We start from the raw sequence: 461,373 nt of genomic DNA, 5'->3' as shown, positions 1-461,373 counted from the left end.
ATCGCAATCGGCCCCGCCTCGCGGGCGTTGGCGATGTCGTATCCAGCGATCTGTGCAGCCTGGTCGGGCGTCTTGCCCTTGAAGCACTGGATCATCGAGTACGTCATCGCCTTGGTGCGCTCGACGCCCTTGTCGGCGGCGAGATAGGTATCGCGACGCACCGCGCCTGCCGGCACCTGCTCGAAGTCATGATCTTCGCTGCGATAGGTCGGGATGATCCCGTTGATCCGGTCGCGGCGGGTCTGCGTTGTGGTGATCGAGGCATTGCCGATCACGTCATCGCGCGTGATGGTCCCGATCGAGACGCGCGGAGTGTTGACGATGCACGACAGCGTTGCGCCCAGGCGGACCGGCTCACCGCCGCCCGCCTGGCACAACGCTTTGAGATCTTCCCACTTGTCGTCGGTCGTCTGAAGCTGGCCGTGCGACTGCCACCCGTTGGCATCGGCTACGTTGGCCGCCTCGACGTACGAGGCAAGGTCGATCGAGCCGATCGGCATGCCCACGCCGCCAACGCGCACGTTGTTCGGGCCCTGGAACCATCCCAGCGCAAAAGTGGTCGCCTGCACCCACGGATTGACCGAATAGGCCCACGTCGTCTGGTCGTTATACCGCTGGGCACCAGAGCCGCCGGGATAGGTGTCATCCTGCCTCGGATCATAGCATTTCACGCCCCGGATGCGGTGCTGCATGTCCGGCACCTGCGTGAACAGCGTGCTGCCTTTACCGTCGAAGATGAAAGCATTCATCGCGGCGGCGTAGCCGGACAGCTTGCTGGCGCTGGTCCAGCTGGGAAGCCCGGCCAGATTGTCCCATGGCCCCGCCGGCTGCAGCCGGCTTGGCTCGGGACACAGGCCCAGCTGTGTCGCTTGATAGACACGGCCGTGCAGATCACCCACGGCATTGTCGCCGACGAACGTCGTCACAACCTTGTCCGCCCAGGTCGCAAGGTGCGCATCGATCGGCCCGCAGGCGGACAGGATCGTGCCGATGAACTGCCAGTAGTTCTTCTTGCCGCTCCAGCTGCGATTGGCCGTCTTGCGATAGATCACCGATCCGGCCACCAGCGTTTCGCCGAACACGATCGGCGCCGCCCCGTTGGGATCGCTCTGCCAGTCCGTCTGGCTTCCGCCGACCGACGGCGACTTCGCAGTCAGCGCCGTTACCGCGCCGGAAGCAAGCCCCACCGCCGTCGCGATCATCGCCGTGGTCGAGGCACTCAGCGCAACGCCTGCGGCGGTCGTCACGCCCGCCTGGGCAAGCCCGACGCCCAGCAGCGATGTGCCGCCGGACGGAATCGCGGCAGCGACCGCGACGACCACCGCCGCGATCTGAAGCACCTTTGCCATCCGTCAGGTTCTCCAGGCGGTCAGGATAGGCAGGCCGGTCGGCTGAATGATCGCCAGCCCATCGGCGTCCTGATGGAATGCCAGCACGCGCCCGTTGCCGATCACCACACCGAAGCTGCCGAAGTCAGTCTCGCCCGCCAGCTCCACCACGTCGCCGATCAACACCATCGCGGGTGCGATGCGCGGCACGCCCCAGCTGTCGATCGCCGCCGCGCCCGATCCGCCGTGGCGCCGCAGCCAGCGCTTCAGGCCCAGCATGGTCGACCAGGTGCCGCCGGTCTTGATCGGCCAACCCATGGCCTTCAGGTGCGCGATCACCACCAAGCCGCAATCGCACGAACCGAAGGCGAACGGCTTGCCCGCGAACCGCTCCAGCGTGCTCGCGGTGGCTTCTCGCCGCTCATGCAGGTTCACGTATAGCTCACCGATTTCGTCGGGGTGTTGGTGCCCCAGTAGATGGTATCCTTGATGCCGGTCACGTGGTTGAAGCCTTCTTCACCCGGCCACACCTGCTGATGAAAGGCCGGTGCCAGCACGATGCCCTCATCGTTGAAGAACAGCCGCTCCATGCCGCCCACGCAATCGAGCGAGACCTGCAACATGTTCTTGCCGAACTCGTGCTTGGTGACGTCCACCTCGCCATCGAACAGCAGGAACGGATCGCCCACCACGCTGCCCAGCGCCGGATTTACCGCGCCGATCTGGATCTGCACCGCTTCGCCCTGCATCGCAGGGCCGGACAGGGCCGCAGTAGCGTCGTCGTCGGCCGGGAACAGCGTGACCGACAGGCCCGGCGCGTCGTCGCCCGATCCGTCTTCGAAACTGTCCATGTCGCTCCAGACGCCATATTTCGTATCCTCGCCGGAATAGAGGTTGCCGCCGATCAGCAGCTGCGCCGATCCGTCGAGCAGGCGCACGGTGTCGTCGCCCACCGTCAGCGTCAACGCGGCGAAGAACGTCACGTTGTCCTTCGCCAGTTCTGCATCGAGGGCGGGAGAGAAGGCAGTCATGCCCGTTCCGTCACCGTGAACGACAGGCCCACGGTGCGGGCCACGTCGAGCGTCCAGCTGCGCTCCGTACCGTCAAGCCAGCCCTCCACAACCGGCTTTGCCAGCTCTACCGCTTCTGCCCCGGCCAGATGGGTTCGCATCGGAGAGGTGAGGGGGATCGTACCTGTCCCGCTGGAGTCCAGTTTCACATTGCCCGCGGCGAAATAGAGGTAGTACCGCCCGGCGACGACAAGGTTCAGTGCCTGACCCTCCCGAACGGCATATCGGGGCGTTGCGCCAGTAATGAGTAGCGAGGTGCCACCCGTGTGGACGCCGCTGACGGACGGCACGCCGGGAGCGCCGACATTGAAGTCGGGCTGTGGGTAGGCGATCCGCGCACCTTCGCGCTGGGCGCGCTGGAGGCGGGCGATCCATTTGCGGCCCTCGGCCTCCATGCGCATCGTAGGGGACGTGAACTGAACCGCGAATCGCGCGCCGAGGCGACCGACGCGTTGCGTCACTCCGCCAAGCGCAGGCTCCATCAGCGCTGCCCAGTCCATCAGCGACGGAACGGCGCCGCTGCACTTCAGTTCAGTGAGGTCGATCATGCCTTACCGAACCTCCGCGAGGCCTTCTTCGCCTGTCGCTGCTTGTCGCGCACGATTGCGGAGCTGGCATTGGCCGAACCGATGTTGTTGACCTTGCCCCAGAACTCGTCTGCGCCGGGGCCGTAGTATGTGTCGCCGTAGTAGTTATCTCCTCCGCCACCGCCGATGTTCGCGAGGTTGTCGTTGGAGATCACGGAGCCATTGCTGCCCGGCACCACGATCTCCGGCCCACGCTCACCGACGAGGTACGGTAGACCGCCGATGACCGGTCCGCCGCTGGCGCGTGCGCCTGCCAAACTGACTGACAATCCGCTGCTGTAAGAGCTGAGGCTGGATGATAGGCTCGAGGTATACTGCGAACCCGTCAGGCCGCCGATGGTCGATCCACCGCCGATGCTGCCAAGAACGTTGCCGAGCGTGCCGACGATGGCCCTTTGCAACTGGATACGGACCAGATCGGCAATGATCTGCTGCGCCACGTTCTTGAACACGTCGCCCAGCTTCTGCGTGCCAGCCGCCGCGCTGGCCAATCCATCCACCAGCCCATTGATGCTGTCGACCTGGATGTTCTCCATCGCATCGTTGATGTTTGTCACCGACGCTTGCAGGCCCTTGGCATAAGACTGCAGCGGCGTCAGGTTTTGGTTGAGGACGACTTGCTGGCGCTGGCCAGCCGATTGCTGCAGGGCGTTCTTGTTGTCGAAAGCGTTCTGCCATGCGGTTGTGTCAGGCGAGTTGTTCGCCATCACCTGATCCAGAGCCGAAGCCTTCAGCTTGTCCTGGAGCGCAAGAATTTCCAGCGCGATCTTCTGGCGGTCGGCGGTGCTGTCGGTCAGCTGCTCCTGCAACTGCAACTGGTCGATCTGCTGCTGGAGGCTATTCTGGTCGAGCTCGAAGCCCTGATTGGCGACGGCAAGGTTCTTCTCGTTCAGGGCCTGGTCGCGCTTCATCTGCGCGTTGATGGCCGCCTGATCCTTGAGCTCTGTCCGGCGCGGCTCGGTAAGGTTCTTGTTGAGATCGACATTGCGGTCGTAGGCGGCAAGGTCCTCGTCGATCTTCGAGAGCTGCGCCTGATACCGCTGCTCGATCGTCTGGTTGTTGTTCGCCTCAATGTCGGCGCGGTCCTTCGCCAGCTTGTCCAGCTGATCTTGGTAGATGTCGTCCTTTTGCTCCTGCGTCTTTTCCTTCGGTGCTCTTTTCGCCTTCTTGTCCTTCGGATCGTTGCGGAGGGATGGATCCAGAACGCCATTCTTGATGGACGAAAGCATTGCGTCCGCGACGCCCATTCGGCCAGGTGCGATAACTGCATCTTTGATCGCCCCGAGCAGATCTTCGCGGCTTATCGAGAGCCCCTTGAGATCGATGCTTACTGCGCGGTTCCAAGCCTTGTCGCCAACTGCAGCCCGCTGCTGATCCGTCTTCGCTGCGGCAAGGTCTTTCTGGAAGGACGAGACGAAATCGGAAACGGCTTTGGTGTTTCGTTCGCCAGCAGACCCAGGGACCCCGACCTGATCCGCTGCCAAACTGGAAAAAACCACATCGGAAGTCGAGCGTGAAGACGCTGAGCGGAGCGTCTTTGCAGATGCATCCTGCATCCGCATCGCATCCATCTTCATGTTGTACGCCTTGGCCTCGGCGTTCAGCAGCAACTCGGATGTATTTTTTTTGAGCTTGCCAGTCACTAGGTCGAACATATCGCCGAGAGCTGACTGCGCATCCGCCAGGCTGTTCGACGATACTTCGACCTCATGCATGGCATCGTCGGTTTTCATCAAGGCGGGAATGATGGCTGACAGCATGATGGCCGCAGTCTGCAAAGCAATGCCCACGGTCCCGCCATGAATTTCGCAAATTTGCCTGCGCCGCCTGTCATCAGTGTGATGGCCTGGACCGTCTGAGCAGCCTGCGACGCGAAGATTTGCTGCGGTTTTGCACCCATCGCCCACATGGTGGCCATATCGCCAATCTGGTAGTTCAATTGCTGCATCCCGGCCTTCATCGCGCCGGATGATGCGACTACCTGCGTGCCGCCGGTACGGTAGCCCTGGACTGCGGACCGCAGATTCGTGGTGAACTGATCCTGCGAAATGGCGCCAACCCGGTACGCCTCTTTCAGCAAGGTCACTTCCTTGCGGTAATTCGCCAATGCCTGAATGCTTGGGTCGAGCCGCGCCTGAAGCGTTTGAACCTGGTTCGAGAACGAGGTGATCGAGATGCCCATGCGGTTTGAGGCGTCGACAACATCCTTGGCTTGCGCGCCGATGGACTGCGCCATCTTCTGCACCGAGGATTGTGCGCGTGCGGTTGCTCTCTCAAACTGCGCGCTGTCCATGCCCAGTTGGATTAGCAGGGATCCCAGAACAGTTGCTTCGGCCATGGGGACATCCTACTTATTTGCCAGGTGGCGCCGAAGCGCTGCCGTTAATCTGCGGCGTTCACGCGCGCTGCTAGCGCCCTCATATTGGCGAGCATTTCTGCATCGCTCATTTTTATGGCGGGGCGCTTAAGATAGTGACTGAGCGGCTTTAGGCCGCCCTTCGATTGAGTTGATCCGACGAACGCTGCAGTCTGCCAGGCTTGCGCGGTTCGATTTTCGGCGTCGGCCTTCATCCGACGGCGGATGCCGCGCATGGCAAACTGGAACGAGCGGGGCGTCTGCTGCCAGAAGGCGTCAGCAATTTGCCCCGCTTCGATCCACATCACGTAGAAATCATCAACCGTCAGGCGGCGGTTTTCGCCCTCCGCCGGGTCGGCTTGGCCTTTCCCTCCGCACTCGGATCGGCGGGCGCGCTTCCGAAGGTCTCGAACAGCTCCTTCACCTTCTCGGCGAACTGGCCGTTACTGCGCACGACAATCGCCAGCGCCTCGGCATCGGTCATCTCGCCGTGGTCCTCGATCGCCAGCGCCATGCACATCATTGCGAGGCGCACGGTGGAAAGCGAGAACCCTTCGCCGGTGAACGGGTCCATCCCGGCCTCTTCCAGCAGGGCGAGGGTGCGAAAGTTCAGCCGGAGGATGAAGGTTTCGCCCTCAACCTCCAGCTCAACCTTGCTGTCTACGGGCGCGACCATCAGGCGTGCGCTGCCGTCAGGGTCGTGATGGTCACGGCCCCGCTGAACCGAACGGTAAGCGTAGCGGTCATGCGATCATCGATCGGAACGGTGCGCTCGTAGCCCTTCACCACGAGTTCGCCCTTGAAGCTCTGGCCAAAAGCGCCGTCCGGGATGACCACCTCATAGGCGCGGGTCACGCCGTCTTCGAGCGCCGCCTGAATGAGCAGATCGGTATCGCTGCCGGGCACAAGGTTGAAGCCAAAGGTGCCTTCGCCATCGGTGATCAGGCCAGCGATGTATTCACGGCGGCGGTTCGGCGATTTCATGTGCGTGGCCTCGACATCGTCGACAGTCGGATTCGGCAAACCGATCGAGGTGAGTTCGTCAAGTTCGGTCAGGGCGGCGCTGGCGTCGGCCAGCCAGAAGCGCGACCCCGAACCCATGCGGGCGTCGGTCATAGAGGTTCTCCGTAGGTAGGGTGGCTTGCGCCGAGATGCTGGCTACCGGGCCAACGCCGTCAGACCGTGGCGTGCCACAGATAGGCATCCACGATTTCGATACGCACCGTACCGGCATCGGTGCTTTCGCTGTCCGACCGGTGCAGGATGATCTGTCCTCGCTGGAATTCGATGCCTTCGACAATGGCAGGATCGGCAACGGTGGCGATCACGGCTTCGCGGAGGGCTACTGCGGACACCTTATCCATTGCGAAGCAGTTGAACTGGATCCTGTCGCGATTGGTCTGCTGGAGGCCAGCCATCGTCTGGGCCCTCTCGCCGCCGATCGTCTCCAGCACTACGGCAGGGTATGACGACGCCTGCGGGCGCACGTCCCACTCGACGAACGCGCCTGCGAGCGCGGGAAGAGCTTTCAGTCTGGACCGAAGGGCGGTTTCGAAGCTCACGGCTGCTCGAAGCGCACTTGCTCGCCGTCAATCGAGAAGGTGACGGTGATGGTGCCGAACTCGCCTACCGCATTTTCGACAACGGCGCGAAGCTGCATGGGAAGCATCTCACCGTCCTCGTTGCATAAGGCGATGGCCCGGCCGCCGGGAATGGCAGGCGCATCGATCATTTTGATAATCATGCGACCTCAACCTCGATCTCAGTCGCGACCGGCGCGACAGTGCCGACCAGCCGCAGAAGGGCGGCAGCCGCATGGACCCGGAGACGAAACCCGCGTGGAAATCGGACCTTGATGCTCATACCAATCTGCAAAGCATCAATGGTGTGGATCACTTCAGCCATTGCTGTTCCTCGCTGCCTTGCGTGCCGCGCGCGCGGCGGTCGCTACGATATCCTCGCGCAGAGCATCGCCAGCGCGGTTGACCGATTCCTCTTTCATCGCCTCGAAGGCGGGGCGCATGTACGGTTGCGCCTTATGGGTAGCAGTGCCCATTTCTTCGAAGATAGAATAGGCCGCGACGCCGCCGCCGGGCTTGCCAGTGCCTTTCTTGGTGAACCGCCGTGTTGAAGGCTTGGCGGGCTTCACGCTGCCATCGATGCCGATGAAGGTCGAAACCTGAGTGCCGCTGTTCCCGGCTCGCTGCTGTCCTGCATTTGCGGCCCGGCCGATCTTGATGGATTCGACCAGGTACTTGCCTTCGCCGGTGGCCGGGTCATCGGGGGCCAGCCGCTTCGCCTCGGCGAGCATCGGTTCGGCAGCGACCTGCAAGGCACGCGTACCGACGCGGCGCATGGTGGCCTTGTCCGCGAGCTGGGCCAACTGCTTTTCGAGGTCCGAGAAGCCGGTCAGCTTCATGGTGGTGCTGTCGGCCATTTCAGCCTCCATTGTCGATGGCGGCGTGGATCGCTGCTATTTGTTCCGCAGTGAGCTGCGGAACTTCAGCGACCACGATCAGCTCGACACCTTCGCGGCGCGATAGCTCTTGCACGCCGACGATGTTCCAGGTGCGGCCAGCGAACTGCACAGTGTCCGTTTCGGTGATCGTCGCGGTCACGCTGTCCCAGCGCAGCCAGACGGTGCCCCCGGCCTTGGCTTCGATGCCCATGTTCTCGAACACCTCGCGCCCGTTCGATGGCTTCCACGATGCCCAGCGCGTGCAAAGCGGGGCAGGGGCGCCGGGGGTGGTGTTGTAGCCGTCGTCAACGGGGTTTCCGGTTCGCATCACGGTGATGCGGCGGTCGAAAGACCCGGCTTTCATACCTGCACCGCGCGATATGGGTCGCAAAGCGCCTCTACAGCGGCGGTAATTGCGGGAGTTGCCGCGCCGGCCTCTCGATTGGCGTAAAAATCCCCGACAAGCAGCAGCACGGCGGCGTCCAGAACGCCAGGAACCGGATCGAAGTCAGCCAGCGTCTTGTCGGTATAGCTCTCGACCCAGCCTTGCGCGGCGAGAAGGTACACGCCGATCAGCGCATCCTCTTCGCTCGCGTCAACACGAAGATGCTGCTTCGCAGTGCTGAGGTCGATCGCCACTTATCAGGCCTTCGCCGCCGACTTGGCGGCAGCCTTCTTCACGACCACGCTTTCGCCGGTCGCGGTGGTGTAACCGCCATCATTGACCGCGCTGGTAGCTGCCCCGAAGGTGTGGTTGACCGTGGCGGCGCGAACCTTCGGATCTTCGCCTGCGAGAGAGAGGGCTCCGGCCTCTACGAGTGCGGCAGCGTCGATCTCAGTCATCTCGCGGGTGTCGCCGCGAGCATAGTTCTTCCCGGCTGCGTGCATCGAGCGGTGAACGGTGTAGGTTTTCTTGTCAGCCATGGCATCGGCTCCTTGAAATGAGGGCGCGAGCCGGTGCCCGCGCCCTCTATCCAGATCAGGCGTTCGCGAATGCGCCGTCGACGAACGCTTCCGGGCGATAGACCGTGAGCGCCAGGCGCTCCTCGGCGAGGATGGTCACCATGTTGCGGCGGAAGTTGTCGCCATCCTCGGTGGAGACGAGAACGCCGGACTGCTCGCGATCGAACAGCTGCGCACCCATCTTCCAGGCGCCAACAGTGAACTCGCCGACGGTCTGCGCCATCGACGGGATGACCGGCAGGCCCCAAAGGGTGGGGGCAATCGTGCCCTGAGGGTTGCCGATCAGGTAGCGACCCTCGCCGTCCTTCATCATTTCGATGACGGCCCAATCGATCGGGTGCAGCACCTGGCCATCGGCAGGATACAGCGCCAGAGCAACCTGCAGCTGCGCGATGCGGAGCTTGTCGATCATGGTCGGCGTCGCGTAGCCGGTAAGGCCTTCCGGAACGGCATAGTCAGAGGCCTGGGGCTTGATGCCGCTGAGGTTCTGGCCGGTGCCGTCGCCCTTCAACAGCTGGACATCCTCGACGAAGCCCAGGCCGTAGCGCAGGCGGTTGTCGATCATCGAGCGTAGGCCCGGAGCGTCGGCAAGGATTTCCGCCGATGCAAGGAACCAGTGCGCGATTTTGCGGACCGGAGCGTTCTTCAGGTCGAGCTTGAGGCTCGATTCCGGCTTCAGAGTGCCCTCCGCGACCATACCGGCGTTGTTGGTGAAGCCCGTTTCCTGCACGTACTCGATCGAGCTCGATGCGGTCTGACCCGGCGCGATCAGGTTGCGGATCGTCAGCTGCTGGTTGGGCAACATCTGCATCGGCGACTGGATGCGGTCGGGACGTACCAGATCGCCGGCCGAACCGTCTGCGTCGGTGGTCAGGCTGGTGATCGCCTTGACTTCGATGCCCACGTTCTGGCCCTGGCGCGCGCCATTGGCGAAAGCGGACTTGTATTCGTCGCTTTCGACGTACTGCTCGCCGATCGACGGGGTGCGCTCGGGGCCGGAGGGGCCACGGCGCGCCATCTTCTGCTCCATTTCCTGAAGCAGAGACTTGGTTTCGTTCAGCCCGGTCAGCGCCTGGTCTGCGAGCTCCTTTGCCGTCTCGGACATCGGAATGCCGCGCTGCGCCTCAGCCAGAGCCTTCTCGGCGATGGCTTTGACCTCGTCATGTTTGGCCTCGAACGCCGTTTTCACCTCCAGCGCGAGCTCGGCGGCACTCTTACCGGCATTCGGGTGACCATTGGGGTCGCGCAGGAGGCGGCCAAGGCGACGTTCGTTCGCGGTGAGGCCACCCATGGCAGCAGACATTGCGAGCACGCCAAAAGGCGCGCCCGTGAGAGCGAGTTTCTTCATTTCAGCAATCCTTAAAGGGGGTGAGTTAGGCGCGGATCTGCGCGCCAAGGGCCGACCAGAAGTCGGCATCGTGTTCACTGCCGGGCTCACCCCGGAGCAGCTGAGACAGGCCCTTGCCCGCGATCGCGGCGGCCTGTGTCTTTGAGAACCCCATTGCCTCTCGCAGGGCGGACTCAAATTCGGAGAGGGACGGCAGACCGCCAGACCCGACAATATCCTTCACGCTCAGCACGCGGGTGCGATCATTCATCGGAATTGTGACGAGAGAGATTTCGTGGAGCGCAACCTCCAGCAACTGGCGCGTCTTTTGCTCCAGCCGCTGGCGGATCGTCTTGAACCCCATCGAAAGACCGCCGATGGCGCCGTCTTTGGTGAGGCCATAGGCCTCCTGACCGGTCGGCGTCGACATCGCGAAGCGCCCCTTCACGAGCAAGCCATCGGACGTCTCCTGCCAGCTGTTCCAGACTCCCGCCGGTCGGCGTTGGTCGTGATAGAGCAGCATCGGAAGCGATTTGCGGTTCGCCAGGGAAGCGGTGATCGCACCGGGCATAACCTGGTCGCCGCCATTATCGACGTTGCCGTAGCCAACCGCGAGGCCCGAAATCGAGCCGTCATCGCCAATGGCTTTGGTATCCAGCTCGAAGTCGAGTTCGTTCATGGCGTGCCTTTCGGTCCCGACACGGATTCGACCGTGCCGTCATCTTCGTGGTCGGTGAGGAAGGAGGGGCGCGGGACACCGGCCTGTGTCTGCCCAGCAAGGATCTCTTCCGCGGTCATCGGCATTGCGCCAGATGCCTGAAGGGCGGCTCTATGCGCCTCCAGCTTTGCCGATGCGTCGTCTGTGGGTTTCGTCATTTCGTGCTCTCCGATGCGCCGCTGATAGCGTCTTTCAGCGGTACATCCTGCATCTGGGCCATGAGAATGTCACCGCCTTCCACTGGCGGCAGCCCTTCCAGCGCGCGGATCTCGTTCTTGGTTGTTGATTGCCACTGAGAAGTGACCCGGGATTTCCATTGAGAATTGACCCGGGTGGGTATGGTTTATGTGCTGCCGTTTTTGGGCAGGTTCAAGGTGCGGGCTTCTCCTTTCTGGCTTTGGGCGTAGCGGTGCTGGCGCGGAAGCGGAAGCTGTCGTTTCCGGTCTCCAGGATGTGGCAGTGATGGGTTAGCCGATCGAGCAGCGCGGTGGTCATCTTGGCATCGCCGAACACGCCAGCCCATTCGCTGAAGCTCAGGTTGGTGGTGATGACGACGCTGGTGCGCTCGTACAGCTTGCTGAGAAGATGGAAGAGCATGGCACCGCCCGATGGGCTGAAGGGCAGGTAGCCCAGTTCATCGAGGATGAGCAGGTCGAGGCGTAGCAGGCGTTCTGTCAGCTGGCCGGACCGGTTCAAGGTCTTTTCCTGCTCAAGCGCGTTGACCAGATCGACCGTGGAGAAGAAGCGAACCTTCTTGCGGTGATGCTCGACAGCCTGAACGCCCAGAGCCGTGGCGATATGGCTCTTGCCGGTGCCGGGCCCGCCGATCAGCACGACGTTGTCGGCGTTTTCCATGAAGTCGCCCTGATGAAGCTGGCGTACGAGGGCTTCGGTGATCTCGCTGGCGGCAAAATCGAAGCCCGCCAGATCTTTGTAGGCCGGGAAGCGTGCCGCCTTGATCTGATAGGCGATCGACCTGACCTCCCGCTCGGCCATCTCTGCCTTCAGGAGCCCAGACAGCATCGGCACGGCAGCGTCGAAGGCAGGCGCGCCTTGCTCGATCAGATCGCCAGCGGCTTGCGCCATGCCGAACATCTTGAGGCTGCGCAGCATGACGACGATGGCCGCGCTGGCGGGATCATGACGCATGGCGGATCTCCCTTAGCCTGTCATAGCGTACGACATTGGCCTCGGGCTCCTGCGTCAAACGCAAGGCCTGAGGCGCATCGATCGGCGCTGCTGGAGGCACCTTGCCATCGATAAGGCGATGCAACATGTTGAGAACGTGGGTCTTGGTGGCAACACCGGCTTCCAGAGCCAACTCGACCGCGCTCAACACTGCCCGCTCGTCATGATGCAGAACGAGAGACAGGATCTCGACCATCTCCCTGTCGCCGCCCGGGCGCTTTAGCAGATGGCCCTGTAACTGCCGGAAGGCTTCGGGCATCTCGAGGAAGGGGGCGCCATTACGCAAGGCGCCGGGCTTGCGCTGGATCACCGCCAGATAATGCCGCCAGTCATAGATCGTGCGTCCCGGCTTGTGATGGGAACGGTCGATGAGCCGGGGATGTTCGCACACGATCTGACCTTCGGCCGCTATGACCAGACGATCCGGGTAGACCCTCAGGCTGACGGGTCGGTTCGCGAAGGATGCAGGCACCGAATAGCGGTTCCGGTCGAAGGCAATGAGGCAGGTCGGCGACACGCGCTTGATCTGCTCGACAAAGCCATCGAAGGGCCGGCCCAGCGGCATCAGGCAGGAAACTTCCTCGGCGTGCGCATCGGCCACGGTGCCGGGCAGGACACCATGCTGGATCTCGCCCCATTGGGCGATGCATTGTTCTTCCAGCCAGGTGTTCAACTCAGCCAGATCGCGGAAGCTGGGCATCGGTTGCCACAGCCGGCGTCGAGCGTCCTGGACGTTCTTCTCGACCTGTCCTTTCTCCCAGCCAGAAGCCGGATTGCAGAAATCGGCCTCGAACAGATAGTGGCTGGCCATGGCGGCGAACCTGGCATTGACCTGCCGCGCCTTCCCCGTCCCGATCTTGTCGACAGCGGTCCGCATATTGTCGAAGATGCCACGCTGCGGCACGCCGCCAAGCACCCGGAATGCCTGCGCCAGCGCGTCGAACAGCATCTCATGGGTCTGGAGCAGATAGGCTCGCACGATGAAGGCGCGGCTATGTGCCAGCTTGGTATGGGCAACCTGCAGCTTGGTCACCTTGCCGTCCAGCACGGCATAATCCTCACTCCAGTCGAACTGGAAGGCCTCGCCAGGCTGGAAAACCAAAGGCACGAACGTCCCGCGCCCGCTGGTCTGCTGTTGATACTGAAGCTCGGTCCGCCATCGCCGCGCAAAGGCGGCCACCCGGTTATAGGAACCATCGTAACCCAGCTTCACCAGATCAACGTAGAGTTGCTTGGCGGTCCTCTTCTGCTTGCGGGATTTCTTGGATTCCACTCGCAGCCAAGCCGTCAGTTTGTCTGCGAAGGGATCGAGTTTGCTCGACCGTAACGGAACCTTGAAGCTGGGTTCAACCGTGTCGGAGCGCAGATACTTGCGGATGGTGTTGCGGGACAGGCCGGTCCGGCGCTTGATCTCCCGAATGGAAATCCCCTGCCGGAAATGCCACCGGCGGATCACACTGAATAAGTCCATGTCGATCACTCCAAGACCCTCCGACTGGCAGCCGGAAGGGAGGAAAACATGGGTCAATTCTCAGCGGTAATTTATACGCGCCCCGGGTCACTTCTCAGTGGCAATCAACATTCTTGGTCATGAATTGCTGCATGATGTTGTAATACGTCGCGCGCCCGGCGCTGTCGGCGCGAAGGAAGCCTTCGACATTGAACTCGATAGACACCCCATTGAAGCGATCAGCCGGGGTAAGAAGCTGCTTCTCCAGCGCACTTTCGATGCGTTTCAGGCGCTTGCGCATCTTGAACTTGAGCAGGGAGAGCGTCTGATCGCTGATGCTGCTGCCGAGTTGGGTATTTCCGGCCGTATGCCCCACCATGTGAGGGTCTACCTCGAAAATTCGGCAAAGATCCTCGACGCTGAACTGGCGACTTTCCAGCATCTGCGCATCTTCCGGGCTGATCGAGAGCTGGTTCCACTTCACCCCGTTGTCGAGCACCATTGGGCGCCCGGAATTGGCAGCGCCGACGAACTTTTCCTGAAGCAGCCCTTCAAGCTTGGTCCGCTGATCGCCGTTTAACGGCTTATCGGTCGAAAGGATGCCAGAAGGGCGCGCGCCGTTCACGAACATCGCGCGGGCCGCGCTATCGGTCGCTACCGCCGACGTAAACGAACGGCGACAGACCTGCAAAGGCGACAAACCGCCAAGTGGACCGCCGCCAAAGCCGCGAATATGGAGCACGCCATCCTGCTGCGACCGGACAGAGCGCCCGTCGGCCTCCCAGCTATACTCGATCTCGCCGGTCCAAAGCCGCCGGACACAGACAATATCGGGTCGGACTGGCGTCAGTGAAATAATCGAGCCATTCGCCCTCCGCTCGATCTCGGCGTAGGCGTTGCCATGCAACTCCAGGCAGGCGCACATGAACTCCCAAAAGTCGAAAGCCGACTGATCGAAGTTAGGGCTATCGTGGAGAAGCGAAAACAAGGGATGGTCACGGGCTTCAACCGGCACGCCAGCCGGCCCCTTACGATAAACAGTCAGAGGCAAGCCCGCGATGTTACCCGCCCAGAAGTTCACACATGCCCACGTCGCCGAAAGGCCGAGCGCCAATGCAGCGCCGCTGGCGCACTCGTCGCTATAGCGCTCGGTCGTGATCTGGTTGGTGCGCAGGTTATCACCATCTTGCGCACCTGCGGGCAGGCCAAACCAGTTGAGAGCGTTTGTCCACCAACTCATTGCGCGAGAGCCGCAAGCCAGTCGTCAATTCCGGTGGTGGTCGGCACCTTGGCCGCGACACCGATCGCCATGCAAAGGGCGACTGCTGCGTCGATCTTGTTCACCGCGCGCTCCTTTGCCAGCCAGTAATTGCCCCAGCGGTCTTCATCCGTCACCGCGCTCATCATCGCTGAGATCACCACCGGATTCCGGCGGATGCGGATGCGGCCTTCCATCATTGCGCTTTCAAGCTCGCGCACTGATCCGGGCATCCACAGACCTTCGGGCTCGACGCCCTTATTTCTTGCCTCTTCCACCATGGAGTCAGAGGCCTTGCCCTTTTTCGTGCCGCCCTGCGGGTGCTCGACAAAGGGGATGCTCATGCCCAGCTGATTGCACTCGTTCTCGAACTGCCGGAACGCGTACCGGTCGTAGCCGACAGCCGAGATTTCAAAGTTGCGCTCATCGTCGGCCAGCGCCTGCGCGACGTGGTCAAAGCGGATGCTCTGGCCCTTCGGCGCGTACAGGTGGCCTTGGCGCACCCAAACGTCATACGGAGCCTTGTCCCGCAACGCGCGGGCATCAAGCGTGTCGCCGGGCGTCCAGGCCTCGATCCACGCGTCGTACGTAGGCTTCGAGACGATCTTGCTTTCGCCTTCGACAATCACTTTGACGTCGACAGATCCGGTCTCGACGACATTGGCTTTGGCCGTGATATCGCGGCTCTGCGATAGGTCGATGCCGATCGCCACCTGCTTCCCGTGGTGGATCGCAGGATCGAAGTCCGCAATGCATGGCTCCAGAACCGCGCGGGACATCCAGGCCGCATCCGCATCGGTCCAGACGCAAAAGTGCAGGCGGAGGATGCCGTTCAGCTTGCCGGGGATGGCCTTGGCCTGCGCGACGACGCCTTCCAGATACTCATGCGACAGGATCGTGCCGAGCAGCGGGTTTGCCTTTGCCCAGCACTTCGGGTCTTTGAGCGGATCGTCCTTCGGATCGAGCGAGCAGACCCAACTGAAGGTGCTGTCGTCGATGACCTCGCCGACATACGCGAAATCTTCCCCCGGCGTAGCAGTGCCAGCGGCCACTCTAACGGCGTGCTCATGCTCCTCGTAGCAGATCGAATTGCGGTCGCTGCCGCTGTTGGTGATCATCAGCAGCAGCGGCTGGCGGCGAAACTTGAAGCCGCGCTCGATCATCTCCACCGCATCGCGGTTCGGATGCTCATGCATTTCGTCGGCCAGGCCGATATGCGGGCGAAGGCCCGAACCGGACTTGCCAGCACTTCGGCTGAGCGGGCGGAAGAATGAACCCTTGGCCAGCCACGCCAGGTTGAACACCCGACCCGGCCCACCGCTCTGTGTGATCCGCTTGGCGAGGTCGGGCGATTGATCGACCATGGCGACAGCATCGTTGAACAGGATCTTTGCCTGGTCGCGGTGTGCCGCAACGGCGTAGATCTCGGCGCCCGGCTCGTCATCAGCCATCATGCCGTACAGCCCGACGCCACCGGCGAAGGGCGACTTCCCGTTGCCCTTGCCTTCTTCGATGTAGGCGCGCCGGAAACGGCGAGTGCCATCGGCGCGCAGCCAGCCGAACAGGCAGCCGAGCTTGAACGCCTGCGACGGGTGCAGCGTGAAGGGCCTGCCCTCGAACTGCCCGCCGTTCAGGCGCAGCTTTGTCTCGAAGAACCGCCAGACGCGCTCGGCCTTCTCGACCGAGTACGTCAGTCCTCGTTCGTGCCCCTTCTGCAGATCGTCCAGATGACGGCGGCAGGCGTTGCGTACATGCGGTCCGGCGATGATCTTGCCGGCCGCAACGTCCAGCGCGAACTGCGTCCCCCGGTCAGTCGGAACCGAAGAACTCGTCTTTCTCCTTCTCGGTGGCATGGTCCCCACGATTGCGCTCATCGGTCAGGCCGAGCTCGCTCATGTAGGCGCGCATCTGGCCGTGCTTCGACGCCGGGAAGCCGGTCGGGTTAAAGAGAAACTCCTTCCACAATTCGCAGAAGGCGATCGCGGCTGGTTCGCGCGATCCATCCAGCCAGGCGGCCGGGTCGATAAATTTCTTCCAGGCCTTCGCCGCTTCACCCTTCAGGTGCGCGGGCTTGACCAACTTGCCGAAGCTGGTTGCAGCTGCCTCGGTTGCATCGCGCATTTCAGCGCTGTCACCGTGACGGGCAGTGCGGTGTGTACCGTCTACCAGCCGCAGCTTTGCCGGTTTCGGCTTCGCGCCACGGGTGGCCATATTGAGCAACTCCGACAATCAATCTGGCTTTGCGCTTTTTTAGGCTCACGCGCGCCAGAGGCCCTCTCAACCCCCAAATTCAGGATACCCCCCCATTTCCTGAACGAAATGGGTCAGGCAGGGTCAATTTGGCAGGTTTCGCGCGACTTTTCTGAACGATCACGCGTCATCGACCGGCCAACCGTCCGATCCGATGCGCTTTGTTCCTCGTCCGTTCTCAATCAGGGCCTTGTCGCTGTCGTGGTGGCGCTTGCACAGGGACTTGAGGGGGCCGGTGAAGAAGGCGGTTCGGTCACCGCGATGCGGTGGGTCGTGGTCGGCGACGGTGGCGGCAGTCACAACGCCATCACGCTGGCACATCCAGCAAAGCGGCTCTCGTGTCAGCTGCTCGCGACGCCTGCGCTTCCATTGCGCCGTGCCATACCAAGGCTTGGTGATGTCTCGATAGGTGGGGGCTGCGGTCATGCCATGCTCCGCGTACGGATGGCCAATCTCACCCTCCACCTAGACTCCCAAGCCAACAGCGCTAACCTCAGGCTCGCGACGACTCAGGGGGTGGGAATGCTAGCCGAACTCAGTGCTGCGCTTGGCAGCCTTAAGGCGATGTCTGACATCGTTAAGGGCCTCAACGCTTCCTTCACTGAGGCGAAGCTTAATGAGGTCAAGCTCGACTTCCAGAGAGCCCTTATCGAAGCGACCCAAGCCTTGGCGAATGCGCAGGCCAGCGAGGCGGCGGCTGCTGCTCGCATACGCGATCTCGAAGATCAGATTGTGAAGCTTAAAGACTGGTCGGCAGAGAAAGAGCGATATGCGCTTCACGACATAGGACGAGGAGCCTTCGCCTATGTGCCGAAGTTGGGAATGGAGAACGCCGAGCCACCGCATTGGCTTTGTGTAAATTGCTTCGATCATGGCCGAAAGTCTGCCCTCCAGAACAAAGGCAATGGTGTAGGTAACCGGACCATAGCTGAGCGGGGTCTTGATAAGACCTTTGCCTGCAATCACTGCTCGGCAAGCATTCAAGTCAGTTGGAACAACAACCCCGTTTCGGACCGGAATGCCATGGAGAAAAAGGCGCGCGCTCCTCAGGGTTCAGACTAACTACCATAAATCGGACGTCAAAGCGCTGACCTCGCCGGGTTAGCTTCAGAGATGACCCTGCTGACAGCGAACCATGGGAAGACAGCGGACTGACCATCGGGCGACCTCGCAGAATTGAAGAGGCCGACCGGGATCAATCCGACGTTAAGCCACGGCGGTAGATCGAAACCATTCTCTCAGCCGGGAACGAATATCCGCGAATTATCTTCACCGACCATTGGCGAGCTCGCGCTCGCATGGACAGACGGTGAAGCTCAGTGACAAACGTAATTGATCAGCTGGTGCGGCAGGCTCGGTATGAAACCCGCAGGGCAGACGAAGCGGTTCGTAAGGGTCGCAGCATGCTGAGCGTCTATGCGCACCGTGAGCGGGCAGTCGCGCTTTGTGCTCAGGCAAAGCTGCTTGAAAGCGGATACGATCCGGCTGACCCTCGCTTGGGTGAGACTATCTAAGCCAGATACAGCAACGCCCGCTCACCGTTTCCGGCTGCGGGCGCAAATCTCAGTGGTGGTAAGGTGCGCTTCTTATCGTTGTTGGTCAACCCTAAAGTTCTACAGACACTGCGCCCGGAATCCTAAGGCGACAACCTCCGGGTCATCGCTCCAGAGATCCCCCGATAGACTGTGGTGCAAGTCCCAGTACCAAGAGAAGACGGCTCGCGCAGTGCGGAACACCCTGGGGGAAGATTTTGGCAAGTGCCACAGAAGGCCGCCCAGCATAGGGGCGACCCCTTCCGCTCGAAACTCCCTGGTCGTCGCCTGCTGCAATTTGCTGGCGCGTGACCATTCGATGGTTAGGGCGATCCTCGAAGCCCATTGCGGCATGTGCATGGCCGTGAGCCACTGATAGTCGGGATGTTTCGGTGGACGGCCGGGCTCGTTCCTGCCGTCGCGATGCCGTCGCCAACCGTCCGGGAAGATCACCAGATCTGCCTTCGCTAGAGAGGTCGAATATACTGTGCCGTCTTCGTAGCGGGCAGGGATACAGGCCTCACGCACCCAAACCTGATCGAAGGGGCGGATAGACGCCAGAGGACTGCGAAGTGTGACCCGCATTTCGGTTTTACGACCAGTCATCAGCGCCGCCGCTATTCCAGGATCTGCGATAGTAAAAAAATTCATCGGGAGGCGGCGTACTTTCTGACCAGCTACAGACTTCTGCCTTTATCGGGCACTAGGCGCGCTTAGGAAGCGATATTGCGCGAATTAACGCAGTTCGCCGTCGCCCAGCCGGGCATACCGCCACAGCACGTCGCGCTCGTCGACATCCTTCCATGTCTTCGCCCGGATGTTTTCCCAACGATCCAGTGCGGCCAGCAGGCATTTGCGCGCCTTAATCCAGCCGACGCGGTAACGGCGGGCAATGGAAACAAGGGATACGTCCTCGATGACCATGTCGATCACCATGCGCTTGGGCATGGGCAACGTCTGGCGCCAATCCGTGTAGGCCTTCTCCGCACGGATTAAGCCGAGCCGTTCGACCAAGGCGTTTCGTGCCGAGCCTGAATGATCCACACGCGCTTCGAGGCTTGCCCCCCGGACCGATACATTGCGCTCGATCATTTCGGCGACGAAGGCGATTTCGAGGGCGGCCTGATACTGATCGTCCGAAATCTGTTCCTTGTCCCGCATGGCCCGAAACGACGAGACATGGCGAACCCGGTGCACGATGGCGCGGGTGAAGGTTTCGACGTGGAGGATTTCGTCGCGATGATACGGAGCGTGCTGGCGCTGCTCCGGAGTTGGATCGAACTGCTGAGTTTCGGTCTTGAGCACGAGATCAGCCTTCGCCGTCTTGATCTGCTTCTTCTTGCGGTTCTTCGGCTTAGCCATTTGTCGTTTGGTCCAGTTCTCGCGCCAGCCGGCGCAGGCGGTTTTCAATCTCGGATCGGTTCTCGAAGTAGCGCTCGGGGTCGCGCCAGTCGGGGCGGAGGCGGCGCAAGGTGCGGGCTATCTCGCGCAGTGCCGACGCGGGGGTGCGGGGCGGCTGGATGCTCATTTGCCCTCTTGGTTCGCCAAGCCAGCCATGGCGCGGAGATGCGCCTCCTGGTCGCGCCGACGGTGCATCCGCTGCTCGGTCGCAACTGGATCAAGCAACGCCACTTCCATCTTGCCCAAGCGGTCGATCTGCTCGGCGCGTTCGGTAACCAGCGGATCGGCAATTCGCCGGATCTCTCCTACCGACGGCATGAACCCATGGGGGCACCGACGAATTGCCTCGTCGATGGCATGTGCAACGATGTCGTGCGGCAAGTCCGATAGCAGCCGGGTCGCCTCGTCGTTCCACAGCCGGAACGCGTCGGGCTCAACCGCACGGGTCGGATTGAACAGCACGAACAGCGCTCCCAGCCGCTGGCCGAACCACAGCGGATCGGCTGGCGCGCAGGTGGCCTGCAGCGAGGTCAGGAACGCTGGCACGCGAGCTTCGACACCGAGCGCATCCAGAGCATCGAGCGCCTTCTCCGGGCGCCAGGCCGGGCCGCCATCGAAAATCCATTCCTTGGGCGTGTCAGTCAACGCCTCGGCCAGCCCATGCGGCAGTGATGCCAGCGATGGGGCTCCGAGGAACGGGACTGGGGCGGGTGACGGCGCGGTGCGGCTGGGCGTGTTCGTCATGATCGTAGTTTCCTTCTCGGACCTTGCGGAGGTTTGCGGGCTTGAGCAGCCAGTCGATTACGGCGACGAAACCGTTGCGGGAGGTTTCCCCGCGCAGGAACGGCGATCCTCGGATGATGGCGAGCGTATCGGCCCAGCCTTCGAGACCGCCGACGTCCTTGAGCCGGGCGGCCAGATGCCGCTTGCGTTCCGGGCTCAGGTCGACGGCGCGGGCGTTGGGCACGAACTCCCGGCGCAGGGCATCGTGGCGGTCGAAGGCGATTTGCGTGTCGTCCGGCTGGTCGATAACCACCGGCAACGCTGTTTCACGAGAAGGAGCGATAGCTCCTTCTTTCTTACTATCTATGGTCTGGTCTGGGGTTGGTCTGGGTGCTACAGCATTGCTACTATTTTGCTCTGGCAAAAGGTTAGCATTGCTAGGCGCTTTATCCTTATCTTTAAGAGCCTTAGCAGTGCCACCCTTTTTTCCAGCTTCTTTGCGCTTGGCTTTCCTATCGTTTGCGTACTCAAATTCTTGCAGCAAACGTTTCTGGAATATGCGTCCTCTGGAACGCTTAAAGAACTCGTCGATGATCGGAGCCACGACCCGATCGAACGTGTCCTGGTCGACGCGAAGGCGGCGCTTGATCCACTCATGGTCGTCGGGAATCGAGCACCGTGGCGTGCGCCAACACAGGCGCAGCAAGCGCATATAGGCTCCGTCCTCCTCAAGCGTGAGGTGGGCGGTTGCGCCTTCGTAGTCGTCGACGAAGAGAGGCAGTGATGGCAGCCTGTCGGCCATCAGAAGCCTCCCTGCTGATAGAAGTTCGCCGGGCGCACTGCTTGGTGCCGTCCGAAGAACCATGGCTTGCGACGACACAGCGCGCCCTGCCGGTTCTTCGCCGAATAGACTTCCATCTTGTCGCGGGCAGCGGCCATGTCCTGCTCCCACTTCTCCCGGCGCTTGGTGTCGGTGACGTCGGGCTCGGCGCGCTCTAGATAATACTGGTCGCGGTAGACGAAGATCACGATGTCGGCGTCCTGTTCGAGCGATCCGCTGTCGCGCAGGTCGGAAAGCTGGGGGTGCTTGTCTTCGCGCTGCTCGACGCCGCGGCTGAGCTGGGAAAGCACGATGATGGGAATGCGATTCACGCGCGCCGCGCTCTTGATCGCCTTGCTGATCGCCGTCACTTCCTCGTTGCGATTGGTGGCCGGTGGCGGGTCGATCAGTCCGAGATAGTCGATGATGACCAGACCGAGTGCTTGGCCTCGGCGTTCGAACTGGCGGGCTTGCTGGCGGATCACCAGATTGATCTGGTCGGCGCCGAAGGCTTCCGGGTCGATGATGGTCAACGGCCAGTCCTGCACTTCGGCTTCGATCTCACGCAGCAGGCGCTTGTCGGCATCGGACAGGCGGCCGTCGCGGATCTCCTGAAAGCTGGCGTGGCCTCCGGCTTCATGGAGCAAATCGGCCTGGATGCGCGGCATCAACTCGACGATGTCCATTTCCCGGCTGACGTAGAGGACACCGTGCCCAGCCATGGCTGCGCGGCGCGCGACGCTCAGGGTAAGGGCTGTCTTGCCCATGGAGGGCCGTCCGCCGACAAGGATGTAGGCGCCGGGATGCATGCCCCCGGTGATGTCATCCCAGTCTGTCAGGCCATGAAGGCGGACGCCGGGCGCGATCTGCCCGCGCTGGATGCTGTCGATCCGGTCGTTCGCCGAAGTGAAGGCTTGGCCGAGCGAGTACGTGCGCGAGTTGATACCGGGCGTGGCATCGATCGGCATCTCGCCGCTGGCTGCAATCGCATCGACTGACATCGACATGTCGGCGCACGCTGCCGAGGCTTCCGCGAACCGGGCGCGCATCTGCCGCCGGACCGCCAGATCGGCAATCTGCTCGGCCACGTCCTGAGGGTTCATCAGGGATCGAATGTCACCGGTCAGCCGACCGAGGTATCCGACGCCCCCAAGCGACGGCAATCCGGGGTCATCTTGGAGCAGAGGGCGCAACGCGACCGGCGTGACGGCTTTGCCCTGCGCATGCACCGAAAGGACGGCGGCATAGATGCGCTGATGAATGGGCTCATAGAACGCCTGCGGGCGGAGGATCTGCGCTACCATGTCGATGACTTCGCCGCCGCTGGACATTACGGCGCCCAGCACGATCGCTTCCGCTTCGACGTTGTGAAGGTCGGTCACGCGCGCCCTCCCTGCCGAGCGCAGTTGCCCACGCCCGGCAGTTCGGTCACTGTGCTTGCTCCGACACGAGCACGAAGTGAGCTTTCAAATGGATCGAGACGTGCAATTTCTAAATGGCATGATGGTCGACATGGTGAAATGCGTCGCTGCGCTGGCGGGATCAGCGGCAGCAAGCGAGTTGCTGCTGAAGGACGACGCACAGACTTTGTCAGACGCTCTGAAATCGATAGCCGAGCGGGCAGACGACGCCATCGGGGCCGCCCAGCATGCGGGCAATCTTGTGACGACGCTAAACTCGATATCGATCCTGCTCGCGCGATACGCAGAGGGGTAAAGGAGATATCCGAACGCGGCTGAATGATAGGGCGCGGACCTTCATGGCGCGCTCTATGTTGCTCGCCGTCCGTCTCTTGGCCGGCGGGCTTGCACTGCGGGCTGGGTGTGCAGCGCATGGTTAGGCGCCTGCCGCAGTAAAAAAATCGTTGGGTTGAACTTTTCCATCGGTAGCCTTCGCAATCGCGTTCATAAACTGCGGCCGAGGTACGCGGCGCCCAGCGACGTACTTCGCGACGACGCCCGCGTTCGCGGCGCCTATCTGTTTGGCGAATTCGTCGTAGGTGAGATCCGCCTCGACGAGATAGTCTTTGAGCTGCATGAGACCATCGTATTTCCTATTTGGACATATCGCAACAGTCTGAGTGTCCATTTTGTGCACTGTTTCTTAATATCCGCATTGGATACAAGGAGGTGCCTCAAAGGGAACAATTGATGTCGAATTTAAGTGAAGCGATCCCGAACCGTGTGCGCGCACTCCGTGCCGAACGCGGCTGGTCGTTGGCAGAGCTGGCTGAGCGCGCCGGAACCACCGCGCCGCAGATCATGAAGCTGGAGAAGTCGCAGCGGCGGCTTGATCTCGGCTGGATTGAGCGACTTGCCGCCGCATTCGACATTTCGGAAAGCGCGCTTCTTAGCCAAGAGCCAGCGCGACCAGCCAACCCGTTCCTGATCCCGCTTGTTGGCGAGATTGCAGCTGGAAATTGGCGTGAAGCCATTGAACACCGGGAGGATATGATCTTTCCTCCCGTTGAGGGGCTCAGCGAGGCCGCTTTCGCCTTGCGTACGCGCGGCGACAGTATGGACAAGATCATTCCCGATGGCGGATATGTAGTTATTGATCCTCATGAGGCCGACCTACGTGAAGGCAAGGTTTACGCGGTGATGAATTCTGAGGGCGAGACGACAATCAAGCTCTTCCGTTCGGATCCAGCTCGGCTGGAACCATGCTCGTCGAACCCCGAGCATCAGCCGATCAGCCTCGGGCGCGAGCAGTTTACCGTTATCGGAATGGCCAAGGGCGCATTTGTGCCTTTATGACGATATTTCCAATGCGGACATTAACTGCATTGACACTATTTCCGATTTGGACATACCCTTAGGGCATCGGAGACGATCGCCCCCGGGCCGCTGACCCTCCGATGCGCAGGTAAGGGAAACTCGCTCGGCCGCCGGATACTCGGGCCAGCATTAGCCAACCTCCTGCTTCACCATCGCAGGAGGGCTTCATGCGTCACACTACACCGTTCAGCGGCGTCAAAGTGCCGTTCGTCTCGGGGATCGAACTCGGGATTTCCATCACATCGCCCTCCAGCGCTGCGGCTGACGTCGCAGAATGGCTGGGGGAGAGCATCGAAGCGATCCACCAACTGGATGCGCTGATCGGACATGAAATTCTCAGCAAGGCAGAGGCGCGTGGTCTGACGAATTTCGTCGGAGCAGCGACCAGCCTAATGACTTTGACGTCTTCGCTTGGTCGTGGTCTGGCCCTGTGCCAAGGCGTCGCTGATGGGCTGATCCCGTTACTTCCCGACAGCATCCCCGAACCCACTCCGCCAATGCGCCGCGCAGTGTCTTTGCTCCGTCGAGCCGATGAATGGCAAATCAAGCTTGCCGCCTACCGCGCGGCAGACTCAACCGACACCAGCGCGATGTCAGCCGAAGAGAAGAGCTTAGATGGCGAGCTTTCAAGCGCCGCGCTCGAACGCCTCATCGCCTGCCCGGCGCCCGACATGGAAGCCGTCCGGGAAAAGATGCGGATTATGCACGCCACCGACACCGTCGGAAATAACGGCTTCTTCGATTATATCATCGCTGACGTCGAGACGCTGACCGCAGGGAAGGGCGCCTGACCCATGGGCAATCTCATTCCCCATTGGGCCATCCTCCGCACCGAAGTCCCGCGCATCGACAGCCAGTGCCATCACTTCACCGATGAAAGCTGGGGCGAGGTCTCCCGCATCGAAATCCAGTGGCTCGGCCTGCACGTCGCCTTCGAGATCGCCCGCACGCCGCCCAAACTCACCGAGGCCGAGACCGCCGCGAACCGCGCGCGTCTCCGCTCTTTCACGGAGGCCTGAGCCATGGCTTTTCAGTTCACCCGCATCGACGAGCCCGATGTGGCGAAAGTGGTCTACAGCCTGCCCGATCTGCCAGAAGGCGTCAGCACCGCTCTGCTCGTCGCGGTCACGACCTATACGGCTGCCGTCAAGTCGGGGCCCGATGCTTTGGTCGATGCGACGTTTGCCGCATTGCAGGCTTGGAATCCGCGAAACACAGCGGATCTTATCGCCAAGACGATTTACAGCCTGCATCGGCAATGCTGCGGCCTGACCGAAGACGGGCGGCTCGTCATCCCGAGCGGAACACCTGATCAGGGCCGCCAGATCAAGTTTATCGAAAGCATGCTCGGCGTGATGCATGAGCAGATCGCATCTGTCGGCGTGCCTCCGGCACCCGATGCGACCATGCTGGCCCGGCTTACCTCAATCGCTGAATTCGCGATCGAGGCTCAAAGCCGCTGCACCCGCATTATCGAGATGTCGCGTGTCATCGATGAGGTGTCTGAGGATCTACCGCCGGACTGTGAAGCAGCTCGCGTGCGCATCTGCTCCGAAGTGATCGACGAAACGGCGGAAGCGATGCGCGACCAATTGGAAGCTGTCGAGCGCACCTGCAACGATATCCGCCGCGCCCTTCAATCGGAGGCTGCGTGACCATGGATACTGTCATTTCCCCGACCATGGCAGCCGCCTTCGAGGCGTGGCGCGCGTCGTACATCGCATGGATGGACGCAACCGAGACTTGCGACATCGACGACACGGTTCAGCATGCGCTTCATGGCGCGCGCTTCTTCGGTCTGATGCAGACCCGCGTTCAGCAGTTGGGCGACCTGATCGTGAAGCTGTACGTCGAGATTCTGGAGCAGCATGGCCACGAGCCGGGCGGTTCGATCTTCGCGGTCAGCACGCGTGAGTTCTGCGATGACGGCACCCAAGATACCGCATTCTGGCACGGCATCTATGCCGATCTCCAGTCCTGCGATCTGGGCCAGCGCTTGCTGAGCAACGGAAGCATCGCAGCATGACCGCGCCCCTCAATCCAGTTCCCGCCGCCCCCCGAGCGGGAGTGTCAGCAGTGGCGGGGTCGTGCCCCCCGGCCTCGCCGCTGCTGGCCGAAAGCTGGCTCCTCGCATGGAACAAGATCAACGGCGGCGTCTCGATCGGCACCGACGGTACGCTGCACCCGTGGTTCCATCCCGAGATCGGCTGCGCGGATAGCGACTGCGCGACGACGCTGCTTGCCGAGCTGATGGACACGCCTGGGCTTCCGGCCGCCGTGCGCATCGTCGTGGCGGGCTCGCTCAAGCCGAAGCGCCGTCGGGCGCAGTGGAGGCGCCAGTGACCGCTCTGCCGCCCTCATGGATCAACAAGGGGTCCAACACGATCCCCGAATGGATCAAGCCGAAGATGGTCGGCAAGCGCGACGCCAACGGCACGTTCGTCATGCACACCCGCGTCGGTGACAAAAAAGTGCAGTCACGCGTCCTGGTGGGCAATATCGTAGTGGATCGTAATGGCGATCTTTACACATGCCATCCAGCCGAAGCGCGTGCGCTCCTGGCAGATCTGGAGGCCAAGGAGAGCGGCGCTTACGGCGCGGTACCGGAGGCTAAGGGCATCAAGCCAATCCGGTCACTGGAGGCCGAAGTCGCTCCGCGCGACGACGATACCGACGACATTTCGCGCCGTATCCGTGCCATGGATTTGCGCGCGCCTGAATCGCTGAGGAAATCGACTCCAGAAGCGCAGAAATCTGCGATTGGAAAGGTGGATTCGGAGCAAAAGGAACTCACCCGCATCACCCCGCCGGGGAAGCGCGAGATCACCACCCAAAAGCCACAGAAATCTGCGGTTTCTGCCCGGCTGGTCACCGCTCAGAGCACCACCCCCAAAAGGTGGCCAGTCGCCAAGGGAAATCCGCCTTCGGTCGAGAACCGTAACCCTGCCGAGTTGAACCTTGACGACAGCTATCAGCGCTCGACCGACAACGGGGCGAGCATGGCGCTCATCAAGCGGATTGCGAACGGCTGGGACTGGCGCATGTGTCTGCCGCTGGTCGTGTCCAAGCGCGATGACGGATCGCTATGGGTGATCGATGGGCAGCACCGGCTGGCTGCGGCCAAGCTGCGCGGCGATATCCCGTTCCTGCCGTGCTGCGTCGGTGTCTACGGCAGCGTCGCCGACGAGGCCGCGATGTTCGTTGCCATGAATCGAGCACGCAAGCCGATGAACCGGCTGGACGACTTTCATGCCGCACTGGCTGCATCAGATGCTGATGCTTTGGAGATCCAGCAGCTCGTTACCGATGCGGGCCTGACCGTCGCGCGCAACACCGCTGTTGCGGCATGGAGCGCTGGAGACATCGCCTTCACGGCTTCGATCGCGACAACGCTGCGCAAGCACGGTGCCATCATTGTGTCGGCGGCGCTTACAAACCTGGCCGAAGCCTTTCCCCAGCAGAAGATGATCCATTCCGGTTCCATCTTCCTTGGTCTGGTGAAGGTTCTGGCATCTCCGCCAGCCGCGTTTGATCCGGATCGGCTGCTCCAGGCGCTCAAGCGATACACTGCTGAAGAATGGGGCAGCTTCCTGACCGGCCTGCGGGGTGGCGATACGCGCGCCAGCGCAATTCGTGATGCGCTGATGATGGCCTACGAGGAAGTGCCAGAAACAGACGGAGATCAAGCATGGCGCGGTGACGCTGTTTAGTATGACGTGTCCCGTGGCGGCCAATCGCGCAGATTCTCTGCACGAACGACGGCGGCATATGGTGCACCTGGGCGCGCCGCCTTCAATTTTTGGGGAAGCATGCGCTCAATTTCATCGAACAGAGCGTCACTGGCGTCGCCAATCATATCTTCCAAGGGGGGCAAGCTTCTTGGCCGCCGTCGGGAGAATATCTCTCGAGATTAATATCGTCTGCATCGAGGTGCCTTCGCCCACGCGAACGGCCCAGCCGAGGTCCATTACTACCCAACTTTTAAACCGCTGAATGGTCGCCGTCTTGTCATTACTCATCGTGCGAGCATCATCAACCGACGATCAACAAATTCAATACCTTTCAATATTTTAAGGATCACCCAATGGCAAACCAAGCCGCAATTGCGGTCGCAACGCCCCTCAACGCGCTTTTGCCGGCGTTTGGCGACATCGCTGACGAGTTACGTCGAGCCGAAGCCACAGTCATCCATGGCGCCCCGAAACGGATTGCTAACACGACCGATTGCACGGTGTGGATTGAGGGCATGCGAGCCGGTTCCAAGCCGAAGACAATGAAGGCCTGCAATCGATTCACGAAGGCCACGCGCGATGATTAGCGCCACCGAGCACGACCTCGCCGTCGAGCTGGCGAAGGCTCGGGCGGCGGGAGATCTGTCCCCGCTTGAGAAGGCGCTGCTGGCGCGCATCTCCGCAATTGAGGAAGTGAATGGAGAACAAAAGGAATACGTTCGGCGGCTGGAGCGGATCGAGGAGGAGGCGGGATCTGTCTATCGATACCACCGATCCGGCAATTCGCACGACGACGACTATGACGAAGTCTGGGACGCGAACGAAATGATTTCGAGGCTCAATGATCTCGGGGAAGCGCTGGAGCAATGACGACCGACCGCCGAAAGGACAACCTGCTTCGCCTGCGCGACGTCACCAAACGGACCGGCCTCGCGCGCACCACGATCTACAACCGGATCGCGGCTGGGACATTTCCTCCGCAGGAGAAGATCAGCGCAGGGCTGGTTGCTTGGTATGAGAGCGATATCGATGCTTGGGTGGCCGATCCTATGGGGTGGCGAGGGCGGGCAAGTTTGTAGCTTGGATTGAGAAGTTCGGAGGGGAAATCCGTCCATAATCGTCCCGAGAAGTCTTTGTTCGCCCTACGTTTGCTCCTGTGCGAGTTGAGTTAGGTGTTTCCGCAATCTTCTGACCAAAGGGCGCCAAAGCGGCGGCAAACCGTTTCATGATGAGCAATTTGCGCACTAGCAAGGGTAGAGAGTTGTGGCTATTGGCGCCGTAAGGTGATTCGGACCTTGGGGCCTGACTTCACATGCAACTTCAACCCTGGCGGGTGTCTTGATCGGAGAGACAGTCAGGGAACGTGCTTGCTATAAATGCGTTTGACAGATCCAAGGGCCATACATAGCTTTCCCTTAGCAATACCGTCTTCAGGTGAGTGACAGAGTCAGTGTTTATTCACCTGTTACGGGTAAGCTGGGCAAACGGTAAGAGGAGACCGACTATGCTGAAGATGACGTCCAAATTCGAGGGCTGGGGTGGCGACTAAGCCTAAGCCCGTACAATAAGCATCTTGATGCGGACGCCTCGGCCTAATAAGCCGGGGCGTTTTTCGTATGGGGGTAAGATGTTTGAGCTGCTGACCAGCTGGAAGGACGCCGCGCCGGCAGTTGGGGCGTGTACGGCTATTGTGACCGCAATCGTTGCGTTGCTCGTTTTTCGGCATACACGAGCGGCCAATCGCCGCCGGGCAACCTTAGACATGGTGATGAAGACGCTGATGGATAGCTTCGCGCAAGAGCGCTATGGCGACTTTAAGAAAGTAATCCGTAGGGACAAAGATCCCAGCGATCCGTTCAAGATTGCGAGCCTTTTGGATGCCACAGTCGAAAATCACCAAGACCGTGAGCTTGTTTTACAGCAATTGAACATCTACGAGATGACATCGCTAGGTATTCGTCGAAAGCTGTTTGACGAGGATTTCTACAAAAGATGGTTCCATAACCAGTTTATGACTGATTTCGAGAACTCGCGTGATTTCATTGAGGGGGCCCAAGCTAAAAAGGGCTCGGTATATTGCGAATTTGCAGCGCTCTACAACCGCTGGGAAAAATCAGGCCATCCACTCTCGAGCCCTGGGAAAATCAAATTTGCTTACTGGGGGCTTACCGGCCAATTCGACAAGATTGATCGTGCTCGAGAATGGAACAAGGCGAGATAATAACTAGCTGAGAGCAAAAATTTGATGGTGTCGGAAACTTATCCATTCCGCCTAGCCCCGCCCAGCAGCTCGTCCGCCGGGGCCATGCTCTTCATGAGCAGATCGGCCCATTCCTGCGACAGTTCGCGCCGACGCTCCATATGCCCGGCGCGGTCATAGGCCGCCTTCACCTTGTTCTCCGGGACGTGCGCCAACATAAGTTCAATCACGGCAGGATCGGCGATCCGCTTCTGCTTCACGGCAATGCTGTTCATCGTCGTGGAGAAGGACGAGCGCCAGCCGTGCGGCACATGGCGGCCGAAGAACCCAACGCGGTTGTAGAGATAGCCGATCGCGTTCTCGCTGAGCGGGCGATGGCTATGCCGCTGACCGGGGAAGACCAGCCGACCGCGCCCGGTGAGGCGGCGCACGGCGCGCAGGACGTCGACAGCCTGCCAGCAGAGCGGCACGAGGTGCTCGAAGCTCTGCTCGTCCTTCAGGTCCATCACCAGCTTCATGCGCGCGGCAGGGATGCGCCAGAGGGGAAGGGCGGGGCCGAAGGCTTTGTCCTCCCAGTCGATGCCCTCGAACTCGCTCCACTCTGCACCGCGCACCATGCCCGGGCGCGCCTGCGTCAGCGCCAGCAAGCGCGACGCAAGCTTCGTCACCGGCGATGCACCGGAAGCCTCCGCAGCGATCAGCACCTGGCGCGCCTCGTCGGGATCGGTGATCGCAGGCTGCTTACCTTTCTTCGGCAGGGGCTTCAGCGCCTTGCCGACAACGGCGGCCGGATCCATCGACACGATGCCCTCGGAAATCGCATAGGCGTAGATCGAGGAGATGCGCTGACGCAGGCGCTTGGCTGTCTCTATCGATCCGCGGGCTTCGACCTCGCGCAGCGTCTTGAGCACGGCTGGCGCGTCGATGGAAACCAGAGGCTTTGCGCCCAGCGAGGGAACACGTCACGCTCTAGGCTGGTGATCACGTCGTTCGCGTGCACCGGGGCCCAGCGCGGCGCTTGGAGGGCGAACCAGTCGCGCGCGGCGGTTTCGAAGTTAATGAGCTTGGCCAGCTCAGCCTTCTCCTGCTCCTTCGCTTCCTGCGCGCGCCGCCGGGCACCAGCCGGATTGATATGCTCGCGGATCTGGCGCCGCGCATCGTCGCGCTTGTCGCGCGCCTCACTCAGCTTTACCTCGGGGTATGGCCCAAAGGTCAGCAGTTGCTCTACCCCCTGAAACCGGAACTTCATGCGCCAGGTCTTCGTCCCGGTCTTTGCGACATGAAGGAACAGGCCGCCCGAATCCGCGAGCTTATAGGCCTTATCCCTCGGCGCGGCGTTCTTCACTTCCCGATCTGTGAGCACGATACCCCTACCTCCGATTTCGATACCCCGCATTTTGCCCCCAATACCCCGAGGCTGGGGAGGAACAAAACGGGACAGCTATGGACGAGGGATACAGCAAAAAGGCCCGAAAATCTATGATTTTGGGACCGTTATAGCTTGGTTTGGATGAGTAAATGGCGGAGCGGGAGGGATTCGAACCCTCGATACGCTTTTGACGTATACTCACTTTCCAGGCGAGCGCCTTCGACCACTCGGCCACCGCTCCGCATGCACTGGAGGCGGCTCCCTATCGTGGTGCGGGGGTTTCGCAAGCGCTTGTCGCGTGGCATCGTCGCTTCATGGCAAACTCTTGTTCTTATTCGCGCGTGAAGCTCGGTTCTGCTGCGGTTTCGCTTGCCTTTCTGGCCCCGGTGCTGGCGCTGGCGGCACCAGGAGGGAAGCAACCTTCCAAGCCGGTAACGCCCAACGACGTCGTTGCCGGGGCGCCGGCAGCGGATTGGGCGCGAATCGCTCCGTCGGACCTGATGGTGATGGACCTGGCGCCGGATGCTGCCGGGCACGCGCGACGGGTGGTGATACAGTTGATGCCCGCGCCGTTTTCGCAAGGGTGGGTGGGCAACATCCGCAAGCTGATCGCCGCGCACTGGTTCGATGGCATCGCGGTGGTGAGGGTGCAGGACAATTACGTCGTGCAATGGGGCGATCCGGATGGCGAGACGCCCGGCAAGGCGAAGCCGTTGCCCAAGGGGTTGATGATCGGGCCGGAGGCGCAATACGAAGTCCCGGCGGTCACGCCCCAGCCGATCCGCGATCCGGCCCGGGGTTGGGTCAATGCGCTTGAAGATCCCTATGGCCTCGCCCAGTTCTGGAAGGGCTGGCCGGTCGGGCGCGACATGCTCGCCAAGCCGAGCGCGCAGGCGCACAACTGGCCCTTGCACTGCTATGGTATGGTCGGCGTCGGTCGCAACAACTCTCCGGATACCGGCACGGGGGCGGAGCTTTACACCGTGATCGGACAGGCGCCGCGCCAACTGGACCGCAACATCGCGCTGGTCGGGCGGATCATTGCCGGAATGGAAAACCTTTCCTCGCTGCCGCGCGGGACAGGAGAGATGGGTTTCTACAAGACGGCGGCAGAGCGTACGCCGATTGTCTCGGTACGTCTCGGCAGCGATGTGCCGGGTCTTGCGGGTTATGAATATCTCTCCACCGACAGCAGCAGCTTTACCGCTTATCTCCATGCCCGCGCAAACCGCAGGGATGCGTTCTACATTCATCCGGCAGGTGGGGTGGATGCCTGTAATGTGCCGGTGCCGATCCGTCCGGTTCCGGCGGATTGAACAATACCGTGAGCGAAACCGTGATGCACACAGGCGCCTTGTGGCGCTGGACCGGCAGTTCGGGCAGCGGCACCTGGCATTTCCTGACGATCGGCGGAGAGGGAGGCGAAGCGCTTTCCGCCACGGCACTGATGCGGCGGCTGGAGGGCGTCTCGCGCGGGTTCGGTTCTCTCAAGGTCAGGGCGCGGATCGGTGAGACCGAGTTTGTGACCTCGGTGTTTCCGAGCAGCGAGGAGAGCGGCTGGCTGTTGCCCGTCAAGCGATCGGTCCGCGCCGCAGAAGACCTGGCAGAAGGAGACGAGGTGGCGGTGGTGCTGGAATTGGATTAGCCGGGGAGCGCGGGATCGTCGCTTCTGCCTCGAATTTTTCGCGCAACCTCTAAATCGCCCAGTTATAGCGCGTCAGCGCCATCGCGAAGGCGAACAGGAACGCGTAACCAAAGCGGTCGAGGCGGACGAGCGCCTGCCCCTTCCTCGCTCGGAAACGCCCCAGCCCCATCATCATCGCGCCTGCCAGAGTGGGCGTCACCGCGAGATTGACCAGTCGCAGGACCGGTGCGTGAAGGGCCGAATGCGGTAGGATCAGCAAACTGATTCCCCCTGCGGCGACACCGCCCAACGTGATCCACGCGGCTGCAATCGGCGGCGTAGGCACCCATCGCAGAACCCGTGCCAAACCGCGCAGGCCCAGTTCGAAGCACACGCCGACCAGAAACTGGAGCACAATTTCGCCGATGAACTGGAAGAGGATTTCGAACAGAAATTCCATCGCCTGTAAGTCCGTTTGTAGAGTGCGTAGGGCGCTTTGCTTTGCAGGCGCTCTTGCGATGGATTGCGTTGCTACCGCAAGGTTGGCGAAGGGCAAGAGGGCAAGAGGGCAGGGGCCGCGCGACTTCCATGTGCCTGACGCAGCTGGATTGATCGGCCAAAGCCCATCTCCATTTTCGGTCTCGCCCGAAAAAATCGCGCCCATTGCATTTTTTCGCGAAACTTTTGGAGCGGATGAAGCGAATAGACAGGTAAGCGTGCCTGATGGCGGCGCTTCACAACTTGTTCACGCTGGAGTATCGCAGATGACGTTTCGCAAGACCCTCGCCGCCTCGCTGGCATTCGGCCTCTCGCTGGCTGCCCTGCCGAGCCCCAGCTTTGCCGCGCTGCCGCAGGGCGCCAAAGCGCCCGATTTCACGCTGCACGCAGCGCTCGCCGGCAAGCCGTTCGACGTGACGCTCGACAAGGCGCTGAAGAAGGGGCCCGTCGTGCTCTATTTCTTCCCGGCAGCTTTCACGTCGGGCTGCACGATCGAGGCACATCTGTTCGCCGAGGCGACCGACAAGTTCCACCAGATGGGGGCGAGCGTGATCGGGGTAACGGCAGGCAATGTCGAGCGCGTGGCCGAATTCTCGAAGTCGGAATGTCGCAACAAGTTCGCGGTCGCCGCCGATCCGGGCGCGAAGATCGCCGCACGCTATGACGTGATGCTGCAGGGCGCGCCGAAGGCGATGTCGAACCGCACGTCCTACGTGATTGCACCCGATGGCAAGATCCTGCTCGCCTACACCGACATGAACCCGCAGGCGCATATCGAAAAGACGATGGCCGCCGTGCAGGCATGGAAGGCACATCACGGCTGACGCGCGAGCCGGTGAGCGTGTCTCACCGGACTTTCGCCTGAGTGCTGCCCGGTTTCCGGTCCGGCCAGGGTGTGACGCATCGGCTTACGCCGCGTTGTCGTGCACCCTGGTCCGGCTTGCCGCGCGTGCGTTCCTTCCCGACTTCATTGCCCTTTTTCCAGAGAGGCCCACCATGCTGGTAGCCCTGTTGTCCGCCTTTGTCGGCGGGATCATCCTGAACCTGATGCCTTGCGTCTTTCCGATCATTTCGCTCAAGGCGCTGGGCCTTGCCCGGCAGGGCGGCGATCCGGCGAAGATGCGGGCGGAAGGTGTCGCGTTCTTCGCAGGAAGCCTGCTGGCGATGCTGGCATTGGCAGGCGTGCTGATCGCGCTGCGGGCAGGAGGGCAGGCGGTGGGCTGGGGCTTTCAGCTTCAGTCACCGGTAGTGGTCGCGCTGCTGGTGCTGGTGCTGCTGGGCGCCGCACTCAACCTCATGGGCCTGTTCGAATTCGGGCTCGGCATCCAGCGCATGGGCCAGAGCGCAGACGGGCATGACGGCCTGCTGGGCGCCGCGCTGACCGGTGCACTGGCGGTGGTCGTCTCCACTCCCTGCGCCGGGCCGTTCATGGCGGGTGCCATCGGCTATGCGCTGGTGCAGTCTCCGCTGGTGGCGCTAGCGATCTTCGGGGCGTTGGGCGCAGGTGTTGCCGCACCGTTCACGCTGGTCTCGTTCAGCCCCGCACTGGCCCGTCGCCTGCCGCGTCCCGGCGCGTGGATGACGACGCTGAAGCACGCACTGGCTTTCCCGATGCTGGCGGCTGCGGCCTGGCTGGCATGGGTGCTCTCCGCGCAGACCGGGAGCGCCGGGCTGGCGCTGATTCTGGGCTGCGCGCTGCTGCTGGCGTTCGTCGGCTGGGTCTATGGCATTGCGCAAAGGCGCAGCATGATGGGACAACCGGCGCGCATGCAGCAGGGGTTGGTGGTTATCGGCCTTGCCGGTATCGCGGCGCTGGTCGCCACGCCGGGCAGCGCGCTGCGGGCACCGCAAGCCCCGCAGGTGTTGCAAGTCGCTGCCGCAACACCGGGCTCCGGCACCGCCGCAAGCAGCGCCCCGATCCGCTGGTCTCCCGAGGCTGTCGCGAAGGCACAGGCCGATGGCCGCCCGATCTTCGTCGATTTCTCTGCCGACTGGTGCCTGACCTGCAAGGTGAACGAGAAGGCGGTGCTGTCTACCGCTGCCTTTAAGGATGCCATCGCCCGTACCGGCACCACCTATATGGTCGCCGACTCGACCAACTATGATCCCCGGATCGAGACGGCGATGGCGAAGCTGAACCGCTCGGGCCTGCCGCTCTATCTGGTCTATTCGGCGCAGGGCGGCGATCCGGTGATCCTGCCGCAGGTGCTCGATACGAAGACGGCGGTCTCCGCACTGGAAGCTGCTTCCGGTCGAAAGGTTTGACAGGGGCAAGGCGACAAGCGCAGGCCAGCACGCAACGCAGGCAATCGAGGTAACGTAACGAAGGCATGGCGCACGACCTGCCCCCCGAACAGGACTGGCCCGGCTTCATGCGCCGGGCGCAGGATGGAGACCAGCGTGCCTATCGGCTGGTGTTGCGGGCGCTCGTGCCGGTGGTGCGGATACGCGTGCGGCGGCGGGTCTTCGACGAAGCACTGGCGGAGGACGTGGTGCAGGAGGTGCTGATGACCGTTCATCGACTGCGGCATACCTATGATCCCGAACTGCCGCTGATGCCGTGGATTTCGGCCATCGTCTCTGCGCGCTCGGTCGATGCTCTGCGCAAACAGGGACGCTCTCGGAGGCGGGAAATGGCGGTCGAGGAAGATCTGCCCGTAGCGGTCGACGACATGGCCGAGCGTGCCTTCGAGGCGATCGATACGGTGCAGGCGGTGGAGGGCATGCTCAAGGTGCTGCCCGCCGGCCAGCGCCGGATGGTCGAACTGGTGAAGTTGCAGGACATGACGCTGGACGAAGCGGCAGACGAAAGCCGGCTCTCGGTGCCTGCGGTCAAGTCGCTGTTGCATCGCGCGGTGGTGAAGCTGCGCGAACATGGGAAACGGACACATGGTTGATCACGATACCCTGATCGATGCGCTGAGCGCCGATGCCGGGCCGGTTCGCCGGATCGCGCCGGTCTGGCAGCGCCTGCTGCTGTGGATTCCACTGGCGCTGGTGCTGGGCTTCGCGGGGAGCCGTCTGGCCTATCGCCCCGGCACGGACTGGACGGGTACGCTGGCATGGCTGGCGTTCGCGAACATCGCGCTGTCGCTGACGCTGGGCTTTGCGAGTTTCGCAGCGGCGCTTTCGGCCAGCGTCGCCGGGCGCAGCCTGCGGCTGGGCGGTGCGGTGCTGGCGGGGCTGGGAGCCGCGTGGCTAGGGCTTTCGGTGTTCACCATGAACCTGCCTGCCCCGCTCCATGTGATGCCCGAACATGGTGCGTCCTGTTTCTTTTTCGTGCTGTCGGCGGGTATCCCGATGGTGGCCATCGCGATCCTTGCCCTGCGACGGACACGTGCGCTGAAACCTGCGCGGTCGCTGGCACTGGCAGGTACCGCCATCGCCTTTCTGTCCTTCGGGCTGCTGGGTTTCTGCCATCCGGTCGAACTGTCGCCGGTGGATTTCCTGACGCACCTCGCTGCAGGACTGCTGCTCGGCGCGTTTACCATAGCCCTCGGGCGCAAGGCGATCGCGGCCTGAGGGCAATGTTCCCAAGCCCGATGCGGAACAGGGTTGGCCCGATACGCCCCGCCAGGCGTCGTCATGCCATGACCTATTCCGCTTCCGATGCTGCAAGAGAATTGGTTCCGGTGGTCCGCGATGCGTCAGGAACCCCTACCTGACGATCGCTTGATCCCGGCGTTCCGGGATTTCAGACGTGCTGAGGCTGTACGTTCAGCAGGCCACGGCTGAGAAGGTGCACGATCATGTGCGTGCGGTTTCGCGTTCGCGTCTTGAGACGCACGTGTTCGACATGCCGGGTGACGGTACACGCGGCGATGTCCAGTTCGCGGGCAATTTCCTTAGCCGACATGCCCGCGGCGACGAGTTGAAGCACTTCCACTTCGCGCGATGTCAGATGATCGCACTCCATCATCAGGTCTTCCATTGTCACACCCTCCTGCTTTCTGACGACTCGACTGGTGTCATTTGCGGAGTGCCTTTTAACGCTGTTAGGCAAATTGCGTAAGTATCATCTGTGCTCAATTGCACTCACGGCAATAGCGTTCAACATCGGGACGGCGATAAAATAAACAGAAAATGGTCTGTTTTCCGACACATCAAAACAGAGGTCGGCAAAGTCTGTCCTCAATTTGACCCATTTGACGATGGCCGGAATCGCGCTCAATTTACATACATCGTTACCACGGTTAATCGGTAAATCAGGATTTTCCTGAATTATTAGTTTGCATGCGAAAGTATTGGCATGTGGGCGTTGCCGGGATCGTGAAGCGATGGTCTCGGTTTTTCGTGTCCCCGGCTTTCGTGCCAGCCCGGTTTCGGGACAACTCCGTTCTGGGGGTGAGCGCGGCTGGGCAAGGACATGCCGCTTGCCGGGTATACGACAAGGCCACACCCGTGGGCACGCCGTTTTCGGGCGCTGCGTTCGGCTGGCCTGTCGATGCAGGGAAGCAGGGCCGGGGGATCGTCCACTTGCCCGAAAGGGCAGACAATAGGGGTTATCGTCATGAAAGGATATCTGCGCCCGACTTTTGCCGCCGTATCGCTCTTGCTGGCGACAACCGCCCCCGGTGCGATCCTGGCCCAGACCACGTCCGAAAGCGGCAGCAACGCTGCGGCCAACTCCGGCTCACAATCGCAATCGGCTTCGTCCAGCAATCCCACCAACGTCAATGCGCCGGTCAACCAGCAGGGCAACCTGACCTCGACCAGCGCATCGGGATCGAATGCCTGGTCTGGCTCGACGTCCGGTTCCAATTCGGATCAGGGACAGACCCAGGGCCAGTCACAGGGACAGCAGGCGAACAACGCGCAGACCCAGTCGCAGGGGCAACTCGCAACGAACGAGCAGGGCGTGGCGATCACGTTCAACTCGACGACGCCCCGGACCCAGAAGGTCTATACTAACAGCCCGGTACCGCTGGCGGCGTCCAGCAGCTTCAGCAGTGACTATTGCGGCGGCACTGCCAGCGGCGGCGCCAGCGTGGCTCCGATCGGCATCAGCTTCGGCGGCGCCGGGCCGGTGTTCGACAAGTCCTGCCAGTCGCTGCGCCGGGCGGAGAAGTTCGGCATGGCAGCGGCCAATGCGTCCAACCTCGGGCAGGCGGAGCTTGCCGGGCGCCTGATGTCGATGATGATCTGGTCGATCTGCACGGCGGACAGTTCGGGGCCAAAGGGCGACAAGGCCACCGCGCGCGCCTGCGATGCGCTGGGCCTGCTCGGCAGCATGGGCTCCAGCCAGCCCGCCTCGGCGCCTGCGCCCGAACCTGCCGTGCGCGGCCCTGACGGCCATCCCACCGCAGAGGCCGCGACGCGTCAGCCGCCGATGGCCGCGCTCGATCCCAAGCTGGAGATGATCGCCAAGTAGCGGCGCCTCTTCGCCACCGGTTTCGCGGGTCCGATCACGGGGCGACGGTCCGCGAACTCCCCATAGCCCCTCGCATGTTAAGGAGAAGGATCATGATGAAGAAGGCACTTGTCATTCTCGCCGCCGGCATGACTCTGGCATCCCCCGCCATGGCCGCTCAGGCCGGCCTCGCCATCGGTGGCGCATCCACCTCGTCAGGCAGCAGCGCCAGTGCGGCCAGCATGGGCAGCAGCGGCTCGGTGCTGTTCGGCTCGACGGTGCAGCAGTCGACTTCGGCTGCGAATTCCAACGGTTCGGGCGTGGCGCTGATCAACGGCAACAACACCAGCAGCTCCACCAACCATACGTCGAGCACCGGCCAGCAGGGCTCGTCGGCCTCGATCGGCTTTGCCGGTTCGGGCAATGGCAACATGGCAGGCGCGACCGGCGGCTCGACGGCACAGACCGTGCTGGGCGGAGGCTGGGTCTTCCTTCTTCCCTGACGGGAAGGCGGGATGTTCCCCCTCCCGATCCAGAGCCATCCCAAACCCCGGTTGGCTCGGAGGTGCAGCGGGCATTCGTGTCCGCTGCACTTTCGTTGTCTATTGGTATCGCGGCGATCGGGCTTCAGGCCTTTGGTGTCACCCAGACTTCGACCGGAGTGATGAATTTGCCGGGGGCCGGCTTGCCGACATGGACCCGGTCGGCCGTGACCTGTTCGCCGGTTTCGAGATGGAAAGTGACCCACGGCTTGGGCATCCGCTCGAACTTGAGCTTCTGGATGGCAAGGCCGGTGGTGGTGTTCATGATGGTGGCGATGATGCTCATCGCCGGGCCGTTAGCGAGCAGGGGGTGGCGGCGTCCAGTCCGCCTTGCGCGTTATCGGTGGATGATGGCCTCAGGGTAGTTCTGCCCTCTCTGTGTGCGTTCCAACGCGTTTCAGCTGTCCCGCAGCGAAAGCGCCGTTCTGGTCGAGCGGATGTTAGGGGCCACGCCGCCTTGGGTGGCGAGCTACCTGTCCCGGAGCGCTTTTTCGTTATCTTGTCATACGTTTGCGGCTATGCAGTGGGTATGCGTAAAGTGGTTCCCTGCAGCATTTCGGCTGTTCTCCTCGCCTTGTCGCCGATTGCGACGAGCGCCGCCCCCGTGTCTGCGTCTATCCCCACGCCTGCGTCTAGGCCGGAAGCGGTGCATGATCGGACGATCGACATGCTGTCACGCAAGCTTTTTCCGGTTCTCGACGGCATCGGCAAACATCGGGAATGGCGCGACGATTTGCTTCGTGCACCCGGTGTCGCGGCGATGCTGAAGGCCCGCGCCGATCGGCTTGCAGCTTGTAATACCGATCTTATCTGCCTGACGCAGGCCATGATCTGGTCGAGCGGTGAAGAAGATGTGCTGGCCGCCGCGGCTCCGGATGCGGCGAAGGGGGGCGATCCCGCGCAGGAAGCGCCATCGGCTGCCATTCGTCGCGAGCTGGAGGGCGTCAATGTCATTTTGCGCACTTACGGGCTGGGGGCCGTTCCAGCCTATCCGCTGATCGACGGGCCGGGCACGATCGATCCGGCTGAGCAGCAGGCTCGCCTGAAAGCGGCCGCCTGGCTCGCACAGACACCGCGCGGCGGATCGGCACAGGCGATCGACCCCTCTGTCGACTTCGCGCTGGCCCTGCTCGATGGCAGCGATCGGACGGATGCCATCAGTTTCGAGCCGCTGGATGGTGGTGAGAATGCCCTTGCAATGGCGCGTGCCCGGCATCTGGATTGGGGGCGCTGGCGTTACAGCGCGATGATCGTCACCGGTGTCGGCCCGGAAGTGGAGGGCATGCCGCTCAGCCCCATGGGCAAGTATCATCTGCGTCTGGCGGCGCAGCGCTTCGCGCAAGGCGATGTGCCGTTCATCATCGTGTCCGGCGGTCATGCGCATCCGCGTGGCACACCGTTCGCGGAGGCCGAGCAGATGCGCAAGGCGCTGATCGAGCGTTACGGCATCCCCGCCGATGCCATCGTGATCGAACCCTATGCGAGGCACACGACGACGAATTTGCGCGATGCGACGCGGGTGCTGCAACTCATGCATGCCCCGCTCGACAAGGAAACGGTGGTCGTGTGCAATCCGGGGCAGAGCAGCTATATCGGCAGTCCAGCGTTCGTGGATCGCAACGAGAAGGAACTGGGCTATCAGCCGGGCAAAGTGGTTCGGCGCATTTCGCCAACCGAAGTGGTGTTCGTGCCGTCAGCCGATTCCGCGCGGATGGACCCGCGTGACCCGTTGGATCCATGACATTAAAAGGTTTGCAATCCCACGAATGATTGGCCCGCATTAACGCCATGATAAGGCTATTCCTGTAGGCGCTTTTCATGTTTTCTTCGCTTTCTGCCCGGATCGCCGCCATTGGCGTGATTGTCGTCGCCGCTCTGGGCTCTTTCGCGGTGATTCTTGCAGATGCTTCGCAACAGACGAGCGACAGCTTGCGCTGGATGACCCACTCGGTGGAGATCATCGAACTCACGCAACACACACTGGGTGAAATGCGCGAGGCGGAATCAGGAGAGCGCGGGTTTGTGATCACCCGTGATCAGCAGTTCGCAAAGGCATTCGATCAGAGCCTCGGCGACATGAAGGCAAATGCTGCTCGCATCGTGGCGCTGACGGCTGACAATCCGCTTCAGCATGGACGTGCCAAAGAGCTGGCTACCCTTCTGGATGATCGGGCAACGCTTCTGCGCCGCCCGCTGGATCTGGCGCGAAAAGGTGATTTCGAAGGGGCCGAAGCTGCTGTTTCGACGGGGCAGGGGCGTGAACTGATGGATGCCATCGGTGTGCGGGCGCAAGTCTTCCTGGACGAGGAGCGTGCGTTGCAGGCCGCGCGCACGGGGTCTGTGGAGGTGAGGCTGGGGAGCAACCAGCGATTGGCCTTGATCGGCGCATTGCTGGTGGGCCTTCTGGTCGCGATCGGCTGCTTTGCCTTGATCCGTGGTATCCGTCGCCCCGTCGAAGCGATGCTGCGGGCCATGACCGATCTTGGCGGTGGGCAGCGCAAGGCGCGTATCGACACTGACATGGGTTCGCAGGAATTCAGCCGTCTGGCGAAGCGCTACAATGCGATGGCCGATCAGCTCGAATTTGCAGTGGCCGATCAGGTGGACAGCGAAGAGCGACTGCACGTTGCCAATGCCGAATTGCAGCGCAACAGCGAGGTGCTGCGCGAACGGGGCGATGTCATCGAGCTGCTTGGCGGGATGGCGCATCGCATGCAGGCGGCACGTACCGACGACGAGCTTGCGCAGATCATCCGTGTGTTCGTTCCGCGCGTGCTGCCCGGCATTCCCGGCGCGCTCTATGCGCACAACAATTCCCGCAATCTGCTGATTCCGATTGCCGGTTGGGGTGGTATGGAAGTCGGCCAGGAAGGCTTTTCTCCCGATCAATGTTGGGCGTTGCGCCGTGGACAGAGCCATGGTGTTGCCGAGCTGGGCAGCGATATCGTCTGCGGGCATGCCAGCGAGAACGAGATCTATCACTGCGAGCCCTTGCTCGCCGGCGGTGAAGTGATTGGCGATCTGTACTTGCGCGGAAGGGTGGATTCCGAGAACCGCTTCCGCCTTACGGTTCTGGCCGAAAACATCGCCTCTGCTCTCGTCAATCATCGCCTCCAGCGCTCTTTGCGCGAACAGACCATTCGTGATCCGCTGACCGGACTGTTCAACCGTCGCTACATGGAAGAGGCGCTGACGCTGGAGATCGCACGCGCTGCGCGCTCCGGTGCGCCGCTCAGCCTGGTGATGTGCGACGTCGATCACTTCAAGCGGTTCAATGACGAGTTCGGGCACGATGCTGGCGATGCCGTGCTGCAGGCGGTGGCCGCCGAGATGAAATCCCTGTTCCGTAACGGCGATGTTGTGTGCCGTTTCGGTGGCGAGGAGTTCACGATCATTGCACCCAGTTCGGCTGCAGACGCGTTGCTCGTCCGCGTTGAGGAGGTGCGTCAGGCGATCAGCGAACTCAACGTTCGACAGAATGGGCAGACGCTGGGCTCCACCAGCATGTCGTTCGGCGTGGCGGCGTGGAATCCGGGCATGGGCAACGATGGTACGCACCTTATCCAGGCTGCTGACGCAGCGCTGTATGAAGCCAAGCGCGCGGGCCGTAACCGTGCAGTGCTCAGCCGGCTTGCCGCATGACCCATGGCGGAATGATTTTTTCCCGGATCGGATAAAGCTGTCGGAGTCCGGTGGCGGCGCACGCCTTCGATGGCCGCCGATCACAGGGTGCTGACGTGTGGCAGCCTTTGTTGTCAGTGCGGCTTCAATTGGAGACTTGGCTGCACTTGGCCTCGCTCTGATACCGGCCTTGGCACTTTTCTCAGCTGACTATCTGGGAGAAGTGCTGCGGCACTCTCCCGCTGAAGTCGGCGTGATTGTGCCCCGTCTGAAGGGGGCAGCATGCTCCAGCTGCGGGCTGCGTAGCTATGATCAGCGGCTATTCACAGGGTTAGAGGCTGCACGGTGGCATCTTCCTTTTTGAGCGTGCCGCTGCCGCTTTTGCAGGCGTGCTGTAATCGCAATGTTTCGAATACCGCGTAAAATTTGCAACCAAATGAAACAATATCTCTATTGATTATATTGCGACGTATTAGCAATAGCGGTGAACCTAAGGTTACAACCGTATCAACAGGGGTTCATCCAAATGAGTAGACATTCCTCCCGCTATGGGGCGGCCGTGGCCGCGCCTGCATGTCTTGCCTTGGGCTTTGCGAGTTTCACGGCCGTGCCTGCCCTGGCGCAGGATAGCGCAGTCAGTGAGTCAAATCCCACGCAACTGCGCGGGGTTAATGTAACCGACACTGCCGTTGACGATCACAGCTACAAGCCCAAGCTGGCATCGCCGAAGTATACCGCGCCGCTGTCCGAAACGCCGCAGACCATCGAGGTCATCAACAAGCAGGTGATGAAGGATCAGGGGGCGACCACGCTGACCGAGGCCATGCGCAATGTGGCAGGCGTGGGCACTTTCAACGCCGGTGAGGGCAATGGTGGCCCGATCACGGGTGACTCGCTCTACATGCGCGGTTTCGACATGTCGAACAGCATCTATGTCGACGGCATCCGCGACCTCAGCGGCGTGACCCGCGATGTCTTCAACACCGAGCAGGTCGAAGTGACCAAGGGTGCGTCGGGCTCAGATTACGGGCGCAGCTCGGCGGGCGGTTCGATCAACCTTGTGACCAAGCAGCCGACGCTGGAGAACAGCCTCGATGCCAGCGCGGGCGTTGGCATGGGCGATTACTATCGCGGAACGGTCGACCTCAATCGCAAGCTTTCGGACACGGCGGCCTTCCGTCTGAACGTTATGGGTCAGGATGCCGGTGTCGCCGGTCGCGATCATGTCAAGAACAACCGGTGGGGGCTTGCGCCGTCGGTCGCCGTTGGCCTTGGCACCGACACCCGCGTCTATGCCGATGTGATGTATGTCGAGCAGTACAACCGCCCCGACAGTGGCCTGTCGACGGTCGGCTGGCCCGGCTTTACGGATACCGCGATGAGTTCCGCCGCCAAGGTCAATCACAGCAACTATTACGGCGCCAGTGACTCGCACGACAATTCGAAGGCGACTTCGGCCACGCTGAAGGCCGAGCACGACTTCGGCAGCAACTTCACCTTGCACAACACGTTCCGCTGGAGCGACGTGTCGCAGGATTATCTCGCGGTGACGGCGGGCGTGGCAACGCTGGATGCGGACGATCCCAGCGCTTCAACGACCACCCGGCTGGGCGCAGCCAAGCAGCTCAAGAACACGGTTCTCGCGGACCAGATCAATCTGACGGGCAAGTTCGATACCGGCAGCGTTCATCATAACATCAGCGTCGGTGCCGACCTCTCGCGTGAGAAGCAGACCAACTATGGCCTGACCAAGACGGGTACGTTGACCACTCTCAGTCTCTACGATCCCGAATACACTGCAAGCGGTGTGACGGTGGTGCGCAGCGGCAGCAACAGCTACTGGCAGACTGATACGGTGGGCGTCTACGCCTTTGACACGGTGGATCTGACCAAGCGGCTCTCGCTCGATCTCGGTGGACGCTACGACCACTACAAGACCACCTATGACACCAGCTCGTCGAACCTCACCGGCAAGGGCGATCTGTGGACCTACAAGGTTGGCGCCGTCTACAAGCTGACCCATTCCGGCAACATCTACGCCAACTATGCCGTGTCGGCGCAGCCGCCGGGTGCGCAGGGCAGCTTCAATGCCTATTCGCTGTCCTCGGCGACCAGCAGCGCCAGCGATCCCGACCTCAAGCCGCAGAAGGCCCGCACGCTGGAGGCCGGCACCAAGTGGAACCTGTTCCATGACTCGCTGCTTCTGACGGGTGCGGTGTTCCGCAGCTGGATCTATAACGAGGTCTATGCCGAGGACGACGGCACCTACTCGCAGATCGGCAAGAAGCGCGTCACCGGTGTCGAACTGACCGCAACCGGCCAGATTACTCCGGACTGGAACGTGATCGGTTCCTACACGCACCAGAAGACCGACATCACCGTTGGTGCCGCGACGGCGCAGGATGGGTCTTCGACGCTGCCGTATGCTCCGAAGGACGCAGCCTCGCTGTGGACCACCTATCGCACGCCGATCGGCCTCACCGTGGGTGGCGGTGCGCGTTACACCAGCAGTGTTCTGCGCCAGTCGAAGCTGGCCACAACGCCTTACGAAATGCCTTCGTACTGGGTGTTCGACGCACTGGCGACCTACAAGATCGACAGCCATGCCGATGTTCAGCTCAACGTCTATAATCTCTTCAACAAGAAGTACATGACCTCGCTGAACTACCTTGGCTATCGTTATCAGCCGGGTCTGGAGCGCTCGGTGCGTGTGACGCTGAACGTCCACATGTAAGGCAGGCAACGGCGCAACTCACCGGCCTTGGCAGGTGAATTACGCCCGGTACGCTTCATCGTGCCTTGCGTGCGATGAAGCCTGAAGATCAGCCCCGTCGCCATCCGGCGGCGGGGCTTTCATGACAAGGACCCAAGTCCATGATGTTGCATATACCCGGTGTCCTGACCCGAGAGCAGGTCAAGGCCATGCGCGCCGAAATCGATGCTGCCGACTGGGTGGACGGACGCGCGACGGTGGGCAGCCAGGGCGCACAAGTGAAGCGCAACCGGCAACTGCCGGAAGACTCTTCCGTCGGCCTGGCGCAAGGACGGATCATCCTCCAGGCGCTTCAGGCCAGCCCGGCATTCTTCCGTGCCGCCCTGCCAGCCAGCTATATGCCACCGCTGTTCAACCGCTATGCCGGGGATACGGGCGAGGCTTATGGACTGCATGTCGACGGTTCGTTGCGCGGCGTACCCGGATCGCCGGTCTGGCTGCGCACCGATGTGTCCAGTACGCTGTTCCTGTGCGATCCTGACGACTATGACGGCGGCGAGCTCGTGGTGGTGGATACCTACGGCGAGCATAGCGTGAAGCTGCCTGCCGGAGATCTCATTCTTTATCCTGCGACCAGCCAGCACAAGGTCGAGCCGGTGACGCGTGGAGAGCGGGTCTGTGCCTTCTTCTGGACGCAGAGCCTGATCCGGGACACGGCACGCCGAACGATGCTTTTCGAGATGGACCAGGCCATCGACAGCCTGCGACAGCGGCTGGGAGATAGTCCTGAGACGGTTGCGCTTGCCAGCCAATACCACAATCTGTTGCGTATGTGGGGTGAGCCGTAGAGCATGTCACCGCATGAAAAACTGAGATTTTTTCACTCGTTCACATAGGCTTATGAACGATCATTCATAATTGTAATCGCATTCAAATTGATAACGCCTCCGTAAATTTACGCGTATTGCTGCTACGCAACAAACACGATTCGGTGCCAACGTTTCCCAATCAGGAACGACGCCGGGGTCGGTCATGGTGGAGCGGGTCGTAGCGATGCCTAGAGAGGTCCTCCGGCTGGAGTGGCCTCTCTTGCGTTGTCCGCATACCTGCTTCGCATTGAAGGAGTGTACGCGGTGGTACTTGGAAAAGTCAGGCTGGCAGCTGTTTCGACGGCGGCGATTGCCATTCTCTCGCTTGCCGCTTGCGGACAGTCTTCGGCACCGGCACCCAAGCCGGAAGCGCAGGTCGGCGTGGTGACGCTCAAGGCGCAGGATACGACCGAGAACACGTCGTTGCCGGGACGTGTCTCTGCTGTCGAAAGCTCGGAAGTGCGGCCGCAGGTCGATGGCGTGATCACGCGCCGCCTGTTCGAGGAAGGCACGATGGTGCAGGCGGGGCAGGTGCTCTACCAGATCGAGGATGCGCCGTATCGCGCCGCGCTCGCCAGCGCGCAGGGGCAACTCGCCAATGCGCAGGCGACGATCCGCTCGACCCAGCTTCAGGCGGACCGCTACAAAAGCCTGCTGGCGATCAAGGGCGTCAGCCAGCAGGACTACGACAACGCCGTGGCTGCCGCGCAGGCGGCGCGGGCACAGGTGCAGACCGCCAAGGCGGCGGTGATGAGCGCGCAGGTCAATCTGGGCTTTACCCGCATCCGCGCACCGATCTCAGGCCGGATCGGGCGCTCGCTTGTGACGGTCGGCGGCCTTGCCCAGACCGGCCAGACGCAGGCGCTGGCACTGATCAGCAAGATCGGCGAGGTCTATGTCGACGTCAGCCAGCCTGCGAGCCGGATGCTCGATCTGCAGGCGGCGGCCCGTTCGGGCGGCCTTTCGCGCGCGAGCGGCGCTGCGGCCCGCGTCCAGCTGGTGCTGCCCAACGGCGCGATCTATCCGATCGAGGGCTCGCTGGAGTTTTCCGAGGCGACGGTCGACGACAGCTCGGGCTCGGTGACGATCCGCGCCCGCTTCCCCAATCCCGACGGCACGCTGCTGCCGGGCATGTACGTGCAGGCGCAGCTGGTCGACGGTGTGCGCCACAACGCGATCCTCGCGCCGCAAAAGGGCGTGACGCATGACGAGAAGGGCGATGCCGTCGCCATGGTTCTCGGCGCCGATGGCAAGGTGCAGCAGCGCAAGATCGAGTTGGGCTCTGCCATCGGCCAGAACTGGGTCGTCACGTCGGGCCTCAAGGCCGGTGATCGCCTGATCGTCGATGGCCTGCTCGGCGTGAAGCCGGGTGACAGCGCGGTTGCGCAGAACGTGGACGCGCCCGGTTCGGGCGACATGGCTGCACCGGCTGATGCCGCTTCGGGCGCTCCGGCAGCCGCCAAGGATTGATTTGATGTCCCGCTTTTTCATCAATCGCCCCATCTTCGCATGGGTTATCGCGATCATCTTTATGCTCGCAGGCGTGCTGGCGCTGCGCGTCATGGCCGTGGCGCAGTTCCCGGCCATTGCCCCGCCGATGGTGCAGATCACCACGACGGTTGCCGGTAACGATGCCAACACGCTGGAGCATACGGTCGCGCAGGTGATCGAACAGCAGCTCGATGCGCTGGATCATCTGGAATACTTCAGCACGTCGAGCGACAGCGCCGGCAACATGTCGATCATCCTGACTTTCGCGCAGGGGACGAACCCCGATATCGCGCAGGTGCAGGTGCAGAACGCTTTGCAGTCGGCCATGCCGATGCTGCCCGAGGAAGTGCAGCGTCAGGGGCTGAACGTCACCAAGGCGGCCAAGAACTTCCTGATGTTCTTCGCGCTGACCTCGACGGACGGCAGTCATTCGGCCGATGATCTGGGCGATATCCTGTCCTCGCAGTTGCAGGACCCGATCAGCCGCGTGACCGGCGTTGGCGACTATCAGCTGATAGGCTCCGAATACGCGATGCGCATCTGGGTCGATCCCTACAAGCTGACCAGTTTCGGCCTGACGATGGACGATGTCACCAATGCCATCCTGGCGCAGAACGCGCAGGTTTCGGCGGGGCAGGTCGGTTCGCTTCCGGCGCCGGACGATCAGGAGCTCAACGCGGTCATCACCGCGCAGACCCGCCTGACGACCGCACAGGAATTCCGCGACATCATCCTGCACACCAATGCCGATGGCTCGCATGTCCTGATGTCGGATGTGGCGCGCGTGGAACTGGGCGCTGCGGACTACAGCCTGCAGGCAAGCTACAACAACGAACCGGCGGCGGCGCTGGCGATCAAGCTGGCATCCGGCGCCAATGCGCTCGATACCGTGGCGCGCGTCAAGGCCAAGCTGGCCGAATTGCAGCCGCAGCTCCCGCCGGACGTCAAGATCGTCTACCCGCTGGACAATTCCGAGTTCGTGAAGCTGTCCATCCACGATGTTGTGGAAACGCTGATCGAGGCGATCGTGCTGGTGTTCCTGGTGATGTTCCTGTTCCTCCAGAACTGGCGCGCCACCCTGATCCCGACGATTGCCGTGCCGGTCGTGCTGCTGGGCGCCTTTGCGGTGCTCTTTGCGGCAGGGTACTCGCTCAATACATTGACTCTGTTCGGCATGGTCCTCGCGATCGGCCTGCTTGTCGATGACGCCATTGTCGTCGTCGAGAACGTTGAGCGCCTGATCCACGAGGAGCACCTTTCGCCCAAGGCGGCAGCGCTGCGCTCGATGGAGGAAATCTCCGGCGCACTGGTCGGCATCGCGATGGTGCTGGCGGCAGTGTTCCTGCCGATGGCCTTCTTCGGCGGGTCGACCGGCGTGATCTTCCGCCAGTTCTCGATGACCATCGTGATCTCGATGGCGCTGTCGGTATTGGTCGCGCTGGTGCTGACGCCCGCTTTGTGCGCGACGATCCTGAAGGCCAACGATCCGGTCGAGCACGATCTGGTCGACACGCACCGCAAGGGCCTGCGCGGCGGACTGGCGCGCTTCTTCGTCTGGTTCAACCGTACGTTCGACAAGACCCGCGATGGTTATGAACGCGGGGTGTGGAAGGCCGAGCGCAACTGGAAGCGGACGCTGGGTGTCTATGCGCTGGTCGTTGCGGGCATGGCGCTGATCTTCCTGCGTATCCCCGGTGGTTTCATGCCATCGGAAGATCAGGGCTTCCTCTTCACTCAGGTTTCGCTGCCTGCCGGTTCCTCTTTGAAGGAAACGCAGGCGACGATGAAGCAGGTCACTGACTACTACCTCAAGAACGAGAGCAAGAACGTCGAGGGTGTCTTCAATGCCTCCGGCTTCGGCTTCGTGGGCGAGGCGCAGAATGTCGGCCTCTCCTTCGTTCGCCTGAAGGATTGGTCGCAGCGCAAGGGCAAGGCAAATTCGGCCAATGCCATCGTTGCCCGTGCCAATGCGGCGCTTTCCAAGATCCGCAGTGGCCAGGTGCTGACGTTCGCGCCTCCGGCGGTGTTCGAACTGGGTAATGCCGATGGTTTCGACTTTGAACTGAAGGACAATGCCTATCTGGGGCATGACAAGCTGATCGCGGCGCGCGACCAGTTGATTGCCATGGCCCGAAAGGACCCGCGGCTTGCCATGGTCCGTGCAAACGGGCTTGAGGATGCCCCGCAGGTCAAGCTCGATGTCGACAAGAACAAAGCCGGCGCGCTGGGCCTCGACCTCAGCGACGTGAATGATACCCTGTCGACCGCCTTCGGCTCGGACTACGTCAATGACTTCCTCGATCGCGGCCGCGTTAAGAAGGTCTACGTCGAGGCGGACAAGGAATTCCGCAACAAGCCGGATTCGATCGGCGATCTGTACGTGCGCGGTTCGAATGGTACGATGACGCCGTTCTCGGCTTTTGCCAGCTGGCACTGGATCTTCGGGCCGAGCCGCCTTGAGCGCTACAACGGCCTGTCTTCCGTCGAGATCATGGGCGCACCAGCGCCGGGCCACAGCAGTGGCGAGGCGATGCAGGCGATGGAGGAACTCGCCGCCAAGCTTCCCAAGGGCTTCGGCTACGAGTGGACTGGTCTGAGCTACGAGCAGCAGCAGAGTTCGGGTCAGACCGGCGCGCTCTATTCGCTCTCCCTGCTGATCGTGTTCCTGTGCCTTGCGGCGCTGTATGAAAGCTGGTCGGTGCCGCTCGCGGTGATCCTGGTGGTGCCGCTGGGTATTTTTGGCGCGGTTCTGTTCTCGTGGATCACGGGTCAGTCCAACGACATCTACCTGCAGGTGGGCCTGATCACCACGGTGGGCGTCTCGGCGAAGAACGCGATCCTGATCATCGAGTTCGCCGAGGAGAAGATGCGCGACGGTATGGGCGCGGCGGAGGCGGCGGTGGAAGCAGCCAAGCTGCGTCTGCGTCCGATCCTGATGACCAGCTTCGCCTTCACGCTGGGCGTGCTGCCGCTGGCGCTGTCTCACGGCGCGGGATCGGGCGGCCAGAATGCCATCGGCTGGGCCGTGGTGGGCGGCATGCTTTCCGCGACGGTGTTGGCGATCTTCTTCGTTCCCACCTTCTTCCGTCTGGTGAAACAGCTGTTCAAGCAGGACAAGCCGACCGCCAAGATCGAACAGGAAGCCTGAGATGCGTACATCGATCAAGACGTCAGCATTGACCCGGACTGCGGCTCTGTTGGCTCCGGGCCTTTTGCTGGCGGGGTGCAACATGGCACCCAAATACGTACGCCCTGACCTGCCGGTTCCGGCGACGCCCGCAGTCGTGTCCGGCGTGCAGAGCACGGCTGAAACCGCTTCGGCGGTAACCGACCAGACCTTGCCGCTGGGCTGGGAGCGCTTCTTCACCGATGCGCGCCTGCGCCAGGTGCTCCAGCTCTCGCTCGCCAACAACCGCGACTTACGCATTGCCATCGCCCATGTGGCCGAGGCGCGTGCGCAGGCCAAGGTGCAGGGCGCAGAACTGTTCCCGACCATCGCTGCCGGGGGCACCGCCGAAATCGAACGCACGCCTCCGGGACTGGGCGCAACGGGTGGGGATGCGACACGTTACAATCTCTACCAGGCACAGGTCGGTGTTTCGGCATGGGAGGTCGATCTCTTCGGCCGGGTACGCAACCTGACGCAGGCGGCCCAGGAGACCTACTTCGCCAGCGCCGAGACGCGACGCGCGGCGCAAGTCACGCTGGTGTCCGAAGTGGCCGACGCCTGGCTGCAGATCGGTGCCGATCGCCAGCAGCTGGAGATCGCGAAGAACACCGCTGCCGCTTATGAGCAGACGCTGAAGATCACGCAGGGTCGCGCGGCGATGGGTGTCGCCTCTGACCTTGACGTGCATCAGGCCGAGACGAGCTATCAGCAGGCGCGCGCCGATATTGCCAGCCTGACGACGAGTGTTGCGCAGGATCGCAACGCACTCGATCTGCTGGTCGGTGCGACGGTCGATGATGCCCTGCTGCCCAATGGCCAGAATGGCGACGATGCGACCATCGCACAGCTTCCGGCAGGCCTGGCCTCAACAGTGTTGCTCAAGCGCCCCGACGTGGTCTCGGCGGAGCACCAACTCAGGAGTGCCGATGCCAATATCGGTGCTGCGCGCGCGGCATTCTTTCCGCAGATATCGCTGACGGCGGCGTTCGGTACGCTGAGCCTGGGACTGTCCAATCTGTTTGGGCATAACAGCCAGAACTGGTCAGTGGAGCCGAGTGTGACCCTGCCAATCTTCGATGCAGGGCGCAATCTTGGCAATCTGCGTTACGCCAAGGCCGAGCGCGACGAGATGGTCGCGACCTATGAGAAGGCCGTGCAGACGGCGTTCCGTGAAGTCGCCGATGCACTCGCCCGCCGGGCGACGATCGGCGACCAGCTTGATGCGGACACCAAGCAGGCGAGTGCCGCCAACAGCGCACTCACCATTGCGCAGGCTCGCTACGAGAAGGGCGTCGATACGTTCCTGACCACGCTCGACAGCCAGCGCACCCTCTATACTGCGCAGCAGGCTCTTGTCTCGACACAACTCGAAAAACAGACCAACGCTGTCGAACTCTATCGCGCGCTCGGCGGTGGCCTCGATGCGCCAGAGGCTGGACCTAGCCAATAAGGCTGCTCGTTCAGGCTTTACCGATTGCCCAACAACGCCCGGACCTAAGAATCCGGGCGTTGTCGTGTCGGTACTGTTCGCAGATCGAGCCTCAGCGATATCACTTTCCGGCAAGACCTTAGAGTACTCCCTATCCTGTGTTGAAGCGCTTCCTATACGAGATTCCTGCTTCAGGCTGCGTTGCCTGACAGGCAACGCCAACATATTCGCGACGCCATTTCCACCGATTTCATCGCGAGAGATAGTTTCCCCAGAAGCACGGGGGTATTCACCAATCGTGCATGACCAGGGGGGTCGTCCATGTCCAAAGTTGCGTCTCGTCGTCTTTTCCAAGTCCTGATGGCCACATCCACGGCGCTGTCCTTCGCGACCGTAGCCCATGCCCAAACGCAACCCGCTGCGGTGGCGGATGATGTGCCCGGCGATATCGTCGTCACCGCCCAGAAGCGCGATGAGCGCTCGATCGACGTTCCGGCTTCGATCACCTCGATCGGCGGCGCGAAGCTGGAGGCCATGCAGGTCAAGCAGCTGACCGATCTCGTCAGCACCGTTCCGGGCCTGTCGATCTCGAACTACGGCGGCCCCGGCATGAACTCGATCCAGCTGCGCGGCCTGTCCGGCTCGTTCCTCGACGACTTCGCAGGCCCGCTCGTCGCCACCTATATCGACGATCTTCCGGTCGGCTCCTCCACCGCTGCCGGACGCGGCAACCTGTTCACGCTCGACCTCCAGCCCTACGACATGGATGCGGTCGAAATCCTGCGCGGCCCGCAGGGGACGCTCTATGGCGCGAACTCGATGGGCGGCCTCATCAAGTACACGCTCAAGAAGCCCGACCTGAACAAGTTCGAAGGCCGCGCCGGTGCCACGGTGGGCTACACCAATGGCGCAGGCGGACTTTCTTGGTCGCCGCGCGCCGCGATCAACGCGCCGATCGTCGACGGTGTGCTCGCGGTCCGCGCCAGCGCCTTCTACTCCAAGACGCCCGGCTATATCGACAACGTCGGCACCGGCGTGAAGAATGCGAACTCCTCCAAGAGTTACGGCGGGCGTTTCGCATTGCTGTGGCAGGCGACCGACCGCCTCAAGCTGCACGGCGGTGTGCTCTACCAGAAGTCCGATGCCGATGACGTGGCGACGGTGCTCGTCACAGCCGATGGCCTGCACCCGGTCTATGGTCCGCAGAAGACCTATTCGGACCTACCGACCGCCATCAACCAGAAGACCGTCGATTACACTGCCGGGGCGGACTACGATCTCGACTTCGCAACGCTGACCACCTCGGCGGGCTGGGTGGCGATGGACACCCTGCTTAACCAGGATCTGACCGAGGCCTATGCGGCCTACAACCCGGCGGAAAACGGCAAGACCCGCTTTGGCCTCGCTTCCACAGTGCGCAAGTTCACCTCGGAAACCCGCCTGACCTCCTCGGCCAAGGCCCGCCTCGAATATACGGTCGGCTTCTACTACACCAACGAACGCGCGGGCGAGGATACCAACTTCCAGGCACTCGACGCCAACCTCGTGCCCGTTCCCGATTTCACGCTGTTGCAGGGCCATTCGCGCTACAAGTACAAGGAAGTCGCCGGCTTCGCCAACGCCACCTACAAGTTCTCCGACAAGTTCGACCTGTCGGCGGGTGGACGCTACACGAACTACAGTCAGGTCGGCGCGGCGAGTTCCACCGGTCTGCTGGGCGGCGCAACCAACCCGGCGGACACCGGCCACGTCGGCGTCGGCATCTGGAGCGTCAACGGCCGCTACCACTTCAATCCGGACTTCCTGTTCTATGGCCGCTTCGCCACCGGCTATCGTCCCGGCGCGTTCAACAGTCCGAACTCGTCGTGCGACATTCCCGCCGCCAGCGATCCTGATCGCACCGACAACTACGAGGCGGGCATCAAGGGCCTGATCCTCGACCGCAAGGTGAACTTCGAGCTGACCGCCTACCACATCAAGTGGAAGAACATGCAGCTCAACGTCAGCCAGGTTCAGGGCGATTCGACCTGTATCTTCGTGACCAACGGCGGTTCGGCGACCAGCAACGGCGTCGAGTTCAGCGGCGGCTATCAGGCAACGCCGGACCTGCGCCTCTCGGCCACCGCCACCTATCAGGACGCCTACCTCGACGACGACCTGCCGCTTTCGGGCGGCATCAAGGGCGACACCCTGCCGCTGTCCTCGAAGTGGCAGTACTCGGTCGCGGCGGACTGGAAGCGCGAAGTCAAGGAGGGCACCAGCCTGCTCGCCGGGGCCAGCTTCTCGCACAAGGACCCGTATGTGAACTTCTTCGAAGGCACCGGCCATCCCTATCCGTTCAAGTCGATGAACCTCGCCAATGCCTATGTCGGCGCCGAACTCGGTTCGCTTACCGCCCGCCTGACGGTGCAGAACCTGTTCGAGAACCGTTCGTATGTCGGCATGCAGTATCCCTTCCGCCCCGATTTCGGCCTGCGCGCCGTGCCGGTTCAGCCGCGCACTGTCACGCTGAGCCTCGACTACAAGTTCTAAAACAGAGGGCATAACAGCCCTTCGGCTCGCACATTTCCCTTACCCTGACTGCATCCCCCGGACCCACAAGGTCCGGGGGCTTTTTTTGTGCGAAGTTGACACGGTTGACACGGTCCAGAGGGAAAGTGTCACCTTGGGGCGCTCAGCCGACTATCTCCCTTCCAAAACCGACACTTAGAAATGTTGACAGCGTTACTTTATGGTGTCCGCGCGCGGTCCAAGGTGACAGGCAAGGTGACACCTCGAAATTCGGCCCGAGGATCGAGCGGCCAGCCTGTCGAAGGTGGGGCGAAAGGAAGGAGGACAGCGGCGGGCACATGCTTTCCGTTTACCGGAAGTGCTCTCCTGTAGGAAAGCGGAGCACCGTGCAGGCCCCTCACGCTCGGCCCTGCGTGTCAAACGACAAGGGCCGCCGGAGCGAACTCCGACGGCCCTGACCGTGTCACAAATCCCGGTGCGATTTACGGCGCGTTGAGATAGCGCGGCGCCGGAGTGGGCACGTCGCCGCGCGGATGCGGCACGCAGCGATAGCTCGTTGCCAGCGACGGGTTGCCGCTCGTGTATTCCGGGAAAGCCGGATAGGCGCACAGGGGCCGCTCGGCGAGTTCCTTGCTCCCGCCAGCATCGAACTGGCGGGCGACCGGCGCAGGCGCGCGGTTCTTCTCCACCCAGCGGACCAGCTGGAGCAGCAGGTCGTTGTCGATCCGGCCCGGCACGCTTGCGCCCTGACCGAAATCGCCGAAACCCGCGCCGCCCTCACAGTGCCCCATGCCGGGCGCGAGGAAATAGCGCGCGAACTGCTGCGTCGCCGCCAGATCGCCGCCGTTCGCGGCGACCACGCGCTCGTAGTAATGCATGGTGTCGGGGTATGGGATGTGCGGGTCCGCCGTGCCGGTATAAAGGATCAGCTTGCCGCCGTGGTTGCGGAACGCGGTCAGGTCCGCGCTGTTCGAATTGAGGTACGAGGCGCTGTTGGCGTCCACCTGATCGAGATCGCGGTCGAAATCGAAGCCGCGATAATCGTAACCCGGCTTGAAGGTCCAGTTCCAGGTGTAGGAATCGATGTTCTGCCACGCGGTGCTGCCGTGGGCGAGCACGCCGGACCAGTCCACGCCGAAGGGCACGCCTGCGAAGATCCGCTCCCCGGTACGCGGATTGGTCGGCCCGGCATAGAGCTTGCGCAGCGCGGTGAACTCGGGCTGGGTCAGGCAACCAGGGCCGTCGTCGCTGCCGCTGCACTTGGGCAGTGTTTCGATATCGAAGTGGCACTGGCGCGGGTCGGTCAGGAAATCGTCGGACGCGCGGCCGCCGTCGTGGCCTGCACAGGCGGCCAGCACATGGTTGTGGACCATCTCCAGCTTGGCCGCGCTCAGCCGACCGCCCGCCGCCTGCTGGGCCATGAAGTTCCACAGGAAGTAGGCATGCAAGTGCGTGCGGTTGTTGGCAGGCGCGCCTGCAAGGATGCCGTCGTAATCGGTCGGATAGCGCTGGGCGAGCGCCAGCGCTTCCTGTCCGCCGGTCGAGCAGCCGGAGAATACCGAGGTGATCGCATCGTGGCCATAGAATGCGCGGATCAGCGTCTTGGCCGCCACGGTCATCTGGTGATCGGCGCGGTGCCCCAGATCGACGCCGCTTTCGGGCCGTGCGGTGGCCGGATAGATCGTCGCCTGCGTGGAGACCGGCGCGGTGCCGAGGTCTGTGTTGGCGACGGCAAAGCCACGCAGCAGGCCCGAGACCATGCCATAGTAGGCGATCGCGCCGCCCGGTCCGCCGTTGCCGGTGCCGAGGTAGCGCTGGTTCCATTTGGCGCTCGCGGGCAACCAGACTTCGGCCTCAATGCTGCTGCCCGTCACCGGCGTCATGCGCACCGTCACCCGGCAGAAGTCGGGCAGTGTCATCGCGGCGGTCTGCGGCAGTGGACGGTAGGAGACGTTCGGAATGAACGCCGCGCCCTTGGCCGTGCTCACCGGCTGCGCGGACAGCACGGTGCCACCCGGTATCGCGGCCTTGGCAAGCGCGCGGCACGGTGCGGCGAAAGCGCTTTGGGTGCGCGTCAGGCTGGCGGGGACCGTGGCGAAGACCGGCATCGTGCCGACCGGCTCTGGCGCAGTGGCCGATGCCGAAGCGCCGCTGATCGCCCAGACCGACGCCAACGCCGTCGACGTGACGACAGTGCCCGCCATCAGCGCGCCGAGATAGAGGGTGCGGTGCTTGCTCATCGTTCGTATCCCCTGACGTTGCTGATTACAGGTACTTTCGGTGGTTCAGGCGCCCAGCATCTGCCGCGCCAGCGTGACCCAGTAGGCGGCACCGACGGACAGCACCTCGTCGGCGAAATCGTAGGCGGGATTGTGCAGCGGCGCGGCGCCTTCGCCGATGCCGAGCCAGGCGTAGGCCCCCGGCACCGCCTGCAGCATGAAGGAGAAATCCTCAGACGCCATCGACGGGCGGATCTCGCGGCGCACCCTGTCTTCGCCCACCAGCGCCTCGGCGGCCTGTGCCGCGCGGACCGCCTGCGGGGCGGCGTTGATCGTCGCGGGATATCCGGCATCGAGCGCGAAGGTCATCTCGCAGCCGGTCGCCGCGCCGATCCCGGCGCAGATCTCGCGCACGCGTTCGTGGGCGTAGGCACGCACCTCGCCCGTGAAGCAGCGGATCGTGCCGCGCAGGATCATCTCGGGCGGGATCACGTTATCGGCATCGCCCGCATGCGCCTGCGTCACCGTCACCACCAGCGCGTCGAGCGGATCGACATTGCGGCTGACGATGGTCTGGAGCGCGAGGACCGCCTGCGCGCCCGCCACCACCGGATCGCGCGCAAGGTGGGGCATCGCGGCGTGCGCGCCCTTGCCGGTGATGGTGATGCCGAAGGTATCGAGCGAGGCCATCATCGGCCCCGGCTGCACCGCGATATGGCCTGCGGGCAGCCCCGGCCAGTTGTGCAGGGCATAGACCTCGTCGCACGCGAAGCGATCGAACAACCCGTCCGCGATCATCGCCGCGCCGCCGCCGCCGCATTCCTCGGCGGGCTGGAAGATGAAGTGGATGGTGCCCTTGAGGCTCTCGTCTTTCGCCAGCACCCGCGCCGCGCCGAGCAGCATGGCGACGTGGCCGTCGTGCCCGCAGGCGTGCATCACGCCGGGGCGCTGCGAGGCATGGCCGCGCTCTGCGCCGCCGCATTCGTGGACCGGCAGTGCGTCCATATCGGCGCGCAGGCCCAACGTTGGACCATCGCCCCGGCGCAGCGTGGCGACCACGCCGGTCCCGGCGATGCCGGTGTGGACCTCCAGCCCCATCTCGGTGAGCGCTTCGGCGACCAGCGCGGCGGTCTCATGCTCGTGATAGGCCAGTTCGGGCGCGGCGTGGAGGCGGTGGCGCCAGTCCAGCATCTGCGCGCCCACGGTGCTCTCGATCTCGGAAATCAGGGTCATATCTATCTCAGATCGGGTGGTGTTCGAAGAACTGCGCGATCAGCGTCGCGCCGATGAAGGTGCCCGCATTGGCGCAGAGCGAGACGACGACGATCCGCCAGCCCAGCCGCCGGAACGCGGGAATATCCTTGGCGAGCGAAAGCCCCGCGAAGGCGAGGATCGGCGTGGACAGCGCCATGAAGTTGAGCTTGCCCGTCACCTCTTCCAGCACCGGCGCCCACGGGAATGCCGGGTAGGTCGCGGCCATGCCGAACAGCGAACACCACAGGACGACCGGGATCTTCACCGGCAGCGCCCGCGCGATCAGCGTCGAGGCCAGCGCGATGACCACGGTGATCGCGGCAGCGGCAAACGTCGCCCCGTCGATCGCGCCCTTGTAGTTCAGCGCATTGGCGATCACCGCCATCACCGCGCAGGCCAGCCAGCACAGACCGATGGCCACGGGACCAAGATCGCTGCCCTGCTCGAAATCGGGCGCGTCCAGATCGTCGGGGGAGGTATCCGCGCTCGCCTTGGTGCGGCGACCGAGGATCGGTTCGAGCACGCGATAGGCAAACAGCGTCGCGGGCAGCGAGATGAACAGCGTGAACCACGTACCGATCGTGGTGGTGATGATGTTGCTGGCAGCGGCGAAGGCGGCGATGTCCTTGGCCATTTCGGGCGGTTGCTGCGCGGCGATGGCACCGGCGGCGGCCGCCATCATGCTGCCCGAACCGACGCCTGAGCCCATCGCCATCGCCACCGGATCGAACACATGCAGCGCGGTCAGCACCGAGGCGAGCACGGCGATGAACACAGCCCCGAACACGGTGCCGGTCAGGTACTCCGCCAGTACCCCGCGCCCCTCGGCCGACTGCATGCCGAAGCGTTCGGCGATGATCGCGAGGCTTGGCTCGCGCCCGACCGAGAACGTCGCGCCGATCGCCTCGCGCTTGATGCCCAGCAGCAGCGCGACCGGCAGGCCGAACACCATGGTGCCCAGGAAGTGCCCGAATTCCTGGAACACCAGCCCCGTGCCGCTCTCCAGCACGCGCGGGACCGAGGTGCCCACCATCAGGCCCAGCTTGACCACGAACAGCATCAGCGCGAACTGGAGCAGGTGCCCCGCGCGGGCCTGAAGCGCAGGGGGAAGGGTGAGCGCGGCGGGCAGCCGGAGCGTACCGGACGCGAGCCCCCAACCCGCGCCCAGCAGCAGCGCCCAGAGCAGCGGCAGCAGCGTGACCGCCCCTACCGGCAGCGGGATCGCCACCGGCCCCACCAGTTCGGCCACCAGCACGATCAGCGCCATGCCCGCCACGAGGCGCAGCCTGCCCCCCGATTTTGCCTCAGGCTCTACCGTCGCCAACGCGGACACCTGCCCCCCGCCACGCTCAGGTTCCGAGGCCCGGCGCGTAGCCGAAGGCGGTGGTCGGCGTCGCGGCGGTCTCCACCCAGACACTCTTCACCTGCGTATATTCGCGCAGCACGTCGATCCCGCTCGACCGACCATAGCCGCTCTCGCCATAGCCGCCGAAGGGCGAGGCGACGTTGATCGTCTTGTACGAATTGATCCAGAACGTACCTGCCCGCACGGCCTGCGAAACGCGGTGCGCGCGGCCCACGTCACCGGTCCACACGGCCCCGGCAAGGCCGAAGCGGCTGTCGTTGGCAAGCGCGATGGCCTCTTCCTCGGTATCGAAGGGGATTGCGGCGACGACCGGGCCGAAGACTTCTTCCTGCGCCACGGTCATTGCGTTGCTGGCGCCCGCAATCACGGTGGGCGCCACGAAAAAGCCCTGATCGGGGATCGCGGCGAGCGCGCCGCCCAGCGCCGCGCCTTCGGCAAGGGCGCCGCTCACCATGCCGGTAACATGCTCGAACTGGCGGCGATTGTTGATCGGGCCGACTTCGGTGAGGGGATCGGCGGGATCGCCGACGCGGATCTGCGAAGCGCCGCGCGCCACAAGGTCGACCAGTTCGTCATGCACCGAGCGATGCACGAGCAGACGCGATCCGGCAACGCAGCTTTGCCCGGCCCCTGCGAAGATCGCCGCCTGCGCGCCCAGTGCGGCGGCGCGAAGATCGGCATCGGGGAAGACGATATTGGCGGACTTGCCCCCCAGTTCCAGCACCGAGGGCTTGAGCAGCTGGCCTGCCGCCGCCGCGATATGGCGGCCCACGGCGGGCGAGCCGACGAACACCACCTTGGCGACTTCCGGCGCGGCCAGCGCGGCCTGTCCGGTGGTGTGGCCGAAGCCGACCAGCACGTTGATGACGCCTGCGGGAACGCCAGCCTCCTCGGCGATCTTCGCCAGCGCCAGCGAAGTGAACGGCGTGCGTTCCGAAGGTTTGAGCACCACCGCATTGCCCATCGCGATGGCCGGTGCGATCTGCCAGCCGCCGGTGAACATCGGCGCGTTCCACGGGGTGATCTGCAGGATCACGCCGAACGGTTCGCGCAGCGTATAGTTGAGGTGCGTGGTCGGCACCGGGATGACTTCGCCGTGCAGCTTGTCGGCCCAGCCGCCGTAATACTCGAACATCTCGGCGACTTTCATCGCCTCGCCCCGGCAATCGCGGATCGGCTTGCCCGCGACGAGCATCTCGATCACCGCCAGTTCCTCGGCACGGGCGCGCACGGCGGCGCCTACCGCCTGCATGATCCGGCCACGCTGTGCCGCCGGAATCGCCGACCACACCGCCAGCCCGCGCTGCGCGGCCTGCGCCGCCTCGCGCGCCACGGCCTCGCCCGCATCGTGGAGGGTCACGAGCGGCTGGCCCGTCACCGGGTCTTCGATGACGATCGCTTCGCCCTCACCCGCCAGCGTTGCGCCCGCGATATGCGAACCGCCCGCGCCGCCGTTGGGCCAGAAGGCTTTCAGCGCATCTTCCAGCGCCTGGGTGCGGCTCTTGCCCGCAACAATGCTATCCATCACGCTCATCTCGATCAGTCTTCCAGAACCGTGGCAACAATGCGGTTGAAATCCTCGCCGTCGGCAAGGGCAGGCTCGCTGGCGTCCCATGCGGCAACGGTCGCGCCCATCATCGACAGCGAAAGCCCCGCCTCGGCGATCAGGTCACGCGCCAGACGCACGTCCTTGCGCATCAGCTTCATCGTGAAGCCGGAATCGAAATCGCCCGACAGGATCCAGCGCGGGAAGTTCACTTCGGTCACGCCGCTGCGGCCCGAACCCGAATTGACGCCGGTGATGACGTTCTGCGGATCGAGACCATAGGCCTGCCCCAGCTTCACCGCCTCGGCCCCGAGCACGAGGTTCGCGGCGCACAGCGCGTTGTTGATGATCTTGAGCGCATGGCCCGCGCCCACGCCGCCGACATGCGTGCGGATGCGGGTGATTGCATCGAGCACCGGTGCAACGCCCGCAATGTCGTCCTCGCTACCGCCCAGCACCATGCCGAGCGATCCGGTGGCCGCTGCCGAAGGGCCTCCGCTGACCGGTGCGTCGATATAGGCAACGCCGCGCGCGGCCAGCAATCCGGCCACCTTCACGCTGGTATCGGGGTGCGAGGTGGTGGTGTCGATAATGGTGACGCCGGACTTCGCGGCGCCCAGCATGTCGCCGATCACGGCCTCGACCACGGCAGCGGTCGGCAGGCTGAGGATGATCGCCTCACATCCCGCCCACAGATCACAAGCGCTTGGGACAAGGGTGAAAGCATCGCCATGTTCAGGGAACATCTCGCTGACGGCAGGATCGTGCCCTGCCACCTCGAAGCCTGCCGCCAGCAGGCTCCCCGCCATCCCGCGCCCCATGGCGCCAAGGCCGATAATTCCGACTTTCATTGTGTTCTCTCGTCTCCTGCGATGGAGACCAGAATAGGCAGGCACCTCACCCCCGAAAGGAAGCCCTCCCGCACTTGGCGTTGCGTTCCGGTCAACGCGTGGCATGATGCGGTCCATGAACCTCGATGACCGCTGGATCGCCTACCTTCACGAATCGGTGCTCGCCGGGAGCGTGCGCGGCGCTGCCGACAAGCTCGACATCAACGCCTCGGCGGTGAGCCGCCAGATCGCGATGATGGAGCGGCAGCTGGGCGTGCAACTGCTCGAACGCCACAACAAGGGCGTGCGCGCGACCGAGGCGGGCGAACTGCTGCTGAACTATCACCACCGCCGACTGGCCGATCAGGAGGATACCGTCAGCCAGATCGCCGACTTGCGCAGCCTCAAGCGCGGCCATGTCACGCTGGCGCTGGGCGAGGGGTTCATCGGCCTCGTCACCTCCAGCAGCCTGCGCCGCTTTCACCGCGACTATCCGCAGATCAGCGTCTCGATCGAGACGGCGGGCACCAATGGCGTGGTGCGCATGCTGTTCGAGGATACCGTGCACATCGGCCTCGTCTACAGCCCGCCGCGCGATGCCCGGCTGCGCAGCCATGTCGCGGTGCGGCAGGCGGTCTGCGCCATCGTCTCGCCCGCTCATCCGCTGGCGCGGCACGAAGGCGTGGCGACGATCCGCGATCTTGCCTCGCACAGCCTCGGCCAGCTCAACCAGAGCTTCGGCATCCGCCAGATCGTGGGCAACATGGAACAGCAGGAAGGCGTGCGGCTGACGACGATGATGACCACCTCGTCCATCGCCGCGCTGAAGAACTTTGCCGAGCATTGCGAGGGGGTTACGCTGCTACCCGCGTTCACGGCCGCGCAGGAGATTGCCGAGGGCCGTCTGGTCGCGGTGCCGGTGGAAGGGCAGGCGCTGAACGGCCATGCCCATGTCATCAGCCGGACGGGTCGCGAATTGCCCACCGCCAGCAAGAACCTGCTGCGCTACCTTATCAGCGACCTTCAGACGCTGGCGCGCGCCGGTTGAGCGGGTGGCGATGACGGGGCCGATGGCGGGGGGAACGCATCGGTATTCCGGCAAGCATGCTTTTGCTGACGGTTCGTGAACCACAGCGCGGAGGCGGCGCTCGCAGCCATCAGCACCACGCTCGCAAACATGGCGCTGTCGACGTAGAAGCTCAGGAACGTGTGGTGCAGCCCCGGCCAAAAGCGCGACAGCAGCAACAGCACGATGCTGCCGCCGTACCCGAAGGTGTCGGCGATGTAGATCAGGAACCCGGCATTGCCTGTCGCTGCGGCGTTACCTGCTGCGGGGCTGCGGGTGACGGCGATCATGCGGTCGAACAGCACCACGCTGAAGGGCACGTAGGAAAGATAGAGCCCGCTTCCCGACAGCACCATCCAGTCGAGCGGGGTGATGAGCCCAAGCCGGAAGGCGATGGTCGAGAGCCCGAGCAGCGCGGCGCCGGTGAAGATCGCGGCGTGGATCGTCAGCAGCGCCTTCAGATTGTCGCGCACCAGCATGATCGCGGCGAGGGCAATCAGCACGACGATCGTGACGGGCACTTCGCTTGCCGCAAGAATGCCGGGGAGTGGCCGTACCCGAACTGCGCCCATAATTCGGCGGAGAAGTTGTCGCGAAAATCGCGCAGGCCGGTTAACAGCATATAGCCTGCCACCAGCATGCCGAGCGGGAGCGCGAACTGGCGCAGCCAGGCATGGCGCTGGCCGGCGTCCATCGGCGTGCGCGCGCCGCGTTCTGCGATGTCGGCAGCGTCGGGCGGCGGTGTGCGGGCAAGGATGGTCATGCCGACCAGCAGCAGCGGCGTGAACAGCAGGCCGGTTATCGCGGGCATCCAGGGCGCCGGAAGGCCGAGCAGGAGTAGCAGCCGACCAACCGACTTGGTGGTGCCCGAGGAGAGGATGAAGCTTGCCGTCAGGATCGCGGCCAGTAGTTCGGAGGCGCGGCGGCCCTCCAGATAGCTGACGACCAGCCCCCAGATCATCCCCAGCGGCAGGCCGTTGAGAAACAGGCACAGCGGCCCCCAGCGCGCGGGAAGCAGCGCCAGCGCCAGCAGCGCAAGCCAGGAGAGGCCGATCAGCGACAGGATCGCACGCTGGCGATGATCGCGCCCATGTCCCGAAACCACGCGGATGCCGATCGCCTTGGAGCAGGCGTAGCCCACGGTCTGGGCAAGGACTAGCGCGGTCTTGTAATCGAGTGCGCCAAAGCCGGGAACATGCGCGAACGTTGCCGCCGCGATCGGCTTGCGGAAGGCATACATCGCGAAATACACGCAGAATGCCGCAAGCCCTGCGCCGAGCAGTCGCCATTCCCCTCTTGAGGGCAATTTCCCCCTCGAAGGCAGCGGCAAGCGGCGCAGGCAAGGCGGGATAAACGACACGACAGGCGGCGCTTAACGCCTTTCGATGACGTTGCCATGATAGCGCGAACCTGTCTGTGGCAGCGCAGCCCTATCCGGCAATGATGCGCATCAGGCGGCGACGTGAACCCGCATTCCTGCTGCCCGTGCGGCCTCGATAACGTCCGGCGACGGGGGCTGGTCGGTCACGAGATCGTGAACATCGGTGAACGGGGCGACATGCATCGTGCCCTTGAGGCCGAATTTGCCCGCATCCGCCACGACCACGACCCGCCGCGCGATATCGAGAACCGCCCGCTTGTAGGAAGCCTCGCCCGGATCGAAATCGAGGAAGCCGCGCGCCGCATCCACCGCCCCCATCGACAGGATCGCGACATCGGGGACAAAACGCCGGGTATAGGCGATGGCGTCGGCATCGAAACCGGCCCGGTAGTCGACGTCCAGTCGCCCTCCGGCAAAGAAGATGCGGTGATCGCCAAGCCCTAGCCCTTCGTGCGCCACTTCCAGATTGTTGGTGACCACCGTCAGCGCCTTGCGGTGCAGGAACTCGCGGGCGACCCAGAAGGAGGTGGTTCCGGAATCGACGAGAACGGTCATGCCGTTCTCCACGAAATCGCCTGCCACCCGCGCAATCGCGCGCTTTGCATCTGCGCGTTCGCGCAGGCGCGTGCGATAGGGCGCTTCCAATTGGCGTTCGGGCAGCGTCACCCCGCCATGCACTTTCAGGACGCGGCCGGTGCTTTCCAGCTGGCGCACATCGCGGCGAATGGTCTCTTCGGAAACGCCGAAGGCCTGGGCGAGATCGCCGATCCCGCAGGCGCCTTGCGCCTCCAGCGCGGAAAGAATGGCAGCAAACCGGTCAGCCTGAATCACGACAATCCTCGCTCATGCCTGGCCCAAATCATGCTTGGCCCAGATCATGCCTGCTTGTGGGAATGGCTGTGCTTCTTTCGATAAACTGGCGTTCGGTCAAGCCGCATTCCGCACAATACCACATTATCGGTCACGATATACTGACATAGCCACAAAATGTAACATCGCTGTCATCGAATCGGGGTAGCTCGCAGCCAACGCCGAAACAGTCGGCACGAGTCCGGCAGCAGGGCCGGGCAACAGGAGACAGACCATGAAGACCTGGATGACCGGCGCTGCGATCCTCGCGATCGCGGCGGGGACCACGCATGCCCATGCCCAGACCGCACCGGTGATTACCGCCGATGCGACCGCCGCCTCCAGCGCAACCGCCAATGCCGCAGCCGCAGCCGCGCCCGCCGCGACTTCGGACGATGGCGATCCGGGCACGCCGGACGACGGCAGCATCGTCGTCGTCGGTCAGGCGGTCTCCTTTGCCAACACTCGCGTCACCAAGGCGATGATCGAGCGCCAGTCCGCGCTGTCCAGCGTCAACGACGTGATCAACGAACTGCCCGGCGTCTCGGTGCAGGAAGGCGATGCTTTCGGCTCGTCCGACTGGGCGACCTCGATCAGCATCCGTGGTTTCTCGCAGGTCGGCACCACCATCGACGGCGTGCCCAACGGCGGCTCGGGCTATGGCGGCGGCTCCAAGGCCAACCGCTATATCGACGTGATGGACCTCAAGACCGTGGAAGTCTCGCAAGGCACGGCAGACATCTCCTCGCGCTCGAACGAGGCGCTGGGCGGTACGCTGAACTACCTGACCTCCGATCCCGAGAACGACTTCCGCCTGCGCCTGTCCGGCGCGGCGGGCGATTTCGGCGCGCAGAAGTACTATGTCCGCGTCGATACCGGCGAGATCGCCCCCGATACCCGCGCTTATGTCAGCGCCTCGCACTCCAAGGTGCATGACTGGATCGGCGGCGCGGGCAAGACCACCCGCGACCATATCGACGCCAAGATCGTCAGCCGCGTCTCGAACATCGACCTCACTGGTTTCCTGTCCTACGACGATGCGAACGAGTCCGAGTTCGGCTCGGTCTCGGTCGCCAGCTTCGAGGCCGACCCGAACCACGATGCCTATACCGACAACTGGACCGGCATCCCCTATATCGACCAGTCGTACCGCGCCGGTTCGCGCGCGCTGCGCAAGAACCTGCTGGGCTACCTGCGCGCAAAGACCGAACTGGGCGAACTGAAGCTCTCGGCAACCGGCTATTACCACCGCATGCGTGGCCGGGGTGACTGGCTGCCGCCTTATCTGGTGGACGTGGGCAACAACGGCACCGGCTCCACGGTTGTCGGCGGCGATGCGCTGGGCGAGATATACTTCGTCAATCCCGATGGTACGGCTGCGACGATGACGGCGGGCTGCACCGGCACCGCCAATGTCCCGGCGGAATATTCGCCCAGCTGCTATTCGTCGGACGCTACGGCGGTGATGTCGTACCGCCATACGCACTACAAGAACGACCGCTACGGCGCGACCGCCGATGCCGACTGGACGCACGATTTCGGCGTCGTCCAGAACAGCGTCCGCGCCGGTGCCTGGGTCGAGCATGCCAAGCTCAATACCCTGCGTGACTGGCACAAGGTCAACAATGCCGCCGTCGGCATGGCCTATGACGACACGCCGTACTGGGTCCAGTTCAGCACCGACTACGTGACCGACGAATTCGTCTATTACGCACAGGACGCGCTGACCTTCGGCAAGCTGACGGCCTCGTTCGGCGTGAAGCAATACTTCCTCGACCAGACGCGTCAGGAACTGCTCGACGACCGCACCCGCACCTCGATCAATTCGCACTCCAAGCCGCTGATCTCGGCGGGCCTGACCTGGGAAAGCCCGGTCGAAGGTCTCGAACTCTTCGCAGGCTATGCGCAGAACTTCGCGGCTATCGATAACGGCGTGCTCGACAGCGATCAGGCGACCGTCAACAGCATCAAGCCCGAAACCGCGAACAGCTGGGAAGTGGGCGCGCGCTATTCCTCGTCGCACCTGCAGGCCTCGCTGACCGGCTACGACATCAAGTTCGACAACCACATCGTCTCGATCTCGTCGAACCTCGTCACCGGCATCGACTATCTGGAGCAGGAAGACAGCGTCTATCTGAACGTCGGCGGCGTGCGCAGCCGGGGTGTGGAAGCCGCCGTTGCCTATCGCTTCGACATGGGCCTCACGCTTTCGGCGAACTACAGCTACAACCACGCCGTCTACATCGGCACCGGCGATGCCGAGCAGGACGCCGACGTCGGCATCACGCCGGGCGTGCAGGTCACGAACTCGCCGCGCCACATGTGGGTGCTCTCGGCGGACTACAAGCGCTCGATCTTCAAGGGCGGTGTTGCGGCCAAGTTCGTCGGCGATCGCTTCATCGATACCGAAGGCTCGCAGGTGGCGCCGGGCTATACCGTGCTGAACGGTTATGTCGGCGTCGATCTTGGCGGCATTTCCGATACGCTCAAGGGCGCCTCGTTCACGCTGCAGGCCACCAACCTCACCGACAAGCGCTACCTCGCAGGCGCTGACGGCGGCTCGGCGTTCCTCGGTGCGCCGCGCACCATCACCGGCTCGTTGACGCTCGACTTCTGATACCACCTGACCCGACACGCGGGGCGCTGCGGCCTTATGGCGGGCAGCGCCCCTTCGTCCGTTTATACCAGGATGAACCCGATGACCGATCTTTCGCGCCGTTCGCTGCTCGCCGGCCTTGGCGCCGCCTCGCTGGCAGGGCTGCCGCCCGCCATTGCGCGGGCCGCCGCGATCGCGCCGGACGTGCGCAAGGGCACGATCGAGGACATCCAGCACGTGGTGATCCTGATGCAGGAAAACCGCAGCTTCGACCATTACTTCGGCGCCCTTCGCGGCGTGCGCGGGTTTGCCGACCGTCATCCGATCCCGCTCGCACCGCTGCCGGGCGAGGACTCCCCGCGCAAGGTCTGGGAACAGTATGACGGCAAGGCACAAGGCGGTCCGCGCGCGGTCGGGCCGTTCCACCTTTCGACCAAGGCCGACTTCGACCTGATCCGCATGGCGGGCACCCCGCATACCTGGCCCGATGCGCAGGCCGCGTGGGATGAGGGGCGCCTCTCGCGCTGGCCCGAGGCGAAATCGCAGCGCGCGATGGGGCATTACCGGCGCGAGGATATTCCCTTCCAGTATGCGCTCGCCGAGACGTTCACGATCTGCGATGCCTATCACTGCTCGATCCAGACCGGCACCAATTCCAACCGCCTGTTCCTGTGGAGCGGCTCCAACGGCCCCGATGGCACCACCGGAGGGCCGTCCATCGACAATTCGCACGACAGCTTTCCCGAGGATGGCGGCGCGGCGGATTCCTATGGCTGGACCACCGTGGTCGAGCGCCTGCAGGCAGCCGGGATCGACTGGCGCATCTATCAGGACATGGCGGACAACTTCACCGACAACCCGCTGGTCGGCTTCGCCTCGTTCCGCGCCAGCCACAAGGGGCAGGGCGATCCCGAACTGAAAGCCCGCGCGATGAGCACGCAGGCGCTCGACGCGCTGCGCCGCGATGTGCTGGCTGGCACCTTGCCGCAGGTCAGCTACATCATCGGTACGGCATCGGGCAGTGAGCATCCGGCGCCGTCGAGCCCCGCACAGGGCGCGGCCTATACCGCCGATGTGCTCGACGCGCTGACCGCCGATCCGAAGGTCTGGGCGCGCACCGCGCTGTTCGTGATGTTCGACGAGAACGACGGGTTCTTCGATCACATGCCGCCGCCCGCGCCGCCCTCGCACGGGGCGGATGGCGAGGCGCTTGGCGGCTCCACCGTCGATCTGGCGGGCGAGTACCACGTCCATCCCAGCACCGGCGATCCGGCGGGCGATCCTGCCGACTTGCGCGGGCGCCCCTACGGTCTCGGCCCGCGCGTGCCGATGTATGTCGTCTCGCCGTGGAGCCGCGGCGGCTGGGTCAATTCCGAAGTGTTCGACCATACCTCGGTCACGCGCTTTCTGGAAGCACGCTTCGGCCTGCACGACAAGGAAATCTCCCCATGGCGCCGTGCGGTCTGCGGCGATCTGACCAGCACGTTCGACTTTACCGGGGCAGACCGCTCCCCCTTCGGCCCGCTGCCCGATCCGCGTCCCGAAGCGATGCGCGCCGCCGCCGTGCCGCATCAGGTCAAGCCGCTGGCGCCCGTGACGCGCGAGGCGCTGTGGCAGGAGCCGGGCCAGCGCCCCTCACGCCCGCTGGACTACGATCTCGACGTGACGGACAGGCTATCGGATAACGGTATCGGGCTGAGGTTCATCGCGAAGGGAACGCGCGGCGCGGTGTTCCACGTCTATGATCGTCACGATCTGGCCTCGCCACCGCGTCGCTATACGGTAGAGGCCGGGAAGGCGCTGGAGGGCGAGTGGCGCTTTGCGCGGACGGGCGGATACGATCTGGAAGTCTTTGGGCCCAACGGTTTCCACCGGCGCTTTGCCGGGACCGGCGCAAGTGCGCCTGCGATGGTGCGCTGGCAGCTGTCGCCCGAGACGGTTCACCTCGAAATCGTTGCGAGAAAGCCGGGTGTAACGCTGGAGCGCGCAGCACGGGCCGACAGGCCGCGTGAAGCGCCTGTCCATTTCGAGACGGGGGCGCATCGCCTGTCGTTGCGCAGTGTGCAGGGGTGGTACGACTTTACGCTGGACGACGGCAAGGGATGGCATCGCCGGATCGCGGGGCGTCTCGACCGTCCCGGCGTACCAAGCACCAGCGATCCCTTCGCCGTATAGTCGGGGCAGTGTAATCGAGGGGCGTAATCGGGGACGCCATCGGAACGATCCTGGATAGATGCCGGCGACAGGCTCTTTACCTGGGATGGGGTCTGTCGCCGGTATTGCTATCTCGTCTCGACGTTATGCCGCATCGACGAGGACGATCTCGCTGTCCTCGATGGCGGTGACGCGGATCGTATCGAGGTCGCGGATCGCGGCGCCGTCACGGGCGTTGACGCGTACCTCGTCGATCTGCACCGCACCGGTGGCGGGGACGAGGTAGCCCTTGCGATCGGTGCCGATGGGGTATTCCGCCGTCTCGCCCGCTTTCAGCGTCGCGGCGACGATGCGGGCATCGGTGCGGATCGGCAGGGCATCTCCATCGCCTTCGTACCCCGAAGCCAGCGTCTCGAAGCGGCCTGCGCGCTCGCCTTTGGGGAAGGGGCGGGCGCCCCAACTCGGAGCCTCTCCATTGCGAGTGGGGATGATCCAGATCTGGAAGATCTTGGTGGTCACGTCTTCGAGATTGTACTCGGAGTGGCGGATGCCGGTGCCCGCGCTCATCACCTGCACGTCACCGGCTTCGGTGCGGCCCTTGTTGCCCAGATTGTCCTCGTGGGTGATCGCGCCTTCGCGAACATAAGTGATGATTTCCATGTCGCGGTGCGGGTGCGGCGGAAACCCGGTCTTGGGGGCGATGGTGTCATCGTTCCAGACCCTGAGGTTGCCCCAGTGTACGCGGGCCGGATCGTGATAATCGGCGAACGAGAAGTGGTGCTTGGCATCGAGCCAGCCGTGGTTGGCGCCGCCGAGGCTCTCGAAAGGGCGAAGTTCGATCATCGTCATATCTCCTCAGAAAGCGGCGCTTCAGAGCGATCCGCTTTGTTGAGCCCTTTGTAGGGGTTGCGATCTTTTTCGTTCAGATAGATAAAATCCATCAGTCTATTCGAGGAAATGGAAAAGTGAACAATCCCGGCACGCCGACGCTCGACCAGTTGACGATCTTCCTGACCGTTGTGGAGACCGGCAGTTTCGCAGGTGCAGGCCGCAAGCTCAACCGCGCGGTCTCGGTCATCAGCTACGGCATCTCCAATCTGGAGATGCAGCTGGGCGTCACCCTGTTTGCGCGCGAAGGCACGCGACGACCGCAGCTGACCGAACAGGGACGCGCCGTTCTGGCCGAGGCCAAGACGATCGCGCAGGGGATCGACGGCCTGCGTGCCAAAGTGAAGGGTATGCTGGATGGGCTGGAGGCCGAGGTCAATCTGGCGCTGGACGTGATGCTGCCTGCCGAGCGGGTCGGTCAGGTTCTGCGCGATTTCGCGGCGACATTTCCTACGGTGCAGCTGCGGCTTCACGCCGAGGCGCTGGGCGCGATCACCGCGCTGGTGCTGGATCGCGAGGCGATCGTAGGCGTGTCCGGCCCGCTTTCGGCAGGGGTGGACGGGATCGACAGCCGCTCGGCAGGATCGGTCGCGATGGTGCCGGTGGCCGCGCCCGACCATCCGCTGGCACGCATGATGCCGATCGAGCCGGGCGCCGGGCGCGAGCATATCCAGCTGGTGCTGACGGATCGCTCGCGCTTCACCGCCGGACAGGATTATTCGGTGTTCAGCCCGCGCACCTGGCGTCTGGCCGATCTTGGCGCCAAGCACGCGTTGCTGCGGCAGGGGATCGGCTGGGGCAACATGCCGCTGGCGATGATCGAGGACGATCTGGTGACGGGCGCGCTGGTGCGTCTTGCCATGCCCGACCATGTGGGCGGCATGTACCGCTTCTCCGGTATCTGGCGGCGCGATACGCCGCCCGGTCCCGCCGCGACATGGCTGCTCGATCGCTTCGTAGCGCTGGGGCAGGTGATGTCGAACTGGAAGGTCTGGGCGACGTGTGATCGGGGGCAATTTTCAGTTTCAAGTACGCGGCAGCGCCGAGGCAGGATGCCGCACGAAGACCATCGTTGCGCCCAGCACCAGTGCCCCGGCCAGCGCCAGCGGACAGGCGAGCCCGCCGAAGCGCAGCAGCAGCGCGCCCACGGTGGCCCCTGCGAAGATCGACAGCACCGCGCCGAAGCGTCGCGCGAAGTTGGGCGTGCTCCGCCCCGTCTGGTCGGCGGCGATGCCGGTGATGGTCAGGGTCAGAACCGTGGTCGTGAGATCGGGCACCTTGAGCTGACGGATCGTGGCGTTGCGCAGGCCCATGGCAAGGCCGGTGAGCGCGATCACGCCGAGCACGGCGAACTCTGGCGCCTGCGCCGCCACATCCACATGCAGCGCCAGCGCGGCGGCCAGCCAGAGCAGCGCGCCCTCAACCACGGCGGCCCATGTCAGCCATTGCCGCAAGGGGCGCTGGGCATGGGCGCGACCCAGCCGTCCCGCACCCCAGGCGCCGACCATGAAGGTCGCCAGCGCCAGCAGTGCCGGGCCGGTCTTGAAGCCCGGCGTACCCGCAGCGGCAAAGCCCAGGAACACCACGTTCCCGGTCATGTTCGCGGTGAAGACCTTGCCGAGGCCCAGTACGGATGCGGCATCGACAAGCCCGGTCGTGGCGGACAGGACCAGCAGCAGGCGGGGGAGCGCGGAAGACGGGGCGGGTGTGGCGGCGGGCATGAGTGTGATCTCCTGAACGATGGCGTTGCAGAGGGTCTAGAGACAGGCGATCCATATTCTCAGTCGAATAAGATCGTCGCAATCGTTCCACTTTTTGGAAAACTCAGAAGCGGAAATTGCTTTCGAGGCCCAGCATGTGGATCGCTTTGGCACTGCCGGTCTCGCGGATGAAGGCGCCGGGGGCGAAGGCGGAAAGCGAGGCCGAAAGTTCCAGCTCCGCCGTCGCCTGCCAGGCCAGCGTCGCTTCCACTTCCTTGCCGATGAAGCGCGCCCGCGCATCGCCTGCGGCACGCACGAGATTGCCCGGAATGTCGTAGATCCCGTCTGCCCGCGAATAGCGCCAGTAGGCCGCACCTGCGAGGCTGGCCGAGACTTTCGGGCTCAGCCGCACGCCCACGGAAGGGTGCAGATTGACGATGTTGTACGGGCCGATGGGCGATAGCTCACCGAAGTATTTGCCCTTGGGAAACAGCGCATTGAACGTGCCGAGGCGATGGTCTCTGGCATTCCCGTCCCCGCTGACGACATTCACCCGCAAGGTCAGGTCCGGGCGCAGCGGCACATCGGGAAAGGCGTGTCCCACCTCGCTGCCCAGCGTCCAGGCGGAGATCGTCTCGTCGGCGAAGTGGCCGAACTGGTAGGCGCCTTCGACATTCCAGTGCCAGTCGGCCCGCAGACCATGCCAACGCGCGCCGAGCGTATGGCGCGTCTCGCCACCCGTCGTCCCGCCCCACGTCGCGCGCTCGTTCCGGAAGCCGAGGTAGTAGAGATCGAGATCCGGCAGTGTGGTGTAGACACCCCATAGCGACTTGCTGGACGAGGTACGATCGTCGAAGCTCGCCGTGCCGGGCTGGACCGGGCGCATCGCCAGCAGGCTGACGGTAGCCTTGCCCAGCTTCACATCGCCGCGCACGCCATCGAAGGCGAGCGGAACGTTCGGGCCGTAGCGCGTGCCGACCAGACGCTCGGTGCCGAGCGACAGCATCTGGCGTCCGGCGCGCAGCGTTACTTTGCCGAGATCGGCTTCGACGAAGCCTTGCAACAGGTCGGCACCGGTTTCGTCGATGGGGCTTGCCTGTGGCTTCACGCCGATCGAGGTGGCGATGATCGGCTGCACGAAAGCGCGCACCTTTCCGGCGTGCAGGTCGGCATAAGGCATGGCGCGAAGCCAGAGGTAGCTGTCGTTCGGGCATCGCCGCCGCCCCACAGGTTGTTCTGATAGTTTTCGTTACGGGCGCGCAATTCGATGCCGGTCGAGACCCAGACGTCATCGGTAATCGGGATATACTTGAACCGGCCGGTCCAGTGGTGCGCGCGCTTGTCGGCATCCTCGAGGTCCGACCAGTCCTCGTCATAGCGGGTGATCGAGAGCGTCGGCGCCTGCCAGGCTTCGTGCGGATCGGCGTGAGCCGCGGTGGGGAGCAACGCCATGAGAGACAACAAGGCCCATGCGATTTTCCCGTTTGTGTCGAGCGAAGTCGAGACACGATGTCCCCTGGTGTCTCGACTGATGTTCGAAGAACGGCAGTTCATCCCGAGCCTGCCGAGGGGCTCGACACGAACGGAGGGGGCCTTCATCATGATACCTCACTCCGCCGCGCCAGCATGGCGACCAGCACGAAAGCGCCGGTCAGGCCCATGTGCTCGAAGAAGGCATTGGTTGCGGCGAAGCGCTCAGGGCCGGCGGGCATCGTCCAGAAGGCGTTGGCGACGCAGGCCGCCAGCGCGGTGAACACGCCGAGCATTCCGGCGCCCAGCCAGACCAGACGGCCCGAGAGGATCAGCAGCGGCCCGATCAGTTCCACCGCGATGGTGATCCCGGCCCAGAGCGTGGGCGGGGTAAGGCCGAAGTGGGCCTGCTCGGCCAGTGCGGCGGGCCAGTCTCCCAGCTTCACCACACCGCCCAGCAGGTAGGCGCTGACCAGCAGCAGCCGGGCAACAAACCCCGTCGGCGCAAAGTCGAGCACGGTGTTTACGAACGACGGGGCGCACATGGGTCAGGCTCCAGCGTGGGCGTCAGAGTGAATTTCGGCAATGTAGCCGCCGGGGAACTCGACCACTGCCGACTGGCGCTTGCCGTAAGTGGCAGGCGCGACGAGCGTCTGGACACCTGCGGCCTTGGCCTTGGCAAGCGTCGCCGAAAGGTCGGACACCGCATAGCCGGTCATGTCGCGACCATAGGGCCAGGGCAGCAGGCCGTCCGAGACGAACACCACCATGTCGCCATAGCCACTGCGGATCGAGACGCGGCGGATGGTCTTGCCGGGCTCGCCGATCTGGGCGCCGTCCGCGGTCTTGTCGTCCGCCGTGATCTTGGCATGGGCATAGCCGGTCCAGGCGTTGATAAACTTGTCGGCGGCATCGGCGGTCAGGTAGATGCGGTTTTCAGGCACGGTGCCGAGCGGGGTGTAGCTGGGCTTCACCGTGTGCCAGTAGATCTGCATGTTCACGCCGCCCGGCCACTGGATCAGCGAATCCCGCCCGATCGGATCGGGGAAGGTCGTCAGCAGCCGGGTCGCGCCGTGCTTCACGGCGGCAGCGATGGCGGCATCGATGTCGGTGACGAGATAGCCGGTGCGCTCGGCGCCGAAGGGATAGGGGATCGGCGTCTTGAAGCCGAACACCGAGACCGAACCGGCAGGCGTCAGCACCAGCTGCGACTTGGTCAGGCTCTGGGTCGGCGTGACCTGAAACTCGCCCTGCTTGCTGGTGGTGCCCCCGAAGGTGGCCGAGAAGCTGGATACGAACGTGTCGAACTGGTCGGCAGGCACGTAGACGTGGGTGGTGTCGTACTGCGGGCCGACCGCGAAGTCGGGGGTGGATGTGACGGCGTCGGTCCGGGCCATGGCAGGAATGGCGGCGGGAACAGAGGCAATGACGGCGGCGGCGATCAGCAGGGTAAAGCGCTTCATGGGGGCTCCTTGGGGTGAGTTTCATCGTCCCGTGCCCGGTCTCTTCATGACCGGGCGCAGGTTTGATGTACGTCGCAATCGAACTGCTATCGATCCGAATAAAATCGTTCGATACGTTCTACTTTATGGAAAAGTTGGCGTTAGGCGGCCCAGCAGCCGCAGCCGAGCGATCCCCAGAAGCTCTGGACATCGGCGGCGGGAACATCGGCCCCCAGCGCGGCGGCATGGTCGTGTCCGTGAACACCGCAGGCCGAATGGCAACCGCAGGCAGACGCCAGCTTCTGCTTGGTTTCGGGGACTGGTAATAGCCGCCGAACGTCGCGACCGGGGACCAGTCGGGCATGGGCTTTGGCAGGTCCGGCGCGATCGGGCGATAGTCGCCCTCGCCATGGACCACCTTGCCGCCGAGCAGCGTTAGCACCGAGCGGATATGGACGATTTCGTTGTCGGGAACCGAGAAATAGTCGTCCGAGAGCAGCGCGAGATCGGCGAGCTGGCCTGCCTTGATGCGGCCCTTCTTGCCCTCCTCGTTCGAGAACCAGGTGTTCTCGTGCGTCCACATCCGCAGCGCCTTTTCGCGGCTGACGCGGTTGTCGCCGCGATAGAGCGAGAGGCCGCCGACGGTGCGTCCCGTGACCAGCCATGACAGCGAGACCCACGGGTTGTAGCTGGCGACGCGGGTGGCGTCGGTGCCAGCGCCTACCGGGATACCGGCGGCGATCATGCGGGCAATCGGCGGGGTGCGCTCGGCGGCCTTGGCGCCGTAGCGCTTGACGAAATCCTCGCCCTGATAGGCCATGCGGTGCTGCACCGCGATGCCGCCACCGAGCGCGGCGATGCGGTCGATATTGCGGTCGCTGATCGTCTCGGCATGGTCGAAGAACCAGTTGATGCCTTCGAGCGGAATGTCGCGATTGACCTTCTCGTAGACGTCGAGCGCGCGGCCGATGGTCTCGTCATAGGTCGCATGCAGGCGCCAGGGCCAACGATGCTCGGCCAGAAGACGGATGACCGGTTCGAGATCGCCTTCCATGCTCGGCGCCATGTCCGGGCGGGGTTGGCGGAAATCCTCGAAATCGGCAGCGGAATAGACGAGCATCTCGCCTGCACCGTTGTGGCGATAGGTGTCGTCGCCCTGACCCGGTGTCACCTGCTTCACCCAGCCCGAGAAGTCGGCCAGCTCTTCCTTCGGCTTCTGGGTGAACAGGTTGTAGCTGATCCGCACGGTCAGTTGGTCTTCGGCGTGGAGCTTTTCGATGATCTCGTAATCATCGGGATAGTTCTGGAAGCCGCCGCCCGCATCGATCACGCCGGTAATGCCCAGCGCGTTGACTTCGCGCATGAAATGCCGCGTGGAGTTGACCTGATAGTCCTGCGGCAGCTTCGGTCCCTTGGCGAGCGTCGAGTAGAGGATCGTGGCGTTGGGCTGGGCCAGCAGCAGACCGGTGGGATTGCCTGCCGCGTCGCGCACGATCTCGCCGCCCGGTGGATTGGGCGTGTCCTTGGTATATCCGACCACCCGCAACGCGGCGGCGTTGAGCAGCGCCCGGTCGTAGAGGTGGAGGATGAACACAGGCGTGTCGGGCGCGACCGCGTTCAGTTCCTCGATGGTGGGCAGGCGCTTTTCGGCGAACTGGTGTTCGGTGAAGCCGCCGACCACGCGCACCCATTGCGGGGCAGGCGTGTTGTCGACCTGCCGCTTCAGCATCGCCATGGCATCGGCCAGCGTCGGCACGCCGTCCCAGCGCAGTTCCATGTTGAAGTTCAGGCCGCCGCGAATGATGTGCATGTGGCTGTCGATCAGGCCGGGGATCATCCGGCGGCCCTTGGCGTCGATCACGGTGGCGCCGGGCGCGGCGGCCTCGCGCGCTTCCTGCTCGCTGCCGACGGTCAGGAACTTGCCGTCGCGGATGACGACGGCCTCTGCCTGCGGATTTTCGCGGTCGAGGGTCGTGACCTTGGCGTTGATGATGATGGTATCGGTCATGAGCGTATCCTTCCGGCCCTGTTATCAGGCCCTGTTATCAGGCCCTCGTTTTCAGGCCCCGTTGTCAGGCGTTGTCTTTGTGGCCGGGCAGGCGCCCGAGGACGTGTTCGCGGCATTCGGAGATGACGACTTCGGCGAGGTGGTTCTTCGCCAGCATGCTGCCCGCAAGGGGGATGATCTGCTCGCCCAGCAGGATGCCCAGCAGTCCGACCAGCGCGATCATCGGCGGCGCCGGCGAACGGACGCCGAGGAGTGAATAGACGACACCCACCAGCAGTCCGGCGGCAAGCGAGAAAAGGTAGGCTTTCATCGGTTGGGTCTCCCCGGCGTTTCGCGTCAGGCCTGCACGAAGGCGAGCAGGTCGGGGTTGATGGTGTCGGCATCGACGGTGAGCATGCCGTGCGAGAAGCCCGGATAAATCTTGAGCGTCGCATTCGGCAGGATCTCGGCCTGCAGCACACCGGCGTTCTTGTAGGGCACGACCTGATCGTCATCGCCGTGCAGGACGAGCGTGGGGACGGTGATTGCCTTCAGGTCTTCGGTCTGGTCGGTCTCGGAGAAGGCCTTGATGCCTTCATAGTGCGCCTTGGCGCTGCCCATCATGCCCTGACGCCACCAGTTGTCGATGACGGCGGGCTTCACGTCGGCGCCCTCGCGGTTGAAGCCGTAGAACGGCCCTGCGGCAACATCGCGGAAGAACTGCGCGCGGTTGGCGGCAAGCCCTGCACGCAGGCCATCGAAGACCTCGATCGGCAGACCGTCAGGATAAGCCTCGGTCTTGAGCATGATCGGCGGCACGGCGCTGACCAGCACGGCCTTGGCGACGCGGCCCTGCGGGATGCCGTAGCGCGCGACATAGGCCGCCACTTCACCGCCGCCGGTCGAGTGGCCGATGTGGACGGCGTTCTTGAGGTCGAGGTGCTCCATCACGGCGGCGGCATCGGCGGCGTAGTGGTCCATGTCGTGACCTTCGCTGACCTGTGCCGAGCGACCGTGGCCGCGACGGTCATGGGCGACGACGCGGAAGCCCTTGCTCAGGAAATAGAGCATCTGGGTGTCCCAGTCGTCCGACGAGAGCGGCCAGCCATGGTGGAAGACGATCGGTTGCGCGTCCTTCGGACCCCAGTCCTTGTAGAAGATTTCGACGCCATCGGAGGTGGTTACATAGGCCATGGAAGTTATCCTTTCGAAACGGGTTGAAACGGACAGAAAAGGAATGGAGCGGCACTTGACGTGTACACACAGGATGGGACCGGCCCGCCGATGAGGGAGCGGGGGGAGAAGATCGGTGGCCGGTCCCGAGCAGTGTATCAGTGACCGCCTTCGGAAGCACCGAACATGGTCTTGGCGTACCTGATGCCCAAGCCATAGGCGCCGCCCCACTTGGCAGCGATGCCGGTGGTGCTCTCGTACGTCTCGGTACGGGCCCAGTCGCGCTGGAGTTCGAGCAGGTACTGCAGCGAGGTCATCGGTACGGCGCCCAACTGGACCATCCGCTCGACCGCGCGCTCATGGGCTTCGGGCGAGATATCGCCGCAGGCATCGGTGATGACATAGGCCTCGAAGCCCTGCTCGATGGCGGAAGCGACCGGGCCGACGATGCAGACCGAGGTCCAAAGGCCCGCGAAGACGATGCGCTTCTTGGCGATGCGATTGATCTCAGCGATCACGGCTTCGTCTTCCCAGGTGTTCATCGAGGTGCGGTCGAGCATTTTCTGACCGGGGAACGCCTCGGTGATTTCGTCGAACATCGGCCCGGAGAAGCTCTTTTCGGCCACCGTGGTCAGGATCGTCGGCACGTTGAACGACTTGGCACCGCGCGAGATCAGGGCCGCGTTGTTGCGCAGCAGTTCGGCGGGGATCGACTTGGTGGCAAAGGCCATCTGCGACTGGAAATCGATCAGGACGAGGGCGTGATTGCCGGGCGAGAGAAGCGAGTTGCCGGGGGTGGCAGTGGCGGTAAGAGTCATAGTCGGATCCTTTGAGTTGTAAGGTGGAAGAGCATTTCGAAAACGGCGTGACCGCTTCGGAAGGAAGGCGCAGAAGGTCGCGTCCGAACTTTCGACCGGGTCGAAAAGATCGGATGGCGGGGCAGCTATTTTCGAGTTTGTGAGAGAGTTATGGGCCGCGCTGTATCTGCGCGAAATCAACCCTTGGTATTACACACGATCGGGAAACGGGTTGGAGCTTCAGGTATGGCGATCTGTGAAGTGCCGTGCCCTGGGAAAACCGATGCCGGGGCTGTCGAAAGAGGGAAGTTCGATCATCGTGGTGTCTCCTCAGGTGAGCGGTATTCGGTGCGATCCGCTTCGTTGAGCCCGTTGTATGAGAAATAGTCTTTTCCGATAAGACGGATAAAATCCGTAAGTCTGTTCTGGAAAATAGAAAAGATGGCTGGGCAGTGCGGAAGGGCAAGGCCTTGGCCGCAGAAGGCAGGGCGGGACGCACCTTGGTCCAGAATTTATCGCCGTCATGGTCGGTGGAATATCGCTTTGTTGCCCACTCGGCGTATTGTCGCGGGATTAGAAACAGAACACGATTGGGACGGGCGGCATGGACCGGCTGACGACGATGACGACCTTTCTCAAGGTCGTGAAGTACGCCAATTTCACGATGGCTGCCGACGATCTGGCGATTTCGCGCACGCTGGTTTCGCGCCATGTCGCCGATCTGGAGGCGCATCTGGGCATCAAGCTGCTCAACCGGACCACCCGGCTGGTAACGCCGACCGAGGCGGGATTGCGCTACAGCGCGCTGTGCGAGCGGGTACTGGGCGAGATCCGCAACGGGGAGGAGCAGCTTGCCGCGATCCGTGACGAGATCGAGGGCGAAATCTCGATCCAGTGTCCGATCTGGATCGGCAGCTTCGGCATTTCGCTGGCGACTGCCGAGTTCGCGCAGCTTCACCCCGGCGTCAATATCCGCATCTATTTCGAGGAACCCTCCGCCTCGCACCCGCACGAGTTTCTGGCGCAGGGGTACGACTTGTGCATCCAGCCCAATATCCTGCGCGATTCCTCGATCATGGTGAAGAAGATCGGCGCAATCGAACATGTGCTGGTGGCCGCGCCGGGCTATTACGACGAACGCGAAAAGCCGGAAAGCGTGGCGCAACTGGCAGGCCATTCGTGCCTTGCCAAGCTGGGGGAAGTGGCGTGGAGCTTCGAGAATGGCGAGCGTGTCACCCTGCCACAGCCACCGCGCTACACGTCGAACAGCGTCTTCGCCTTGCGCGAGGCGGCGACCAGTGGCCTTGGTATCGCGATGCTGCCTAAGGGCATCGTGCGGCAGGAACTGGAGAAGGGTGGTCTGATCGAAGTCCTGCCCGAACTGCCCGTGGCGCGCAGGCCGCTCTACATCGCCTTTGCGCCGGGCGGTGACGCCCCGCGCAAGAGCCGGGCGCTGATCCATTTTCTGGCGGACTGGTTCAAGCACCGGCGCTTCCCGGTGTGATCGCCGTATTGCTTTCTAGGCCATAAAAAAGCCCGCCTGTTTAAGGCGGGCTTTTCCGTGAGAGGATAGCGGCGGCGGATCAGTCCTTGCGGTAATCCGTGCGCGCGTGATCGTTGTAGGGCGACGAGGCAACGGTGACTTTCAGCTTCTCGAAGCCATAGTCGCCATCGACGGCGTGGCCCGGACCCGGATGCTCGCCCCACACGAAGGTCAGCTCGGTGCCCGGCGCGGCAACCGCATCGTTGACCAGCGCGAGCGAGAGGATCTTGCCGAGCGGGCCGATCAGGCCGGTCTGGAACGACATGCCCGCCAGCTGGCCATCGGCGGTTTCCAGACGGTAGCGGCCATAGGTGTTGAGATAGTCGGGATTGCCGAACACGCGGGCGCTGTCCGCCTCGTCGAACACCAGCGTGCGCTTGCGGCGGGCGACGGCATCCTTGCTCTTCTCCAGCGCCTCGCGTCCGCAGTAGTCGTGCGTGAAGGCGATCGACTTGCCGTAGCCCAGTTCATAGGGCGAGACGTAGTAATCGGCGATGTCGTCCGAATAGAAGCTGCCGTGCAGCGGCTTCTGGCCTTCGTAGGAAAACACGCTCAGCCACTCGCGATAGCCGGCAAGCTCGGGATCGGTGAAGATCGCGGGCGTCGGCGTCGGAATCCAGCCGCTCTCGATGCCGTTGGTGTAGTAGGCCTTGCCGCCGACGTGGACGATGCCGAATTCCTCTCCCGCCTTCAGGATCGCGTCCTTCACGAAAGCGGCATCCGCCCAGTCGCCGATGAACTCGTAACCGGGCATACCCGCCATGCCGTGGCGGAAAGCGCGGAACTTGCGGCCTTCCAGTTCGACCGGCGTGGAGTGGAAGAACCGGGTCTTGGGCAGCGGACCGCCGAACAGCTTTTCACTCAGCGCCATGGCCAGCGGACCCTGGATCTGGAAGCGGAAGACGATCGGCTGGCCTTCCTTGCGCAGGCCCGAATCCGGATCGACCTTCAGTTCGACGTCGTACTTGCCGACTTCGGCCTGATAGCGGATCCACGACTGCGAGGCCGGAACGCCCGACAGGTTGAAGCGCTCTTCGGCGTCGCGCATCAGGATGCCGTCAGTGATCAGCAGGCCGCGCTCGGTGACGGGCACGAACTGCTTGGCCTGCCCCACGACGAAGTTCTCGTAGTTGTTGGCCGAATAGTCCATCAGCAGGCGCTGGGCATCGGGGCCTTCGACCCACAGATCCCACATGTGATGCGACAGGTCGCTGAGCGCGACGCCATCGCGCCAGGCGGCCTGTTCCTCGCGCCAGCCGATATATTCGGGCTTGATGACGGGAACTTCCCACGCCTTGGCGTTGGGCTTCCACACCACACCCATGGGCGAACCGGCATCGTCGATGGCCTGCTGCAGGCTCTTGGGTTTCATCTCTCAAATCCTTTCCGGGTGATCCTCGTGATGCCGTGTGTTCACGGCCTCGCCCTGTGACCTAGCAAGCAAGCGGCGGGGGCGGAATGGCACGAATTGGCGCAACATTGTCGCGGGATCGGTAACAGCGGCGATGGACCACGCTACGCCCGGCGGGCGCGGGCGTTGCCGGCCCGCGCAGCGGTGCAGGCCGCCAATCCATGCGCTTACCCGGCGGGCAAAGGCGGCGCCGCCCGCACCACATTGTTGCGGGTTCGGCTCCTATTCCCGCAGGCCTCGCGATGGCAGGCACGGTGCATAGCCAGAATTCGAGGATGCACCCTGTATGGTTTCCGTCAAAGTACTGCTGGAAGGCTACAGTCTGGAGACGACTGTTGCCGATGCGGGCAAACTTGCCGATCTGCCGGGGGCGATGCCGCGCCCGCAGGAGGTCTATGTCCCCTATCTCGCCAACGAGGATGACGCGGCGCGCCTGCGCGCCTGTCAGGCGGTGCGGGCGGCGGGGCTCGAACCCGTGCCGCATTTCAGCGCGCGCCGGATTGCCTCGCTCGATGCGCTCGACAGCCAGCTTGCCGCGATGGCGCTGCACGCGGGGGTGACGCGCGCCTTCGTGATCGCGGGCGACATCGCCCGGCCGGAGGGACCGTTCATGGACAGTCTGTCGCTGATCGGGAGCGGGCTGTTCGAGAAGCACGGCTTCACGCACATCGGCGTCGCAGGCCATCCCGATGGTCATCCAGATGTGGCGCAGGACGTGCTGTGGTCCGCGCTCGATGCCAAGCTGCAGGCGCTGTCCGCGCGCGGGATCGAGGCGCGGATCGTCACGCAGTTTTCCTTCGATCCGGATCGCGTGGCGGACTGGATCGGCGATGTGCGCGCGCGCGGCATTACGGCGCCGATCCGCATCGGCATTCCCGGCCCTACCAGCGTGCGTACGCTGCTGCGCTATGCGGCGCGCTGCGGCGTGACCGCCTCGGCCAGTGCCGTGGCGAAATACGGATTTTCGCTCAGCCGCCTGCTGGGACAGGCAGGCCCCGACGATTTTATCGCGAAGCTGGGCGCCCGGCTCGATCCGGCGGCGGATGGCCCTGCTAGCGATGGCGTTGTCCGCCTGCATGTCTTCCCGTTCGGCGGCTTCGATAAAGTGGGCGGCTGGATCGCGGGCGTACTGGCTGACAGCGCACACTGCACGGCCTGAACGCCGTACCGATTTTTCAGAACATAAACTCAGGAGAAGATACCCGTGGCTCAGTCCGATACGCCCCATTCCTACACTCTTGTCGTCAGTTGCCCGGACCGTACCGGGATCGTCCACGCGGTGAGCGGGGCGATCCTTGCCGACGAAGGCAATATCCTTGAGTCCCGCCAGTTCGACGATCGCGAAACCGGCCGGTTCTTCCTGCGCGTGGTCTTCGAGACCGAGCGCGACGATGCGCTGGTGCGCGAACGCATGGCGGGCATCGCGGATGAGTTCGCAATGGACTGGCGGCTGGAAGTGACCGGGCGCCCGGTCCGCACGCTGATCCTCGTCTCCAGGTTCGATCATTGCCTTGGCTATCTGCTCTACAAGATGCGCATGGGCGAGTTGCCGATGGACGTGGTGGCCATCGCCTCCAACCATCCGGCCTCGGCGATGACCGTCAGCACCATCGGCGACATTCCCTTCCATCACCTGCCGATCACCAAGGAGACCAAGGCCGAACAGGAAGCGCGGATCAAGGCGCTGGTGGACGAAACCGGTGCCGAACTGGTGATCCTGGCGCGCTACATGCAGATCCTTTCGGACGACATGGCGGCGTGGCTTTCGGGGCGGTGCATCAATATCCACCACTCGTTCCTGCCCAGCTTCAAGGGCGCCAAGCCGTATCATCAGGCGCATCGCCGGGGCGTGAAGATGATCGGGGCGACCGCGCACTACGTGACCGGCGATCTGGATGAAGGCCCGATCATCCATCAGGCCGCCGAAGTCGTCAGCCATGAGGACACGCCCGAGGACCTCGTGCGCAAGGGGCGCGAGATCGAGAGCCGGGTGCTGGGCAAGGCGGTGGGCTGGCACTTGACTCACCGGGTGTTCCTGAACGACGGGAAGACCGTCGTGTTCGGAAACTGAGCGGGCGGGTCCATGGCTGAAATCCTGCGCGGCGACGTGATCGCCGCCGAAATCGAAAGCGAACTGCGCGGGCGGATCGCGCAGCTTGCCGGGCGCGGTGTCACGCCGGGGCTGGCCGTCGTGCTGGTGGGAGACGATCCCGCCAGCCACGTCTACGTTTCGCGCAAGCAGCGCGCGGCGGCGCGCGTGGGGATCGTCTCTGTCGAGCATCGTCTGCCGGGCGATACCGCGCAGGCCGAACTGCTCGCGCTGATCGCCGCGCTCAATGCCGATCCCGCGATCCACGGCATTCTGGTGCAGTTGCCATTGCCCCCGCAGATCGCGGCGGACGAGGTGCTCGACGCGATTGTGCCGGCCAAGGATGTCGACGGTTTTCACCCGGTCAACGTCGGGCGTCTGTCGACCGGGGCGGGCAGCGGTCTGGTGCCGTGCACGCCGCTGGGCTGCATGATCCTGCTGGAGAAGGTCGTGCCCGATTTCCGGGGGCTGGACGCGGTGGTGATCGGCAAGTCGAACATCGTCGGCAAGCCGCTGGCACTGTTGCTGCTCGAACGCGAATGCACTGTCACGGTCACGCATATCCGCACGCGCGGGTTGCCCGAGATCGCGCGCCGCGCCGATATTCTGGTGGCTGCGGCGGGCAGTGCAGGGCTGGTGCGCGGGGACTGGGTGAAGCCCGGCGCAGTGGTGATTGATGTCGGCATCAATCGTATCGCCGGGGAAGACGGCAAGTCGCGGATCGTGGGCGATGTGGCGGCGGACGAGTGCGGCCATGCCGGTGTGCTCACCCCGGTTCCGGGCGGCGTCGGCCCGATGACTATCGCCTGCCTTCTGCGTAATACGGTGGATGCGGCGGTCCGCAGCGCGGGCTGATCTTCTCCTTATCGAGAAGGCGAAAACGGGCGCGAGGAGCAATCCTCGCGCCCGTTTTGCGTCTGATCGAAGCACTCAGAAAAAGGCCCCGTTCCCAAGCCGTGCGGGAACGGGGCAATCCCCGGGGAGACGGGGATAGGGCTGTCGCTGTTGTCAGAAGTCGTAGCCCAGCGTCACCCCATAGGTGCGCGGGTTGGCCTGAACGCCGTTGTCGGCAAAGTTGCTGGCGCCCAGCTGCTGGAAATAGAACTGGTTCGTCAGGTTCTTGCCCCAGACGGCAAGGCTGAGACCCTTGTCCGATTTCCAGGTGATCGAGGCATCGACCAGATCGTAGGACGGCTGCCACACGCGGTTGTCCGGGTCGGCGGCCCAGCCGTCGTTGTGGTAGTAGTTGCCCGCGATCGTGACCTTTCCGATCTGGTAGCTGGCGCCCACCGAAAGCGTCCAGTCGGGCACGTTCTGCAGGCGGTTGCCGCTGGCATCGCCGGTGGTCAGCGTGTTGCCGCCCGCCGGATTGGGAACAGTCAGCTGCGCATTGGGGAATTGGGTGTAGCGCGCATGGGTCCAGTTGAAGCCGCCGGTGAACAGCAGATGGTCGATCGGCTCGAACTGGAAATCGGCATCGAGGCCGTAGATATGCGCGCCCTTGGCGTTGTAGATCGTCTGGATGCCGTTCTGGATCTGCATCACCTGTACGTTGGTTTGATCGTAGTAGTATCCGGCCAGATTGAAGCGCAGGCGGCGGTCGAACAGGTCGGTCTTGAGGCCGACTTCGTAGGCGTCGATCACTTCGGGCTTGAGCACCTTGTTGGTGATGCTGGTCGCCAGACCGAAGTTGCCCACGACATAAGCGGCGCTGCGGAAGCCCCGGTTGTAGCTGGCATAGGCCATGACATTGGGCGAAAACCGGTGATCGAGCGAAAGGCGCCATGTCACCTTGGGGAAGGTGTCCTTGTAGCTTTCCTCCACGCCCTGGGGCGGTGTTTGCACTGGCAGGGGATTGCCGTTTGCATCGTAGGTGATGCGGATACCCTGACCTTCGCGGCGATCGTGCGTGTAGCGGATACCTGCGGTGAAATTGGTATCCTCGCCAAGTCGATAGGTGCCTTGCGCAAAACCTGCCAGCGAGTTGAGTTTCTGCTGCGCATCTACATCGGTGTAGCGCCCCAGCGAGGTCAGGAAGGCATTCGTGCTGCGTCCGGGCTGATAGAGCCCCTGGCTCCACATGTAGAAGCCGCCGAGCACCCAGCTGAACGGGCCGCTGCCGTTGGAAAGAAGTTGCACTTCCTGCGTAAACGACTTGTCGATCTGGGTGTTCTCGATCAGGTAGCCGTGTGCGAAGCCCAGGGCAGGGCCGTTGGCGCCCGGAATGAAGGCCCATTCGTCCTCGGTCGTCCCGTCGGGGTCGAAGGCGACGTAGAGGCGCATGTTGCGGTAGGCGCTGATGCTCTTGATCGAGGCGCCGCCGAAGTCATGATCGATCGTCAGGCTGGCGCCGTACTGGCGCGAGCGCATGACCGGATCGATATCGGAATCGATGTCGCGCTTGTCACCTCCGGCATAGGCGCCCAGCACGTTCAGACTGATTGGGCGGAAGGCCGGGTTGACGCCACTGACCTTGGCATAGTCCGCCGAGATTTCCGCCGAAGTGTCGCCATCGTCGGAGTCCCAGCGCAGCTTGCCGCGCGTGGTGAAGCTGCGCTGCGTCATGATCGGGTTGCCGGTGTGGACGTTCACCCCGAAGCCGTCGCCCCGGTTCTCGTACTGCGCGGCCAGACTGGCGGCGAGGCCGTGGGCGATGCCCGAACTGATATAGGTAGAGGCGGTGACGGTATCGTAGTTGCCGTAGCCGACGCGGAAGCTCATCGTTGGCGTATCGGACGGTTTGCGGGTGGTGATCTGGATCAGGCCGCCGGTGGCGTTACGCCCGAACAGCGTGCCTTGCGGCCCTTTGAGTACGGCAACCTGCGCAATGTCGTTGAGGCCGGTGATCGCGCCGATGGGGGAGCTGATATAGACCCCGTCGATATAGGTCGCGACCGGGTTCTCGATACCGGGGCCGACGCCGGTCGAACCGACGCCGCGAATGCGCGGCAGGCCGAACCCGCCGACGGCGGTGCTGAAGTTCAGGCTGGGCGCCACCGCCTTGAGGTCCGAAGTGTCGGTGATATGCGCGTTCTCCAGCGTGGCGGCGGAGACAGCCGTCACCGCGATGGGCACGTCCTGCTGGTTTTCGGCACGCTTCTGCGCGGTGACGATGATTTCCTGAAGGCCGCGTTCGGACGTGCCCGCCGTGTCCTGCGCCATGGCAGGAACCGCCAGAGCACCGGCGGCGAGGCAGCTTGTCGTCAGGATGGCGGTGTGGATGCGGCGCAGGCGTGCGGACGCGGACGGTGAACTCGGTCCCATCGGTACTCTCCCCATTTGTCCGGCCTTTGTGGCCGGTTGTCTTGTGGAGTGATGGTAAATCGCAAGTGTTTCGCCTGGCTAGAGCGCGTTTGGGACAGGTGAATGTACAAAACGCGCAACAATGACGGGATAAAGTGAAATACGGTGGCGCCGGTCATTGCTGACGCAACTGCGCGCACGACGGAATAGGCCATCGTGCGCGCATGTTTATTATGATATTATTGAGGCTTAGAGGAACTCTGCCGGGATATAGCAGGGCATGGAATCCTCCCACAGGCTGTCCGTGACGAGCCGCTTGTTCGATCCGTCTCCATCCATGATCATGATCTGGCCATAGGGCTGGAACGTGAAGTCATAGGCGGCGGCCTCGTCGCGGAAGCCGTACATGCCGGTGGAGTACGCGATGCGCCCGTCCCAGGTATAGACGGAATGCCCATCGTTCGCGCCGGTTTCGGTCAGGCACTGGAAGTCGGTGCCGTCCGGGCGGATCGTGCAGACGTGATAGTTCGCCTTGCCGTATTCGCGGGTGAAGGTGATCCGCTCGCCATCCGGAGACCATGCGGGCAGGTTGTCCATCGCTGTGGTGAGCACACGGACTTCCTTGGTCTCGACATCGACGATGCGCAGGCCCCAGTTGTCCATCTCCCACGCGCGATAGACCACGAAGCGGCCATCGGCGGAGTAGCTGGGGAAGCCGACCTGCTCGGTGCCGTCGGTCAGCGGCTCGTGATACGAGCCGTCCGCGCGGGCGCGCAGGATCCGCGACTTGCCCTTCGAGCGCGCATCGAACCACGCACCGACGCCGAAGCAGATCCACTCGCCATCGGGCGACCAGCCGGGCTGGAAGGCGCCCGCCAGGCCCTTCTTGTTCTGCAGGGGATCGAGCCCCGCCTTGGAGGCGTCGAACACCGTGAACTTGTCGGAGCCATCGGTCTTGCAGGTGACGATCGAGGAGCAGCCCTGCTGCTTTTCGGTGATGCACACGCGGCCCTGTCGCGACAGCACGGGGAACACGTCGGTATGGCGATAGTCCCAGTCCGCATCCCACGAATAGAGTTCGTCACCCTGACCGCGAAACGCGAAGCCGACCTTCTCGTAGATCACCTGCGTGCCGTCCGGCGACCAGCAGGGCGAGCGCATCTGGCGCAGGACGGGCGGGCGACCGTCGGTGTAGTAGAGGCCGGTGGGAACGTCGGCCTGCACCCAGGCGGCATCGGTCGCGCGCATGTTCGGCCCGCCGCCGCCTGCCTTGATGTAATAGGCGACGTTGACGCTGTCGGGCATGTACTGCGGCGCCAGCTTCAGGTGCGGACCGCTGGTGTGGTCGATGCGGTCCTGCCCGGTCGCGACATCCACCGAGACGATCTGCGAATGCACGCGTCCGATCCATTCCGGGCGGCGCGCGCCCCAGGTCGCTTCGCGCTCCATTTCATAGAACACCAGACGCGCACCGTCGGGCGACCACTTGGGCGCGCCATAGCACATGTCCTTGGCGCCGATGATCTTGCGCACGTCCGATCCGTCCTTGCGCATGACGTAGATCGAGAGTTCCTGCGTGTGCTCCCAGCCGTGCCCGTCGCCATGGCCGTACCATTCGGTGTCGCGGTCGGACGAGAAGGCGATCCATTCGCCATCGGGCGACCATGCGGGGCGGAAGCTGCCTTCGGGGCTGTCCTTCGGATCGTCACTGGTTTTGACCCGGCCATGGGTGATGCGGGTGCGCTTGCCGCTGGCAAGGTCGATGGTCCAGATATTGGCGGTGTAGCCATCCTCGGTCGAGACATAGGCGCCGGTCTTCCCGTCGGGCGAGAGCACCAGCACATCCTCGACATGGCTGGTCTCGACCACGCCGCGTACGTCGCTGCCATCGACGTTGCACACGAAGACGTCGGCCTGCCCGTCGCCGTTGCGCTCGGACGTGAACGTGATCGACCGGCCATCGGGCGAGAAGCTGCCGTGGAAATCGAACGTGCCTTCGGGCAGCAGCGCGCGTTCGTCGCTGCCGTCGGCCGAGGCGATGTAGAGCGCGGACTTCGACGGGCCGATGCGGTTCATCAGCATTACGCCCTTCTTGCCTGTCGATGCGCCGGTGGAGAGGATTTGCGTGGTCACGTTAGACTCCCAAGACTCGAAATAAGATATGTTTTAGATATATTGTAAGTAGGAAGGGTCGGCAAGCGGGCTAAGGCATGAAGAAGGCAAGCCCGGTGGGTGAAGGCACGGTCATGTCGCTGCACAGCGAGCCCAGCCGCCCCGATTTCGGATCGCGGCGGAACAGGGCGATGCGATCCGAGGCCTGATTGGCGGCGAGCAGCCACCCTCCGCATGGCGTGATTTCGATGGCCCAAGGCTTCTCGCCGCCCGAAGGGACGGTCTGCAGGGGCTTGAGGCGTCCCGTCTCGCCGTCGATGGCAAAGACATGGATCGCATGAGTGCGCCGGTTGCTGGCGTAGAGGAACGCGCCGTCGCCGGAGATGGCAAAGCCCGCCGCGCTGGTGCCCTCCGTCACATCCGTCGGATCGAGCGCGATGTCGTCGAGGGCAGACAGTGCGCCGGTTTCAGCGTGCCATGCGCAGGTGACGATATGGGCGGAAAGCTCGGTCAGCAGATAGGCGAACCGGCCATCCGCACCGAACAGGATCAGGCGCGGCCCGGCGCCGGGCGGAACCAGTGCGTCGGTCGGAAGCGCCGGTGCCAGCGTGAGGCCGTCCGCTTCCATCGGATAGACGAACACCCTGTCGGCGCCCATGTCCGGGGCGAGCAGATGGCGTCCGTCCGGCGAGAGGGTGACGCCGTGGGCATGCGGGCCCTGCTGGCGCCGGTGCGGGCCATTGCCGTGATTGATCCGCACGGATGCGACCGGGTTCGGCGCTCCGGTATCGTTCAGCGCCAGCGAAGCCACCTCGCCGCCGCCGAAGTTGGCGATGAACAGCGCACCACCGTCGGTCGCTGCGCACAAGTGGGTGGGGCCGCCGCCGCCCGAGGGCGTGTGCCCCAGCGGCGAGAGTTCGCCGGTCGAACGATCCACGGCAAAACTGTGCACCGAGCCGATGCATTCGCCCCGGTTGCCCATTTCGCTCACGCAATGAAGGGCCGAGCGCACCGGGTCGGCAAGGACGAAGGTCGGCCGCTCGACCTCGGCCACCGGCCCCAGCGGTTCCAGCACGCCGCTGCGGCGCGAGAGCAGAGCGGCGTGGATGGCCTTGTCCTGCGTGCCGATGAAGACGAGCACCGGGCGATCCTGTTCGGTCACTTCGTCACCGCGATTGTCTGAAGGTCTTTGCCCAGAACGATCCTGCCGACCGGATAGGCCTGCCGGATTTCGGCGATCATCCGCTTGGCGTCGAAGCTCTTGCCGACCACGAAATGCGTCAGCACCACTTCGTGCACGCCTGCGGCCTGCGCCAGCTTGCCGACTTCGGTGGGCGTCAGGTGCTCGTGTTCCATGTGTTCCATGAGCGGCCCGATCTTGTCGGCGGGCATGGTTTCGAGCAGCGTGGCGCGGATACCGTCGACATCGCAGACCTCGCTCACCAGCACATCGCTGTTTTTCGCAAGGTTGGCGACGGCGGGCGAGGGGCCGGTATCGCCGGTGAACGTGACCGAGCCTTTCGCGGTGTCGAAGCGGTAGGCATAGGACTTTTGCGGGCCGTAATCGCGCGTGGCGGTCTTGAGCGTACCGTAATGGGTGTTCGCCACGGCGCTGACCGTGACATGCGCATCGCGGTAGATTTCGCGTGGGGTGCCCACATCTACGTCATGCGCCGGGTAAAGCGATGCCAGCGCCGGGCGGTTCGGAGTCTGATCGTGGAAGATGTCCTCCCCAATCTTCAGGGCCGCCGTTTCGCGGGTTACGTATTCGCTGGTGCCGGGCGGCCCCCAGATGGCCATCGGCGCATTGCGTCCCATCATCCAGCCCGTGGCCATCAGGTAGCCGAGACCCAGCGTGTGGTCCCAGTGCAGATGGGTGATGAACGTCGTCGTCACCGCTTGCGGTGCCGATCCGGCACGCTTGAGTTGCTGGCCGACATTCTCGCCGGCATCAATCAGGTAGCTCGTCCCGTCTATCTGCAACAACGTGGCGGGCTGCGAGCGATCGGCATGCGGAGGCGGACCTCCGGCCGTGCCGAGCAGGGTGATCGACAGTCCCGAGGAGGGGGCGTGAGCGACGGGCGCTTGTGCCTGTGCCTCCAGTTGCGAAGGCGCAGCCAGAGCGGTCGCGCTCATCAACGCAAGTCCGAGGGATAGCCGGTTAACGGGCATTGTCGGTTCCTCCGAAATGGTAGCCGATGGTCAGCCCGAAAGTCCGCGGCGGCGCAGCGACCTGGTTGTCACCCACGGGCAGCGCGGTAAGTTCGGCGACGTAGAACGTGTTGGTGATGTTGTTGGCCCACAGCTGGGCGGAAAGCCGGTGATCCTTCGAGGTCCATGTCAGCGAGGTGTCGAGCACATCGTAGCGGGGCTGACGCAGGCGATTGTCCGGCTCGCTGGCATAGCCGCTGTTGTAATAGTTGGTCGCCCCCAGCGAGAATGTACCCCAGCGCGTGGGCAGGTCGTAGCGGGCGCCAAGGGTCATGGTGAAGGCGGGCATGTCCTGAATGTCGTTGCCGCTGGCATCGCCCGTCACCACGCTGTTGCCGCCGGTGGCCAGCGGCGTGGAGATCAGCGCCTCGGGAAAACGGGTGTAGCGCGCGTGGGTCCAGGTCAGGCCGCCGTTGACCGTCAGTCGGGAGGAGACCTTGGCGAACAGCGTGCCCTCAAGGCCATAGCTGCGCGCCTTGGGGCGCTGAGGATATAGGTCAGCCCTCGACCCGCTGCATGGCCTGCATGTTGGTGTAGTCGTTGAGGAAGGCGGAAAGGTTGGCGACGAAGGCCCCGCGTCCGGCGACCGCCTTGAACCCTGCTCGGAACGCATCGAGCGTTTCGGGCTTGATGGTCAGGGCGGGGAAAGTGTTGGGCAGCAGCGTGCCGCTCTGCTGGGCATGATCGTAAGTGACGTAGCCGGTGAGCACGGACGAGAGGCGCTGCTCCACCCCGATGTCTCCGGTCAGGCCATGGAACGTATGCGCTTCGGACTGCGGCGTATCGACGTAGCTGACTACATCGCCCACCGTCTCGGTCTGGCTCTGGGAAATGGCGCGACTGTCGATGGTATAGCGCAGGCCGATGCGCGCCGTGGTGGTGGGCGACAATGGGGCAGAGACGTGCCCATAGGCGGCATAGCTGTCCAGCTTGCTGGTCGCATAAAGCGTGTTCGGCCCGGCGAAGAAGGCGCCGCTGGCAATCACCGGATCGTAGCCGCTGGTGGAATGCAGGTAGGACAGGCCCAGCGCCCAGGAAACCGGCGCGCCTGCCTGCGACGAGAGCTTCAGATCCTGCGAGGCCTGCCGCAGCATCTGGTGCTGCTCGATGCTGAGAATGTCCTGTTCGGTCGTGTCGGCATCGATGGCGACGGCAAGGCGACCTTCGCGATAGGCACTGGTGCTGGTCAGGTCCATGCTGTCCAGCGCCTGTTTGATGACAAGGCTGGCGCCGCCGTAGCGGCTCTGGATATCGGGCTGGATTTCGCTGTCGACATCGTAGGCACCACCCGGCGCGGTCGTGCCCAGCAGCGACAGGCCGGTGTTGCGGATCGCCGGGTTGCCTGCGCGGAAACGATAGTAGTCCGCTTCCAGATCGATGGTGGTGTCCGGCCCCGGCGTCCAGTGCAGCTTGCCGCGTGTCGCCACGTTCCAGCCGTCCTGCACGTCCTTGCCGTTGTAGAGGTTGGTGCCGAAGCCGTCGAACTGCTGGTGATACTGCCCGGCAAGGCTGGCGGTGAGGTTCGATGCCAGCCCGCCTGCGACATAGCCGGACGCGCCGACCGTTCCATAATTCCCGTAGGTCGCAGAGACATCCGCCGTGAATGCGCGCGGCGGCGTGCGTGTGACCACCTGAAGCGTGCCGTCCGGGGCGCCGCGCATGTAATCGCTGCCCCCGGCGGCCTGCATCATCGACACTTGCGCCACGTCGGGCAGGCTGAACAGCGGGCCGGGCGTCCACAGGTAGGGAACCCCGTCGACATAGTTCTGCACGGGCGGCTCGATCGAGGGCGAGACATTGTTGGGCTGCGGGCCGTGGCTGGCCGGTTCGGCAAGTCCACCGATGGGCGAGGGAATGACGACGATGGGCGAAGGCCGCTCATCCTGCGCCTGATGGTGTTGTGCCTTCGAGCCTGTGGATGGACGACCGTTCTTGCAGGGTGCCGGGGGCGAGGATGCGGATTTGGCGGAAGGAACATCGGCGCCGCACTGGACGACGGGCGCCTGGCTGATCTGCGCGGCGGGCAACATCATGCGATGTCTCCGCGAAGGGCGGAATGAAAAGCGGTCATGGGGGGCAACCTCTCGATTATGTATTCTTATGTCTTTCCGCCGCCCGTATCCTGCGCCGATCTGGTCGGCGCAAAGAACGGTCGGCGTCTTGATTCTTATGATATTACAGCAGGATGAATATTGATCTGCGTGACCGGCAGTCTCAAAACCCATTCCAGACTGTTGCAGTTCGTGCCCCAAATGATTTCCTTGATTATGTGCTATTGCCGATAACTAATTGCCCTGTTCTGTCGCAGGACGTTTCATGCCAAGGCGCTGAGATGCTGACGCATCACGCCTTGGACATGTTCAAGCGCCACACGGGGCTTGACCAAATCCCGATGAGAGAGGCTCATCGAGCTTTGGCCTCAGGCCGCCTCCCCCACGGTGTTTTCCGCCGCGATCAGGCGGTCGATCATGCGCAGCGCCATGATCGGCGCGCGGTCGATGGCAAGTGCGGTGCGCTGGCGCAGCCCGGTCGCCTCCTGTTCCTTCTGGATCGCGGCGACCATCTCGTTGTCTTCGGTGAAGGTCTTTTCCAGACTGGCGCGCAGCACGGCCTCGAAATCGCTGTCGCCCTGGCGGAAGCTGCGCAGGTGCAGCCAGAAGAAGTGCGTGGAACCAGCGGTTTCAGGCGTCAGGAACTTGTAGCTGAAGGTCCTGAGGCCGCCGTGCATCAGGTTTTCCTCGCTGCGCTCCATGCCGCTCGGGATCACCGCGATGTCGACGAACGACGTCGCGGGCAGCTCGAAATTGAACGCGATGCGGCGATCGACTCTGGTGTCGCCGAAATCGCGGCTCTTCTGGTCCAGCGGCGAGGGCGGTACGTTCTCGATCCAGCGAAAGGCGGACAGGCCCTTGTCGTCCTGCGTGGTCTTGACCGGCACATCCTTGGCGGCGCGGTTGCCGATCGTTTCCTTGTGCAGGAACGTGGTGTGTGCCGGGTCCATCAGGTTCTCGATCTCGATGCGGTAGTTCCCGGCGTGGTGCTGGTATCCGCCATCGAGGATCGACCATCCCGCCTCGCCATAGCCGGGCACTTGTGGCAGCTTGCCGTGGTCGGGGGCGCCAAGACCCGTCCAGACCCACGCGAGGCCGTACTTCTCCACGACCGGATAGGCGCGGACCTTGGCCGTCGGCGGGATGATGTCCTGCCCCGGAATGCCGATGCACTTGCCCGTCGCGTCGAACACCATGCCGTGATAGCCGCAGCGCAGGCCGCCGTCGGCACATTCGCCCATCGACAGCGGCGCAAGGCGATGCGGGCAGCGATCTTCGAGCGCGCCGAGCGTGCCGTCCGGCTGGCGAAACAGGACGATGCGATCTTCCAGAATGGTGCGCGGGAAAGGGCGCTCGCCGAGCTCGGCAACCCAGGCGGCGGCGTACCAGTGGTTGCGGACGAACCCTTGCGTGAAGTCGGCTTCGATGGACATGGGGCAGGTTCCTTCAGGAAGGCAGGTGCTCAGTGCGCAACAAGCGGCGCAGACCGGGCGATGGGATGGGCGGAGCGCTGCCAGACCGGCAGGGCGATGAGGCTGATGACGACGCCGATCAGCAGATAGATCAGGGTGCCGTGCGCGCCGAAGCTGCCTGCGGCGAAGGCGACGGGCGGTCCGAACAGCACGCCGAGCAGGGTGATCTGGGTGATGAGGCCGCTCGTCGCGCCGATGCAGGTGGGCGAGGGTGCCACTTGCGGCATCAGTGCCCACATGCCCACCAGCAGGCCAAGCCCCGCCATCATCAGGCAATTGAGCAGCATCGCCAGCGCAGGCGTTCCCGGCGCCATGACCAGCAGTGCGCCGGGAAGGGCGCACAAGGCGACCGCCACGAAGCCCAGCGCCCTTGCGCTGATCCCGCGATTATAGACCAGCCCGAACGAGAACGCGCCGATCACGTTGCACAGCATCGCGGCGGCGTTGAAGCTGTAGGCCAGATTCTTGCCAAGCCCGATGCTGGCGCCCAGCATGTGCGGCAGCGTGGCGACGAAGCCGGTTTGCAGGAAAGCGGCAGCGGCGAACGAGATGCCCAGCAGATAGGGGAACGGCGTGCGCAATACGGCGCCAAGGCCCTTGAGGCGCGAGGGGCCGGTGAGTTGCACTTCGCGTCCGGGCAGCAGGGCCAGCGCCAGCACGGCCAGGATCGCCACGAAAGCGGCATGGGCGCCGAAGATCCAGCGCCAGCCAAGCGTCTGCCCCGCTACGGCGCCGTAAATAGAGGCGACGATGAAGCTGGCCGGGATCACGGTGGACCACAGGCCCAGCGCGGCGGTGCGCGTCCTGCCGAAGGTCAGCCGGGTAATCATCGTGACGGCGGCGACGACCATGCAGACATAGCCGAGCCCTGCCAGCACGCGGCAGGCCAGCAGCAGTTCGATCGAGGGCGAGGCGATCACGCCGATGTCTCCGGCAAGCACCAGCAGGCACCCCAGCACCAGCACGGTGCGGTCGCCGATCCGGTCCACCAGAGCGCCGATCAGCAGTGAGCAGGTTGCCGCTGCCAGTGCGGGCATCGACATGACGAGGCCGATCAGCGCCGGCGATTGCGGGTGAAATTCTGCCCCGATGCCGGGCAACGCGGGCAGCGCCGCGCTGACGACCAGCATTCCGGCCAGACCATTGATGTAAATCAGTACGATGAGGAACCACGACAGGTTCTTCTCGGCCACGCTTGTCAAAACTGCTCTCCCAGGCCTTTGTTCTTGAAAGGAACCTGCGGCGGGGAGGAGGGGAGAGCAAGATGGCCGGGCCGGACAACATTGGTGCGGTTACGGCACCAATCTGCGGGAACCGGCATAATGGCGAACGATATCAGGCTACCTGCCGCGTCGACAGGCAAGCGTAGAAAGCGTCGTGCAAGAGCGTGGAGTAGTCGACCGCACCTGCCGTCGGTCGAGGCCTGCGGTCAGGTGACGTGGATCAGCCTGTCGGGCAGCAGCGCTGGCGCTGCCGGATGCGCGTCACAGGTTGCGGTCGGTTGCCTGCATGAAGGCGTGGAGGGCATCGGTGCCCGGCGTGGCAGCCGCAATCTGGGTGGTGGACGTGGTCAGCGTCGAGGACGGGGCTGCATCGGGTGCGCTGCCATCTGCGGGCGCATAGATAAAGCCCGACACCGGGTTGAGGCGGGTTCCCATGGCGTTGGCAGGCGCGTACCACACGCGCACTTCGCTCCAGTCGCCATCGGTGGAGGCATCTTCCACCAGCACGTCGTGCTCGATCACGCCGGGACCGGCCCAGTTCGCCTGATCGATCAGGATGTGGCGCGCATCGACGATCTTGCTGACGACCGCGACATGGCCCAGCGGCATCGCGCTGGAAGCGGCCATCGCCATGACGGCGCCGACCTTGGGCGCGGAACCGCGCGCGTAGCTGCCATTGGCCTGATGCCACCAGGTACGGGCATCGCCGTGGATGTCGATACCCGAAGCGTCACGGGCATAGGGAACGCACTGAAGGTGCGCCTGCGCGGGCTGGGCGGTCAGAATGCCCGCAACGGCCAGCGACAGGACAAGAGCCTGACCCCCCCAGAACTTTCTGGGCCCGAACTTCCCGGCGGCGAACTTGCTGCAGCCAGCCTTGACGCGCGCAGCGAAAGCGCTGGACAGGTTGTTTCGGGCGGTCATGAAAAATTCCCCAGGTGCGATCCCTGGGGAATTGATATGAAAGTTTGTTCATCATGGGGAGCCCCGCGTTCCCCGCCCGCCGCGTTGGCTGAACGGTTCGTCGCGGAGATTCCCTTAATGACGTCGTTTCACCGCTGCATCACTTCGGGGCCGGTCCCTTGATCGCGGTGACGAATCCATCGGGCTTGAGGTAGGTCGCAAAGGCGTTCTGGATCTGCTGCGGGGTCAGCGCCAGATACTGCCGGGCGGCGACGAGATCGGCGTCGAGCGGCTTGTCCTCCAGCGAATAGGTGAGCAGTTGCGAGGCGATGCCGGAAAAGCTCGCCTGCGACAGCGGCATCTGGCGCACCAGCATGCCCTTTACCTGATGCAATTCGGCGTCCGAAATCGGCGCCTGCTGCATCTGGCGGATATCGCGCACGATCAGGTCGCGCGCCTTGTCGACGTTCTGCGGATCGCTGCCGAACTGGACGAGGAAGCGCCCGCGATTGCGATCCAGGTCGAGGCCGCTCTGCACGGTGTAGATGAGGCCGTTCTTCTCGCGCAGATCGCGGGTCAGCCGCGCGGCGTAGAAGCCGCCGCTCAGCACGAAATTACCGGCGTTGAGGGCAAAGCGATCGGCGCTGTCGCGGGTGAGGCTGACCTGCTGGGCCATCGTCACATCGTCCTGCACGGCGGTCGGCGTCGGCGTATTCACCGTGACCGACGGCGCGCCGAGCGGAACGGCGGGGTAATCGGTCTGCGGCTTCACACCGCTCGCCTGCCACCCGCCGAAGGTCTTTTCGACCACCGCGCGCGCGGCATCGGGAGTGACGTCGCCGATGACGACGATGGTGGTCATGTCGGGCCGGAACGTGGCCTTGTAATAGGCCTGCACGTCTGCGGGCGTCAGGCTGCCGAGCGTCTCGGGCGTGGGGTGCCGCAGCGAGAGATCACCATCGGGCAGCAGCGCCCTGTTAAGCGCCATGCTGTTCAGGAAATCCGGAGATTGCAGCACGCCGGAAATGCCCTGCGCTTCGTTGTTGCGGGCGATAGTGAAGGGCTGCGCGGCGAAAGTCGGGTTCAGTTCGTTCTGCGCGAGAAGTTCCATGCCGCGTGCGAAATGCTGCGAGGGCACCGCCAGCGAGAAGGACTCGCCCGCATCTTCGTGCGCGCTGATCGCATCGAGCTGCGTCTGGAATGCAGTGCGGTCCATGCCGGCGGGGCCATAATCGAACAGGTCACCCAGCACGCTGTCGACGCCTTCCTTGCCGGCCGGGGCCTGAAGGTCGGAATTGGTCTTTATCCGCCCGTAGACTTCGACGGTATGGCTGACGGTTTCGGGCTGCACGATCACGCGCAGGCCGTTTGCCAGCGTGAACGACGTTGGCTTCATCGCGGTGCTGGGCGCAGGCAACCGGGCGAAGGCGTCCTTCGCCCAGTCGGGTAGTTCGACGGCATGATCGGGCGTACCGCCGAAGCTCTCGGCGCCGCCGAAGCCCTTGCCGCTGACAGGCTTGCCCGAATCTGCCGGGGTCAGGATCGCGGTGATCGCCTGATCGGACGCGAAGACGCGGCGGGCCAGCGCATCGACGTCCGCAGGCGTGACACGCGCGATCGCGGCCCTGATCTCGTCGGGTGAGCTTGCTCCGGCGACGGCGAGCGCTTCGGACCAGGCATTGGCAAGCCCGGAAACCGAGTTCCTGCCATAGTCGAGATCGGCGATGGCGCGATCCTTGGCCGCTGTCACCAGATCGGCGGCAATGCCTTTCGATCCGGCGTCGGCCAGGATCTGGCGCATCGTTGCCAGCACATCGTCGGGCTTGGCGCCGCGCGGAAAGACGCCCTGCGCATAAGCGAGGCCGCCCTGCGGCAGGAACGTACCGGCAAAGCCGCCGTAGAGAGCCTTGCCGTTCAGCCCCATCTCGAACAGCGGCGCGCGCTTGGAGCCCATCGCCTGCGAGAGCACCAGCGCCGTCGCATAGTCCTTCGAGCGATAGCCGGGCATCCGGTAGGAGATCAACGCCACGCCATAGGGCAGGTCCGAGGGCAGATCGACGGTATGGGCGGCAACGGGCTGAAGCGCGAAGGCGGGGCGAGCGGGCAGGGTCTTGCGCGGAATGTCGGAGAACAGCGAACGGACTCTGGCCATCGTCGCCTGGGGATCGACATCGCCTGCAATCACCAGGATCGCGTTGTTGGGCGCGTACCAGGTGCGATAGAATTTCGCGAGGTCTGCCCCGGTGGTCTTGTCGAATGAGGGCCGGGTGCCGAGCGGGGTATGCGCGTAAGGCGTGCCCGCAAAGAGCCGCTCGCGAAGGTCGGTGTAGAACTTGAAGGTGGGCGAGGAGAGGTCACGCGATACCTCCTGCTCGATGGCGCCGCGTTCCTTGAGCCATTCGGCATCGCTCATGTCCGCGCCCTTCATGCGGATCGCATGGATGTGCAGCGCGACATCGAGATCCTGCTTGGGCACGGTGAAGAAGTAGTTGGTGACGCTTTCGGTCGTCGCAGCGTTGAACGCGCCGCCCATGTTGGCGGCCAGCGCGGCAATCTGGTCCTTGTCCAGCCCCGGACTGCCCGGAACATCATGTGCTCCACCGCATGCGCGGTGCCGGGGAAGCCTTCGGGTGCCTCGTCAGAGCCGACGAGGTAGTTCATCTGCGTCGTTACCACCGGCGCCAGCGGGTTGCGCACGATCACCACGCGAAGGCCGTTGGCGAGCGTAGCGCGCAGCACATCGCCTTGCGAAGCCGTGACGTGCACGGCATCGGTGCTGCTGTTGTCCTGGCCGGTCGGGGCTGCCAGTGCGGGCGTGCCCGCCCACGCAGCACTCATTCCAGCGACCAGAGCGAGAGCGGAAAGGGGGCGGTGGAGTGCGCGGCGCATCGGGTCATCCTTGTGCTGGAAGGGGCTGCAGGAGTGCGGCAGGTCGCTGGTGGTCGGTCGCACCTTAACCCGCGATGATCCCTGCACAATCGGGTTTGCACAAGCACGTCTGTGGGGATGGGATGATCAGGAAGAAGCCGCACTGGCGCGTCAGGAAATCTTCTTCGTATGGCCGTTGCCGACATCGCTGCGGGGCTTGCCCTTGCTGGTTCGCTGGGCGGTGGCACGCGCTCCGGCAAGGACCGGGCCGCAGGCCGCCGATTTCGCATCGCCGACATCGACGAAGGCAAGTAGACCGGCCACTGGTGTCGCTGCCACCGCAAGACCAACGCCCACACCCGCGCGGGTCAGCAATTGCGGACTGATGACCTGCAGTTTCGGGGACGCGAAGTGCCCCCCGATACCAACCGGGGACTGGCCGGAAAACAGGCTGAACTTCTTGCCATCGGCCCGGAATGCCAGATCGACCGCTTCGCTGTCGAAGCTGAAGCCGCCGCGACCCGTTACCACGTTCTTGCTGGTATCGATCAGGATCGGATCGGCGGTGGCAGTTCCGCCGCGCACGGTGAAGGCCAGCAGCCCGCAGTTGACCTCGATCGGCTTCTTGAGCTTGCCCTGAAACATCTTGGAGACGAACGTGCCCAGATCCAGCTCGGCCAGCTGGGCGTTCTGCGTCCACAAGGTGCCGTGGGGCATGATGAAGGCGATGCGTCCCGAGGCCGAAGCGAGCGAGTCATGGATCGTGTCGCCGCGCCCGTCCAGCTGGATGCGTCCGTGGATCGTGCCGGTCGTCCCGGAATCGGCCACGCCATACCCGGCGAGCAGACGGCCGAGCGGCGTCGTTTTGAGGCGTATGTCGTAGCTGATCGCCGAGGGGCGATCGCGCGTGTCGAAGATGAGATCTGCGGCAACGTCGCCGCGCGCCATCGTGAAGGTCAGGGGCGAAAGCGCGAGCCGTCCCCGCTCCAGTGAAAGCGCCAGCGCGATGTTGGAAACCGGTACGTTCTTCGATTCCACCACGCCCACTTTCCAGTCCAGCGTGGCATCGAAGCGCTGCATCATCGCGACCGGCAGGCTGGCATCGGGCAGAACACGGCTTGCCCCTGCACCGGTCGCGGCGGCAGCGGCCACCGCGCCTTTGGCCGCCACCACATCGGGATTGTAGCCGATGAACGGAGCAGCATCGACGATGTCCAGCCGCCGGGTGACGAGCGCGGCGTCGAGCTTCAGGCGCTTGCCGTTGGTCACGGTGAAACGACCGGAGAGGTCGGACTGGCCGAACGTGCCGGTCATGTCGGTGAAGCGATAGCTGTCGGCATGTTTTACCAGTGTGGCCTTCAGGGCGAAGCGGCGCGTCTGCGGGATCGCGACGTCGATGACCGCCAGCAGTTGCGACAGGTTGTGCCCGGTGGCGGCGACTTTAAGCGGCACATCTTCGACATCGGTGAGGCCGGGCAGCGTCCCGGATACATCGATCACGCTGCCCGCCGCCCAGGCGCGTGCCTCCAGCCGGTTCTTTGTCCCGGCAATGGTGGCATCGGGCGACAGCAGCCGTGCGGACAGCTTGAACGGCGTGGTGCGAAACGTTCCGGTGCCGGTTATGCCCACGGCCTTGCCGATGTGCGTGTCCTTCGCAAGGATCGGCGCGATCGTCAGGTCGGCCAGCAGTGGCATTGCAGGATCGCTGTAGCGAAGATGCGTGTCGGTGACGCTTGCCGTATCGATCAGCGGCACTTCGAAGGGCTTGCCCTTGCTGTCGCCGCCGAAGGTCCAGGTATTGCGGACGTGCTGTGCGTCCCATTCGAGATCGCCGCGCCCACCGTCGAGCGCCAGCGAATAGACATGGCGTCGCCCGAATATCAGGGAGAGCGGGGCAATCTTCGCATCGATATGGCGCGCGGCGAAAAGCGTGTTGCTTTTCGCCCAGTCGGGATTGGACACCGAAAGACCGTCCGCCACGAACGTCAGCCTGAACGGCGCGAAATAGAGCTGAAAGTCGCCCTGCACCTGCACTTTGCGTGTCGTGAGCGAGCTGGTGATGCGCTCGAAGGGGTGCTTCAGGAAACGCCCCTTGGTGATGAACAGCACCAGCCAGACGGTGAAGACGACAACGATCAGCGTCAGCGCGATATTGCGCGCGATACGCCACCACCTTGCCCGCTTATCGCGATGCGATGCGGGCGCAGGAGGTTCGGGTTCGGTCGCGGCGAGCGTGTCCATGATGGTCAAATCGCCCGAACCGGGCATTTGGTTTCACGACCGGGTATCGGGTGCGGCGACTCTCGCCGACTTAGGGTCAGGACCCATTACTCACACCGTCGAGGTGCCCGAATGGCGAACATATCGGGCCAACTCGCCCGCCGGGAAGGCTGGGTGCCTTTCCAAGGGCGAGTTGGTTCGAGATGGAAGCCATTCGGGCGTCCCGCAGGGATTTGACCAAAATGGCCCGGCACTTCGTCGGGAAGTCTGGAAATATCGGCATATTCCTGCGCCTTCCCTTCTCGTGCTGAGCCATTTTGCTTCAAACCTTGACGGTGTGAGTAATGGGTCCTGACCCTAACGCCGGATGGATTGACGACAGTGCCTGAATCCGAAGACAGGCAGCGGCGCTGTCATGGCCGGAAGGTGATTGCGGGCAGGGTCGCCTTGTCGGTCAAGACCGGATCGTCGGCCGCGCGGTTGACGGAGACCTGATAAGCGCCCGCCGCGCGCGACCATTGGCGTCGCGTCGTGTCCCACGAAGCCAGAATGCGCGGCTCGGCCTGGAGGGTGACATGGCGCGTCTCGCCGGGGGCGAGTTCTATCCGTGCAAATCCCGCCAGCCGTGCAGGAGAGCGAGTGCCCTGTCCTTTTGCTGTGGGCAGCGAGACGTACAGCTGCGGGACTACTGCCCCAGCCCGCGATCCGGTATTGGTGACATCGAAGCTGGCCGAGATCGTACGGCCTGCCTTCACACTAAGCCCGGCATAGCGGAACTGCGTATAGGACAGTCCGAAGCCGAACGGGAACAGCGGCTTGAGCGCTTTCTTCTCATACCAGCGGTAACCGACGTCGGCACCTTCGGGATAGTCCACCGCGATGGCGAGGGCCGTAGTGCCGCCGCTACTGCCCGCGTTGGAGGCGGCATCGTGCTCGGCGACCTGGGCAAGCCCCACCGGTGCAGGGCGCGGGGCCTGATCGGCCGAGGCCGGGAACGTGATCGGCAGGCGGCCCGAAGGGTTCACTTTACCGAAGATCACGTTGGCGATGGCTTCTGCTCCGCGCTGGCCCGGATACCATGCCGCGAGCACGGCCGGTACTTTGCCGAGCCACGGCATAAGGACCGGGCCGCCGGTCTCCAGAACGACGGCAGTATGCGGATTGGCAGCGGCGACCGTCTCGATCAGCGCATCCTGATGATCGGGCAGGGAGAGCGAGGTTACGTCTTCTGCTTCGGTGCGCCACTGGGTCGCGAAGACCAGCACGAGATCCGCGCCCTTGGCCGCGCGAGCGGCAGCTTGCGGGTCGCTGCCGTCGACATAGGAGACATCGGCCTGCGGGGCTAGGGCGCGAATGGCCCTGAGCGGCGAAGAGTTATGCCAGGTGATCCGCGCGAACGAGGATGCCGGTCCCGACTTCAGCGGAATTTCCACCGGCACGCCCCCGGTCGAGCGGACCTGGCTCGATCCGCCGCCGGACAGCACCCCGACATCGGCATGACCGCCGATCAGCACGATACGCCGCGCTGTGGTGGCAGCGGGCAGCAGCGCGCCTTCGTTGCGCAAGAGGACGATGCCCTGCTCCTCGGCCTTCTGCGCGACACGCGCATGGGCGTCGGTGTCGATCGGCTGGACCGTCGAGGGCGAGGGGTCGTCGTAGAGACCGCTGGCGATCACGCCGGTCAGGATGTGGCGCACCATCGCATCGAGGCGGGCCTGCGGCACTGTGCCCGCAGCGAGGGCCGCGCGCAGTTTGTCGCGAAACCAGTCACCATCGTCGAGTTCGGCGCCGGAATCCTGATCGAGTCCGGCATTTGCCGCCTTGGCGGTGGAATGGACCGCACCCCAGTCCGACATGACCCAGCCCTTGTAGCGCCAGTCACTGCGCAGGACATTGGTCAGCAGTTCGTGGTTTTCGCAGGCATGATCGCCATTGATCTTGTTATAGGCACACATGACTGAAGCAGGGTGCCCGGTCTCGATGCCGATCTCGAAGGCCAGAAGGTCGCTTTCATGCAATGCGGCCTGACCGATGCGGGCATCGTAGACCATGCGCCCGGTTTCCTGCGCGTTCAGGGCGAAGTGCTTGATCGTCGAGACGATGTGGTTGCTCTGCACGCCGCGGATCTGCGCGCCGACGAGCGTTCCGGCGAGCACCGGGTCCTCGCCCAGATATTCGAAGTCGCGTCCGCCCCACGGGTCGCGGGTCAGATTGACGCCGCCTGCCAAGAGCACGTTGAAGCGCTTGGCGCGCGCTTCCGCGCCGATCATCGCGCCGCCTTCCTCGGCCACCTGCGGGTTGAAGCTGGCAGCCGTGGCGAGGCTGGAGGGAAGGGCGGTCGCGGTATCGCCGGGGCGCTGGTTGACCTGATTGGCAACGCCAAGGCTGGCATCGCTTTCGCGCAACGTCGGGATGCCAAGGCGCGGGATGCCCACCATCTCGCCTGCCGAGGGGATGAGATCGTCCGGCGCGCCGGGCTTGCCCTTGGCAAGCGGGGGAAACCATGTGCGCACCATCTGCAGCTTCTCGTCCTGCGACATCGCCGCGACCAGTGCTGCGGCGCGGGCTTCGGGCGAGCGGGCACGGTCCTGCCAGATGGGTGCCGCCTTGGGGCGGTCTGGGCATTGGCCGGAGCGGACGGCAAAGCCTGTCCAAGCACGAGCGCAAGCAGGGGGAGAGCGACGGGAAGGGCACGCATGGAACAGCCTTTCAGGCCGGGCACACGGGGCAGGCTCGGCCGAAACGGGAGGACCGGCAGGCGATCGCTGCGGTCTCGATACAGGAAGGGAATGCGGCCGCCCACGGGAGGAAAGGACGTGGACGGCCGCATCGGGCTCGCTCAGATCTTGGCGCGCAGACGCACGCCCCAGGTCCTGGGCGGCTCGTAGTTGGACATGAACACCGGCGTCAGGCCGCTGGTGGCCCCGGCGACGCTTGCGCCGGTGCGGATACGCTTGTCGGTCAGGTTCTCGACGAAGACTTCCACGCCGTAGCGATCATCGGGCGACGAATAGGACAGCCCGAGATCGACCTTGGCATAGGCCTTCTGCTTATCGAACCCGGTACCCAGCAGGCCTTTGCCCGCCTGGTCGTCCGCATCGTAGCGCGAGGCGACGTCGCCGTTGAAGTAGCTCAGCCAGCTGCGCGTTTCATAATGAACGGTGGCGCGCGGGGTCAGGCGGGCACCGCTGCCGAACAGGAAGTCGTGCTCGTAGCTGCCGGTCATCGAGAAGTGCGGAGCGTGCGGCAGTTCGTTGCCCTTCAGGTTCTCGATGGTCGAGCCGTCCGCCTCGACGTTGTAGATGCGGTTGTCGACGGTGTAGAGCGTGTCGAATTCGGTGTGCTGGTAGGTCGCGGCCAGGTTCAGGCGATCGTTGTCGGTCAGGCGGGCTGCCAGTTCGGCTTCGATGCCCCAGGCCTTGGCGCCCTTGGCATTGGTGGTGATGATCTGGCTGGCGGTGACGTTGCCGTCATCGTCGCGGGTGGTGACGGCCTGGTTGACCTGATAGCCCTTGAAGTCCTCGTAATAGGCCGCAAGGTTCAGCGTCGCACGACCGCCGAACAGCCGCGATTTCGAGCCGATTTCATAGTTCGTCAGCGTCTCCGGCCCGGCGAGCAGGCCACCGTCCTCGATATTGCCCGACTTGAAACCGGTGCTGACGCTGCCGTAGACCATGGTCGAAGGCGTAACCTGCATGTCCGCGCGGGCCAGCCAGGTCAGCTTGTGCCAACTGCCCTTGGTGTCGTTGTTGGAGATACCCCACAGATCGCCATAGCCCAGTGCCTCGCTTTCGGCATTGAGCGCATCGAGCACGTCGGTTGCATTGCCCGCACCGTTGTTGGCGATGTTGAACACACCGGGAAGGTTGGGCGTCGCATAGCAGTTCGGATTGGCGTTGTTGGGCGCACCGCAATACGTGATGTTGCGACCGCCGATGTCCTGCTTGGTATCCTTGGTATAGCGCAGGCCACCCGTCAGGTTGATCTTGTCGGTCGCATGCCACACCGCCTGACCGAAGGCGGCGCGGGAATCGATCTTGCGGTCCGCCTGGATGAAGCTGCCGGCCCAGTTGAAGGTGCCGTCGCGATAGCCGTTTCGCTGGTCGATATCGAAGCGGATCTTGTTGACTTCGTGGCTGTAATAGCCACCCACGATCCAGTCGACGGCATTGGTGCCGGTGGACTTGAGCTGGACCTCGTGGCTCCAGAAGTCATAGCGCGAATAGGCGGTGCGGTTCTCGCCGAACTGGCCGCTGGGCAGGACCAGGCTGCCGGTATCGTCGAGGTAGGGCACATAGGCGCCGCCGTCTGCATCCGAATCCGCCGTGCCGCCCACGCGTGAGAAGCCCGCGATGTAGACCGCCTCGACCTTGTCGGTGAGATCGTAGCTCATGTTCGAGCGGATCCCCCACGAATAGCGGTCGGTCTCGGGCGCGGTGTCGACCAGCGCGGACCAGAACTTCTCGCCCGCGCGCGGGGTCTGCATCAGCTGCAGGATCGGCGATCCGGTATCCTTGTACCATTCGCCCGAGAGGTTCCAGTGGAAGCGCCCCAGATCCCAGAGCGCCGAGAGGCGCGCCGAGGTCTGGTTGCCGGCGTCGTACTTCTTGCCGCTGGTGACATAGGCCGAACGGTTGATGCCGGGGACGTCGGGCGCATCCTGATAGTCGATGTAGCCATCGTGACGGTCGGTGATGAACGCGGCGCGCACTGCAAGGTTGTCGGTTACGGGAATGTTGACCATGCCCTTCACGCCCATGCGGTTATACGACCCGGCAACCGCCTCGACACTGGCGTGGAAGGCATCGAACTGGGGCTTGGCCGTTATCAGGCTGATTGCACCGACAGTGGCATTGCGGCCGAACAGCGTACCTTGCGGGCCGCGAAGCACTTCGACGCGCTCCATATCGTACATCAGTACCGAAGCACCCTGCGCGCGCGGGCTGTAGATGCCATCGACATACATCGCGACTTCGGGATCGGCCACTTCGGTATAGGCGGAATCGTTGCCGATGCCGCGCATCGTCAGCAGGATGCCGCCCTGATCGCCCTGCTGGGCGAAGTGCAGGCTGGGCACGAAATCGGCCAGGCCCTTCACGTCCTGCACCTGATTGCGGTCCAGCGAATCCTGGCTGAAGGCCGAAATAGCGATCGGCGTCTTTTCCAGACTGGTGGCGCGCTTGGTCGCCGTCACGATGATCTCGGCGATCTGACCATTGTCGGCAGCGGGCGCAGCGGCACGCGGTGCGCCTTGCGGAGCTGCCGTGTCCTGAGCCTGTGCAACGGTGGCGAAAAGCAGGCCGGAGGCAAGCGCCGTGCCTGCGGCAAAGACATGCCGTTTCATTCATCTCTCCCCTGTATGCGCCCGCTTCGGCGGGCTTGGCGGCGTCATGACCCGAATCTGACATCGATGTCAAAATATTTCTGACATCGATGTCGTAAATTTGCACATTGCCGCAACATCGCCTTGCATGACGCGGTTTGCCGGCTAGGGTCAAACCATGGAGAGCATAGCGGCGACAAGGCAGGAAAACCGGCTGTTCGGGCTGCTTGTGGGCGTCTATCTCGGCGGCGGGGCGATCAACTCCATGGTCAACCTTCTGGTGCCGCGGCTGGCGCTGACCCTCCACCTGAACCATGCCGAAGCGTTGCTGGTCCATTTCGCGTTCTATTCCAGTTACCTGCTTTTCGCGTTTCCGGTGACGCTGCGCTCCATCCCGATGGGGTACATGCGCTCCATTGCGACAGGGCTTGGCATCATGGCAGGGGGATGCCTCGTTTTCGCGCTGGCCCATGCCAGCCGCAGCTTCGCCGCCGTGCTGGGTTCCTTGCTGGTCATTTCGCTGGGCGTGACGTTCCTGCAGATTTCCGGCAACGCGGTGACGACGGTGTTCCGGCGGGCCGGGGGCATGGCGCCCCGCTATACGCTGCTACAGGCTTTCAACGCGCTGGGGACGGTGCTGGGCCCGTTGATCGGTGCCCGGTTCATCCTGAGCGTGGAGGGCGGCGTGATGGGCCCCACGCTGCCGTTCCTTGCGGGCGCGGTCTTGTTTGTCGTGCTCGCCGTACTGTTCATGCGCAACGCTGCGCTGGCACCGCTGTCGCCGCGAGGCGATGCGCCCACTCCCGCACCCACTCCAGCCCTGAGGCGTCTGGCCGCGCTGGCACACAGCCCCTGGATGAGCGCAGGCGTGCTGGCGATCTTCTGCTATGTCGGCGCGGAAGTGACGATCGCGACACTGGCGGTCGAATACCTGATGCGTGCGGATATCGTGAACGCCGCGCCGGTGATGGCCGGGAGCATGGTCAGCCTGTACTGGGGCGCCGCGATGCTGGGACGGTTTGCGGGGGCCTGGCTGGTCCGGTTCGCAGGTGCCGCGCGCTTGCTGGCGAGTGCGGCGCTGGGCGCAGGGGGGCTTGCGCTGCTGGCAGCAGGGCTGACGGGCTGGGCAGGCGCGGTTGCCTTGCTGGGTATCGGCCTGTTCAATTCGGTGATGTTCCCGCTGGCCTATACGCTGGCGCTCCCGGCGGACGAGGGCGATGTGCCGCTCGCCTCCATGCTGTTGTGCATGGCCTGTGTCGGTGGTGCGGTTATTCCGCTGTCGAGCGGTATTATCGCCGATTACGCGGATCTGCGTATCGCGTTGCTGCTTCCGGCCCTATGCTACGGGGTCGTTCTCTGCTTCGCTCTCGCGCATCTGTCGCGTATTCGGAAAATCGCATGGCCGTAACCATCAAGGATGTCGCCGCTCGCGCCGGTGTGTCCGCCAAGACCGTCTCGCGCGTGCTGAATGGCGAGGCCTATGTGCGCGAACCCGTGCGTGAGGCCGTGCTTGGCGCGATCGAGGCGCTGTCCTACCGCCCCAACGTCTTCGCGCGTGGCCTGTCGAGCGCGCGGTCCTATCTGATCGGGCTGTTCCTCGACGATCCAACGTGGTCGGGCTATGCCGCCGGTCTGCAGCGCGGTGCGCTCCATCGGTGCCGCGCGCGGCATTATCACCTGCTGGTCGAACTGGTGGACATGGAAAAGCCGGGGTTCGAGGCAGAGATGCTGGCGAGCATATCGGCCTTGCGCCTCGATGGCGTGATCCTGACCCCGCCGGTCTGCACCCATGAAGGACTGCTGGCCCGTCTGGAGACGGCAGGCCTGCCATACGTGCGCGTTTCTCCGGGCCAGACGCCGCAGCGCTCAGGCTCGGTGGACATCGACGACGTTGCGGCAGCGGCGGAGATGACTGCCCATCTGATCGCGCTGGGCCATCGCGACATCGCCTTTATCGAGGGTATTCCGGATCATGCCGCTACGCCCAAGCGTCGCGCCGGGTTCGAGCAGGCGATGCAAGCGGCAGGCCTTGGCGTGCGCGACGATTGCATTGCTGCGGGCGACTTCACCGTCAATGGCGGCCGTCTGGCCGGTGAACGGCTGCTTGCGCTCGATACACGGGCCACGGCGATCTTCGCCAGCAACGACGACATGGCGCTGGGCGTCATGGCGGCGGCGGCGCGGCGCGGGATCGTGGTGCCGCACCAGTTGTCCGTCGCCGGTTTCGACGACAGCTATTCGGCGCAGATCGCCTGGCCGACGATCACCACGATCCGGCAGCCGATCATGGACATGGCCGGGGCCGCAGTCGACATGCTGATTGACCGCCAGTACCGCGACGAGCCGCACGGCCCCCAGTGGAACCGGGTGCTCCCCTATGAACTGGTCGTAAGGGACAGCACCGCGCCGCCCGCCTGACCGGCAAGGCGGCGCAGTCCTGTCAGAGCGGCTGCATCAGAAGATCCGACGCAGCGACAGCAGCACCGTCCGGCCCATCGGGTCGAGGTAGTCGCCCTGATAGGCGTAGGGCGTCGCGCCGGTTCCGTCGGTAACGTGCTGGCGCTGGTTGAAGATGTTCGTGACCGACAGGCTGACGCGCGTTCCCTTGGCCCATGCCTTGCCGGGGAAGCGGTTCTGCAGGTTCGCGAACAACCGGTAGTCCAGCTTGAACAGCGAGGAGAAGTGCAGGTCGCCAGTGCCTGTGGAGGTCGTGTCGCCCACGACCTTGGTCGCGCTCTGCCATGTGCCTTCGAAGCGCATGCCCAGCCCATTGTCGATCACGCCGATCTGGCCCGTCACCTTGTGCTGCGGTGTCGCGCTGCCGGTGATCGTACCGCCGTTGAGCAGGTCGATGGTCTCCCCGTCCTGCGTCAACTGTACATCGTCGCGCAGGATCCACGTATGATAGAGCGAGGCGAGCAGGCGCATGCCGTTGTCGCTGCCGCCGGAGAACCCGCGTCCACGGAAGCCGCCGGGGCCACCCGGTCCGCCGAAACCACCGGGACCGCCCGGCCCACCCGGCCCGCCGGGACCACCGCCCGGAGGAGGGCCGAAGCCGTCTGGCGGAGGGCCGTGATCGCCATCGGGACCACCCGGTCCACCGAAGCCGTCCGGCGGCGGTCCGCCGGGAGGTCCGCCGAAGTTGTCTCCGCCTTCACCGGGGCGCTGCCCGGTGACAGTGATGTCTCCATCAGGCGGTGACTGGTGATCGTCGTCCGAGGTCGATGCCGCCCTGCCATCTGCCGCCTTGTCGCCAGCAGGCTTCTGCGCGGTATCGCCACCGTTCTGCCGCTCTTCCCAGCGTCTGCGCCATTCGCCCGGTCCGCCTGCGCCGGCCCATGGCGGGCGGGCAGGGCGCTTGGGTTTGCGCAGTTCGGCGGAGAGATTGAAGCCCCAGCGCAACTGCTTCACCCGCTCTTCGTAGACATTGATCGGGCGCGCATCGACTTCGGTGAGGTTGCCGTCGGAATCGCGGGTAAAGCGATCCGGGAAGGCATCTTCGAGCGCTTCGGTGACACCGCCCGGCGAAATGATCGCGTTACGGTCGCGGCTGTCGGCGTAATTGACGATGAAATTGAGCTTGGGCGTGCTCATGATCTGTGCCGTCAGTCCGACCTTGAAGGTGTGACGATCGTCGGCCTTCAGACCGGCATTGCCGCCGGTCACGCTCGTTACCAGCACCGATTGGCCGGTGACGTAATCGTAGACGCGCACATTGCTGGTGGTCAGCGTCGGGTCGGACAGGTTCGCGACGGTCGGCGCCTGCCGGTCCTCGTTCATCGCCGCGACCAGCGAGATCGTCGAGGTCGGCTTCCAGGTCAGGCCGTAGCCGAAGGTCCCCATGCTGCCGAAGTTCGAGACCTGCGTGACGCCGCCGTTGAAGTTGGCGCTCAGCGTGCCAAGGAAGCCAAGCACGCCGTTCTTCTTGCTGGCGATGGGCAGGTCGACGCTCAGCTTGGCGATGCCGTCGGTGCGGTTGCTGTCCGAACTGCTGATATCGCCGTTGCGTACCGAGGTGGAGGACTGCTGGGTAAAGTCGCCGCCCATCCGCAACGATACGCCCATGTCGCCTGCCGGAAGGCGCAGCAGCTTGCCGAACAGCAGGACACTGGCGCTGCCGGTATCGTTGTTCGACTTGGCGCGGTTGGTCAGCATCGAGCCCAGAAGGTCGTTGGGCAGCGTGCCATAGGGGTCGACCGAAGTATCCCCCGCAGTGATGTCGTCCTGCAGCGTATCGGTATCGAAGCCGGTGCCCGAATGGGTGTCGGTCTCGGTGTGGGTATAGCTCGCGATGGTCGAGAGTTTCCAGCGCGTGTTGAGATCGTAGTTCAGCGTGCCGCCTGCCGAAACCGTCCCGGTATCGGTGGTCTGGCGCAGGGCCTGGTTGTTCAGATAGCGGGTGATCGTCGATTCGCTGCCGGTCGTGTTGTACGGGTTGTCAGCCGGGATCGTCAGGTCGCCGGTGGCATAGCCGTCCAGCGCATTGCTGGTCTCGTAAGAACCGCGCAGGTTGATCGAGCCGTTCAGCGAGCCGCCGAAATCGTGGGCAATGCTGCTGTTGAGTGTGTAGGTGCGGGTCGAGGGTTGCAGCGTGCGGCCAGCGCGATCATCGGCAATGCCGCCGGCCTCGGTCACACCGCTGGTGGAATCGGGCGTGATGCTGCGATCGCTTTCGAGGATCGCGGCCTGCGTCTGAACCCGGCCGACGATATTCACGCGGTCGTTATCGTGGATTCGCGTATATGTGAATGCGCCCGAGGTTTCGCCCCCGCCGCCCTGCGCGGACATGCCGCCCGACAGGTTGACCGACTTCGAGAGGAAGTGGCGCTTCAGGATGATGTTCACGACCTTCTGCTGCGCGTCATAGCCATACTTGATGGCCACTTCCTCGGGCAGGATGTCGACGCGCAGGACCGACTCGACCGGCAGGTCGCCGATCTCATTGACGCCAGAAATGCGCTTGCCGTTGACCAGGATGACCGGGCCGCTGGAACTGTCGCGGCCCTGGATCGAGGTGGTCTGGTCGGCGATTTCGTCGAGCAGGTCGTTGATGGAATCGACACCGTAGCTGGCGATGTCGGCCTGATTGATCTGGTTTTCCGGCGCGATGTCGCCGATCACTGATCCCGGCATGGCCTGCCCGGTGACGACGATCTCGTCCGTGTCGCCCGGATTGGTCGAGGCAGGGGCGGCCTTCGCCGCCGTTGTCGCTGCGGCTGGGGCGGCAGGCGCATCGGCTGCGTAGGCCGTGCCTCCGAACCCGCCGATCAGCCCCAGAGTGCTGGAGCCCAGCAGCAGGCACAGGCCCAGCGATGGCCGGTTGATCGGGGCGGGGCGGGGCTGCGCGGGCGTTGTCGCTCCTGGCGCGGTGGGCGGGGTCCTCATGGATCGCAGCGCTAAGCCCTGGCGCGAACCCCGCCTATCCTCACTTGGTAAGAAATTGTAATGAAGGCGACAGAATTGCGAAATGGCAAGATCTGACAATTACTTGCCGCCTTCCTCGGTCAACGTACCTTCAGCAGTACCGAACCATGCGCCGGAACCATGAAGCCGGTCGCTGACGAGGAGGCGCTCTTGCCGGTCCACAGATCGCGGATCGAGGTGAGCCGGGGGCGTCCCGCGTCGGTGGCGGCAAGCGTGATCCGGGTCGGCGCATCACCGCGATTGAACAGCGCGACGGCAACCGATCCATCGGCGAGCGGCTTGCTCCAGACCTCGCTCGTCCCGTCCTTGCGCACGGCATGCCCTTGAATGCCAAGGCGGTCCTGATCGACGGCGATCACCGCGCGGTTGGAAAGGATCGCCAGAGCCTCGGGCGTGGTCTTGCGAAGATCCTGCCCCATCAGCAGCGGCGCGGCGGACATCGCCCACAGCGTCATGTGGGTGCGATACTCGGTCGCCTTCATCCCGCCATTACCGATTTCGAGCATGTCGGGATCGTTCCAGTGGCCCGGTCCTGCCCATTCCGGTTTTCCGTTATGGTCGAAACCGATACGCGCCATATCGCCCCAGGTGTCGGTAATGTCGCCGGTCGTGCGCCACAGGTTTCCGCCGACCGAAACGCCCCACTCGCCTACATCGAAGCGCCCATATTCGCAAAGGCTGTAGAGGATGTCGCGGCGCGTTGCGCGAAGCGCGGCGCCCATCTCGTAGTAGCTGCGCAGCACTGTATCGCGGTCGGCATAGAACCATTCGCCCGAACACAGATCATACTTGAGATAGTCGACACCCCACCCGGCGAAGGTCCTGGCGTCCTGCTCCACATGGCCGTAGCTGCCGGGATAGCCTGCGCAGGTCTTGGGGCCTTGCGACGAATAGATGCCCAGCTTCAGCCCGCGCGCATGGACGTAGTCGGCCAGCGCTTTCATGTCGGGAAAGCGGCTGTTGGGCTGGAGAACGCCCGAAGCATCGCGCTCACCCTGCCAGCCGTCGTCGATATTGACGTAGCGATAGCCCGCATCGCGCAGGCCGCTGGACACGAGATAGTCCGCCATCGCCCGCACCGTTGCATCGTCGATATGGTCGGCAAAGGCGTTCCAGCTGCTCCAGCCCATCGGCGGCGTTTTGGCCAGACCGTTGGGCGCAAGCACATGCGCCTGTGGCAGTTCGGTTGCATGGAAGGTTCGCGCGGCAGCCTCCTCGGCGGTGCCGCGACGGCCGTCTTCCTCGTGCTCGGTGGACCAGATCTTGCCCTTCAGGTGAACCCCGCCACCGGCAAGCCGTGCCGTCCACACTTGCGTCGGCGCCTTGGCGTCGTTGATGTTGCGCATGGTGAAGCTGAGCGTGTCGCCTTGACGATGGACGTCGGCCATCGGCATGGCGCCGTACCAGGCGGTGGTGACGGTCCCGGCGAGATGTCCGCCATCGTCGGACACCTGCATCATCGTCACACCGGGATAAGAGGGCGCGCCGTCGAATATCCAGCTGCCCGCAAAGGCATCGGGCGTGGCCTGTGCCTGTACGGCGGCAGGGGCGAAAGTTGCGCCGATCAGCGCACAGAAGGCAAGCAGGGTCGATCGCACAAGCATGGTCCTTGTGTTCGGGATGGTGTTCGGGAGGCCGCCTTGGCAGCGGCGGGCTTGGAAGGACGTCTGCGCCGGGGAGCAATCGCTCCCCGGCGCAAGGAAGCTCACTCGGCGGGAGCGGGTACTGCCCCTGTGCGGAGCAGGCTGTTGCGACGGCCATAGAGGAGGTAGACCGCAAGACCGATCGCGTTCCAGATCACGAAGCGTTCGATCGTCGCATAGCCCAGACTGACCAGCAGATAGAGGCAGCCCAGGATCGTCGCCGTGCCCACCACGTAAGGGGCGGGGCAACGGAACAGGCGGGCGACATCGGGGGCGCGGCGGCGCAGGATCATCATGCTGGCCCCCACCGAAACGAAGGCGATCAGCGTCCCGGCATTGGCCATCTCGGCGATCTCGTCGAGGCGGAAGAAGCCGGCGACCAGCGCCACGGTAACGCCGGTGATCGCGGTGATGCGGGTCGGTGCGCCGGTGCGCGGGCTGACATAGGCGAGGGCGCGGGGCAGCAGACCGTCGCGGGCCATGACGAAGAACACGCGGCTCTGGCCGTACATCATCACCAGAATGACCGAAGGCAGGGCGATCACCGCCGCCAGTGCGATCAGGTGTGCGGCCATCGGCTGACCAAGCGTACGCAGGACAAGGGCCAGCGGCTCGGGCGAATTGCCGAGCGTGACATAGGACATGGCGCCGACGGCGGCGATGGCGACCAGCATGTAGATGCCGGTGCAGACCACCATCGAACCGACGATGCCGATGGTCAGGTCACGCCCCGGATTCTTCGCTTCCTCGGCAGAGGTCGCCACGGCATCGAAGCCGTAGAAGGCGAAGAACACGATGGCCGCAGCGGCCATCACGCCGCGCTTCTCGCCGAGAATTTCGGTCGAAGAAAAGCCATAGGGCATGAACGGATGAAAGTTGGCAGCCTTGAAGGCCGGGAAGGCCATCGCCACGAAGATCGCCAGAGCCACCAGCTTGATGATGACGAGGATGATGTTGAGTGTCGCGCTTTCGCGCGTTCCCGCGATCAGCAGCCCCATGACGGCCAGGGCCACCAGCACCGCCGGCAGATTGATGATCCCCCCGGCATGCGGCCCGACGAGCAGGGCATGGGGCAGGGTGATGCCCGCCGACTGTATCCAGCCCACCAGATAGCCCGACCAGCCGACGGCCACGGTCGAACAGGCCAGCGAATATTCCAGCACGAGGCTCCAGCCCACGATCCAGGCGATGCTTTCGCCCATGGCGGTGTAGCTGAAGGTATAGGCGCTTCCCGCCTGCGGGATCATCGTCGCCATCTCGGCATAGGCGAGCGCGGCACAGGCGCAGACGGCGCCTGCGACGGCAAAGGCCAAAATCACCGCAGGCCCGGCGCGTTCGGCACCGACGCCCGTCAGCGTGTAGATGCCGGTGCCGACGATCGCGCCGACGCCAAGGGCGATCAGGTGCGGCCAGCTCAGGGTCTTCTTCAGGGCGTGTCCGCCACCGGATGCGCCGGGCGAGGCGATGGCTTTGCGTGGTCCGAGCAAGAATAATCCCCTGTTTCTGTGCGCCTTGATCCTTGCGGACCGACCCCCTCAGGCCGCCTTTGTCGTTCAGGCTTGCGCAGGTGTTCCCAATTCCGCCCGAAGATCGTCGAGCGTGTCGTGTATATGGCCGGTCAGCAGATCGGCGGTGCGCTGTTCGTCGCGGGCGAGCCACGCGTCGAGCATCTCGCGGTGCTCCAGATGCGCGCGGTCCTCACGCCCTGCGGGCTGGAGGTGCGCGACGACGTAGCGCTCTGCCTGATAGGCCAGCTGTTCGATCAGGCGCAGCGTCAGCGGACGATGCGACGGGCGCACCAGCGCCATGTGAAAATCGCGGTTGCAGCGCGCAATGTCGCTGCCATCGCCCTGCGTTGCCTTGTCGAGCGCCTCGAACGCAGCGACCGCCTCGGCCTGTTCCGCCTCGTTGGCGAGCAGTGCACCGCGTCCGGCAGCGCGCGGCTCCATGTCGAGGCGCAGTTCGTAGATTTCCTCTGCCGCTTCGAACGACATCGGGCGGATCGAATAGCCGCGATTGGCCTGGCTGGTCAGCAGTCCTTCCTGCTCAAGGCGCGCCAAGGCCTCTCGCAGCGGGATCTTGCTGACCCCCAGTTCGCCCGCCAGCGCATCCTGACGGATCACGCTGTCGGTCGGCAGTTCACCCGAGACGATACGATTGCGGACGATCTCGAGCACCTGGTCGGACAGAGTGCGAACGACGATGCTCATGGGGCTGCTCCTGAAAGGGGCACCCTCCGCCAGTTTTGCTGTCTCGGGAAGGCGCCGTGTCACGTAACCTGAAATCCCTTCCAGAAAGGCTCGTCGCGATCAATCCAAATGGTGTTGAAGCCTGTCGAGAACGCCGAACCTTCCACAGACGGGACGATTGCAGGCATGTCGCCAAGGGTGGTTTCCTCTTCCACGCGCCCGATGAAGCGGCTGCGGATGAAGCTTTCGTGGACAAAAGTGTCGCCCACGCCGAGTCGTCCGGTGCCGTGGAGGTGTGCCATGCGCGCCGAGGTGCCGGTGCCGCAAGGGCTGCGGTCGATCGCCTTGTCGCCGTAGAAAACGGCATTGCGGCCGTGTGCGTCTTCGGCAGAAGGTGCATCGGCCCACAGCACATGGCTGACCCCGCGAATTGTCTCGTCGAGCGGATGGACCGGCTCGTAGACCGCGCGGACGGCTTCGCGGACCAGCGGGCTCAGCGCGAGGATGCGCGCCGCGCCAAGGTCATCGAGGCCGGTGTAGCTGCCCTGCGGCTCGACGATGGCGTAATAGTTGCCGCCGTAGGAAACATCGACGGTCAGCGGCCCGAAGCCGGGCACGTCGATCTCGATGCCGGTCTTCGCGAGGTAGGCAGGCACGTTGCGGATGCGGACCGACGTGACCTTGTTGCCTTCGCTCGTATAGGCAAGGTCGATCACACCTGCGGGCACTTCGGCGCGGACGCGGCCGGGTGTCGCAGGCTGGATAAGCCCGTGCTCCAGCCCGAAGGTGATCAGGCCGATCGTCCCGTGCCCGCACATGGGCAGACAGCCCGATGTCTCGATAAACAGGATGCCCAGATCGCAGTCGTCACGGGTGGGCGGGTAAAGAAACCCGCCCGACATCATGTCATGTCCGCGCGGCTCGAAGCACAGGCCGGTGCGGATCCAGTCGAAGCGCGACAGGAAGTCCTGCCTGCGCTCCGACATGGTCGCGCCCTTCAGCAGCGGCGCGCCTCCTGCAACCAGGCGGACCGGGTTGCCGGCAGTGTGACCGTCGATGCAGAAGAAAGTGTGGCGCATCCGCATTATTCCTCGATCAGGCCGGTTCGCGAACGGGCAGGACAGGACGGGTCGCGGCGGCCTGCTCGACCATCGCGATCACTTCGGCGCGGCGTGCGCCTTCCAGCGGCAGGCGCGGCGGAAGCACGCGCTCCGAACCACGGCCCATGACCTGCTCGGCCAGCTTGATCGACTGCACCAGATCGTGCTCGGCATCGAGGTGGAGCAGCGGCATGAACCAGCGGTAGATCGCCATGGCCGTTGCCACGTCGCCGCGTGCGAAGGCTTCGTAAAGCTCCACCGATTCGCGCGGGAAGGCGTTGGTGAGGCCCGAGACCCAGCCCACGGCGCCCAGGAACAGGCCTTCGAGCGCCACATCGTCCAGACCCGCCATCAGCGTGAAGCGATCGCCGAATTCGTTGCGGAAGTCGGTGAAGCGACGGGTATCCGGCGCCGATTCCTTGACCGCGACGATATTCGGCACGTCGACGAGCTGCGAGAGCACTTCCGCGTCGATCACCGTGCGATAGGCAGGCGGGTTGTTGTAAAGCATGATCGGCAGGCCGACCGAAGCGGCCACGGTGCGGAAGTGGTGCACCAGTTCCTTCGCCTTGGGCACGTAGACCATCGGCGGCAGCAGCATGAGACCGTCTGCGCCTGCCTTTTCGGCGGCCTGAGCATAGGCAACAGCGCGGTTGCAATCGTACTCGGAAACGCCGGTGACAACCGGTACGCGCTTGTCGGCAGCTTCGACGATGGCGGTCAGGACCTTGACCTTGTCGTCCATTTCGATCGAGTTGTTCTCACCCACGGTGCCCAGCGCGATCACGCCGTGGATGCCGTCCTTGATGAGATTGTCCACCATGCCTTGCGTTGCCGCGAGATCAATCGAGAGATCCTCACGCAGCTGCGTGGTCACTGCGGGGAATACGCCCTTCCAATTTACCGTCATGAACTCCAGCCTTATGCTTGATACTTATACCGTATACGATATTAGAAGTGCTCTGACAAGGGGACTCTCATGAAAACTGCAATCGTCATCGGTGGCGGAATCGTTGGCCTTTCTAGCGCCTTGGCGCTGGCGCAGGAGGGCTTTCGGGTTAAAGTTATGGAAGCCGATGCGACGCGCGGCGCCGCATCCTGGGGAAATGCCGGGCATATTGCGGTCGAGCAGGTGGAGCCGCTGGCCTCGCCTGAATCGCTGCGCTCGTTTCCGGGGCGGCTGTTTATGGCAGGCGGTCCGCTGGCCATGCCGCCGCGCGAAATTGCGACATGGCTGCCTTTCGCGGCGCGCTTCATGATGGCCGCTCGCAGCTCGCGGTTTCGTGCCGGGACGGCGGCGCTGCGCCCCTTGATGACGGCGGCCATGCCGGCATGGCGCGATCTGGCACAGAAGCTGGGCGATCCCGATCTGCTGCGGGAAACCGGTCACTTCGTCAGCTGGCAGGACAAGGTTCGGGCGGACGCGGGCAAGGCGGGATGGCATGCGGCAGATACGGGGTCGGCCCATGTGATGGATGCCCTGCCGGAAGAGATCGGGCGGCTCGCCATGCTCGCGCCGGGGACGAAGGGCGCGGTGCGCTTCGAGGGCAGCGGGAGTGTGGCGGACCTTGATGATCTGCGCCGCCTGCTGGAGGAGAAGCTGATCGCGACGGGCGGCGCGATAGACATCGCTCGGGCCGAACTTTCGAAAAAGCAGGGCGCTGTGCTGGTGAACGGGGAACCGGCAGACCTTGTGCTGGTGGCAGGCGGGGTCGGTTCGGGCGTCCTGCTGCGCGGTCTCGGCCATAAGGTGCCGATCATTGCCGAACGCGGCTATCATGTTCGCGCGAGTGCGCAGAACTGGCCCGCCGATATGCCACCGGTCGTCTACGAGGACTGCAACATGATCGTCACGCGCTATCGTTCCTGCGTGCAGGCGGCGAGCTTTGTCGAGTTCGCGAGAGAGAACGCCCCTGCCGACCCGCGCAAGTGGGAGCGGCTCGAACGGCACGTCGCGGCTTTGGGGCTTCCGATCAACGGGCCTTTCCGGCGCTGGATGGGCGCGCGTCCGACGCTGCCGGACTATCTGCCTGCCATCGGGCGGTCAGCGAAGGCGGACAACCTTGTCTATGCCTTCGGCCACCAGCATCTGGGTCTGACGCTGGCACCGATCACGGCGCGGATCGTCGCCGATCTGGCGACCGGGCGCGAGAGTGCCGTTCCCCTCGCGCCCTTCGATCTTTCGCGCTTCTGATGGTTTCGCTGTGCCCGCCGCTCAATCGCAGGCGGCGGGCATATCCTTGGGGGCAGGTGTCGGGAGAGCGGCTTTCGGGCTCAGCACTTCCCATTCCTGCACACCGAACGCAGCGTTGCTCTTGCCATCGCCCGATGCCGTGAGCACTGCGCGCAGGCAGCGCGTGGTGACAGCCGGGAAGGCCACGCCATCGAACCCATCCACGCCGGTCGGATATTGCCTAGGCGTCAGGATCGGTTTCCATGCGCCCTTCTGCCAATAGAACAACTGCCATGCGGCAGGCGGGGCCACGCCTTCGCCCGAGCCTGCGGGATGATCGGCGAAGAAACGCATCCGGGCGCCGTTGACCGTCACCGGCTTGGCCCAGCGATATTCGAGCCACTGCGTCTTTGGGTTGTGCGGGGACCAGCTGCCCCACATATCCGGCGGCAGAGGGTTGTCACGCACGATCCCGTCGTTCAGCGCCTTGATCCAGTACTGCAACGGGACCGGACTGTTCGAGGCGGTGGCGACCGCTGCGCCCGCGATATTGCGCGTAGGGCTCGGCGGCGGGCCGGGGCGGCGTGTCGGGATCACGGTCTCGATCCGGGCAGGCGTCACGCTGTCGTCGAAGTGCATCTCGTCGATCGCGACCGAGCGGCGGAAGTGATCGCCGCCCTTCGCATCGGCGGTGTGGTAGACGAGATACCACTTACCCTTGAACTCGACCGCGCCGGGATGGGAGGTGGTCGAGGAAACCGGCCCCAGAGCGATGCCGCGATAGGTCCACGGTCCCATCGGTGAAGGCGCGGTGCCGTAGGCGATGCAGGCATGGTAGACCGCAGGCGTGCAGGGCGAGGTTGGACCTGCATTGTTCGCGGCATAGAGCATGTAATACGTGCCATGCCGCTTCATCAGCCACGGCGCCTCGAAGAAACCGGTGAGCCCGGAATGACCGGTCGGAACTTCGACTTCCGGTCCCTTGGGCGTCACCATGTCCTTGTCCAGCTCCATCCCGCGAAGCTGCCCGAAGGTGCCCCAGTAGATATAGACCCGGCCATCGTCATCGACGAACGGGGTCGGATCGATGTTCTGGATTGCATTCGCCACCGGCACGCGCTGCGAGATGATCGGACCGGAAGGATGGGCATCCTTCCACGGGCCGGTCGGGCTGTCCGCCACCGCGACGCCGATCGCGAACTGGTCCTTCGCGTCGGAATTCGCCTCGATCACCGGGGCGTAGAGATAGAGCTTTCCGTTCGTGCCCTTGATGATCTGTCCGGCATAGGCACGGTCTGGCGCGGCCCACTTGAACACGTCGTGCGGGGTGGCGATGCGCGGATAGTGCACCCAGTCGCCGCTCGCCGGATCGCTGGTGGCGAGCAGTTGCCACTCGTTCATGATGAAGTCGTTGACGCCCGCCGGGGCCTGATCGCGCCCGGCGAGAATCCACAGCTTGTCATCGACCACTACCGGTGCCGGATCGGCCGAGTAATAGTCACCATCGGCCATGATCGGGTTGCCGGGGGCGTGGATCGGAATGCCTGATGGCGTATCCGCGTGGAGGGGCGCCAACCCCGTGCCTGTCAGCCCCGCGCCTGCCAACAGTGTGGCGAGCGCGAGGAGAGGCCTACTGGTGGTGTTCCGGCGGGCGATCACGCTCATTCCTCGTCCGGGTAGGGGCCCTTGCCCCCATCGGCGATGAACTCGTCGGTGCGGGCGGTCAGGACTTCGAGCGGGACCGAGCCGAGCTGGAGCATCGCATCGTGCCAGGCGCGGATATTGAACTTCTCGCCCAGCGCTTTTTCGGCGCGTGCGCGCTCATGCTCGAAGGCCAGCTGGCCCATGTAGTAGCTGAGCGCCTGCCCCGGCCAGGCGATGTAGCGGTCCACCTCGGTCTCGATCTCGTGGCTCGAAAGCGCGGTGTTCTCGGTGAGGTACTGCTGCGCCTGCTCGCGCGTCCAGCCCTGCGTATGGATGCCGGTATCGACGACGAGACGCGCCGCGCGCCACATCTGGTACGAGAGCATGCCGAACCGGTCGTAGGGGTCCTTGTACATGCCCATCTCGATGCCGAGGTGCTCGCAATAGAGCGCCCAGCCTTCGCCATAGGCCGAGATGTACAGGTCGCGCCGGAACTGCGGCAGGTCGGTGTTCTCCGCCGCCAGCGGCATCTGGAAGGCATGGCCCGGCGCGCTCTCGTGCAGGGTCAGTGCAACCATCTGGTAATAGGGGCGCGAGGGCAGGTTGTAGGTGTTGACCAGATAGATGCCGGGACCACCGCGCCCGCCGGTGTAGAACGGCGCAAGATCGTCCGGCACCGGCTTGATCGCGAAGCGGCTGCGCGGCAGGCGCCCGAAGTACTGGCTGGCCACGCCGTCGAAGCTCTTGGCGATCCACGCGGCGCGGTTCAGCAGGTCCTGCGGCGTCTTGGGATAGAACTGCGGATCGGTGCGCAGGAAGTGCAGGAAGGCGGGAAGATCGCCCTTGAACCCGGTCTCCTTCATCACATCGAGCATCTGCGCGTGGATCTTGGCAACTTCGTCGAGGCCGATCTGGTGGATCTGCTCCGGGCTCATGTCGAGCGTCACGAACTCGCGGATCTTCGAGCGGTAGTAGGCCTTGCCGTCGGGCATGTCGTAGGCGGCCAGCGTCTTGCGGGCACCGGGGATATACTCGTTGCGCAGGAAGTCACGCAGCCTGACGTGGGCGGGGATCACCTGCTCGGCGATGATCTTCGCGGCTTCTGCGCGCAGCGCGGCCTGCTTTTCCGCCGGAATCGTCGCGGGCATCTTGGCGAAGGGCGCGAAGAACATGTTCTTCTGCGGATCGCTGGCGTCGATCACCTGCTGCACGCCCACATCGCGGCCCTGCAGGGTGATCTGCGGCATGGTGAACCCGCGCTTCAGGCCTGCACGCATGTTGGCGATGTTCTGGTCGAAATAGCGCGGGATCTCGCGCATCATCTCCAGATAGTCGGTATACTGCTGCTCGGTCTTGAAGCTGCCGTTGACGGTGTAGCTGAGGTCGCTCCAGAAGCTGGTGTCCGAGGTCAGCGGCTTTTCGAACTCGCGATACTTCTGCGCTTCCAGCAATACGCCGATCTGCTGCTTGTACACGAGGTAGTTCAGCTGGTTCGCGCGGCTGAGCGTCTTGGGATCGATCGCGGCGAGCTGGCGCTCGGTATCGGTCCAGCGGGCGAGCTTCTCGGCCTGTGCCTTTGGCCCCACGTCGGGCAGCTGGAGCTTGGCGCCGGGCGTGTCCTCATCGGGCGCGCTCATCGTCTGGCGCCAGGCATATTCCGATGTGTAGAGCGCTTCGAAGCGCTGATCGGCGGTCTGGGCCTTCGCGGCGGTCGTCTTGTGGGCAGGGGCGGCGATGGCGGGGGCTCCGATCGAGAGTGTCGCGGCAAGAGCCATGGCGAGAGCGAAAGTCGAGGCGGGTGTAAAGGTCATGCCTGCTCCAGAAGGGCTTGAATGTCGTCGAGAAGGGCCTGCGGGATATCCACCCCTTCGGCCAGGCTGCGCGCCCGCGCTGCGTGGCGGCGCGAGGAGGGGAGGCGGGCGCCCTGTCCCTCGATGGCGGCGAACATGGCTTCTGCCGCCGCGAAACGGTCTGCCATCAGTTCGCCCATGAAGCCTTGCGGATCGATGGCGATGATCAGTTCGCCGCCGATGGGAGAGCCCTTGCGCCCGTTGTCGAGCGCGAGCGATTCCAGGCTGGTCATGTCGCCGATCAGCGGGCCGCCCAGCAGTTCGACCATGGCCGAAAGTGCCGAGCCCTTGTGCCCGCCGAACGTGCGCATGGCGCCTTCCAGAACGGCGGCGGCATCGGTGGTGACGTTGCCGTCCGCGTCATAGCCCCAGTGATCGGGCACCGGCTTGCCCGCGCGGCGGTGCAGTTCGATATCGCCGCGCGCGATGGCGCTGGTGGCAAGGTCGAAGACGAACGGCGCCTTGCCGGGGCGCGGCCAGCCAAAGGCGATGGGATTGGTGCCGAACACCGGCTTGGTGCCGCCTTCGGGCGCGACCCAGGCATGGCTGGGGGTCATCGCCAGCACGGCGAGGCCTTCCTCGGCCAGCGCTTCGACTTCGGGCCACAGCGCGGCGAAGTGGACCACGTTGGTCAGCGCCATCGCGGCGATGCCGCAGCGCTTCGCCTTGTGGACCAGCAGGGTGCGGCCCGTCTCGAACGGCAGTTGGGCAAAGCCGCCCCGTCCGTCCACGCGCACCAGTGCAGTCGCCGGTTCCTCGACCAGCGGCACGGCATCCGGCACGGCGATGCCCATCGCGACGCTGCGCGCCGCCACCAGCAGGCGGTAGAGCCCGTGCGAGGTGCAGCCGTCTCGCTCGCCCGCGACCATCGTCTGGGCGACAGCGGCGGCGTGGTCGGGCGCCAGACCGACGGCTAAGAGCACCCGCAGCGCCAGCGCCCGCACCTCGTCGAGCGACATCCGCACGGTGGCAGGCGTCGTCATGACCTCTGTCATACCGCCTGTCCGGGCTTGGCCGTGAACAGCACCACGCCGAACACCGGCCCGGCGCTCTGGCCGTCATGCGGCACGAACTTCACCTTCACCGAGGACTTGCCCTTCACCATCGCCGCCGGGATCGGATAGTCGACGGTGAAGAAGGTGCCGCCCTTGTCGCCCTTCAGCGTTTCGGTGGCGAGCTTCACGCCATCGAGCAGAATGTCGAACGTGCGGTTGCGCTCCTCGCCCCAATAGGTGGCTTCGAGCACCAGCGGGGCCTCGCGGGTCTTCATCGTGAATTCGAAGAAGCCGCCGCTGCGCGCATCGCGCCCGTTACGACCGCGATAGGTGACGGGATAAGAGATATCCGAGGTCAGATTGTGATCGCGCTCGGCCTGCATTTCGCCCAGATGCATGACGTCGACCGAACGGGCGGCAACATCGCGAAGACGCGCCTGTTCGGCGAGGAATCCTGCTTCCTCGGTCTTCCATTCGGCTTCGGTGAAGCGCTTGAAGTAGACCGCGCTGCGCCGGTCGTACTGGCTGTAGAACGGCACGAAGCGCAAGTTGCCGGGACGGATCACGCCTTGCGTGTCGTAGACTGCCCACTGCGGCGAGGTGGCATTGAACCCGGCGACCGGATCGGTCCCGACCAGCGCGGGCTCGACGCCGCTGTAGGGTGCCGCGTCCGGCCCGACGTCGCCCAGATCGCCTGCCAGCACCAGCGGGCCGCGCAGGACGGCGACCGTGCGGTCATCGCCCGGCGTCGCTTCGAGGCGCAGGTCGAGCGGCAGGTCGATGGCGATCTCGTCGCCCTGCTTCCACACGCGGTCGAGGATCGCATAGCCTGTCGTCACCGTGACCGGATAGATCGTGCCGTTGACGCTGACCGCAGCCTTGCCGTTGGCATAGGCGGGCACGCGCAGGGCAATTGCGAAACGTCCTGGTTTGGCGAGGTTGACCAGCCTGATCGTGCTGCGCCCCTCGAACGGATAGCGGGTGTCGAGCACGACATCGGCGCCGCGCTGTGCCCAGTGCGCCTGCGCGGGGATGTAGAGATTGACCATCAGCATCGGACCTGTGGGCGCGGTGCCCTGCCAGAAGATGGAATCGCCGTGCTTGGCGTGGCTTTCCATGCCTGAGCCGACGCAGCACCAGAACGCTTCCTCTCCGGGTTGCGAATAGCCGCGCGGGGCGCCTGTCATCAGCGGGGTCATGTAGGTGAAGCCGCCCCAGTCCGGGTGCTGCTGCGCCAGGATATGGTTGAGGTGCGTGCGCTCGTAATAGTCGAACAGCGAGGCTTCCGGGCGCCACTGGAACAGGTGCCGCGTCAGCTTCAGCATGTTGTAGCTGTTGCAGTGCTCGCAGGTCTGTTCGGTGATGTGGTGGCTGATCGTGTCGGGTTCGCTGAAGTATTCGCGATCGGCATTGCCGCCGATGACATAGCTGTGATGCCCTGTCACCGTCTCCCAGAAGAACCGCGCGGCGACGGCATCGGCGGGCGTGCCGGAAACCTCGTTGAGGCGCGCAAGGCCGATGATCTTGGGGATCTGCGTGTTGGCGTGGAAGTTCGCCAGCTTGTCTTCCTGCGCTTTCAACGGATCGAGCACGCGGTGATCGTAGATGCGGTTCGCCAGCTTCAGCCAGCGGGCATCGTTGGTGCGCGCGTAAAGCTCCGCAATGCTCTCGTTCAGGCCGCCGTATTCGCACGAGAGCATCTTTTCGACCTGCTCGTCGTTCAGCGCGGCGAAGACCTTGTCGATATAGCCCGCCAGACCGATGGCGATCGGCATCACGGTGTCGAACCCGCAGTAGGTCTGCGCGTCGAACAGGCCGTTGAACAGCTTGTGCCAGTTGTAATAGGGCACCCAGCAACCGTTGAGATCGAACCCGCCCGAACGGATGTCTCCGGCCATGATCTCCGGGAAGATCTCCTTGCCGTCGACGACGGTGCCGTCCTTGCGCTTGCGCGTGAAGCCCGCGACGTAGCCATCGCCTTCGGCCTTCTGGCACTCGGCCAGTTCGGAGATGATGTAGGCGACGCGGGTGCGGCACTCCGCGTCGCCCGTCTGCGCGTGCGTCAGTGCCAGCGCAGACAAATAGTGACCCAGCGAATGCCCGGCGATGGTGTCGCTTTCCCAACCGCCATAGACCTTGCCCTTGGCTTCCAGCCCGGCATTGGTACGGTAGTTGTGCAGCAGGCGGTCCGGCTCCAGCGAGAGCAAGTATTTGAGGTTGGTTTCCACCGCCGTCGCGAAGGGCGAGGGGCGCAAGCGCACGGCATCGAGCGGAAGCGGCTCGGCCTTGGCGGGCAGGCGCGAAAGAGCCTCAAGTGCGAAGGCATCGCCCGCATGAATAAGCAGCGCCATCGTGGCGGCTCCGCCGAGCAGCTGCCTGCGACTGGTGGAAAGCATGACCGTCTCCAGAAATAGATACGGTATACGATCCTAGCGTAAATCTCTCGGGCGTCAACGCTGTGGGCCGGTGTTTTTTCGCGGCGAACGAGAACCTGCGGTTGCATCGCGGCCCATCCGCAGGAATGCTGGATGCGTGGCTCGGGTGCCGCATTTGCGCACGGCGCTCAATATCTTGTCGTACATTATACTGTATAATATATTTGACCAGCGAGGTTCCGGCTGCTCTAATGCTGCTCCGAAAGGGGATCGGACATGCTGGCGTGCACACACATCAAGGGGGCTCGGAGGAAGCGAATCCTGACCGGAGCGGCGGGCGGTGTTGCCATGCTGGTCTTCGCGTCTCCTGCACTGGCGGGCAGCGCCCCTTCCACCGTTGCAGGACGCTATGCGCTGGCGGACTGGTACATGAGCGCCAAGATGAAGGCGCTGGTCTCCGACGCCAACATGCGTGCGAGGTTTACGACCGACGGTTCCTCGGTGATCTACCGCAAGGGACCTGCCGGACAGCGGCAAGTCGAGCGGTTGGACCTGAAGTCCGGTCAGAGCACTGTCCTGATCTCCGAAGCCGCACTGGCAGAGCAGGTTTCGCACGTCATCGGCCATCCCGTACCCGGCGAAGCGCTGGACTTGTCCGATGCCGCATTTGACGGCACTTCCGGCGCGCTGACTTTCACGGCAGTGGACCGCAAATGGCAGCTCGAACGCGGCGGCAAGCTGACCGCGCTGCCCATGTCTGCTGATGTGCCTGCGCCCGAAGGCTCGATGTCGCCGAACGGACGCTTCCGGGTGGTCGCGCGGAACTATAATCTGGTGGCGATCGATGTCGCCAGCGGGCGTGAAGTGCCGCTGACGACGGACGGCACGCGTGAACAGCCCTACGGTCGCGGTATTGCGATGCTGCCGGATATTCTGAAGCAGGGCACCGAGGAGCCGACGATGCCGGTCTCGGTGCGCTGGTCGCCGGACGGCACGAAGATCATGACCTGGCGGCTCGACACGCGCGGCGTCCAGCGCCTGACGATGACGCAGGAGAACGTGCAGGGCAGCCTCTACCCGCGCAGCTTCAGCTACATCTATCCGCTCGCGGGCGCCAAGGTGCTGCCCAGGGCAGATCGCCTGGTGATCGACGTCGCTGCCGCGCTGAAGGACGGCGCGGCGCATGTGGTGCCGGTACAGGTGCCGACCGAGCAGATTCTCTACCCCGCCGACCTCGACATGGGCTGGAACCCGGACGGCAGCGGTCGGGTGCAGTGGACCCAGCGCGGCTATGGCAAGCTCGTGGTCTACCACGTCGATCCCGCCAATGGCGCCGCGCGCGAAGTCGCGGTCGAGGCGGTGAAGCCGATCGTCACCGTGACCTCCAGCATGATCATGCCCACCCCGCAGCTTCACGGCGAACTGGATATCTCCGAGCGTAGCGGGTGGGCGCAGCTCTATCTCGTCCGCCCGGACAAGCCGACCGGCGGCACCGCACTGACCACCGGGCAATGGGAAGTGACGAGCGTCGATCGCGTGTCGGACGATGGCAGGACCATCCTGCTGTCGGGTGTCGGGCGCGAAAAGGATCGCAATCCCTACTGGATGCAGTTCTATCGCCTCGCGACGGGCAACAAGGCGCCGGTCCTGCTGACGCCCGAGCCGCTCGACCACGAGGTGACGGTATCGGACAACGGCGAATGGTTCATCGATGTGATGTCCAGCCCCACCGCGCCGCCGCGCACGGTGGTCCGCTCCACCCGCGATGGCAAGATCCTCGCCGAACTGGGCAAGGCCGATGTGTCGGCGCTGATGGCGACCGGCTTCACGCCGCCTGAGCCGTTCAAGGGTGTCGCCGCCGATGGCAAGACGCCGCTCTACGGGATGATCTATCGCCCGGCGAACTTCGATCCGCACAAGCGCTATCCGGTGATCGACAACGTCTACACCGGCCCGACGACGACGGACGTGCCCACGACGTGGGCCATGGCGAACATGATGAGCGTGGAGAGCGTCGCGCAACTGGGCGCGATCGTCGTCCAGATCGATGGCATGGGGACATCGCGGCGCGGGCAGGCCTTCCGTCTTCCCGCCTACCAGAACCTTGGCGAAGTGGGGCTTGACGATCACATCGGGATGATCCGCCAGATGGCGCAGGCGTGCGGCTGCATGGATCTGGACCGGGTGGGCGTCTACGGCGGTTCCGCAGGCGGTTATGACGCGGCGCGCTTCATCCTGCGGCGGCCCGATTTCTTCAAGGTCTCGGTTGCCTCCTCCGGCAATCACGATCTGCGGCTCGACAAGGCGTGGTGGCCGGAAGTCTCGATGGGCCTTGCCACCGACGCGCAGTGGGAGGCCAACTCCAACATGTCGGTGGCCAGGAATCTCAAGGGCCACCTGCTGCTGATCCACGGCGACATCGATGACAACGTGCCTGTCACCGAAAGCTTCCATCTGGCCAACGCGCTGCTGAAGGCGGGGCGCAATGTCGATATGGTGATCCTGCCCAATACCACCCACGCGGTCTATCAGCCGTTCTTCTGGCGCAAGTTCCGCGATTACTTCACCCAGTACCTCATCGGCGACATGCCGCCTGCCCAGCCTCTCGAACTCGATAGCGCTGCGGCCTCCGACGACAAGTGAGCCCTTATCCCATGCGACATTCCTTCCGCCCTTCGCGCAAGTCTGCTCTGGCCGCGCTGCTGCTCGCCTCGGTGGCGATGACGACGCTGACACTGCCGGTCGATCCCGCCCCTGCGCAGGAGCCTGCCGAGCGTCCCAAGCCGGTCTATCCGCCGATCCGCACTGCGCCGTACAGCGCCGGGCCTTTCGCGATCGCACTACGCGCCGATACCGGCACGCTCGCCAAACTCTCGCCGCAAAGCGATCCGGGGTTCGACTTCACGCCGTCGGGGCGTAATGCCGAGCGCCAGTACGACGGCTATGTCCAGTTGGGCGATATCAACCTGCGCCTGCGCGTGCCCGGTGGCGAATGGCAGGACTTCTCCTCGTCGCACAAGCGCCGCCAGATCGCGTCGCTGCCCGCGAAGGGCGAGGTGATCGCAGCCTATGATGTGACACCCTCGATGACTTCCGGCACGGCCGGTGCGACGATCCCGCTCAGCGTCCATCGCGAATGGCTGCGCACGGCGAACGGTCTGGCCTTGCGCTTCGTGCTGACCAATACCTCGGCACAGGCGGTCGAGATCGGCGGGCTCGGCATGCCGATGGTGTTCGACAATATCATCAACGACCGTACACTCGATCAGGCTCACGCCGAGGCGAGCTTCGTCGATCCCTATATCGGGCGCGATGCAGGCTACCTTCAGGTGACGCGCCTCAACGGCAAGGGACCGGCGCTGCTGGTGATCCCCGAGAAGGGCACGCCGCTGGAGGCCTATCGCCCGATCCAGATGCCGCGTCAGGACGACAACATCTTCACGGACAGGACGCAGCGCGGCCAGACCTTCGAAGGCTTCTATGACTGGACCGTCGCCTCGAAGGGCTTTGCCGAGAAGGAATGGAAGAACGCCGGGCAGCAGTGGAACACGCCGACCAGCATGACCCTGAAGCCGGGCGAGAGCCGCACGGTCGGGGTGCGCTTCGTCGAATCCCCCGGCATCGAGGCGATCGAGGATACGCTTCGGGCCAACCATCGCCCGGTTGCCATCGGCGTGCCCGGATATGTCGTGCCCAAGGATCTTCCGGCCACGCTGTTCCTCGATGCCGCGCGCAAGGTGAAGTCCATCGACAGTTTCCCCGAAGGCGCCTTGCAAGCCACCGAGGGTAAAGGCGTCAAGGGCTGGAACCGTTATGAGATCACCGGCAAGACGTGGGGGCAGGCGCGCCTCAACGTCACGTATGATGATGGCGAGGTGCAGACGGTCAGCTATTTCGTCACCAAGCCGCTGGAGCAGGTGAATGCCGATCTCGGCCACTTCACCACGACGCAGCAGTGGTTCGAAGGCGCGGGCGATCCGTTCCACCGCACGCCTGCCATCCTCACCTATGACCGCGAGAAGAAAGCCATCGTCACGCAGGAGCCGCGCGTCTGGATCTCCGGCATGAGCGACGAGGGCGGGGCGGGCAGCTGGGTCGCGGCAATGATGAAGCAGCTCGACAATCCCGATCCGGTGGAAGTGAAGAAGCTGGAAACGCTCGTCGACAAGACCGTCGAAGGCGTTTTGCAGGTGCCCGACGGTCCGCATGCCGGTGCGGTGAAGAAGAGCATCTTCTACTACGATCCCAAGGAACTGCCCGACTATTACGACAAGGACACCGACTGGCGCTCGTGGACCTCGTGGTCGAAGAAGGACGCGGGCGACCTAGGCCGCGCCTACAACTATCCGCATGTCGCGATCGGGCACTGGGTGCTCTACCGTCTGGCGCGCGATCATACCGGGCTCGTCACCGCGCACGACTGGCACTGGTATCTGGAGCACGCCTATATCACCACCACGGCGATGATGCGCGATGCGCCGTACTATGCGCAGTTCGGCCTGATGGAAGGCAATGTCTTCGTCTCGATCCTCGACGATCTCAAGCGCGAGGGCATGACCGAGGAGGCCGCCAACATGGAGCGCCTCATGAAGGAGCGCGCCGACCAGTGGGCCAAGGAAAAGTATCCCTTCGGCTCGGAAATGGCCTGGGATTCCACCGGCCAGCCCGAAGTCTATGCGTGGATGCGCTACTTCGATCATATCCCGCAGGCCGACGAGACCCGCGACGTGATCCTCGCCTACGATCCGACGATCCCGAGCTGGGGCTACAACGGCAATGCCCGCCGTTATTGGGACTTCCTGTACGGCGGCAAGGTCGCGCGGATCGAGCGGCAGATCCACCACTACGGCTCGGCGCTGAACGCCGTACCGCTGTTCGAGGCCTATCGTGCCAAGCCGACAGACCTGCACCTGCTGCGCGCGGCCTATGGCGGGTTCATGGGCGGCATCACCAACATCGATCAGCAGGGCTTCGGTTCGGCCGCCTTCCATTCCTGGCCGGACATGATGAAGTGGGATGCCTATACCGGCGACTACGGCATGGGCTACTATGGCCACGCCTACGCGGCGGCGACCTATCTGGTGGACGATCCGCGCTTTGGCTGGCTCGGCTTTGGCGGCATCGTCTCGCAGCAGGGCAAGGTGATCCACATCGAACCACACGACGGCGCACGCAGCCGCCTGTTCGTGGCCCCGGCTGGCCTGTGGATCACGCTCGATGCCGGCAAGATCAGAAGCGCGGATTACGACAGCACGACAGGCGCCGTAACGCTGACGCTTGACGCCGCAGATGCCGATACCCCCAGCGCGCTGTTCCGAGTTGAGCAGACTGTTACGGGCGGCAAGGCCTATAGTCCGTCAAGTGGGACGGCGCAGCGCGGGGGATGGGCACTCCCCCTTGGCGCTTCCGTTACCAGGGTAGTGCTGTCTCCAAATTGACGAGATAGGCATAGTTGCCGAATTTTCATGGCTCCGGTGACAGAAGTTTCGTCGTCGGAGCCATTTTTGTATCAATAATGCCACATCCGCCGGCTCGTGGAATAACTCATACAAAATCCAGTATACGATCCTTTTCTTTTCCGGTATGTGTCCTTTGTGCGGCAAGGACCCTTCGGGGAAACGGGGATGGGCATGACAAGACATTATCTAACGATTTCATCGAGTCTCGCGGCCATGGTTATCGGCCTTGGCGCAGCACCGGCCTTTGCCGCTGATTCGCCTGCAGCAGCGCCGGTCTTCACGCTGGACGAATGCAAGGCGGCCATGCAGGCCGCCGTGGTCAAGGCAGGCAAAACCGTCGATCGCTCGGCCATTACCGCGCAGTGCAAGGCGGAAGTCGCCAAGAACCTGACGACCGAGAACGCCAACGAAATTCTCGTGACTGGCGTCCGCGGCAGTCTTACCAGCGCGGCTGCCAAGAAGCGCAATGCCGCACAGATTCTTGACGCTATTGTCGCGGAAGACGTGGGCAAGCTGCCCGACAACAACGTTCCTGAAGCACTGGCACGCGTTACCGGGGTCCAGATCGATCGCCAGCACGGTGAGGGCGCCAGCGTCACCATCCGCGGCATGACAGACATCTCGACGACGATCAACGGCCAGGAAGCCAACACCGGCACTGATCGCTCGTTCAATCTGGCGGACATTCCTTCCGAACTGCTCAAGGCGGTAGAGGTTTACAAGACCCGCTCGCCCGACCAGATCGAGGGCGGTATCGCCGGCACCGTCAACGTCGAGTTCCGCCGTCCGCTGGACATGGACAAGGGCCTGACGGTTGCGGGCAGCTTCCGCAACGTGTTCTCCAGCATCGGCAACACAAAGAGCCCCTATGCCAGCCTGCTGGTCGCTGACCGTTTCGACACCGGCATCGGCGAAATGGGCCTCCTGCTCAACGGCTCGTTCACCAAGAACAATTACGATGAAACCTTCATCGAGAGCGAGACGCCGGGCGTCTTCAACGGCACCGATCTGGCCAGTCTGCCTTCGGCAACGGCTGCTACGACAATCGCGCCCTATGCAGCGAACTATGGCACTGAAACCGGGCGCAACACGCGCAAGTCCCTAAACGCCGTGTGGCAGTGGGCACCGAGCGATCAGCTGAATTTCGTGCTGGAAGGCAATTACATCAGCAGCCATGAGATGTCCGGGCGTGACCGCCTGCATCTTACGATCCGTAACGGAAACTACGACCTCTCCGACGTCAGTTACATCGATAATGGCGCCGACACCCAGACGGTGGATACGGTAACGGTGACACCGGCGACATCGACAAGTTCGATCGCTGGCGGCCCGCAGTCCTATGCCGGCAAGACCAACACCGACACCTGGAGCGGCAATTTCGAGACGCACTGGCATAACGACCATACACACATCGATTTTTCGGCGGGTTACCAACACTCCCGCTCTCTTTATTATGGCTTGCTCACCGAGTACCGATTCAATTCGATCGACAGTGCAACGATCGATTTCAATTCCGATTTGGTGCCCGGCGGGGGGCCCTACATGACCTTCAATGGCGTCGATATGAGCGACCCGAGCCAGTACTATCTTTACAACTTCCACGAAGAACGCAGCGTTTCGACGAGCCAGCAGTTCACCAGCCAGGTGGACCTGACCCAGGATGTCAGCGACGGCTTCTTCAAGACGTTCAAGATGGGTGCCCGCTATACCAACCGCCTGCTCCAGTACCGCTATGGTTATCGTGACAGCTACCCTGACAGCGATACCACGCTCGATCAGGACTGGCTGGGCATCGGCGTTACGACCACGACTCCAGATTACTCGGGGGCACCAACCTGGTATCACTACAGCGCCTCGGATCTCTGGAAGAACCTTGATTCGATCCATCAGTGGTTGCAGACCAATGCAACAACCGGCGACTGGACGACCTCGACGCCAAGCCTTGACCTCGGTTCTGGCTACAAGTCCCGTGAGCAGACCTTCGCCGTCTATGCGATGATGGACTATGGCTTCAAGCTGGGTTCGATTCCGGTGGACGGCAATTTTGGTGCCCGTGTCATCAATACCTGGGGTTATTCCAGCAGCGCCTCCTACAGCTATGACGACAGCTGGAACCAAACGATCTCAACGGCCAGCGGTAGCGGCAACTTCGTTGACGTTCTGCCCAGCGTCACGGCTATCGCCCACTTTACGCCCAAGCTGCAATTGCGCCTGGCTTATACGCAGAACGTGCAGCGCGTGGATTTCTATGCGCTCAGCCCGTTCCGGATCGTGCAGTCAGCCAATGACACCGTCTATGCGGGCAATCCTGATCTGAAGGCCTATACCGAAAAGAGCTACGATGCGTCGCTGGAATACTATTTCGGCAAGGGGGGCGCGCTCACGCTGGCCGGTTACCTGAAAAAGCCCAAGGGCTACATTTATTATAGTGTCGCCACCGAATATATCCCTGAACTGGGGACGAGTGGCGAAGTCTGGACCAACCGCAACGCAGGCGGCGGCACGTTCGAAGGGATCGAGGCCAGCGGCCAGACGTTCTTCGACTTCCTGCCGGGCATGCTCTCGCACTTCGGTGTCTCGGCGAACGCTACCTACCTGATCAAGGGTAACATCGATTACCCGGATGGCTCGGACAATAACGCCATCGGCATGTCGAAGTACACCTACAACCTGGCGCTGCTCTACGATACGCCGGTGTTCTCGGGCCGCGTCGCCTACAACTACCGCTCGCGCTATCGCACGGCGGTTCAGGCCGACTATCCCGAATACTCGCCTTACATGGATGCGACATCGCGCCTGGACGCGGCGCTCAACTATACGCCGTTCAAGTTCATCACCTTCTCGCTGGAGGCGACGAACCTGCTCAAAAACAATGCGCGCATGTGGTGGGGCAAGGATCGCCTGGTGCCTTACGGCATCCGCTATCAGGCCCGCACCATCCAGTTGGGTGCGCGCTTCCGCTTCTGACCCTTTCCGACCGGCCGGCGCGCAGCATCCTCCCTCCCGCTGCGTGTCGGCCAACCCGACTGAAAAGGCCGCGAACACCCCCGTGTTCGCGGCCTTCTTTTTTGCCTGCCGTGTGGAAGGGTATTGCCGGGATCAGTGCCCCGGCGCGACCTCGGTATTGAAGTTGGGCGTCGCCTCGCCTGCCAGATTGCGCAGGAAGAAGGTGAACTGGCGCCGCGCGACATAGTCGATCGGGCCGGTCGAGCGGCCCACCGAGTGCTCGGCGCCGGGCACATCGAGCAGTTCGAAGTCCTTGTTCGCCTTGATCAGCGCATTCACCACTTGCAGTGACGAGGACGGATCGACGTTGCTGTCCTGCTCACCGAAGATCATCAGCAGCTTGCCGGTCAGGCGCCAGGCGTTGTCGACGCCCGAGGCCGCCGAATAGCTGGCATCGACCGGCCAGCCGAGCCACTGCTCGTTCCAGCTGATCTTGTCCATGCGGTTGTCATAGCACCCGGCATAGGCGACGCCGACCTTGTAGAAATCGCCATGGAACAGGAGCGCGTTGAGCGTGCTCTGCCCGCCTGCGGAGGCGCCGTAGATGCCCACGCGGCTGATGTCGTAGGCCGGGTTCGCCTTGGCCATGGCCTTGTGCCAGAGGATGCGATCGGGGAAGCCGGAGTCCGCGAGGTTCTTCCATGCCACGTCCTGAAACGCCTTGGAGCGGTTGGCCGTGCCCATGCCGTCGATCTGCACGACGATGAAGCCAAGGTCGGCCTGCTCCTGCATGCCGATCACCTTGTCGCCGCCCGAATGATAGCCGAACGGCCAGAAGTCCTTGGGCACGAAGCTGTCGTGCGGCCCGGCGTAGATGTTCTCGATCACCGGATACTTCTTCGCCGGGTCATAGTCGCGCGGATAGATGGCGAGGCCCCATATGTCGGTCTTGCCGTCGCGGCCCTTGGCAACGAAGACCTGCGGCGCCTTGAACCCGGCAGCGTAGAGCGCGCTGGCATCGCCCTTGGTGATCGTGGCGATCAGCTTGCCGGTGGCGGCATCGTGAAGCTCGGACACGTTGGGCAGATCGACGCGCGAATAGTTGTCGACGAAATACCGCATGTCGGGTGAGAAGCTGACCGTATGATCCGCCTTGGCAGAGGTCAGTTCCACAAGGTGCGAGCCGTCGAAGTCGATGCGATAATAGTGCTTGAAATACGGGTCTTCGCCCGCGTTCATGCCGCTTGCCGCGAACCAGATCTGGCGCTTGGCATCATCGATATGCACGACGTCGCGCACCACCCAGTTGCCGGTGGTGATGCGGGTCTTCACTTTCCCGGTGGCGCCGTCGATCAGGTAGAGGTGGTTCCAGCCATCGCGCTCGGAGGCCCAGATCAGTTCCTTGCCGAGCCCGTTCACATCGTGGACGAAGCGGCGGTCGGCATAGACGAAGGTTTTCGCATCCTCGGTCACGGCAGCGTGGGCCGCGCCGGTTTCGCCATCGACGGCGATGACTTTCGCCTGCTGGAAGCCGCGCTTCACATAGTCGAACTCGGCGCTCTTGCCGTCGCTGCGCCAGCGCGGGGCGGAGAGCTGATAGGGATTGGGGAACAGCCCCGGGTCGATGTCGGTCTGCTTCTTCGCGGTTACATCGAATAGCACCGGCTGTTCCTGATCGACGGCATCGCCGGGCTTGGGATAGAGCTGGCTGCGCAGTTCGGGCTGGCGCTGGTCGTCGGGCGAGGAGAGCACACGCAGGACATGGCGTGCATAGCCGGGACGCACGCGATAGATCATCAGGTGGCGGCTGTCGGGCGACCAGGCGATGGTTTCGGGATCGTAGAAATTGCCGGGCGAACCGTCGGTGCTGAGCGTCGTCAATTCGGATGAGCCTGTCGCGCGCACGACGAGATTGTCGCCCTGCACGAAGGCTTCCCACTTGCCGTCGGGCGAGAGGCGAGGGTGGTTGTCCGCCGGGACCGAAAGATCGCGCACCACGTCGAACCCGCGCGGGCGACCGGGCCATGTCAGCTTGGCGCAGGTGTAGTCGGCAAGGTCGCAGCGGTAGGCGGTTTCGTTGACCTCGAACGTGATCGCATTCGCGCCATCATAGTCGAACGCCTCGAACGGCAGGCGCAGTGGGGCGATCGTTTCGCCCAGCGCCTTGCCGAGGGCTGCGGCAAGGCGGGCGTGATCGAAGGCGGGCGTCTTGGCGAGGGTCGCCACGTCCACCGTTTCGAACGCGAAGCCGCCCGCGACGGTCTTGCGATAGGAGAAGTGCGTACCGTCCGGGCTCCAGTGCGCGGGCCACGCCACCTCGCGCGTCAGGTATTCCCAGCTTTCGCGCAAGTGGACCGAGCGCTCGATGGCGGCGCGCCCGGTGGCATCGTTGGTGCTTTGTGCCAGCACGGGTTGGGTCAGCGAGGCGGCGGCCATGGCGAGCACGGCGCCGGTGGCGAGAAGCGGGATGCGAAGGGTCATGGGTCCGATCGGATGGCTACGGGAAAGATGAAAAATACCGTATACCAAATGACCGGGCGCGCAACCCTTGCGCAGTACTCAGTCCCGTACAAAAGCCAGTGCGCCGCCTGTCAGTCCCTCAGCCGTGGCTCGAATACGCAGCGGACCGCTTCCCGGCCCTGCCTGCACCACGGCCGCGCACAGGCCGTTGAAGGCACTGCGCATATCGGCATGGTCGGGCTCCAGACAGCGCGGGTCGCCGTTGCCGACGCCCAGCAGCGCGAGGTCGCCCTCCAGCGTGAAATGCACGCGGTTGCTGGCATCGGGCACTTCGCGTCCCTTGGCATCGAGGATCGCCGCGCGCACGAGGCCGACGTCGCCCGCCGCCAGCGCCTTGCGGTCGCAGGTGAGGGCGACGCGGGCCGGGGCGCCGGTGGTCTCGCGACGCTGGACCATGACCTGCCTGCCGCCGCTGAAGCCGCGCGCCTCGATATGGCCGGGCACATAGGCGACCTGCCATTCGAGGTGGCGGCCATGCTCCACGCGCTTGCGACCGAGGCTGCGCCCGTTGCACAGCAGTTCGACTTCCTCGCAATTGGCGTGAACCCAGACGGCGACATTCTGCCCTTCGCGCCCGCTCCAGTTCCAGTGCGGGAACAGGTGCAGCACCGGCTTGCCGCTCCACCAGGCGCGGTAATACCAGTAGTTGTCCTTGGGGAAGCCGCATAAGTCCATCTGGCCGAAGTTGCTGCTGTTCTCGGGCCAGCGCTCATAAGGCGTGGGCTCGCCGCGATAGTCGAAGCCCGTCCACACGAACCCGCCCGCCAGAAACGGGCGTGCATTGTAGAACGTCCACCAGTGCTCGGCGGTGGTGGCCCAGCGCGGGTATTCGCTGTCGTAGGCTGGAACGAGGCCGGCCTTGTCGTCGCGCGCATAGACGCCGCGTGCCATCACCGTGCTGCCGGTTTCGGTGCCGATCATCGGCTTGTCGGGATGGGTGGCGTGATAAGGATCGATGGCGTCGAGGAAGTAGTTGCAGCCCATCACGTCGAGCACGGGGGAGGCGCCTTCGCCGAACTTGCCGTTGAACGCCTCGGTAACGGGGCGGGTGCCGTCGAGTTCGTAGACGCGGCGCTTCATCGTGGTGGCAATGCGCAGGCCGGTGGCGGTGCCGCGATGGATCTCCTCGTTGCCGATGCTCCAGATGAACACGCAAGGGTGATTGCGTCCCTGCCGGATGACGCGTTCCAGCTGGCTCATGCCCTCGGCATTGCTCGACATCTGGCGCGTTTCGTCCATCACCAGAATGCCCATCTCATCGCAGGCGTCGAGGATCACGGGCGATGGCGAGTGGTGCGTGGAGCGATAGGCGTTGGCGCCCATCTCACGCAGCTTTTCCAGCCGCCAGCGGTGCAGGCTGTCCGGCACGGCAAAGCCGACGCCCGCATGGTCCTGATGGTTGCAGGTGCCCTTGATCTTGACGGAGCGTCCGTTGAGGAAGAAGCCCTTGTCGGCATCGAAGTGGATCGTGCGCAGGCCGAAGCGGCAGGTGTCGCGGTCGAGCAGCGCATCGCCATCGAGAATGTCCGACACCAGCGTGTAGAGATGCGGGGTGTCGAGATCCCACAGCTTCGCCTCGGCGATCGCGGCGGTCTGGCTGACGGTCCGGCTGCTCCATGCGGCGAGCTCGACAGGTTCGGACAGAACCTTTGCGGCGACTGTTCCATCAGGCGCCAGCGCGCGTGAGCGCAGGCGGATAGTGCGCGCCTCGCCCTGGTTGTCGATCTCGGTATCGAGGGTGAGCCGCGCTGCGGTGCCCTGAATGTCGCTGCGCACGCGGGCGCCCCACTGGCGGACATGGGCAGGCGCGGTCTTCACCAGCCGCACTGCGCGGTAGAGCCCCGCGCCTTCGTAGGACCATGCCTCGCCAAGGCTCACGTCGCAGCGGATGACCAGCACGTTGGTCTCGCCGGGGCGGGCGAAGTCGGTCACGTCGAGGCGGAACGGCGCATAGGCGCTTTCGTTGGTGCCGACGATAAAGCCGTTGAGAATGACGATGCAGTTCCGCGAGACGCCATCGAATTCCAGCGCGATGCGGCGACCGGCATCGCCGGCGGCAATCGGGATCTCGCAGCGATACCAGCCCACGCTGGTTGCGGGCCACAGACGGCCCAGCGGCTTGAAGCCCTGATAGGCGCCGGTCTTGTCTGCGTCAGAGCCCGCAGGACCGAACTGCTCGAAAGGCAGGTCGACAGCCCAGTCGTGCGGCAGGCGCACGGCTTGCCAGCCGCTCGCATCGAAATCCGCATTGGCGACGGGCGTGCCGACATCGCCGGACTTGCCGTAGGTGTCATGGCTGGCACCGAAGCTGAAGTCCTTCGCCGGGTCGGAAGCGTGGCCGAGGTGAAAGCGCCAGTCGCCGAGCGCTGTGACTTCGCGTGGTCCGGTGTCAGGTTTGCCCACTGCAGCAGCGCGGGCCATGGCGCCGGGGGCGAGGGCGGCCAATCCGGCAGCCCCGGTGGAGCCCAGCACAGTACGACGGGAAACGACGGTCATCGGCAGGGCCTCTCCAGGCGATTTGTTGAATCAAAAAAACGGTGTGTCCCCTGCACGATAGCAGGAGACACACCGTCAGGGCAGGGTTCAGAACTGGACCGAGGCGCCGATGAAGATCGAACGACCAAGCGCGTCGTAGACACCGGGGTAGGTGTTGCCGTTGCCGAAGCTGCTCAGCACGCCTTCGACGACCGCGGGCGGGTCCTTGTCGAACAGGTTGTTGACGCCCGCACGCAGGGTCAGCTTGTTGTCGAAGGTGATCGTACCGGCCAGATCGAAGTAGTTGTAGGCCTTGATCTTGTTGTCGTAGGCATTCGCAGCCCCGGTGTCCGAGAGCTTGACGGAGCCGAAGTAGCGCCATGCCAGCGAGAGCGAGGCCTTGTTCGGCCCTGCGAAGTTGAGCGTGGTGCGCAACTGGTGGCGCCACTTGGGCGAAGGTTCGCCGCAGGTATAGCCGTAAAGCCCCTTGCAGCTATACGTGCCCAGGCCCGGAAGCGGCTCGGTGGTCAGCGAAGTCAGGTACGAGCCAACCAGATCGAAGTCGAGCGAGCCCAGCTTGCCCAGCGGCAGGTTGTAGTTGCTGGTCACGTCGATGCCCGAGGTCATCAGGTAGCCGGTGTTGAGCGTGGTGGCCACGACATAGCCCTGATCGCCGAAGATCACGCCGCTGCGCGGATCGCGGTGGAACAGCCCGCAATAGTACGGATCGCCGGTGGTCGCGCACTGGTTGATGGTGAGCGAGGGGTCGATGGTCGAGATGTAGTCGTTGACCTTGATATGGTAGTAATCGACCGAGAGGCTGAAGCGGCGCAGGGCGCGCGGGGTCAGCACCAGACCGATGGTGTAGGTGTTGGCTTTCTCGGGCTTCACGTCGCGGTTGCCGCCGTACTGCTCGACACACAGGCCCGCCGGGCACTGGATGATCGAACCATATTGCGACGCGGTGACGCCGGTACGCTCGCATGCCTCCAGCGGAAGCGTCGGGTTGGTGCCCGCGCAAGGGTCCACGCCCGTCACGTTGCCAAGGCTGACGGCGCCGAACAGTTCCGAGATGTTGGGCGCGCGGATCGCGCGGTTGAAGCTGGCACGCAGGCGCAGGTCCGGCGTCGGCGCGTAGGACAGCTCGCCCTTGAAGGTCCAGGCCTCGAAGTGCGATTTGAAACCGGTGGACTGCTGCGAGTTGTCATACGACGAATAGCGCAGGCCGCCGTTCAGCGTCAGGTCGTGGATGAACGGCCGGTCCGAAACCAGCGGCACTTCGATTTCGCCGTAAGCCTCGTTGACCGCGATCACGCCGTCGGAATTGGTCGTACCGGCCTGCTGCGCGATCTCGTCGGCGGTGAACACCAGCGTCTCGCGGCGATGTTCGAGGCCGAGCGACAGGCCGATGCCGCGGTTCGCGAACGGCGACTGGATACCGTAGCTGGTCAGGTCCGCGCTGAGGTTGCCCGACCATACGGTCTGCGTGTTGCGGCTCTTCGTCGAACTGGGCGAGAAGATGTATTGCAGGTTGGTCGGGTCGATCGACGAGGACGAGAAGATGTCGAGCGGCAGGCAGCTCGGGTCGGTGCCGTCGACCACCGACCGGCAGGTCGGCACGCCGTTCACATTCACGACGTCGATGGCGCGCTGCGCCTTCACATTGTCGACGTTGTTGAGGTAGGTCTCGTTGTAATAGACTTCCGAGCGCAGGAAGTTGACGTCGTACCTGATGCCGGTCGCGATCTCGCCGCGAACGCCAGCGGAATAGCGATAGTCCTCGTGGCGCAGGTCATCGCGGCGCGGCGTGGTCAGGCGGTAGCCGATGAAGGCGTCCTCGGTCTGCGATGTGCCCGCAGCCGATCCGCACAGCGTCTGCGCCTGTCCGGCCCCGAGATAGGGGTTGTCGCAGTTGATCGAGAAGGTCGTGCCCTGGAAGAAGGCCGAAGGCGCCACCTGCGAGAAGGTGTGGTCGCGCATGTACATGAAGTCGCCATAGACTTCCGCTGCCGGGCTGATCTCGAAGTGGCCCATGGCGCCTGCGGTGTACCGCTTGTCCGAACGCTGGAAGTAGTTCGAAGGCGAATAGTTGTAGAGGTAGCTGGAATCGTAGGGCGCCCAGGTATGCGCGCCGTCCTTGGTGTTGTTGTAGGTCTTGCCCTGGTTCGGGCCGCTCAGTGGGGTGAACAGGCCCCACTGGTTGTTGCTGGAGCCGCCGCACAGCAGGCCCGTGCCCGCATCGTCGGTGGGATCGAGCGCACAGGCCGAAATGTCGCGGCTGTCCTGCGTGATCGGGTTGGTCTGGCGATAGCCGCCATAGACGGTGATGTTGCCGCGACCGTCCGCAAAGTTCTTGCCGAACGAGGCGTTGACGTCGAGCTTGCCGCCATCGACCACCGAGGAGGGCGCCGTCGCATAGCCCTGTCCCGCCACGATACCGCGCAGATAGCTGTTGTTGTTATTGTGCTGGAACAGGCTGTTCTGGAAATCCATGCGGAAGCCGTCGAGGTCTTTCTTCAGCACGAAGTTGACCACGCCCGATACCGCGTCCGAACCATAGACCGCCGAGGCGCCGCCGGTGACGACATCGATCCGGTCGATCAGCGAGGACGGCACGAAGTTGGTGTCCACGGCCTGTTGCGGCAGCATGCGGCGCCCGTCGATCAGCAGGAGCACGCGGCTTGAGCCCAGGTGGCGCAAGTTGACGTTCGAGGTGCCGTCCGACCCGTTCGAGACGTTCTCGTTCGCATCGGCGGTGAACTGCGGCATGCGGTTCAGCACGCTTTCCACGCTCGTCGCACCCTGCAGGCTGATCTCGTTGCTGCTGACGGTCGAGAGCGGGCTGTTGCTGGTCTGTTCGGGACGCTGGATGCGCGTACCGGTCACGACGATCGCGCTGGACGCGGGATCGCTGGCGGTGTCCGTCCCGGCACTGTCTGTCGTCTGCGCATGGGCAGCGCCACATGCAAGGCCAACAGCCATGGCGCCTGCGGCCGCCGAAAGTCGCATTATTGCATGAAGGTGTCGCATTGCATTTCCATTCCCGTCCCTGTGATCTGGCCTATGCAACATAAATGACATGGTATGTCAAATACCGTATACGGTATCTTGAGTGTTGCAGTTTCGCCGCTGTGAACGACGCACTTCCCGCAACGGTGTGAATCGTATACGAAACTGCGGTGATTGCGGTTTGCCGCTAAGACCTGTTTTTCTGGAGATTTCTAATGAGCATCGGCGGATCGAGCGCTGACCGCGAACTCGTCACCCTCTCGCCCCCGGCAGATCGCGCGTCGGCGATCTCCGTGACGGAGCGGAAAGATCGAATCGCACAGGCGCAGGCGCGCCTTGAAACATTGGGCGCCGATGCCCTGCTGGTGAATGCAGGCGCTTCGCTGCGCTACTTCACCGGCATTCCATGGGGCGCAAGCGAGCGTCTTGTGGCGATGCTGCTGCCGGTATCGGGCGATCCGATTCTGGTGTGCCCGCATTTCGAGCGCGGCTCGCTGGAAGCGGAACTCGCCTTCCCCATGGATATGCGGCTCTGGCAGGAGGATGAGGACCCTTACGTACTGGTGGCCGATGCGTTTGCAGGTTCCGTCATCGCGCTCGATCCCGCGCTGCACTTTCAGGGCTCGGAGCGCTTGCGCAGGGCCGCCCCCCACGCGACGCTGGTCGATGGCGCCCCGGTGATCGACGGGTGCCGCATGCGCAAGTCCGCGCAGGAACTGGCGCTGATGCAGCAGGCCAAGAACATGACGCTGGAAGTCCACCGCCGCACTGCCGCAATCCTGCGCCCCGGCATTTCGACCGCCGAAGTGCGCGCCTTCATCAACGATGCGCACAAGGCGATGGGGGCGTCGGGTTACAGCTTCTGCATCGTCCAGTTCGGGCGCGGCACGGCGTTTCCGCATGGCCTCCCCGGCGAGCAGTATCTGGCCGAGGACGATCTCGTGCTGGTCGACACCGGTTGCACGGTCGAGGGCTATCATTCCGATATCACCCGCACATATGCTTTCGGCAACGTCTCGGACGAGGTGCGCTCGATCTGGAACCTCGAAAAGGAGGCGCAGGCCGCCGCTTTCGAGGCCGCGCGTCCGGGGGAGCCGTGCGAGGCAGTCGATGCCGCCGCGCGCCGGGTGCTGGAGCGGGCAGGGCTGGGGCCGGACTACCGCCTGCCGGGCCTGCCGCACCGTACCGGTCATGGGATCGGGCTGTCGATCCACGAGCCCGCCTATCTGGTGCGCGGAGACCGGACGCCGCTCGACACCGGCATGTGCTTCTCGAACGAGCCGATGATCGTCGTCCCCGACCGCTTCGGGGTGCGTCTGGAAGATCACTTCTACATGACCGGGGACGGGCCGCGCTGGTTCACCCAGCCGCAGGCGGCGATCGACCGGATCGGGTGATCCCGATCTCCTGACCGGCAGACATGGGGCTGGCCGCGCGTAAATACCGTGTGGTTTTGCTTTGCCCGAAGGGCGCACGGGTGGCATGGGTCAGGCCATAACGCCGCCTGCGCCACGCGCGCAGGACGTGACGCCGGACGGGATGAAGTTTGCCATGAAGATCGATACTGCCGCCGCGCCTGCCAGCGCCGTTCCGCGCCCCTGGTACAAGCATCTCTATACCTGGGTGCTCGTCGCCATCGCACTGGGCGTGCTGGTCGGCCACTTCGCCCCGGCGACCGGAGAGGCCCTGAAGCCGCTGGGAGACATGTTCATCAAGGCGGTGAAGATGGTCATCCCGCCGGTGATCTTCCTGACCATCGTCACCGGCATCGCCGGGATGCGCGACCTCGCAACGGTGGGAAGAGTCGCCGGTAAAGCATTCATATACTTCCTGTTCTTCTCGTTTCTGGCCTTGCTGGTCGGCATGCTGGTGGCCAATGTTACCCGGCCCGGTCATGGCCTGAACATCGATCCGGCCAGCCTTGATGCCTCGAAGGTGGCGGACTATGCCACCAAGGCGCACGAGACTTCGTTCATCGGCTTCCTCAACGGCATGATTCCGGACACGTTCGTCTCCGGCCTGACCAGCGGGAACATCCTGCAGGTGCTGATGATCTCGATCCTGTTCGGCGTTGCGCTGGCGCTGATCGGTGAGCGCGGCGACAAGGTGCTGGGCCTGCTGGAAGACGTGTCCGCCGCGTTCTTCAAGCTCGTCTCGATCGTGATGAAGGCCGCGCCGGTGGGCGCTTTCGGGGCGATGGCGTTCACGATCGGCAAGTACGGCATCGGCAGCCTTGCCAACCTCGCCGAACTGGTGGCAACGGTCTATCTCACCTCGATCCTGTTCGTGCTGGTCATCCTGGGCGCGGTCGCGAGGATCTGCGGGTTCTCGATCCTGCGCCTGTTGGCGTACCTCAAGGGCGAACTGTTGCTGGTGCTGGGTACATCGTCTTCCGAAAGCGCGCTGCCTGCGCTGATCGAGAAGATGGAAGCCGCCGGGTGCCCAAAGGCGGTCGTCGGTCTGGTGGTGCCCACGGGATACAGCTTCAACCTCGATGGCACCAACATCTACATGACGCTGGCGGCGCTGTTCATCGCGCAGGCGTGCAATGTCGAGCTGAGCTTCGGCCAGCAACTGCTGCTGCTGGGCATCGCCATGCTGTCGTCCAAGGGCGCGGCGGGCGTGACCGGTGCGGGTTTCATCACGCTGGCGGCAACGCTCTCGATCGTGCCTTCGGTGCCGGTCGCGGGCATGGCGCTGATCCTGGGCGTGGACCGCTTCATGTCGGAGTGCCGCAGCCTGACCAACTTCGTCGGCAATGCGGTGGCGACGGTTGTGGTGTCGCGCTGGGAAGGTTCGCTCGATCTTGCGCGCCTGAACGAAACGCTGCGCGGCAAACGGGCTGTTACTACTGGAGCCTAATGCGAAAAAGGCGGCTCTCCAGAAGGAAAGCCGCCTTTCTTAACGTACTTTCGAGGTATCAGTATCCGGCGGCGAGACCCGCCGGACGGCGCATGTCGTTGGCACCTTGGATATCGCCGGTGGTCGGATCGACGAAGATCGCCTCGTCCGCGCCCCAGCCCGGAACCATCTGGAAGCTGTAGCCCATCGCTTCCAGTTCCTGCTGCGCGGCAGGGGTGAGATAGCCCGGCTGCATCATCACCTTGTCGGGCAGCCACTGGTGATGGATGCGCGGCGCATCGACCGCCTGCTTCATGTTCATTCCGAAATCGACGACGTTGAGGATGCTCTGGAGCGTCGTGGTGATGATCGTCGAGCCGCCGGGGCTGCCCGTGACCATCGCCACCTTGCCGTCCTTCAGGAGGATCGTCGGCGTCATCGAGGAGAGGGGGCGCTTGCCCGGCGCGACCGCGTTGGCCGATCCCTGCACCAGCCCGAAAGCGTTCGGCACGCCGGGCTTGGAGGTGAAATCGTCCATCTCGTTATTGAGGAAGAAGCCGGTGTCCCCGGCGATCTTGCCGACGCCGAACAGGTAGTTCAGCGTATAGGTCACGCTCACCGCGTTGCCCTTGGCGTCGAGCACCGAGAAGTGGGTGGTGTTGGTGCCTTCCTGCGCGCCGGGGATGCCCTTGATATCGGTCGAAGGGGTGGCCTTGTCGGGCTGGATACGGGTGCGGATCTCGGCGGCGTGTTCGGGCGAGATCAGCTTCTGCACCGGATTGTCGATGAAGGCGGGGTCGCCAAGGTCAGTGTTGCGATCGGCGAAGGCGTTGCGTTCGGCTTCGAGCATGTAATGCACCGCCTTGGGCGAGCCATAGCCCCAGTCCTGCAACGGATAGGGCTTCAGAACCTCAAGAATTTCGCACAGCGTGGTGCCGCCGGAGCTGGGTGGGGGCGGGGCGACGATGTGATAGCCGCGATAGTCGCACTCGACCGTCTTGTCCCACTTCACGGTATATTCGGCGAAGTCCTTCATCGTCAGCAGGCCGCCGTTGGCCTGACTGGCGGTGACGATCTTCTGCGCGATCGAGCCCTGATAATAGGCCTTGGTGCCGCCCTTGGCGATCAGCTTGAGGCTGGCGGCGAGCTGGGGCTGGATCAGGCGATCGCCCACCTGCCAGGGCTGGCCGTGGTTGGTGAAGGTCGGCGCGACATTGGCTTCCTTGTTGAAGTCGTCGATCCGGCCGTTCAGGATCTTCACGTCTCCCGCCTGCAGGATGTAGCCCTTTTCGGCCAGTGCAATGGCAGGCGCCATCACCTTGCCCAGCTTCATCGTGCCGTACTTCGCCAGTGCCTCGTTCAGCCCCATGACCGTGCCGGGAGTGCCGATGCCCAGCCAGGTGCCGGTGCTGCGGCCCTTGACGACGTTGCCGTCTGCGTCCTGAAAGATCGTGGCGGTGGCCTTGAGCGGCGCGCGCTCGCGGAAATCGAGGAACAGGTTGCGGCCATCGGCAAGATGTACGGTCATGAAGCCGCCGCCACCGATATTGCCGCAGCACGGATGGACCACGGCCTCGGCATAACCCACCGCGACCGCCGCATCGACCGCATTGCCGCCCTGCTTGAGGATCGAGAGGCCGACTTCGGTAGCATAGTGTTCGGCAGAGACGACCATCGCATGCTTGGCGATCACCGGCTGCGCCGAATGCCACGCTGCACCTGCATCGCCTGAACTCGCATCGAGCGCAGCGGCGGAAATGCCCTGTCCGGGCTTGGCGGCAGCGGCAGGTGCTGTCTGGGCGCTCTGGGCAAGGGCAGGGGTCAGCGAAGTCGTCGTCAGGGCAATCAGGGACAGGCCGGCGGCTAGTCGGTTCATGGGCGGTCCTCTTTGCGGGATGGGGGGGCGCTTTTCATGCGCCTGCAATCATTTGTTGGCAAGGCCGCATTGGCGACGGAAAGAGTGCGTTGCGCGACGAAACGCTTGCAATCGTGCGCGCAGCGGCGCAGATGATACACCGTATCATGATGGATATGCGTCGGTCGGGGCTGCTTTCGTACACACGCGGGCAATCCGGCGCATCCTATCGGGGGCGGCGTGGTGCGTCATTTCCAATGGTTCGGGAACATGCCTCGATGAAGAAACTGATGGTGCTTGTGGGATGCAGTCTGCTCGGTCTTGCCGGAGCGCAGGCCATGGCCAAGGCCGCGCCTCACCATGACGACAAGCCGAAGGCCGAACAGGGCAAGAGCGATCAGGACGATAGCGCGCCTGACAGCAACCCCGATGCGCTGTTCCAGCCCACCAGCAGCGAGAGCGACGGCACTGTAACGGTCGAGGGCAGCCGGATTGATTACAAGGCTATAGCTGGAACTCTTGTCGTTCATCCTCAGGATTGGGACGATGCGGCCTGGCGGACCAAGGCCCATTCGGGCGGCGATGACAGCAAGAGCGATGACCAGCCCGATCCCGAAGCGGCCATGTTCTACGCCGCCTACTTCAAGAAGGGCGCGCCTTCGGCAGATCGCCCGATCACGTTCGTGTTCAACGGCGGCCCCGGCTCGTCCTCGGTATGGCTGCACATCGGCGCCTTCGGCCCGCGCCGCGTGCTGACGCGCGATGACAGCCACACGCCTGCCGCGCCCTATCAGCTGGTCAACAACGACTACAGCCTGCTCGATGCCACCGATCTCGTCTTCGTCGATGCGCCGGGAACCGGGTTCGGGCGGATTGCCGGCAAGGACAAGGACAAGGCGTTCTACGGCGTCGATGCCGACGGGCACGCCTTCAGCAGCTTCATCCGTCAGTTCTTTTCCAAGTACGATCGCTGGAACAGTCCCAAGTTCCTGTTCGGCGAAAGCTACGGAACCCCGCGCTCGGCGGTGGTCGCCAACGATCTGGAAACCGGCAACGACACCGACATCAACGGCGTGATCCTGCTCTCGCAGATCCTGAACTTCGGTCTTTCGGCGGACAACCCCAGCGCCAATCCCGGCAGCGACGAGGCCTATGTCGATGCCCTGCCGACCTATGCGGCGACGGCGTGGTATCACAACCGTCTGCCCGGCACGCGTCCGGCGAACCTTCAGGAATATCTGAAGCAGGTCGAACATTTCGCGACGACCGATTACCTCCTGGCGCTCCAGCAGGGGGCAGAACTTTCGCCCGCCGACAAGCAGCGCGTGGCGGAGCAGATGTCGCAATATATCGGCATTCCAGCGAGTTACATCGTCAAGGCCGATCTGCGCCTCGAAGGCGGCCAGTTCACCAAGGAACTGCTGGCCGATCAGGGACTGCTGACCGGCCGCTTCGATACCCGCTTCACCGGGCCTGCGCTCGATCCGTTGTCCAAGGAAGCGGAGTACGATCCGCAGTCGGCGGCGATCAGTTCGGCCTATGTCAGCGCGTTCAACGATTACGTGCGCCGCGACATGCATTACGGGCAGGGGCAGGTCTACAAGCCGGAGATGAACATCGACGACTGGGACTTCTCGCACCAGCAGCCGGGGCAAGGCGGGGCGCCGAGCGGGGCGACCACCAACGTGATGCCCGACCTTGCTACGGCGATGAAGTACAACCCGCAGCTCAAGGTCATGCTGAACGGCGGTTACTTCGATCTGGCGACGCCGTTCTACGAAGGCTGGTACGAGATGCACCATCTGCCGATCCCGGCGAGCCTGCAGAACAACATCGAGTACAAGTATTACGAGTCCGGCCACATGGTCTACGCGCACGAAGCCTCGTTGAAGCAGCTGCACGACAACGTTGCGGCCTTCATCGCGAAGACCGATGCGATGAGCGTGCCGGCTGCGGGTTCGTCCGGCACCAGAACGAAGGGCTGATTACCGGGTTATGCCGTCGGGGTTGGGTGCATGCCCGATCTCGACGGCATAACGCATAAGGGGAGTTCGCCTCCCAAATCCAACAGTTCGATAATATTTCTTATGTTAAATGAGTTCCGGCAGCGCAGGGGTCAATCAAGAGACCGCGCGTAGAACCGGGTATCCACCGCCATTCGCGGAAACGCTGTGGGAAGATCGGCGCTGTCGATCTGTAGAAAGCCGTGCCGTTCGTAAAAGCGGTGTGCGGCAAGGAAACGGTCGGTCGTTCCCAGATAGATGCGGTGAAGGCGCTGCTTTTGCGCATGATCGATCAAGGCTGCAAGCAGTCCGTCGGCAACGCCGTGGCTGCGGCCACGATATGGCGCGGCCACGAACATTTTGCGCAGCGCGCCTTCGTCATGGCCGATATCCTTGATCGAGATGGTGCCGATGATCCGGCGCTCTGTGTCCAGCGTGACCTCGGCGACGAAAAACGCACCCTTTCCGGCAAGGTAGAAACCGGCGATGTCGGCAAGGTCGGGTTGATCCTCTCGCGTGATCGCAATGCCGAATTCTTCCTGCTGGATCGGCAGGATCACATCCACGATGCCCTGCTCATCTCCCTGATTATAGGGTCGTATCTGAATTTCAGCCATGAGCACGGCCTATTGTGCAATGCCGCGCAAGGCAAGCATGCGTATCTCATGCCCGCCTTGCGGGAATCGAAAGCCGGATTGCGTTCAAGTTGCGCGCGCAGGCATTACCATGTCGCTTAGCGAAAACTTATAGACGCCCATTCAGTGAACGTTCTAGTTAGTTTTTGATCCGAGTCGCGTATCAGCGATGGACCGTGCGCGTCGCGCGCCTGCCTGAAGCCCTTCAGGCACCATCGCCGTCCCCTTCCGGGGCCGCGCGCAGGGCAGGAACAGAAGAGAAAAAGGACCAGAGAAGTGACAGGCACATCAAGCGGGACAGGCTTATTGGCGAGAGGATGGCTCGTCCTTCTCGGCCTGGTGATAACATTGGCGGGCCTGTTCTTCGTGGTGGGCGGTGCCAAGCTCGTCCTGGAAGGCGGCAGCTGGTACTTCCTGCTCGCCGGTATCGCGCTGGTCGCCTCGGGCGCCCTGATCATCGCACGCCGCCCTGCTGGAGCTCTCGTGTTCCTCGCCACGTTCCTGGCGACCGTCCTGTGGGCGATCTGGGAAGTCGGCTTCACCTTCTGGCCGCTGATCTCGCGCCTGCTGGCGATGGGCGTGGGCGCGACGATCGTCGCGTTGTCCTGGCCGCTGCTGCAGCGTGCGCGCGGCGTTGCGCCATCATGGCGCCCGGCGCTGGGTATCGCGCTCGTGCTCGGTATCGGCAGCGTTGCCGGGTTTGCGGGCATGTTCAAGCCGCATGATCCCGTCTCGTTCTCGGGCACGCCCGATGCGCTGATCCCGGCGGTCGCAGGCGCACAGCAGAACTGGTCGAACTACGGCAACGGCTACAAGAACGACCGCTTTGCCGCGCTCGATGAAATCAACCGCTCGAACGTCCAGAACCTGAAGGTCGCCTGGACCTACCACACCGGCGATGTCGCAATCAGCGACGGCAACGGTGCGGAAGATCAGGACACCCCGCTGCAGATCGGCGATACCGTCTACATCTGCACGCCGCACAACGACGTGATCGCTCTGGATGCCGACACCGGCAAGCAGAAGTGGAAGGCGATGATCAACGCGCAGGCCAAGGTCTGGCAGCGTTGCCGCGGCGTCGCCTATTTCGACGTCCACGCCCCGCTCCAGCAGCCGAACCTGCCGGGCTCGACTCCGGTGATCCCGGCTGCCCTGCCCGCAGGCGCGCCGTGTGAGCGCCGCATCCTCATCAACACCATCGACGCGCGCCTGATCGCCATCGATGCCGATACCGGCAAGTTCTGCCCCGGCTTCGGCACCAACGGCCAGGTCGATTTGAAGGCAGGCCTCGGCGCCGCGCCCGATCCGCAGTACCAGCTGACCTCGGCTCCGACGATGGCCGGGACCACCGTGGTCGTCGGCGGCCGCGTGGCCGACAACGTCCAGACCGACATGCCGGGCGGCGTTCTGCGCGGCTTCGACGTGATCACCGGCAAGCTGCGCTGGGCCTTCGATCCGGGCAACCCGACCGACCGCAACGCACCGGCTGCCGGCAAGACCTATGCCCGTTCGACCCCCAACAACTGGGCCGGTTCGACCTGGGACCCGGCTTCCAACACCGTGTTCATCCCGATGGGCAGCCCCTCGGTCGACATCTACGGCGTGCCGCGCACCGCGCTTGAGCACAAGTACGGCGCCTCGATGCTGGCGCTCGATGCCACCACCGGCAACGAGAAGTGGCACTTCCAGACCGTTCACAACGACCTGTGGGACTTCGACATCCCGATGGCCCCGTCGCTCATCGACTTCCCGGTGAACGGCAAGAAGGTTCCGGCGCTGGTCTTCGCGACCAAGGCGGGCCAGATCTACGTGCTCGACCGCGCCACCGGCAAGCCGCTGACCAAGGTCGTCGAGACCCCGGTCCACGCTGCCAACATTCCGGGCGAGCCCTATTCGCTCACCCAGCCCAAGTCTGTCGGCATGCCGCAGATCGGTGCGCAGAAGCTGACCGAAGCCGACATGTGGGGTGCCACCCCGTTCGACCAGCTGCTGTGCCGCATCGCCTTCAAGGGCATGCGCTATGACGGCCTCTACACCGCGCCGGGCACTGACCTCTCGCTGAGCTTCCCCGGCTCGCTGGGCGGCATGAACTGGGGCGGCGTTTCGGTCGATCCCAATACCCAGACGCTTTACGTCAACGACATGCGTCTGGGCCTGTGGTCGCAGATGATCCGCCAGAAGGTCGATCCCAACGCCAAGGCCAGCAGCGGCGGCGAGGCGATCAACACCGGCATGGGCGCCGTCCCGATGAAGGGCACGCCTTACGCAGTGAACAAGAACCGCTTCCTCTCGGCTCTGGGCATTCCCTGCCAGGCACCGCCGTATGGAACGCTGACCGCCGTCGACCTCAAGACCCGCCAGATCAAGTGGCAGGTTCCGGTCGGCACCGTGGAAGACACCGGCCCGATGGGCCTGAAGGTTGGCCTCCCATCCCGATCGGCATGCCGACGCTGGGCGGTACGCTGACCACGCAGGGCGGCCTCGTGTTCATCGCGGGCACCCAGGACTTCTACCTGCGCGCCTTCGATTCCGCGACCGGCAAGGTGCTGTGGAAGGGCCGCCTGCCCGTCGGCAGTCAGGGTGGTCCGATGACGTTCCGCTCGCCCAAGACCGGCAAGCAGTTCATCGTCGTCACCGCCGGCGGTGCCCGCCAGTCGCCCACGCGCGGCGACTACGTGATCGCATATACCCTGCCTTGATGCCTGAGATATCCGGCAGCCAGACGTGAGGGTCTGGCCCGGATTTCCCAACCGCCGCCCGGATGCAGACTCTGCTTCCGGGCGGTAAATGGATATAAAAACAATGAAGACTTTGGGAATGACACCTTTCGCCCTGCTCGCCGGTCTGTCGGCGCTGGGGCTGGCGGCTCCGGCCTATGCCGACGATGCCGCCGTGAGCGACGATCAGGCCAGCGAACCTGCCCCCACCCGAACCGAAGCACGGCGTGAGGACGAGCCCGGTGAACGCAAGATCGGCTCTCCGTCACAGGATCAGCGTGGCGCGGCACTGGCTGGGCCTTCGCCGGGTGCGGCATCGCAGCCGCTTCCCGCCACCACCGATCACGAACGCCAGACGCTGACCGGAGACTGGTGGGGCCTTCGCTCCAGACTGGTGGATGACGGCATCACCTTCCGTGCAGACTATGTTTCGGAAACGCTGGGTGTAGTTCAGGGCGGCCTGCGCAAGGGCACGGCCTATGCCCAGCAGCTGCGCGGCGGCGTCGATCTCGACATGGACAAGATCGTGGGCTGGAAGGGCGGCAAGCTGCACTTTACGGTCAACGACCGCAAGGGCGTGGGCACGTCCAGCGATTACGTGGGCAACCGCCTGCCGATTCAGGAAGTCTATGGCGGCCTCTATACCAAGCTGACCGAACTGACCGTCGAGCAGGACTTCGACGGGGGCAAGCTGAACGTGCGCGCGGGCTACTTCGCGATGGGCAACGACATGGGCGGCATCGCGGCGGGCTGCAACTTCGTGAACGCGGCGTTCTGCGCCCATCCGCTGTCGATGTCGGGCAATACCGGGTGGTACAACTACCCGAACGCGCGCTGGGGCATCGCCTTCCGTGCCAAGCTGCGCAACGATCTGACGCTGCGCGTGGGTGTCGATCAGGTCAATCCGCAGCTCAGCGTCGAGCACAATGCCTTCCGCATCTTTGCGGGCGGTACGACGGGCGTGCTGCTGCCGGTCGAGCTTGAGTACACCCCCGGCCACAATCCAGGCGACCACTGGCTGCCGGGCAGCTACAAGCTGGGCTTCATCTACGACACCTCAAACGTCGCGAAGACGGGGCGTTCGGGCAAGGTCGGTAGCCGTCAGGGCTATTACCTGTTGGTCAACCAGCAGGTGCTGCGCGAGCGCGGCAACAAGCGCAGCCTTGGCGTGATCGCGGCCTATACGCTGAACCCGCGTGCTTCCGCGCAGATCACGCGCTGGTACACGCTGGGCCTGATCCAGACCGGCACCTTCAAGGGCCGCGATCAGGACACGTTCAACGTCGGCGTCGTCAAGGCGGTAGTGAACCCGCGCCTGCGTGAGGCCTATGCCGATACGAACGATCTTGCGGGCGGAATGGACTCGCTGCCGCAGGGCGAAACGGCCTTCGAGGTCAGCTATGGCATCCAGGTCAACCACTGGATGATCCTGCGCCCCGACGTGCAGTATATCGCCGATCCCGGCGCGTTCAGCTATGCCAACCGCAAGGATGCGATTGCGGCAGGCGCGCAGGTCAAGATCCAGTTCTGACGGGAGCTTTTCAGGCCGGAGGATTTTTCCGGGCGTCGCCATCGTGCGATCGCCCGGAACTTCACATCGACATTACGCGGCGCAGTACCGCCGCACCGCATCCTCGGCGGTCTGGCGATGGCGGGCATGGCGCGCCTCGCGCTTGGTGCCCTGCTCGAACAGGAACGAGAAGCTCGCGTCGTTGGCGACGTTGAAGACTGCAAAGCTGCTGATCAGCCAGTGCAGGTCCACCGGGTCGAGCCCGGTGCGAAACACGCCTTGCCCGACGCCGCGCGCGATCAGGGCGGAGAGCACGTCGATGATCGGGCGGTTGTGTTCGCGAATGCCCTCGATCTGGGTCAGGAACCGGGCGCGCTGAATATTTTCCACCGCCACGAGCCGCGCGAAACCGGGGTTCTGCGCCTGATAGTCGATAGTCCCGCGCACAACATGCAGCAGCGCTTCCATAGGCTCCATGTCCTCAAGACCCGCCTCGCTTTCCACCCGGCGGATACCGGCGTAGGATGATGCGAGAACCGCCTGATAGAGCCCCTCCTTGCTGCCGAAGTAGTAGTAGATCATCCGCTTGGAGGTATGCGTCGCCTCGGCGATCTCGTCGACGCGGGCGCCGTTCAGGCCTTTTTCGGCGAAGATTTCCCGCGCGACGGAGAGGATCTCCTCACGGGTACGCTCGGCATCGTGGCCGCGACGCTGCGGCGTGGCGGTTTCTCGGATCATTTCGTCCTGTCCCATATGCCTTCGCGTTTGCACCCCGTCGCGTGCAGAAACAAGCGGTAAGCGGCGCCGGAAACAAAAATATACGAAACGGTGCGTTCAGAGCAAAGTGCAGATCGACGAAGATGTAATCTCGGCGATTTCGGGAACATTGTCCCGCCTTCCTGCGTCCTCGCTTCATCGCAGCGCAAGGCTGGCCCTGCCACTGGGGGCGACCATGCTGCAACGCTCATGGGAAAATGAGCCGACAGCGAAGGACAGGGAACCGCACCGCTTGCCGTACGAGACGATCCGCCAACGCCCCGCCCTTACCCGCAAGCGCCTGACGAGGGCAAGCGCCGTCGCGGGCCTTGCGCTCACCGCCGCGCTGGCGGTGAGTTCCAGCGCCGCCGCTGCCGACCCTGCGCCGTTCGAGCTGGACGGCCCGCGCATCGACATCGAGGTGACGCGCGGCAAGCAGACGCTGCCGATCGCGCAAGTGCCCAGCCTGTCCGAAGGGGACAAGCTGGTGATCCGCTCCGCCGTAGGGCCGGATCAGGGCGCGCACTTCATTCTCGTCTCGGCCTTCCTGCGCGGCGCGACCAACCCGCCGCCCAAGGATTGGGTGCAGTTCACCGAGACCTGGCAGAAGAAGGACAAGAAGCACACGCTCGATGTCACTGTGCCCAAGGGCGCGCGGCAGATGGTGCTGCTGATGGTGCCCGATACCGGCGGCGCCGAAGGCGTGCTGCGCGATTCCGTGCGCGGCAAGCCGGGCGAGTTCGTGCGCGTCGGGCAGGAGCTGAACCAGGCCTCGCTCGACCATTCGCGGCTCGAAGCGTTCATGGCGGCGATCCGCGCGCAGGGCGATTACCAGCCCGAAGCCTTGCAGAAAATCGCCCCGGTGCTGGCCTCCAGCCTGTCGATCAAGCTCAATGCCGATTGCCTTTCCAAGGTCGCGCAGGAGCAGGCCTCGTGCCTGCTGCAAAGCCCCGATACGCTGGTGCTGAGCGACGTGCATTCCAGTTCGCTCGCCGATACGCTGACCGACACGCCCACCGATCTGGCCCTGCAACTGAGCGCCACGCCCGAAGGCGGCGCCGGGTATTACAGCGCCTATATCGGCGTGGCGCGCGATCTGGTGCGCATGCTCGGCGCGTTCTCGAACCCCTCGTTCGGGTATCTGCCCGCCCTGACCCAGCGCGACGGCAGCACGCTGTCGCTGCTGCTCAATGCCGCGCCCTCGTTCAACAAGCCCAAGTCGGTGATGGTGGCCGGGATGCCCGCCGTCGAGGCCGATGTGCCGCCGCAACTGCGTTCGACCGCGAAGGGGCCGATCTGCGTGGCGACCGGTGACGCCGTGCTGCCCGTGGAGGGCGCGCCGCTGGTGTTCTCCACCCGCTTTGCGCACAATGTGTCGCTGCGCGTCACCGGTCCCGATAGCAAGATCATCGAGATCCCGGTCGAGGCGCGCGCCAATCGCGGCGGCTATGTGCTTCCCGCCGGTGCCCTTCCCACAGGTGAAACCGGCACCTTGCGCGGGCACCTGCACGGGCGTTGGGGCTTCGAGAGCTTCGATGGCCCGGACTTCCAGCTTCAGCGTCCCGGCACCGGTGCATGGAAGGTCGTGGCCGATACCAGCGATCTGGTGGTCGGGCGCGACAACACGGTCGAGATCAGCGGCGGCGCGGCAGGCTGCGTGTCAGACGTGACGATGCAGCGCGGCAACGGCGCACCGCAGCCGGTGAAGTGGACCGCTTCGGCCGCCGACGGCCTCTCCGTCACCGTGCCGCTGACGGGTGCTGCACCGGGGCCGGTGCATCTCTCGGTGCGCTATCGTGGTGATGACAACCCAAGCGATCTGCCGCTGACGGCGCGCGCCGAAAGCAGCCGGATCGATACGATCACCGCCTATGGCAACGACGGGCATATCCTGATGACCGGCCAGCGGCTCGAACAGGTGAAGGACGTGGCGCTGGGCAGCCTGACCTTCACGCCGGACGGCCTTACTCGCAATGACAATCTCGATCGGCTTTCGCTGACCGCGCAGGGCGGAGCCCACGTTCCGGCGGCAGGCACCAGCATCGATGCGCAAGTTCACCTGACCGGCGGTCGCAGCCAGACGATATCGGTCAAGGTCGCCGCCCCGCGTCCGCAGGCAACCATCATCGGCCGCACGATCCGTCCCGCCCCGCAGCCTGCCGGAACGCTGCCGCTGGAGATCACCGGCGATGATATCCTGCCCGATGCCGCCTCGCTGGTGTTCTCGCTGCAGGCGCCCGAGGGGATGGCCTTCACCTCCGCCGATACGCTGGAGATCGCGGGCACTTCGGATGATGTGCTGGCCCGCCTGTCGATGGGCAAGGGCCTCACCATGGCCAGTGCGCAAGTGCTGGTGGGCACGCTGGCGCCCGACGATCTTCCCCCCTCCACTTTCGGGCCGTTACGCTTCCGGGTGGTGCAGGCGGGCATCGCCGGGGACTGGCAGCCGCTGGCAACGCTCGCCCGGCTGCCGCGCATCGTTTCGGCTACATGCGATGCCAAGGCGGCGAAGCCTGCCTGCACGATCACCGGGCAGTCGCTCTATCTCGTCGATGCGGTCAGCACCGATGCCGCCTTCGCCTCGGCCTCGGCAGTTCCTGTCGGGTACACGGGCACCGCGCTGCAAAGCGGCATTCCTGCCGATGGCGTGCTGCACTTGCGTCTGCGGGATGCCCCCAAGGCCCAGGTGAGCGTCAAGGTCGATACGGCCAAGCCCTGACAGACCGCGCCTGCCGCCCATCGCTGCGCAAATGCTGCGGTGCGAGAGGGCGCAGGCGCACTTGCACTGGCCCTCCATGAACTTGCAGTTTGCGCAAGTTGCGAAGGGCAAAACACTCCCTGCCTTGCTTGACCCGGCCCCCGGCAGACCTATAGCTGCCACCAACACCGGTTATAGCCGGACCGAACAGACAGATGCGTAACGAGGGCTGAGAACACCATGGACGATACACTGCGGCGCGCGGCTCTCGATTATCACCTCTATCCGCGCCCCGGTAAGTTGACCATCGAGCCGACCAAACGCATGGTCAACCAGCGCGATCTGGCGCTGGCCTATTCGCCGGGCGTCGCTGCCCCCTGCATGGAAATCGCCGAAGATCCGGCCAAGGCGCTGGACTACACCGCGCGCGGCAATCTCGTCGCGGTGATCTCTAACGGCACCGCCGTGCTCGGCCTCGGCGCGATCGGCGCCCTCGCCTCGAAGCCGGTGATGGAAGGCAAGGCGGTCCTCTTCAAGAAGTTCGCCGATATCGACGTGTTCGATATCGAGGTGGACACCACCGACCCCGAAAAGTTCATCGAGGCGGTCGCCCTGCTCGAACCCACGTTCGGCGGCATCAACCTCGAAGACATCAAGGCGCCCGAGTGCTTCCATATCGAGGCCGCGCTGAAAGAGCGGATGAACATTCCGGTCTTCCATGACGACCAGCACGGCACCGCCATCGTGGTCGCCGCTGCCGTCAAGAACGCGCTGGTCCTTCAGGGCAAGTCGCTGACCGAGGCGAAGCTCGTGACCTCGGGCGCGGGCGCTGCGGCGCTGGCCTGTGTCGACCTGCTGGTCTCCATGGGCCTGCCGGTCGAGAACGTGACGCTGACCGACAAGGACGGCGTGATCCATTCGGGCCGCGAGGGCATGCTGCCGAACATGGCGCGCTATGCCCGTCAGACCGATGCGCGCACCCTGCCCGAAGTGCTGCCCGGCGCGAACGTGTTCCTCGGCCTCTCGGCCCCCGGCGTGCTCAAGCCCGAATGGCTGCCCTCGATGGCGGACCGTCCGCTGATCTTCGCGCTCGCCAACCCGGAGCCGGAAATCCGCCCCGAAGTCGCGCGCGAGGTGCGCCCCGACGCGATCATCGCCACCGGGCGTTCGGACTATCCGAACCAGGTCAACAACGTCCTGTGCTTCCCCTACATCTTCCGCGGCGCGCTCGATGTCGGCGCGACCGCGATCAACGAGGCGATGAAGGCCGCCGCCGCCGAGGCCATCGCCGGTCTCGCGCGCCTGCCCGCCCACGCCAGCGTCGCGCAGGCCTATGGCGGCCGCAAGCTGGTGTTCGGCCCCGAATACATCATCCCGACCCCGTTCGATCCGCGCCTGATCGGCGAGATCGCCACTGCCGTCGCCAAGGCCGCCATCGAGAGCGGCGTCGCCACCAAGACCATCGATCTCGACGAATACAAGCGCACGCTGGCGCGTCAGAACACCCGTTCGGGCCAGCTGATGCTGCCGGTGTTCGAGGCCGCCCGCCGCACCGGTCGCAAGATCGCCTACGGTGAAGGCGAGGACGAGCGCGTGCTGCGCGCCATTCAGGACGCGCTCGACGAAGGCATCGTGCGCCCCACCATCGTCGCGCGGCGCCGTGTTCTGGAAAAGAAGCTCCCCGGCCTCGGCCTCTCGTTCGAACTCGACAAGGATGTCGAGGTGATCGACCCAGAGACCGACAAGGAGGTCATGGCCGATCTCGTCGAGGCCTATCGCGCCGTCGCCACCCGCAAGGGCGTGCCCGGTGACGAGATCCTGCGCCACGTCTACCGCCGCCCCACCGTCACCGCCGCGCTGCTGCTGCGCACGGGCCGGGTCGAGGCGGCCATCGTCGGCGGACGGTCCGAATACTGGAAGCAGATCGAGCATGTCCTGCGCGTCATCGGTCGTCGTCCGGACGTCAGCCGCGCCTACGCGCTGTCGGGCCTGATCCTCGATGCCGGTGCGCTGTTCATCACCGACACGCACATGGTGCCCGATCCCACGCCCGAGCAGGTCGCGGAAATGACGCTGCTGAGCGCGACGCAGCTCAAGCACTTCGGCCTGACGCCGCGCGTGGCGCTGGTCTCGCACTCGAACTTCGGCTCCTCGCACAGCCCGAGCGCGCGCAAGATGCGTGCGGCACTGGAGATTATCCGCAAGGCCGCGCCGGAACTGAAGGTCGATGGCGAAATGCACGCCGACGTGGCGCTCAGCCAGGCCCTGCGCGATCGCATGGTCCCCGACGGGCGCTTCGAAGGCCCGGCGAACCTGCTGGTGATGCCCACGCTCGATGCGGCGAACATCACGCTGACCGCGCTCTCGGCTTCGTCCAGCTCGCCCACGGTCGGCCCGATCCTGATGGGGCTGGCGCAGCCGATCCATGTCCTGCAGCCCGGCGTCACCGCGCGCGGCATCCTCAACCTCACGGCCATCGCGGCAGCGGAGCTTGACCGCCCGACCCCTGCCCTGCCGGGCTGACCTCAGCCGCAATAGATACGAAACAGCAAAGGCCCCGGTTCGATTTTCCCGAACCGGGGCCTTTGTCTTGTCAGATTGCGGTTCGGGGCGTTCAAGGCGCCTTTAGCCCCCTTCTACCCTACCTTTACCCTGCCTTTAGCCCGGCTTTGCCCATTTCGACAAACACCGCCGCAAAGTATTTATCTGCCAATGGTTTAGCGAGATTTTCTGAACTTCAGCACGAACTGGTCGGTCTCGCCGCGGATCGAAGGATCGAACACCGTTTTGGTATGATCATCGTTCGGATTGGTCAGGACAGTCGATTCCCCGGCGAGCTTGAACCCTGCCGCCGTGACTTCGCGGATCACCGCCGCCTTGTCGATACGATGCTTGGTGGACGTACCCGAAAGCCCTGAACCCGGTGTGTCGGCATGGTCGATGATCATGTAGATGCCGCCGGGCTTCAGGGCCTTGAAAACCGCCGCGTTGAAGGCGTTCAGGGCCGCTTCTCCGCCGTTGTTGTTGATGTCGTGATAGTTCTGGACGGTCCAGAACAGGTCGACGGGATGTGCGACGCTCGGCAGGTCGGTGGACTGCACCTCTGCCGTCACGTTCGCCATCTTGCGCGCCTCCAGCGCGGGAAGCGCCTTGGCCGCATACTTGGCGCCCCACGCAGGCCAGATCGCAAAGACATGCCCCTTCGGCCCGACGACATTGGTGAAGATCCGCGTCCAGTAGCCGGAGCCCGGCAGGAAATCGATCACGCTCTGTCCGGGCTTTACACCCGCAAAATCAAGCACCTGCTCTGTCTTGCGGCGGGCATCGTCGCCCTGCTGGTCCGCGCGCGAAGGCGATGCCAGCGCGGCTTTTACAGCCGCCTCGCCGGGAGAGGCGAGAGAGGGAGAGGCCAGACCGGCGGCAGCAATCACGGCAACAGGGAGGACGAGCGACCGAAACAGGGAAGACATCGAAGATCCTTCGCAAAAATGGCTCCGCGCAGAATGCCGCCTCTGCGCGCCATATCAAGCCTTCATGTCGCCCCCCTCCTCCTGGCTAGGCGAGAGACGTGGCGCGCGCGGGCAACTCAGGCTCCGGCGGCGCCAGATCAGGGAGTGCCGGATCGACCGTTACCGGCTCGTCGCTGCGGACCAGAGCCACGGCTTCGGCGCGGGTTTCGACGGCCGGTGGCGAACCGCGCAGCGGCAAGCCCGCCGTTTCCCGCACTGTCAGCATAGTCACCAGACCGATCGCCGCCGCGCCCATCAGATAGTAGGCGGGAACCAAAGGATCGCCGGTCTTCTCGACCAGCCAGGCCGTAACGAGCGGCGTCGTTCCGCCGAACAGCGATGTCGAAACGTTGAAGGCGATCGACAGGGCGCTATAGCGGACCGGCGTATAGAACAGCGCAGGCAGCGTTGCCGGCATCGAACTGGTAAAGCACACCAAGGCGATGCCAAGCAGCATAAGTCCCAGAAAAATAAGGGCATCACTGCCGGTGCCGATCAACAACAGGCATGGCACAGACAGCAGGATCAGCGCGGCGCAGGCCCCCATGATCATCGGTCTGCGGCCAAGCCGGTCGCTGAACATGCCGCCCACGATGTTCAGCGGCATCATCACCACCATCACCAGAATGATCAGCAGGAGCCCCTTGCTCTGCGCATAGCCCATCGTGACGGTGAGATAATTGGGCATGTACGTCAGCAACATGTAATCGGTGACGTTGAAGACCAGCACCAGCCCCATGCATTTTGCAAGCTGAGGCCCGTGCAGCCGGAACAGGTCGCCAAGGCGGGGGCGGTCGCTTTCGCGGGCGTCGACTTCGGCCGAATAGGCCTGAAAGGCGGGCGTTTCCTCCAGTTTCAGGCGCATATAGAGGCCCAGCAGGCCGAGCGGCCCTGCGATCAGGAAAGGAATGCGCCAGCCCCAGGCCAGCATCTCACTGTCGCTGAGGGCGAACTGCAGGGCGGTGACGGTCCCTGCCCCGGCGATGTAGCCGCCCAGCGTGCCGAATTCCAGCCAGCTGCCCACCATGCCGCGTCGGCGGTCGGTCGAATACTCGGCCAGAAACGTGGCCGCGCCGCCGTATTCGCCGCCGGTTGAGAACCCCTGGACCAGACGCGCTATCAGCAGCAGGACCGGCGCAGCGATCCCGATTTGCGCATAGCCCGGAATAAAGCCGATGGCGAATGTGCCCAGCGCCATCATGATCATGGTCAGGGCAAGGATTTTGTGGCGCCCGTAGCGATCGCCGAGCGGTCCGAACACGAGCCCGCCCAATGGTCTGACCACGAACGCTGCGGTGAACGTCGCCAGCGTCGCGATCAGCTGAACGGTGGGACTTCCGGCCGGGAAGAAGACGTGGCCCAGTGTGATGGCAATATAGCCGTAGACGCCAAAATCGAACCATTCCATGGCATTACCGAGCGCTGCGGCGGCCACGGCCCGGTTGAGCGTATTGCGATTGACGAGCGTGACGTCATCGAGGGTAAGCTCGTCGCTGGCCTTGAACCAGCCAAATTGGGCGCTGAGCGCCTGTCCTGCGGACATCTATGTCTCCGGTTCCGCCGAAAGCCCGCACGAATGGCGCGGTGCACATGGCGAATAAGGGCTGCGTGGCAGCCTGGAAGGAAAGCGACGCCGATATGCGGCATCAAGCGAATGCGGGTGCCTTACCGCAAACGGATGCATTTTGGGACTGCCATGGACGAAACGTGGCGTTGGCGCGATAAGCCGAACAATGGCGACAGATTGGGACCGTCGAAAAATTAGAAAATATTATGTTATTTCAATAAATTAGTAATAACGTCATCATGGATGTCAGATCGCTTCGGTTTTCGCGGCCAGTTTGATTGCCTGATATGCACCCTCACGCTCCGCTTCCGGCAGGGAGAGAATATGGGCACTGGCCTGACGGAACGTCAGAAGTGTGACGCCATTGACGTGGATTGGAGTTGTACGGCCATTGAAAAGGCGGCGCAGCAAGCGCCGCTGGGGGCGCTCGAGGGAAATGTCTTCGTCCATCGTCGGCTGATAGGGCGCGCATCGGACACTCTGCAAGCGGCATCTTGGCGGGATTGGCCCGGTTCCGCAGCCAAGCGAATTTGTTTGACCAAAATCGCCTCAAGATGATCGCGAAAAATATTTTTGTTATTATGAGCGACCGTATCAGATTGATCGAAAAAGACATTGTTGCGGATGATTGCTTTTGGATAACGCTATCATTGCAATTTTTGGCGCCGATCTAGTCTGACAAGATTGACAGTCCTTCACTCAATGGTATGACCACTTTGCCGGCGAGACACACCCGCACGGCACCTCGGAAAGGCGGGAAAACCCGCCTCCGACGAAAAGGGGGAGGATGTATATGCTTTCACGTGGCGTGACGTATCGCGGTCTGGTTTTCACGATGCTGGCCGGCACTATGCTGAGTTCAACAGCGGCCTTGGCGCAATCCACTTCCGGTGCTGCGAGCGACGCAGAGGCGTCGGCACCCGTTTCCGATACATCTTCGGAAGCGACGGCAACAGGCAAGGACGAGATCGTCGTCACCAGTTTTCGGCAAGCCTACGCAAATGCCATCGCTTCCAAGCGCAAGGAAGTGAGCATCACCGACGGTATTTCGTCGGATGGTCTTGGCCGCTTCCCCGATCTCAACGTTGGCGAGGCTTTGCAACGCGTTCCCGGTGTTCAGATCAACCGCGAGGCGGAAGGCCGCAACGCGACGATCAACCTGCGCGGCCTGCCCGGTGAATATGCGCGCCTGACGATGAACGGCGTGGCGTTTGCAGAGCCGATCCTGTCGGAAGCCGCGCCGCTCGGCGCCTTCAATGCCGACATTTTCAGCGCGATCGTCGTCGACAAATCGCCGCTGGCCAACGCGCAGAGCGGCGGTCTTTCGGGTAATGTCGACTTGCAGATCGCTCCGGCACTGGGGCGCAAGGACGGTGGTTTCGCCAAGCTGGCCTATGAGTACAATGAACTGGGCAGCACCGGCGGCCCCGAAGCGACGGTTGGCTACAACCATCACTTCAGTGACAATTTCGCGGTCTTCGGCGTGTTTGCCTACAAACGCGAGAGTTTCCGCCGCGATTCCATCCTGTTCAACAGCTACACCCCGATGTCCGCTGCGCAGGCACAAGCCAATTCGGATCTGGTGGGCGCCTATTATGCGCCGTCGGCAGCATGCCCGTCCTGCACCGGGACGACGTCGACCGCCGGAGTGCTCTACAACTCGCAGATCCGCCAATATTCGCGCCTGAACAAGGGGAACCTGTTCTCGGCGGCGGGCGGCGCGGAATACCAGATCGACGATAACGCCAAGATCGGCGTGACCGGCTTCCTGACCGATCGCAAACAGCCCAAGACCATCCAGTACATCATGGTCAACTCGCTGAACGATGCGAGTTCGCTGACCGCGCTGAGCGCACCGGTCGCCCTGTCCGACGGGCGCTATGTGGTCAACGACTTCGACTATTCGAACCCCACCGCTGTCTCCTCCACCCGCCTTTATGGCCAGCATCAGAAGACCTGGGGCATCGATGCCACGGGCGAATGGAAGAACGACGACTGGCGGGTGAGCGCGGTCGGCACGCTTTCGCAGGCGTCAAACAGCTCGACCGAAACCGAGGTCGATTTCGAGACGATGCAGCAGGCGGGCGGGAACGGCCTGAGCGGCACCATGCATACCGGCGGCGGCAATCTCGATGACTTCTCCTACACGATCAATCCGGACCCGGCGAACACCGTAGCCGGAATCTCTACCGGCGTGTGGGGCGGCGTCGCCGATCCGACGTATTACTACAACTCGGCGACGACATCGGCGCAGACCAACCGCATGCAGTTCACCGGCACGCAGAGCTATGCCACCAACAAGCTGGCCGCCGCGCAGGTCGATCTTGAGCGCACATTCCACGGCGGCGCCCTCACCGGAATCCAGGTCGGCGGGCGTTATGAGCACAACCTGTTCATTTCACAGGGCTTCCGCACCAGCGCCTATGGCTTGCAAATCCAGAACCTGACCGGCGACGTGCTGGGCCAGAGCCCGACATCCAGCGATTTCTTCGGTGGTAACGGCGGCAGCCCGACCAGCAACTGGTACGTGACGGATATCAGCAAGTTCCTGTCCGAGGTTACCCCCGTCACGGCCTATCCGGGCGGCGAACTGTCGCCGCTGGGTTATAACATCCGGTATAACGACAACAGCTACTCTCTCTATAACTTCAGCAACGAGAACAACATCGCTGCCGTCTATGGGCAGCTGAAGTACGAATTCGAGATCGGTGGCATCACCATTCGCGGCAATGGCGGCCTGCGTTTCGAGCATACCGATAACATCATCAATGCGCTCAACCGCGTGACGTTGACGAACTCCATCGGCTCACCCAGTGACTTCGCGAACACGACGTACAAGCAGAGCTACAACAAGCTGTTGCCCTCGTTCATCGCGATCGCCGACATTTCCGACAAGCTGATGATGCGTGCAGCAGCGTATCGGACGTATGTGCGCCCGCAGCCGCGCGCCTTTACGCCGGTCACGGTCGTCAGCGCGCCCTCGAACGGGGTCTATTCGGTGACGCTCGGCAATCCCGATCTCAAGCCCTATAACTCGACCTCGCTCGATCTCTCGCTGGAATGGTACAACCGCCCCAACGGGATCATCTCGCTGGCCGCATTCCAGAAGCGGATCACCGGCCTGATCGCGCAGATCACCGACCCCGAACAACTGTGCCCCTCGGACGCCAGCGCGCTGGGGCTGGGTACGCTGACGATCAACGGCGACCGTTGCGAAAGCAGCCTCACCTACACGCAGGGCGGCGTCACCCAGCCCTATCTGGTCTCGGCTTCGGGCTACATGAACCAGTCCAACCCGATCACTGTGCGCGGTCTGGAGTTCAACTTCCAGCAGACGCTCGACTTCCTGCCGGGTGTGCTCAAGAACCTGGGAGGCGGTTTCAACTACGCCTACACCACCATCAGCGGCAAGACCGCGACCGGCGCGAAGGCAACGTTGCCGGGCGTTTCGAAGCATAACCTGAACGTCATCGCCTATTACGAAACGCCCAAGTACGGCGTGCGTCTGGTCTACAACCTGCGCAGCAAGTACGATCTGGCTTCGGCCGGAACGTTCACGGGCGCCGCACGTCAGGTCCGTGCGCGCGGGCAGCTGGACGCCTCGGCCTCGTACAACATCACCGACTTCCTGTCGGTTTCGGTCGATGCCTACAACCTGACCAACGCGATCCGTTACGAATACGAGAACCAGCCCGATCTGCCGCGCCGCTACGACTATGACGGTCGTACCTTTACGCTGACGCTGCGCGGCACGTTCTAAGGTGTTGCACGGGCGTCGCGGGGCTTGAGCCTGCGGCGCCCGCATCGCATACCGTACTGCAAGTATAGTGAAAAACAGTCATGAAGGGGGAGACGATGGGGAACCGCAAACGCCTGATGCTGGGCGCAGCGATTGCGATGGTTCTTCCGTCCGGAGAGGTGATGGCCGCGGGTGGCGCCGCACCGTCGGCATCGCTGGTCTCTTATGTGGACCCTCGCGTGGGCTTGGGTAACGACAACGAAGGCGATACGGTCCCCGGCCCTTCCCTGCCCGCAGGCTCGATCCATCCCAGCCCGGAAACGCTGACCGGCAGCAACGCGGGGTATGATATCACCGCGCCAATCAGTGGTTTTGCGCAACTGCACACGCAAGGCTCGGGCGGGCGAACGACTTACGGCACGTTCCTGATCTCGCCGCAGACCGGCTGTCCGACTTTCGATGAACCGGACCATCTCTCTGCGAAATCGCACGAAGAGTTCGCCGCAGACCACTATGCGGTCACGCTGGACCGTTATGGGGTGCGGGCGGAGGTGACGCCGGGGCACTATGCCGCGCTCTATCGTTTCACCTATCCCGCGGGCAAGCCCGGTACACTCGTGTTCGATATCACGCGAAAGATCGGTGGGGCACTGGCGAGCGACGGCGCCGATGTGACGCTGGATCCGCAAAGCGGCCGCCTGGTTGGGCGGGTGCGCAGCAAGACCTACTGGTCTCCGGCCAATGTCGATATCTGGTTCGTCGCGCAACTCGATCGCAAGCCGACCTCTTGGGGGGTGCGCAGCGGCAGCAAGGTCATGCCCGATGCGACGCGAGCGCAGGTGGCCGCCGATACCAAACTGGCCGCGTGGTGGCAGTTCGACACCGATCGTCCGGTCGAACTCAAAGTGGCAGTCTCCTTCACCAGCGCCGAGCGAGCCGGTGAACTGCTCGATGCCGAACTGAGCGGCAAGCACTTCGCCGATGTGGAAACAGGCGCACGGGCCGTGTGGGAGACGGAACTCTCTCTCGCGACCATCGAAGGTGTCGGCGCTGCGGACAAGCGCCGGTTCTATACCGCGCTCTACCACTCGGTGATCCAGCCTCGCGATCGGACGCTGGATCAGCCGATTGCCGACCGCACCACACCGCATTGGGACGACTACTACACCCTTTGGGATACCTACCGGACCGCTTTTCCGTTGATGTCTCTGCTGCGCCCCAGTGTGTACGCGGGCAACATCGCCTCGATCGTCGCCACGTACCGGCGATACGGCGTGGCACACACCGCCTTCATTTCCGGGCGTAATTATCACGTCGGTCAGGGCGGCGATGAAGTTGACAATGTGCTGGGCGAAGGGCTGATCCGCCATGTGTCGGGCGTTGACTGGAATGCGGTGGCCGAAGTCGCGCTACACGATGCTTTCGAAGAGCGGCGACCGCGCTACCTGATAGATGGCTGGTTCGCAGTCGGGGATCGCAGTCCGGAGACTGACAACCCGCGCGCGCGTTCGGGATCGTCGACGATCGCCTATGCTCTCAACGATTTCTACGCGGCGAAGCTGGCCGAGGCGACCGGGCAGAAGGATGCCGGCGTCACCCTGCTCACGCGCTCGGGCAACTGGCGCAAGGTGTGGGACAAGGATGCGACCAGTGACGGCTACACCGGCTTTGTCACGCCGCGCTATTCGGACGGTCGCTTCCAGCCTGTCGATCCCAAGCTGGGCTGGGACGGCAAGACCTATGAGAATGTCGGCTTCTATGAAGGCACCGGCTGGATCTATTCCTACGACATGCTTCACGATGTGCCCGGCATGGTTGCGGCCATGGGTGGGCGGGTAAAGTTCATCGAACGACTGCGCCACGCGCTCGACAGTGGCCTGATCGACATCACCAACGAACCCAGTTTCGCAACGCCATGGCTGTTCAGCGAAGTGGGCCGCCCAGACCTTTCCAGCTATTGGGCAAACCGCATCTTCGCGCGCTTTACCGCCAATGCCTATCCGGGTGACGAGGATAACGGTGCGATGAGTTCGCACTATGTCTTTAACCGCCTGGGCCTGTTTCCCCGCCTCACGACAGACACCTTCTATCTCCATGCGCCGCATCAGCCGAAGTCTATGTTGCGACTGGAGAACGGCAGGACATTCTCGATCCTTGCGCCCAACTGGAAACCCGACCGCATTTACATCACCTCCGCCAAGCTCAACGGCAAACCGCTCGATACGGCTTTCGTGCGGCAGGGTGACATCATGGCAGGTGGCACGCTGGAATTGCAGCTGGCGTCCCGCCCGAATGGATGGGGGCAGACGCAGCCTGATGGCGGGGAGGGACAGCGCTGATGCTACGTCACATCATCCCGCTGAGCCTTGCTGCGTTGGCGCTGGCAGGCGCTGCGGGTAATCTGCTGGCATCACCACCGACGCGAACCCCAGCAGCCAGCGATCCCTATGCGGCCCATGCCCGCAATCCGCTGCTTCCGGGCTATTTCGCCGATCCCTCGATCGTGCACTACAAGGGTGAGTGGTTCATCTTTGCGACGATGGACCCGTGGGGCGGCGAGAAACTGGGACTGTGGCGCTCTCGCGACTTTCGCAACTGGACCTTTTCGACGCCGAACTGGCCGACCAAGGCCGCTGCGCACAGTTCGACCTCGGGTTCCGCCAACGTCTGGGCGCCTTCCGTCGTGCGGGGACGCGATGGCAGGTTCTGGATGTATGTCTCGGTCGGCAACGAGGTGTGGGTCGGTACGGCCACGCATCCCGTCGGCCCATGGAAAGACGCCAATCATGGCAAGCCGCTGATCGCCCGCAACTTCCGCCCCGGCTTCCACATGATCGACGCCGAAGCCTTCATCGACGACGACGGGGCGGCCTACCTCTATTGGGGATCGGGGCTCAACTGGGTCAACGGGCACTGCTTCGTCGTGAAGCTGAAGCCCGATATGGTCACGCTCGACGGAGAAGTGCGCGATGTGACGCCGCCGCACTACTTCGAAGGTCCGTTCATGCTCAAGCGCGACGGGCACTATTTCCTGATGTCCTCCTATGGCAACACGACCAAGGACACTTATCAGGTCCGCTATGCCGTGGGCGATACGCCGTTCGGCCCCTTCCGCGAGCCCGATGACAACCCCCTGCTGGCGACAGACGCGGCGGCGCAGATCATCAGCCCCGGCCATCACGCGGTATTTCGCGTGAACGGGCAGGACTATATTCTTTATCACCGCCAGGCGCTGCCCTTCCCCCGTGCGGGAGACGAGGTGCTGCGGCAGGTCGCGGTGGACAGGCTTGATGTGTCGGGAGAACGACTCCTCCCGGTTCGACCGACACATCAAGGCCCGGATATTCCGGGCACCGCTGCGCATCGTCAGGCAGGACGACGGGTGGCGTTGAGCGCCTCCGCTGCAAGCGATGTGCTGCACAATGCCGAAAAGGCGGGAGACGATAACTACGCCACCGGATGGCAGGCGCCACCGGGTACGGCGACCTCCTGGCTTCAGGCGGACCTTGGAGCAACCGGCCCCATACCTGCCAGTTCCCTGCGCCCCGCAGACCTCCTGCATCCGTTGCGCTTCACTATCGAAACCTCGCGCGACGCAAGCTCATGGGAACGGCGCGGGCAACCGATCTTGGCCCAGAGCTCACCCGTCCGCCTGCCAGCGCTTGGCGGCAAGGCGCGTTACGTGCGGCTTGTGTTCGAAGGCACGCCCGATATTCTCGAATGGACTTTCCCATGAAACGCGCCGCCCTTCTTCTTGCGCTGATCGCGGGTACGGCGCTCGCCTCGGAACCGGTGCCGCCGATCCAGCCCCAGATCGATCCGCAGCGCCCGGATTGGGAGAACCCTGCCGTCTTCGCCATCGGCAAGCTGCCGGCACGCGCCACGGGTTTTCCTTTCGAAACGGCGGCCAAGGCGATCGATGGGGATATGGCATTCTCCGCACGCTATTTGTCGCTCGACGGGTTGTGGAAGTTCGCCTTCTCCCCTTCGGTCGATGGCGTTCCGAAGGACTTCTTCCGGCGAGACTACGATGTCTCGCGCTGGAAGGAGATCAAGGTTCCCGCAGACTGGCAGGCCGAAGGGTACGATCAGGCCCGCTACAACAACATCACCTATCCCTTCCCCGCCAACCGTCCGCTGATTCCGCATGCGACCAATCCCGTGGGATCGTATCGCCGCGACTTCACGCTGGCGGCAATGCCCGGCGAGGACACCATCCTGCACATCGGCGCGGCGGGCTCTGCCTACTATGTCTGGGTCAACGGGCAGAAGGTGGGGTACAGCGAGGACAGCAAGCTGCCGTCCGAGTTCGACATCACCCGTTTCGTCAAGCCGGGCCGCAACAGCGTGTCCATCCAGGTCTACCGCTGGTCAGACGGTAGCTACATGGAGGATCAGGACTTCTGGCGCGTCTCCGGCATAGAACGCTCGGTCTATCTCATCACCGCGCCGCGCGCGCGGGTGGATGACTTCTTTGCCAAGACTGGGCTGGCCAATAATTACCGGGACGGCACGCTGGATCTGAGCCTTCACGGGACAGCCGCCGCTGACGGGCTGACGGTTCGTGCTACGCTGAAGGATGGCAGCGCCACTCTCCTGACCCGCACGACGAGCCTTCGCGGGCAATCTGCCCGGATTACGGCTTCGCTCCCCAACGCGCGCGCCTGGACCGCCGAAACGCCGAACCTCTACACGCTGCTGATCGAACTCGTCGATGCCAAGGGGCATGTCGTGCAGGCAACGGCCCAGCGCATCGGTTTTCGCACCGTGGCGATTCAGAACGGGCTGGTCACGGTCAACGGACGTCCGATCACCATTCGCGGCGTCAACCGGCACGAGCACGATCCCGAGATGTTCCATGTGATCTCGGAGCAATCGATGCGCCGCGATCTGGAACTGATGAAGCTCAACAACATCAACGCCGTGCGCACATCGCATTATCCCAATGACGAACGGCTCTATGCGCTTGCCGATGAGCTTGGCCTCTATGTCATGGACGAGGCCAATATCGAAAGCCACGCCTACATGGGCGCGGCCAAGGGGCATCCGGGAGAAGAGGCGCGTTACCTGCTGGGTTACGATCCGGCCTGGGAGGCTGCGCATATCTCGCGCGTCACCAACATGGTCGCGCGTGACCGGAACCACCCTTCGATCATCTTCTGGTCGCTCGGCAACGAGAGCGGCGTCGGCCCGACGTTCGAGAAGGCCGCAGCCGCAGCACGGGCGATGGACCCGACCCGGCTGATCTCGTTCCTGGGGTGGAGTGCGACCTCCGATCACCGGGTGCCGTCCTATTCCGACATCTTCGCGCCGATGTATCACAGCATCGCGCAGATGCTCGACTATGCGCAGCACACCGAGTTCAAGCAGCCCCTGATCCAGTGCGAATATGCCCATATGCAGGGCAATTCCGGCGGTGGCTTTGCCGATGACTGGCAGGCGATCTACGCCCATCCCGATCGCCTGCAGGGCGGCTTTATCTGGGACTGGGTCGAACAGTCGATGTATCGCTATACCAAGGACGGCCAGCGATACTGGGGCGATGGCGGGGAATATGGCCCCAATCCCGGCGGCGACATCGAGTTCGGCGACGGGCTGCTCCAGTCCGACCGCACGCCCAACCCGCAGTTGTACGAGGTCCGCAAGGTCTACTCGCCCGTGCAGTTTTCCGCGGTCGATGCCCAAGCGGGGCACTTCCGCGTGACCAACCGCAACGATTTCCGCGACCTGTCAGGCTATCGCGTCCGCTGGGAGTTAACGGCGGACGGCGTGCCGATTGCCCAGGGCATCGCGCCTGCCTTGCATACCGCCCCGCGCACGACGCAGGACTTCACGCTGTCGCTGCCTGCTGTCAAACGCAAGCCCGGAACCGAATATCTCGTCACCTTGCGTGCCTACGATGCGACGCACGACATGCCCTATGCCCCTGCCGACCATGCCATCGGCTGGGACCAGTTCGCCTATGGAACGGTGATCCCGGCCCCTGCGGCTCGCATAGGCGGGCAAGTCGCGGTAAACGATGGCCCGGACAGCATTACCCTCAGCACGCATGCCGCGACGCTGGTGATCGATCGGCATAGCGGGCTTCTCACCCGCTACACGACGCAGGACGGCGAGCTTCTCTCCGGGGGCAATCCCAATTTCTTCCGGATGCCGACCGACAACGATCTGGGCACCGGCACGGCGGACATCGCCGCGCCATGGGCGACGATGTCGCAACAGCGCACGGTCGAAAAGGTCGAGATTCAGCGCGACCCGGCCGGAGCCAGGAGCATTGTCGTGCGCTATGGACTGGGCGCTGGCGCCGCCGTGTTCGACAGCCGCTATACCATGCGCGGCGATGGCTCGGTGGCGGTCGAAGGGCATTTCATGCCCCTGCGCAAGGACCTGCCCGAACCCATGCGCATCGGGCTGGAATTCTCGTTCCCGATGCGGCTTACGCAGCTGGAATGGTACGGGCGCGGGCCTTGGGAAAACTATGCCGACCGCAAGACGGGCGCGATTGTCGGCCTTTGGAAGGCGGCCCTTGCCGATCAGTATCATGACTTCATCCGCCCGCAGGATACCGGGACGAAATCCGATGTGCGCTGGCTGGCGCTTTCCGGCGGAAAGGCACCGGGCCTCTCCGTGACCGGCGACACTCCGCTGACGATGAACGCGCTGGCCTTTCCTTATGAAGACCTGCGTCGACGCCCGCCCGGAACCGCAAAGAGCACGGACATCGTGCCCCACGATCACGGCACCTTGCTGATCGATGCCGTTCAGGCAGGGCTTGGCGGGGACACCACATGGAACACCGAGGGGCGCCCCCTGCCGGACTACCGCGTCCAGCCCGTCGAGCGCCGTTTCAGCTTCGTTCTGAGGCCCGTTGCGGCGCGCTGATTGCATCGGCACGCCGCTTGGCTTGCATCACGCCTTGCGCAGTCTCGCCGCAACCGCCTCGCCGTGCGCGAAGGCCGCTGCCTGAACCACCACATCGGGTTCGGGGCGAATGCCGGTATAGAGTACGAATTGCTCGATGGCCTGAAGCACGATCACTTCGGCGCCCGAGATGATCCGTTTGCCCGCCTCCTGCGCGGCAAGGATGAACGGCGTCGCTGCGGGCTGCGCCACCACATCGAAGGCGAGTTCGCATGCGGCGATCTGATCGGGCGAGAAGGCCAGAGCATCGGCCTGCCCGCCTTCCATGCCCAGCGGCGTCACGTTGATCAGGACGGCGGCGCCCTCTTCCGGCATGTCGGCCAGCCAGTCGTAGCCGTATTGCGCAGCCAGTGCCGGACCGCTTTCGGGATTGCGGGCGACGATGGTGCCTCTGGTGAAGCCGGTATCGCGCAGCGCGGCGACCACGGCCTTGGCCATGCCGCCGCTGCCGCGCAGCAGGAACGGCAGGGCCGGATCGACACGGTTGTTTTCCAGAAGATCGCGTACCGCGCTGTAATCGGTGTTGAACCCGGTCAGCGCGCCATCGTCGTTGACGATCGTGTTAACGCTGTCGATCGCGGTGGCAGAGGGATCGAGCCCGTCGAGCATCGGGATCACCGCTTCCTTGAACGGCATCGAGATCGCGCAGCCGCGAATGCCCAGGGCGCGGATACCGCCGACCGCCGCGCCAAGATCGGTGGTGCTGAACGACTTGTAGAGATAGTCCAGCCCGTAATGATCGTAGAGCCAGTTGTGCAGGCGCGAACCTGCATTGCCCGGCCGTGCCGACAGCGACATGCACACCCGCGTGTCGCGGCCGATGGTGGTACGTTCCATATGTCTTCAGTCTCCGGGTGCGGGGGATAGAGGAAAGGCGGGGGTGCCGGAGGAGGCGCTTGCGGGCGCGATGGCAGAAGCAGGCGACACGCTCGACCCGCGTGCGATCAGCCGCCCCGGCAGGACGACCTTGCGCGGCGGCACCTCCGGATGGTCGAGCCGGTCGAGCAGCATCGTCATGGCGGTGCGTCCGATCTCGTCGACAGGCTGCTCGATCACCGTCAGGCCGCCCCCGACGAACTCCATCCACGCGTTGTTGTCGAAGCCCGCCAGCGCCATGTCTGCCGGAACATCGAGCCCCGCCTCGCGCAGGCAACGAAGCACATTCAGCAGCATCACGCCGTTACTGGCGACAATCGCATCGGGACGGTCAGGCCGGGCGAGAAGCGCGGTGATCACCGCTTCGGCACCATCTGCGTTATGCGGTATGGCCAGCGCCTCGGCAGGCAGGCCCAGTCGCTGTGCAGCGCGCAGAAACCCTTCGCGACGCTCGACACCGGTACTGCTGTCCGCACCGAACAGGCCTGCGATCCGCAGGTTGCCCTGCGCGTGGAGGTGCTCGACCAGCATTTCGGCCATGCGCGCATTGTCGAGGACCACGCAGTCGAAAGTGCCTTCGGGCACGGTGCGGTCGATCAGGACCACGGGATAATCCAGATTCAAACGTTCCGCCGTGGCGACACGCTGGCGCGATGGCGCAAGGATCACGCCGGTCACGCGTTCCTCATGCAGGTGCTCAAGATACGTCGCTTCGCGGGCGGGGTCTTCGTCAGTATTGCACAGGATCACCCGCAGGCCACGGGCTGCGGCCAGCGACTCGACCGCGCGCGAGACAGCGGTGAAGAACGGGTTGCGGATATCGGCGACCACCAGACCGATGGTGTTGGTATGGCGCGAGCGCAAACGCCGCGCGGCGAGATTTGGCCGATAGCCGGTTGCTTTCACCGCAGCCAGAACCCGGTCTGCCATGGCGGGGTCGACGGGCTTGCCCGCCAGCACACGCGAAACGGTTGCCGGTGAAACCCCGGCAACGGCTGCCACATCCTTGATTCCTGTCGCCATCTGGAAATCGTTCTCTTGTCCAATCGGCAATAGCCCTCTCTTGCCGCCACTTATGACCACTTTTGGTACGGATTAACAACCCCACTTGACTTTTTCCGTGAGAAAACGTTTTCTCGCATCAAGAGCAAATGGAGAGGAACTACGATGCTCGCAGACGCCGCCCCCGCGTCCCGCGCCACTGATCTCGTTCGGATCGATGCGACTGCAACCGACAAGGCCGATGCCATTCGGCAGGTCGGGCAACTGCTGGTCGCTGCCGGATGCGCGCAGCCCGGATACGAAGAAAGCATGGTCCGTCGCGAAGCCGTGGCGAACACGTTCCTCGGCGCGGGCCTCGCGATCCCGCACGGCCTTGGTGAAGACAAGCACATGGTGCGCCGCGACGGCGTGGCCATTCTCCAGCTGCGTGACGGGGTGGAATGGAACCCCGGCCAGCGCGCGCATATCGTGGTGGGCATCGCCGCCAATTCGGACAGCCACCTGTCGATCCTACGCCGTCTGACCCGCCTGATTCAGGACGAGCCACGCCTTCAGGCGCTTGTCCAGACCGAGGATGCGGCAGACTTTGCCCGCGCACTCGGTAAGGATTCCTCCCCGGACACGACCGCTGCACCGCTGGGCGATTATGCCCATGTCGTGACCTGGACGGTCGACTACCCTGCGGGGCTTCACGCCCGCCCCGCCTCCGCCTGGGTCGAGGCGGCTCGCGCTGGTGCCACGCCGCTGCGCGTGCGCCACGGAGACGAAGCCGCCGATCCCCGCAATCTCGTCGCACTGCTGCAACTGGGCCTGCGTCAGGGAGACGAGGTTTCGATCTCTTCCGAAGGCGCAGGTGCGGAAGTCACGCTGGCCGCGTTTCTGGCTGCCGTCCGCCGCCTGACATCCCGCGAAAAGGAAGACGCGGCCCGCGCCGCGCAGAAGCGTGAAGCACCCGTGCGCGCATGGGTACCTGTCGGCAAGCCGCGCCTGATCGCCGGTGTCGCGGCCAGCCCCGGCCTTGCCATTGGCCCGATCCACGTCCTGACGTCCGCCGAACTCAACATACCGGACCACCCTGTCGATCTCGCATCCGGCGGCGCCCTGCTCAACGATGCACTGGTGCGCACCCGCGCGCAGATGACCGCGCTGATCGATGACACCACCCGCCGCCTCGGCGCTTCTGAAGCGGCGATCTTCAAGGCGCAGGCGGACCTGCTCGACGATACCGATCTGATCACCCTCACCTGCCAGAACATGGTCGAAGGGCATGGCGTCGCCTGGTCCTGGCATCAGGCGGTGGGACGTATTGCAGCGCGCCTGTCGGCACTCGGCAATCCGGTGCTGGCCGCCCGCGCTGCCGATCTGGAAGACGTCGCGCGCCGGGTGCTGGCCGAAATCGATCCTTCGCTGACGGCCGGAACCCTCGCCGATCTTCCCGAAGTGCCGTGCATTCTCGTGGCGGAAGACCTCTCGCCCTCGGATACCGCCACGCTCGACATCGCGCGGGTGGCGGGCATTGCGACGGCCCTTGGCGGCCCGACCTCGCACAGCGCCATCCTTGCCCGGACGCTCGGCCTGCCTTCAGTCGTTGCCGGGGCAGCGAATTGCTGGCGAGCGCGGCGGGCACTCTGGCGATCGTCGATGGGGACAGTGGCCGCGTGTGGCTCGATCCCGGCGAGGAGGATCTCGCCTCTGCGCATCGGTGGATCGCCGATCTTGCCGCCAAGCGTGCTGCAGAGGAGGAAGAGCGCAGCAAGCCCGCTATCACGCAGGACGGACACAAGGTCGAAATCGCCGCCAACGTCAACCGTCCCGATCAGGTGCCGATGGCACTGGCGCAGGGCGGCGAAGGCGTGGGCCTGATGCGTACCGAGTTCCTGTTTCTCGAACGCGGCGACAGCCCGAGCGAGGACGAACAGACCGCCACCTACCACGCGATGATCGAGGCACTGGCGCATGACGGCACCGACCGGGCGCTGATCGTGCGTGCGCTCGATATCGGCGGGGACAAGCAGGTTCCGCACCTCGATTTGCCGAAAGAAGAGAACCCGTTCCTCGGCGTACGCGGCGCCCGTCTGCTGCTGCGTCGGCCGGACCTGCTCGAACCGCAGCTTCGCGCGCTCTATCGGGCGGCGAAGCAGGGCGGCGAGCTGTCGATCATGTTCCCGATGATCACCTCCACGCACGAGTTGGTCGCGCTGCGCGCCAAGTGCGAGGCGATCCGCCAGGAACTGGACGCGCCCGAGGTGCCGATCGGCATCATGATCGAGGTGCCTGCCGCCGCCGTGCAGGCGCGCGCTCTGGCGGCGCATGCGGATTTCTTCTCGATCGGCACCAACGATCTGACCCAGTACACGCTGGCGATCGACCGCCAGAATCCCGAACTCGCCAGCGAGGCGGACAGCCTGCACCCTGCCGTGCTCGGCATGATCGCGATGACGGTGGAAGGTGCGCGCGCACATGGTCGCTGGGTCGGCGTATGCGGCGGGTTGGCCGGTGATCCCTTCGGTGCAGGCCTGCTGGTGGGCCTGGGTGTTGACGAACTCTCGATGACCCCGCGGGACATTCCCGCCGTGAAAGCCCGCCTTCGGGCCGCGAAGCACAGCGATCTGGTGGAACTCGCCCGGCGGGCTTTGGCAATGGCGGGGCCGGCAGATGTCCGTGCGCTGGATGCAGGAGCGAACTGATGCGCGTGCTTACCGTCACTTTCAATCCGGCCATCGACCAGACCGTCACGCTCGACCGGCTTGAGCCCGGCGAGGTCCATCGCGCCCATGCGGTGCGCCAGAACGCCGGTGGCAAGGGTGTCAACGTCGCCAGCTGCCTGGCCGACTGGGGCGTTGCCGTCAGCGCTTACGGCCTGCTGGGCAGCGACAATGCGGCGCCGTTCGATGCGCTGTTCGCGGCCAAGGGTATCGAGGATCGCTTCATCCGCATTCCCGGCGCCACCCGCGTCAACCTCAAGCTGGTGGACCCGCGCGGCACCACCGACATCAATCTGGATGGCATCGCGATCGACGCCGGGCGCGCCGAAATGGTCACCGCGACGATCTGCGATGCAGCACGCGAGGGTGACCTTGTCGTGCTGGCGGGCAGTCTTCCTCCGGGCTGCCCGCCTGATACCTATGCCCTGCTGATCGCGCGGCTGCGCTCGATCGGCTGCCGGGTGATCCTAGATGCCAGCGGACTGCCGTTGAAATGCGCGCTGGCGGCGGATGTGCTGCCCGATGTGGTGAAGCCCAACCGCGAGGAACTGGCGCAGGCACTGGGCTCCCCCCTGCCCGAGATGGACGATGTACTGCGTGCGGCCACCACCTTGCGTGCACGCGGAGTCGCGCTGGTGGCGATCTCGATGGGAGAGCAAGGCGCGCTGTTCGTCTCGGATCAGGGTGCGGTGACGGCGAAGCTTGCGGTGGGCGACCTCGCCAGCACTGTCGGCGCCGGTGATGCGATGGTCGCAGGAATTGCGGCTTCGCTGGCGGACGACGGGGCCGAACTTGAACAGATCGCACGCCTCGCCACGGCCTTTGCCGTGGGCAAGCTGGGGATGGCCGGGCCGAACCTTCCGGCGCTGGCCAGCGTGAAGGCGCTCGCCGCCGATGTTGCGATAAACCGAATTGATACGACCGCTGCAACGGCGGCGGGAGAGGTCTGATGAATACGATATTTGCCATCATCGAGGCAGGTGACGGTGCGGTGCAGGGCGTGCTGGCAGGCGAGGCCCTGCGTCGCGCGGCCAAGGCCGCAGGCCAGTCCATCGACATCGAGGTGCGCACCGAACAGGGCGTGCTCAATCCGCTGACGGATCGTGCGACGGCGAAGGGCGAACTGCTCCTTCTGGTGACGGACACGGCAAGGGACGGTGCCCTTGCCGCCCGTGCCGACCGCCGGGTGACGCTGGCCGAAGTGCTCGCCGCCCCGGACAGGGCGCTGGCGTTCGAGCGTCCAGCAGTCGTAGAGAGCGGCACCCCTCACATCGTCGCGATCACCTCGTGCCCAACCGGTATCGCGCATACCTTCATGGCCGCCGAAGGCCTGGCCGAAGGCGCGCGTCAGCTTGGCTATCCGATCCGTGTCGAGACGCAGGGGTCGGTCGGCGCAGGCACGCCGCTGACCGAGCGCGAGATCGCCGAGGCCGATGTCATCATCATTGCCGCCGATCGGGAGGTGGACCGCGCGCGCTTTGCCGGTAAACGCGTGTTCTCGTCGAGCACCAAGCCCGCGATTTCCGGCGGTGCCGCGCTGATCGAGCGCGCGCTGACCGAGGCCAAGCGGCAGGCTGCGGACAGCGCTGGCGGTTCCGAAGCGACGCCTGCCAAAGCCGAGCGCGTCGGGCCGTACAAGCACCTGATGACCGGCGTTTCCTTCATGCTGCCTTTCGTTGTGGCGGGCGGCCTGCTGATCGCGCTGGCTTTCGCGCTGGGCGGCATTGGCGCCAATGCCGATGCGGCCAGGGGCACCCTTGCCCATGCCCTGTTCCAGATCGGCGCACAGGGCGCCTTCGCGCTGATCGTGCCCGCGCTTGCAGGCTACATCGCCTATTCCATTGCTGATCGCCCCGGCATTGCGCCGGGCATGGTGGGCGGCATGATCGCCGCGCAACTGGGCGCGGGATTTCTGGGCGGCATCGCCGCAGGCTTTATCGCAGGTTACGGCGTCGAGGCGCTGAACAAGCTGATAAAGCTGCCGAAAAACCTGCAAGGCCTCAAACCCGTCCTCATCCTGCCGTTGCTCGGCACGCTGCTGACCGGGTTGCTGATGGTCTATGCCGTGGGCACGCCGGTTGCGGCGGCGCTGGCCTTCCTCACCGAATGGCTGTGTGCCATGCAGGGTTCCAGTGCGCTGGTCCTCGGCCTGATTCTGGGTGCGATGTCGGCCTTCGACATGGGCGGCCCGGTGAACAAGGCAGGCTATGCGTTCTCGGTCGGCCTGATCGCCAGCAACGTGTGCACACCGATGGCCGCGACGATGGCCGCAGGCATGACGCCGCCGCTCGCGGTCGCCCTCGCTACACGCCTGTTCCGCGATCGCTTCACGCTGGAGGAGCGCGAGGCTGGCGGTGCGGCTGCAGTTCTGGGGCTCGCCTTCATCACCGAAGGCGCGATCCCGTTCGCCGCGCGCGACCCGTTCCGGGTGATCCCCTCGCTGATGGCGGGTTCCGCATTGGCGGGTGCGGTCTCGATGGTGTCGGGCGTCGAGCTGAAAGTGCCGCACGGAGGCATCTTCGTGCTGCCGATCCCCGGCGCGGTCACGCATCTTGGCGCCTATGCCATTGCGATCGTTGCAGGAACCCTGCTCAGCGCAGTGCTGGTCGGGCTGCTGAAGCGCCGCCCCGCCAACGCGAGCTGAAACACACACAAACCATATCAAGACGGCACAGAGAAGAACACAAGAGAGGATTGCCCATGCCGACTGCGACTTTGAAAGGCGCCTGCACCGCAGGCGTCGCCGCCCCTGCCTTGTCCGCCTGCCTCGCCCTGTCCATGGCCTTCGCACCGAGCCCCTCGATGGCGCGGTCGGATGACGATCCCGCGCCGACAGAGGAAAACAGAACGGACCCGGCGCCCAAGAAATCGGATTCCTTCCAGCCTCTGGCCGATCAGGGCATCCAGTTGACGCTGAGCTATACCGGCGAAGCCGCGGGCAATGTCTCCGGCGGGCTCAAGCGCGATGCCGCATTCGCCGGGCAGGTCTATGTCGGCGCCGATTTCGACATGGACCATATCGCCGGGATCAAGGGCGGCGCGCTCCACGTCGCCGTGACCGACCGGCATGGCGACAGCCTCTCCAGCCTTGCGCTGGGCAACAACACTTCGGTGCAGGAAATCTGGGGCACGCAGAACACGCATCTGGCGATCTTCACCTGGGAGCAGCATCTGGGCGGCGACCGGCTGATGATCGAAGCCGGGCGCAGTCAGGCGAACATCCATTTCCTCAATTCGCCGCTCTACTGCCAGTTTCAGGGCAATTCGGGCTGCGGAAATCCGACTTTCGTTTTCAAGAACAGCAACTTCACATACTTCCCGGCGTCCAGCTGGATGATCCGGGCCAAGGCAAAGCTGCTGCCCCATATCTACCTGCACGCAGGCGCCTACGAGGTGAACCCCGATCGCAAGCGCGCGAACGATCACGGCATCGGCCTAGGCGTGGGCAATGCCACCGGCGTCATCGTGCCGTGGGAACTGAGCTACGAGACTGGCGATGCCGTGCGCCTGCCCGCCCGCTATATTCTGGGCGGATGGGTCGACAAGGGCGACTACGCGGACCCCTTGCGCGATGCGAACGGTGGGATCGCTGCGCTGAGCGGACAGGCGGCGCAGACGCACAATGGTCGCAGCGGGCTCTATGTCCGCTTCGAGCAGCAGTTGACGCGCCCCGACCCTGCCAGCAAGCGCGGGCTCAGCGTCTATGGCGCGGCGATGACCAACCTGTCCGGCCGGGTCGAGGAAAGCCGCTTCTGGGATCTGGGCCTTGTCCAGACCGGCACTTTTGCCGGGCGCGATGAGGACAGCGTGGGCTTCATGGTGTCCGACCAGCGCTTCAGCGATCTGGCTATGACCCGCATGCGCGCGCTTGACCGCGCCGCCGGAGGCAGTGGACAGGCATGGCGCCATGAGGTGATGATGGAGCTGTCCTACAGCGCGCAGGTTGGCCCCGCCATGCGCCTATCGCCAAACATCCAGTACATCCACCACCCCGACCGTACCGGCGCGACCGACCGCTCGACCCCGACGAAGGACGCGCTGATCCTGGGCTTCAAGTTCACCGTGGATGCGCTGAAACTGGGCCGGTAATCGATCGCCGCCCTTCCCATCAGAATGCGGCGTCCACGCCGATACGGATCGAGCGGGGGCGGATCGGGGTTTCCTGCTCGCCCTCGGCCGCCGAGAACGGGTTGCCGTAGGCGAAAGTGTTGCCGCGCGAATCCAGCAGGTTCATCACATCGAGCGAGAGGCCCCAGCGCCCCAGACCGATGCGCGCACCTGCAGAAACGTCGAAGTAGTCGCCCTGCTCCAGCGCGAAAGGCTCGCTGACCGCCAGCTTGGAGCGGCCGACATGGCGTACCGTCCCATCGAGCGTCAGGGGGGCGCCGCGCAGCGTCGTCTTCCATTTGCCCGCAAGCCGCCAGCCCTCGTCCGCGATGTTGGGCAGGTCGCGGTCCGACAGCGCGCCGAAACCGGGTGCCGGATCGGTAAGGTCGCTGGAGTTAAGGTAGCCTGCGGCCTCCAGCGACAGCGCTCTTGTCGGCTGCCAGCGCAGCGTCGCGGCAAGGTTGAGCACGCGCCCGGCCCCGATGTTGGCGACATAAGGCAGGCCGTCGGTGTCGATGAGATCCGCCTGAATGTCGCGCCAGCGCGTGGCGGAGGCCGCAAGACTGCCCGAAAGGCGCGCGCCCGGCGTCATGCCGAAGCGCATGCCCAGTTCGAAGCTGTGCAACCGGTCCGAGGCGAAGCGCTGTGCCGTCTGCATCGCGGTATCGCCATCGAGCCCCGAACCGGTGACTTCCAGACCGCCGGGCCGATAGCCATCCTGAAACCGTCCATAGAACAGCAGGCCTTCCTGCGGCGTCCATGACAGGGCGGCGGTGGGCAGCAATCGCACCTGCTGGCGCTCCGGCCCGCCGCGCCGCTCGCTACGGATCGCGGCATAGGCGCTGGTCTGACGCACATAGCTGAGCCGACTGCCAAGCGTCAGGATCACATGGCGCAGCACCGGAACGCCCGCCTCGCCGAACACGGCACTGTCGAGCGTGGTGTTGAGGACGTCGGTGATGACCGGCGGATCGTCGAGCGGGCCGAGGCGACGCACCACATGGTCGCTGCTGTCCACCACGCCGATGCCGAGCAGCCAGCTGCCCTGACTGCCGAGCGAACCGCTTGCGCGCGTCTCGTGCGAGAACAGGTGCACGGTCTGGTTTTCGCGGAACACTTCCAGTGCGGCGCCATCGGCAAGGGCATCCTCGTCCGCCGTGGCGTCATAGACGGAATCGATATGCTGGCCGGAATAGCCCGTCGCCGAGACCAGTTTCACATCGCCCCACTGGTGTGTGAGAGTGAGGCCGATCAGGCGATAGTCGTTGTCGAAAGGCTGGGCGATGGCGGAACGGCGCGTGAGATCGGCCTCGTCCTTCAGCGTATATTGCCCGTCGCGCGAATGGATGTTCTGCCCGACCAGCGAGAGATCTACCGTCCAGTCGCTGCGCGGTTGCCAGCGCAGTTGCACGCGGGCACCGGCGCGAGTGTTGCGGTTGATGTTCTTCAGATCGCGTTCGAGATCGTCGATATAACCGCCCTCGATGCTGCCATAGGCAAGCGCGCGCAAGGCCAGGCTGCCCCGGACGATCGGCGCATTCACCACCAGCGCGCCGTCGGTTCCGGGCGAGCCGCTGCGGGTGAAGGTCGCCCCGGCGCTGGCATCGACTTCGCGATGTTCAAGATCGGGCGCGACCGGCTCAATCCGGATGATGCCGCCCAGTGTTCCGGCACCATAGAGTGTACCCTGCGGCCCTTCGAGCACCTCGACGCGGGAAATGTCGTAGAGCGGCAGGTCCGGGTCGGGCGCGGAATAGATCGTGCGGAAATCGCCGAGGTACTGTCCGATGGTGGACTGGCTGGCGCCGTTGAAGCTGCTGTCGGCAATCCCGCGAATGAAGATCTTGTTGCGACCGGGGCCAAGGTTGGTCGCAGTCAGCTGCGGCAGATGGCCGAGGATGAAGCCGGTGCCTCGCCCGCCCCCACGCGCAAGGTCGCTGCGGTCGGTCTCGATCACAGCGACGCTGGCGGGGTATTCGTCCAGCCCGAGGTTCTGCTTGGTGGCGGTGACGAGAATGTCGGGAGCGATCGTGATGGGGATCGGCGTGGCCGGTGTACGCGGGGCTTCGGGCGCGACTGGTGCGGCCCGACGCATGCGGATCAGTTGGACGGTCCGCGCATCGATGAAGCGCGCGGAGTAGCCGCTGCCTTTGAGCAGGCGGTCCAGCGCATTTCGCGGCGTATAGCGTCCGTGGAGGCCGCCGGTCCGGAGCTTGGCCAGCGCCGGATCGCTGGCGGCGATGGACAGGCCGGTCTGCTCGGCAAGGCTGACCAGCGCATTCGCCAGCGTTCCGGCCGGGATCGATACGTCAGCTTTTGTTTCGAGCGCTTTGGCCTGCGCGCCGGGCGCAATCAGGCCGGAAACGCTGCCTGCAAGGACACAGAACGCCGCCCAGTCATTTCGCGATCGTCCAGCCATCCGCAGTCGAAGTCACTTTCAGTCCCAGCAGCGATTCGAGGCGCTTCTGCAATGTCGCATCGTCGCCATCAAGCTGAATTACGCCGGTGAAGGGCTGCGCGGCGAGATCGGGCGCCAGTTCGATCGCCATGCCGCGCGAGCGGGTGATGTCGGCAGCAACCTCGATCAGTGGACGGTCGTGATAGACCAGCCTGCCGCGGGTCCAGCCTCCGATCTCCGCAGTGGCACGATGCCCGGTGACGATGCCGTCATCCTTCGCCGAAAGCGTGTCTCCCGCATCGAGCCGCACGCGGGTCTCGCCTGCCTCGTAGCGCACGGCGCCCTGTGCGACTTCGACCTGCATGGCCGTGCCCGAAGTGCGTACGTTGAACACCGTGCCGACGTCCTCCAGCGTGCGATCGCCGACGATCAGCGTGAAGGGATGCACCGGATCGTGATGGACCGTGAACTGCGCCTCGCCCGAAAGCAGGGCTGCCTGACGCGGATCGTCGCGGTTGAGGGCGATCTCGGTCGAGCCGTTGAGCATGATGCGGGTGCCGTCGCCAAGCGCGAAGGACCGGCTCTCGCCCGCTGCGGTACGGATGGTGTAGTCCCCGGTTGAGTGGCTCCGGAACGCCCAGCCACCGGCCAGCACCAGCGCCACCGAAGCTGCCAGTGCGGGCATGGCCCAGCGCCGACGCGGCGCGGTGACGAAAGGTTGCTCCTCGGCTGCCTGTTCTTCCGGCGCCTGCGCTTCATGCCCCCCTCGCGCGCGATCACCATGGCAGGTTCCAGCGCGAGGTCGGCATCGGCGACGGCTTCATAGGCAGGGTTGTGGCGCGGATCGGCCTCTAGCCACGCCGTGAATTCGTCCCAGGTTTCAGGCGCAGTTTCCGTCCCGGCCTCCTGCAGGCGCAAGTGCCAGCCAATGGCCTCGTCGTACATGCGATCCTCAACCTGCATGGCCGTACTCCCCTGCTGCCCGCTGCCCACGGTCTTCGTCCAGTCTGCCGCGAATGGCGAGTACCGCGCGATAGGCGGACTGGAGGTGCTTCTCCACCGCGCTCAGGCTGATACCCAAATCGCGGGCGATGATCTTCTGCGCCACGCCTTCGATGCGGTACTGACGGAAGATGTACGCCGTCCGCTCCGGCAATTGCGCCAGTTCGTGCTCCACCCTTGCGAGATGATCGCGCGCGAGCGCGGCGGCTTCGGGATCGGGCGCAAGGTCGGCGCGATCGGGCTCGGCCCCCGGTGGCGAGGCTGTGCGATGATCCAGCCAGCGCGCATCGCGGGCTTGCCTCCGCACCTCCACGCGTCGGCGGCTGTGTGCCATGTTGTTCGCCATCTGATAGAGATAGGCACGCGGTGAGCGCACCGGTCCAGTCTCCACCTTGCCCAGCGCGAGGAACATGTCCTGCAACAGGTCCTCGGCATCGCTCGCCGCCATGCCGCGCGCGAGCAGAAAGCGCCGCAGATCCGCACGCATTTCGAGGCTGAGTTGCTGGAGACCACCCATGGCGGCATTGCCGGAACCGTCAGAACCCATCGTGAGCCATGCATCAGTTTCATGATCCGCCCCTACCGGACGGATTTGCTTCCTTAGCCTGCCATCGACAGAAGTCAGCGACATTTCGTACAGGGGAAGGCCATAGCCTGTCCTGCCTCCTGTCGTTCCCTCAAGTTCATGTCTGCGGCGCCTTTTTCCGTGAAACACCATGTTTCCAGAGTTGAGACGCCGCAGGCTACCCGAACCCGCAATCGAAATCTTGCCGGTCAGTCCTTCTTGCCAATGGCAACGCCGATCAGGCTGCTCTGCCCCGGCTGGCCGGATATTCCATAAGCCCGCAAATTCATCTGCGGCGGGACCGTAGAAATCGCCGACGAGCTGCTTGGTCAGGGAGGTGGTATTTTAAAAAAAGCACTCCAAGCACTTTGTAACCGCACGAAAAATCTGACCGTCAGACAGCTGCCATACAGGATCGCGAGACTAAGGGGCCGCCTTGCAGCGATCTTTCCGCGCCTGACCCCGCGGCGAGCGCTGGCTTATGTCCTGAAGGTCTACCGGATGTCATATTCCCCAGAGCTGGCCACGCAATGACCCGCTACTCCGCCCAGATTATCGACGCCCTGTTTGATGCTGTCGAGAACGACGACGTGGTCGATCCCGTCGTCAGCCTGCCGGACACCATGCCGGTAAGCTATAACCGCCAACAGATGCAGGCCTGCCTGGATCTGTGCATTCAGTTCTGGACCGAGGGTACGCAACGGACAAGCCTGCTGTCGTTGACCGGTGCCTTAATTCGGACCGGTACGCTGACGCCCGAAGCGCGCCGCACGTTCAAGCTGATCCGTGCGCGCTACAAACACCTGCGTTTCGCGCTGGTGCTTTATGGTGCCCGCCACAAGGCCCCGCTGATGTTCCGCACCACGGTCGTGGTGATGGGGCTGCTGCAGGACGCCTTCAAGCTGGAGCGTCGGGCTGCCACGATCTGGTATGCGCTGCTGTTGCGGGTGCTTGCATCGTGGCCGGTGTGGATCGGCGTCAGGCGCGAGGTCGCCGACGTACCGCTGGACAGCGCCGAGGGCTTTCGTCGGTTCCGCAAGGAAGAGATAGACCGCCTGCGGCTATGGCTGGAAGCACCCGACCTCAACGCGCATCGCTTTCACGCGATGCGCAAGGTCGCCAGTCGGCTGGTCTCGTTCTACGATACCGCGCGGATTCTCGAACCCGACGAGGATGCCTATCGCCTTTCCCGCTATCTCAGCGCCATCAACGGGCTGATGGGCAGCCTGCACGATGTCCTCGTCGCCGAAGCGGCAGCAGGCCAGCGGGACTATGATAACGATCCCGTAGAATTGCCGGCGGACATCCGCCAACGCCTGACGGCGCTGGCGGAAGCCTATCCGGACTGAGGTTTCGCTTACAGGTCCACCTCGATGCTGGCCATGACCGTGCGCGGTGCGCCGAGGTAGGCGGTGTTCGCGCCCGGACTGCCGACGATGTTGCCGTCCGCGATCGACGAGTAATAGCGCTTGTCGCCCACGTTGATGACGTTCAGGCGCGCCACCTCGTCATGCCCGAACCAGTGCGCGGCGTAGCGCGCGCCAAGGTCCACCGTGGCGAAGGCCGGGGCATAGCTGTTGCCGATGTTGGTCGCTGCGCGGTTGCTTTCGTAATGCAGCGTGCCGGTAACCGCAAAGCCCTTGGCGAAGGCCGGGTGATAGTCTGCCGTCAGGTCCGATTTCCAGTGCGGCACACCCACCACGCGGCCGTCGTCGGTGCCCGGCACGATGGCATCGACCAGACGCGCATCGAGATAGGTCACGCCGCCCAGCAGGCTGAGTGCAGGCGTCACCTCGCCCTGCCCGAACAGCTCCGCGCCCCAGTTGCGCTGCGTGCCGACGACCGCGAAGATGTTCGTGGTCGCATCCGTCTGCGCCAGCGGACGGGTCATGCGGAAACCCGTCGCGGTGATGAGGAAACCGGGCAGCGGTGTATATTTCGCGCCGATCTCCACCTGCCGGTCGCGGTAGGGGCTGAGGATCTCGTTCGCGTTCGCGGTGCCGGAAGGTGCGGTCTCGCCTTGCTCGACGTTGCTGGCATATGTCGCATAGAGCGTTACATTGTTCAGCGGCTTGTAGAGCAGGCTGACGGTGGGGCTCAACACACCGCTTTCGCTGTCGTGGCTGGTACGCGTGCCCGCCGCATTATAGCTGCTGGATGTCAGGAACGAGGTGCTCATCACCGCCTGGAGTGAGATCTGGTCGGTGAAATGCACGGTGTCCGCCGTCACGATCGACTGCACGAACATCCTGCCGCTCTTGTAGCGCCCGCCGGTTGCCGGGGTCGCCTTCTCGGGCAGGATCGCAGGATCGGAGAGGTTCGAGGTGCCCAGCGTCACCGCGATCGAGTTGCGGTTGTTGTACTGACCCAGCACGAAACCGTTGGTGCCCAGCGACAGGTCGTTCTTGAGGCCCAGCAGCGTCACGCTGCCGGTCAGCGACGCGGTGTTGCTGACAATATTGAAGCGCGAGACGGCGGTGAAGTTCTTGGTGACGGTATAATCGCCACTGTTATCCGTCAGCGTGTTGGTGATGCCGTAAAGGCCACGGTCGGCATTCTGATACAGCCCGCCGATCTCGAACTTCCAGCCATTGCCGAAGTCGTGACGCAGCTTGGCAAGGCCGGTCGCGGTCTTGAGGTCGGTCCCCGCACCCGGCTGACCATAGCCCTTGCGCGTCGCGTCCATGGCGGCAGGCAGCAGCACGGACTGCGGGTTGAAGTAGACGATGCTGCCCGGAAGGCCATAGGCCTGCGTGCGGTAATAGCTGCCATCGAGTTCCAGCACGGTGCGGCTGTCGATGTGAACGTCGCTGTCAAGCGCGATCAGCGTGCGGTTGGCATGGCTGCCGTCCACCCAACTCTCGCCCTCACCGTGCAGCGCGTTGAACCGCACGCCCACGACATCGGAATGGTTCGAGGCGTCGACGGCACCGGTCCACAGGCCCTGCTGGTCGAAGCTGCCGATCACGCGCAGCATCGGTGCCGCCGTGGGGCGCTTGAGCTGGTAATCGAACACCCCGGCGGGCGACTGCGGGCCGTAGAGCGCGCCGGAAAGACCGTTGAGCACCTGGATGCCGCCCAGGTTTTCCGCTGCGATGGCGGTGGTGCCGATCACGTTGAGGCCATCGAGCCGGGTATCCTGCGCAATGCTGCTCTGGAACCCGCGCGATTGCGGACGCGAGACTTCCAGCCCCTGCTGGTCGCGGATCTGCACCGAAGGGAGATAGCGCAGCGTGTCGTTCACTGTCCGCGCCTGCATGTTGACGATCAGGCTTTCGGGAACCGTCGTGACCGAGGCGGGGGTATCGAGCACGTCCTTGTCGCCCAGCGGGCCGAGATCGGCCTTCGGTGCCGACCAGACGGGAATCGCGCCATAGGCGCCCTGCCCGGTTACGATGATTTCCGAACCGTGCGGCGTTGCCGAGCTTGCCTCATCCGACTGCGCGAATGCCAGCGAAGGCAGGGCGAGTATTCCTGCCAGCGTACCACCCAGAATGGCGGCTTTTCGGGACGTCAAATTCGGGATCATGGCAACTCTCGCTGTATATGTTCTGATATATTTCGAGGGCGCATAGAGCGTGTGTCTGCAATATGTAAATGGTTGCATATGCTACTTGCGGCATTTTTCGGCGGCCCGTCGCAGGAATGTCACGCCCTTTGCTTTCCCCTCCCATGGCCCCTCCCATGGCCTGATCCACGCCCGATCAGGACGCCCTATTCCCACGGTCCATCTCGACGCTGAGCGTGCGAGCGTCTAAGGGGGCGTTCCATGACCACCACGCTCACGATCCGCCGCCCCGACGACTGGCATGTTCACCTGCGCGACGGCGAAATGCTACGCGCGGTCGCCAACCATACCGCACGCCAGTTCGCCCGTGCGATCGTGATGCCGAACCTCTCACCGCCGGTCACGACAGTGGATGCAGCCGCCGCCTATCGCGACCGTATCCTCGCAGCGCTGCCGCAAGGTGCCGCCTTCACGCCGCTGATGACCTGCTATCTGACGGATAGCGCGGACGCCGCCGAAATCGCGCGCGGTTACGAAACCGGGGTGTTCGCCGCCTGCAAGCTTTACCCGGCGCACGCCACCACCAATTCCGCCCATGGCGTCACCGATATTCGCGCGCTGACGGACGTGCTGGAAACCATGCAGCGCATCGGCATGCCGCTGCTGATCCATGGCGAAGTCACCGATCGCGAAGTCGATATCTTCGACCGCGAGGCCGTGTTCATCGAGCGCATCCTGACGCCGCTTGTGCGTGACTATCCGGCACTGAAGATCGTTCTGGAGCACATCACTACCGCTGATGCCGTGGATTTCGTGAACGCCAGCGGCCCGCAGATCGCCGCCACCGTCACGCCGCAGCACGCGATCATCAACCGCAACGCGATCTTCGACGGCGGCATCCGTCCGCACGCCTACTGCCTGCCGGTCGCCAAGCGCGAGCAGCATCGCCTTGCCGTGCGCAAGGCCGTGGTCTCGGGCTCGCCCAAGTTCTTCCTGGGCACCGACAGCGCCCCGCATTCGATCGACCGCAAGGAATCGGCCTGCGGCTGCGCGGGCATCTTCAATGCCCCTTATGCGCTTGAAAGCTACGCGCAGGTGTTCGAGGACGAAGGTGTGCTGGACCGTCTGGAAGGCTTCGCCTCCGAGCACGGCCCGCGCTTCTACGGGCTGCCGTTGAACGAGGGCACTGTCACGCTGGAACGGGTCGATGTGGCCGTACCGGAAAAGATCGTCGAAGGGGGGATCGATCTTGTGCCGTTCCATGCCGGCGAGACGCTGCGCTGGCGCATGGTCGACTGATCCCCGAGGCCATCTGAGCAGCAAGCGCATGAAAAGTAACAGCGCGAGAGGGGAACCGGCGATGCCAGCCCTCTCGCAAAGCTAATCGCCCCTGCCGAAGAGTTTTTCCGGAATACGCCGGCAGGAGCGAAGCCTGACCACTCCCCGCAGATACGGGGAAACAGGTGCCCCTCGTTCGCACAGGATGCATTTGCACTCAAGGGAATAGACAGGGGCCTGCACATAAAGCGTGAAGCAGGTCGCTGAGCCAGTTCCGCTTTGGCTGGTTCAGGCCTATCCGGCGCGCATTGCCCGGCGAACCTCGTCGCTCACCGTGTAGACCGCCTGCCGCTGGGCGCCGCGATTGGCATGATCCACACGGTAACCCTGATAATGCCGTCGCACGAGCCCGGCGCGCACAAGCTGCGAGACGGCACGGCTGACATTCGTTCGCCCCGACAGTCGAATACGCTCGGCAACGCCTTCCTCGATGGCGCGAACCGCCGCCTCCGGATCACCGGGCATTTCCCCCTTTGCTTCCAGTTCGGCGCGAACCCGGCCCGAAATCGCCAATCGACGCGGATCGCGCTGGGCGACCGGGGCGAGCGCTTCGCACAGCCAGTCACGCACCGGGACATTGCGCTCACCGTCTCGGACCCACGGGCCTGCCGAACCAGTACGGGCCGCCGCTTGCACAATCAGGTTCAGCACCATGAAGCAATAGCGCGGACGCTCGCAGTCCCGGCTCAATCGTTCGAGAATGCCCGGCATGTCGAGCCGACGTTCCGCGGGAGAAATGCTTGTCCGGCCGGATCTGCCATGCGTGGCACTTTGCCGGGGATGCCCTTCTCCCGGAGCACCACTTTTCGGCGAGGGCGCCGGAACCATGGCCGAGGGCAGCGGCGAAAAGAGGTCAGGCTGGATCATGTTGCGGATTCAAGCACACTGCGAATCCCTTGTGAATCCCCAAAATCTGCCGAGTCGCACTGATTGACGCATTAACCAGCTGTGGCACTTAACCAACGCCTTCGGGGTAAAGTGCCATAGGTGTACCTCAAGGCCATAGAGCCCCGTCGAACGCAAGCGCCGATGCGCCGGCGTACGGAGCACGCGCAGGACGGTGGCTCTCGAGCATCGTAAAAGTTTTCCTCTGGTGGCAATGTTGCGGCTTTGGCTTCCGGCTCCATGAAGCACTCGCCACAAATTTCATTAACCTTTTATACCGGGATTTTGGTTAGGGTTTGATTGACTTTGGGGTCAGTCTTGATGCGTTGGGTCTTGTTCGTAATGTCGGTGCTGGCAACGGCGTTCGCGTGGCTTACGCCCGCGCAGGCGGGCATCGTGCGCCTGCGGCAGGACGTGTGCTATGCAACGGCGCCGCTCGATATGCAGGTGAACGCGGTTACCGTGTCCACGCTTCGGTACGACTGTTCCAAGGTGCCAGCGCACGACAGCTACGCCAACGGCTGGGTCTGGCTGAAGCTGCGCGATCCGCAGGCCTTGCGCGCGATGCCGCAAAACTGGCAACTGTTGCTGGATCAGACCCGCCATTCCCGCTTGACCGTCATGACTGTGCTGGATTCGGGCGAAACCACCAGCGAGACGATCCTGCCCGGCCAGACGGGCTCGCGCTGGATGCTGGGTGGCACGATGCGCATCGCCATGGCGCATCCGGGGCACAATATCAGCGCCCTCTACGTCGGTTACCAACGGCTCGACGATCTCTCGCTGATGCGCAAGATTTCCGCCGCCAGCCCGGCCTCCGCCTTGCGGCTGAACGGCTTGTGGCTGTGCCTGATGGGAATGTTCATCGGGGCCATCCTGTCCGCCTTTGCCTACAACCTGCTGATCTATCTCGGGCAACGCGCGGCGTTCCAGCGCTGGTATCTGGTGTGGTGCATATGTGCACTGGGATATGGCCTCATCTGGACCAACATGGCTGCATACGTCCTGCCCGATCTGGTCGGACCGCTAGCCGTGCGCATGGACTACCTGTTCGTCTCCGCCCTGATCGCCTGTGGCAACATGTTCTTCCTGACCGTGATCGAAGCAGGAATCCTGCCGCGCGGATTGATCCGCGCCGGGCGCTGGCTGGCGCTCATCAATTTTGCTTTGGGGGCCCTCACCGCGATCGGGGTAGCCCCGAACGCGCTGACGATGGACCGCTGGCTCAATATCGTCTTCGTGGCGAGTGCTGTGTGTCTTGGCGCAGGCGTGGTCATCGCCATCCGGCGCCGCAGTCGCGTGGTGTGGTTCTATCTGATCGGATGGACCCCGGTGCTGGCGGTGTTCATCCTGCGCGTGGCACGCAATTTTGGCATCGCGCTGCAGGACGACACGATCGACATGGGCACTTTCGTCGCTCTGGGCTTCGAGTGCGTGGCGCTTTCGCTGGCGATCGCCGACCGCTTCCGGCTGCTCGGGCGCGAGCGTGACCGCGCCGAGCATGAGCGGCATACCGCAGAAGTCGAACGCGAATCCTATCGCCGCGCAGCGCAGACCGATTTTCTCACCGGCCTTGGCAATCGGGCTGCCTTTCATGCCGAACTGCGCGCTCTGGGTGAAACCGCTAACGGTGCGCCCTTCACCCTGATGCTGATCGACGTCGATCACCTCAAAGAAGCGAACGACCGGCTTGGCCATGACGGCGGCGACATGCTGCTGGAGAATGTTGCCCGCGGCCTCATCTCTGCTGCCGGAAACGGAGCGCTTGTGGCACGGACCGGTGGCGATGAGTTTGCCATCCTCGTCCCCGGCGCCAGAGCCTGCGCCGATCTGGTCGAGCAGGCGCTCGAAGCCTTGCAGGGCACCGCACTGGTTCACAACGGCAGGGCCTGGACGCTGTCGCTGAGCATCGGTCGCGCCTGCTGCCCGACAGATGGCACCGACGGCGAACTGCTGGTCAAGAACGCCGACCTCGCGCTCTATGCCGCTAAGCAGCACGGGCGTCGCAGACTGGTTGGCTATCAGCCGGAATTGCGCGCCGCACTCGACCAGCGGCTGAGCTTCGGGCAGGAAGCCGCGCAGGGCATCGCGCGCGGCGAGTTCTCGCTGCACCTGCAGCCGATCATCGACATGGCCTCAGGCCTCATCACATCGCATGAGGCGCTGCTGCGCTGGCAGCATCCTGTGCACGGGATGATGACGCCTGCCACCTTCGGCGAGATGCTCGACGATCGCACGGTCGGCGTCGAAGTGCAGAAGCACGTCATCGACCTCGCAATGGCGGCCATGCGCGATCATCCCGAACGGATTGGACGGCTTTGCGTCAATCTCAATGCCGCACAACTCGATGGACCGCATGCGGCCAACCGGCTGCTGGCACGCCTGCGCGAGAACGGCATCGCCCCGCAGCGGCTCTGTGTGGAAGTGACCGAACAGGTCGTGCTGGACCAGGCGATGAGCCAGACCGTGGAGGCGCTCAAGGTGCTTCACGCTGCGGGCGTGCATCTGGCGTTGGACGATTTCGGCACCGGCTATGCCTCGCTGATCCACCTGAAGACGCTGCCCTTCGATGTGCTCAAGATCGACCGTTCGTTCACCTTCGGGCTGTTCGAGGACGATGGCCAGAGCGAGGCGATCGTGCGGGCGATCATTGGCCTCGGCAAGGCGCTGAACAAGCCGGTGGTGGCCGAAGGGATCGAAACCGAGGCCCAGCGCGCCCGCCTTTCCGAAATGGGCTGCGAGTACGGGCAGGGCTATCTCTTTGCCCGGCCCATGCCGATTGCCGAGATCATGCCCGCTGCCTGCGCCGCCTGAACCGCGCCATCGCGTCCGTTCCGCCTGATGGAGACACATCGGCGACTGCACAATCCGCACTTGCAATCGATGCCTATCCATGGCCTTGCGCGCACCATGACCGAGAGCCCCTCCCCCATCGTCATTGACCGCCCGGTGCGCCTGATCGACACGATCTTTCCCGGCGAGACCAACCACCACGGCACGCTGTTCGGTGGCGTCGCGCTGGCGCATATGGACAAGGTGGCCTTCTTTGCCGCCACCCGGCATGGCCGCGCGCCCTTCGTCACTGCGCGGTCTGAACGGATCGATTTCGAGGCGCCGGGCCGCATCGGCGATCTGATCGAGGTGACGGGCCGCGTCGTGCGTGTGGGCAACAGCTCGCTCGACGTCGAGGTGGAAGTCTTCGCCGAGGAGCCTCTCACTGCCGAGCGTCGCCGCTGCACGCGCGGGCTGTTCACGATGGTCGCCGTCAAAGGCCCCGATACCCGCCTGCCGCTGCCCCCGCTGGTCGAGGAGCCCGATGTCGAGGAAGCGCCCGACAACCTGCACATGGTCGAGATGGTGTTTCCGCAGTCGACCAATCACTACAACACGCTGTTCGGCGGCGAGGCGCTCAAGATGATGGGCAAGGCGGCGTTCGTCGCCTCCACCCGCGCCACGCGTCAGCCGATGATCATGGCCGCGTCCGACCGTATCGACTTTCGCGAACCGATCCGCGCGGGCGAGATGGTCGAGCTTGTCACCCGCATCCAGTCCGCCTCGGACAACGGCGCAGTGGTCATGGTCGAACTGTGGGCCGAGGAACTGCTGACCGGCGCGCGCCGCCATTCGGCCACCGCCCGCTTCACCATGGCGCGCTACGGATGATCGCATTTTGGGCATGATCTTGACGAATGTTCAGATAATGAACATATTGGGCTTGGAAGGATAATCCGATCATGGCCAGTCATGCCCGCCCCCATGCCGCTGCCCCCGCCCCTGTCGCCGATGCCGCTCCGGCAAAGGCGTTTTCGCGCAAGGATCTGACCGGCCCGGCGCTGCGCACCTTCTTCCGGATCGCTGAAGCCTGGGGCCTGAAGGAGGCGGAGCAGATGCGCCTGCTGGGGCTCGACAGTCGCTCGACCCTGCAATCGTGGAAGCGCGGCGCGGTCTCGGCTCTGTCGAAAGATGCGCTGGAGCGGATTTCCTACGTCATGGGCATCTACAAGGGGCTGCACGTCCTGCTGCCGCAGACCGCCGATGACTGGGTGCGCAAGCCCAACAGCGCCGCGCCGTTCGGCGGGCGTTCGGCGCTGGAGCGCATGCTTTCTGGGCAGGTCGCCGACCTTTACGTGGTGCGCCAGTATGTCGATGCGCAGCGGGGCTGAACCAAACGCGCAATGACCATACCCGAGGACATACCCGTCACGCCGGTCCGCTGGACGCCGTGCTATCGGATCATTCCCAGCCGTTTCCCGCCGATCTCGCTGTTCGAGGCCGTCACCGATCCGGCCGATCTCGAAGCGGTCTATGCCATCGAAGCGTTGACCAACGACCGCCTGCGCGAAGAGGCGGGCGACCTGTCGCAAGTGCCGCCCGAAGATCGCGTCTCCGGCCCCGGCTCGTCCGCGATCATGGCCGCCTTCACCCACATCAACCGGCAGGGCGATCGCTTTGCCGATGGCACCTATGGCGTATTCTATGCGGCCCGCTCAGTGGAGACCGCCATCGCCGAGACGCGCTTTCACCGCGCCGCGTTCCTCGCCGCCACTGCCGAACCCGCGCAGGAGATCGACATGCGCGTCTACGCCGTCGATCTTGCCGCCGGCCTGCACGATATCCGCGCGCTGGAGGAGCCACAGCCTTGGCTCTATGCGAAGGACGACTACGCCGCCTCGCAAGTGTTCGCGCGGGGGCTACGCGATGCAGGGGCCGACGGCATCGTCTATCGCTCGGTCCGCGACAACACCGGCGAATGCGCCGCCGTCTTCCGCCCCCGCTTGCTCACCGCCTGCCGGCAAGAGCGGCACTTGTGCTACGTCTGGGACGGGCAAAGCATCGCCACGATCTATGAAAAACGGGCGCTGGATTAGGAGCGGCGCGCTCTTCGTTTCAAGGCACGGTCGATAGCCTGTCCCAGAGGCGTGTCCGGCGTCTTCTTCCAACCGCCGATACGAGCGATATTCTGCCTCGCCGAGCTTTCCGTCAGATCCAGAGAGGCCTCGTCCCCGGACAAGGCCTGCGCCAACGCTTGGTTATTCTCATGCCGGACGCGGCGGCTATCCAGTGCCTTGCGCAACGGGATCGCCTTGCGCGCAGCCTGCCTGCTTTCGCCGAAAGTATTACGGCGGTCGAATTTCAGGCTCAGAGCCTTCTTTTCCTACGGAGATCGATGACGTTTTTCCGGCATGGCCTTCTGGTATCACGCCAATGCGAGCGGTTGAATAATTTCCTCACCCTTCCCGCACCCGTGCCTCGCGCAAGGTGACGGCAGGCGCCAGCGCGCGGCGGCGGGATTTGGGCACGGCGACCCGTTGCGAGAGGTAGATGCCGTTGTGGCCCGAACACAGGTAAGCAGTAAAGCAGGCCACCGTGATCGGCACGGCGTGGGCGGCACCGAACAGTTCGATGCCCATCAGCACGCAGGCCATTGGCGTATTGGCGGCGCCTGCAAAGACGGCGACGAAGCCGAGACCCGCGAACAGGTCCACCGGCGCGCCCATCGCCTGCCCCAGTGCATTGCCGAGCGCGGCGCCGATGAAGAACAGCGGCGTCACCTCGCCGCCCTTGTATCCGGCGCTCAGCGTCACGACAGTGAACAGCAGCTTCATCGCCCAGTCGAGCTGTCCCTGCGGGCCTGCGAAGAAGCTGGAGATGGAGAGCCCGCCCGGCGTTGCGCTCATGACGCCAAGGCCCAGATAGTCACGCGTCCCGAAAGCGAAGACGAGCGCGATCACGGCAAGGCCGCCAATGGCTGCGCGAAGCATCGAATTGGGGATGCCGCGCTTGAGGAACCCGCTGAGCACATGGTTCGCCTCGGCAAACAGCAGCCCGGCGAGGCCGAACGCCACGCCTGCCGCCACGCATTTGGCGAGCAGTAGCGGTTCCATCTCGAAACCACTGGAGATAACTGATGTAAGGATATGATAGGGCATGTGTTCAATGCCCCAAGCGCGGCAGATCCAGTCCCCCACCAGTGCGGCGAACAGGCAGGGGCCGAGCGCGGCATACTCGACGCGGCCCACCATCAGCACTTCGAGCGCGAAGACCGCGCCCGCGAGCGGCGTGCCGAACACTGCGCCGAACCCGGCAGCGACCCCGCCCATCAGCAGCAGGCGCGTGGCGGGCGCATCGAGCTTCAGCCAGCGGCACAGCGTGCCTGCCAGGCTTCCGCCCAGTTGCACCGCCGTCCCCTCGCGCCCCGCCGAGCCGCCCAGCAGGTGCGTGACGATCGTGCCGAGGAACACCAGCGGCGCCATGCGCAGGGGCACGCCGCCGCCCGGCTCGTGGATCTGCTCGACGATCAGGTTGTTGCCGCCCTCGGCGCGTCCGCCCCAGAAGCGATAGAGCCCGGCAACCAGCGCACCGCCCAGCGGCAGCAGATAGAGCAGCCAGGGATGCTCGAAGCGCAGGCGCGTTACAGCTTCGAGGCTCCACAGGAAGGCGGCGCACAAGGAGCCCACCGCTGCCGCCATCGGACCCAGCAACAGTGCCCAGCGCATGGCGCGCACGACATGGCGGCCATTGTCGGCCAGCGACAGCGCGGCATGCAGGGACTGGATCAGGTTGGCAAACGAAGCACGCACGATTCCTCCTTCTCGCCGGATGGCGACAGTCAGGAATCATCGTCCCTTGCAAGGGCGGTTCGGCACGGCTTTCCTTGTGAAAGCGCCAATGCCCGGCAGAAATCCATTACCGTTGCTGCGGCAATTGCCCGCGGCGGCGACACTGTCAACAAAAGAGCACAGAAATGCACGCAAAGGCATCTGTGCGGGTTTGCGACAATCAGTTACAGATGATCATCATGCGCCATTCGATTCCGACCTGCCTGCTGTCCTGCCTCGCGATCGCGTCGGCAATTCCCGTCATCGCCATGGCGCAGATCCCGGCTCCGGCCCCCGCTCAATCATCGGCAGGCGCGCCTGCAAGCGCTCTTCATCGCCCTGCTCCGGAAGCGACGCGCGTGCTCGATCAGGCCAGCGCGGAAAAGCTGCTGCGCAACACCGGCCTCACGCTCCAGTGGATCGACTGGAACACGCGCGGCAGTGCCGTCATCACCCGCGTCGGCACGCCGAAAGGCGACGAGTGGCGGCTGCGCGGCGCACAGGCGCAGGCGGGCGGGCCGGGGCGCCTGTTCCTCGACGGCACGATCACCGAGATCGGCAAGGACTACTTCACCTTCAAGGGCCTGATCTCGATCGACAGCACGCCCGACAAGGGGCGCCGCTGCACCAAGGACAAGACCTGGCGCTTCGCCATCACCCAGAACCGCCCCTATTACCGCCTGCGCGATTTCGAGTGGTGCGACGACCTGACGGACTACATCGATATTCACGTCTGATCGGGGACGTGAAGTCAGGCTCGCTTGGGGGAGCCGATCAGCCGCCGTCCCAGTCGGTCCGCTCACGCACGACCTCTACCCGGTCGCCCGCATCGCGCATCTCGTAGAGCTTGCCGCGCGCGTTCCTGAAAGGTCGATGGACCACCATCATCAGCGTGCCGTCGAAGCGGCGGAACAGCATGCCGTGGCCGCTGTCCTGCCGTACCAGCGGGGAAGCTGCTCCCACGGCCCCTCGATCTGCCCGGTTGTCGAGCGCGCAAGGCCCTGCACGTAGCCGTTCGGATCGTAGCTCGACCATAGCATCAGCAGCCTGCCGGTGCGGGTCTGGAACAGCTCCGGGCCATCGGTGACATAAACGCCGGGCTGCCCGGCATCGGGGCGCTTCACCCAGGGGCCGGACGAGGCATGGAACAGCACGCGCGAAGGCCCGGCAGAGGTCAGGCGGTCGCTCAGCGGCATCGCCTCGATGGTCCCATCGCCCACCTGCACCCACTCGTGCGCATAGACCAGCCATGGCTTGCCCTTGGGATCGACATAAAGCGTGCCGTCTAGCGTCATCGTGGACGGATCGACCAGCGGTGTGCCATCGTTTCGCAGCGAGAACGGGCCAGAGAGGCTGTCCGCCGAGGCGAGCAGCGTCGAGCGCCGCACCGGGTGCCGCTCCACGCCGCTGCCATCCCGCGTCACCGGCAAGGTCTTGGCATCGTTGTAGAACGTCGCGAAGAGATACCAGCGCCCCTTCCAGCGATGCACTTCGGGTGCCCAGGCGCCCTCGTTGGCCCAGCTATCCTTCGGCAGCGCAAAAACCACGCGCGGGCGGGTCCAGTGCGCCAGATCGCGACTGGTATAGACCATGATGCCGAGGCGCGGATCGCCGCTCATCTTCGCGATGTTGCTGGTGTAGAGGTAGTACGTCCCACTCGCCTTGTCGGCAACGATCCACGGATCGTGCAGCGGCATGTCGGGCAGGCGCAGCGGTGCGGCCTTAGCGCTGGACACGCGAGGAGGCGAGGCACCGGCGGCCAGCGAAGCGCCGAGGCCCGCCAATACCAGCGCGACCGGGGCCGACGCGATCAGCGCCCGCCTCATACGCAAGGCCCCTTCTCGCTGCCCTTTGTCAGCACCAGTGTCGCAATCGCGCGTGAGGGCACCGTCGTCCCCGCCATGCACGTCGCCTGATGCGTCGCATCGGTCACGACCATGCTCACGCGCCACCCCCTGGGCAGTTCCAGCTTTCGTGGCGAGAGCCCCGCGTTGACATGGACCATCACCAGCCGCCTGCCATCGGGTGAAAGCGCACCTGCCGTATCCATGTCGTCCACCGGGATCAGCCGGTCGCCGGGCCGGATATAGCGGCTGAACTGCGCCATCGCCCAGTATTTGCCCGTCACATGAATCTGGTGCGGCCCGCTGGCGGGAGAGGCCATGTCGGCCTTCACCAGCCCCCAGTTCGAGCTAGGCTTGCCGTTGCCGCCGCTGATATTTTCCACCGCCTGCCAGAATACCCACGCCGACGGCTCCAGCCGCTTGAGGTCGAGCACCACATGCTCGGCGAAGGCCAGCGGCGAGGCCATGCCGGTGTAAGTCTCGGGATCGCCCGAAAGCGGGGTGTCGTTCTCGCTCATCCACAGGCGGATGCCGCTGGCGGTGGCGATATCGCGCACGGCAGTCTGGTGGACGGTGCCATAGGAATGGACGTTGAGCTGGCCCACCTTGGCGCGAGCAGCCGGGCTCCAGCCCGCCCAGTCGCGCAGGAAGGTGTGCGAATTGGTCTCGTCGCTGGCGGCGATCACGGTCGAGAGGCCATGGCGGCGCAGCGCGGCATCGCTCGCCTCGATCATCATAGACTGGCGCTGCGGGCTCCAGTGTGCGCCCTCCTGCGTATTCGCCGCGTACCAGTAATCGGTGTTGGGCTCATTCACGGGCGAAAGCGTGCGGAACACGATGTGATGGCGCTTCTGCAATTCGTCGACCACGCGCGCGAGATACTCGGCGAAGGCGCCCTCCTTGCCCGGTTGCAGGTTGTCGTCGGTGGCCTTGTCGGCGCCGGAGACGCGGCCCGAAACGGTCATAAACCAAGGCGGCGAGTTGGAGAAGGCCTCGAAGATCGGCGCCTTCACCCGGTCGCGGATCGCATCGAGCCACCAGCGCTGGTTGGCATCGGCCTGCCAGTTCCACTGCGCCGGATCGTCCGGGTTCCACCAGTCGCGCCCGGTTGCGCCCTCGGGCTTCTTCCAGAACCCCGGCACCGCCGCGCCGGTGCGCAAATAGGGCTCGATATCCTGCGCATTGCCGCCGCCGATATTGTAGCGCGCGATGGTCCAGCCCAGACCATCCTTGCCATAGAACAGATCGGCCAACCGATTGCGCTCGGCATCGGGCCAGCCCCCGGTGACATTGGCGAACCACGCGAGCGCCGTCCCCCAGCCCTCGAAAGCGCCGCGGCGATTGCCCGCCTCCTTCGCCAGATCGGGGCGCAGGGTGATCGTGACCGGCGGATCGACCGGAAAGTGCTCGTCTGGTGAGGCGGGCGGCGATGCATCCTGTGCCAGCGCGGGCGTCACTATCGCCGTGCCCAGCAGCAGCGCTGCCAGTGTGCGCGTGATCGTGCGGGAGTTCGTTCGTGTCATCCTCCTGCCCCTCATGCGCCTGCAAGCCGGTAGAGCGCCGCGCCATGCGCTGCGATCTTGTGTTCCACACGTCCGCTGGCGGTGCCGACGTCGGCGCGCGCCCACAAGTCACGCTGGCGCACGGTGCCCGAAAGGCCGAGCATCGACAGCGAGATGCCGACAGTGCGAGCCTCGTCGGCGGGATTGAACAGCGCCAGATAGGTATCGCCGTTTTCCGCCCGCGCAGACCAGATCCGGGCGCTGTCATCGACGAAGTGCGGACGGTTGCCGGTCGAGCGCTGGTTGACCGCCAGCACTTCCGGGTTCGTCAGCAGCGCCAGCGTCGGCGCATCGAGATGGCGCAGATCGCCGCCCATGATCAGCGGGGAGCGGGCGATCGACCACAGCGTCATCAGCGTGCGCTGCTCGTCGGGCGTGAACAGAGTATCGCGCGCGCCCAGCGCCAGACGGCCCAGCGGCAGCATGTCGGCATCGGGCCAGGCGCCCTCTCCGTCCGGGCCGACGCCCATGTAAGGGTTCCAGTTCTCCAGCCGGGTGAACTGCGCTTCCAGCAACGGCCACTTGTCCCAGAAATCGTCGGAAATGCGCCACATGCGTGCGTGCTTGCGGGCATGATCCCCCCGGATCACCGGGGTTTCGCCGGGCGACATCGACAGGATCATGGGCCGTCCGGTTTTCGCAATTGCGCGGTCGATCGCCTCGATCTCGGCGGCATGGGCATCATAGGGGCGCGACAGGTCATCGACCTTGACGAAATCCACGCCCCACGAGGCGAGCAGCGCGAACACGCTGTCGTAATAGGCCTGCGCGCCGGGTTTTGTCATATCGACGCCGTACATGTCCGGGTTCCATGAGCAGGTGCTCGTCGTATCGGCGATGGCGCGCGCCGTGGTGGACGTGCCCAGCACCGGCAGGTCCTGCTCGACAGCCAGACGCGGGATGCCGCGCATCAGGTGGACGCCGAAGCGCAGGCCCAGCTTGTGCACCTTCCCGGCCAGAGGCGCAAAGCCGCGCCCGTCCGCCGCCGAAGGAAAGCGATTGGGGCAGGCAGCAGGCGGCCATGGCCATCCAGCGTCGGCACCGGCTTCGCCGCATATTCATAGCTGGAAGCGTGGGGTTCGTACCACTGGATATCGACAGTCAGGATATCGTAGCCGAACGGCAGCAGGCGCTGCGCCATGATGTCCGCCTGCTCCAGCGTCTGGGCCTCGGTGATCGTGGTGGCAAAGCTGTTCCACGAATTCCAGCCCATCGGCGGGCGTGGCGCCAAAGGCTTGCGCCCTGCGGTGCCGACGCCGGTGCCAATACCTGCGCCTGTCGCGGCCTGTGCCAGCGAGGGAGACAGTGCACCGGCAAGCCCCGGCACCAGTGCTGCCCCTGCCGATACGCCCAACATCGCACGACGCGACCATGCGCCTGCGGCCCGGTCCTGCGACCGGGTATCGTCGTTTGCCATGACGGCTCCCTTCCCGAAATTGCCCTCTTATTTGTAGGACAATATCGCGATCGTGCGGGAGATCAAGCGGGGAGTTCGCAGCCGGGATTTCCAGGCAGGCGATAGGGTGCTTCTGCGGGTGGCGAACCGGTCTCTATCCACCTCTACCCCCTCTTTAGCCCCCTTCTAGCCTGCCTTTACCCCACTCTAGACCAACCCTATCCCTGCAAAACTGCCTCGGTATCGCGCTCTGCGAGCTGAATCAGCTCGACCGTAGCGGCACGGGCCCTCGCGCCATCGCCTTCGACGATGGCCTCGAACAGGCGGCGGTGCTCCTCGATCGGATCGCGCGGACGCCCGGTCTTGCGGATCTTGAAGTGCGTGGTCCAGCGCACCGCCGCGCCGATGATCGCGGCCAGATTGATGATAAGATCGTTGTCGGTCGCTTCCAGAATCGCGGCGTGGAACTGCTGGTCCGCCATCTGTCCTTCGGCGCTCTGGAGCGAGTGCGCAGCCATCGTTTCAAGCGCATGGCCCATGACCGAGACTTGCGCCGCCGTTCGCTTCAGAGCCGCCAACTCGGCAGCGGCGGGCTCGACCATCAACCTCAGTTCAAACAGGTTTTTCACGAAACTGGCAGAGGGTTCACCCTCGAACATCCACTCCAGAACGTCCGGGTCCAGTGTGTTCCATTCGCGCCGGTCACGTACGCGGGTGCCCAACTTCGGCTTGCTCTCGACCAGTCCTTTCGCCGCCAGCATCCGCAGCGCCTCGCGCACCACCGAGCGCGATACGCCCTGCTGCTCTACGATCTCGAACTCACCGGGCAGCACGCTGCCGGGGGATAGACCCCGGTGACGATCGCCACGCCCAGCTTTCGCGATATCGTCGTATGCGCCGGCTGCCGCCGCTCCCGCGCTCCGCTCACATTCTTTGTCCCTGCAAATTGCTCATTCGTATTTGTCAGCCAAGTAAAGGTCAGTTTTTTAGCGCAGGCAACGGATTTCTGCGAATCCTTCCGGTTGATTTATCCCCTCGCCTCTATAATGTCCGACAAGAAATACATCGTCGGCAGGGCGATCACACAATAATCGGGGAGAACATCATGCGGACCCGCACCGCTGCGATTTCCATCATAGCGCTTTCCGGCGCCCTCGCCAGCGCGCTGAATGCAGCGCCACAGGACGGCCCTCGGGTCGAACCCGTCCAGATCGATCCCGCGCGCCCGAACTGGGAAAACCCGGCTATCCAGTCTCGCGGCAAGATGCCAGCTACAAGCACCGGATTTCCGTTCGAAAACCGCGAATTGGCGATTGCCGGAGATATGGGCGCCTCGAAGCGCTATCTCTCGCTGGACGGCACGTGGAAGTTCCACCTCTCTTTCGCCGATCACTTGCCGCAGGGTTTTGAGACACCCACCTTCGACACGTCGAACTGGAAGGATATTCCCGTTCCGGCCGACTGGCAGGCGCACGACTTCGACCAGCCGCGTTACAACAACATCACCTACCCTTTCCCCGCCGACCGCCCCCTGATCCCGCACGCGACCGATCCGGTTGGCTCCTACCGCCGCGAGGTGCAGGTTCCGGCCGACTGGCAGGGCCAGAATCTGGTCCTCCACATCGGCGCGGCAGGCTCTGCCTATTACGTGTGGGTCAATGGCGAAAAGGTCGGATTCTCCAAGGATTCCAAACTTCCGAGCGAATTCGATCTCACGCGTTTCCTGAAGCCCGGCGCCAGCAATACCATCGCCATCCAGGTGTTCCGCTGGTCGGACGGCAGCTATCTGGAAGATCAGGATTTCTGGCGCGTCTCCGGCATCGAGCGTTCGGTGTACCTCTTTGCCCGCCCGCAAACCCGGATCGACGACGTGTTCGTCCATGCGGGGCTCGATGAGAGCTACCGCAACGGCAAGCTTTCCGCCGATTTCGCCATCAGTCCCGGTACGGCAGCAACCGCCCGGATGGTGCTGCTCGATGCCGGCAAGCCCGTATTGACGCGGCAGACCGCGCTCAAGGCCTCGGGCACGTCCCGAGCCCTGACGCTGAGCGCAGACGTGCCCGGCGTGCGTGCGTGGTCGGCCGAGACGCCCAACCTTTACACGCTCGTCACCGAACTGCTGGATGCCAAAGGGCAGGTGCTTCAATCCACCTCGCGGGATGTGGGCTTCCGCAAGGTCGAGATCCTCAACGGCCTTGTCAGCGTGAACGGCAAGCCGATTACGATCCGCGGCGTCAACCGGCACGAGCATGATCCGGAGACCTTCCACGTCATCTCGCACGCGTCGATGGAGCGCGATATCCGCTTGATGAAACGGAACAATATCAATGCGATCCGCACATCGCACTATCCCAACGATCCGTACCTCTACACGCTGGCGGACCGTTACGGGCTCTATGTCATGGACGAGGCGAACATCGAGAGCCACGCCTACATGGACTATGCCAACAAGCATCCGGAAGAGCGCGCGAAGTATCAGGTCGGCTTCGATCCCGCCTGGCGCGAGGCGCACGTCAGCCGCGTTTCCAACATGATCGAGCGCGACAAGAACCACCCTTCGGTGATCTTCTGGTCGCTGGGGAACGAGGCGGGCATCGGCCCCAATTTCGAGGCTGCGGCCAAAGCCGCGAAAGCACGCGATCCGGACCGTCTTGTCAGCTATCTAGGCTGGGGCACCTGGGACGGGATCAGCGATCACCGCCCCAACTGGTATGCCGATATCTATGCGCCGATGTACGATCCAGCGGTGAAGATGGCCGATTACGCCACCAACTGGAATTTCAAACAGCCGATGATCCAGTGCGAATACGCACACATGATGGGCAATTCCGGCGGCGACCTGCAGGAATACTGGGATACCGTCCACGCGCACCCGGACAAACTGCAAGGCGGCTTCGTGTGGGACTGGGTGGACCAGTCGATGTATCGCTATACCAAGGACGGGCGGCGCTACTGGGGCGATGGCGGAGAATATGGTCCCAACCCCGGTGGCGATATCGAGTTCGGCGACGGCCTGCTCCAGTCCGACCGCACGCCCAACCCCGCGCTCTATGAATTGCGCAAGGTCTACGCTCCGGTCACGTTCGCCGGTTTCGATCCGGCTACCGGCAAGGCAAGCCTCACCAACCGGCAGGATTTCCTCGACACCTCGAACTTCGATTTCGAGTGGCAACTTGACGAGGATGGCGTGCGCATCGCCGGGGGGGCACTCAATGTCGCGCCTGTCGCCGCCCATGCCACGGGCGCGCTGTCGGTGCCGCTGGCCGGGATCGCGCGACGCGAAGGCCACGAGTATTTCGTCATGGTTCGCGCGAAGGCGAAAGCGGGCACCATTCCGCTGGTGAAGGCCGGAACCGTAGTGGGCTGGGAGCAGTTCGCGCTGGCGCCGCCCGCAGACCATCTTGCTGCACCCGCAGCGGGTTCGGTCACGCTGGCGACCGTAAAAGGCGATCTCACGCTGTCGGCCCAGGGAACGACGCTTTCCATCGACCGCGCTACCGGGCTGGTCGAGAGTTACACGGCCAATGGCGCGACACTGCTTTCCGGCGGCGCTCCCAACTTCTGGCGCGCCGTCACGGACAACGACATCGGCATCAGCACGGACAAGCAACTTGCGGTCTGGAAGACGCTGAGCAGCACACGCAAGGTGCGCAGCGTCACCAGTCGAAGGCTTGCCGACGGTCGCGGCGAGATCGCCGTCGCCTACGATCTGGGGCCGGGGAAGCGCGCTTCACCACGACCTACACGATGGCCGGCGACGGCTCGGTGGACGTGGCGGGCACGCTGGAGCCGATCGCCAAGGACCTGCCGCCGCCGTTCCGCGTCGGCCTGTGGTTCGACATGCCGCAGGATTACCGCAATCTTGAATGGTACGGGCGCGGACCGCATGAAAGCTATGTCGATCGCAAGACCTCGGCCCCGATCGGCCTGTGGCGCGGGGCACTGGCGGATCAGGCCCACGACTATATCCGCCCGCAGGAAACCGGCAACAAGGTGGATGTGCGCTGGATGGAAGTCGGCACAACGGCGGCATCAAACGCGAGAGGCGTGCGGATCGAGGGCGACCATCCGCTGATGATGAACGCGCTCGCGTTCCCCTATTCCGACCTGTTTCGCCGCACGCCGGGCACCTGGAAGTCGACCGATATCGTGCCGCATGGCAATGGCTCGCTGCTGATCGACAGCGCGCAGTGGGGCGTGGGCGGCGACACACAGTGGAGCGAGTTCGGCAAGCCGCTGGAGAAATATCGCACCAAGGCCGAGCCGACCGAAGTGCATTTCCGCCTGACGCCATATCAAGGCGCGGGCACGACGCCCGACAAGGCTCTCGACGCGCGCGAAACCGGCGCGGAAAGCGAGAACGACTGAACGACAAGGAGCGCCACAGGGTTCACCTGCGGCGCTCCCTTTTCGGTCATTTGACGATCTGAACCGTCACCATCAGGGACCCACCTTCGGGCGGCAGGATCAGGCCGAACGCGGTTTCATCGCCATTGAGCGTGCGCTCGACGATCCACTGGCCATCCTTGAAATGCCCCTGCTCGACATGGACGAGTTCGACGTGCCCGGCAGTGCCCAGCTTGGGCGCAAACATCAGGTTCGCAGAAGCCCCCGCCAGCAGAAACTTGTCCGGCGCCGCCTGGACAACGATGACCCGGCCCGAAAGATCGGCATTGCCTTGCCCGCGCGGACCACCGTAGCCATCGCGCACCGGCCCGAAACGGGCCACGGCATCGTAGCCATCGAAATCCATAGGCACGTTGGCCATGCCGTCTTCCTCGATGGCGGCACGCACATGCCCCGCATCGCGCAACGGTAGCAGGAACGGTGCCGCCTCACGCAGCAGGCCATAGTCGAGCGCGATCGGCTCGACTTTCGGGGTACTTCCATCAAGCCCGAAACTCTCGTCGATCCCGAACTTGGAAATACCAACCGCATACGGACGTGAAAGCGTCCAGAACGCATGCCGTGCATGCGCCATCGTCGCGCCGGTTTCAGGGACATACAGCGGGTTGCCGGGAATGTCGTAAGCCTCGGCGATTTCGGTGTAGGGCGCTACATTGGTATCGTAGTTATCGACGCCGACCACATCGATGGCGGGGGCGAGCGCCTTCCATTGCGGCAAGAGCCAGGACACCGCGCCGCCGCTGGGACTGCTGTCTCCGGGATGCAGCAGGCCGGGTTGCTGGCGCGGCCAGACATTGACGTAAAGCGGCAGGTCGTACGCCTTGCGTCCTGCGGCCGCGACGGCACCGATATAGCGCGCGGTATAATAGGCCATGAAGGCTTCCGGCGCCCGCTCGGCATAGACGCTGCTCCACGAGCCTTGCGATGCCCGCTGCGATGGCTCCTGCGATGCCGTTGTCATCGCAGCGGGCACCGTACCCTCGAAGAGAGCTTGTGCGGCAGGTGAATGGTCTCGATCGGCTCCCAGCGTGCCGGCCTCGTTCTCTACCTGCACCATCACCACCGTACGCTGGCGTGCATCCACCGCCTTGAGGTGCCCCATCAAGGCCGCGAATGCCTTTGCATCGGCCTGTTCGCTTTCCTCGCTGATCGGGGAAAGCGCATCGATAGCGTATCCGTCGGCATCGACCACGCGCGGGAAACGAACGGTATCGCGCTTCACCCAGGCCGGGACATAGGACATCTTCGCATTCTTCCATGTGCCGAACCAGAGGAACGCCACGCGGACTTTCTGTGCGCGGGCCTCCGCTATCATCGCGTCGACGACCGAGAAATCGAAATGCCCCTCTTCAGGCTCGATAGTGTCCCAACCGATAGGCGCCATCACGGTGTTCGCGCCACTACGCGCAATGGCAGGTGCAAGCGCGTGGAACTGCGCGGGAAATCCGCTGGAGTTATTGAGCTGGATGCCAAGGACCAGGAACGGCTTGCCATCCACGGTAAAGCGCGGCTTTCCTGAAGGCGTAGCGACGAACCTGCTATCAGGCTGCGCCACCTGAGCCTGCGCGGCTTCCAACGACAAACTGCCCGCTGCGAGCAACAAGGCGATGCGAGTACGCAATATAGACATAGATCCAGACCTCTCCCGATAGCCACAAACGTTGGCGGCCCTTGATTTGTCTTACTAGTTGCAGCCGAGTGCACGATTCGCAAGATGGCTTGCGTTGCAAGAGCAACGTTGCATCGTAACATAATGACAACAAAACGCTTGAAATTCGTGATTTAGCGCCGTCGCGCCGATGTATCCGTACACATAAGCAACGATCTGGAAATATCCTACTTGTCTGACAAGATAAGCGATACTAATCTCGACGACAACGAATCAGGCCGGCAAATTCGGTCGTACGGGAGAGAGGTCTATGGTAAGGCGCTGCAATCGCTTTCTTTTTGGTGTGTCTACGCTCGCGGCTAGTGCAGCGGCGTTCGGCGTCCCGGTTATGGCGCAGACACAAGCACCGAGCACGGCATCCCCGACTGTAACCGGTGCTGCCAGCACACTGGCACCAGATACATCCGCGCCTTCGTCCGCAGACGAGATTATCGTTACCGGCGTTCGCGCCAGCCTCCAGAGCGCTCAATCGAACAAGCGCAATTCGCAGCAGATCGTGGACTCTGTCGAGGCGCAGGATATCGGCAAGCTGCCTGATGCTAATACCGTCGAGGCGCTTCAGCGTATCCCCGGCGTGCAGATCCAGCGGCGCTACGGAGAAGGCGGCACCGATTTCGACCATCGCACCGAGCCTGCGATTACTGTGCGTGGCCTCACCGAGGTCAGCAACTTCATCGATGGCCGCTCAGCGATTTCGGCTTCGGGCGGACGCACGCTCGATCTCGAAGCCCTGCCGCCGACCATGCTGTCCGGCATCGACGTCTTCAAGAACCCCCCGGCGGACACCATCGAAGGCGATATCGCTGGCGTAGCGAACGTGCGCACGCGCCTGCCGTTCGACTCTCCCGGCCAGGTCATCAGCACGACCTTCAAGGGCGATTACTATGACCGCGCGGACAAGTTCGGCGGCTCGGCATCCGGCCTCTACAGCAACCGCTTCGACACCAATATCGGTGAAATCGGTATCCTGCTGAACGCCAGCTACTCCAAGAGTTCCTACCGGCAGGACGCCATTCTCATCGGGCAGTATGCGCCAATCCCCGCAGGCGTCACGATCCCCGGTGCTCCGGCGAATGCGCAGGTTCCGGTGGGTGAGCAGATTTACGACGACGGCGGCAATCGCAAGCGTCTGGGCGTTGCCGGTGCACTGCAGTGGCAGGCAACACCTGACCTGCTGTTCACCGCGCAGGCGCTATATTCGCGGTATAACTTCTACCGTCAGGGCAAGTACTACTACTTCAACAACAACGGCAATGTCGACGCGGACGGCAATCCGATTTCCACCCCCCTGGACGGCGCGGATTTCACGTTCGACAAGAATGGCTATGCAACCTCCGGCACGCTTGCCAACCAGGTTTTCGAATCCGCGCGCTACGATCAGGATTTGACCGACACGACCGGCAATTACACTTTCAATGTGCAGTGGAAGGTCAGCGACAAGCTGAAGATGACCTTCGATGCCCAGTACCTGAAGTCGAGCTACGATGCCGATCGCAACGGCTTCGTGATTTCCGAGTACGACAAGAAGGGCGAGACGCCTTACGATGCGCTTCACCAGAATACGGTGACGTTCGACCTGCGCGGAAAATATCCAACCTGGAACGTAGCCGATCCGGCCGCACTGGCCGACCCTTCGAACTACGCCTTCACCTATATGGCCGACGCGCTTCAGCGCAACGATGCCGATCAGCTCGCGCTGCGCTATGACCTCGAATACGATGCCGACGGCGGCTTCCTCCAAAAGCTGCGCGGCGGCGTGCGCTATTCGGACAGCACAATCGACCTGCGCGGCACCTGGAATGCCTTCTGCCTCATTCCCACCGGTGCCGACCCGTCCTGCGCTGCGCCCAACGGCACCACCTTCATTCCGGTCTCGGAACACCCCGAACTCGTCATGTCCGGTCCGTCGAGCAATTTCTTCGACGGCAACACGCTGGCGGGTGGAATCCTCTATCCCAACTTCGAATCCGGCTCCAGCCTGTGGGACAGCATCACCAAGACCGAAGCCCTGTTCAACACCAGCCCGAAGAACTACTTCGCGCCGTCCGATCTCAACCACCAGTCTGAACGAACATGGGCAGGCTACGTCATGGCGGATTATGGCTCGACGCTGTTTGGCCTCGATTTCGACGGTACGGCAGGGCTGCGCCTCGTAAACACCAGCACCGGGTCGGCCGGAACGATCTTCAACTCCGACGGCACGACCGAGCCGCTGACCGTTGATCGCAGCTATACGAAGCTGTTGCCCAGCTTCAACCTGCGTGCCCACCTGACCAATCAGTTGCAGGCCCGTTTCGCCTTCTCCAAATCGTTCGCCCGTCCGAATTTCGATGTCATGTCGACCAACGTGACCCTCAATCCCAATACCGAATCCCAGCTGGACGCCGATGGTCGCCCCACGGGCTCTTCGGGCAACCCCTATCTCCATCCGATCACCTCGACCAACTTCGATGCGACCGTGGAGTGGTATTTCGCGCGCACGGGCTCGTTGACCGGTGGCCTGTTCTACAAGCGGGTAGACGGCTTCCTTGCCAGCGGCACGGTTCAGCGTGACTATGGCGGGGTGACGTATGACATTGCCACCACGGAAAATTCCGGCAAGGGAACGATCAAGGGTTTCGAAGTCGCCTATCAGCAATTCTTCGACTTCCTGCCGGGCCTGCTCAGCGGCCTTGGCGTACAGGCTAACTATACTTTCGTGGACAGCAACGTCACCAATCCCTTCGCCACGGTGGGCAGTGACATTCCCGAGCAGGTGCCGCTCGAAAAGCTCTCCAAGCACAGCTACAATCTTGTCGGCCTGTACGAGAAGGGGCCCGTCACGGCACGTGTCGCCTGGAGCTGGCGCGGGAAATATCTCGATACGACTTATGGCAGCGGCGCCAACGGCATTCCCCAGTATCAGGCACCCTATGCCTCGCTGGATGCCTCGGTCAGCTTCGATGTGACCAAGCAAGTCTCAATCTCGTTCGATGCGGTCAACCTCCTGAACCGCATGAACATGACCTACATCGGCACACCGAGCCAACCGCTGCAATATACCCTGAACGACCGCCGGTTCGGTTTCTCGATCCGCGCGACCTACTGAACCCTCCCTGCGCCGGAGCATGTCTGATACATGCTCCGGCGTCCTTTTGGGGCAGGGTTCAAGGTATGGGAAATCGCATGATTGCACCGGACGAAACGCGGCCCACTTGTTGGGAAGAGAGCCCGATGGCGATCTTCGATCGGGCTACCGGCCAGCCTGGCAGACTAATTGAACATGCCGCACGCAGCCGGTTCGAGAGCGCTGCCAGTCTCGGCAGCGGCTATCCTGGGCACTTTGCACCACTTCCCATGGATTATATCATGTCGATGGTGGAACGGCTGATTCCGGTCATCTCGGAACGCTTCCGCACAGGGCCGATACGCCCCGGACGCGTACGGGGAAACTTCTCACTTCTGACGACATCGTGCTCAGAACTCAATGTCTTACAAAGGATACCTCACGTTGATTCTGCCGATCCCATGCAGTTCGCTGTGGTGCATTACCTGTGTACCAGCGAGCACGGTGGCACCGGCTTTTTCCGCCATCGCTCGACGGGATACGAAATTCTGACCCCCGAGCGTGTGCCGCACTACAATGCCGTGCTCGACAGCGAGCTGGCACAAGACGCCATCTCTGCTGCCTATGTCGCTGCGGATGACGCGCTGTTTGCACTGACGACCTCCTGCGAGGCCATGATGGACCGTTTGATAGTGTACCGCTCAGCCAGGCTTCATGGTGCGCTGGCGCAAGCGCCGAGTCAGGATGCTTTGGATCCGAGGAAAGGTCGTCTGACCGCCAATCTTTTCCTGCACTGCATTCAGCGAGATTAAATTTCGATTTATCAGACATATGTATTATATATCTAAAGTTACCTCTAAGATTTTACTTGAAGTGCTTGCCCATGAAACGCTCTTAATTCGGAACTCAAATCCAGCGGCGCCACTTGAACCACAGCCATGGCAGCACGCCTGACAGCACACACAGCGCAAGCGCAAAAGGATAGCCCCATGGCCATGCCAGTTCGGGCATAACCTTGAAATTCATGCCATATATGCCCACCACCAAGACCGGGGGCACGCCTATTACCGAGGCTACCGTCAGCACTTTAACGACACTGTTCTGTTCGATCCCGATCAGACTGGTGGCCGCGTCCAGCAGAAATTGAACGCGCCCCGAGAGACTGGTCTCGAACTCATCGAGAGAGGCGATATCGTGGGCAATCGAGCGGAACCGGGCCTGTGTGCGATCATCGCCATGCGCCTTGCAATGCTCTTCCACAAAACTTGCCATACGACCGACTGAAAGGAACATGTAGCGCACCCGTGACGAACGATCCGCGGCACGGCCCAGCTTGATAATAGTGCGCCGCAGAATCGCCGTTTTAGGGTCCAGCCCCCGGTGCTCTAGATCGGTATAGAAGATTGTGCGCGAAATCGACGCTGCCATTTCCGACACGTTCTCGATCTGGTCTGCCGCGCGATCAACGATCTCTTCAAGCAACAGCACCAGAACCATGCGCGGCGTGAGATCCTTCTCGTCCTGCATCCGTTTTACCGCCGCATCGAAAGTGTCCAAACGGGTATAGCGCACCGTCACCAACACTTCAGGCGTCAGGATGAAACCCGCAGGAGCGGTCTCCCAGTGCTCATTCTTGCCTACATCAGCGCCTCGAGCAAAGATCGGCGCGGTCATCGACACTGTCTCACCGTCTGAATGCAGACGGCTGGAGGATTCGATCTCCCGCAGAGCCGACAGCGCCGGAATGGTGATCCCGTAACGCGCTTCGACGCGGCGCACTTCCGCGTCGTCGGGTTCGCACAGGTCAATCCACAGTCCTCCGAAATCGGTGCCGGGCAGGAGCATGGAGGTCAGCATGATGAAGCGCTCTCGAGAATTGCAAGGCAATGGAAACGCGCGAGACTTCTTCCGGCTGCGCTATGCCTTCCGAGATGGATCACGCCATCGCGATGGAACGCTTCAAGACTGAACAGCGCGTCTATCAAGACTGTGGAGCGGCGTGCAAAATTGCCCCCCATCATCTCATCATGAGAAGCGCCGCCGTTTAGGTTCCGGACTGCGGGTAGAGGGATGGTGGTTGTGGAGACGATTACGAGGATCCGTCGGGAGCACCGGGCCGGGAAGGCTATCAAGGCGATCGCGCGGGATTTGCGGCTGTCGCGTAACACGGTGCGTAAAGCGGTCCGAGAAAACGATCACCTCGTCGCCAGGCTTCGCAAGATTACTGCCTGAAACGGCTCCAAATTCTCGGCACCGGGCCCACGACCTTACGGTCGGGGGCCTGGCAACCGTCTTTCCAGCGCTCAGACGCGTGCGGCCTCCCGCCAGCGAGCATAATCCATCGCGCGAAGATCGCTCAGCAGGTCGGGACCGGAAGGCTGCCAGCCCAGCACATCGCGAGTCCACGCACTGGAGGCCGGCATGTCGAGGCCTGCGAACATGCCCATCCATCCAAAGTGTGCAGGGGCGTCATCGGCGGCGATCGGAACGGCAGGAATACCCAGTCCCTCGGCCAGCACTTCGGCAATGGCTTTGGCGCTGACACCCTCCTCGGCAACGGCGTGCCAGCGCGCGCCGGCCTGATGATGCTCCAGTGCAAGGCGATAGAGCTTCGCCACATCGGCGACAGGCGCGGCAGGCCAGCGGTTCGCACCGTCACCGACGTAACCGGACACGCCCTTGTCGACGGCGATCGCCAGCAGCGGCGAGATCAGGCCCTGCCGCTCGGTATCGTGGACTTGCGGCAAGCGCACGACAGCCACCGAAACGCCCTTCTCGGCCAGTTCCATTCCGGCGCGCTCCGAGGCAGAGCGGGGATTGGGATGCTCCCAGTCAACCACGTCCTCGCGCGAGGGCTGTCCCGGTTTTGTGCCCCCATACCGGTGCCCGAAGTAATGAGAAGCGGTTTGTCAGTTCCCACCAGCGCATTGCCCATGGCATGGATGACGGATGCATCTTTCTGGCAGTTCTCGACAAACCGGGAAAAATCATGATCGAAAGCGGTATGAATGACGGCATCGGCCATGGCAGCGCCCGCCGCCAGCGTCTCAGGCTGCTCCAGCGTACCGCGATGGGGAATGGCCCCGACATCGCGCAGTTGCACCTCGCCGGTGTCAGAACGCGTCAGGCCAATCACCTCATGCCCTGCCGCAATCAGTTCTGGGACGATGCGCGAACCGATGAAGCCGGTCGCGCCAGTCAGAAAGACACGCATGGATAACTCCTTTAGAGAGAGGACGAAATTATTGCCCTCTCGAAATACTCCGTATCTTTATCCATTTAAATGCGTGAGATTATCCCGGTAAACAGATCAACAGGCTAGGGTCAGCCCCTATTACTCACACCGTCGAGGGCAGGCTTTCCCGGAAGGCCTGATAGGCCTTCGGTGGCCGGATACATAGGCGATCACGCACCGCCTCCAGCGGCTCGGCTAGCAGCGCCTCGTAATCTTCGCCCAGCAGCCAGACAGCTCGTTTGCCGTGGCGATAGCCCTCCCAGATCGCGCGGACTGCGGGTTTCCCGCCCGGAGTACGACCTGCCTTGAACGCGCTTGCGAGCGCGATTACGGCCCAGCCCAGCCCGCCGGTCTGGGCGTAGGAGAAGGCCACGAGGCAGGCTTCTCCGGCGGGCTCGTCGGCTCGATAACCGGTTAAGATGTGCCAGATATCATGGACATCACGGGTTCGTCTGCCAAACCAGGCGTAGGGATGCATCGCGTCACGTCCAGCATCGTCCTGTCTGCTGATATCGGCCAGCCCTTGCGCGGAATAGCCGGTTTCCTGCAGAAAGTCGGCATAGGCCGCGCCCAAACTTCCCGGCATGAAACTGTTCCGGAAAACCGGATCGGCGAAGCGCTCGGCCAATTCCACGCGCTGATAAGCGATGAGGCCCCCACGTTCGGTTTGCAACAACCGCTCGTATCCCCTCTTTGCCGTCCCGGCGTTGAGCGCACGCATGATGCGGAAGACCTGCGCGGTATCGTTGGCATCGCGCATAAGCTTGCGGACGGCGGCAAAAGCGCTGCGCCAGTCCTTGCGTGGTCGTAGATCGAACGATGCCGCTGCCGTTGTCATGACCATGCTCAAATCCTTTCCGTACATGCCTTCCGATGCGATCCCGATCCGGTCACGCTCGACAGATCCAAATATATGAGCAATACTCACATTTTGAAACTCGCGTTCGGAAAGCAGGATGAGACCGGAAAATTCTCTGATTAATCAGCATGATAGGAAGCGCGTGCCCAGACAGGAGCGGGCGCACGGCAAGGTCCAACTCATATTGGAGGCCGCGATGCTCCTGCTCGACGACGGAGGGCTGGGAGCGCTGACTACGAATGCCATCGCGCGCAAGGCAGGGGTGAGCATCGGGACCCTCTACCAGTATTTTCCGGACAAGGGCGCGGTGCTGGATGCCCTGGCCGAACGTGAGCGGGAAGCACTGGGAAAGCGGGTCATGGCTGCGCTGTCCGACCCGGCGCCGCAGCCACCTGAAGCAAGAGCACTAGGGATCATCCGCGCCGTGACAGCGAGCTACGGTGAGCGTCGACGCGTTCATAAAATCATTATAGAACATTCGCTTGCATCGAACACAAAAGGCGTTTCACCGCTGGTCGAGCAGGTGATCGCGATGCTGGCGCACCCCGATCTGCCGGTTCCGCAGATCAGCGAGGCCGAGGCTTTCGTCCGTGCCCATGCCTTTGCCGGAGTGATGCGCGCCATGCTGTTGCGCGACCCCGAAAATGCCCTTCCCCAGAGCGAGATCGAGGCTGTGCTGGCTCGCCTTATGACCACCCTTTAACCGCCTATCAGTTTGCGTGCCTTCGCCGCGTTTCCCAGCCTTTTTTCGCGGCTTCCGAACGACTTGCACGGCTCCGGGCAGCGGCGCCGCGCTGAGCGCCCCGCCGGGCGGAGGCATGACTTTCGGGATGGCCGCGCCCTGAGCCGGACTTGTTGCCGCCGCCTGAATCCTTGTTCACCGTCGCCCAGGCGCGCGCCTCTGCCTCTTCGTGCGCAACGCCGCGCGCTTCGTAGCTGTCCGCGATATGCGCCGCCTTGCGCTTCTGCTTGTCGGTATAGCTCGACTTGTCACCGCGTGGCATGAGAACCCTCCGTTTTCTGCGGATTTTTAACGGAAACGTCGCACTGCGAACCCCGTTCCGCGCGTTCGGGGCTGAAACAGGCTAGAAAGGGGTAAAGGGGGGCTAAGGACAGGCTAGAGGGGGCTAAGCAGGGCTAACGCGACCCTTTGCGACAAAAAAGGTCCGCCTTTCGGCTTGTCGCAAAGAAATGATACATTATATCACGACCACCTTGCCGCTTCCGGACCGCCAGACCCTTTTCGCATGACCGTTCCCCTGCCCTATCTCCTCGCGCTTGGAGCCGGTCTCGCGACTCTTGCAGGCGGCCTGCTCGCCATGCGTCTGCAAGCGCAGCGCCAGATCGTTGCCGCACTGACCGGCGGCTTCGTCGTTGGCCTGGCGCTGTTCGATCTTCTGCCCGAAGCCATGGGCCATGCCAGTTTCGCACCGGCGATCGTGCTGGCCATCGGTGCAGTCGGTTTTGCGCTTTACGCACTGGCCCATCGTTTGCCTGCGACCCGGCAACTGGGAACCGCGACGCTGCTGATCCACAGCCTGATGGACGGGCTCGGCATCGGGCTGGCCTTTCATCTCGACCATGCAACCGGCTGGCTGGTGGCTGCCGCTGTGCTGGCGCACGACATGGCCGACGGCGCCAACATCGTGGCGCTGGTATCCGAACGCACGCGTCGTCGCACCGCGCTGCTCGTTCTGGGAGCCGATGCGCTGGCACCGCTGCTGGGCGTCGGGATCGCGCAGATGCTGCGGGTCGACCACAGCGAGTTCGCGCTGGCGCTGGCGCTGTTCGCAGGCGGCTTCCTCTACCTTGGCCTGTGCGAGCTTGTCCCGCGCGGCCTGACCGGGCGGTTCACGCGCTGGCAGGGCCTGAGCGCGAGCGTGACGGGCATTGCCGTCATGGCCTGCGTAATCCGCTTCGCGCACTGATCCGGCTGCTGTTCCCGAAAATACGTGCGCGCGGTTGCATTCTGGCAACACGGATCGGCTGACCGCCGGATTTCCTGCCGCCTTAGGATGGTTACATGCACAGTAACGCAATTCGGTCAATAAACTGACCACAGAGCGTCATGAATCGGCCTTAGCGGGCGCTGCCAACGATCACTCGCATCGTTTGCAAAGCACTCTCAGGGATTCTCGATCATGATGGGTTCGCGCCGTTTCCTTTCCACGCTGTCGCTGGGCGCATTGGCGACTGCCACGCTCGCCGCCGCTTCGCCCGCTCTTGCTGCGGACGATAACGCCGCTGCCGCCACCGCGGCTGCTCCTGCCACCGATGCTGGCGCCGATGACGCAGGTGAAGCGAATGCCATCGTCGTGACCTCTGCCAAGACCACGCGTTCGGCCACCGAGCTTTCGGGTGTGGAAATCCAGAAGATCCTGCCCGGCGTCTCGGCCTTCGGCGCGATCCAGACGCTGCCCGGCGTGATGTACCAGACGGCCGATCCGTGGGGCAACAACGAGCAGGACATGTCGCTCTACATCCACGGCTTCGCGATCAGCCAGCTTGGATATACCTTGGACGGCCTGCCGCTGGGAGACCTTGCCTACGGCAACATCACCGGCATTTCGCCGCAGCGCGCGGTGATCTCGGAAAACATCGGCAATGTCGTGGTCGCCACCGGTGCGGGCGACCTTGGCATTCCCTCGCTCAACAACCTGGGCGGCGCGATCGAACTGTCCTCGTCCGACCCGCTCAAGCGCCGGGGCCTTCAGCTGGCGCAGACCGTGGGCAGCTACGGCACCTCGCGCAGCTATGGCCGTTATGACTTCGGCTCGTTCGGGTCTGACGGCGGTTCGAGCGCCTATGTCTCGCTCGCCCGCCAGCGCGCCCGTGCGTGGGACTACAACGGCGTTCAGGGCGGCTACCAGCTCAACGCCAAGTACGTTCACGAGAACGACGCCGGCAAGCTGACCGCGTTCTTCGACTATTCGGACAAGCAGGAGCCGAACGAGGACGCCACGACGATCTACGTCAACCCGACGACCGCTGCACAGGCCTACCAGCCCTACACCCGCCCGTTCACCTATCCGAACTGGTCGGAAGCGCTCTCCTACGTCGATGCCAACGGCAACACCCCGGCAGCCGAAGGCAGCAACTATCGCAACTACTTCTCGGCAGCGCTGCGCACCGACTATCTCGGCTACATCAAGTACGACGCCAACGTCACCGACAACATCAGCTGGTCGAACCAGGCGTACTATCACCACAACGACGGTCAGGGCGTGGTTGCCGGGCCGCTCGGCCAGTCGCTTTCGGTGGCGCAGGCCTATTTCCCGAATGACTCGATCAGCGAACTGGTCGCCGATACCGGCGGCAGCGGCTATATCACCCGCGTGACCCAGTATCGCATCGACCGGGAAGGTATCGTCTCGACGCTGAAGGCGAACGTGGCCAACCACCACATCGAGTTCGGCGCGTGGTACGAGCACAACAGCGGCGCCAACTGGCGCAACTGGTACGCGCTGGACGTCAACAACCCGACCGATCCCTATCACTGGCAGCACAACCCGCTGTTCACGCAGTACAGCTTCCAGTACCGCACCGATGCGCTGCAGCTGCACCTGCAGGACGAATGGGACGTCAACAGCAAGCTGACCGTGCAGGGCGGCGTGAAGTCCAGCCTCGTCTACGCCAAGGGCTGGTATCCCACGCAGCCGGTCGCCGGGTCCTATTCCGGCATGGTCGGCGCGCTGCCTTCGGGCAGCATCACCACCAGCAACTGGTTCCTGCCCGCGATCGGCGCGAAGTACGACTTCAACGGTCACGAGCAGCTTTACTTCAACGTCCAGAAGAACCTGCGCAACTTCGGCACCGCGCCGTGGAGCACCGGCAGCCAGGCGGCGTTCGACTACTTCAAGGAGAGCGGCAAGCCGGAAACCTCGTGGACTTATGAAGTGGGTCTGCGCAGCCACCACGTGTTCCCCGGCTCGTTCATCTCCTCGCTCGATGCCCAGGTGAACTACTACCACGTCGACTTCTCGAACCGTCTGCTGGCAGTCAGCACCACGGTCGGCGGCCTTGGCGGCAGCTCGATCACCGGCGGCACCACCTCGCTGTTCAACGTCGGCAGCGTGACCACCAACGGCGCGGACGCCGCGGTCACGCTGGGTATCGGTGGCATCTTCTCGGTCTACGAGGGCCTGTCGTACAACAACTCCAAGTACGATGACGATTACTCGAACGGCACCACCACTTATGCCACGGCGGGCAAGCAGGTTCCGGGCAGCCCCAAGTGGATGAGCAAGACGGTGGTCTCGGCCAATATCGGGCCGTTCCAGGCGCAATACACCGGCATGTACATCGGCAAGCGCTATGCCACCTATACCGACGACGGTTCGGTGGGTTCGTACTTCATGTCGAACGGGCGCGTCGCGGTGGACCTGCCCGCCAGCCTCGTGCACTTGCAGAAGGCCTCGCTGGCGCTGAACGTCACCAACATCTTCGACGTCAAGGGCGCCTCGACGATCTCGATCAGCCAGCCTAGCTCTGTCTACGCGGTCTATCCGATCGCACCGCGCCAGTGGTTCCTGACGCTTTCGGTGGGGCTGTAAGCATGACGAGCGAGACGACTGAAACCAACCTCTCCCGGCGCGGCCTGATCCGCGCCGGAGCCGGCGTCGCCCTCACCGGGCGGCGCTTGGCGCTGCGGGCCCCGTACTCGCGGCGAGCAAGGCGGCGGCGGCAAAGAAGAAACCGCTCGTCATCGGCCATCGCGGCTGCTCGGCGCTGCGGCCCGAGCATACGCTGGGCTCCTATGCCAAGGCGATCCAGCAGGGCGCGGACTTCGTCGAGCCCGATCTTGTCTCGACCAGGGACGGCGCGCTGATCGCCCGGCATGAGAACAACATCGCCGAGACCACCAACGTCGCTGATCATCCCGAGTTCGCCGACCGCCGCACCACCAAGGTCGTCGACGGACAGAAGATCACCGGCTGGTTTACCGAGGACTTCACCCTCGCCGAGATCAAGACGCTGCGGGCGATCGAGCGGCTCGGGAACTTCCGCCCGGAAAGCAACAGCTACTCGGGCCAGTTCCAGCTGCTGACGCTGGAAGAGATCGCCGATTTCGTGGCCGCCGAAAGCGCGGCGCGCGGCCGCACGATCGGCCTCATCCCCGAGATCAAGCACTCGACCTACTTCGCGAAGATCGGTCTGCCGCAGGAACAGCGCTTTCTCGACCGGGTGGCGGCGAGCCACTACCTCTCGACCGCGCCAGTGATCGTGCAGAGCTTCGAGGTGGGCAACCTCAAGTGGCTGCGCCCGCGCATCGGCGCCTACAGCAAGCTGCAACTGCTCCAGCTGACGGTGCCGCTGGACATGCGTCCGGCAGACGTGGTGGCCACAGGTGGCACGCTGACGTTCAACCAGATGCAGACGCCTGCGGGGCTTGCCGAGATGAAGACTTATGCCGACTGGGTTGCCCCGGTCCTGCAGGGGATCATCCCGTTCGGCGATATCACCGGCAAGATGGGGCCGCTCGGCAAGCCGACCTCGCTGGTGCGCGATGCCCATGCGGCGGGTCTGCTCGTCTCGACCTGGACGGTGCGCCCGGAGAACAAGTTCCTGCCCACCGACTTTCAGGGCCCCGGCGGCGATGCCGCGCGGCAGGACAAGGCGACCGTCGCGTTCATGCGCCGCCTGATCGCGACCGGCATTGATTCGTTCTTCACCGACGATCCCGGTCTTGGCCGTCAGGCCGTGGACGGGATGGCGTAAGCATAGAGAAAACCCCGGCCGGATTAGCATCCGGCCGGGGTTTTCGCTGATCAGAAGTCCAGCTTTGCGGTCACGCGGATGTCGCGGCCCGAAAGCGGGGCGTAGTCCTTGAGGAACGAGGCGGCGCGGCGGGCGACGACATCGAAGATGTTGTTCGCCGAGACCACGAAGCTGAGCGGGCGCTCCTTGCCCCACGGACGGATCGTCGCCGAGGCATTGACCATCGTGTAGCCGGGCGTCGTCGTCTCGAACTCGGAGGTGCGGTCCTGCTTCCAGGCATGTTCCACCTCGCCGCGCACGTCGACCATCGGGGTCTGCACGGTGAGGCCGCCCAGCACGCGCAAGGGCGGGATGCGCGGCGCAGGGCCGACGCCGACCACTTCGGCATGAACCCAGTCACCCAGCGCATCGCCGACGATCTTCGCCTGCCCGATGCTCGCCAGCGTCAGCGAGCCCTGCGCCTCGAAGCCATAGTAGCGCGCATCGGCCTGATGGAAGGCATAGACGGGCAGACCGTCCTCGATTGCGCCGGTCAGATCCTCGTAGATGAAGTTCGAGAACCAGGTGTGGTAGGCCGAGGCTTCGAAAGTATAGCCCTCGCCCTGCCCGCGCAGCGTCGCCTCGACGCTGACCGCGCGCTCCAGCTTGAAGTCGGGATCGCCGACCTCATAGGCTTCGGTCCCGGCATGCGGGCCATTGGCGAACAGCTCTTCCGCCGCCGGGGCACGCTCGGTGCGCGAGACGTTGAGGCCGACGCGCCAGTTGTCCGAAAGACCATAGGACGCGCCGAGCGAGCCCGAGAAGGCATCGAAGCTGCGCGAGCCGGAGAAGAACTGGTCCGACTGCTCCGCACTGGGGCTTGCCGAGAGGAACGTGTGCTCGATCCGGGCACCGGCCTCGATCTTCAGCGCGCCGTAGTCCAGCTCCTGCAGGGTGAACAGGCCGTACTGTTCGGTCGCGTTCTTGGGCAGGAAGGCTTCCTCGCCCACCACGTTGAAATCGCGGGTGAACATCTGGACGCCCGTAACACCGCGCCAGACGCCATGCCTGGTCTGGGCGAGTTCGAGGCGCCCTTCCATGCCCTTGCTGTAGAACGCGGTGCCGACTTCCCCGCTCTCTTCCAGCTCGAAGTGGTGGTAATCGGCATAGCCCAGACGCAGCGTCACCTTGTCGATCACGCTGCCGCCCGCATTGATCTCGGCGCGGGCATCGACGCGATCCTGCACGAGGCTGAGGCGCGGCGCTTCCTGTTCGGCGCCCGGCTCGGTCGCAAAGCGGATCGGCACGCCATAGAGGCTGTCGTAGTGGCCATAGGACACCCCGAACGAGCCGCTGTCACCGATATAGGCAAGGCCTGCGCCTGCGGTCCAGGTCTTGGCCTGCGAGTTGGGCAGCTTGCCCTTCACTGCCGCATTGGCGGCGAAATCGATCGGCTCCTCACCCTCTTCCGCGTCTTCTGCGGGAAGCTGGGCGGAGGCCAGCGCCTGCGCGCGCAATGCCGGGGTCAGCGCATGGCCGCCAATGCGCATGTCGTCGCTCTTGAGATAGCTGCCGTCGGCATGGAGCACCCAGTGCCTGTCCAGCGGCACATCGACCGAGCCTGCGACCGAACGCTCCTTCGCCGCCGAGCCGTAGCCCGCCAGCGCCGAGACGTGGTAGGGCTCGTCCGGCACGTCGCGCGGGATACGGCGGTCGATCACATTGACCACGCCGCCGATCGCGGACGAACCATAGAGCAGCGACTGCGGCCCGCGCAGCACTTCGATCCGCTCGGCCAGCAGCGGGTTCACCACCGTCGCATGGTCGACCGAGGTGTTCGACACGTCGATCGAGCCGATCCCGTCGCTCAGCACGCGCACGCGCTCGCCCTGAAGGCCGCGCAACACCGGACGCGAGGCGCTGGGCCGAACGAGGTGGCGGAAACGCCTGCCTCGTGCGCCAGCGTCTCGCCGATAGACGGACGCACCGCGCGGGTCAGCGCCTCGCCCTGAAGCACCGCGACGCCCGAAAGCGTATCCTGACGCCGCATCGGCAGCACCCCCGTCACGATGATGTCGTCACCCGGACGCCGATGGTAGCTGTCCTGATCCTCTGCCTGAACTGCCGAAGATGCGGCAGCCGCATCCTCGGCATGGCCCACCGTGGGCAACCATGCCGCCAGCGTGCATCCGGCCAGCGCCGCCGCCCTGACCGAAACCCTCATCTGTCGCACCCGACTATTCCTCCTTTAGAGCTGTAATGATACAACGTATCGTTGTCGCAATACCCCTCTAGCGCCTCAAAACGATTGACGCAATGCTATGTGATAACGTAACAATCCAGCAACGATGAGCCTCACCCGATTCACCATGCCTTCTGCCGGAACGGCAGCGCATCCCCTTTGGGTGAACGCGCTGTAGCGTCTGTGCGTCTGGTATGGCTGCTGGTGCTGCTGATCGTGGCGCAGAGCCTGATGGTGCAGGCCCATGCCATCGCCCATCTGCCGCCGCCGCAACTACCGGCACCTGTTTTGGGCCCGGCGCTGGAGGGACACAAAGTCTCCCACGCCGCGCCTATCCTCACGCACCGCCATCCGGGCGACGGCGACGATCCCGCGCAATGCCCGCTTTGCCGCGAGGAGGCCCTTTCGGGCCATTACCTCGCGCCCGAGCCCTTCGAGTTCGCACCTCTCCAGCCGGATCACGTCGCACCCTCCCCGGTGTTGCGCCCTGTCGGTCACGCCCAGACCGCCCCTGCGCGCTCGCGCATCCGGGGGCCGCCTGCCTCCTCCCGGACCTGACCTTTTTGACTGATACCGGCCCCACGGTTTCGGGGCCGAACCGGCGTTGCGAGACACACCGAAATACGCAGCGCCCAAGGTTCACGGAGTTACATGATGCGTACCGTTCTTCTCTCCGGCGTGGCGCTCGCCGCCGCCCTTACCCCTGCGCTGGCGCTGGCCCAGCAGACGACTGCAACGACTGCTGCGGGCAGCACCGCCCCCACTGCGGGCAGCACCGCAAAGTCTGCCGCCACGACCAACACCATCGTCGTCACCGCCTCGCCGTTCAATGCCGACATCAACGATACCCCCGCGATCGCGACCAAGATCGACCGCGACACCGTGCTGATGGCGGGCGGCGCCAGCATCGCGGATTCGCTCGCCAACGTGCCGGGCATCTCGGCCACCGGCTTTGCCACCGGCGCCAGCCGCCCGATCATCCGCGGCATGGATTCGACCCGCGTACGCATCCTTGAGGACGGTTCGAGCAGTTCCGACGTGTCCGACATCGGCCCCGACCACGGCGTGCCGATCGACCCGCTGGCAGCGCAGGATATCGAGGTCGTGCGCGGCGCGGGCACCCTGCGCTATGGCAGCCAGGCCATCGGCGGCGTCGTCAACGTGCTCAACAACCGCGTGCCGATGAAGCTGCCTGCCGAGACGATCTCGGGCGAACTCAACGGCAGTTACGGCACCAATGCCGATACCGCAGAGACCTCAGGGCTGGTCGATGCCAAGGTGGGCGACTTCGCGCTCCACGCCGATGCCTTCTATCGCCACGCGGGCGATTACGACACGCCGGACGGCACGCAGGACAACTCGTGGGATCACGCGCACGGCGGCTCGCTGGGCGGCTCCTACTTCTTCGGTGACAGCCACATCGGCGCCGCGGTCGTGCAGTACAATGCCGACTACGGCATCCCCAGCGACACCACGCATATCGTGATGAAGCAGACCAAGTACATCAGCCGCGACAGCATCGATCTCGGCTCGGGCCTGCTCCAGACGCTGACGTTCGACGGCTCCTATGCGAACTACCAGCACAAGGAAGTCGAGCCCGACGGCACCGTCGACACGACCTTCCACAACAAGGAGTTCGACGGCCACGCGGAACTGAAGCTGGGCGCCATCGGCCCGCTTTCGAACACCGCGATCGGCGGCGAGTACACCCATCGCGACTTCTCCGCCGTGGGCGACGATGCCTCGTATCTCTATCCCACCACCACCGAGAGCGAGGCGGGCTACATCTTCACCGAGATGCCGCTGACCGACAGCCTCAAGCTGCAGGGCAGTGGCCGCATCGAGCATGTGACGGTGGACGGCACGCCTGCCAGCAACGTTCCCACCAACACGAGCTTCACGCCTGTCAGCGGCGCCATCGGCGCGCTGTGGACCGCCAGCAACGCTGTGAAGCTGGGCCTGACGTTCTCCAGCACCGGGCGTGCTCCCGCGCAGACCGAGCTGTTCGCACGCGGCGGCCATGACGGCCCGAACACGTACGAGACCGGCGATCCCACGCTCAAGATCGAGCGCGCGAATTCGCTCGAAGCCAGCCTGCGCATCAATTCGGGCGCCTTCCACTTCGAGGGCAGCGTCTACTCCACCTGGTTCCACAACTTCATCTACGGCGACCTGACGGGCCGCATGTGCGACGATGACGGCGTGTGCTCGGTTGGTGGCGACGGCGATCTCAAGGAGCTGTTCTACCGCCAGCAGGATGCGCACTTCCGCGGTGTCGAGGGGCAGGCGAGCTACGATCTGGTGTCCACCGATCAGGGCACCTTCACGCTCAAGGCCATGGGCGACTATGTGCGCGCCACGCTGGACGACGGCAGCAACGTACCCCGCATCCCCCCGTTCCGCGTGGGCGGCGGCGTCGACTTCAAGAGCAAGAAGTTCGATATGGGCATGATGCTGAAGTACGTCGGCCGTCAGGACGACTTCGGCGATTATGATACGGCCACCGGCAGCTACTACGACCTTGGCATGCAGGTCGCCTGGCGTCCGTTCACCCAGCACCCGAACGTCGAGTTCGCGATCGTGGGCCAGAACCTGACCGACGACGTGCAGCGCGATGCCGCCGCGCTCAACAAGGACGAGGTCGAGGCCCCCGGTCGCAACGTGCGCTTCGTGACGCGCATCGCACTGCCGTAACCTATTACCCGCTCTTACCGGCACCGCGACGGTTTTTTGATCCGTCGCGGTGCCATTCTTGCCTCGCAAGCTCCGTTCCGGGGGCATCGGCGATACCCTGCCTCTGGAACCGCCCCTATGCTGCATCGCAACGAATGGTCATTCGGGCCATCACTGGCGTCGTTGCTGGCGTCTGAAGGGGGCTCTCTCGAATGCTGCGCGGTCGTCTTCCGCTTCGATCCTCGCTTTTCGCTGCGCTGTTCGGCCTGATCGCGACGGTCGCCTGCGCGCAGGACCGGATGGAAAGCACTGCCGGAGAAGCGGCATCGCAGGAGGATAAGCCGCCCATCGAGGAGCGGTTGCCCGGCGTGCGGCATGGGCCGCCCTCGAAGATCGACCTCTCGATGTGGAAGATCACCCTGCCCGTCAACGAAGCGGGCGAGGTCAGCGGCGAACATGATGCGGTAGAACTCTACCGCCTGACCGGGCTTTCCGTGCCGCCATGGTTCGAGGCGGCGCGCAATTCCATCGCGTTCACCGTTCCCGTCGAGGGCGCGATGACCAGGGGCACCAAATACCCCCGCTCCGAACTGCGCGAGATGGACGGGGCCGGGCACGAATACGCATGGACCGTGGCAGATGCGGGCCGCTTCTCTGCGCGCGTGCAGGTGGATGAACTGCCCGACACATCGCTCGACGCCTCCGATACTTCCGGGGACGATGCCAATGACGATGACAGCGACAAGAACGAGACGGACAAGCCGAAGGACGCCCGCCCCGCCCGCGTGGTGATCGGCCAGATCCACGGCCCGAAGGACGAGCTTTGCCGCCTGTATTACTCGCAGGACGGATCGCTGTTCTTCGTCGATGACAAGGCGGGTGAGGATCGCGAGGAAACGGTGTTCAAGCTGACGGCAAAGGATGGTTCGGAGCCGGATATTCCGCTCGGCAAGCCCTTCACCTATACCATCGATGCAAATGCCGAGCGGCTGCAGGTACGGGTGCGGTACAAGGGCATCGAATATGCCGGCAGCGATCCGATCGGGCCGTTCTGGCCGGGCAAGGCGCTCTACTTCAAGGCGGGCGCCTATCTTCAGGTGACGCGGCCCGGTGCGAAAGCAGGCACCATCGGCACCGGCCGCGCCCGCGTGACGTTTCTGGCTCTGTCACGGCCCGCCCACGATGTCGTACATCCCTACCGGGATGATCGTGATCAGGACTGAGCTTCCCTGAGCTTCGGCGGGCCTGCTGGAGTCTGGCCTTGGTGGGTGAGAGCGCGCCCTCACCCAAGACCGCCAGTTTCGTGGACGCTCTGGAGCTATTCCATCAGGTGAAATCACCTGTTGCTCCGAAAACCGCCCTAAGCAGCTGCGCTGAAGCGCGCCTCGGTGTGACGCGAGACGCTGATCAGGCCGATCAGGCTGAGCACGGCGGCAAGGCAGATGTACATGCCGACATAGAGCACGCCGCCTCGCGACACGAGGCTTTGCGCGATCGCCGGCGCGAAGCCGCCGCCGAGGATGCCACCGACATTGAACGCGATCGACGAGCCGGTGTAGCGCACCCGTGCGCCGAACAGTTGCGGCAGCAACGAGGCCAGCGGTCCGTAGACGAAACCCATCACGAAAAGCCCCAGCGACAGGAACACCGCGATCACGGTCAGCGAACTGGTCGCGAACATCGGGCCCATCAGCAGGCCGACGATCACCGATCCGGCGCTGCCGCCGATCAGCACCGCGCGCGAACTCCAGCGGTCCGCCGCATAGCCTGCCAGCACGATACCCACCGCCATGAACAGGATCGCAAAAAGCTGCACGCCCAGGAAGGCCTGCTGGCCGATCCCCAGCGTCTTGGTGCCATAGCCCAGCGCGAAAGCCGTGGTGAGGTAGTAGATCGCAAAGCACACGATCACGGCGCAGGTGCCGGCCAGCGTCTCACGCAGGTGCGTGCGGAACAGCTCGAAGATCGGGATGCCGCGCGAATGTTCTTCGGCTTCGATCCGGGCAAGGCCCGGCGTATCGACCAGACGGAAGCGGATCCACAGGCCAAGCCCCACCAGCACCGAACTGAGCAGGAAGGGAATGCGCCAGCCCCAGGCCACGAACTGGTCCTTGCCCAGCAAGCTGCCCAGCACGAGGAACAGGCCATTGGCGGCGAGGAAACCCACCGGTGCGCCAAGCTGCGGGAACATCCCGAAGCGCGCCCGCCAGCCCGGCGGCGCGCTTTCGACCGCCAGCAGCGCCGCGCCGCCCCACTCACCGCCGAGCCCCAGGCCTTGCGAGAAGCGCATCAGGCACAGCAGGAACGGGGCCAGCCATCCAGCGGAGGCATATGTCGGCAGCACGCCGATCAGCACGGTCGCGCCGCCCATCAGCAGCAGCGAGGCAACCAGCGTGGACTTGCGTCCTACGCGGTCGCCGAAATGCCCGAACAGCGTGGCGCCAAGCGGGCGCGCAAGGAATGCGACGCCAAAGCTGGCATAAGCTGCAAGCTGCTGGGCAGACGGCGAATCCACCGGAAAGAACAGCGGCCCGAACACGAGCGCTGCCGCCGTCGCGTAGACATAGAAGTCGTAGAACTCGACCGCCGTGCCCACCAGACTGGCGGTGAGAATCTTTGCGTTGCGGCGATATTCGCCGCCGCCCCGGTTCGCCGGTTCCGCTCCTGCCGAACCTGCGCTGATTGCCGTCACTGAACCATACCCTTATCGAAAATTACGAATCGTAGCCCTTTAGAGCAATTTGCCCGCCCCCACATCCGTCTTTAAGGTGCAGTTGCAATCTTTGCATTCAGAGCTCTTGCAAGCCTCCTGATCGAAGCGATTGAACCCCTGCCCTTTCACCCGCTAAGTCCTGCTCCGATGACGATCAGCCTGACAATTCCCGAGACCCCCGGTGATGCCGAGCGCGACGCTGTGCTCGCGCCGTTGCGGTCCTACAATCTGGCACACGGCGGCGATCCACGGCTTCGCCCGGTTGCCATTTTATTGACCGACGAACATGGCAACCATGTCGGCGGATTGTGGGGCAAGTGCTCCTACGACTGGCTCTTCGTCGAACTGCTGGCCGTGCCCGAAGCCCTGCGTGGCGGCGGTTATGGCTCGAAACTGATTGTCGAGGCCGAGCGGATTGCCCGCGAACACGGCTGCATCGGGCTCTGGCTCGATACGTATGAATTTCAGGCGCGCGCTTTTTACGAAAAACTGGGTTTCGACGTGTTCGGCACGCTGGAGGATCATCCCGTCGGCCAGCGCCGTTACTTTCTGCGCAAGCGCTTTACGGCAGCCAAAGACGATACCTCAGCAGCCTGACAAAAGGCACCAGCGCATCAGGCAATCTGTTCCAGAAGGCCTGCAAGTCCCGTCAGATCGTCGGCGAATTTCGTCTCCTCGCGTCGGCCTGCCTCACCATCGAGACGCAACAGATAGCTGGGATGGATCGTCTGCCACAGCACGCTGCCGTCAGGCAGGGTTGAAGCCCCGCCTCGCTCCCGTGCAACGCTGGGCGTTCGCCCCGTAAGCGCGCGTCCGGCGGACGCTCCGAGCGGCAGAATCACGCGTGGGCGCACCAGCGTGCGCTCCGCATCGAGCCACCAGCGGCATGTATCGATCTCGCCCGCTGTCGGGTTCTGGTGCAACCGGCGCTTGCCGTGGGGCTGCGGCGTGAACTTGAAGTGCTTGACCGCATTGGTTACATAGGCCTGCGAGCGAGCGATCCCGGCCGCTGCAAGCATCTGGTCCAGCACCTGCCCGGCTGGCCCCACGAAAGCCCGACCAGACGCCTCTTCGGTATCGCCGGGCTGTTCGCCCACAATCATCAGCGATGCCTCCGGTGGCCCTTCGCCCATTACCGCGCGCGTTCCGTTGCAGCCGATGGCACAGCGCCGACAGGCCGCAATGCCCGTTGCCACGGCATCCAGACTGTCGGGCAGGCGCAGAGTGTCGAACCGGCTGCTCCCGGCATCGATCATCGCTGCCTCGCGAGCCTGCGCCCCAGCAATCATCTGCCCGATCTCGCGCGCTTCGGGCATATTTTTCCAATATCGGCGCGGCATCTCCCGCAGCATGGTGCCGATCTTGAGCCGCGCCGGATTGAAGATAGAGCGGTAGTAGCCGAGCCACAGATCCTCGGTAGCGTCTTCTGATGGGGCATCGTTCCGGGTCGCGCCGGGCCCTTCATGGAGCGCATGGCCATTCCAGTGCAGCGACAGGCGGGGGGTCAGGATCGACCAGCGCTGGCTGGCAAAGCGCCCCGCGAAAAAGGCAAGGTTTGCCCGCTCCACATAGTGCTCCGGCTCGAACCAGGCGACATAACGGTCTTCGCCATCCTCTTCGCGAAGCGTCCTGAACCGCACGAATGCGCGCATCTTGTGGATTTCCCGGCGCACCTGCCGTGCCAGTCCGAGCGCTCTTGCGACCTGTGGATCGGCGGCATCGTCGATCAATCGTGGCTCATCCTGCAAACGCCAGAGCAGGCGATAGAGCAGATCGAAGCGTGCAGGGTCGACATGGAGGATTGCGCTCTGCGCCATCTCGATAAACAGACGGCTTGCCCGCACCGATCGTAGAGCGCGGACCTCATGCAGACCTTCCTGCATCTGCGCGAACAGATCCCCGTTCGTCCCGGACAGACGCCAGGCGATCCGATCCGGCGCGATACGCGCTTCGGCCAGTCGTCGGGCGGTGACTCGCCAGGTCTCGAAATCGTCCGGTGCCGCCAGTTCGATCGCGATCACCCGAACAGTTCCATCTGCCGGGGCGGCGCGAGGCGCGCGCGCAAGTCGTCGCGATCCGTCAACGTTACCGGTCGCCAGTCCAGCGTGACGACGAAAGGGCGCAGCTTGCGCCAGCCGCCCGCCAGCCGCCTTACATCCTCCAGCCGTATCTGGCGCTGGCGTCGCAGGACGATCAGCGCATCCACTGCCTTGGTCCCCAGCCCCGGCACCCGCAGCATATCCTCGCGCGGGGCACGGTTGAGATCGACCGGAAAGCGTTCGCGAAACCGCAGTGCCCACGCCAGCTTGGGGTCGATATCGAGAGGCAGCATCCCGCCGGGATCGGCGGCGCTGCCCACCTCCTCCGGCGTAAAGCCGTAGAAGCGGATCAACCAGTCGGACTGGTACAGCCGGTGCTCGCGCAACAGGGGCGGACGCTGGAGCGGCAGTACCGCGCTGGCATCGGGGATCGGGCTGAACGCCGAATAATAGACGCGGCGCAGACCGAAGCGGTCATAGAGCGAGGAAGCGCGCGACACGATCTGCACATCGCTGGCGCCGTCGGCCCCGACGATCATCTGTGTGGACTGCCCCGCCGGCGCGAAGGCAGGCGCATGGCGGAACCGGCGCAGGCTGTCCTTCGCCTCGACGATGGCCTGCGAGACCCCCTTCATCGCGCCTTCGATCTGCGGTGCCTTCTTGTCAGGCGCCAGACGCGCAAGCCCGGCTTCCGTCGGCAGTTCGACATTGATCGAAACCCGGTCGGCCCAGCGTCCGGCTTCGGCGATCAAGTCCGGATCGGCCTCCGGTATGGTCTTGAGATGAATGTATCCGCGAAAATCATGCACGGTGCGCAGGGTCCGGGCGACCTCGACAATCTGTTCCATCGTGTGATTGGACGATTTGACGATGCCCGAGGACAGAAACAGGCCCTCGATGTAGTTGCGACGATAGAAGCGCAGCGTCAGATCCACCACTTCTGCCGGCGTGAAACGCGCGCGCCTGACGTTCGAACTCTTGCGGTTAATGCAGTAATGACAATCGAACACGCAGTGGTTGGTCAGCAGAACCTTCAGCAGCGAAATGCAGCGGCCATCGGGCGCATAGGCATGGCAGATACCCATTCCTTCCGTGGAACCCAGCCCTTTGCCATCGCGACTGTCGCGGCGAGCGGTGCCCGAAGAAGCGCAGGAGGCATCGTACTTGGCGGCGTCCGCCAGGATTGCGAGTCGGTCAAGCAGGTCGTCACGAGACATATGTTCTTCATATGTTCCAATTCATGGCACTGCAAGTCAGCATGGCTGGGCCGGAAAACGGCAGCGGTCACGCAGCGATCGGGATCGGCGGGGCGGCACATTGCGCGGCCAGAAGCTCGCGTAGCCAGCGCGAACCTGAATCGCGCAGACTGCGCTCGTGCCACAGCACCCGGTACGCAAGCTCTCCCATCGCGTCGGGCGCCGGTCTTGTCACAAGGTCATCGGCCATCACGCTTTCCATCAACAGACGCGAAGGAACGACCATCACCAGGTCCGCGGCCCGGAGAAGCCCCGCCGCCTGGCCGAAATAGGGAATACTCGCCGCAACGCGGCGCAGTTCAGCCATGCCCGCAAATCGCCGCTCCACCCGATCGAACGCAGCTTCGCTGACGGTCAGCGCGAGATGGGGATACGCGAACAGTTCCTCCAGCAACACCGCACCCGCCTGCGGACCTGCCAACGGATGGTCCTTTCGCGTCACGCAGACGAAACGGTCCTCGAACAACGGCAGGGCATGCAATTGGGCAGGGTCGTGATCCAGGCCCGAAATCGCCAGATCGATCTCACCGTTGGCCAGCCCCCGATGCGCGGCGTGACTGAGCGGGACGACATCGATGGCGATGCCCGGCGCCTCATCCCGCAGCCGGGCCATGGCGGGGATCAGGACCGCCATCACCCCGAAGTCTGTCGAAGCGATACGGAAACGGCGCTGTGCCCGCGCGGGGTCGAACGCCGGTTCGGCAAGCAGCGTCGATGTGCTGACCATCCATTCGGACAGTCGTTCGACCAGTTCATCACCCCGCCGGGTGCGCGCCATGCTGGTGCCCGAACGAACCAGCAGCGGATCGCCCAGAGCCTCGCGCAACCGGGACAATGCCCGGCTGACGCTGGGCTGGCTCATACCCAGCTTCAGCGCCGCCGTCCCGACATTGCGGGTCTGCAGCACAACGGCCAGCACAAGCAGCAGATTGGGCGGTAAATGCATAACACCGTCGCATTATCGATACTGAGAGGTATTCGCGATAATATTTATGCGACAAATCATTGCTGACATTGTTCGTCCGCTCCTGCCGTTTCCGCAAACCTGTCTGTCAAACCGGAACCGGCAGGAGCATCATCACGTGGCAGCTCAATCCACGTCGCAGGAGAGCGCGCCCTCATGTGCAGCGACATTCCGCAGCGTTCGTACAAGCGAAATGCGGAACATGTCGCCATGCCCCGCGCCGGCACATTGCGCGAAGCCGACATCCTGGCCCGAGGCGCGGAGGCGCTCGGCCAGATCGCGGGCCGCATTGGGCGGGACCGAGGTTCGCATCGGATTGACGCGCGGCGGCCTACCGGGGCGCGGCCCCATCTCGTTGGTGCCGACCATGATCGAGATGTGCCGGGGCGGCCCTTGGCGATGCGCGGCGAAGGCTTGCGCCGTGCGCAGGCCAGAGCCGTAGTTCCACCATAGCGCCGGGTCCGCCGCCGCGAACGACTGGAAGCCGGAATGGCGCAAGGTCGCGGCATAGACCACGAACAGCCCGCCATAGGAATGGCCCCAGAGCGTCTGGCGGTGACGGTCTACCCGCACCAGACGCGCCACCTGCGGCCTGATGCTTTTGCGGAGCAGGTGGAGGAAGTCCGCCGCGCCGCCGCCCGGCCTGTTCTGATCGTCGGTGACGTCAGGCTTGCTTGGATCGGGCGGCGTATAGTCATAGGCGCGCGCCTTCACGTCGAAGCGTGGCTGACCGACATAACCGATGGTGACGAGCACGGGCGGATCGCCGCCTGCATCGAGGCGCTTGAGCAGATCCTCGCTCAAGGCCTCGATCGCCGCGCCGCCATCGAGCATATAGACGGCAGGATAGCCTCGCAGCGGCGCCGGGCGCTTGGGAATGCCCACCTCGATATCGTAGTGCCGCTTGCCGTCCTGCGAGGGGACGGTGAAATGCTCGAAGCGGTAGACGGCAGAGCCCGCCTCCACCACGGTCGGCCCGGTCTGTGCCGTGAGGCGCGGCTGCGCCCCGGCGGCGCAGGCGGCAAGGGCCGCTGCGATGCCGAGGCTGGCGATCAGATATTTAGAAGTCCGCATTGATGCCCATCCAGATCCGGCGACCGTCGCCCTGCATGTTGTAGTCCGCCACATCAAGGCGCTTGTCGGTAATGTTGTAGAGGCCCAGCTTCAGCGTCACGTCCTGACGCAGGCGATAGCTGCCGCCGATATCCGCCTGGAAGTACGAAGGGTACAGGCGCCCCACCAGCGTCGTGCCGCTGTAGATCGGCTTGCCGTTGGTGCCCACGCGCGATCCGGCGTTCACCTCGTCGCCGCGATAGGTCAGCGAGGTCCACAGCGATACGCGGCTCGACAGGTCGTAGTCGGCGCGCGCATTGGCCATGTGCTTGGGCGTCTGGGTCAGCGGGAAGCCTGCATAAGTGCCGGTCTTCTGCTTGGAATCGGTATAGGTATACCCCGCCTTGAACGAGAGGTTCGCCAGCGGCTTCCAGCGCGCGGTGAACTCGAAGCCCTGCATCCGCGCCTTGCCGACGTTGTAATTGTAATAGAGCGCGTAATTGGTGTCCTCGCTCCAGCGCGCGACATTGCCATCCGCGTCGTACACCACCGCACTTTCGATCTTGTTGCGGAAGTTGGTGCGGAACACCGTGCCGCCGACCGACAGTGCCGGAGAAGGATGATAGAGCACGTTCAACTCGTAGTTGGTGCTCGTCTCGGGCTTGATGTTGGGATCGCTGATGATGACGCCACAGGTTCCGGTCGGGCCATAGGTGCAGCCCGAACCGCCGGTGGTATAGGCATAGCCCGGCGCGATCACGCGGACTTCCGGGGCACGGAAGCCGGTCGAAACGCCGCCCTTGACGGTCAACGCCGGAAGCACGTCCCACACCGCATAGAGGCGCGGGGTCCAGTGGCCGCCGTAGATCTGGTGATCGTCGAAACGAAGCCCGCCGGTCAGCGCGAAGGTCTTTGCCAGCTGCCACTCATCCTCGACGAACAGCGCGCGCTGCCACACCGCAAAGTGATGCTCCACATTGTCGCGCAGACCGGGGTTGATGTCGGTCAGGCGGTTCCAGATGTACTGGCCGCCGAAGGCCAGATGATGGTCGCCCAGCGGCGTCCCCAACAGCGGCACGTTGAACAGCGCGTTGGCGACCGTGTTGGTGATGCGCGGATTACGCACGGCTTGCGTGAACCCGCCGTCGCCATCGGCGGTATAGCTGCGGTAATGGCTGCTCTCGCGCATCACCGAAAGCGCGCTGGTGCCCCAGTCCCAATCGCCGTTCCAGCGGATCGAGCCTTCGTTGCGGCGGGTCACGTTGTAGTTGCTGGTGCCGGTTGCAGCGAGCGTATCACCGGCGCTGGCGATGCGCTTGACGCGGGTGGTGTTGCCCTCGATCACGATGTCCTGCCCCGGCGCGGGCTTCCAGCCAAGCCGCGCGGTCAGGTTATAGTCGCGCCCGCCGTAATTGCCGCCAACGATATCGTCCTGGCTGCGATGATAGATGCGGCCCCAGGTCTGGAGGCCCAAGGTATCGCCGACGATCGGCCCGGCGAGGTAGTACTGTCCCTGCCACCAGTCACCGCTCGATCCGTGCTGTTGCAGAACATAGTCGGCGCCGATCGAACCGCCCCAGTGATCGGGCACGGTGCGGGTGATGATGTTGATGACGCCGCCGATCGCGTCGGAACCGTAGAGCGTGGACATCGGCCCGCGCACCACCTCGATCCGCTCGATCGCGGCGGCGGGTGGGGTGAAGCTCTGCTCGTAACCACCGGTGCCGTTGGTGCGGGTGTCGCGCGTGGACTGGCGGATGCCGTCGACCATCAGCAGCGTGTACTCACCCGGCATGCCGCGAATGTAGATATCGCGCGTGTTCGAGTTGCCGGTAATGTTGATCCCCTCCACGTCGCGCAGGGCGTCGGTGAGATCGGCCATCGGGCGCTTGGCCAGCAGGTCCGCCGTGATGACCGAGATCGAGGCAGGCGCCTCGATGACGCTCTGCTCGCGGGTCGATGCGGTGACGACGATGTCGCTGGTCGTGGATTTATCCTGCGTTTCTGAATCGCTCTGCGCGACGGCCGGTGTAGCCAGCGCAAGAGTAATCGCCAGCGACGACAGGCTTGCAGAAATCAGGATAGGTCGCTTGTGCATATGGGCCCCCAATGCAGTCTGTTGACGAGAGGCGGCCACCTAACAGCGCACTTTCAGTATTGCAAGCGCGTCGCAATATCATTATTTGGACTATCAATGCACCGAAACGCAAGTTGATCGGCATCGCCCTTTCAACGATGCGGAGCGCTGAAAGACACAGAATAGGACTTCTGCACCGGCAGGTTGAAATCAGCACCTGCCAAGGGACAGAACCCATCAACGGCGGTTACGCAGTGCCGATCTCAGCAAGGCACCGTCACGCCCTACACACCGCCCGGAACAGGAGCGCCGTGACGGTACTTGGGGCGACGGAAGAACAGCAGAACCGGTTTCTCGATAGCATGGTAGGCAACAAGCCCCAGCGTCACGCCCGCCGCGACATGCAGCACAAGGGCCACGCCTGTATGCAGATGCAGCCGATCCGCGACCTTGAGCGTCACGGAAAGTGCCAGTGTATGCCACAGGTAAATTGAATAGCTGGCATCTCCCAGCATTCGCCCCGCAGGCACGTCCCTCACCAGAAGGCCCCGCGCTCCATGGCCAGCACGGCTGCGACCAGCAACCATGCAGAGGGGCCATACACGGCCACATCGCTGGCCTGCGGCCACACTTCGGGAATGGCTACGGCAAACACGACCGCCAGCACGATCAACCCGGTCGCAACCCTGCCATCCTTCAGCCAGCCCCGGCTCCAGCCTTCCGACAGCCAAAGCCCCGCCACGAACTCCAGCATGTGCGCGTTGGTCAGGAAGCGCATCATCACATTGTCTTGCGGCACCCACACATGCAGACTTGCCAGACTGCAGAGCAACACGGTCAGGCTTGCCAGTTGCCATTTGCGCGGCAGGAAGAGCGTGGCGGCGAACAACAGGTAGAACGCCATTTCGTATTCCAGCGTCCATCCCGGCACCAGCAGGGGCCATACCTGTCCATTGCTCGGCGAAATCGCCGGTATCAACAGATAGGACGCGGTGACATGCCACAACGTCAGGCGCATCGCCGGGAACAGTCCCAGCAACGCCCCTGCCAGCATCACGCTGGTCACGATCCAGTAGCATGGCAGGATGCGCTGGAGCCGGTCGCGGATGAAGGCGCCAGGCCGACTGGCTTCGTCGGTGATCGCCCACATCAGAAAGCCGCTGAGCACGAAGAACAGGTCGACACCCGCTTTCCCGACCCTGAAATCCCCGCCCGAGCGCTCAACGGCGTGGTAGACAACCACTCCCAGAGCAGCGACGCCTCGCAGATACTGCAGGCCGACAAGTCGTGATTGCGCCATGGGCCGAGCATAGGTGCGTTGCAGCAAAAGGACGATGCCTTGCGCTTCCATACATCGCGGCTCAGCCCTAGTTCATCGAAAAGCCGGGTTTATCCTCATTGCCAGAGGATCACCGCGAATGCTGCACGGCACAACGTTACGCGCCGGATGGACGCTTGCCTGTTTCATGCGGTTACTATGAAGTTCTCCTTATGGATGCCCCCGCCTTTCAGTTCGCCCTTCCGCGCATACCGCAGCCAGCGCTTCCGCATCACTCGCCAGGGACGGTTTCGCGGTGGTCCGCGATGTTCTGACGGTTGAGGATATCCGCGAAGCCGAAACGCTGCTGGACACGCTGCTGTCGCGCTTCGACACGCTTGTCGAACGTCGCCCCGGCCAGCGGCGACTTGCTCGCGACATGACCGCAAGCGAAAGTTCCAGCGGGTCGGACCAGCCTGAAATACTTTATGCCGCCTCGCTCAGTCCGGAACTGGCGGATACGGCGCTGTTTCGCAAATGCGCCGCCTTTGCCTCCGCGATCAGCGGGAACGTCACCCGCTCCTTCGATCACATGATCGTCAAGCAGGCGTGGAACCAGTCCGAAACGCCATGGCATCAGGATGCCGTGCTGGCAGGGCTCGGCGGACTGTCGCGCGTGTTGCAGAAGGAGCGGCTTCACTTCTGGGTGCCGCTGCAGGATGTGGACGAGCGTAACGGGTGCATGGAGTTCATTCCCGGTAGCCACAAGGTGCCGCTGCAACCCCATGAGCGGTTCTTGCGCGCCGACGGCGATTACGGCCTCGCAACGCGCCCATCGGACGGGGCGAACCCCGTTGCCTGCCCGATACCGACGGGCGGGTTCACGATCCATACCCCGCGCACGCTGCATTACACCGGTCGCAACGCCACGAGCCAGCCTCGCAAGGCATGGATCATCCATTTCAGCCGCTTCGGCCAGTTCGAGATCGCCCTGAAGCGACTGTTCGGCCGGGCACCGGCGCCGCTTGGCGCGCCATCTTTGGGAACTTCCTGATGCGCATTGTCTATTACAAGGATGAGGTCGGCAATTTCGGCGACGACCTCAATGAACTGATCTGGCCGCGTCTGCTGCCGCAAGATGTACGCGATACGCCTGATACGGTGATGGTCGGGATTGGCAGCCTGTTGGATCAGGCCCGTTTCCGCGATGTCGAGACTGCGGGCAAGCGTGTCTTCGTGATGGGATCGGGCGCGGCCTACGGCGCCTTGCCGCAGGGCCATGAGGGCTGGACCTACCATGCCGTGCGCGGCGCGCTCACTGCCGAACTCGTTGGTCGTCCGCAAGCGGCCGTAACCGACGGTGCCATTCTTCTGGCAAAGCTGCCGGACCTTGTGCCCGAAGCGCCGAAGCGCGACGAGATCCTGTTCATGCCGCACCATCGCACGTGCGTGAACAGCCGCTGGCCAGAGGCCGCCGCACGTGCGGGCATGACCTTCGTCGATCCGCAATGGGCGCCTGATCGCATCCTTGCCGCTTATGGCCGCGCCAGACTGGTCGTTACCGAAGCGATGCATGGCGCAATCGTCGCCGACACGCTGCGCATTCCGTGGATACCGGTGATGATCTCGCCAGAGGTAAGCGTATTCAAGTGGCGCGACTGGGCATCGTCTCTGAACCTCGATTACCACCCCGTCGCCTTGCCGCCGACCGCGCGGCTTGAGGCGTTCCGCTACGATCGCATCACCCGCCTGACCAAGGCCAGCGGCAGGACGGTCGCGCATACCGGCGCAGCAGCCCTCGACGATGCCGCACTGATCGCCGATTTCCGCCAGCGTTTCCACGAGGAGCCCGAGGTGATCGACGCGGTCGCCGCGCCGAGCGGCGTCAAGGCATTGCTCAAGGCCGCTGCCACCCGCTTCGACGGTCGCCGTCTGGCTCAGGCGGCGCAGGAACTGCGCAAGGTCGCAACGGGACGCACCTACCTCAGCGAAGATGCGCCGTTCCAGGATCGCCTTGGCGGCATGGAGCGCGCCGTCGAACGCCTGATCTTGGACGTGCGAGCAGGCTGAAGCGCTGACGACCGGCTGTCAGTCAACAGCCGGTCGTCGAGCCTCCAGTCCGTGCATCTCACCCCCGACGGACAGCCTTGCGCGCAATCTCGACGATCCGGCGCAACTGCGCGCGTCCCGTCGGGAACAGGGTCAGTGCGGCACCGAACACCACGTAAGCGAGTATGCCCGCCAGCGCCAGCATCGGCAGGCTGGTCCAGTCGATCCGCTGCGCGAGCACCGCCAGGACACCGCCGCAGATGGCCGTCGCCGCGATCAGCGGTGTCATCAAGCGCACGGCATCCCGGCGATTGACCGGGCCGCAGCGCGTGACGGCCCACCACATGACCGGGATCTGCACCAGCCCGCTCGATATTGCCGCAGACATCGCCACACCCTTGGGGCCCCAGAAAATGCCGATCAGGTAGCCGACCACGATCACCACGGAACCCAGCCCACCCCATTTGAGCTGCTCGGCCGCACGCCCCTGGCTGATGAACAGCCACGATGCCGCCTGCCGCAGTTGCAGCGTCAGCGCAGCAACGCCCAGCCAGGCGAAGATCGGCGCGGAGGCCGCCCAGCGCGCGCCCAGCAGGACCTCGATGATCGGCCCGGCAAACACGATCGCACACAGGATGCCCGGTGTCGTGAGACTGAGAATCCCGCCCAGCAGGGCAAGGTAGGCGCCGCGATATTCGCGTTCGTCCTCGTTCAGGCGCGAAAGCAGCGGCACGGCCACGCGCGCGGCAGGTGCGGTCATCTGCCAGAGCGGCTGGAACATCAGCTTGTACGCGCGGTCGTAGATACCCAAAGGCCCGGCACCGAAGCGCGCGCCGATCAGGATATTGTCGAGATTGGTAATCAGGTAGCCCAGCAGGTTGTAGCCGGTCACGGTTCCGCCAAAGCGCAGCAGATGCATCGCCTCGCGCGCGATACCGGGACGTGAGGGCCACCAGCGCGAAAAGCCCCAGGCCATCGCCAGCGTCGCGACGCCGTTGACGATCTGCATCAGCACCAGCGACCAGTAACCCAGTCCGAGCAGGGCGCCTGTCAGCCCCGCAACGACACCTGCGGTCAGCGCCCCCACCTCGATCATCGCGATCGCGCCAAAGCGCATCCGGCGATTGAGAATGGCCAGATGCTGGGCCGCAAGGCTGGACAGCAGCAACGCCACCGCCATCGTCGCCATGATCGGCTGCACCGCCGGCGTATGATAGAATATCGCCGCCAGCGGGGAGAGAACAACCGTCAGCACCGCAAGCCCGGTGCCGATCAGCACATTGAGCCAGAACAGGCTCGACAGTTCGGTCTGATTGATGGTCGGACGCTGCACCGTTGCCGCAGAGAGGCCGAGATCGGTCAGCAGCAGCGCCGCCGTCACCAGCGGACCGACCATGGCCAGCAGGCCGAAGTCGGTCGGGAGCAGCAGCCGGGCAAGCGCCACTTGCGACCCGAACTGGAGCACGAACTTGGTGCCCTGCCCGGCCAGCGTCCACGCCGCGCCCATCGCCGATCGGCGCTTGAGTTGCCCCGCATCGGCTTCCGGCGTGAAGCCGCCGCCAAGTTCGTCAGGCGTCGCCACTCCTGTCGCGACTGTGCCGCTCGCTGCCGGGCTATTTGTCATTGCGCCGTCCGTCACTGCAGAAGCCTCTGCCATTACGAGACTGCTCCCTTGTAGCCGCCGCGCAAGGCCTTGCGCAGGATGATCGGCAGTTGCCGCGCGCTTTCCTGTGCCACCAACGATACGCTGTCGGCGCTGGCGAAAAGATAGCCGAGCGCAGCGCCGGGCCTGCGCGCCTTCAACTCGTCGGTAAAGCCGCGATAGTAGTAGCACCGCTCGACATTGCGCAGATGCCGCCGCAGCAGCGAGGCGAACTGCGCATCGCCCGACGCGCGCGCATCGGCCAGCAAACGCCGCTGGCGCTGGCGCAAACGGTCGAGATCGCCGGTGGTCTGAACACTGGTCAGCGAATTGGCCCGGACGAGATAGCGATACATCGGTTCGGGATGCAGCCACCAGACGGCACCGGCACGCAACATCTCCACATAGAGCGCAAAGTCTTCCGCAAACCGGACCTGTTCGTCGTAGCGCAACCCGTGCTGGAGCAGAAAGTCGCGCCGCATCAGCGGCTTGAGAAAGCCGTAATTGGTGCGCGGCGCCTCGGGCGAGGAAATGTTGCGGGCGATGAACTCGGGCAGATCGATCGCGCGCGGGGCGGGCAGGAAGCCGGGCGGAAGCATCGTCGCCTCTTCGCCGCTGTCCTCGTCCGCCAGCACGAGATTGTCCGCAACCATGTCCGCATGCTGCGCGTCGCCCAGTGCGACAAGCGTGGCAAGTCGCGCCGGCAGGAATGTATCGTCTGCGTCCAGCAAGGCGATCCATCGCCCGCTGGCGGCAGCGATACCGGCATTGCGCGCCACCGAAGGGCCACCGTTGCGCGCAAGGGCGATCAGCCGGACACGGGTGTCGCCTGCGGCGATTCGCTCGACGATGGCGACGGTGTCGTCGGTAGAACGATCATCCACCACGATGACTTCCATCGTACAGCCGTTTTGCTGCGTTGCGGAAGCGATGGTAGCCTCGATATACTGTGCGGCGTTATAGGCCGGAACGATGACGCTGACCTCGATCATGCGGCTCCTCGGTCATAATCGGAAAATCGGACCGCAGCCACGAAGGGAGCCGCATGCCCAAGCCCGAAATTACCGTTATTGTACCTGCTTACAATGCCGCCGGGCTCATCCTGCCTTGCCTGCAGTCCATCGTGGCCCAGACCCGAAAGGACTGGCAGGCGATCGTGATCGACGACGGCTCGACCGACGGCACCGCCGCCGAAGCGGCATCGCTTTGCGATCCCCGCATTACGCTGGTGCAGCAAGCCAATGCGGGGGTCTCCAGCGCCCGCAACAAGGGGCTGGAAATGGCGGCCGGCGAACATGTGATGTTCCTCGACGGTGACGACCTGCTGCATCCCGCTGCCCTGGAAAGGCTGCTGGCCGGACTGGAAAAGCGCCCGCAGGCGGTGGCCGCCTTCGGCACCTTCCGCAAGATCCTGCCCAGCGGCGCGCCTTATCCGGGCGAAAAGCCGCTTGCCCGCCACAGCTATCCGGACGGCGATGTGCTGGAACCGATGCTGCGCGGCAACTTTCTCGCCAACGGCGGCCACGTGCTGATCCGCACAGATGTCGCGCGCCGCATCGGCGGTTTCGATGGGAGCATCCGCCTCAGCGAGGATTGGGAGTTCTGGTGCCGCCTTGCAGCAGAGGGCGCATTCACCTTCATCGGCCGCGAGCCCGAAGTGTTTTCCCTGCGCGTGCGGCCCGGCAGTTCGTCAGGCGGACTGTCCGTCGACTGGGCCAATCACGAGCCCTGCCTGGCTGCCATCACCGGCAACGACACGATCCGCGCACGCTTCGATCCCGCTACGTGGCAACGCATAACGCGTGCCATGCGCGCGGCGAGCCTGTGGGAGTGCGGACGCGTGAATTTCACCATGCGCCGCTTTGCCCCGGCGAACCGGATGATGCTGGCGGCCTTGCGCCTTGAACCTACACCCAAGCGACTGGTGATGTTCGCGGCAGCCATGGTCCAGCGCAGCACCGGTCGTGCACTGCTGTCGCGCCTGCGCTTTCGCGACAGCGATCTGGTGGCAGACGCAGTCGCCTGACGGGCTGCACCCTTATCAATCGATTAACCAGTAAAGCGTATTGCCCGCCTCACCCCATCTGGACCAAAGAGGTGATCTGTGGCATTTTTGTGGTGGGAGATCGTACCTGAAACGCTGACGGAATACTGGTAAAATGAATAGAGAACCTCCGGACCTGAACGACGGGCCGCCGATTTCAGGCACTCCGTCACCTGGGTCCGTCCAGCCTCGACCGTCATCGCCCCGCACCGAAGGCATCCATCCGCTTGGCGCAGCACCGCCATCTGCCATGCCCCCTCAACCCATCGAAGGGCGACGGATCAACCTGTTCGCGTGGGGCGCGGTGTGCGTGATCGGTGCGGCGATGTGGGCGCTGCTCTTCAAACTTCTGTAAGCGGCGGATCGCCCGGACGGGCGGACCAGATACACAGCAGGAAAAGCAGCACCAGCATCGGCGTGAACAGCAGATATCCGCCGCCGACAATGAACGTCACCACTGCCAGAACCGACAGGATGGCCAGTTCGCGACGCCACAGCGTGCCCGCGAGCATCGTCATGAACAGGGTAATCCCGACAAGCCCGTAGTCGATCATCAGCTTGGCGATCGAGTTGCCGGTCCCCTCCATGTGATAGATATAGCGCTCGGTCGCGCCCGGTCCCCATCCGATCAGGAACCGGGCTTCCTGCCCGAGTTCCGCCAGAGGCAGGAACGGCCCGATGAAACGGGCATAGCCGCTGGAGCCGGAATAGCTCAGTTCGTCGGTTCGGCTCAGCAGCGAGCCTACCGCGTCGGGAAAGGCCATCGCCGCCAGCACCAGTCCGATTGCCGCAGCGATGATGAGCCCGGCGACCCTGCCGAAATTTCGCGCTGACATGCAGGCATAGAAGGGGATCGCCAGCAGCAGCGTCAGCGCGCCCGTCCCCGAAAACGTCAGCAGGTAGGCGAGAAGATAGAGCGGCAGCCACTTCGCCCGGCCCAGCACGAAATAATCCAGCACCACCGCGATCGCCAGCGTTTGCGAGAAGATGCTCGGCTCCAGCAGGAAGAAGCCGTTGGAGCGCAGAATGGTGGAGCCGTAGTGCAGGATCGGATTGAAGTTGAATTGCGATTCCACCAGCACCGGCTTCAGTGGCGGGATCGCCAGCATGAAGGAAAAGATGCGCAGGCCTGCAAACTGGATCACCCATTGGACGATCCCTGCCACCGACAGGAAACGGACGTAAGCCAGAAACAGCGGCAGGACCGTTTCCCGATCGAAGCGCGCACTGGGACCGACGATAGTAAAACCGTATGTCACCAGAATGGCGACGAGGGACGGCAAACTGACGCCGAAACGGGCGTCCGGCACGGTAATCGCGATCAGCGTGGCGATCAGTGTCCATGCCGTGAACAGCAGGAACAGCGCGGTGCCGCGGGCGCGCAACTCGGCCTGCCCGGTCGCCAGTGCCCAGCCCAGAAGCCCGGCGAACAGCGGCAGGCTGACAAACAGGGCAGCACTGCCCGCGATGACACCGAAACGCTGCAGGATGAGGCAGGCGATCAGCGCGCCATGCACGAACAGCCGGCTTCGCCGAGCGTCGTCCGGCAGAATTGACGCGGTCGGGGATACGGCCAAAGACCCTGTCGGATACGCCGGAATGGCCACAGCCTCGCTCATTTGCTCACTCCGCCGCGCATACCGCGCGCAGCATGGCGCAACGGATTGCAAGCGACCGGAAAATTTCTATCCCCGATAGACGAAAGGCGCCGGTCGTGCGCCGAGCGGGAGAGGAACCTTGCGCGCGACGGCTTTCCGGTCACGTCGCGATGCCTCGATCCTGCTCGACCGGAACGGAGAGCCTGATGCGCCGTATCGCTTTGACATTCGCTTGTGCCACCGCCTGTACCGCCATTGCCCTGACCGCCAGCGCACCTGCGTTCGCCAACCCGCTGATGTTCGTCTACAAGGGCGCCGGATGTGACGGCAAAGGCCGCCTGCCCCGCTATCAGGGCGTGATGGGTCGTCATCTGGACGGTGTGAACGATTTTCTCTCGGCCGAAAGCTGGCAACAGATGCGCTCCGGTGCCCAGTGGGCGGTGGGCTGTTGGCAGAACAGTGGCTACCGGCTCTCGCTTGGCGTGCCGCTGATCGTCAAGGGCGGATCGCTGAGCGCCGCCGCCGCCGGTGAATATGATGACGAGTTCCGCAACATCGGCACTCTGCTGGTGGCGAAAGGACAGGCCAACGCCGTGATCCGGCTGGGCTGGGAATTCAACGGCAACTGGTATCCCTGGTCCGCCAACAAGGATCCGGTCAGCTTCGTCGGTGCGTTCCGCCATGTGGTAGGGGTCTTGCGCGCCACGCCCGGCCAGAAGTTCCGCATCGTATGGAACCCGGCCTCGGGCGTGGGCGATGTCGCTGCCGACAAGCTGTGGCCGGGCGATGCCTATGTCGATATGGTCGGCCTGGACGTCTACAATCAGAGCTGGCGTCCGCAGGACATCGTCCCCTCGATCCGCTGGCAGGGACATCTCACCGGAAACTACGGCTTGAACTGGGCGGCCAAGTTCGCCGCCGCCCATCGCAAGCCGCTGGTCGTGCCCGAATGGGCCACGGGCACCCGTCCCGACGGCCATGGCTGGGGCGATGATCCCCTCTTCATTCACAATATGGCCGCCTGGATGCGCGCCCACAATGTCGCCTACGAAGGCTATTGGGACTTCACCGCCTCCGACTATGACGGCACCATGTCGGCAGGCAAGTTCCCCAAGACGCTGGCCGCCTACAAGGCCGAATTCGGCGGCAAGTGATGCCGCCTGCGGAGTATTCCGCAGATCAGGCATAGTAATCGCCGTAGCTCATGTGATCGCGATCGACATCGCCGTGCCCGAAGGCTGACAGGCTCGGCATGTCGACGCGAGTGGCCACCACGCCCAGCGGCTCGATATCAAGCAGACGCATCCGCTTCAGAGCCGCCTCCACGCTCTGACGCGGTGTGCTGTTCCAGCGCAGCGTCAACAGCACGTCATCGACCTGACGCAGCAGCAGTCGGGTGTCGGAAACGGCCAGCACCGGCGCGCAGTCGAACACCACAAGGTCGTACTGCTCGGCCTTCGCCGCCGCGATCAGCGCGGAGATATGGGCAGGCGTGAAGAGATCCTGACGCTGCGCTTCGCCATCAGAGTGAACGCCCAGCACCATCATCCCCGTAGCCTCGTCCCGGATCACGGCATCCGCCAGCCCGATTTCACCACGAAGCACCTGCGCCGTGCCAACGGTGGGCGCGAAGCCGAGCGCGCCCGCAACCGCCGGCTTGCGCATATCGGCATCCACCAGCAGGGTCCGGCTCCCGCCCAGCGCAGCGGTACGCGCGAGCGAGGTCGCGAAGGTGGTCTTGCCTTCGGCCGGACGTGCCGACGTGATGCCGACGGTGGTCATGCTGCGTCCGTCCTTGTGGATCAGCAGATGGCGCACCGAACGCAGCTGCTCGGCATAGAGCGAATTGGGGCGCTCGATCGGGAAATCGACCGGCGCGATCAGCTTGTCCGCCCCCTGCGCGATCGAAGTGGTCTCGGGCATATTGGCGATATGCGGCAGACCGAACTCACGCTCGATATCGGCCGAAGAGACCAGCTTGCGATCGAACGCCTCGGCGATCCACACCGCCGCACTTGCCATGATAGCGCCCAGTGCAAGGCCGATCAGCAGGATCAGCGGCTTGTTCGGTGAACTGGGGCGCAGCGGCAGAACCGCAGGCGAGAAGATGCGGGCGTCCTCATCCGCGACCAGTGCCTGGCTGCTGATCGAGTTCTTGCGCTGGAGCAGGGTATTGTAGGTGTCGCGCAGGCCATCGGCCTTGCGCTGCAACTGGCCCAGTTCGACGGAGGCCTTGGTATCGCCCTCCAGCGTCGCCGTGGCGCGTGCGACCGTGCCATTGGCTTCCGCAGCATTGGCGTCGGCGATACGGGCATTGGCGCGCAGGTTCTGCATCTGGCGGCTCGTCTCGGCAGAGATCGCCTTGTCGAGTGCGTCGAGCTGCTCTTTCGTGCGGATCATGTCCGGGTGATCGGGCTGATAGCGGCTGGCCATGTCGTTGTAAGTGGCGGCGAGCTGCGCGCGCTGGTCGCGAAGCTGCTGGATGACGGGCGACTGGAGCACCGCGCCCACACCACCCGCCCCGCCTCGCGCGGACTGTCCGCTGGCGGTCGCGAGTTTGGCGCGAGCGTCCGCCGCCGTGGCAGACGCAGCGGCGGCCTGCTGCTTGTAGAGCGACAGCTCCTGCTGGGTGAATGTAGTGTTCTGTCCCGCGCCTTGACCGCCCGTACCGCTGCTGTCGAACAGGTTGTGCTGGGCGCGGTAGTCCGCAACGGTGGCATCGGCCTGCTCAAGCTGGACGCGCAAGTTGTCCAGTTCGTTGCCCAGCCCGCGATCGACCTGTTCCACCGCCTCGCGCCGCGAGTCCCGCTTCACGGCGAGATACTGATGACCGACCTGATCGGCGATCGCCTTGGACAGCGCCGGATCGGGCGAGGTGTACGAGATGACGACGACGTTCGACTGCCCCGGACGCACGATCTTGAGATTGCCGACGACCATCGCCGTGGCGGCAGCCTCGCGCGAAGACGGCGTCAACTTCGATAGCGGGCCTGCAAAGGCCGGATTATCCACCAGATCCAGCGCCCGCACCGTTCCTTGCGCCACGGCAGTGGAACGCATGATCTCGATTTCGGTATCGGCGGCATTGTCCGAGGTCGACAGGCCCGGCAGGACTTCCTTGTCCTTCTCAGACACGTTCAACTCGCGCGAGTTGACGACCATGTTGGCACTGGCGGTATAAAGCTTGGGGCGAGTGAAGCCATAAGCGGCGACCAGCAGCACCACGACCACGAAATAGATCAGCGCAAGCCAGCGCCGGCGGCGCAGCGCCGCCATGGCACGGCGCACGCCATCCATCGGGTCGCGCAGCAGCGCACCTCGCATCGGCTTGGCGTCCTGCGGGACAGTGGCGCGGTGTCGGGTGGCGTCGTTCATGGCGTTCACCTTCTCAATGTCAGGCTGATGGTCACGCGATCGTCCTGATACGCGCGATAACGGTCGGCACCGTTGGAGGTCTGGTCGAGCCGCGCATAGCCGAGTTGCAGCGTGGCATAGCGATTGATGCGATACAGGGCGTTGGCCTGCGCGATGAAGCGGCCGTCACGCCGGTCGAGGTTGCTGTAGTCGTTCACCTGATACCCCGCCGAGAGCGAGAAGATCAGCTGACGCAACCACTCATGATCGACGCGCAGGGTCGCCTGGCTGGACAGATAGCCGCCCGAGGTCGGGATGCCGGAATCGAGCACGGCGCGATTGGCCTTGAGCGTGATCGTGGTCAGCTGCGTCGGGAAGTATTGCAGGCTGACGTTGAAGTCTGCGCCCTTGATGTTCTTGTAATAGGGCAGGCGGAAGTTCTGGTAGATATACCCTGCGCTGATGCTGCCGCGCACGAGCGCCGTCGGCTCGAACGTCACACCGGCGAGCGCTTCGTAGCCCTGTGAATCGCGCGAGGGTGTCTCCTCGGTCGAGACCGGGAAGCGCCGGGTGTTGTAGTCCAGGCTCGCGAACCAGGCGAGCGATGGCGTCTGTGCGTAGGATACGCGCATGCCGACCCGGTAGCTGGTGTTGTCGCTGGTTCGCTGATCGACCACCTCGCCATCCGCGAGTGTCCCGTTGTTCCAGCCAAAGTGCGCAAATTTGCCCGTAGCCGAAACGCGCAACTGGTCGAAATCGTGGCTGATGCCGATCGCGGCGGACTGCTCGGCATAGGACAGCGGCTTGACCGTCTGGGTATAGAGATCTTCCGCCAGTCGCGACTGGTGATCGCTTTCGGCCCGCACTGCCGCGCGCACCTGCGTTGCGTGATCGAGCTGGAACAGACCAGAAGCCGTTACCGAATAATCATCGGTGTTCTCGGTCGAATGATCGAGATAACGGTTGAACGTGCCTGCGGCCTTCAGCGAGAAATTATTCAGCAGGTTCTGGTTGTGCAGTTCCAGCGAGGGCGTGAGCTCCAGAATCGCGTCAGCTTCGGCGCCCTGTTCGGTGCCGTAGATGTTGTCGTCATACGCCGTCGAGATGCCGACCGAAGGCGCTAGGCGCAGCGATCCGACCGGAATATCTGCCGGTTCGTATCCAGGCTGCACCCGCTCGAACACGGCGGTATAGCGCTTGTCGATCTGCGGTGTTTCATCCGGGAGCAACGGGGTCTGGTCGGCCCGCGCAAGCGCAGGCCAGCAGACCGCGCCGCCGATCAGCCCGCAATGGGCAAGGACCGTCAGCCGGTTCAGGAAGTTGCGTGACACCGGCGACCTAGAAATTCCGTTCCCGCACCCGGATCGTATCGCCCGGCTGGACGGGCAGATCGGCGGTCAAAGGCTCGCGTTCCTCGGCTGCCTCACCGGGATGGCGGATCATCACGACCTTCTCGTTCGCGCGATAGGTGAACCCGCCGGCGGTGGCGATCGCCCCCAGCGCGGTCATGCCCGACTGGTAGGGGAACTGGCCTGCCTTCATGACCTCGCCCAGCACGTAGATCGGGCGCGGCGCAACCAGATCGACGGCAAGATGCACGCTCTTGTAGTAATGCGTGGTCAGTGCCTGCGTGAGTTGCGTGGCGACGTCGTTCACGGTCATGCCTGAACGTGGAATGCGCCGACCATCGGGAACGAGATGTCACCGTTGGTGTTGACAATATATTCGGCGCTGAGATTGGGCTCACCGTAGACGTTGATCCGCAGGTGATCGTCAGGCGCCAACTTGTAGACGTAAGGCGCCGCCGCCTGTGCGCCGGGCGGTGTCCTGGCAATGTCGGCTGCGCATCCACCCAACAGCGCCAATGCGCTGAAAGCGAGGATCCCTCTGGCAAGCTTCATTCCGGCTCCTCGTAGTTTCGCGTAGATCGGGCCACGGAAACGGTTTGCGATGCGGCAGGTTGCATCGCGAACACTCTTTCTGTGAAAATTCGACGTAAAAATCCGGCGCCCCACGCCAGATGCATGGTCGCCGCAGCAGGTGCGGCAAGCAGCGTGGAGAAAGAACGCGTCTGCAGGGCCATCGCTGCCGCCGCGCCAAACAGCAGCAGCGCATAGACCAGCGCCACGCTTAGCAACGGTGTCCAGACCAACGCACCTGCCATACTGGCGCAGATCGCCAGCAGAACGACCGGCGGCAACATCTGGCGCAGTTTCAGCTTTTCACCGTGCTTGAGCACGGTTCGCGCCCGGCCTGAGCCATAACGAAAATACTGGCGCGCCAGCGCTCGCACCGTCTTTCTGGGATAATAGATGACCGGAATCGTCGTATCGAGCCAGATACGCCCGCCGCGCTGGCGGATCCGGGCATCGAGTTCGGCATCCTCGTTTGCCTCGAAACTCGTATCGTAGCCGCCGACCTGCTCGAAGATCGCGCGACGGAACGCGGCGTGGTGCCCATGATCGACGAAGCGCGATGCTCCGCCCATGCGATGCGCCGACCCGCCTGTTCCGATACGGCTGTTCTGCGCCGCCGCCGTCGCGCGCTGGAACGGCGTTACACCGCGCGTGGTCAGACGCACCACCACCGTATCGGCCTCGTGCCGCTCCAGCGAAGCGAGCAAACGCGTCACATAATCCTGCGGGTAATCCGCATGGGCATCGACGCGCACGATCACATCCCATCGCGGGTTCGCCAGAGCTACCGCACGGTTGACCCCGGCAGACTGGATACGGTCAGGGTTGTCGACGAGCTGCACGCGAGGCTCTTCGCGCGCGATGCGTTCGACGATAGCGCGGGTGCCATCGGTACTGCCGCCATCGGCCACGAGAATGCCGCCGACAGCGTCCAGCGGCTCGGCCAGAAATTGCGCGAGCAGACCCTCGATATGATCGCGCTCGTTCAGGGTCGGGATAACGACGACGGCGGTCATAAGGGCGTCCTGTCAGGGTCAAGCGCTTCGACAAAGCGGGAGGCAGACACATCGAGCGCGCTTTCCTGCAGGCGCTGCGCACTTTGCACCCGGAACGCCATGTTGCAGGCGAGCACCCGGTCCATGGCGGAAGCCAGATCGTCTGCCGCGAAGTCCATACGGCAGGCATCCGGCAGATAATCGCGAAAGACATCGATATCCGATGCCAGGATCGGCACGCCGTAGGTCATCGCCTCCAGCATCACCAGCGGCACACCTTCCCAACGCGAGGGCATCAGCATCAGATCGGCGGCAGCAAGCACCGAATGCGGGTTGTCGGTCCAGGTCAGACCCCGAATATCGACGCGTCCTGCAAGCTCCACCGCCAGCTCCCGGCATGCCTCGTCGGCCTCGCCCGCCCCGACGAACAGGAACGTCCAGTCGCCCAGCATAGCAGCCTGTCTACGCAAGGCATCGAAGAGGGTATCCAACCCTTCTGCCGCGTCTCCAGCCGTCCCAGGAACAGGGCGACACGAGCATCCCTGGCAAGCCCCAGCGCCTCGCGCGCCGCATCTCGTGAAGGGCGAGCCGGCGGCGTGACCACGTTGTCGGCCACCACGACCGGTGCACGTCCGCCTGCCGCACGGACCTGCTCGGCTACCGCCCTGCCCGGCACGATAAAGCGATCGGGCCGGCGATAGAGCGAGCGACGCACCCAGTCTCCGGGAAAACCGCTACGCCCCATTTCCCGCATCCGGTGCGCCATGGGCACATAGCTCACCACAAAGCTTTCCGGCGGCGCGGCGAGCAGAGGCACCGCGCAGTTCTCGATCCGCCCCTGCAACAACAGCGTGGTCGTCGGTTGCACCTCGTCATAGACCTGACGAACCGCTGCGGCATAATCGGCCCGGAAACGAGCCAGATACGGCTCGGCGCGCTGCTTGGCGAAGCGCCAGCCCTGAACCCGGAACCGGCTGGATGCAAAGGGCGCCATTCGGGCTGCCAGTTTGCCGTTGGCGGCAGGATGCCGCATCGTGATGCGCTCATATCCGCCTTGCGCGACGATCGCGGGGAGAAAGCGCAGGAACATCTCCTCATGCCCGCCGAAATCGGGACTATCCTGCAAGATCAGCAAACTGCGTGTCATATCGATACCGCGTGGCGTCGCTCTGCGATCGCCTCCTCGTAGACATGGCGGGTCATCGCGCCGATCTCTTCCCATCCGGGTATGGAGGCACCGACGCGCGGCGTTGGCTTGCGTCCGATGGAGCGCACGATAGCGCCGGCCAGCGCGCCCAGATCGTCCGGTTCCACCAGCTCGCCGCTGGTCTCGCCAATCATCGAGCGGAACGCGCCAAGGTCACTGGCAATCAACCAGCGGTTGAGATCTGCCACCATGTGCAGCACCCCGCTGGCATCGATCGTTCGATAGGGAAAGACGAAGGCATCGGCGCTGCGCAGCAAGGCCGCCATATCCTCTTCGGAAAGCCGCCCGGCTCTCAACGAAAAGGCATTGCCAAGATTCAGTTCGCGGGCGCGCTCAAGGATCGGCTCGATCGGCATCTGCGCTTCGCCGGCGACGATTATCTCAAGCCGCGCCCGCACCGCCGGATCGATCATCCCCAGCGCTTCCACCAGGCGATCCGCGCCCTTGTAGGGCTGCAGGCGGCCGAACAGCACCACGCGCCAGCGCCCATCGTCAGGGCGAACCTCCATACCGCGTGCGCTCAACGACAGCGGCCCATGGGGCACCACATGGATACGGTGCGGCGCGATCCCGCGCGCCAGCAAGGCTTCCCTGCCCTTTTCGGTATGGACGATCAGGCGGTCAGCCTCTTCCAGGACGGCGGCATAGCCATTGCCCTGAACGCCGACCGACTTGCCATTGAACGGCTGAATGTCATGCGCCGTCATGACGACCGGCCGCTCGCGCCGGATACGACGCATCACCCTGACATCCAGCAGAGGCAGCACCGCCCACTGGACATGCACCAGATCGAAGCGATCGGCCTCGCGCGCGAACCGGCGCAAGCCCGAGACATGCTCCAGTCCCTTGACCAGCTTCCACGCAGACCCGGCCCGCCGTGCAGGACCATCCGTCAACGGATAGAAGAACGAGAGCTTGTCGGCAGCCGCCAGCAGATCCTCCTCCATCGGTCGAAGACGGCGGGTGGCCCACACCGGACGCACGCCGTTCTCGATCAGCCCACGCGAAAGCGCAGCGTCGTAGGGAGCGGTGAACAGGGACGGATCGAGCTGCAGTACATCGATCACCTTGCGGCGATCGTCGACGGGCTTTGGCATCGCGATACTCAGAACGTGCCCCGGCTTACCAGAACGGCAGGAATGGTACGCACCATGATCGAGATATCGCCGCCCACGGTACGCGTCCGGCAATAGAGCGTGTCCATCGCGACACGACGCCGATACCCGATGTCGTTGCGCCCGCTCACTTGCCACAGCCCGGTAATACCCGGCCGCACGGCACAATAGAACTGCATGTAACGGCCATAACGCGCGGCCTCGGCGGGCACGATGGGACGTGGACCGACAAGGCTCATATGACCCCAGATCACGTTCAGCAGCTGGGGCAGTTCATCGAGGCTCGACTTGCGCAGGAACTGACCGAGCGGCGTGATCCGCGGATCGTTGCGCAACTTCTGATCGACTTCCCACTCGCGGCGTGCGGCGGCATCCGTTTCCAGAAGCTTTCGCAACCGCACATCGGAATCACGGACCATGGTGCGCAGCTTGAGGCATGGAAAAAGCGCGCCACCACGGCCAATCCGATAGTGAACAAAAATCGGCCAACCACGGTCCTGAATGCTGATGGCGATGCACATCAGAAGCAAAACCGGAACGACAAACATAAATGCCACAAAAGCAATAATTACGTCCATCAATCTAGACAAATTATTATCAACAGTTTGAAGCGAAATCATTTCCGTTCCAGGATTTTTATTTGATTGACCTGAATTTTGACGAATAAATGCGTTGGAATAGCGATCGTCGAATTTTTCCATGGAGGTTCCCTTCCATGTCAGGTGAATGTGCGACGCCGTGTAATGTTTCAAAATTACGCACACTTGCCTAGACGCGCAGGGCTCGCCCGGCCTTGCGATGAAGGCATTTCGCCGCAAGTGCGAAAAGAATGCTCACAAGAGTAACATGAACAGATTGTAAAGATTCCGCCAACGCCAATGTTCTGAATCGCGCTTTTGCGTACCTTGCAGCAGTTCTGCATATAATATGTATCGATATCAGGCTCACTTCGTCGGACTTCCCGGCGCAACAGGCCGGCACTCTTGTCTGGAAATGCCCTTCCGCTGCCTTGCTACACTGCCAGTCGCACCGATCGGTCCAGTCAACGCGGAGTTCTTGCCGCACTGCAATAAATGGCAGCACATATCCGCATCCATCGGCACCTCTTTACCAGGTGCCAACATTCCCGTTTGTCATTCGAGAGTTGCCGTGACCAACGCAAAACTCCCCGTTCTCGTTACCGGCGGCGCCGGATATATCGGCAGCCATGCCGTGTTGGCATTGCTTGATGCCGGTTGGCCGGTCAGCGTGATCGACGATCTTTCCACCGGCTTTCGTTTCGCCGTTCCCGAAGATGTCCCTTTCTATGAAGGCGATATCGAGGACACCGATCTTCTGATGCGGATATTTGCCGAGCAGGGCATTGGCGCCATCATGCATTTTGCCGGATCGATCATCGTCCCGGAATCGGTCGAGAATCCGCTGAAGTATTATCACAACAATACGGCAAAGAGCCGCACGCTGATCGGTGCGGCAGTCGCCGCCGGCGTGTCGCACTTTATTTTCAGTTCCACCGCCGCGGCATACGGCATCCCCGACACATCGCCCATTCGCGAGGACAGTCCGAAAGCGCCGATCAACCCTTACGGCATGTCGAAACTGATGACCGAGACGATGCTGGCAGACGTGGCAAGGGCCCATCCGTTCAACGCCGGTGTCCTGCGATACTTCAATGTGGCAGGCGCCGATCCGGCAGCGCGCACCGGACAATCGACCGCAGGCGCCACGCACCTTATCAAGGTCGCGGTCGAGGCGGCTCTGGGCAAGCGCAGCCACGTCTCGGTATTCGGAACCGACTTCGACACTCCCGACGGCACCGGTGTCCGCGATTACATTCACGTCTCCGACCTTGCCGCCGCACACGTCCTGACGCTGGAAGCGCTGATCGCCGATCCCACCCGATCGCGCACCATGAACTGCGGCTATGGTCGCGGCTTTTCGGTTCTGGAGGTGCTCGATGCCGTCGATCAGGTCACCGGCAAGACTTTGGAGCGCCGCCTCGAAGGTCGCCGTGCCGGCGATCCGGATTCGCTGATTTCGGATACCGGCCTGATACGCAGCACGCTTTCCTGGACGCCCCGCCACGACGATCTGGCGACGATTGTCACCCATGCCCTGGCGTGGGAACGCAGGCTCTCCGACCTTCGCGACCGACCTGCCGTAGCTGCGTGATGCCGCAGCAGCCGACGCGATCGTCTCTGAAGCGACAGATGCGGCGGAACGCTCGACGCAAGAGACGAGAACCAGTGACGCAAGGCCAATCTACGGAACCTGTCGCAAGAGGATCACGTTGACCCCATGACTCTCAAAAAACCGAGCAAGGACAAGCTGCGAATGACACCCAGCGCGAAGCCCGATCAGACGCGAGCGCGGAATCAGGCCATTTCCCCGGATGCCTTGCGCACGATCATGGCATCCTGGGAAACACACCGCGTCGAAATCAAGCGAGCCTGTCAGCGGGTACTCAATTTGCGCGGCTAGAGCATTTTCCAATCAGGCCGAATCGCCTGTTGGAAAAATGCGACAAATCAGAAACTTGGATCGATTGGATTCGGTGTAACCGGGTCAGAAATCGCAATAAGCGCGCGACAAACACCGCCCGGCTCAGCCTTCCAGCACTTCACCGATCTCGACCACGCGCTTCTCGCGTGCGCTCAATTCCGCCGCCGCACCGATCGCCACGGCCATCAGACCGTCGCGCGCCGTTACCTGCACTTCGCCCTCACCGCGCACCGCGCGCGCGAAGGCTTCATGCTGATAAAATGTCGCGCCGTGGTGCGAGCCTGCATCCATTGCCGCCTGATCGACCGCGACGTGCCAGCGCTCCACCGCCTTCGGTCCCGGCCAGGGCACGCGCGGCGACCAGACCAGATCGCCCGGCGGGATCAGCACATCGAGCCGCCCCTTGTCGCCGGTCGCGCTGATCTCCTCCTGGTTCTCCGCCCCTTCCGCGAACATGCACAGATCGAGCAGCGCGCGGCTGCCATCGGCGAAGTCAACGGTCGTGAAGCTGTTGTCGATGATGTCGGGCTGGCGGCCGTCGTAGCGCTCTTCGATATGGTTCACGTCCATCGCGCCCGAGCAGTAGACGCGCACCGGCTCCGAGCGGGTGATAAGGCGCATCAGGTCGAAGAAGTGACAACATTTCTCCACCATGGTGCCCCCGGTGTTGGCCGAAAAGCGGTTCCAGTCGCGCACCTTGACGAGGAACGGGAAACGGTGCTCACGGATCGAGAGCATGTGCAGGCGTCCGACCTTGCCGCCATGGACTTCCTCGATGAAGGCCTTGGCGGGCGGCATGAAGCGATATTCCATGCCGGTCCAGAACGCCGCCTTGCGCGCCTCGGCACGCTCGACCACCCAGCGGGCGTCCTCCATGGTGGTGCAGAGCGGCTTTTCGCACAGGATCGCGACGTCGCTGTCGAGCAGCGGCTCCAGCACCTTGCGATGGGTGAAATTGGGCGAGACGACAACTACGGCATCGAGCCCGGCGTTGGCGATCATGCTGGCGCTGTCCGCGTATTCGGTCACGCCTTCGCCCGCCGAGCCCAGCGCATCGCGCGCCCAGCCGAGCGACACCGGCTCCGGGTCGGCAATGGCAACTATCTGCGCACCTTCGAGAATCTTGAGGTTGTGGATGTGCTCCACGCCCATCATGCCCGTGCCGACGATCCCGTAACGCAGTGTCTCTACCATTTCACAACTCCCTGTGCCATGTGGTCGCCCATGACGACGCCCGACACGACATCCGATATGCGTTTGCGCCTATCGACCGATCCCGTATCGCTCGGCAAGAGCGGAATTTCCGTTTTCCCGATTGCCTGGGGCATGTGGCGGCTCGCCCGCGCCGACGGCAACGACGATATCGGCGCGATCATCGCCCGGATCGAAGCCGCGCTGGAAGCAGGGATCACCCTGTTCGATACTGCCGACATCTACGGCTGCGATGCCGCGCTCGGCTTCGGCGGCGCCGAACTGCTGCTGGGCAAGGCACTGGCCGCGCGACCCGATCTGCGCGAGAAGATGGTGATCGCCACCAAGGGCGGCATCGTGCTGGGCGTTCCCTATAATTCCAGCCCTGCCTACCTGAACAGCGCCCTCGACATTTCGCTCGAACGCCTTGGCCTGCCGTCAGTCGAACTTTACCAGATCCACCGCCGCGATTTCCTGACCCACCCTCGCGATGTTGCCGAGACCCTGACCGCCATGGTCGAGAGCGGCAAGGTGAAGGCCATCGGCGTATCCAACTACAGCCCCGCCGAATTCGACGCGTTGCAGGCCTTCCTGCCCTTCCCCATCGTCTCGACCCAGCCCGAGTTCTCCGCCGCCCGCATCGCGCCGCTGTATGACGGTACGCTGGATCAGGCGATGGCGCGCGAGGCTGCGGTGCTGGCATGGTCGCCACTGGGCGGTGGCCGTCTGGTCTCCGGTTCGAACGATCCGGTCGCCAAGCTGCTCGCGGCACAAGGCGCGAAGTTCGGCACCGATGCCGCCTCCGCCGCGCTGTCGTGGATCATGACGCATCCCTCGCGCGCGATCCCCATCGTCGGCTCGCAGACGCCCGAGCGCATTCTTGCCTCGCGCGATGCGCTGAAGGTCGAATGGACCGCCAGCGAATGGTACGCGGTGCTCGCCGCCTCGCGCGGGGAACCGCTGCCGTGAGCGCGCTGCCCCCATGTGAGGTCAGCTGGTTTTCGGCGCTGTGTGACGACGATTACGAGTTCCTCGGCCAGCCCGACCCGATGCTGCGCTCCAGCTGGGAGCATTGCCGCAACATCGTAACGACCGCCGAGGAAGGCGGTTTCGACAACGTGCTGCTGCCTTCGGGCTATGCGCTCGGCATCGACACCACCGCTTTCGCTGCCGCCATCGCCACGCAGGTCCGTCGCATCAAGCTGCTGATAGCCGTGCGCATCGGCGAGCTGTGGCCGGCCCAGCTCGCGCGCCAGATCGCAACGATCGACCAGATCCTCGGCGCAGGCACCGCAGGCCGACGCCTGAACATCAACGTGATCTCCAGCGAAATGCCGGGAGAGACGCTGGATGGGGCTGCACGTTACGAGCGCACGACCGAGGCCATCGAGATCCTGCGCACGCTGCTTTCGGGCCAGCCGTTGGATCATCAGGGGCGCTTCTGGAACATGAAGCTCGATCCGCCGCGCATGATCGCGCCCGGATCGACCTGTCCGCCGCTCTACTTCGGCGGTCTGTCCGAACCCGCACGCGAAGTTGCGGCCAAGGGCTGCGATGTGTTCCTGATGTGGCCCGATCGCATGGAGGCGGTGAAGGAAACCATCGCCGACATGCGCGCCCGCGCTGCGAAATATGGCCGCACCCTGCGTTTCGGCTATCGCGTCCATGTGATCGTGCGCGAGACCGAGGCCGAGGCCCGCACTGCCGCGAACCGCCTGCTCTCGCGCCTCGATGCCGCCGAGGGCGCCGCGATCCGCGCCAAGTCGCTCGATTCGCAGTCGGTTGGCGTCAAGGCGCAGGCCGCCTTGCGCGAAACCGCCAGCGACGATGGCTATGCCGAGGACAACCTGTGGACCGGCATCGGCCGTGCCCGTTCGGGTTGCGGCGCCGCGATCGTCGGCGATCCCGATCAGGTGCTCGCCAAGTTGCAGGCCTATCGCGAGGCAGGCATCGAGGCGTTCATCCTCTCTGGCTATCCCCATGCGGCCGAAGCGGACCTGTTCGCCCGCCACGTTCTGCCGCATATCGACCATGGCCCGCTCGGCGGTTTCGCCTGATTTCGTCTTCCTCCCGGCCCGGACATCACGTTCCGGCCGGGAGGAAGACAAATTGACCCCGCCAAATCAGTAGAAAAACTTTGTTGGTGGCAGCGATACCCTACGCCTACGCTAGGGTTTGATGACGACCGCCATTCCGACCCCGTTGCCTGACGCAGAGGCGCAAAGCCCGCGAACGGCCAGCCTGCTCTCCCCGGCCCATCGCCGGTTCCTGTTCGCGCTGGCGCTGACGGCGGGCATTCTCAATCTGGTGGATCGCCAGATCATCGCCGTTCTCAAGCCCACTATCGCCGCCGACCTGCACTGGAGCGACGACGATTACGGCACGCTCGCAGCCTGGTTTCAGGGCGCGGCTGCCTTCGGATTCCTGGGCGCTGGCTGGCTGGTAGACCGCCTGGGCCTGCGCCGCGCCAATGCGCTGGGCGTTACCGTCTGGTCGCTCGCGGCGATGGCGCATGGCTGGGCCAGCGGCTTTCGCGAGTTCATCGCCTGTCGCATCGCGCTTGGCGCAAGCGAGGCGATGGGAACGCCTGCGGGCATCAAGACCGTCGCGCTGATCTTTCCACCCGAAAAGCGCACGACCGGCTTTGGCCTTTTCAATGCCATCAACAGCCTTGGCGCGATCCTGACGCCGCTGGGTATCCCGCTGGCCGCTGCCCTGTGGGGCTGGCGCTCCACGTTCGTCATCGCAGGCGGCATCGGCCTTGTCTGGGGGCTGGTCTGGATGCTGGGCACGCGCGGCGTATCCTTCGGCGATACGCGCAAGGCTACCGGTAATACCCAACCCATTTCCGGCATCCTGCGCGAACGCCGGACCTGGACCGTCGCTCTCGCCAAGGTGCTGTCCGATGCCACCTGGTGGCTGATGCTGTTCTGGATGCCGGACTATTTCAACCGCGCTTTCGGCCTTTCCGGCGTGGCGCTCGGCGTACCGCTGGCCATTGCCTATCTCGGCTCGGCCACGGGTTCGCTGGTTTCGGGCTACGTCTCCAGCCATCTGCTTGCCAAGGGCTGGAGCGTGAACCGCACGCGCAAGACAGTGATGCTGATCTCTGCCCTCTGTGTCCTTCCCGTGCCGCTGGCGCTTCACGCCTCGAGCTACGGCATCGCAGTCGGACTGATGGCGCTGACTCTCGCCGGGCATCAGGGTTTCTCAACCAGTCTGTTCGCCCTGATCGCCGACGTGACGCCCGCCACCAAGGTCGGCCGCGTGACCGGCTTCGGCTCGTTCTGCGGCAATCTTGGCGGTATGGCGATCAGCAAGATCGCAGGGCTCGTGCTTGCCGCAGGGCTTGGATACGCGCCGCTTTTCGGCTTTGCTGCGGTGTCCTACCTGCTGGCACTGGGCTGGATCCAGCTGATGATGCCGCGCATCCGCCTCGCCGAAGACTGAGCCCGCGCAACACGAACCGTGCTCAGGGCAAGCCGGACCGCAAGCCGCAATAGATTTTCTATCTTTGTCTACTTAATCACTTAGGTATTGTCGGCACACATCAGGGAGATGCTTTCAATGACCGATAACACCCGCCCGCTTGCCCGCACGCTGTTGCTGCTGGGCGCTGCGATTGCGCCGCTGGCACTGGCGACACCCGCTCTGGCGGACGATGCCGCAGCGCAGGGCGAGCAGCCGAGCGCCGGCGTGAATGACAATGGCGAGATCATCGTCACCTCGCGCTATCGCAACGAGACGCTGCAGAACGTCCCCATCGCCATCAGCGCGGTGAGCGGCCAAACGCTGAACGACCGCCAGATCAACAACGTGCAGGATCTCAGCGCGATCGTGCCCTCGGTCTCGTTCCGCGATGGTGCCTCGAACAAGGACCGCACGATCTTCATCCGCGGCGTCGGCACGATCAGCACGTCGCCGGGCGTCGAATCCTCGGTATCGACCGTGGTGGACGGTGTCGTGCTCACCCGCCCCGGACAGGCGACGCTCGATGTCGGCGAGGTGGAGCGCATCGAGGTGCTGCGCGGACCGCAGGGCACGCTGTTCGGCAAGAACGCCTCGGCAGGTGTCGTCAACATCGTCACCGCCGGTCCGAGCGAGCAATTCCATGCCTACGCCGAGGGCACGGCGACGACCGACCAGGAATATCGCCTGAAGGCAGGCGTCACCGGCGGCATCGCGCCGGGCATTACCGCACGCATCGACGGCCTCTATGCCAACTATCGCGGCAATGTGCGCAACCTGACGAACGGCGATCACGTCAACGGTTACGAGCGTTACGGCGCGCGCGGCAAGATCGAGGCCAAGCCCACCGATAACCTGACGCTGACGCTGGCTGGCGACTATCTGCACTCGCACGACACCACCTCGAACGGTGTCTACCAGAGCGTCAGCCAGATCGCCTACCCGACCGGCACCGTCACCACCTCCGCCGGTCTCGCCAGCGTTCTGGCCGCCGAAGGCATTACGCCGGGCACGGACAACCGCGACGCGGCGACCGACTTCAACACCAACGTCACCGACAAGAACTATGGCGGCTCGCTGACGGCGGTGCTGAATCTTGGCCAGTATACCGTGACCTCGATCACCGCCTATCGCGAGTGGAAGAACCGCCAGCATCAGGACTACGACGGGCTTGCCACGCTGACCGCCGCCTTTCCCGAAGGCGAGGATCTGGGCACCGTCAACATGCACCAGTTCTCGCAGGAACTGCGGCTCGCCTCCCCAAGGGCGGCCTGATCGACTACGTGGTCGGCGCCTATTACCTCCACGCCAAGACCGACGAGGTCTATACCCGCGATCTGACCCGCCTGATTTCAGGCGCGGAGAGCGACGTCGAGGGCGTGGCGCATTACGGCGTGACCAACAACAATTATGCGCTGTTCGGTGAGGCGAACATCAACTTCACCTCGCGCTTCCGGGCGATCGCGGGTTATCGCAGCACCTGGGACGACCTCAGCTACTACCACTTGCGCACATCGACCAACGACCCGGACAATACTGGCTCAAGCGCCTACGACGTCTCGGGCATCCGCGCCTATCACCAGTCTTCCGGCTCGACGACCAGCCACGGCAACTCGTGGCGCGTGGGCCTGCAATACGATGTCGCGCCCACGCTTCAGACCTATTTCACGTGGTCGCGCGGCTACAAGGGACCGGCCTACAACGCCTATTTCAATATGCGCTCGCTGAACGCGACGACACCGCTGGATGAAGAAGCGCTCAAGCCCGAAACCTCGAACTCGTTCGAGGGCGGCATCAAGGGTTCCGCGCTCGATCACAAAATCACCTTCGCGCTGGCGATCTATCACACGCGCTTCCAGAACTATCAGGCCAACTACAACGACGTGGTGGGCGGCGCACAGGTCACGCGCCTGATCAACGCAGGCACCGTGCAGACCAAGGGCGTCGAGTTGGACTTCGGCCTCCACCCGATCCCCGGCCTCTCGCTGAACACCTCGCTCGCCTATACCGACGCCACGGTCATCCACTTCAACTGCCCGGTCGGCGCACCGAGCAGCTGCAATATCGACGGCGAGCCACTGCCCTACGCGCCCAAGTGGAAGCTCTACGAAAGCGCCTCCTATCGCTTTGCGCTGAGCGACAGCCTCGATCTGGAACTGCAGAGCGATGTCTCGCTCCAGAGCCAGACGCAGTTCCAGCTGACCGAGACGCCGGGCACGATCCAGCCGTCCTATGCCATCTGGAACGGCAGCGCCGCACTGCTCGGCGCGGATGATGGCTGGCAGTTGCGGTTCTTCGTCAAGAACATCCTGAACCAGCACTATTCGAGCTATCTGGCCAACGGCACCTATGCCGGTATCGTGCGCTACGTCCCGCGCGACGACCAGCGCTATGCAGGCGTGATGCTGCGCAAGGACTTCTGATCCTTGTGCAACAGGTGGAGTGCGACGCAAGACCGGACCCCTTGCCTCGCACTCCGCCACTTGCCTGCCTCGATATTTTGCACGTAAGTTCAAGGCTATGACCGTGAACATACAGAGCGACGCCCCATCGGACCACACGCTGCCGGTCGCCGTGATCGGCGGAGGGTTCACCGGTACGCTGGTTGCCGTGAACCTGCTGCGCAACGGCGTCGATGTCGTGCTGATCGAACGCAGCGAGCCGCAGCTGGGGCGCGGCCTTGCCTTCGGAACGCCTCGGGCCGAGCACCTGCTCAATGTCCGCGCCGCCAACATGGGCGCGTTTCCCGACGATCCGCGCCATTTCCTCAAGTGGATGAACCCCGCAGACGAGGATGAGGCCAACCGCTTCGTGCCCCGCAGGCTCTATGGCGCCTATCTGCGCGACCTGCTCGACGAGGCAGCCGCCAGACACTCGCCCCGCCTGCGGATCGTGCGTGGTGAGGCCTGCGACGTGCGCTTCACCGACTGTGACGTGGCCGTCACCATGACCGATGGTTCGACCGAAAAAGCCCGCAGCCTCGTGCTCGCGCTCGGCAATTTCCCGCCGGTCGCGCACCCGGCGCTGAGCGCCCTGCCGCCCGCGCTCTATACGCGCGATCCGTGGCAGGCGGGGGCGTTGGAAGGTATCGACAAGCTCGATCATGTCCTGCTCGTCGGCACGGGCCTTACCGCTGCGGACATGGTGCTGTCGCTGGACAATGCCGGTTTCAAGGGACGGATCACCCTGCTCTCGCGCAGAGGTCTGCGCCCGCATGCCCACGCCGAACTTGGGCCTGCCGTGTCGCCCGTACCCGAACCGCAGGCGCGTGGTTCGGCGCTTCTGCACGCGGTCCGGGCGCGCGCGAAGGAAGTAGATTGGCGCGCCGCCGTGGACGAATTGCGCCCCTTCACGCAGAACCTCTGGCGGCGCCACGACGTGGCTGCGCAGCGTCGTTTCCTGCGGCACCTGCGCCCCTACTGGGACATTCATCGCCACCGGCTTGCCCCGCAAGTCGCGCGACGGCTGCACGAACTGGAGAACGAAGGGCGGCTCATCTATGCCGCAGGCAAGCTTGCGGGATCTGCTGAAGGCGATGGCCAAGCGCATATCTCGTACCGCCCGCGCGGCGAGACGGACCTGCACGAAATCACGGTCGATCGCGTGCTGAACTGCGCAGGGCCAGACAGCGATGTGACGCAGTGCGCAGTTCCCATTGTGCGTACTCTCCTGACGCAAGGGCTGCTGCGGCCTGACACGCATCGCCTCGGCATTGACATCGACCAGCTCGGCCGCGTCCGCGATGCAGGCGGCAGGGTCAATCCCAGGCTGTTCGCCGCCGGACCTCCGACCAAGGGCGAGGCCTGGGAGATCATCGCCGTCCCGGACATCCGGCGTCAGGCCTGGGACATCGCCCGTTACCTTGCAGATGCTCACTGGGTCGGCGGCGAGGGACTATAAAAGAAGGGCGCAGTCCGCTGGGATGACCGCGCCCTTCCCCCATTTGTGGGGCTCGTTACGGCAAGGCGGCATGATGCTGACCTTATCGCGCCCCTGCCGTTCCCGAGCCCCACGCACGGCGCAACGTCAGAAAGCCGCAGTCAGCGAGGCTACGACCGCGCCATCCGCAATCGATCCGGTGCCATCCTGCCCCTTGCTGAAATTGGGCTGGAGAAGCGCGGCATCGGCGTGGCTGATGCTGGTATCGACGTAGGACACGTTCAGCGTGAGGTTGTGCCAGGTGGCGTCCATACCCAGCGACCAGTCCCAGTAATTGCCAGTCGGCGTCACGCTGGTTCCGTTCGGGCCGAGGCCCGGATTGCCGCTGGAGTGGCCCAGGTGTGCCTTGGCCGTGAGCGGTGTACCTGCGATGGCGAAAGCCCCGTCACCCCAGACGTACAGGTTGTCCTGCTTCTGCCCCCGGCTGTTCGGTGCGTTGGAGACGTTTGCCAGCGCATACTGCCTGGGCGCATAGGCGACGCCTGCGGTCAGCGAGGCACGGCCTGCATTACCCGAAAGCTTGACGTAAGGCTCTGCGAAATCGGAATTGTCGGCACCGCCCGGATAGACATACCAGGTCAGCCCCACGTCCAGTGCAGTGTGCTCGCTCAGCTTCGTCTTGTAGCCGCCGATCAGATCGAGTTCCATGTTTGCCCCGCCGAACGTGCCCCAGCCCGAAAGGTTGGAAGCCCAGGTGCCGACATAGACGCCGCTCTTGTGACTGATCGTCAGGCCGCCCTGTACCGCCATGTCCTTGTCCGACTGTGAAACGCCGCGAAAGCGATAGTCGGAGGTGAGCGCTACCGATCCCGATACCGTGATATCGGGCGTGGCCTGCTCCTGCGGCTGACTGTCCTGAGCGTAAGCAGCACTCAAAGGTGCAATACCGGCAATCAGGACAGCAAGCGTAGCGATGGTCTTCATGCATTCCTCACAAGAAATATGCCCAGTTATTCCGAACGATTCGAGGAGGCTGAATTAGATCCCATCGCCATTTGATAGCGAGACTGTAAAACACGACATGAAATAGAAATTACATATATTTTCGGATGGTATCTGCAGGATGCGGAAGCGGATGCACATTGCTTGCCGTCGGGTGCGGCTCCATCACGGCTGGCTCCAGAAATTCAACCGACCATCGTCCGGGAACATGGACTTGCTTCCAGAGCGCGGGACCGACGAAAAGCAGACCGCTTCCGATAACCAGAAGCAGGACCAGCAGCGCGCACAGGCCCAGTTCCCCCATGGTGGCCTGAGCCGGGGCATGGGCATGAACATGCCGATAGAGGATCGTTCCGGTGCCGCAGGCAAGGACAAGCACGATCAGGCCTCCGGCGCGAACGCCGACCTGAGCCAAGCGGGTCTGATACCAATACGCCATAATGCCTCCCTTCTGGAAGGCACTCCACTTACGCACACGCGCATAGCAATTCGAGACGGGAACCCGCCCACCCGCGTTGAGATCGCATAGGATTCAGCGATTTTGCGCGAGACGTTGCGTCCAGCCCATGCCGCCAACGTCAGCTGCCGGACATCTCCGCCGGGATGCGCAAGCGATACCCGATCCCCACCTCGTTGGTGATGATCTGTGGGCGCTGCGGGTCGGTCTCCAGCTTCTGACGCAAGGTCCGCACCAGCACGCGCAGATACTCGACATGCCGTTCGTGCTCGGAAGGCCAGACATGCGCCATGATCTGGGTATGCGTGATGACGCGCCCAGGATGCTGGGCCAGCTGTTCCACGACGGCGTATTCCTTGGGCGTGAGATGGACCTCCTCGCCTGCCTTGGTGATCCGCCGCTCGATCAGATCGATCGACACGTCCCCCACCGTCACGGCAGCCGCGACCCCGCCGCGCGTCACCCGATTGCGCAGGGCCACACGCACACGCGCAAGCAGTTCATCGGTATCGAAAGGTTTCGTCAGATAGTCGTCCGCACCAAGATCGAGCGCAACCACCTTCTCATCGGTCGCCTCTCGTGCCGAGACGATGATGAGCGTGGCGTCGCTGTCCTTCTTGATCAGCGGCACCAGTTCCAGCCCGTCGCGGTCGGGCAGACCAAGATCCAGAAGCACCACATCGGGCCGCTCCTGACGCAACTGGTCAAGGGTATCGCGTGCATTCCCGGCTTCCACGACGGCATAGTCTCCGCGTGTCAGCGCGGCCTGTATCAGGCGGCGGATATGAACCTCGTCATCGACGACAAGCACCTTGTGGCGCAATTTCATGCCATGTCCTCATTGTCCGGGTGCCGGATGATCAGCGCCTCGGGGATACGAATGGTGAAACAGGCGCCGCGTGTATCTTCGGCGACACCTGCCTTGTTGGACGCCTCCACCGCAAGCCCCATCGCTTCGGCAAAGCCCTTCACGATAGCGAGTCCGAGCCCGGTGCCGTGCCGCGCGCGGTCGGACCCTTCGAGCCGCGTGAAGGTTTCGAACACGCGTTTTTCCTGTCCGGGGGGAATACCCGGCCCCTGATCGATCACCGACAGGAGCAAGGCGTCATAGGCGCGGGTACAGCGCACCAGAATGGGCGTGCCCGGATCGCCATAGCGCCCGGCATTGTCCAGCAGGTTGATCAGGCAATGGTGCAGCAGCACGGGATCGAGACGTACCAGCGGAATGTCCGGGGCGATTTCCAGATCGATCCGCCGGTCCTGCAACGCTGTCCGGGTATCCTGCACGGCGCCTGCCACCGCATCGAACAGATCGGTCGCTTCGGGACGCATCGGCAGCGCGCCTGCCTCAACCCGCGCCATATCGAGCAGGTTGGCGACAAACCGGTTGAGCCGCTGCGCCTCGGCATCGATCGTTTCGACAAGCTCCTCGGAGGGGTGCCTGCGCATTTCCTTCGCGGCGGACAGGATCGTGGTGAGCGGTGTCCGCAGGTCATGGCTGACCGAGGAAAGCAGCGCCGAACGCAACCGGTCGCGCTCGCCAACTGCCTGCGTCTTCAGGTTTTCCTCTTCCAGCGCCATCCGGTCAAACGCGATGGAAGCCTGATCGATCAGGCTCATCAGCAGCGGCACCTCGTCCGAGCGCAGCGGATTGCCCGCATTCTCGCGCGAGATACCAAGGACGCCCAGCACGCCACGTCCCGAGGCGAGCGATGCGCCAAGAGGATGGAACAGCCAGTCCGAAGCGGTCAGAGTCGCCGAGCCGCGTCCGGCGGGCTGTTCGTTGTCGATGGCCCACTGGGCAGCGGCCAGTTCGATCTGGTCGAGCCGGTCCTCGGGCGGCCAGGCGGCGCTCAGTTGCGGGCCGTTCGGCGAGGGTTGCAGCAGCACGGCCCGCACGTTGAGCAGGCGCGCAACCTCGCTGCAGATCGCCTGCATCAGTTCGTCGCGTGTCGTGGCAGTCGTCAACTGGCGCGAAAATCCGGCCAGCGCAGCATTCTGGCGCGCGCTCGACCCGGCAAGATCGGCCTGCGCCCGTACCCTTGCCGCGAACTGGCTGGTCACGATGGCCACGCCCAGCAGCACGAGGATCGAGATCACGTTCTCGGGATTGGAAACGGTCAGCGTGCCGGTGGGCGGCAGGAAGAAGAAGTTGTAGGCAAGGCTGGAGGCGACACCGGCGAACAGGCCCGCCCGCAACGAGAACGAGGCCGCCGCGAACATCACCGGGACCAGATAGAGCAAGGCGATGTTGCCAAGGTTGATGGCCTCCAGCAGCGCCCGGCCCAGCACGGTCATCGCCACCACCATCAGCAATGACCACAGGTAGTGCTGCGGGGCACCCCAGTTGCTCCGCCGCCTTTCCCGTTCCGGCTTGCGACCCGAAGCGGAGGGCGTCTGGTTGTCGGACGGCAGGACGTGGACCGCCACTTGCCCCACGGTGCGCACCAGCCTGTCCACCACCGAGCCGTGCCGGGCCTCGAACCACCACGAGCGCGTCGACTTGCCGATGACGATCTGCGTCGCACGGGCATCGCGCGCGTAGCCGCTCAGCCCTTCGACGACGCTGGCCGCCGGGATGCTGGCGGTCGATGCGCCCAGACGGGAGGCCAGCGCCAGCGTCTCGGCCAGCTGATGCCGTTCGGTATCGGTCAGCGTTTGATCGCGCTGTGTCTCGATATGTACGGCCGTCCAAGGTGCCCGCAGCGCATCGGCCATGCGTTTGCCCGCCCGCACGAGGCCCGCCGCATGCGGCTGTTCGCTGATCGCGACGACGATCCGCTCGCCTATCGCAAAATTGCCCGCCAGCGCGTTGGCCCGCACATGCTCCAGCATCTGCGCATCGACAGCCTGCGCGGCGCGGCGCAACGCCAGTTCGCGAAGCGCGGTGAGGTTGGTCTTGGAAAAGAAATGCCCCAGCGCCCGCGTGGCCTCGTGGGGGACATAGACCTTGCCGTCCTTCAGCCGCTCGATCAGTTCGTCGGGCGGAATGTCGACGACTTCTATCTCGGCCAGTTCGAGGATCGAATCCGGCACTGTTTCACGCACCCGCACACGGGTGAACGAAGCGACGACATCGTTCAGGCTCTCTACGTGCTGGATATTGAGCGTGGAATAGACGTCGATCCCGGCATCGAGCAGTTCCTCGACATCCTGATAGCGCTTGGGATGGCGGCTGCCGGGGGCATTGGTGTGCGCCAGCTCGTCCACCAGCGCCAGCTGGGGATGCCGCGCGAGGATGGCGTCGATGTCCATCTCGCCCAGGCTGTGCCCGGCGTGATCGACGGTACGGCGCGGAATGATCTCGTGCCCGTGGACCAGTGCTTCGGTCTCGCGGCGGCCATGGGTTTCGACTACGCCCACCACCACATCGACACCGCTCTCCCGGCGCTGGCGACCTTCGGTGAGCATTTCCCACGTCTTGCCGACGCCCGGCGCAGCACCGAGGAAGATCTTCAGACGGCCTTTGCCCTCCTGCGCGGCGGCGCGCAGGAGGGCTTCGGGCGATGGGCGATCAGGATCGGTCGGACGGTCGTTCACGGGGCTGGTGTAGCGTGAAGTGCATCCAGCCGTCGATTGAGTTCGAACACGTTCACCCGCCGCTCGCCAATGAAGCCGAGGAACGGTTCCTCGATGCTCCGGGTGATGAGCATCTGGACCGCCTGCGGGCTGATCCCGCGCACCCGTGCCACGCGATCGGCCTGATAATACGCGGCCTCGGGCGTGATATCGGGATCGAGGCCCGAGCCGGACGTCGTCACCAGATCGGCGGGGATCGCCTTTCCGGGCTGCGCGGCTTCCATCCTGGCGACGTCGCCCTGCACGCGATCATGCAGCGCTTTCGAGGCCGGGCCGAGGTTCGAGCCGGACGAGGCGAGGCCGTCGTAACCCTTTCCTGCCGCCGAAGGCCGGGTGTTGAAGTAGCGGCCCGAGGTGAAGGCCTGACCGATCACGGTCGAGCCGATCACCTTGCCATCCTCCTTCACCAGACTGCCGTTGGCCTGCGCCGGGAACAGCGTCTGACCGATGCCGGTCATCGCCAGCGGATAGGCGATGCCCAGCAGTACGGCGAACAGGCCGGTCATGACGAATGCGGGGCGCAGCGATGTGGTTATGTCGTTGGTCATGTTGCCGCCTCCTCAGGCGAGACCCAGGCCGCCCACGGCCAGGTCGATGAGCTTGATGCCGATGAACGGCGCGATCAGGCCGCCAAGGCCGTAGACCGCCAAGTTGCGGGCGAGCAGCGGGCCTGCTCCCATCGGCTTGTAGGCCACGCCCTTGAGCGCCAGCGGCACCAGACAGGGAATGATCAGCGCGTTGAAGATGATCGCCGAAAGGATCGCGCTCTGCGGGCTGGTGAGGTGCATGACGTTCAGCACGGTCAGGCCCGGATAGAGCGCCACGAACATCGCGGGGATGATCGCGAAGTACTTGGCCACGTCGTTGGCGACCGAGAAGGTCGTCAGCGCGCCGCGTGTCATGAGCAACTGCTTGCCCAGACCGACGACCTCGATCAGCTTGGTCGGATCGCTGTCGAGATCGACCATGTTGCCCGCCTCGCGCGCCGCCTGCGTGCCGGTGTTCATGGCGACGCCGACGTCGGCCTGTGCCAGTGCAGGGGCATCGTTGGTGCCATCGCCGCACATCGCGACGAGGCGACCGCCCTGCTGTTCCTTGCGGATCAGCGCCAGCTTGTCCTCGGGCGTGGCTTCGGCGAGGAAGTCGTCGACACCTGATTCCGCCGCGATGGAGGCTGCGGTCAGCGGGTTGTCGCCGGTGATCATCACCGTGCGGATGCCCATGGCGCGCAGTTCACCGAAGCGCTCGCGGATGCCAGCCTTGACGATATCCTTGAGGAAGATCGCACCCAGCAGGCGGCCATCGACCGCAACGGCGAGCGGCGTGCCGCCCATACGGCCGATCTCGTCGGTGATACGGCGCAGTTCGGTGGCCGAAGCCGTCGTTCCCGCGCCCGGATTGGCCTTGAGGATCGCCTGCACGGCGCCCTTCTGGATCACCCGGCCACCGGTATTGACGCCCGAGATACGGGTCTGCGCGGTGAACGGAATGACCTCCGCGCCTTCGGGCAGCGCCGTGGCGGTCTGCCCGAACTTCTCGCGGGCGAGGACCACGATGGATCGACCTTCCGGCGTCTCGTCGGCAAGGCTGGCGATCAGCGCGGCTTCGGCCAGTTCGTGTGGCGTGACGCCCGAGACCGGACGAAACTCGGTCGCCTGACGGTCTCCCACGGTGATCGTGCCGGTCTTGTCGAGGAGCAGCACGTCGACATCACCCGCAGCCTCCACCGCGCGGCCGGACTTGGCCAGCACGTTGAAGCGCACGAGGCGGTCCATCCCGGCGATACCGATGGCCGAGAGCAGCGCGGCGATGGTCGTGGGGATCAGCGTGATGAGCAGCGCGGCCAGGATCGCCACCGGCACCGAACCGCCGGCATAGCTGGCAAAGCCCGGAATGGTGGCGACCGCGATCAGAAAGATGATCGTCAGGCCAACCAGCAGCAGGGTGAGCGCGATCTCGTTCGGGGTCTTCTGGCGCTCTGCCCCTTCGACCAGCGCGATCATCCGGTCGAGGAAGCCCTGCCCCGGATTGACGGTGACTGCTACGCGGATCTCGTCCGAGATCACGCGGGTGCCCGCCGTCACCGCCGAGCGGTCACCGCCCGCCTCGCGGATGACGGGTGCCGATTCACCGGTGATCGCAGCCTCGTTGACCGAGGCGACACCCCAGACGACTTCGCCGTCCGACGGGATCAGATCGCCGGTCTGCACCAGCACCACATCCCCCTTCCTGAGCGCGCTGGCGGGCACTTCCTCGAACCTGCCGCTATCGCCCTTGAGGCGCTTGGCGGTGAGTTCGGCCTTGGTGGCACGCAAGGACGCGGCCTGTGCCTTGCCGCGACCTTCGGCGATGGCTTCGGCGAAGGTGCCGAACAGCACCGTCAACCACAGCCACACGACGAGTTGCAGCTTGAAGCCGACGGTCAGGCCATCGTGGCCGACCACCAGCAGCACCGTCAGCAACAGCGCGACGACGGCTGTCGTGAACATCACCGGGTTGCGGATCAGTTCGCGGGGTTGAGTTTGCGGAAGGCATCCCCGATCGCCGGAACGATCAGGTCTGCGGTGAACAGAGATTTATTCTCGGACCGAGCCATTGGGTGATCCTCAGAAAAGCTGGCCATGGATCATCGCGAGATGATCGGCGATGGGGCCAAGGGCGAGGCTGGGCAGGAAGGTCAGGCCGCCGACGATCAGCACGATGCCGATCAGCAGGCCCGTCCACAGCAGACCCGTGGTGGGGAAGCTGCCTGCGGTCTCGGGGGTGTACTTCTTGGCGGCAAGACTGCCCGCGATCGCCAGCATCGGGATGATGACGAAGAAGCGGCCAAGCCACATGGCAACGCCCAGCATGCCGTTGTAATACGGCGTGCCTGCGGTCAGCCCTGCGAAGGCCGAACCGTTGTTGCCCACGGCACTGGTGAAGCCATAGAGGATCTCGGAGAAGCCGTGCGGGCCCTTGTTGAGCGGGCCTGCAAGGCCTGCTGCCAGCACCGAGGAGATCGCGGTTCCGCCCAGGATGATCAGCGGCAGCACCGCGATCGCCAGAACGGCCAGCTTCACCTCGCGGCTCTCGATCTTCTTGCCGACGTACTCGGGCGTGCGGCCCACCATCAGGCCCGCCACAAAGACGGCCAGGATCGCGAACAGCAGGAAACCGTAGATACCTGCGCCCACGCCGCCGACGACCACTTCGCCCAGCTGGATGTTGAACAGCGGGATCATGCCGCCCAGCGCGGTGAAGCTGTCATGCATGGCATTGACCGCCCGCACGAAGCCGCCGTGGTGATGACCGAGAACAGCGCACTGGCGACGATGCCGAAGCGCACTTCCTTGCCTTCCATATTACCCCCGGCAACGCCAAGGTGGTGAAGGATCGGATTGCCCGCCGCTTCCTGCGAATAGACGACCAGAACGCCGACGAGGAAGATCGTCATCATCGCCGCCAGGATCGCCCAGCCCTGACGCGGGTTGCCCACGGCCTTGCCGAAGCACCAGGTCAGACCCGTGCCGATCCAGAAGATCGACAGCATCTGCACAAGGTTGGTCATCGCCGTCGGGTTCTCGAAAGGATGCGCGGAGTTGGCGTTGAAGAAGCCGCCACCGTTGGTGCCCAGCATCTTGATCGCCTCCTGCGAAGCGACCGGCCCCAGCGCCAGCGTCTGCTTGACGCCTTCCAGCGTCGAGACGTCCACCGAAGCGGCCAGCGTCTGCGGCACGCCGCTGGCAATCAGGTAGACACCATAGACCACGCAGATCGGCAGCAGCAGATAGAGCGTGATGCGCGTGATATCGGCCCAGAAGTTGCCGATACCCGTGGCGCTGCGACGCGCGAAGCCGCGGAAGAACGCGAAGGCCAGCGCAATGCCGGTCGCCGCGGACAGGAAGTTGTGCAGCGTGAGGGCGAGCATCTGCGAAAGGTTGCTCATCGCCGCCTCGCCTGAATACCACTGCCAGTTGGTGTTGGTGGTGAAGCTGACGGCGGTGTTGAACGCGCCGTCAGCACCGATCCCGGCATAGCCAAGGCCGTTGAGCGGCAGCGCGCCTTGCGCGCGCAGCAGGACATAGGTCAGCAGCAGTGCGACCGCGCTGAACACCAGCATATGGACCGCATAGCGCTTCCACGACTGGTCCTCGGCCGGGTCGATCCCCGCCAGCTTGTAGAACCCGCGCTCCACCGGCCCCAGCACCACATGCAGCGGCGTGCGGCGGCCTTCGTACAGCGCGTGGAGCCACAGCCCCATCGGCTTGGTGATCGCCAGCAGCACGCCGACGAAGACTGCAATCAGCAGCCATCCCTGTAAGGTCATCGGGTGTGCTCCCTCAGAACCGTTCGGGCCGTGCGAGCACGGCGACGAGATAGACGAGAAGGCCGAGCGCGGTCAGTCCCGCCAGCCACAGATCGATGGTCATGGTCGCTGCCCCCTCACGCCTTGTTGCACAGCGCGACGTAGCCAAGGCTCGCCACCAGCAACACGAGGGTCAGGCCAATCCAGAGGATGTCCTGCATGGGTAATGCTCCTGAACCGCTGCACCGCAAACAGACGCGGCGCACGGCGGGTTCAGCAGAGCCATTAGGATCAGGTATCGTTGAAATGCGAGACAGGCAAAACCCGGCCCGCATAGTATTTGCATATGATCGGGAGAATTATCCCAGTCAAAGTGCCGCGCGGCGTGGACAGAACCGGGGGCCTTGCCGGAGTCCGATACCGAAGGGCGATACCGGGCCTGTCGCAAGGAACATGCACCCGATATCGCCGCTCACTATGGGTGGTGCGTTGTCAGAACTGTACGCCGCGCGTCAGTCCGCCATCGACCAGCAGATCGGTTCCGGTGGTGAAGCTAGCCGCAGAACTCGCGAGAAACGCAACGGCGTTGGCCACTTCCTGCGGCGTCGCCATCCGGCCGAGCGGGTTCTGTGCCATGCACTGCGCGAAAACCTCCGGCGTTTCGCGCTCGATCTTGCCCCATACGCCGTCGCTGAAATAGACATTCCCCGGCGACACGGTGTTGACGCGAATACCATCGGGCGCGTGCCGAACCGAAAGCGTCTTGCCGTAGTGGATGAGCGCTGCCTTGAGCACACCGTAAGGCTCGGCGAACATGTCCACCTCGCGCCCCGATACGCTCGAAATCAGCACCACCGAAGCCGCATCGGACGCCTTGAGAAACGGCAGCGCTGCCGTGACCATCGACACGCTGCCGAGCAGGTCGGTCTCGAACGCGCGGCGCCAGGTATCGAGATCGCCGCCGCCTGCCAAAGCGCTGACATTGGGCACGACAATATCGATACCGCCCATCGCCTCACCTGCAGCGGCGACCCAGGCGCGCATCGCCTCGGCATCGGTCACATCCACCACCGCGCCGCTGGCACGCCCCGCCAGCGCCTGCTCTGCAGCGGCGATACCCGCCGCATCGCGCGCACAGAAGGATACGGCCGCACCCTCTGCCAGAAACGTCTCGACGATAGCGCGGCCAATCCCGCGTGACCCGCCGCTGACGATCACTTTCCTGTCCTCGAGTCCGAGATCCATGATGAGAGCCTTCCTTCACTGGTTTGAAAGAGAACGAGAAATCCGCTCGCCATGCCGGCGTGGCAAACACACGCCGCGCGCAGGGCAGCAGACATTCCAACGCACCCTGCGCACGACCGCAAAAGCGCAAGCGTGCTGTCTGTGCCCCCGCGAGGGGGAGCAACAAGCCATCATGACGAACATGAAAACTTATCGTGTAAGGTGAATTATTCTCATCTCGCTGTCGCAATCGGGCCCAAACGCGATTAGCATCGACCACCGGGCACAATCACAGGGGCAACAACCATGCGACGCATATCGATCGGTGCGCTGCCGGTCTTCGAGGCCGCAGCGCGCCATCTCTCCTTCAAGGAGGCCGCGCGCGAACTGCATCTCTCGCCCAGCGCGGTCAGCCACGCGATCACCAGACTGGAGCGCGATATCGGCACTCTGCTGTTCGATCGCAGCCGCAGCACCTTGCGCCTCACGCCCGACGGCACGCTGTTCGCACGACCGGTGGCCGAGGCGCTGGGGCTTGTGCGCGGCGCGATGGACAGCATCTCGCAGCGCCAGTCGCTTGTCCTCAGGCTGCACTCGTCGCCCAGCTTTGCGGCGCAATGGCTCGCCCCGCGCCTCAACCAGTTCCTGGCCGACAATCCCGGTTTCGAAGTGACGATATCTGCCGATCCGGAGGCCGTTCGCTTCTCGCAGGATACGTATGATGTCGATATCGTCTATGGTCTGGACGAGGCAGAAGGGCTGGTGGTCCACTCCCTCGGCACCGCCGAGTTGCAACCGATGTGCACCCCGGAGATGGCCCGCAAGCTGACCACGCCGGAAGACCTTCACCACGTGCCGCTGATCCGCAGTATGATCAAGACGGTGAACTGGGCGGACTGGTTCCGGGCCAACGGCACAGCCGCGCCTCCGCCTCCCGCCATTCGCTTCGACCGCAGCTTCATGGCCATCGCCGCTGCCGTGGACGGTCTGGGCGTATGCCTCGAAACGGTCCAGCTGGCCGAGCGCGAACTGGCAAGCGGGCGGCTGGTCTGCCCGTTTGCCGATCGCACCGTCGCGCTGCACGAGGCGAACCATTTCCTGGTCTATCCGCAGCGCAACGAGCACAGGCCGGTGGTCCGGGCATTCCGTAACTGGCTGCTGACGACACTGGGGCAACAACAGCCCGAGGCGATCGAGGAAACGCGGGAACCGGCCTGACGCAGAGGGCCTTGCGGCTACATTATACCTCGGAATGACTCCGCCTGTCCGCCGCGTATCGGTCTGCCTCAGCCCGCTCTTGCAGGGCATCGCGCTCGAACCTGCGAAATGCGGACACTGCACCGAAAAAAGCGCCGCCGTCGCCCGCGGGGGAGACGATGCCTTCCGCAAGGGCATGAAGCCCCAGCGAACGCTTCGCCAGATCGTCCAGCTCGAACATCAGCGTCCCAAGCGAGCGGGCGAGGCGATCCAGACGCCAGACAACGATCTCGTCACCGGGCTGCGCATAATCGAGCATCTCTCGGTACGCAGGCTTCAGAACCGCCGAGCCGGAGACCCCGCGATCCTGCCAGATCCGCACGGCTCCTGCGTCCTGCAGCGCTGCAAGTTGCGTGTCGTGATGCGTTTCGCTCTCGCTGACGCGCACGTACCCGAGTTTCATCGTCGCCCCATTTCCTGCCCATCGCATCGGCGATGCGCCCTTGCGCCTTTAGCGATACGCGCCACAAACGCGAGCGCGTATCGCCCGGCCCGGCCGCGAGGTTCAGGATATCAGGGGAAACCGGCGCGTCGATCAGGCGGTGTAACGCTCCTTGCCATCGACCAGCGTGCGCAGGATTTCGATATCCGGGATCGCGTTCGGCTCGGTCTCGAACGGATCGGCGCCCAGCACGGTAAGATCGGCGATGAAACCGGGTGCGATGCGGCCGTGATCGCGCTCCTGAAAGCCGGCGAAGGCATTGTTGCGGGTATAGCAGGTCAGCGCCTGTTCGACCGAGATCTTCTGGTCCGGCAGCCACCCTTGCGGGTTCTTCCCGTCGATCGTCTCGCGCGTGACAGCCGCATAGATCCCCTGACGCGCATCGAGCGGAGCCACCGGCCAATCCGAACCGAACGTCACGGTCGCCCCCGTCTCCAGCAGCGAGCCGAAAGCATAGGTCCGCTCCAGCCGTTCTTCCCCGATCCGATCGACGGCCCAGCGACCATCGTCGATAGCGTGATAAGGCTGGACCGAAGCAATGACTTTCTGCGCGGCGAAACGCGGCAGCGCCGCAGCGGTCAGGTGCTGGGCGTGTTCGATACGCCCGCGCCGGTCACGCGGGCCGTTACGCGCCTCGGTCTCGGCGAAGACGTCGAGCGCAAGGTCGTTGGCGGCATCGCCGATGGCATGGATCGCCACTTGCAGACCGGCCTTGTCCGCGCCGAAAACCTGCGCCCGAAGCTCGTCAGGCTGCGTCACCCAGTTGCCGTAGACGCCCGGTGCATCAGTGTAGGGCTGGTGGAAGCGCGCCGTGCGCGAGCCCAGCGAACCGTCGGCCAGCGCCTTGACCGCACCCCAGCGCACCCATTCATCGCCCTTGCCTTCCTTGGCGATGATCGCGGCAAGCTTTTCCCAGTCGCGCGCCGGGACCATGCACAGGAAGCGCAGGTCCGTCTCCCCCTTGGCTCGCACGCGCCGAGCCGTATCGAACGTCACCCAATCGAACGGCTCGGGCGTGTGGACCTGCGTGAAACCGCGGGCCAGAGCCCAGCTTATCCCTTCGCGCATCGTCGCATCGCGTTCGGCATCGGTCGGCTGCGGAATCACCCGCTCCACCAGTTGCTTGGCATTGTCCTTGAGAATGCCGTTCGGTTCACCCGAGGCATCGCGCCCGATCTCGCCGCCAGGAACATCGGGGGTATTGCGGGTGATCCCGGCAAGCCGCAGCGCCGCCGAATTGCACAGATACATGTGCAGGTCGGTGCGTGGGACCGCCACCGGCGTATCTCCCGTCGCGGCATCGATCCAGCTCTTGTCCGGCAACCCGCCGCCCAGGCGCTGCTCGTCCCAGCTGCCGCCCAGAATCCACTTGCCCGGCCTCTCGTGCGCCACCTTGCCAAGCCGCGAAACGAAATCCGCACGATCCTTCGACGACAGCAGATCGGGCTGCGACAGCGTGGTCGAGGCGATCATGAAATGCGTGTGGTTGTCGATGAAACCGGGGCTGACGAAAGCACCCTGCAGATCGACGACGCGCGTGCCCTTGCCGATCGCGGCCCGCACCGCATCCTGCCCCAGTGCGACAATGCGGTTGCCGGCAAGACCGATCGCATCGGTACGCGGCTGAAGCGGATTGGCCGTCCAGACCCTGGCATTGATATAGGCCACGTCCAGAACGCGCTCGGCCGCCAGCGCACGACCGGCCGCAGCCCATGCGGCATTGGACATGGCTGCCGCCGTTCCCGCCAGCAGCCCCGTCCCTGCGAGCATCCTGCGCCTGTCGATCATGTCCATGTCCTTCGTTCGGCCTTGATTGAATGCGCAGGACAATGGCCCCCTCATCGGCCCCTTGAAAGTACCAGTTTCATCATGCCAGGGGGGCCAGACTGGACCTGTCCTCATTTTCAACTTGGTACTTGCGACCGAAGCCGTCTGCCCTGAGTACCGGGCCAATGGGGCACGCTTTCGATCTGTTCGACCACACCGACATCCGCGATCTGATCGCGCAATATCCGCTCGCGTGGATCACCAGTGCCGATGGCGAGGCCAGCGTGCTACCCCTGCTGGGCGAATACGACGATGCCGGACAACTGGTCAGCCTGCTTGGCCACGTCGCCCGTCGCAATCCGCTGCATGCAGCGCTGGTGCGAGACTCTTCGGCAAGAATCCTGATCAACGGCCCCTCCGGTTACGTCTCACCCTCGCACGCCGAGCGACGCAACTGGGCACCGACCTGGAACTTCGCGCATCTGGTTTTGCAGGCCGAAATCAGCTTCCTGCCCGATGAAACGCACACCGCGCTGTCCGCACTGGTCACCGCCATGGAAGGCGATGGCTGGTCGAGCGCCGAACTCGGCCCCCGTTACGACGGCATGGCCCAGCAGGTGATCGCCTTTCGCGCGCGCGTCACCGGGCTGACCGGCCGCTTCAAGCTGGGGCAGGACGAGGACGATCAGGTTTTCTCCGCGATCCTGCGCAATCACCCGGATACCGCTCTGACCGGCTGGATGCGCCGCTTTGCCGCAGACCGAGAGGCAGGCGCCGTGCCACCAGACGGCACTGGCCCTTGCCAAGGCCATGACATTGGCCACAGGGTAGACCAATGCTGCGCCCCTGGAAAATCACGCTGGGCCGGATCGATCCTGCCCGTTCGACCCCGCTCTATCTGCAGATCGCCCATGCGATCGTCCACGAGATCGAGCGCGGCCGCCTTGCTGCGGAAACGTTCCTTCCCAGCAGCCGGCAGCTCGCCGATATTCTGGGCGTCAACCGCAAGACCGTGGTCCTCGCCTACGAAGACCTGATCGCGCAAGGGTGGCTGGAATCGCGGGGCACGCGCGGCACGGTCGTTGCCCGCGAGATGGCCGGGTTGCGCCGCCCGGAACAGCCTCCCGTCCCGCAGGCCGGCCCGGTCCGCCCCGACTACTTCGTCCACCAGCCGCCTGCCCGCCCGCTGGCCATGCCGAGCGGGGGCGGCATCAAGATCAACGAAGGCTCGCCGGACGGACGCCTGTTTTCCACCGACGTTCTGGCCCGAGCACTGCGCAGCGCAGTCCTGCGCGGCACGCGCGACAACGGGTTGCTCTATCGCGACCCGCGCGGATCGCCGCGTCTGCGCGAGGAAATCGCGACGATGCTGCGGGGTGAGCGGGGCCTCAACGTCGAGGCCGAGAACATCTGCATCACGCGCGGCAGCCAGAACGCGATCTTCCTTGCCGCGCAGGCACTGCTCTCACCGGGCGATACGGTAATCGTCGAGGAACTGACCTACGAGCCTGCCGTCGCCGCCTTCACCGCGCTCGGCGCGCGCGTCGTCGGCGTTCCGCTGACCGAGCATGGCATCGACACCCGCGCGGTCGAAGCCGCCTGCCGCGCGCACCGTGTCCGCGCGATCTTCCTGACGCCCCATCACCAGTTCCCGACGACGATCGCACTGCGCCCAGAAGGTCGCCTGCGCCTGCTGGAACTGGCACGGCAGTTCCGCTTCGCGGTGATCGAGGACGACTACGACCACGAGTTCCATTTCGAGACCCAACCGCTGCTGCCGATGGCCAGTTACGCGCTGGACCGCGTGATCTATGTCGGATCGCTGTCCAAGCTGCTGCTGCCTGCACTCCGGGTGGGCTATGTCGCCGCGCCCGCATCGGTCATCGATGCCATTGCCCATGGGGTGTCGCTGACCGACGGCATGGGTAACAGCCTGATCGAGGAAGCGGTTGTCGAACTGATCAGTGACGGCGAATTGCGCCGGCATGCAAGGCGCGCGACGCAGATCTATGCAGAGCGCCGCCTCGCCTTTGCCGACCTGCTGCGGTCCGAACTGGGCGGCCATGTCGATTTTCGCGTGCCTGACGGCGGCCTCGCCTTCTGGCTGCGCTTTCCCGATGGCCACCTGCTGGACCGGATCGAGGCCAATGCGGCCATGCACAAGCTGACGCTGGCACCATCGGCATCGTTCATCGCCCGGCCCGGCGCCGAGCGTGGTCTGCGCATCGGCTTCGGCAGTTTCACGCCCCCCGAAGCGCAAGCGGCGGTCGAAGCGCTCGCACGGGCCGGAGGGTTGGGACGCTGAACCGGGCAAGCGGGTCCAGTCATTCGACCAGAACAGGCAATGCTGGACCACTTGGCCCCCTTGCCATTGTCAGACTGGATGTTTTTACCAGACCAACTTCCTAGGAACCTGCCACTACCGAAACTGACGTCGGCAAGACCGGCAGCAGCAGCCCGCAAGAGGCATCAGGGGGAATACAGGGTTCAACATTGGGGGGAAGACCGGCGCCCGCGCGTCGGCACCCGCTCGCTATCAGGGGTGGTCAATGATCAGTCGTTATCTCAACAGCACGGGCCTTGCCGGCCATGCCGCGCTCAGCCTCGCGTTTCTGGCAGGCGCGCTTGCCGCGACACCGGCCTCGGCGCAGACAGCCAGCGATAGTGCGGCGGCCAAGGCCACAGCCGATGCGCAGGACCCCAACGCCATCGTCGTCACCGCCACCAAGCGCAACGAGACGATCCAGTCGGTGCCGCTGGCGATCAGCGCGGTCACGCAGGCACAGTTCCTCAAATCCGGCGCGCAGAGCCTTTCGGACTACATCACCCGCCTGCCCGGCGTGCAATTCAATGACTACCAGCCCGGCATCTCCGAAGTGGTGATCCGCGGCATTTCGACCACGACCTACCACGATCAGGGACAGCCGACCGTCGGTTACTACCTGAACCAGATCCCGCTGACCGAGCCCGGCTTCCCGATCGCCCTACCCGATGTCGATACCTTCGATCTTGAGCGCGTCGAGGTTCTGCGCGGTCCGCAGGGCACGCTGTTCGGCGCCTCGACGCTGGGCGGCCTGGTGAACTACGTCGTCAACACGGCCGATGCGTCCAAGTACGATGCCGCCGCCGAAGGCCTGATCGGCACTACCAAGCACAACAACGGCAATGTGAACTACGCGATCAAGGGCATGATCAACGTGCCGGTGATCAAGGACACGCTGGCCGTGCGCCTGATGGCCTTCCAGCGCTACGATTCGGGCTATATCGATAACGTGGACGCGGGCGTGAAGGCCGCCAACGACCTGACCACGCGCGGCTATCGCGGCTCGGTGGTGTTCACCCCGGCGCCCGACACCAAGATCAGCTACCTGATCATGCACCAGGAAACCTCGCTGGCAGACCAGACCTATGCCAATGCCGGATCACTGTCGAAGACGGGCATCTACACGCTGGAGCCGCAGCATACCAACATCCAGATCCACAGCCTGCGTCTGGATCAGGGGCTGGGTGACTTCGCGGACCTGACCGTGATCGGCGCGCTCGACAAGAAGTCGAACGATTACGTCTATTCTTACGCCGCCGCGCTGCCTCTGGCAGACACGACGCACGCCGTCGGCAATGCCAAGGGCCTCATCCGCTCGATCGAGGCGCGTCTTACCTCGAAGGGTAACGGCCCGCTCAGCTGGATGATCGGCACGTCCTACATGGTCTCCAAGCGCCATACCAACGACTACGAATACCAGGCCGGAGCCGAGGACTTCGTCAATGCGAACCCGGATCTGTACGATGGCATCTCGGGTTCGGTGATCGCACCGGGCGACCAGATCTATGGCTACTATACCACGCAGACGGCCAAGGACTTCGGCATCTTCGGCGAAGTTTCCTATGCCTTCCTGCCCAGCCTCAAGCTGACACTGGGCGGACGCTACTACAACACCAGCATCAATGCCGGTGTCACCAATGCGCCGGGCACCACGTATGCCGATGTCGATGCCGGGTATGCGACCTACACCGCGACGACATCGAGCTTCAGCGTCAACCAGAAGGAAGACGGTTTTACTCCCAAGGTGACGCTGAGCTACCGCCCCGACCAGCATCTCATGGTCTATGCCACCTACTCGCAGGGTTTCCGCGTCGGCGGTGCGAACCCGAACGCGGCGATCCTCACCACGCTGCCGCGCTCCTATGGCAGCGACAAGGTCTACAACTACGAGATCGGTGCACGCGGGACGTTGCTGGGCGGACGCCTGACCACGGACCTCACCCTGTTCCGGATGGACTGGAAGAACATGCAGGTGCGCGAGTTCTACACCAGCTCGCCCTATTACTCCTACGTGATCAATGCCGGCGGCGCCCGCAGTCAGGGCGTCGAGTTCGCCGCCTCGCTGCAGGCATTGCCCCAGCTGGCGCTCAGCACCTCGGTTACCTATGACGATGCCAAGGTGACGACTTTCGTGCCTTACGACTTTGCCGCCAACGGCCTTGGCGGCTATGCGGCAGGCACGCGACTTCCCGGCTCCTCGCCGTGGATGGTGGCGAACACCGTCACGGTCACGCCGATGGGCGTCAAGGGGCCGCTGCGGATCGAACTTGCGCACCGGTACGAATCGAAGGCGCCGACCACCTTCGACCAACTCTACTATCGCGGCGGCTTCAACCAGTTCGACCTGCGCGCGGCCTACCAGTTCCCGGCAGGCTTCACGCTGACGGCATTTGCCAACAACATCTTCAACAAATACGCTATTCTCGACGAGCCTTTCGCGCCTTACGCCTCCATCCTGCGCCCGCGCACGATCGGGCTGCGGCTCGACTGGTCGATGTAACCCCGGATGCCGGGTGACGTGTCTTGCGTCACCCGACATCAGCGTCACCCGGCGCCCTCGATAGCCGCTATCCGGCGCGTTTTACGCCCACCGCGACAGGAAATACCCGACATCATGTTCCCGCGCTCCGTCCTTTCGCTCGCGCTGTGCAGCGCTGCTCTCACGCTGGCGGCTGTTCCGGCACTGGCTGACACCGCACCATCGGGTGTCTCGACGAGCCCTGTACCCGTCGCCAAGGGCGGACCGATCATGCCTGCCGATATCATGGGCCTGTCCGACATGCGGCAGGTGGTGATGTCGCCCGACGGTCGCACCGTGCTGTTCACCGTCACCCAGCAGATGGCCACGTTCAATTCGCCGCACCAGACGATATGGCAGGTGCCCAGCGACGGCAGCGCCAGACCGTCACGGCTGGCCGTCAGCGCGGGCGTGAACCGCGATCCCAAATGGTCCCCCGATGGTCGCTGGATCGCCTTCGCCTCGAACCGGGCCAACCCGCTGACCGGCAAGAACGACAACCGTTTCACGTTCACGACCGACGTTCCCGGCACCCGCGCTGCTACTGGTGAAGGCGCCGATACGATGCAGGTCTGGATCATGCCGTCAAGCGGAGGAGAGGCCATTCCGCTCACCGCCATGAAAGCAGGCGTCGGCGACTTCGCCTTCTCGCCCGACGGCAGGAGCCTGGCCTTCATCGCCACCGATCCCGATACGTCTGCGCAGGAAAGCGACCGCGCAGCCGGTCGCGACGAAATCGTACTCGACAAGGACGGGTCCTTCGGGCGCCTGTGGATTCTCGACCTTGCCACCCATGCCGCGCGCCGCGTGTCCCCCGCCGATGCCAACGTGACTGCCTTTGCCTGGTCGCCGAAGGGGGACCACATCGCACTTCGGGTGATCGACCACACGGACATCAACACCTATTTCTATCATGGGCGCATCGCGCTGCTCGATCCGGCCAGCGGCAAGCTGGGCCCCGCGCTGATCGAAAATACGGCGGGACCGATCCTGTGGTCGCCCGATGGCGGCAAGATCCTGTCTTCCATCATTCACCCGCCGCAGTTCATCGGCCTTGGCCTGCGTGTCCACGACCTTGCCACGGGGCAGACCACGGCCCTTGCCGAAGACTATCCGGGCCTGTTCGAGAACCTCGTCTGGGCGCCCGACAGCCGCTCGATCCTCGCCAACGTCTTCGTCAACACCCGCTCGCGACTGGTCCGCATCGGGCTGGGTGGCAAGGTCTCCCCGCTGCTCGACCTCGACGGCGAAGCCTTCGACATGGCGACCGGCCCCGACGGCAAGCGCATTGCCGTGGCCATGACCAGCCCCGATCGCCCCGCCGACGTCTGGAGCGCAGCGGACATCACCGCCGCGCATCCCGCAGCGCGCCCGATCAGCGAGGTCAATCCGCAGGTCGCGGACTGGAAGAAGCCGCAAGTCCGCGAGATTTCCTGGCCCAGCAGCCGCGATGGCCGGACCATCTACGGCGTGCTCGTCACCCCGCCGGGCTACCGCGAAGGCACCCCGCTGCCGACGGTCGTCCAGATTCACGGCGGCCCGGAATGGGCGTGGTGGAGCGGCTGGATGGGCAGCTGGCACGAATGGGCAGGCATGCTGGCCACCCATGGCTACGCCGTGCTTCTGCCCAATATCCGGGGATCGGACGGACAGGGCACGGCCTTTGCGCGCGCGGTCGGCAACGACTGGGGCGGGGCCGACTATCAGGATCTGCTCGACGGGCTCGACATGCTGGAGAAGCAGCACATCGCCGATCCAGCCCGGCTCGGCATCGGCGGCTGGAGCTATGGCGGCTTCATGTCGGCATGGGCCGTTACCCATTCCGACCGCTTCAAGGCCGCGGTCATCGGCGCGGCCCCTGTCGATATGAGTATCATGGCGCGTGCCACCGACACGCCGGACTTCACCACCGGCTACTTCGGGGAGCCGCAGGCGAACCTTGCCAGCCTCGATGCGCATTCCTCGCTGCGTCTGCTCGACAAGGTGCATACCCCGGTTCTCATCATGGACGGAGCTGCCGATACCCGCGTGCCGCCGACGATGGCGCTGGCCTTCTACCGGGGCCTGCGTCTGCAGGGCAAGCCCGCCGAGATGGTGCTCTATCCGCGTGAACCGCACTGGATGCACGAGCCTGCGCATCAGCTCGATGTGCAGCAGCGCGTACTGGCCTTCTTCGACGCGCATCTTCGATCCGGCCAGTGAGCTGCCAGCTCGATCCCGAGATCGCCGCTTTCGTTGATCGCCTGCAGGCTGACTGGGCGCGCTTTCCCCCGCTCGAAGAGATGAGCCTCGACGATGCTCGCGCGGCAGCGGAAATCGTGCGTGCGCCGCTGCGGCAGGGCGGGCCGGAAATGGCCGAGACGCGCGAGATCAGGCTCGACCTTGCACCCGGTCCCTTGCGCATCAGGCTCTACCGCCCCGCCGGGATCGCCGACGGAAACGCGCCCGTGCTGGTCTACCTGCACGGCGGCGGTTTCGTCTATTTCAGCATAGACACGCACGACCGGCTGATGCGCGAATATGCGCAAAGCGCAGGCTGCGCGGTGCTGGGCGTCGACTATCCGCTGGCGCCCGAGCATCGCTATCCGGTCGCGCTCGACCGGCTCGAAGCGCTGATCGACTGGCTGGGCGACCATGCCAGCGATCTAGGCCTCGCCCCTGCCCGGATCGCCCTGGGCGGCGATTCCGCCGGAGCCAATCTCGCGCTGGCCGCACTGCTGCGCCTTCGGGCGCGCGGACAGGCGCAACGCATCCGCGCGCTCGTCGCCAACTACCCCGCTTTCGGTCCCGAAGTGTCCGACGCGGCCGAGGCGGCATTCGGCGGTCCCGGCGCTATCCTGAACCGGCAGGAAATGGCCTACTATTTCCGCCAGTACACCGGGACCGGGGCGACGCCTGCCGATCCGGGGGCCTGCCCCGCGCTGGAGACCGAGCTGGCCGGACTACCGCCGATCCTGCTGATCGCTGCCGAGTGCGACGTGCTATGCGAGCAGGCCGAAACCATGGCCGCACGCATGGAAGCCGCCGGAACGCCTGCCACCTTGCGTATCTATCCAGGCACCACCCATAGCTTCCTGGAGGCCATGGCCAGCGCCGCCGTTGCACGGCGCGCCATCGCCGATACCGCGATATGGCTGAAGGCGCGATGGGCGTGACCTCGAAGCGCGGCCCCCAGGGGCTTGCGAACCGGAAACGATAGCCCGTCAGGCCATGGGCACGACGTGGGATCGAGCTGCATCATGCCGCCGACGAATGTCGTTCGCCAACGCCTGCCCCTCGTCATAAAGAGCCGCCTCGTTCAGCAGCGTGCAGGCAAAGCCGTTCACGACACGGCGCCCATCGACCCATACCGAATGAACACCGCGCCCGTCGGCCGACCAGACCAGCTGGTTGACCGGGTCATTGACCGGCTGCCATTCCGGACGACGGATATCGTGCGCGACGATATCCGCCTTCATTCCCGGAACCAGCGCGCCCACCTCGCCTGCAAGCCCTGCCGCCTTTGCCCCGCCCAGCGTCGCCATGGCCAGCACCTCCTGCGCAGGAAACAGGCTGCGATCCTCGCGCGCATCCTTGAACAGCCCGGCCATCAGCGTCATCACCCGCATCATGTCGTGATTGTCCGCCCCGTCGGTGCCCAGTGCGATGTTCACACCTGCCCTTGCCATCTCGGGAAACAGACCATGGCGCGTGGTGCCGTAGCCGCAGCGGATCGCCGCTCCGGGGCAATGGGTGACACTGGCACCACTGGCGGCGACCAGCGCAACCTCGTCACTGTCCACGTGAACCATATGTACAAGGTTGACCGCAGGCGACAGGACACCCAGTTGCGCCAGATGCGCGATGGGCCTGCGTCCACTATGGGCGAGATACCAAGCCGCATCGTCGCCGACCGGGCTCATGTGCGCGCAGATGCCGGTACGCGTTTTCTGCGCCATGGTCGCTGCAGCCTGCCACAGGGCATCGGTCGCGGTCATGTGACCGATCAGGTTGGGCCAGGCCACGATACGCCGGCCATCGTCGGGATGGCGGGCAAGATCGGCGGCAAGGGCCTCGACAGCAGCACCGGTCAGCGCCGCACCATCGGCGCCCGGCTCCCAGACGCGATCCTCGCTCCAGCGCCCTAACCGCGCACGGATGCCGCTGGGCGCGATCGCCTCTGCCACCTCGTCCAGCGCCAGGATCGTTCCGGCCTCCAGAAACGTCGTCGTCCCGGTACGCAGCATCGCGGCCACCGCCAGCTGTGCGCCGACCGCCTGTTCGCGCGCGGTCATGCTCTTGTAGAGCGGGATCACCCACTCACCAAGCTCCTCCTCGAACGGAAGCGCCTCGGGAATCAGTCCGCGGATCAGCGTCTCGGTGATATGGACATGGCCATTGACGAAGCCCGGCGTCAGTACGAACCCGCGTCCGTCGATCACCTCTCTGGCGGCGATGCCCGACAGGTCCGCCAGCGCGCCGACCCCAACGATGCGGTCGCCGGCAAAGGCGACCGCTCCGTTGCGGATGACGCGGCGTTCGTCATCCAGCGTGATGATCGTCGCCCCTGCGATCAGGGTATCGGCCTGCACCGGCATGGTCAGCCGATCAGCGCAGCAACAGAAGGCGCAGATGTGCGGATGCCGACGTTATACAGGCACCTCTCCCTTGACCTGGATACGAAAGCCCGAACGGACTTGCGGGAAGTAATCCCAGATCGCCATGTGCTGACCGCAGCGGTTGTCCCAGATCGCGATGGCATGCGGACTCCAGGTAAAGCGGCACTGGAACATCGGGTTCTGTGCATGATCGTAGAGAAACGAGAGCAGCGCCTCGCTCTCGCGCACCGGCAGACCCTCGATCCGGGTGGTATAGCCGCGATTGACGTAAAGCGCCTTGCGGCCCGTGACCGGATGCGTGCGCGCGATCGGGTGAGAGGTGCAGGGCAGTTCCATGTCCCTGGGCACGATGCCGCCGAACGCCTTGGCGCCGTCATGCACCGCGCGAAGGCCATCGAGCATCGCCTTCATCCGGTCGGACAGCGCATCCCAGGCTGCATACATGTTCGAGAACACGGTATCGCCGCCCACCGGCGGGATCGTGTGCAGATAGAGTAGCGACCCCATCGGCGGCGCCGGATCGCAGCTCATGTCCGAATGCCAGTCCTCGCCTGCGACATATTTGGAGGTTTCGTCGGCGTGCATCCTGGTGATCTCGTCGAAACCGGGCACTCGCCAGGGCTTGGTGCTGGGCGCGACATGCGCTTCGCCAAAGACGGCGGCAAGCCGACGATGCGCCTCGAAGTCTAGCGGCTGATCGCGCAGGAAGATCGCGAGGTGATCGGCCAGCGCCATGCGCAACTCGTCCGCCACATCCTCCCCGAAAGGCTGGGTCAGATCGACGCCGCCCACATAGGCGCCGATCGTCGGGTTGAGCGGCTGTACATCGAGCAGCCGGTACTTGCCGGTAGAATCAGTCCTGTCCTGAACCGCGATTGTCATCGCTGTCTCCTTGTCTGTCCGGTCGATGATTGCACCGAATTTTTGTTGATGCAATTTGTAATGCATATATCATTGCACTTTACATAGAATGTCAGGACTGGAGCACGCCATGACCGTCTCTTTCCCCGAAACCGCGCTGCGCGCCGCCGATGCCGCGACCCGCAATGACATCGACGAATCCTTCGGTCTTCCCGGTGCATTCTACGGCTCCGATTTTTTCGCGCTTGAGCGTGAGCGCCTTTTTCCTTCGAGCTGGTGCGCAGTGACCAATGCCAGCCTGCTGCCCGAGCCGGGCGATGCGATGCCGGTAGACCTCGCCGGATGGCCGATCCTGCTGACCCACGGGAAGGACGGCGAGATCCGCGCGTTCCACAATGTCTGCCGCCATCGCGGAATCAGGCTGGTGAAAGACTGCACCCATGCCGCGCGGCTGACCTGCCCATGGCACGCCTGGACCTATTCGCTGGAGGGCGACCTCTTGGCCATGCCCGAGATCGGCGGCGAGAAGATCAACCAGGCGCCCGGTTTCGACAAGGCGGCGCTGGGTCTGAAACCGATCAGCGTGGGCCGCTGGCTCGATCTGGTGTTCGTCAATATCGATGGCACCGCACCGCCCTTCGCCGAATGGATCGCCCCGCTGGAGGCATTGCTCGCGAACTACGATCTGTCCGGCCTGCGCCATGCGGAGCGACTGCAGGACACCTATCAGGCGAACTGGAAAATCGCGATGGAGGCGGGGATCGAGGACTATCACCTGCCGTTCGGCCACCCGCAACTGGAAGCGCACCTGTTCCGCAACACCACCGCCTGCGTCCACCGCCCGGTCTATACCGGCGGCTATGTCGACGTGCGCGCCGCCCACACCGAGGATGCCGATGCGCGTGCCTGGACCGCGCGCCTGCCCGACCTGAAGACGCGCGATGGCAAGCCGCTGCCGCTGCTCTATTCGCTCACCCTGTTTCCCACCGCGACGGTGCTGGTCACCGCCGACCATGTGATGCTCGGCACGCTGCTGCCCGACGGGCCGGAGCGCACGAGGATGGACATCAGCCTCTATTACGATGGCGAAGCCGCGCACGACCCGGCGCTTGCCGAGGCCCGGCAAGGCAATCTCGATATGTGGCTGGGCGTCATTCCGCAGGACAAGCCGTTCATGGAAGCCGCGCAGGCCACCGTCGCCACGCGCGATCTGGCCGGGATCGCCACACGGCTGTCCCCCTACTGGGAAGGCGGCGTCCACGGGTTCCAGCAGATGGTGGTCGATGCAGTCGGCCCCGGCGCGGCCGACTGAAGCCTCAGCGCGAAGACATAACGTCCCTGATGATTACAACCATATAGGTTATTAACAATGGTAATCCGCCTGTCCTGATACGCAGCCAACGCAAGACCCGCTGAACTTCCCCCGGCGTAAGTCGGTACTCACCTGCAGAGGAATCCGGCTGCCCGCATCCTGCGCACCAGTTCGTCAGCCGACGGGCAAATCTCCGAGTAGCGCCTCGATAGCCGTACGCTCCGGCACCGACTGCCCCTCGCCCGCCAGCATCGAGATCGCCGCATTCGCGAAGCGCAGCGCGGCTTCCGGGCCAATTCCCTGATCGACGCAGGCCGCCACCACGCCGCAGAAGCACTCCGCCGACAGGGCTTCAGACGCCCCCTCCGACGCAGCCGTGGCAAAGGCAGCAGACTGCATCCACCTTTCCGCCCAGATGGCAATCGCGCCTTGGGCTTCCAGCATGACGACGGCCGCCTGATTGGGCCGGGTCAGCACCTTGCGCACGACCAGCATGTCCTCGATCGAACACGGCGCGCGTTCAAGCTCGAAGAAGGTCGCGAAATCGGACTGCGTGAAGATCAGCATGTCCGACAGGGCGAACAGGGCGACCGCATCGGCGCGATCCGCTTCCGAAATAACCGGCCCGGCATACAGGATCTTGCGCAAGGCCGCCGCCTCAGGGCTGGCGAACAGCGCCGCAATTCGGTCGGTCCCGCTGTCCAGCGAGGCCAGCACGACGCGCACGTCAGTCTGTATCTCATCCGTAGAGGTTAACGCCACACCTGCAGCGGCGAGCGCGCCTGCGCAGCCCTCACCCGCCGCTTCTCCGGCGAACAGCGTGGCTGACCCGAAACGGACCGAAGCAAGCGCCGTTTCCGCACCCTCGCCCGCAGCGCCATCGCCGCGCGCCCCCAGTACCAGCACGCTCATATTGTCGGCCTCCGCATCAGTAGGGCCGATCGCCCTTCACCCACATGCGATGCATCTCGCGGATGTAGCGGGTGTCGTCGAACAGGGTGCCGGTGTGCAGCGTGCAGCGGTTGTCCCACACCAGTACGTCGCCCACCTGCCACTTGTGCCGGTAGACGAAGCGCTCCTGCGTGACCCATTCGATCAGTTCGTCGATCAGCGGCTCGCTGTCGGCTGTGGACCAGCCCACGAAGCCCGGCGTCAGGCTGGAAACCCACAGCGCCTTGCGGCCATCGGGGGTGGGTGCGGACCAGCGGGTGGACCACATCTGGATTGGCGCGCAGCACTTCGGGCGGCACGGCCTTGCGCCCTTCGGTACGGGCGTTGACCAGATATTCGAAGCTGTGGATCTGCTTGAGGCGCGCCAGCTCAGCCTGCCGCTCGGGCGGCAGCGCCGCATAGGCCGCCACCTGATCGGCCAGCAGGGTGTCGCTACCTTCGGGCGGCACGATGATCGCATGCAGCATCGTGCACATCGTCGGCTCGGCCGTATAGTTGAGATCGGTGTGCCAGCCGATACCGTCGTTGTGCGCGCCGACCGGACGTCCGTCCTCCACCCGGTTCGACAGCACGTAGATATCCGGGTGATCGGGCAGCGTGAAGTCCTGCAGGGTGTGCCCTTCCAAAGGCCCGAAAGCCCTGGCGAAGCGCTCGAAGGCGGGTGGGTTCATCTCCTGCCCGCGCAGCACGATCGCGCCGGTACGGTGGAATTCGGCGACCACCGCCGCCAGCGTCGCGGCATCCGCCGTGGCCAGATCGACTCCGACGATCTCGCTGCCGAAACCGAGTTTGAGCGGAGCGGTATCCAGCGTTAAAGTCGTCATCGCGCGTCTCCCGGACCGGTCTTGCCGAGCAGCGACCAGTCGTATTTGAGATTGAGGTGCGAACCGTCGCAGAACGGCTTGGTCCTGGAATAGCCACAGCCGCAGATCGCCTGAAAACCCGGCTCTTCCACCATGAACGGCGTGACCTTGCGTCCCGCATCCGCCGCTTCCGCCTCTGTGACAAGGCGCGAGCCTTCGCGGCCGCCCTGTCGCCACAGGTAGGTTTCGCCCGGCTGAAGATCGACGAAATAGGGCTGGCTCGCCGTCCCGTCCGGCCAGCGCTTCTTCACCCAGCCTTCCGAATAGGGGCTGGCCATGTTCAGCTTCAGCTCAATCGCACTGAACAGCCACTTGCCGCCTTCTTTGCGGAAGCGAAAGTCGTAGGTTCCGCCGATCCAGTAGGCCTCGGCCTCGCCGCTGTGTTCGTTGGGCAATGTCGCCGCTTCCCACAGATAGCAGAAGCCGGCTGCCTCATCCCCCGACTTGTCGAAGGTGATCTGCACCGAGATCATGTTGTGGAGCGACCACCAGATCTTCTCGCCCGCAACCGCCTTGAGACCCAGCGCACAACCATCGCCGCCGCCATGAAAGGTGCCGAAGCCCTTGCAGGTCCATGTCGCATCGTCGGTGAACAGCGGGCGCAGCAGCACCGGATCGTTACCGACATCGCAGGAGCGCGCGTAAGTCGTAACCAGATCGGTGATTTCATCCTTGGCGGACAGCCTTGCAACCTCACTACGCAAAGCCGCGAGTTCTGCCGCCAAATCCGCAAGACCGGGCATCGTATCCGTGCTCATCGCGCGATCACTCCGCGGCTTCGGCGTGCGGGACGAGGCTGGCGGCATAGCGCTTGTAGCGCTTGACCAGCCAGTTGTTCATCTGCGCCAGCGTCTTCTCGTTCGGCGACCAGCGGGTGCGCGGCGCGACGCGGGATTTCAGGCCCTTGTGAGTCTTGATGTTGGCCACGGTATCCTGCTCGTTGAACACCGCCACGCCATCGATCGTGCCCTTGAGCAGCAGATCGGCGGTCGGGATCGACAGGTTGTCCCAGCTGGTCAGGACGCCCACGCGCAAGGTGATGTCGCCCGCGGCCTGCGGCAGGATGACGTAATAGAACACCACGTCCGCCTGCGCCCCCAGGAACAGGTTGGGCATGACACCTGCGAACACCACCCGGCTGCGCTCTTCCTCCGTCAGATCGGGCAGTGCCGGGAACAGCGCCTTGCCGGCAATGTTGAAGCCACCGTCGATATGGGTGAACTGCACCTCGCGGTAGATCGCGGCATCGTCCTGATCGTTCCACTCGGTGAAGCGCACATTGCTGGAGGGCGCGAAATCGTGAATGCCGGTATGCAGGTAATGCGTGTGATAGGGCTCCAGCGCATTTTCCTGCATGAACTTCCAGTTCCACGGATTTCCCGCCCATTCGACCGGCTTGATCGAGGCGAGGTCTTCCATCCGGTGGTTTTCGAGCAGCTTGGTCAGCCCCTGCAGACGCGGCGCCAGTGCCTCGGCCTCGCCATCGAAATTGACGAAGATGAAGCCATTCCAGATCGTCGAGCGGAACGTGGGCAGACAGGCGGTGCGCTTGAGATCCTCGAACGGCAAGGTGCCATCCATCTCGGGCGCAGCGGTCAACGTGCCTTCCAGATCGTAGGACCAGCCATGGAAGGGGCAGGTGAAGCTGCGGGCGTTGCCGCTCGCCTCGCCCAGCAGGTGCCCGCGATGGCGGCACACCGAGGAAAGCACGCGAACTTCGCTGTCCTTGCCACGCACCACCAGCAACGGCTCGCCGACGATTTCCAGCGTGAAGTAGTCTCCCACATCGGGAATTGCGCCCACATGGCCTACTGCCACCCATTCGCGGTCGTAGACGGCGCGCTTCTCGAACTCGAACCAGCTTTCCGAAGTGTAGCATTCGGGCGGCAGGCTCATCGCCTGCGACACATCGCCCTGACTGGCATCGAGTTGCGCCAGCAGCGAGATCACTTCGTCATCCAGCACCATATCGGGAAGTGCGGCTCGTTTCACTTGCGCCATGTCCTGTACCCCAAAATTCAAGAATGCATTTTTCATTGCATATTGCATTGCGTTCTACACTATCATAGCCACACCGCAATCGACAAAATTGATCGGCCAGCGCACATGATCTTTCTCTGCAAGACTTCCGATGTCCCCACTGGCAAGGCCAAACGCATTGCCCGTGGCCGCAAACCCGCAGTGGCCGTGTTCGAGGTCGACGGCACATTTCATGCCACGGCCGACCAGTGCACCCACGGCACGGCCCTGCTCTCGCGCGGGAGAATCGAGGATGGACGGATCATCTGTCCGCTGCACTTCGGCAGCTTCGATCTCATGACCGGTGCAGTGGCCAGCCTCCCCTGCGAAGAGCCGCTCGCCGTCTACGCGGTCGAGATACAGGGTGACGACATCTACGCCGACGTTCCCGAATAACGCTCCGCGCGCGGGAAGGCAGGCAGCAGCAGCACGATTACCAACGCCAGCGCCATCAGGCCCGCCACGGCGTAAAGCCCCGGCGCATAGAACCCGAAGCGATCATAGGCTCCGTTGAGCAACAGGGGTGAAATCGCGTTGCTCACCATCGCACCGGCATAGGCGATTCCGGCAATCGCCCCCATCTCGCGCAAGCCGAAATAGCGTGCGAGCAGATAAGGCAGCACGCTGAACTCCGTACCCAGACCGATGCCCGTCAACGCCGCGCCGACCAGCGCCGGAATAACGGTATGAGCGTGGGCAAGCAGGAGCAGGCCACAGATGGCACCGGCATAGAACAACGCCACTCGCCGCGGTCGCCCCGCACCGTCAAGCATATGCCCGGCCAGCGGCTCCAGCCCGACGCATACCAGCGCGAACACGGTTACGATCCCGGTGGCCGCCGCAACCGGGATACCCTGGGTCGTCAGTACCGTGACAGTGTTGGCAAAGACCCCGGTGAGCGCGCCGCCGCCGATCGGTACCGCGGCAAAGATCGCCCAGAACAACGGGCTGCGCATGGCCTCGGCAAAGCGCGCACCGGCAAGGGCTTCGGGTTTTTCTCCCCCACTTTGCGCGACAGGCGGCGAGCGCAGGGTTGTCGCCAGAATTGGCAGCCCCACCAGCAGCATTGCCCCGCCTATTGCGGCGAAACTCAGCCGCCAGCCAAGCTCCACTGCCATCAGTCCCGTGAGACCCGGCATGATCATGCCTCCAAGGCCGTTGCCAATGCCGCCGACCAGCCCCAGCCAGAAACCACGACGCTCGCGAAACCATTCCGATACGAGTTTCGCCAGAACCATCGTGCTGGCCAGCGTGCCGACAATACCTGCCAGTGCAAAAAGGGCATAGAACATCGGCGCCCAGGCCGGGGCTGCCGACACCGCCAGCAGGGTCAACCCAAGTGCGGCAAAGCCGGTCAGCAAAGTGCGGCGAGTGCCGAAGCGGTCTGCGATCCATCCGGCAATCGGACACATCGCGGCCTGCGCCAGCGAAAGCGTGGTAAAGGCAACCGCCACGGACGTGCGGCTCCAGTGCAAGTCCTGCGCGATCGGCACGAGCAACACGCCCAGCGGTATCGCGACTTGCGACGTGACGCCCAGAAAATTGCCCAGTGTCGCACCGAACAGCAATCCGGTGCGCCCGGCGCCAGAATCGCGATCCTCGCTTGAAGAGGTCACGGACAGATGATCGACCATGGCAGCGTTAGACATCCACGTTCTCCTCATAGGCAGTGAGACAGTGCGCAAAGTTCGCGCTGTCGCTGATCAGCGCGGCATGGCGCCCCAGCGCGGCCAGCGCCGCGTCATGATCGGCGGCACTGCCTGCGGCGCAGGCATCGGCCAGAACGATCACATCGTAATCTCGAAGGAATGCGGCACGGGCGGTGGAATCAACGCAGCAGTCCGTGCTGACGCCGCAGATCACGACAACCTGCGCGCCCTGACGACGAAGCCAGGCATCGAGTGCGGTCTCAAGGAATGCATCGTAGCGCGTCTTGACGATTTCATGCTCGCCAGGCGAAGGCGATACCCCCCAGTAGTCCGCACCATGCGTACCGACACGACACAATGCCGCTCCGCCGGAGCGCCCTTGCCGATCCAGATGCCGCAACATCGCGGGAGAATCCGTCTCCGCAGAGGTTTCAAGGCGCACGAAACATATCGGCATGCCGACGCTGCGCGCCACATGCAGATTGCGCTGCATCGCCGCGATCGCCTGCGGCATGGCAGTGACGTCTGCGCCCGCATTGGCGCAAAATCCATGCGGTGCGACGAAGTCAACCTGCACATCGATCACCAGCAAGGCGCAACGTCGAGGATCCAGCGCGGGCAGCGGAGAAACCGGCGGGTCAGATGTCATATATCAACGCCTCCTGTTGCAGATCCTGATGGAAGCCCCGCAATCGCCGGTCCGCGAGAACAGGAACGGCCGCCGCATTCCTGCGGCGGCCGTCCAGTTCTCCGGTGTCGAGAAGCACCCGGAAAACTGTTGTCAGAACTTGAAGCCGATTGTCGCGATGAACTGGCGCGGCGGGATATACGTGCTGAAAGTCTGGTGCGTCACACCGTAAGGATCAGTGAAGCGCGACGAGATACCGTTGACATTGAAGAGATTGGTCAGGGTTGCCGATACCCACAGACCGGTATCCTTCAACGCATAGCGCGCGAACAGGTTGACGGTCTGGTAGCTTGGGGTCTTGATTTCCCCAAAGATGTCGGAGTTGTACTTGCCGCGGTAGGTATACTGCGCGCGCAGCAACAGCTGTCCGGGGCCGACATCGCCGTTCCATTCGGCCGATCCGCTGCCTGTGACCGCCGGCATCGTCGGCACGTCGTTGCCCTTGACGTCCTGATATGCCCCGAGGCGCGTCAGGTAGGCGGCATAGTAGTTGCTGTAGAAACCGGAGGTCCCGCCATAACCCGCAGCGGTCTGCGCAGCGCTGGACGCAATGCCGCTCAACGCCTCGTAGTTGTCCGAGAACGTGCCGTGCTCAAGCGCAAGATTGCCGTTCAGCGTGAGGTGCGGCGTGACATCATAGTTCGCCTCGAACTCGGCGCCATAGATGTGCGCCATCGGCACATTGCTGATACCATAGGCGAACAACACCGGATCATCGTTGATGAACTGCATGTTCTTGTAGAGGTAGTAGAACGCGGAGGCATTGAGCGTCAGCTTGTTGCCGAAGAAGCGGTTCTTGGAGCCGATTTCGAAGCTGTCGACCACTTCGTTCTTGATCGTGCCCTGTACGCCGTCGGGATTGCCAAGTGTTACGTAAGAACCGTTGACCGCTGCATTGCTGTTGACGCCACCTGGCTTGTAACCGCGCGTGTAGCTGACGTAGACCATGTTTTCGGGCGTGATCTGATAATCCAGCGCGGCCTTCCAAGTCATCTGGCCACCACCATGCGTGACCGTTGGCGCGGGCTGGAGATAGGCACCCGAGGTCTGATCGGTAGCACCGCCGTTAAGCGTGTCGCTCATGCCGCTGTACTTGTCATGGTTGTAGCGCACACCGGCGGTGAACGAGAGCAGGTCCGTCAGCTTGTAAGTACCCTGACCGTAAAAGGCATAGGACTCACGCGTGACCTGCGAATTCTCGCCATAGTAAACCGTCTGGACGGCAGGATCGTCCCATGCGGTATCGGCAGGCAGCGCCGTTGCCTGCGGGTTGTAGGCATCGCTATCCGGATTGCCACTGAATTCGTTGATGTACGTCTTGTTGACCGAGTGCAGATAGACGCCGCCCAGAATCCACTTGAAGGGCCCCTTGGTGTCGGAGGCGATATTGTACTCCTGAGTCCAGGAGGTCGCCTTCTGCTGCCACAAGCCGATATGATCGTAGGTGGCGCCGCCGCTCGCAGCGCCCGCATCCGCGAGATAAAGCTCCTCGTCCAGACCATCCCCGTCCCACGACTGGTTGGACTTCAGCTTCTGGTAGCTGGTCGTCGACGTGAACGTAACGCCGGGCATGTTGTACTTGATCACGCCGTAATAGAGCTGTGTACGAACATAGTTTCGACCGGGATAATCCTGCGTCACCTCGCGGGCATCGGGATCGGGATCGAGGACGTTCTTCTGCTCCGGCGCGTGATCGTTACCGCGATACTGGATCGTGCTCAGCAGGACGCTGACGTCACTGGTCGGCGTCCACTTGATCGAAGCCTTGCCCGTCAGATGATTGGCATTGCTCAGAGAATAGCTCGAATTGCCGGGCACCTGCGTCGCGTGGGCGTAACCATCGTGCTTTTCGTAGGACACGGCACCGCGCACCGCCAGCGTGTCCGTAATCGGCACGTTGAGCATGGCGTCGGACTTGATGTAGTTGTAGTTGCCGTAGCCGACATCGGCTGAACCGGAAACCGCATCCGTCGTCGGCTGGTTCGACACCACGTTGATGGTGCCGCCCGTGGAACCCTGACCGTACATCGTACCTTGCGGGCCACGCAGGACCTCGACCTGGCCAACGTCGATGAACGCGGCGTTCGCGGCGATCGAATTGAAAATGTAGACGCCATCGATGTGGTAGGACACGCCGGATTGGGTCTGCGGATTTTCCGGCGTGCCAAGGCCGATACCGCGAATGGCGATATTGCGCTCGCCGGCATTGGAACTCGCCACCACAAGCCCCGGAACCTGACCGTTCAGGCCACCGATTTCCGTGATGTTGTTCTTGGCCAGCGTGTCCGCGCTGACGGCCGTGACCGACAACGTTGCCTTTTGCAGCGTGGTATGCGTGCGCTCGGCCGAAACGATGATCTCTCCGGCAGGGGCGGAAGATGCGGCGGCACCGGCTGCTGCCGTTGCGGCGTCAGTCGTCGTGTCCGCATCGCTGGCGTATGCGGCAACCGGCAGTCCTGCTGCCAGAAGGGCCAGCATGGAAACACCCGTGGATGCCAGAATTCGAGCTCTCGTGATCACATCAATCCCCATCGTTCAGGCACGCTGCTGTGATGCGCGCGCATCCACCACCTTTGCTTCAGCGTCATCCCCGTCAGGCGCGTCGCGCCATACCCAAGTTGCACCGTCTTGTCCCAGAGCCGTAACCGGTCTGACCGCGTGCCGTTCAGTAGTCCCTGAATATTTTGTTTTTTCACCATGCGATTCGCATGGTGTTTTCAAATTCAATATGCATTTTCATCGCAAGCAGGAAAGCGAAAAACGTCTGCCTCACTCACCTCGCACCAAGGAGGTTTCACGATTCAGCACGGTAGCGCACGCGGTTTCTGCCGACGTGCGTCGTCAATCAAAAAACGGGACTGCCGACGCTAAGAATCCATCGAGAGGCCGCGTTCAGGAACACTTGAGCACCAGCTCAGGCCATAGATGCGCCCAGGGACGCGCCCGCTCGAAGGCCGCGGAGGTCCCCAACACGGCGCCATCTGCAAGATGCCGCCCCACGATCTGCAAACCCACCGGCAGGCCCGAAGCGGTAAAACCTGCAGGCACGCTGGCGGCGGGTTGCCCACTCCAGTTGAAGGGGTAGGTAAACGGCGACGCGTTTGCCTGCTCGACAGGCACGTCCCCGATAGCATCGGGATTGAAATGCGCCATATCGAAAGGCGGAGACGATACCGTGGGGGTCAGCAACAGATCATACTCCTGCATGAAGCTGGCCAACTGATTGCAAACGCGCTGACGCCCCATCGCCGCGTCCGTGAACTCTTCTGCACTCCACTTACGCTCCAGCATCATGACAAGGCCCGGCAGTTCGATCAGACCGGCTTCCAGAAGGTCCCTCATCCCGCGCAAATCACTGTCACGCATGATGATCGTGAGGAAAAGGTCGAACATATCCTTGAACGGTGGCGTATCTTCCACAAGTTCGGCGCCCAGTTCGCCGGCCAGTGCCTGCGCCGCATCGCGCGTGATCGCGACGACCTCGGGGTCCACCACGGAGAACCCGAAATCGGGAGTATAGGCGATACGCAGCTTGCCGAGCGGCCGCCGCGGCGCTTCAAGCCAGTCGACATCCCCCGCCGGCAGCGAATGCCAGTCGCGTCCGTCCGCCCCCGCGATGACCGACATCAGCAGTGCCGCATCCTCCACGGTCCGGGTCAGCGGACCGATATGCTCAACGCTTTCCCAGCTGCTGATCCCCGGATGGCGCGGATCGCGACAGCCCGGCCATGCCGGCACCCGGCCGAACGAAGGCTTGAAACCGAATAGCCCGCAATAGCTTGCCGGGCCGCGAATCGAACCGCCGCCATCGCTGCCGATCGACAGCGAGCCGATTCCCGCTGCCACGGCCGCTGCGCTGCCTGCACTGGAACCGCCCGGCGTCTTTGTTACATCCCAAGGGTTTACTGTCGTGGGAAATACCGCGTTCTTGCCGGCACCGGCATAGCCGAACTCCGGCGTATTCGTTTTGCCGATCACGATAGCCCCGGCTTTGCGCACACGTTCGACACACACATCATCGGCATCCGGCACAAAGCCGGCGTAGGCCCGCGAACCGCTTACCGTCGGCATGTCGGCGGTACAGATCAGATCCTTGATGGAAATCGGCACACCATGCAGCGGCCCCAGCGGCTCGCCGCGCCGGACAGCGTCCTCGGCAGCCAGCGCCGCTGCCCGCGCGCGTGCAGTGTCGAGATGACAAAACGCATGCAGGACGGGTTCGAGTGCCTCGGCGCGCGCGAGCACCGCCTCCATGACTTCGACCGGCGAAACGGCACGCGTGCGGATCAGGTCCGCCTGATCCACCGCAGGCAACAACGACAGATCGCCGGAACTGGCCTCGGCGACAGAGAGACGATCGGTCAAATGCAACTCCTCCAGCATCATGCAGTCGGTAGAGCCCGCCTCGTTCCGCACGACAAAATGCGGCCATGCCGGACGCAGACAGCATTCTCGGAGGAATATCGCGCTGGCGTCAATATGAATTTAATGAAGATTCAAACTTGCACTTTGCACGGCATATTTACGCAAGCTCGTGAAGCCCTGATAACACCTGAGGCCCTTGCTCCATACAAGTGTAATCGTTCACCCCGCCTTGCGAGCATTGGCAGACGCCGCCTTGGCCGCCGCCCTTGGCTTGCGCATGACCTTGGGCGCTTCTGCCTGCGGGGAAACAACTTCGCGGGAATCGCCTGCGCGGTCGCTCGGGCGATCGCCCTGCAGCACCCGCATGACGGAAATGGATCTCGTTCCCTGCTCGTAGAAACCGCAAATCCGCCACATCGTCTTGATGGCTGCCGCGAGTTCGCCTTCACTCTGGAGGCTCGATCCCAGGGCATCGAGCAGAACGTCTTTACGAACCTTGGCGTACCTGTCGGTAATTTCCATCCCTCGCGCCGTCACCTGATAGGTGGTCTGGCGCAGCGGTCCGGCTCCTTTTTCGATCAGCCCTGCCTTTTCGAGCTTCCGCAATCCATAAAGGATATTCGAGCTGTCATCGCGATTGAGATAGCGCCCGATGTCGGCAGCGCTCTTGGGCTCTTCGTTCATACGGATCAGTTGCAGCACCGACACGTCAGACTGCGCCAGATATTCGCCGCTGACAAACTCGTGGACCGCAGATGACCAGCGCGAGAATGCTTCAGAGATATGATGAAGCGCAAACTCGAACTCATGAAATTCAACGGCAGCCTCATCCGGAGAGAGGTGCGAATGCAGCAGGGCATCGCGCTCGCGCGCTTCAAGGTTATCTGCACCTGCCATCTTTCAATCCTTCACCCGCATTGTACCATGCAAATTCAATTTCCAATCAGCAGGACTAGGCGCAAACGCGTGCCAGTTCAATGCTGCGCAGAGTCACGGCGATGACGCACTCCGCAGCCCCGGCCTGTCTACGCTAAGTGCCTCGCAGCAAGCCATTCGCGCTCGCAAAAAGGGCGTGATCTGCGGCAAATACGATTTTCACACAGCCATACGGCCCCGGCCATCGGATGCCTTGACGACACCCGATGGAACCCGGCCACTCTCTGGCCGCACCCGGTATTATGCCCCTACGATGCGAGTTCAGGATTAATTCGCGTTTGTCACCGCAACGACCGAGAAGGCGGCACTCGACACCGTATTGATGAACTTCTGCAGGTCCACCGCCGGAGCATTCGATACGAAGATGACGTCGTGATCCTGAATGGTGAAATCCTGCGCCAGGAACAGGCTGCGCGCCTGCCCCATGTCGAGGCGGTAGATGACCGGAATCTTGCCCTCACGCGTGCGTTTCGCGCTTTGTGCGACAGCCGGATCGAGCGCCGCCGGATCCTCCAGCCGGAAAATGAAGACGCCATGCACATTGGCCTGCTGGTCGACCAGGCCGCCGACCCGGCCCAACGCCTGGGCAAGCGTCAGACCGCCGCCTTCGAACGGCACTTCGGAACTCTTTGCGACCGCCCCCAGCGCGGTGAAGCTGTAAGGCTGGAACATCGCGGTAATAACATCATTGGGCTGAATGATGATGTTCTGGGAAGGGTCGCGGATGATCGCTTCCAGCGGCATTCGCGCCACCTTGCCGTCGCGCGCGATCTGGATGGTGGTCTTGCCTACCGGTTGACGGGGCCCTCCGGTGCTGGCGACAATATCCAGCAGACGTTCGCCGCGTGCGGTCAGGGGAACGCGCTTGCTGACGCCGACCTCGCCCAGGATCGTCGCGGTCTGCGCCTCATTTGACACGATGCGCACGACCACTTGCGGATCATGGGCCTTTCCGGCCAACCGCGAAACAATCGTATGCTCCACCTGTTCCGGCGTGCGGCCGGCCACCGCGACCTGACCGACGAAGGGCACGGTTATGGTGCCATCCTCGCCGACCACCTGCTGCGGGATCGTAGCGCCTTGCGAGACCGACATGCCCGTTTCCACGTGCGCACTGCCGAACAGTACGGCAGGCGGTGCCTCCCATACGCCGATGTCGAGGACATCGCCTGTGCCGATCACCGTCCCGACCGGCACCCCCTTGCCGAAGATGTCGGAAAAGTGCTGCGACTGCGCATAATGCTGCATACGCGCGATCGCATCATCGCTGAGGTTGATGATCTGGATGTCTCCGCTGGCGTAAGACTGCTGACCGGCAGCCTTTACCGCCCCGGTCGTCGGCCCGGACCGGCCGAAACCGACGCAACCGGCCAAAGCCGCTAGACACAGGGCCATGGCGACCTGACGCCCGATCATCAGGGACGCCGCACGGCGGGACTTGGCAACGGGTATCACAGAAACCTCCGGTACATTTCATCGAGACGGGCGCGATAGGCCTCGGGCGAGAACAACTCGGCCTGCGCCAGACCTTTACGGCTAAGCTCAGCCCGCAGATCCGCATCGCCGCACAAGGTGCGGATACCACTGCAGATCGCAGTCGGGTCATAAGGATCCACGGTTAGTGCGGCATCGCCAACGATTTCCGGCAACGAGGCCGTATTCGAACATAGCACGGGCGTCCCCAGCACCATCGCTTCCAGCGCGGGCAGGCCAAAGCCTTCGTAAAGCGAGGGGAACAGAACGCCACGCGCACCACGGATCAGGGTGACAAGCATGGAGAAGGGGACATAGGGCAATTGCACCACGCGCTTGCGGGCCTTCTTGCCCACTTCGCCCTCCTGCTGAAGAACTTTAAGCTCCTGCTCGGATTTCCAGGCCTGCGCACCTATGATCAACAGCGGTACATCGACCTGGCTGGCCAGATAGGCTTCCAGGAGGCGGCCAATATTCTTCTTGGGTTCGATCGAGCCCCAGAACAGCAGGTAATCCTTGTACCCGAGGTTGGCGTATCCTTCCACCTCACGGGCAACCTGTTCATCCGGCTTGTCACGCAGCGAAGCAGGGATATCGACCGATTGGTAGGTATTGGTGATGCGCTCGGGGCAATGCCTGCCACCTCCACAAGATCGCGCTTGGAGCATTCCGATACGGTAACGAAATGATCGGCGGTGCGGTCCAGCTCGCGGATCAGCTTCAGGTACGCCCGCTTGTTGTCCAGCGTGGTGTAAGGCAGGCGCAGCGGCACCATATCGTGCAGCGTATAGAGGTTTGGGCGGCCCGGCACGCGAATGGGCAGCGGATAGGTCCAGTGCGCCAGATCCGGCATTTCCGGCGGCGTCACCGACGCCAGCTTACCCCACAATTTGAAGCCGCTCTGCGCCCTTCGGAACACATCGGGCGCATTGAACATCCGATCGAAGTGCGGCAGTTTCGATGAGAAGGCGCGCGTAACCACCTTGCCCGTTACCGGAACGGTCTGCGCGGTCTGCCCGAACGGACGCTTCACGGCGTGATAGCATTGCTGAAGGACGTTCCCCAGCTTGCCCGGCTGCCTGTGCGCATCGGTATCGAAGAACGACACCTCACGCAGCAGCGCATCGCGCGACATGCTGGAGCGGCTGCCGTACAGCACGGCCACGTCATGGCCGATCGCGCCGATCTCCTTGCTCAGATTGCGGGCATATGTGGCCACGCCTGTCCCCTTCTGAAGGCTCAGGTTGTAGCCGTCGATCAGAATGGTCCGGTTAGTTGCAGTCATGTAAGGGGTTCCGGCAATCTTGTCTGTCGCACCGCCATCTGGGTGAAAGGCCAGTCCTCGAAGGCACCGGCCGCCGTCAGCCGCCGCCAGGCGTCCTGCATGCCGGAAATGCCTGCCGCGACCTGCGCCATGCGTTCTGCATCTGTTGTCGCCAGCGCAATCACGCAGATCGCGCGAATCCAGTCGACATCGGCCGGATCACGAACGGCAGCCTCGCCAGTATCGGGTCGTTCCTCCATCACAGGTCCGTTGGCCTGCTGGAAACGCGGGTCTCGCACCATCGCCGCCAGCAGATGATCGAGCGTGGGATGATCCCGCAATAGACGCGCAGCATCTTCGTCGCCGATCGGCGAGAGATGCCACGCTATCCGGGCAAACAGTTCGAGGTCAGGCCGACCAGGTGCCTGCCTTGGCACATCGCCCTTGCGATAGCGGCCGGGCGGACAGGCATCGAGATCCATGCCCTGACGCGCGACAACGAAGGCAAGATGCTCTTCGACATCCTGCACCGGCTCTCCCAGCGCGCAGGCGGTGCGATAGGCGATCTCCGCCCGTTCGAACAGATCGCGCTCCTTGCTGACGTGGCCGAGTTGCACCCAGTAGGAACGTTGGTAGGGGTGGAGCGTCAGGCCCGCGGCATAACGCTCGTCCGCTTCTTCCCACGCCTTGGCGTCGCGGCGCCAGTCGCCTTCCATGACCAGCGCGCGGAAACGATCGTCCTGCAGCGCGCGATGCTGCGCCACTTCGATCATCGCATTGCGATTGGGCGTGATGGCAAGGCTCTTGACCGGGTCCGTGCTGGTGACGGCCTCCATGTCTGCCGGAGACATTCCTGCGGGCGCAGGACGCGGCGCCCGGTTGGACAGGCCGATCTTTTCGCGAAAATCGCTGTAGGCGTCCTCGAAGTCGTCATATAGGTCCAGCCGTCCGCCATGCAGCACGGCAAAGCGGTTGCAATGGTCACGCACGTAAGCGGCATCGTGCGAGATGATGATCATCGCGCGGTCGCCCCGCTTGCCAAACAATTCCTGATTGCAGCGGTCGTGGAACCGCGCATCGCCCACCGCGCCGATTTCGTCGATCAGGAAACAGTCGAACTCGATGATCATCGAAATGGCAAAGGCAAGACGCGCACGCATACCGGAGGAATAGGTCCGCACCGGTTCGCGCAGATAGGCGCCCAGCTCCGAAAAATCCTGCACGAATGCCAGATTGCGTTCAAAGTCCTGCGCATAGATGTGGCTGATAAAGCGAATGTTGTCGACGCCCGTCAGCATCGTCTGGAAGGCGCCGCCGAAAGCCAGCGGCCAGGACACCGACATCGTCCGCTCGATCCGCCCGGCCGTAGGCTTCTCGGCGCCACTGATCAGGCGCAGCATCGTCGACTTGCCGGCACCATTCCGGCCCAGCACGCCAAGGCGCTCGCCCTTGTGCATTTCGAAGCCGATATTATCGAGCACAACGTTCTGTCCGAACCGGGTCCGGTACACCTTGCGCACATCGGTAAGGCGGATCATTCGGGAACCACCCTGCCCGACACCCAGCGCACAGCCAGCAGCCCGGTCAGCGTCAGCACCAGACTGAAAGGGATGACATAGGCCAGATCGTAGTGCGCATGGGCACGCATCCCGAAATAACCTTCGCGTACGATTTCAGTCCCATGGACCATTGGCACATACAGAACGTAATCCTGTGCGACCTTGGGCAAGGCATCGACCATGAACGCCGCGCCGGACATCGGAAACAACAGGTACGAGAACGGATGCCACAACTTGTCGACGAGTTCACTCTCATGCGACAGAGCGCCCAGCGTGATCGCCAGCGCCCCGCCGAACCACGCGATCAACAGCCATCCGCCGGCCACTTCCAGCACGTTCTCAGGCGGCTTGAGCCAGCCGATCGCGATGAAGAACACACTTAGCGTGGCGAACGAGATCGTCGCCCCGCCGAACTCCAGCAAGACGCGCGCAAGATAGATGTCGAACACCCGGATATTGCGGTGGTACAACAGCGGCAGGTTGCTCCACAGCGCACCGATGCATCGTCCGGGCATATTGCGCCACAACAACACGCTCGAATAGCCGGTCAGGGCAAAGGCCACGATCGGAAGGTCGCTGCCGTGGACCGATTTCGTCGCTGTCCAGAGCGCCGTGACGCCCAGCGTATAAAGCATCGGCTCCACGAACAGCCAGAGAAAGCCGATGTTATGCCGCCCATAGCGCGTCAGCATCTCGCGGATCAGCAACGCCCCCAGCACCCGCCGCTGGATACGCAGGCTCTGCGAAAGCGGCGGACTGGTCTGGCTGTCGGGCGATGCCGGCAAAGACTGCTCCATGGTGTCGGCCATCAGTCACGATGCTCGCGAATGCCGATGAGCAGGGTCGAAAGCACGCCCCAGGCGATCAGGCCCAGCAGCAGCGTGGCAAAGATGCCGCCGATCCGCCGGGGCTCCATGGCATAATCAGGTGTACTCGGATCGGCGATACGCTGCACATAGGCGCGCTTGCGCTCTGCATCGGTCCGCGCATCCTGCAAAGATGCCAGCGCCGTCGCCAGCTGCTTGCCGGCAATCTCGGTATCGAGTTCCAGCTCCTGATAGCGCGCCGAAGCCGACGAGAGCGACTTGCGTCCCCCTGCGATACCTGCAGTCTGGGCATCGATCTCCTGCTGCAATTTGTTCGCCTGCGTCCGCAGATAGGGGATCTGCGAGGCCTGCGGCGTGTAACTGGTCAGCTGGCTGAGCTGCGTCTGCACCGAGATCAGTTCATCCTGCAGCTTGGAGATCATCTGCAGGCGCACGGTCGCTTCCTTTTCGGGATCGATCACGCCTTCACGATCGCGATAGTCCGCCAGCGCCCTGGCCGCGCCGCGCGCACGGTCCTGTGCCTGGTTCACTTCGGCCTGGGCCGAGGCCACCGCGTCCTGACGCGCACGATCCGACATGCGGTTCACCAGTGCTTCCGAGCGCTCGAGCAGCCGCTCGTTGATATCATGCGCCTGCTTGGCCCCGTAGGCCCGCACCGTCAGATAGAGAACCTGCGTCGTCGTCTCGTCCTCGACCTTCACATGGTTCAGGAAATAGTCGTAGAAGTGTTCGCGATCACGCTTGCCACCGGCACCGAAACGATCGAACCAGAAAATCGAGGGCGCCGTGTAGGCCCGCGTCAGCAGCCCATCGCTATCCGCTTCCTTGAGCGCCAGACGCGAGCTGAGATATTCCTCGACCGCGTTGCCTTCCTCGCTCGCCCCGCTCAGGCCGCCGCCGCTCAGCATCAGCCCTAGCGGAGACATGCTGCTCTTGTTGGAGCCACGCACCACAAACCGGGATTCCGAGACGTAGACGTCGCTGGCGAAGATGCCGAAGTACAGGATGGCCACAACCGTCGGGATAACAACGGTAATCAGAAAGAGCGGGCCGAGAGACTTGAGGCGCAAAATAAGACGGTCCAGCACGGTATCCTTCATCGTCAAGCCGGGTTGCGGGTGATCGTTGTCATCACCGTCAGGTTTGCGCGTTTGCGCAGAAACGAAAGTGTTCATCCGGCGCTCACTCCGCCGGAACGAGCGCAGGACGCAATGCGTCCGGGGAGCCAGTCGAAGCGCGGAATTCCGACATCGGATGCAACTGGGGAAGCCATTCCTCCAGATGTTCGAAATGTCGGTCCCACGTCGGCGCCCGGAACCGATGCATCGCCGCCCGCTGTCGGTCGAACTCCGGCGCACCGGGCGCAAAACGGGCAATGGCGGCCTGCCAGACAGCGGCATTGTCTGTCGGCAAAAATGTCGGAATACCTTGTCCCACTTCACGCAGGCACGGCAGATCGCTGGCGATCACCGGAACGCCTGCGTGCAACGCCTCGACCATGGGCAAGCCATAACCTTCGGCCAGGGTTGGCATCACCACTGCGCGGGCGCCTGCCAGCAACCGAGCCACCCCGGCATCGTCATGCCGCTGGTACATGGTCACATGCCCACGCAACGCCAGATCACTATCCAGACGCCTGCGCACGGGCTCCGATCCATAGCCCCACTGACCTACGATCACCAGTCGCGGCGCCGCACTGCCCAACCGGGCGACGAGACCACTCCACACATCAAGGAGCAGGCGATGGTTCTTACGGCTCTCGATCGTGCCCAGACACACGAAATAACCGCCGGGCTCTCCATTGGGGACTCGGGGAGTCATCGCGTTTCCGGCAATGGGTGCAACCAGCAGCGGCGGCACCGGCAATCGCTGGGAACGAGCAAAAGCCTTCAGATCCTGCGCGACGGCAGCCGTGCTGACCACGATCCCGGACCCATGCTGAAGTGCGCCGAGCACGCGCCCGCGATGGCGCCGGACCGCATGCGCACTGCAATGCTCGCCGTGGGTAATGGGAATAAGGTCGTGCAACAAGTAAGCGCTGCGCAGACCCGCCATCCGGATCCACCGCTGGTGGCTTTCCAGATCGAAATCGGTGTGATTGACGTTCAGATATGTCGCACCACGCAGGGCTGCAGCAGGACTGCCTGTCATCAGCGCGCGCGCGGTGAGAGCCGTCACCTGCCGGCGAAAGCTTTCATCGCGTCCGAGCAGGAGGTCGAAAAGATCATCGGAATGGCGGCGATCCAGCACACGGACGAAGCCCCGGTGCTGGACCACGGCCTGAGCACGGGCCGCAAACCGGCGCAGATAGGCATAGGCGACACGGTCGATCCCCGTCGACAGGCGCCGCGACCAGCTGCGCGCGACCAGTCGCGTGACATCCAGCAACAAGGGGCGTTCGGCTATCATCGCCCGCCTCAAATATCCGCCGACCACGGCATCGACGATGACGCGACCGCTTTGCGTCCTCCGACAGGCGGCACGGCACTCGACTGAGGCGCGGTCTCGTAAATTTCCGGCAACTCGCGATGCACCACCCGCTCGGCCAGAGCATGCATCCGGGCATCGTCTACATCGATCCACCAGGCACTGCCGATGTCCATGGTCGCGGCCCGCCCGCGATTTGCCAGAACCTGCATACCGTCGGAAAGGCTACCGCCCTGCCCCGCTGCGATCGCCTCGCGAATGGCCTGTGCCAGTTCAGGAGTAGCCAGGAACGCGCCGCAATCGACGGCATCGAACACCGCGATCGTCTTGCCGATCTCGCGAATTGCGCTATCCTTGCCGGTCCGCACCCAAGTGGCATCTTCGGGATCGACAAGTTCGTGATCCGTCCGGCGGTCGATCGCCAACGTCACGCCCCGATCGCTTCCCCCTGATCGGCAAGGCGCGCCAGAATGGTGCCCGAGAAGATATGATCGGCCATCATCAGCAGATAATCGCCCTCGATCGCCTCGGCACCGGCCAGCACGGACCAGCCGTTCGGCTGCGACCAGTCGCCGACGCGCCGAACATCGGCTCGAACACCCGCGCGAGCCGCAATGTCCGGCAGCGCCGCCTCGACACGGGGTGCTTCGTGCCCCGTCACCACGACGACGCGCTCAACACCAGCCGATGCGGCCTGCCGAATGCCCAATTCGATAAGAGCGATACCCGCGATCGGCGTGAGCGGTTTGGACGGTCCAAGCTGACGCAACCGGCTGCCGTAACCGGCAGCCAGAATCAACGCGTCCTTGGGCGCTTTGGACCGGCCGCACCGCGCCGACGCGGTGACAGCGGCGAGGCTCATCCGGCCGCCCGCATCTGCCCGTCAAGGTAGCTGTCGAGCATGCGCATCGCAGTTTCGTCAGGGAACTGCTGCGGCGGGTGCTTGCAGAAACTCGCCGATGGCGGGATCAGTGCACCGCTTTCCCCTCGCTCCAGCGCGACCTTGCAGCAACGGATCGCATCCATCACGCAAGCCGCCGCATTGGGGCTGTCTTCGACGGAAAGGCGCAGCTCGAGGTTCATCGGCACATCGCCCCACTGCACGCCTTCCATGCGAAGGAAACATATCTTGTTATCCTTCTGCCACGGCACATATTCGGACGGGCCGATGAGAATGTTCTCCTCCGCGAGGCGTTGTGCCAGAGCGGCCTGAACCGCTTCGGTCTTCGATTCCTTCTTGCTCGAAAGGCGTTCGCGATCGAGCATGTTCATGAAGTCGGTGTTGCCGCCGGTGTTGAGCTGATACGTCCGTTCGGTGGTGACGCCACGAACGGTAAACAGGCTGGACAGCGTGCGATGGACGATGGTCGCGCCGACCTGAGCCTTGATGTCATCGCCGACGATCGGCAGGCGCTTTTCACGGAAACGCGCTTCCCACATCGGATCACTGGCGATGAACACGGGAATGCAATTGACCACGCCAACGCCTGCCTCAAGCGCGCATTCCATGTAGAACTCGGTCGCCTTCTGCGATCCGACCGGGAGGAAATTGACGAGAATATCCGCGCGCGAGGCACGCAGGGCAGCAACGATATCGTCCTTGGACGCTTCAGCGTCCTGCGAAACGATGAAGCCACGCTCTCCCACACCCGTCATGTGGCGAGCGACACCGTCAAGCACCACGCCCTTCATCACCTTGACACCGGTCGCAGGGACATCGCGATGGAACACGGTGGTATTATTGGGAGCAGAAAAAATGGCATCAGCAATATCAAGGCCGACCTTGCGGTCATCGACATCCACACCCATCACGAATTGAACGTCGGACACGCCATACCCGCCGATCTTTTCATGGATAACGCCACGGCTGGATTGGGTTGCAGCATAATAAGCAACCCCCTGTATAAGCGAACTCGCGCAATTACCCAAGCCTACTACGGCGACCTTTATTACTGTCATTTCAGACTTTACTCCAAATCAGATCGCAACTAATTCCTGAATCGCACCATCACCGCAGATGTCAGTGCAAAACGAACCTTGGTTCACATCACTTAAAGCCTGAATTCAACCATCATTCCTGCCCTGCGCCTGCTCGCAAAGGACTTCGCGAGCGAAACCCTCATCCACACAGACAGTTGCACATGAGGGAACAGGAAGCGCCATGGAATCAAACAAAATGCGACGAACCGAGATCATTATGCCTTCACATGCTGGAACAGATAGCCATCTGCGCCGTCCAAAAGCAATTGCCTGAGACGATCTCATCCGTGTTTCAGATTTATTTCAAATTCTAACAAGAATTTAGATTGAGAAATTTTGGCGAACATCTCAATAAAATCATATAAAATTGATACGCAATTATCCTTATTATCGTATCGCGATGAATTAATTTTAATCCTAGTCGGAATGCCCATACGCGCCTATGCGCGCCCCTTTCGAAGGCCGCCTGATGAATACCGTGTGCATCGACTCCCGCTATATTGCGGATCGCCCCAGCGGCATCGGCGAGGTAGTCCAGGGGCTGATCGACTTCGTCCCGGCACTGGCGCCGGACACGCATTTCGTTCTCCTGCGCAACCCCAGGCGACGAACGCCTCTCTGCACGGCAGACAACGTCACCGAAATCATCGTCCCACAGGCAGCCAATGGCCCGTCGACCATGTGGTGGCTCCCGCAGGCCGTCGATCTTTCCCGGATCGATCTGTTCCATGCTCCAGCCAACATCATGCCTGCACGCCTGGCGATGCCCTGCGTGACAACCATTCACGACGTCATGTGGCTGACAAATCCGGCGTGGTGCCGATCTGGCACGCGAGGCCTGATCGATCGCGCCTTTTATAGCCATGGCATCCGTCGCGCATTGAAGTCAGCGGCAGCCATCACCACCGTCAGTGCCGCCAGCGCAGCAGAGATCGCGCGGATTTCACCTTCTGCCGCCGCCCGCACGTTCATCACGCCGTCAGGTGTCTCTGCGCGCTTTCGCCCAACCCCCGGATCATACGAAAGACTGGCATCGCTCGGACTGCCGCCATCCCGGCGCTATGTCCTGACGGTCGGCCAGTATGCGCCCTACAAGAACCATGAAGGCGCTATCCGCGCTTTCGCGTTGGCCTGCGCGGACATGCCCGATATCGACCTGATCCTCGTCCAGCGCATGGGACGACGCGCGCAGGCCCTCCTTGTCCTCGCAAACGAGCTCGGACTGCAAGGCCGCGTGCGCCTGCTGCAAGGGGTCGCGATGGACGACCTCATTGCCCTCTACTGCAATGCCCAAGCCCTGCTGCATCCCTCGTTCTGCGAAGGCTTCGGCAATCCGCTGGTCGAAGCGATGGCCTGCGGCTGTCCCGTCGTGACCAGCGACGTGTCGGCCATGCCCGAAGTGACCGGGGGCGCAGCTCTGACAGCTTCGCCATATGATCCTTCGGCGCTGGGCATCCAACTGCGCCGAACTCTTACGGATGCCCGCCTGGCAGACACTATGAGGCAACGTGGCTTTGCGCGTGCTGCCCGGCTCAACTGGCAGCAGTTCGCCGCAGGGCATCTGGAGGTCTATCGACGCGTGCTGGCGAATGCCTGAACAATGCTTGTCGCGACCGCACGCTCGGCAACGGGAACCCGCACCCACGACCATGCAAGAACGATGTTGAGGATCACGGCTTCGTAGAGGAAATACCACAAGGGCGAGCCCGCGAGCATCGAAAGCCCCAGGCCAATCGTGCGATAGTTTGCCCCCAGAAGCGGCGAGCGTGGCAGCAGCGTTGCGGCATTGGCCCGCACGATCTGCCTCGCCCGCGACAAGCTAGCCGGATCGGTGCCGACTTCGGCCAGCACCGTATCGAGCGAACGCTCTTTCGGCGCCGTGGCGTCTGCCAGCGCCAGATAAGCCCTGCTCAATCCTCCGACCATTCCGGTTGGCGTTGTGCCCGCGCCGTCCTGCCGGGAATGGCGCAGCCACGGCACGCCGTAAGCCCACCACTGATATTCGCGACGTTGCGCTTCATAGCGGTTTGCCTGAACGATCCGGCTCCCTCCGGCCGCAATCGTCGGCAACCACGCCAGCACGCCGATGAAGTGCTGCAACTGGAAGCCCAGCAACAGATACAGAACCAGATGGCTGGCATAATCGCAAATGCCATCGACCAACTCACCGCGCGGGCTGGAGCGGCCGGTAAGTCTGGCCAGATCGCCGTCCGCCCCATCGACCACATGCCAGGTCATATGCAGCAGCAGCCCCAGAAGTGCGCCGAACGGCCAGCTCAGGCCGATATAGGACAAACCTGCCATGACAACGATGGCCGCTCCGGCCACGGAAACCGCATTCGGCGTGATCGGCGTGGCCGACAGGGATATCGCCAGACGCCATGCCAGCGGATGGTACAGCCAACGGTTCAATCCGTCCTGCAATTCGCGCGGGCGCGATGGCGATACCGGCGATGCCGTGCCAGCGTGCCGACGTTGTACGCTCATCGTTCTTGCCTACTTGTCAACGTGTTCTGCCCAACAGCCTTGGCCATCCCGCTCAGGCGACTTATACGCATCCGCTCTGCCGCGAAAAGCGCTTCACCGGAAATTCGGAGTCCTCACATCGTGTCTAGTCTGGTGATCGCCTTTCCCTCGGCCAGATCAGCCGCCGTTCTCGTGGCAGGAATACCTGCCGCCGCCCGCGCGCTGTTGCAAGCCGTTCGTGAAACCGATGCGCCTTTCACGTCCTGCATTTTCATTACGCCGGACTTATGGGAACCCGGCAGCTTCTGCCGCGCCGAATGGGCAAGGCTGACGCCCGGTATCACTTGCAGCGTAGCGGCCGAGGCACCGAACCTGCCGGACGCCACCGCGCCTGTTCACAATGGCACAACCCTTGTCCTACACGCCGCATCGCTTTCTCCAGAGCAGATCTTGCGCGATGCGGACGAGAAGCAGCAACTTCGCGCGCTTCGGCTCGCCGGCCGAAGCATACTGGCCGCCACGACCAAACCCGGTGACGGCGTGGTCTCACGCTATTTCAACCGTCCGATCTCGCAGGCGATCTCGGGCCGGTTACTGGCTATTGCTGGTATTACCCCAAATCATGCAAGCGTGGGCACAGCGCTTCTCGGGATCATGATGGCCGCCAGCCTTTTGCTCGGCGGACCTTCCGGCCTGATCGCAGGCGCGCTGCTGTTCCAGGCAGCGTCGATCTTCGATGGCGTGGATGGCGAAATTGCCCGCGCGACCTTCCGCACATCCGCGAAAGGCGCCATGATCGACAGCCTGATCGACGCCGTAACTAACCTGGCCTTCATCGGCGGCGTCACGGCCAATCTCGCGCTTGCAGGCGAAGGAGCGGCAGCCATCGCCGGCGCCTCCGGTCTCGCCATGCTCGCAACAGGCCTTCTTGCCATCGGGCTGCGGTCAGCCCGGCAAGGTGGACCGTTCACCTTCGACGTGATCAAGCATCATGCACGGCGCAAGCCCTCGTTCCTGATGCAGTGCCTTATCTGGCTGACGATGCGCGATTTCATTGCGGCGCTGGCATGCGTCCTGATCCTTGCCGGGTTTGCCCGATATGCCCTGGCAGGCTTCGCCGTCGGCGCAGCCTTGTGGCTGATGTACACGCTATCCGTTCTTGTGCGGACAAGGGCGGTTCCAGTGTCGAGCTAACATCCTGCCCTTAGGAAAAATGGTGCAACATCGATCTGCGCACGGATGACGTTGCACCACCATGGCTGTCACTTTTCGAGCGTAACCCGCTTGGCATCGGTATTGATCGAGGGGAACGGAAGATAAGATACGCGCAGACGTTGCAGCAGCGACAGCTCATGCTCTCCCGCCGGATACCCCCCGGATAGGCAACGCTGATCGTCGCGGCCGCCCCAAACGGCCAGCGTCTGTCATAGGCAGTTTCCATTTCGTCCAGCGTCAGCGGCCCCGGCCCACCTTCACCGCAGAACTCGTCGAAGGTCACGCCACCGCGATCGATCGCCACGCCATCCACCGAGACGGCCAGCTCCTCGATCATCGAAAGTCCGAGGCCACGATAATAGCCCAGCTTGGTCTCGAAGGCGAAGCCGGTCGGTGCCTCGACCGGACCGACGTTACGAAGCGAAGTCTCGTCAATCAGATACTTGTCGAACATCTCGCGACCTCCAGTTCTGCTTCGGCCTTGGCGATCAGGCGCTTGAACATCTCATGCTGGCGACGGACCTGCTCGCGACTGTCGACTTCCATCACATCCTGAATCCAGCGATTGCCTTCGTATTCGCTAGAAAGCGTGCCTTCCCAGCCGCACTTCACCAGTTCAGGGATCACTTCATCGTAAGCAATCGCGGGATCGGTATAATCCTCGTTCATTTCGTAGAACTTGGCCTGGATATGGCGGAAGTACGGCGCGTAGTCCTTGAGACGCTTCGGATTGGCGTAGGGTGCATGGCGCAGGGTTTCCGCCATCGCGATTTCCGCCTTGTTGCCGCCCATCTTCACCGCGACTTCGTAGATCGTGTATTCGCACATGATCTTCTGTTCATGCTGATCGACGATGAACTGGGTGATCTCGGGCCGCGCGCCCTGGCGCTCGAAACGGGCGCGGAAGGCGGGCGGATAGTGCTTCATGAACACGCCCATGTCCGGCAGGATACCGAGGTGCTTCGTGGCCAGGCGATCGGCGACGTCGATCGTGCGCAGTATCCAGGCGTGCTCCAGATGCCAGGGCGCATGGACCTCCACACCCATGTGAACATCCATCTTCTCAGCATAAGGCACGCATTTTTCGAGGATATCCGGACGCACGAAGATCAGCACGCGCATGTTGCGGATGCCGAGGCGGTTGCACAGCGTAAGATCGCGCTTGATGCTTTCCACCTGCTCCTCGTCCGACAGAAGCTCGCCCTTACGCAGCTTGGTGTCGAGGAACATGTCATAGCAGGTGAAGTGCGCCCCATGCCGGTCCAGCATGTCGCGCCATTCGCCGATCTGCGCATCGCTGACATACGGGAACGTGGGCATGTTCTGCTCAGGCAGAATCTCGATTCCCTGCGCACCGAGCGTTGCGGCAAAGGCGATGACGTCCTCCACGGACATCTTGCCCAGGAACATCTCTTCCTGAAAACTGTAGAGGCTGACGCCTCGCTGGATTTTGGACACGGGCATCAGGTCTCCGGTTGCGTGCGGGGCAGTGCAAGACTGCGAAAATGTATCGGGAATAGAGGGTTGTGACTATCTGCAGGAAGATCGCTCGCCTGTGCCTCGACTGCCGCCTCGCTGCGCGGCAGTTCGAAAGGCAAACGTCCTTGCGGCGGCACGCGGCCTGCAAGCGCCGCGAAAAGCGCCTCGTCGCAGGCCCCGAAGTCGACCACAAGCGCGGTCGAGAGCGACACCAGCGGGGTCAGGACCGCCGGACGATCCAGATAGACATCGACGATGACCGGCAGCTTGCCCGCATGCGCGCGCAGCCAAACGAGGTCCGGATCGGAGGCCGGAAACGCCAGCGAACCTTCGTGCTGCATCGCCCCGAAGAAATAACCGCGATGCAGATTCTGATGCGGCGCGCTCATCCTGACAATCGCGAAGTCGGCTTTTTCCGGCGCGGCGACCACCGTGAACCCGGCGGTGCGTGCCGCTTGCGGATCTACCCCGCGCAGATACACGCGCGCACCGCGCGCAAACGGAATGGCCCTGGCGCTCTTCAGCACCACCATCGCCTGAGCCTGCGCCGTCAACCCCGCTTCGCGATCCGCTGCCGCCCCCACATCGCGCGCTGCGGCTTCGGGCGACACGAACGGATGCTCGAACAGCCCGAGGCGGAACGTCTGGGTAAGTATCCGCAGCACCGCCTCGTCGATCCGGGCCTGCGACACCAGCCCGGCCCTGACCGCAGCGACGATCGGCGCGGGATCGCTCTCGCCGCCGAACTGGTCGACCCCAGCGTTGATCGCACGGGCATAGCGCTGCGGACGGGTCAGCCCTTCCACGCCCCAGGGCATGGCGATCCCCTCGAAACCGGGGCGCTGCCCGGCTGGAACACCATCCCGGCATACCGCCGTGCAATCCGCCGTCACTGCCCAGTCGGACAGGACGATGCCCTGATAGTGATAACGCCCGCGCAGCAGATCATGGATCATCGGCGCGCTGAAGGCGGCCCCGGTCGGTCCCGCAGGCTTGCCATCGATAGTCAGCTTCGCGAACACCGAATAGCTGGGCATCACCGCTGCCGGTTGGACTGCGAAGGCTGCCGCGAAGGGCTTGAGGTGCAGCGGCAGTGCCTGCGTTCGCAGCGCGGAAAAGCGACCGTAATAGTTGTGCGAGTCCCAGCCGTCCTGCGCCGCGCCATAGCCGACCCAGTGCTTGACGACGGCAGCGATACCGTCCGGCGTCACACCGTACCGGCTACCCTGCGCCCCCTCGACATAGGCCGCCACCAGCGGGCCGACACTTGCCGGATCTTCTCCGAAAGTGCCGTCGATACGCGGCCAGCGCGGCTCGGTGGCAAGGTCGGCCTGCGGCCCCAGCGAGATGGTGAAGCCGACCGCGCGATAGTCGCGCCGAACAATATCGGCGAAACGATACACCAGCGCAGGATCGCCGATGGCACCGAGCCCGGTGGGATCGGGCCACTGGCTGAAGCCTGCCGTGGCGACACTGGCGCCCACGGTCTTGTGATAGCCATGGCGCGGATCGGTGGCGAGCGTTGCCGGGATGCCGAGGCGCCCCTGTTCGGCCACGTCCTGCACCGCATTGGCGGCGCGGGCGAGATCGGCGGGCGCAAGCGTCAGCATCGAACTGAACGCCGTGACATGGCTTTCCAGCGCCAGCCTCCGCACCTGCGCCGGATCGTATCCATGCGCCGGTTGACCGAACGGCGCATCGGCAAAGGCGATCGGCAGAACCATCTGCCCGGCCTTTTCCTCCAGCGTCATGCGCGCAAGGAGATCCTGAGCGCGCACTTTTGGCGACAGCCGCCAGTCCTCGTATCGGTCGAGACGACCGTTCCGGTTCAGATCGCGGAAGCGCAGGCCATCCACGGTCAATACCGGTACACCATGCGAGGCAATCTCGGGCTGCCGGTAAGACTGGCCCGGCGCATCCGCCCAGCCCGTCCCTGCCGTCATCAGGGCCATCGACACCATGACGGCAAGCGGAGCCAGCATCCGCGCCGGGACATGCTGCCCTGCGATCCGTCGCTGTTCCCGCCTGTCGATCATGATGCCTGGCCCCCTGACCTTAGAAGTCGAAACCGAGCTGGACGCCGATTGTCCGCACCGAATTATAGCCGAAGGTCTGAAGATAGCTCGACTTGCCAGCGGCCTGATCGCCCGATTCCAGATCGATGGAGTTGGGCATCAGCTTGTTCGTGCAATTCTTGCAGAACACCGAGAACTTCCAGTGATCTCCCCGAACGCCGATGCTTGCACCGAAGATGTCCACCGCGTCCAGCATCGCGCCCGGTGCATGGTTGACGAGATAGTAGATCGACGAACGGTGATACCAGTCGCCCGCAACGAAGGCGGTCAGATCGCCGCCGACCGGGTGTTCATAACGTGCGCCCAGCGTCGAGGTGAACTTGGGCGAGGATGGCGCGGTCATGCCCTTGGCATTGAACGTGCCATCGCTGGAGCAGCCCCCCTGCCCGGCATAGCACTGCACACCGGGAAAATCTCCGAACTTGGCATCGAGCAGTGTGGCATTACCGTGCAGTGTCAGCCCCTCGAAAGGCTTGGCCGTCACATCCACTTCCACGCCCTTGCTCGTAAGGCTGGCCGCATTGCTGATAAGGAAAGTTCGCAGGGTCGAATCGAAGGACTGCGACTGGTAGTTCCGGAATTTTGTATGGAACGCCGACAGATCGATGACGAGGTGTCGGTTCAGGAAGCTGCCTTTGAAACCGACTTCCAGCGTATGGGAAGTTTCCGGTTTGATGCGGAGGTCCGCATCCGCGACAGGCGCGGTATCGTTGAAGCCCGGCCCCTTGTAGCCGCGCGCGTATGAAGCATAGAGCATCGTATCGCGGGTGAAGTTATACTGCGCACCGCCGCGCCAGCTGAAATCGGTGTGCGCATAGGACTGGTCGAACGTGCCCGTGATCGCCAGCGGCACGAAATAGCTGAGCTGGTTCTGCGCAAGATCAATGCTGATCTTGTCATGCGTCACGCGGCCTCCGGCGATCAGCTTGAGCTTGTCGGTCAGTTCATAAGTCAATTGACCGAAAGCCGCATAGCTATCGGTATCGAGCGTATAGTCCTTGTCGATGCCAAGGAAATAGTCGTTCGAGGAGGTACACGGCGCGCTCACGTCGGCACCCACGCAAAAGGGATAGGTCGGCAAGAGGAACGAGGGCACGAAATTGCTGCCCGCGATATTGAGGTACGTGTTCAGCGTCGAGTGGAACCAGAACAGGCCCATTTGTCCGCTCAGTCGATTGCCCGCGGGCAAGGCCAGACGCAGTTCATTCGAGTACTGGTTATAGCTGGAGATGTTATGATTGACGTTGGCGCCGTCCTGACCCGTGGAATCGGCATCGATCTGCTGGTCCAGATCATAGAACCGCCAGGCGAAGATATTGCTCAGCTCCATGCCGTTGCCGAGAACATAAGCGACTTTTGCCTGCGCACCGCCATTCTTCAGATCGCGATATTCCGGCGCATCCGAGGCATGAACCAGGTTCTTGTCGCTCGGCACGACACCATCTGCCGCCAGCGGCGCGGCATCGATGCTGCCATCGGCAAGTTCACGATAGGTTGAGTCATAATAGCCGGAAATACCATGGGATTCCGCGTAGTCGCCCTGAAGCCGGATAGTCAGCGCGTCGGTTGGTTCCCACAGGTACTTGGCCCGTACGCCGTACTGGCGCAGCGCCCCGTCATAGCGGTTGCCGATGCCGCCCACATGCTGGGTCAACGGGTCCTGATAGGAATAGACCCCGGCGATGCGCAGCGCCGAATTCTCCGAGACCGGGATGTTCAGCGCGGACCGGGCGATCACGCCCTGGCCATCGCTACCGGGACGCGGGCGGCTGTCGCCTTCCAGATCGAACGAGCCGCCGAACTTGCCGAGCACCGGATCGGTGCTGCGGATGTTGACGAGACCCGCCGAGGCGTTCTTGCCGAACAGCAGGCCCTGCGGTCCGTTCAGCACCTCGACCTGCGAAATGTCGAAGAAGATCGGCGAACTGGCGAGCGGGCGGCCGATGTTCACTTCGTCGATCGCGGTGGCGACGCTGGAATCGATCGTTCCTGCGAAGGCCAGCGTGCCAATACCGCGAATGGTGAAGGTATTGTCCTTGCCCAGCTGCATGCTGGGTGCCGCCAGCGTCAACTGGCTGGCATCGTTGAGGCCACGATCCTTGAGCGCATCGGCGCTGATGGCCGTGACGCTGACCGGCACGTCCTGCAAGCGCTCTGAACGGCGCTGCGCGGTCACGACGATGTCGGCGATACCAGTGTTCTCGTCGGCACTGGGCGTTGCCGAAGGTGCAGCCTGCTGCGCCATCGCGCCGGAAGCAAAGCCGAGCGCTGCCGCGCTGATCGACGTCAAGAATGCAATTCGTGCGAGGCGCATATCCCAATCTCCCAATTCGGCCGCGGCCCTTCATGTGGCCGATCGGTCCGCTGCGCTTGTCGTTGAGCGATGTACGCCGCAGCGCCATCACCATCGATGCTTGTGCTAGACCATAGTCGCAGGATTTCAGAAATTGATTGTTTTGATCCGATCAAATCCGAAAAATCTATCATCAATGTCATCAGCAATTTGGATCGATGACGATTGAAGCAATAGATTTTCAAAATTTCGAGCGCATAGTATTGAGTTCATGCAAGCCCATGAAAAGGGAAGCGGGAGAGCACAGGCGCCATGTTCAAGGCCAGATCACCAATAGCCATCACAACCAAGTCGGAACGCATCGCATGAAGCGGCTGCGCATGGGCCTTGTCGGCGGCGGGCCCGGTGCCTTCATCGGCCCGGTTCACCGTATCGCCGCCGAACTGGATGGCGAGATCGAACTGGTCGCGGGAGCCTTCAGTTCCGACCCGGAGCGTTCGCGCCAGGCAGGCGAGATTTACGGTATCGCGCCTGAACGCGCCTATGCCTCCTATGCCGAGATGTTCGCTGCCGAACGCCAGCGCGAAGACGGCATCGATTTCGTGACGATCGCCACGCCCAATCACACCCACTTGCCCATCGCCCGCGCGGCGCTGGAAGCCGGGATCGCGGTGATGAGCGACAAGCCCGCCACCGCTACGCTCGACGAAGCGCTTGCGCTGGCAGACGTGGTGGACGAGGCCAACGCGCCCTACGCGCTGAGCTATACCTACTCGGGCTATCCGATGGTCCGGCAGGCGCGCGAGATGATCGCTGCCGGGGCGATCGGCCCGGTCCGAAAGGTCGTTGCCGAATACCTTCAGGGCTGGCTGGCCGAACCGATCGAGATGGACGGCAACAAGCAGGCCGGCTGGCGCACGCAACCCGGCAAGTCCGGGCTTGGCGGCGCGATCGGCGACATCGGTGTCCACGCCTTCCACCTTGCCGAGTTCGTCACCGGGCTTGAGGTGCGCACGCTCTGCGCCGATCTCGCCGCCGTGGTCGAAGGACGCGCGCTGGATGACGATGCCTCGGTGCTCCTGCGCTTCGATAACGGCGCACGCGGCGTTCTGCTCGCCAGTCAAGTGGCCGTGGGTGAGGCCAACGGGCTGTCCTTGCGGATCTACGGCACGCACGGTGCGCTGATCTGGCGGCAGGAGAGCCCCAACCGGCTGGAGTATCGCCATCTCGACGGGCGCTGCGAAATCCTCACGACCGGGCTCGGCCACCTCTCTCCGCTGGCCACGGCGGCAACGCGCCTGCCCGCCGGACACCCCGAAGGCTATCTCGAAGCCTTCGCCAACCTCTATCGCGATTTCGCGCAGCGTCTGCGCGGCGAAGGCAGCGATATCCTGCCCGGCATCGCGGACGGCGTACGTTCGATGCGCTTCGTCGAGCGCGCGGTCATCGCCAGTCGCGACGGGCTCGGGTGGGTTGCCCTGCACGAGCATGACAAGGAGTGCGTGGCATGAAGACGATCAAGGGCCCTGCCATTTTCCTCGCGCAGTTCATGGGCGCAGAGGCTCCGTTCGACACGCTGGAGAACCTCGCGCGCTGGGCGGCCTCGCTCGGCTACGAGGGCATTCAGGTGCCCTGCGATCCGCGCCTGATCGATCTGGAGCAGGCCGCCGCCTCGCAAGGCTATTGCGAAGACCTGCTGGGCCGCGTGCGCGAATGCGGCGTCGAGATCACCGAACTTTCCACGCACCTGCAAGGCCAGCTCGTGGCGGTCCACCCTGCTTACGACAGCCTGTTCGATGCCTTCGCCGCGCCTGAGGTTCGCGACAATCCCAGGGCGCGCACCGAATGGGCGATCCGGCAAGTCACGCTGGCGGCACAGGCCAGCGCCCGCCTTGGCCTCACCGCCCATGCGACCTTTTCCGGCGCGCTGGCATGGCCATACGTCTACCCCTGGCCGCAGCGTCCGGCGGGTCTGGTCGAGGAAGCCTTCGCCGAACTCGCGCGCCGCTGGACGCCGATCCTGCATGCCTTCGAGGATGCCGGGGTCGACTGCGCCTATGAACTCCATCCCGGCGAGGACCTGCACGACGGCGTGACCTTCGAGCGGTTCCTTGAGGCGACCGGCAATCTGTCGCGCACGGCGATCCTCTACGATCCCAGCCACTTTGTGCTTCAGCACCTCGACTATCTGCGCTTCATCGACATCTATCACGAGCGCATCCGCTGCTTCCACGTCAAGGATGCCGAACTGCGTTACGATGGACGTTCGGGCGTCTACGGCGGCTATCAGGGCTGGGTAGACCGCCCCGGCCGCTTCCGTTCGCTGGGCGACGGGCAGGTCGATTTCGCGGCGATCTTCTCGAAGATGGCGCAATACGATTTTCCCGGCTGGGCCGTGCTCGAATGGGAATGCGCGCTCAAGCACCCCGAGCAGGGCGCTGCCGAGGGAGCCCCGTTCATCCGCGACCATATCATCCGCGTCACCGAACGCGCTTTCGACGACTTCGCCGCCAGCGGCATCGATGCTGCCGCCAACCGCCGCCTGCTGGGGCTGGACGCATGAGCCGCCCCGCAGCCGCCATCGGGAACCCTGCCGCCATGGCCACCACCGCTTTCCCCGCCGCACAGCCTGACGCCATCCGTGGCGAGACCGGCAAGGGCCTGACACTGATCTTCGCGCAAGTCCTGCCGGTCATGGCGATCGTCTCGCTGTTCCCGGCGATCCCGCGCCTGTTCGCACACTTCGGGCCGCACCCGCATGCCGGGCTGCTGGTGCCGATGATCGTGACGATCCCCTCGCTGTGCGTGGCGATCTTCGCGCCGCTCGCGGGGTGGGCCGCCGATCGTTTTGGCCGCCGCCCCACCTTCGTCGGCGCGATGGGCCTGTACGTGCTGACAGGCCTTGCGCCGCTGGTACTCGACAACCTCTACCTGATCGTGCTGAGCCGCGCGCTGCTGGGCATGGCCGAGGCCGCGATCATCACCATCTCCAGCGCACTGATCGGCGATTACTTCGGCGAGCGGCGCTATCGCTGGGTAACGTGGGTGGGTGTATCCACCTCCATCGCCGGGACGCTGCTGATCGCGGCAGGCGGTGCGCTGGCGGACCTTAGCTGGCGCGGACCTTTCGCAATCTACGCCCTCGCCATCCCGGCCTTCCTGCTGGCGCTGGTGTTCATAGAAGAGCCTGCACGCCAGTCCGCCGACCCCGCCGGTCCGCGCCTTGGCTTTCCGTGGAAGGCGGCCTCCATCATCGGTGCGATCACCATCGTCACCTCCGTGCTCTATTACGTGGAGCCGCTGCACGTCGCGACCGTGCTGACCGACAAGGGTGCAGGGTCCGCCACGCGGGTCGGACTGATCCAGTCCGTCACCAGCCTCGGCTACATTCTGGGCGCCATCCTCTATCGCCGGATGCATGCGCGCTCGATCGGGCAACTGCTGGGCCTTGCCGGGCTGCTGATCGGTGCAGGCGTGCTGGTGATCGCGCTGTCCCCCACCTGGCACGGCGTCGCCGTAGGGGCAGCGATCCAGCAACTGGGCGGCGGCATGGTGATCCCCTCGCTGCTCGCCTGGGGGCAGGCACTTCTGCCCATCGAGCAGCGCGGGCGCGGCATGGGCATCTGGGCGACCGCCTTCTTCGCCGGGTTGTTCGTCTGCCCGCCGTTGGTGAGCGCTGGCGCTTCGATGCTCGGCGGCCTGCAACCCTCGCTACTGCTGTTCGGTGCGCTGACGCTGGTTCTGGCGCTCGTCCCTCCCTTCCTGTTTGGCCGCGCAAGCCGCGCCGCCGCCTGATCGAAAAGACCGACCTTCCATGACCGATACCCTGCAGGACTACGATTACATCGTGATCGGCGCCGGTTCGTCCGGCTGTACGCTGGCCGAACGGCTCAGCGCCGATGGCCGCTCCAGCGTGCTGCTGATCGAGGCCGGCGGCGACAACGAGACCGAACTCGTCAACATGCCGCGCGCCTTCATGAAGATGTTCGGCAACCCCACACACTTCTGGCACTTCCCGGTGAAGGAACAGCCGGGCCGTCCTGCCGGGGAAGTCTGGCCCTATGGGCGCGGCCTTGGCGGATCGAGTTCGACCAACGGCACCTGGTATCTGCGCGGCATGCCCGCCGATTACGATGGCTGGGCCGCGCAGGGCATGACCGAATGGCGCTGGTCCGAGATCGAGCGCTGCTTCAAGGCGATGGAGAGCTATCGCGGCGACGGGGCCGATGCCTCGCGCGGTCGCGACGGGCCCTTGCAGGTCACGCAGTTGCCCTATCGCTCCCCCGCGATTGCCGCGACGGTGGAAGCCGGGGTCGAGATGGGCCTGCCCCGGCTTGCCGACATCAACACGCCGGGCACTACCGGTATCGGCTATACGCAGGCGACGGTCAGCCGGAAGGGCCGCCGCGCGTCGAGCTATCAGGCCTTCCTGAAGCCCGCGATGGGCCGCCCGAACCTGACCGTCCTCACCGATACGCTGGTCGAACGCGTGCTGCTGGCCGGCAGCCGCGTTACCGGTGTGGCCGTGCGCGATGCTGCCGGGAACCGGCGCACCATCGGCGTAAATCGCGAGGCGGTGCTCTCGGCAGGCGCCTTGCAGAGCCCCAAGCTGCTGCAACTCTCAGGCATCGGCCCGCGCGAGGTGCTGGAGCGCGCCGGTGTGCCCGTGCTGCACGAGGCTCCAAGCGTCGGGCGCAATCTGGCCGATCATGCGATGTTCTCGATGTCGTGGCGGCTGCACAACGATCCGGGCGCCAACCGCGAGTTCTCGGGCTGGCGGCTGATGACGCATGTCCTGCGCTATTACCTGACCCGCAAGGGCCTGATGGCCTATACCTCGCCCGAAGTGACCGCGCTGCTCTCGCTCCATTCCGCGCCGGACTGGCCCGACGTGCAGTTCGGCATCGGTCCGTTCTCGATGCGATCGAGCGAAGAGATCAAGGCCGATCCGGGACGCGGCGCGCTGGAAGACAAGCCGGGCATCACCGTCAACGCGATCTCGCTGCGCCCCAAAAGCCGGGGCAGCGTGGCGATCCGCTCCGCCGATGTGGCGGACGGGATCGATCTCGATGCAAACTGGTGGGGCGATCCTGCCGACAAGGCTTTCATGATCGAGATGGTCCGCCTCGTGCGCCGCTTCATGGCCAGCCCTGCCCTCTCGCGCTTCGTGGGCGAGGAAGTGGTGCCGGGCGCCGCTGTCGAAAGCGACCAGGAGATCGGCAGCGTGCTCGAATGGCTCACCAGCCCCGGCGTCCATGCCACCGGCACTTGCCGCATGGGTACGCCCGAGGATGGCCCTGAGAGCGGCGTTGTCGATTCACGGCTGCGCGTCCACGGTATCGAGGGCCTGCGCGTGGTCGACTGTTCGGTCATGCCGGTGCCGCCTGCGGGCAACACCAACGGCCCCGCGATGGTGATCGGCTGGCGCGCTGCCGAACTGATGCTTGAGGACCGCGACTGAAACAGTCTTACGAGACGCGGGACAGGGGATAACGATCCATGCTATCGATCCATCAAACAGGATATGATCGGTAGAGAGGATAGACTGTAGTGCGTTTCAAGGGTCTCGATCTCAATCTGCTGGGCGCGTTCGACGTGCTGCTGGAAACCCGCAGCGTGTCGCATGCTGCCCGACAGATGAACCTCAGCCAGCCTGCGATGAGCGCCGCGCTGATGCGCCTGCGCGAGTTTTTCGACGACGAGTTGCTCGTCGTGCAGGGCAAGCGCATGTATCCTACCGCCTACGCCGAGGCGCTGGTGCCGCAGGTGCGCGAATGCCTGCGCTCGGTCGAGGCGATGCTGGTCACGGCCAGCCGCTTCGATCCGGCGACGACGCACCGCACCTTCCGGCTGGTGGTATCGGACTATGTGGTGACGGCGGTGATCGCGCCGGTGCTCCAGCAGCTCTCCAGCATTGCTCCCAACATCCGCATCGAACTGACGCTGCCCAGCGATGCCGCGCAGGCCGATTTCCGCGAAGGGCGCGCGGATATCTTCGTCGCGCCAGAGCAGTTCGTGGTGGCCGAACATCCCAGCGACCTGTTCTTCGAGGAACGCCATGTCGTCGTCGGCTGGCGCGAGAACCCGGTGTTCGAGCCCGTGCTGGATCGCAAGGCCTTCCTCGCCGCAGGGCATGTCGCCGTACGTATCGGCGGACGACGCGATTTCGCCTTCGCCGACCGCCAGCTCAACCAGATGGGCCTCGAACGCCGGATCGAGATCGAGACGCCTTCGTTCACGACCGTCCCTTGGCTGCTGGCAGGCACGCCGCGCCTCGCGCTGATGCAGGAGCGCCTCGCCCGGCGCATGGTCGAGAGTTTCCCGCTGCGCTGGGCCCAGATCCCTTTCGCCTTTGCGCCGATGCGCGAGATGATCCAGTTCCACCGCAGCCGCGCGTCCGACGAGGGCCTGCAATGGCTGCTGTCGAAGCTGCGCGAAGCCGCCTCACAAGCGCATAGAAATGACGAATAGATATCGATAAAAACAATCGAATTTATGCATGAACATAACCCGCTATGGTCCCTGAAGAATAAAGGACACGGCGGGAGACGGACTTGAACGGACTCGACATTCTTGTCGTCGGTGGCGGCATTGGCGGCCTCTCGGCGGCGATAGCGCTGCGACGCAGCGGGCACACGGTCACGGTGATCGAGAAGGACCCTGAATGGTCCGTCTACGGCGTCGGCATCATCCAGCAGTCGAACGTGGTGCGCGCGATGGAACAACTGGGCGTGCTCGATGCCTTCCTCGATGCCGCCAGCGGTTTCGACGCGGTGGAGATATACATTCCCGATGGCACGATGGTGGCCCGCGTCCCCTCGCCCGCGCTGGTCGAAGGCAAGCCCGCCAATGTCGGCATCGGTCGCCGCGCACTGCAAAAGGTACTGGGCGACAGCGCGAAGGGTCTGGGCGCACAAATCCGCCTTGGCGTGACGGCGGAGGGCTTCGAGGACGATGGCGCAGGCGTGAGCGTCCGCTTTTCCGACGGCCAGGAACAGCGCTTCGACATCGTGATCGGCGCCGATGGCGTCTATTCGCAGACCCGCACGATGATCCTGCCCGATGCCGAACGCCCGGAGTTCACCGGCCAGTCGGTATGGCGCTACAACTTCCCGCGCCCCAAAGGCATGGACGCGCTGCAAGTCTTCAACGGGCCGACCGGGTTGGGCCTTGTGCCGATCAGCCCGGAGACGATGTACATGTTCGTCACCACGCGCGAACCGGACAATCCCTGGTATCCGCTCGATGGCATCGCCGGGGTGATGCGCGGCAAGCTGGCCCACACCGCCCCGCAGATCCGCGCACTGGCCGAGCAGATCACCGACGATGCCGCTGTCGTCTACCGTCCCCTCGAAGGGGTGATGGTGCATGGCGCCTGGCATGCGGGCCGCGTCGTCCTGCTGGGCGATGCCGTCCATGCGACCACCCCGCATCTGGGACAGGGCGCGGGCATGGCGGTGGAGGACGCGCTCGTGCTGGCGGAGGAACTGGCGCGCCATGAAACACCCGAATCCGCGTTCACCGCCTATCGCGCGCGCCGCTACGAACGCTGCCGCTACATCGTCGAAAGCTCGCTCGCCATCTGCCACGGCCAGATCGGCAAGGGCCCGCCGGTCGACAACCACAAGGCCACTGCGGAAATGTTCGCGGTCGTCTCGCAGCCCATCTGACACATTCGCCCGAAAGGCACCGAACATGACCGATACCAGCCGAGTGACCGAAATCCGCTACGTCGGATACGCTGTGCAGGATTTCGAGGCCGAACGCGCGTTCTACAGGGACGACTGGGGCCTGACGGAAGTCGACGCGACCAACGACATGGCGTGGTTCAAGACGCAGGGGCATGACGAGCATCACGTGGTGCGCCTCCACAAGGCCGAGGTGAACCACGTCGAGGTGATCGCCTTCGCCGCCGACAGCGCCGCCGATGTCGATACGCTGCACGAAAAGGTGCAGGCCGCCGGCTGCAAGGTGATCTTCGCGCCGCGCGATCTCGATGCGCCGGGCGGCGGCTACGGCTTCCGCTTCTTCTCGCCCGATGGCCTGCCCTTCGAGATTTCGGCTGGCGTCGAAGCGTTGGACAAGCGCGAGATGGCGCGCTGGGAAGGCGTTCCTGTAAAGATCAGCCACATCGTCCTGCACTCCCCCGATCATCCGGCGATGGTGCGCTTCTTCACCGATGTGCTGGGCTTCCGGGTCAGTGACTGGCTGGGCGATTTCATGTGCTTCCTGCGCTGCAATTCCGCGCATCACCGCGTTGCCATCCTGCCCGGACCGCCGTGCCTCAATCATGTCGCCTACGACATGCTGACCGTGGACGACATGTTCCGGGGCGCCAGCCGCCTCAAGAAGCGCGGCACCGATATCCGCTGGGGACCGGGGCGGCATACGGCGGGCAACAACACCTTCAGCTATTTCGTGACGCCGGGCGGCTTCGTGGTCGAATACAGCGCGGAACTGGAGGAAGTCGATTTCGAGCTGCACGAGGACAAGGTCCACGTGCCCGCCCCCACGGTGATGGACCAGTGGGGCATCGGCGTCGGCGGCCCGCAGACGATGCCCCACCCCGCACCCGACGCAAAGCTGTTCCAGCCGGCCGAGGTCTGATTTCCCATGGCACTCTTCGAGTATTTCCCGAACTATATCTGGAACCTGTCGGTCGCGATCGCGATGGAATCGGGCGCGCAACTTGGCGAGATCGTCGACATGTGCCAGCCGATCCGTGAGGCCGCGAACAACGGCGCCGATGCCGGGACGCCGCAGTTCATGAAGGCCTGGGCAGCGATGGGCGACAAGCTGCTCGCACTGGCCGCAGAGGATGAGGCGAAGGGCCGCACGTTCTCCGCCTCGAACAAGCTGGAGCGCGCCTCGCTCTATCTCATCACCGCCGAACGCATGCAGGGCCATGGCCACCCGGTCGTCAGGAAACCTATGCGAAGGCGCGCGAGGCGTTCGACCGGTCGACCGTGCTCGGCGCGATCAATCGCGAGCGGGTGGAAATCCCGCTCGACACCGGCACCATGCCCGCGCTGTTCACCCGCGCGCCGGGTGAGGGGCGCAAGCCGGTGGTGGTGTTCTGCAACGGCCTCGATAGCTGCAAGGAACTGCTCTACTGGACCCGCCTGCCGCAGGAACTGGCGCGGCGCGGCATTTCGACCCTGTGCGTCGATCAGCCCGGCTCGGGCGAGGCACTGCGCCTGCAGGGGCTGCCCGTCGATCCCCATGCGGAACACTGGGCCAGCAAGGCGGTCGACTGGCTGGAGGCGCAGGACGAGGTCGATCCCAAGGCCATCGGCATGACCGGCATCTCGCTCGGCGGGCACTTCGCGCCGCGCGCGGTCGCCTACGAGCCGCGCTTTGCCAGCGGCGCGGTCTGGGGCGCCAACCACAACTGGCGCGAAGTGCAGGACAAGCGCATGGCGCGCGAGGGCGAAAACCCCGTCCCCCATTACTGGGCGCACGTCCACTGGGCCTTTGGCGCCAGCGATCAGGCGGACTTCTTGGCCAAATCGGAAGCGATGAACCTCAACGGTCACATGGATGGCATCAAGGTGCCCTTCCTTGTCACCCACGGCGCCAATGATCGCCAGATCAGCGTGGGCTATGCCGACGATCTGTTCGATCAGTTGGTGAACTCGCCCCGCCGCGAAAAAGTGATCTTCACCCCGCGCGAAGGCGGCGTCGAACATGTCGGCGCCGACAACATGGCCTATGGCCGCGACCTGATCGCGGACTGGTTTGCCGAGACCCTGGGAGGAACCACCGCATGACTCGCCGTTTCATCGACCTCTCGATCACCTTGTGCAACGACGTGGTGAGCGACCCGCCGTTCCTGCGGCCCGAGATCACCTACCAGAACCACATGGACACCGCGCCCGAGCTGGACATGTTCTTCCCCGGCGTCACGGCCGCGGATACGCCCGATGGCGCCGGGTTCGCGGCCTCCGAATGGGTGAAGCTGACCACCCACAACGGCACGCACCTCGATGCGCCCTATCACTACCATCCGACGATGAACGGCCAGGACGGCGAGCCCGAGCGCTCGATCACCATCGACGAAGTGCCGCTCGAATGGTGCTTCCAGCCCGGCGTGAAGCTGGATTTCCGGCACTTTCCCGATGGCTATGTCGTGACCGCGCAGGACGTGGAAGACGAGCTGGCGCGGATCGGCCACGATCTCCAGCCGCTCGACATCGTTCTGGTGAACACGGCGGCGGGGAAGGCCTTGGGACGCCCCGATTTCGTCAATGTCGGCTGCGGCATGGGCTATGAGGCGACGATGTACCTGACGACGCGCGGCGTGCGCGTCACCGGCACCGATGCCTGGTCGTGGGACGCGCCCTTCGCGCATACCGCGCAGAAGGTGAAGGACACCGGCGACACCTCGCTGATATGGGAAGGTCACAAGGCGGGTCGCGACATCGGCTATTGCCACCTCGAAAAGATGCACAATCTGGAAGCCCTGCCGCCGCACGGGTTCATCGTCTCGTGCTTCCCGCACAAGATCAAGGGCGCCTCGGCCGGGTGGACCCGCGCCGTCGCCATCCTTGAGGACGCCTGAGCCGATGCGCCTTGCGACCTTGCGCAACGGACGGCCAGACGGGCAACTGGTGGCCGTCTCGCAGGACGGCGCGCGCTGCCTGCCGCTGGCCGATGGCACGCTGCTGGGCGCGGTCGAGCAATGGGCGATCACCGCCCCGCGCCTCGGCGAACTGGCTGACAGGCTGGAGAGCGGCGAAGGCGATCCGCTCGATCCGGCCCTCCTGATGGCGCCGCTGCCGCGCACTTGGCAGTGGCTAGACGGGTCGGCCTATCCGCAGCATGGCGAACTGATGCAGCGCGCCTTCGGCCTGCCGCCGATCGATAGCGAACGCCCGCTGATGTATCAGGGCCTGTCCGACCGGTTCTACGGCCCGAACGATCCCATCCCCTTCCCCTCGGAAGACGACGGCATCGATTTCGAAGGCGAGTTCGGCGTGATCGTCGATGCCGTGCGGATGGGCACCTCCGCTGCCGAGGCGCTCGATCACATTCGCCTGATCGTCCAGATCAACGACTGGTCGCTGCGCACGATCGCGCCCATCGAGATGAAGACCGGCTTCGGCTGGGTACAGGCCAAGCCGCCCTGCTCGATGGCGCCCTTTGCCGTGACACCCGACATGCTGGGCAAAAACTGGCGCGACGGGCGCGTTCACGGTCGCCTCGCCTCGTGGATCGACGGCGAACGCTTTGGCGATGTGCCCTCCGGCCCGGAGATGGCCTTCGGCTTTCACGAATTGATCGCCCACGCCGCCCGCACGCGCGATCTGGTGGCCGGCACGGTCATCGGCTCCGGCACGGTTTCCTCGCGCGACTATGCCAGCGTCGGCTCCTCCTGCCTGTCCGAACGACGCGCGATTGACGTAATCGAGGCGCGCCAACCGACGCCTTTCCTGCATTTCGGCCAACAGGTGAAAATGACAGGCATCGTGTCCGATACCATGCCCTTCGGCATCATCGAGCAGGTCGTCATGGCCACAGGCGCTGCTGCCTGAACGATCGGGGCGTCAGGCGAATAGAACCACACGACACCTGTTCCCGCCCTGCCGATCACGCACCCGCGCGCGCCGCGATCCTGCGCCTCCATCGCGAACGGCCCGGCCCTTTGCCTTCAGGCTATACCCTTGCGAACCGTTTCGGGGTGGCCTTCCCTGCCTGCGTCAAGATGATGGCCTGTCTGCTTCAGGCGCGGGATGTCACAGGCGAGTGAAGGCTGATACGAGGATGCTCCATATCTCCGATCGCAAGTCCATTCCTTTCCTCGCGGCCTCTCGTCTCATATTGTCGGCCGATCCGCGCGATGGGCTTCGGACGCGCAACTAGGACCTCGTGTTGAACCCTTCTTTCGGCCTCACTGCCCTGTTCCGCAATATCGGCCTCGGTCTGGGCCTGACGGCCTTGAGCGGACTACCCGCTCAGGCCCAGCAGGCCAAGGATGCGCCGATGACGCCGCAGGCAAGGGCTTTCCTGCGCGAAGTCGCCGATGGTGCCGGGCCCAGCCACGTCGTCGCCATGGGGCAATATATCCTTGTCGTCGATCCCTGGAACCGCGAGATCCGCCGCTATGAAGCCGAGGCGCTCGACCGGCCACCGGCCATCTGCCTTATGCCCGACAGCTTCGAGCCGGGGCGAACCGTCTATACCGCCACGGGCGCCCGCCTGATCGCCGAGCCCTATGGCCCCGACGAAAAAGGCGGATACGATCTGCGCGAGCGACGCGCGATGACGATCACCCGGACCGCCGTCGCCGCGATGCCGATCGTCGGCCCCTGCCGCTTCGCCATGGGGCCGGTACATCCTCTCGCGGATACGCCGCCCGCCATCCGGTCCGGCAAGGCCTCCACCCCCGACGCGTTCTGGCCACTGCCCGGCGGACGCCGCGCGCACGTGCCTGCGCACGATGGGCACGAGGTTTTCGCCGTTCGCTTTGTCGGGCAGCTTGGGCAGGGTCGCACATTGCTGTGGTGGAGCGAGATCGCGCGGGCGGGGCCTCAAGGCGAGGCCGTTGCTGCTACGGATGGACGCCTGATGGTTACGCAATACGTCGGGGTATTCGCGCCCGATGGCGGCACCCCGACACAGACCGTGCGCATCGATGTCGCCGACGTGCCCGCCTTGCGTCCCGACCGCTCGATCCCGGTCACGACGCTGCTCAAGAAGCCGGGGCTGGACTATATCGCCGGCGCCATTGGCCCGCGCGGCGATGCGATCTGGATCGCCACGGCAGACCATAGCGCGCCCGGACGCGGGCACTTCGAGTTGCAGCGCTACGACCTCGCCGATCTGGGGGACGCCCGCCAGGGCCGCATCGCGCTGGTCGATGGCCATCACGCCACCGACCCGCTCGATGTCGATCGCAACGATCCCGCCCCCGGCAACGCCCCCGAAGAAGCCGACGTTGCCGCACCGCACGCCACCCCGTCGTTGGCTACGACGAGGCCCGCAAGACGCTCGAAGCGCAGATCGCGTTTCGCTGGCACTATCCCGAAGGCGCCGACAACCGCCCCTGCGAAGGCCGCAGCAAGTGCCGGATCGGCGCCGACGCCAGCGGTGCGCTCGGCACTGGTCCCGATTTCCCGGTCCTTGTGCGCGACGGCCCCAATCCCGATGGCGGGGCGCATTGGGTGCGCCCGCGGCAACTGGTCGACCTGCTGCCCGGCGCCCAGCTCCGGTCCGTCCCCTATTCTATCGGCGGGCAGGATCTGGCCGACAGCTTTGCGAAGCGTCTTGCCGGTTATGCTCCGGGCGCAACGGGAACGCCGCCACCCATCGGCCATATCGGCGAAGGGCTCGAATGGCGGCAGCCGGAAAGCGCCGGCGGCTGGAAGGAGAACACTGCGAACTACCCGCTCGGCATAGACTGCTCGGCGCTGGTCGCGCGAGTGTTCAACCTTCGCATCCGCTCGACCGGAGCCATGGTCCGCCCGCGCACGGTGAAGGCGCGCGACGGCGGCACTTATGCCGTGCCGACCGGCCCCGACCATGCCTGCCCCAGCCCGGTGCGCACCATCAACGACCTGCGCCCCGGCGACATCCTGCTGCGCGACGGGCACGTGGTGATCTTCAACGGCTTCACCACCGTCGCACGCGCGACGAACCGCTCACGCACAATGACGGTGTTCGAGGCGACGTCGCGTTGCGGCGCGGTTTGCGAAAGCACCTACGATCCGACCTATTTCGCCGGATGGTGGATGCTGCGGCTGGATACCGACGGCACCGGCGCCAACTGCCCGGAGTGGCTGGAAGACCGGGTTCCCCGGATCGGGCGCGAGCTTCGATAGAACCTCGCAAGGACGCCCCGGTCAGTTCGAGCCTGCCCTCGCATCCGCCCCCTTTGCATCGACCGCGCCCGCCACACCGCACTGGTGATCGAGCAGGATTTCCGATGCGCCCCGGTTGCCGTGGTCAGGGTCCGCCCGCGCGGCCAGCAGCAGGAAGCCGGGGCGCCCTGCAAAGTCCGCACCGGTCAGCAACACCGTCCAGGCCTTCATCTCGCCTTGCGGAACATGAAAGCCGGTACGGACCAGCTCGAAGGGGTTCGCCGATACAGTCTCATCGCCGCCGACACGCCGGACATAAAAGCTGCGCCCTTCGAGGCTCACCGTCCGGTGCGACCAGCTGTCGCCCACGACCGGGACGAGATCGTGCAGCGCATCGCGCACGTCCCGGCGCATGCAATCCACATGAAGATGCAGCAAGTCCTGACTGCGACCATATTGCGAGTTCACCGCGATCCCGATCTCGTCTCGCTGCAACGCCCGCCCCGCCCTCGCTTCCACAAGATGGCGCGCCTTCCAGGCGGGCGTGAAATAGTCCGCTGCGCCCGGTCCCGTTACGCGCGGGTCCTCGATCCCGGAGATCAGGATCGTCGGCATCACCAGGTACTGGGCGATGCCGGCGCGATCCTTCAACACCGCATAACCGCGAGTGCGTCCTCCGGCGAGCGAGACCGCCGCGCAAGGCGCCGGATCGCCCGCACGAAGCCGCCCCGGAACGCATTTCTGATCGACGATGCGCCACAGGGCCTGCCCGTTGGCATGGACCGGCGGCAGCGGAAGCGACGCGACCGGCCTGACCGGCGCGTTCGTGCAACCCGCCACAAGCATTGCCAGCGCACCCCAGACCAGCTGCCAATTGCCTCGACTCTTCACAGCTTTCCGATCTCCTGACGACAATGCTGCCCCATGCCTCAGACAGGCTTGTGTCGGCAAGGCTGCGCTCCCGAAAGAAGGACGAGAGCACCGAGCGGCGCGTGTCAGGCGCTGCCGAGCGAGGATGCGCAAACAGCAAGCGCTATCGTCCTGGTAAGCCTAAGTCACCGGCTGGATGCCCCCTGAACCAAGTTCAAGGCAACGTCTGTTATGGGTGGATTGCGGTCATACGACCGATTCACTTCAACTTTCGTCATTCCCGCGAAGGCGGGAATCCAGTCGGCGCAACGCGTCGAAACCGAGATCGCTGGCGAGATCGCACCACGGCGGATTTCCCTTTTCGATCAGGTGCGGTGCTTGCGCAGGAGGTAATGTTTTGTGCCAGGGCGAGAATGGAGGGATCAGGTCAGCAGGCATCCCTTATCGCAAGGTCGCTACTGGATTCCCGCCTTCGCGGGAATGACGAGGAAAGGGGCGTTTGCGGGCTGACCGGAATGGCAGAAATGCGGATAGCGACTATCCATTGCGATGGATTCTCCGCAGACGAACCGTCAGCATAAATGGCCAAATCGTGATCGTCGCCCACACGGCAAGAAAGACAGGGACGAACAGCAGGAGTGCCAGTCCGGTGCCGAATTCTTGCTCTATCCCGGTCCAATCGTGAAACGTGAGCCATAGGCCAAACCAAAGCGGACCCAAGGCGATGAATCCGATTATCGCCGTCCGGTACTTTCTGGCGGGCAAGAACCCTACAAGCACCGCTAGACCGAAGACGGTCGCGATGAACATGTATGGAGGGCTTTCGAACATTCCACGATGCTACCGTGGCGATTGAAGGTCAGCAATGGGGCAGTTGCAGGCCATTCGAATTCGTCCACGCCGCCTAGGCAAGCCGCGCCGGGGCCCGCTATAGCCGCGGGTATGATGCCGCCCCGTGCCCTGCCCTGCCTGCACCTCCGCCTGATGCTGCTGTTCGCCTCCGCCGTAGCTCTGGTGGCGGCGCCCGCACTCGCGCGGGAGAGTCTTGGCCTCTATGCGCAATGGGGTGCCTTTCGCGATCCGGTGGTGCCGCGCTGCTATGCCATCGCCATGGCCCAGCCGAGTGCGAAGGCACGCGATACCCGGCCTTATGCCACTGTTGGAACATGGCCCCGGCGCAGCGTTCGCAACGAAGTCCATATCCGCCTTTCGCGCAATATCGCCTCGGGCGCACCGATCTTCCTGCGCCTTGGCGATCAGCGCTTCACCCTGACCGGCGGCGGGGCCGATGCCTGGGCAGCAAGTCCGACCGACAATGCCGCGATCCTTGCCGCCATGCGGTCGGCCCCGACGATGACCGCCTCCAGCCGCGACACGAAAGGCCTGCCCTTCGCCGACACATGGCAACTGGCGGGCGCGGCCTCGGCAATGGACGCAGCGCTGCTGGGCTGCGCCGACCTGCGCTAGAACCTCTGCGTTTCCGCCATCTTCCGTTTTGCGCGGGAATCGGCTATGGCCGCGCGCAATCATGACAGACACGACCACTCTCGAAGGGGCCGGCCAGACCGCCGCTCCGCTTTCGGCGCAGATGCCGATCCCCGGACATATCGATCCGGTGCCGGTGCCGCGCCCCACGCTGGTAGACGGCGTGACCCCGCGCGAAGACGGGCGCATCGACGTGCTCGGCCTGCCCAAGAAGCGCATCGCCGAACTGTTCGAGGCGGCAGGGCTGGACGCCAAGGCGGCCAAGCTGCGCGGCAAGCAGGTCTACCACTGGCTCTATCATCGCGGCGTCACCGATTTCGAGGCGATGACCGATATCGCCAAGACGATGCGTCCCTGGCTGGCCGAGCGTTTCGTGATCGGCCGTCCCGAGATTGTCGAGGCCCAGCACTCGACCGACGGCACCCGCAAGTGGCTGCTGCGCACGGCGGATGGCCACGATTTCGAGATGGTGTTCATCCCCGACGCCGATCGCGGCACGCTGTGCGTCTCCTCGCAGGTCGGCTGCACGCTCAACTGCCGCTTCTGCCACACCGGCACGATGCGCCTCGTGCGCAACCTGACCGTGGGCGAGATCGTCGGGCAAGTGATGCTGGCGCGCGATTCGCTGGGCGAATGGCCCCGGACCGCCGCCGAGGCCGCCAGCAAGACGATGGCGGGGCTCGATCAGGACGAGGATGAGAACGGCGAATATCAGGGCGACTACCACGCCAGCGGGCGCCTGCTCACCAACATCGTGATGATGGGCATGGGCGAGCCGCTCTACAACTTCGATAACGTGCGCGATGCGCTCAAGCTGGTGATGGATGGCGAGGGCCTTGCCCTCTCGCGCCGCCGCATCACGCTCTCCACCTCGGGCGTGATCCCGCAGATGGAACGCTGCGGGCAGGAGATCGGCGTCAACCTCGCGGTCTCGCTCCATGCCGTGACCAAGGAAGTGCGCGACGAGATCGTGCCGATCAACAAAAAGTACGGCATCGAGGACCTGCTCGCGGCCTGTGCCTCGTACCACGGCGCCAGCAATGCCCGCCGCATCACGTTCGAATACGTGATGCTCAAGGACAAGAACGACAGCGACGAGGACGCGCGCGAACTGGTGCGCCTGCTCAAGCACTACAAGCTGCCCGCCAAGGTCAACCTGATCCCCTTCAACCCCTGGCCCGGCGCGGCCTACGAATGCTCGACGCCCGAGCGGATCAGGGCCTTTTCGAATATCGTGTTCGAAGCGGGAATCTCGGCCCCGGTGCGCACGCCGCGCGGGCGCGATATCGACGCCGCCTGCGGCCAGCTCAAGACCGCTGCCGAAAAGCGCAGCCGCGCCGAGATGGACCGTCTCTATGCCGAGAAGGATGCCGCGCTGGCAGTGTGATCTTCGGTCTGCGACGGGACAGGAATACATAAAAGGGCGGGTCTTCCGGCGGGAAGGTCCGCCCTTTGCGTATTCGGGCCATGCCGGGGCGCGTTCGGGGCGTCTCTGTCGGTCTCGCCCCCCCTTAGGTCCGTCTATACCCCCTTTAGCCCCCTCTTTGCCCCCGTTTATGTCTGGTTCAATTCTGCTGTGTTCGTGGGCCGGGCAGCGCCTCTCCAACCCATTGACTCACCCCTTCCTCCCCCGTAGATCGCAGCCATAATGCAAATCAGTTGCAAGGTTTTCGAGGCTCGATCGCCCTCGGACAATGGGTGCGAAGAGGTTATCGTGGCGTCAAATTCCGCTTTCAAGGCAGAGGCTTGCAGGTGATCGCACTACCGCTTCTGGCCAGTGCAGTGGGGCCGGTGCTGCTGCGCTATGGCTGGCAGCGGGAACGCTGGCCGGTGCTGCTGGGCTGGCTGATACTGGCTTTCGCAGCCGTCGCCCTGCTCCAGATGGCTGGCGCGCGCGGGCTGGCGCTCGGCATCACCGCCGCGATGGCCAGCGCCGCCGTGATCGTGTGCTGGGCAGGCTGGCAAAGCCCTGCCCCCAAAGTTCGCGCCCCCCGCAAAAAGCGTGAGCGTACAGAGCCTTCCGCCCCGCCGCCACCGCCTCCGAAAGCCCCGATGGACTGGCGCGGCCTTGGTCGCCGGATCGCGGTATTCCTGCTCTGCGGTCCCGTCGCTCTGGCCGCCTGCGCCTTCGCCGCCTGGGCGCTCCAGCGCATGGCCTGGCACGGCGGCTGGCGTGAGGCGAACTCCAGCGCGCTGGCGCTGTTCGGCCTGCCCTTGCTGTGGATCTGCGTGATGAGCTGGCAGATGATCGCCACCGGATTAAAGGGCAAATTCATACCCTTGCTGGTAACGACCGTAATCGGAGGCACCCTGTGTCTGGCAGCGTGAAGCATCCTGACTTCAAGGGAATCGACGCCCCCGGAACCGGCTTCGTCCGGCGCGCACTGGGCGGTCATACCGCGATCGGGCTGGTCGCCTGTGCCCTGCTCTACCTCGTCTGCCTCACCGGCATGCTCGCGGTGTTCGGCGCCCGGTGGGAGCGCTGGGAACAACCGCAAGCCCCTGAAATGCAGGCCATGTCGCCACAGGCTGTGCAACGCGCAGTGGACTCGGCCATGCGCACAGAGGCTACGCCTCCCGCGTATATAGCCCTGCAGATGCCCAGTCCGGCAAATCCCCGCACGACGCTGACCGGCAGTGGCGAGCCGCATTACGTCACCCCCGCGGGCAGTCTGGCCGGGGAGCAGGCCGATCCCTGGACCAGCTTCATGCTGGACATGCACTATTATCTCAATCTTCCCGGCACCTGGGGCATCATGCTGACCGGCGCGCTGGGGGCGATGATGGCGGCGGCTTCCCTCACCGGCGTCCTTGCCCACCCGCGCATCCTGCGCGACGCCTTCCGCTTCCGCGCCAAGGGCCGTGAAGACGGCGCGGCGATGACGCAACTGGCGCAGGCCGATCTGCACAACCGCATGGGCACCTGGCTCCTGCCGTTCATCATGGCGCTGGCGATCACCGGCGCCATGCTGGGCCTTGGGCAGATCGTGTTCCAATCGATCGCGACGGAGCGCTACGGCGGCCAGATCGCCAAGAGCTATGCCTCGCTTTACGGTTCACCGGCCGTGCCCGATGCGACCAGAGCCTCGGGGCCGCGTGTCGATGTGGCAATGGGCTGGCTTGCCCGAAACCGGCCGCAGAATACACTGAACTACATCACCATCGAAGCGCCCGGCACCAAAGGCCAGCGCATCGCGCTGTTGACCTTGAACGACAAAAACCTGTCTTATGGCGACACCTACCGCTTCGACGGAACCGGGCACTATACCGACGACGTGGGCATTTCCGACGGGCCGAAGGGCCAGCAGGCGCTGTCCTCGATCTACAAGATACACTTCGGCACCTTCGGCGGCGTGCCGGTGCTTGTGGCGTGGTTCCTGTTCGGGCTTGCCCTGTGCGCGATCGTCGTGACAGGCACCAACATCTGGCTGACCAAGCGTGCCCGGCGCGGGCATCCCGCGCCGCGCATCGAGGCCATGTGGGCCATCGTCGTCTGGGGTAGCCCGATTCTGCTGATCGCCACCTATTGGCTGCGCCTTGTCGCAGGCGGCAGTGCCCCGCTGGCGATAGCCTTCTGGTCCGCACTGGTGTTCGCCATGGCGGTGGCCGCGATCCGTCCGATCGCCCGGCTTGCAGCCTATCTTCGCATGGCGCTCGCCGCAGCGATGATCCCCACCGGACTTGGCCATGCCCTGCTGAGTGGTCAATGGCCGAGCAGTTCGGCGATTATTGACCTGTGCCTTATCGGCGGAGGCCTGATCCTGGCTGCTCCTGCCCTTCGCCACAGGGTTCGGCGCACAGGCTCGACATCCCCTGCGTCCCTCGATGCCGCCGGACGCGCTCTCGGCGCTTGAAAGACCGGCCCGAAGTGTGGGCATGACCCGGCCCTATCCCAACCGATAGCGATTCTCGATCTTGCGATTGACGCATTTTGTCATGAATAAACGTCATTCGCGTATCGTAGTCGGACGACGACACCGGATAGTCCATGCAAGACGCTGATATACAACACTTTATCGAATTGTAACAAACCCCTTACATACTGTTGTTGCTCTTGCCTCGCAGCACCATTGCTGATACCGGCTAATGCGACTGCCTCGCATTAGAGTCAGGGACAACAGGAGCACGATCGCAATGGAAGCGAGCCTTTATAATGGGGCTTATGGCGCGCGCGATGACATCGATGCGAGCGGCAAGGCGCAGGGCTTGCGCCGGGTCCTGTTCGAGGATTCCGCGACCGAGCCATCCATGGGCGATGCCGGTCGTGTTGCGGATCTGGCTACAGCGTCCGTGCCCGCCAACACCGGTTATCAAGGCGCGACGCTCAACTGGCGCGCGCTCGGCATCGCTGCCGCCGTCCATGTCGCTGCCTTTATAGTGCTCGTGACGATCGGCGTGGTCGGACCCGCTGCAGCCCATCACAAGAAGCTGACAACCTTCGACATCACCTCGCCGCCGCCTCCACCGCCGTCGCCCACCAAGCAGGTGCCCGACCAGACCGAGCCACAGCTGATCCAGACGCCGGAAGTGAAAACGCAGGTCGTTGCGATCAAGCCGATGATCGAGCTGCCCAGCACGGCGCCCACGCTTTCCGTTACGCCACCCGCGCCGCCCGCACCGCCGGTCGCCGTCGTGGCGGCCCCACCGGCACCGCCGGCGCCTCCCGCCCCGCCGGCACCGATCACGCCGCCGGACTTCTCCGCTGCCCAGTTGGGCAATGCCGGGCCAAAATACCCCTATGAGGCGCGCCACAGCCACCATCAGGGCACCGTGCTGCTCAAGGTTCTGGTGACGGCGGGCGGCAAGGCCGGACAGGTCAAGATCAGCCATTCGAGCGGCTTCGACGAACTCGATCAGGCCGCGATCAAGGCGGTTTCCGCCTGGCGCTTCGCCCCTGCCAAGCAGGCGGGCAAGGCCGTCGACGCCTGGGTGATCGTGCCCGTCGGCTTCTCGCTCGCCTGACCTGAACCGAACAACCACGATGCATGACATGACCACTTCAGACAGCGCGGTCCGTACCGCGCAGCCCATCGCTGCGCCCGCCAAAGCCCCCACCACCGGCACCGCCGCGCCAGTCCGCCGCAAGGGAGGCTGGACGCGCGGCTTCTGGCTGCGCCAGCTGCACACTTGGCACTGGGTCAGCTCGGCGCTGTCGCTGATGGCGCTGTTCCTGTTCGTCGCCACCGGCTTCACGCTGAACCACGCGGGCGATATCCTCGCCAAGCCCAAGGTCGTCGACGGCTCCGGCCAGCTTGCCCCCGCCTTCATCGCGCTTCTCGCCAAGGGTCCCGGCGATGGTGCCAAGGTTCCCGTTCCCATCGCCGTGCGCGACGAACTGGCGCGCCAGAGCAGGATGTCGATCCCGGCGGACACGGCAGCGGAATGGTCTTCGGACGAGGTCTACCTCGCCATGCCGCGCCCCGGCGGCGATGCCTGGATCAGCGTCGAGCGCGGCGACGGCGCGATCAGCTGGGAAACCACCGATCAGGGCTGGATCGCCTACTTCAACGACCTTCACAAGGGCCGCAACGCCGGTTGGGTCTGGCACTGGTTCATCGACGGGTTCGTGATTTCCGCGCTGATCTTCGTGGGCACCGGCTTTGCCCTGCTGTGGATGCACGGACGCCATCGCCCCTCGACCTGGCCGCTGACGGGGCTGGGTCTGCTGATCCCGTTCATCCTCGCCCTGTTCTTCATTCACTAAAGTTCGTCATTCACTAGGGAGCACACGCATGCGCAAGACTTCGCTGCTGGTACTGACCGGCGCTGCGACCACGATCGCCGCACCGGCCATGGCCGACACCATCGACCTCACGGTCACTCTCCCGCGCCCGAGCGTGGCCGAGTACCACCGCCCCTACGTGGCGATCTGGCTTGAAGGCGCGACCGGCCAGCCGTTCAAGACGCTCGCCGTGTGGTACGACAGCGACAACCGCGAAGGCCACGGCACCAAGTGGCTTTCCGACATGCGCACCTGGTGGCGCAAGGGCGGTCGCAGCGCGCAGATCGACGGCATTTCCGGCGCCACCCGCGCGCCCGGCCCGCAGAAGCTGACGATCCCCGCCGCTGCCCTGCGCGGTCTGCCGGGCGGCCAGTACAAGCTGACGGTCGAGGCCGCGCGCGAATCCGGCGGGCGTGAGAGCGTCACCGTTCCCGTCACGCTGGGCGGCAAGCGCCCTGCCACCACCTCCGCCAAGGGCGCGACCGAACTCGGCACCGTCACTGCATCCGTGAAGCCCTGAAAGGACACTTTGTGAACACTCGTCTCCGTTCCACCCTGCTCGCGGTCCCCGCGCTTCTTGCCCTTGCCGCGCCCGCCACGGCTTTTGCGCACAGCCAGTGGCTGCTGCCCTCCGAAACCACGTTCTCGGGCGAGGAAGCCTGGGTCTCGATCGACGCCGCCGTCTCCAGCGAACTGTTCATCTCGAACTTCCACTCGCTTGATCCGCAGAACTTCACCGCCACCGGCCCCGATGGCCAGAGCGTTCCCATCGAGAACGCCGTCAAGGGCCAGGTCCGCTCGATGTTCGAGGTTCACCTGACCAAGCCCGGCACCTATCGCATCGGTTCGACCAACACCGGCGTGTTCGGCGGCTACACCCTGAACGGCGAGAAGAAGCGCCTGCCGCGCGGCGTCACCGCAGACAAGATCGCCTCGCTGATCCCGCAGGGGGCAACCGACGTGCAGCTGCGCGAGAACCAGTCGACCAATCAGGTCTTCGTGACGCTGGGCGTGCCGGACAATGCCGTGTTCAAGCCCACCGGCAAGGGTCTTGAGATGGTCCCCGTCACCCATCCTGACGATCTCGTCGCCAACGAGCCGGGCGTGTTCACCTTCCTCGTCGACGGCCAGCCCGCAGCGGGCCTGAAGGTCTCCGTCACCAAGGACGACCGCTGGGCGGCAACGCCGATCAAGCAGGACGTCACCACCGATGCCAAGGGGCAGGCCAAGGTCACATGGTCGGGTCCGGGCATGTACTGGATGGAAGCACGCGCCAGCGACAACAAGGTCTCGATCCCCGGCGCGACCGATCGCGGCCTGAGCTACGTCGCCACGCTCGAAGTGCAGGCGCCGTAAGCCAGCCTGCATAGAGCAATCCGACGATGACCGACGAAGACGCCCGCCTCGCCATCCCGCCGCTCGATGCGGCGCGGATCGCGAGACCCTTGCGCGGCGGCAGGGTCTTCGACTTCGGCGGACGGACCATGGGAACCACATGGTCCGTCCGCATGGTCGCGCTGGATGACAGCGCAATTCCTGAGCTGCGCTCCGCCGTGCAGGCGGCGCTGGACGCCGTGGTGGCGCAAATGAGCCAGTGGGAGCCCTCCTCCGACCTCTCGCAGTTCAATCGCGCCGACGCGGGCACGCAGCATCGACTTCCCCAGGGTTTCGCCTCCGTTCTGACCGAAGCGATCGCCATCGCCGACATGACCGAAGGCGCGTTCGATCCCGCACTGGGCGCCGCCAGCGAGGCATGGGGCTTCGGCGCCTCGGCGCCCTCGGCGCTGCCGGAAACGGCATTGGCACTCCGCGCCCGGCCATCGATCGACTTCGATCCGGAAACCCGCGTGCTGCTTCAGCCCGGCGGCCTTCAGCTCGATTTCAGCGCCATCGCCAAGGGCTTTGGCGTCGATGAGGCCGCACGCGTGCTCGGCGAGGCGGATGTGACCTCCTGCCTTGTCGAAGTGGGGGGCGAGTTGCGCGGCACCGGTCTGCGGCCAGACCTGCAACCCTGGTGGGTGGCGATCGAAGACCCGCCGGGGGGCCTGTTTCTTCCGCTGCATATCGCGCTGCCGGACGGGGCCGTGGCCACCAGCGCGGATTATCGGCGCTATCACGATCTGGGCGAAGTGCGGCTGGGCCACACGCTCGACCCGCGAACCGGCGCGCCGGTTCGGCAGGGCGCGGAATCGGTCAGCGTCATCGCCCCCACCGCCATGCGCGCCGATGCCCTTGCCACCGCGCTGATGGTGATGGGCGCCGGTGCCCCGCTGTTCGCCGCGCATCACGGCATCGCAGCGCGCATTATCCTGCTCGAAGACAATATGCTGCGCGAATATCTCTCTCCCGCGCTGAAGGCGATGCTGAGCTAGGGTCCTAACCCCAGAGGTTGGCGTTCCCCGCTTGCCAGCTTCGGCCTTGGCCGATAGCCCTTGCAAACGATGATCGCACGCCGCTTCACCCGCCCGCTCCTGCTCGCCGCCACCGCAATGGCATGCAGCCTCACCTCTCCCGCCTCCGCCGCATCGGGAGAGCTGGCGCGCTGGCAGGCGCAAGCCGCACGCGTCACCATCACTCGTGACGACTGGGGCATCGCCCACGTCCATGGGCGCAGCGATGCCGATGCCGTGTTCGGGGCGATCTATGCGCAGGCCGAGGACGACTTCCCCCGGATCGAGGCCAACTATCTCACCGCGCTGGGCCGCACGGCGGAAGCCGATGGCGAGAAGGCGATCTGGCAGGACCTGCGCCAGCGGCTCTATGTCGATCCTGCGCAGTTGCAGGCGCAGTATCGCCAAAGCCCGGCATGGCTGCGCGCGCTGATGGACAGCTGGGCGGACGGGCTCAATTACTACCTCGCGACCCACCCGAACGTGCATCCCAGGGTGCTGACCCATTTCGAGCCGTGGATGGCGCTGTCCTTCACCGAAGGCAGCATCGGCGGCGATATCGAGCGCATTTCGCTCACCCAGCTTCAGAGCTTCTACGAAAAGCGCCCGATCGCGCTGACCGCGCTGGAAACAGGCGCCGTGAAGCGCGAGCCGAGCGGCTCGAACGGCATCGCCATTGCGCCCAAAAACACGGCCGACGGCCACGCGCTGCTGCTCATCAACCCGCACACCAGCTTCTATTTCCGCTCCGAACTGCAGATGACCAGCGATGCCGGGCTCAACGCCTACGGTGCCAGCACCTGGGGCCAGTTCTTCATCTATCAGGGCTTCAACCCGAAGATCGGCTGGATGCACACCTCTTCGGGCATCGACAATATCGACGAGTTCGAGGAGACGATCGAGCACAAGGGCAGCAAGCTGTTCTACCGCTACGGCACCGCACTGCGCCCGATCGCCCAGAGCACCGTCTCGCTCTCCTATCGCAAGGCCGACGGTTCGATGGCCCGGCGCAGCTTTCCGGTCTATCGCACGCACCACGGCCCCATCGTTGCCGAGCGGGGCGGCAAGTGGGTGGCCGAGGCCCTGATGTGGAAGCCGATCCCCGCGCTCGAACAGAGCTGGCTGCGCACCCGCGCCGACGATCTGGCAAGCTATCTCAAGATCGCGGACCTCAAGGCCAATTCCTCGAACGACACGATCTTCGCCGATGCCAAGGGCGAAATCGCCTATCTTCACCCCCAGTTCGTGCCCGTGCGTGACAACACGTTCGACTATCGCGATCCGGTGGACGGCGCGAACCCCGCCACCGACTGGAAAGGCCTGACCGCGCTGGACGCCCTGCCCAAGGCCATCGATCCCGCCGTCGGCTGGGTCCACAACACCAACGACTGGCCGTGGGATGCGGCAGGCCCGGAGAGCCCGAAGGCGGCGGACTTTCCGCGTTACATGGATCAGGCAGGCGCCAACTATCGCGGCGTCCATGCCGACGAAGTGCTCACGGGCAAGCATGACTTCACGCCGCAGCGCCTGATCGCCGCCGCGTTCGACAGCCACCTGCCCGCCTTCGCGATGCTGATGCCGCAACTGATCGCCGACTACGACGCGCTGGCCGCCAGCGATCCGAAGAAGGCCGCGCTGGCCGAGCCTATCGAACGCCTGCGCCGCTGGGATCAGCGCTGGAGCTATGCCTCGCAGGAAACCACGCTGGCGGTGTTCTGGGGCGATACGCTGGGCGATGCCTTGCGCGCCAAGGCCCGCGCCGCGCGCATGCAGTTGCCCGACTACATCGCGAAGGAAACGACAGCCGAGGTGCGTCTTGCCGCGCTTCAGGCCACCGTCGAACGGCTGACCAGAGACTTCGGGACCTGGAAAGTCGCATGGGGAGACGTCAACCGCTTCCAGCGGCTCGACGATTCCATCGCGCCGCATTTCGACGATGCGAAACCCAGCCTGCCGGTGCCGTTCGTCTCCTCGGTCTGGGGCTCGCTCGCCTCGTTCGGCGCGAAGACTTATCCGAACACCCGCAAATACTACGGCACCAGCGGCAACAGCTTCGTCGCAGTCGTCGAATTCGGCCCGAAAGTCCGGGCGTGGGCGGTGACGGCAGGCGGCGAGAGCGGCGATCCGGCCTCGCCCCACTTCGACGACGAGGCCCAGTTGTACGCCGAAGGCAAGCTGCGGCCTGTCTATTTCTGGCCCGAAGACCTCGCCGGGCACGTCGAAAAGGTCTATCGTCCGGGTGTTTGATCCAAGGCTCTCCATCAAGGCGAGCATTACGAACGAGTACCTGATGAGTATCGCAGCATGAGCGTCGCGTTTCGGCGCGATGGCGATGAGGAGCACCTCGAACCCACGTTCGAGATTCCGATCCCGCCCGGCCCCAACCTTGCCACCGCCCATGGGCTGACGCTGATAGAAGCGCAGTTGCATGCGCTTGAAACAGCCTTGAAGGCCCTTGAGGATGAGGCCGAGATCAAGGCCGCGCGTCGCGAGCACCGCTACTGGAGCACACGGCAGGCTTCGGCCCGCGTCATGCCCGAACCGGACCTGTCCTGCGTCGCCTTCGGCTGCCGGGTGACGTTCGCGCTGAAAGGCCAGACGCGCACCATCGCCATCGTCGGGCATGACGAGGCCGATCCGGCGTCAGGCAAGCTGGCCTTTTCCGCCCCGCTTCCGCGCGCGATGATGGACGCCGAGATCGGCGAGCGTGTGGACTTCGGCGGTCAGGTAGAGGCGATCGAAATTCTGGAGATCCTGCCCCTTGGAGCGGTTTCCGAGTCATCAGGTGATTCCACCTGATTAGAAAATGCTCTGACCCCTAACTTTATCATGCCAGCGCGCAGCAGCCTCCCCCGCGAGGCGACGCGCTTCGGCAAGGCCTTGCGCCTCCTGCGTGGAAATCGCGGCGCCGAATATATGCCCCGGCATGTGCGCGGCCATTTCCGCCTCGATGGAGGCGAGCCCTGCCGCGCGACGGGCGGAGGTGACTTTCGCCGGGTCTTCGCTCTCGATCGCTTCGAGATAGGCCCGGTTCGCCGCGACCGCCTCGGCGATGCGGGTTGCCAGCGACGGCCCACCGCGAGGCGAGAACACCAGCACAGAGGCAATCGCCGCGACACTGCCGACTACATTATCCAGAATGCGCATTCCGGCGAGGCCCTCAGCCGGATGCAGCATGTGCATGACCAGTACGAAGATCACGCTCAGGAAGGCCACGAAGATCGTGTAATTCACGCTGCGCAGCGCGATCGTCGCCAGTGTTCCGCCAAGGACCAGCCCAGCCACGACCGCAGGCGCCTCCAGCCACGGGAGCAGCAGCGAGGCAACGGCACCGCCCGCCACCGAGCCAAGGATGCGCTCCACCCCGCGCGCCACGCTCATACGGCGGACCGGGTGCAGCACCACGATCACCGCCATCGCCGCCCAATAGGGATAGCCAAGCCCCAGCGCATGCGCCGTTGCCGTGACGATCGCCACGACAGCGGCAATGCGCAGGGCATGAAGGACCGTGCGTTTCAGGCGATGCCCGTCAGCAGCAGGCGTCGGCACTGGTGCCTCATATGCCGTCGCAGTGCCACGCCCCCCGGTCATGGCCTCCAGCGCCGAATCGATGGCGCGGAAGGCCCCGGCTTCGCTTGCCGAACCATGCCGCACGGCGATGGCGTCCTGCGGCTGGACAGCACTGCCACGCCGCAACTGCCGGGCGATACCGGCGAGACGATCGCCAATGTCCCGAAGATCCACCCATACCGTCGGGTCCCCGGAACGCCGGTGATCAAGCGCCAGCAAGGCATGAAACACCTCGTCGGCCGATACCAGTGCCCGCCGCGCGATCATCGCACCGTGGCCCTGCCCGTTCGCGACCTGCATTTCCGCGCGCTCGATGGCTGCGCGCACCGCGCGGCGGTGCTGGCTGTAATGCACGGCCTGCTGGTCTGCTTCACCGACCTCTCCAGAGGCGATGTCAAACGCCATGTCGGAAAGCCGGGCGAACACTGCCGAGACCGCCTGCCGTGCCGGACGACTGACATCGCCGCGCCACAAGCCCTCGATCACCACCATCGCCCAGACGCTTCCGCCGAGGAACATGCCGCCAAGCGTTGCCGCGTCGATCGCATGGTGCGGATACCCCCCGCGACCACGGCAACCACCGCCAGCAGTGTCGCCACCAACCCAGCCGCAGGGCGATAGTACGGCAGCAGTCCGCAAAGGAAGACGAGCAGCGGCCCCGCCACAATCGCACAGACCATCCCCAGCCCCGCAAACCACGAAGCGAGAAACGCGACGACGGCTCCCGGCAAGGCGAAAAGCGCCGAAAGCCCGATACGGCGCTTCAGCGGCCCGCCGCTGTCGGCAAGACATGTCCAGAAGGCCGCGAAAATCGCCCAGCCAAGCTCGCTGCGCCCCGTGACGAGCAGCAGCGCCAGAGGTAAGGCGACGACGAAAGCGGCGCGCGCGCCATCCTCCCAGTTCGCCAGTTCTGGCGACAGCCCGATGGCATGCAGTTCCATCCAGCGCGACAGACCACGCCCCTTATGCGCAAGGCTCGACCCAGGACGATCACCCACGGCGAAGATATCTCACAAATAGCGGCACAGGCATGGCCCAGGGAACGCGGATGGCAGTCTCACGGCTTTGAGGAGCCCGACGAACGGCAGGAGAAAGGCTCTGCCATATCGACAGCCCCTGCCGCAACATGCCGTGACGATATCTGTTCGTTGCCAGGACACGACATCATTCAGCCCTCGGAAAGCGATCCACGCGCAGGGCGCTGGCGTAGTCCGGCGACATAGGCCATTCTGCCGAGGCTACGCCAAGGAGCGCGCAAGACGATGAGTGCAGGAACCGGCAACGATACGGCGAGCCGTCGCCGCTGGATCACCTTCGGCGAGATCGTCGCGGTGATTGCGCTGGTGATCTCGGGGCTGACCTTGTGGAACAACTGGAGCCAGCGCAGCGACGACGAAGCCGACAAGGCAGCCGTTGCAGAACAGGCCTCCACCCGCGCGGGCACGCTGGTCCTGAGCGCTTCGGGCGCCGGCAGCGACCGGCTGGCCCTGCGCCCCGTGTCCGCCGATCAGGTGGTGCAGAGCCAGGAAATCGCCTTCCCCTCCGCGCTCGACCTCACCCCCGCGAGCACCACCGGCGAGCCGCGCATCGAGGCATCGTGGTTTGAAAGCGCGCTCAAGCAGGCGCGTGACAAGGCAGGCCTCCCCGACGACAGCCGCGGCGACGAGCGCCTGCCGGTGGTCATCACCACGCAGTACATGGTCGATGGCAGGCCGTTCGAAAACGTCTCGCTCTATGACGTGGGCTATACCATCACCGGGCGCTGGTTCGCCGGACACAGCCTGAAACTGCGCGGCCTTTCCTTCGTGAGTTCGACTACCGCCGCCAAGGCCCTGCCGCGCCTCGATGCCCGCTGGAAGACGATGCTGGCATCGCAGGGCGGGAAAAAGAAGAAGGGCTAGGACCAGCCCTCAGGCTTCCCTGCGCTCGCGTCGGCGTTTGCGCCAGCGCATCGCCAGCGTGCCGAGACCGGCGAGCGCCGCGACGCCGAGCAGGATCGGCACGACCGAGCGCAGCCGCCCGAAGGCCGCCTGTATCGCCTGCCCGAAGCAATAGCCGAGCCCCACGAAGATCGCGCCCCACACCAGCGCGGCGATCAGGTTCACCAGCAGGAACGTGCGCGCGCGGATCTTGGTCGTGCCGATCGCCAACGGGCTGACCGTACGCAGGCCGGTGAGGAAACGAAAGCCGAAGACGAAGCGCAAGGGGTATCGCTCGAACACCGAGAGCGCCTTGGCGAAGACGGCCTTCTCCTGCATGCGCTGCACGAACGGACGGTGACGAAAGCAGCGGCCGAGCAGGAAGAAGCCCTGATCGACCACGAACGATCCCAGCGAAGCCGCCAGCAGAGCCGGGCCGAGCGAGAGCGTCCCCCGGTGGGCCAGAATGCCGCCCATCACCGCCGCCGTTTCACCCTCGATACCGGACCCGAGGAACACGGCGGGCAATCCGTAGGACGCGATGATCTGGTCGATGGAAATGCGAAATCCTTTCGAATCGTCTGGCCGATGCCCCTAACGAGACACGCCTGAACGGCGCCCGATCCGCGTCACTTCGCCACCGTGACCGATGCCTCGCCCGTGGCGCGAACCGGCAGGTAGAGCCCCTGCCCCGAGGCCGCGATCGTGCCGGTCTGGGTGGCGGTGATGCGTGAGCGGATCAGCAGATCGCCTTCGCGCTTTTCGGCGATGGCCTTGCCGATCTTGCCCAGCAGCTTGTCGTAATCGTGCTCGAAGTTCTGCGTCAGCCCCGCCGCGATCGTGGCGTTGAGGCCGCTGGCATTGGCGAGCCGCAGGATCAGATCTCCGCCGGTCATGTCGGTGGTCCCGGTGACCGCGAGGTTCTCGAAGCCCACTTTTCGTGAATTGGGCGCGTTCACCGGCTTGCCCGCCAGCCACACGGTGCCGCGTGTGCCGCCCAGCCGTCTGGCCGCATCGTGCGCCTCGAAGGTCACACCCACCGCGATCCGCGCCCGCGTGGTGCCGTAAATCGTGACTTTGGTGAATTTCGCCATCACGTCTCCCACGCCGGGTACGGTAAAGGGGCGCGCGGAGCGCTTGACCAGCGCCTTCATCAGCACCGGTTCCAGTTCGTGGTAGTCGGCAATCACCGGAATGAAGAACGAGAGCTGCCCCGCCTGCCCCTCCAGCGGCTTGACCTGCGGCAGCGGCGTCGGCTGCGGGTCGGCGGGCTTGTTGCCCACGAAAGTCTCGGTCACGGCCTTGAGGCCCAGGTTCATTACCAGCCGGTTGCCGCGCACCTCATAACCGCCGTATTCCAGCGCTTTGGGCGTCACGCGCATCCACACCGGCGGATTTTCGCGATTGAGGGAGAGCGTGGTGAACGCCCCTGCCCAGGCCTTGCCCACCTGATCGCGCAGGGCCAGCTTGCCCAGTTGCCCCGGCAGTTCGCGCTCCAGCTTCGCGATCACCGGGGCAAGCTTCTGGTTGGCCTGCTCGGTGAAGTCGATCCGCTGGCCGAGAAAGTCCATGTGCGGCGAATTGGTCCAGTCGTAACGGATGTTTACTGTGCCGCGCGGCGTCCAGTCGGGCGCGAGCGAGAGGGCGATCTCGGCACGCGCGGTGGCGTCCGCCGTCGCCGTTTCCTGGCTCAGCACCCCGCCGATGTCCTGCGCATGCACCACGGCATGGATCGGCATCGTCAGCACGATCGTATGGCCGGAGCCCGAGAGCGTCATGCCGCCGCGCTTCACCTCGCCGACGATATCGCACTTCAGCTTGGGCGTCTTCAGCCTGGCGATGCCGAGGTCGACCTCTTTCGCCTTCACGCAGGTCTGATCGGGCTTCTCGATGGTGTAGAGCGTGCGCGGCACTTGCGTTTCCAGTGTCGCGGCCAGCGCCGTCAGATCCGCCTGCACCGGCACCGCGATGGTCGAGGGCTGCGCCTCGATATCGAAGCGATCCTCCGCCCGTGGAGGCGCGCCCTCGTTGTGCCGCGCGTGGCATCCCGCCAGCAGCGCCAGCACGCCTGTCACAACAACCAGACGCCCGATATCACGCGATTTCTGCATGCTAGGGTCAGGCCCCCTTACTCGCACCGTCGAGGCGCCCGAATGGCGAACATATCGGGCCAAATCGCCCGCCGGGAAGGCTGGTTGCCTTTCCAAGGGCGATTTGGTTCGAGATGGAAGCCATTCGGGCGTCCCGAAGGGATTTGACCAAAATGGCCCGGCACTTCGTCGGAAAGTCTTGAAATATCGGCATATTACTGCGCCTTCCCTCCTTGTGCTGAGCCATTTTGCTTCAAACCTCGACGATGCGAGTAACGGGGCCTGACCCTAGATCAACCCTCACGCCCTATCCACGGGCCGCACCGTGGGGGAGTAAGCGCCGGGCGCCCGGATCGGTTCCAGAGTACCGGAAAGGCCCCGCATTTACGCAAGGGGCCTTTCCGATCCGGTCAGCACTTGGTGAACTTGCCCTTGTTCGGACCCGAGGCCACGCGGCACTTGCCGTCCTTGCCCTTCACCACGTTCTTGACGACCGTCTTCTTCACGACGGGCGGGCACTTGACGAACTTGCCCTTGGCATCCTTGCACGGCGCGGCGAGCGTCGGCGTGGCAGCGATCATGCCGGCCAGAGCCACGGCGGTCATCAGCTTGCGAATCATTGTCACTTCTCCTGTTTGGCGCCCCGAGCCTGTCATAGCCCCCTCGCGCCTTTCACCAAAGTGAACACAAGCCTTATCGAAAAAGGGTGCGCCCACATGGCCGCCAGATTTCGCAAGACCGCATCGCACGGCCCGCTATAGTGCGGGCAATGGCTCTTCATCTTGGCAATCGCCTGGCGCCCGTGCGCTTTCTCGTATTCGCGGCTCTGCTGGCAGGCGGCATTCCCGTCCTCGCCCCGCTGCTGGGTTGGCGCCATGCGATGATGGCCGGGTTCGATGTGGCCTCTGCGGTGTTCCTGCTGTCCAGCTGGCCCCTGCTGCAATGCACCGAGGCCGACCGGATGCGCCGCTTCGCGCGGGAGAACGATGCCAACCGCTCGCTGCTGCTGGCCGTGACCGGCGCGGTCTCGCTGGTGGTGCTGATCGCGGTGTTTTCCGAGTTGCAGGACTCCGGGTTGCAGGACAGGGGCGCCCTGCGCGCCGCCGCGATGGCGCTGGTGATCGTCACGCTGGCGCTGGCGTGGATGTTCTCGAACATGGTCTACGCGCTGCACTACGCGCACCTGTTCTATATCCGCGTCGACACGAACGGCGACGGAAAGGGGGACGAGGACTGCCGGGGCCTCGACTTTCCCGGCACGCACGAGCCGACATACTGGGATTTCGTCTACTTTAGCTTCACGCTGGGGATGACGTTCCAGACCTCGGACGTGGCGATGACCTCCACCCCGGTCCGGCGCGTCGCCACGATCCACTGCCTTGCCGCCTTCGTGTTCAATCTGGGCGTGCTGGCCTTCACGATCAACGTGCTGGGCGGCGGGGGAAGCTGACCGTCTGGCCGGGCCGCGACCCTGCGCGCCCCGGCTATCGCGAAACTTCCTGACGCCCGATTTACGCCGCTGCGACCGTCTCCACCGCCAGCGCCTCGCCCCCTGCGGCAATCGCCAGCAGGCGGTCGATATTGGGATGGGCGCCGGGGCGCGCCTGCGCATCGGGCACATGCTCGGCGAAGATCAGCAGGCCATGCGCCGCCGCCTGCGCATTCACGGCGCCGAAGGCCTGTGCCAGATAATTGTAGACTGCCAGCGAGCCCTGCTGCCCCGGCTGGTTGGCAATGCTCGCCACCACAGTGCTATCCACCGCGACCAGATCGATCCGGTCCAGACCGGCGATGGACGGCAGCGCCTGAAGGTTGTCCTTGAAGCTCGCGCCCGGTTCGATCGTGGTCAGCATGAAAGAAGAGTCCTGAAATTGCCTGTCTCGCCGCGCTCATACAGCTTCGGCGATCAGGGGCAATTCCACAAACGCCGCTTTCAGGCCGCCTTGCCCTCGCTGCTGTCGGCAAAAGTTTCCTCGGGAAACTCGACCGGCTGCCCATAGAGGAAGCCCTGCGCATGCAGGCAGCCCTCGTCGAGCACCTGCTGGCGCTGTGCCTCGGTCTCGATCCCCTCGGCCACCACCGGCATCGACAGGCTGCGCCCGATCCCCACGATCGCCCGCACGATCGAGCGCGCGGCCTCGTCGCTGGCCATGTTGGCCACGAAGCTGCGGTCGATCTTGATCTTGTCGAACGGGAAGCTCTGGAGATTGCTGAGCGAGGAGTAACCCGTGCCGAAATCGTCCATGACGATCCGCACGCCGTGCCGCTTGAGCGCCAGCAGCACTCGCAGCGTCTCGTCGCGGTTCTTCATCAGCGCAGTCTCGGTCACTTCCAGTTCGAGCCGCTCGGGCGGCAGGCCCGCAGAGCGCAGCGCGGCGAGCACGGTGTGCTCGAAGTTGGCGACTTGCAACTGTACCGGCGAGACATTGACCGCCAGACGCAGCGGCTCGGCCCAGCGCGCGGCATCGCGGCAGGCCCGGCGCAGCACCCATTCACCGATGGTGATGATTGCCCCGGTCTCCTCGGCCATCGGCACGAAGACTTCCGGCTCCACCGAGCCGCGTTCCGGATGATCCCACCGGATCAGCGCCTCGTACCCGGTCGGCAGCCCTTCGCGTGTCGTGACGAGCGGCTGGTAGGCGAGATAGAGCTGCCCTTCGGCCAGTGCCGAGCGCAAGTCGCTCTCCAGCTGGCGGCGCGCCCGCGCGGCGATGTCCATCTCCTTGTCGAAGAAGGCCGCCGTGCCCTTGCCAGACGTCTTGGCGCGATAGAGCGCGATATCGGCGGCGTGGCGCAGCGCAGCGGCATCCTTGCCGTCATGCGGCGACATCGCGACACCGATGCTGACCCCGACTGCCATCGGATCATGCGCGGGGTCCATTTCGCTGCGGAACATCTCCAGAATCCGCGCAGAAAGTGCGCGCGCGCCCTCGGGCTGGTCCGAAAGCGTCTGGAGAATGACGAACTCGTCGCCGCCGATGCGCGCCACGGTATCGGTCTTGCGGACCGCGCGGCGCAGCATGTCGGCCACGGCCCGCAGCACCCGGTCACCCTCGGCATGGCCGAAGATATCGTTCACCGCCTTGAAGCGATCGAGATCGAGCGCCAGCAGCGCCACGGCCTCACCCGTGCGTTCGGCCCGGCGCAGGGCACGGTCGAGCTGCTCCTGGAACATGGCCCGGTTGGGCAGGTCTGTAAGCCCGTCGTGGCGGGCAAGGTATTCGATCTGGCGCCGCGCGGCCTTGGCTTCGGTCAGGTCGCGAACCGCCACGACCGTGGCCGGACGCCCGCGATATTCGATCTCGCGCGCGGAAATCTCGAAACTGCGCGGCTCGGGTTCAAGACCGATGAGGCCTTCCTCCAACTCGATCGCAGGCGCGGCTTCCTCGTCACGCGGATGCGCCTCGACTGGCTTGTCGCGGTGATGCCCCACTTCCATGCCGTCGGCAGCGGCGAGCAGCGTTTCGATATCGCGACCGACAAAGCTTTCGGCCCGGCCCGGCTCGCCCATGATCGCGGCGAACTGCGCGTTCGCCTCGACAATGGTGCCGCCGCGCAGGATCACCAGCCCTTCCATGGTCGCTGCAGCAAAGCCGCGCAGATCGGTGAGATAGCGATCGAGCAGCGTGGAGGCGACCGTCAGCAGCACGATCACCATGGTCGTGCCCACCACCGCCGCGATCAGCCAGTCGCGCGAACCGCCATCGGGAACGCGCGGCAGCGTCGGATCATAGATCAGGCTGGTCGCGGACATCGCCGTGAAGTGCAGCGCGCAGATCGCCAAGAGCGAGGCCAGGCTCGCCCCCGCGATGCGCATCACCCCGCGCAGACGCGCAAAGCTCAAGAACGCGGCGCTGAACAGGACGATCGAGACGATCGCCGCGATCCCCACCGCGCTCCAGTCATAGGCGATCCGTCCCTGCGTCCGCACCGCCGCCATGCCGATGAAGTGCATCGCCCCGACGGCGACCGTCGCCGCCGTGCCCGCAGCGAGCCAGCCCGGAACGATGCGTGTTTCGGTCGAGCGCAGCGCAGCCCAGAAGCCCGCCACCGCAACAGCAGCAGATACCACTGTCGTTGCAGGATCGTAATCGACAGGCAGCGCGCCGTGATAGGCCAGCATGCCGACGAAGTGCGTGGCCCAGACGCCCAGCCCTCCGGCAAGGCCGCCCAGCGCCAGCCACGAAGCACGCCGCTCCCGCCCGCATTCCTGCGCGCGGCCAAGAGCCAGGAAGAACGCCAGGCTGGCCACGATCCATACCAGCGCTGCCAGAACCACCACATGGTGATCGTGTTGAGTCCAGACGCAATCGAACACTTGAAACATTCAAGTTCCCCGAATCAGAATTGATGCGCCCGTTTTCCCGAGGATGGTGCAGACACCTTAACGAAGCCTCAAGGGAAATTACTCGGCAGCAGGCATCGTAAATACTTTTAAGGCGCTCATTTTCTGTATTTTACATACTATTTCTTGCGTACATCGGCACAAACGGCGGAGAGTGACAAGAATGAAAGGCAACCGGCAAACGATCACCGGGCTTGTGGCACTGAGCATCGCCTGCCTGCCGGTCAGCGCGCGGGCCGTAACGCAGGACAGCCAGACATCGGCAGGGTACGATGTTCTTGCACAGCGGCTGGAACTGACACCGGACATCGCCGGCAAGTCGCTGACGGCGCGGCAAGTCATCACCCTGCGTCTCACACGGCCAAACGTGCGAGAGCTGGCGTTCAGCGACAACACCCTCACGATCGACAGCGCAACGGTGCGAGGCATAGCGGTGACGCCCGTTCATCGCGGAGACGCGCTGATATTTCCGCTTCCCGGTGATGATGGCGCGCGCGGCCAGCGTATCACCTTGAAACTGACGTACCACGGCACTCCCGCGCGCGGCTTCGTCGTGGCTGGAGAGTCGCTCTATACCAGATATTTCGCCTGCGACTGGATGGTCTGCGCGCAGAACGCTTTCGGGGACAAGGCCCCGCTCACGCTGGACTTGCGGGTACCTGCCGGGATGCGCGCGCTGGCGGTCGGCCGCCATGTCCGCACGCTCTCGCAAGCCGATGGGGCCTCGATCGAGCGCTGGAAGACGCGGCCCTATTCCGCTTACCTCTACGGCTTCGCCATCGGGCATTTCACAAGGGTCGAGGAACGCGCCGGTGCCGCGCGGCTGACCACCTGGGGCATTGGCACCGATGCCACGTCCCTGCGCCGCCGCTTCGCCGAGACCGGCGCCATCGCGGAGTTCTTCTCCGGCAAGGCAGGCGTCGCCTTGCCCGCCCGGCGCTATGCCCAGTTGCTCGTTCCCGGCGACGAGGCGCAGGAAGCCGCGACTTATTCGGTCGTCGGGACCCAAGCCGTGCCACAGGCTCCCGGCGATCCGGTAGAGGACTGGGCCATCGCCCACGAACTGGCGCACCAGTGGTGGGGCAACCTGATCACCTGCACCAGCCTGCGCGAGTTCTGGCTGAACGAGGGCATCACCACCTTCATGACCGCCGCCTGGAAAGAGCATCGTTTCGGCCATGCCGCCTACGAGGCGGAACTCGATCTCGCCCGTGCGCGGCTTGCCCGCGCGCGGGCCGCCGGGTTCGACAAGCCGCTGGCATGGGGCGGGACATATCCCAACCTCGGCACCCGTCGCGCGGTGCAGTACAGCAAGGGCGCGCTGTTCATGGACGCGTTGCGCCATACCCTGGGCGAACGCGCATTCTGGAGCGGCCTGCGTCGCTACACGCGGGCACATGCGGGCGGCACCGTCACCAGTCGCGATCTGCAAGTGGCGATGGAAGTGGAAAGCCATCGCAGTCTGGCAGAGATATTTGGCCTGTGGGTCTACGGATCGGACGCCGACGTCGCCGAAAATTCCGCCTGAATTCTATGACTTATACAAGACGCAAGGGTCTCAGCGGCTAAGAGGGGCAGAACCATCAAACTTTGGCTTTAGCCATTGCCATACCCGGCTCATTATTTATATTGCGACGCATTCGCATATACGGAGTAGGCATGGCCCAGCAGAACGCTTATCAGGTCTCGGATTGGAACGGTCGCAGCGGACAGCGCTGGGTGGACCACCAGCAACGGCTCGATGCGATGCTGGCGCCGTTCGGCGAGGCTGCGCTGGCCGCCGCATGGCCGCGCAAGGGCGAACATGTGCTGGATGTCGGTTGCGGCGCGGGGACTTCGACACTGGCGCTGGCGCAACGGGTCGGCCCTGCCGGGCAGGTTCTGGGCGTCGATATTTCCGCGCCGCTGATCCGCCGTGCGCGCGAGCGGATGCCGGTCGGGTCTTCGGTCACGTTCAGTATCTGCGATGCCGGGAGCGCGGGGTTGCGCCATGCCGCGTTCGACCTGCTGTTCTCGCGCTTCGGGGTGATGTTCTTCGACGATCCGACTTTCGCCTTCGCGCATATGCACCGCGCCCTGAAACCGGGCGGACGGCTGGCCTTCGTCTGCTGGCGCGGCGCGCGGGAGAACGATTGGGTACGCCTGCCGCTGGATGCCCTCGCCGGGATCGTGCCTACGCCGCCCGCCCCGCCTCCCGGCTATACCCCCGGCCCGTTCGCATTCGCCGACCGCGCGTGGATCAGGGGCATGTTGACGCAGGCCGGCTACAACCGGATCGACATAACCCCGTATGATTTCACGATTCCCTTCGGGCAGGGTGTCTCGCGCGAGGATGCGCTGGACGATGCTCTGCGCATGGCCTCGGCAGTCGGACCGCTTTCGCGCGCGCTCGCCGATCAGGATGCCGAAGTCCGCCTCCGCGCTTCCGAAGCGGTGCGTGCGGCCTTCGACAAGAAGCCGGGCGAGCGCTCCGTGCTGATCGACGGGGCCGCGTGGATCGTGACGGCACGCGCCTGAACCGGGAGCTGGCGTCCGGGGGCCCTGATGGCCCCCTTCTCGTCATCCGCGCAGCATCGCCACCATCATGTCCGCTGCGAAATCAGCGGTTTCCTCGGGGCCAAGTCGTGGACGGCACAGCGCGCGATTGCCCAGGCCGAACAGCAGGCCCATCAGCACTTCCTCCGCAGCGGCAAGGCGCCCTGGCTCCATTTCGCCCGCCGCCGCGCGGATCAGCGCGCTCAGCGCACCGCGATAACGGTCGCAGAACTGGCCGATCTCGTCGCCGGTCCTGGGGTTGCGAAAGCCTTCGGCGAGTATCTCGAACGTCAGCGCCTGCTGCTCATGGGCGAGCGCTTCGGCGGCCAGCCGACGCAAGGCCTCACGCGCGGTGATGCGCCCGGCTTCCAGATCGGCGCGGATCAGGCCGAATCGGACCAGCTTTGCCTCGGTATCTTCATGAATGATCGCCAGGATCATCTCGCTCTTGCTGGCGAAGAGGCGATAGATCTGGCCGACGCTCACCCCGGCCCGCTCCGACAGTTCGGACATGGCGGTCTGGTGAAAACCGCGCTGCTCGAACAGCATACGTGCGGCTGCAACGACTTTCTCGCGCCCTCCGTCCGTCGATCTCTTGGTCATCAGTCCTACTTTTCTCTTGTGCGTCGACTCGCACCGCGCCTATGGCACGAATTACATGAATGAACGCTCATTCCATTTCTAGGCGGTATTGCGACAAATGGCCAACCTTCTGCGTTTCCCCCCATCGCGGGCCTGACCACGCTGGCGCTCTCGGGCGCGCTGCTCTCCAGTTGCGGTGGCGGCCAGAAGGCAGCCACTCCGCCGCCGCCCGAAGTCGGCGTGGTGACACTGAAGCCGGAGCCGGTGACGCTCTCCACCGAGCTGCCGGGCCGCATCCTGGCCGTGGAAAGCTCCGAAGTGCGCCCGCAGGTCAGCGGCATCATCCGCCAGCGCCTGTTCACCGAAGGCGCAATGGTGAAGCAGGGGCAGGTGCTCTACAAGATCGACGACGCGCCCTATCGTGCGGCCCTCGCCTCGGCGCTGGGCACGCTGGCGATGGCACAGGCGCAGATCCGCTCCACGAAGCTGCAGGCCGAGCGCTATCACCGCCTTCTCGCGGTGAAGGGTGTGGCGCAGCAGGACGTCGATAATGCCGATGCCGCAGCGCAAGAGGCGCAGGCGACCGTCGCCGCCCGCAAGGCCGATGTCGAGGCCGCGCGCGTGAACCTCAACTACACCTCGATCCGCGCGCCGATCTCGGGCCGCATCGGTCGCTCGCTGGTGACGGTGGGTGCGCTGGCGCAGACCGGACAGGCCACGGCACTGACCACCATCCAGTCGATGGGCAACGTCTATGTCGACGTGACGCAGCCCGCCGCCGACCTCCTCAACCTGCGCGATGCGATCCACGGCGGTGCCGTGACCCGCGACACGCCCGATGCCGCGCGCGTCCAGCTGATCCTGCCCAACGGCAAGGTCTATCCGATCGAGGGCAAGCTGGAATTCTCCGACGTCACGGTGGACCAGTCCTCCGGCTCTGTGACGGTGCGCGCCACCTTCCCGAACCCGGACGGCACGCTGCTTCCGGGCATGTTCGTGCGCGCCAAGCTGGTCGAGGGTGTGCGCCAGCAGGCGATCATGGCCCCGCAGCAGGGCGTGACCCGCGACGAGAAGGGCGATTCGGTCGCGCTGGTCGTCGGGCCTGACAACAAGGTGGAACAGCGCAAGCTCGTCACCGACCGCGCCGTGGGCGACAAGTGGGTCGTCACCAGCGGCCTCAAGGCGGGTGACAAGCTGATCGTCGAGGGTCTGCTGATGCTCAAGCCCGGCCAGACGGTGACGCCCAAGGCCCCGCAGCAGGTGACGGTGGCGGATCAGCCCTCCAACGGCCAGCCAAACGGCGCCGACACTTCGGGAACGCAGCAGGGCGGGAAGTAAGCCGATGATCTCCCGCTATTTCATCCACAGGCCGATCTTCGCCTGGGTCGTCGCGATCATCCTCATGCTGGCGGGTGGCCTTGCCATCCGCTCGCTGTCGATCGCGCAGTATCCCGAGATCGCCCCGCCCGCGATTGCCATCCAGACACTGTATCCCGGCGCCGATGCCCAGACGCTCGAAAACACCACCACGCAGGTGATCGAGCAGCAGATGAAGGGCCTCGACCATCTGGAATACATGTCGTCTTCGTCGGACAGCGCCGGCAACCTGACGATCACGCTGACCTTCGCGCAAGGGACCGATCCCGACATCGCGCAAGTGCAGGTGCAGAACAAGCTGACGCAGGCGACGCCGATGCTGCCTTCGGAGATCCAGGCCCAGGGCCTGCGCGTCACCAAGGCGACCAAGAACTTCCTGCTCGTCGTCGCGCTCTATTCCAAGGACGGCAGCCACACGCAGGTCGATCTGGGTGACTATGTCGCTTCGAAGCTGCAGGACCCGCTCAGCCGCATCACCGGCGTGGGTGACAGTCAGGTGCTGGGCGCGCAGTATGCAATGCGCATCTGGGTCGATCCGCTCAAGCTGACCAACCTGTCGCTGACGATGGCGGACGTGACGAGCGCCATTCAGGCCCAGAACGCGCAGGTTTCCGCAGGCCAGATCGGCTCGCTGCCCGCGCCCAAGGGGCAGGCACTCAACGCCATCATCACCGCGCAGACGCGCCTGACCTCCGCCGAGCAGTTCCGCAAGATCATCCTGCGCAGCGGCACCGACGGCTCGGTCGTCCATCTGGGCGATGTCGCGCGCGTCGAACTGGGCTCGGAGAACTACAGCTTCCTTGCCCGCTACAACGGCCACCCGGCCTCGGGCTTCGCGATCAAGCTGGCGCCGGGCGCCAATGCGCTGCAGACCGTGGCCGACGTGAAGGCCGAAGTCGCCAAGCTCTCGCGCGATTTCCCGCCTGACGTGACGGTCGCCTACCCGCTCGACAACTCCACCTTCGTTCGCCTCTCGGTGGAGGAAGTGGTTCACACGCTGGTCGAGGCGGTGGTGCTGGTGTTCCTCGTCATGTTCCTGTTTCTGCAGAACTGGCGCGCGACGATCATTCCCACCATCGCGGTGCCCGTGGTGCTGCTGGGCAGCTTCGCGGTGCTCCAGCTGGCCGGGTTCACGATCAACACTCTCACCCTGTTCGGCATGGTGCTGGCGATCGGCCTCTTGGTCGACGATGCCATCGTCGTGGTCGAGAACGTCGAGCGCCTGATCCAGGAGGAGCATCTTTCCCCGAAGGAAGCCGCGCTCAAGTCGATGGAGGAAATCTCCGGCGCGCTGATCGGCATCGGTCTGGTGCTGTCGGCGGTGTTCCTGCCGATGGCCTTCTTCGGCGGATCGACCGGCGTGATCTATCGCCAGTTCTCGATCACCATCGTCTCCTCGATGGCGCTCTCGGTGCTGGTGGCGCTGGTGCTGACACCCGCGCTCTGCGCCACGATCCTGAAACCGCACAAGGAAGCCCACGGCGAGGACCGCCCCAAGGGGATCTTCGGCCGCTTCTTCGCCTGGTTCAACGACACCTTCGACCGCACGCGCGATCGCTACGGCAAGGGCGTGGAACGCGTCGAGCGCAGCTGGGGCCGCACGCTGGTGGTCTATGCGCTGGTGCTCGTCGGCGTCGGCTTCATCTTCTGGCGCCTGCCCGGCGGCTTCCTGCCTGCCGAGGATCAGGGCCTGATGTTCAGCCAGGTCACGCTGCCGGTCGGCAGCTCGATCGAGGAAACGCAGCGCACGCTTGATCGCATGAACGACCATTACCTCAAGGACGAGGGCAAGAACGTCGCCTCGGTCTTCACCGTCGCAGGCTACGGCTTCGTGGGTCAGGGCCAGAACGTCGGCATCGCCTTCGTGCGCATGAAGGACTGGTCGGAACGCGGCGGCAAGGACAACAAGGTCGATGCCATCGCCGCGCGCGCCAATGCCGCCTTCGCCAAGATCCGCACCGGCATGGCCATCGCCTTCAACCCGCCCGCCGTGCTCGAACTCGGCAACGCGGACGGCTTCGACTTCGAGTTGAAGGACGAGGAAAACCTTGGCCACGAAAAGCTGATCGCCGCGCGCAACCAGCTGCTCGGCATGGCCGCCAAGGACCCGCGCCTGATGATGGTGCGTACCAACGGTCTGGAAGATACGCCGCAGCTCAAGCTCGATGTCGATCAGGAGAAGGCAGGCTCGCTCGGCCTCAATCTGGGCGACGTGAACACCACGCTCAGCGCGGCGTTCGGTGGCAGCTACGTCAACGACTTCATCGACCGTGGCCGCGTGAAGAAGGTCTATGTACAGGCCGACGATACCTTCCGCACCTCGCCCGAATCCATCGGCGACCTCTATGTGCGGGCCACCAACGGCACGATGGCACCGTTCTCCTCGTTCTCGTCCTCGCACTGGATCACGGGTCCGGCGAAGCTGGAGCGCTATAACGGCGTGCCTTCGATCGAGCTGATGGGCAGCCCCTCGCCGGGTCACTCCACCGGACAGGCGATGCAGGCAATGACGGAACTCGCCGCCAAGCTGCCCGCAGGGATCAGCTTCGAATGGACCGGCCTCAGCTATGAGCAGCAGCTCTCGGCAGGGCAGGCTCCGGCGCTCTATGCGCTCTCGCTGCTGATCGTGTTCCTGTGCCTTGCCGCGCTCTACGAAAGCTGGTCGGTGCCGATTGCGGTGCTGCTGGTAGTGCCGCTGGGCGTGCTGGGTGCCGTCGGTGCCGCGTGGCTGTTCGGCCTCAACAACGACATCTACCTGCAGGTGGGCCTGATCACCACGGTCGGCGTCTCTGCGAAGAACGCGATCCTGATCGTCGAGTTCGCGGAAGAGAAGATGCGCGAGGGGCTCAGCGCGGGCGAAGCGGCGCTGGAAGCCGCCAAGCTGCGCCTGCGTCCGATCCTGATGACCAGCTTCGCGTTCATCTTCGGCGTGCTGCCGCTGGCGATCTCGTCCGGTGCGGGCGCGGGCGGCCAGAACGCCATCGGTACGGCCGTGGTGGGCGGCATGCTCTCCGCAACTGTGCTGGCGATCTTCTTCGTCCCCACCTTCTTCCGTCTGGTGAAGCAGCTGTTCAAGCAGGACAACGTGGGCGGCCGCACGCCCTCTGATACCGGCCCCTCTACCACCAGCGGGCAGGAGGCCTGACATGCGCAAACACCTCGCTCTCACCCCGACCCTTACTGTTGCTCTTGCCGGCGCCGCGCTGCTCTCGGGCTGCAACATGGCGCCCAAGTATGTCCGCCCTGCCGCTCCCGTGCCCGAGACCACGCCGCAAGGCGCGGCCTATGGCCCGGAACAGGGCGGAGCGGTGCAGCCTGCGGGCCTTGCCTGGCATGACTTCTTCACCGACGAGCGGCTGCGCCAGCTGATCGCCCTGTCGTTGCAGAACAACCGCGACCTGCGCATTTCGCTCGCCAACGTCGAGCAGGCCCGCGCGCAGTTCAAGGTCCAGCGCGCGGACCTGTTCCCGACGCTCGGCGCCAACGGCACCGCCACCTACCAGCGCACGCCAGCAGGGCTTGGCGGCGTGGCAGGCGGGACGGGAACCGGCGCAGGCGCCGCAGCGGGAAGCTCGACCCGCGCCGATATCTATCAGGCCAATGTCGGCGTCTCGGCGTGGGAAATCGACCTGTTCGGTCGGGTCCGCAACCTGACGCAGGCCGCACAGGAGAGCTACTTCGCCAGCCAGGCGAACCGCGATGCGGCGCAGGTCACGCTGATCTCGCAGATCGCCACCGGCTGGCTGACGATGGCCGCCGATCAGGACCGCCTGAACATCGCGCGCGAAACGATGAAGGCGTTCGGCCAGACGCTCGACATCACGAAAAGCCGCGCCAAGGAAGGGATCGCCTCGGATCTCGAAATCAAGCAGGCGCAGACGACATACGATCAGGCCCGCAGCGACCTCGCCTCGGCAACGACCGCCGTGGCGCAGGACCAGAACCTGCTGAACCTGCTGGCGGGCACCACCGTTCCCGCCGCGATGCTGCCCGATGGCCTCGGCACCGACGATGCGACGATCGCCAATCTCCCCGCGAACCTGCCCTCCGAGGTGCTGCTGCGCCGCCCGGACATCGTTTCGGCAGAGCACCAGCTACGCGCCGCCAATGCCAATATCGGCGCGGCGCGCGCGGCTTTCTTCCCGAAGATCTCGCTGACCGCTGCCTTCGGCACGCTCAGCCTTGGCCTGTCGAACCTGTTCGGGAACGGCAGCGATTACTGGTCAGTCGCGCCGACCGCCAGCGTGCCGATCTTCGACTTCGGGCGCAATCAGGGCAACCTGCGCTATGCTCGCGCGACTTATGATGCGATGGTGGCGACCTATGAGAAGTCGGTGCAGACCGGCTTTCGCGAAGTCGCCGATGCCCTTGCCCGGCGCGGCACCATCGACGAGCAGCTGAAGGCGCAGGTCTCGCTGGAGGATGCCTCGAAGGGCGCCTACAAGATCGCGCAGGCCCGCTACGACGAAGGCATCGATCCGTTCCTGACGACGCTGGATTCGCAGCGTTCATGGTACACCGCGCAAGTCAGCCTCGTCTCGACGCGGCTGGAGCGGCAGAGCAACGCGGTCGAACTCTACCGCGCGCTGGGTGGCGGCTTGAAGTAAGGGAAAACTCCGGGCACGGTGGGGCTCGGGTTCGAACGGCAGGGGGTTGCGAGTAGCAGGGTGCCCTGCCATAGCGCCGCCCCCTTCCCGGACCCTCGCCCAAGGAGCCTCCCCACCGTGCCGACCTCTCCCGCATCCGACCTGATCCACGCGGTCGGCATCGACTTCGGCACCACCAATTCGGTCGTCGCAGGGACTACGGGGGCGGAGAGCGCCGAACTGGTCTCGTTCGCGGCGCCGCAGAACAGCACCGCGCAGGTGTTCCGCTCCGCCCTGTGCTTCTGGCAGGACGAGGACGTGCGCGGCGCGCTGGCGCACGAGGCGGGGCCTTGGGCTATCGCCGAATTCCTCGACTTCCCGCAAGGCTCGCGCTTCATCCAGTCGTTCAAGTCGGTCGCGGCGAACCCGGCGTTCGAAAGCGCCAACCTGTTCGAAAAGCGGATGCGTTTCGAGGATATGGGGCAGGTGTTCCTGCGCCACCTGATCGCGCGCGGCGGCAAGGCGCTGGCCGATCTGCCTGAGCGGGTGATCGTCGGACGACCGGTGCGCTATGTCGGCGCGCGGCCCGATGCGGCACTGGCCAAAACGCGTTACGATGCGATGTTCGCGATGCTGCGGCGGCAGGTCCACTACGTCTACGAGCCGCTCGGCGCGGCCTACAGCTTCGCGCAGCGGCTGAGCGAGCCGGCAACGCTGCTGGTGGCCGACTTCGGCGGCGGCACCAGCGACTTTTCGGTGGTGCGGATCGAGGCGCCGGGTGCGGCGCAGCGCTGCACGCCGCTGGGCTCGGCGGGTATCGGCATTGCCGGGGACCGCTTCGACTTCCGCATCATGGACCATCTGGTGCTGCCGCTGCTCGGCAAGGGCGGCACCTATCGCTCGTTCGACAAGGTGCTGGAAATTCCGCCCGGCCACTTCGCGGATTTCGGCGACTGGTCGCGCCTTGCGATGATGCGCAACCGCCGCACGATGGAGGAACTCGCCCGCCTGCACCGCGCTGCCACCGATCCCGCCGCCATCGCCCGGATGATCGCGGTGGTCGAACACGAACTGGGCCACGGGCTCTACGAGGCGGTCGGGCGCCTCAAGCGCACGCTGTCCTCGAACGAGGAAGGCTCCCTCACCTTCCACGAGGACGGTATCGAGCTGGAAGCGCGCGTCACCCGCGCCGATTTCGAGGGCTGGATTGCGCCCGACCTTGCCCGCATCGACGAAACGGTGGGCGAGGCGCTCGCCAGCGCCGGGCTGGATGCAAGCGGCATCGACCATGTGTTCCTGACCGGCGGTTCCTCGCTGATCCCCGCCGTGCGCGCGCTGTTCGAGGCGCGTTTCGGCACCTCGCGCATCGCCACGGGCGACGAGCTGACCTCGATCGCCCACGGCCTCGCGCTGATCGGGCAGGCAGACGATCTCAGCGAATGGATCGCCCCCGACTGATCCGACTCCTGATCCGGCAGCAGGCGCGATCCGTCAGTCCAGCTGCGGGATCGCGCCGAACTTGCCCGCCTGATAATCGTGGATCGCCTGCACGATTTCCTCGCGCGTGTTCATCACGAAAGGCCCGTGGCTGACCACCGGCTCGCCGATCGGATCGGCATGGCCGAAGACGAGCCGCACCGGGCCGCTCGGCGCGCGGACGTGGACGTATTCCGCCTCGGCATCCAGTTCGATCAGGTGCGCTTCCCTGACAGGCGTGCCGCCAATCTCGGGCGCGCCTGAAACCACGTAGAGGAACACCGTGCGCCCCCTGGGCGAGGGCAGCACGGCGTGGCCGCCCGTCTCCAGCGTGACCGTGCTCATCATCACCTCGGTGAGCGAGCGATAGGCGCCTTCATGCCCGGCGAAGCTGCCCGAAATCAGGTCCAGCGATCCGCCTGCGCCATGCTCGCCTTCCAGCGCGATCGCGGGAATATCCGCGCGCTGAAGCCCGGTATAGCTCGGCTGCGTCATCTTGAGGCGCGCGGGCAGATTGACCCACAGCTGGAGGATTTCCAGCTGACCGCCCGTGCGCTTGAACGAGGCTGGCGAAATCTCGGCGTGGACGAGCCCCGATCCGGCCGTCATCCATTGCACCCCGCCCGCCGCGATCACGCTTTCGTGACCGCCGCTGTCGAGGTGCGCCATCTCGCCGGTCAGGATGAAGCTGACCGTCTCGAAGCCGCGATGCGGATGCGGGCCGAACGGCAGCCCCCGGTTGGGCGCCGGGTAAATCTGCGGCCCATGGTGGTTGAGAAACAGGAACGGATCGAGCAGCGGCAGCCCCGGCCCCGGCAAGGGACGGCGGGTAGTGAGGTCGGCAATGTCATCGCGCAACGCCGGGTGCTGGCGCAGGACGCGGCGCGAGGTCAGGGTATCGCTCACTGTTTCACCGAACGTTTAGCAGGTGTGGGACTGGGCGCAGGCGTCGGGGAGCCCGCATCCGAGGGCTTGTCGGAAGGCGCATCCGAAGGCGGCGGCGCGGGCAGGTCGATCTCGATCTCCACGCGGCGGTTGCGGGCGCGGCCTTCGGGATTGTCGCTGCCGTCCTCGTTGGCGTTGGGCGCGATCGGGCGCGTCTCGCCCAGCGCGATCACGCTGATGCGATCTCTGGGCACGCCCTTGGAGACCATATAGGCCCGCACCGCCTCGGCGCGCTTGCGCGAGGACACCTTGTTGTCGCCGTCCGAACCGTGCGAGTCCGTGGAGCCGCGCAGGATGATCGGCCCGCCAAGCCCTGCCGCCGGGCTCGCCAATGCACTGTCGACCAGCGCCTTGCCGGCATCGTCGAGCTTCAGGCCCGACGCGCCGAACGGCACGATGATGTGCGCGGGCTCGATCTTCGGGGCCTCGGTCGCGCCGCCTTCGGGCAGCACGTCGGGACGCAGGATCGACTTCGGGCTGTCGTCCGCCGCTGCCGAGGGCGCATCGCCGATGGCGTCACTGTCATCCGAGGCGCTCGCAGAGGGCTGAGCGTCGCTCTGCCCCGCATTGTCGTGGCAGCCTGCGGTTGCCAGCGCCAGCGCGCCCAACAGGGTCAGACAGGGTGTGGTGATCGTGCGACTCATTGTGCGGCCTCCTTCTCCGTCTTGCTCTCCTGCTTCGTGCGCCGCGGCTTGCCGCCGGGCGGGACGTAGGAGAGGATCGTGTCACCGGCCTGCGGCGTGGGCCGCGAGGCATGGGTGAAGAAACGCAGCGTTCCGTTCTTGCGCAGCAGCAGCAGCATATCCGTACCGTCGGGCAAGTCGGCCTGCGCCGTCTCGAAATCGAACTGTTCGGAAATGCGCGTCTTGCGGAAGGACCAGCCTTCGCGCTCGCGCCGGAAGATGTCCTCCACGCCGTGTCCCGCCGCGAACAGCGCGCGCCCGCGCAGCGATTCCGGCAGCGCGCGGTGATCTTCCTCGTCGCTCGCATCGCCCAGCTGATAGACGTTGTCGCGGCCCATCTCGGGCGCGAACTCGTTGCAGATCAGCGCGTTGTAGGCCTCGTTGTTGCTGACTGCCGCCAGCGCCAGGAACTGCCCGAGATCGAGCCGCTCGTGCGTGGCTTCGGACAGGATCTCGCCATGATAGGTCGGGATACCCGCCTGCCGCGCGCTGGCAAGGCGCTGCCAGCTGGTGTCGCACAGCGTGACCGGCACTTCCATCTGCGTCAGCTGCTCGGCCAGCGAGTAGCTCCACGGCGTCGCGCCCACCACCAGCAGCCCGCGACGCGGCGCGCCGGTGACTTTCAGCAACCGCGCGACGGTCTTGATCGAGAAGCCGTGGAACAGGATCGTCGCCACCACCACCGAGAACGACAGCGTGATGAGGATCGTGCCGTCGCCATAGCCGATGTTCGCAAGGCGCAACGCGAACAGGCCCGAGATCGCCACCGCCACGATACCGCGCGGCGCGATCCACGCGACCAGCAGGCGCTCGTTCCACGGAATCTTGCTGAACGCGAGGCTGAGCAGCACGGCGGCAGGGCGCACGATGAACAGCAACGAGAGCAGGAAGGCGAGGAAGCGCCACTCGAACTGGCGCAGCACGTCGAAATTGAGCGAGGCCGACAGCAGCACGAACACGCCCGAGATCAGCAGGACGGTGACGTTCTCCTTGAACGGGCGAATATCGCGCAAGGAGGTCAGGCGCATGTTGGCCAGCGCCACGCCCATCACCGTCACGGTCAGCAGGCCGGTCTCCTGCTGGATCAGGTTCGAGAGCACGAAGACGCCGATCACCGTCACCAGCAGCACCGGGGCTTTCAGGTATTCGGGCACATGGCCGCGCGGGAAGGCCCAGCCCACGGCGCGCGCGGCGGCATAACCGATCACGCAGGCGAGAATCGCCGCGCCGATCAGCGAGATCACCACACTCAGCAGCGTGCCGCCCGCATCCGCGCGGCGCAGGTATTCGTAGGTAACAACGCCCAGCAACGCGCCCATCGGATCGTTGACGATGGCTTCCCACTTGAGGATCGCGGCAGGGCGCGAGGCGACATTGCTCTGGCGCAGCAGCGGCAGCACCACGGTCGGTCCGGTCACCACGAGAATCCCGGCGAACAGGATCGCCACCGGCCAGACGAGCCCCGCGACATAATAGCACGCCAGCGCGCCCAGCCCCCAGCCGATGGGGACGCCCAGCACCAGCAGGCGCTGCACGGCCGTTCCGGTATTGCGCAGCTCGCGGAAATTGAGGCTGAGGCCGCCCTCGAAGAGGATCAGCGCCACGGCGATGGAGATCACCGGCTCCAGCAGCTCGCCAAAGGTGTGCGAGGGCACGATCAGCCCCGTCACCGGCCCGGCGATGATCCCCGCCAGCAGCATCAGCGCGATGGCGGGCCAGCCGGTGCGCCAGGCGATCCACTGCGCCCCGATGCCCAGCGCGCCGATCAGCGCGATCACGATGGCCTGTTGTTCGATCACGTCTTCATCCTGTCATCGATTGAAAGGTCGAGAGAAAGCGGCCCGGAAACGGACGGCAGGAATGGCCCAGCCTAGGCGGCGGAGGCTCAAACGTCCAGCGTAACGCATCAATGCAGCGGCCATACCGCGATGGCGAGCGGCGTCCCCAGCACCAGCACCAGCAGCGAGAGCGGCGCGCCGAGCCTCGCATAATCGCCGAACTTGTAGCCCCCCGGCCCCATGACCAGCGTATTGCACTGGTGGCCGATCGGCGTGAGAAAATCGCAGCCCGCCCCCATCGCCGTCGCCATCAGGAAGGCGTCGGGCCGGTAGCCGAGGTCATGCGCGAAGACAGCCGCGATGGGGGCCATCACCAGCACCGTCGCGGCGTTGTTGAGGAACGGCGTCACCGCCATCGAGGCCAGCAGCACCAGCGCCACCGCGCCCCACGGCGGCAGGTGCGCGGCGAAATGCGCCAGCTGCGTCGCCATCACGTCGGACGCGCCGGTGCTCTGGAGCGTCTCGCTGACCGGGATCAGCGCGCCCAGCATGATCAGGATCGGCCATTCGATGGCTTCGTAGGCGTCCTCTGCCGGAAGCGCGCCCGTGATCAGCACCAGTCCCGCGCCTGCGAAGAACGCCACCGCCACCGGCACCAGCCCGGTCGCCGTGGCCGCCATGGCGACGCCGAGGATCGCCAGCGCCAGCCAGCCCTTGCGCTCGCGCCCCAGCGAGATCGTCCGTTCCGCCAGCGGCAGCACGCCCAGCTGGCGCAGGCGGCCCGGCATCGCATCGAGCACGCCTTGAAGGACGATCACGTCGCCTGCCTGCATGGCGACGCCGGTCGGCTTGTTGCGCAGCCGCTCGCCCTCACGGGCGATGGCGATCACCCGCAGGCCCATGCGCTCCTTCAGCATCAGCCGCGCGGCGGTGGAGCCGACCAGCACCGAGCCTGCCGTCACCACCGCCTCGATCACGCCCACCTCGTCCGTGGCGGGCGCGTCATCCTCGTCGTCCGGGTCGTGCAGCGCCATGCCGGAGCCCGCGATGGCACGTTCGAGGGCATCGGGATCGCCCACCAGAATGAGCACGTCATCCTCGGCGATCGGCATCTGCGGGTGGACTTCGGCGCGCTGCCCCCGGCGCAGCACCGCCGTCACCTCGATCTCGTTCTCGTGATCCTCGACGAACTGCGCGATGGTGGTGCCGATGGCGGCGGAGCCCTCCTGCACGGTCGCCTCGGTGGTATAGGCCGAGATGTTGAGCGCCTCGCCCATGGTTGCCGCCGCCTGCCGCTCGGGCAGCATGCGGTTGCCGAAGCGCAGGAAAATCAGGCCGATCACCAGCAGGCCGAGCCCGGTCGGCAGATAGTCGAACATGCGGAACGGCTGCCCGGTCATCTCCTCACGCACGCGGCTGACGATGATGTTGGGCGAGGTGCCGACCAGCGTGGTCAGCCCGCCCAGCAGCGAGGCGAAGGCCATCGGCATGAAGAAGCGCGAGGGGTTGGTCTTGCTGCGCTTGGCCAGCTGCGAGGCGGCGGGCATCAGCATCGCCAGTGCGCCGATGTTCTTGATCAGGCCGGAGGCGACGCCGACCGTCGCTGTCAGCGCGAACAGTTGCGAGCCGGGGCGGCGCAGGCGATGCGCGAACCGGTCCAGCGCCCGCTCGATCAGGCCGGAGCGCTGCACGGCAGCGGACAGCACCAGCGCCGAGCCGACGATGATGACGATATCGTCCGAAAAGCCGGAGAACGCCTTGGCGGGCGGCACGAGGCCGAGCGCGATCCCGGCGAGCAGCGCGATGATCGCGGTCACGTCGAAGCGGAACCGCCCCCACACGAACAGCGCCATCATGCCGCAAAGGAGGCCCACCGAGAGCCACTGTTGTAAAGTCATCGCACCCCGAAAACGAAACTGCCCGTCGGGGTACAATGCGTGAGCGGATAGTTTGTTCTAAACCGAAACGCTCCGCATCGCGCGGGTCCAGCGGCGATAGCCGAGCACGGCGAGCGCGACGAACAGCGCATAGAGCCCTGCGGTCAGCAGCAGGCCCTTGAAGGCGAACATGCCGACGTAGATCACGTCCACCGCGATCCACAACAGCCAGCTTTCGCGGTGCCGCCGCGCGGTCCACACTTGCGCGACAAGGCTGAAGCTGGAGAGCGAGGCGTCCATCCACGGCAGCGCCGCATCGGTGTAGCGGCTGGTCAGCGTGCCGATGGCCACCGCCCCCAGGGCGCCGATGGCGAGGCCGAGCGCGGCCTTGCTCCACGCCAGCGGGGCGACGATCACCGCACCGCTATCGTCGCGTCCGCGTGCCCAGTCGAACCAGCCATAGAGGATCGCGAAGCCGAACAGCGCCTGCAGCACCATGTCGGCATAGAGCTTCACCTGAAAGAACAGCACAAAGTACAGCGCGCAGGCGAGGAAATTAACCGGCCAGCACAGCATCGCCCGCCGCGCGGTGAGCCAGATGCCGAGTGCGCTGACGACAACACCCGCGATTTCCAGAGGGGTCATGTAAGAACGCCTTGTGTTGCAATCGCGCTCAGCAGCGCGCGGCCTTCCTCGCTTTCGAACCAGTCGGCATGACCGATCAGATAGCCCTGCCAGGCCAGCATCGCGCTGTCCGCGTCATCGAGCACACCGGCGAAATAGTCGGCTTCGGACAGCGCGAACTCGATATGCACCAGCGGCAGCAGCGCGGCGAGCGTGCGGCGGTCCTCACCCTCAAGCGGGCGCACCGCGTGGTAGCCTTCGAGCAGCGCCTGCACTGCGGGAAAGTCCACCAGCGGCGCGCCCTCGCCGATCCGCAGCCACGCGATCACGCAGCGCTCCAGCGCGGTCGCCAGATCGTGGAGCGCACAGGTCCGGTCCGCCAGCCCGAAATCGAACACGGCAGCCACTTCGCCCGCCTCGTCCCACATCAGGTTCGAGGGGTGCCAGTCGCTATGCGTCCATAACTCCGGCTGCGCGGACAGGCGCTCCGCCAGCCCGTCTCCCCATGTGGCGAGCAGCCGTGCGAAAGTCTCGCGCCACGGCTTGTCGGCAAGGAACGTGGCGAGCGCGGGCCGTGCGGCGATATAGGCCTCGGCCTGCATCAGCGGATCGGCAGCAGGCAGGATCGTGAAGCTGGAGACCAGCGGGCGCACATCCCGTGCCGGGGCCTCGAAACTCTCGGCGGCATCGTGCAGCCGCGCCAGCGCCGCACCTGCCGCACGGGCATGGGCGGGCGAGAGGAACGGCGTCCACGACTGCCGCTCGCGGTAGAGATCCACCCCGCCAACGCGGCGATGGAGCTCGTATATCCAGTCGCCCGAAACGACGGTGCCGCTGCCGCTGTCCGCCGTCAGAACCTCTGGCACCGGCACGCCCTGTTCGCGCAGGTGCGCGATGAAGGCATGCTCCTCGGCCAGACCCGCCGCGTCGCGCAGCGACAGATGGTGGCGCTTGAGAAAGAATGTGCCCTGCTCCGCGATAACCAGTGCTCCCGCCGAGAACGGACGGGGCGAGTGCCATTCGATCCCTTGAAGCGTCCCTGCTGCCGGGAAGCGCGCGACGACCTCAGCGGCCTCTTCCCCCGAGATCGGCGCCCAGGTCGGCGCCTCCAGCCCGGTGCCCATGCCGTGGACGCGATGGTCGGCGTGTCGGGGGTCGTCGTGTCGAGGATCGGTAGCGGGCATCCTCGTCGTCAGAACCCCCGCGTTAGCGTGACCATCACCGCGCGGCCGCTGGCGATGTAGTAGGCAGGCGCCGAACCCTCGATCACGGTGCCGTTCCGGCCCACGGTATCCTGCGCATTGGTGCTGATCGACTGCACACCGGACAGGGCATGGGCGTTGAACAGGTTCATCCCGTTGACGCGCAAATCGGTGCGCTTGCCGTCGATCAGTCCGGCCAGATGCACGCCGATCCCGGCATCGACATTGGCGAAACCGGGAATCCGCTCGTCGTTCATGAACGTCGCATACTGCGCGGCGACGTACTTCACGCCCAGCGTTCCGAAGAACAGCCCGCCGTCATAGCGCCCGCCGAAGCCCAGCTGGTAATGCGGGCTGGCGACCGCGTCCTTGCCCTTGGTCGGCAGATAGTCATCGCCCATCGGCAGATCGTCGTCGTTCTTTGCGCGCAGCCATTCGCCCGAGGCATAAAGGCTGACGGCATCGTTCAGGCGATAGTCGATCTCGCCGTCGATGCCCACGAGGTCTGGCGCCCGGCATTGACCGTGGCGTAGACCAGCGCGCCGTCGGAATCGACCACGGTCGAGACCTGCCGGTTGCGGAAGTGGTAGTGGAAGCCGGTCAGCGTCACCGCCACACGGCTGCCCGAATAGCGCCAGCCCAGCTCCTCGGACACCGAATATTCGTTTTTCAGCCCGTTCACACCCTGCGAGGTGACTTCGCCACCATCGTAGCTGTCATAGAGCGAGAACTCGTCCGGCGCGCGGAAGTGCGTGGTCACGTTCGCGAAGAACTGGTTGTGATCGTCCAGCTTGTAGCGCACCGCCGCCTGCGGCAGCGCGGCGAAGCTGTCGGCATGAACCGTAGTCTGATCGCCGGGCAGATAGTTGCGGCCATGGCGCAGGAAATCGACGCCCTTGAAGCCCACGTCGATGGTCAGGCGCGGATCGACAGTGATCGTATCGGCAACGAAGAAGCCCTTGGTAACGGTCGTCGTCCGGATGTTCTCGTAGGCCAGCAGGCGACCATCGGCGGTGCGGATCGCGTCTTTGGTATGGCCCCAGATCGCGGTCGGCGTGCCATCGGCATTGAGCGCGGTGTAGGTCTGAAGCACGCGGTCGGTGCCGTAATCGCCCCAGAGCCCGGCGGTGATTTTATGCGCCCCGGTGGTCCAGGTCAGGCTGGCGACTTCGCCTGCCCGCAGCTGCTTGCCGGTGTAGTTGCCCAGCACGTTCGCGGTGCCATCGACCGCATTGGCCAGCGTGATCGGCGCCAGTGCCTCGGTGCCGAGGTAGTTGCCTTCCTCGCTCAGCTGCGTGCCGTAGGGCGAGTTGCCGTAGCCGAACTGGAGATAGCTGGTGCTGTCCAGATCGAGGTTGTCCGCCAGTTTCAGGTGGATCGGTGCGGACAGATAGAGGTTGCGGAACGGCGCGCGGTAGAGCCGCCAGTAATTCAGGTTGCCGCCGTCCGCCGCGTCATAGCTGGCATCGTAACCCTGATGGCGGCCATAGGCCTTCCAGTCCGCCAGCGTCGGGCCGGGATAGACCGACGAATCCGCCTCGTTGAACGACACCGCCAGAGCGGCGCGGTTGCCCTCGCCCCATTCGTTCAGCAGCTTGAAATCGAGGTGGCGGCGCTTGTCCACGCCCGCGCCGCGCCAGTTGTCGGCCCGCGTGTCGGAGTACGATACGAAGGCACGCAGGCCGGTGTTGCCGATGGTGCCGGTATCGAAGCGGGCGAAAATCCGCCGCTGGTCGTAAGAGCCGAGCGACAGGTCGAGCAGCCCGCCCATCGTCTTTTCCGGGTCCGCGAGCGCAACCGAAAGCAGCCCGCCCGCGCCGTTCACCACCGGCGCGCTGAGATCGACGGAACCGGGGCTGAGCGCAACGGACCGCAAGTTCTCGGTATCGGCGAACTGCGAGGGGTAGGCGTAATAATAGCCGATGTCGTTCTGCGGCGCGCCTTCCATCAGCACGCCGATCTCGTCCTGCCCGAGGCCACGCATGGTGATGCCCGAACTGGTCGAAAGGCCATAGGGATCGCTTGATGCGACATTCGCGCCGGGCAGCAGGCTGACCATCTGGAACGCGTTCAGCGTCGGGGGCTGGAGCTTGAGGAAGTCCGCCGTCACTTCGCTGATCGCCGCAGCGCTGTCCTGCGCGGGCATCATCCCGTCGCTATCGGCATGCCCGGTGACATGGATGACCGACTTGTCCTGTGCATCGTTGCCTGCATCTGTATCCGCATAGGCGTTTACGCCGATCAACAATCCGGCGAAGGCAGCCGTCGAAAGAAGCAATCGGGCATGGAAAGCAGGACGGCCAACAGACAGACGGAACATCATGGTCTCAGGTCAACGCCAGGCTCGCACCGCCCGGCCGGGAACCATCGCCGTTAGGCTGCTCTCTCTCGAAGGTAAAGCAGATAGGACTGCCTTATCATTACTGAATGTCATTAGCATTTATTATCATATTGCCCGAATGTCGCTGGATGTCGATCACGGCTTGGGCGTTGCCCCGTCATCCGCATGTAGAAACGCGAGAAATAGGACACGTCTGCAAATCCCAGCGTATCGGCGATTTGCGCCACACTGGCATTGGAATAGCGCAACAACCGACGCGCTTCCGCCGCCCGGCGGCGGTTGACCAATTCGATAGGCCCCAGCCCTGTCCGAGCGACCGTCAATCGGGTCAGCGTGCGTGTGGTAACGCCCATTTCGCCAGCGAAGAAAGCCAGATCGCAACTGTCCCGATAGTGCCTTTCGACTAGATCATAGAACTGCACCATCCGCGGCTCCATCTCATAGCCTGCCCTGCACGCGCCGCACGCTGGACTGCATGGAGCAGCGCCGTGACGAGAGCGTGAAACAGGGCGTCGGGCTCGCGCCAGTCTCCCGTCAAGTCGAGCAGTTCGCGCGCCACCCGCTCCACTCGCGCCGCCTCGTCCGGCGCCATCGCGCCATAGCCGCCATGCTCCAGCATCGCCGCCAGCGCCGGCGCGCGCGCGACGCCTTCGTGGTCGGCCGCCAGCGTCAGGATCACGCCGTGCGTCTGCGGACGGAACTGGAAACCGTGGATGATCCCCGCCCGCACTGCGACAAACGCCGGGGCAGCAAGGCGAACGTGTTCCTCACCCAGACGGACCTCCACTTCCCCTGCTGGACGATCAGCACCTGCGCGAAGCTGCGATGCCGGTGCGTGCCAATCTCCCAATCGTGCAGCGAAGAGCGCGCGGCAATCGTCTCGATATGCGCAAAGCCCGGCGTCTCGACCGGCTGCTCTTCGCCATACAGTGCATAGACGGGCACGGAAGCAACGCGATGCAAGGCCATCTTTGTCTCGAAAGTACCAATCTTTGTCCTACCAAACCCTTCCGCAAACGATCCGGAATGTCAAACTCGGCAACAAGACCACGGCCCGTTCTACGGGCGTTCGGGAGAGTTTGCATGAAGCGTCAAGTCGCCATTATCGGCGCGGGGCCTGCTGGCCTGCTGCTGGGACACCTGCTCAAGAGCGAGGGGATCGACTGCGTCGTCCTCGAACGCCAGAGCCCCGATTACGTTCTCTCGCGTATCCGCGCAGGCGTTCTGGAACAGGGCACCGTCGCTATGATGGAGCGGCTCGGCCTCGATGCGCGGATGAAAGCCGAGGGCCTGCCCCACGACGGTTTCAACCTTGCCGACGGCGAGCGCCTGATCCGCATCGACATCAAGGCGCTGACCGGCAAGCAGGTGATGGTCTATGGCCAGACCGAGATGACCCGCGACCTGATGGACGCGCGCGAGGCGCGCGGCCTCGAAGTGATCTATCAGGCGAGCGATGTCGCGCTGCACGATATCGAGAGCGACACGCCCAGCGTGACCTACACCAAGGACGGCGCCGAGCACCGCATCGAGGCCCGCATCATCGTCGGCTGCGACGGCTTCCACGGCCCTTCGCGCCAGGCGATCCCCGCCTCGGTCGCGCGCCATTTCGAGCGGGTCTATCCGTTCGGCTGGCTCGGTATCCTGTCCGACGTGCCGCCGTGCAACCACGAGCTGATCTATGCCAACCACGAACGCGGCTTCGCGCTCGCCTCGCAGCGCAGCCACACGCGCAGCCGTTACTACGTGGACGTGCCGCTGACCGAAAAGGTCGAGGACTGGAGCGACGATCGCATCTGGGACGAACTGGCGATCCGCCTCGGCCCCGATGCCGCCGCACACATCACGCGCGGCCCCTCGCTGGAAAAGTCGATCGCACCGCTGCGCTCCTACGTGTTCGAGCCGATGCGCCATGGCAGTCTGCTGCTGTGCGGCGATGCCGCGCACATCGTCCCACCGACCGGCGCCAAGGGCCTGAACCTCGCTGCCAGCGACGTACATTACGCCGCCGAAGCCCTGATCGCGTTCTTTGGCAGGAACGATGCAGAAGCCGTGATCAGCTATTCGGACAAGGCGCTGGCCCGCGTGTGGAAATCGGAGCGGTTCAGTTGGTCGCTCACCCGCCTGATGCACCGCTTCCCCGAAGACGGCCCGTTCGAGCGGCGGATGCAGGTAGCCGAACTGGACTACATCGCCTCCAGCGAGGCCGCCCAGCGCTCGATCGCCGAGAATTACGTCGGCCTGCCTGTCTGACCGGAGAGAGCGCGACGGCAAGGCCCGGCAATTTGCTTGCCGGGCCTTGCACATAAGGTCACTTGTCGGAGAAAATGAACGGTGCGAACAGATCGCTGCCGGGCCATGGATGCAGCGCAACAACCTGGGTCGCAGCGCCCTTCTCCCAGTTCACCGCTTTGGTGTAGTCACCCGTGCCCTTGTATTTTGCAACGAAAGGATAGGGATAGACCGGGCGGGTCATGGCCGGTAGCGCTGCTGTCTCCAGCTTGGCCATCGGCGGCGGCCCCTGTCGAGCGCCCCCTTTGCTGCCAGCGGTCGGTTGACCGAACGAACTCTCCGTTGCCGTAGTCGAAGTCAGGATCGCATCGGGCGCATGCCCTCCCTCGACCCAGGCCATCATCGCCGACAGCAGATCGAGCGCAGACGGCCCCTGCCCACCGCCGCAATGGGCAACACCGGGAAGCAGATAGAGGCGCTCAAATCCGTTCACGCGATCACGGCCCATCGCCTTTTCGATCGCCTGCTGGTACGAAACCGTGTTCGCGGGCGAAATATGCGGATCGCCAAGACCATGCCACAGGATCAGCTTGCCGCCACGCGCCGCGAAAGCGTCGAGGTTCGCATTGGTGGCATCGAACAGCGTGTGGCGCGCTCTCAGGGCATCAAGCGTGGCGGTATCGAAAGTCCAGTCCGCCATCGTCGCCGTGGTGCGCGGCGGAACGAAAGCGATATCCTTCCAAACCGGCGGCACGATCATCGTGCTCATCATCATGCCCCCGTCGCTGTCAGGCACATAGATGCCCTGCCAGTTGAGTTCAGAACCATAGAGCGGCTGCCCGGCAGTCAGCGGCGAACCCGTTTTGGGATCGCGAGGCCCCTCATAGAACTTGCGCACCACATCGATTTCGGCTGCGGTCAGGCAGGCATTACCCGACTGTCCGGTCTTGCAGGCCAGAACCGCGGGATCGAACCGGCACGCGGCAGGAACGGCGACGATGCCGTCCGTCACGCCGTCGTTGCCGTCACACGCCGCGAGCACGGCCGCATGCAATGCCGGCAGTTTGGCGGAGAGCAGGATATTATGGCCTGCCGCATCACGGTTCACGGTAGCCATCCAGCCATGGTACAGCGTGTTCTGCACCTGGAACAGCATGGCGGGGGCGCCGGCGATCACGCCGTCGAAATCGTCCGGGAAACGCTGAGCTTCCATCAGCGCCTCGCGCCCGCCGTCGGAGCAGCCGTTGAAATAGGCGTATTTCTGAGCGCGCCCATAGAACTTGCGGATCAACAGCTTGGCGGCCTGACCGGTGATATGCTCTGCCCGATAAGCGAAATCGGCGCGCCGCTGATCATCAAGGCCCCATTCGCCGCTCTGCCCGGTATGCCCCATGTCGGTCGCCGCCATGACGAAACCGCCATCGTTCAGCACCTTGCAACCACTGGAGGCACCGGAACGCAGGGTGATGTCTCCGCAAAGCCCTCCGCAGCCGACCTGAAGATAACGTTGCGACCAGGTTTTCGTTGGCAGCAAAACCTCGAAGTTCACCTTGGGTGTCAGCGTGCCCTTGACGTCGCACACCTCGATGCCGTCGCTCTTGTCGAGCGTTGCCGAGGTCACGCCGCTGCCTGCACCGCCAATCGCGGTCAGGTCGGTTGCTGACAGGGCTGCACACGATACCACCGGTCTGACGACCGCAAGCGACTGCCCGGTCGGTGCGTTTCTGGCCTGCACTGCGCCTGACGTCAGCGCAAATGCTGCGATCAGGGTCGCCAACCACATTGTTATGCGAAACCGCATGACATTTCTCCCTCCTGCTGATGATGCCTTGTGCCCTTATCGAGCGCGGTCATCAGCGAACAAGAGTGCACCTGTTCGCTTTGCGTATCGACATGTTTCGGCATGTATCGCGAGCGGTGGGAATGCACGAAAAAGCGCGGCGGAATCTCTCCCGCCGCGCTTGTCTCGGTTCGCTTGTGATCAGGCGATCAGGCGGCTTCGCGGCGCCCTTCCGACATTTCGAGATTGAGCAGATCGGCCATCTCGAACGCAAGTTCGATCGACTGGGCACCGTTGAGGCGGGGATCGCAGTGCGTGTGGTAGCGGTCCTTCAGCGCCTCGTCGGTGATGGCGATGGCGCCGCCGGTGCATTCGGTCACGTCCTGGCCGGTCATCTCGACATGGACGCCGCCCGCATGCGTGCCCTCGGCACGGTGGACGGCGAAGAAGCCGCGCACTTCCGAAAGGATACGGTCGAACGGACGGGTCTTGAAGCCGCTGTCGGACTTGATGACGTTGCCGTGCATCGGGTCGCACGACCACACCACCGGGTGGCCTTCGGCCTTCACCGCGCGCACCAGCTTGGGCAGGCCAGCCTCGACCTTGTCATGCCCGAAGCGGGCGATCAGGGTCATGCGGCCGGGCTCGCGCGCCGGGTTCAGCGTGTCGAGCATGCGGATCAGCGCGTCGGGCTCAAGGCTGGGGCCGCACTTCATGCCGATGGGATTGCCGACGCCGCGCAGGAACTCGACATGGGCCGAGCCTTCGAAACGCGTGCGATCGCCGATCCACAGCATGTGGGCCGAACAGTCATACCAGTCACCGGTGAGCGAATCGCGACGGGTCAGCGCCTGCTCGTAGGGCAGCAGCAGCGCTTCATGGCTGGTGTAGAAATTGGTGCCCTGAAGCTGCGGCACCGTCGACGGATTCACGCCGCAGGCCGCCATGAAGTCCAGCGCCTCACCGATGCGGTCGGCCATCTGCGAGAAGCGCTCACCCCACGGGCTGCGGTTGATATGCTCCAGCGTCCACTGGTGGACCTGCCGCAGATTCGCATAGCCGCCGCTGGCGAACGCGCGCAGCAGGTTAAGCGTCGATGCCGACTGTGCATAGGCCTTGACCATGCGCTCGGGATCGTTGCGCCGCGTCTCCGCATCGAACTCGACGCCATTGATGATGTCGCCGAGGTAGCTCGGCAGTTCGACACCACCGATCGTCTCGGTCGGCGCCGAGCGCGGCTTGGCGAACTGGCCCGCCATGCGGCCGACCTTCACCACCGGCTGCTTGCCCGCGAACGTCAGCACCACAGCCATCTGCAAAAGCACACGGAAGGTGTCGCGGATGTTGTCGGGGTGAAATTCGGCGAAGCTCTCGGCACAGTCACCGCCCTGCAACAGGAAACCGCGACCCGCCGCCACTTCGGCCAGATCCTTCTTCAGTTCGCGCGCCTCGCCCGCAAAGACCAGCGGCGGAAACTTCGCAAGCGTGGTCTCAACCGCGCCAAGCTGTTCCACATCGCCATATACCGGGAGGTGGCGGGCTTCCTTCGCCTTCCAGCCATCCGGGGTCCAATTGCTAGCCACGTCGTTTACTCCATGTTGGCGCGCGATCTCTCCCATCCGGCTGGATTTGGACTCCGCCGAGGATCACGCAAGGCGCGCCCTTTACCGCTTTCGGCAATTTTTGCAAAGATCGAAAGCCCGATCGGCATATTCGATTACGTCGATCAGGCCCGGCGATTCCCCAGGCTGGCAGACACCGGGCGCTAACCCGGCGCCATGCTTCACTTTTTCTTCGTCGCGGTCTTGGGATCGGGCAGCACTTCCAGCCGCCAGCTCTTACCCTTCCCGAGGTATTTGGCTGCCAGGGCCTGCATCGCCTGCGGGGTCGTCTGCGTATAATCGGGCAGAATCGTGCGCACTGCCGCGATCCGCTTGGGATCCCAGGTCGCGCCCTCCAGCTGGTCCATGAAGAACGCCGTGCTCGAAGCGGCGCGCGTGACCTGCTGGCGCAGCGGTTCAATGACGCGAGCGAGTTCGTCAGCCGTCGGCGGATTGTCGATCAGGTTCTGGGCGATGTCATCCGCCGTCTGGAAGAACAGCGGCACCTTGTCGGGCTCGATCTGCGCAACCGCCGTGATCGCCCCGCCTGCCTTTTCGTCGATCGGCCAGCTGGAGAAGACATAGGGCGAATAGGCCGCGCCCAGCTTCTCGCGCATGGCGTCCATCAGGCGGTTGGAGAACAGCTGCGTGAGGATCTCGAGCTGGCGCGACTGCGCGATATCGTCAGACCCGCCGCCGGTCGCCCACGAGATCACCGCCGCCGCCTGATCTGCATCGCCGTGGTGGCCGACGCGGATCGGCTGGGTCGAGGGCGAAGGCACGCCCACCGGCACGACCGCCTGCGCATCGGTGGTGGTGCGCGGCTTCAGCGCGCCGAACGTTTTGGTCAGCGCGGCGATGGCGGCTGCCTGATCGAAGTCGCCGTAGATCTGCACTTCAACCGGGCCGCTGGCGAGCTGGCGGCTCCACACACGCTGGAAATCGGCCATGTCGGTCTTGTCGATCTGCGCAGGCGTGGGCGTTGCGTAGCGCTGGTCCTGCCCATGCTGGTAATAGTTCAGATCGCGGTTGAGAATGCCCTGCGGCGAGCTGGCAAAAGTATCGTACTGGATCTTCGCCGCGGCCTTCGCCCGCTCGAACGGTCCCTTGTCCCAGCGCGGCATGTCGAGCTTGGCCGCAAACAGATAGAGCTGGTCGGCAAGGTCGGAAGGGCGCGTTTCCGCCTGGAATTGGAACGAGCCGTCGTCGATATCGAAATCGAAGCCCAGCTTGCGCCCGGTGGAAATACGGTCGAGGTCGTTCTGGTTCAGCGTCGCCTCGCCCGCGCCCACCAGCGCCATGTCGCCCAGCGCCAGATAGGTCGCATCCTTGGGTGCCACCGCGCCATAGCCGCCACCGAAACGGACCTTCACCATGACCCGGCCCGGCTCTTCCTTGGCGGGCCAGAGCAGCGCCTTGACGCCGTTCGCGAACGTCAGCTGCTGGATGCCGAGCAGGCCGATGGGCGCCACCGCCGTCGGCGCAGATGGCGCGCCGATGGCGGGCATGTTGGCGAAGGACACGGGCTTCATGTCCTCGCGCACGCTTTCGTCCGGCTTCACCGGAGCCGCAAGCGCTGCGTGGAGTTGCGCGTCAGTCGCGACGCCGGGCTTCTGCACCGTGAACATCGCTCGCGTCACCGTGCCGCTGAAGATCTGGCGCGTGTGCTCCAGAATGGCGTCCGGCGTGAACAGCGGCTTGGAGCTGCGGAAGATGTTCAGCACGTCCTTGGGCGCGGCGACCGTCTCGTGAATATCGAGCGCGTTCACGAGATCGTCGGCCAGCTTGCCGCCGGGCAGGATCGCCTGCTGCTCGACCGGCACCTGGAACGAGACGTCGAGCTCGGCGACCTCGCGGTCGATCTCCTCCTGCGTCGGCGGGCGGGTCATCGCATCGGCGATCACCGCGCGCACATCGTGCAGAGCGCCCTTCCAGTCATCGCCCAGCGGCGTCACCGAAACGAAAGTGGCGTTGGCCGAGCGCGCGACGTTCTCCTGATCGACCGAGGCTGTCAGGAAGCTGCCGCCTGCCCGCGCCTTGGTTTCCAGACGACGGTTGATGATCGCCTGCGCCAGCTGGTCGATCATCAGGCCCTGGTTGTACTTGATGGTGTCGTTCACCTGATGCCAGGGCCGCAGCACGGCATACATCAGCGAGGGCGGAAGATCGGGCTCGACCATCACCTTCGTCGCGCCCACCGGGTTCTTCGGATCGCTGCCCGCAGGCGCGATCGGAGCGCCGAAGCTGGGCTGCGGCGTAACCTTGCCGGGCACCTGCCAGTCACCAAACCACTTCTTCACATAAGCTTCCAGCGCGGGCACCGGCGCGTCGCCTGCAACGATCACCGTCACGGTCTGCGGGCGATACCAGCGCGTGTAGAAGGCCCGGACCGAGGCGGGCGTCGCTGCCTGCAACGAGCCCAGCGTGCCGATCGGATCGCGGTCCGACAGCGGCTGGCCGTCATAGAGCGTCTTCTGCATCGCCTGCTGCACCCGGCGCGAGGCACCGCCGTTGTCGCGCATTTCGGAGAGCACGATCGGCAGGTCCTTCTTCAGGTCGAGCGCCGAAAGCGTGGGCGCCGTCACCATCCCCGAGACCAGCTTGAACACGGTATCCAGCGAGGTCGGCGTCGCATTGGGCACGTCGAGCTTGAACACCGTCTGCGTCGTCGTCGTCTCGGCATTGGTATCGGTGCCGAACGAGGCGCCAAGCCGCTGGAACGTCGCGATCGCGGTGCCCTCAGGGATATACTTGGATTCCCGGAACAGCATGTGTTCGAGCAAGTGCGAATAACCGCGCTCGGCATCGGTCTCGTAGAGCGAACCCACATCCACCCGCACGCGGATCGAGACCTGCCCCGGCGGCACGCCGTTATGTCGCACGGCATAGCGCAGACCGTTTGACAGCTCGCCGAAGTTCCAGTCCGGATCGGGCGGAACGTCGCTGTTCTTGTAAAGCCACGGCTTGGGCGCCGCAGCCGCGTTCACGGCGGGCGCGACTGTCTGCGCGAACACCGGAACCGCGGCGGTCTGGGACAGGAGAAGCAGGCAGGCGAACGAGCGGGCAGCACGCGGGGTCGTTGTCATATGTCAGGGTATAGGGGGCCTCGGCATTAAGGGCCAGTGAATAGCGCCGCGCGAAAGTGCGCCGGGGCGACCCTGCAAAAGGGGCAAGGTTGACACAGTTGACACGGTTCAGAGCAAAAGTGTCAACTTCCGGGCGCAATTCACGGTTTCTCGACACAAGTACCTGATTTTTGTTGCGTACAGTGTAAACATCGGTGTCACTTTGGCTTCCGGTTGCATGCCCTCCCCCGCCTGCGGCGATCCACCGGTCAGGAGAGATGATCCGGCAAACATCCTACTGCGCCGGTGGTGGTGTAGGAAAGGATCGCAACCTCTGCACGCGAGGGCCCTTCCCGCGCTTCATGCCGCCAGTCGTCTGGAGTGCAGCTGGGCTGACAAGGCCAGAGCGGTCTCACGCCAACAACCGGCGGCGGTCAAGAACTGGTCGCCAGTCTCAGTGCCGATGCCTTGACCGCCCGCATCGGCAGCCAGCCGGCAGCATCGGTGGCGTGAGTAATGGGTGCTGACCCTAGGCAAGCTGCGGAAGATCTCTCGCTCGCCGAAACGGCAGGGCCAGAGGCGAGAGATGAATAGTCGATATTCATTTCTGATCGTTGCCTTGCCTCGCCATTCTTCATAGTTGCCGCGAACAATTCGCATTAGCACTAAGCGAAAAAGGCGAACGGCATAAATCCGGGAGAGTAACTGGGCCGCACCGATATTCGCTGGCGAATGGCGAATGGAGTTCGTGCGCCTTTTCTGGAACAGACGGGGGGTATTCATTGACTGATTTTCGCAAGCGCATTCTCGCTACGACGTCGCTTGTCGTCGTTTGCGCATCGCCGCAGGCTGCCTTCGCGCTCGCCGCCGAGGCCCAGGCCGGCAGCTCCTATTCCCGCGATGGAGAACTGCCATCGGACATCGTTGTTTCCGCAACCGGCTATGAGCTCAACGTCAAGGACGCACCGGCGACGATTTCGGTCATCACGGCCGAAGAGATCAGGCAGCGCTCCTACACCGACATCACCGATGTACTGATGAATGTTCCGGGCGTCTTCATTCAGGGCGGCGGTGTCGAACAGTCGGTCATGATACGCGGCATGAGCGCAGACTACACGCTTTTCCTTGTCGACGGGAAACGCATGCAGGATAATCAGGCCTTCGGTCTCAACGGCGCCCAGGCCGGTACGCCGATCAACTTCCTGCCGCCACTGGACTCGATCGAACGCATTGAGGTGATCCGCGGCCCGGCATCCTCGCTTTACGGTTCCGACGCGATCGGCGGCGTGATCAACGTCATCACCAAGAAGGTGATGAACGAATTCGGCGGCAGCTTCACGACCGAATACATCAAGTCCGGCCCCGGCAACGACGTGACGAACGATGGCGTCAACGCCAGCCTCGCTCTGAACATTCCGATCATCAGGGACCGCCTGTCGTTGCAGGTTACCGGCGGTCTGCGCTATCAGGACGAAGCGGATTTCGTCGGCGGCAGCGACAGCGCCGCCGCCGACCCGGAATTCAAACGCAAGAATATTGCAGGCAAGCTCAGCTTCCGGCTGGATGAAGCCAACACCTTCACGGCCGGTGCGGGGCACACGATCCAGGAACGCACGGCCAATCCGGGCAAGAGCCTCGCCGAAGGGGAGGACATGACCTACAGCAAGACGCTGCGGGACAACTACTTCGCCACCCACGAAGGCAATTTCGGCAACCTGACATGGAACAGCTATGTCACTTATGACACGTCGACAAACCCGACGCGGGTAAACGCAACGACCGGCAACGGCATCGATTTCGATACGCTGGTTGCCAACACGCAGGCCGCGCTGCAACTCTCTCGCCACAAGATCGTGGGCGGACTCAACTACTTCCACGAAAAGCTCAAGGATGGCGCCACCAATGGCCTGAACCTTGAAGGCATCGTGGCGTCCACCGACATCATCACCATGGACCGCAAGCAATATGCAGCGTTCCTGGAGGACAACTGGGAAGTGGTCGAAGATCTGTCGCTGCTGCTGAGCGGCCGCGTCGATCACAGCGAGAGTTTCGGCACCCGCTTCAGCCCCAAGGCCTACGCGGTTTTCAATATGACCGACAGCTTCACCATCAAGGGCGGCGTCACTTCGGGCTACAAGGTTCCCAGCCTGCGATCGGCAGCCACCGACTTCGGATCGACCTCAATGGGCGGCGTGGTGATCGGCAACCCGGACCTCAAGCCGGAAAAGACGATGAACTACGAAGTGGGGGTCAGCTACGCGAACAAGGCCGCCGGGATTTCGACCAGCCTCACCGCGTACCAGAGCGACTTCAAGGACAAGCTCCTGCGCACCGGCCGCATCTGTGCGCAGAACGAAGAGTGCGTGTATGGCGGCCTTACCTATCCGGCGCATCAATACGGCTACACGACCTATGAGAACGTCGATTCGGCGCGGCTCAAGGGTGTGGAATGGACGGTCGACTGGACCGTTGTCAGGCACCTGCGCTATCGCCACAGCTACACCTATTCGCAGACCGAACAGACCTCGGGCACCAACAAGGGCAAACCGCTCAACGACATCCCGGAACATATGTTCAACGCATCGCTCGACTGGAAAGCGAGCCGTGCCTTCAATCTGTGGGGCCAGCTGAACTACCGCGGCAAGACATCAGGCCGCACCACCAATGCCAGCGGTTCTGCAACCAACGATTTCCGCTATCCGCCTTACACGTTCTACAACCTGGGCGTGGTGATCAAGCCCCGGCGCGACCTGCGCCTGAACCTGGGCGTCTACAACCTGACCAACAAGAAGGTCACGGCAGAGGAAGGCTATGCCTACGTTCTTGACGGTCGCCGCTTCAGCACCTCGCTGAGTGTAGACTTCTAAAATACCGCCCCGGTGGCCCCGCCAGGCCCACCGGGGCCGGTTCGCTGCACATCGCGGCGCACGTTCCAGTCGTCCCCTCTTCACCGCGTCACGGCGACAGCGCAATCCGATAGCACTGCAAGCGCGATGCCGTTGTCCCCGAACCACTGCGACAGAGCGGCGGCGCGGGTCTGTATCGCAGCCGATACGGCGGGGGGCGTTTCAAAAACGACCGGATGCGCCAGCCCCTGCATCATGAGCAGTTGCAGCGACTGCAGCAACATGCCGGCATCGCCCGCAAACACCGGCAGGGCGAGCAATTCCTCACCACTCGCAGCGCCCGAGGAAAGGCATTCGAGCAACGGTGTAAAGACCGCCTCCGGCCCGATAACCGGCCCGATCGGCGTCGTGAACGTCACCGGCCCTTGCGTCGGGGCGCCGGGCAGCAGGCGGAACCGTAGCGCGCGCAGGCGATCGAGCAGCGGCTTTGCGCCAAGCCTTTCCGCATCCCGCTGGAACAGGTCCATGCGCTGGTGCGCACCGCGCGCCATGTCCTTGAGCGTTTCCGCCAGCGCAGGTGCGCCGGTGCGGCGGACGAGATCCTGCAGCCCGCCCGGAACCGACAGCGAAACATCCAGATTGTTGAACACGTCTGCGCTGCCAAGGAAGGTCAGGCCCGCCTGCGCGACCTGCTGATGGACATCGACCGAATGTTGCGGTGTCCAGTGGTCTGTCAGGAACTCATGCGCAAGATCCGCAGGCTCGCGCCGCGCCAGATTGGCGACATGCGCCAGCATCGCGGGCCTGTCCGCATAGAGGCCGCCCTGCACCAGCTGCTGCAGCAGCATCATGCCGGTCTGCGCCCTGCGTGGCGAGGGGCCGGGCATATGGTGGGCACACAAGTTGAGCAGGTGCTGCAGCGGCAGCATCTCGGTCGAGCCCGGATGACACATGTAGTGAAGATGAAACAGCCCACCGGGATTCAGCGCACGGGAAGCGCCGTCCAGCAGCGCCGCACGATACTCGGGCGCGATCCACGACCAGACGCCATGGCTCGTGACGAAATCGAACGTGCGCACATTCGTCCTTGCGAAAGTGGCAAAGTCGGCCTGAATGAACTCGACATTGTCAAGCCCGCAACGCTCGGCCGCAGTGCGCGCGAACGCCAGGTGTTCGCCGTTGAAGTCGATGCCGACAAAGCGGGCCTGCGGATGGCACGCGGCAGACACCAGCAGGTTGACGCCCAGACCGCAACCCAACTCGCACAAGGTGAAGGAGCCCTGCGGGTCGGGTGCCGTGAAACCCAGGAAGCCCGCCACCGTCGCCAGCCACAAGGGCTGCATTTCCTTGTAGAAAAAGGCCGGATAACGCACGTCGTCAATATAGCCGTCAGTCCAGGTCATGCCGCGTCCAAAGATCTTCTCCCGGTTGGTCCCTAACGACCATACCGGGTATCCTCAATGGGCAGCGTCACATTGCCTTCATCGCCAGACAGGCTATGATCGGCCTATGCAAGATCGACAGGACCACTTCGCTTACTGCGTCCAGCTGCTTGGCGGAACGACCGCATTTGCCCGCCGTCTCAGGATTGATGAGCGGGCTATCCGGCGGTTCGTCAATGGCGAGCGCCCGCTTAGCGACAGCCTGTTGCAAGACACCGCGAAGGCATTGCGTGACCTCTCCGTGGACGCCGGCGCGGCGGCGCAGGCCATCTTCGACAATCTGCCCGCTGAATCCAGCGACCTCTGATCGGGTTAAATCGGCTTGCAGGGAAGACCACGCCTCCCAAGCGGAGCACCGACCGGCTATACTGCCGTGCCGCAATAAGCGTCGGGCGAACATCGAGCTGATCCCGCAAGACATCGGCTTGGCTTGAATATCCCGTTGCGGCATGACGGCATCATGTTCGATGAGGTTCAGCTCCGCTCCTTTGCCCTCGTGGCGCATCTCAAACATTACGGCCAGGCGGCCAGCCAGCTGTTCGTCACGCAACCGGCCCTGACACGGCGCATCCAGTTGCTGGAGGCGGACATCGGTGTTCCCCTGTTCCGCAGGGCAGGCCGCCATGTCGAACTGACGGCTGCCGGTGCAGCATTGCTGTCCGAAGTCGAAAAGACGCTGGCGCAGATGGAAAACGCACGGGCAGCGGCCCGCCGGGCGGCTGGCGCTCTGGTGGGGCGGCTCTCGATCGGTTTCGACGGTGCGGCCAGTTATTCCTTGATCCCCCGGCTGGTCCGGCTGACCCGCGCGGCATGGCCGCAGATCCATCTCGACTTCGTGGAGTTCAGTTCGCTGGACCAGATGCGCGAAATCCACTTTCATCGTCTGGATGTCGGCCTCGTCCGACCATTGCCGCACGATTTCGACCTGGAACTCGAATGTGTCTTCCGCGAACCGTTGGCCCTCGCTGTTCCTGTTGGCCATCGGCTGGCAGGGCGCAGGCGCATCGATCTGACCGATGTTTCCGGCGAGCCCTTCGTCGCCTATTCCGAGCGCGGCAGCTATCTTCGCGATCTGATCGGGGCCGAACTGAATGCAGCGGGCGCCGAGCCACACGTGGTGCAGCGCATGTCCCGCACGCATTCCATCCTCTCGCTCGTCAGCACAGGCCTTGGGCTCGCGATCGTGCCAGCCGGAAGTGCGGCGGCTGCCTTCGACAATATCGTGTTCAAACCCTTGCCGATCACGGCGCAGGCAGAGTGGCATGCAGCGCGCCATATCCGACCGAGCAACGATCTTTCTGCACAGATGCTGGATTTGCTCGCCAAGGCAAACGATGCAAATTATTGATCGATAGAATGCATATTCGCGCTTAGACGCTGATAAGTTACCCGGCTAGCCATTCGCTATCGATAACGATGGAGAGCCGCATGTTTGAAAAGCGCATCATTTCCGCCAACCCGATGCTCGGAGGCCTCGCACCGGGTGCCGCTACGGTTGACCGGATCAAGAAAGTCACCGTCTCGCTGGCATTCCTGCCGCTCAAGACCGCGATCAGCGACGCCAAGGTGCTGACCGGTCGCCAGAAGCCGCTGACCGAAGTGGCGTTCCTGTTCGCCGAAATCGAAAGCGAAGGCGGCTATCACGGTCTGGGCGTGAGCTATTCCAAGCGTGCCGGTGGTCCGGGCCTTTATGCCCACGCCTGCGAGATCGCCGACAACCTGCTGAACGAAGATCCCAGCGACATTGCCCGTCTGTGGACCAAGCTGGTCTGGGCCGGTGCTTCGGTCGGCCGCTCGGGTCTTGCCACGCAGGCCATGGCCGCCTTCGACATCGCGCTGTGGGACATGAAGGCGAAGCGCGCCGGACTGCCGCTGGCCAAGCTGATCGGCGCGCACAAGGACGGCGTGCGCACGTACAACACCTCGGGCGGGTTCCTGTCCTCGCCGATCGAGGAAGTGCTTGAGAACTGTGGCAAGTCGATGGCATCGGGCATCGGCGGCATCAAGATCAAGGTCGGCCAGCCCGATCCGATGGAAGATCTGCGCCGCCTGGAAGCCGTCCGCAACCTGCTGGGCGATTTCCCGCTCATGGTCGATGCCAACCAGCAGTGGGACCGTCCCACCGCCTTCCGTATCGGCCGGATCATGGAGCAGTTCAACCTTGTGTGGATCGAAGAGCCGCTCGATGCCTACGATGCCGAAGGCCATGCCATGCTGGCCGCCGCGCTCGACACGCCGATCGCCTCGGGCGAGATGCTGGCCAGTGCCGGCGAACATCTTGAACTGATCCGCCTCAACTCGGTGGACTTCATCCAGCCCGATGCCCCGCGCGTGGGCGGCATCACGCAGTTCCTCAAGATCATGACGATGGCCGAGCAGAAGCACATGAAGCTCGCGCCGCACTTCTTCATGGAACTTCACGTCCACCTCGCCGCAGCCTACCCGCATGACAGCTGGGTCGAGCACTTCGACTGGCTGGAGCCGCTGTTCAACGAGAAGATGGAAGTCAAGGATGGCCGCATGATGGTGTCCAGCCGTCCCGGCATTGGCATCAGCCTGACCGATCAGGCCCGCGACTGGACGGTTTCGACGCAGACCTTCGGCGGCTGACGACCGTTTCCCGACCTGCAGCGCCTTGCGCGGCCACCCCAACGGGCCAGCGCGGCGCTGCGACAGGTCGGGAAAGCGGACGCCCCCGCGTCCGCAAAATGAAACCGGGGAGCAGACCTATCCCTGCTCCCCGGTTTTATACGCCTTCTAGGCACAGCATGGCGTGACGTCAGAAGGTCACGGACGTCTTGAAACCCAGCAGGATCGCATTGCGGCGGTCCTGATAGCCACCGGGATTGAAGATGAACTGCGCATCCGGCTGGAACGAAAGCCCGCGCATGATCTTGATGTTGTAGTACGTCTCGATCGCATATTCGGTGCGCTGCACGCTCACATTTCCGCCATTGGCATTGATGTATTCCTGCGCTTGCGTCGTGCGCTCGTTCACGCGGGCCGTGCCGATGGCGACGCCCAGTTCATCCTTCGGGCGTCCCGGTATCAGGCCGGAATAGGTAAAGCCCCCGGCGAAGACGCTGCGGTTCTTGGTGCTCTGGCGTGAGAGCACGGCGCCGTCGAAAAAGACGGTGAGCGCGTGAGAGCCATCCGCTCGTGGGGCGATGACCTGCTGGCGCGCATCGACATAGCCCCCCATTCGGTATGCCGGACCAGCGGAGAACCGCCCGCAATGGCGCGGATCTCATGATCGGTGTTGAGAACGGGATCGTCCTGATCGGAATTGGAATAATAGGCGCCCAGCGCATAAGTCCCCGGCAGGCCACCCAGTACCTTGGGTTTCCATTCCAGTTCCACCGGGGCGATAATACCCGTCGCCCCCTTCCAGCCGATATACATCGGACGATCCGCAGCGAGGTTCTTGGGATTGTATTGATATACGGCCATTTTCAGCGCCAGCCTGTCGGTCAGCGCATATTGCAGCCGCACGCCCCACTGGCTGACCGGGCTGGTGGGCCAGACCGTGGAATAGGCGCGGGTCACTTCACCAAGACAGAAGTAGCCTGACAGGAAATCGCAGTTTTCCTTGTTGAAATCCTCGTTCAGGTACATCCGGCCCAGCTTCACGTTCAGCTTGCCGACCGACACCTTGTACCACAGCTGGCTCACCCGCCAGATGCTGCCGCGCCCCTGGATGGACAGCGGATTGACCAGAGGCGTCAGACCGCTGGTATTGCTGAAACTCTCCGCAAGGCTGTGGCGGCGAACAAGTCCCACCTGGAAAGTGCCGGGCACGCTGCCGCCGGTCAGCTTGGGAAGATCGAATTCCAGACCCGCCTTGAACTGTCCTGCGGTATCGAAGCGCGATTTCGTCCCGCCGCGCACGTTGCCGAGGCTGGATTCGGTATATGCGATCACCGGAGTGATACCCAGATCCTGCAGATCGGTGCGCAGACCGAACCAGTCGCCCAGCAGGTGATCGCCCTGTTTCACCGCTTTGGGCTTGGATGGGCGCGGCGCAGATATGACCGAGGCATCGCCCATGTCCGCGCCCGTTTCCGGAGCCGATGGCGTCGAGGCGGCGCTTTTTGGCTCACCGGAATTGACGGCAGTGGCCTGCGATCCGTCCGTCAGCGGCGTGCCGGTCACAGCGCTGCTTTCGGCGTGGACGGCAACCGGCGACGCCACCGCCATAGGGGGCATATCGTACAGAAGCATCGGGAATTCCTCTCCGTCTTCGGTCGGGCTGTTGCGCTCCGCCGAATTTTTACTTTTCGGTATTTGGGTCTGTGGCGACCGGGCGAGGCCCGCACCGGGCCCCGCCTGAATATTAGTGCGCTATGCTCTCGATCAGCGGCGCATCCGCTTCCTTGACGGGATCGGCAGGCGCGCTGGCCAGGGAGAAGCGCTGGATCGGGCCGACGATGAAGGCGTAGCTCAGGACGCATACAACGCCATGTGCGGCCAAGAACGCGAGCGCCAGGCTGAATGATCCGGTGGTGTTGACAATGTAACCGATCACGATCGGCGTCACGATCCCGGCAAAATTGCCCACCATATTGAACATCGCACCTGAAAGGCCGGCGATTGTGCGGGGGGCCGCGTCGGCGATGACGGCCCAGCCCATTGCACCAAGTGCCTTGCCGAAGAAGGCAAGCGCCATGAAGGCGATGACCAAGGTCATGCTGTTGATCAAATTGCAGCACACGATCCCGGCAGCCATCGACATGCCCAGGAACACCGGCAGCTTTCGGCTGAAAGTCAAACTATGCCCGCGCTTGACCAGCGCATCGGACATAACGCCACCGATAACGCCACCGGCAAAACCGGCCACCGCCGGAATGGCGGCCCCGAAACCGGCTTCCGTGATGGAAAGGCCGCGATGGACCAGATAGACCGGGAACCATGTCGTGAAGAAGAACGTAAGCGCATTGACGCAGTACTGGCCGAGATAGATCCCCAGCAACATGCGGTTGCTCAGCAGTTCCCTCACGACTTTCCAGCTGAATGTAGTGGCCTTCGGGGCCTTCGTGGCGTCCAGTTCCACTTGGCCGCCACCTTCGCGCACGAGGTCCAGTTCCGCGTCGCTCACCCAAGGATGGCGCAGCGGGGCGTGGACCACCATGGAAAATACCACGGCGCTGCAAAGGCCCAGCGAACCCATGACGAAGAAGACGTAGTGCCAGCTGTAGGTCTGGACGATCCAGCCCATCAGCGGCGAAAAGATCACCAGCGCACCATACTGCGCAGCATTGAAGATCGCACTGGCTGTGCCACGCTCCCGGTCGGGGAACCACGCCGCGACGAGGCGGGCGTTTGCCGGGAAGGAAGGTGCTTCGGCTCCACCCAGCGCCAGGCGCAGGATGAACAGTCCGATCACCGCAGAGCCGGGGGCCAGATACGAGCAGAACCCGGAAGCGAAAGTGCAGGAAGACCAGGCGATGATCGACCAGATATAGACCCGGCGCGACCCGAACCTGTCCAGAAACGCACCGCCGGGAATTTGGGCGATCACGTAACTCCACGCAAAGCCCGAGAAGATGAAGCCAAGCTCCACCGAAGATATGCCCAGCGCCTGCTTGATGGCCGAGCCCGCGATCGACATCGATGCCCTGTCGGCATAGTTGATCGAGGTGACGAGAAACAGCATGACCAGGATCCAGTACCGGATATAGCTGCTGCCGGGCCGCGATGGCCGAACGTCGGATTTCATACGCCTCTCCAGGAGTGACCGGGCCGCCCACGTCGTTCTGAGGCGTCGTTGGGCAGCGCCGGTTAAATCAGTATAGTTCAGTTCTTGCTCAAGGCTCCATCGGTCAGGCGCCAGAGCTTGAGCGGATTGTCGCCCCGAAGGGCATCGGGCAGCAGATCCTGCGGCATATCCTGATAACAGACCGGGCGCAGGAAACGGCGGATCGCCAGCGTTCCCACCGATGTGGTCCGGCCATCCGAAGTCGCCGGGAACGGGCCTCCATGCACCATGGCATGGGATACCTCGACACCGGTTCCGAAGCCGTTGACCAGCAGGCGTCCGGCCAGTTCTTCCATGGTCGGCAGCAGTGTCGCTACGGCCTCCCGGTCGCTGTCCTCCATGTGGATCGAGACTGTCAGTTGCCCTTCCAGTTCGCCCAGCACGGTTTCCAGCTCGGCGATATCCTTCACCCGCACCAGCAGCGAGGACGCGCCAAAGATTTCGGCCTGAAGGCGATGGTCGGCCCGGAACGAGGCAAGATCGGTCTCGAACAGTCCGGCACGGGCCTCGTAGCGCCCGGTGCAGGCACCGCCGCGCACGATCGTCTCGACCTGGTTGTGCGACGCCAGTGCCTCAACCGCCGTGTCATAGGCTGCGTGAATGCCGGGGGTCAGCATCGTCTGGGGGAGGCGCCCTCCAATGCGGAGCGGGCACCAACGATGAAGTCCTCGATGCCGGGGCCATCAACGGCCAGGATCAGACCGGGGTTGGTGCAGAACTGGCCCGCGCCCAGTTGCAGGGCGCTCGCAAACGCCTTGCCGATCGCTTCGCCACGGGCCGCAAGCGCGCCGGGCAGCAGCAGCACCGGGTTGATGCTGGACATTTCGGCATAGACCGGGATCGGCTCGCGACGCGACGCGGCAACCTGCATCAGGGCAACGCCGCCTCCACGCGAGCCGGTAAAGCCGACCGCCTTGATGCGCGGATCGGCGACAAGCGCGGTGCCCACCGCATTGCCGTCCCCGAACAGCAGCGAGAACACGCCTTCGGGCATGTCGCAACGCAGGACAGCGGCGCGGATCGCCTGTGCCACCATCGCCGAGGTGCCCGGATGCGCCGAATGGGCCTTGGCCACGACCGGGCAACCGGCTGCCAGTGCCGAGGTGGTGTCGCCGCCCGCCACCGAAAACGCCAGCGGGAAGTTCGAGGCACCGAACACGGCGACCGGGCCGATGCCGATATTGCGCAACCGCAGATCGACACGCGGCAACGGCTGGCGATCGGGCATAGCGGGGTCGATGCGGGCATCGAGGAAATCGCCCGCCCGCACCACTTGTGCAAACAGCCGCAACTGCCCGCAAGTCCGGCCACGCTCACCTTCGACCCGGCCACGCGGCAAGCCGCTTTCGGCCATGACGCGTTCGATCAGCGGATCGCCCAGCGCCATGATCTCGTCGGCGATCGCCTCCAGGAAGGCGGCGCGCGCCTCAAGAGAGGTTTCGCGGAACGGCGCGAAGGCCGCCCGAGCCATGGCACAGGCCTGCGCGACCTCGGCGGGCGAGGCGCCGGCGAATGCCGGTTCCATCACCTCGCCGGTGGCCGGATTGACCGCGCGGACAGCGCCCTGGGTGCCGCGAACCGGTGTCGTTCCGATCAGCATTTCACCGGTAGGGCGTCCGTCTTCAAGCAGCATGACGGGTCTCGGTGTAGGCCGCATTGACCTTCGCGATCAGTGCGTCCAGCTCGGCCTGCTCTGCCTCGTTGAGATCGTGCAGCGGCGAGCGGACATGGCCTGCTGGACGACCGACCGAGCGCAGGCCTGCCTTGACGATCGAGACCGCATAGCCACGACCCTTGTCGCGGAGCTTGAGATACGGGAACACGAAATCGTTGAGGCCCTTGACCACGGCGGCCTGATCCTTGGCGCGCACGGCCTTGTAGAAAGCCACGGCCCATTCGGGCATGAAGTTGTAGATCGCCGAGGAGTAGGTGGTGACGCCCATCTCCAGATAAGGCAGCGCGAAAGTTTCCGCCGTGGGCAGGCCGCCGATGTAGGTCAGGCGATCGCCCAGCTTGGCATAGACCTTCATCATCAGTTCGAGATCGCCCACGCCATCCTTGAAGCCCACGAGATTGGGGCAGCGATCGGCGACACGCGCCAGCGTATCTTCGTTCAGCACCGAGTTCGCACGGTTGTACTGGATCACGCCGATCGACACCGAATTGCAGACCGCCTCGATATGCGCGGCAAGGCCCTGCTGCGAGGTTTCCGAAAGATAGGGGGCAACAGCAGGATGCCGTCGGCACCGGCGCGCTCGGCAGCCTGCGCCAGTTCGATAGCCGTGGCCGTGCCATAACCGGCACCCGCGATCACCGGCACCTTGCCTGCGGTTTCCTCAACCGAAGCGCGCACGACCTGATCGACCTCACCCGGCGTCAGCGAGAAGAACTCACCCGTGCCACCCGCAGCGAACAGGGCAACGACGTCATGTTCCAGCATCCAGGCGCAATGCTCGCGGAAAGGCGCCTCGTCGAACCGGTTCTCGGCATCGAAGTGCGTCACCGGGAAAGTCAGCAGGCCCTGGCCGATCGTCTGGGCCATTTCCTGGGGCGTCATGCGGGTCATTGCAATTCCTCTTGGCTGTCAGGTCGGCGCGCGAATGCGTCGCGGACGATAATCGTTTCAAAATCGGGAAACGCCTGTCGTGATCCTCTTCAAGCGGCCGCCGTTGCATGCAGGCGATCTCGTTCGAAAGGGTGGCCGCAGCCTCCCGGTCCGGTTCTGCTAGCGCGCGCCAACGATATTGGCTAAGTCAAATATTGTTCTCAGTGATGCGGATTTTGAATTGATGTTTGAGTTGAGCCAGTTGCGGTGCTTTGTCGCCGTCGCCGAGCAGCTGCATTTCGGTCGTGCCGCCGATCAGCTGAACATGACCCAGCCGCCGCTGAGCCGACAGATCCAGTTGCTGGAGCGCGAACTCGATGCGCCCCTGCTTATCCGCAACAGCCGCTCGGTGAGACTGACCTCGGCCGGGCGGGTGTTCCTGCCCGAAGCCAAACGCATTCTCCGGCTCAGCGATAATGCCCGCCGCTGGACGCAACGCGTATGGCGCGGAGAAGCGGGAACGCTGCGCATCGGCTTCACAGCAGCATCAGGTTACGGGATGTTGCCCGATCTGATGGTGAAGGTTCACGCTGCCATGCCGGGCGTCGATGTCGTGCTGCGCGAGATGGTGACGAGCGCGCAAGTGGACGCCCTGGCGAGCGGCGTGCTCGATGTCGGCTTCATTCGACCGGTGGTAGCGCTCAGGCAGTTCGAATCCCGCGAATACCTGCGCGAGCATCTCGTCGCCGCCCTGCCCGCCGACGATCCGCTCTGTGACAAGGACAGCATTCAGGTGCAGGATCTTCATGCCAGACCCTTCGTGATGTTCTCACCCGATGCGTCCAGCTATTTCCACGATCTGCTGGGCGCACTGTTCATGCAGAACAAGGTTTCGCCGGACATCGTGCACCAGGTTGGCCAGATGCATTCCATGCTGGCGCTTGTCGATGCCGGTTTCGGCGCCGCGCTTCTGCCCGAAGCCGCAGCGCGTCTCCAATTTCCCAACGTGCGCTTTCGACCGCTGCAGGCTGCTTCCGACTGGACCGCGAAACTCAATATGATCTGGGACCCGGACAGCGAGAATCCCGTCCTCGAAAGATTTCTAACCTTGATATGAAATACCGCTCCCGCGCAAGCAGCCCATCGTGGACTGCTGCCAGCGATGGGCTGTGGAACGCGCCACCGTCGACGCCTGGCCCCTGCAACCTAGCGAGACACTATTGCAAGTCCTTCGCATTAGTGTACGGGCGAAATCATGTCGGGAGCGGTCGCTACATCGTTGCGTGCATGTGAAAGCGCTCTGGATTCCAGCGCAGCCTCCCCTCGTTCCGCGCGCCTGCAAGGCTACCGTGTGCGCGGAAAAGCGATACGTGTAACCGCAGTGGCTGGAGCCGCCATGGTGCATCTCGCCGCGCTCGCCATTCTCGCGATCGGCTGGCCTCGTTCGCAGGGACAGGCAGACGCGCCGCATCTGACAACCGTGTCAATTATTCCGCAAGCAGCCCAAACAGCGCCTCAAGCGCCCCCGAAAAAGGGACTGGCCCGGCATCCCGACAAACGGCAGCGCCCCGTTCCGGCCAGCAGCCCGCCATCTCCGCTCATGCCGGTCGTCCCACAGCTTACCTCGATACAAATCGCTCCCGAGACACCCGCTTCCGTCGCGGAGGGGCATCCGGACATTCTCGCCCTGACGGCGAACGCCTATCGGGATGCCCTGATGGCCCATCTAGCGGCCGCGCGCAGACCGTTCCGATACGCCGCTGCACACGCAGAGCCGAACACCGCAGGAACTGTTTGCTTCCGGATCGACCGGAGCGGCGCGCTGCTAGGTATCACGATCGTAGAGTCTACCGGCAGTTCCACCCTGAACCGTGCGACCCTTGCCGTGGTTCGCCGCGCAGCGCCGTTCCCCGCCATCCCCGATCTGCTGCCCGACGAGATGGAGATCACGCTGCCGGTCGAATTCATCCTTCATCGCTCGGCTGGGAATACCCTCCCGTGAAAGGGCCGGATGCCGCGCTGGTGGCGCACCATAACGCTTCGCTGAGCGCCTACGTTCGCTCGCTGCTGGGCACGGCTCCGGGCGCAACAGACATCGTGCAGGAGACCTGGGCACGAGCCATCCCGGCGCTGCGCCGTGGCGAAGTCGGCAATCCCCGCGCATTCCTCTATCGCATCGCGCGCAATCTGGTCGTTGACGGCGCACGGGATCGCGGCAAATGGTCATCATGGATGATCGAGGAAGATCTGGCCGCGCTCGTCGCGGACGATGCCCCTTCCCCGAACGCACGGTGCTGGGACAGGACCGGCTTCGCACCCTTCTGGAACTGGTGGAAACCCTGCCGCCCCGTTGCCGGGAGGTCTTCGCGCTGCGCAAGATCGAAGGACTGCATCAGGCGGACATCGCCGAACGGCTGGGCATTACGCGCGGTGCTGTCGAGAAGCACCTGCGCCATGCGCTGCTGCTGCTGGCGACCCGACTGGGCGAGATCGACGAGGCGTCATGATACCTATTTTCGATGGCATGTCGCACAAGGTCGTGTTTCGCAGCTGTTTTCCGTCTTGGTATAAGGCAGGCCCGGAAAACCCCTGCCCGCTGTCGATCCACGAAGAGGCGGAGCGCAGATCATGACGCAAGCACGACATCCCGTGCCCTCCGCCATCGCCGAGGCCGCGGCGGACTGGATCATCCGGCGGGACAGCGGCGAGTTGACCGCCGAGGAAGAGCGCGCCTTCAGGTCATGGATCGCCACGCCTGCCCATCGCGATGCCCTGGCACGACTGGAGAAGGTCTGGGGCCTGCTGGACGCAGAAGACCCGCAAGCCGAAACGCCGCCCCCACCTCCTTTACCTGCGCAACGCAAGTGGCAGCTCGCCTTCCGCATTCGCCCCGCCTCCCCGCCTTCGCGAAAACATCGCGGGCGGATGCTGTCAGGCGCGATGGTCGCCGCACTTGCACTTGTCGTGCTGGGTACGTTGCAGGACTGGCCCCTGCGGCTGCGCGCCGACGCGATGACCGGTGTGGGCGAACGCCGGAAGATCATCCTCGCCGATGGCTCCAGCGTCCAGCTCGACAGCGCGTCTGCCATCGCGCTGGATTACACGCCGGACCGGCGCACGGTACGCCTGCTCGCAGGTGCCGCGCTGTTCGAAGTCGCCCCGGATCGCGCCAGGCCGTTCACGGTCGATGCCGAAGGCGGCAGCGTGACCGCTCTGGGCACGGCCTTCGTGGTTCGCGACGAGAACGGCAGGGCCTCCGTGACCGTGACAAAACATCGCGTCAGGGTGGAAGGCGGTGGCCGCGCCACCGTCGTCGGCGAAGGCCAGCGAGCCGCTTTCAGTGCGCAGACTCTGCGCGGGCCTTGTCCCGCCAGAGGCGACGCAGCGGCTTTCACGCGGGGGCGGCTGGTGGTCGTGGACCGGCCGCTGGGCCAGGTGGTTGCCCGCATCGGTCGCTACCGGCACGGTTATGTCACCGTTTCCGGCCCCGCCGCCGCGATCCGGGTCAGCGGCGTCTACGATCTCGACCATCCGCTGGAGACTATCGAGAATATCCGCAGAAGCCACGGGCTTGTGGCCACCCGCCTTTCCGATCGCTTCATCATCCTGCACCGCTGAAAATTTTTTCATCGGATGGTCGTCTTTTGGAAACCCACCCCGTCTTGGAGATGCAAGTGCGTCGCAGCAGCAAATCTGGACGCATCACAAGACCATGTGGGGGTAATTTCAATGATGACGACATTCAGCCGCACGCGCAGGCTCGCCTTCGCGCTGATGGCAGGTACGGTGATGGGCGGGACGGCCCTTGTGCCCGGTATCGCTGCGGCCCAATCGCAGAACGGCGCGCGGGCTTACGATATTCCAGCCGGTTCGCTGACCGACGCGCTGAACCGCTTCGCCGAACAGAGCGGCATCCAGCTGACGTATGAAGCCGCGCTAACGCAGGACCGGACGACATCGGGCCTTCGGGGCAGTTTGCGCCGCGTGACGCCCTCGCGAAGCTGCTGTCGGGCACGGGCCTTGCCTCTCGCACATCAAGCGCGGGTGCGCTGACCATCACCCGCGCGACCACCGGCGCGATGACGCTCGATCCGTTGCGTATGACGCCCGTCTCCGCCGGCTATGCCGCTGGCGAAAGCGATGACGAGGACGAACGCGCTGCCCGGCGCAACGATCCCATTCTGGTGACGGGACACCACGACCTGATCGACGCGGCCTCCACCGCCGGTCCCTGGGGCGACAAGCCGGTGATCGACACGCCCTATGCGGTCAGCGTCGTCCCGCACGATCTGATCGAGAGCATGGTCGCCTCGGACATGGACCAGATCTTCAAGATGAACCCGGTGGTCCAGAACTCGGCGCCTTCGACCGTCTACGGTACGCCTTACGTGACGATCCGCGGCTTCGATTCCCAGAAAGGCGTGATCGACGGCGTGCGCCTGTCTTCCACGCTGACCGGCATCGCCATGGAGGAGCTGTCCAGCGTCGAGATCATGAATGGCCTTTCGGGCTTCATGTACGGCACCGGCAACCCCGGCGGCGTCACCAACTACGTGCTCAAGCGCCCGACCGACAAGCCGATGCAGAGCATCACGCTGGGCGATTACGGCAACAAGCAGTTCTTCGCCCATGTCGACGTGGGCGGTCCGATCGATCACGAGGGTAAGTTCGCCTACCGCGTGAACGTATCCTATCAGGACGGTGAGACCTCCAAGAAGAACCAGAACATCGCGCGCACGCTCGTCAGCGGGGCGATCGACTGGCACATCACCCCCGACGCGCTGTTCCAGATCGAGGCGGCGCATACCTACTATCGCATCGACGGTATCGATTCCCGCTTCTATGCCTATGCCGACAGTGATTACGGCGCGCTGGATCACTGGATCAAGCCGCTGGCCGCCGACAAGACCTGGACACCGGACTGGACCTTCCTTCAGGTCAAGACCGACCGCATCGGCGCCAACCTGAAGTGGAAGCTGGATGACGTCTTCAGCTTCCGCGCCGCCTATCTCTACAAGCGCGACGCGCAGGAATCGATCAACGTCTATCCCGCCTATTTCGCGGACTCCGGCTGGAAGGTCGGCTGGCCTTCGCGCAGCGGACCGTCCTACAATATCGCGCAGGGCGCCTATGCCTATCTCGACAGCGAGTTCGAGACCTTCGGCATCCGCCACCGCCTGACCGTCGGCGCTTCGGGCGATACGCTGCGGGTAGATGAGCACGAAGACGGCTCGGTCAGCGCCAGCGGTTCGCCCGCGTTCGCCGATCCCAACGACATGATGACCTGGGCCATGCCCGACGCGCTCAAGGCCACGTCGTGGGGACCGCTCTATAAGTCGAGCTATTCAAGCAACTTCAATGCCATCGTCGGAGACGACATCCAATTCACCGATCAACTGAGTCTGATGGTCGGCGTCAATCGCTCCACCGTGAAGTCGACAAGCTATACCACCGATGGCAGCGATCCCACGCGCTATGACAAGTCGGCCTATACGCCCACCGTCTCGCTGGTGTTCAAGCCGATGCCGCGTGTCACGACATACGCCACCTATATGGAAGGGCTGGAAGAGGGCGATATCGTGCCTAACGATGCCGCCTATGCCAATCCCGGTCAGGTCTTGAAGCCTTACATTTCCAAGCAGTACGAAGTGGGCGCCAAGTACGCGCCATCGACGCCCTGCTGATTACCGGCGCGCTCTATCGCATCGAAAAGGCCAACTCCTACGAGGAGACCAACTCCAGCGGCCTGCTCGTGATCAACCAGGATGGCACCGAAGTTCATCAGGGCTTCGAGCTGACCGCGACCGGCCATGTCACGCGCAATCTCAACGTGATCGTCGGCGGCACCATCATGGACCTGAAAGTCACGAAGACCGACACCGCCTCGCTGCTCGGCAAGAAGCCGACCGGGGTGAGCGACACGCTGGCCAAGATCTACCTCGATTACAGCCTGCCGTGGGTGCCGGGCCTCTCGGTCAGCGGCGGCGCCTATCACAACGGCACGATGTACAAGGACAGCGCCAACCTCCAGAAGATCTCAGGCTCGACGATCTTCGACCTTGGCCTGCACTATGCGACCGCGATCGCCGAGCACAAGGTGCGCTTCGACCTGAACATCGCGAACCTCACCAACCGCAACTACTGGGCAACGTCCTACTCGCTGGGCATTCCGCGCAATGTCGCCTTCTCGGTGAAGGTGGACCTGTGAAAAGCGACGTGCCGAAGGTGATCGCGGCATGAAACAGGGTTTCCGCCAGTCGATGGCATCCTTGCACACATGGGTCGGGCTGCTGCCCGGCTGGGTGCTCTATGTCATTTTCGTGTTCGGGACGGCGGCGTTCTTCCAGTACGAGATCGATGCCTGGATGCGCCCCGAACTGCCGGCGGAAACCCGCGTTTCACCTCGCGCGCTCGATGCTGCCGACGCCCTGCTGCGAAAGCGCGGGGCGGGCGCCGAAAGCTGGAACGTCTCGCTGCCCAACGCGCGCGGCGGCACCGGCTTGTCGGTATCGTGGCGGATGCCGGGCGAAGGTTATCGCGACCGCAGCGAGCCGATCACCCTCGATCCGCAGACGGGCGAGAAACTGGCCGTGCGCGAGACGCGCGGCGGGTTCTTCCTCTACCGCTTCCATTTCGACCTGCACTACATGCCGGTGATGTGGGCGCGCATGATCGTCAGCCTTGCCGCGCTGGCGATGCTGGTGGCGATCCTTTCGGGCGTGGTCACGCACAAGAAGATCTTCACCGACTTCTTCCAGATGCGCTTCGGCAAGGGGCAGCGCAGCTGGCTGGACGCGCACAACGCCACCGGGGTGCTGGCGCTGCCGTTCCATGTGATGATGACCTATACCGGGCTCGTCACCCTGCTGTTCACGCTGATGCCCTGGGCGATCTCTGCCAATTACCCGACGCGCGAGGCGTTCTATGCCGATGCCTATCCGCAAGGCGACGAGAGAACCGCAAGCGGCACACCCATGCCTGGCCTGCCGCTTCGCGTACTGGTCGCACAGGCCCAGCAGACATGGCACGGCGCCCAGCCGGGCTCGATCACTATCGAGCATCCCGGCGATGCCGCCGCGAGCGCGCAGTTCTACGCCCGGCGCACCGGCTGGGGCGATGGTCTGGACGAAGCCCTGCGCCTCGATGCGGTGAAAGGTACGGCCTTGCCGGACGCCCCCCCGAACGCAGGCGCCGCACGCATGACGCAGGATGTCATGGTCGATCTGCACACGGCCTGGTTCGCCGGTTATGGCCTGCGCTGGCTCTACTTCCTCTCCGGCCTTGGCGGCACCGCGATGGTGGCGACCGGGCTCGCGCTGTGGTGCGTGAAGCGCCGCGCGAAACTGGCCGATCCCGCACGCCCGCACTTCGGCTTCCGACTGGTCGAGCGCCTGAACATCGGCTTCATCGCCGGAGCACCTGCCGGGATTGCCGTCTACTTTCTCACCAACCGCCTGCTGCCCATAACCCTGCCTGAGCGAGCGGAACGGGAAATCGACAGCCTGTTCATCGCATGGGGGGCGATCTTCGCGTGGACGCTGGCCCGGCCCGCCAAGAGGGCATGGGTCGAAGCGCTGGGGGCGACTGCTGCGCTTTACGCGCTGGTGCCACTGGTCAACGCCGCCACGACCTCGCGTGGCCTGCTCTCCAGCCTGTGGAACCACGACTGGGTATTCGCCGGGTTCGACGGGGCCATGATCGCGCTGGCAGGCGGACTTGCCTTCACCGCGTGGAAAGTTCTGCGCCATCAGCCAAAGTCCGCTTCCGCGCGGCGCCAGCGAAACCCACAGGGAATGGCGGCATGATGATCCATCTGTTTACGGCTCTGACTACCCTGACCGGTTTCGCGTTGCTCCTGCTGGCCATGGCCCGCCATCAGCAGGACTGGCTACGTCGCAAGCTTACGCCGATCGCCTCACAACGGTTGCGGCGCGGCGGGTTCGCCCTGCTCGCCCTTGCCTTCCTTATCGCCGGACTGGGCCACGGCTGGGGTTACGGCATAGTCGCCTGGTTCGGCTGGCTGAGCCTTTGCGCACTGCTGGTTCTCACCGCCCAGACCAACCGCGAGCGCATCCTGCGCCTGTTCTCCTGAAAGGAAAGACCATGCCGATGCAGGAGTCTGCAAGGGTTCACCCCCACCTTCTGACAGCCGCACGCATCCTCGCTGTAACGCTGGGCGCTTACGGTTTGACCGCGCTTGTCACCATGGCCCTCTCCCTTGCGCTGGCCGGGCTCGGCATGGCGCGCGTCGAGGCGGTGACAGCGGCGACTCTCGCCAGTTTCGCCATCTTTGCCTGCCTGTCGATGGCGGCCTTCCATACCTGCAGCGTTGTCCGCGTCTGGGCCATATTCATTATGGCCGGCGCGCCACTGGTCCTGATGATCTGGCTATGCGGGCCGAAGTGATGAATGCACTGCCATCGTTTCCGCCTAGATCCGGTCGAACACCGAGCCCATACGCGGACTGAACAGGCGTTCGTAAGTGCGCAGCAGAAAGCCATCGGTCATGCCCGCCACATGATCGCAGATCACGCGCATCTTGTCGTCCGCAGCCTCGTAGCGCGCTCTGGTACTGTCCGGCAGCAGTGATTTCGGATCGGTCGCAAAAGCTTCGAACACCGCCACGACCATGCTTTGTCCCTTGAATTCAAGCTGCTGGACGCCCGCGCTCCTGATCACCTTTTCCATTACGGCTTTCTTCAAGGCATTCAGGAAATCGCGTTGCGGCTTTGGCAGGTCGACCCGGTATCGCAGCAGGGGTGTTGCAAAGTCCTCTTCGGCCTTGATCTCGACAGAGGTGATCAGGTGCGTGACCATCCGTCCGATGTTGCGCTTGCGCGTTCTTTCGTGGCACAAGGCGCTGAACAATCCCTGCCGAACATCATTCCCGAAATTGGTCTCGCGGGTCTGAATATAATCGAGAAAACTGCGGCACGCCTCTTCGGGCAGCGTCGCGGCCAGATCCTCGGCGTTCATCAGGCCCATTGCCAGCGCGTCTTCCAGATCGTGCACGCCGAATGCAATGTCATCGGCCAGGTCCATGATGCTGCAATCGAACGACTTGTGCCGGGTCTTGCCATGATCGCCCGCAACCGGGTTCCAGCTCGTGAACAGATCGCGCTCGGCAGCCGGAATGGGATCGAGCAGCCAGTCGACCACATCCATCTCGGTGTCGAGATAGCACTTGGGCGGACGGCAGGCCTTGCGATCGATCAGGTGTACGACAGACGTTCCCTGCAACAACTGGGGGCGCAATTTGTCCTCGGTGCTGCGCACGGCGCTCATCGCAGCCGGATACTTGAGCACACCCAGCAGCGACCGGCGCGACAGGTTGGCGCCGTTGTGGTCCGAAAACTTCTCAAGCCTGCTGAGAATGCGCAAGGTCTGGCCGTTGCCTTCAAACCCGCCATGATCCCGCATGCCGTAATGCAGCGCCACTTCGCCCCCATGGCCGAACGGCGGATGGCCAAGGTCGTGCGTTGCCCCGATCGCCTGGATCAGGGTGAGGTCAGGTATCCAGGGCGCCGCCTCATGGTCCGGAAAATCCTTCCGCAACTGCAGCGCGATGCCACCGGCAACCTGCGCAACCTCGATCGAATGCGTCAAGCGGTTGCGGTAGAAATCCGAGTCTCCCAGATTGAGAATCTGGGTCTTGCCCTGCAACCGCCGGAAGGAGGACGAGTGGATGATGCGCCCGTAATCCGTCGCCGCCGCATCGCGCGCGTCGGACCTGCCCGCCGTCCAGCCTTCGCGTCGCTCACTCCAGACTTCTGCTGCGACATCGTTAGCCATTTGCCCACGCGGTTCCCGTTTTTCAGCAACCGGTATAGGTGCTTACCATAGGGTCGAGCACATAATGGCGATGCGCACAAGCTTACCTCCTGACGCGGGCCTGGCTCAAGGTCTGGTTAACTCAGGGATGCGTTAACTCAGGGACTGGCCGCTGGTTCTCGGCCCTGCCAGCAACGCGGTCAAGGCGCCGGTCGCAAGCAGCACCAGCGCCGCCACGAACACCCCGGTAAAACCCAGCACCGGATAGAGCGCGCCGACCAGCACGGGCGACACCATCGCACCGACGCGCGAGGTCGCCGTGGCGATGCCTTGCGCGGTCGCCCGAATCGCGGTCGGGAACAGTTCCGGTGTATAGGCGTAGAGCCCCGCGTAGACACCGTTCAGCGCGAAAGAGAGGGCTATGCTTGCCCAAAGCAGTCCGGTCGGTGTCTGGACATTGGCAAGGAACAGCGCGCCCAACGCGCCGAGCCCCAGATAACCGGCGATCACTTCGCGCCGCCCGAACCGATCGTTGGCCCATGCGGCGGAGAAATAGCCGGGCACCTGTGCCGCGTAGATGGCAATCGTGAAGCCGAAACTCTTGGACATGGTCAGACCACGCGCGATCAGCAGGCCCGGAATCCAGGTCATGAAGGCATAGTAACAGCAACCCATCACTGCCCAGAGCACGAAAGCGACCGCAAGGTGGCGCCGCCAGGGCGCCTGCAACAGCAGGGCAAGCCCGGCTTTTTCCGGCACGGCGCCTTGGCGCTCCATCATTGATCCGGCAATCGACACCGGCGCCATCGATCCGCACTCGGCCTCGACTTTATCCACGATGGCCTCGGCTTCGGCATAACGCCCCTTGCCTTCGAGCCAGCGCGGCGATTCCGGCAAGCCTCGGCGCCACCACAGCAGCAGGACGATAGGCAGCGCGGTCAGCCCCAAAGCCCAGCGCCATGCCTCCGCGCCCACCGGCACCAAGGCCCATCCCAGCATGGCAGCGGCGATGAATCCAAAGGAGAAAAAGCCGGTCAATGCCCCGGTGAACCGCCCGCGCAGACGCGATGGCGCAAATTCGGAAAGGAACGGGGCAATGATCACGCTCTCTGCCGATGTGCCGATCCCGGCGATGATCCGGGCGATGAGAAACTGGTCGAAATTGGCGGCCAGCGCGCTCACCAGTGTGGCGACGGCATAGATCGCCAAGGCCCACATCATGACCAGACGGCGCCCGAACACATCGCCAAGCCGCCCCGCAGCCAGCGCGCCGACGATCCCGCCGATCGCGCCCGATCCGGCGACGATCCCTGCTTCCGTTCCGGTCAGGCCCCAGCGCTGGGTGACGACGGGCAACACGAAGCCGATGATCGCCACGTCCATCGCATCGAAGGTGTAGCCCGAGCCGCCGATCAACAGCAGACGGCGGTGGAACCGCCCGAAGCGCATGGCATCCAGCCTTGCGGACAGGCTGGATTGCAGTTGGGCAGACTCCGGCTGGCCGGAAGCGGCGGAAAGATCAGGCATGCGCAGCGTCCGTATAGTGGAGGGGGTGGTTTGCGTGATGGTCGTGAGAATGATCGGAATCGGGCAGGTCGAACAGACCTTGCGGCTCGATTTCGGCAAGAAACGCCGCGTCGATTTCCTCGCCGATCACCACCATGTGTCCGTGCGGGGTGCGAGGGATGGCCGTGGGCACGGCGAATGTCGTGCCCACGGCCTGCACCAGCCAGCTGCGGTCGCTGCCGACCGGGCTGACCAGTCCCTTGACCCGAAGAACCCGCTCGCCCCCGATTCCACCGAGGTTGTCGAGCCATTCCGCGCACGCATCCCAGCTGACGCCGGGACGTTGCCTCAAGGTGACCGCGCGGACGCGGCCATGACCGGATGATGAAGGGGCCGTTTCCGGTGCGTCGGACAAGGCAGGGATCGTCGGGCCGCCTGCCTCGAACAGCGCGGCGGCACGCTCGGCCTGCGATCCTTGTGTCACCACGACGGCCAGCGGATTGATCGCCTGCGCCATCGCCATCGCGCGCGCACCGCCATCGGCGGCCATGTCGCCCCGCGTCAGCACGAGCGTTCCCGCCGCAGCCCACTGCGCGGCGATCTCGCCATGGCGTTCGGGATCGGCGATGAGCATGGCATCGACGGTCGCCACCACCCGCACGCGCAAGGGAAGCTCGCGCAGTTGCTGGAACTGGCGCAGCAGGCGGCCCGGACGCGCAAGGCCGCTCGCCTCGACGATGATCCGCTCGCTGGGCAGGCCGGTCAGGTCGAGATGGCGCGCTACCAGCGCACGGATCGCCTCGGCCAGATCGTCTTGCGCCTCGCAGCACAGGCAACCGTTGCCCAGCATGCGGATGGCCGACATGCCGCCGGTCGCCTCGGCGATCTGGATACCGTCGAAATCGGTATCCCCCGCTTCGTTGACGATCACCCCGGTACGCGCGGTATCGACGCTTTCCAGCGCCGCGCGGATCAGGCTGGTCTTGCCGGTGCCGAGGAAGCCCGTCACCAGCACCACCTCGATCGGATCGGAGCCGATCGGCGCGCGCGGGAGCCCCTCGATCACTGCGCCGCCAGCCTTTCGCGTTCCTGCGCCACCATGTCGCGCACGTCTGCCAGCAGTTCGGCCACGTCGTAGACCAGCCCTTCGCGGATCGTGTAGCGCAGCGCGCGCTGCCACACGGTGCCGCCGCCGTTCTCGTCATCCAGACGCATCGCGCCAGTGCCGTAGAGCTGCTTGAAGTCGGCCAGCGGATTGACGTCATGCACCAGCAGGTCGGCCACACGCCCCACGTCGATCACGCCGATCTCGTCGCCCAGCCCCATGAGGTCGGCACCCTGACTGGTCGCCGCGCGCAGCACTTCGAGCGGATGGAAGCCCGCCTCCTGCAGCATTTCCAGTTCACGCACGAACCCGAAGCCATAAGTCTGGAAGATGAAACCGCTGTCGCTGCCCGCAGCCACGCGGCCGCCGCGATTCTTGTAGGCGTTGATGAAGGCCATCCACAGCTGGTAATTCTGCTTCCAGCGGATCTCGTCCGCCGTCGACCAGCGGAACCAGTGCGCGCCATGGGCGCCGCGATCGGGCTGGAAGGAATCCCACAGGCCGGGCCATGTGTATTCGTCATGCCAGTCTGCCCGGCGCGCGCGCATCAGGTCGCGGTTGGCGTCGTAGATGCCCAGCGTCGGCACAAACGTGAAATCCAGTTCAAGGAACTGGTCGAGCACCTTGTTCCAGTGATCCGAGCCCGGCTGCGCGGCAAGGTGGAAGCCGAACCCCGCCTCGGAAAAGCGCATATATTCATCGGCGTAGTTGTAGTCCGCCGGGTAGGCCTGAAGCAGGCGGTCGTCGAACAGCGCTTCGGGCAGGCCATAGAAATGCTCGGCGCTGGTGAGGCCCCACTTCGCCGTGGTCATGGCATTAGCGCGCCCCACTGCCTGCTGGGCATGGTGACAGCCGGTGCGCAGACCCAGCGCGTTCGCTTCCTCGATCGCGCTGCGCATCAGGCTGGGTGCGCCGCCGAAGAACTTGATGCCGTCCGCGCCGCGTGCCGCGATGCCCTGCACCCATTCGCGCGCCTGCTGCGGCGAATGGATGGTCTTGAGCATGTCGTTGACGGCGGGGAAATAGGCATGGACCAGCAGGCGCGGCGCCGCGATCTCGTGGCTTGCCGCGCGCGCCTTTTCCGACAGCGACCAGCCAAGGCCGTTGATCGAGCCCATCTCGCGAACGGTGGTGACGCCGTGTGCCAGCCACAGTTTGTAGATGTAGTCTGCCCGAGGCTGGGCGCCGCGCGCAGCATGGGCGGGCCAGCCGATATGGGCATGGGCATCGACGAAGCCCGGCGTCACGAACTTGCCGTGGCAGTCGATCTCGCGCGTTCCCGCGCCCGGACGACGCTCGGGATTGATCGCGCGGCCGGGGACGCCCACCGCGTGCAGCCCGGTAATCCGTCCGTTCTCGACGACGATATCCACCGGCCCCCACGGCGGCGCGCCGGTGCCGTCGATCACCGTGGCGCCGCGCAGCACCAGCCGCTCGAACGGTCCTTCGCCCCGGTCGCGCGCGGGCGCGGCAGGCAATGCGGGCATCCCGCGCGCCTCCAGGCTCTGCGCGTATTCGTCGCCGGGGGCGGCAGGAGAAACAGTCACGTCGTCAATTCCATTCGTCTTGATATTCAAAGTGTTCGGAGTGGGGCCGGTCGGGCTCACGGGTCCCATCGCCCCGCATTGTCGCGCGCGAAAGGTGTCGCCAGATCGAGCCGGGCGCGGTGGTAGTCCTGCGGCGTGGAAAGTGTGCCATCGGTGCCGAACACCAGCGTCCGACGCGCGCTGCTCCACGATTGCGCGAGCGGCAGGCGGCCTTTGGCGAAGTCGGTCCAGACGCGGCGCACCTCGGACGACACCGCATGATCCTTTGCGCTCACCAGCGCGATGCCCTGTCCGGCATTGCCGAAAACGTATGGCAGTTCGCCGCCATGCGGAACGCCCAGCGAATCCGGCTTTGTGGCGGAACCTTCGTAGCGGAAACTGTAGATCCACGTCGGCGCGCCGACAGCCGCAGCCTGCGTCGCGAACAAGCGGTCGCTCGCGCCCATCACCATGTCGGAAAGGAACGCCATCGGTGCGCGGTGCTTCGCCACATCATCGGCACCGGGCGGCGTGTAGGCCGCCAGAATGCGCGACTGGTCGGCGGGCGTATACGCGGCCAGCGGCTTGGAGATATCGACACCGAAATAGGGCAGATAGCTGGCATCGAAGCTGTTCGAGCCGATCAGCCACGGCACGCGTGCGGCATGGCCTGCCTGCGCTGCCCGGAACGGATCTTCGGGCACAATCTTCCCATCTATGAAAGGATAGGTGCCCTTGATCGCCGCCCTGGTCACGAAGTCTGCGGCGGGGAGCGCGCGCAGGCGAGCGAGCGCCTCAGGCCCCGCACCCTCGACGCCGAGCGCCCTGGCCAGCGCCTCGCCGCGCTGCGTGCCTTCGGCCATGGTGCGGCTCTCGATGAAGCCGGGGCAGGATTCGGTGATCGCCCTGGCAAAGAGCCCGCGCGCCACGGGCGAGGTCATCCACATATCGACATAGCAGCCGCCTGCGGATTCCCCGAAAATCGTCACATTGGCGGGATCGCCACCGAACGCGGCGATATTGCGCTTCACCCAGCGCATCGCGGCAAGCTGGTCCATCAGGCCGTAATTGGCAAGCATCCCGCCATCCGCCTTCACGTCCGCAGCAGCCCCGCTCAGCGCCGGATGCACGAAGTATCCCAGCGCACCGAGGCGGTAGTTGATCGACACCACCACCACGCCTTCGCGCGCCAGTGCGCTGCCGTCATAGAGCGGGTCGGAGCCCGCCCCCATGAAGCTGCCGCCGCCGTGGATCCACAGCATCACCGGGCGCTTCCCCTTTGCGGGTGCCGATGGCTTCCAGACGTTGAGCGTCAGGCAGTCTTCGCTCTGCGGCAGGCCGGGGCCGCCGGGAATATCGGGCTGGGTACAGATGAAGCCGAACCTGTCGGCGCGGCGCACGCCCTGCCAGTGCGCCGGGGCCTGCGGTGCGCGCCAGCGCAGCGGCCCGACCGGCGGCGCGGCATAGGGAATGCCCTTGAAACTGGTGATACCCTGATCGACGGTGCCCGACAGAACACCCTGCTGAACTTTCACGGTCGGCGCCTTCGGAGCAGCTTCAACCGATGCGCCTGCGCAAAGCGTGGTCGCCGCGAGCAGAGTCAGGGACAGTTTGCGGATCATCTCGGGCGCTCCCGTCAGGATATCGAAAGGGGGCCGGAGCCGCTACGGAAAAGCGGCCCCGGCCAAGGGTGGGTCTCAGTAATGCCAAGACGCGCGCAGGCCCCAGGTGCGCGGCGGTGCAAAGTCGGAATAGACCTCGCCCGAGCTTGCCCAGTCGCCGGTGCGGACCTTGTTGTTCTCAAGGTTGTCGACGAAGGCCGAGACCTGCCACTTGTCGGTGGGATCGGTCCAGGTGAGGGTCAGCGTCGTCTTGGTGTAGGGCGCGACGCGATACCAGCTGACGTTGTTGGCCTCGGTGAAGCTCTCGGTCTGGAAATAGACCGCCGCCATCGGCGTGATCTTGCCGCCGTTGCCCAGCAGGAAGTCATGCGAATACTGCCCGCGCATCTGCCAGTGCGGCGCCTGCGGAAGCTGATATCCGGTCAGGCTGGGGATCACGCTGCTGTCACGACCGTCGATGCCGTTGGTGTACTGGGTGTACGTGGCGTCGAGGTAGTTGATGAAGCCGCTGAAGTGATCGACCGGGCTGATTTCCCAGGTGGTTTCCAGCTCGACACCGCGGCTGCGCGCCTTGGCGGCATTGAAGGTGACGAGGCTGACGCCCGACGTGGTCGAGGCCACCTGGAACACCTGCAGATTGGTGTAGTCCACCCAGAAAGCCGCCGCCCGCAAAGTCAGCTTGTCGTCCAGCAGACGGGTCTTCACACCGGCTTCGTAGCTGACGACATCTTCGGGGTTGTAGGTCTTGGACACACCGTCGGGCGCGGCAGGCTGGACACCGCCCGGCTTGTAGCCGCTGATCGCCGAGGCGTAGATCAGCGTCGTCGGCGTCATCTGGTAATCCAGACCGGCCTTCCACGTCACCTTGTCCCAGCTGCCCGAACCCGAAGCTCCGGTCGAGGCGCCGTAGCATCCCGGCGTGGTCGCGGTGAGGTTGTAGACCTGCGAGAAGTTCGTCACCGGATAGGCGCTGAGCGCGCAGGAATAGGTGAGCGAGGCGCCCTGGGCCTGATAGTCCTTGGAATAGCGCACGCCGCCGGTCAGCGTCAGGTGATCCAGGATTTCGTACGAAGCCTGATCGAACACGCCCCAGCTACGCTTGGTGATGTCGGCACCCTTGGGCGAGTAATAGACGTAATCGATCGCGGCATAGACGGCGGCGCTGCCCGGATCCTTGATCTTCTCGTAGAAGAACGATCCGCCCATCACGTTCTTGAAACGGCCCTTGGAATAGGACGCATCGATCTCGTGGAAGGTGGCCTTCGAGTTATAGGCCGAGGCCTGCTGCCAGCCGGGATTGTCCGGCGCATCGGCATCACCCGTCGTCACCCAGCGATAGGCCGCGCGGATATCCTGATAGGTGCCGACATAGCTGATCGACAGGTCATCTGTCGCATCCCAGTCCATGCGCGAGCGCACGGCGGTGCTGATGATCTTGTTGTAGGGTTCCGGATCGCTGTAGACCGGCTGCTTGTAGGGCGAAAGGCCGTTGACGGGCTTGGCATCGGCACCGGTCAGCACCGAGAGGCCGGGCGTGCCCTTGTTGTCGTACTGGTCCAGCTGGAGGCGCCACTTGAAGCGGCTCGACGGCTTCCACAGCGCCGTCAGACGACCGCCGAAGCTGTCCGCCGCGCCATAGTTGCGCGAGGTGGTGCCCTGCGTGTCGAACATGCCGTCGCTGCGGTGCATCATTCCCGCCGCGCGGATAGAGAGCGTGTCGGTCACGGGAACGTTGACCATCGCATGCGTGGCGACGTCGTTGAAGCTGCCATACGATGCATCGGCCGAGGCATCGAACTTGTTCTCGGGATCGGCCGTCAGGATGTTGATGTTGCCGCCGGTGGCGCTGCGGCCGTAGAGCGTGCCCTGCGGACCGCGCAGCACTTCCACGCGTGCAAGGTCATAGAGGCTTTCCGAAAAGCCGACCGGCAGATCGACATAGCCGCCATCGACATAAGTCGAGATCGCCGAGTTCGCAGCGGGCGAATAGCTGCGGTTGGAGATGCCGCGAATGGCGACACCCACGAAGCTGTCGACGCCCACGGTCTGGATCTGCAGGCCGGGGACCACGGCGGTCAGGCCCTTCACGTCGGTAACGTTGGCGGCCTTGAGCTGCTCCGGCCCGACAGCGGTGACGGCCAGCGGCACGGTGTTCACCGTTTCGGCGCGCTTCTGCGCAGTAACGACGATGTCGCCGCCCGCCGCGTCCGCCGGCGGCGCGGTGTCCGTCGCCGTTTGTGCCATGGCTGCCGTGCTCACCGTCCCGAGCAGCAGCGAGAGTGCGACGCCGAACCGGCGCATGGTTTTCCCCGTCATGCTTATCCCCTTGAACCTCATTTACAGTCTGGTCAGACTGCTTTTGACGGTGTTACAGATTCGTCATGCGCTGTCCAGCGCAAAACAGTCTCATCAGATCGGTTTTGTTTTGCAAATATATCGCCGGAGAGCGAGATGTCGCAAGCAAATGCCATCGAACAGCCAATATCAGTCTGATTGGACCAGTTCATGAGCAGGCTGACGAGATTGATTTTTGGGTATAAACGCAATCAAGCGTTGCCATTGAGACACAGTTCTGCGACCCATGTCGCCAACGATGACCGATATATCCGCAAAGCCACGGGAGAGCAGGATGGAACCGTCCCGCATATCATCCGCAACGCAAACTCCCGTCGCATCTTCACCCGCGCCGCAGCAGTCGCGCAGCCTGGCAACTCGCCGCAAGCTGCTGGATGCCACGGTGGAATGCATTGCAGAACTGGGATGCACGGGCGCCACAATGGATCGCATCGTGGCACGCGCTGGCGTATCGCGCGGCGCGCAAGGGCATCACTTCCCGACCAAGAGCCTGCTGTTTCAGGCCGCGATGACGCATATGCTCGACGCGCTGATCCTGGACCTGCGCGCGCAGACCGAGCGCATCCGCGAACGCCACTCCGACCCGGCAACGGTGTTTCGCCACTTGTGGGACCGGTATTTCTCAGGTCAGCTTTTTGCGGTCACGATCGAGCTTATCGTCGCCTCGCGCACCGACCACGAACTGCGCGACGCGCTGACCCCGGTGACGGAGCGCTTTCACCAGCAGGTGGACGACTGCTTCTATATCCTCAACCGCGGCAGCGATGTGGAAGACCGCAAGTTGGACAGTGCTGTGCGCCTTACGATGTCGCTGTTGCGCGGCATGGGTGTGCAGACTGTATTGTTTGATCGCCCCGAATACTTCCGCGCCTTGCTCGAAGACTGGCTGCAACTCGTCACCCGTATGCTGAACGATCCCGAATAAGGAACATCTGGTAGCCCGTCTGAAAAATGCATGCGGGAGCCTTTGCGGTTCGGCACCCGCCCATGCCCCCAACTCTCAAAGTCGGACGCATCGTATCGACTTATGTCGATGCTTGATCGCAATCGGCATAGCAGATGGCGCACGCCGCAGGCGCACCCATCATGTCATCCTTGAAATCACTGCCGAAAAGGAAATCCCGTACGCGCCCTCGCCTTTCGAATTAGGCATTATTTAAGGATAAATCGCCAAGATCGGATCCGTCGATTGTCTGGGGGCGTTATGAATTCGGATTTTCAGAATCCTGTCGATGTTGCGATTATCGGAGCCGGCCCTGCAGGCCTGACGGCTGCCTACAAGCTCACGAAACTGGGATATCGCGTAACCGTTATCGAGCGCGATGAACGCTATGTGGGCGGCATAAGCCGGACCGTCGAACACGAGGGGTTTCGTTTCGACATCGGCGGCCACAGGTTTTTCTCAAAAAGTCAGGAAGTCGTGGATCTCTGGAACGAGATCTTGCCCGATGACTTTATCCAGCGCCCCCGCATGAGCAGAATCTATTACGAAGGAAAGTTCTACAGCTATCCCTTGCGGGCTTTCGAGGCTCTTTGGAACCTGGGTGTCTGGCGCTCGACCCTTTGCATGTTGAGCTACGCCAAGGCGCAAATCTTTCCCAGAAAGACTATTCGCAGCTTTGAGGACTGGACAGCCAGTCAGTTCGGCTGGAAGCTCTATTCCATCTTCTTCAAGACCTACACTGAAAAAGTCTGGGGCATGCCGTGCGATGAAATGTCGGCGGATTGGGCGGCTCAACGAATCAAGGGGTTGAGCCTTGGCAAGGCAGTGCTGGATGGATTGAAACGCTCCCTGGGCCTCAACCGACGCACCAACGACGGGATGAACGGGCAGGCGAAGACCCTTCTGGAAACATTCCGCTACCCCCGTCTTGGGCCGGGCATGATGTGGGACGCCGCCCGCGACCATGTTCTGGAAGGCGGCAACGACGTCCTGATGGGGCATTCATTGAAGCAGCTGGCGCAAGACGCGGCGGGGAACTGGTGCGTTACGACAAGCCGCAAAGACGGCAGCGAAGCGCTGATCCATGCCAGGCACGTCATCAGTTCGGCACCGATGCGTGAACTGGCTTCTCGCCTTCACCCCTTGCCGGAAACGACCATGGAAGCATCGCATCTCAAATACAGAGACTTCCTGACAGTTGCCCTGATGATCCGTTCGGACGATCTGTTTCCCGACAACTGGATCTATATCCACGATTCCAAGGTCAAGGTCGGCCGTATCCAGAACTTTCGCAGCTGGTCCCCCGAAATGGTGCCGGACCCTGCAATGGCCTGTGTGGGCCTTGAGTATTTCTGCTTCGAAGGAGATGGCCTGTGGTCATCCTCCGATGAGGATCTGATCGAGCTGGCAAAAGCCGAAATGAATATACTCGGGCTCGTCGATCCCGCTAGCGTGGTCGGCGGGTGTGTCGTGCGGCAGGAAAAGGCCTATCCGGTCTATGACGATAGCTATTCGGACAACGTGGCAGCCATGCGCGACGAATTGGAAGGCCGATATCCCACCCTGCACATGATCGGTCGCAACGGCATGCATCGCTACAACAACCAGGATCACGCGATGATGACCGCCATTCTGACGGTGGAGAACATCGTGGCGGGCAAACGCATCCATAACGTCTGGAATGTCAACGAAGACGCCGAGTATCATGAAAGCGGCAACGAAGGGCAGCGCCTCCGTCTTGAGAGCATGACGCGAGAGGAAAGCCGTTCGCCCATCGGCGCCGACCGCGCCGCCGCGTTGCAATCGCACCGCATGGTGCCATCGCAGATCATCCGGGCAGCCTGAAAAGTGAATCCGATCCGCCATGATTTCGGTCGGGAGCCTTCGGCTATGACAGTTTCGTCATGGCGGATCCTGCGAGCGGGCTATTTTCGCTACGTGATTATCAGCGTCGGGGCGCTTGCCGTAGATACGGCAAGCTTTCTGGCCCTGCTTTGGCTGACGATACCTTCCACCGTCGCAGGCGCCATCGGTTATCTGGCTGGACTTTTAGGGCACTGGATCGGCTCCAGCCAGGTCGTTTTCAAAGACCGGCTTGCGCCCAGAGGCGAAAAACGCAGACGCCAGCGCTTAGGCTTTGCCGGCTCGGCATTGGTCGGCCTGGGCATCACAGTCGGCACGATATGGGCCTGCACACAAGCAGGCTGGGATCCAAGAACAGCAAAACTGCTGGCGATTGCCCTCAGCTTTCAAGCGACGTGGTGGCTTCGCAAGCATGTCGTATTTCGTCCGATGACGAACACAATTTGAGCAAAGGGATAAATTTGACCTTTTTGCCGAAAGCGGAAGGCAGTTCACCTTCTGCGCGAGATCGATCCGGCCTGTTTCTCAAGGTTGTCCTGCCCGTCTGGATCGGGAGCGTAATCGCTCTTGCTCTCGCGTCATGGAAACAGATCGCCGATCTGCGATTTCCCGACCCTGACGATCTGCTGCGCATGGTTGAAGTCCGAGACTGGGTGAATGGACAAGGCTGGTTCGATGTCTCGCAGTATCGCATGAACGTTCCCAGCGGCGTGCCGATGCACTGGTCGCGCCTGGTCGATCTGCCGATTGCGTTTTTCATCGAAATCCTGCGCCCCTGGATGGGGGAAGCCAAAGCGGAAATCTTCGCAGCGGCCATAGTGCCGATGCTGACGCTATTGCTGCTCATCATGGTGCTCGCACGCCTTGTCGACAGCCTTTTCGGGCGGCGCGAGGCCCTGATCGCCTGCGTGATGACCCTTCTGGCCGGTACGGTCGTTCCCCAATTCCAATTCTACCGAGTGGATCATCATGCCTGGCAGGCGGTTTGCGCCGGCTTGATGATGGTCGGGGCCTTTTCGGCGGATAGCCGACGCGGCGGCTGGCTTCTGGGCGCGAGCGCGGCAACCTGGCTTGTCATATCGATGGAAGGTCTGCCGATGGTCGTCGGGACGATCATGGCACTGGGGCTGGGATGGGTCTTCCAGCGCGAGGGAGATCGCGACGGCTTGCGCATGGAAAGCGCCACATGGGCCCTTGCATTGACAGCCGGTGCCCTGTGGATGGCGACACGCCTTCCGCAAGGCTTCGAGGTATGGTGCGACTCTCTGTCTGCCTTTCATCTGGCGACATTCGCAGCCGCAGCGCTGGGAACATCCCTGACACGGAAAATCGCGACCGGCCCGCTTGCATGCTTTCTGGGGCTGGCTGCAACGGCCTGTGTTTGCGCGGTCATTCTTGCGGCCCCTGCACCGCAATGCGTGACTGGAGCCTTTAACGATCTGCCGCCGCTCGTTCACCGTTATTGGTATGAACACGTTGCAGAGGGCCTTCCCATCTGGGACCAGTCCGCTCAGGTAGTCGAAAAAATGCTGGCGCTGTTGCCGGTCGGCATTTTGGGCCTGGTCTTGTTGTGGCGCACCTATCCGGAACATCGTGGTAACTGCGCCATGTACATGGCGCTCATGGGCCTTGCCGTCGGGATATCCATGCTCGTCGAGCGGGCGTCCTGTGTCGCGACGATCGTGACAATTCCTCCGGCGTCCTTTGCTGTAAACAGCCTGTTGATACGGGCCCGGAAAATTGCATCCCCTCCTGCGCGAATTATAGCCACTGTCGCGACCCTGTCGCTCGTTGCCCCGGCCATTTTCTTTAATTGGTCGTCCCTTGTGAAGAAAAGCACTGCAGAACAGGACAATATCCTTTCACAACGGGAAGAGGCATGCCTTTTGCCCCGTCGACTGGAACAGATCGGCGCCGTTATTGACGGCCTGCATTCAGGTCGAAACGTGCTGGCTCCGCTGGATATCGGGCCAGCCCTGCTGTTTTCTACGGACGTGACAGTCGTGGCCAGTAGCCATCATCGCAACAAGATCGCCATGAACGACGTCATTCGGTTCTGGATGGGACGTCCGCAGGAAGCCTACAAGATCGTACAAGCCTATCGCAGTGATTACGTGCTGTATTGCCCCGGCATCTCGGAGCCGCAACTTTACAGCAAGGCGGCTCCAGACGGAATGATGGCGCAGCTATCCGCTGGAAACGTGCCCGCATGGCTCAAGCCCCTGCACGATCCACGATTGGGCGCCATGAAAGTGTATCAGGTCGTTCACGAAGAGGGGCGCGGCTCCAGCTAGAGCATTTTCCAGTCAGGTGGGCTTCGTTGCGCAGAGGCGGGGCCGCTGAACAACCTGCGCAGCATCAAGACTGGCCGACGAAACCAGCCTCACCTGCGAAATTCCCTAAAGATCGATTCTATCAGCAATCTTCCTGAGAATGGCGCGTAATTAAAACCGCACGATAACAAAATTATTCATATAAATCATGGCTTTGACATAAGAAACCTCTGCCAGACCTATAGGGAATACATTGGCGTTCAACAGGGCAAGTGCCGGCACACTTTTGCGTGCAGTTGCCCCATCTCGCCGGACAGCGCGATGGGGATGAAATTTCTCGAAAATCCACGTAGTCGCAAGCGGTTGCTCGCGACTACACGCCCAGTCGTTGGTCGAACAGCCACTTGCGGACTGCCTCGATATAGAAGAATTTACGAGCCGATCCCATGTGATCGACGCCCTGAAAAGTCAGGAATGTGATATTTCCACCTTGGGCGAGATACTCCTCAATTTTCGTCGAAAGACGCTGCTGAGCTCCAATCGGGAAAATCAGGTCCGGATCCAGCCTTTCGGCAGGTCGGACGACGCGGGCACCGGCCGTTTCCCAGACCGGCACACATTTTTCGTTCCACGGCGTGGCCTTGGTATCCTCGGTGCCAGTGATGATAATCGGATGCGCCCGGCACGCACGTCCGACATATCCCGCCTGAGCGTGCGGACGGGGGCAAATCCATAGCGTAACTGGACCGCGACAAGCGCGATCAGGCACATCGCGAAAATCCCGAGCGCCACCCATAAACGGGCGCGTGATCTCTCGAACGGATTCTGGAAATGGGCGTCGGAACCGATCAACAGGATCGCCAACGACTGGCCCTTGTGACTGGCCCCGCCCCACATGCGGATATGGACCGAGCGCCCGCTGGGTGTCTGCCCTCGCGCAAGCTGAAGATGACCGCCGCCTTCCGACCCCGAACGCGCCATTTCCAGCACCTTCACCCGTGTCATACCACCGCGCCAGACACCGCGAGGCGTCTTCACGCCCCAGCCCCAGACGCCGGGATCTTCCGAAAATTCACGAAGGAACATGACACGGTCGGGATGAAACACACCCGAGACATCAACCGCGTTCTGAAGACGATCCTGCCGTGCAGCGAAGATTTCCTCTGCCCCGTCCATCACCACATCGCGGATCACCTCACCGATCGCCCATCCGGCGATGGCCAGTGCGCCCAGCCCGCTCACCAGCGAGATAAGCAGGAAACGCCCCTGCAGAGAACCAAGCAGCCGGATCATGCCGGTTCCGCCCCCGAGGCCATAGCCGCGTCCTCGCACAGTCCGGATCAGGTCTCGCCCGATCTTCTGACGAAGCCGCCCGATCGTGACCTCCAATGATCCATGCGAAGGCTCGCTACCCTCTTCGTAGATGCTGCCCAGAAGTTCATCACGGGGCACAAGCCGTCCCTTGCGATGCATCAGTGCCGTGAGAATACGCCATTCGAACGCCGTCAGGTCGAGATAGGCACCGTCGAGGTCGAACTCGCCCGATCCCGGATCTTACCCCAACCGCCCGCATACATCGCGCGCGCGACCGGTGCCCTTGGCGCGGCGGATCTGTGCGGGCAACCGGAACTCCAGCTCCCGCGCCAGAAACGGTTTCACGATGTAATCGTCAGCGCCCGCCTCGAATCCGGACGCCTTGTCGCTCCATCCGCCCTGTGCAGTCATGATGAGCACAGGCATGTCACACCTGCTTGCGCGCCAACGGGTTAGCAGATCATGCCCGCCACCTCCCGGCAGACACAGATCAAGCAGGGCCGCATCATAGAGGTTGGCGGCACTCTTGAGACAGGTCTGCGCAAAATCGCCAGCATGATCTACTGCGAAACCACGCGCGCAACCGTGGCGTCGTGGAATGTCCATGCAGCTCAGGTATGATCAGGTAGCGCCCATCGAACGGGCGACCTGGGCGGCGCTAATGCCTTCGAGCGCGAGGCCATAGCCGGTGCCTTCGTCGATCAGGCGACGCAGGCGCTGGGTCAGCGCGATACGGGTGTAGCGGCTGGTCAGCGGGGGCAGCGCAGCGAGACCATCGGCGATTTCGTGGGCACGGGCCAGCAGACGATCGGCGGGTACGATCTCGTTGACCACGCCCCAGTCCTTCGCGGTCTGCGCGTCCAGTTCCTGGCGGGTGAGCAGGAAATAGCGCACGCGGATCGAGCCGAGCACGTCGGGCCACAGCAGGTGCACGCCATCGCCCGGAACGATGCCGAAATCGAAGTGCGGCTTGTCCTGAAACACCGTTTCGGGCGTGGCGAGGATCACGTCGGTGAGCAGCGCATATTCGCTGTGCAGCCGCACCGGGCCATTGAGCGCGGTGATCATCGGCACTTCGATGTCTAGCAGGTTGGAGAGCACCTTGCGCCCTTCGCGCAGGATCTTGTCGTATCCGGTGGGAGTGAAGAAATCGAAGCCCTCGGGGCTGATCGTATCCATGAACGCATCGCCGCTGCCGGTCAGGATGACCACGCGGTTGTCGCGGTCCTCGCCGATGGCATGGAACAGGTCGACGAATTCCTCGTGGGCATGGCCATCGAAGATCAGCTTGCCGCCATCGCTGTGCAGGGAGACTTCGAGAACGCCATTGTCCTTGCGGGTCAGGCGGGCATGGGGGAAGGCATCGCGGTAGGTTTCAAAGCGGGACATGAGAAGGCTCCTCGGTTGGGGCCGCACCGTGATCGGTCGGCGTGCCCCCCAGCTAGGCCATTCCCTTAAATTGCGGAGGAAGCCGTGTGGCGATAGCGCTTATGCCTCAATGGAATGCCCTTCGTTTGCCGACTGCCCCGCGTTCATCTCCACCTGCACGAATTCGGCAAAGGCCCGCGCCTTCGCACTCGCCATCCGCCCGCTCGGGAACACTGCCCACAGATCCAGCCGGGGCAGCGACCAATCCTCCAACACCCTGACCACCGCGCCGCTTTCCAGCTCGGGCGAGAACATCCAGTCCGACGCGATCGTCAGTCCCATGTCCGCCAACACCGCCACACGCAGCCCCTCTGCGGCGCTGAGGCGAACCCTGCCGCTCACCGAAACCGAGACTTGTGCGCCCGCACGCGTAAAGCTCCAGCTATTGGCGAGCTGGCTGTAGACCACGGCCTGGTGCTCGGCGAGCTGGGCGGGGCTGGTCGGTGTGCCGGCGCGGGCAAGGTAGGCGGGCGTGGCGAGCACCGAGCGCGCGCCGGTTGCCAGCTTGCGCGCGACCGCGGAGGAATCGGGCAGTGCCCCCATGCGCAACGATACGTCTACCCCTTCCGCCACCAGATCGATCACCCGGTCATCGAGGATCACGTCCACTGCCAGATCGGGATGCATCTCCAGGAAGCGCGGGAGCAACGGCACGATATGGATGCGTGCAAAGGTAGTTGCCGCCGAAACGCGCAGCGTTCCCGCCAGCCCCGATCCGGCACCGCGCGCGGCCAGTTCGGCCTCGTCTGCTTCGGCGACGGCAGCCTTCGCGCGTTCGTAGAAGCGTACCCCCGCCTCGGTGGGCGTCAGGCCGTGCGTCGAGCGGATCAGGAGGCGGACCTGCAGGCGGTCTTCCAGCGCGGCGACGGTCTTGGACACGGCGGGCTGTCCGACGTTCAGCTGGCGCGCAGCAGCGGAAAACGATCCGGTATCCACCACCCGCACGAAAGTCGTCATCGCCTGAAAGCGGTCCATCGCGGCGCCCCTCATTCCCGATTGGAATGAAGCCTATTGCCGCATGCCATCTGCCATGTCCAGCACCGCCGAGGCATCTGGAGCCTGCTGCTTCGGACGGTCCGGGGCAGGTTATTCGCCAAAGGGCTGCCGTCATGCTCGCCTGTCTATCCCGCCTGCACCGCATCCCATCGCTGTTCGATGGCGCGGTGGTGTTTCTCGACACCGGCAACGCGATCGGCGCGCTGATGATCGCTGCCGCTCCTGTCATCCGGCGCCTGCGCGCCGCGCCCAAAGGACATCGTCCATGATCGACGTCTATGCTTTTGCGACGCCCAACAGCGTCAAGGTTCCCATCGCGCTCGAGGAACTCGGCCTCGACTACACGCTGCACCCCGTCAACGTCCGCAAGGGCGAGCAGAAGGCCGACGCCTTCCTTGCGCTCAACCCCAACGGCAAGGTGCCGGTGCTGGTGGACGATGGTTTCGTCCTCACCGAATCCGCCGCCATCCTCGTCCATCTGGCCGAACGGAGCGGCAGACTTATCCCCGCCGACGCGCAAGGCCGCGCCCGTGTGTTCGAACAGTTGTTCTTCCACGCCTCTGCCCTCAGCCCCGCGTTCGGACAGGCTGGCTTCTTCCTGCGTTTCGCTGCCGAGCCGCAGCCGATCGCGATCGAGCGCTTCTCGGCTGAGGCGCACCGCACGCTGAGCCTGCTCGATGCGGTTCTGGCGGAACGGCCTTTCGTCGCCGGAGACAGCTTCACCATCGCCGACATCGCGCACTTCGGCTGGCTGTGGCGCCGCGCTTTTCCCGGCATCGACTTCGACCAGACGCCCCATGTGGCCCGCTGGTACGCCGCGATCGAAAGCCGCCCTGCCGTGCAGCGCGCCATCGTCCGCACGGAAGCGCTGGTTCCACAGGACTGAGCGGCGTTTCGACATCCCCAAGGAGAACCTCCATGTCCAAACTTTTCACACCCTTGCGGGCCGGTGCGCTGGAACTTGGCCACCGTGTGATCATGGCCCCGCTGACCCGCATGCGGTCCGATCCCGGCGACCTGCCGAGCGACCTTATGGTTGAATACTATACTCAGCGCGCCAGCCAGGGCGGGTTGATCGTTTCGGAAGCGACGCCGGTGATGCGCGAAGGCTACGGCTATGCCGGCGCACCCGGCATCTACGACGATACGCAGATCGAAGGCTGGCGCCGCGTGACCGCAGCGGTCCATGCCAAGGGTGGGCGGATCGTCATGCAACTGTGGCATGTCGGGCGCCAGTCACATGTATCGCTGCAGCCGGGCGGCAAGGCTCCGGTGGCGCCGTCCGCGATCCCCGCGCAGGGCCATGCCTATGGACCGGACGGCGAGGTTCCCTTCTCGATGCCGCGCGCGCTTGAGAGGGACGAAATTCCCGCCATCATCGCCCGCTTCGGCGAGGGCGCGGCGCGGGCAAAGGCCGCCGGGTTCGACGGTATCGAGATCCACGGCGCCAACGGCTACCTGCCCGATCAGTTCCTGCAGGACGGCACCAATCAGCGCACCGACGATTACGGAGGACCGATCGAAAACCGCGCACGCTTTCTGCTGGAAGCGACCGAGGCAGCGATCGGGGTGTTCGGCGCCAACCGGGTGGGGGTACGACTTAGCCCCAGCGGCACGTATGGTTCGATGCACGACAGCAATCCGGCTGCGACCTTCGGGTATGTGGCGGAGCGGCTCGATGCGCTGGGGATCGCCTATCTCCATGTCGTCGAACCGCGCATTCGCGGCACCGAACTGATCGCCGAGGCCGAGCCGATTGCCGCTCGCCACCTTCGCACCGCGTTCCGCGGCACGATCATCGTAGCCGGCGGGTTCGATGGACCGGGCGCCGAGGCGATCCTGGAGGCAGGCGATGCCGATGCGGTGGCCTTCGGACGCGCCTTCATCGCCAACCCTGACCTGCCCGAGCGACTGCGCGAGGGCACCCCGCTCAACGCCTATGATCGCAGCACTTTCTACGGCGGGGGCGCCCATGGCTACACCGACTATCCGAAGCGCCGCAGCGCCTTCGAACATTCCGCAGCGGAATGATGCCTAGCCGCCCGCCGCGGCTGCCATGGCCGCGCGCGGCGCGACAGAACCCTTCCACCAACCCTAGCAAGAAAGACCCTGTATCATGACACTGCAAGCCAAACTCGATGCCTTCAAGGCCGATTTCGAAGCCGGAAAGCCGCCTTACAGCGTGCCGCCCGAAGTGATCGCGACGATGCGCCGCGCCACTGCCGAACTGATCGCCTCTGGCGCGGCCGCCCGCGCGCTCAAGGCCGGAGACAAGGCGCCCGCCTTCACCCTCAATGATCCCGATGGCACCCCGATTTCCTCTGTCCAGCTGCTGGAAAAGGGGCCGCTGGTGGTCAGCTTCTATCGCGGTGTGTGGTGTCCGTACTGCAACATGGAGCTTCAAGCGCTTGAGGCGGCCTTGCCGCAGTTTGCCGAACTTGGCGCCAGCCTCGTTGCGATCTCGCCGCAGACCGCACCCAACAGCCGCAAGTCGGTTCGCCAGAACGAACTCTCGTTTCCGATCCTGTCGGATACACGCAATGACGTCGCTGCCGCCTTCGGTCTGCGCTTCGAACTGCCCGACTATCTGGTCGATCTCTACATGAGCCTCAAGAACGACCTGCCGGTATTCAACGGCGATCCCAGCTGGACGCTGCCGATGCCCGCCCGCTTCGTGATCGGCCAGGACGGCACGATCCTCTATGCCGAGGTCAACCCCGACTACACCCTCCGTCCCGAGCCCGAAGACATGCTCCCCGCGCTGCGCAAGGCAAGTGCCATCGCCGCCTGATCTCAGGGGCGGGACCGGAAAATTCGCGTCCCGCCCGTTCAGGGGCGAAACTTCATGTCCCGGACCAGCGAACCTGTCCTTGTTCCCTTCGCCCTCTCGCGTCCGGGGTATCCTTTTCCTCCCGGTATTCGCTCAAGGAGCCCGATATGTCCCGTACCTTCCTTGTCACCGGCGCCAGCAAGGGCATCGGCCTTGCGCTCTCGCACCGCCTTGCCGATGCCGGGCACCACGTCGTGGGCATCGCGCGTCATGCCATGGACGCTTTTCCCGGCACGCTCGTCCGTCTCGATCTTGGCGACACCGAGGCCACCGAGGCGACACTGCGCGACCTTGCCGCAACCTATGCCTTCGACGGCGTGGTCAACAATGTCGGCCTGGTTCTGCCCCAGAAGCTGGGCGAGGTGGAACTGGCCTCACTGGACGAGGTGCTCCGCGTCAACCTCCACCCCGCCGTGCAGGCAGTGCAGGCCATTCTTCCCGGCATGCAGGAACGCCGCTGGGGCCGGGTCGTCAATATTTCGAGCCTGACTGTCCTCGGCGCGCCCGAACGTACCGCCTATGCCGCCGCCAAGCTGGCGCTCATCAGCTTCACGCGCAGCTGGGCGCTGGAACTCGCGACCAGCGGGATCACCGTCAACGCCGTGGCCCCCGGCCCCACCGAGACGGAACTGTTCCGCGCCAACAACCAGCCCGGCTCCGAGGGCGAGAAGCGCTACCTGTCCGGCGTGCCGATGGGGCGCTTTGGCAAGCCCGATGAAATCGCCGCCGGAATCGCCTTCCTCATGAGCGAGGACGCTGCCTTCATCACCGGGCAGACCCTGTTCATCGACGGGGGAGCCTCGGTCGGCAAGGCTATGGTGTGAGTGCTGACCGGCTCACGCCAGTAAATCATGAGGCGGGCCTGAAGCCATCCTTGCAGGTATGTTGCTCGAGATACCGCATGATAATGTCATCGGTGATGGCGCCGGAAGTGGTCGAGAAGCAGCCGCGTTGCCAGAAGCGCTCCCCCCAAGTAGCGCTTGCGAATATGACCGCCCCAACTGAATGGTCCCTGATGATTGTTAGAGCATAGCCTGATTACGCGGCGCACCAGATGCGGGCGCGGGTGAGTTTGCGGCCGCAATCGTCCCATACACCGTGTGGGTAGCTCCCGAAGATGTCGTGATAGACGTTGGGGGCAGAGCATCAGCTATAGCAGGACTCGCGACCACCGCTGCCACGCCCGCAGCAAGAATAGACAACTTCATCGCGTGTCTCTCGTATATGTTGAATTTTCGCCATGCCCGAGGTGCGTTGTTACGCCCGAAAGCATCCCATGCTCCGCCCCCTGGCAGGTGATTGAATGTGTTGGAAAGCCGAACTTCGATTGCGGCGATGACACGTCAAATATTTAAATACTGTATACCCACTTCGCTCACCTATCTATATTTTATTATATAAAACCCAGCCGAAACTACATCAGATCGGGCAAAACAGGCATCCAGTCACGGCCGCGCCGCCGCTCTTCAAGGAGAGGACACACGATCCGACAGCCAGACAGCTTTTCCGAAAAGACCGAAGAATGCCGATTGGGCGGCAATTTATCGAAGATATTGCCGGTTTGTGCAAGATCACTACAGGTATGGAGCGACACCATTATTGCATCGAACAGTGAGGCCAATCGCTACATCATCCTGTGCAGCCGGCTGTTTTACTGAATAAGTAGGCCCATTAGCTGATATGCCCCCGCTGGGTGGCCCATAGACTATGATAGTCTGGACCACGAAAGGGACGACAGATGCCATTCAAGAAGCACAAGCCGGAAGAGATCATCGGCAAGCTGCGTGAAGTTGAGATTGTGTTGGCGCAGAGGGCTCGACAGCCGAGGCATGCCGTCGGATCGGTGTCAGCGAGCAGACCTATTATCGCTGGCGCAAGGAATATGGCGGGCTGAAGACCGACCAGGCACGGCGGATGAAGGATCTGGAGAAGGAAAGGCAGCGGCTGTGCCGGGCGATCTCGGACCTGACGCTGGACATGCTGATCCTGCAGGAGGCCGCCAAGGGAGCCGAAGGCCAGCGCAGCTAAACTTCTGAGCCCTGCGCGGCGGCGGCGCTGCATTGATCATGTGCGACGAGAGCTTGCGGTATCCGAGCGACGGATATGCCGGGTACTGGGGCAGCATCGATCTACGCAGCGCAAGGTGCCGCGTGGGGCAGATGACGAGCAGGCGTTGACAGAGGACATCATCGCCTTGGCGAAGCAATATGGTCGTTACGGTGACCGCCGGGTGACAGCGTTGCTGTGCCATGCGGGATGGACGGTAAACCATAAGCGGGTCGAGCGGATATGGCGGCGCGAAGGGCTCAAGGTCCCGCAGCGCCAGCCAAAACGGGGACGTCTATGGCAGGGCGACGGATCATGCATCCGCCTGCGGCCTGAGTATCCGGGACATGCCTGGGCCTACGATTTCGTCGAGGGGCGGACGCATGATGGCCGCAAGTTCCGTATCCTCACGATCATTGACGAGGCCAGCAGGGAATGCCTGGCGCTCATCGTTGCCCGTCAGCTCAAGCACGAGGATGTTCTGGTGGCTCCGGCCGACCTGTTCATCTCGCGCGGTCCGCCTGCACATATACAGTCCGATAATGGCAGCGAACTTATCGCGACCGCGGTGCAGAAATGGCTGGGTCAGATCGGTGTGAAGACGCTTTACATCACCCTGGGATCACCATGGGAGAATGGCTATACCGAAAGCTTCAATGGGTCGCTTCGCGACGAACTGCCGGGCGGCGAGATCTTCTACAGCCTCGCCGAGGCCAAGGTCCTGATCGAAGCCTGGCGGCGGCATTACAACACCGTCCGCCCGCATAGCAGCCTGGGCTATCGACCACCGGAACCAGAAACAGCGACACCGCCATATCCGCCCTCCGGTTCCGCTGCGCTCCACCTCCGTCCGGATATGGCGGCGATGGCCTTAATCCACTAAAAAACCAATCGGGCCACTCGGTGGGGGCAGGTCACGTGCCTGTCGTCGCGACAACGTGATATGCGAAAGCAGATCGAGTGAAAAATGATGATTTTTGGGGATTTGTGTTCGCATCTTATCTAAGATGCGACAAAAGAAGGGCTGAGGCCCCGGCGGGCCGCCCCTATATTGCAGATGCAACATAGATTATGCTGCATCTGCGAAAAGGCCAATTTGAGTTGCACTGTTTGCAACTCGCGTAATCTTTAAACGCACACGCGTCATCGCCATAGGCTTAGCGATGCAAGACACGCTGCGACTCAGACTTGTGCGCGAAATCCGCTCGCTGGCCACGCCCGGCCCGCGCATGGCCGACGAACTGGCCTGCGTGGCCTCGGTGCTGCTCGCCGTTGTGCTGGCGCACTGGGCGGGTGCGCGGATGGTATCGTGGGCAGCGCTTTCGGCGCTGATCCTGCTCAAGAGCGATACTGCCGAGACGCTCCGCCGCGGTGTGATGCGCATGGTCGGCACGTTGATCGGCGCGGGGCTCGCACTCGTGCTGGTGCCGCTGGCCGCGCAATCGGTGCTGATCGCGTGCCTGAGCGCGGGCGTGATCGGCGGCGTTGGCCTCTATGGCATGCTGACCGGGCGCCGCGCCTATGCCTGGTTCCTGTTCGGCCTGACCTTCGAGATCATCCTGCTCGACAAGCTCTCGCACCCCGCACTCGACACCATCGAATTTGCGCGGACGCGGCTGGTCGAGGTCGGCGCGGGCACCGTGGCCTGTACGATCGTCAGCCTGATCGCCGCGTTCCTGCAGGGCAACGAGTGGTTGAAAAACCGCAAGCCGCGCCCCGACCGGATGCGCTGGAACCCGACTGCCGCGCGCCACGCCGCGCAGACCGGCATCGCGCTCGCCCTGCTGCCCGCGATCTACGCCTTCACCAAGATGCCCGAACTGACGCAGGCGGCGATCACCATCATGGCGGTGATGATCGTGCCGGTGGCGGGCATTGGCCAGAGCGGCCTGATCCCGGTCAGCCGCCGCCTCTACCAGCGCGCAATCGGCTGCATTGCGGGCGGCGCGGTTTCGGCTGCGGTGATCCTGCTGGCGGGCGGTTCGCTGATCGTGCTCGTCGCAGGGCTAAGCGTGGGCATTGTCGTGGGTCGACACATCGAGAACGGCGACAACAAGATCAACTACGTCGGCCTGCAATTCTCGATCGCCGTGCTGACGGCGCTTGCCCCGACGATTACACCCACATCGACATGCAGACCGCCGCCTGGCGCCTGCTCGGCATCTTTGCGGGCATGGCCCTGCTGGAGCCGGTCCTGTTGGCTTGGCATTTCGTGGTGCCACGCTTGCAGCAACGCGGCGAGGATGACACGTCGGACTCCCTCGCCGCCGCAGCCTGACCGGCAGAAGGCAGAAACGCCTCAGCCAGTGGTGGTATCGACCACCTCAGCACCGGGGCCGTTCTTGAGGATGGACTCGATCGCGTTCTTCGCCGAGGCCTTGCTCGAATAGCCCTCGGTCCAGAAGATGGTCTCGGCGTTGTAGCAGAAATAGGCGACGAACTCGCCGGCCTTGTTCTTGCGGATCTCGAAACGGTGCGCCACGAAATACCTCCCTCGCTTGTTGAAGCGAAGGACAGGATGATCCCGTACGCGCCTCCGTTCAAGCGAGATCTTGGGCATGTCCCTAGAGCGGTTTTCGATCAGCCTGGATCATACCTGCAAGAGCTGAAGAAATTGGCACATTCGGCAGGCCAGCAGATGTCGACGAGCTTGCTGATCGTCCCTAGCAACGCCTTAAGGCGAGAGAAGGCCTTCTCGACCGGGTGCTGTAGGCGCGCGGAAGCGCAGTGTCGCGCTGCCGCTGCGATCCAGCCCCGGATCTACTGGACGCTTATAGCTCGAAAGATTGTCTATCATGCCGACGTCATAGGGCTGCGGTTCGGACACGTTAACCTGGGTCACGTAGGCTCGATCCAATTTTGCCGCTGTTTCAGGACCTCGGGGCGCCCCCTCGATGACATACAAAGGGATCACCGTCGAGGGAGCAACGCCAAATCGCACCCCGGCTACCCGGCTTTCAACATGCCTTCCTCAACTCATCTCACTGCAGAGCTCTTCAGTAAGCCCGACATGGTTTGACGATGCCTTTCGAGAGGTCATCAGCACAGCGAGCAAACCAACTCCCGATGCTGCGGCTCCAGCGATTGCAACAAAAGGCAAGCTCAGCCCCGCCGCGATCACGCCGCCACCCAGCGCCGCGCCGATGGCATTGCCGAGGTTGAAAGCGCCGATGTTCATCGAGGATGCCAGGTTCGGGGCATCCGCCGCTGCACTCATCACACGCACCTGCAGCGGCGGCACCAGTGCGAAGCTGGCAATGCCCCACAGGAAGATCAGCACGGCCGTCGGCCCCGCGTAAGGCATGGCAAAGGCGAAGGCGACGAGGATCGCCGTCAGCGCCGCCAGCGTCACGATCAGGGTCCTGTCGACCGAACGATCGGCAAAGCGACCGCCCAGCCAGTTGCCGATGGTCAACCCCACGCCGTAGACCACGAGCATTGCCGTCACGTAACCGATCGAGCCATGGGTCTGCTCGCGCAGGATCGGCGTGATATAGGTGAAGACGGTGAACATCGCACTTGCGCCAACCACGGTCAGGCCCAGTGCCGCCAGCACCGGCCCGCGCACCAGCACCCGCAGTTCGGAGCGGGCATCGCCGTCCGTCGGTGCAGGCATATCCGGCAAAGTCAGACGCAGCGCCGCAATGGTCAGCAAGCCGAGTGCGGAAATACCCCAGAACGCCGAGCGCCATCCCATGACTTCGCCAGCCCAGGTCGCCAGCGGCACGCCGACCACATTGGCGATCGTCAGCCCCATGAACATGGCAGCCACCGCGCCGGCCTGCCGCTGCGGCGGGACAAGGCTCGCCGCAACGATCGATCCCACGCCGAAGAACGCGCCATGGTTCAGCGAGGTGACGATCCGCGCGAACAGCAGCATACCATAGCTTCCGGAAAGCGCCGCAATCAGGTTGCCCGCTGTAAATATCGCGGCAAGCGCGATCAGCAGGGTTCGCCGCGGCAGCCGCCCGGTGGTCAGCGTCATCAGCGGCGCGCCCAGCATCACCCCGATGGCATAGGCGCTGATCAGCAAGCCGGCTGACGGATAGAGACGCCAAGGCCGGTGGCGATGACGGGCAACAGGCCCATCGGAGCGAATTCGGTGACGCCGATGCCGAACGCTCCGGCTGCCAACGCGAGAAGTGGTGGATTGATCTTCATGATGGTCCTCACGTCAGACAAGCGGCGGATTCAGGCGGGCGAAGCCGTCCTGTTGATGATAGGGTGCATGGGGTAGGCAGGCATCTGGTAGCTTGCCCGATCAAGCCGGACAACCTGCTCGGCGGTGAGAGCCCAGCCCACGGCACCAAGGTTCTGACGCAGCTGTTCCTCGTTACGCGCACCAATAATAACCGATGACACGGTCGGCCGCTGCAGCAGCCAGTTGAGCGCGATCTGCGGAACCGTCTTTCCGGTTTCCGCCGCGATCTCGTCCAGCGCATCGATCACGCGGTAAAGATGCTCGTCCTCCACCGGCGGGGCGAAGGCGGCGGTCTGGTGCAGGCGGCTGCCTGCCGGGATCGGGCTGCTGCGCCGGATCTTGCCGGTGAGCCGCCCCCAGCCGAGCGGGCTCCACACCAGCGCGCCCACACCCTGATCTGCGGCAAGCGGCATCAGGTCCGCCTCGTAGGCGCGGCCGATCAGCGAGTAATAGACCTGATGGGCCACGAAGCGCGGCCAGCCATGACGGTCTGCCGTGCCCAGCGCCTTCATCAGTTGCCAGCCGGGATAGTTTGAAACGCCGACATGGCGCAACTTGCCCGCGCGGACGAGTTCGTCCAGCGTAGCCAGCAATTCGTCCACCGGGGTCGAGGCATCGAAAGCGTGGAGTTGCAGCAGGTCGATATAATCGGTGCCAAGACGCTCCAGCGCCGCTTCCACACCGCGGATCAACCGGCTGCGCGAGACGCCCCAGTCCTGCGGGCCGTCCCCGGTAGGCAGGCCGAGCTTGGTTGAGATCAGCACCGCGTCGCGCCGCCCCTTGATCGCCGCGCCCAGCACCTCTTCCGACGCCCCGCCAGAGTAGACATCGGCAGTGTCGAACAGCGTGATCCCGGCGTCGAGACAGATATCGACCAGCCGCCGCGCTTCCTGTGCGTCGCTATTGCCCCAGGCCCCGAACAGGGGGCCGGAACCACCGAACGTGCCGGTGCCGAAACTCAGAACCGGAACCCGCAGGCCCGATGCGCCCAATTGCCGATATTCCATCGTAATTCCTTTTCATTCCGTGATGGGCGCATAAATGGAATGGAAGGCACCCTGATTTTAGGGGGCCGAGAGGCGAAAGATCTTTGCGTTGGATGAAAAGATACCTTTCCATGCCGACCGGGCACGGGCACTTGAAACTTTCGCGGCAGTGGTTTCCGAAGGTAGTTTTTCCGCCGCCGGGCGTTTGCTGGGTCTCACCCCCTCGGCGGTCAGCCGCGCGGTTGACCGGATCGAGGATCGGCTGGGGGTTCGCCTGCTGCTCCGCTCCACCCGTGCGCTGACATTGACGGCGGAAGGACACGCCTATCTCGGCAGCGCCCGGCGCATCCTTGCCGATCTCGACGAAGCCGAACAGTCTATCGCCGATCGCGGCGCCCCGCGCGGACGCCTGCGAGTAAGCGCGGCCCATTCCCATGGGCGGCTGTGCATCGTACCGCTGCTTGGCGAGTTTGCGCGGCTCTATCCGCATATCGTGGTCGATATCAGCCTGAGCGACCGCCTGGTCGATATCGCCGCGGGTCAGGCAGATGTCGCGATCCGCTTCGGGCCGCTTGCCGACAGTCCCCTGACAGCCCGCAAGCTGGGCGAGAACGGCCGGGTCATCGTTGCTTCGCCTGCCTATCTGGCGCGCCACGGCACTCCGGCAACACCAGAGGATCTGCATGATCACAATTGCCTGAATTTCAATTTCCGCCGGGCTGAGCCTGTCTGGCCATTTCGCAAGGATGGACGCAATTATGCGCTGAGCGTTCGGGGCATGCTCGAGGCGAATAACGGCGAGACGCTAGGCCAACTCGCCGCCGATGGTGTTGGCATTACCCGCGTCGGCCGCTTCAGCGTTCAGCCTGAATTGGCATCAGGACAGTTGGTAGCGATATTGGAAGATTATAATCCGGGCGACATCGAGACAATACATGCGGTCTTTCTCGGCGGGGCAAACGTACCCGCGCGAGTCCGGGTCTTCGTGGACTTCCTCGCAGAACGCCTCGTCTAGGGTCAGGACCCATTGATTGATTCAGAAGCGGCGGTCCATCACCTTCACGCCTTACGACCATGACAGGCTCCAGACCACACGACATTCATCGCAATTGCGAACCGCGACTACCAACGATAATTCAAACTTCCCAGGATCGAGCGGCGGTCATTGTAGAAACAGCGCGATGCGCTCGTGCACGTCGCAACCGAAGTCTTGTCCGTGAGATTCTGTATGTTCAGAACGATGCTCCAGCGCCCGATATCATAGCCGATCATGGCGTCGAACTGAGTGCTCGCCGGGATTCGCAGGCTGTTTGCGGTATCGCCATAACGAGGCCCCATATAGCGTACGCCTGCCCCCAAATTGAGATGCTGAGCGTCCCGCACCAACAATCTCTCGTCCAGCCACAGGCTGCCGGAATCACGGGGCACATCCTCCATCCGGTTGCCCACATCACCATCGTTCGATTTGGTGATCTTGGAATCCATGTGCGCGTAGGCCGCATTGGCAGTAAGCCCATGCCCAAGATCGAGATCTCCCGACAATTCGAGCCCCTGCACCCGCACGCCGCCAGTCTGGATCTCGAAGTTGTCGTGATCGGGGTCCGCAGTCGTGACATTACGCTCACGGATCGAATAGACCGATGCCGTCACAAAGCTTCTGGAACCCTTGGGCTGGAATTTGACGCCACCTTCCCACTGCTTGGCCGTGGTGGGCTTCATCGCGGAACCATCGTAGGTCGTACCGATCGTAGGCTGAAATGAAGTGGAATAACTCACATAGGGCGCCAGACCATTATCGAACTGATAGACTGCCCCGATGCGACCGGTGAGGGCATCGTTCTTCTGCAACAGGTTCGAAACGGAATACTTGTCGTTCTCGGTCGTGCGGGTCCGTGCCCAGTCTTCGCGAACGCTGCCGACCAGCGACAGCTTGCCGATCTTCATCTGGTCCTGCCCGTAAAGGCCGACCTGATCGAGCGTGTCGCGGGTGATAAAGTCGAGATCGAGGCTGATGTTATCGCTATGGACGGGATCAGTCAGATCCAGCGGGTCAGCGCTGCCGTCCCATTCTTTCCAGTGGTCGTAGGCGTGTGAGTAATCCAGGCCGACCAGCAGCGTATGCTGGACAGGTCCTGTCATAAACCGGCCTTCCAGATTGGTATCGACAGCGAAATTCTTCTGCTGGGCATGCGCCTTGAGGGCATAGCGGTCCATGATCGAGGTGGCATTGCCCCCTTCGTCGGTTTGCAGTCCGCTACCCGCGACATAGCCAAGCCCGACCTCAGCGCGACTGAACCGCAGATTCTGATGAATTGTCCAGTCTGAACTGAAACTGTGCTGAGCGTTGTAGCCGATGTCCCACTGCGTCAGCGTGGCGAAATTCAGCGCCTTCTCGCCGGTAAACAAACTCGTTGGGATCTTTCCGAAGGGTGCGGATTGCAGCGTGCCCTCCGCCGGCAGACTTTGCCAGGCGTAACCGTCGTTCTGACGCACGAAATGCGACAGGACAGTCACGCTGGTCTGGGCGTCCGGCTGCCAGCTCAACGACGGCGCAACAAAGTAGTGGTGCTGATCTACGTGGTGGATCTGGGTCCCGCTTGAAAGCACCTCTCCGGTCAGGCGGTAGAGCAGGGTGCCGTCGGATGTCAGCGGCCCAGTGATGTCGGCATGACCTTCGATGCGACCATAGCTGCCGGTCTGGAGACCGACTTCCCCGCTTGCGACATCCTGCGGGCGCTTGCTGACGACATTCACGAGGCCGCCGGGTACGTTCTGGCCATAGAGTACCGAGGACGGTCCGCGCAGCACTTCGATACTCTGCGCGCCATAAGGATAGACCTTGGCTGAAAGCAGAGTGTAGCGGCTCTGCGTAGTCAATCCGTCGACATAGGGCATCGAGGTCTGGAAGCCGCGGATCATGTACTGGTCCAGGCGTGAATCGAGGCCGCCATATTCCTCGGCATTGACACCGGCAGAGTAACGCAGTGCCTCTCCCAGACTTTGCACGCCCTGCGCCTGAAGCTGGCTGGCGGAAATAGTGGAGATCGACTGCGGTGTCTCGATCAGGGGCGTATCGGTCTTGGTCGCGGTGTCGCTGCTGTCGATGATTCGCTGCCCGGTGATGACGATAGTCCCCCGGTCGCTGGAGCGTCCGCACAAGCGGTGGTGGCGTTGCCCGCCATGCCCAGCGCAGCTGAAATGGCGGCAACAGAAACAATAGCGCAAGAACGCGTAGCCAAGATGAAGGCCCTCATTTTTCGTGATTTTCATGGGCGAATATAGCTATTGATACTGAATAGCAATATTTTTAAGAGTGATCCCTTGGCACGTATTCGCCCATCCGGGCGCGGCCGCCCTGCCGCCGACATGGCCAGCGATACCGCGACTACCGCTTTTCACTATGCCCCTGAACGGCGATAACCCCACAGGCCCCTTCAATCCGGCAACGCGAATATGCTACCCGGCAACACCTGCCCCCCAACATGGGCAAACGGTCGATATGGCGGGATGAAGATAATGGACGAGAAAACCCCAAAGAAGTCGACCAGGACCCGCCGCCCCAATGTCGAACGCCGCGAAGAGTCGATGACTCTCATCCTCGACCACGCCGAGGCCGAATTCGCGGCCAACGGCTACAATGGCACGACGCTGGCACGGGTGGCGGCGGTTGCCGGAATCGATGCCGCCCTGATGCGCTACTACTTCGGTGACAAGGAACAGCTGTTCGCAGCCGTATTCCGGCGGCGCGGCCCCGCCGTCAACGAAGCGCGCTTCAAGGCCTTTGCGGACTACGAAGCCGAATTCGGCGATGCCGGAACCCTGGAAGGGGTGATCGAGGCTTTCGTGCGCCCTGCCTTCGAGGCCGCGCAGCTCAGTCAGGGACATCGCAACTACGCTGCCATCGTCGCCTACGTGAACAGTTCGAGGGGCGCGCAATATGCGCTGATGTCGGAAGTATTCGACGATATCTCGAAGGCGCTGGTCCATCACATGCGCCGGGTCATGCCGGAGGCCCCGCCCGAGGCGATCTACTGGGTTATCATTTCCTGACCGGCGCCTTCACGTTCTCGCTGGGCGAAACCGGTCGAATCGACCGGATCTCGGGAGGCGCCGTGTCCTCTTCCGACTTCAACGCCATCGCCGGTCATATTCCGGTTTTCGCCGCTGCGGGCATTCGGGCACTATGCAATCGGGGCGAGAAAAACGCGCAAAAATAGCGCCTTAAAAACTTTCTTCTTTCAGGAAGAAATTTAATTGACACAGAGCGGACAAAGAGAGACCTTTCCTTTCAGAAGATAAGGGGACGACGGCGCGAAAAAGCGCCGCGCCCCACAAGAAAGGGAAGAGGATGTTTCGAGGGGATCTCCCATCGATGTGTCTTGCTGCGCCGCTTCGGCTCCTGTGCGAGCAGAGGCGAAGGGCCGAAGGCTGCGCGGCATGATCCGGCGTCGGACCGTACTGGCGGGACTGACCGCCAGCGCTGCCGCGCTCTCGCGGCCGGGCTGGTCGAAAGCCGCGTCGCCTGCGGCAAAGGCCGGAGCGACCGGATCGCACATCCGCTTCGAGGTGCGCGGGGCAGGCCTTCACCCCGAAGTGCGGGGCGCTGTCGCCAACTGGGGCGGCAAGGGCGCGCGCGGCGATCTATCCGCCAACACCTGCCATCTTGAGCGCAACGGCGCGCCCCTCACCATCGTTGCGGGCGAAGTTCACCCCCAGCGCCTTCCGCCCGAGGAATGGGAGCCTGCCATCGTCCAGATGAAGGCGGCGGGGCTGAACACCGTCTCGTCCTACATCTTCTGGAACCAGATCGAACGACGCATCGGCGAATACGACTTTTCCGGCCGCAACGATCTGCGCACGTTCTTCAGCCTTTGCGCGAAGCACGACATGATGGTGGTGCTGCGCATCGGCCCGTTCACCAATGCGGAATTTCTGCTGGGCGGCCTTCCCGTCTGGCTTTACGGCTTGCCGACCACCGAACGCAGCAACGAGCCGCTCTACCTGGACCTTGTGGCGCGATACTATGTGCAACTGGGCGCTCAGGTGCATGACCTGCTCTGGGAGCATGGTGGCCCGATCGCGATCGTCCAGCTGGAAAACGAACTCTCGGTCGCGCCGATAGAATGGAACCGCCCGTTCCTCTATGGTGCCCCGGCAGATGGGCACACCGGGCCGACCGGCCCCGCCTTTACCGAGCACTACCGCAAGCTGCACGCGATGGCTGTAACGGCAGGGCTGCGCGCACCATTCTATTCGGTGACGGCCTGGGGCGCGAACGACCCCTATCCCACCGAAGTGGTGATGCCGACGTTCGGCGGGTACATGGACCTCAGCCCTCCGGGCGCGCAGAACAGCGAGTTGACCGTGTTCCAGCGACAGGGCAGCGAATACGACGACACTGTGCCGATCGGCTTCATCGAGATCGGCTACGGATCGCCCCAGCGCGACACGTTCCGCCCGCGTCCACCTGCCGATTCCGGCTATGCCTCAACGATGACGCTGTTCGGCGCCTCGCGTTCGCTGATGGTGGGATACTACATGTTCCGGGGCGGCTCGAACCCCGTCGACGGCGATCGCGGCTGGACCATCAAGAACGCGATGTTCCCGCTGGTGTCCTACGATTTCTGGGCGCCTATCAGCGAATATGGCGAATGGCGCGACAGCCTCTATCGCGCGCGTCCGTTCAACCTGTTCCTGCGCCACTACGCTGCCGATCTGGCACGCGCCGAACCGCGCTCGCCTTTGCAGCCCGTCACCAGACCCGAAGAGGATGGCATCCGGGCCGAGGCGCGGATCGGGGATGGACGCGGCTTCGTGTTCGTCAGCAACTACGGCAATGTGAACCCGCTGCCTGCGCGGCCGGACTTCGTGCTTGAACTTGATACGGATCGCGGAGCGGTGCGCATCCCTCACGAGGGAACACTTCCCCTGCCCAGCGGCACGATGGCGATCTGGCCGGTCAATCTCGATCTGGGTGCGGGCGTCGTCCTGCGCTCAGCGACCGTCCAGCCGGTCTGCCGCTTCGTCTGCGAAGGGGAGCAATGGCACGTCTTCACGCAGATAGGATCGCTGCCTGCCGAACTCGTATTCGATCGCGACGGCGTGGCGGCGATCCAGCCATCGCCGCGCGTCAGGATAAAGCAGGCGACGGATGGCCCGGCTGTGGTCGCGGTGCAACCCGGTCGTGGCTCCGTCGTGAAGATCAGAAGCACCAAGGGCTCTACAATCCGGCTGCTGGTGCTGACCGAAACCGACGCGCGCAACCTTGCCGATCTCGGCACGCAGGATGCCCCGCTGTTCGCGCTGAGCCCGTCCATGGTGACGCGTTCGGGCGACACGATCGCGATCGCTTCGCGGGACGGCAAGGCGCTCGAAGCCTCGTTTTTCCCGCCGCTGGCAAACGGCGCTGAGGACGGCGTGTTCGGCCATATTGCAAGCCCTGCCAGTCCGCGTTCCATCACGGCCGACATCGCGCGCCTCGGCGACGAGCGCGCACTCGTGAAGCTGCCCGCCACAGCCTTCGACGGGCTGGACGAGATCTTTCTCGACATTGCCTATTCCGGCGACGTCTGCCGCATCTTCGATGCGCAAACCGGCATCCTTGTTGCCGATACGATGAACAACGGCATCCCCTGGGCCGTCGGGCTGCGCCGTTTCCAGGCGGCGCTGTCAGGCGCCGGACTGCTGGTCCGGGTCGAGCCTGTGCTGGTCGGCGGCGATGCGGTGAAGCTGGCCGGATCGATGACCCTGAAGCCAGAGGAACGCGCTGTCGGCGTCAGGGCTGCCCTGACCTCGCTCACCTTCAGCCCGCGCTATGTCGCGCATGTGGAGGTGGCGTGATGACGTTCCGGTCGCCCCCCGCCGCGCAGCATCGCTCTCCCTCGCCATGCTGCTGTGCATCGGCAGCGCGCAGGCTCAGCCATCGCAAACGCAAGAGGTGGACTCGGTCGCTGCCGGGATCGGCGCCAAGCTCGCCTGCTCGGCCCACTTCGTGGAAGGCCGCGCGCTTGCCGGGATCGTCCGCGATGACGTGGAGTCCCTGCTGCCGATCCTGAAGGGCATGCAGTACCGGATCAATAGCAAAGCCGGAACGCTGACCGTCACACGCGGGAGGACATCGCGGACCGCCCTCTATCGTCGGGGGCTGGGTTGCACACTGCTGACGCCGGGCACTTCGCAGCTGGCGAACCGGTCGCTGCCAGCCCCGGCATCGAACCGTGACGCGCATGCGCTCTGGCCACGCGGGGATCGGGTTGCTCTGGCTGCGCCTCTCCCCGGTCTCGATCGCGCAGCGCTGGATCGCGCCGTGGCGGCCATGTTCGCACCGAGCGGAAAAGGCGACGCAGACGAATCCCGTACCAGAGCCGTCATCGTCGTCTACGATGGCCGGATCGTTGCCGAACGATATGCACCGGGGTTCACGCGGGACACCCGCCAGTTGGGCTGGTCGATGTCGAAGGCGGTCACGGCGAGCCTTGCCGGGCTGCTGGTGGCGGACGGCAGGCTCAGCCTCGATGCACCGACCGGGCTGCCCGAATGGTCCGGCAAGGACGATCCCCGTCGCGCCATCACGCTCTCGCAATTGCTGCGCATGTCCAGCGGCCTGCATTTCGATGAGAGCTACCTGCCCGGCAAGGACGCCGTGACCATGCTGTTCGAGCAGCCCGACATGGCCCGCTATACCGCCAGCCTGCCGCTTGACCATCCGCCCGGAACCGTGTGGTCCTATTCCTCGGGCAGCAGCAATGTGGTCTCGGCGATCATCAAGCGCACACTGGGCGGCAGCGCTGCCATGCAGGACTTTGCCCGGACGCGCCTGTTCGCACCGGCTGGAGTGAACAGCGTGGTGTTCGAGGAGGATCAGTCCGGCACACCGGTCGGCAGTTCCTATGTCTACGCAACACCGCGGGACTGGGCACGGCTGGGGCAGTTGTACCTCGACGAAGGGCAGATCAACGGCCACCACATCCTGCCTGAGTGGTGGGTGGACTATGTCCGCAAACCGGCCCCGGCCGATCCGGGCGCGAACTATGGCGCGCAGGTCTGGCTGAACGGCTTCAAGCCCGATCGCAGCGCACGAACGTTTCCGGACCTGCCTGCCGACAGCTACGCCCCGCAAGGCTACAATGGGCAAAGCCTGCTGATCGTACCTTCGCGGCGGGCTGTCATCCTGCGCATGGGCTGGACGACGGGCGCTGTACCCTTCGACATGAACCCGTGGTTCGGCCCGATCCTTGCAGCGCTTCCTCACTCTCCGACGGCGGGAGCCGGACAATGACCGGGGCACCGTCGGACTATCCGCTGCTGATCGGGCAACTTCTGGCAAACCTGCCGCAATTCGCCGAACAGGAAATCGTCAGCGACGGGAAGCGGTTCACATACGCGCAGTTCGCAAGGCGCCTTCGACAACTCGCCAATGTGCTCACCGACCTGGGCGTGAAACCCGGCATGACGGTGGCCGTCATGGACTGGGACAGCCATCGTTATCTCGAAGCCTATTTCGCCGTCCCGATGATCGGCGCCATATTGCAGACCGTGAACGTGCGCCTTGCCCCGGCACAGATCACCTTCACGCTGCGCCAGAGCTGCGCCCAAGTGCTGCTCTACCACCCCGATTTCCGGGAACTGGCGCAGGACTTCGCATCGTCGTCAGCCACGCCACCCCGCCTGTTCGCCATGGCGGACTATGAAGACCACCTTGCCGCTGCCGCGACGGATTTCGACTTCCCCGAACTCGACGAGAATACCCTCGCCACCACATTCCACACCAGCGGCACCAGCGGCGATCCCAAGGCAGTCTCGTTCACCCACCGGCAACTGGTGCTGCACACGCTTGCCATGGCGGGCACGCTTGCCAACCAGCCCGATGGCGAAGGCTTCCGGCGCAGCGATGTCTACATGCCGATGACGCCGATGTTCCACGTCCACGCTTGGGGCATGCCGTACCTTGCGACAATGCTGGGCGCCAAACAGGTCTATCCCGGACGCTATGATCCCGACGAACTGCTCCGCCTGCAACACGAGGAAGGCGTTACGTTCTCGCACTGCGTGCCGACGATCCTGCGCATGCTGCTGGATTGCAGGACGATCGACGCACGGCCTCTGCGCTGGACGATCATCATTGGCGGCAGCGCCCTGTCGGAAGCCTTGCGGATAGAGGCGCACAGGCACGGCATAGTGGCCATCGGCGGTTATGGCATGTCGGAAACCGGCCCGGTCGTCGCGCTGTCGCGCAGCGTCCGGAGCGGATCGCCTGCCTTGCTGGGGCGGGCGGGCTTCCCGGTGCCGCTGGTATGGGCGCGCTGCCCCCGCACGGGAAACGACAACCAGGCAGGCGAACTGCAACTGCGCGCGCCGTGGCTCACCGCAGGATATCGGGACGATAGCACTGCATCGGCAGCGCTTTGGGCCGATAGCTGGCTCCATACGCAGGACCTTGCCCGTATCGACGCCGATGGCGCGATCTCCATCGTCGATCGCATCAAGGACGTCATCAAGACCGGCGGCGAATGGGTGTCGTCCCTGACGCTGGAAGACCTGTGCGCACGCCATCCGGATGTCGTGGAAGTGGCCGTCGTCGGTATTCCCGACGATCGCTGGGGCGAGCGGCCCGTCCTGTTCGTCGTGCCTGTTCCGGAACGCCCACCGCCGACGCTTGCAAGCATTCACGAACTTCTGAGACCGGCCATCAGCAACGGCACGATCAGCCGCTACGCGATACCGGACAGGATCATATCACGATCTGAACTGCCAAGAAACAGTACCGGAAAACTCGACAAGGCGTCGCTAAGAACATCAGTACAATAATTAAAATACACATCAAAGAATACTTCATTTCCAAATTAGAGCAGTCGACCCGATCGAACTCGCCACATGGAGGGGAAACAATGTATACATCCGTAAAAGGAATTCGCCGCCTGTCCGGCGTTCTGAGCAGCCACAGTGCGCTGGCAATCTGCCTTCTGGCTGTCGTCCCGTCTGCCGTGCACGCCCAGTCCCAGGCTGACGATCCAGCGGCGCCACCTGCCAATCCGCAAACCGCACCCAACGACCCGACGCAGGGGCCGGAAATCATCGTCACCGGCACCAGCATCAAGGGTGCCGCACCGGTCGGCTCGCACCTGATCCAGGTCGATCAGCAGCAGATCCGCGATTCCGGCGTCCAGAACACCGCTGACCTTCTGGCGACAATCCCGCAATTGGGCAGCTTTGGCACCACCCGCGCGTGGGCAGCGATTCCGCCAATCCGGTGAACCCGCCCTCACTGCGCGGCCTTTCCGGCAGCGCGACGCTGAGCCTCGTCAACGGCCACCGTCTGGTCAGCCTTGGCTCGGTGGGCACAGCCTCCGACCCTACCTCGATCCCGCTTGCCGCGATCGAGCGGGTCGAAGTGCTGACCGATGGTGCCTCGTCCACCTATGGCTCCGATGCGGTGGCGGGCGTCATCAACGTCATCCTTCGCAAGGACCTGAACGGCCTCGACATTCAGGCGGACTACGGCCTTGCCGATGGCTATGCCCAGCGCACGATCAGTGCGGTTGCGGGCAAGACCTGGAGCACCGGCTCGTTCATGATCGCCGGTCAGTACTTCAGCAACTCGGCGCTGATGGGCTACGAGCGCAGTTACGTGCGTGACGATCTTTCCGCCTATCCCGGCGGCTCCGATGCCCGCACGATCTATACCGACACCCCCAACGTCATTGCCGATGGCCAGAACTTCTACTGGAACGGCACATCGTTCGTCTCCGGCATTGCGCGCACCGATGGCTCACGGAACACCAGCCTGATCCCGGCGCAGCACAAGTGGTCTGCCGTCGCCAACTTCCGGCAGGACATCGGGGATTCGGTCCACCTGTTCGGCGATGCGACTTTCGGCAGCCTGAAGGCGGTCTCGCTCGGCAACCAGTCGAACGGGACGTTCACGATCACCGACGCCAACCCGTTCTTCCAGTCGCCAGTGGCCGGTGCAACGTCCGAGATCGTGCAGTACAGCCTCGTTCGCGAACTGGGCCAGTATCAGGCCAATACGAATATCGTGAAGTACTGGAGCGCCAGCGGCGGCGCAGATATCGATATCTCGTCGAACTGGTCGGCCAAGGCCTATGTCAATTACGGCCACGGCTATTCCAAGGTCGATCAGCCCTATGGCGTGAACTCGGATGCCTTTGCCGCCGCGCTGGCCTCGACCGATCCCGATACGGCCTTCGATCCCTTCGGCAACGGCACCACGCAGTCGACGCTGGACGGCATCCTCAATGCGATGAACATCCCCTACGCCAAGCATCGCCTGCTCCAGACGGTGGCGACGATCAACGGATCGCTGTTCCACCTGCCCGGCGGCGACGTGAAGGTCGCGTTCGGTGGCGAGCACCGCTGGGAGCATTACAACGGCACGCTGGAAAGCGGCACCACGGTCGATCCCGACATCATCAACCGGGTGGACCAGCGCAACGTGAACTCGCTGTTCGGCGAACTGCTCGTGCCGATCTTCGGGGAAGACAATGCCCTGCCGCTGCTGCGCAAGCTGACGCTCAACGCCTCGGTCCGCTATGACCATTACAGCGACTTCGGCGGTACCACCAACCCCAAGTTCGGCATCGACTGGAGCCCGGTCGACGGGCTGACCCTGCGCGGCAACTACACCCGCTCGTTCCACGCGCCCAGCATTGCTGACCTGAACTCCACCGACAGCCGCGCTCAGTATCTGCCGAACATCAACGCGCCCAACTTCTTCACGCCCGTCGAAGTGCGGGACGAAGGCTACAACGTGCTGCTGCTGGCAGGCGGCAATGCCAACCTCCAGCCCGAGAAGGCGCGCGCCTACTCGCTGGGCTTCGACTTCGCGCCAGCCTTCGCGCCGCGCCTGAAAGTTTCGGGCACCTACTTCAACATCCACTATTCCAACATCGTGGGCCTTGCAGGCGGCGCCTTCACCAACCCGGCTCTCACCAGCCGCTTCGTGACCTTCAACCCGACACAGGAACAGGTCGATGCCGCGATCGCGCAGGAACCGGCGCTGTGGGGAACGGTGATCCCGACCGCCGACCTCGACCTGATCATCGACCTTCGCCGCTCCAATCTGGGCGTCCAGAACGTCTCGGGCCTCGATTACAGCGTGGCCTATGCCATCCCGACCGAAAACGCCGGGCGGTTCAACGCAGGCATCGACGGCACGTATTATCTCACCAACGAATCCCAGCCCGCGCCGGGTTCGGCTTTCGTGAACAACATCAAGGACAGCATCGGCTATCCGCGCTGGTATCTGCGCGGAACGCTGGGCTGGCAGCGCAACAACCTGGCCGCCAACGTCTTCGTCAACTACACCGGGCCGTTCAACAACGTGTCCGTCGTTCCGGTCCAACGGGTGAAGGCGAACACCACGTTCGACCTCCATCTTGCCGTCGACGTCGCCCAAGGCTGGCACGGGTCGAAATTGCAGCTGACGTTCGATGTCCACAACCTGTTCGATAAGGACCCGCCGCTCTCCTACACCTCGCCGGGCTATCTCCTGAACGGTGCGTCTCCGATCGGCCGCATGGGCGAAATCGGCGCACGGTTGCAGTTCTGAGGCGCCGCGTGACACAGGACAGGACATCCGGGCGTCACAACGCTCTTCCCGGCCTCGGCCGCCGCGCTTTCCTCCAGAGCGCGGCGGCATCGGGCACCGCCATGCTGGCCTCGCCCGTACTTGCCCAGGTGGAAAGCGCCCGACTGGGCCATGCCAAGCCGGAGCGCATGTCGTACCTTGCCAACGGCACTCTGCGGCTGGGTATCGATCTGGCCAAGGGCGGGGCGATCACCTTTCTGGCCGACCTGACGCGCGGGCCGGACAACCTCATCAACAGCTTCGATCTGGGGCGACAGGTCCAGATGAGCTACTATTCCGGCCCGGTGCCCTATCGCGTCCCCGGACACGCCGGGCCGAGACCGCGCTGGGAAGAGATCGGCTGGAACCCGATCCAGGTCGGCGACGATTTCGGCAATGCCTCGCGCATTCTGGAACATCGCAACGACGGGCGCGAGATCTACGTGAAGTGCGTGCCCATGCACTGGCCGCTCGACGATGTGCCGGGCGAATGCACCTTTGAATCCTGGCTGCGGCTGGACGGCAACACCGTGCAGGCGCGGTGCCGTCTGGTCATGGCGCGGCAGGATCGCACGCAGTGGCCTGCCCGGCAGCAGGAACTGCCCGCCGTCTATACCAACGGCCCGTGGTATCAGCTCTGGAGCTATCGCGGCGACAGGCCGTTCATAGGCGATACCCCCACCGAAATCCAGCATCCATTCGAGAACGAGAGCCCCTGGGCCGAATGGGCCGCGACCGAGAACTGGGCCGCCCTGCTCGATGACAGCGGCCACGGCCTTGGCGTCTGGAGCCCGGAGACGACGTGGTTCTCCGGCGGCTTCTACGGCAAGAAAGGCAGCGGTGGTCCGAAGGACGAACCGACCGGCTACATCGGCCCAAGTCGGCTCGAAATCATCGATCACAATATCGTGCATGACTATCGCTACACGCTGATCTGCGGTGATCTGGGCGCGATCCGCCAGTGGGTCTATGCGCAGCCCCGCCCTCCGGCGCTGCCGTCATGGGAGTTCGCCAGAGACCGGCAGGGCTGGACCTATGTCGATGCAACCGACAGCGGCTGGCCGATACGCGGGCAACTGGACATCCGCCCCGCGAAGGGCGCACAGATCATCGGTCCTCCAGCGGCCTGGCAGGCGGCGCAGGCCAAACGCCTGACAATACGCGGCGTGTTCGAGGGCATAGACGAAGTCGCGCTGTTATGGCGGCCCCTCGACAGTCCGGACTTCGTGGGCAGCCCGAGTGCGATCGCCAAGGTCCGGCCTGAGCGCGGCGTCCAGAGCCTGTCCTTCAATCTGTCCCGATGCAGCGAATATCGCGGCCTCGTCACCCAGTTGCGGCTCGATCCGCAGCTGGAGAGCGGGCCAACGGCACGGATCGCCCTCCACAGCATCGCTTTCGGCTGACCACAAAAAGCCCCAGAACAATCTACGGGAGAGAATGACTTGTCGATGGATACATCCCGGCGCCGTTTCATGGCGATTGTCGGTGTCGGCGCTGGCGCCGGGGCGGTCGCCACCCCGGCGCTGAAGGCCGCCACCCTGCACGCGAAATCCGACAGGCCGCTGGCAGTGGAGGCCCTGCAGGCAGACTGCCTTACCGAACCGCGCGCCCTGCATTCCCAGCGCATCCGCCTGTCCTGGAAGCTGCGTTCGGACCGGCGGGCCTGCCGGCAGGTTGCCTACCGCATCGGCGTTGCCAGCAGCATCGACAAGGCGAAAACCGGCGCGTTCGACGTGTGGGACAGCGGCCGGATTACCGGCCAGCAGACTCTCGACATTCCCTATGAAGGCCAAACCCTGTCATCCCGCGCCCGCTGCTTCTGGGCCGTCACTGTATGGGACGATCAGGGCGGCAGTGCGACCAGCGAGATCGCCAGCTGGGAGATGGGTTTGCTCTCGGCGAAGGACTGGCAGAGCGGCTGGATCGCTGCCGAGACCACGGCCTTGCGCGAAGATCGGCTGGCGGGTCTGCGCTGGATGGGGCCGGAAGCAGGCGCCCCGCCGGGCAACAGCGATGGCCACGCGTTCCGGCTCGATTTCGACCTTCCAGAGGACGCCGAACTCGCCGTCTACACCTGCGCGAACCGCGTTGCCGATCTCGACCTCGACGGCAAAAACCTGCCACAGCGGCGCGATTCCTTCCGCTTCGGGCCGCCTCCAACCGATCGCAACACAGTCTCTGCAAAGGCCGGAGCCCATCGTCTGTCCTTCGTTCTGAGGCCCGATGCCCAACCCTCCGGCGATCCCTCGTCACTGCCCCCACCACCGCGTGTGGCAGTTCTTATCCGTGCGACACTCGCGTCCGGCAGGACGCTGCACTTCACCGGAGAGCACCTGCGCACCGCAAAAGGCAAGGCGCCGCCGGATGGCTCTGCGTGGCTTCCCGTCACACCCGGCGACGGCGAGGCCAGATTTCCGGGCAACGGCGCGTTCCTGTTGCGTCACCCTTTCAAGGCCACGCGACCGATCCGCTCGGCCCGGCTCTATATCACCGCCATGGGAGGCTATGTGCCGTGGCTCAATGGACAGAAGGTCGGCGATGCCCTGCTCGCCCCGGAGTGGACCGATTTCCGCAAGCACGTGCTTTACCGTGCCTATGACGTGACCGACCTCGTTCAGCCGGGCGACAATGTGCTGGGCGCCATCGTCGGGGATGGCTGGTACGGCAGCTACATGGCGCCGGGCGGGCGCTATGGCTTCGGAGGGCCGCCCTTGCGCCTGCGCGCGCAACTGGAGATCATCCACACCGACGGCCGGCGTGAAACGGTGACCAGCGACGGCGGCTGGTCGGTCTCGCCCAGCGAAATTCTCGCAACCGACATCTATGACGGCGAAACCGTGGATGCCCGCCGCGAACAGCCCGGCTGGGCCACGCCAGCGTTTCACCCCGATCGACGCTGGGAACCGGCACACCTGATCGAGACTGCCGACGTCGCGCTGGTCGGCTCGCCGGTCCAGCCGATCGCCACTTCGCTCACGCTGCACGCCAAGTCGATCACGCCACTCGGCAGCGGCAGGGTCGTCGTCGATTTCGGCCAGAACTTCGCAGGCTGGGTACGCCTGAAGGCAAAGGGCCGCTCGGGACAGCGCATCACCATGCGCTTTGCCGAACTGCTCGGTGCCGATGGCACTGTCGATCAGGCAAACCTGCGTTCCGCGCTGGCAACCGACATCTGGACCCTGCGCGGCGATCCCGCAGGCGAACGCTTCGAACCGCGCTTCACCTATCACGGCTTTCGCTATGTCCAGATCGATGGGCTGACCGGGCCGCTCACCAGCGCGGATATCGAGGGTATCGTCGTCCACTCAGCATTGCCCGAAACGGCGACGCTGGACCTGCCGCAATACGTGCCCCAGCGGATGTGGCAGAACGGCCTGTGGAGCCAGCGCTCCAACTTCATGGGCATCCCCACAGACTGTCCCCAGCGCGACGAGCGCCTCGGCTGGATGGGCGATGCGCACGTGTTCTGGGACGCGGCCTGCTTCAACATGGACGCGGCGGCATTCACGCGCAAATTCCTGCGCGACGTGCGCGACGCGCAACGGGCTGACGGCTCCTTCCCCGATATCGCGCCCGACAACGACCGCGAACATTTCACCGGTCCGGGCTCCTCCCCCGGCTGGGGCGACGCCGGCGTCTTCCTCCCCTGGACGAGCTGGCGTCGCTTTGCAGATACCAGCGTGATCGACGAGCACTGGGACGCGATGGAGCGCTTTCTCGCCTCGATCCGGGCCGCCAACCCGGATCTGCTGTGGAAGAACAATCGCGGCAACGACTATGGCGACTGGCTCGCGCTCGACGTCAAGGAACCGGGCGATCTCACCACGCCCAAGGATCTCGTCGGCACGGCGATGTGGAAAGCCGCAGCCGATGCCCTGGTCGACATGGCGCAGGCGACCGGGCGCAGCGACGCGGTGCAGCGCTACCGCACGCTGTCCGGCGATATCGCCCGCGCCTTCAACGCCGCCTATGCCCAGCCGAACGGGCACATCGGCAACGGTTCGCAGACCGGATATATCCTCGCGCTCCAGTTCGGCATTCTGCCGCCCACGCTGCGCAAGGGCGCCGCCGATCTGCTTGTCGCCGATATCCGGCGGCGCGGTACGCTGCTGTCGACCGGCTTTCTGGGCACGCCCTACAGCCTCGACGTGCTGGCGGATGCGGGCGAAACCGCGCTCGCCTACGACCTGTTGCTGCGCACGGCATATCCCTCGTGGGGCTACATGATCGCGCATAACGCGACGACGATCTGGGAACGCTGGAACGGCGATACCGGTGATCTGGCGATGAACTCGTTCAACCATTACGCGCTGGGGGCCGTGGCGGGGTTCATGTTCCGCCGCATCGCCGGCATCGATCCGATAGAGCCGGGGTTCGCCCGGTTCCGCTTCGATCCGGTCTACGATCCGCGCATGCCCTCGGGCGGGGCCCGCTACGAGAGCCGATCTGGCGTAATTTCCACCGCGTGGAAACGTGAAAGCGATGGCGCATTTACGCTCGCCCTCGAAATCCCGGCCAACACCCGATGCACTTTGCACCTGCCTGCCCACTCTCTGGAACAGGTACGCGAAAGCGGGCGTCCCTGTATCGACCGCCGGGAAATGACATCGCTGACGGGTAATGACCGGGTGACGCTGGATGTCGGCTCCGGTTCCTACAGGTTCGTCGTGACGCAGGCGGACTTCGGATGAAAGGCCTTACAGTGAGCGATATTCATCTCGACCGGCGCGCGGTTCTGGCCGGAACCATGGCCGCAGGGGCAAGTGCAGCGCTCTCCCATCCCGCTTTTGGAGCAGCACAGACTCTGCCCCCCTTCCCCAAGGACTTCCTGTGGGGCGTGGCCACGGCCGGTCATCAGATCGAAGGAAACAACGTCAATTCCGACGTCTGGGCGCTGGAGCATCTCACGCCCACAACCTATGCGGAACCTTCGGGAGATGCCGCCAACAGCTTCGAGCTGTGGGAGAGCGATCTCGATCTGGTCCGGAACCTGGGCCTTGGCACTTATCGTTTCAGCCTGGAATGGGCGCGGATCGAACCCACGCCGGGTAGCTTCTCCATCGCCATGCTCGATCATTACAAGGCGATCATGGAGGGTTGCCATCGCCGCGGGATCACGCCTTTCGTCACGTTCAACCACTATACGACACCGCGCTGGTTCGCCGAACGGGGCGGCTGGACGAACCGCGATGCTCCCGAGCTTTTCGCCCGTTTCTGCGAACGCGCTGCACGCCATCTCGCGGACGGCATGGGGCACGCGACGACGCTGAACGAGCCGAACCTGACCGGGCAACTGGCAGTGATCCTGCCCGCCGCAACCGCCGCCACGATGATGGCTGCCGATCGGGCCATGACGGCGGCGGCCGCACGAGCCTATGGCGCGCAGGTCTTCAGTCCCGGCAATGCGGTGTGGGTCGCCGATCCCGCCGCCACGCAGGCGAACATGATCGCCGCCCACCGCGCCGGGCGACAGGCGATCAAGGCGGTGCGCGCCGACCTTCCGGTCGGCGTCAGTCTGGCGATCATTGACGATCAGGCCGCAGGAGCACACTCGATGCGCGACAGCGTTCGAGCGAAATTCTATGAACCCTGGCTGGAAGCGGCCCGCGAGGACGACTTCATAGGCGTGCAGAACTACGGGCGAACGGTATGGTCGGACACGGGGCCGCTGCCCACGCCCGCAGGGGTGGAGACCAATGGCGCCGGGGGCGAGATCTATCCCGCCTCGCTCGCAGATGCCGTCCGCTACGCCCATTCCGTTGCGCGCGTGCCGGTCATCGTCACCGAACATGGGCTTCACACCAGCGACGACACGCAGCGCGCGCGGTTCATCCCCGCCTCGCTCAAAGAGCTGCGCCGCACGATGAGCGCGGGCGTACCGGTGCTGGGCTATATCCATTGGTCGCTCATCGACAACTTTGAATGGATTTCGGGCTACGGACCCAAGTTCGGCCTGCACAGCCTTGATCGCAGCACATTCGCGCGCACGCCCAAGCCTAGCGCAGCCGTGCTCGCCGCGATCGTCCGTGCCAACCGGGTATAAGGAGGCAGACATGGCCAATCTCGGACGACGCGGCTTCGTGGCTGCCTGTGGTACTCTGGGCGCCGGCGCTCTACCTTATCGTGCCATCGCCAAAGCCCTGACAGCCACCCCCGCTGACGATCTGTCAGCCGTCGATCCCGAACTGCGGCCACTGGCCGAAACGTTCCTGAAGCAACGCGAGGCCGGGCCACCGCTTTCGCTCGCAAACCTTGCGCAAGCAAGGGCCGCAGGACTGCAGAACGCCCCTGCAGCACTGCCCGATGTTCCCTATCTGTCGAAGCGTATTCCCGTACCCGACAACCCGCCAGGCAAAGGTGGTGAGGTCACGGTCTATGTCATCAACAGCACACCGGGTGCCTCCCGCCCAGCCATTCTGCATGTTCACGGTGGAGGCTTCATTTCGGGCTCGCCGCTCAGCGACCTGCGCCGTCTTCAGCAACTGGCGCACGATCTCAGGCTCACCATCGTCAGCGTCGATTACGATCTGGCGCCCGAAGCGCGCTATCAACGCTCCATCGAACAGAACTATGCCGCGCTCAAATGGACGTATGACCATGCTGCGGATCTCGGCATAGACCGGCAGCGGATCGCGGTGCTGGGCGGTTCGGCAGGAGGCGGACATGCCGCCATCCTTGCCATCGTCGCGCGCGATCGGGGCGAGGTCCCGCTGTGCTTCCAGTGCCTGATCTATCCGATGCTGGACGATCGCACCGGCACGACACGCCACCCCGCAGCACCGATCGGCAAGCTTATCTGGACTGAAGACAACAACCGTCTGGGCTGGTCGTCCTTTCTCGGCCAGCAACCGGGCGGCCCTACGGTTCCGGCGGTGCCCGTGCCCGCCCGCTGCCGGGACCTGCGCGGCTTGCCCCCGACCTTCATCGGCGTCGGGTCGATAGACCTCTTCGTCGATGAGGATATCGACTATGCCCGCCGCCTGATCGACGCCGGCGTGCCAACGCAGTTGGTCGTTGTGCCCGGCGCCTATCACGGCTTCGAAGAACTGGTGCCACAGGCCCGCATTTCGCAACGGTTCACACAGATGCTGGAAGCCTCTCTAAAGACGGCTTTCAAGGAAGCTGGCGACAAATAGCATTGCATCAGAACCCGCTTGCCGGACAGGTCACCGCAGTCAATGGATGGTCGTCCAACCCTCGGCGTCATCATCCAGGAATGTATCCATCCCTTCGAGTTCGACTGCGCGCTCGAAAGCCTCAAAGGCGGCTGAGTCCGTCTCGAACGGATCTTCCCAGACCGTCGACGTACCCGCTTCGTTGACGACTTCCAGAGTCCAGCCGTCATCGCTGTCGAGCTTGAATATCTCGACATGCACGGTGACGCCATCCTGGCTCACGGTCTGCGACAAGGGAGAGGGTATGAGATGCGGATTGATGTCGGGCATGCCAATCTCCAGACGGTATCGGCAAAGGTATAGTTCGCCCTGCAGGCGAAACAAACCGATTAAGCCAGCGCCCTCTGTCATGCGAGGTAGCGCTGGGGGGCAGCATTCATCCTTTGCATTCGGCATGAGCAGCGATAGGCGCACACCATGATGAACATTCCCTGGGACCAGCCCGCCACGCTGATCGATCTTGATGGCAAGACGCCAGTTATCGGGTCGATGCTCGAATGCGTGATGCACTTCTCACTTTTTAAGCCTTTCGCCAAGGAGCAGGCCCGCATCCTGCTGACGCGGCCCGTGTTTCGCGAAGGCCGCAAGACCCGCACCTGGATTCTCAATCCCGACGAGATCGAGAAACTTGTCAAACGGCTCGATTCGGAGAAGAAGGCGGCTCAGTAACCCTGCACAATGAAGCGCCATCCCCGCGCCGATGGTGGCGACGAGGGTAGGAGTTGCGCGCGCATGTCGCGAAGCCATGGCTTCGTGATCTGCGCCTTAACCGCTGCCTGGCGTGCTGTTCAGGGTGTCATGTCGCGTCGCCTCTATCACCACTAAATACCTCGGCTCGCCTGAACAGCTTTTGCCGTTTGATAAGTGGACAATGGTTCGCTCGGCAATGGACCAGCCTTGCCGAGCGCGCCTTTCCAAAAAGTCATTCGCAAAATTTCACATTGAAACCGCAGGGGAACTCGCACGGCCCAGAAATTGCAGCATGATCCGTGAAAATTCGTCGGCGCTGTCCACGTTGGAAATATGCGCGGCCCCGGCAATGACATGGCAGATGCCATCCCCGGCGCGCTCTGCCATGGCGCGACTGAGGTCCGGTGGAGACATGCCGTCCCCGTCGCCCGCAATGAACAGAGTTGGCATAGCCAGTTTTCCCAGGTCGTTAGCGCGATCGAAATCCGTAATCCCCCGTGCGACATGGGCCAGCGACGGGCCATCGGCGCTGGCCGCAATGCCGTGCCAGACCTGCCAGGTACGCAAACCCTCCGCTGTCTCCTGAAAGGCCGGAGACACCAGCGAGGGCCAGTTCTGCTCCAATCGCAGAACCGGGCCGTGTGGCTGTTCAAATATCTTTGCCCAACCTTCGGCCAGCGCCTTGAACTGCGGGGTTGCGGTCCTCTCGAAACTGTTCGCCACGATCAGGCGGCCTATGCGCTCGGGATGCCGCAGCGCGAGTTCGAGCGCCACCATCCCGCCCAGCGACAGGCCTACGACATCAAACTCGTCAAGGCCCAGGTGTGCGATCAGAGCTTCGACATCGTTGGCCAGTTCCTGCACACCGAAGGGGGCCGTAACAGCGCCGGAAGCGCCGTGTCCTGCATGGTCCGGAACAATGGCACGGTAGCCTGCTGCCTTCAGGTCGGGCACCTGCGGTGCCCAGGCCCGTCCCGAGTTGCTGATGCCATGAAGCAGGAGAACCGGACGCCCTTCTCCGATATCGACATAGTAATTTGTGCGAGCCTGCACGGTATAAAAGGCCATGATCGATTCCTTTCGAGACTTCAGGAGAGGCGGGCGCCAGGCCGCAGGCGCAGGGCCATGAGCGCGAGAACAAGGCACAGCGCGGTCATCAGCCACCACGCAGGAGTGAGGTCGGACAGATGCTGGCGCAGAAGTCCCGCGATCACGGGAAGGACCGCGGCCAGCACGTAGCCGCCCCCTTGCACGAAACCGGCGATCCGGCCGGCTTGTGCCGCATCTTGGCCATGGTCCATGGCGACGATCAGCCCGAGAGGAAACAGCGCGCCGATCCCGAGGCCACAAAGCAGCGCCGCGTAGCCTGCCAGCAGCAAAGGCGCGAGAGAAAGGCATAGCAGTCCGGCTGTCAGGGCGCCGATGGCCAGCAGAATGATAGGACGCCGATCCGAGAAGCGTCCGACCGCCATGGCGACGCCGATACCGGCTGCGACCTCGGCAAGTGTCAGGGCAGACAAAAGGCTGCCTGCATCCTGCGCAGACATGCCCAATCCGGTATAATACGGCGGCAACCAGGCAAGAACCAGCGTATAGGCCCCGGTGCCCAGGCCGAAGAAGGCCAGCAGCAGCCAGCTCCGGGGGTAAGTGGACACAGAGACCTGCATCTCGGTAGGCGCGACGGGTTCCGTGGCATCCATCGCCCGCCACCACACTGTCGCACCGGCAAGAGCGGGCAGCGCCCAGATACCCATTGCCAAGGCCCAACCCTGCGCGGAAGCGATGCGCGGCGCCGCAAAGCTGGCCAGTGCCGCGCCGCCCATGATCGCGGTGGAGTAGAAGCCCATCAAGATCGCCGTCTGCGAACCGGCCCGGCTCCGGATGATCGTCGGCATCAGCGCCTGCACCACGGCAATGCCCATGCCACCGACCACGGCGGTTGCCAGAAGAACGGAAACTGTCGGGCTCAGCCATCGCGCCAGCGCGGCGAAAACGAGCGCGACGAGACCCGCCGTCACCCCGCCTCGCTGGCCCAGCGCTGCCTGAACCCGCCCGGTGTCAAGCAGACACAGGCCCATGAGCAGCACCGGCAAGCTCGTCAGCAGGCTGGCTTGGGTGTCGCTCATCTGCGTGTCACGTTGAATCTGGTCAACGAGCGGCCCGAGGGCGGCGAGCGAGGGGCGCAGATTGATACCGACGAGCAGGATCAAGGCCGCGAACAGCAGCCGACCGGGCAGTCTGGTCATGATGATACTCCAATAGCGCGGCCATGCTTGCAGCTGGGCTCGGCTCTGATATAACTCTACGTAGAGATATATAGCTCTATGTCAAGATAGTTGGAGCAACAATGGACAGAGCAGAGTTGGCTGCGGGCCAATGGGCGCAGGAACGACCGGATCTCGATACCGGGCCGATGATCCTGCTGGGCAGACTGGCAGAGGCTGCGCTGAAAACGGCACGGGATCACGTCAATCCGCTCTTCGTCGAGCACGGATTGCAGCCTGGCGAGTTCGATGTCCTGGCGACTTTGCGGCGCAGCGGCGCGCCCCATGCGCTGACGCCCACCGATCTTTACGAAGCGGCGATGATCTCGTCGGGCAGCATGACCAACCGGATTGACCGGCTTGAGAAGGCTGGCCTCGTCGAACGGCGCCCAAATCCTGCGGACAAGCGCGGTACTCTGGTGGCTTTGACGGCGGACGGCCTGCACCTGATCGATACGCTGATCGCCCTGCACGTTGCCAACCAGCACAGCATCGTCAGCGGTCTGGATCTGCGCGAGCAGGAGACGCTCAGCGAACTGCTTGCGAAACTGCTCGCGACTACGAAGCTCGGCGCAATGTAGCCGGTAGGCACCTGCCCGGCAGTCACCCCGGAATTGATCGGGCCTTGTAGATAACGGAGGCACCTTCGCATCAACGGCTGCGGCAATCGCATGAGGTATGACGCTGGTTCGCCGCAACTATCGCGTTTATCTGCCCCCTTCCCCTCAGACCGTAAGCCGGAGCAAGGCCTGTCAGCGTTCGCGAAAAGCCTCATCGCCAAGGCGCGTGAACGGCGTCAGCAGGTAACGCATGACCGAGCGCCTGTCTCCGATCAGATTGACGTCAGCGACCATGCCCGGACCAATGGCCAGCGGCGTCCCTGTGGTGAGCGAAGGCCGCGTCCATCCGCACGCACTCGCACGGTATACCGGGATTCCCCGGTTCTCTCGTTGACGGTTGCATCGGGAGATATGCCGACAACCTCTCCTTCAAGCCCACCGTAGACGGCATAGTCGTAGGCCGTGATCTTCACGAGCGCCCGCTGGCCGATCCGCACGAACGCGATATCTTCGGGC

General features: G+C 64.0%; 354 protein-coding genes, 1 tRNA gene and 32 pseudogenes (2 of these 387 only partly in view). 170 read left to right on the top strand and 217 right to left on the bottom strand.

From position 1 onward, the window contains the following. From CI805_RS18840 to CI805_RS18720, 25 genes are all read right to left on the bottom strand, one after another. A protein-coding gene (locus CI805_RS18840; protein WP_260928225.1) for a hypothetical protein crosses the window boundary here: on the bottom strand, positions 1 to 1,349 show its 5' portion. Its footprint begins 817 nt before the window's first position; the window shows 1,349 of its 2,166 coding nt (coding positions 1-1,349); the start codon lies at positions 1,347 to 1,349; the stop codon falls past the left edge of the window. A gap of 3 nt (positions 1,350 to 1,352) precedes the next feature. Next, the gene (locus CI805_RS18835; protein ID WP_260928224.1) at positions 1,353 to 1,763 is read right to left on the bottom strand and encodes a DUF6950 family protein; all 411 of its coding nucleotides are present in this window, start codon (positions 1,761 to 1,763) and stop codon (positions 1,353 to 1,355) included. Further along, a complete protein-coding gene (locus CI805_RS18830) occupies positions 1,760 to 2,359 on the bottom strand; it encodes a hypothetical protein (RefSeq protein ID WP_260928223.1) in 600 nt (199 codons plus the stop codon). Before CI805_RS18830 ends, CI805_RS18835 begins: the two co-directional genes overlap by 4 nt. Further along, complete coding sequence (locus CI805_RS18825) at positions 2,356 to 2,946, bottom strand: hypothetical protein (protein ID WP_260928222.1); 591 nt, start codon at positions 2,944 to 2,946, stop codon at positions 2,356 to 2,358. Before CI805_RS18825 ends, CI805_RS18830 begins: the two co-directional genes overlap by 4 nt. After that, positions 2,943 to 4,745 carry a phage tail tape measure C-terminal domain-containing protein gene (locus tag CI805_RS18820; protein ID WP_260928221.1) on the bottom strand — a complete coding sequence of 601 codons (1,803 nt, stop codon included), beginning with the start codon at positions 4,743 to 4,745 and terminating at the stop codon, positions 2,943 to 2,945. Before CI805_RS18820 ends, CI805_RS18825 begins: the two co-directional genes overlap by 4 nt. Then, on the bottom strand, positions 4,718 to 5,323 hold the full coding sequence (locus CI805_RS18815) for a hypothetical protein (protein ID WP_260928220.1): 606 nt from the start codon (positions 5,321 to 5,323) through the stop codon (positions 4,718 to 4,720). The genes CI805_RS18820 and CI805_RS18815 overlap by 28 nt, the downstream gene beginning before the upstream one ends. 44 nt (positions 5,324 to 5,367) lie before the next feature. Further along, positions 5,368 to 5,649 carry a hypothetical protein gene (locus tag CI805_RS18810; RefSeq protein WP_260928219.1) on the bottom strand — a complete coding sequence of 94 codons (282 nt, stop codon included), beginning with the start codon at positions 5,647 to 5,649 and terminating at the stop codon, positions 5,368 to 5,370. A gap of 17 nt (positions 5,650 to 5,666) precedes the next feature. Beyond that, the gene (locus CI805_RS18805) at positions 5,667 to 6,017 is read right to left on the bottom strand and encodes a hypothetical protein (protein ID WP_260928218.1); all 351 of its coding nucleotides are present in this window, start codon (positions 6,015 to 6,017) and stop codon (positions 5,667 to 5,669) included. After that, positions 6,017 to 6,457, bottom strand: a complete 441-nt coding sequence (locus CI805_RS18800) for a phage tail tube protein (protein ID WP_260928217.1) — start codon at positions 6,455 to 6,457, stop codon at positions 6,017 to 6,019. The genes CI805_RS18805 and CI805_RS18800 overlap by 1 nt, the downstream gene beginning before the upstream one ends. A 59-nt stretch (positions 6,458 to 6,516) precedes the next feature. After that, positions 6,517 to 6,903 (bottom strand): DUF3168 domain-containing protein, encoded by a 387-nt coding sequence (locus CI805_RS18795; protein WP_260928216.1) that lies wholly within the window; start codon positions 6,901 to 6,903, stop codon positions 6,517 to 6,519. After that, a complete protein-coding gene (locus tag CI805_RS18790) occupies positions 6,900 to 7,073 on the bottom strand; it encodes a hypothetical protein (RefSeq protein ID WP_260928215.1) in 174 nt (57 codons plus the stop codon). Before CI805_RS18790 ends, CI805_RS18795 begins: the two co-directional genes overlap by 4 nt. Before the next feature lie 8 nt (positions 7,074 to 7,081). After that, positions 7,082 to 7,246 (bottom strand): hypothetical protein, encoded by a 165-nt coding sequence (locus CI805_RS18785; RefSeq protein WP_260928214.1) that lies wholly within the window; start codon positions 7,244 to 7,246, stop codon positions 7,082 to 7,084. Next, positions 7,239 to 7,760, bottom strand: coding sequence for an HK97-gp10 family putative phage morphogenesis protein (locus CI805_RS18780; RefSeq protein ID WP_260928213.1), 522 nt, complete (start codon positions 7,758 to 7,760; stop codon positions 7,239 to 7,241). Before CI805_RS18780 ends, CI805_RS18785 begins: the two co-directional genes overlap by 8 nt. Before the next feature lie 19 nt (positions 7,761 to 7,779). Further along, positions 7,780 to 8,163, bottom strand: coding sequence for a head-tail adaptor protein (locus CI805_RS18775; protein ID WP_260928212.1), 384 nt, complete (start codon positions 8,161 to 8,163; stop codon positions 7,780 to 7,782). Further along, positions 8,160 to 8,438: a head-tail connector protein gene (locus CI805_RS18770; protein ID WP_260928211.1), complete on the bottom strand. Its 279-nt coding sequence runs from the start codon at positions 8,436 to 8,438 to the stop codon at positions 8,160 to 8,162. The genes CI805_RS18775 and CI805_RS18770 overlap by 4 nt, the downstream gene beginning before the upstream one ends. A gap of 3 nt (positions 8,439 to 8,441) precedes the next feature. After that, a complete protein-coding gene (locus CI805_RS18765; RefSeq protein WP_260928210.1) occupies positions 8,442 to 8,723 on the bottom strand; it encodes a hypothetical protein in 282 nt (93 codons plus the stop codon). A gap of 55 nt (positions 8,724 to 8,778) precedes the next feature. Further along, on the bottom strand, positions 8,779 to 10,110 hold the full coding sequence (locus CI805_RS18760; protein WP_260928209.1) for a phage major capsid protein: 1,332 nt from the start codon (positions 10,108 to 10,110) through the stop codon (positions 8,779 to 8,781). Between the two features lie 25 nt (positions 10,111 to 10,135). Further along, positions 10,136 to 10,768: an HK97 family phage prohead protease gene (locus CI805_RS18755; RefSeq protein ID WP_260928208.1), complete on the bottom strand. Its 633-nt coding sequence runs from the start codon at positions 10,766 to 10,768 to the stop codon at positions 10,136 to 10,138. Next, complete coding sequence (locus CI805_RS18750; RefSeq protein WP_260928207.1) at positions 10,765 to 10,965, bottom strand: hypothetical protein; 201 nt, start codon at positions 10,963 to 10,965, stop codon at positions 10,765 to 10,767. Before CI805_RS18750 ends, CI805_RS18755 begins: the two co-directional genes overlap by 4 nt. 211 nt (positions 10,966 to 11,176) lie before the next feature. Continuing rightward, positions 11,177 to 11,956 carry an IS21-like element helper ATPase IstB gene (gene istB / locus CI805_RS18745; protein WP_260928206.1) on the bottom strand — a complete coding sequence of 260 codons (780 nt, stop codon included), beginning with the start codon at positions 11,954 to 11,956 and terminating at the stop codon, positions 11,177 to 11,179. After that, positions 11,946 to 13,466: an IS21 family transposase gene (istA, locus tag CI805_RS18740; RefSeq protein ID WP_260929679.1), complete on the bottom strand. Its 1,521-nt coding sequence runs from the start codon at positions 13,464 to 13,466 to the stop codon at positions 11,946 to 11,948. The genes istB and istA overlap by 11 nt, the downstream gene beginning before the upstream one ends. 94 nt (positions 13,467 to 13,560) lie before the next feature. Then, on the bottom strand, positions 13,561 to 14,685 hold the full coding sequence (locus CI805_RS18735; RefSeq protein ID WP_260928205.1) for a phage portal protein: 1,125 nt from the start codon (positions 14,683 to 14,685) through the stop codon (positions 13,561 to 13,563). Next, positions 14,682 to 16,556, bottom strand: a complete 1,875-nt coding sequence (locus tag CI805_RS18730) for a terminase large subunit (protein ID WP_260929719.1) — start codon at positions 16,554 to 16,556, stop codon at positions 14,682 to 14,684. The genes CI805_RS18735 and CI805_RS18730 overlap by 4 nt, the downstream gene beginning before the upstream one ends. Then, positions 16,513 to 16,914, bottom strand: a complete 402-nt coding sequence (locus CI805_RS18725; protein ID WP_260928204.1) for a hypothetical protein — start codon at positions 16,912 to 16,914, stop codon at positions 16,513 to 16,515. The genes CI805_RS18730 and CI805_RS18725 overlap by 44 nt, the downstream gene beginning before the upstream one ends. A 159-nt stretch (positions 16,915 to 17,073) precedes the next feature. Continuing rightward, entirely contained in the window at positions 17,074 to 17,379 is a 306-nt protein-coding gene (locus CI805_RS18720; protein ID WP_260928203.1) for a hypothetical protein, read from the bottom strand. An 18-nt stretch (positions 17,380 to 17,397) separates the two neighbouring features. Between CI805_RS18720 and CI805_RS18715 the strand changes: the two genes are divergently transcribed. Further along, positions 17,398 to 18,015, top strand: coding sequence for a hypothetical protein (locus tag CI805_RS18715; RefSeq protein WP_260928202.1), 618 nt, complete (start codon positions 17,398 to 17,400; stop codon positions 18,013 to 18,015). Between the two features lie 1,205 nt (positions 18,016 to 19,220). On the opposite strand, the gene CI805_RS18710 is transcribed toward CI805_RS18715, so the two are convergent. The 5 genes from CI805_RS18710 to CI805_RS18690 are packed head-to-tail and all read right to left on the bottom strand — an operon-like array spanning position 19,221 to position 22,811. Then, positions 19,221 to 19,847 (bottom strand): hypothetical protein, encoded by a 627-nt coding sequence (locus CI805_RS18710; protein WP_260928201.1) that lies wholly within the window; start codon positions 19,845 to 19,847, stop codon positions 19,221 to 19,223. Next, the gene (locus CI805_RS18705; RefSeq protein ID WP_260928200.1) at positions 19,840 to 20,013 is read right to left on the bottom strand and encodes a hypothetical protein; all 174 of its coding nucleotides are present in this window, start codon (positions 20,011 to 20,013) and stop codon (positions 19,840 to 19,842) included. The genes CI805_RS18710 and CI805_RS18705 overlap by 8 nt, the downstream gene beginning before the upstream one ends. Further along, a complete protein-coding gene (locus CI805_RS18700) occupies positions 20,010 to 20,531 on the bottom strand; it encodes a hypothetical protein (protein ID WP_260928199.1) in 522 nt (173 codons plus the stop codon). Before CI805_RS18700 ends, CI805_RS18705 begins: the two co-directional genes overlap by 4 nt. Next, positions 20,524 to 21,411, bottom strand: a complete 888-nt coding sequence (locus tag CI805_RS18695) for a YdaU family protein (protein WP_260928198.1) — start codon at positions 21,409 to 21,411, stop codon at positions 20,524 to 20,526. The genes CI805_RS18700 and CI805_RS18695 overlap by 8 nt, the downstream gene beginning before the upstream one ends. Beyond that, positions 21,411 to 22,811: a replicative DNA helicase gene (locus CI805_RS18690; RefSeq protein WP_260928197.1), complete on the bottom strand. Its 1,401-nt coding sequence runs from the start codon at positions 22,809 to 22,811 to the stop codon at positions 21,411 to 21,413. Before CI805_RS18690 ends, CI805_RS18695 begins: the two co-directional genes overlap by 1 nt. A gap of 118 nt (positions 22,812 to 22,929) precedes the next feature. Between CI805_RS18690 and CI805_RS18685 the strand changes: the two genes are divergently transcribed. Further along, positions 22,930 to 23,145 carry a hypothetical protein gene (locus CI805_RS18685; protein ID WP_260928196.1) on the top strand — a complete coding sequence of 72 codons (216 nt, stop codon included), beginning with the start codon at positions 22,930 to 22,932 and terminating at the stop codon, positions 23,143 to 23,145. Between the two features lie 120 nt (positions 23,146 to 23,265). Here CI805_RS18685 and CI805_RS18680 read toward each other — a convergent pair whose 3' ends face one another. Beyond that, positions 23,266 to 23,466 carry a helix-turn-helix domain-containing protein gene (locus CI805_RS18680; RefSeq protein ID WP_260928195.1) on the bottom strand — a complete coding sequence of 67 codons (201 nt, stop codon included), beginning with the start codon at positions 23,464 to 23,466 and terminating at the stop codon, positions 23,266 to 23,268. Between the two features lie 113 nt (positions 23,467 to 23,579). Here CI805_RS18680 and CI805_RS18675 point away from each other — a divergent pair, with 113 nt between their 5' ends. The 11 genes from CI805_RS18675 (at position 23,580) to CI805_RS18625 (ending at position 30,158) form a co-directional block, all read left to right on the top strand. Next, entirely contained in the window at positions 23,580 to 24,185 is a 606-nt protein-coding gene (locus tag CI805_RS18675; RefSeq protein WP_260928194.1) for a LexA family protein, read from the top strand. Positions 24,186 to 24,373: 188 nt separating this feature from the next. Then, entirely contained in the window at positions 24,374 to 24,997 is a 624-nt protein-coding gene (locus CI805_RS18670; RefSeq protein ID WP_260928193.1) for a hypothetical protein, read from the top strand. A 3-nt stretch (positions 24,998 to 25,000) separates the two neighbouring features. Beyond that, positions 25,001 to 25,225 (top strand): hypothetical protein, encoded by a 225-nt coding sequence (locus CI805_RS18665; RefSeq protein ID WP_260928192.1) that lies wholly within the window; start codon positions 25,001 to 25,003, stop codon positions 25,223 to 25,225. A gap of 3 nt (positions 25,226 to 25,228) precedes the next feature. After that, complete coding sequence (locus tag CI805_RS18660; protein WP_260928189.1) at positions 25,229 to 25,861, top strand: hypothetical protein; 633 nt, start codon at positions 25,229 to 25,231, stop codon at positions 25,859 to 25,861. 2 nt (positions 25,862 to 25,863) lie between these two features. Continuing rightward, positions 25,864 to 26,232 carry a hypothetical protein gene (locus tag CI805_RS18655; protein ID WP_260928188.1) on the top strand — a complete coding sequence of 123 codons (369 nt, stop codon included), beginning with the start codon at positions 25,864 to 25,866 and terminating at the stop codon, positions 26,230 to 26,232. Beyond that, on the top strand, positions 26,229 to 26,549 hold the full coding sequence (locus CI805_RS18650; protein WP_260928187.1) for a hypothetical protein: 321 nt from the start codon (positions 26,229 to 26,231) through the stop codon (positions 26,547 to 26,549). The genes CI805_RS18655 and CI805_RS18650 overlap by 4 nt, the downstream gene beginning before the upstream one ends. After that, positions 26,546 to 27,916 carry a DUF6551 family protein gene (locus CI805_RS18645; RefSeq protein ID WP_260928186.1) on the top strand — a complete coding sequence of 457 codons (1,371 nt, stop codon included), beginning with the start codon at positions 26,546 to 26,548 and terminating at the stop codon, positions 27,914 to 27,916. Before CI805_RS18650 ends, CI805_RS18645 begins: the two co-directional genes overlap by 4 nt. Positions 27,917 to 28,290: 374 nt before the next feature. Next, complete coding sequence (locus CI805_RS18640) at positions 28,291 to 28,524, top strand: hypothetical protein (protein ID WP_260928183.1); 234 nt, start codon at positions 28,291 to 28,293, stop codon at positions 28,522 to 28,524. Next, the gene (locus CI805_RS18635; protein ID WP_260928182.1) at positions 28,517 to 28,807 is read left to right on the top strand and encodes a hypothetical protein; all 291 of its coding nucleotides are present in this window, start codon (positions 28,517 to 28,519) and stop codon (positions 28,805 to 28,807) included. Before CI805_RS18640 ends, CI805_RS18635 begins: the two co-directional genes overlap by 8 nt. Beyond that, entirely contained in the window at positions 28,804 to 29,016 is a 213-nt protein-coding gene (locus tag CI805_RS18630) for a helix-turn-helix transcriptional regulator (RefSeq protein ID WP_260928181.1), read from the top strand. Before CI805_RS18635 ends, CI805_RS18630 begins: the two co-directional genes overlap by 4 nt. Before the next feature lie 548 nt (positions 29,017 to 29,564). Further along, positions 29,565 to 30,158, top strand: a complete 594-nt coding sequence (locus tag CI805_RS18625; protein WP_260928180.1) for a DUF4760 domain-containing protein — start codon at positions 29,565 to 29,567, stop codon at positions 30,156 to 30,158. Positions 30,159 to 30,196: 38 nt separating this feature from the next. On the opposite strand, the pseudogene CI805_RS21230 reads toward CI805_RS18625, so the two are convergent. After that, positions 30,197 to 31,533, bottom strand: a pseudogene (locus CI805_RS21230) (tyrosine-type recombinase/integrase). 123 nt (positions 31,534 to 31,656) lie between these two features. After that, positions 31,657 to 31,747 (bottom strand) — tRNA-Ser (locus tag CI805_RS18615). Positions 31,748 to 31,820: 73 nt separating this feature from the next. Between CI805_RS18615 and CI805_RS18610 the strand changes: the two genes are divergently transcribed. Continuing rightward, positions 31,821 to 32,822 (top strand): peptidylprolyl isomerase, encoded by a 1,002-nt coding sequence (locus CI805_RS18610; RefSeq protein WP_409934966.1) that lies wholly within the window; start codon positions 31,821 to 31,823, stop codon positions 32,820 to 32,822. An 8-nt stretch (positions 32,823 to 32,830) separates the two neighbouring features. After that, positions 32,831 to 33,151 (top strand): DUF1905 domain-containing protein, encoded by a 321-nt coding sequence (locus tag CI805_RS18605; RefSeq protein ID WP_260928178.1) that lies wholly within the window; start codon positions 32,831 to 32,833, stop codon positions 33,149 to 33,151. 49 nt (positions 33,152 to 33,200) lie between these two features. Here the strand turns inward: CI805_RS18605 and CI805_RS18600 are convergent, their stop codons facing one another. Continuing rightward, positions 33,201 to 33,590: a hypothetical protein gene (locus CI805_RS18600; RefSeq protein WP_260928177.1), complete on the bottom strand. Its 390-nt coding sequence runs from the start codon at positions 33,588 to 33,590 to the stop codon at positions 33,201 to 33,203. A 304-nt stretch (positions 33,591 to 33,894) separates the two neighbouring features. Here CI805_RS18600 and CI805_RS18595 point away from each other — a divergent pair, with 304 nt between their 5' ends. From CI805_RS18595 to CI805_RS18580, 4 genes are all read left to right on the top strand, one after another. Further along, positions 33,895 to 34,452 carry a peroxiredoxin gene (locus CI805_RS18595; protein WP_260928176.1) on the top strand — a complete coding sequence of 186 codons (558 nt, stop codon included), beginning with the start codon at positions 33,895 to 33,897 and terminating at the stop codon, positions 34,450 to 34,452. Between the two features lie 172 nt (positions 34,453 to 34,624). Beyond that, complete coding sequence (locus CI805_RS18590; protein ID WP_260928175.1) at positions 34,625 to 35,893, top strand: protein-disulfide reductase DsbD family protein; 1,269 nt, start codon at positions 34,625 to 34,627, stop codon at positions 35,891 to 35,893. Between the two features lie 65 nt (positions 35,894 to 35,958). Then, entirely contained in the window at positions 35,959 to 36,525 is a 567-nt protein-coding gene (locus CI805_RS18585) for an RNA polymerase sigma factor (RefSeq protein ID WP_260928174.1), read from the top strand. Continuing rightward, complete coding sequence (locus CI805_RS18580) at positions 36,518 to 37,150, top strand: DUF1109 domain-containing protein (RefSeq protein ID WP_260928173.1); 633 nt, start codon at positions 36,518 to 36,520, stop codon at positions 37,148 to 37,150. The genes CI805_RS18585 and CI805_RS18580 overlap by 8 nt, the downstream gene beginning before the upstream one ends. A gap of 172 nt (positions 37,151 to 37,322) precedes the next feature. On the opposite strand, the gene CI805_RS18575 is transcribed toward CI805_RS18580, so the two are convergent. After that, the gene (locus CI805_RS18575) at positions 37,323 to 37,631 is read right to left on the bottom strand and encodes a response regulator transcription factor (protein ID WP_260928172.1); all 309 of its coding nucleotides are present in this window, start codon (positions 37,629 to 37,631) and stop codon (positions 37,323 to 37,325) included. A gap of 507 nt (positions 37,632 to 38,138) precedes the next feature. On the opposite strand from CI805_RS18575, the gene CI805_RS18570 reads away from it, so the two are divergent. Both CI805_RS18570 and CI805_RS18565 read left to right on the top strand, forming a co-directional pair. Continuing rightward, a complete protein-coding gene (locus tag CI805_RS18570) occupies positions 38,139 to 38,999 on the top strand; it encodes a hypothetical protein (RefSeq protein WP_260928171.1) in 861 nt (286 codons plus the stop codon). Positions 39,000 to 39,091: 92 nt separating this feature from the next. Then, on the top strand, positions 39,092 to 39,481 hold the full coding sequence (locus CI805_RS18565) for a hypothetical protein (RefSeq protein WP_260928170.1): 390 nt from the start codon (positions 39,092 to 39,094) through the stop codon (positions 39,479 to 39,481). 124 nt (positions 39,482 to 39,605) lie between these two features. Here CI805_RS18565 and CI805_RS18560 read toward each other — a convergent pair whose 3' ends face one another. After that, positions 39,606 to 39,806, bottom strand: coding sequence for a hypothetical protein (locus tag CI805_RS18560; protein WP_260928169.1), 201 nt, complete (start codon positions 39,804 to 39,806; stop codon positions 39,606 to 39,608). A gap of 171 nt (positions 39,807 to 39,977) precedes the next feature. Here CI805_RS18560 and CI805_RS18555 point away from each other — a divergent pair, with 171 nt between their 5' ends. The 8 genes from CI805_RS18555 to CI805_RS18520 all read left to right on the top strand — a co-directional run bounded on the left by CI805_RS18555 (position 39,978) and on the right by CI805_RS18520 (position 55,344). Further along, the gene (locus CI805_RS18555; RefSeq protein ID WP_260928168.1) at positions 39,978 to 41,261 is read left to right on the top strand and encodes a YdcF family protein; all 1,284 of its coding nucleotides are present in this window, start codon (positions 39,978 to 39,980) and stop codon (positions 41,259 to 41,261) included. A gap of 77 nt (positions 41,262 to 41,338) precedes the next feature. Continuing rightward, a complete protein-coding gene (locus CI805_RS18550) occupies positions 41,339 to 43,162 on the top strand; it encodes a diguanylate cyclase (RefSeq protein ID WP_260928167.1) in 1,824 nt (607 codons plus the stop codon). Between the two features lie 505 nt (positions 43,163 to 43,667). Continuing rightward, positions 43,668 to 45,875, top strand: a complete 2,208-nt coding sequence (locus CI805_RS18545) for a catecholate siderophore receptor Fiu (protein WP_260928165.1) — start codon at positions 43,668 to 43,670, stop codon at positions 45,873 to 45,875. Between the two features lie 140 nt (positions 45,876 to 46,015). Next, positions 46,016 to 46,702 carry a Fe2+-dependent dioxygenase gene (locus CI805_RS18540; protein WP_260928164.1) on the top strand — a complete coding sequence of 229 codons (687 nt, stop codon included), beginning with the start codon at positions 46,016 to 46,018 and terminating at the stop codon, positions 46,700 to 46,702. Positions 46,703 to 46,987: 285 nt separating this feature from the next. Beyond that, on the top strand, positions 46,988 to 48,193 hold the full coding sequence (locus CI805_RS18535) for an efflux RND transporter periplasmic adaptor subunit (RefSeq protein WP_260928163.1): 1,206 nt from the start codon (positions 46,988 to 46,990) through the stop codon (positions 48,191 to 48,193). A gap of 4 nt (positions 48,194 to 48,197) precedes the next feature. Further along, a complete protein-coding gene (locus tag CI805_RS18530) occupies positions 48,198 to 51,362 on the top strand; it encodes an efflux RND transporter permease subunit (protein ID WP_260928162.1) in 3,165 nt (1,054 codons plus the stop codon). 1 nt (position 51,363) lies between these two features. Continuing rightward, entirely contained in the window at positions 51,364 to 52,833 is a 1,470-nt protein-coding gene (locus tag CI805_RS18525; protein WP_260928161.1) for an efflux transporter outer membrane subunit, read from the top strand. Between the two features lie 339 nt (positions 52,834 to 53,172). Beyond that, positions 53,173 to 55,344, top strand: a complete 2,172-nt coding sequence (locus tag CI805_RS18520) for a TonB-dependent receptor (RefSeq protein ID WP_260928159.1) — start codon at positions 53,173 to 53,175, stop codon at positions 55,342 to 55,344. Between the two features lie 461 nt (positions 55,345 to 55,805). Here CI805_RS18520 and CI805_RS18515 read toward each other — a convergent pair whose 3' ends face one another. Genes CI805_RS18515 through CI805_RS18495 form a run of 5 tightly spaced genes read right to left on the bottom strand, consistent with a single transcriptional unit; the run spans position 55,806 to position 62,559 of the window. Continuing rightward, a complete protein-coding gene (locus tag CI805_RS18515; RefSeq protein WP_260928158.1) occupies positions 55,806 to 57,563 on the bottom strand; it encodes a tannase/feruloyl esterase family alpha/beta hydrolase in 1,758 nt (585 codons plus the stop codon). A 45-nt stretch (positions 57,564 to 57,608) separates the two neighbouring features. Next, entirely contained in the window at positions 57,609 to 58,775 is a 1,167-nt protein-coding gene (locus tag CI805_RS18510) for a M20 aminoacylase family protein (RefSeq protein ID WP_260928157.1), read from the bottom strand. A 7-nt stretch (positions 58,776 to 58,782) separates the two neighbouring features. After that, positions 58,783 to 60,129, bottom strand: coding sequence for a DUF3100 domain-containing protein (locus CI805_RS18505; RefSeq protein WP_260928156.1), 1,347 nt, complete (start codon positions 60,127 to 60,129; stop codon positions 58,783 to 58,785). Between the two features lie 16 nt (positions 60,130 to 60,145). Next, positions 60,146 to 61,687 (bottom strand): aldehyde dehydrogenase family protein, encoded by a 1,542-nt coding sequence (locus CI805_RS18500; protein ID WP_260929717.1) that lies wholly within the window; start codon positions 61,685 to 61,687, stop codon positions 60,146 to 60,148. 14 nt (positions 61,688 to 61,701) lie between these two features. Beyond that, positions 61,702 to 62,559, bottom strand: coding sequence for an NAD(P)-dependent oxidoreductase (locus CI805_RS18495; RefSeq protein WP_260928155.1), 858 nt, complete (start codon positions 62,557 to 62,559; stop codon positions 61,702 to 61,704). A gap of 115 nt (positions 62,560 to 62,674) precedes the next feature. On the opposite strand from CI805_RS18495, the gene CI805_RS18490 reads away from it, so the two are divergent. Then, entirely contained in the window at positions 62,675 to 63,586 is a 912-nt protein-coding gene (locus CI805_RS18490) for a LysR family transcriptional regulator (protein ID WP_260928154.1), read from the top strand. Here the strand turns inward: CI805_RS18490 and CI805_RS18485 are convergent. Both CI805_RS18485 and CI805_RS18480 read right to left on the bottom strand, forming a co-directional pair. After that, a pseudogene (locus CI805_RS18485) lies at positions 63,562 to 64,844 on the bottom strand (DUF5690 family protein). The gene CI805_RS18490 and the pseudogene CI805_RS18485 sit on opposite strands and share 25 nt — an antisense overlap. Before the next feature lie 210 nt (positions 64,845 to 65,054). Next, entirely contained in the window at positions 65,055 to 65,816 is a 762-nt protein-coding gene (locus CI805_RS18480) for a DeoR/GlpR family DNA-binding transcription regulator (RefSeq protein ID WP_260928153.1), read from the bottom strand. A 253-nt stretch (positions 65,817 to 66,069) separates the two neighbouring features. Here CI805_RS18480 and CI805_RS18475 point away from each other — a divergent pair, with 253 nt between their 5' ends. Both CI805_RS18475 and CI805_RS18470 read left to right on the top strand, forming a co-directional pair. Continuing rightward, positions 66,070 to 68,451, top strand: a complete 2,382-nt coding sequence (locus CI805_RS18475) for a TonB-dependent receptor domain-containing protein (protein ID WP_260928152.1) — start codon at positions 66,070 to 66,072, stop codon at positions 68,449 to 68,451. An 81-nt stretch (positions 68,452 to 68,532) separates the two neighbouring features. Next, a complete protein-coding gene (locus tag CI805_RS18470; RefSeq protein WP_260928151.1) occupies positions 68,533 to 70,605 on the top strand; it encodes a phosphocholine-specific phospholipase C in 2,073 nt (690 codons plus the stop codon). Between the two features lie 123 nt (positions 70,606 to 70,728). Here CI805_RS18470 and CI805_RS18465 read toward each other — a convergent pair whose 3' ends face one another. Continuing rightward, positions 70,729 to 71,427 (bottom strand): pirin family protein, encoded by a 699-nt coding sequence (locus CI805_RS18465; protein ID WP_260928150.1) that lies wholly within the window; start codon positions 71,425 to 71,427, stop codon positions 70,729 to 70,731. A gap of 122 nt (positions 71,428 to 71,549) precedes the next feature. On the opposite strand from CI805_RS18465, the pseudogene CI805_RS18460 reads away from it, so the two are divergent. Next, positions 71,550 to 72,478: pseudogene (locus CI805_RS18460) on the top strand (LysR family transcriptional regulator). A 19-nt stretch (positions 72,479 to 72,497) separates the two neighbouring features. On the opposite strand, the gene CI805_RS18455 reads toward CI805_RS18460, so the two are convergent. From CI805_RS18455 to CI805_RS18420, 8 genes and pseudogenes are all read right to left on the bottom strand, one after another. Then, on the bottom strand, positions 72,498 to 73,193 hold the full coding sequence (locus CI805_RS18455; protein WP_260928149.1) for a YoaK family protein: 696 nt from the start codon (positions 73,191 to 73,193) through the stop codon (positions 72,498 to 72,500). Between the two features lie 103 nt (positions 73,194 to 73,296). Continuing rightward, a pseudogene (locus CI805_RS18450) lies at positions 73,297 to 74,624 on the bottom strand (alginate export family protein). A gap of 146 nt (positions 74,625 to 74,770) precedes the next feature. Further along, the gene (locus CI805_RS18445) at positions 74,771 to 75,187 is read right to left on the bottom strand and encodes a DoxX family protein (RefSeq protein ID WP_260928148.1); all 417 of its coding nucleotides are present in this window, start codon (positions 75,185 to 75,187) and stop codon (positions 74,771 to 74,773) included. A gap of 3 nt (positions 75,188 to 75,190) precedes the next feature. Then, the gene (locus CI805_RS18440) at positions 75,191 to 76,105 is read right to left on the bottom strand and encodes a VOC family protein (RefSeq protein ID WP_260928147.1); all 915 of its coding nucleotides are present in this window, start codon (positions 76,103 to 76,105) and stop codon (positions 75,191 to 75,193) included. Between the two features lie 140 nt (positions 76,106 to 76,245). After that, positions 76,246 to 78,092, bottom strand: a pseudogene (locus tag CI805_RS18435) (amidohydrolase). 64 nt (positions 78,093 to 78,156) lie between these two features. Continuing rightward, the gene (locus CI805_RS18430; RefSeq protein WP_260928146.1) at positions 78,157 to 78,402 is read right to left on the bottom strand and encodes a XapX domain-containing protein; all 246 of its coding nucleotides are present in this window, start codon (positions 78,400 to 78,402) and stop codon (positions 78,157 to 78,159) included. A 26-nt stretch (positions 78,403 to 78,428) separates the two neighbouring features. Further along, positions 78,429 to 79,265 carry an alpha/beta fold hydrolase gene (locus CI805_RS18425; protein ID WP_260928145.1) on the bottom strand — a complete coding sequence of 279 codons (837 nt, stop codon included), beginning with the start codon at positions 79,263 to 79,265 and terminating at the stop codon, positions 78,429 to 78,431. Between the two features lie 137 nt (positions 79,266 to 79,402). After that, the gene (locus CI805_RS18420; RefSeq protein WP_260928144.1) at positions 79,403 to 80,062 is read right to left on the bottom strand and encodes a hydrolase; all 660 of its coding nucleotides are present in this window, start codon (positions 80,060 to 80,062) and stop codon (positions 79,403 to 79,405) included. 583 nt (positions 80,063 to 80,645) lie between these two features. Here CI805_RS18420 and CI805_RS18415 point away from each other — a divergent pair. Beyond that, complete coding sequence (locus CI805_RS18415) at positions 80,646 to 81,545, top strand: LysR family transcriptional regulator (protein WP_260928143.1); 900 nt, start codon at positions 80,646 to 80,648, stop codon at positions 81,543 to 81,545. Between the two features lie 79 nt (positions 81,546 to 81,624). Here the strand turns inward: CI805_RS18415 and CI805_RS18410 are convergent, their stop codons facing one another. Further along, positions 81,625 to 82,956: an aminomethyl transferase family protein gene (locus tag CI805_RS18410; RefSeq protein ID WP_260928142.1), complete on the bottom strand. Its 1,332-nt coding sequence runs from the start codon at positions 82,954 to 82,956 to the stop codon at positions 81,625 to 81,627. A gap of 325 nt (positions 82,957 to 83,281) precedes the next feature. Between CI805_RS18410 and CI805_RS18405 the strand changes: the two genes are divergently transcribed. Genes CI805_RS18405 through CI805_RS18395 form a run of 3 tightly spaced genes read left to right on the top strand, consistent with a single transcriptional unit; the run spans position 83,282 to position 85,939 of the window. Continuing rightward, entirely contained in the window at positions 83,282 to 84,154 is an 873-nt protein-coding gene (locus tag CI805_RS18405; protein WP_260928141.1) for a methylenetetrahydrofolate reductase, read from the top strand. Between the two features lie 45 nt (positions 84,155 to 84,199). Then, complete coding sequence (gene purU, locus CI805_RS18400; protein ID WP_260928140.1) at positions 84,200 to 85,066, top strand: formyltetrahydrofolate deformylase; 867 nt, start codon at positions 84,200 to 84,202, stop codon at positions 85,064 to 85,066. Between the two features lie 12 nt (positions 85,067 to 85,078). Then, positions 85,079 to 85,939: a bifunctional 5,10-methylenetetrahydrofolate dehydrogenase/5,10-methenyltetrahydrofolate cyclohydrolase gene (locus tag CI805_RS18395; protein WP_260928139.1), complete on the top strand. Its 861-nt coding sequence runs from the start codon at positions 85,079 to 85,081 to the stop codon at positions 85,937 to 85,939. Between the two features lie 153 nt (positions 85,940 to 86,092). Here the strand turns inward: CI805_RS18395 and CI805_RS18390 are convergent, their stop codons facing one another. The 14 genes from CI805_RS18390 to CI805_RS18325 form a co-directional block, all read right to left on the bottom strand. Then, positions 86,093 to 88,348, bottom strand: coding sequence for a TonB-dependent receptor (locus tag CI805_RS18390; protein WP_260928138.1), 2,256 nt, complete (start codon positions 88,346 to 88,348; stop codon positions 86,093 to 86,095). 228 nt (positions 88,349 to 88,576) lie between these two features. Beyond that, positions 88,577 to 90,460: a hypothetical protein gene (locus CI805_RS18385; RefSeq protein ID WP_260928137.1), complete on the bottom strand. Its 1,884-nt coding sequence runs from the start codon at positions 90,458 to 90,460 to the stop codon at positions 88,577 to 88,579. A 70-nt stretch (positions 90,461 to 90,530) separates the two neighbouring features. Continuing rightward, positions 90,531 to 91,601: a lactonase family protein gene (locus CI805_RS18380; protein WP_260928136.1), complete on the bottom strand. Its 1,071-nt coding sequence runs from the start codon at positions 91,599 to 91,601 to the stop codon at positions 90,531 to 90,533. Then, complete coding sequence (locus CI805_RS18375) at positions 91,598 to 92,575, bottom strand: MBL fold metallo-hydrolase (RefSeq protein WP_260928135.1); 978 nt, start codon at positions 92,573 to 92,575, stop codon at positions 91,598 to 91,600. The genes CI805_RS18380 and CI805_RS18375 overlap by 4 nt, the downstream gene beginning before the upstream one ends. Before the next feature lie 25 nt (positions 92,576 to 92,600). Beyond that, positions 92,601 to 93,263 carry a TonB-dependent receptor domain-containing protein gene (locus tag CI805_RS21225; protein WP_409934965.1) on the bottom strand — a complete coding sequence of 221 codons (663 nt, stop codon included), beginning with the start codon at positions 93,261 to 93,263 and terminating at the stop codon, positions 92,601 to 92,603. After that, positions 93,148 to 94,683 (bottom strand): TonB-dependent receptor, encoded by a 1,536-nt coding sequence (locus CI805_RS18365; RefSeq protein WP_260928133.1) that lies wholly within the window; start codon positions 94,681 to 94,683, stop codon positions 93,148 to 93,150. The genes CI805_RS21225 and CI805_RS18365 overlap by 116 nt, the downstream gene beginning before the upstream one ends. Before the next feature lie 386 nt (positions 94,684 to 95,069). Further along, complete coding sequence (locus CI805_RS18360; protein WP_260928132.1) at positions 95,070 to 96,134, bottom strand: aromatic ring-hydroxylating dioxygenase subunit alpha; 1,065 nt, start codon at positions 96,132 to 96,134, stop codon at positions 95,070 to 95,072. A 29-nt stretch (positions 96,135 to 96,163) separates the two neighbouring features. Beyond that, positions 96,164 to 97,366: an MFS transporter gene (locus CI805_RS18355; protein WP_260928131.1), complete on the bottom strand. Its 1,203-nt coding sequence runs from the start codon at positions 97,364 to 97,366 to the stop codon at positions 96,164 to 96,166. A 291-nt stretch (positions 97,367 to 97,657) separates the two neighbouring features. Further along, the gene (locus CI805_RS18350) at positions 97,658 to 98,320 is read right to left on the bottom strand and encodes a CHAP domain-containing protein (protein WP_260928130.1); all 663 of its coding nucleotides are present in this window, start codon (positions 98,318 to 98,320) and stop codon (positions 97,658 to 97,660) included. Between the two features lie 139 nt (positions 98,321 to 98,459). Continuing rightward, positions 98,460 to 100,832, bottom strand: a complete 2,373-nt coding sequence (locus CI805_RS18345; RefSeq protein ID WP_260928129.1) for a M16 family metallopeptidase — start codon at positions 100,830 to 100,832, stop codon at positions 98,460 to 98,462. Next, a complete protein-coding gene (locus CI805_RS18340) occupies positions 100,724 to 101,188 on the bottom strand; it encodes an insulinase family protein (protein ID WP_260928128.1) in 465 nt (154 codons plus the stop codon). The genes CI805_RS18345 and CI805_RS18340 overlap by 109 nt, the downstream gene beginning before the upstream one ends. A gap of 150 nt (positions 101,189 to 101,338) precedes the next feature. Then, positions 101,339 to 103,408, bottom strand: a complete 2,070-nt coding sequence (locus CI805_RS18335; protein WP_260928127.1) for an AsmA family protein — start codon at positions 103,406 to 103,408, stop codon at positions 101,339 to 101,341. 392 nt (positions 103,409 to 103,800) lie between these two features. Continuing rightward, on the bottom strand, positions 103,801 to 105,927 hold the full coding sequence (locus CI805_RS18330) for a beta-glucosidase family protein (protein WP_260928126.1): 2,127 nt from the start codon (positions 105,925 to 105,927) through the stop codon (positions 103,801 to 103,803). 299 nt (positions 105,928 to 106,226) lie between these two features. Then, complete coding sequence (locus CI805_RS18325) at positions 106,227 to 108,731, bottom strand: TonB-dependent receptor (RefSeq protein WP_260928125.1); 2,505 nt, start codon at positions 108,729 to 108,731, stop codon at positions 106,227 to 106,229. A 157-nt stretch (positions 108,732 to 108,888) separates the two neighbouring features. Here CI805_RS18325 and CI805_RS18320 point away from each other — a divergent pair, with 157 nt between their 5' ends. After that, positions 108,889 to 110,118: an MFS transporter gene (locus CI805_RS18320; RefSeq protein WP_260928124.1), complete on the top strand. Its 1,230-nt coding sequence runs from the start codon at positions 108,889 to 108,891 to the stop codon at positions 110,116 to 110,118. Continuing rightward, entirely contained in the window at positions 110,109 to 111,128 is a 1,020-nt protein-coding gene (locus CI805_RS18315) for a LacI family DNA-binding transcriptional regulator (protein ID WP_260928123.1), read from the top strand. The genes CI805_RS18320 and CI805_RS18315 overlap by 10 nt, the downstream gene beginning before the upstream one ends. Positions 111,129 to 111,164: 36 nt before the next feature. Here the strand turns inward: CI805_RS18315 and CI805_RS18310 are convergent, their stop codons facing one another. The 6 genes from CI805_RS18310 to CI805_RS18285 all read right to left on the bottom strand — a co-directional run bounded on the left by CI805_RS18310 (position 111,165) and on the right by CI805_RS18285 (position 119,976). After that, positions 111,165 to 114,095: a TonB-dependent receptor gene (locus tag CI805_RS18310; RefSeq protein WP_260928122.1), complete on the bottom strand. Its 2,931-nt coding sequence runs from the start codon at positions 114,093 to 114,095 to the stop codon at positions 111,165 to 111,167. Positions 114,096 to 114,214: 119 nt separating this feature from the next. After that, the gene (locus tag CI805_RS18305) at positions 114,215 to 115,732 is read right to left on the bottom strand and encodes a glycoside hydrolase family 27 protein (protein WP_260928121.1); all 1,518 of its coding nucleotides are present in this window, start codon (positions 115,730 to 115,732) and stop codon (positions 114,215 to 114,217) included. Between the two features lie 107 nt (positions 115,733 to 115,839). Further along, positions 115,840 to 117,264, bottom strand: coding sequence for an amino acid permease (locus CI805_RS18300; RefSeq protein ID WP_409934964.1), 1,425 nt, complete (start codon positions 117,262 to 117,264; stop codon positions 115,840 to 115,842). Positions 117,265 to 117,330: 66 nt separating this feature from the next. Next, positions 117,331 to 117,987, bottom strand: coding sequence for a GntR family transcriptional regulator (locus CI805_RS18295; RefSeq protein WP_260928120.1), 657 nt, complete (start codon positions 117,985 to 117,987; stop codon positions 117,331 to 117,333). Positions 117,988 to 118,046: 59 nt separating this feature from the next. Beyond that, positions 118,047 to 119,045, bottom strand: a complete 999-nt coding sequence (locus CI805_RS18290; RefSeq protein ID WP_260928119.1) for a 4-hydroxyproline epimerase — start codon at positions 119,043 to 119,045, stop codon at positions 118,047 to 118,049. A gap of 16 nt (positions 119,046 to 119,061) precedes the next feature. Continuing rightward, positions 119,062 to 119,976 carry a dihydrodipicolinate synthase family protein gene (locus tag CI805_RS18285; RefSeq protein ID WP_260928118.1) on the bottom strand — a complete coding sequence of 305 codons (915 nt, stop codon included), beginning with the start codon at positions 119,974 to 119,976 and terminating at the stop codon, positions 119,062 to 119,064. Positions 119,977 to 120,045: 69 nt separating this feature from the next. On the opposite strand from CI805_RS18285, the gene CI805_RS18280 reads away from it, so the two are divergent. Continuing rightward, positions 120,046 to 121,260 carry an NAD(P)/FAD-dependent oxidoreductase gene (locus tag CI805_RS18280; protein WP_260928117.1) on the top strand — a complete coding sequence of 405 codons (1,215 nt, stop codon included), beginning with the start codon at positions 120,046 to 120,048 and terminating at the stop codon, positions 121,258 to 121,260. Between the two features lie 21 nt (positions 121,261 to 121,281). On the opposite strand, the gene CI805_RS18275 is transcribed toward CI805_RS18280, so the two are convergent. The 4 genes from CI805_RS18275 to CI805_RS18260 are packed head-to-tail and all read right to left on the bottom strand — an operon-like array spanning position 121,282 to position 128,124. After that, the gene (locus tag CI805_RS18275; protein ID WP_260928116.1) at positions 121,282 to 122,904 is read right to left on the bottom strand and encodes a family 43 glycosylhydrolase; all 1,623 of its coding nucleotides are present in this window, start codon (positions 122,902 to 122,904) and stop codon (positions 121,282 to 121,284) included. Then, complete coding sequence (locus tag CI805_RS18270) at positions 122,901 to 124,694, bottom strand: DUF885 domain-containing protein (protein ID WP_260928115.1); 1,794 nt, start codon at positions 124,692 to 124,694, stop codon at positions 122,901 to 122,903. The genes CI805_RS18275 and CI805_RS18270 overlap by 4 nt, the downstream gene beginning before the upstream one ends. Then, the gene (locus CI805_RS18265) at positions 124,691 to 125,716 is read right to left on the bottom strand and encodes an Ldh family oxidoreductase (RefSeq protein WP_260928114.1); all 1,026 of its coding nucleotides are present in this window, start codon (positions 125,714 to 125,716) and stop codon (positions 124,691 to 124,693) included. Before CI805_RS18265 ends, CI805_RS18270 begins: the two co-directional genes overlap by 4 nt. A gap of 8 nt (positions 125,717 to 125,724) precedes the next feature. Further along, positions 125,725 to 128,124: a glycoside hydrolase family 127 protein gene (locus CI805_RS18260; protein ID WP_260928113.1), complete on the bottom strand. Its 2,400-nt coding sequence runs from the start codon at positions 128,122 to 128,124 to the stop codon at positions 125,725 to 125,727. A gap of 255 nt (positions 128,125 to 128,379) precedes the next feature. On the opposite strand from CI805_RS18260, the gene CI805_RS18255 reads away from it, so the two are divergent. The 3 genes from CI805_RS18255 to CI805_RS18245 all read left to right on the top strand — a co-directional run bounded on the left by CI805_RS18255 (position 128,380) and on the right by CI805_RS18245 (position 136,529). Beyond that, the gene (locus tag CI805_RS18255; protein WP_260928112.1) at positions 128,380 to 130,746 is read left to right on the top strand and encodes a S9 family peptidase; all 2,367 of its coding nucleotides are present in this window, start codon (positions 128,380 to 128,382) and stop codon (positions 130,744 to 130,746) included. Between the two features lie 11 nt (positions 130,747 to 130,757). Continuing rightward, positions 130,758 to 133,541, top strand: coding sequence for a DUF5695 domain-containing protein (locus tag CI805_RS18250; protein ID WP_260928111.1), 2,784 nt, complete (start codon positions 130,758 to 130,760; stop codon positions 133,539 to 133,541). A gap of 234 nt (positions 133,542 to 133,775) precedes the next feature. Further along, a complete protein-coding gene (locus CI805_RS18245) occupies positions 133,776 to 136,529 on the top strand; it encodes a TonB-dependent receptor (protein ID WP_260928110.1) in 2,754 nt (917 codons plus the stop codon). A 132-nt stretch (positions 136,530 to 136,661) separates the two neighbouring features. Here the strand turns inward: CI805_RS18245 and CI805_RS18240 are convergent, their stop codons facing one another. From CI805_RS18240 to CI805_RS18230, 3 genes are all read right to left on the bottom strand, one after another. Further along, complete coding sequence (locus tag CI805_RS18240; RefSeq protein WP_260928109.1) at positions 136,662 to 138,989, bottom strand: S9 family peptidase; 2,328 nt, start codon at positions 138,987 to 138,989, stop codon at positions 136,662 to 136,664. Positions 138,990 to 139,067: 78 nt separating this feature from the next. Beyond that, positions 139,068 to 141,524: a beta-galactosidase GalA gene (gene galA / locus CI805_RS18235; protein WP_260928108.1), complete on the bottom strand. Its 2,457-nt coding sequence runs from the start codon at positions 141,522 to 141,524 to the stop codon at positions 139,068 to 139,070. 87 nt (positions 141,525 to 141,611) lie between these two features. After that, positions 141,612 to 144,485 carry a TonB-dependent receptor gene (locus CI805_RS18230; protein ID WP_260928107.1) on the bottom strand — a complete coding sequence of 958 codons (2,874 nt, stop codon included), beginning with the start codon at positions 144,483 to 144,485 and terminating at the stop codon, positions 141,612 to 141,614. A 242-nt stretch (positions 144,486 to 144,727) separates the two neighbouring features. On the opposite strand from CI805_RS18230, the gene CI805_RS18225 reads away from it, so the two are divergent. Together CI805_RS18225 and CI805_RS18220 are read left to right on the top strand one after the other, a co-directional pair. Beyond that, positions 144,728 to 145,909, top strand: a complete 1,182-nt coding sequence (locus CI805_RS18225; RefSeq protein WP_260928106.1) for a M24 family metallopeptidase — start codon at positions 144,728 to 144,730, stop codon at positions 145,907 to 145,909. 154 nt (positions 145,910 to 146,063) lie between these two features. Then, on the top strand, positions 146,064 to 147,374 hold the full coding sequence (locus CI805_RS18220) for a dicarboxylate/amino acid:cation symporter (protein WP_260929715.1): 1,311 nt from the start codon (positions 146,064 to 146,066) through the stop codon (positions 147,372 to 147,374). Positions 147,375 to 147,432: 58 nt separating this feature from the next. On the opposite strand, the gene ggt is transcribed toward CI805_RS18220, so the two are convergent. After that, positions 147,433 to 149,229 (bottom strand): gamma-glutamyltransferase, encoded by a 1,797-nt coding sequence (gene ggt, locus CI805_RS18215; protein ID WP_260928105.1) that lies wholly within the window; start codon positions 149,227 to 149,229, stop codon positions 147,433 to 147,435. Between the two features lie 257 nt (positions 149,230 to 149,486). Here ggt and CI805_RS18210 point away from each other — a divergent pair, with 257 nt between their 5' ends. Beyond that, a complete protein-coding gene (locus CI805_RS18210) occupies positions 149,487 to 151,193 on the top strand; it encodes a S10 family peptidase (RefSeq protein WP_409934963.1) in 1,707 nt (568 codons plus the stop codon). 131 nt (positions 151,194 to 151,324) lie between these two features. Here the strand turns inward: CI805_RS18210 and CI805_RS18205 are convergent, their stop codons facing one another. After that, positions 151,325 to 151,828 carry a GNAT family N-acetyltransferase gene (locus CI805_RS18205; protein WP_260928104.1) on the bottom strand — a complete coding sequence of 168 codons (504 nt, stop codon included), beginning with the start codon at positions 151,826 to 151,828 and terminating at the stop codon, positions 151,325 to 151,327. A 357-nt stretch (positions 151,829 to 152,185) separates the two neighbouring features. On the opposite strand from CI805_RS18205, the gene CI805_RS18200 reads away from it, so the two are divergent. The 3 genes from CI805_RS18200 to CI805_RS18190 all read left to right on the top strand — a co-directional run bounded on the left by CI805_RS18200 (position 152,186) and on the right by CI805_RS18190 (position 156,094). Beyond that, positions 152,186 to 154,312, top strand: a complete 2,127-nt coding sequence (locus CI805_RS18200) for a membrane-bound PQQ-dependent dehydrogenase, glucose/quinate/shikimate family (protein ID WP_260928103.1) — start codon at positions 152,186 to 152,188, stop codon at positions 154,310 to 154,312. Further along, on the top strand, positions 154,288 to 154,545 hold the full coding sequence (locus CI805_RS18195; RefSeq protein ID WP_260928102.1) for a hypothetical protein: 258 nt from the start codon (positions 154,288 to 154,290) through the stop codon (positions 154,543 to 154,545). Before CI805_RS18200 ends, CI805_RS18195 begins: the two co-directional genes overlap by 25 nt. Positions 154,546 to 154,648: 103 nt before the next feature. Beyond that, entirely contained in the window at positions 154,649 to 156,094 is a 1,446-nt protein-coding gene (locus CI805_RS18190; protein ID WP_260928101.1) for a carbohydrate porin, read from the top strand. 72 nt (positions 156,095 to 156,166) lie between these two features. On the opposite strand, the gene CI805_RS18185 is transcribed toward CI805_RS18190, so the two are convergent. Beyond that, positions 156,167 to 156,811, bottom strand: a complete 645-nt coding sequence (locus CI805_RS18185) for a TetR family transcriptional regulator (protein WP_260928100.1) — start codon at positions 156,809 to 156,811, stop codon at positions 156,167 to 156,169. A 271-nt stretch (positions 156,812 to 157,082) separates the two neighbouring features. On the opposite strand from CI805_RS18185, the gene CI805_RS18180 reads away from it, so the two are divergent. Both CI805_RS18180 and CI805_RS18175 read left to right on the top strand, forming a co-directional pair. After that, the gene (locus CI805_RS18180; protein WP_260928099.1) at positions 157,083 to 159,548 is read left to right on the top strand and encodes a hypothetical protein; all 2,466 of its coding nucleotides are present in this window, start codon (positions 157,083 to 157,085) and stop codon (positions 159,546 to 159,548) included. Positions 159,549 to 159,767: 219 nt separating this feature from the next. Beyond that, complete coding sequence (locus CI805_RS18175; RefSeq protein ID WP_260928098.1) at positions 159,768 to 162,050, top strand: NADP-dependent malic enzyme; 2,283 nt, start codon at positions 159,768 to 159,770, stop codon at positions 162,048 to 162,050. 194 nt (positions 162,051 to 162,244) lie between these two features. On the opposite strand, the gene CI805_RS18170 is transcribed toward CI805_RS18175, so the two are convergent. From CI805_RS18170 to CI805_RS18160, 3 genes are all read right to left on the bottom strand, one after another. Then, positions 162,245 to 162,997, bottom strand: coding sequence for a class I SAM-dependent methyltransferase (locus tag CI805_RS18170; RefSeq protein ID WP_260928097.1), 753 nt, complete (start codon positions 162,995 to 162,997; stop codon positions 162,245 to 162,247). A gap of 85 nt (positions 162,998 to 163,082) precedes the next feature. After that, positions 163,083 to 164,579 carry a glycine betaine/L-proline transporter ProP gene (gene proP, locus CI805_RS18165; RefSeq protein ID WP_260928096.1) on the bottom strand — a complete coding sequence of 499 codons (1,497 nt, stop codon included), beginning with the start codon at positions 164,577 to 164,579 and terminating at the stop codon, positions 163,083 to 163,085. A 270-nt stretch (positions 164,580 to 164,849) separates the two neighbouring features. Further along, entirely contained in the window at positions 164,850 to 165,053 is a 204-nt protein-coding gene (locus tag CI805_RS18160; RefSeq protein ID WP_260928095.1) for a hypothetical protein, read from the bottom strand. Positions 165,054 to 165,396: 343 nt separating this feature from the next. Here CI805_RS18160 and CI805_RS18155 point away from each other — a divergent pair, with 343 nt between their 5' ends. From CI805_RS18155 to CI805_RS18140, 4 genes are all read left to right on the top strand, one after another. Next, positions 165,397 to 168,363 (top strand): TonB-dependent receptor, encoded by a 2,967-nt coding sequence (locus tag CI805_RS18155; RefSeq protein WP_260928094.1) that lies wholly within the window; start codon positions 165,397 to 165,399, stop codon positions 168,361 to 168,363. A 95-nt stretch (positions 168,364 to 168,458) separates the two neighbouring features. Continuing rightward, complete coding sequence (locus CI805_RS18150) at positions 168,459 to 170,681, top strand: GH92 family glycosyl hydrolase (protein WP_260928093.1); 2,223 nt, start codon at positions 168,459 to 168,461, stop codon at positions 170,679 to 170,681. After that, complete coding sequence (locus CI805_RS18145) at positions 170,681 to 172,078, top strand: family 43 glycosylhydrolase (RefSeq protein ID WP_260928092.1); 1,398 nt, start codon at positions 170,681 to 170,683, stop codon at positions 172,076 to 172,078. Before CI805_RS18150 ends, CI805_RS18145 begins: the two co-directional genes overlap by 1 nt. Then, entirely contained in the window at positions 172,075 to 175,224 is a 3,150-nt protein-coding gene (locus tag CI805_RS18140; RefSeq protein ID WP_260928091.1) for a glycoside hydrolase family 2 TIM barrel-domain containing protein, read from the top strand. The genes CI805_RS18145 and CI805_RS18140 overlap by 4 nt, the downstream gene beginning before the upstream one ends. Positions 175,225 to 175,251: 27 nt before the next feature. Here CI805_RS18140 and CI805_RS18135 read toward each other — a convergent pair whose 3' ends face one another. Both CI805_RS18135 and CI805_RS18130 read right to left on the bottom strand, forming a co-directional pair. Beyond that, positions 175,252 to 176,100, bottom strand: coding sequence for a shikimate 5-dehydrogenase (locus tag CI805_RS18135; protein ID WP_260928089.1), 849 nt, complete (start codon positions 176,098 to 176,100; stop codon positions 175,252 to 175,254). 6 nt (positions 176,101 to 176,106) lie between these two features. Beyond that, entirely contained in the window at positions 176,107 to 177,162 is a 1,056-nt protein-coding gene (locus CI805_RS18130) for a LacI family DNA-binding transcriptional regulator (RefSeq protein ID WP_260928088.1), read from the bottom strand. 144 nt (positions 177,163 to 177,306) lie between these two features. On the opposite strand from CI805_RS18130, the pseudogene ptsP reads away from it, so the two are divergent. The 4 genes and pseudogenes from ptsP to CI805_RS18105 all read left to right on the top strand — a co-directional run bounded on the left by ptsP (position 177,307) and on the right by CI805_RS18105 (position 183,935). Further along, positions 177,307 to 179,828 (top strand): annotated as a pseudogene (ptsP, locus tag CI805_RS21220) (phosphoenolpyruvate--protein phosphotransferase). Beyond that, positions 179,828 to 180,796: a 1-phosphofructokinase gene (pfkB, locus tag CI805_RS18115; protein WP_260928086.1), complete on the top strand. Its 969-nt coding sequence runs from the start codon at positions 179,828 to 179,830 to the stop codon at positions 180,794 to 180,796. The pseudogene ptsP and the gene pfkB overlap by 1 nt, the downstream one beginning before the upstream one ends. Further along, on the top strand, positions 180,796 to 182,490 hold the full coding sequence (locus tag CI805_RS18110; RefSeq protein WP_260928085.1) for a PTS fructose transporter subunit IIC: 1,695 nt from the start codon (positions 180,796 to 180,798) through the stop codon (positions 182,488 to 182,490). Before pfkB ends, CI805_RS18110 begins: the two co-directional genes overlap by 1 nt. Positions 182,491 to 182,546: 56 nt before the next feature. Continuing rightward, positions 182,547 to 183,935, top strand: coding sequence for a carbohydrate porin (locus CI805_RS18105; protein WP_260928084.1), 1,389 nt, complete (start codon positions 182,547 to 182,549; stop codon positions 183,933 to 183,935). 19 nt (positions 183,936 to 183,954) lie between these two features. Here CI805_RS18105 and CI805_RS18100 read toward each other — a convergent pair whose 3' ends face one another. The 4 genes and pseudogenes from CI805_RS18100 to CI805_RS18085 form a co-directional block, all read right to left on the bottom strand. Continuing rightward, complete coding sequence (locus CI805_RS18100; protein ID WP_260928083.1) at positions 183,955 to 186,372, bottom strand: TonB-dependent receptor domain-containing protein; 2,418 nt, start codon at positions 186,370 to 186,372, stop codon at positions 183,955 to 183,957. Beyond that, entirely contained in the window at positions 186,350 to 187,036 is a 687-nt protein-coding gene (locus CI805_RS18095) for a FecR family protein (RefSeq protein WP_260928082.1), read from the bottom strand. Before CI805_RS18095 ends, CI805_RS18100 begins: the two co-directional genes overlap by 23 nt. Before the next feature lie 182 nt (positions 187,037 to 187,218). After that, positions 187,219 to 187,296 (bottom strand): annotated as a pseudogene (locus CI805_RS18090) (hypothetical protein); the annotation flags it as partial. Between the two features lie 7 nt (positions 187,297 to 187,303). Continuing rightward, the gene (locus CI805_RS18085) at positions 187,304 to 187,900 is read right to left on the bottom strand and encodes an RNA polymerase sigma factor (protein ID WP_260928081.1); all 597 of its coding nucleotides are present in this window, start codon (positions 187,898 to 187,900) and stop codon (positions 187,304 to 187,306) included. Between the two features lie 548 nt (positions 187,901 to 188,448). On the opposite strand from CI805_RS18085, the gene CI805_RS18080 reads away from it, so the two are divergent. After that, complete coding sequence (locus CI805_RS18080) at positions 188,449 to 189,267, top strand: hypothetical protein (RefSeq protein WP_260928080.1); 819 nt, start codon at positions 188,449 to 188,451, stop codon at positions 189,265 to 189,267. Positions 189,268 to 189,275: 8 nt separating this feature from the next. Here the strand turns inward: CI805_RS18080 and CI805_RS18075 are convergent, their stop codons facing one another. Then, the gene (locus CI805_RS18075; RefSeq protein WP_260928079.1) at positions 189,276 to 191,435 is read right to left on the bottom strand and encodes a TonB-dependent receptor; all 2,160 of its coding nucleotides are present in this window, start codon (positions 191,433 to 191,435) and stop codon (positions 189,276 to 189,278) included. A gap of 252 nt (positions 191,436 to 191,687) precedes the next feature. Between CI805_RS18075 and pyrC the strand changes: the two genes are divergently transcribed. Then, complete coding sequence (pyrC, locus tag CI805_RS18070) at positions 191,688 to 192,725, top strand: dihydroorotase (protein WP_260928078.1); 1,038 nt, start codon at positions 191,688 to 191,690, stop codon at positions 192,723 to 192,725. A 273-nt stretch (positions 192,726 to 192,998) separates the two neighbouring features. Here pyrC and CI805_RS18065 read toward each other — a convergent pair whose 3' ends face one another. Next, positions 192,999 to 193,475, bottom strand: a complete 477-nt coding sequence (locus CI805_RS18065) for a hypothetical protein (protein WP_409934962.1) — start codon at positions 193,473 to 193,475, stop codon at positions 192,999 to 193,001. A gap of 516 nt (positions 193,476 to 193,991) precedes the next feature. On the opposite strand from CI805_RS18065, the gene CI805_RS18060 reads away from it, so the two are divergent. From CI805_RS18060 to CI805_RS18045, 4 genes are all read left to right on the top strand, one after another. Next, entirely contained in the window at positions 193,992 to 196,463 is a 2,472-nt protein-coding gene (locus CI805_RS18060; RefSeq protein WP_260929712.1) for a putative bifunctional diguanylate cyclase/phosphodiesterase, read from the top strand. A 96-nt stretch (positions 196,464 to 196,559) separates the two neighbouring features. Next, complete coding sequence (locus CI805_RS18055; RefSeq protein WP_260928077.1) at positions 196,560 to 197,312, top strand: acyl-CoA thioesterase; 753 nt, start codon at positions 196,560 to 196,562, stop codon at positions 197,310 to 197,312. A 71-nt stretch (positions 197,313 to 197,383) separates the two neighbouring features. Next, complete coding sequence (locus tag CI805_RS18050; protein WP_260928076.1) at positions 197,384 to 197,812, top strand: MbcA/ParS/Xre antitoxin family protein; 429 nt, start codon at positions 197,384 to 197,386, stop codon at positions 197,810 to 197,812. Positions 197,813 to 197,824: 12 nt separating this feature from the next. Then, a complete protein-coding gene (locus tag CI805_RS18045) occupies positions 197,825 to 198,517 on the top strand; it encodes an RES family NAD+ phosphorylase (protein ID WP_260928075.1) in 693 nt (230 codons plus the stop codon). A 360-nt stretch (positions 198,518 to 198,877) separates the two neighbouring features. Here the strand turns inward: CI805_RS18045 and CI805_RS18040 are convergent, their stop codons facing one another. Beyond that, positions 198,878 to 200,230 carry a voltage-gated chloride channel family protein gene (locus tag CI805_RS18040; RefSeq protein ID WP_260928074.1) on the bottom strand — a complete coding sequence of 451 codons (1,353 nt, stop codon included), beginning with the start codon at positions 200,228 to 200,230 and terminating at the stop codon, positions 198,878 to 198,880. A 218-nt stretch (positions 200,231 to 200,448) separates the two neighbouring features. Between CI805_RS18040 and CI805_RS18035 the strand changes: the two genes are divergently transcribed. Beyond that, on the top strand, positions 200,449 to 200,985 hold the full coding sequence (locus tag CI805_RS18035; RefSeq protein ID WP_260928073.1) for a hypothetical protein: 537 nt from the start codon (positions 200,449 to 200,451) through the stop codon (positions 200,983 to 200,985). Positions 200,986 to 201,022: 37 nt separating this feature from the next. Here CI805_RS18035 and CI805_RS18030 read toward each other — a convergent pair whose 3' ends face one another. From CI805_RS18030 to CI805_RS18010, 5 genes and pseudogenes are all read right to left on the bottom strand, one after another. Then, complete coding sequence (locus CI805_RS18030; RefSeq protein ID WP_260928072.1) at positions 201,023 to 201,166, bottom strand: hypothetical protein; 144 nt, start codon at positions 201,164 to 201,166, stop codon at positions 201,023 to 201,025. Further along, positions 201,136 to 202,074, bottom strand: a complete 939-nt coding sequence (locus CI805_RS18025; RefSeq protein ID WP_260928071.1) for a glycoside hydrolase family 43 protein — start codon at positions 202,072 to 202,074, stop codon at positions 201,136 to 201,138. Before CI805_RS18025 ends, CI805_RS18030 begins: the two co-directional genes overlap by 31 nt. Next, a complete protein-coding gene (locus CI805_RS18020) occupies positions 202,071 to 203,615 on the bottom strand; it encodes a glycoside hydrolase (protein WP_260928070.1) in 1,545 nt (514 codons plus the stop codon). The genes CI805_RS18025 and CI805_RS18020 overlap by 4 nt, the downstream gene beginning before the upstream one ends. Positions 203,616 to 203,626: 11 nt before the next feature. Beyond that, positions 203,627 to 205,011, bottom strand: a pseudogene (locus CI805_RS18015) (glycoside hydrolase family 27 protein). A gap of 257 nt (positions 205,012 to 205,268) precedes the next feature. Next, a complete protein-coding gene (locus CI805_RS18010; protein WP_313958556.1) occupies positions 205,269 to 205,883 on the bottom strand; it encodes a FadR/GntR family transcriptional regulator in 615 nt (204 codons plus the stop codon). A 21-nt stretch (positions 205,884 to 205,904) separates the two neighbouring features. Between CI805_RS18010 and CI805_RS18005 the strand changes: the two genes are divergently transcribed. Then, positions 205,905 to 206,141, top strand: coding sequence for a hypothetical protein (locus tag CI805_RS18005; RefSeq protein ID WP_260929766.1), 237 nt, complete (start codon positions 205,905 to 205,907; stop codon positions 206,139 to 206,141). A gap of 14 nt (positions 206,142 to 206,155) precedes the next feature. After that, positions 206,156 to 209,418, top strand: a pseudogene (locus CI805_RS18000) (glycoside hydrolase family 2 TIM barrel-domain containing protein). A 46-nt stretch (positions 209,419 to 209,464) separates the two neighbouring features. On the opposite strand, the gene CI805_RS17990 reads toward CI805_RS18000, so the two are convergent. Further along, entirely contained in the window at positions 209,465 to 211,012 is a 1,548-nt protein-coding gene (locus CI805_RS17990) for a DUF5597 domain-containing protein (RefSeq protein ID WP_260928069.1), read from the bottom strand. Positions 211,013 to 211,454: 442 nt separating this feature from the next. On the opposite strand from CI805_RS17990, the gene CI805_RS17985 reads away from it, so the two are divergent. After that, complete coding sequence (locus CI805_RS17985) at positions 211,455 to 214,214, top strand: TonB-dependent receptor (protein WP_260928068.1); 2,760 nt, start codon at positions 211,455 to 211,457, stop codon at positions 214,212 to 214,214. A gap of 125 nt (positions 214,215 to 214,339) precedes the next feature. Then, positions 214,340 to 214,984 carry a DUF6445 family protein gene (locus tag CI805_RS17980; protein WP_313958554.1) on the top strand — a complete coding sequence of 215 codons (645 nt, stop codon included), beginning with the start codon at positions 214,340 to 214,342 and terminating at the stop codon, positions 214,982 to 214,984. A gap of 94 nt (positions 214,985 to 215,078) precedes the next feature. Here CI805_RS17980 and CI805_RS17975 read toward each other — a convergent pair whose 3' ends face one another. Then, positions 215,079 to 216,029 (bottom strand): magnesium transporter CorA family protein, encoded by a 951-nt coding sequence (locus CI805_RS17975; RefSeq protein WP_260928066.1) that lies wholly within the window; start codon positions 216,027 to 216,029, stop codon positions 215,079 to 215,081. A gap of 213 nt (positions 216,030 to 216,242) precedes the next feature. On the opposite strand from CI805_RS17975, the pseudogene CI805_RS17970 reads away from it, so the two are divergent. Next, positions 216,243 to 216,368: pseudogene (locus CI805_RS17970) on the top strand (IS21 family transposase); the annotation flags it as partial. Between the two features lie 107 nt (positions 216,369 to 216,475). Here CI805_RS17970 and CI805_RS17965 read toward each other — a convergent pair. The 3 genes and pseudogenes from CI805_RS17965 to CI805_RS17955 all read right to left on the bottom strand — a co-directional run bounded on the left by CI805_RS17965 (position 216,476) and on the right by CI805_RS17955 (position 218,167). After that, positions 216,476 to 217,012 (bottom strand): hypothetical protein, encoded by a 537-nt coding sequence (locus tag CI805_RS17965; RefSeq protein WP_260929764.1) that lies wholly within the window; start codon positions 217,010 to 217,012, stop codon positions 216,476 to 216,478. A gap of 137 nt (positions 217,013 to 217,149) precedes the next feature. Further along, positions 217,150 to 217,386: pseudogene (locus tag CI805_RS17960) on the bottom strand (NAD-dependent epimerase/dehydratase family protein); the annotation flags it as partial. Between the two features lie 124 nt (positions 217,387 to 217,510). Further along, a complete protein-coding gene (locus tag CI805_RS17955) occupies positions 217,511 to 218,167 on the bottom strand; it encodes a Coq4 family protein (RefSeq protein WP_260928065.1) in 657 nt (218 codons plus the stop codon). Between the two features lie 196 nt (positions 218,168 to 218,363). Here CI805_RS17955 and CI805_RS17950 point away from each other — a divergent pair, with 196 nt between their 5' ends. After that, positions 218,364 to 218,969, top strand: a complete 606-nt coding sequence (locus tag CI805_RS17950) for a TetR/AcrR family transcriptional regulator (protein WP_260928064.1) — start codon at positions 218,364 to 218,366, stop codon at positions 218,967 to 218,969. Positions 218,970 to 218,976: 7 nt separating this feature from the next. On the opposite strand, the gene CI805_RS17945 is transcribed toward CI805_RS17950, so the two are convergent. Beyond that, positions 218,977 to 219,270 carry a plasmid stabilization protein gene (locus CI805_RS17945; RefSeq protein ID WP_260928063.1) on the bottom strand — a complete coding sequence of 98 codons (294 nt, stop codon included), beginning with the start codon at positions 219,268 to 219,270 and terminating at the stop codon, positions 218,977 to 218,979. Between the two features lie 243 nt (positions 219,271 to 219,513). Between CI805_RS17945 and CI805_RS17940 the strand changes: the two genes are divergently transcribed. The 3 genes from CI805_RS17940 (at position 219,514) to CI805_RS17930 (ending at position 223,984) form a co-directional block, all read left to right on the top strand. Next, complete coding sequence (locus CI805_RS17940) at positions 219,514 to 220,194, top strand: ZIP family metal transporter (protein WP_260928062.1); 681 nt, start codon at positions 219,514 to 219,516, stop codon at positions 220,192 to 220,194. A gap of 213 nt (positions 220,195 to 220,407) precedes the next feature. Beyond that, positions 220,408 to 222,819 (top strand): TonB-dependent receptor, encoded by a 2,412-nt coding sequence (locus CI805_RS17935; protein WP_260928061.1) that lies wholly within the window; start codon positions 220,408 to 220,410, stop codon positions 222,817 to 222,819. Between the two features lie 151 nt (positions 222,820 to 222,970). Continuing rightward, a complete protein-coding gene (locus CI805_RS17930; protein WP_313958606.1) occupies positions 222,971 to 223,984 on the top strand; it encodes a glycerophosphodiester phosphodiesterase family protein in 1,014 nt (337 codons plus the stop codon). A gap of 50 nt (positions 223,985 to 224,034) precedes the next feature. Here CI805_RS17930 and CI805_RS17925 read toward each other — a convergent pair. Next, positions 224,035 to 226,187 (bottom strand): annotated as a pseudogene (locus CI805_RS17925) (TonB-dependent receptor). A gap of 177 nt (positions 226,188 to 226,364) precedes the next feature. On the opposite strand from CI805_RS17925, the gene CI805_RS17920 reads away from it, so the two are divergent. The 3 genes from CI805_RS17920 (at position 226,365) to CI805_RS17910 (ending at position 230,101) form a co-directional block, all read left to right on the top strand. Beyond that, positions 226,365 to 226,763, top strand: coding sequence for a hypothetical protein (locus tag CI805_RS17920; RefSeq protein ID WP_260928060.1), 399 nt, complete (start codon positions 226,365 to 226,367; stop codon positions 226,761 to 226,763). Positions 226,764 to 226,856: 93 nt separating this feature from the next. After that, complete coding sequence (locus tag CI805_RS17915) at positions 226,857 to 228,899, top strand: TonB-dependent receptor (RefSeq protein WP_313958553.1); 2,043 nt, start codon at positions 226,857 to 226,859, stop codon at positions 228,897 to 228,899. Positions 228,900 to 229,090: 191 nt separating this feature from the next. Continuing rightward, positions 229,091 to 230,101 (top strand): polysaccharide lyase family 7 protein, encoded by a 1,011-nt coding sequence (locus CI805_RS17910; protein WP_260928059.1) that lies wholly within the window; start codon positions 229,091 to 229,093, stop codon positions 230,099 to 230,101. Between the two features lie 137 nt (positions 230,102 to 230,238). Here CI805_RS17910 and CI805_RS17905 read toward each other — a convergent pair whose 3' ends face one another. After that, complete coding sequence (locus CI805_RS17905; RefSeq protein WP_409934961.1) at positions 230,239 to 231,570, bottom strand: MFS transporter; 1,332 nt, start codon at positions 231,568 to 231,570, stop codon at positions 230,239 to 230,241. A 168-nt stretch (positions 231,571 to 231,738) separates the two neighbouring features. Between CI805_RS17905 and CI805_RS17900 the strand changes: the two genes are divergently transcribed. Next, positions 231,739 to 232,188, top strand: a complete 450-nt coding sequence (locus tag CI805_RS17900; RefSeq protein WP_260928058.1) for a GNAT family N-acetyltransferase — start codon at positions 231,739 to 231,741, stop codon at positions 232,186 to 232,188. 17 nt (positions 232,189 to 232,205) lie between these two features. On the opposite strand, the gene CI805_RS17895 is transcribed toward CI805_RS17900, so the two are convergent. From CI805_RS17895 to CI805_RS17865, 7 genes are all read right to left on the bottom strand, one after another. Beyond that, a complete protein-coding gene (locus CI805_RS17895) occupies positions 232,206 to 233,612 on the bottom strand; it encodes a UdgX family uracil-DNA binding protein (RefSeq protein ID WP_260928057.1) in 1,407 nt (468 codons plus the stop codon). After that, positions 233,609 to 234,847: a putative DNA modification/repair radical SAM protein gene (locus CI805_RS17890; RefSeq protein WP_260928056.1), complete on the bottom strand. Its 1,239-nt coding sequence runs from the start codon at positions 234,845 to 234,847 to the stop codon at positions 233,609 to 233,611. The genes CI805_RS17895 and CI805_RS17890 overlap by 4 nt, the downstream gene beginning before the upstream one ends. Before the next feature lie 67 nt (positions 234,848 to 234,914). Then, complete coding sequence (locus tag CI805_RS17885; protein WP_260928055.1) at positions 234,915 to 235,832, bottom strand: LysR family transcriptional regulator; 918 nt, start codon at positions 235,830 to 235,832, stop codon at positions 234,915 to 234,917. Positions 235,833 to 235,976: 144 nt separating this feature from the next. Continuing rightward, positions 235,977 to 236,924: an alpha/beta hydrolase gene (locus CI805_RS17880; protein ID WP_260928054.1), complete on the bottom strand. Its 948-nt coding sequence runs from the start codon at positions 236,922 to 236,924 to the stop codon at positions 235,977 to 235,979. Then, a complete protein-coding gene (locus CI805_RS17875; RefSeq protein ID WP_260928053.1) occupies positions 236,911 to 239,001 on the bottom strand; it encodes a TonB-dependent receptor domain-containing protein in 2,091 nt (696 codons plus the stop codon). Before CI805_RS17875 ends, CI805_RS17880 begins: the two co-directional genes overlap by 14 nt. A 263-nt stretch (positions 239,002 to 239,264) precedes the next feature. Then, complete coding sequence (locus tag CI805_RS17870; RefSeq protein WP_260928052.1) at positions 239,265 to 239,519, bottom strand: hypothetical protein; 255 nt, start codon at positions 239,517 to 239,519, stop codon at positions 239,265 to 239,267. Then, a complete protein-coding gene (locus CI805_RS17865) occupies positions 239,516 to 240,280 on the bottom strand; it encodes an acyltransferase family protein (protein WP_260928051.1) in 765 nt (254 codons plus the stop codon). Before CI805_RS17865 ends, CI805_RS17870 begins: the two co-directional genes overlap by 4 nt. A 271-nt stretch (positions 240,281 to 240,551) precedes the next feature. Here CI805_RS17865 and CI805_RS17860 point away from each other — a divergent pair. Further along, a pseudogene (locus CI805_RS17860) lies at positions 240,552 to 241,292 on the top strand (phytanoyl-CoA dioxygenase family protein); the annotation flags it as partial. Further along, a complete protein-coding gene (locus CI805_RS17855) occupies positions 241,292 to 242,308 on the top strand; it encodes a polysaccharide pyruvyl transferase family protein (protein WP_260928050.1) in 1,017 nt (338 codons plus the stop codon). The pseudogene CI805_RS17860 and the gene CI805_RS17855, both read left to right, overlap by 1 nt. Positions 242,309 to 242,366: 58 nt before the next feature. Here CI805_RS17855 and CI805_RS17850 read toward each other — a convergent pair whose 3' ends face one another. Further along, positions 242,367 to 243,911: a lipopolysaccharide biosynthesis protein gene (locus CI805_RS17850; RefSeq protein WP_260928049.1), complete on the bottom strand. Its 1,545-nt coding sequence runs from the start codon at positions 243,909 to 243,911 to the stop codon at positions 242,367 to 242,369. A 32-nt stretch (positions 243,912 to 243,943) separates the two neighbouring features. Beyond that, positions 243,944 to 244,921 (bottom strand): glycosyltransferase family 2 protein, encoded by a 978-nt coding sequence (locus CI805_RS17845; RefSeq protein WP_260928048.1) that lies wholly within the window; start codon positions 244,919 to 244,921, stop codon positions 243,944 to 243,946. A 53-nt stretch (positions 244,922 to 244,974) separates the two neighbouring features. Here CI805_RS17845 and CI805_RS17840 point away from each other — a divergent pair, with 53 nt between their 5' ends. Next, a complete protein-coding gene (locus tag CI805_RS17840; protein WP_260928047.1) occupies positions 244,975 to 245,955 on the top strand; it encodes a glycosyltransferase family 2 protein in 981 nt (326 codons plus the stop codon). A 359-nt stretch (positions 245,956 to 246,314) separates the two neighbouring features. Here CI805_RS17840 and CI805_RS17835 read toward each other — a convergent pair whose 3' ends face one another. Continuing rightward, on the bottom strand, positions 246,315 to 247,592 hold the full coding sequence (locus tag CI805_RS17835; protein WP_260928046.1) for a hypothetical protein: 1,278 nt from the start codon (positions 247,590 to 247,592) through the stop codon (positions 246,315 to 246,317). Between the two features lie 185 nt (positions 247,593 to 247,777). On the opposite strand from CI805_RS17835, the gene CI805_RS17830 reads away from it, so the two are divergent. Continuing rightward, positions 247,778 to 248,725 carry a glycoside hydrolase family 26 protein gene (locus CI805_RS17830; RefSeq protein ID WP_260928045.1) on the top strand — a complete coding sequence of 316 codons (948 nt, stop codon included), beginning with the start codon at positions 247,778 to 247,780 and terminating at the stop codon, positions 248,723 to 248,725. Positions 248,726 to 248,750: 25 nt separating this feature from the next. On the opposite strand, the gene CI805_RS17825 is transcribed toward CI805_RS17830, so the two are convergent. The 9 genes from CI805_RS17825 to CI805_RS17785 are packed head-to-tail and all read right to left on the bottom strand — an operon-like array spanning position 248,751 to position 256,859. Continuing rightward, a complete protein-coding gene (locus CI805_RS17825; RefSeq protein ID WP_260928044.1) occupies positions 248,751 to 250,946 on the bottom strand; it encodes a GumC family protein in 2,196 nt (731 codons plus the stop codon). 5 nt (positions 250,947 to 250,951) lie between these two features. Continuing rightward, complete coding sequence (locus CI805_RS17820; RefSeq protein WP_260928043.1) at positions 250,952 to 252,256, bottom strand: outer membrane beta-barrel protein; 1,305 nt, start codon at positions 252,254 to 252,256, stop codon at positions 250,952 to 250,954. A gap of 7 nt (positions 252,257 to 252,263) precedes the next feature. Beyond that, complete coding sequence (locus tag CI805_RS17815) at positions 252,264 to 252,587, bottom strand: polysaccharide biosynthesis/export family protein (protein WP_260928042.1); 324 nt, start codon at positions 252,585 to 252,587, stop codon at positions 252,264 to 252,266. Continuing rightward, positions 252,584 to 252,826, bottom strand: a complete 243-nt coding sequence (locus tag CI805_RS17810; protein ID WP_260928041.1) for a polysaccharide biosynthesis/export family protein — start codon at positions 252,824 to 252,826, stop codon at positions 252,584 to 252,586. The genes CI805_RS17815 and CI805_RS17810 overlap by 4 nt, the downstream gene beginning before the upstream one ends. After that, positions 252,823 to 253,857, bottom strand: coding sequence for a glycosyltransferase family 2 protein (locus tag CI805_RS17805; protein ID WP_260928040.1), 1,035 nt, complete (start codon positions 253,855 to 253,857; stop codon positions 252,823 to 252,825). Before CI805_RS17805 ends, CI805_RS17810 begins: the two co-directional genes overlap by 4 nt. Then, positions 253,854 to 254,288, bottom strand: coding sequence for a glycosyltransferase family 4 protein (locus tag CI805_RS17800; RefSeq protein WP_260928039.1), 435 nt, complete (start codon positions 254,286 to 254,288; stop codon positions 253,854 to 253,856). Before CI805_RS17800 ends, CI805_RS17805 begins: the two co-directional genes overlap by 4 nt. Next, entirely contained in the window at positions 254,183 to 254,983 is an 801-nt protein-coding gene (locus CI805_RS17795; protein WP_260928038.1) for a hypothetical protein, read from the bottom strand. The genes CI805_RS17800 and CI805_RS17795 overlap by 106 nt, the downstream gene beginning before the upstream one ends. Then, positions 254,980 to 256,140: a glycosyltransferase family 4 protein gene (locus CI805_RS17790; protein WP_260928037.1), complete on the bottom strand. Its 1,161-nt coding sequence runs from the start codon at positions 256,138 to 256,140 to the stop codon at positions 254,980 to 254,982. Before CI805_RS17790 ends, CI805_RS17795 begins: the two co-directional genes overlap by 4 nt. Before the next feature lie 8 nt (positions 256,141 to 256,148). Continuing rightward, positions 256,149 to 256,859 carry a sugar transferase gene (locus tag CI805_RS17785; protein ID WP_260928036.1) on the bottom strand — a complete coding sequence of 237 codons (711 nt, stop codon included), beginning with the start codon at positions 256,857 to 256,859 and terminating at the stop codon, positions 256,149 to 256,151. Between the two features lie 448 nt (positions 256,860 to 257,307). On the opposite strand from CI805_RS17785, the gene galE reads away from it, so the two are divergent. Next, a complete protein-coding gene (galE, locus tag CI805_RS17780; protein ID WP_260928033.1) occupies positions 257,308 to 258,330 on the top strand; it encodes a UDP-glucose 4-epimerase GalE in 1,023 nt (340 codons plus the stop codon). Positions 258,331 to 258,762: 432 nt separating this feature from the next. On the opposite strand, the gene CI805_RS17775 is transcribed toward galE, so the two are convergent. After that, positions 258,763 to 259,854 (bottom strand): Gfo/Idh/MocA family protein, encoded by a 1,092-nt coding sequence (locus tag CI805_RS17775; protein WP_260929671.1) that lies wholly within the window; start codon positions 259,852 to 259,854, stop codon positions 258,763 to 258,765. A gap of 30 nt (positions 259,855 to 259,884) precedes the next feature. Here CI805_RS17775 and CI805_RS17770 point away from each other — a divergent pair, with 30 nt between their 5' ends. The 6 genes and pseudogenes from CI805_RS17770 (at position 259,885) to CI805_RS17745 (ending at position 267,219) form a co-directional block, all read left to right on the top strand. After that, on the top strand, positions 259,885 to 260,820 hold the full coding sequence (locus tag CI805_RS17770; protein ID WP_260929669.1) for an aldo/keto reductase family oxidoreductase: 936 nt from the start codon (positions 259,885 to 259,887) through the stop codon (positions 260,818 to 260,820). Further along, on the top strand, positions 260,817 to 261,908 hold the full coding sequence (locus CI805_RS17765; protein ID WP_260929667.1) for an LLM class flavin-dependent oxidoreductase: 1,092 nt from the start codon (positions 260,817 to 260,819) through the stop codon (positions 261,906 to 261,908). Before CI805_RS17770 ends, CI805_RS17765 begins: the two co-directional genes overlap by 4 nt. A gap of 121 nt (positions 261,909 to 262,029) precedes the next feature. After that, the gene (locus tag CI805_RS17760; protein WP_260929666.1) at positions 262,030 to 263,301 is read left to right on the top strand and encodes an MFS transporter; all 1,272 of its coding nucleotides are present in this window, start codon (positions 262,030 to 262,032) and stop codon (positions 263,299 to 263,301) included. Positions 263,302 to 263,409: 108 nt separating this feature from the next. Then, positions 263,410 to 263,865 (top strand): annotated as a pseudogene (locus CI805_RS21215) (TonB-dependent receptor plug domain-containing protein); the annotation flags it as partial. Positions 263,866 to 264,350: 485 nt separating this feature from the next. Next, positions 264,351 to 265,742, top strand: a pseudogene (locus CI805_RS17750) (TonB-dependent receptor); the annotation flags it as partial. A 97-nt stretch (positions 265,743 to 265,839) separates the two neighbouring features. Next, positions 265,840 to 267,219, top strand: a complete 1,380-nt coding sequence (locus tag CI805_RS17745; protein WP_260929663.1) for an FAD/NAD(P)-binding protein — start codon at positions 265,840 to 265,842, stop codon at positions 267,217 to 267,219. 126 nt (positions 267,220 to 267,345) lie between these two features. On the opposite strand, the gene CI805_RS17740 is transcribed toward CI805_RS17745, so the two are convergent. The 9 genes and pseudogenes from CI805_RS17740 to CI805_RS17700 form a co-directional block, all read right to left on the bottom strand. Beyond that, on the bottom strand, positions 267,346 to 268,182 hold the full coding sequence (locus CI805_RS17740) for a TorF family putative porin (protein ID WP_260929662.1): 837 nt from the start codon (positions 268,180 to 268,182) through the stop codon (positions 267,346 to 267,348). 109 nt (positions 268,183 to 268,291) lie between these two features. Further along, the gene (locus CI805_RS17735) at positions 268,292 to 268,579 is read right to left on the bottom strand and encodes a hypothetical protein (protein ID WP_260929661.1); all 288 of its coding nucleotides are present in this window, start codon (positions 268,577 to 268,579) and stop codon (positions 268,292 to 268,294) included. A 199-nt stretch (positions 268,580 to 268,778) separates the two neighbouring features. Beyond that, a complete protein-coding gene (locus CI805_RS17730; protein ID WP_260929660.1) occupies positions 268,779 to 269,486 on the bottom strand; it encodes a response regulator in 708 nt (235 codons plus the stop codon). Continuing rightward, on the bottom strand, positions 269,483 to 272,197 hold the full coding sequence (locus CI805_RS17725; RefSeq protein WP_260929659.1) for a sensor histidine kinase: 2,715 nt from the start codon (positions 272,195 to 272,197) through the stop codon (positions 269,483 to 269,485). The genes CI805_RS17730 and CI805_RS17725 overlap by 4 nt, the downstream gene beginning before the upstream one ends. After that, entirely contained in the window at positions 272,194 to 272,784 is a 591-nt protein-coding gene (gene kdpC, locus CI805_RS17720; RefSeq protein ID WP_260929658.1) for a potassium-transporting ATPase subunit KdpC, read from the bottom strand. The genes CI805_RS17725 and kdpC overlap by 4 nt, the downstream gene beginning before the upstream one ends. A gap of 12 nt (positions 272,785 to 272,796) precedes the next feature. Next, positions 272,797 to 274,832 (bottom strand): annotated as a pseudogene (gene kdpB / locus CI805_RS17715) (potassium-transporting ATPase subunit KdpB). 10 nt (positions 274,833 to 274,842) lie between these two features. Continuing rightward, positions 274,843 to 276,545: pseudogene (kdpA, locus tag CI805_RS17710) on the bottom strand (potassium-transporting ATPase subunit KdpA). 13 nt (positions 276,546 to 276,558) lie between these two features. Next, positions 276,559 to 276,648, bottom strand: a complete 90-nt coding sequence (kdpF, locus tag CI805_RS17705) for a K(+)-transporting ATPase subunit F (RefSeq protein WP_095386356.1) — start codon at positions 276,646 to 276,648, stop codon at positions 276,559 to 276,561. A 368-nt stretch (positions 276,649 to 277,016) separates the two neighbouring features. Further along, the gene (locus tag CI805_RS17700) at positions 277,017 to 277,769 is read right to left on the bottom strand and encodes an SDR family NAD(P)-dependent oxidoreductase (protein WP_260929655.1); all 753 of its coding nucleotides are present in this window, start codon (positions 277,767 to 277,769) and stop codon (positions 277,017 to 277,019) included. A 285-nt stretch (positions 277,770 to 278,054) separates the two neighbouring features. Between CI805_RS17700 and CI805_RS17695 the strand changes: the two genes are divergently transcribed. After that, positions 278,055 to 278,966, top strand: coding sequence for a LysR substrate-binding domain-containing protein (locus tag CI805_RS17695; protein WP_260929654.1), 912 nt, complete (start codon positions 278,055 to 278,057; stop codon positions 278,964 to 278,966). A gap of 22 nt (positions 278,967 to 278,988) precedes the next feature. Here CI805_RS17695 and CI805_RS17690 read toward each other — a convergent pair whose 3' ends face one another. Together CI805_RS17690 and CI805_RS17685 are read right to left on the bottom strand one after the other, a co-directional pair. Beyond that, on the bottom strand, positions 278,989 to 279,408 hold the full coding sequence (locus CI805_RS17690) for a recombinase family protein (protein ID WP_260929651.1): 420 nt from the start codon (positions 279,406 to 279,408) through the stop codon (positions 278,989 to 278,991). 132 nt (positions 279,409 to 279,540) lie between these two features. Then, on the bottom strand, positions 279,541 to 281,235 hold the full coding sequence (locus CI805_RS17685) for an amidohydrolase (protein ID WP_260929650.1): 1,695 nt from the start codon (positions 281,233 to 281,235) through the stop codon (positions 279,541 to 279,543). Positions 281,236 to 281,399: 164 nt separating this feature from the next. On the opposite strand from CI805_RS17685, the pseudogene CI805_RS17680 reads away from it, so the two are divergent. The 5 genes and pseudogenes from CI805_RS17680 to CI805_RS17660 form a co-directional block, all read left to right on the top strand. Continuing rightward, a pseudogene (locus CI805_RS17680) lies at positions 281,400 to 281,846 on the top strand (FMN-binding negative transcriptional regulator); the annotation flags it as partial. A gap of 203 nt (positions 281,847 to 282,049) precedes the next feature. Further along, positions 282,050 to 283,519, top strand: a complete 1,470-nt coding sequence (locus tag CI805_RS17675; RefSeq protein WP_260929648.1) for a PLP-dependent aminotransferase family protein — start codon at positions 282,050 to 282,052, stop codon at positions 283,517 to 283,519. Positions 283,520 to 283,763: 244 nt separating this feature from the next. Beyond that, complete coding sequence (locus CI805_RS17670; protein ID WP_260929647.1) at positions 283,764 to 286,037, top strand: TonB-dependent receptor; 2,274 nt, start codon at positions 283,764 to 283,766, stop codon at positions 286,035 to 286,037. 114 nt (positions 286,038 to 286,151) lie between these two features. Then, complete coding sequence (locus CI805_RS17665) at positions 286,152 to 288,257, top strand: alpha/beta hydrolase family protein (protein ID WP_260929646.1); 2,106 nt, start codon at positions 286,152 to 286,154, stop codon at positions 288,255 to 288,257. Next, a complete protein-coding gene (locus CI805_RS17660) occupies positions 288,254 to 289,210 on the top strand; it encodes an alpha/beta hydrolase (RefSeq protein WP_260929645.1) in 957 nt (318 codons plus the stop codon). The genes CI805_RS17665 and CI805_RS17660 overlap by 4 nt, the downstream gene beginning before the upstream one ends. A gap of 48 nt (positions 289,211 to 289,258) precedes the next feature. On the opposite strand, the gene CI805_RS17655 is transcribed toward CI805_RS17660, so the two are convergent. Both CI805_RS17655 and CI805_RS17650 read right to left on the bottom strand, forming a co-directional pair. Beyond that, positions 289,259 to 290,632 carry an amidohydrolase family protein gene (locus CI805_RS17655; RefSeq protein WP_260929644.1) on the bottom strand — a complete coding sequence of 458 codons (1,374 nt, stop codon included), beginning with the start codon at positions 290,630 to 290,632 and terminating at the stop codon, positions 289,259 to 289,261. A 51-nt stretch (positions 290,633 to 290,683) separates the two neighbouring features. Then, positions 290,684 to 291,535 carry a TauD/TfdA dioxygenase family protein gene (locus tag CI805_RS17650; protein ID WP_260929642.1) on the bottom strand — a complete coding sequence of 284 codons (852 nt, stop codon included), beginning with the start codon at positions 291,533 to 291,535 and terminating at the stop codon, positions 290,684 to 290,686. Positions 291,536 to 291,644: 109 nt separating this feature from the next. Here CI805_RS17650 and CI805_RS17645 point away from each other — a divergent pair, with 109 nt between their 5' ends. Continuing rightward, positions 291,645 to 292,826, top strand: a complete 1,182-nt coding sequence (locus tag CI805_RS17645) for an aromatic ring-hydroxylating oxygenase subunit alpha (RefSeq protein WP_260929640.1) — start codon at positions 291,645 to 291,647, stop codon at positions 292,824 to 292,826. A gap of 174 nt (positions 292,827 to 293,000) precedes the next feature. Here the strand turns inward: CI805_RS17645 and CI805_RS17640 are convergent, their stop codons facing one another. From CI805_RS17640 to CI805_RS17620, 4 genes and pseudogenes are all read right to left on the bottom strand, one after another. After that, on the bottom strand, positions 293,001 to 293,738 hold the full coding sequence (locus tag CI805_RS17640; RefSeq protein WP_260929638.1) for a ribokinase: 738 nt from the start codon (positions 293,736 to 293,738) through the stop codon (positions 293,001 to 293,003). Between the two features lie 16 nt (positions 293,739 to 293,754). After that, positions 293,755 to 294,601: pseudogene (locus CI805_RS21210) on the bottom strand (TauD/TfdA dioxygenase family protein). Further along, on the bottom strand, positions 294,598 to 295,398 hold the full coding sequence (locus CI805_RS17625; RefSeq protein ID WP_260929632.1) for a nuclear transport factor 2 family protein: 801 nt from the start codon (positions 295,396 to 295,398) through the stop codon (positions 294,598 to 294,600). The pseudogene CI805_RS21210 and the gene CI805_RS17625 overlap by 4 nt, the downstream one beginning before the upstream one ends. A 7-nt stretch (positions 295,399 to 295,405) precedes the next feature. Continuing rightward, positions 295,406 to 296,641, bottom strand: coding sequence for an aromatic ring-hydroxylating oxygenase subunit alpha (locus CI805_RS17620; RefSeq protein ID WP_260929630.1), 1,236 nt, complete (start codon positions 296,639 to 296,641; stop codon positions 295,406 to 295,408). A 105-nt stretch (positions 296,642 to 296,746) separates the two neighbouring features. On the opposite strand from CI805_RS17620, the gene CI805_RS17615 reads away from it, so the two are divergent. Beyond that, positions 296,747 to 297,055, top strand: coding sequence for a non-heme iron oxygenase ferredoxin subunit (locus CI805_RS17615; protein ID WP_260929627.1), 309 nt, complete (start codon positions 296,747 to 296,749; stop codon positions 297,053 to 297,055). Here the strand turns inward: CI805_RS17615 and CI805_RS17610 are convergent. The 16 genes from CI805_RS17610 to CI805_RS17535 all read right to left on the bottom strand — a co-directional run bounded on the left by CI805_RS17610 (position 297,034) and on the right by CI805_RS17535 (position 313,806). Beyond that, entirely contained in the window at positions 297,034 to 298,308 is a 1,275-nt protein-coding gene (locus CI805_RS17610; protein ID WP_260929625.1) for an MFS transporter, read from the bottom strand. The genes CI805_RS17615 and CI805_RS17610 overlap by 22 nt on opposite strands. Beyond that, entirely contained in the window at positions 298,301 to 298,957 is a 657-nt protein-coding gene (locus CI805_RS17605; protein ID WP_260929624.1) for a cysteine hydrolase family protein, read from the bottom strand. Before CI805_RS17605 ends, CI805_RS17610 begins: the two co-directional genes overlap by 8 nt. A 132-nt stretch (positions 298,958 to 299,089) precedes the next feature. Then, positions 299,090 to 301,474, bottom strand: a complete 2,385-nt coding sequence (locus tag CI805_RS17600) for a TonB-dependent receptor (protein WP_260929623.1) — start codon at positions 301,472 to 301,474, stop codon at positions 299,090 to 299,092. Positions 301,475 to 301,512: 38 nt separating this feature from the next. Next, a complete protein-coding gene (locus tag CI805_RS17595) occupies positions 301,513 to 301,695 on the bottom strand; it encodes a hypothetical protein (RefSeq protein WP_260929622.1) in 183 nt (60 codons plus the stop codon). Between the two features lie 193 nt (positions 301,696 to 301,888). Beyond that, complete coding sequence (locus CI805_RS17590; protein ID WP_260929621.1) at positions 301,889 to 303,361, bottom strand: amidase; 1,473 nt, start codon at positions 303,359 to 303,361, stop codon at positions 301,889 to 301,891. Positions 303,362 to 303,580: 219 nt separating this feature from the next. Continuing rightward, a complete protein-coding gene (locus CI805_RS17585; protein WP_260929620.1) occupies positions 303,581 to 304,258 on the bottom strand; it encodes a winged helix DNA-binding protein in 678 nt (225 codons plus the stop codon). A 306-nt stretch (positions 304,259 to 304,564) separates the two neighbouring features. After that, on the bottom strand, positions 304,565 to 305,713 hold the full coding sequence (locus CI805_RS17580; protein WP_260929619.1) for a polysaccharide biosynthesis/export family protein: 1,149 nt from the start codon (positions 305,711 to 305,713) through the stop codon (positions 304,565 to 304,567). Positions 305,714 to 305,748: 35 nt separating this feature from the next. Then, complete coding sequence (locus CI805_RS17575; protein ID WP_260929707.1) at positions 305,749 to 306,231, bottom strand: glycosyltransferase family 4 protein; 483 nt, start codon at positions 306,229 to 306,231, stop codon at positions 305,749 to 305,751. Continuing rightward, a complete protein-coding gene (locus CI805_RS17570) occupies positions 306,189 to 307,055 on the bottom strand; it encodes a glycosyltransferase (protein ID WP_260929618.1) in 867 nt (288 codons plus the stop codon). Before CI805_RS17570 ends, CI805_RS17575 begins: the two co-directional genes overlap by 43 nt. Next, positions 307,052 to 308,572 (bottom strand): ABC transporter ATP-binding protein, encoded by a 1,521-nt coding sequence (locus tag CI805_RS20970; protein ID WP_313958599.1) that lies wholly within the window; start codon positions 308,570 to 308,572, stop codon positions 307,052 to 307,054. The genes CI805_RS17570 and CI805_RS20970 overlap by 4 nt, the downstream gene beginning before the upstream one ends. Continuing rightward, positions 308,569 to 309,402: an ABC transporter permease gene (locus tag CI805_RS17560; RefSeq protein ID WP_260929617.1), complete on the bottom strand. Its 834-nt coding sequence runs from the start codon at positions 309,400 to 309,402 to the stop codon at positions 308,569 to 308,571. Before CI805_RS17560 ends, CI805_RS20970 begins: the two co-directional genes overlap by 4 nt. Continuing rightward, positions 309,402 to 310,595: a hypothetical protein gene (locus CI805_RS17555; RefSeq protein ID WP_260929615.1), complete on the bottom strand. Its 1,194-nt coding sequence runs from the start codon at positions 310,593 to 310,595 to the stop codon at positions 309,402 to 309,404. The genes CI805_RS17560 and CI805_RS17555 overlap by 1 nt, the downstream gene beginning before the upstream one ends. Positions 310,596 to 310,602: 7 nt before the next feature. Further along, positions 310,603 to 311,829 carry a glycosyltransferase gene (locus CI805_RS17550; RefSeq protein ID WP_260929614.1) on the bottom strand — a complete coding sequence of 409 codons (1,227 nt, stop codon included), beginning with the start codon at positions 311,827 to 311,829 and terminating at the stop codon, positions 310,603 to 310,605. A gap of 8 nt (positions 311,830 to 311,837) precedes the next feature. Continuing rightward, positions 311,838 to 312,278: a hypothetical protein gene (locus CI805_RS17545; protein ID WP_260929613.1), complete on the bottom strand. Its 441-nt coding sequence runs from the start codon at positions 312,276 to 312,278 to the stop codon at positions 311,838 to 311,840. Further along, positions 312,275 to 312,709, bottom strand: coding sequence for an NTP transferase domain-containing protein (locus CI805_RS17540; protein ID WP_260929612.1), 435 nt, complete (start codon positions 312,707 to 312,709; stop codon positions 312,275 to 312,277). Before CI805_RS17540 ends, CI805_RS17545 begins: the two co-directional genes overlap by 4 nt. Continuing rightward, complete coding sequence (locus CI805_RS17535) at positions 312,706 to 313,806, bottom strand: inositol-3-phosphate synthase (RefSeq protein WP_260929611.1); 1,101 nt, start codon at positions 313,804 to 313,806, stop codon at positions 312,706 to 312,708. The genes CI805_RS17540 and CI805_RS17535 overlap by 4 nt, the downstream gene beginning before the upstream one ends. A 463-nt stretch (positions 313,807 to 314,269) precedes the next feature. Between CI805_RS17535 and CI805_RS17530 the strand changes: the two genes are divergently transcribed. Next, complete coding sequence (locus CI805_RS17530) at positions 314,270 to 315,424, top strand: glycosyltransferase family 4 protein (protein ID WP_260929610.1); 1,155 nt, start codon at positions 314,270 to 314,272, stop codon at positions 315,422 to 315,424. Here the strand turns inward: CI805_RS17530 and CI805_RS17525 are convergent. Further along, the gene (locus tag CI805_RS17525) at positions 315,397 to 316,314 is read right to left on the bottom strand and encodes a CDP-alcohol phosphatidyltransferase family protein (protein WP_260929609.1); all 918 of its coding nucleotides are present in this window, start codon (positions 316,312 to 316,314) and stop codon (positions 315,397 to 315,399) included. The genes CI805_RS17530 and CI805_RS17525 overlap by 28 nt on opposite strands. A gap of 39 nt (positions 316,315 to 316,353) precedes the next feature. Here CI805_RS17525 and CI805_RS17520 point away from each other — a divergent pair, with 39 nt between their 5' ends. Continuing rightward, the gene (locus CI805_RS17520) at positions 316,354 to 317,487 is read left to right on the top strand and encodes a CDP-alcohol phosphatidyltransferase family protein (RefSeq protein ID WP_260929608.1); all 1,134 of its coding nucleotides are present in this window, start codon (positions 316,354 to 316,356) and stop codon (positions 317,485 to 317,487) included. 10 nt (positions 317,488 to 317,497) lie between these two features. Here the strand turns inward: CI805_RS17520 and CI805_RS17515 are convergent, their stop codons facing one another. The 4 genes from CI805_RS17515 to CI805_RS17500 are packed head-to-tail and all read right to left on the bottom strand — an operon-like array spanning position 317,498 to position 323,352. Next, positions 317,498 to 317,962 carry a DUF6379 domain-containing protein gene (locus tag CI805_RS17515; protein ID WP_260929607.1) on the bottom strand — a complete coding sequence of 155 codons (465 nt, stop codon included), beginning with the start codon at positions 317,960 to 317,962 and terminating at the stop codon, positions 317,498 to 317,500. Continuing rightward, on the bottom strand, positions 317,944 to 318,972 hold the full coding sequence (locus CI805_RS17510) for a sugar phosphate isomerase/epimerase family protein (protein WP_260929606.1): 1,029 nt from the start codon (positions 318,970 to 318,972) through the stop codon (positions 317,944 to 317,946). Before CI805_RS17510 ends, CI805_RS17515 begins: the two co-directional genes overlap by 19 nt. Beyond that, the gene (locus CI805_RS17505; protein ID WP_260929604.1) at positions 318,972 to 321,023 is read right to left on the bottom strand and encodes a glycoside hydrolase family 3 protein; all 2,052 of its coding nucleotides are present in this window, start codon (positions 321,021 to 321,023) and stop codon (positions 318,972 to 318,974) included. Before CI805_RS17505 ends, CI805_RS17510 begins: the two co-directional genes overlap by 1 nt. Before the next feature lie 19 nt (positions 321,024 to 321,042). Further along, positions 321,043 to 323,352 carry a TonB-dependent receptor gene (locus tag CI805_RS17500; protein ID WP_260929602.1) on the bottom strand — a complete coding sequence of 770 codons (2,310 nt, stop codon included), beginning with the start codon at positions 323,350 to 323,352 and terminating at the stop codon, positions 321,043 to 321,045. A gap of 368 nt (positions 323,353 to 323,720) precedes the next feature. On the opposite strand from CI805_RS17500, the gene CI805_RS17495 reads away from it, so the two are divergent. The 12 genes and pseudogenes from CI805_RS17495 to CI805_RS17440 all read left to right on the top strand — a co-directional run bounded on the left by CI805_RS17495 (position 323,721) and on the right by CI805_RS17440 (position 337,175). Continuing rightward, positions 323,721 to 324,866 carry a Gfo/Idh/MocA family protein gene (locus tag CI805_RS17495; RefSeq protein ID WP_260929600.1) on the top strand — a complete coding sequence of 382 codons (1,146 nt, stop codon included), beginning with the start codon at positions 323,721 to 323,723 and terminating at the stop codon, positions 324,864 to 324,866. Next, on the top strand, positions 324,863 to 325,918 hold the full coding sequence (locus CI805_RS17490; protein ID WP_260929598.1) for a sugar phosphate isomerase/epimerase family protein: 1,056 nt from the start codon (positions 324,863 to 324,865) through the stop codon (positions 325,916 to 325,918). The genes CI805_RS17495 and CI805_RS17490 overlap by 4 nt, the downstream gene beginning before the upstream one ends. Then, positions 325,915 to 327,150, top strand: a complete 1,236-nt coding sequence (locus CI805_RS17485; protein ID WP_260929596.1) for an MFS transporter — start codon at positions 325,915 to 325,917, stop codon at positions 327,148 to 327,150. The genes CI805_RS17490 and CI805_RS17485 overlap by 4 nt, the downstream gene beginning before the upstream one ends. 19 nt (positions 327,151 to 327,169) lie before the next feature. Continuing rightward, positions 327,170 to 328,816 (top strand): GMC family oxidoreductase, encoded by a 1,647-nt coding sequence (locus CI805_RS17480; protein ID WP_260929594.1) that lies wholly within the window; start codon positions 327,170 to 327,172, stop codon positions 328,814 to 328,816. An 89-nt stretch (positions 328,817 to 328,905) separates the two neighbouring features. Next, positions 328,906 to 329,826 (top strand): LysR family transcriptional regulator, encoded by a 921-nt coding sequence (locus tag CI805_RS17475; protein ID WP_260929592.1) that lies wholly within the window; start codon positions 328,906 to 328,908, stop codon positions 329,824 to 329,826. 83 nt (positions 329,827 to 329,909) lie between these two features. Then, the gene (locus tag CI805_RS17470; RefSeq protein WP_260929591.1) at positions 329,910 to 331,025 is read left to right on the top strand and encodes an FAD-dependent oxidoreductase; all 1,116 of its coding nucleotides are present in this window, start codon (positions 329,910 to 329,912) and stop codon (positions 331,023 to 331,025) included. A gap of 25 nt (positions 331,026 to 331,050) precedes the next feature. Next, positions 331,051 to 331,962: a VOC family protein gene (locus CI805_RS17465; protein WP_260929589.1), complete on the top strand. Its 912-nt coding sequence runs from the start codon at positions 331,051 to 331,053 to the stop codon at positions 331,960 to 331,962. Between the two features lie 6 nt (positions 331,963 to 331,968). Then, a pseudogene (locus CI805_RS17460) lies at positions 331,969 to 333,125 on the top strand (alpha/beta hydrolase family protein). After that, the gene (locus CI805_RS17455; protein WP_260929587.1) at positions 333,122 to 333,916 is read left to right on the top strand and encodes a cyclase family protein; all 795 of its coding nucleotides are present in this window, start codon (positions 333,122 to 333,124) and stop codon (positions 333,914 to 333,916) included. The pseudogene CI805_RS17460 and the gene CI805_RS17455 overlap by 4 nt, the downstream one beginning before the upstream one ends. Before the next feature lie 4 nt (positions 333,917 to 333,920). Beyond that, a complete protein-coding gene (locus CI805_RS17450) occupies positions 333,921 to 334,889 on the top strand; it encodes a fumarylacetoacetate hydrolase family protein (RefSeq protein ID WP_260929585.1) in 969 nt (322 codons plus the stop codon). A 337-nt stretch (positions 334,890 to 335,226) separates the two neighbouring features. Continuing rightward, entirely contained in the window at positions 335,227 to 336,753 is a 1,527-nt protein-coding gene (locus CI805_RS17445; RefSeq protein ID WP_260929583.1) for a hypothetical protein, read from the top strand. Between the two features lie 23 nt (positions 336,754 to 336,776). Continuing rightward, positions 336,777 to 337,175: a hypothetical protein gene (locus CI805_RS17440; RefSeq protein WP_260929581.1), complete on the top strand. Its 399-nt coding sequence runs from the start codon at positions 336,777 to 336,779 to the stop codon at positions 337,173 to 337,175. 21 nt (positions 337,176 to 337,196) lie between these two features. On the opposite strand, the gene CI805_RS17435 is transcribed toward CI805_RS17440, so the two are convergent. Both CI805_RS17435 and CI805_RS17430 read right to left on the bottom strand, forming a co-directional pair. Beyond that, positions 337,197 to 338,045: a CDP-diacylglycerol diphosphatase gene (locus CI805_RS17435; protein WP_260929579.1), complete on the bottom strand. Its 849-nt coding sequence runs from the start codon at positions 338,043 to 338,045 to the stop codon at positions 337,197 to 337,199. Between the two features lie 516 nt (positions 338,046 to 338,561). Beyond that, positions 338,562 to 338,834 (bottom strand): DUF4175 domain-containing protein, encoded by a 273-nt coding sequence (locus CI805_RS17430; protein ID WP_260929578.1) that lies wholly within the window; start codon positions 338,832 to 338,834, stop codon positions 338,562 to 338,564. Positions 338,835 to 338,969: 135 nt separating this feature from the next. Between CI805_RS17430 and CI805_RS17425 the strand changes: the two genes are divergently transcribed. The 11 genes from CI805_RS17425 to CI805_RS17375 all read left to right on the top strand — a co-directional run bounded on the left by CI805_RS17425 (position 338,970) and on the right by CI805_RS17375 (position 350,420). Continuing rightward, positions 338,970 to 339,491, top strand: a complete 522-nt coding sequence (locus tag CI805_RS17425; RefSeq protein WP_260929706.1) for a hypothetical protein — start codon at positions 338,970 to 338,972, stop codon at positions 339,489 to 339,491. A gap of 61 nt (positions 339,492 to 339,552) precedes the next feature. After that, a complete protein-coding gene (rlmN, locus tag CI805_RS17420; protein ID WP_260929576.1) occupies positions 339,553 to 340,896 on the top strand; it encodes a 23S rRNA (adenine(2503)-C(2))-methyltransferase RlmN in 1,344 nt (447 codons plus the stop codon). 365 nt (positions 340,897 to 341,261) lie between these two features. Continuing rightward, positions 341,262 to 341,837: a hypothetical protein gene (locus tag CI805_RS17415; protein WP_260929574.1), complete on the top strand. Its 576-nt coding sequence runs from the start codon at positions 341,262 to 341,264 to the stop codon at positions 341,835 to 341,837. Beyond that, entirely contained in the window at positions 341,834 to 343,363 is a 1,530-nt protein-coding gene (locus tag CI805_RS17410; protein WP_260929571.1) for a PepSY-associated TM helix domain-containing protein, read from the top strand. The genes CI805_RS17415 and CI805_RS17410 overlap by 4 nt, the downstream gene beginning before the upstream one ends. A gap of 280 nt (positions 343,364 to 343,643) precedes the next feature. Further along, the gene (locus CI805_RS17405) at positions 343,644 to 344,471 is read left to right on the top strand and encodes an energy transducer TonB (RefSeq protein ID WP_260929570.1); all 828 of its coding nucleotides are present in this window, start codon (positions 343,644 to 343,646) and stop codon (positions 344,469 to 344,471) included. 28 nt (positions 344,472 to 344,499) lie between these two features. Further along, a complete protein-coding gene (locus CI805_RS17400; RefSeq protein ID WP_260929569.1) occupies positions 344,500 to 345,213 on the top strand; it encodes a PepSY-associated TM helix domain-containing protein in 714 nt (237 codons plus the stop codon). Between the two features lie 28 nt (positions 345,214 to 345,241). Next, on the top strand, positions 345,242 to 345,751 hold the full coding sequence (locus CI805_RS17395; protein ID WP_260929566.1) for a DUF2271 domain-containing protein: 510 nt from the start codon (positions 345,242 to 345,244) through the stop codon (positions 345,749 to 345,751). Positions 345,752 to 345,762: 11 nt separating this feature from the next. Further along, positions 345,763 to 346,587 (top strand): DUF4198 domain-containing protein, encoded by an 825-nt coding sequence (locus CI805_RS17390; protein ID WP_260929564.1) that lies wholly within the window; start codon positions 345,763 to 345,765, stop codon positions 346,585 to 346,587. 26 nt (positions 346,588 to 346,613) lie between these two features. Next, positions 346,614 to 347,603 (top strand): FAD:protein FMN transferase, encoded by a 990-nt coding sequence (locus tag CI805_RS17385; RefSeq protein ID WP_260929563.1) that lies wholly within the window; start codon positions 346,614 to 346,616, stop codon positions 347,601 to 347,603. Positions 347,604 to 347,672: 69 nt separating this feature from the next. Then, the gene (locus CI805_RS17380) at positions 347,673 to 349,868 is read left to right on the top strand and encodes a penicillin acylase family protein (protein ID WP_409934977.1); all 2,196 of its coding nucleotides are present in this window, start codon (positions 347,673 to 347,675) and stop codon (positions 349,866 to 349,868) included. 57 nt (positions 349,869 to 349,925) lie between these two features. After that, complete coding sequence (locus CI805_RS17375; RefSeq protein ID WP_260929562.1) at positions 349,926 to 350,420, top strand: GreA/GreB family elongation factor; 495 nt, start codon at positions 349,926 to 349,928, stop codon at positions 350,418 to 350,420. Here the strand turns inward: CI805_RS17375 and CI805_RS17370 are convergent, their stop codons facing one another. Both CI805_RS17370 and CI805_RS17365 read right to left on the bottom strand, forming a co-directional pair. Further along, a complete protein-coding gene (locus CI805_RS17370) occupies positions 350,421 to 351,710 on the bottom strand; it encodes an FUSC family protein (RefSeq protein ID WP_260929558.1) in 1,290 nt (429 codons plus the stop codon). Beyond that, entirely contained in the window at positions 351,674 to 352,132 is a 459-nt protein-coding gene (locus CI805_RS17365; RefSeq protein ID WP_260929555.1) for a hypothetical protein, read from the bottom strand. The genes CI805_RS17370 and CI805_RS17365 overlap by 37 nt, the downstream gene beginning before the upstream one ends. A 321-nt stretch (positions 352,133 to 352,453) precedes the next feature. Here CI805_RS17365 and CI805_RS17360 point away from each other — a divergent pair, with 321 nt between their 5' ends. After that, a complete protein-coding gene (locus tag CI805_RS17360) occupies positions 352,454 to 353,092 on the top strand; it encodes a hypothetical protein (protein WP_260929553.1) in 639 nt (212 codons plus the stop codon). A gap of 9 nt (positions 353,093 to 353,101) precedes the next feature. Here the strand turns inward: CI805_RS17360 and CI805_RS17355 are convergent, their stop codons facing one another. From CI805_RS17355 to CI805_RS17345, 3 genes are all read right to left on the bottom strand, one after another. Beyond that, a complete protein-coding gene (locus CI805_RS17355; protein WP_260929551.1) occupies positions 353,102 to 353,629 on the bottom strand; it encodes a DedA family protein in 528 nt (175 codons plus the stop codon). A 110-nt stretch (positions 353,630 to 353,739) separates the two neighbouring features. Further along, complete coding sequence (locus CI805_RS17350; protein ID WP_260929547.1) at positions 353,740 to 355,221, bottom strand: DUF4403 family protein; 1,482 nt, start codon at positions 355,219 to 355,221, stop codon at positions 353,740 to 353,742. Positions 355,222 to 355,610: 389 nt separating this feature from the next. After that, a complete protein-coding gene (locus CI805_RS17345) occupies positions 355,611 to 355,820 on the bottom strand; it encodes a hypothetical protein (protein WP_260929545.1) in 210 nt (69 codons plus the stop codon). A 149-nt stretch (positions 355,821 to 355,969) separates the two neighbouring features. Between CI805_RS17345 and CI805_RS17340 the strand changes: the two genes are divergently transcribed. Continuing rightward, complete coding sequence (locus CI805_RS17340; RefSeq protein ID WP_260929543.1) at positions 355,970 to 356,650, top strand: DUF1345 domain-containing protein; 681 nt, start codon at positions 355,970 to 355,972, stop codon at positions 356,648 to 356,650. A gap of 61 nt (positions 356,651 to 356,711) precedes the next feature. Here CI805_RS17340 and CI805_RS17335 read toward each other — a convergent pair whose 3' ends face one another. Together CI805_RS17335 and CI805_RS17330 are read right to left on the bottom strand one after the other, a co-directional pair. Further along, positions 356,712 to 357,053, bottom strand: a complete 342-nt coding sequence (locus tag CI805_RS17335; RefSeq protein WP_260929540.1) for a DUF2322 family protein — start codon at positions 357,051 to 357,053, stop codon at positions 356,712 to 356,714. A gap of 80 nt (positions 357,054 to 357,133) precedes the next feature. Beyond that, on the bottom strand, positions 357,134 to 359,527 hold the full coding sequence (locus CI805_RS17330; protein ID WP_260929537.1) for an EAL domain-containing protein: 2,394 nt from the start codon (positions 359,525 to 359,527) through the stop codon (positions 357,134 to 357,136). Between the two features lie 181 nt (positions 359,528 to 359,708). On the opposite strand from CI805_RS17330, the gene CI805_RS17325 reads away from it, so the two are divergent. Then, positions 359,709 to 361,073, top strand: a complete 1,365-nt coding sequence (locus CI805_RS17325) for a M1 family aminopeptidase (protein WP_260929534.1) — start codon at positions 359,709 to 359,711, stop codon at positions 361,071 to 361,073. A 131-nt stretch (positions 361,074 to 361,204) separates the two neighbouring features. Continuing rightward, positions 361,205 to 362,062 carry a class I SAM-dependent methyltransferase gene (locus tag CI805_RS17320; RefSeq protein ID WP_260929532.1) on the top strand — a complete coding sequence of 286 codons (858 nt, stop codon included), beginning with the start codon at positions 361,205 to 361,207 and terminating at the stop codon, positions 362,060 to 362,062. Between the two features lie 42 nt (positions 362,063 to 362,104). Here CI805_RS17320 and CI805_RS17315 read toward each other — a convergent pair whose 3' ends face one another. Beyond that, on the bottom strand, positions 362,105 to 362,683 hold the full coding sequence (locus CI805_RS17315; RefSeq protein ID WP_260929530.1) for a TetR/AcrR family transcriptional regulator: 579 nt from the start codon (positions 362,681 to 362,683) through the stop codon (positions 362,105 to 362,107). Between the two features lie 123 nt (positions 362,684 to 362,806). On the opposite strand from CI805_RS17315, the gene CI805_RS17310 reads away from it, so the two are divergent. The 4 genes from CI805_RS17310 (at position 362,807) to CI805_RS17295 (ending at position 370,083) form a co-directional block, all read left to right on the top strand. Next, entirely contained in the window at positions 362,807 to 364,000 is a 1,194-nt protein-coding gene (locus CI805_RS17310) for an efflux RND transporter periplasmic adaptor subunit (protein WP_409934983.1), read from the top strand. Between the two features lie 7 nt (positions 364,001 to 364,007). Continuing rightward, positions 364,008 to 367,184 carry an efflux RND transporter permease subunit gene (locus CI805_RS17305; protein WP_260929703.1) on the top strand — a complete coding sequence of 1,059 codons (3,177 nt, stop codon included), beginning with the start codon at positions 364,008 to 364,010 and terminating at the stop codon, positions 367,182 to 367,184. Position 367,185: 1 nt separating this feature from the next. Then, on the top strand, positions 367,186 to 368,646 hold the full coding sequence (locus tag CI805_RS17300; RefSeq protein WP_260929529.1) for an efflux transporter outer membrane subunit: 1,461 nt from the start codon (positions 367,186 to 367,188) through the stop codon (positions 368,644 to 368,646). A 117-nt stretch (positions 368,647 to 368,763) separates the two neighbouring features. After that, a complete protein-coding gene (locus CI805_RS17295; protein ID WP_260929527.1) occupies positions 368,764 to 370,083 on the top strand; it encodes an Hsp70 family protein in 1,320 nt (439 codons plus the stop codon). A 33-nt stretch (positions 370,084 to 370,116) separates the two neighbouring features. Here the strand turns inward: CI805_RS17295 and CI805_RS17290 are convergent, their stop codons facing one another. The 10 genes and pseudogenes from CI805_RS17290 to CI805_RS17245 form a co-directional block, all read right to left on the bottom strand. Beyond that, entirely contained in the window at positions 370,117 to 371,007 is an 891-nt protein-coding gene (locus tag CI805_RS17290) for a pirin family protein (RefSeq protein ID WP_260929525.1), read from the bottom strand. Further along, positions 371,004 to 371,690: an OmpA family protein gene (locus tag CI805_RS17285; RefSeq protein ID WP_260929522.1), complete on the bottom strand. Its 687-nt coding sequence runs from the start codon at positions 371,688 to 371,690 to the stop codon at positions 371,004 to 371,006. Before CI805_RS17285 ends, CI805_RS17290 begins: the two co-directional genes overlap by 4 nt. After that, positions 371,687 to 373,525, bottom strand: a complete 1,839-nt coding sequence (locus CI805_RS17280; protein ID WP_260929702.1) for a cation:proton antiporter — start codon at positions 373,523 to 373,525, stop codon at positions 371,687 to 371,689. The genes CI805_RS17285 and CI805_RS17280 overlap by 4 nt, the downstream gene beginning before the upstream one ends. Before the next feature lie 110 nt (positions 373,526 to 373,635). Continuing rightward, positions 373,636 to 375,405 carry an SLC13 family permease gene (locus CI805_RS17275; RefSeq protein ID WP_260929520.1) on the bottom strand — a complete coding sequence of 590 codons (1,770 nt, stop codon included), beginning with the start codon at positions 375,403 to 375,405 and terminating at the stop codon, positions 373,636 to 373,638. A gap of 57 nt (positions 375,406 to 375,462) precedes the next feature. Further along, entirely contained in the window at positions 375,463 to 376,029 is a 567-nt protein-coding gene (gene pnuC, locus CI805_RS17270) for a nicotinamide riboside transporter PnuC (protein ID WP_260929518.1), read from the bottom strand. Continuing rightward, positions 376,026 to 377,192, bottom strand: a complete 1,167-nt coding sequence (locus CI805_RS17265) for a phosphotransferase enzyme family protein (protein WP_260929516.1) — start codon at positions 377,190 to 377,192, stop codon at positions 376,026 to 376,028. Before CI805_RS17265 ends, pnuC begins: the two co-directional genes overlap by 4 nt. 8 nt (positions 377,193 to 377,200) lie before the next feature. Then, positions 377,201 to 379,530: pseudogene (locus CI805_RS17260) on the bottom strand (TonB-dependent receptor). 113 nt (positions 379,531 to 379,643) lie between these two features. After that, a complete protein-coding gene (locus CI805_RS17255) occupies positions 379,644 to 379,976 on the bottom strand; it encodes a helix-turn-helix domain-containing protein (RefSeq protein WP_260929514.1) in 333 nt (110 codons plus the stop codon). Then, positions 379,955 to 380,281, bottom strand: coding sequence for a hypothetical protein (locus CI805_RS17250; protein WP_260929512.1), 327 nt, complete (start codon positions 380,279 to 380,281; stop codon positions 379,955 to 379,957). Before CI805_RS17250 ends, CI805_RS17255 begins: the two co-directional genes overlap by 22 nt. After that, positions 380,227 to 380,496 (bottom strand): hypothetical protein, encoded by a 270-nt coding sequence (locus tag CI805_RS17245; protein ID WP_260929510.1) that lies wholly within the window; start codon positions 380,494 to 380,496, stop codon positions 380,227 to 380,229. The genes CI805_RS17250 and CI805_RS17245 overlap by 55 nt, the downstream gene beginning before the upstream one ends. A gap of 138 nt (positions 380,497 to 380,634) precedes the next feature. Between CI805_RS17245 and pobA the strand changes: the two genes are divergently transcribed. Continuing rightward, entirely contained in the window at positions 380,635 to 381,804 is a 1,170-nt protein-coding gene (gene pobA / locus CI805_RS17240) for a 4-hydroxybenzoate 3-monooxygenase (RefSeq protein ID WP_260929508.1), read from the top strand. Positions 381,805 to 381,862: 58 nt separating this feature from the next. Here pobA and CI805_RS17235 read toward each other — a convergent pair whose 3' ends face one another. From CI805_RS17235 to CI805_RS17225, 3 genes are all read right to left on the bottom strand, one after another. Then, entirely contained in the window at positions 381,863 to 383,584 is a 1,722-nt protein-coding gene (locus CI805_RS17235) for a tannase/feruloyl esterase family alpha/beta hydrolase (RefSeq protein ID WP_260929507.1), read from the bottom strand. A gap of 188 nt (positions 383,585 to 383,772) precedes the next feature. Further along, positions 383,773 to 385,146 carry a class II 3-deoxy-7-phosphoheptulonate synthase gene (locus CI805_RS17230; protein ID WP_260929506.1) on the bottom strand — a complete coding sequence of 458 codons (1,374 nt, stop codon included), beginning with the start codon at positions 385,144 to 385,146 and terminating at the stop codon, positions 383,773 to 383,775. A 200-nt stretch (positions 385,147 to 385,346) separates the two neighbouring features. After that, on the bottom strand, positions 385,347 to 388,250 hold the full coding sequence (locus tag CI805_RS17225; RefSeq protein ID WP_260929505.1) for a M16 family metallopeptidase: 2,904 nt from the start codon (positions 388,248 to 388,250) through the stop codon (positions 385,347 to 385,349). Between the two features lie 593 nt (positions 388,251 to 388,843). On the opposite strand from CI805_RS17225, the gene CI805_RS17220 reads away from it, so the two are divergent. Beyond that, complete coding sequence (locus CI805_RS17220; protein ID WP_260929503.1) at positions 388,844 to 391,096, top strand: TonB-dependent receptor domain-containing protein; 2,253 nt, start codon at positions 388,844 to 388,846, stop codon at positions 391,094 to 391,096. Positions 391,097 to 391,176: 80 nt separating this feature from the next. Here CI805_RS17220 and CI805_RS17215 read toward each other — a convergent pair whose 3' ends face one another. Together CI805_RS17215 and CI805_RS17210 are read right to left on the bottom strand one after the other, a co-directional pair. After that, positions 391,177 to 392,478 (bottom strand): class I SAM-dependent methyltransferase, encoded by a 1,302-nt coding sequence (locus CI805_RS17215; RefSeq protein WP_260929501.1) that lies wholly within the window; start codon positions 392,476 to 392,478, stop codon positions 391,177 to 391,179. 67 nt (positions 392,479 to 392,545) lie between these two features. Further along, positions 392,546 to 393,031, bottom strand: a complete 486-nt coding sequence (locus CI805_RS17210; protein WP_260929500.1) for a hypothetical protein — start codon at positions 393,029 to 393,031, stop codon at positions 392,546 to 392,548. Between CI805_RS17210 and CI805_RS17205 the strand changes: the two genes are divergently transcribed. Both CI805_RS17205 and CI805_RS17200 read left to right on the top strand, forming a co-directional pair. Beyond that, complete coding sequence (locus CI805_RS17205) at positions 393,014 to 393,865, top strand: LysR family transcriptional regulator (RefSeq protein WP_260929498.1); 852 nt, start codon at positions 393,014 to 393,016, stop codon at positions 393,863 to 393,865. The two genes, CI805_RS17210 and CI805_RS17205, sit on opposite strands and share 18 nt — an antisense overlap. 80 nt (positions 393,866 to 393,945) lie before the next feature. Next, positions 393,946 to 395,127 (top strand): L-talarate/galactarate dehydratase, encoded by a 1,182-nt coding sequence (locus CI805_RS17200; RefSeq protein ID WP_313958598.1) that lies wholly within the window; start codon positions 393,946 to 393,948, stop codon positions 395,125 to 395,127. Between the two features lie 169 nt (positions 395,128 to 395,296). Here CI805_RS17200 and CI805_RS17195 read toward each other — a convergent pair whose 3' ends face one another. The 5 genes and pseudogenes from CI805_RS17195 to kdgD form a co-directional block, all read right to left on the bottom strand. After that, positions 395,297 to 395,719 (bottom strand): carbohydrate porin, encoded by a 423-nt coding sequence (locus tag CI805_RS17195; RefSeq protein WP_260929497.1) that lies wholly within the window; start codon positions 395,717 to 395,719, stop codon positions 395,297 to 395,299. A 62-nt stretch (positions 395,720 to 395,781) separates the two neighbouring features. Then, positions 395,782 to 396,564: pseudogene (locus CI805_RS17190) on the bottom strand (carbohydrate porin); the annotation flags it as partial. Positions 396,565 to 396,850: 286 nt separating this feature from the next. Further along, a complete protein-coding gene (locus CI805_RS17185) occupies positions 396,851 to 398,233 on the bottom strand; it encodes an MFS transporter (protein WP_260929495.1) in 1,383 nt (460 codons plus the stop codon). Positions 398,234 to 398,310: 77 nt separating this feature from the next. Continuing rightward, positions 398,311 to 399,905 (bottom strand): annotated as a pseudogene (locus tag CI805_RS17180) (aldehyde dehydrogenase (NADP(+))). Continuing rightward, positions 399,895 to 400,814: pseudogene (kdgD, locus tag CI805_RS17175) on the bottom strand (5-dehydro-4-deoxyglucarate dehydratase). Before kdgD ends, CI805_RS17180 begins: the two co-directional pseudogenes overlap by 11 nt. Positions 400,815 to 401,061: 247 nt before the next feature. Here kdgD and CI805_RS17170 point away from each other — a divergent pair. The 11 genes and pseudogenes from CI805_RS17170 to CI805_RS17125 all read left to right on the top strand — a co-directional run bounded on the left by CI805_RS17170 (position 401,062) and on the right by CI805_RS17125 (position 409,223). After that, complete coding sequence (locus tag CI805_RS17170) at positions 401,062 to 401,934, top strand: LysR family transcriptional regulator (RefSeq protein ID WP_260929494.1); 873 nt, start codon at positions 401,062 to 401,064, stop codon at positions 401,932 to 401,934. Between the two features lie 279 nt (positions 401,935 to 402,213). Continuing rightward, complete coding sequence (locus CI805_RS17165; RefSeq protein WP_260929492.1) at positions 402,214 to 402,819, top strand: energy transducer TonB; 606 nt, start codon at positions 402,214 to 402,216, stop codon at positions 402,817 to 402,819. After that, a pseudogene (locus tag CI805_RS21205) lies at positions 402,816 to 403,022 on the top strand (RNA polymerase sigma factor); the annotation flags it as partial. The gene CI805_RS17165 and the pseudogene CI805_RS21205, both read left to right, overlap by 4 nt. Before the next feature lie 86 nt (positions 403,023 to 403,108). Further along, a complete protein-coding gene (locus CI805_RS17160) occupies positions 403,109 to 403,324 on the top strand; it encodes an RNA polymerase sigma factor (protein ID WP_260929490.1) in 216 nt (71 codons plus the stop codon). A 121-nt stretch (positions 403,325 to 403,445) separates the two neighbouring features. Continuing rightward, positions 403,446 to 404,435, top strand: a complete 990-nt coding sequence (locus CI805_RS17155; protein WP_260929488.1) for a FecR family protein — start codon at positions 403,446 to 403,448, stop codon at positions 404,433 to 404,435. A gap of 111 nt (positions 404,436 to 404,546) precedes the next feature. Further along, positions 404,547 to 404,870 (top strand): hypothetical protein, encoded by a 324-nt coding sequence (locus CI805_RS17150; RefSeq protein WP_260929485.1) that lies wholly within the window; start codon positions 404,547 to 404,549, stop codon positions 404,868 to 404,870. A gap of 26 nt (positions 404,871 to 404,896) precedes the next feature. Beyond that, a complete protein-coding gene (locus CI805_RS17145; RefSeq protein WP_260929483.1) occupies positions 404,897 to 406,501 on the top strand; it encodes a TonB-dependent siderophore receptor in 1,605 nt (534 codons plus the stop codon). Further along, on the top strand, positions 406,486 to 407,025 hold the full coding sequence (locus tag CI805_RS17140; RefSeq protein WP_313958605.1) for a TonB-dependent receptor domain-containing protein: 540 nt from the start codon (positions 406,486 to 406,488) through the stop codon (positions 407,023 to 407,025). The genes CI805_RS17145 and CI805_RS17140 overlap by 16 nt, the downstream gene beginning before the upstream one ends. A 28-nt stretch (positions 407,026 to 407,053) precedes the next feature. Then, positions 407,054 to 408,622 carry a PepSY-associated TM helix domain-containing protein gene (locus CI805_RS17135; protein WP_260929481.1) on the top strand — a complete coding sequence of 523 codons (1,569 nt, stop codon included), beginning with the start codon at positions 407,054 to 407,056 and terminating at the stop codon, positions 408,620 to 408,622. Next, the gene (locus CI805_RS17130; RefSeq protein ID WP_313958596.1) at positions 408,619 to 408,909 is read left to right on the top strand and encodes a DUF3325 domain-containing protein; all 291 of its coding nucleotides are present in this window, start codon (positions 408,619 to 408,621) and stop codon (positions 408,907 to 408,909) included. Before CI805_RS17135 ends, CI805_RS17130 begins: the two co-directional genes overlap by 4 nt. An 11-nt stretch (positions 408,910 to 408,920) precedes the next feature. Then, positions 408,921 to 409,223, top strand: a complete 303-nt coding sequence (locus tag CI805_RS17125; protein WP_260929480.1) for a hypothetical protein — start codon at positions 408,921 to 408,923, stop codon at positions 409,221 to 409,223. A 24-nt stretch (positions 409,224 to 409,247) separates the two neighbouring features. On the opposite strand, the gene CI805_RS17120 is transcribed toward CI805_RS17125, so the two are convergent. The 7 genes from CI805_RS17120 to CI805_RS17090 form a co-directional block, all read right to left on the bottom strand. Next, entirely contained in the window at positions 409,248 to 410,609 is a 1,362-nt protein-coding gene (locus CI805_RS17120) for an anti-phage deoxyguanosine triphosphatase (RefSeq protein WP_260929477.1), read from the bottom strand. A gap of 132 nt (positions 410,610 to 410,741) precedes the next feature. Next, positions 410,742 to 412,115, bottom strand: a complete 1,374-nt coding sequence (locus CI805_RS17115; protein WP_260929475.1) for an MFS transporter — start codon at positions 412,113 to 412,115, stop codon at positions 410,742 to 410,744. Next, on the bottom strand, positions 412,108 to 413,160 hold the full coding sequence (locus CI805_RS17110; protein WP_260929474.1) for a CobW family GTP-binding protein: 1,053 nt from the start codon (positions 413,158 to 413,160) through the stop codon (positions 412,108 to 412,110). The genes CI805_RS17115 and CI805_RS17110 overlap by 8 nt, the downstream gene beginning before the upstream one ends. Continuing rightward, positions 413,157 to 414,746, bottom strand: coding sequence for an amidohydrolase family protein (locus CI805_RS17105; RefSeq protein ID WP_260929473.1), 1,590 nt, complete (start codon positions 414,744 to 414,746; stop codon positions 413,157 to 413,159). Before CI805_RS17105 ends, CI805_RS17110 begins: the two co-directional genes overlap by 4 nt. A gap of 56 nt (positions 414,747 to 414,802) precedes the next feature. Further along, positions 414,803 to 416,347, bottom strand: a complete 1,545-nt coding sequence (locus tag CI805_RS17100; protein ID WP_260929472.1) for a carboxylesterase/lipase family protein — start codon at positions 416,345 to 416,347, stop codon at positions 414,803 to 414,805. A 75-nt stretch (positions 416,348 to 416,422) separates the two neighbouring features. Further along, positions 416,423 to 418,663 carry a TonB-dependent receptor gene (locus tag CI805_RS17095; RefSeq protein WP_260929471.1) on the bottom strand — a complete coding sequence of 747 codons (2,241 nt, stop codon included), beginning with the start codon at positions 418,661 to 418,663 and terminating at the stop codon, positions 416,423 to 416,425. A 32-nt stretch (positions 418,664 to 418,695) separates the two neighbouring features. After that, positions 418,696 to 418,854 (bottom strand): hypothetical protein, encoded by a 159-nt coding sequence (locus tag CI805_RS17090; protein WP_260929470.1) that lies wholly within the window; start codon positions 418,852 to 418,854, stop codon positions 418,696 to 418,698. A 74-nt stretch (positions 418,855 to 418,928) separates the two neighbouring features. Here CI805_RS17090 and CI805_RS17085 point away from each other — a divergent pair, with 74 nt between their 5' ends. The 4 genes from CI805_RS17085 to CI805_RS17070 all read left to right on the top strand — a co-directional run bounded on the left by CI805_RS17085 (position 418,929) and on the right by CI805_RS17070 (position 423,802). Then, positions 418,929 to 419,627 (top strand): TetR/AcrR family transcriptional regulator, encoded by a 699-nt coding sequence (locus tag CI805_RS17085; protein ID WP_313958595.1) that lies wholly within the window; start codon positions 418,929 to 418,931, stop codon positions 419,625 to 419,627. 279 nt (positions 419,628 to 419,906) lie between these two features. Then, positions 419,907 to 421,490: an NAD(P)/FAD-dependent oxidoreductase gene (locus CI805_RS17080; protein ID WP_260929468.1), complete on the top strand. Its 1,584-nt coding sequence runs from the start codon at positions 419,907 to 419,909 to the stop codon at positions 421,488 to 421,490. A gap of 45 nt (positions 421,491 to 421,535) precedes the next feature. Next, complete coding sequence (locus tag CI805_RS17075) at positions 421,536 to 421,955, top strand: GtrA family protein (RefSeq protein WP_260929467.1); 420 nt, start codon at positions 421,536 to 421,538, stop codon at positions 421,953 to 421,955. Between the two features lie 14 nt (positions 421,956 to 421,969). Beyond that, positions 421,970 to 423,802, top strand: coding sequence for a hypothetical protein (locus tag CI805_RS17070; RefSeq protein ID WP_260929465.1), 1,833 nt, complete (start codon positions 421,970 to 421,972; stop codon positions 423,800 to 423,802). Positions 423,803 to 424,330: 528 nt separating this feature from the next. Here the strand turns inward: CI805_RS17070 and CI805_RS17065 are convergent. The 5 genes and pseudogenes from CI805_RS17065 to CI805_RS17050 all read right to left on the bottom strand — a co-directional run bounded on the left by CI805_RS17065 (position 424,331) and on the right by CI805_RS17050 (position 427,498). Continuing rightward, positions 424,331 to 425,074, bottom strand: a complete 744-nt coding sequence (locus CI805_RS17065; RefSeq protein ID WP_260929463.1) for a hypothetical protein — start codon at positions 425,072 to 425,074, stop codon at positions 424,331 to 424,333. Between the two features lie 30 nt (positions 425,075 to 425,104). Then, positions 425,105 to 425,290: pseudogene (locus CI805_RS21200) on the bottom strand (winged helix-turn-helix domain-containing protein); the annotation flags it as partial. Between the two features lie 45 nt (positions 425,291 to 425,335). Next, positions 425,336 to 425,701, bottom strand: coding sequence for a response regulator (locus tag CI805_RS17060; RefSeq protein WP_260929462.1), 366 nt, complete (start codon positions 425,699 to 425,701; stop codon positions 425,336 to 425,338). Between the two features lie 15 nt (positions 425,702 to 425,716). Continuing rightward, the gene (locus CI805_RS17055) at positions 425,717 to 426,484 is read right to left on the bottom strand and encodes an enoyl-CoA hydratase/isomerase family protein (RefSeq protein WP_260929461.1); all 768 of its coding nucleotides are present in this window, start codon (positions 426,482 to 426,484) and stop codon (positions 425,717 to 425,719) included. Between the two features lie 99 nt (positions 426,485 to 426,583). After that, entirely contained in the window at positions 426,584 to 427,498 is a 915-nt protein-coding gene (locus tag CI805_RS17050; protein ID WP_260929460.1) for a LysR family transcriptional regulator, read from the bottom strand. 134 nt (positions 427,499 to 427,632) lie between these two features. Between CI805_RS17050 and CI805_RS17045 the strand changes: the two genes are divergently transcribed. From CI805_RS17045 to CI805_RS17015, 7 genes and pseudogenes are all read left to right on the top strand, one after another. Next, the gene (locus tag CI805_RS17045; protein ID WP_260929459.1) at positions 427,633 to 427,788 is read left to right on the top strand and encodes a hypothetical protein; all 156 of its coding nucleotides are present in this window, start codon (positions 427,633 to 427,635) and stop codon (positions 427,786 to 427,788) included. Further along, a complete protein-coding gene (locus CI805_RS17040; RefSeq protein WP_260929458.1) occupies positions 427,785 to 428,405 on the top strand; it encodes a glutathione S-transferase family protein in 621 nt (206 codons plus the stop codon). Before CI805_RS17045 ends, CI805_RS17040 begins: the two co-directional genes overlap by 4 nt. Positions 428,406 to 428,437: 32 nt before the next feature. Further along, complete coding sequence (locus tag CI805_RS17035; protein ID WP_260929457.1) at positions 428,438 to 429,550, top strand: alkene reductase; 1,113 nt, start codon at positions 428,438 to 428,440, stop codon at positions 429,548 to 429,550. A gap of 85 nt (positions 429,551 to 429,635) precedes the next feature. After that, on the top strand, positions 429,636 to 430,310 hold the full coding sequence (locus CI805_RS17030; protein ID WP_260929455.1) for a peroxiredoxin-like family protein: 675 nt from the start codon (positions 429,636 to 429,638) through the stop codon (positions 430,308 to 430,310). A gap of 146 nt (positions 430,311 to 430,456) precedes the next feature. After that, positions 430,457 to 431,173: an SDR family oxidoreductase gene (locus CI805_RS17025; RefSeq protein ID WP_260929454.1), complete on the top strand. Its 717-nt coding sequence runs from the start codon at positions 430,457 to 430,459 to the stop codon at positions 431,171 to 431,173. 914 nt (positions 431,174 to 432,087) lie between these two features. Next, positions 432,088 to 433,278, top strand: a pseudogene (locus tag CI805_RS17020) (IS3 family transposase). A gap of 280 nt (positions 433,279 to 433,558) precedes the next feature. Beyond that, positions 433,559 to 434,002: pseudogene (locus CI805_RS17015) on the top strand (FUSC family protein); the annotation flags it as partial. 692 nt (positions 434,003 to 434,694) lie between these two features. On the opposite strand, the gene CI805_RS17010 reads toward CI805_RS17015, so the two are convergent. The 4 genes and pseudogenes from CI805_RS17010 to CI805_RS16995 all read right to left on the bottom strand — a co-directional run bounded on the left by CI805_RS17010 (position 434,695) and on the right by CI805_RS16995 (position 437,603). Next, positions 434,695 to 434,877 (bottom strand): YegP family protein, encoded by a 183-nt coding sequence (locus CI805_RS17010; RefSeq protein WP_260929453.1) that lies wholly within the window; start codon positions 434,875 to 434,877, stop codon positions 434,695 to 434,697. A 98-nt stretch (positions 434,878 to 434,975) separates the two neighbouring features. Continuing rightward, positions 434,976 to 435,243: pseudogene (locus CI805_RS17005) on the bottom strand (IS630 family transposase); the annotation flags it as partial. Between the two features lie 123 nt (positions 435,244 to 435,366). Beyond that, positions 435,367 to 436,556 (bottom strand): annotated as a pseudogene (locus CI805_RS17000) (MFS transporter). 13 nt (positions 436,557 to 436,569) lie between these two features. Beyond that, positions 436,570 to 437,603 (bottom strand): annotated as a pseudogene (locus CI805_RS16995) (aldo/keto reductase). An 88-nt stretch (positions 437,604 to 437,691) separates the two neighbouring features. On the opposite strand from CI805_RS16995, the gene CI805_RS16990 reads away from it, so the two are divergent. Continuing rightward, positions 437,692 to 438,597 carry a LysR family transcriptional regulator gene (locus CI805_RS16990; RefSeq protein ID WP_260929449.1) on the top strand — a complete coding sequence of 302 codons (906 nt, stop codon included), beginning with the start codon at positions 437,692 to 437,694 and terminating at the stop codon, positions 438,595 to 438,597. Between the two features lie 107 nt (positions 438,598 to 438,704). Here the strand turns inward: CI805_RS16990 and CI805_RS16985 are convergent, their stop codons facing one another. Then, positions 438,705 to 440,852: a TonB-dependent siderophore receptor gene (locus CI805_RS16985; protein ID WP_260929447.1), complete on the bottom strand. Its 2,148-nt coding sequence runs from the start codon at positions 440,850 to 440,852 to the stop codon at positions 438,705 to 438,707. A 183-nt stretch (positions 440,853 to 441,035) separates the two neighbouring features. Here CI805_RS16985 and CI805_RS16980 point away from each other — a divergent pair. From CI805_RS16980 to CI805_RS16935, 10 genes and pseudogenes are all read left to right on the top strand, one after another. Continuing rightward, positions 441,036 to 441,799, top strand: a pseudogene (locus tag CI805_RS16980) (TetR/AcrR family transcriptional regulator). A 220-nt stretch (positions 441,800 to 442,019) separates the two neighbouring features. After that, complete coding sequence (locus CI805_RS16975; RefSeq protein ID WP_260929443.1) at positions 442,020 to 444,422, top strand: beta-galactosidase; 2,403 nt, start codon at positions 442,020 to 442,022, stop codon at positions 444,420 to 444,422. Then, positions 444,406 to 445,860 (top strand): serine hydrolase domain-containing protein, encoded by a 1,455-nt coding sequence (locus tag CI805_RS16970; protein WP_260929440.1) that lies wholly within the window; start codon positions 444,406 to 444,408, stop codon positions 445,858 to 445,860. The genes CI805_RS16975 and CI805_RS16970 overlap by 17 nt, the downstream gene beginning before the upstream one ends. Then, positions 445,857 to 447,389 (top strand): long-chain-fatty-acid--CoA ligase, encoded by a 1,533-nt coding sequence (locus CI805_RS16965; protein ID WP_260929439.1) that lies wholly within the window; start codon positions 445,857 to 445,859, stop codon positions 447,387 to 447,389. The genes CI805_RS16970 and CI805_RS16965 overlap by 4 nt, the downstream gene beginning before the upstream one ends. Before the next feature lie 176 nt (positions 447,390 to 447,565). Beyond that, the gene (locus tag CI805_RS16960) at positions 447,566 to 447,835 is read left to right on the top strand and encodes a hypothetical protein (RefSeq protein WP_260929437.1); all 270 of its coding nucleotides are present in this window, start codon (positions 447,566 to 447,568) and stop codon (positions 447,833 to 447,835) included. Then, positions 447,808 to 450,150 (top strand): TonB-dependent receptor domain-containing protein, encoded by a 2,343-nt coding sequence (locus CI805_RS16955; RefSeq protein ID WP_260929435.1) that lies wholly within the window; start codon positions 447,808 to 447,810, stop codon positions 450,148 to 450,150. Before CI805_RS16960 ends, CI805_RS16955 begins: the two co-directional genes overlap by 28 nt. 8 nt (positions 450,151 to 450,158) lie before the next feature. Further along, positions 450,159 to 451,571: a hypothetical protein gene (locus tag CI805_RS16950; RefSeq protein ID WP_260929434.1), complete on the top strand. Its 1,413-nt coding sequence runs from the start codon at positions 450,159 to 450,161 to the stop codon at positions 451,569 to 451,571. A gap of 45 nt (positions 451,572 to 451,616) precedes the next feature. After that, positions 451,617 to 454,859 carry an alpha-L-rhamnosidase gene (locus tag CI805_RS16945; protein WP_260929432.1) on the top strand — a complete coding sequence of 1,081 codons (3,243 nt, stop codon included), beginning with the start codon at positions 451,617 to 451,619 and terminating at the stop codon, positions 454,857 to 454,859. After that, complete coding sequence (locus tag CI805_RS16940; protein WP_260929430.1) at positions 454,856 to 456,211, top strand: family 1 glycosylhydrolase; 1,356 nt, start codon at positions 454,856 to 454,858, stop codon at positions 456,209 to 456,211. The genes CI805_RS16945 and CI805_RS16940 overlap by 4 nt, the downstream gene beginning before the upstream one ends. A gap of 10 nt (positions 456,212 to 456,221) precedes the next feature. Then, positions 456,222 to 457,304 carry an alpha/beta hydrolase gene (locus CI805_RS16935; protein WP_260929428.1) on the top strand — a complete coding sequence of 361 codons (1,083 nt, stop codon included), beginning with the start codon at positions 456,222 to 456,224 and terminating at the stop codon, positions 457,302 to 457,304. A 39-nt stretch (positions 457,305 to 457,343) separates the two neighbouring features. On the opposite strand, the gene CI805_RS16930 is transcribed toward CI805_RS16935, so the two are convergent. Beyond that, entirely contained in the window at positions 457,344 to 457,613 is a 270-nt protein-coding gene (locus CI805_RS16930) for a hypothetical protein (RefSeq protein WP_260929427.1), read from the bottom strand. Between the two features lie 147 nt (positions 457,614 to 457,760). Between CI805_RS16930 and CI805_RS16925 the strand changes: the two genes are divergently transcribed. After that, a complete protein-coding gene (locus CI805_RS16925; RefSeq protein ID WP_260929425.1) occupies positions 457,761 to 458,012 on the top strand; it encodes a hypothetical protein in 252 nt (83 codons plus the stop codon). Positions 458,013 to 458,279: 267 nt separating this feature from the next. Here the strand turns inward: CI805_RS16925 and CI805_RS16920 are convergent, their stop codons facing one another. Together CI805_RS16920 and CI805_RS16915 are read right to left on the bottom strand one after the other, a co-directional pair. After that, positions 458,280 to 459,101, bottom strand: coding sequence for an alpha/beta fold hydrolase (locus CI805_RS16920; RefSeq protein WP_260929423.1), 822 nt, complete (start codon positions 459,099 to 459,101; stop codon positions 458,280 to 458,282). Between the two features lie 20 nt (positions 459,102 to 459,121). Beyond that, the gene (locus CI805_RS16915) at positions 459,122 to 460,243 is read right to left on the bottom strand and encodes an MFS transporter (RefSeq protein WP_260929421.1); all 1,122 of its coding nucleotides are present in this window, start codon (positions 460,241 to 460,243) and stop codon (positions 459,122 to 459,124) included. Positions 460,244 to 460,380: 137 nt separating this feature from the next. Between CI805_RS16915 and CI805_RS16910 the strand changes: the two genes are divergently transcribed. Next, a complete protein-coding gene (locus CI805_RS16910; RefSeq protein ID WP_260929420.1) occupies positions 460,381 to 460,878 on the top strand; it encodes a MarR family winged helix-turn-helix transcriptional regulator in 498 nt (165 codons plus the stop codon). Between the two features lie 251 nt (positions 460,879 to 461,129). On the opposite strand, the gene CI805_RS16905 is transcribed toward CI805_RS16910, so the two are convergent. Then, a protein-coding gene (locus tag CI805_RS16905; RefSeq protein ID WP_260929418.1) for an HlyD family type I secretion periplasmic adaptor subunit crosses the window boundary here: on the bottom strand, positions 461,130 to 461,373 show its end. 974 nt of this gene lie beyond the right edge of the window; the window shows 244 of its 1,218 coding nt (coding positions 975-1,218); its start codon lies off the right edge, out of view; it ends in the stop codon at positions 461,130 to 461,132.

It is taken from the genome of Novosphingobium sp. 9 (genome assembly GCF_025340265.1).
GTDB lineage: Bacteria > Pseudomonadota > Alphaproteobacteria > Sphingomonadales > Sphingomonadaceae > Novosphingobium.
Note: the sequence above shows the minus strand (reverse complement) of the source record. Positions and strands in the feature narration are given on the sequence as shown.

Excerpts from the sequence above, each read along its gene's own strand:
- CI805_RS18830 (WP_260928223.1), bottom strand. The coding sequence starts at position 2,359 with ATGACTGCCTTCTCTCCCGCCCTCGATGCAGAACTGGCGAAGGACAAC.
- CI805_RS18825 (WP_260928222.1), bottom strand. The coding sequence starts at position 2,946 with ATGATCGACCTCACTGAACTGAAGTGCAGCGGCGCCGTTCCGTCGCTG.
- CI805_RS18820 (WP_260928221.1), bottom strand. The coding sequence starts at position 4,745 with ATGCTGTCAGCCATCATTCCCGCCTTGATGAAAACCGACGATGCCATG.
- CI805_RS18815 (WP_260928220.1), bottom strand. The coding sequence starts at position 5,323 with ATGGCCGAAGCAACTGTTCTGGGATCCCTGCTAATCCAACTGGGCATG.
- CI805_RS18805 (WP_260928218.1), bottom strand. The coding sequence starts at position 6,017 with ATGGTCGCGCCCGTAGACAGCAAGGTTGAGCTGGAGGTTGAGGGCGAA.
- CI805_RS18800 (WP_260928217.1), bottom strand. The coding sequence starts at position 6,457 with ATGACCGACGCCCGCATGGGTTCGGGGTCGCGCTTCTGGCTGGCCGAC.
- CI805_RS18790 (WP_260928215.1), bottom strand. The coding sequence starts at position 7,073 with ATGATCGATGCGCCTGCCATTCCCGGCGGCCGGGCCATCGCCTTATGC.
- CI805_RS18785 (WP_260928214.1), bottom strand. The coding sequence starts at position 7,246 with ATGGCTGAAGTGATCCACACCATTGATGCTTTGCAGATTGGTATGAGC.
- CI805_RS18780 (WP_260928213.1), bottom strand. The coding sequence starts at position 7,760 with ATGAAGCTGACCGGCTTCTCGGACCTCGAAAAGCAGTTGGCCCAGCTC.
- CI805_RS18775 (WP_260928212.1), bottom strand. The coding sequence starts at position 8,163 with ATGAAAGCCGGGTCTTTCGACCGCCGCATCACCGTGATGCGAACCGGA.
- CI805_RS18765 (WP_260928210.1), bottom strand. The coding sequence starts at position 8,723 with ATGGCTGACAAGAAAACCTACACCGTTCACCGCTCGATGCACGCAGCC.
- CI805_RS18760 (WP_260928209.1), bottom strand. The coding sequence starts at position 10,110 with ATGAAGAAACTCGCTCTCACGGGCGCGCCTTTTGGCGTGCTCGCAATG.
- CI805_RS18755 (WP_260928208.1), bottom strand. The coding sequence starts at position 10,768 with ATGAACGAACTCGACTTCGAGCTGGATACCAAAGCCATTGGCGATGAC.
- CI805_RS18750 (WP_260928207.1), bottom strand. The coding sequence starts at position 10,965 with ATGACGAAACCCACAGACGACGCATCGGCAAAGCTGGAGGCGCATAGA.
- istB (WP_260928206.1), bottom strand. The coding sequence starts at position 11,956 with ATGCGTCATGATCCCGCCAGCGCGGCCATCGTCGTCATGCTGCGCAGC.
- istA (WP_260929679.1), bottom strand. The coding sequence starts at position 13,466 with ATGGACTTATTCAGTGTGATCCGCCGGTGGCATTTCCGGCAGGGGATT.
- CI805_RS18735 (WP_260928205.1), bottom strand. The coding sequence starts at position 14,685 with ATGAGTTGGTGGACAAACGCTCTCAACTGGTTTGGCCTGCCCGCAGGT.
- CI805_RS18730 (WP_260929719.1), bottom strand. The coding sequence starts at position 16,556 with ATGCCACCGAGAAGGAGAAAGACGAGTTCTTCGGTTCCGACTGACCGG.
- CI805_RS18725 (WP_260928204.1), bottom strand. The coding sequence starts at position 16,914 with ATGGCCACCCGTGGCGCGAAGCCGAAACCGGCAAAGCTGCGGCTGGTA.
- CI805_RS18720 (WP_260928203.1), bottom strand. The coding sequence starts at position 17,379 with ATGACCGCAGCCCCCACCTATCGAGACATCACCAAGCCTTGGTATGGC.
- CI805_RS18715 (WP_260928202.1), top strand. The coding sequence starts at position 17,398 with ATGGCCAATCTCACCCTCCACCTAGACTCCCAAGCCAACAGCGCTAAC.
- CI805_RS18710 (WP_260928201.1), bottom strand. The coding sequence starts at position 19,847 with ATGGCTAAGCCGAAGAACCGCAAGAAGAAGCAGATCAAGACGGCGAAG.
- CI805_RS18705 (WP_260928200.1), bottom strand. The coding sequence starts at position 20,013 with ATGAGCATCCAGCCGCCCCGCACCCCCGCGTCGGCACTGCGCGAGATA.
- CI805_RS18695 (WP_260928198.1), bottom strand. The coding sequence starts at position 21,411 with ATGGCCGACAGGCTGCCATCACTGCCTCTCTTCGTCGACGACTACGAA.
- CI805_RS18685 (WP_260928196.1), top strand. The coding sequence starts at position 22,930 with ATGATGGTCGACATGGTGAAATGCGTCGCTGCGCTGGCGGGATCAGCG.
- CI805_RS18680 (WP_260928195.1), bottom strand. The coding sequence starts at position 23,466 with ATGCAGCTCAAAGACTATCTCGTCGAGGCGGATCTCACCTACGACGAA.
- CI805_RS18675 (WP_260928194.1), top strand. The coding sequence starts at position 23,580 with ATGTCGAATTTAAGTGAAGCGATCCCGAACCGTGTGCGCGCACTCCGT.
- CI805_RS18670 (WP_260928193.1), top strand. The coding sequence starts at position 24,374 with ATGCGTCACACTACACCGTTCAGCGGCGTCAAAGTGCCGTTCGTCTCG.
- CI805_RS18665 (WP_260928192.1), top strand. The coding sequence starts at position 25,001 with ATGGGCAATCTCATTCCCCATTGGGCCATCCTCCGCACCGAAGTCCCG.
- CI805_RS18660 (WP_260928189.1), top strand. The coding sequence starts at position 25,229 with ATGGCTTTTCAGTTCACCCGCATCGACGAGCCCGATGTGGCGAAAGTG.
- CI805_RS18655 (WP_260928188.1), top strand. The coding sequence starts at position 25,864 with ATGGATACTGTCATTTCCCCGACCATGGCAGCCGCCTTCGAGGCGTGG.
- CI805_RS18650 (WP_260928187.1), top strand. The coding sequence starts at position 26,229 with ATGACCGCGCCCCTCAATCCAGTTCCCGCCGCCCCCCGAGCGGGAGTG.
- CI805_RS18640 (WP_260928183.1), top strand. The coding sequence starts at position 28,291 with ATGGCAAACCAAGCCGCAATTGCGGTCGCAACGCCCCTCAACGCGCTT.
- CI805_RS18635 (WP_260928182.1), top strand. The coding sequence starts at position 28,517 with ATGATTAGCGCCACCGAGCACGACCTCGCCGTCGAGCTGGCGAAGGCT.
- CI805_RS18630 (WP_260928181.1), top strand. The coding sequence starts at position 28,804 with ATGACGACCGACCGCCGAAAGGACAACCTGCTTCGCCTGCGCGACGTC.
- CI805_RS18625 (WP_260928180.1), top strand. The coding sequence starts at position 29,565 with ATGTTTGAGCTGCTGACCAGCTGGAAGGACGCCGCGCCGGCAGTTGGG.
- CI805_RS18610 (WP_409934966.1), top strand. The coding sequence starts at position 31,821 with ATGGCAAACTCTTGTTCTTATTCGCGCGTGAAGCTCGGTTCTGCTGCG.
- CI805_RS18600 (WP_260928177.1), bottom strand. The coding sequence starts at position 33,590 with ATGGAATTTCTGTTCGAAATCCTCTTCCAGTTCATCGGCGAAATTGTG.
- CI805_RS18595 (WP_260928176.1), top strand. The coding sequence starts at position 33,895 with ATGACGTTTCGCAAGACCCTCGCCGCCTCGCTGGCATTCGGCCTCTCG.
- CI805_RS18590 (WP_260928175.1), top strand. The coding sequence starts at position 34,625 with ATGCTGGTAGCCCTGTTGTCCGCCTTTGTCGGCGGGATCATCCTGAAC.
- CI805_RS18585 (WP_260928174.1), top strand. The coding sequence starts at position 35,959 with ATGGCGCACGACCTGCCCCCCGAACAGGACTGGCCCGGCTTCATGCGC.
- CI805_RS18580 (WP_260928173.1), top strand. The coding sequence starts at position 36,518 with ATGGTTGATCACGATACCCTGATCGATGCGCTGAGCGCCGATGCCGGG.
- CI805_RS18570 (WP_260928171.1), top strand. The coding sequence starts at position 38,139 with ATGAAAGGATATCTGCGCCCGACTTTTGCCGCCGTATCGCTCTTGCTG.
- CI805_RS18565 (WP_260928170.1), top strand. The coding sequence starts at position 39,092 with ATGATGAAGAAGGCACTTGTCATTCTCGCCGCCGGCATGACTCTGGCA.
- CI805_RS18560 (WP_260928169.1), bottom strand. The coding sequence starts at position 39,806 with ATGAGCATCATCGCCACCATCATGAACACCACCACCGGCCTTGCCATC.
- CI805_RS18550 (WP_260928167.1), top strand. The coding sequence starts at position 41,339 with ATGTTTTCTTCGCTTTCTGCCCGGATCGCCGCCATTGGCGTGATTGTC.
- CI805_RS18545 (WP_260928165.1), top strand. The coding sequence starts at position 43,668 with ATGAGTAGACATTCCTCCCGCTATGGGGCGGCCGTGGCCGCGCCTGCA.
- CI805_RS18540 (WP_260928164.1), top strand. The coding sequence starts at position 46,016 with ATGATGTTGCATATACCCGGTGTCCTGACCCGAGAGCAGGTCAAGGCC.
- CI805_RS18530 (WP_260928162.1), top strand. The coding sequence starts at position 48,198 with ATGTCCCGCTTTTTCATCAATCGCCCCATCTTCGCATGGGTTATCGCG.
- CI805_RS18525 (WP_260928161.1), top strand. The coding sequence starts at position 51,364 with ATGCGTACATCGATCAAGACGTCAGCATTGACCCGGACTGCGGCTCTG.
- CI805_RS18520 (WP_260928159.1), top strand. The coding sequence starts at position 53,173 with ATGGCCACATCCACGGCGCTGTCCTTCGCGACCGTAGCCCATGCCCAA.
- CI805_RS18515 (WP_260928158.1), bottom strand. The coding sequence starts at position 57,563 with ATGAGCAAGCACCGCACCCTCTATCTCGGCGCGCTGATGGCGGGCACT.
- CI805_RS18510 (WP_260928157.1), bottom strand. The coding sequence starts at position 58,775 with ATGACCCTGATTTCCGAGATCGAGAGCACCGTGGGCGCGCAGATGCTG.
- CI805_RS18500 (WP_260929717.1), bottom strand. The coding sequence starts at position 61,687 with ATGGATAGCATTGTTGCGGGCAAGAGCCGCACCCAGGCGCTGGAAGAT.
- CI805_RS18495 (WP_260928155.1), bottom strand. The coding sequence starts at position 62,559 with ATGAAAGTCGGAATTATCGGCCTTGGCGCCATGGGGCGCGGGATGGCG.
- CI805_RS18490 (WP_260928154.1), top strand. The coding sequence starts at position 62,675 with ATGAACCTCGATGACCGCTGGATCGCCTACCTTCACGAATCGGTGCTC.
- CI805_RS18475 (WP_260928152.1), top strand. The coding sequence starts at position 66,070 with ATGAAGACCTGGATGACCGGCGCTGCGATCCTCGCGATCGCGGCGGGG.
- CI805_RS18470 (WP_260928151.1), top strand. The coding sequence starts at position 68,533 with ATGACCGATCTTTCGCGCCGTTCGCTGCTCGCCGGCCTTGGCGCCGCC.
- CI805_RS18465 (WP_260928150.1), bottom strand. The coding sequence starts at position 71,427 with ATGATCGAACTTCGCCCTTTCGAGAGCCTCGGCGGCGCCAACCACGGC.
- CI805_RS18455 (WP_260928149.1), bottom strand. The coding sequence starts at position 73,193 with ATGCCCGCCGCCACACCCGCCCCGTCTTCCGCGCTCCCCCGCCTGCTG.
- CI805_RS18445 (WP_260928148.1), bottom strand. The coding sequence starts at position 75,187 with ATGTGCGCCCCGTCGTTCGTAAACACCGTGCTCGACTTTGCGCCGACG.
- CI805_RS18440 (WP_260928147.1), bottom strand. The coding sequence starts at position 76,105 with ATGAAGCGCTTTACCCTGCTGATCGCCGCCGCCGTCATTGCCTCTGTT.
- CI805_RS18430 (WP_260928146.1), bottom strand. The coding sequence starts at position 78,402 with ATGAAAGCCTACCTTTTCTCGCTTGCCGCCGGACTGCTGGTGGGTGTC.
- CI805_RS18425 (WP_260928145.1), bottom strand. The coding sequence starts at position 79,265 with ATGGCCTATGTAACCACCTCCGATGGCGTCGAAATCTTCTACAAGGAC.
- CI805_RS18420 (WP_260928144.1), bottom strand. The coding sequence starts at position 80,062 with ATGACTCTTACCGCCACTGCCACCCCCGGCAACTCGCTTCTCTCGCCC.
- CI805_RS18415 (WP_260928143.1), top strand. The coding sequence starts at position 80,646 with ATGGACCGGCTGACGACGATGACGACCTTTCTCAAGGTCGTGAAGTAC.
- CI805_RS18410 (WP_260928142.1), bottom strand. The coding sequence starts at position 82,956 with ATGAAACCCAAGAGCCTGCAGCAGGCCATCGACGATGCCGGTTCGCCC.
- CI805_RS18405 (WP_260928141.1), top strand. The coding sequence starts at position 83,282 with ATGGTTTCCGTCAAAGTACTGCTGGAAGGCTACAGTCTGGAGACGACT.
- CI805_RS18395 (WP_260928139.1), top strand. The coding sequence starts at position 85,079 with ATGGCTGAAATCCTGCGCGGCGACGTGATCGCCGCCGAAATCGAAAGC.
- CI805_RS18390 (WP_260928138.1), bottom strand. The coding sequence starts at position 88,348 with ATGGGACCGAGTTCACCGTCCGCGTCCGCACGCCTGCGCCGCATCCAC.
- CI805_RS18375 (WP_260928135.1), bottom strand. The coding sequence starts at position 92,575 with ATGAGCGCGACCGCTCTGGCTGCGCCTTCGCAACTGGAGGCACAGGCA.
- CI805_RS21225 (WP_409934965.1), bottom strand. The coding sequence starts at position 93,263 with ATGCGTTCCGAGCAGGGTTCAAGGCGGTCGCCGGACGCGGGGCCTTCG.
- CI805_RS18365 (WP_260928133.1), bottom strand. The coding sequence starts at position 94,683 with ATGATGTTGCCCGCCGCGCAGATCAGCCAGGCGCCCGTCGTCCAGTGC.
- CI805_RS18360 (WP_260928132.1), bottom strand. The coding sequence starts at position 96,134 with ATGTCCATCGAAGCCGACTTCACGCAAGGGTTCGTCCGCAACCACTGG.
- CI805_RS18350 (WP_260928130.1), bottom strand. The coding sequence starts at position 98,320 with ATGACCGCCCGAAACAACCTGTCCAGCGCTTTCGCTGCGCGCGTCAAG.
- CI805_RS18345 (WP_260928129.1), bottom strand. The coding sequence starts at position 100,832 with ATGGGCGGCGCGTTCAACGCTGCGACGACCGAAAGCGTCACCAACTAC.
- CI805_RS18340 (WP_260928128.1), bottom strand. The coding sequence starts at position 101,188 with ATGCGCCGCGCACTCCACCGCCCCCTTTCCGCTCTCGCTCTGGTCGCT.
- CI805_RS18335 (WP_260928127.1), bottom strand. The coding sequence starts at position 103,408 with ATGGACACGCTCGCCGCGACCGAACCCGAACCTCCTGCGCCCGCATCG.
- CI805_RS18330 (WP_260928126.1), bottom strand. The coding sequence starts at position 105,927 with ATGTCGCAGGACGAGAAGCTGCAGATGGTGCGCACATGGTTTCCCCCG.
- CI805_RS18325 (WP_260928125.1), bottom strand. The coding sequence starts at position 108,731 with ATGAAACGGCATGTCTTTGCCGCAGGCACGGCGCTTGCCTCCGGCCTG.
- CI805_RS18320 (WP_260928124.1), top strand. The coding sequence starts at position 108,889 with ATGGAGAGCATAGCGGCGACAAGGCAGGAAAACCGGCTGTTCGGGCTG.
- CI805_RS18315 (WP_260928123.1), top strand. The coding sequence starts at position 110,109 with ATGGCCGTAACCATCAAGGATGTCGCCGCTCGCGCCGGTGTGTCCGCC.
- CI805_RS18310 (WP_260928122.1), bottom strand. The coding sequence starts at position 114,095 with ATGAGGACCCCGCCCACCGCGCCAGGAGCGACAACGCCCGCGCAGCCC.
- CI805_RS18295 (WP_260928120.1), bottom strand. The coding sequence starts at position 117,987 with ATGAGCATCGTCGTTCGCACTCTGTCCGACCAGGTGCTCGAGATCGTC.
- CI805_RS18290 (WP_260928119.1), bottom strand. The coding sequence starts at position 119,045 with ATGCGCCACACTTTCTTCTGCATCGACGGTCACACTGCCGGCAACCCG.
- CI805_RS18285 (WP_260928118.1), bottom strand. The coding sequence starts at position 119,976 with ATGACGGTAAATTGGAAGGGCGTATTCCCCGCAGTGACCACGCAGCTG.
- CI805_RS18280 (WP_260928117.1), top strand. The coding sequence starts at position 120,046 with ATGAAAACTGCAATCGTCATCGGTGGCGGAATCGTTGGCCTTTCTAGC.
- CI805_RS18275 (WP_260928116.1), bottom strand. The coding sequence starts at position 122,904 with ATGAGCGTGATCGCCCGCCGGAACACCACCAGTAGGCCTCTCCTCGCG.
- CI805_RS18270 (WP_260928115.1), bottom strand. The coding sequence starts at position 124,694 with ATGACCTTTACACCCGCCTCGACTTTCGCTCTCGCCATGGCTCTTGCC.
- CI805_RS18265 (WP_260928114.1), bottom strand. The coding sequence starts at position 125,716 with ATGACGACGCCTGCCACCGTGCGGATGTCGCTCGACGAGGTGCGGGCG.
- CI805_RS18260 (WP_260928113.1), bottom strand. The coding sequence starts at position 128,124 with ATGCTTTCCACCAGTCGCAGGCAGCTGCTCGGCGGAGCCGCCACGATG.
- CI805_RS18255 (WP_260928112.1), top strand. The coding sequence starts at position 128,380 with ATGCTGGCGTGCACACACATCAAGGGGGCTCGGAGGAAGCGAATCCTG.
- CI805_RS18250 (WP_260928111.1), top strand. The coding sequence starts at position 130,758 with ATGCGACATTCCTTCCGCCCTTCGCGCAAGTCTGCTCTGGCCGCGCTG.
- CI805_RS18245 (WP_260928110.1), top strand. The coding sequence starts at position 133,776 with ATGGTTATCGGCCTTGGCGCAGCACCGGCCTTTGCCGCTGATTCGCCT.
- CI805_RS18240 (WP_260928109.1), bottom strand. The coding sequence starts at position 138,989 with ATGACCCTTCGCATCCCGCTTCTCGCCACCGGCGCCGTGCTCGCCATG.
- galA (WP_260928108.1), bottom strand. The coding sequence starts at position 141,524 with ATGACCGTCGTTTCCCGTCGTACTGTGCTGGGCTCCACCGGGGCTGCC.
- CI805_RS18230 (WP_260928107.1), bottom strand. The coding sequence starts at position 144,485 with ATGGCTGTTGGCCTTGCATGTGGCGCTGCCCATGCGCAGACGACAGAC.
- CI805_RS18225 (WP_260928106.1), top strand. The coding sequence starts at position 144,728 with ATGAGCATCGGCGGATCGAGCGCTGACCGCGAACTCGTCACCCTCTCG.
- CI805_RS18220 (WP_260929715.1), top strand. The coding sequence starts at position 146,064 with ATGAAGATCGATACTGCCGCCGCGCCTGCCAGCGCCGTTCCGCGCCCC.
- ggt (WP_260928105.1), bottom strand. The coding sequence starts at position 149,229 with ATGAACCGACTAGCCGCCGGCCTGTCCCTGATTGCCCTGACGACGACT.
- CI805_RS18210 (WP_409934963.1), top strand. The coding sequence starts at position 149,487 with ATGAAGAAACTGATGGTGCTTGTGGGATGCAGTCTGCTCGGTCTTGCC.
- CI805_RS18205 (WP_260928104.1), bottom strand. The coding sequence starts at position 151,828 with ATGGCTGAAATTCAGATACGACCCTATAATCAGGGAGATGAGCAGGGC.
- CI805_RS18195 (WP_260928102.1), top strand. The coding sequence starts at position 154,288 with ATGCCGACGCTGGGCGGTACGCTGACCACGCAGGGCGGCCTCGTGTTC.
- CI805_RS18190 (WP_260928101.1), top strand. The coding sequence starts at position 154,649 with ATGAAGACTTTGGGAATGACACCTTTCGCCCTGCTCGCCGGTCTGTCG.
- CI805_RS18185 (WP_260928100.1), bottom strand. The coding sequence starts at position 156,811 with ATGATCCGAGAAACCGCCACGCCGCAGCGTCGCGGCCACGATGCCGAG.
- CI805_RS18175 (WP_260928098.1), top strand. The coding sequence starts at position 159,768 with ATGGACGATACACTGCGGCGCGCGGCTCTCGATTATCACCTCTATCCG.
- CI805_RS18170 (WP_260928097.1), bottom strand. The coding sequence starts at position 162,997 with ATGTCTTCCCTGTTTCGGTCGCTCGTCCTCCCTGTTGCCGTGATTGCT.
- proP (WP_260928096.1), bottom strand. The coding sequence starts at position 164,579 with ATGTCCGCAGGACAGGCGCTCAGCGCCCAATTTGGCTGGTTCAAGGCC.
- CI805_RS18160 (WP_260928095.1), bottom strand. The coding sequence starts at position 165,053 with ATGGACGAAGACATTTCCCTCGAGCGCCCCCAGCGGCGCTTGCTGCGC.
- CI805_RS18155 (WP_260928094.1), top strand. The coding sequence starts at position 165,397 with ATGCTTTCACGTGGCGTGACGTATCGCGGTCTGGTTTTCACGATGCTG.
- CI805_RS18150 (WP_260928093.1), top strand. The coding sequence starts at position 168,459 with ATGGGGAACCGCAAACGCCTGATGCTGGGCGCAGCGATTGCGATGGTT.
- CI805_RS18145 (WP_260928092.1), top strand. The coding sequence starts at position 170,681 with ATGCTACGTCACATCATCCCGCTGAGCCTTGCTGCGTTGGCGCTGGCA.
- CI805_RS18140 (WP_260928091.1), top strand. The coding sequence starts at position 172,075 with ATGAAACGCGCCGCCCTTCTTCTTGCGCTGATCGCGGGTACGGCGCTC.
- CI805_RS18135 (WP_260928089.1), bottom strand. The coding sequence starts at position 176,100 with ATGGAACGTACCACCATCGGCCGCGACACGCGGGTGTGCATGTCGCTG.
- CI805_RS18130 (WP_260928088.1), bottom strand. The coding sequence starts at position 177,162 with ATGGCGACAGGAATCAAGGATGTGGCAGCCGTTGCCGGGGTTTCACCG.
- pfkB (WP_260928086.1), top strand. The coding sequence starts at position 179,828 with ATGCGCGTGCTTACCGTCACTTTCAATCCGGCCATCGACCAGACCGTC.
- CI805_RS18110 (WP_260928085.1), top strand. The coding sequence starts at position 180,796 with ATGAATACGATATTTGCCATCATCGAGGCAGGTGACGGTGCGGTGCAG.
- CI805_RS18105 (WP_260928084.1), top strand. The coding sequence starts at position 182,547 with ATGCCGACTGCGACTTTGAAAGGCGCCTGCACCGCAGGCGTCGCCGCC.
- CI805_RS18100 (WP_260928083.1), bottom strand. The coding sequence starts at position 186,372 with ATGGCTGGACGATCGCGAAATGACTGGGCGGCGTTCTGTGTCCTTGCA.
- CI805_RS18095 (WP_260928082.1), bottom strand. The coding sequence starts at position 187,036 with ATGCCCGCACTGGCAGCTTCGGTGGCGCTGGTGCTGGCCGGTGGCTGG.
- CI805_RS18085 (WP_260928081.1), bottom strand. The coding sequence starts at position 187,900 with ATGGGTTCTGACGGTTCCGGCAATGCCGCCATGGGTGGTCTCCAGCAA.
- CI805_RS18080 (WP_260928080.1), top strand. The coding sequence starts at position 188,449 with ATGACCCGCTACTCCGCCCAGATTATCGACGCCCTGTTTGATGCTGTC.
- pyrC (WP_260928078.1), top strand. The coding sequence starts at position 191,688 with ATGACCACCACGCTCACGATCCGCCGCCCCGACGACTGGCATGTTCAC.
- CI805_RS18065 (WP_409934962.1), bottom strand. The coding sequence starts at position 193,475 with ATGCCGGGCATTCTCGAACGATTGAGCCGGGACTGCGAGCGTCCGCGC.
- CI805_RS18060 (WP_260929712.1), top strand. The coding sequence starts at position 193,992 with ATGTCGGTGCTGGCAACGGCGTTCGCGTGGCTTACGCCCGCGCAGGCG.
- CI805_RS18055 (WP_260928077.1), top strand. The coding sequence starts at position 196,560 with ATGACCGAGAGCCCCTCCCCCATCGTCATTGACCGCCCGGTGCGCCTG.
- CI805_RS18050 (WP_260928076.1), top strand. The coding sequence starts at position 197,384 with ATGGCCAGTCATGCCCGCCCCCATGCCGCTGCCCCCGCCCCTGTCGCC.
- CI805_RS18045 (WP_260928075.1), top strand. The coding sequence starts at position 197,825 with ATGACCATACCCGAGGACATACCCGTCACGCCGGTCCGCTGGACGCCG.
- CI805_RS18035 (WP_260928073.1), top strand. The coding sequence starts at position 200,449 with ATGCGCCATTCGATTCCGACCTGCCTGCTGTCCTGCCTCGCGATCGCG.
- CI805_RS18030 (WP_260928072.1), bottom strand. The coding sequence starts at position 201,166 with ATGCTGTTCCGCCGCTTCGACGGCACGCTGATGATGGTGGTCCATCGA.
- CI805_RS18025 (WP_260928071.1), bottom strand. The coding sequence starts at position 202,074 with ATGAGGCGGGCGCTGATCGCGTCGGCCCCGGTCGCGCTGGTATTGGCG.
- CI805_RS18020 (WP_260928070.1), bottom strand. The coding sequence starts at position 203,615 with ATGACACGAACGAACTCCCGCACGATCACGCGCACACTGGCAGCGCTG.
- CI805_RS17985 (WP_260928068.1), top strand. The coding sequence starts at position 211,455 with ATGGCGCAGACACAAGCACCGAGCACGGCATCCCCGACTGTAACCGGT.
- CI805_RS17980 (WP_313958554.1), top strand. The coding sequence starts at position 214,340 with ATGGCGATCTTCGATCGGGCTACCGGCCAGCCTGGCAGACTAATTGAA.
- CI805_RS17975 (WP_260928066.1), bottom strand. The coding sequence starts at position 216,029 with ATGCTGACCTCCATGCTCCTGCCCGGCACCGATTTCGGAGGACTGTGG.
- CI805_RS17955 (WP_260928065.1), bottom strand. The coding sequence starts at position 218,167 with ATGCGCGATGCCAACGATACCGCGCAGGTCTTCCGCATCATGCGTGCG.
- CI805_RS17950 (WP_260928064.1), top strand. The coding sequence starts at position 218,364 with ATGAGACCGGAAAATTCTCTGATTAATCAGCATGATAGGAAGCGCGTG.
- CI805_RS17945 (WP_260928063.1), bottom strand. The coding sequence starts at position 219,270 with ATGCCACGCGGTGACAAGTCGAGCTATACCGACAAGCAGAAGCGCAAG.
- CI805_RS17940 (WP_260928062.1), top strand. The coding sequence starts at position 219,514 with ATGACCGTTCCCCTGCCCTATCTCCTCGCGCTTGGAGCCGGTCTCGCG.
- CI805_RS17935 (WP_260928061.1), top strand. The coding sequence starts at position 220,408 with ATGATGGGTTCGCGCCGTTTCCTTTCCACGCTGTCGCTGGGCGCATTG.
- CI805_RS17915 (WP_313958553.1), top strand. The coding sequence starts at position 226,857 with ATGATGCGTACCGTTCTTCTCTCCGGCGTGGCGCTCGCCGCCGCCCTT.
- CI805_RS17910 (WP_260928059.1), top strand. The coding sequence starts at position 229,091 with ATGCTGCGCGGTCGTCTTCCGCTTCGATCCTCGCTTTTCGCTGCGCTG.
- CI805_RS17900 (WP_260928058.1), top strand. The coding sequence starts at position 231,739 with ATGACGATCAGCCTGACAATTCCCGAGACCCCCGGTGATGCCGAGCGC.
- CI805_RS17890 (WP_260928056.1), bottom strand. The coding sequence starts at position 234,847 with ATGTCTCGTGACGACCTGCTTGACCGACTCGCAATCCTGGCGGACGCC.
- CI805_RS17885 (WP_260928055.1), bottom strand. The coding sequence starts at position 235,832 with ATGCATTTACCGCCCAATCTGCTGCTTGTGCTGGCCGTTGTGCTGCAG.
- CI805_RS17880 (WP_260928054.1), bottom strand. The coding sequence starts at position 236,924 with ATGCGGACTTCTAAATATCTGATCGCCAGCCTCGGCATCGCAGCGGCC.
- CI805_RS17875 (WP_260928053.1), bottom strand. The coding sequence starts at position 239,001 with ATGCACAAGCGACCTATCCTGATTTCTGCAAGCCTGTCGTCGCTGGCG.
- CI805_RS17865 (WP_260928051.1), bottom strand. The coding sequence starts at position 240,280 with ATGGCGCAATCACGACTTGTCGGCCTGCAGTATCTGCGAGGCGTCGCT.
- CI805_RS17855 (WP_260928050.1), top strand. The coding sequence starts at position 241,292 with ATGCGCATTGTCTATTACAAGGATGAGGTCGGCAATTTCGGCGACGAC.
- CI805_RS17850 (WP_260928049.1), bottom strand. The coding sequence starts at position 243,911 with ATGACAAATAGCCCGGCAGCGAGCGGCACAGTCGCGACAGGAGTGGCG.
- CI805_RS17845 (WP_260928048.1), bottom strand. The coding sequence starts at position 244,921 with ATGATCGAGGTCAGCGTCATCGTTCCGGCCTATAACGCCGCACAGTAT.
- CI805_RS17840 (WP_260928047.1), top strand. The coding sequence starts at position 244,975 with ATGCCCAAGCCCGAAATTACCGTTATTGTACCTGCTTACAATGCCGCC.
- CI805_RS17835 (WP_260928046.1), bottom strand. The coding sequence starts at position 247,592 with ATGAGCGAGGCTGTGGCCATTCCGGCGTATCCGACAGGGTCTTTGGCC.
- CI805_RS17830 (WP_260928045.1), top strand. The coding sequence starts at position 247,778 with ATGCGCCGTATCGCTTTGACATTCGCTTGTGCCACCGCCTGTACCGCC.
- CI805_RS17825 (WP_260928044.1), bottom strand. The coding sequence starts at position 250,946 with ATGAACGACGCCACCCGACACCGCGCCACTGTCCCGCAGGACGCCAAG.
- CI805_RS17815 (WP_260928042.1), bottom strand. The coding sequence starts at position 252,587 with ATGACCGTGAACGACGTCGCCACGCAACTCACGCAGGCACTGACCACG.
- CI805_RS17810 (WP_260928041.1), bottom strand. The coding sequence starts at position 252,826 with ATGAAGCTTGCCAGAGGGATCCTCGCTTTCAGCGCATTGGCGCTGTTG.
- CI805_RS17805 (WP_260928040.1), bottom strand. The coding sequence starts at position 253,857 with ATGACCGCCGTCGTCGTTATCCCGACCCTGAACGAGCGCGATCATATC.
- CI805_RS17800 (WP_260928039.1), bottom strand. The coding sequence starts at position 254,288 with ATGCTGGGCGACTGGACGTTCCTGTTCGTCGGGGCGGGCGAGGCCGAC.
- CI805_RS17795 (WP_260928038.1), bottom strand. The coding sequence starts at position 254,983 with ATGACACGCAGTTTGCTGATCTTGCAGGATAGTCCCGATTTCGGCGGG.
- CI805_RS17790 (WP_260928037.1), bottom strand. The coding sequence starts at position 256,140 with ATGCCAAAGCCCGTCGACGATCGCCGCAAGGTGATCGATGTACTGCAG.
- CI805_RS17785 (WP_260928036.1), bottom strand. The coding sequence starts at position 256,859 with ATGGAAAAATTCGACGATCGCTATTCCAACGCATTTATTCGTCAAAAT.
- CI805_RS17775 (WP_260929671.1), bottom strand. The coding sequence starts at position 259,854 with ATGGTAGAGACACTGCGTTACGGGATCGTCGGCACGGGCATGATGGGC.
- CI805_RS17770 (WP_260929669.1), top strand. The coding sequence starts at position 259,885 with ATGACGACGCCCGACACGACATCCGATATGCGTTTGCGCCTATCGACC.
- CI805_RS17760 (WP_260929666.1), top strand. The coding sequence starts at position 262,030 with ATGACGACCGCCATTCCGACCCCGTTGCCTGACGCAGAGGCGCAAAGC.
- CI805_RS17745 (WP_260929663.1), top strand. The coding sequence starts at position 265,840 with ATGACCGTGAACATACAGAGCGACGCCCCATCGGACCACACGCTGCCG.
- CI805_RS17740 (WP_260929662.1), bottom strand. The coding sequence starts at position 268,182 with ATGAAGACCATCGCTACGCTTGCTGTCCTGATTGCCGGTATTGCACCT.
- CI805_RS17730 (WP_260929660.1), bottom strand. The coding sequence starts at position 269,486 with ATGAAATTGCGCCACAAGGTGCTTGTCGTCGATGACGAGGTTCATATC.
- kdpC (WP_260929658.1), bottom strand. The coding sequence starts at position 272,784 with ATGACCAACGACATAACCACATCGCTGCGCCCCGCATTCGTCATGACC.
- kdpF (WP_095386356.1), bottom strand. The coding sequence starts at position 276,648 with ATGACCATCGATCTGTGGCTGGCGGGACTGACCGCGCTCGGCCTTCTC.
- CI805_RS17700 (WP_260929655.1), bottom strand. The coding sequence starts at position 277,769 with ATGGATCTCGGACTCGAGGACAGGAAAGTGATCGTCAGCGGCGGGTCA.
- CI805_RS17695 (WP_260929654.1), top strand. The coding sequence starts at position 278,055 with ATGCGACGCATATCGATCGGTGCGCTGCCGGTCTTCGAGGCCGCAGCG.
- CI805_RS17690 (WP_260929651.1), bottom strand. The coding sequence starts at position 279,408 with ATGAAACTCGGGTACGTGCGCGTCAGCGAGAGCGAAACGCATCACGAC.
- CI805_RS17685 (WP_260929650.1), bottom strand. The coding sequence starts at position 281,235 with ATGATCGACAGGCGCAGGATGCTCGCAGGGACGGGGCTGCTGGCGGGA.
- CI805_RS17675 (WP_260929648.1), top strand. The coding sequence starts at position 282,050 with ATGCTGCGCCCCTGGAAAATCACGCTGGGCCGGATCGATCCTGCCCGT.
- CI805_RS17670 (WP_260929647.1), top strand. The coding sequence starts at position 283,764 with ATGATCAGTCGTTATCTCAACAGCACGGGCCTTGCCGGCCATGCCGCG.
- CI805_RS17665 (WP_260929646.1), top strand. The coding sequence starts at position 286,152 with ATGTTCCCGCGCTCCGTCCTTTCGCTCGCGCTGTGCAGCGCTGCTCTC.
- CI805_RS17655 (WP_260929644.1), bottom strand. The coding sequence starts at position 290,632 with ATGCCGGTGCAGGCCGATACCCTGATCGCAGGGGCGACGATCATCACG.
- CI805_RS17650 (WP_260929642.1), bottom strand. The coding sequence starts at position 291,535 with ATGACAATCGCGGTTCAGGACAGGACTGATTCTACCGGCAAGTACCGG.
- CI805_RS17645 (WP_260929640.1), top strand. The coding sequence starts at position 291,645 with ATGACCGTCTCTTTCCCCGAAACCGCGCTGCGCGCCGCCGATGCCGCG.
- CI805_RS17640 (WP_260929638.1), bottom strand. The coding sequence starts at position 293,738 with ATGAGCGTGCTGGTACTGGGGGCGCGCGGCGATGGCGCTGCGGGCGAG.
- CI805_RS17625 (WP_260929632.1), bottom strand. The coding sequence starts at position 295,398 with ATGAGCACGGATACGATGCCCGGTCTTGCGGATTTGGCGGCAGAACTC.
- CI805_RS17620 (WP_260929630.1), bottom strand. The coding sequence starts at position 296,641 with ATGGCGCAAGTGAAACGAGCCGCACTTCCCGATATGGTGCTGGATGAC.
- CI805_RS17615 (WP_260929627.1), top strand. The coding sequence starts at position 296,747 with ATGATCTTTCTCTGCAAGACTTCCGATGTCCCCACTGGCAAGGCCAAA.
- CI805_RS17610 (WP_260929625.1), bottom strand. The coding sequence starts at position 298,308 with ATGTCTAACGCTGCCATGGTCGATCATCTGTCCGTGACCTCTTCAAGC.
- CI805_RS17605 (WP_260929624.1), bottom strand. The coding sequence starts at position 298,957 with ATGACATCTGACCCGCCGGTTTCTCCGCTGCCCGCGCTGGATCCTCGA.
- CI805_RS17600 (WP_260929623.1), bottom strand. The coding sequence starts at position 301,474 with ATGCTGGCCCTTCTGGCAGCAGGACTGCCGGTTGCCGCATACGCCAGC.
- CI805_RS17595 (WP_260929622.1), bottom strand. The coding sequence starts at position 301,695 with ATGGTGAAAAAACAAAATATTCAGGGACTACTGAACGGCACGCGGTCA.
- CI805_RS17585 (WP_260929620.1), bottom strand. The coding sequence starts at position 304,258 with ATGGCAGGTGCAGATAACCTTGAAGCGCGCGAGCGCGATGCCCTGCTG.
- CI805_RS17580 (WP_260929619.1), bottom strand. The coding sequence starts at position 305,713 with ATGATCGGGCGTCAGGTCGCCATGGCCCTGTGTCTAGCGGCTTTGGCC.
- CI805_RS17570 (WP_260929618.1), bottom strand. The coding sequence starts at position 307,055 with ATGACTGCAACTAACCGGACCATTCTGATCGACGGCTACAACCTGAGC.
- CI805_RS20970 (WP_313958599.1), bottom strand. The coding sequence starts at position 308,572 with ATGATCCGCCTTACCGATGTGCGCAAGGTGTACCGGACCCGGTTCGGA.
- CI805_RS17560 (WP_260929617.1), bottom strand. The coding sequence starts at position 309,402 with ATGGCCGACACCATGGAGCAGTCTTTGCCGGCATCGCCCGACAGCCAG.
- CI805_RS17555 (WP_260929615.1), bottom strand. The coding sequence starts at position 310,595 with ATGAACACTTTCGTTTCTGCGCAAACGCGCAAACCTGACGGTGATGAC.
- CI805_RS17550 (WP_260929614.1), bottom strand. The coding sequence starts at position 311,829 with ATGATAGCCGAACGCCCCTTGTTGCTGGATGTCACGCGACTGGTCGCG.
- CI805_RS17540 (WP_260929612.1), bottom strand. The coding sequence starts at position 312,709 with ATGAGCCTCGCCGCTGTCACCGCGTCGGCGCGGTGCGGCCGGTCCAAA.
- CI805_RS17535 (WP_260929611.1), bottom strand. The coding sequence starts at position 313,806 with ATGACAGTAATAAAGGTCGCCGTAGTAGGCTTGGGTAATTGCGCGAGT.
- CI805_RS17530 (WP_260929610.1), top strand. The coding sequence starts at position 314,270 with ATGCGCGCCCCTTTCGAAGGCCGCCTGATGAATACCGTGTGCATCGAC.
- CI805_RS17525 (WP_260929609.1), bottom strand. The coding sequence starts at position 316,314 with ATGAGCGTACAACGTCGGCACGCTGGCACGGCATCGCCGGTATCGCCA.
- CI805_RS17515 (WP_260929607.1), bottom strand. The coding sequence starts at position 317,962 with ATGTTCGACAAGTATCTGATTGACGAGACTTCGCTTCGTAACGTCGGT.
- CI805_RS17510 (WP_260929606.1), bottom strand. The coding sequence starts at position 318,972 with ATGCCCGTGTCCAAAATCCAGCGAGGCGTCAGCCTCTACAGTTTTCAG.
- CI805_RS17505 (WP_260929604.1), bottom strand. The coding sequence starts at position 321,023 with ATGATCGACAGGCGGGAACAGCGACGGATCGCAGGGCAGCATGTCCCG.
- CI805_RS17495 (WP_260929600.1), top strand. The coding sequence starts at position 323,721 with ATGAAGCGGCTGCGCATGGGCCTTGTCGGCGGCGGGCCCGGTGCCTTC.
- CI805_RS17490 (WP_260929598.1), top strand. The coding sequence starts at position 324,863 with ATGAAGACGATCAAGGGCCCTGCCATTTTCCTCGCGCAGTTCATGGGC.
- CI805_RS17485 (WP_260929596.1), top strand. The coding sequence starts at position 325,915 with ATGAGCCGCCCCGCAGCCGCCATCGGGAACCCTGCCGCCATGGCCACC.
- CI805_RS17480 (WP_260929594.1), top strand. The coding sequence starts at position 327,170 with ATGACCGATACCCTGCAGGACTACGATTACATCGTGATCGGCGCCGGT.
- CI805_RS17465 (WP_260929589.1), top strand. The coding sequence starts at position 331,051 with ATGACCGATACCAGCCGAGTGACCGAAATCCGCTACGTCGGATACGCT.
- CI805_RS17455 (WP_260929587.1), top strand. The coding sequence starts at position 333,122 with ATGACTCGCCGTTTCATCGACCTCTCGATCACCTTGTGCAACGACGTG.
- CI805_RS17450 (WP_260929585.1), top strand. The coding sequence starts at position 333,921 with ATGCGCCTTGCGACCTTGCGCAACGGACGGCCAGACGGGCAACTGGTG.
- CI805_RS17430 (WP_260929578.1), bottom strand. The coding sequence starts at position 338,834 with ATGTTCATCGCGACCGTCTTCGGTCTAGCGGTGCTTGTAGGGTTCTTG.
- CI805_RS17425 (WP_260929706.1), top strand. The coding sequence starts at position 338,970 with ATGCCGCCCCGTGCCCTGCCCTGCCTGCACCTCCGCCTGATGCTGCTG.
- rlmN (WP_260929576.1), top strand. The coding sequence starts at position 339,553 with ATGACAGACACGACCACTCTCGAAGGGGCCGGCCAGACCGCCGCTCCG.
- CI805_RS17405 (WP_260929570.1), top strand. The coding sequence starts at position 343,644 with ATGGAAGCGAGCCTTTATAATGGGGCTTATGGCGCGCGCGATGACATC.
- CI805_RS17400 (WP_260929569.1), top strand. The coding sequence starts at position 344,500 with ATGACCACTTCAGACAGCGCGGTCCGTACCGCGCAGCCCATCGCTGCG.
- CI805_RS17395 (WP_260929566.1), top strand. The coding sequence starts at position 345,242 with ATGCGCAAGACTTCGCTGCTGGTACTGACCGGCGCTGCGACCACGATC.
- CI805_RS17385 (WP_260929563.1), top strand. The coding sequence starts at position 346,614 with ATGACCGACGAAGACGCCCGCCTCGCCATCCCGCCGCTCGATGCGGCG.
- CI805_RS17380 (WP_409934977.1), top strand. The coding sequence starts at position 347,673 with ATGATCGCACGCCGCTTCACCCGCCCGCTCCTGCTCGCCGCCACCGCA.
- CI805_RS17375 (WP_260929562.1), top strand. The coding sequence starts at position 349,926 with ATGAGCGTCGCGTTTCGGCGCGATGGCGATGAGGAGCACCTCGAACCC.
- CI805_RS17370 (WP_260929558.1), bottom strand. The coding sequence starts at position 351,710 with ATGTTCCTCGGCGGAAGCGTCTGGGCGATGGTGGTGATCGAGGGCTTG.
- CI805_RS17365 (WP_260929555.1), bottom strand. The coding sequence starts at position 352,132 with ATGGAACTGCATGCCATCGGGCTGTCGCCAGAACTGGCGAACTGGGAG.
- CI805_RS17360 (WP_260929553.1), top strand. The coding sequence starts at position 352,454 with ATGAGTGCAGGAACCGGCAACGATACGGCGAGCCGTCGCCGCTGGATC.
- CI805_RS17350 (WP_260929547.1), bottom strand. The coding sequence starts at position 355,221 with ATGCAGAAATCGCGTGATATCGGGCGTCTGGTTGTTGTGACAGGCGTG.
- CI805_RS17345 (WP_260929545.1), bottom strand. The coding sequence starts at position 355,820 with ATGATTCGCAAGCTGATGACCGCCGTGGCTCTGGCCGGCATGATCGCT.
- CI805_RS17340 (WP_260929543.1), top strand. The coding sequence starts at position 355,970 with ATGGCTCTTCATCTTGGCAATCGCCTGGCGCCCGTGCGCTTTCTCGTA.
- CI805_RS17335 (WP_260929540.1), bottom strand. The coding sequence starts at position 357,053 with ATGCTGACCACGATCGAACCGGGCGCGAGCTTCAAGGACAACCTTCAG.
- CI805_RS17330 (WP_260929537.1), bottom strand. The coding sequence starts at position 359,527 with ATGTTTCAAGTGTTCGATTGCGTCTGGACTCAACACGATCACCATGTG.
- CI805_RS17325 (WP_260929534.1), top strand. The coding sequence starts at position 359,709 with ATGAAAGGCAACCGGCAAACGATCACCGGGCTTGTGGCACTGAGCATC.
- CI805_RS17320 (WP_260929532.1), top strand. The coding sequence starts at position 361,205 with ATGGCCCAGCAGAACGCTTATCAGGTCTCGGATTGGAACGGTCGCAGC.
- CI805_RS17315 (WP_260929530.1), bottom strand. The coding sequence starts at position 362,683 with ATGACCAAGAGATCGACGGACGGAGGGCGCGAGAAAGTCGTTGCAGCC.
- CI805_RS17300 (WP_260929529.1), top strand. The coding sequence starts at position 367,186 with ATGCGCAAACACCTCGCTCTCACCCCGACCCTTACTGTTGCTCTTGCC.
- CI805_RS17285 (WP_260929522.1), bottom strand. The coding sequence starts at position 371,690 with ATGAGTCGCACGATCACCACACCCTGTCTGACCCTGTTGGGCGCGCTG.
- CI805_RS17275 (WP_260929520.1), bottom strand. The coding sequence starts at position 375,405 with ATGACTTTACAACAGTGGCTCTCGGTGGGCCTCCTTTGCGGCATGATG.
- pnuC (WP_260929518.1), bottom strand. The coding sequence starts at position 376,029 with ATGACCCCTCTGGAAATCGCGGGTGTTGTCGTCAGCGCACTCGGCATC.
- CI805_RS17265 (WP_260929516.1), bottom strand. The coding sequence starts at position 377,192 with ATGCCCGCTACCGATCCTCGACACGACGACCCCCGACACGCCGACCAT.
- CI805_RS17255 (WP_260929514.1), bottom strand. The coding sequence starts at position 379,976 with ATGGTGCAGTTCTATGATCTAGTCGAAAGGCACTATCGGGACAGTTGC.
- pobA (WP_260929508.1), top strand. The coding sequence starts at position 380,635 with ATGAAGCGTCAAGTCGCCATTATCGGCGCGGGGCCTGCTGGCCTGCTG.
- CI805_RS17235 (WP_260929507.1), bottom strand. The coding sequence starts at position 383,584 with ATGCGGTTTCGCATAACAATGTGGTTGGCGACCCTGATCGCAGCATTT.
- CI805_RS17225 (WP_260929505.1), bottom strand. The coding sequence starts at position 388,250 with ATGACAACGACCCCGCGTGCTGCCCGCTCGTTCGCCTGCCTGCTTCTC.
- CI805_RS17215 (WP_260929501.1), bottom strand. The coding sequence starts at position 392,478 with ATGACCTGGACTGACGGCTATATTGACGACGTGCGTTATCCGGCCTTT.
- CI805_RS17210 (WP_260929500.1), bottom strand. The coding sequence starts at position 393,031 with ATGTTTGAGATGCGCCACGAGGGCAAAGGAGCGGAGCTGAACCTCATC.
- CI805_RS17200 (WP_313958598.1), top strand. The coding sequence starts at position 393,946 with ATGTTTGAAAAGCGCATCATTTCCGCCAACCCGATGCTCGGAGGCCTC.
- CI805_RS17195 (WP_260929497.1), bottom strand. The coding sequence starts at position 395,719 with ATGGGGGGCTATGTCGATGCGCGCCAGCAGGTCATCGCCCCACGAGCG.
- CI805_RS17185 (WP_260929495.1), bottom strand. The coding sequence starts at position 398,233 with ATGAAATCCGACGTTCGGCCATCGCGGCCCGGCAGCAGCTATATCCGG.
- CI805_RS17170 (WP_260929494.1), top strand. The coding sequence starts at position 401,062 with ATGTTTGAGTTGAGCCAGTTGCGGTGCTTTGTCGCCGTCGCCGAGCAG.
- CI805_RS17165 (WP_260929492.1), top strand. The coding sequence starts at position 402,214 with ATGGTGCATCTCGCCGCGCTCGCCATTCTCGCGATCGGCTGGCCTCGT.
- CI805_RS17155 (WP_260929488.1), top strand. The coding sequence starts at position 403,446 with ATGACGCAAGCACGACATCCCGTGCCCTCCGCCATCGCCGAGGCCGCG.
- CI805_RS17150 (WP_260929485.1), top strand. The coding sequence starts at position 404,547 with ATGATGACGACATTCAGCCGCACGCGCAGGCTCGCCTTCGCGCTGATG.
- CI805_RS17145 (WP_260929483.1), top strand. The coding sequence starts at position 404,897 with ATGACGCTCGATCCGTTGCGTATGACGCCCGTCTCCGCCGGCTATGCC.
- CI805_RS17135 (WP_260929481.1), top strand. The coding sequence starts at position 407,054 with ATGAAACAGGGTTTCCGCCAGTCGATGGCATCCTTGCACACATGGGTC.
- CI805_RS17130 (WP_313958596.1), top strand. The coding sequence starts at position 408,619 with ATGATGATCCATCTGTTTACGGCTCTGACTACCCTGACCGGTTTCGCG.
- CI805_RS17125 (WP_260929480.1), top strand. The coding sequence starts at position 408,921 with ATGCCGATGCAGGAGTCTGCAAGGGTTCACCCCCACCTTCTGACAGCC.
- CI805_RS17120 (WP_260929477.1), bottom strand. The coding sequence starts at position 410,609 with ATGGCTAACGATGTCGCAGCAGAAGTCTGGAGTGAGCGACGCGAAGGC.
- CI805_RS17115 (WP_260929475.1), bottom strand. The coding sequence starts at position 412,115 with ATGCCTGATCTTTCCGCCGCTTCCGGCCAGCCGGAGTCTGCCCAACTG.
- CI805_RS17100 (WP_260929472.1), bottom strand. The coding sequence starts at position 416,347 with ATGATCCGCAAACTGTCCCTGACTCTGCTCGCGGCGACCACGCTTTGC.
- CI805_RS17095 (WP_260929471.1), bottom strand. The coding sequence starts at position 418,663 with ATGACGGGGAAAACCATGCGCCGGTTCGGCGTCGCACTCTCGCTGCTG.
- CI805_RS17090 (WP_260929470.1), bottom strand. The coding sequence starts at position 418,854 with ATGAACTGGTCCAATCAGACTGATATTGGCTGTTCGATGGCATTTGCT.
- CI805_RS17085 (WP_313958595.1), top strand. The coding sequence starts at position 418,929 with ATGTCGCCAACGATGACCGATATATCCGCAAAGCCACGGGAGAGCAGG.
- CI805_RS17080 (WP_260929468.1), top strand. The coding sequence starts at position 419,907 with ATGAATTCGGATTTTCAGAATCCTGTCGATGTTGCGATTATCGGAGCC.
- CI805_RS17075 (WP_260929467.1), top strand. The coding sequence starts at position 421,536 with ATGACAGTTTCGTCATGGCGGATCCTGCGAGCGGGCTATTTTCGCTAC.
- CI805_RS17065 (WP_260929463.1), bottom strand. The coding sequence starts at position 425,074 with ATGATCCGGCTGCTTGGTTCTCTGCAGGGGCGTTTCCTGCTTATCTCG.
- CI805_RS17060 (WP_260929462.1), bottom strand. The coding sequence starts at position 425,701 with ATGGACATTCCACGACGCCACGGTTGCGCGCGTGGTTTCGCAGTAGAT.
- CI805_RS17055 (WP_260929461.1), bottom strand. The coding sequence starts at position 426,484 with ATGTCCCGCTTTGAAACCTACCGCGATGCCTTCCCCCATGCCCGCCTG.
- CI805_RS17050 (WP_260929460.1), bottom strand. The coding sequence starts at position 427,498 with ATGGACCGCTTTCAGGCGATGACGACTTTCGTGCGGGTGGTGGATACC.
- CI805_RS17045 (WP_260929459.1), top strand. The coding sequence starts at position 427,633 with ATGCTCGCCTGTCTATCCCGCCTGCACCGCATCCCATCGCTGTTCGAT.
- CI805_RS17040 (WP_260929458.1), top strand. The coding sequence starts at position 427,785 with ATGATCGACGTCTATGCTTTTGCGACGCCCAACAGCGTCAAGGTTCCC.
- CI805_RS17035 (WP_260929457.1), top strand. The coding sequence starts at position 428,438 with ATGTCCAAACTTTTCACACCCTTGCGGGCCGGTGCGCTGGAACTTGGC.
- CI805_RS17030 (WP_260929455.1), top strand. The coding sequence starts at position 429,636 with ATGACACTGCAAGCCAAACTCGATGCCTTCAAGGCCGATTTCGAAGCC.
- CI805_RS17025 (WP_260929454.1), top strand. The coding sequence starts at position 430,457 with ATGTCCCGTACCTTCCTTGTCACCGGCGCCAGCAAGGGCATCGGCCTT.
- CI805_RS16985 (WP_260929447.1), bottom strand. The coding sequence starts at position 440,852 with ATGAAAATCACGAAAAATGAGGGCCTTCATCTTGGCTACGCGTTCTTG.
- CI805_RS16975 (WP_260929443.1), top strand. The coding sequence starts at position 442,020 with ATGATCCGGCGTCGGACCGTACTGGCGGGACTGACCGCCAGCGCTGCC.
- CI805_RS16970 (WP_260929440.1), top strand. The coding sequence starts at position 444,406 with ATGTGGAGGTGGCGTGATGACGTTCCGGTCGCCCCCCGCCGCGCAGCA.
- CI805_RS16965 (WP_260929439.1), top strand. The coding sequence starts at position 445,857 with ATGACCGGGGCACCGTCGGACTATCCGCTGCTGATCGGGCAACTTCTG.
- CI805_RS16945 (WP_260929432.1), top strand. The coding sequence starts at position 451,617 with ATGGATACATCCCGGCGCCGTTTCATGGCGATTGTCGGTGTCGGCGCT.
- CI805_RS16940 (WP_260929430.1), top strand. The coding sequence starts at position 454,856 with ATGAAAGGCCTTACAGTGAGCGATATTCATCTCGACCGGCGCGCGGTT.
- CI805_RS16935 (WP_260929428.1), top strand. The coding sequence starts at position 456,222 with ATGGCCAATCTCGGACGACGCGGCTTCGTGGCTGCCTGTGGTACTCTG.
- CI805_RS16930 (WP_260929427.1), bottom strand. The coding sequence starts at position 457,613 with ATGCCCGACATCAATCCGCATCTCATACCCTCTCCCTTGTCGCAGACC.
- CI805_RS16925 (WP_260929425.1), top strand. The coding sequence starts at position 457,761 with ATGATGAACATTCCCTGGGACCAGCCCGCCACGCTGATCGATCTTGAT.
- CI805_RS16920 (WP_260929423.1), bottom strand. The coding sequence starts at position 459,101 with ATGGCCTTTTATACCGTGCAGGCTCGCACAAATTACTATGTCGATATC.
- CI805_RS16910 (WP_260929420.1), top strand. The coding sequence starts at position 460,381 with ATGGACAGAGCAGAGTTGGCTGCGGGCCAATGGGCGCAGGAACGACCG.